At 58.9% G+C, this 458,929-nt stretch carries 401 protein-coding genes, 10 tRNA genes, 3 rRNA genes, 3 pseudogenes and 1 riboswitch (2 of these 418 running past the window's edge); of the genes and pseudogenes, 270 read left to right on the forward strand and 147 right to left on the reverse strand.

Annotated features, from left to right (window positions below):
* The 5 genes from ACEN9A_RS06075 to ACEN9A_RS06095 all read right to left on the reverse strand — a co-directional run.
* Positions 1 to 186: the beginning of an HNH endonuclease gene (locus tag ACEN9A_RS06075; RefSeq protein ID WP_258672670.1), read on the reverse strand. The gene continues 528 nt to the left of window position 1, outside the view; 186 of the gene's 714 nt are visible here — the first part of the coding sequence; the start codon lies at positions 184 to 186; its stop codon lies beyond the left edge, outside the window.
* A 116-nt stretch (positions 187 to 302) separates the two neighbouring features.
* The gene (locus tag ACEN9A_RS06080) at positions 303 to 836 is read right to left on the reverse strand and encodes a BRO-N domain-containing protein (protein ID WP_258672673.1); all 534 of its coding nucleotides are present in this window, start codon (positions 834 to 836) and stop codon (positions 303 to 305) included.
* Positions 837 to 1,226: 390 nt separating this feature from the next.
* Positions 1,227 to 2,477 carry a ribonucleotide-diphosphate reductase subunit beta gene (locus tag ACEN9A_RS06085; RefSeq protein ID WP_007934889.1) on the reverse strand — a complete coding sequence of 417 codons (1,251 nt, stop codon included), beginning with the start codon at positions 2,475 to 2,477 and terminating at the stop codon, positions 1,227 to 1,229.
* Between the two features lie 655 nt (positions 2,478 to 3,132).
* Positions 3,133 to 3,405 carry a hypothetical protein gene (locus ACEN9A_RS06090; RefSeq protein ID WP_028939372.1) on the reverse strand — a complete coding sequence of 91 codons (273 nt, stop codon included), beginning with the start codon at positions 3,403 to 3,405 and terminating at the stop codon, positions 3,133 to 3,135.
* A gap of 185 nt (positions 3,406 to 3,590) precedes the next feature.
* The gene (locus ACEN9A_RS06095; protein WP_258672676.1) at positions 3,591 to 3,854 is read right to left on the reverse strand and encodes a DUF2790 domain-containing protein; all 264 of its coding nucleotides are present in this window, start codon (positions 3,852 to 3,854) and stop codon (positions 3,591 to 3,593) included.
* A 367-nt stretch (positions 3,855 to 4,221) separates the two neighbouring features.
* Here ACEN9A_RS06095 and acs point away from each other — a divergent pair, with 367 nt between their 5' ends.
* The 7 genes from acs to ACEN9A_RS06130 all read left to right on the forward strand — a co-directional run bounded on the left by acs (position 4,222) and on the right by ACEN9A_RS06130 (position 12,234).
* The gene (gene acs, locus ACEN9A_RS06100; protein ID WP_019582878.1) at positions 4,222 to 6,177 is read left to right on the forward strand and encodes an acetate--CoA ligase; all 1,956 of its coding nucleotides are present in this window, start codon (positions 4,222 to 4,224) and stop codon (positions 6,175 to 6,177) included.
* Between the two features lie 642 nt (positions 6,178 to 6,819).
* Positions 6,820 to 7,593: an ABC transporter substrate-binding protein gene (locus tag ACEN9A_RS06105; protein ID WP_019651761.1), complete on the forward strand. Its 774-nt coding sequence runs from the start codon at positions 6,820 to 6,822 to the stop codon at positions 7,591 to 7,593.
* Positions 7,594 to 7,683: 90 nt separating this feature from the next.
* Entirely contained in the window at positions 7,684 to 8,373 is a 690-nt protein-coding gene (locus ACEN9A_RS06110; protein WP_007934894.1) for an ABC transporter permease, read from the forward strand.
* Complete coding sequence (locus ACEN9A_RS06115) at positions 8,370 to 9,068, forward strand: ABC transporter permease (RefSeq protein ID WP_018926395.1); 699 nt, start codon at positions 8,370 to 8,372, stop codon at positions 9,066 to 9,068. The genes ACEN9A_RS06110 and ACEN9A_RS06115 overlap by 4 nt, the downstream gene beginning before the upstream one ends.
* Position 9,069: 1 nt before the next feature.
* Entirely contained in the window at positions 9,070 to 10,182 is a 1,113-nt protein-coding gene (locus ACEN9A_RS06120; RefSeq protein ID WP_258672677.1) for a succinylglutamate desuccinylase/aspartoacylase family protein, read from the forward strand.
* Positions 10,183 to 10,209: 27 nt separating this feature from the next.
* On the forward strand, positions 10,210 to 10,974 hold the full coding sequence (locus ACEN9A_RS06125; protein ID WP_007971015.1) for an ABC transporter ATP-binding protein: 765 nt from the start codon (positions 10,210 to 10,212) through the stop codon (positions 10,972 to 10,974).
* Positions 10,975 to 11,253: 279 nt separating this feature from the next.
* On the forward strand, positions 11,254 to 12,234 hold the full coding sequence (locus ACEN9A_RS06130; protein WP_007934898.1) for a GlxA family transcriptional regulator: 981 nt from the start codon (positions 11,254 to 11,256) through the stop codon (positions 12,232 to 12,234).
* 33 nt (positions 12,235 to 12,267) lie between these two features.
* On the opposite strand, the gene ACEN9A_RS06135 is transcribed toward ACEN9A_RS06130, so the two are convergent.
* Positions 12,268 to 17,133, reverse strand: coding sequence for a dermonecrotic toxin domain-containing protein (locus ACEN9A_RS06135; protein WP_258672679.1), 4,866 nt, complete (start codon positions 17,131 to 17,133; stop codon positions 12,268 to 12,270).
* Between the two features lie 286 nt (positions 17,134 to 17,419).
* On the opposite strand from ACEN9A_RS06135, the gene ACEN9A_RS06140 reads away from it, so the two are divergent.
* The 7 genes from ACEN9A_RS06140 (at position 17,420) to astE (ending at position 25,100) form a co-directional block, all read left to right on the forward strand.
* Entirely contained in the window at positions 17,420 to 18,640 is a 1,221-nt protein-coding gene (locus tag ACEN9A_RS06140) for an aspartate aminotransferase family protein (protein WP_019651764.1), read from the forward strand.
* A 132-nt stretch (positions 18,641 to 18,772) separates the two neighbouring features.
* Positions 18,773 to 19,792 carry an arginine/ornithine succinyltransferase subunit alpha gene (gene aruF / locus ACEN9A_RS06145; protein WP_007934901.1) on the forward strand — a complete coding sequence of 340 codons (1,020 nt, stop codon included), beginning with the start codon at positions 18,773 to 18,775 and terminating at the stop codon, positions 19,790 to 19,792.
* Positions 19,793 to 19,871: 79 nt separating this feature from the next.
* The gene (astA, locus tag ACEN9A_RS06150; protein ID WP_019651765.1) at positions 19,872 to 20,897 is read left to right on the forward strand and encodes an arginine N-succinyltransferase; all 1,026 of its coding nucleotides are present in this window, start codon (positions 19,872 to 19,874) and stop codon (positions 20,895 to 20,897) included.
* Positions 20,894 to 22,363, forward strand: a complete 1,470-nt coding sequence (gene astD / locus ACEN9A_RS06155) for a succinylglutamate-semialdehyde dehydrogenase (protein WP_258674147.1) — start codon at positions 20,894 to 20,896, stop codon at positions 22,361 to 22,363. Before astA ends, astD begins: the two co-directional genes overlap by 4 nt.
* 51 nt (positions 22,364 to 22,414) lie before the next feature.
* Complete coding sequence (gene astB, locus ACEN9A_RS06160) at positions 22,415 to 23,761, forward strand: N-succinylarginine dihydrolase (protein ID WP_064616458.1); 1,347 nt, start codon at positions 22,415 to 22,417, stop codon at positions 23,759 to 23,761.
* A gap of 25 nt (positions 23,762 to 23,786) precedes the next feature.
* Positions 23,787 to 24,077: a hypothetical protein gene (locus tag ACEN9A_RS06165; protein WP_018926388.1), complete on the forward strand. Its 291-nt coding sequence runs from the start codon at positions 23,787 to 23,789 to the stop codon at positions 24,075 to 24,077.
* A 12-nt stretch (positions 24,078 to 24,089) separates the two neighbouring features.
* Positions 24,090 to 25,100: a succinylglutamate desuccinylase gene (gene astE, locus ACEN9A_RS06170; RefSeq protein WP_019651769.1), complete on the forward strand. Its 1,011-nt coding sequence runs from the start codon at positions 24,090 to 24,092 to the stop codon at positions 25,098 to 25,100.
* A gap of 177 nt (positions 25,101 to 25,277) precedes the next feature.
* Here astE and ACEN9A_RS06175 read toward each other — a convergent pair whose 3' ends face one another.
* The gene (locus ACEN9A_RS06175; protein ID WP_413388474.1) at positions 25,278 to 25,787 is read right to left on the reverse strand and encodes a 6,7-dimethyl-8-ribityllumazine synthase; all 510 of its coding nucleotides are present in this window, start codon (positions 25,785 to 25,787) and stop codon (positions 25,278 to 25,280) included.
* 100 nt (positions 25,788 to 25,887) lie between these two features.
* Positions 25,888 to 26,058, reverse strand: a riboswitch (FMN riboswitch).
* A gap of 199 nt (positions 26,059 to 26,257) precedes the next feature.
* On the opposite strand from ACEN9A_RS06175, the gene ltaE reads away from it, so the two are divergent.
* The 7 genes from ltaE (at position 26,258) to ACEN9A_RS06210 (ending at position 32,224) form a co-directional block, all read left to right on the forward strand.
* The gene (gene ltaE / locus ACEN9A_RS06180; RefSeq protein WP_258672684.1) at positions 26,258 to 27,262 is read left to right on the forward strand and encodes a low-specificity L-threonine aldolase; all 1,005 of its coding nucleotides are present in this window, start codon (positions 26,258 to 26,260) and stop codon (positions 27,260 to 27,262) included.
* A gap of 146 nt (positions 27,263 to 27,408) precedes the next feature.
* Positions 27,409 to 30,030, forward strand: a complete 2,622-nt coding sequence (alaS, locus tag ACEN9A_RS06185; RefSeq protein ID WP_019582890.1) for an alanine--tRNA ligase — start codon at positions 27,409 to 27,411, stop codon at positions 30,028 to 30,030.
* Positions 30,031 to 30,120: 90 nt separating this feature from the next.
* The gene (locus ACEN9A_RS06190; RefSeq protein ID WP_007934911.1) at positions 30,121 to 31,362 is read left to right on the forward strand and encodes an aspartate kinase; all 1,242 of its coding nucleotides are present in this window, start codon (positions 30,121 to 30,123) and stop codon (positions 31,360 to 31,362) included.
* A gap of 188 nt (positions 31,363 to 31,550) precedes the next feature.
* A complete protein-coding gene (gene csrA, locus ACEN9A_RS06195) occupies positions 31,551 to 31,739 on the forward strand; it encodes a carbon storage regulator CsrA (RefSeq protein ID WP_002554426.1) in 189 nt (62 codons plus the stop codon).
* Positions 31,740 to 31,801: 62 nt separating this feature from the next.
* A tRNA-Ser gene (locus ACEN9A_RS06200) sits at positions 31,802 to 31,892 on the forward strand.
* Between the two features lie 107 nt (positions 31,893 to 31,999).
* A tRNA-Arg gene (locus ACEN9A_RS06205) sits at positions 32,000 to 32,076 on the forward strand.
* Between the two features lie 71 nt (positions 32,077 to 32,147).
* A tRNA-Arg gene (locus ACEN9A_RS06210) sits at positions 32,148 to 32,224 on the forward strand.
* Positions 32,225 to 32,243: 19 nt separating this feature from the next.
* Here ACEN9A_RS06210 and ACEN9A_RS06215 read toward each other — a convergent pair.
* Positions 32,244 to 32,762 (reverse strand): cell envelope protein SmpA, encoded by a 519-nt coding sequence (locus ACEN9A_RS06215; protein ID WP_258672686.1) that lies wholly within the window; start codon positions 32,760 to 32,762, stop codon positions 32,244 to 32,246.
* A gap of 321 nt (positions 32,763 to 33,083) precedes the next feature.
* Between ACEN9A_RS06215 and mgtE the strand changes: the two genes are divergently transcribed.
* Positions 33,084 to 34,526: a magnesium transporter gene (mgtE, locus tag ACEN9A_RS06220; protein ID WP_018926381.1), complete on the forward strand. Its 1,443-nt coding sequence runs from the start codon at positions 33,084 to 33,086 to the stop codon at positions 34,524 to 34,526.
* Between the two features lie 104 nt (positions 34,527 to 34,630).
* On the opposite strand, the gene ACEN9A_RS06225 is transcribed toward mgtE, so the two are convergent.
* Complete coding sequence (locus tag ACEN9A_RS06225) at positions 34,631 to 34,957, reverse strand: Arc family DNA-binding protein (protein ID WP_003178899.1); 327 nt, start codon at positions 34,955 to 34,957, stop codon at positions 34,631 to 34,633.
* A gap of 385 nt (positions 34,958 to 35,342) precedes the next feature.
* Between ACEN9A_RS06225 and phnN the strand changes: the two genes are divergently transcribed.
* Positions 35,343 to 35,915, forward strand: a complete 573-nt coding sequence (phnN, locus tag ACEN9A_RS06230; protein WP_258672688.1) for a phosphonate metabolism protein/1,5-bisphosphokinase (PRPP-forming) PhnN — start codon at positions 35,343 to 35,345, stop codon at positions 35,913 to 35,915.
* Here the strand turns inward: phnN and ACEN9A_RS06235 are convergent.
* Positions 35,890 to 36,069: a PA3371 family protein gene (locus ACEN9A_RS06235; RefSeq protein ID WP_018926378.1), complete on the reverse strand. Its 180-nt coding sequence runs from the start codon at positions 36,067 to 36,069 to the stop codon at positions 35,890 to 35,892. The two genes, phnN and ACEN9A_RS06235, sit on opposite strands and share 26 nt — an antisense overlap.
* A 22-nt stretch (positions 36,070 to 36,091) precedes the next feature.
* A complete protein-coding gene (locus ACEN9A_RS06240; protein ID WP_007934920.1) occupies positions 36,092 to 36,325 on the reverse strand; it encodes a hypothetical protein in 234 nt (77 codons plus the stop codon).
* A gap of 291 nt (positions 36,326 to 36,616) precedes the next feature.
* Here ACEN9A_RS06240 and ACEN9A_RS06245 point away from each other — a divergent pair.
* Positions 36,617 to 36,693 (forward strand) — tRNA-Arg (locus ACEN9A_RS06245).
* A 205-nt stretch (positions 36,694 to 36,898) separates the two neighbouring features.
* On the opposite strand, the gene ACEN9A_RS06250 is transcribed toward ACEN9A_RS06245, so the two are convergent.
* Both ACEN9A_RS06250 and ACEN9A_RS06255 read right to left on the reverse strand, forming a co-directional pair.
* Positions 36,899 to 37,822 carry a hypothetical protein gene (locus ACEN9A_RS06250; RefSeq protein ID WP_258672715.1) on the reverse strand — a complete coding sequence of 308 codons (924 nt, stop codon included), beginning with the start codon at positions 37,820 to 37,822 and terminating at the stop codon, positions 36,899 to 36,901.
* Positions 37,823 to 37,958: 136 nt separating this feature from the next.
* Positions 37,959 to 51,410: a beta strand repeat-containing protein gene (locus ACEN9A_RS06255; RefSeq protein WP_258672717.1), complete on the reverse strand. Its 13,452-nt coding sequence runs from the start codon at positions 51,408 to 51,410 to the stop codon at positions 37,959 to 37,961.
* Positions 51,411 to 52,149: 739 nt separating this feature from the next.
* On the opposite strand from ACEN9A_RS06255, the gene ACEN9A_RS06260 reads away from it, so the two are divergent.
* Positions 52,150 to 52,689, forward strand: a complete 540-nt coding sequence (locus ACEN9A_RS06260; RefSeq protein ID WP_258672718.1) for a hypothetical protein — start codon at positions 52,150 to 52,152, stop codon at positions 52,687 to 52,689.
* 1 nt (position 52,690) lies between these two features.
* Here the strand turns inward: ACEN9A_RS06260 and ACEN9A_RS06265 are convergent, their stop codons facing one another.
* Positions 52,691 to 56,839 carry a CheR family methyltransferase gene (locus ACEN9A_RS06265; RefSeq protein WP_258672719.1) on the reverse strand — a complete coding sequence of 1,383 codons (4,149 nt, stop codon included), beginning with the start codon at positions 56,837 to 56,839 and terminating at the stop codon, positions 52,691 to 52,693.
* A gap of 368 nt (positions 56,840 to 57,207) precedes the next feature.
* On the opposite strand from ACEN9A_RS06265, the gene ACEN9A_RS06270 reads away from it, so the two are divergent.
* From ACEN9A_RS06270 to ACEN9A_RS06285, 4 genes are all read left to right on the forward strand, one after another.
* The gene (locus ACEN9A_RS06270) at positions 57,208 to 58,812 is read left to right on the forward strand and encodes a tetratricopeptide repeat-containing response regulator (RefSeq protein ID WP_138866960.1); all 1,605 of its coding nucleotides are present in this window, start codon (positions 57,208 to 57,210) and stop codon (positions 58,810 to 58,812) included.
* Complete coding sequence (locus ACEN9A_RS06275) at positions 58,809 to 59,501, forward strand: sensor histidine kinase (RefSeq protein ID WP_019650360.1); 693 nt, start codon at positions 58,809 to 58,811, stop codon at positions 59,499 to 59,501. The genes ACEN9A_RS06270 and ACEN9A_RS06275 overlap by 4 nt, the downstream gene beginning before the upstream one ends.
* A 320-nt stretch (positions 59,502 to 59,821) precedes the next feature.
* Entirely contained in the window at positions 59,822 to 61,063 is a 1,242-nt protein-coding gene (locus ACEN9A_RS06280; protein WP_258674148.1) for a glutamine synthetase family protein, read from the forward strand.
* Between the two features lie 70 nt (positions 61,064 to 61,133).
* Entirely contained in the window at positions 61,134 to 62,516 is a 1,383-nt protein-coding gene (locus ACEN9A_RS06285) for an MFS transporter (protein WP_258672720.1), read from the forward strand.
* Positions 62,517 to 62,579: 63 nt separating this feature from the next.
* On the opposite strand, the gene ACEN9A_RS06290 is transcribed toward ACEN9A_RS06285, so the two are convergent.
* The 4 genes from ACEN9A_RS06290 to flgA all read right to left on the reverse strand — a co-directional run bounded on the left by ACEN9A_RS06290 (position 62,580) and on the right by flgA (position 65,186).
* Positions 62,580 to 63,326, reverse strand: coding sequence for a flagellar brake protein (locus ACEN9A_RS06290; RefSeq protein ID WP_258672721.1), 747 nt, complete (start codon positions 63,324 to 63,326; stop codon positions 62,580 to 62,582).
* A gap of 88 nt (positions 63,327 to 63,414) precedes the next feature.
* Positions 63,415 to 63,882, reverse strand: a complete 468-nt coding sequence (locus ACEN9A_RS06295; protein WP_018926324.1) for a flagella synthesis protein FlgN — start codon at positions 63,880 to 63,882, stop codon at positions 63,415 to 63,417.
* Positions 63,883 to 63,930: 48 nt separating this feature from the next.
* Positions 63,931 to 64,257: a flagellar biosynthesis anti-sigma factor FlgM gene (gene flgM, locus ACEN9A_RS06300; protein ID WP_007937499.1), complete on the reverse strand. Its 327-nt coding sequence runs from the start codon at positions 64,255 to 64,257 to the stop codon at positions 63,931 to 63,933.
* A gap of 167 nt (positions 64,258 to 64,424) precedes the next feature.
* A complete protein-coding gene (gene flgA / locus ACEN9A_RS06305) occupies positions 64,425 to 65,186 on the reverse strand; it encodes a flagellar basal body P-ring formation chaperone FlgA (protein ID WP_019582904.1) in 762 nt (253 codons plus the stop codon).
* Between the two features lie 81 nt (positions 65,187 to 65,267).
* Between flgA and ACEN9A_RS06310 the strand changes: the two genes are divergently transcribed.
* The 6 genes from ACEN9A_RS06310 to flgE all read left to right on the forward strand — a co-directional run bounded on the left by ACEN9A_RS06310 (position 65,268) and on the right by flgE (position 70,361).
* The gene (locus ACEN9A_RS06310) at positions 65,268 to 66,200 is read left to right on the forward strand and encodes a chemotaxis protein CheV (protein ID WP_019650363.1); all 933 of its coding nucleotides are present in this window, start codon (positions 65,268 to 65,270) and stop codon (positions 66,198 to 66,200) included.
* A 46-nt stretch (positions 66,201 to 66,246) separates the two neighbouring features.
* Positions 66,247 to 67,074: a protein-glutamate O-methyltransferase CheR gene (gene cheR / locus ACEN9A_RS06315; protein ID WP_019582906.1), complete on the forward strand. Its 828-nt coding sequence runs from the start codon at positions 66,247 to 66,249 to the stop codon at positions 67,072 to 67,074.
* A gap of 348 nt (positions 67,075 to 67,422) precedes the next feature.
* On the forward strand, positions 67,423 to 67,830 hold the full coding sequence (flgB, locus tag ACEN9A_RS06320; RefSeq protein WP_007937506.1) for a flagellar basal body rod protein FlgB: 408 nt from the start codon (positions 67,423 to 67,425) through the stop codon (positions 67,828 to 67,830).
* A 3-nt stretch (positions 67,831 to 67,833) separates the two neighbouring features.
* Positions 67,834 to 68,277 (forward strand): flagellar basal body rod protein FlgC, encoded by a 444-nt coding sequence (gene flgC / locus ACEN9A_RS06325; protein WP_007937507.1) that lies wholly within the window; start codon positions 67,834 to 67,836, stop codon positions 68,275 to 68,277.
* Positions 68,278 to 68,293: 16 nt separating this feature from the next.
* Entirely contained in the window at positions 68,294 to 69,016 is a 723-nt protein-coding gene (flgD, locus tag ACEN9A_RS06330) for a flagellar hook assembly protein FlgD (protein ID WP_019650364.1), read from the forward strand.
* A gap of 31 nt (positions 69,017 to 69,047) precedes the next feature.
* Positions 69,048 to 70,361: a flagellar hook protein FlgE gene (gene flgE, locus ACEN9A_RS06335; RefSeq protein WP_258672723.1), complete on the forward strand. Its 1,314-nt coding sequence runs from the start codon at positions 69,048 to 69,050 to the stop codon at positions 70,359 to 70,361.
* 251 nt (positions 70,362 to 70,612) lie between these two features.
* Here the strand turns inward: flgE and ACEN9A_RS06340 are convergent, their stop codons facing one another.
* Complete coding sequence (locus ACEN9A_RS06340) at positions 70,613 to 73,507, reverse strand: ribonucleoside-diphosphate reductase subunit alpha (protein ID WP_028938897.1); 2,895 nt, start codon at positions 73,505 to 73,507, stop codon at positions 70,613 to 70,615.
* 738 nt (positions 73,508 to 74,245) lie between these two features.
* On the opposite strand from ACEN9A_RS06340, the gene ACEN9A_RS06345 reads away from it, so the two are divergent.
* Both ACEN9A_RS06345 and ACEN9A_RS06350 read left to right on the forward strand, forming a co-directional pair.
* The gene (locus ACEN9A_RS06345) at positions 74,246 to 74,959 is read left to right on the forward strand and encodes a response regulator (RefSeq protein ID WP_019650367.1); all 714 of its coding nucleotides are present in this window, start codon (positions 74,246 to 74,248) and stop codon (positions 74,957 to 74,959) included.
* The gene (locus tag ACEN9A_RS06350) at positions 74,956 to 76,566 is read left to right on the forward strand and encodes an ATP-binding protein (protein ID WP_258672725.1); all 1,611 of its coding nucleotides are present in this window, start codon (positions 74,956 to 74,958) and stop codon (positions 76,564 to 76,566) included. Before ACEN9A_RS06345 ends, ACEN9A_RS06350 begins: the two co-directional genes overlap by 4 nt.
* Before the next feature lie 24 nt (positions 76,567 to 76,590).
* Here ACEN9A_RS06350 and ACEN9A_RS06355 read toward each other — a convergent pair whose 3' ends face one another.
* Both ACEN9A_RS06355 and ACEN9A_RS06360 read right to left on the reverse strand, forming a co-directional pair.
* Positions 76,591 to 77,316, reverse strand: a complete 726-nt coding sequence (locus ACEN9A_RS06355) for a 4'-phosphopantetheinyl transferase family protein (protein ID WP_258672726.1) — start codon at positions 77,314 to 77,316, stop codon at positions 76,591 to 76,593.
* A 205-nt stretch (positions 77,317 to 77,521) separates the two neighbouring features.
* Positions 77,522 to 78,313 carry a dienelactone hydrolase family protein gene (locus tag ACEN9A_RS06360; RefSeq protein ID WP_258672727.1) on the reverse strand — a complete coding sequence of 264 codons (792 nt, stop codon included), beginning with the start codon at positions 78,311 to 78,313 and terminating at the stop codon, positions 77,522 to 77,524.
* A gap of 147 nt (positions 78,314 to 78,460) precedes the next feature.
* Here ACEN9A_RS06360 and ACEN9A_RS06365 point away from each other — a divergent pair, with 147 nt between their 5' ends.
* From ACEN9A_RS06365 to ACEN9A_RS06380, 4 genes are all read left to right on the forward strand, one after another.
* Positions 78,461 to 79,063 carry a hypothetical protein gene (locus tag ACEN9A_RS06365; protein ID WP_064616496.1) on the forward strand — a complete coding sequence of 201 codons (603 nt, stop codon included), beginning with the start codon at positions 78,461 to 78,463 and terminating at the stop codon, positions 79,061 to 79,063.
* A gap of 92 nt (positions 79,064 to 79,155) precedes the next feature.
* Positions 79,156 to 79,833 carry a response regulator gene (locus tag ACEN9A_RS06370; protein ID WP_007937523.1) on the forward strand — a complete coding sequence of 226 codons (678 nt, stop codon included), beginning with the start codon at positions 79,156 to 79,158 and terminating at the stop codon, positions 79,831 to 79,833.
* Complete coding sequence (locus ACEN9A_RS06375) at positions 79,830 to 81,176, forward strand: ATP-binding protein (RefSeq protein ID WP_258672728.1); 1,347 nt, start codon at positions 79,830 to 79,832, stop codon at positions 81,174 to 81,176. The genes ACEN9A_RS06370 and ACEN9A_RS06375 overlap by 4 nt, the downstream gene beginning before the upstream one ends.
* 443 nt (positions 81,177 to 81,619) lie before the next feature.
* Positions 81,620 to 81,979: a DUF6124 family protein gene (locus ACEN9A_RS06380; RefSeq protein WP_019581235.1), complete on the forward strand. Its 360-nt coding sequence runs from the start codon at positions 81,620 to 81,622 to the stop codon at positions 81,977 to 81,979.
* Between the two features lie 123 nt (positions 81,980 to 82,102).
* Here the strand turns inward: ACEN9A_RS06380 and ACEN9A_RS06385 are convergent, their stop codons facing one another.
* Positions 82,103 to 83,101, reverse strand: a complete 999-nt coding sequence (locus tag ACEN9A_RS06385; protein ID WP_258672729.1) for an AraC family transcriptional regulator — start codon at positions 83,099 to 83,101, stop codon at positions 82,103 to 82,105.
* A 338-nt stretch (positions 83,102 to 83,439) separates the two neighbouring features.
* Here ACEN9A_RS06385 and ACEN9A_RS06390 point away from each other — a divergent pair, with 338 nt between their 5' ends.
* Together ACEN9A_RS06390 and ACEN9A_RS06395 are read left to right on the forward strand one after the other, a co-directional pair.
* Positions 83,440 to 84,774: a dicarboxylate/amino acid:cation symporter gene (locus ACEN9A_RS06390; RefSeq protein ID WP_019650372.1), complete on the forward strand. Its 1,335-nt coding sequence runs from the start codon at positions 83,440 to 83,442 to the stop codon at positions 84,772 to 84,774.
* 143 nt (positions 84,775 to 84,917) lie between these two features.
* Positions 84,918 to 86,099, forward strand: coding sequence for a CaiB/BaiF CoA transferase family protein (locus ACEN9A_RS06395; RefSeq protein ID WP_258672730.1), 1,182 nt, complete (start codon positions 84,918 to 84,920; stop codon positions 86,097 to 86,099).
* 24 nt (positions 86,100 to 86,123) lie between these two features.
* On the opposite strand, the gene ACEN9A_RS06400 is transcribed toward ACEN9A_RS06395, so the two are convergent.
* A complete protein-coding gene (locus ACEN9A_RS06400) occupies positions 86,124 to 86,618 on the reverse strand; it encodes a SprT family zinc-dependent metalloprotease (RefSeq protein ID WP_258672732.1) in 495 nt (164 codons plus the stop codon).
* A 142-nt stretch (positions 86,619 to 86,760) separates the two neighbouring features.
* Positions 86,761 to 87,363: a Yip1 family protein gene (locus ACEN9A_RS06405; protein ID WP_019581231.1), complete on the reverse strand. Its 603-nt coding sequence runs from the start codon at positions 87,361 to 87,363 to the stop codon at positions 86,761 to 86,763.
* A gap of 431 nt (positions 87,364 to 87,794) precedes the next feature.
* Here ACEN9A_RS06405 and ttcA point away from each other — a divergent pair, with 431 nt between their 5' ends.
* Both ttcA and ACEN9A_RS06415 read left to right on the forward strand, forming a co-directional pair.
* Positions 87,795 to 88,619 carry a tRNA 2-thiocytidine(32) synthetase TtcA gene (gene ttcA / locus ACEN9A_RS06410; protein WP_007937538.1) on the forward strand — a complete coding sequence of 275 codons (825 nt, stop codon included), beginning with the start codon at positions 87,795 to 87,797 and terminating at the stop codon, positions 88,617 to 88,619.
* A gap of 170 nt (positions 88,620 to 88,789) precedes the next feature.
* Positions 88,790 to 89,464 carry a DNA-3-methyladenine glycosylase I gene (locus ACEN9A_RS06415; RefSeq protein WP_258672735.1) on the forward strand — a complete coding sequence of 225 codons (675 nt, stop codon included), beginning with the start codon at positions 88,790 to 88,792 and terminating at the stop codon, positions 89,462 to 89,464.
* 44 nt (positions 89,465 to 89,508) lie between these two features.
* On the opposite strand, the gene ACEN9A_RS06420 is transcribed toward ACEN9A_RS06415, so the two are convergent.
* Genes ACEN9A_RS06420 through arsC form a run of 3 tightly spaced genes read right to left on the reverse strand, consistent with a single transcriptional unit; the run spans position 89,509 to position 90,882 of the window.
* Entirely contained in the window at positions 89,509 to 89,934 is a 426-nt protein-coding gene (locus ACEN9A_RS06420; RefSeq protein WP_019650376.1) for a DUF2069 domain-containing protein, read from the reverse strand.
* The gene (gene wrbA / locus ACEN9A_RS06425) at positions 89,927 to 90,532 is read right to left on the reverse strand and encodes an NAD(P)H:quinone oxidoreductase (RefSeq protein WP_018926302.1); all 606 of its coding nucleotides are present in this window, start codon (positions 90,530 to 90,532) and stop codon (positions 89,927 to 89,929) included. Before wrbA ends, ACEN9A_RS06420 begins: the two co-directional genes overlap by 8 nt.
* Entirely contained in the window at positions 90,529 to 90,882 is a 354-nt protein-coding gene (arsC, locus tag ACEN9A_RS06430; protein ID WP_018926301.1) for an arsenate reductase (glutaredoxin), read from the reverse strand. Before arsC ends, wrbA begins: the two co-directional genes overlap by 4 nt.
* A 114-nt stretch (positions 90,883 to 90,996) precedes the next feature.
* Between arsC and ACEN9A_RS06435 the strand changes: the two genes are divergently transcribed.
* Complete coding sequence (locus tag ACEN9A_RS06435; RefSeq protein ID WP_018926300.1) at positions 90,997 to 91,464, forward strand: TlpA family protein disulfide reductase; 468 nt, start codon at positions 90,997 to 90,999, stop codon at positions 91,462 to 91,464.
* Positions 91,465 to 91,666: 202 nt separating this feature from the next.
* On the opposite strand, the gene ACEN9A_RS06440 is transcribed toward ACEN9A_RS06435, so the two are convergent.
* Both ACEN9A_RS06440 and ACEN9A_RS06445 read right to left on the reverse strand, forming a co-directional pair.
* Positions 91,667 to 92,071 (reverse strand): META domain-containing protein, encoded by a 405-nt coding sequence (locus ACEN9A_RS06440; protein WP_007937547.1) that lies wholly within the window; start codon positions 92,069 to 92,071, stop codon positions 91,667 to 91,669.
* Entirely contained in the window at positions 92,071 to 92,505 is a 435-nt protein-coding gene (locus ACEN9A_RS06445) for a hypothetical protein (protein WP_018926299.1), read from the reverse strand. The genes ACEN9A_RS06440 and ACEN9A_RS06445 overlap by 1 nt, the downstream gene beginning before the upstream one ends.
* A 134-nt stretch (positions 92,506 to 92,639) precedes the next feature.
* Here ACEN9A_RS06445 and ACEN9A_RS06450 point away from each other — a divergent pair, with 134 nt between their 5' ends.
* Complete coding sequence (locus tag ACEN9A_RS06450) at positions 92,640 to 93,035, forward strand: hypothetical protein (protein WP_258672736.1); 396 nt, start codon at positions 92,640 to 92,642, stop codon at positions 93,033 to 93,035.
* A 5-nt stretch (positions 93,036 to 93,040) separates the two neighbouring features.
* Here the strand turns inward: ACEN9A_RS06450 and ACEN9A_RS06455 are convergent, their stop codons facing one another.
* A complete protein-coding gene (locus ACEN9A_RS06455) occupies positions 93,041 to 94,030 on the reverse strand; it encodes a 2-hydroxyacid dehydrogenase (protein ID WP_258672738.1) in 990 nt (329 codons plus the stop codon).
* Between the two features lie 206 nt (positions 94,031 to 94,236).
* Positions 94,237 to 96,987 (reverse strand): response regulator, encoded by a 2,751-nt coding sequence (locus tag ACEN9A_RS06460; protein WP_258672739.1) that lies wholly within the window; start codon positions 96,985 to 96,987, stop codon positions 94,237 to 94,239.
* Positions 96,988 to 97,202: 215 nt separating this feature from the next.
* Between ACEN9A_RS06460 and ACEN9A_RS06465 the strand changes: the two genes are divergently transcribed.
* From ACEN9A_RS06465 to ACEN9A_RS06500, 8 genes and pseudogenes are all read left to right on the forward strand, one after another.
* Positions 97,203 to 97,925, forward strand: a complete 723-nt coding sequence (locus ACEN9A_RS06465) for a response regulator transcription factor (RefSeq protein ID WP_258672740.1) — start codon at positions 97,203 to 97,205, stop codon at positions 97,923 to 97,925.
* 13 nt (positions 97,926 to 97,938) lie between these two features.
* Positions 97,939 to 98,649: pseudogene (locus ACEN9A_RS06470) on the forward strand (sensor histidine kinase); the annotation flags it as partial.
* A 2-nt stretch (positions 98,650 to 98,651) separates the two neighbouring features.
* Positions 98,652 to 98,786: pseudogene (locus ACEN9A_RS06475) on the forward strand (DUF1016 N-terminal domain-containing protein); the annotation flags it as partial.
* 133 nt (positions 98,787 to 98,919) lie between these two features.
* A complete protein-coding gene (gene cysM, locus ACEN9A_RS06480; protein WP_018926292.1) occupies positions 98,920 to 99,822 on the forward strand; it encodes a cysteine synthase CysM in 903 nt (300 codons plus the stop codon).
* Complete coding sequence (rlmD, locus tag ACEN9A_RS06485) at positions 99,822 to 101,174, forward strand: 23S rRNA (uracil(1939)-C(5))-methyltransferase RlmD (protein WP_258672741.1); 1,353 nt, start codon at positions 99,822 to 99,824, stop codon at positions 101,172 to 101,174. The genes cysM and rlmD overlap by 1 nt, the downstream gene beginning before the upstream one ends.
* A 121-nt stretch (positions 101,175 to 101,295) precedes the next feature.
* The gene (gene relA, locus ACEN9A_RS06490; protein WP_019650383.1) at positions 101,296 to 103,539 is read left to right on the forward strand and encodes a GTP diphosphokinase; all 2,244 of its coding nucleotides are present in this window, start codon (positions 101,296 to 101,298) and stop codon (positions 103,537 to 103,539) included.
* Positions 103,540 to 103,580: 41 nt separating this feature from the next.
* On the forward strand, positions 103,581 to 104,414 hold the full coding sequence (gene mazG, locus ACEN9A_RS06495; RefSeq protein WP_019650384.1) for a nucleoside triphosphate pyrophosphohydrolase: 834 nt from the start codon (positions 103,581 to 103,583) through the stop codon (positions 104,412 to 104,414).
* A gap of 25 nt (positions 104,415 to 104,439) precedes the next feature.
* A complete protein-coding gene (locus ACEN9A_RS06500) occupies positions 104,440 to 104,982 on the forward strand; it encodes a DUF2058 domain-containing protein (protein WP_018926288.1) in 543 nt (180 codons plus the stop codon).
* A gap of 66 nt (positions 104,983 to 105,048) precedes the next feature.
* Here the strand turns inward: ACEN9A_RS06500 and ACEN9A_RS06505 are convergent, their stop codons facing one another.
* The 6 genes from ACEN9A_RS06505 to ACEN9A_RS06530 all read right to left on the reverse strand — a co-directional run bounded on the left by ACEN9A_RS06505 (position 105,049) and on the right by ACEN9A_RS06530 (position 112,458).
* Entirely contained in the window at positions 105,049 to 105,237 is a 189-nt protein-coding gene (locus ACEN9A_RS06505) for a hypothetical protein (protein ID WP_018926287.1), read from the reverse strand.
* 278 nt (positions 105,238 to 105,515) lie between these two features.
* Positions 105,516 to 106,736: a beta-ketoacyl-ACP synthase I gene (gene fabB, locus ACEN9A_RS06510; protein WP_019650386.1), complete on the reverse strand. Its 1,221-nt coding sequence runs from the start codon at positions 106,734 to 106,736 to the stop codon at positions 105,516 to 105,518.
* Between the two features lie 11 nt (positions 106,737 to 106,747).
* Positions 106,748 to 107,263, reverse strand: a complete 516-nt coding sequence (gene fabA, locus ACEN9A_RS06515) for a 3-hydroxyacyl-[acyl-carrier-protein] dehydratase FabA (protein ID WP_258672743.1) — start codon at positions 107,261 to 107,263, stop codon at positions 106,748 to 106,750.
* Positions 107,264 to 107,508: 245 nt separating this feature from the next.
* On the reverse strand, positions 107,509 to 109,410 hold the full coding sequence (locus ACEN9A_RS06520; protein ID WP_258672745.1) for an ATP-binding protein: 1,902 nt from the start codon (positions 109,408 to 109,410) through the stop codon (positions 107,509 to 107,511).
* Positions 109,407 to 110,339, reverse strand: coding sequence for an ABC transporter substrate-binding protein (locus tag ACEN9A_RS06525; RefSeq protein ID WP_258672746.1), 933 nt, complete (start codon positions 110,337 to 110,339; stop codon positions 109,407 to 109,409). The genes ACEN9A_RS06520 and ACEN9A_RS06525 overlap by 4 nt, the downstream gene beginning before the upstream one ends.
* Position 110,340: 1 nt before the next feature.
* On the reverse strand, positions 110,341 to 112,458 hold the full coding sequence (locus ACEN9A_RS06530; RefSeq protein ID WP_258672748.1) for a TonB-dependent receptor plug domain-containing protein: 2,118 nt from the start codon (positions 112,456 to 112,458) through the stop codon (positions 110,341 to 110,343).
* Between the two features lie 196 nt (positions 112,459 to 112,654).
* On the opposite strand from ACEN9A_RS06530, the gene ACEN9A_RS06535 reads away from it, so the two are divergent.
* From ACEN9A_RS06535 to ACEN9A_RS06580, 10 genes are all read left to right on the forward strand, one after another.
* Positions 112,655 to 113,677 carry an NAD(P)H-dependent glycerol-3-phosphate dehydrogenase gene (locus ACEN9A_RS06535; protein WP_007937592.1) on the forward strand — a complete coding sequence of 341 codons (1,023 nt, stop codon included), beginning with the start codon at positions 112,655 to 112,657 and terminating at the stop codon, positions 113,675 to 113,677.
* Between the two features lie 35 nt (positions 113,678 to 113,712).
* Complete coding sequence (locus tag ACEN9A_RS06540; RefSeq protein ID WP_007937595.1) at positions 113,713 to 114,060, forward strand: DUF4389 domain-containing protein; 348 nt, start codon at positions 113,713 to 113,715, stop codon at positions 114,058 to 114,060.
* A complete protein-coding gene (gene sixA / locus ACEN9A_RS06545; RefSeq protein WP_258672750.1) occupies positions 114,057 to 114,509 on the forward strand; it encodes a phosphohistidine phosphatase SixA in 453 nt (150 codons plus the stop codon). Before ACEN9A_RS06540 ends, sixA begins: the two co-directional genes overlap by 4 nt.
* A 207-nt stretch (positions 114,510 to 114,716) precedes the next feature.
* Positions 114,717 to 116,384, forward strand: coding sequence for an AMP-binding protein (locus ACEN9A_RS06550; protein ID WP_258672752.1), 1,668 nt, complete (start codon positions 114,717 to 114,719; stop codon positions 116,382 to 116,384).
* A gap of 32 nt (positions 116,385 to 116,416) precedes the next feature.
* Positions 116,417 to 116,860, forward strand: a complete 444-nt coding sequence (locus ACEN9A_RS06555; RefSeq protein ID WP_258672754.1) for a hotdog fold thioesterase — start codon at positions 116,417 to 116,419, stop codon at positions 116,858 to 116,860.
* Between the two features lie 279 nt (positions 116,861 to 117,139).
* Positions 117,140 to 117,946: an alpha/beta fold hydrolase gene (locus tag ACEN9A_RS06560; protein WP_258672757.1), complete on the forward strand. Its 807-nt coding sequence runs from the start codon at positions 117,140 to 117,142 to the stop codon at positions 117,944 to 117,946.
* Positions 117,943 to 118,797 carry an alpha/beta hydrolase gene (locus ACEN9A_RS06565; RefSeq protein WP_230174672.1) on the forward strand — a complete coding sequence of 285 codons (855 nt, stop codon included), beginning with the start codon at positions 117,943 to 117,945 and terminating at the stop codon, positions 118,795 to 118,797. The genes ACEN9A_RS06560 and ACEN9A_RS06565 overlap by 4 nt, the downstream gene beginning before the upstream one ends.
* Positions 118,798 to 118,847: 50 nt before the next feature.
* Positions 118,848 to 119,507, forward strand: a complete 660-nt coding sequence (locus tag ACEN9A_RS06570; RefSeq protein WP_258672759.1) for a glutathione S-transferase family protein — start codon at positions 118,848 to 118,850, stop codon at positions 119,505 to 119,507.
* Positions 119,508 to 119,515: 8 nt separating this feature from the next.
* The gene (locus ACEN9A_RS06575) at positions 119,516 to 120,322 is read left to right on the forward strand and encodes a DUF4892 domain-containing protein (RefSeq protein WP_258672760.1); all 807 of its coding nucleotides are present in this window, start codon (positions 119,516 to 119,518) and stop codon (positions 120,320 to 120,322) included.
* Positions 120,323 to 120,391: 69 nt separating this feature from the next.
* Positions 120,392 to 121,447 (forward strand): AI-2E family transporter, encoded by a 1,056-nt coding sequence (locus tag ACEN9A_RS06580; protein ID WP_018926272.1) that lies wholly within the window; start codon positions 120,392 to 120,394, stop codon positions 121,445 to 121,447.
* Between the two features lie 38 nt (positions 121,448 to 121,485).
* Here the strand turns inward: ACEN9A_RS06580 and xopAW are convergent, their stop codons facing one another.
* The 3 genes from xopAW to ACEN9A_RS06595 all read right to left on the reverse strand — a co-directional run bounded on the left by xopAW (position 121,486) and on the right by ACEN9A_RS06595 (position 124,290).
* Positions 121,486 to 122,337: an EF-hand domain-containing protein gene (gene xopAW, locus ACEN9A_RS06585; RefSeq protein WP_258672761.1), complete on the reverse strand. Its 852-nt coding sequence runs from the start codon at positions 122,335 to 122,337 to the stop codon at positions 121,486 to 121,488.
* Between the two features lie 142 nt (positions 122,338 to 122,479).
* Positions 122,480 to 123,532, reverse strand: a complete 1,053-nt coding sequence (locus ACEN9A_RS06590) for a sensor histidine kinase (protein WP_258672763.1) — start codon at positions 123,530 to 123,532, stop codon at positions 122,480 to 122,482.
* Positions 123,532 to 124,290: a response regulator gene (locus ACEN9A_RS06595; RefSeq protein WP_019581208.1), complete on the reverse strand. Its 759-nt coding sequence runs from the start codon at positions 124,288 to 124,290 to the stop codon at positions 123,532 to 123,534. The genes ACEN9A_RS06590 and ACEN9A_RS06595 overlap by 1 nt, the downstream gene beginning before the upstream one ends.
* 292 nt (positions 124,291 to 124,582) lie before the next feature.
* Here ACEN9A_RS06595 and pyrF point away from each other — a divergent pair, with 292 nt between their 5' ends.
* Positions 124,583 to 125,281, forward strand: coding sequence for an orotidine-5'-phosphate decarboxylase (gene pyrF / locus ACEN9A_RS06600; RefSeq protein ID WP_007938741.1), 699 nt, complete (start codon positions 124,583 to 124,585; stop codon positions 125,279 to 125,281).
* 69 nt (positions 125,282 to 125,350) lie between these two features.
* On the opposite strand, the gene ACEN9A_RS06605 is transcribed toward pyrF, so the two are convergent.
* Entirely contained in the window at positions 125,351 to 126,355 is a 1,005-nt protein-coding gene (locus ACEN9A_RS06605) for an NADP-dependent oxidoreductase (protein WP_258672764.1), read from the reverse strand.
* Positions 126,356 to 126,590: 235 nt separating this feature from the next.
* Between ACEN9A_RS06605 and ACEN9A_RS06610 the strand changes: the two genes are divergently transcribed.
* The 4 genes and pseudogenes from ACEN9A_RS06610 (at position 126,591) to ACEN9A_RS06625 (ending at position 131,156) form a co-directional block, all read left to right on the forward strand.
* Positions 126,591 to 127,352, forward strand: a complete 762-nt coding sequence (locus tag ACEN9A_RS06610) for an SDR family oxidoreductase (protein ID WP_258672766.1) — start codon at positions 126,591 to 126,593, stop codon at positions 127,350 to 127,352.
* Between the two features lie 342 nt (positions 127,353 to 127,694).
* Positions 127,695 to 129,083, forward strand: a complete 1,389-nt coding sequence (locus ACEN9A_RS06615) for an aminotransferase-like domain-containing protein (RefSeq protein ID WP_258672767.1) — start codon at positions 127,695 to 127,697, stop codon at positions 129,081 to 129,083.
* A 147-nt stretch (positions 129,084 to 129,230) separates the two neighbouring features.
* A pseudogene (locus ACEN9A_RS06620) lies at positions 129,231 to 130,295 on the forward strand (HAMP domain-containing protein); the annotation flags it as partial.
* Positions 130,293 to 131,156 carry a methyl-accepting chemotaxis protein gene (locus tag ACEN9A_RS06625; RefSeq protein WP_408981117.1) on the forward strand — a complete coding sequence of 288 codons (864 nt, stop codon included), beginning with the start codon at positions 130,293 to 130,295 and terminating at the stop codon, positions 131,154 to 131,156. The pseudogene ACEN9A_RS06620 and the gene ACEN9A_RS06625, both read left to right, overlap by 3 nt.
* 110 nt (positions 131,157 to 131,266) lie before the next feature.
* Here the strand turns inward: ACEN9A_RS06625 and ACEN9A_RS06630 are convergent, their stop codons facing one another.
* Positions 131,267 to 132,025, reverse strand: coding sequence for a hypothetical protein (locus ACEN9A_RS06630; protein ID WP_258672770.1), 759 nt, complete (start codon positions 132,023 to 132,025; stop codon positions 131,267 to 131,269).
* A 394-nt stretch (positions 132,026 to 132,419) separates the two neighbouring features.
* Between ACEN9A_RS06630 and ACEN9A_RS06635 the strand changes: the two genes are divergently transcribed.
* From ACEN9A_RS06635 to ACEN9A_RS06650, 4 genes are all read left to right on the forward strand, one after another.
* A tRNA-Glu gene (locus tag ACEN9A_RS06635) sits at positions 132,420 to 132,495 on the forward strand.
* 2 nt (positions 132,496 to 132,497) lie between these two features.
* A tRNA-Gly gene (locus ACEN9A_RS06640) sits at positions 132,498 to 132,573 on the forward strand.
* Positions 132,574 to 132,677: 104 nt separating this feature from the next.
* Positions 132,678 to 132,753 (forward strand) — tRNA-Glu (locus ACEN9A_RS06645).
* A gap of 3 nt (positions 132,754 to 132,756) precedes the next feature.
* A tRNA-Gly gene (locus ACEN9A_RS06650) sits at positions 132,757 to 132,832 on the forward strand.
* A 59-nt stretch (positions 132,833 to 132,891) separates the two neighbouring features.
* Here ACEN9A_RS06650 and ACEN9A_RS06655 read toward each other — a convergent pair.
* Positions 132,892 to 133,755 (reverse strand): helix-turn-helix transcriptional regulator, encoded by an 864-nt coding sequence (locus tag ACEN9A_RS06655; RefSeq protein ID WP_258672772.1) that lies wholly within the window; start codon positions 133,753 to 133,755, stop codon positions 132,892 to 132,894.
* Between the two features lie 412 nt (positions 133,756 to 134,167).
* Between ACEN9A_RS06655 and ACEN9A_RS06660 the strand changes: the two genes are divergently transcribed.
* The 12 genes from ACEN9A_RS06660 (at position 134,168) to ACEN9A_RS06715 (ending at position 144,459) form a co-directional block, all read left to right on the forward strand.
* Positions 134,168 to 134,362: a Flp family type IVb pilin gene (locus ACEN9A_RS06660; RefSeq protein ID WP_018926261.1), complete on the forward strand. Its 195-nt coding sequence runs from the start codon at positions 134,168 to 134,170 to the stop codon at positions 134,360 to 134,362.
* 155 nt (positions 134,363 to 134,517) lie between these two features.
* A complete protein-coding gene (locus ACEN9A_RS06665; protein ID WP_018926260.1) occupies positions 134,518 to 134,712 on the forward strand; it encodes a Flp family type IVb pilin in 195 nt (64 codons plus the stop codon).
* 27 nt (positions 134,713 to 134,739) lie between these two features.
* Entirely contained in the window at positions 134,740 to 135,270 is a 531-nt protein-coding gene (locus ACEN9A_RS06670) for an A24 family peptidase (protein WP_018926259.1), read from the forward strand.
* Between the two features lie 2 nt (positions 135,271 to 135,272).
* A complete protein-coding gene (locus ACEN9A_RS06675) occupies positions 135,273 to 136,598 on the forward strand; it encodes a DUF8689 domain-containing protein (RefSeq protein ID WP_018926258.1) in 1,326 nt (441 codons plus the stop codon).
* A 15-nt stretch (positions 136,599 to 136,613) separates the two neighbouring features.
* The gene (gene cpaB / locus ACEN9A_RS06680; RefSeq protein ID WP_018926257.1) at positions 136,614 to 137,420 is read left to right on the forward strand and encodes a Flp pilus assembly protein CpaB; all 807 of its coding nucleotides are present in this window, start codon (positions 136,614 to 136,616) and stop codon (positions 137,418 to 137,420) included.
* Between the two features lie 75 nt (positions 137,421 to 137,495).
* On the forward strand, positions 137,496 to 138,839 hold the full coding sequence (locus ACEN9A_RS06685) for a TadE/TadG family type IV pilus assembly protein (protein ID WP_258672773.1): 1,344 nt from the start codon (positions 137,496 to 137,498) through the stop codon (positions 138,837 to 138,839).
* Positions 138,840 to 138,847: 8 nt separating this feature from the next.
* The gene (locus ACEN9A_RS06690) at positions 138,848 to 139,327 is read left to right on the forward strand and encodes a TadE/TadG family type IV pilus assembly protein (protein ID WP_258672774.1); all 480 of its coding nucleotides are present in this window, start codon (positions 138,848 to 138,850) and stop codon (positions 139,325 to 139,327) included.
* Positions 139,327 to 139,821, forward strand: coding sequence for a TadE family protein (locus ACEN9A_RS06695; RefSeq protein WP_111455152.1), 495 nt, complete (start codon positions 139,327 to 139,329; stop codon positions 139,819 to 139,821). Before ACEN9A_RS06690 ends, ACEN9A_RS06695 begins: the two co-directional genes overlap by 1 nt.
* Entirely contained in the window at positions 139,815 to 141,035 is a 1,221-nt protein-coding gene (locus ACEN9A_RS06700; protein ID WP_258672775.1) for an AAA family ATPase, read from the forward strand. The genes ACEN9A_RS06695 and ACEN9A_RS06700 overlap by 7 nt, the downstream gene beginning before the upstream one ends.
* Before the next feature lie 3 nt (positions 141,036 to 141,038).
* On the forward strand, positions 141,039 to 142,478 hold the full coding sequence (locus ACEN9A_RS06705; RefSeq protein ID WP_258672776.1) for a TadA family conjugal transfer-associated ATPase: 1,440 nt from the start codon (positions 141,039 to 141,041) through the stop codon (positions 142,476 to 142,478).
* Positions 142,475 to 143,461, forward strand: coding sequence for a type II secretion system F family protein (locus ACEN9A_RS06710; protein ID WP_258672777.1), 987 nt, complete (start codon positions 142,475 to 142,477; stop codon positions 143,459 to 143,461). Before ACEN9A_RS06705 ends, ACEN9A_RS06710 begins: the two co-directional genes overlap by 4 nt.
* Before the next feature lie 29 nt (positions 143,462 to 143,490).
* A complete protein-coding gene (locus ACEN9A_RS06715) occupies positions 143,491 to 144,459 on the forward strand; it encodes a type II secretion system F family protein (protein WP_258672778.1) in 969 nt (322 codons plus the stop codon).
* A 539-nt stretch (positions 144,460 to 144,998) separates the two neighbouring features.
* On the opposite strand, the gene ACEN9A_RS06720 is transcribed toward ACEN9A_RS06715, so the two are convergent.
* The 6 genes from ACEN9A_RS06720 to ACEN9A_RS06745 all read right to left on the reverse strand — a co-directional run bounded on the left by ACEN9A_RS06720 (position 144,999) and on the right by ACEN9A_RS06745 (position 150,056).
* Entirely contained in the window at positions 144,999 to 145,271 is a 273-nt protein-coding gene (locus ACEN9A_RS06720; RefSeq protein WP_258672779.1) for a DUF3613 domain-containing protein, read from the reverse strand.
* An 18-nt stretch (positions 145,272 to 145,289) separates the two neighbouring features.
* The gene (locus ACEN9A_RS06725; RefSeq protein ID WP_258672780.1) at positions 145,290 to 146,003 is read right to left on the reverse strand and encodes a tetratricopeptide repeat protein; all 714 of its coding nucleotides are present in this window, start codon (positions 146,001 to 146,003) and stop codon (positions 145,290 to 145,292) included.
* A 122-nt stretch (positions 146,004 to 146,125) separates the two neighbouring features.
* A complete protein-coding gene (locus tag ACEN9A_RS06730; RefSeq protein WP_258672782.1) occupies positions 146,126 to 147,355 on the reverse strand; it encodes a type II and III secretion system protein family protein in 1,230 nt (409 codons plus the stop codon).
* 571 nt (positions 147,356 to 147,926) lie between these two features.
* A complete protein-coding gene (locus ACEN9A_RS06735; protein WP_192350879.1) occupies positions 147,927 to 148,565 on the reverse strand; it encodes a LysE family translocator in 639 nt (212 codons plus the stop codon).
* A gap of 1 nt (position 148,566) precedes the next feature.
* On the reverse strand, positions 148,567 to 149,337 hold the full coding sequence (locus ACEN9A_RS06740) for a 2OG-Fe(II) oxygenase (RefSeq protein WP_192379515.1): 771 nt from the start codon (positions 149,335 to 149,337) through the stop codon (positions 148,567 to 148,569).
* Positions 149,338 to 149,429: 92 nt separating this feature from the next.
* Positions 149,430 to 150,056, reverse strand: coding sequence for an alanyl-tRNA editing protein (locus ACEN9A_RS06745; protein ID WP_018926244.1), 627 nt, complete (start codon positions 150,054 to 150,056; stop codon positions 149,430 to 149,432).
* Between the two features lie 90 nt (positions 150,057 to 150,146).
* On the opposite strand from ACEN9A_RS06745, the gene ACEN9A_RS06750 reads away from it, so the two are divergent.
* Complete coding sequence (locus ACEN9A_RS06750) at positions 150,147 to 151,145, forward strand: LysR family transcriptional regulator (protein ID WP_258672784.1); 999 nt, start codon at positions 150,147 to 150,149, stop codon at positions 151,143 to 151,145.
* 69 nt (positions 151,146 to 151,214) lie between these two features.
* On the opposite strand, the gene ACEN9A_RS06755 is transcribed toward ACEN9A_RS06750, so the two are convergent.
* Both ACEN9A_RS06755 and ACEN9A_RS06760 read right to left on the reverse strand, forming a co-directional pair.
* Positions 151,215 to 151,622 carry a PA2817 family protein gene (locus tag ACEN9A_RS06755; protein WP_007938686.1) on the reverse strand — a complete coding sequence of 136 codons (408 nt, stop codon included), beginning with the start codon at positions 151,620 to 151,622 and terminating at the stop codon, positions 151,215 to 151,217.
* A 108-nt stretch (positions 151,623 to 151,730) separates the two neighbouring features.
* Positions 151,731 to 154,187 (reverse strand): acyl-CoA dehydrogenase, encoded by a 2,457-nt coding sequence (locus tag ACEN9A_RS06760; RefSeq protein WP_258672788.1) that lies wholly within the window; start codon positions 154,185 to 154,187, stop codon positions 151,731 to 151,733.
* Positions 154,188 to 154,424: 237 nt separating this feature from the next.
* Between ACEN9A_RS06760 and ACEN9A_RS06765 the strand changes: the two genes are divergently transcribed.
* From ACEN9A_RS06765 to ACEN9A_RS06780, 4 genes are all read left to right on the forward strand, one after another.
* Positions 154,425 to 155,084, forward strand: coding sequence for a transglutaminase-like domain-containing protein (locus ACEN9A_RS06765; RefSeq protein WP_258672790.1), 660 nt, complete (start codon positions 154,425 to 154,427; stop codon positions 155,082 to 155,084).
* Positions 155,085 to 155,128: 44 nt separating this feature from the next.
* Complete coding sequence (locus ACEN9A_RS06770) at positions 155,129 to 155,752, forward strand: glutathione S-transferase family protein (protein WP_258672792.1); 624 nt, start codon at positions 155,129 to 155,131, stop codon at positions 155,750 to 155,752.
* Between the two features lie 133 nt (positions 155,753 to 155,885).
* Positions 155,886 to 156,818 carry an ABC transporter ATP-binding protein gene (locus tag ACEN9A_RS06775; protein WP_019650417.1) on the forward strand — a complete coding sequence of 311 codons (933 nt, stop codon included), beginning with the start codon at positions 155,886 to 155,888 and terminating at the stop codon, positions 156,816 to 156,818.
* Positions 156,815 to 157,594: an ABC transporter permease gene (locus tag ACEN9A_RS06780; protein WP_018926238.1), complete on the forward strand. Its 780-nt coding sequence runs from the start codon at positions 156,815 to 156,817 to the stop codon at positions 157,592 to 157,594. Before ACEN9A_RS06775 ends, ACEN9A_RS06780 begins: the two co-directional genes overlap by 4 nt.
* Positions 157,595 to 158,344: 750 nt before the next feature.
* Here ACEN9A_RS06780 and ACEN9A_RS06785 read toward each other — a convergent pair.
* The gene (locus tag ACEN9A_RS06785; RefSeq protein WP_205889459.1) at positions 158,345 to 158,866 is read right to left on the reverse strand and encodes a DUF2062 domain-containing protein; all 522 of its coding nucleotides are present in this window, start codon (positions 158,864 to 158,866) and stop codon (positions 158,345 to 158,347) included.
* A gap of 136 nt (positions 158,867 to 159,002) precedes the next feature.
* Between ACEN9A_RS06785 and ACEN9A_RS06790 the strand changes: the two genes are divergently transcribed.
* The 12 genes from ACEN9A_RS06790 to ACEN9A_RS06845 all read left to right on the forward strand — a co-directional run bounded on the left by ACEN9A_RS06790 (position 159,003) and on the right by ACEN9A_RS06845 (position 170,471).
* Entirely contained in the window at positions 159,003 to 161,237 is a 2,235-nt protein-coding gene (locus ACEN9A_RS06790; protein WP_258672793.1) for a DNA internalization-related competence protein ComEC/Rec2, read from the forward strand.
* Between the two features lie 97 nt (positions 161,238 to 161,334).
* Positions 161,335 to 161,970 (forward strand): MotA/TolQ/ExbB proton channel family protein, encoded by a 636-nt coding sequence (locus tag ACEN9A_RS06795; protein ID WP_007941964.1) that lies wholly within the window; start codon positions 161,335 to 161,337, stop codon positions 161,968 to 161,970.
* Positions 161,967 to 162,395, forward strand: a complete 429-nt coding sequence (locus tag ACEN9A_RS06800; protein WP_018926235.1) for an ExbD/TolR family protein — start codon at positions 161,967 to 161,969, stop codon at positions 162,393 to 162,395. The genes ACEN9A_RS06795 and ACEN9A_RS06800 overlap by 4 nt, the downstream gene beginning before the upstream one ends.
* Positions 162,395 to 163,405 (forward strand): tetraacyldisaccharide 4'-kinase, encoded by a 1,011-nt coding sequence (gene lpxK, locus ACEN9A_RS06805; protein WP_019650420.1) that lies wholly within the window; start codon positions 162,395 to 162,397, stop codon positions 163,403 to 163,405. Before ACEN9A_RS06800 ends, lpxK begins: the two co-directional genes overlap by 1 nt.
* A gap of 25 nt (positions 163,406 to 163,430) precedes the next feature.
* Positions 163,431 to 163,616 (forward strand): Trm112 family protein, encoded by a 186-nt coding sequence (locus ACEN9A_RS06810; protein WP_003179363.1) that lies wholly within the window; start codon positions 163,431 to 163,433, stop codon positions 163,614 to 163,616.
* Complete coding sequence (gene kdsB / locus ACEN9A_RS06815; RefSeq protein WP_018926233.1) at positions 163,613 to 164,377, forward strand: 3-deoxy-manno-octulosonate cytidylyltransferase; 765 nt, start codon at positions 163,613 to 163,615, stop codon at positions 164,375 to 164,377. The genes ACEN9A_RS06810 and kdsB overlap by 4 nt, the downstream gene beginning before the upstream one ends.
* On the forward strand, positions 164,377 to 164,841 hold the full coding sequence (locus tag ACEN9A_RS06820; RefSeq protein WP_019650421.1) for a low molecular weight protein-tyrosine-phosphatase: 465 nt from the start codon (positions 164,377 to 164,379) through the stop codon (positions 164,839 to 164,841). The genes kdsB and ACEN9A_RS06820 overlap by 1 nt, the downstream gene beginning before the upstream one ends.
* Positions 164,838 to 165,857 (forward strand): UDP-N-acetylmuramate dehydrogenase, encoded by a 1,020-nt coding sequence (murB, locus tag ACEN9A_RS06825; RefSeq protein WP_258672796.1) that lies wholly within the window; start codon positions 164,838 to 164,840, stop codon positions 165,855 to 165,857. The genes ACEN9A_RS06820 and murB overlap by 4 nt, the downstream gene beginning before the upstream one ends.
* 243 nt (positions 165,858 to 166,100) lie before the next feature.
* The gene (locus ACEN9A_RS06830; protein ID WP_019650423.1) at positions 166,101 to 166,571 is read left to right on the forward strand and encodes a (2Fe-2S)-binding protein; all 471 of its coding nucleotides are present in this window, start codon (positions 166,101 to 166,103) and stop codon (positions 166,569 to 166,571) included.
* On the forward strand, positions 166,568 to 168,898 hold the full coding sequence (locus tag ACEN9A_RS06835; RefSeq protein WP_258672797.1) for a xanthine dehydrogenase family protein molybdopterin-binding subunit: 2,331 nt from the start codon (positions 166,568 to 166,570) through the stop codon (positions 168,896 to 168,898). Before ACEN9A_RS06830 ends, ACEN9A_RS06835 begins: the two co-directional genes overlap by 4 nt.
* Positions 168,898 to 169,881, forward strand: coding sequence for an XdhC family protein (locus ACEN9A_RS06840; protein WP_258672799.1), 984 nt, complete (start codon positions 168,898 to 168,900; stop codon positions 169,879 to 169,881). The genes ACEN9A_RS06835 and ACEN9A_RS06840 overlap by 1 nt, the downstream gene beginning before the upstream one ends.
* The gene (locus tag ACEN9A_RS06845) at positions 169,878 to 170,471 is read left to right on the forward strand and encodes a nucleotidyltransferase family protein (RefSeq protein ID WP_258672800.1); all 594 of its coding nucleotides are present in this window, start codon (positions 169,878 to 169,880) and stop codon (positions 170,469 to 170,471) included. The genes ACEN9A_RS06840 and ACEN9A_RS06845 overlap by 4 nt, the downstream gene beginning before the upstream one ends.
* 152 nt (positions 170,472 to 170,623) lie before the next feature.
* Here ACEN9A_RS06845 and rne read toward each other — a convergent pair whose 3' ends face one another.
* Positions 170,624 to 173,809, reverse strand: a complete 3,186-nt coding sequence (gene rne, locus ACEN9A_RS06850) for a ribonuclease E (RefSeq protein ID WP_026345953.1) — start codon at positions 173,807 to 173,809, stop codon at positions 170,624 to 170,626.
* Between the two features lie 700 nt (positions 173,810 to 174,509).
* Here rne and rluC point away from each other — a divergent pair.
* Genes rluC through sppA form a run of 3 tightly spaced genes read left to right on the forward strand, consistent with a single transcriptional unit; the run spans position 174,510 to position 177,132 of the window.
* A complete protein-coding gene (rluC, locus tag ACEN9A_RS06855) occupies positions 174,510 to 175,469 on the forward strand; it encodes a 23S rRNA pseudouridine(955/2504/2580) synthase RluC (protein WP_007941997.1) in 960 nt (319 codons plus the stop codon).
* The gene (locus tag ACEN9A_RS06860) at positions 175,456 to 176,118 is read left to right on the forward strand and encodes an HAD-IA family hydrolase (protein WP_019650429.1); all 663 of its coding nucleotides are present in this window, start codon (positions 175,456 to 175,458) and stop codon (positions 176,116 to 176,118) included. Before rluC ends, ACEN9A_RS06860 begins: the two co-directional genes overlap by 14 nt.
* A 24-nt stretch (positions 176,119 to 176,142) precedes the next feature.
* Entirely contained in the window at positions 176,143 to 177,132 is a 990-nt protein-coding gene (gene sppA / locus ACEN9A_RS06865) for a signal peptide peptidase SppA (RefSeq protein ID WP_258672802.1), read from the forward strand.
* Between the two features lie 160 nt (positions 177,133 to 177,292).
* On the opposite strand, the gene ACEN9A_RS06870 is transcribed toward sppA, so the two are convergent.
* Positions 177,293 to 177,871 (reverse strand): Maf family protein, encoded by a 579-nt coding sequence (locus tag ACEN9A_RS06870; RefSeq protein WP_019650431.1) that lies wholly within the window; start codon positions 177,869 to 177,871, stop codon positions 177,293 to 177,295.
* A 105-nt stretch (positions 177,872 to 177,976) separates the two neighbouring features.
* Here ACEN9A_RS06870 and ACEN9A_RS06875 point away from each other — a divergent pair, with 105 nt between their 5' ends.
* The 17 genes from ACEN9A_RS06875 (at position 177,977) to ACEN9A_RS06955 (ending at position 191,884) form a co-directional block, all read left to right on the forward strand.
* Complete coding sequence (locus ACEN9A_RS06875; RefSeq protein WP_007942001.1) at positions 177,977 to 178,504, forward strand: YceD family protein; 528 nt, start codon at positions 177,977 to 177,979, stop codon at positions 178,502 to 178,504.
* Between the two features lie 13 nt (positions 178,505 to 178,517).
* Positions 178,518 to 178,700 (forward strand): 50S ribosomal protein L32, encoded by a 183-nt coding sequence (rpmF, locus tag ACEN9A_RS06880; RefSeq protein WP_003179396.1) that lies wholly within the window; start codon positions 178,518 to 178,520, stop codon positions 178,698 to 178,700.
* Between the two features lie 3 nt (positions 178,701 to 178,703).
* Positions 178,704 to 179,714: a phosphate acyltransferase PlsX gene (gene plsX / locus ACEN9A_RS06885; protein WP_081625794.1), complete on the forward strand. Its 1,011-nt coding sequence runs from the start codon at positions 178,704 to 178,706 to the stop codon at positions 179,712 to 179,714.
* A gap of 125 nt (positions 179,715 to 179,839) precedes the next feature.
* The gene (fabD, locus tag ACEN9A_RS06890; RefSeq protein WP_258672804.1) at positions 179,840 to 180,778 is read left to right on the forward strand and encodes an ACP S-malonyltransferase; all 939 of its coding nucleotides are present in this window, start codon (positions 179,840 to 179,842) and stop codon (positions 180,776 to 180,778) included.
* Between the two features lie 16 nt (positions 180,779 to 180,794).
* Positions 180,795 to 181,538, forward strand: a complete 744-nt coding sequence (fabG, locus tag ACEN9A_RS06895) for a 3-oxoacyl-ACP reductase FabG (RefSeq protein ID WP_007942004.1) — start codon at positions 180,795 to 180,797, stop codon at positions 181,536 to 181,538.
* Between the two features lie 192 nt (positions 181,539 to 181,730).
* A complete protein-coding gene (gene acpP / locus ACEN9A_RS06900) occupies positions 181,731 to 181,967 on the forward strand; it encodes an acyl carrier protein (RefSeq protein ID WP_003175607.1) in 237 nt (78 codons plus the stop codon).
* Positions 181,968 to 182,076: 109 nt separating this feature from the next.
* The gene (gene fabF / locus ACEN9A_RS06905) at positions 182,077 to 183,321 is read left to right on the forward strand and encodes a beta-ketoacyl-ACP synthase II (protein WP_007942005.1); all 1,245 of its coding nucleotides are present in this window, start codon (positions 182,077 to 182,079) and stop codon (positions 183,319 to 183,321) included.
* Positions 183,321 to 184,136, forward strand: coding sequence for an aminodeoxychorismate lyase (gene pabC, locus ACEN9A_RS06910; RefSeq protein ID WP_258672807.1), 816 nt, complete (start codon positions 183,321 to 183,323; stop codon positions 184,134 to 184,136). The genes fabF (ACEN9A_RS06905) and pabC overlap by 1 nt, the downstream gene beginning before the upstream one ends.
* 3 nt (positions 184,137 to 184,139) lie before the next feature.
* Positions 184,140 to 185,327: an endolytic transglycosylase MltG gene (mltG, locus tag ACEN9A_RS06915; RefSeq protein ID WP_258672809.1), complete on the forward strand. Its 1,188-nt coding sequence runs from the start codon at positions 184,140 to 184,142 to the stop codon at positions 185,325 to 185,327.
* Positions 185,328 to 185,347: 20 nt separating this feature from the next.
* Entirely contained in the window at positions 185,348 to 185,980 is a 633-nt protein-coding gene (tmk, locus tag ACEN9A_RS06920) for a dTMP kinase (RefSeq protein ID WP_007942008.1), read from the forward strand.
* A complete protein-coding gene (locus ACEN9A_RS06925) occupies positions 185,973 to 186,959 on the forward strand; it encodes a DNA polymerase III subunit delta' (protein ID WP_258672812.1) in 987 nt (328 codons plus the stop codon). Before tmk ends, ACEN9A_RS06925 begins: the two co-directional genes overlap by 8 nt.
* A gap of 196 nt (positions 186,960 to 187,155) precedes the next feature.
* Entirely contained in the window at positions 187,156 to 187,512 is a 357-nt protein-coding gene (locus ACEN9A_RS06930; protein WP_019650437.1) for a PilZ domain-containing protein, read from the forward strand.
* A 14-nt stretch (positions 187,513 to 187,526) separates the two neighbouring features.
* Entirely contained in the window at positions 187,527 to 188,318 is a 792-nt protein-coding gene (locus ACEN9A_RS06935) for a TatD family hydrolase (protein WP_258672818.1), read from the forward strand.
* 383 nt (positions 188,319 to 188,701) lie between these two features.
* Positions 188,702 to 189,340, forward strand: coding sequence for a TetR/AcrR family transcriptional regulator (locus tag ACEN9A_RS06940; RefSeq protein ID WP_186611511.1), 639 nt, complete (start codon positions 188,702 to 188,704; stop codon positions 189,338 to 189,340).
* A gap of 146 nt (positions 189,341 to 189,486) precedes the next feature.
* Complete coding sequence (locus ACEN9A_RS06945) at positions 189,487 to 190,455, forward strand: GTP 3',8-cyclase MoaA (protein WP_018926212.1); 969 nt, start codon at positions 189,487 to 189,489, stop codon at positions 190,453 to 190,455.
* Between the two features lie 246 nt (positions 190,456 to 190,701).
* A complete protein-coding gene (locus tag ACEN9A_RS06950; RefSeq protein WP_019650440.1) occupies positions 190,702 to 191,307 on the forward strand; it encodes a DUF4823 domain-containing protein in 606 nt (201 codons plus the stop codon).
* A gap of 16 nt (positions 191,308 to 191,323) precedes the next feature.
* Positions 191,324 to 191,884 carry a DUF1285 domain-containing protein gene (locus ACEN9A_RS06955; protein ID WP_258672820.1) on the forward strand — a complete coding sequence of 187 codons (561 nt, stop codon included), beginning with the start codon at positions 191,324 to 191,326 and terminating at the stop codon, positions 191,882 to 191,884.
* Positions 191,885 to 191,943: 59 nt separating this feature from the next.
* Here the strand turns inward: ACEN9A_RS06955 and ACEN9A_RS06960 are convergent, their stop codons facing one another.
* Positions 191,944 to 192,816, reverse strand: coding sequence for an esterase/lipase family protein (locus ACEN9A_RS06960; protein WP_258672821.1), 873 nt, complete (start codon positions 192,814 to 192,816; stop codon positions 191,944 to 191,946).
* Positions 192,817 to 193,047: 231 nt separating this feature from the next.
* Here ACEN9A_RS06960 and ACEN9A_RS06965 point away from each other — a divergent pair, with 231 nt between their 5' ends.
* From ACEN9A_RS06965 to ACEN9A_RS07010, 10 genes are all read left to right on the forward strand, one after another.
* On the forward strand, positions 193,048 to 193,764 hold the full coding sequence (locus tag ACEN9A_RS06965; RefSeq protein ID WP_018926208.1) for a FadR/GntR family transcriptional regulator: 717 nt from the start codon (positions 193,048 to 193,050) through the stop codon (positions 193,762 to 193,764).
* A gap of 42 nt (positions 193,765 to 193,806) precedes the next feature.
* Entirely contained in the window at positions 193,807 to 194,682 is an 876-nt protein-coding gene (locus ACEN9A_RS06970) for an SMP-30/gluconolactonase/LRE family protein (protein ID WP_258672822.1), read from the forward strand.
* Positions 194,683 to 194,955: 273 nt separating this feature from the next.
* Positions 194,956 to 195,774: an SDR family oxidoreductase gene (locus ACEN9A_RS06975; RefSeq protein ID WP_019650445.1), complete on the forward strand. Its 819-nt coding sequence runs from the start codon at positions 194,956 to 194,958 to the stop codon at positions 195,772 to 195,774.
* A gap of 130 nt (positions 195,775 to 195,904) precedes the next feature.
* Complete coding sequence (locus ACEN9A_RS06980) at positions 195,905 to 196,909, forward strand: substrate-binding domain-containing protein (RefSeq protein WP_018926205.1); 1,005 nt, start codon at positions 195,905 to 195,907, stop codon at positions 196,907 to 196,909.
* 65 nt (positions 196,910 to 196,974) lie between these two features.
* Positions 196,975 to 198,519, forward strand: coding sequence for an L-arabinose ABC transporter ATP-binding protein AraG (gene araG / locus ACEN9A_RS06985; protein ID WP_258672823.1), 1,545 nt, complete (start codon positions 196,975 to 196,977; stop codon positions 198,517 to 198,519).
* Positions 198,520 to 198,528: 9 nt separating this feature from the next.
* Entirely contained in the window at positions 198,529 to 199,497 is a 969-nt protein-coding gene (gene araH, locus ACEN9A_RS06990) for an L-arabinose ABC transporter permease AraH (protein ID WP_018926203.1), read from the forward strand.
* 192 nt (positions 199,498 to 199,689) lie between these two features.
* A complete protein-coding gene (locus ACEN9A_RS06995; RefSeq protein WP_026345957.1) occupies positions 199,690 to 200,403 on the forward strand; it encodes a GntR family transcriptional regulator in 714 nt (237 codons plus the stop codon).
* Positions 200,400 to 201,392, forward strand: coding sequence for an ADP-ribosylglycohydrolase family protein (locus tag ACEN9A_RS07000; RefSeq protein ID WP_258672824.1), 993 nt, complete (start codon positions 200,400 to 200,402; stop codon positions 201,390 to 201,392). Before ACEN9A_RS06995 ends, ACEN9A_RS07000 begins: the two co-directional genes overlap by 4 nt.
* A gap of 156 nt (positions 201,393 to 201,548) precedes the next feature.
* Positions 201,549 to 203,015 (forward strand): purine-cytosine permease family protein, encoded by a 1,467-nt coding sequence (locus ACEN9A_RS07005; RefSeq protein WP_258672825.1) that lies wholly within the window; start codon positions 201,549 to 201,551, stop codon positions 203,013 to 203,015.
* Entirely contained in the window at positions 203,008 to 203,937 is a 930-nt protein-coding gene (locus tag ACEN9A_RS07010) for a PfkB family carbohydrate kinase (RefSeq protein WP_258672826.1), read from the forward strand. Before ACEN9A_RS07005 ends, ACEN9A_RS07010 begins: the two co-directional genes overlap by 8 nt.
* Before the next feature lie 42 nt (positions 203,938 to 203,979).
* Here the strand turns inward: ACEN9A_RS07010 and ACEN9A_RS07015 are convergent, their stop codons facing one another.
* The 3 genes from ACEN9A_RS07015 to ACEN9A_RS07025 all read right to left on the reverse strand — a co-directional run bounded on the left by ACEN9A_RS07015 (position 203,980) and on the right by ACEN9A_RS07025 (position 205,449).
* A complete protein-coding gene (locus ACEN9A_RS07015; RefSeq protein ID WP_018926198.1) occupies positions 203,980 to 204,360 on the reverse strand; it encodes a Rho termination factor N-terminal domain-containing protein in 381 nt (126 codons plus the stop codon).
* Positions 204,361 to 204,413: 53 nt separating this feature from the next.
* A complete protein-coding gene (locus ACEN9A_RS07020) occupies positions 204,414 to 204,668 on the reverse strand; it encodes a hypothetical protein (protein WP_018926197.1) in 255 nt (84 codons plus the stop codon).
* Positions 204,669 to 204,795: 127 nt separating this feature from the next.
* The gene (locus ACEN9A_RS07025; RefSeq protein WP_258672827.1) at positions 204,796 to 205,449 is read right to left on the reverse strand and encodes an HD domain-containing protein; all 654 of its coding nucleotides are present in this window, start codon (positions 205,447 to 205,449) and stop codon (positions 204,796 to 204,798) included.
* 356 nt (positions 205,450 to 205,805) lie between these two features.
* Here ACEN9A_RS07025 and ACEN9A_RS07030 point away from each other — a divergent pair, with 356 nt between their 5' ends.
* The 10 genes from ACEN9A_RS07030 to ACEN9A_RS07075 all read left to right on the forward strand — a co-directional run bounded on the left by ACEN9A_RS07030 (position 205,806) and on the right by ACEN9A_RS07075 (position 214,278).
* Positions 205,806 to 206,288: a GNAT family N-acetyltransferase gene (locus ACEN9A_RS07030; protein ID WP_019650456.1), complete on the forward strand. Its 483-nt coding sequence runs from the start codon at positions 205,806 to 205,808 to the stop codon at positions 206,286 to 206,288.
* 155 nt (positions 206,289 to 206,443) lie between these two features.
* Positions 206,444 to 207,106, forward strand: coding sequence for a hypothetical protein (locus ACEN9A_RS07035; protein ID WP_258672828.1), 663 nt, complete (start codon positions 206,444 to 206,446; stop codon positions 207,104 to 207,106).
* On the forward strand, positions 207,103 to 207,597 hold the full coding sequence (locus tag ACEN9A_RS07040; protein WP_064616611.1) for a PAAR domain-containing protein: 495 nt from the start codon (positions 207,103 to 207,105) through the stop codon (positions 207,595 to 207,597). Before ACEN9A_RS07035 ends, ACEN9A_RS07040 begins: the two co-directional genes overlap by 4 nt.
* 6 nt (positions 207,598 to 207,603) lie before the next feature.
* Positions 207,604 to 208,341, forward strand: a complete 738-nt coding sequence (locus ACEN9A_RS07045; RefSeq protein ID WP_258672829.1) for an alpha/beta hydrolase family protein — start codon at positions 207,604 to 207,606, stop codon at positions 208,339 to 208,341.
* Positions 208,342 to 208,343: 2 nt separating this feature from the next.
* A complete protein-coding gene (locus ACEN9A_RS07050) occupies positions 208,344 to 208,841 on the forward strand; it encodes a hypothetical protein (RefSeq protein ID WP_258672830.1) in 498 nt (165 codons plus the stop codon).
* A 350-nt stretch (positions 208,842 to 209,191) separates the two neighbouring features.
* A complete protein-coding gene (locus tag ACEN9A_RS07055; RefSeq protein ID WP_258672831.1) occupies positions 209,192 to 210,184 on the forward strand; it encodes a 2-dehydro-3-deoxygalactonokinase in 993 nt (330 codons plus the stop codon).
* A 19-nt stretch (positions 210,185 to 210,203) separates the two neighbouring features.
* On the forward strand, positions 210,204 to 210,824 hold the full coding sequence (locus tag ACEN9A_RS07060; RefSeq protein ID WP_018926189.1) for a 2-dehydro-3-deoxy-6-phosphogalactonate aldolase: 621 nt from the start codon (positions 210,204 to 210,206) through the stop codon (positions 210,822 to 210,824).
* Positions 210,825 to 210,871: 47 nt separating this feature from the next.
* Complete coding sequence (dgoD, locus tag ACEN9A_RS07065) at positions 210,872 to 212,020, forward strand: galactonate dehydratase (RefSeq protein ID WP_018926188.1); 1,149 nt, start codon at positions 210,872 to 210,874, stop codon at positions 212,018 to 212,020.
* Positions 212,021 to 212,103: 83 nt separating this feature from the next.
* Positions 212,104 to 213,414, forward strand: a complete 1,311-nt coding sequence (locus ACEN9A_RS07070; protein WP_258672832.1) for an MFS transporter — start codon at positions 212,104 to 212,106, stop codon at positions 213,412 to 213,414.
* A gap of 60 nt (positions 213,415 to 213,474) precedes the next feature.
* Complete coding sequence (locus ACEN9A_RS07075) at positions 213,475 to 214,278, forward strand: IclR family transcriptional regulator (RefSeq protein ID WP_018926186.1); 804 nt, start codon at positions 213,475 to 213,477, stop codon at positions 214,276 to 214,278.
* Here the strand turns inward: ACEN9A_RS07075 and ACEN9A_RS07080 are convergent.
* Positions 214,275 to 215,327 carry an NAD(P)-dependent alcohol dehydrogenase gene (locus tag ACEN9A_RS07080; protein ID WP_258672833.1) on the reverse strand — a complete coding sequence of 351 codons (1,053 nt, stop codon included), beginning with the start codon at positions 215,325 to 215,327 and terminating at the stop codon, positions 214,275 to 214,277. The genes ACEN9A_RS07075 and ACEN9A_RS07080 overlap by 4 nt on opposite strands.
* A 191-nt stretch (positions 215,328 to 215,518) precedes the next feature.
* On the opposite strand from ACEN9A_RS07080, the gene ACEN9A_RS07085 reads away from it, so the two are divergent.
* Positions 215,519 to 216,409 carry an AraC family transcriptional regulator gene (locus tag ACEN9A_RS07085; protein ID WP_258672834.1) on the forward strand — a complete coding sequence of 297 codons (891 nt, stop codon included), beginning with the start codon at positions 215,519 to 215,521 and terminating at the stop codon, positions 216,407 to 216,409.
* An 83-nt stretch (positions 216,410 to 216,492) separates the two neighbouring features.
* On the opposite strand, the gene ACEN9A_RS07090 is transcribed toward ACEN9A_RS07085, so the two are convergent.
* Entirely contained in the window at positions 216,493 to 218,157 is a 1,665-nt protein-coding gene (locus ACEN9A_RS07090) for an electron transfer flavoprotein-ubiquinone oxidoreductase (protein WP_258672835.1), read from the reverse strand.
* A 546-nt stretch (positions 218,158 to 218,703) separates the two neighbouring features.
* On the opposite strand from ACEN9A_RS07090, the gene ACEN9A_RS07095 reads away from it, so the two are divergent.
* The 10 genes from ACEN9A_RS07095 to ACEN9A_RS07140 all read left to right on the forward strand — a co-directional run bounded on the left by ACEN9A_RS07095 (position 218,704) and on the right by ACEN9A_RS07140 (position 228,293).
* Positions 218,704 to 219,453 (forward strand): electron transfer flavoprotein subunit beta/FixA family protein, encoded by a 750-nt coding sequence (locus tag ACEN9A_RS07095; RefSeq protein WP_007903904.1) that lies wholly within the window; start codon positions 218,704 to 218,706, stop codon positions 219,451 to 219,453.
* Between the two features lie 2 nt (positions 219,454 to 219,455).
* On the forward strand, positions 219,456 to 220,385 hold the full coding sequence (locus ACEN9A_RS07100; RefSeq protein WP_019650467.1) for an electron transfer flavoprotein subunit alpha/FixB family protein: 930 nt from the start codon (positions 219,456 to 219,458) through the stop codon (positions 220,383 to 220,385).
* A gap of 93 nt (positions 220,386 to 220,478) precedes the next feature.
* Positions 220,479 to 221,306, forward strand: coding sequence for a substrate-binding periplasmic protein (locus ACEN9A_RS07105; protein ID WP_258672836.1), 828 nt, complete (start codon positions 220,479 to 220,481; stop codon positions 221,304 to 221,306).
* Positions 221,307 to 221,315: 9 nt separating this feature from the next.
* Positions 221,316 to 221,672: a DUF4398 domain-containing protein gene (locus ACEN9A_RS07110; RefSeq protein ID WP_018929885.1), complete on the forward strand. Its 357-nt coding sequence runs from the start codon at positions 221,316 to 221,318 to the stop codon at positions 221,670 to 221,672.
* The gene (locus ACEN9A_RS07115) at positions 221,669 to 222,481 is read left to right on the forward strand and encodes an OmpA family protein (RefSeq protein ID WP_258672837.1); all 813 of its coding nucleotides are present in this window, start codon (positions 221,669 to 221,671) and stop codon (positions 222,479 to 222,481) included. Before ACEN9A_RS07110 ends, ACEN9A_RS07115 begins: the two co-directional genes overlap by 4 nt.
* Positions 222,482 to 222,779: 298 nt before the next feature.
* Positions 222,780 to 224,219 (forward strand): aminotransferase-like domain-containing protein, encoded by a 1,440-nt coding sequence (locus tag ACEN9A_RS07120; protein ID WP_258672838.1) that lies wholly within the window; start codon positions 222,780 to 222,782, stop codon positions 224,217 to 224,219.
* An 87-nt stretch (positions 224,220 to 224,306) separates the two neighbouring features.
* Entirely contained in the window at positions 224,307 to 224,774 is a 468-nt protein-coding gene (locus tag ACEN9A_RS07125; protein ID WP_026345960.1) for a hypothetical protein, read from the forward strand.
* A gap of 167 nt (positions 224,775 to 224,941) precedes the next feature.
* Positions 224,942 to 225,196 carry a YkgJ family cysteine cluster protein gene (locus ACEN9A_RS07130; protein ID WP_007942053.1) on the forward strand — a complete coding sequence of 85 codons (255 nt, stop codon included), beginning with the start codon at positions 224,942 to 224,944 and terminating at the stop codon, positions 225,194 to 225,196.
* Between the two features lie 41 nt (positions 225,197 to 225,237).
* On the forward strand, positions 225,238 to 225,840 hold the full coding sequence (locus ACEN9A_RS07135; protein ID WP_019582606.1) for an START domain-containing protein: 603 nt from the start codon (positions 225,238 to 225,240) through the stop codon (positions 225,838 to 225,840).
* Between the two features lie 359 nt (positions 225,841 to 226,199).
* Complete coding sequence (locus tag ACEN9A_RS07140; protein WP_019650472.1) at positions 226,200 to 228,293, forward strand: LTA synthase family protein; 2,094 nt, start codon at positions 226,200 to 226,202, stop codon at positions 228,291 to 228,293.
* A 60-nt stretch (positions 228,294 to 228,353) separates the two neighbouring features.
* Here the strand turns inward: ACEN9A_RS07140 and ACEN9A_RS07145 are convergent, their stop codons facing one another.
* Positions 228,354 to 228,512: a DUF3309 family protein gene (locus tag ACEN9A_RS07145; protein WP_177324963.1), complete on the reverse strand. Its 159-nt coding sequence runs from the start codon at positions 228,510 to 228,512 to the stop codon at positions 228,354 to 228,356.
* A 288-nt stretch (positions 228,513 to 228,800) separates the two neighbouring features.
* Here ACEN9A_RS07145 and ACEN9A_RS07150 point away from each other — a divergent pair, with 288 nt between their 5' ends.
* The 3 genes from ACEN9A_RS07150 (at position 228,801) to csrA (ACEN9A_RS07160) (ending at position 230,352) form a co-directional block, all read left to right on the forward strand.
* Positions 228,801 to 229,616: an SDR family oxidoreductase gene (locus ACEN9A_RS07150; protein ID WP_018929879.1), complete on the forward strand. Its 816-nt coding sequence runs from the start codon at positions 228,801 to 228,803 to the stop codon at positions 229,614 to 229,616.
* 64 nt (positions 229,617 to 229,680) lie between these two features.
* Positions 229,681 to 230,013, forward strand: a complete 333-nt coding sequence (locus ACEN9A_RS07155; RefSeq protein ID WP_258672839.1) for a YnfA family protein — start codon at positions 229,681 to 229,683, stop codon at positions 230,011 to 230,013.
* Positions 230,014 to 230,166: 153 nt separating this feature from the next.
* Positions 230,167 to 230,352, forward strand: coding sequence for a carbon storage regulator CsrA (csrA, locus tag ACEN9A_RS07160; protein WP_019650474.1), 186 nt, complete (start codon positions 230,167 to 230,169; stop codon positions 230,350 to 230,352).
* A gap of 1 nt (position 230,353) precedes the next feature.
* Here the strand turns inward: csrA (ACEN9A_RS07160) and ACEN9A_RS07165 are convergent, their stop codons facing one another.
* The 5 genes from ACEN9A_RS07165 to mnmC form a co-directional block, all read right to left on the reverse strand.
* Positions 230,354 to 230,581: a YheU family protein gene (locus tag ACEN9A_RS07165; RefSeq protein ID WP_003199186.1), complete on the reverse strand. Its 228-nt coding sequence runs from the start codon at positions 230,579 to 230,581 to the stop codon at positions 230,354 to 230,356.
* A gap of 65 nt (positions 230,582 to 230,646) precedes the next feature.
* Positions 230,647 to 231,837, reverse strand: coding sequence for an osmoprotectant NAGGN system M42 family peptidase (locus ACEN9A_RS07170; RefSeq protein WP_258672840.1), 1,191 nt, complete (start codon positions 231,835 to 231,837; stop codon positions 230,647 to 230,649).
* Between the two features lie 37 nt (positions 231,838 to 231,874).
* A complete protein-coding gene (gene ngg, locus ACEN9A_RS07175) occupies positions 231,875 to 233,623 on the reverse strand; it encodes an N-acetylglutaminylglutamine synthetase (protein WP_258672841.1) in 1,749 nt (582 codons plus the stop codon).
* A gap of 3 nt (positions 233,624 to 233,626) precedes the next feature.
* Entirely contained in the window at positions 233,627 to 235,399 is a 1,773-nt protein-coding gene (locus ACEN9A_RS07180) for an N-acetylglutaminylglutamine amidotransferase (RefSeq protein ID WP_258672842.1), read from the reverse strand.
* A 123-nt stretch (positions 235,400 to 235,522) separates the two neighbouring features.
* On the reverse strand, positions 235,523 to 237,505 hold the full coding sequence (gene mnmC, locus ACEN9A_RS07185) for a bifunctional tRNA (5-methylaminomethyl-2-thiouridine)(34)-methyltransferase MnmC2/FAD-dependent 5-carboxymethylaminomethyl-2-thiouridine(34) oxidoreductase MnmC1 (RefSeq protein WP_258672843.1): 1,983 nt from the start codon (positions 237,503 to 237,505) through the stop codon (positions 235,523 to 235,525).
* Between the two features lie 207 nt (positions 237,506 to 237,712).
* Here mnmC and pap point away from each other — a divergent pair, with 207 nt between their 5' ends.
* The gene (pap, locus tag ACEN9A_RS07190; protein WP_258672844.1) at positions 237,713 to 239,236 is read left to right on the forward strand and encodes a polyphosphate:AMP phosphotransferase; all 1,524 of its coding nucleotides are present in this window, start codon (positions 237,713 to 237,715) and stop codon (positions 239,234 to 239,236) included.
* 105 nt (positions 239,237 to 239,341) lie between these two features.
* Positions 239,342 to 240,526 (forward strand): thiolase family protein, encoded by a 1,185-nt coding sequence (locus ACEN9A_RS07195; protein ID WP_258672845.1) that lies wholly within the window; start codon positions 239,342 to 239,344, stop codon positions 240,524 to 240,526.
* An 87-nt stretch (positions 240,527 to 240,613) separates the two neighbouring features.
* Here the strand turns inward: ACEN9A_RS07195 and ACEN9A_RS07200 are convergent, their stop codons facing one another.
* Entirely contained in the window at positions 240,614 to 240,817 is a 204-nt protein-coding gene (locus ACEN9A_RS07200; RefSeq protein ID WP_258672846.1) for a DUF6316 family protein, read from the reverse strand.
* A 201-nt stretch (positions 240,818 to 241,018) separates the two neighbouring features.
* Between ACEN9A_RS07200 and ACEN9A_RS07205 the strand changes: the two genes are divergently transcribed.
* Complete coding sequence (locus ACEN9A_RS07205; RefSeq protein WP_258672847.1) at positions 241,019 to 241,978, forward strand: DMT family transporter; 960 nt, start codon at positions 241,019 to 241,021, stop codon at positions 241,976 to 241,978.
* A 131-nt stretch (positions 241,979 to 242,109) separates the two neighbouring features.
* On the opposite strand, the gene ACEN9A_RS07210 is transcribed toward ACEN9A_RS07205, so the two are convergent.
* Complete coding sequence (locus ACEN9A_RS07210; protein ID WP_019650482.1) at positions 242,110 to 243,504, reverse strand: class II fumarate hydratase; 1,395 nt, start codon at positions 243,502 to 243,504, stop codon at positions 242,110 to 242,112.
* Between the two features lie 192 nt (positions 243,505 to 243,696).
* Between ACEN9A_RS07210 and ACEN9A_RS07215 the strand changes: the two genes are divergently transcribed.
* The 5 genes from ACEN9A_RS07215 to ACEN9A_RS07235 all read left to right on the forward strand — a co-directional run bounded on the left by ACEN9A_RS07215 (position 243,697) and on the right by ACEN9A_RS07235 (position 248,203).
* A complete protein-coding gene (locus ACEN9A_RS07215; protein WP_019650483.1) occupies positions 243,697 to 244,227 on the forward strand; it encodes a DUF2059 domain-containing protein in 531 nt (176 codons plus the stop codon).
* Positions 244,228 to 244,239: 12 nt separating this feature from the next.
* Positions 244,240 to 244,536 carry a BolA family protein gene (locus tag ACEN9A_RS07220; protein ID WP_258672848.1) on the forward strand — a complete coding sequence of 99 codons (297 nt, stop codon included), beginning with the start codon at positions 244,240 to 244,242 and terminating at the stop codon, positions 244,534 to 244,536.
* A gap of 276 nt (positions 244,537 to 244,812) precedes the next feature.
* On the forward strand, positions 244,813 to 245,754 hold the full coding sequence (gene trhO / locus ACEN9A_RS07225) for an oxygen-dependent tRNA uridine(34) hydroxylase TrhO (RefSeq protein ID WP_018929865.1): 942 nt from the start codon (positions 244,813 to 244,815) through the stop codon (positions 245,752 to 245,754).
* 36 nt (positions 245,755 to 245,790) lie between these two features.
* On the forward strand, positions 245,791 to 246,393 hold the full coding sequence (locus ACEN9A_RS07230) for a DsbA family protein (RefSeq protein WP_258674149.1): 603 nt from the start codon (positions 245,791 to 245,793) through the stop codon (positions 246,391 to 246,393).
* Positions 246,386 to 248,203 (forward strand): ABC transporter ATP-binding protein, encoded by a 1,818-nt coding sequence (locus ACEN9A_RS07235; RefSeq protein WP_258672849.1) that lies wholly within the window; start codon positions 246,386 to 246,388, stop codon positions 248,201 to 248,203. The genes ACEN9A_RS07230 and ACEN9A_RS07235 overlap by 8 nt, the downstream gene beginning before the upstream one ends.
* A gap of 1 nt (position 248,204) precedes the next feature.
* Here ACEN9A_RS07235 and ACEN9A_RS07240 read toward each other — a convergent pair whose 3' ends face one another.
* Positions 248,205 to 252,452: a hypothetical protein gene (locus ACEN9A_RS07240; protein WP_495688581.1), complete on the reverse strand. Its 4,248-nt coding sequence runs from the start codon at positions 252,450 to 252,452 to the stop codon at positions 248,205 to 248,207.
* Between the two features lie 218 nt (positions 252,453 to 252,670).
* Between ACEN9A_RS07240 and ACEN9A_RS07245 the strand changes: the two genes are divergently transcribed.
* Both ACEN9A_RS07245 and ACEN9A_RS07250 read left to right on the forward strand, forming a co-directional pair.
* A complete protein-coding gene (locus ACEN9A_RS07245) occupies positions 252,671 to 255,130 on the forward strand; it encodes an EAL domain-containing protein (RefSeq protein ID WP_258672851.1) in 2,460 nt (819 codons plus the stop codon).
* 77 nt (positions 255,131 to 255,207) lie between these two features.
* Positions 255,208 to 255,969, forward strand: a complete 762-nt coding sequence (locus tag ACEN9A_RS07250) for an iron-containing redox enzyme family protein (protein ID WP_218584820.1) — start codon at positions 255,208 to 255,210, stop codon at positions 255,967 to 255,969.
* Between the two features lie 90 nt (positions 255,970 to 256,059).
* Here the strand turns inward: ACEN9A_RS07250 and ACEN9A_RS07255 are convergent, their stop codons facing one another.
* The 5 genes from ACEN9A_RS07255 to ACEN9A_RS07275 all read right to left on the reverse strand — a co-directional run bounded on the left by ACEN9A_RS07255 (position 256,060) and on the right by ACEN9A_RS07275 (position 261,076).
* Entirely contained in the window at positions 256,060 to 256,986 is a 927-nt protein-coding gene (locus tag ACEN9A_RS07255) for a GGDEF domain-containing protein (protein WP_019650489.1), read from the reverse strand.
* Between the two features lie 375 nt (positions 256,987 to 257,361).
* Positions 257,362 to 258,102: a YciK family oxidoreductase gene (locus tag ACEN9A_RS07260; protein WP_007939907.1), complete on the reverse strand. Its 741-nt coding sequence runs from the start codon at positions 258,100 to 258,102 to the stop codon at positions 257,362 to 257,364.
* A gap of 207 nt (positions 258,103 to 258,309) precedes the next feature.
* Positions 258,310 to 258,981, reverse strand: a complete 672-nt coding sequence (gene mupP, locus ACEN9A_RS07265) for an N-acetylmuramic acid 6-phosphate phosphatase MupP (RefSeq protein ID WP_258672852.1) — start codon at positions 258,979 to 258,981, stop codon at positions 258,310 to 258,312.
* A 4-nt stretch (positions 258,982 to 258,985) separates the two neighbouring features.
* Positions 258,986 to 259,684, reverse strand: a complete 699-nt coding sequence (ubiG, locus tag ACEN9A_RS07270; RefSeq protein WP_019650491.1) for a bifunctional 2-polyprenyl-6-hydroxyphenol methylase/3-demethylubiquinol 3-O-methyltransferase UbiG — start codon at positions 259,682 to 259,684, stop codon at positions 258,986 to 258,988.
* A 57-nt stretch (positions 259,685 to 259,741) separates the two neighbouring features.
* Entirely contained in the window at positions 259,742 to 261,076 is a 1,335-nt protein-coding gene (locus tag ACEN9A_RS07275) for a TRZ/ATZ family hydrolase (protein WP_258672853.1), read from the reverse strand.
* A gap of 108 nt (positions 261,077 to 261,184) precedes the next feature.
* On the opposite strand from ACEN9A_RS07275, the gene mtnA reads away from it, so the two are divergent.
* From mtnA to ACEN9A_RS07400, 25 genes are all read left to right on the forward strand, one after another.
* Positions 261,185 to 262,261: an S-methyl-5-thioribose-1-phosphate isomerase gene (mtnA, locus tag ACEN9A_RS07280; RefSeq protein ID WP_258672854.1), complete on the forward strand. Its 1,077-nt coding sequence runs from the start codon at positions 261,185 to 261,187 to the stop codon at positions 262,259 to 262,261.
* Positions 262,262 to 262,597: 336 nt separating this feature from the next.
* A complete protein-coding gene (gene gyrA, locus ACEN9A_RS07285) occupies positions 262,598 to 265,267 on the forward strand; it encodes a DNA gyrase subunit A (protein ID WP_258672855.1) in 2,670 nt (889 codons plus the stop codon).
* 219 nt (positions 265,268 to 265,486) lie between these two features.
* On the forward strand, positions 265,487 to 266,572 hold the full coding sequence (gene serC, locus ACEN9A_RS07290) for a 3-phosphoserine/phosphohydroxythreonine transaminase (protein ID WP_019650495.1): 1,086 nt from the start codon (positions 265,487 to 265,489) through the stop codon (positions 266,570 to 266,572).
* Complete coding sequence (gene pheA, locus ACEN9A_RS07295; RefSeq protein WP_007939916.1) at positions 266,572 to 267,666, forward strand: prephenate dehydratase; 1,095 nt, start codon at positions 266,572 to 266,574, stop codon at positions 267,664 to 267,666. Before serC ends, pheA begins: the two co-directional genes overlap by 1 nt.
* 12 nt (positions 267,667 to 267,678) lie before the next feature.
* Positions 267,679 to 268,791: a histidinol-phosphate transaminase gene (hisC, locus tag ACEN9A_RS07300; protein WP_230174513.1), complete on the forward strand. Its 1,113-nt coding sequence runs from the start codon at positions 267,679 to 267,681 to the stop codon at positions 268,789 to 268,791.
* A gap of 28 nt (positions 268,792 to 268,819) precedes the next feature.
* Positions 268,820 to 271,027 carry a bifunctional prephenate dehydrogenase/3-phosphoshikimate 1-carboxyvinyltransferase gene (locus ACEN9A_RS07305; protein WP_258674150.1) on the forward strand — a complete coding sequence of 736 codons (2,208 nt, stop codon included), beginning with the start codon at positions 268,820 to 268,822 and terminating at the stop codon, positions 271,025 to 271,027.
* The gene (gene cmk / locus ACEN9A_RS07310) at positions 271,024 to 271,713 is read left to right on the forward strand and encodes a (d)CMP kinase (RefSeq protein ID WP_258672856.1); all 690 of its coding nucleotides are present in this window, start codon (positions 271,024 to 271,026) and stop codon (positions 271,711 to 271,713) included. The genes ACEN9A_RS07305 and cmk overlap by 4 nt, the downstream gene beginning before the upstream one ends.
* Positions 271,714 to 271,832: 119 nt before the next feature.
* Entirely contained in the window at positions 271,833 to 273,524 is a 1,692-nt protein-coding gene (gene rpsA, locus ACEN9A_RS07315; protein WP_018929851.1) for a 30S ribosomal protein S1, read from the forward strand.
* A gap of 217 nt (positions 273,525 to 273,741) precedes the next feature.
* Positions 273,742 to 274,020 (forward strand): hypothetical protein, encoded by a 279-nt coding sequence (locus ACEN9A_RS07320; protein WP_019650498.1) that lies wholly within the window; start codon positions 273,742 to 273,744, stop codon positions 274,018 to 274,020.
* 150 nt (positions 274,021 to 274,170) lie between these two features.
* On the forward strand, positions 274,171 to 274,467 hold the full coding sequence (gene ihfB, locus ACEN9A_RS07325) for an integration host factor subunit beta (RefSeq protein ID WP_003369729.1): 297 nt from the start codon (positions 274,171 to 274,173) through the stop codon (positions 274,465 to 274,467).
* A 27-nt stretch (positions 274,468 to 274,494) separates the two neighbouring features.
* Positions 274,495 to 274,734: a LapA family protein gene (locus ACEN9A_RS07330; protein WP_019650499.1), complete on the forward strand. Its 240-nt coding sequence runs from the start codon at positions 274,495 to 274,497 to the stop codon at positions 274,732 to 274,734.
* A gap of 228 nt (positions 274,735 to 274,962) precedes the next feature.
* A complete protein-coding gene (gene rfbB / locus ACEN9A_RS07335) occupies positions 274,963 to 276,039 on the forward strand; it encodes a dTDP-glucose 4,6-dehydratase (RefSeq protein WP_019650500.1) in 1,077 nt (358 codons plus the stop codon).
* Entirely contained in the window at positions 276,036 to 276,929 is an 894-nt protein-coding gene (gene rfbD, locus ACEN9A_RS07340) for a dTDP-4-dehydrorhamnose reductase (protein ID WP_018929847.1), read from the forward strand. Before rfbB ends, rfbD begins: the two co-directional genes overlap by 4 nt.
* A complete protein-coding gene (gene rfbA, locus ACEN9A_RS07345; RefSeq protein WP_019650502.1) occupies positions 276,926 to 277,834 on the forward strand; it encodes a glucose-1-phosphate thymidylyltransferase RfbA in 909 nt (302 codons plus the stop codon). Before rfbD ends, rfbA begins: the two co-directional genes overlap by 4 nt.
* Before the next feature lie 423 nt (positions 277,835 to 278,257).
* A complete protein-coding gene (locus ACEN9A_RS07350; RefSeq protein ID WP_026345962.1) occupies positions 278,258 to 279,700 on the forward strand; it encodes a mannose-1-phosphate guanylyltransferase/mannose-6-phosphate isomerase in 1,443 nt (480 codons plus the stop codon).
* Positions 279,701 to 279,848: 148 nt separating this feature from the next.
* Positions 279,849 to 281,222 carry a phosphohexomutase domain-containing protein gene (locus ACEN9A_RS07355; RefSeq protein WP_258672857.1) on the forward strand — a complete coding sequence of 458 codons (1,374 nt, stop codon included), beginning with the start codon at positions 279,849 to 279,851 and terminating at the stop codon, positions 281,220 to 281,222.
* A gap of 101 nt (positions 281,223 to 281,323) precedes the next feature.
* Positions 281,324 to 282,418: a GDP-mannose 4,6-dehydratase gene (gene gmd, locus ACEN9A_RS07360; protein WP_018929843.1), complete on the forward strand. Its 1,095-nt coding sequence runs from the start codon at positions 281,324 to 281,326 to the stop codon at positions 282,416 to 282,418.
* 10 nt (positions 282,419 to 282,428) lie between these two features.
* The gene (locus tag ACEN9A_RS07365; RefSeq protein ID WP_019650505.1) at positions 282,429 to 283,514 is read left to right on the forward strand and encodes a DegT/DnrJ/EryC1/StrS family aminotransferase; all 1,086 of its coding nucleotides are present in this window, start codon (positions 282,429 to 282,431) and stop codon (positions 283,512 to 283,514) included.
* A gap of 101 nt (positions 283,515 to 283,615) precedes the next feature.
* Positions 283,616 to 284,398: an ABC transporter permease gene (locus tag ACEN9A_RS07370; RefSeq protein ID WP_026286697.1), complete on the forward strand. Its 783-nt coding sequence runs from the start codon at positions 283,616 to 283,618 to the stop codon at positions 284,396 to 284,398.
* 2 nt (positions 284,399 to 284,400) lie between these two features.
* Positions 284,401 to 285,165 (forward strand): ABC transporter ATP-binding protein, encoded by a 765-nt coding sequence (locus ACEN9A_RS07375; protein WP_495688582.1) that lies wholly within the window; start codon positions 284,401 to 284,403, stop codon positions 285,163 to 285,165.
* On the forward strand, positions 285,155 to 287,440 hold the full coding sequence (locus ACEN9A_RS07380; protein ID WP_019650506.1) for a glycosyltransferase: 2,286 nt from the start codon (positions 285,155 to 285,157) through the stop codon (positions 287,438 to 287,440). Before ACEN9A_RS07375 ends, ACEN9A_RS07380 begins: the two co-directional genes overlap by 11 nt.
* A complete protein-coding gene (locus ACEN9A_RS07385; RefSeq protein WP_258672858.1) occupies positions 287,431 to 289,080 on the forward strand; it encodes a glycosyltransferase in 1,650 nt (549 codons plus the stop codon). Before ACEN9A_RS07380 ends, ACEN9A_RS07385 begins: the two co-directional genes overlap by 10 nt.
* On the forward strand, positions 289,080 to 289,709 hold the full coding sequence (locus ACEN9A_RS07390; RefSeq protein ID WP_018929837.1) for an acetyltransferase: 630 nt from the start codon (positions 289,080 to 289,082) through the stop codon (positions 289,707 to 289,709). Before ACEN9A_RS07385 ends, ACEN9A_RS07390 begins: the two co-directional genes overlap by 1 nt.
* 38 nt (positions 289,710 to 289,747) lie before the next feature.
* The gene (locus tag ACEN9A_RS07395) at positions 289,748 to 290,815 is read left to right on the forward strand and encodes a glycosyltransferase family 4 protein (RefSeq protein ID WP_050563968.1); all 1,068 of its coding nucleotides are present in this window, start codon (positions 289,748 to 289,750) and stop codon (positions 290,813 to 290,815) included.
* A gap of 99 nt (positions 290,816 to 290,914) precedes the next feature.
* Positions 290,915 to 292,267, forward strand: a complete 1,353-nt coding sequence (locus ACEN9A_RS07400) for a hypothetical protein (RefSeq protein ID WP_258672859.1) — start codon at positions 290,915 to 290,917, stop codon at positions 292,265 to 292,267.
* Between the two features lie 123 nt (positions 292,268 to 292,390).
* On the opposite strand, the gene ACEN9A_RS07405 is transcribed toward ACEN9A_RS07400, so the two are convergent.
* Positions 292,391 to 294,400 (reverse strand): acyltransferase family protein, encoded by a 2,010-nt coding sequence (locus ACEN9A_RS07405; protein ID WP_258672860.1) that lies wholly within the window; start codon positions 294,398 to 294,400, stop codon positions 292,391 to 292,393.
* A 320-nt stretch (positions 294,401 to 294,720) separates the two neighbouring features.
* Between ACEN9A_RS07405 and ACEN9A_RS07410 the strand changes: the two genes are divergently transcribed.
* Together ACEN9A_RS07410 and ACEN9A_RS07415 are read left to right on the forward strand one after the other, a co-directional pair.
* The gene (locus tag ACEN9A_RS07410; RefSeq protein ID WP_258672861.1) at positions 294,721 to 295,830 is read left to right on the forward strand and encodes an acyltransferase family protein; all 1,110 of its coding nucleotides are present in this window, start codon (positions 294,721 to 294,723) and stop codon (positions 295,828 to 295,830) included.
* Between the two features lie 191 nt (positions 295,831 to 296,021).
* The gene (locus ACEN9A_RS07415) at positions 296,022 to 297,143 is read left to right on the forward strand and encodes an acyltransferase family protein (protein WP_258672863.1); all 1,122 of its coding nucleotides are present in this window, start codon (positions 296,022 to 296,024) and stop codon (positions 297,141 to 297,143) included.
* Between the two features lie 402 nt (positions 297,144 to 297,545).
* On the opposite strand, the gene ACEN9A_RS07420 is transcribed toward ACEN9A_RS07415, so the two are convergent.
* Genes ACEN9A_RS07420 through ACEN9A_RS07440 form a run of 5 tightly spaced genes read right to left on the reverse strand, consistent with a single transcriptional unit; the run spans position 297,546 to position 303,144 of the window.
* Positions 297,546 to 299,738 carry a glucosyltransferase domain-containing protein gene (locus tag ACEN9A_RS07420; RefSeq protein ID WP_258672864.1) on the reverse strand — a complete coding sequence of 731 codons (2,193 nt, stop codon included), beginning with the start codon at positions 299,736 to 299,738 and terminating at the stop codon, positions 297,546 to 297,548.
* Between the two features lie 5 nt (positions 299,739 to 299,743).
* On the reverse strand, positions 299,744 to 300,157 hold the full coding sequence (locus ACEN9A_RS07425; RefSeq protein WP_258672865.1) for a GtrA family protein: 414 nt from the start codon (positions 300,155 to 300,157) through the stop codon (positions 299,744 to 299,746).
* Entirely contained in the window at positions 300,157 to 301,110 is a 954-nt protein-coding gene (locus tag ACEN9A_RS07430) for a WxcM-like domain-containing protein (RefSeq protein ID WP_309475232.1), read from the reverse strand. Before ACEN9A_RS07430 ends, ACEN9A_RS07425 begins: the two co-directional genes overlap by 1 nt.
* Positions 301,103 to 302,050, reverse strand: coding sequence for a glycosyltransferase family 2 protein (locus ACEN9A_RS07435; protein ID WP_018929828.1), 948 nt, complete (start codon positions 302,048 to 302,050; stop codon positions 301,103 to 301,105). Before ACEN9A_RS07435 ends, ACEN9A_RS07430 begins: the two co-directional genes overlap by 8 nt.
* Entirely contained in the window at positions 302,047 to 303,144 is a 1,098-nt protein-coding gene (locus tag ACEN9A_RS07440; RefSeq protein ID WP_258672866.1) for a DegT/DnrJ/EryC1/StrS family aminotransferase, read from the reverse strand. Before ACEN9A_RS07440 ends, ACEN9A_RS07435 begins: the two co-directional genes overlap by 4 nt.
* A 279-nt stretch (positions 303,145 to 303,423) precedes the next feature.
* Here ACEN9A_RS07440 and ACEN9A_RS07445 point away from each other — a divergent pair, with 279 nt between their 5' ends.
* The 8 genes from ACEN9A_RS07445 (at position 303,424) to ACEN9A_RS07480 (ending at position 311,909) form a co-directional block, all read left to right on the forward strand.
* Entirely contained in the window at positions 303,424 to 304,437 is a 1,014-nt protein-coding gene (locus ACEN9A_RS07445; protein WP_258672867.1) for a UDP-glucose 4-epimerase family protein, read from the forward strand.
* A complete protein-coding gene (locus ACEN9A_RS07450; protein ID WP_019650521.1) occupies positions 304,434 to 305,456 on the forward strand; it encodes an MraY family glycosyltransferase in 1,023 nt (340 codons plus the stop codon). The genes ACEN9A_RS07445 and ACEN9A_RS07450 overlap by 4 nt, the downstream gene beginning before the upstream one ends.
* A 115-nt stretch (positions 305,457 to 305,571) precedes the next feature.
* Positions 305,572 to 307,566, forward strand: coding sequence for a polysaccharide biosynthesis protein (locus ACEN9A_RS07455; protein ID WP_033047119.1), 1,995 nt, complete (start codon positions 305,572 to 305,574; stop codon positions 307,564 to 307,566).
* A gap of 113 nt (positions 307,567 to 307,679) precedes the next feature.
* Positions 307,680 to 308,015: a ComEA family DNA-binding protein gene (locus ACEN9A_RS07460; RefSeq protein WP_019650523.1), complete on the forward strand. Its 336-nt coding sequence runs from the start codon at positions 307,680 to 307,682 to the stop codon at positions 308,013 to 308,015.
* A 193-nt stretch (positions 308,016 to 308,208) separates the two neighbouring features.
* Positions 308,209 to 309,003 carry an SDR family NAD(P)-dependent oxidoreductase gene (locus ACEN9A_RS07465; RefSeq protein ID WP_258672868.1) on the forward strand — a complete coding sequence of 265 codons (795 nt, stop codon included), beginning with the start codon at positions 308,209 to 308,211 and terminating at the stop codon, positions 309,001 to 309,003.
* A 31-nt stretch (positions 309,004 to 309,034) separates the two neighbouring features.
* Entirely contained in the window at positions 309,035 to 310,309 is a 1,275-nt protein-coding gene (gene fabF / locus ACEN9A_RS07470; RefSeq protein ID WP_258672869.1) for a beta-ketoacyl-ACP synthase II, read from the forward strand.
* 78 nt (positions 310,310 to 310,387) lie between these two features.
* Positions 310,388 to 311,041: a GntR family transcriptional regulator gene (locus ACEN9A_RS07475; protein WP_258672870.1), complete on the forward strand. Its 654-nt coding sequence runs from the start codon at positions 310,388 to 310,390 to the stop codon at positions 311,039 to 311,041.
* 16 nt (positions 311,042 to 311,057) lie between these two features.
* Entirely contained in the window at positions 311,058 to 311,909 is an 852-nt protein-coding gene (locus ACEN9A_RS07480) for an urea carboxylase-associated family protein (protein WP_258672871.1), read from the forward strand.
* A gap of 99 nt (positions 311,910 to 312,008) precedes the next feature.
* Here ACEN9A_RS07480 and ACEN9A_RS07485 read toward each other — a convergent pair whose 3' ends face one another.
* Together ACEN9A_RS07485 and eat are read right to left on the reverse strand one after the other, a co-directional pair.
* Positions 312,009 to 312,176: a DUF2897 family protein gene (locus ACEN9A_RS07485; RefSeq protein ID WP_008006000.1), complete on the reverse strand. Its 168-nt coding sequence runs from the start codon at positions 312,174 to 312,176 to the stop codon at positions 312,009 to 312,011.
* A gap of 128 nt (positions 312,177 to 312,304) precedes the next feature.
* Positions 312,305 to 313,669 (reverse strand): ethanolamine permease, encoded by a 1,365-nt coding sequence (gene eat / locus ACEN9A_RS07490; protein ID WP_258672872.1) that lies wholly within the window; start codon positions 313,667 to 313,669, stop codon positions 312,305 to 312,307.
* Positions 313,670 to 313,985: 316 nt separating this feature from the next.
* Between eat and kdpF the strand changes: the two genes are divergently transcribed.
* From kdpF to ACEN9A_RS07520, 6 genes are all read left to right on the forward strand, one after another.
* On the forward strand, positions 313,986 to 314,075 hold the full coding sequence (gene kdpF, locus ACEN9A_RS07495; RefSeq protein ID WP_007899818.1) for a K(+)-transporting ATPase subunit F: 90 nt from the start codon (positions 313,986 to 313,988) through the stop codon (positions 314,073 to 314,075).
* 8 nt (positions 314,076 to 314,083) lie between these two features.
* Complete coding sequence (gene kdpA / locus ACEN9A_RS07500) at positions 314,084 to 315,778, forward strand: potassium-transporting ATPase subunit KdpA (protein WP_258672873.1); 1,695 nt, start codon at positions 314,084 to 314,086, stop codon at positions 315,776 to 315,778.
* A gap of 10 nt (positions 315,779 to 315,788) precedes the next feature.
* A complete protein-coding gene (gene kdpB / locus ACEN9A_RS07505) occupies positions 315,789 to 317,846 on the forward strand; it encodes a potassium-transporting ATPase subunit KdpB (RefSeq protein ID WP_258672874.1) in 2,058 nt (685 codons plus the stop codon).
* 257 nt (positions 317,847 to 318,103) lie between these two features.
* Positions 318,104 to 318,649, forward strand: coding sequence for a potassium-transporting ATPase subunit KdpC (kdpC, locus tag ACEN9A_RS07510; RefSeq protein WP_258672875.1), 546 nt, complete (start codon positions 318,104 to 318,106; stop codon positions 318,647 to 318,649).
* Between the two features lie 129 nt (positions 318,650 to 318,778).
* A complete protein-coding gene (locus ACEN9A_RS07515) occupies positions 318,779 to 321,430 on the forward strand; it encodes a DUF4118 domain-containing protein (protein WP_258672876.1) in 2,652 nt (883 codons plus the stop codon).
* Between the two features lie 48 nt (positions 321,431 to 321,478).
* Complete coding sequence (locus tag ACEN9A_RS07520; RefSeq protein ID WP_019650532.1) at positions 321,479 to 322,174, forward strand: response regulator; 696 nt, start codon at positions 321,479 to 321,481, stop codon at positions 322,172 to 322,174.
* Positions 322,175 to 322,319: 145 nt separating this feature from the next.
* Here ACEN9A_RS07520 and ACEN9A_RS07525 read toward each other — a convergent pair whose 3' ends face one another.
* Positions 322,320 to 323,369 (reverse strand): patatin-like phospholipase family protein, encoded by a 1,050-nt coding sequence (locus ACEN9A_RS07525; RefSeq protein WP_019650533.1) that lies wholly within the window; start codon positions 323,367 to 323,369, stop codon positions 322,320 to 322,322.
* Between the two features lie 219 nt (positions 323,370 to 323,588).
* On the opposite strand from ACEN9A_RS07525, the gene ACEN9A_RS07530 reads away from it, so the two are divergent.
* The 3 genes from ACEN9A_RS07530 (at position 323,589) to ACEN9A_RS07540 (ending at position 325,700) form a co-directional block, all read left to right on the forward strand.
* Positions 323,589 to 323,867, forward strand: coding sequence for a hypothetical protein (locus ACEN9A_RS07530; protein WP_018929811.1), 279 nt, complete (start codon positions 323,589 to 323,591; stop codon positions 323,865 to 323,867).
* A 46-nt stretch (positions 323,868 to 323,913) separates the two neighbouring features.
* On the forward strand, positions 323,914 to 324,681 hold the full coding sequence (locus tag ACEN9A_RS07535; protein ID WP_064616708.1) for a CHAD domain-containing protein: 768 nt from the start codon (positions 323,914 to 323,916) through the stop codon (positions 324,679 to 324,681).
* Between the two features lie 221 nt (positions 324,682 to 324,902).
* Positions 324,903 to 325,700: an acyl-CoA thioesterase gene (locus ACEN9A_RS07540; protein WP_258672877.1), complete on the forward strand. Its 798-nt coding sequence runs from the start codon at positions 324,903 to 324,905 to the stop codon at positions 325,698 to 325,700.
* Here ACEN9A_RS07540 and ACEN9A_RS07545 read toward each other — a convergent pair whose 3' ends face one another.
* The 3 genes from ACEN9A_RS07545 to ACEN9A_RS07555 all read right to left on the reverse strand — a co-directional run bounded on the left by ACEN9A_RS07545 (position 325,701) and on the right by ACEN9A_RS07555 (position 328,677).
* Positions 325,701 to 326,069 carry an Mpo1-like protein gene (locus ACEN9A_RS07545; RefSeq protein WP_019582554.1) on the reverse strand — a complete coding sequence of 123 codons (369 nt, stop codon included), beginning with the start codon at positions 326,067 to 326,069 and terminating at the stop codon, positions 325,701 to 325,703. It lies immediately after the preceding gene.
* A 132-nt stretch (positions 326,070 to 326,201) separates the two neighbouring features.
* Entirely contained in the window at positions 326,202 to 327,683 is a 1,482-nt protein-coding gene (locus tag ACEN9A_RS07550; protein WP_019650535.1) for a methyl-accepting chemotaxis protein, read from the reverse strand.
* Between the two features lie 187 nt (positions 327,684 to 327,870).
* Positions 327,871 to 328,677 (reverse strand): TatD family hydrolase, encoded by an 807-nt coding sequence (locus ACEN9A_RS07555; RefSeq protein ID WP_258672879.1) that lies wholly within the window; start codon positions 328,675 to 328,677, stop codon positions 327,871 to 327,873.
* 237 nt (positions 328,678 to 328,914) lie between these two features.
* Here ACEN9A_RS07555 and ACEN9A_RS07560 point away from each other — a divergent pair, with 237 nt between their 5' ends.
* The 6 genes from ACEN9A_RS07560 to greB all read left to right on the forward strand — a co-directional run bounded on the left by ACEN9A_RS07560 (position 328,915) and on the right by greB (position 333,756).
* Positions 328,915 to 330,336 carry an MltF family protein gene (locus ACEN9A_RS07560; RefSeq protein ID WP_258672880.1) on the forward strand — a complete coding sequence of 474 codons (1,422 nt, stop codon included), beginning with the start codon at positions 328,915 to 328,917 and terminating at the stop codon, positions 330,334 to 330,336.
* 103 nt (positions 330,337 to 330,439) lie between these two features.
* Positions 330,440 to 330,874, forward strand: coding sequence for a DoxX family protein (locus tag ACEN9A_RS07565; protein WP_018929804.1), 435 nt, complete (start codon positions 330,440 to 330,442; stop codon positions 330,872 to 330,874).
* 261 nt (positions 330,875 to 331,135) lie between these two features.
* Positions 331,136 to 331,444 (forward strand): hypothetical protein, encoded by a 309-nt coding sequence (locus ACEN9A_RS07570; RefSeq protein ID WP_007939981.1) that lies wholly within the window; start codon positions 331,136 to 331,138, stop codon positions 331,442 to 331,444.
* Between the two features lie 242 nt (positions 331,445 to 331,686).
* Positions 331,687 to 331,983: a helix-turn-helix domain-containing protein gene (locus ACEN9A_RS07575; protein WP_019650537.1), complete on the forward strand. Its 297-nt coding sequence runs from the start codon at positions 331,687 to 331,689 to the stop codon at positions 331,981 to 331,983.
* Positions 331,980 to 333,269 (forward strand): type II toxin-antitoxin system HipA family toxin, encoded by a 1,290-nt coding sequence (locus ACEN9A_RS07580; protein ID WP_258672881.1) that lies wholly within the window; start codon positions 331,980 to 331,982, stop codon positions 333,267 to 333,269. The genes ACEN9A_RS07575 and ACEN9A_RS07580 overlap by 4 nt, the downstream gene beginning before the upstream one ends.
* Before the next feature lie 13 nt (positions 333,270 to 333,282).
* A complete protein-coding gene (gene greB, locus ACEN9A_RS07585) occupies positions 333,283 to 333,756 on the forward strand; it encodes a transcription elongation factor GreB (RefSeq protein WP_258672882.1) in 474 nt (157 codons plus the stop codon).
* A gap of 99 nt (positions 333,757 to 333,855) precedes the next feature.
* On the opposite strand, the gene ACEN9A_RS07590 is transcribed toward greB, so the two are convergent.
* Positions 333,856 to 336,360, reverse strand: coding sequence for an ABC transporter permease (locus tag ACEN9A_RS07590; RefSeq protein WP_258672883.1), 2,505 nt, complete (start codon positions 336,358 to 336,360; stop codon positions 333,856 to 333,858).
* On the reverse strand, positions 336,360 to 337,043 hold the full coding sequence (locus tag ACEN9A_RS07595; RefSeq protein WP_007939984.1) for an ABC transporter ATP-binding protein: 684 nt from the start codon (positions 337,041 to 337,043) through the stop codon (positions 336,360 to 336,362). Before ACEN9A_RS07595 ends, ACEN9A_RS07590 begins: the two co-directional genes overlap by 1 nt.
* 10 nt (positions 337,044 to 337,053) lie before the next feature.
* Here ACEN9A_RS07595 and ACEN9A_RS07600 point away from each other — a divergent pair, with 10 nt between their 5' ends.
* From ACEN9A_RS07600 to ACEN9A_RS07610, 3 genes are all read left to right on the forward strand, one after another.
* Positions 337,054 to 337,659, forward strand: a complete 606-nt coding sequence (locus ACEN9A_RS07600) for an arylesterase (protein ID WP_258672884.1) — start codon at positions 337,054 to 337,056, stop codon at positions 337,657 to 337,659.
* Between the two features lie 56 nt (positions 337,660 to 337,715).
* Positions 337,716 to 338,009: a hypothetical protein gene (locus ACEN9A_RS07605; protein WP_007899882.1), complete on the forward strand. Its 294-nt coding sequence runs from the start codon at positions 337,716 to 337,718 to the stop codon at positions 338,007 to 338,009.
* Positions 338,010 to 338,154: 145 nt separating this feature from the next.
* Positions 338,155 to 339,126, forward strand: a complete 972-nt coding sequence (locus tag ACEN9A_RS07610; RefSeq protein ID WP_019650542.1) for a L,D-transpeptidase family protein — start codon at positions 338,155 to 338,157, stop codon at positions 339,124 to 339,126.
* 123 nt (positions 339,127 to 339,249) lie between these two features.
* Here the strand turns inward: ACEN9A_RS07610 and oprI are convergent, their stop codons facing one another.
* Positions 339,250 to 339,501 (reverse strand): outer membrane lipoprotei OprI, encoded by a 252-nt coding sequence (gene oprI / locus ACEN9A_RS07615; protein WP_003172710.1) that lies wholly within the window; start codon positions 339,499 to 339,501, stop codon positions 339,250 to 339,252.
* Positions 339,502 to 340,130: 629 nt separating this feature from the next.
* On the opposite strand from oprI, the gene ACEN9A_RS07620 reads away from it, so the two are divergent.
* Positions 340,131 to 340,412 (forward strand): GNAT family N-acetyltransferase, encoded by a 282-nt coding sequence (locus tag ACEN9A_RS07620; RefSeq protein WP_007939987.1) that lies wholly within the window; start codon positions 340,131 to 340,133, stop codon positions 340,410 to 340,412.
* A 65-nt stretch (positions 340,413 to 340,477) separates the two neighbouring features.
* Here the strand turns inward: ACEN9A_RS07620 and ACEN9A_RS07625 are convergent, their stop codons facing one another.
* Both ACEN9A_RS07625 and ACEN9A_RS07630 read right to left on the reverse strand, forming a co-directional pair.
* On the reverse strand, positions 340,478 to 341,554 hold the full coding sequence (locus tag ACEN9A_RS07625) for a 3-deoxy-7-phosphoheptulonate synthase (protein ID WP_018929799.1): 1,077 nt from the start codon (positions 341,552 to 341,554) through the stop codon (positions 340,478 to 340,480).
* 189 nt (positions 341,555 to 341,743) lie between these two features.
* Entirely contained in the window at positions 341,744 to 342,187 is a 444-nt protein-coding gene (locus ACEN9A_RS07630; protein ID WP_081628265.1) for a PilZ domain-containing protein, read from the reverse strand.
* Here ACEN9A_RS07630 and ACEN9A_RS07635 point away from each other — a divergent pair.
* The 5 genes from ACEN9A_RS07635 to cysB all read left to right on the forward strand — a co-directional run bounded on the left by ACEN9A_RS07635 (position 342,186) and on the right by cysB (position 346,142).
* Entirely contained in the window at positions 342,186 to 342,572 is a 387-nt protein-coding gene (locus ACEN9A_RS07635; protein ID WP_258672885.1) for a thioredoxin family protein, read from the forward strand. The two genes, ACEN9A_RS07630 and ACEN9A_RS07635, sit on opposite strands and share 2 nt — an antisense overlap.
* Complete coding sequence (locus ACEN9A_RS07640) at positions 342,569 to 343,525, forward strand: putative 2-dehydropantoate 2-reductase (RefSeq protein WP_258672886.1); 957 nt, start codon at positions 342,569 to 342,571, stop codon at positions 343,523 to 343,525. The genes ACEN9A_RS07635 and ACEN9A_RS07640 overlap by 4 nt, the downstream gene beginning before the upstream one ends.
* A 23-nt stretch (positions 343,526 to 343,548) precedes the next feature.
* On the forward strand, positions 343,549 to 344,454 hold the full coding sequence (locus ACEN9A_RS07645; RefSeq protein ID WP_018929795.1) for a 5'-nucleotidase: 906 nt from the start codon (positions 343,549 to 343,551) through the stop codon (positions 344,452 to 344,454).
* Positions 344,455 to 344,550: 96 nt separating this feature from the next.
* A complete protein-coding gene (locus ACEN9A_RS07650; protein WP_007939995.1) occupies positions 344,551 to 345,054 on the forward strand; it encodes a universal stress protein in 504 nt (167 codons plus the stop codon).
* A 113-nt stretch (positions 345,055 to 345,167) separates the two neighbouring features.
* Positions 345,168 to 346,142, forward strand: coding sequence for an HTH-type transcriptional regulator CysB (gene cysB / locus ACEN9A_RS07655; protein ID WP_007899921.1), 975 nt, complete (start codon positions 345,168 to 345,170; stop codon positions 346,140 to 346,142).
* A 13-nt stretch (positions 346,143 to 346,155) separates the two neighbouring features.
* Here cysB and ACEN9A_RS07660 read toward each other — a convergent pair whose 3' ends face one another.
* Together ACEN9A_RS07660 and ACEN9A_RS07665 are read right to left on the reverse strand one after the other, a co-directional pair.
* Positions 346,156 to 346,638, reverse strand: coding sequence for a GreA/GreB family elongation factor (locus tag ACEN9A_RS07660; protein ID WP_033064117.1), 483 nt, complete (start codon positions 346,636 to 346,638; stop codon positions 346,156 to 346,158).
* A gap of 14 nt (positions 346,639 to 346,652) precedes the next feature.
* The gene (locus ACEN9A_RS07665) at positions 346,653 to 347,051 is read right to left on the reverse strand and encodes a hypothetical protein (protein ID WP_007939998.1); all 399 of its coding nucleotides are present in this window, start codon (positions 347,049 to 347,051) and stop codon (positions 346,653 to 346,655) included.
* A 124-nt stretch (positions 347,052 to 347,175) separates the two neighbouring features.
* On the opposite strand from ACEN9A_RS07665, the gene earP reads away from it, so the two are divergent.
* Both earP and ACEN9A_RS07675 read left to right on the forward strand, forming a co-directional pair.
* The gene (gene earP / locus ACEN9A_RS07670) at positions 347,176 to 348,318 is read left to right on the forward strand and encodes an elongation factor P maturation arginine rhamnosyltransferase EarP (RefSeq protein ID WP_111455031.1); all 1,143 of its coding nucleotides are present in this window, start codon (positions 347,176 to 347,178) and stop codon (positions 348,316 to 348,318) included.
* Between the two features lie 48 nt (positions 348,319 to 348,366).
* On the forward strand, positions 348,367 to 348,936 hold the full coding sequence (locus ACEN9A_RS07675; RefSeq protein WP_007940000.1) for an elongation factor P: 570 nt from the start codon (positions 348,367 to 348,369) through the stop codon (positions 348,934 to 348,936).
* 171 nt (positions 348,937 to 349,107) lie between these two features.
* Here ACEN9A_RS07675 and ACEN9A_RS07680 read toward each other — a convergent pair whose 3' ends face one another.
* From ACEN9A_RS07680 to ACEN9A_RS07690, 3 genes are all read right to left on the reverse strand, one after another.
* On the reverse strand, positions 349,108 to 349,527 hold the full coding sequence (locus tag ACEN9A_RS07680; RefSeq protein ID WP_018930027.1) for an organic hydroperoxide resistance protein: 420 nt from the start codon (positions 349,525 to 349,527) through the stop codon (positions 349,108 to 349,110).
* Between the two features lie 265 nt (positions 349,528 to 349,792).
* Positions 349,793 to 350,254, reverse strand: a complete 462-nt coding sequence (locus ACEN9A_RS07685; RefSeq protein WP_026286713.1) for a MarR family winged helix-turn-helix transcriptional regulator — start codon at positions 350,252 to 350,254, stop codon at positions 349,793 to 349,795.
* A 69-nt stretch (positions 350,255 to 350,323) separates the two neighbouring features.
* Complete coding sequence (locus tag ACEN9A_RS07690; RefSeq protein WP_258672887.1) at positions 350,324 to 351,280, reverse strand: LysR family transcriptional regulator; 957 nt, start codon at positions 351,278 to 351,280, stop codon at positions 350,324 to 350,326.
* Between the two features lie 125 nt (positions 351,281 to 351,405).
* Here ACEN9A_RS07690 and ACEN9A_RS07695 point away from each other — a divergent pair, with 125 nt between their 5' ends.
* Positions 351,406 to 352,140, forward strand: coding sequence for a sulfite exporter TauE/SafE family protein (locus ACEN9A_RS07695; RefSeq protein WP_258674152.1), 735 nt, complete (start codon positions 351,406 to 351,408; stop codon positions 352,138 to 352,140).
* Here ACEN9A_RS07695 and ACEN9A_RS07700 read toward each other — a convergent pair.
* Positions 352,130 to 352,984, reverse strand: a complete 855-nt coding sequence (locus ACEN9A_RS07700) for a LysR family transcriptional regulator (RefSeq protein WP_019650550.1) — start codon at positions 352,982 to 352,984, stop codon at positions 352,130 to 352,132. The genes ACEN9A_RS07695 and ACEN9A_RS07700 overlap by 11 nt on opposite strands.
* Positions 352,985 to 353,080: 96 nt before the next feature.
* On the opposite strand from ACEN9A_RS07700, the gene ACEN9A_RS07705 reads away from it, so the two are divergent.
* Together ACEN9A_RS07705 and ACEN9A_RS07710 are read left to right on the forward strand one after the other, a co-directional pair.
* On the forward strand, positions 353,081 to 353,296 hold the full coding sequence (locus ACEN9A_RS07705) for a DUF1127 domain-containing protein (RefSeq protein WP_018930023.1): 216 nt from the start codon (positions 353,081 to 353,083) through the stop codon (positions 353,294 to 353,296).
* Between the two features lie 64 nt (positions 353,297 to 353,360).
* Positions 353,361 to 354,590 carry a winged helix-turn-helix domain-containing protein gene (locus ACEN9A_RS07710; protein ID WP_258672888.1) on the forward strand — a complete coding sequence of 410 codons (1,230 nt, stop codon included), beginning with the start codon at positions 353,361 to 353,363 and terminating at the stop codon, positions 354,588 to 354,590.
* A gap of 105 nt (positions 354,591 to 354,695) precedes the next feature.
* On the opposite strand, the gene ACEN9A_RS07715 is transcribed toward ACEN9A_RS07710, so the two are convergent.
* The gene (locus ACEN9A_RS07715) at positions 354,696 to 356,042 is read right to left on the reverse strand and encodes a class II 3-deoxy-7-phosphoheptulonate synthase (RefSeq protein WP_258672889.1); all 1,347 of its coding nucleotides are present in this window, start codon (positions 356,040 to 356,042) and stop codon (positions 354,696 to 354,698) included.
* A gap of 148 nt (positions 356,043 to 356,190) precedes the next feature.
* On the opposite strand from ACEN9A_RS07715, the gene ACEN9A_RS07720 reads away from it, so the two are divergent.
* The gene (locus tag ACEN9A_RS07720) at positions 356,191 to 356,946 is read left to right on the forward strand and encodes a spermidine synthase (RefSeq protein WP_007940010.1); all 756 of its coding nucleotides are present in this window, start codon (positions 356,191 to 356,193) and stop codon (positions 356,944 to 356,946) included.
* A 58-nt stretch (positions 356,947 to 357,004) separates the two neighbouring features.
* Here the strand turns inward: ACEN9A_RS07720 and ACEN9A_RS07725 are convergent, their stop codons facing one another.
* Complete coding sequence (locus ACEN9A_RS07725; protein WP_258672890.1) at positions 357,005 to 357,796, reverse strand: crotonase/enoyl-CoA hydratase family protein; 792 nt, start codon at positions 357,794 to 357,796, stop codon at positions 357,005 to 357,007.
* Between the two features lie 421 nt (positions 357,797 to 358,217).
* Between ACEN9A_RS07725 and ACEN9A_RS07730 the strand changes: the two genes are divergently transcribed.
* A complete protein-coding gene (locus ACEN9A_RS07730) occupies positions 358,218 to 359,891 on the forward strand; it encodes a DEAD/DEAH box helicase (RefSeq protein ID WP_007940012.1) in 1,674 nt (557 codons plus the stop codon).
* Positions 359,892 to 360,074: 183 nt separating this feature from the next.
* Here the strand turns inward: ACEN9A_RS07730 and ACEN9A_RS07735 are convergent, their stop codons facing one another.
* The gene (locus ACEN9A_RS07735; protein ID WP_258672891.1) at positions 360,075 to 360,842 is read right to left on the reverse strand and encodes a DODA-type extradiol aromatic ring-opening family dioxygenase; all 768 of its coding nucleotides are present in this window, start codon (positions 360,840 to 360,842) and stop codon (positions 360,075 to 360,077) included.
* 103 nt (positions 360,843 to 360,945) lie between these two features.
* Between ACEN9A_RS07735 and ACEN9A_RS07740 the strand changes: the two genes are divergently transcribed.
* A complete protein-coding gene (locus ACEN9A_RS07740) occupies positions 360,946 to 361,602 on the forward strand; it encodes a thiopurine S-methyltransferase (RefSeq protein ID WP_258672892.1) in 657 nt (218 codons plus the stop codon).
* Positions 361,603 to 361,732: 130 nt separating this feature from the next.
* On the opposite strand, the gene htpX is transcribed toward ACEN9A_RS07740, so the two are convergent.
* Complete coding sequence (gene htpX, locus ACEN9A_RS07745; RefSeq protein ID WP_008075669.1) at positions 361,733 to 362,620, reverse strand: protease HtpX; 888 nt, start codon at positions 362,618 to 362,620, stop codon at positions 361,733 to 361,735.
* 317 nt (positions 362,621 to 362,937) lie between these two features.
* Positions 362,938 to 364,149 (reverse strand): pyridoxal phosphate-dependent aminotransferase, encoded by a 1,212-nt coding sequence (locus tag ACEN9A_RS07750; protein ID WP_008009397.1) that lies wholly within the window; start codon positions 364,147 to 364,149, stop codon positions 362,938 to 362,940.
* Positions 364,150 to 364,375: 226 nt separating this feature from the next.
* Between ACEN9A_RS07750 and msrB the strand changes: the two genes are divergently transcribed.
* The 3 genes from msrB to ACEN9A_RS07765 all read left to right on the forward strand — a co-directional run bounded on the left by msrB (position 364,376) and on the right by ACEN9A_RS07765 (position 365,925).
* Positions 364,376 to 364,771 (forward strand): peptide-methionine (R)-S-oxide reductase MsrB, encoded by a 396-nt coding sequence (msrB, locus tag ACEN9A_RS07755; protein ID WP_007940018.1) that lies wholly within the window; start codon positions 364,376 to 364,378, stop codon positions 364,769 to 364,771.
* Positions 364,772 to 364,981: 210 nt separating this feature from the next.
* A complete protein-coding gene (locus tag ACEN9A_RS07760; RefSeq protein WP_258672893.1) occupies positions 364,982 to 365,467 on the forward strand; it encodes a glutathione peroxidase in 486 nt (161 codons plus the stop codon).
* A complete protein-coding gene (locus ACEN9A_RS07765) occupies positions 365,464 to 365,925 on the forward strand; it encodes a MarR family winged helix-turn-helix transcriptional regulator (protein ID WP_258672894.1) in 462 nt (153 codons plus the stop codon). The genes ACEN9A_RS07760 and ACEN9A_RS07765 overlap by 4 nt, the downstream gene beginning before the upstream one ends.
* Here ACEN9A_RS07765 and ACEN9A_RS07770 read toward each other — a convergent pair.
* On the reverse strand, positions 365,909 to 368,230 hold the full coding sequence (locus tag ACEN9A_RS07770) for a hybrid sensor histidine kinase/response regulator (RefSeq protein WP_258672895.1): 2,322 nt from the start codon (positions 368,228 to 368,230) through the stop codon (positions 365,909 to 365,911). The two genes, ACEN9A_RS07765 and ACEN9A_RS07770, sit on opposite strands and share 17 nt — an antisense overlap.
* A gap of 166 nt (positions 368,231 to 368,396) precedes the next feature.
* On the opposite strand from ACEN9A_RS07770, the gene ACEN9A_RS07775 reads away from it, so the two are divergent.
* Both ACEN9A_RS07775 and ACEN9A_RS07780 read left to right on the forward strand, forming a co-directional pair.
* On the forward strand, positions 368,397 to 369,287 hold the full coding sequence (locus tag ACEN9A_RS07775; RefSeq protein WP_019650558.1) for an ATP-binding protein: 891 nt from the start codon (positions 368,397 to 368,399) through the stop codon (positions 369,285 to 369,287).
* Entirely contained in the window at positions 369,284 to 369,766 is a 483-nt protein-coding gene (locus ACEN9A_RS07780) for a GAF domain-containing protein (protein WP_258672896.1), read from the forward strand. Before ACEN9A_RS07775 ends, ACEN9A_RS07780 begins: the two co-directional genes overlap by 4 nt.
* Here ACEN9A_RS07780 and ACEN9A_RS07785 read toward each other — a convergent pair whose 3' ends face one another.
* The 9 genes from ACEN9A_RS07785 to ACEN9A_RS07825 all read right to left on the reverse strand — a co-directional run bounded on the left by ACEN9A_RS07785 (position 369,767) and on the right by ACEN9A_RS07825 (position 381,201).
* The gene (locus ACEN9A_RS07785) at positions 369,767 to 372,712 is read right to left on the reverse strand and encodes an HD domain-containing phosphohydrolase (RefSeq protein WP_258672897.1); all 2,946 of its coding nucleotides are present in this window, start codon (positions 372,710 to 372,712) and stop codon (positions 369,767 to 369,769) included.
* Positions 372,713 to 372,744: 32 nt separating this feature from the next.
* Positions 372,745 to 376,005, reverse strand: coding sequence for a transporter substrate-binding domain-containing protein (locus tag ACEN9A_RS07790; protein ID WP_258672898.1), 3,261 nt, complete (start codon positions 376,003 to 376,005; stop codon positions 372,745 to 372,747).
* An 8-nt stretch (positions 376,006 to 376,013) separates the two neighbouring features.
* Entirely contained in the window at positions 376,014 to 376,640 is a 627-nt protein-coding gene (locus ACEN9A_RS07795) for a response regulator transcription factor (protein WP_007940027.1), read from the reverse strand.
* 254 nt (positions 376,641 to 376,894) lie between these two features.
* Positions 376,895 to 377,299, reverse strand: coding sequence for a response regulator (locus ACEN9A_RS07800; protein ID WP_019650562.1), 405 nt, complete (start codon positions 377,297 to 377,299; stop codon positions 376,895 to 376,897).
* A 171-nt stretch (positions 377,300 to 377,470) separates the two neighbouring features.
* Positions 377,471 to 378,802 (reverse strand): deoxyguanosinetriphosphate triphosphohydrolase, encoded by a 1,332-nt coding sequence (locus tag ACEN9A_RS07805; RefSeq protein WP_019650563.1) that lies wholly within the window; start codon positions 378,800 to 378,802, stop codon positions 377,471 to 377,473.
* Between the two features lie 67 nt (positions 378,803 to 378,869).
* A complete protein-coding gene (locus ACEN9A_RS07810) occupies positions 378,870 to 380,033 on the reverse strand; it encodes an EAL domain-containing protein (RefSeq protein ID WP_258672899.1) in 1,164 nt (387 codons plus the stop codon).
* Between the two features lie 124 nt (positions 380,034 to 380,157).
* Entirely contained in the window at positions 380,158 to 380,499 is a 342-nt protein-coding gene (locus tag ACEN9A_RS07815) for a hypothetical protein (protein ID WP_258672900.1), read from the reverse strand.
* Positions 380,496 to 380,885 carry a phage holin family protein gene (locus ACEN9A_RS07820; protein WP_258672901.1) on the reverse strand — a complete coding sequence of 130 codons (390 nt, stop codon included), beginning with the start codon at positions 380,883 to 380,885 and terminating at the stop codon, positions 380,496 to 380,498. Before ACEN9A_RS07820 ends, ACEN9A_RS07815 begins: the two co-directional genes overlap by 4 nt.
* A 1-nt stretch (position 380,886) precedes the next feature.
* Entirely contained in the window at positions 380,887 to 381,201 is a 315-nt protein-coding gene (locus ACEN9A_RS07825) for an ElaB/YgaM/YqjD family protein (protein WP_258672902.1), read from the reverse strand.
* Positions 381,202 to 381,507: 306 nt separating this feature from the next.
* On the opposite strand from ACEN9A_RS07825, the gene ACEN9A_RS07830 reads away from it, so the two are divergent.
* Entirely contained in the window at positions 381,508 to 382,716 is a 1,209-nt protein-coding gene (locus ACEN9A_RS07830; RefSeq protein ID WP_230139274.1) for an ammonium transporter, read from the forward strand.
* Position 382,717: 1 nt separating this feature from the next.
* Here ACEN9A_RS07830 and ACEN9A_RS07835 read toward each other — a convergent pair whose 3' ends face one another.
* Positions 382,718 to 384,430, reverse strand: coding sequence for a cation:proton antiporter (locus tag ACEN9A_RS07835; RefSeq protein ID WP_258672903.1), 1,713 nt, complete (start codon positions 384,428 to 384,430; stop codon positions 382,718 to 382,720).
* A 198-nt stretch (positions 384,431 to 384,628) separates the two neighbouring features.
* Between ACEN9A_RS07835 and ACEN9A_RS07840 the strand changes: the two genes are divergently transcribed.
* The 3 genes from ACEN9A_RS07840 (at position 384,629) to ACEN9A_RS07850 (ending at position 386,316) form a co-directional block, all read left to right on the forward strand.
* Positions 384,629 to 384,871 carry a glutaredoxin family protein gene (locus tag ACEN9A_RS07840; RefSeq protein ID WP_019582515.1) on the forward strand — a complete coding sequence of 81 codons (243 nt, stop codon included), beginning with the start codon at positions 384,629 to 384,631 and terminating at the stop codon, positions 384,869 to 384,871.
* A 161-nt stretch (positions 384,872 to 385,032) separates the two neighbouring features.
* Complete coding sequence (locus tag ACEN9A_RS07845) at positions 385,033 to 385,353, forward strand: hypothetical protein (RefSeq protein ID WP_007895054.1); 321 nt, start codon at positions 385,033 to 385,035, stop codon at positions 385,351 to 385,353.
* 72 nt (positions 385,354 to 385,425) lie between these two features.
* Complete coding sequence (locus tag ACEN9A_RS07850) at positions 385,426 to 386,316, forward strand: pseudouridine synthase (protein WP_258672904.1); 891 nt, start codon at positions 385,426 to 385,428, stop codon at positions 386,314 to 386,316.
* Between the two features lie 84 nt (positions 386,317 to 386,400).
* On the opposite strand, the gene ACEN9A_RS07855 is transcribed toward ACEN9A_RS07850, so the two are convergent.
* Both ACEN9A_RS07855 and mobA read right to left on the reverse strand, forming a co-directional pair.
* Positions 386,401 to 386,622, reverse strand: a complete 222-nt coding sequence (locus ACEN9A_RS07855; RefSeq protein ID WP_007940041.1) for a YgdI/YgdR family lipoprotein — start codon at positions 386,620 to 386,622, stop codon at positions 386,401 to 386,403.
* A 76-nt stretch (positions 386,623 to 386,698) separates the two neighbouring features.
* Complete coding sequence (gene mobA / locus ACEN9A_RS07860; RefSeq protein ID WP_258672905.1) at positions 386,699 to 387,301, reverse strand: molybdenum cofactor guanylyltransferase MobA; 603 nt, start codon at positions 387,299 to 387,301, stop codon at positions 386,699 to 386,701.
* An 81-nt stretch (positions 387,302 to 387,382) separates the two neighbouring features.
* On the opposite strand from mobA, the gene moaB reads away from it, so the two are divergent.
* Positions 387,383 to 387,922, forward strand: a complete 540-nt coding sequence (moaB, locus tag ACEN9A_RS07865) for a molybdenum cofactor biosynthesis protein B (RefSeq protein WP_007940044.1) — start codon at positions 387,383 to 387,385, stop codon at positions 387,920 to 387,922.
* Complete coding sequence (locus ACEN9A_RS07870; protein ID WP_028939025.1) at positions 387,906 to 389,132, forward strand: molybdopterin molybdotransferase MoeA; 1,227 nt, start codon at positions 387,906 to 387,908, stop codon at positions 389,130 to 389,132. The genes moaB and ACEN9A_RS07870 overlap by 17 nt, the downstream gene beginning before the upstream one ends.
* 66 nt (positions 389,133 to 389,198) lie before the next feature.
* Here ACEN9A_RS07870 and ACEN9A_RS07875 read toward each other — a convergent pair whose 3' ends face one another.
* A complete protein-coding gene (locus tag ACEN9A_RS07875; protein ID WP_019650572.1) occupies positions 389,199 to 389,507 on the reverse strand; it encodes a hypothetical protein in 309 nt (102 codons plus the stop codon).
* 324 nt (positions 389,508 to 389,831) lie between these two features.
* On the opposite strand from ACEN9A_RS07875, the gene yegS reads away from it, so the two are divergent.
* Entirely contained in the window at positions 389,832 to 390,749 is a 918-nt protein-coding gene (gene yegS / locus ACEN9A_RS07880) for a lipid kinase YegS (protein WP_258672906.1), read from the forward strand.
* Here the strand turns inward: yegS and ACEN9A_RS07885 are convergent.
* The 3 genes from ACEN9A_RS07885 to ACEN9A_RS07895 form a co-directional block, all read right to left on the reverse strand.
* On the reverse strand, positions 390,733 to 391,392 hold the full coding sequence (locus ACEN9A_RS07885) for a response regulator (RefSeq protein ID WP_019582509.1): 660 nt from the start codon (positions 391,390 to 391,392) through the stop codon (positions 390,733 to 390,735). The genes yegS and ACEN9A_RS07885 overlap by 17 nt on opposite strands.
* On the reverse strand, positions 391,389 to 392,282 hold the full coding sequence (locus ACEN9A_RS07890) for a sensor histidine kinase (RefSeq protein WP_258674153.1): 894 nt from the start codon (positions 392,280 to 392,282) through the stop codon (positions 391,389 to 391,391). Before ACEN9A_RS07890 ends, ACEN9A_RS07885 begins: the two co-directional genes overlap by 4 nt.
* A 492-nt stretch (positions 392,283 to 392,774) precedes the next feature.
* The gene (locus ACEN9A_RS07895; RefSeq protein ID WP_019582507.1) at positions 392,775 to 393,245 is read right to left on the reverse strand and encodes a hypothetical protein; all 471 of its coding nucleotides are present in this window, start codon (positions 393,243 to 393,245) and stop codon (positions 392,775 to 392,777) included.
* Positions 393,246 to 393,707: 462 nt separating this feature from the next.
* On the opposite strand from ACEN9A_RS07895, the gene ACEN9A_RS07900 reads away from it, so the two are divergent.
* Together ACEN9A_RS07900 and ACEN9A_RS07905 are read left to right on the forward strand one after the other, a co-directional pair.
* A complete protein-coding gene (locus tag ACEN9A_RS07900; RefSeq protein ID WP_018929995.1) occupies positions 393,708 to 394,643 on the forward strand; it encodes a chemotaxis protein CheV in 936 nt (311 codons plus the stop codon).
* Positions 394,644 to 394,783: 140 nt separating this feature from the next.
* Positions 394,784 to 395,587: an MOSC domain-containing protein gene (locus ACEN9A_RS07905; protein WP_019650576.1), complete on the forward strand. Its 804-nt coding sequence runs from the start codon at positions 394,784 to 394,786 to the stop codon at positions 395,585 to 395,587.
* 69 nt (positions 395,588 to 395,656) lie between these two features.
* On the opposite strand, the gene ppnP is transcribed toward ACEN9A_RS07905, so the two are convergent.
* The 8 genes from ppnP to ACEN9A_RS07945 form a co-directional block, all read right to left on the reverse strand.
* Positions 395,657 to 395,941, reverse strand: coding sequence for a pyrimidine/purine nucleoside phosphorylase (gene ppnP / locus ACEN9A_RS07910; protein ID WP_018929993.1), 285 nt, complete (start codon positions 395,939 to 395,941; stop codon positions 395,657 to 395,659).
* A gap of 74 nt (positions 395,942 to 396,015) precedes the next feature.
* On the reverse strand, positions 396,016 to 396,564 hold the full coding sequence (locus ACEN9A_RS07915) for a 3'-5' exonuclease (protein WP_086944671.1): 549 nt from the start codon (positions 396,562 to 396,564) through the stop codon (positions 396,016 to 396,018).
* Between the two features lie 71 nt (positions 396,565 to 396,635).
* Positions 396,636 to 398,597: an acetyl-CoA carboxylase biotin carboxylase subunit gene (locus tag ACEN9A_RS07920; protein WP_258672907.1), complete on the reverse strand. Its 1,962-nt coding sequence runs from the start codon at positions 398,595 to 398,597 to the stop codon at positions 396,636 to 396,638.
* Positions 398,598 to 398,661: 64 nt separating this feature from the next.
* Complete coding sequence (locus ACEN9A_RS07925) at positions 398,662 to 399,459, reverse strand: enoyl-CoA hydratase/isomerase family protein (RefSeq protein ID WP_258672908.1); 798 nt, start codon at positions 399,457 to 399,459, stop codon at positions 398,662 to 398,664.
* Positions 399,456 to 400,613 carry a citronellyl-CoA dehydrogenase gene (gene atuD, locus ACEN9A_RS07930; protein WP_258672909.1) on the reverse strand — a complete coding sequence of 386 codons (1,158 nt, stop codon included), beginning with the start codon at positions 400,611 to 400,613 and terminating at the stop codon, positions 399,456 to 399,458. The genes ACEN9A_RS07925 and atuD overlap by 4 nt, the downstream gene beginning before the upstream one ends.
* 23 nt (positions 400,614 to 400,636) lie before the next feature.
* Positions 400,637 to 402,253, reverse strand: a complete 1,617-nt coding sequence (gene atuC, locus ACEN9A_RS07935; RefSeq protein ID WP_258672910.1) for a geranyl-CoA carboxylase subunit beta — start codon at positions 402,251 to 402,253, stop codon at positions 400,637 to 400,639.
* 2 nt (positions 402,254 to 402,255) lie between these two features.
* Complete coding sequence (locus ACEN9A_RS07940) at positions 402,256 to 403,155, reverse strand: SDR family oxidoreductase (RefSeq protein WP_138867052.1); 900 nt, start codon at positions 403,153 to 403,155, stop codon at positions 402,256 to 402,258.
* A 12-nt stretch (positions 403,156 to 403,167) separates the two neighbouring features.
* Complete coding sequence (locus ACEN9A_RS07945; protein WP_258672911.1) at positions 403,168 to 404,958, reverse strand: acyclic terpene utilization AtuA family protein; 1,791 nt, start codon at positions 404,956 to 404,958, stop codon at positions 403,168 to 403,170.
* A 190-nt stretch (positions 404,959 to 405,148) separates the two neighbouring features.
* Between ACEN9A_RS07945 and ACEN9A_RS07950 the strand changes: the two genes are divergently transcribed.
* From ACEN9A_RS07950 to ACEN9A_RS07965, 4 genes are all read left to right on the forward strand, one after another.
* On the forward strand, positions 405,149 to 405,772 hold the full coding sequence (locus ACEN9A_RS07950; protein ID WP_138867054.1) for a TetR/AcrR family transcriptional regulator: 624 nt from the start codon (positions 405,149 to 405,151) through the stop codon (positions 405,770 to 405,772).
* Positions 405,773 to 405,866: 94 nt separating this feature from the next.
* Positions 405,867 to 406,661, forward strand: coding sequence for a substrate-binding periplasmic protein (locus ACEN9A_RS07955; protein ID WP_258672912.1), 795 nt, complete (start codon positions 405,867 to 405,869; stop codon positions 406,659 to 406,661).
* A gap of 173 nt (positions 406,662 to 406,834) precedes the next feature.
* Positions 406,835 to 407,674 carry a sugar-binding protein gene (locus ACEN9A_RS07960; protein ID WP_258672914.1) on the forward strand — a complete coding sequence of 280 codons (840 nt, stop codon included), beginning with the start codon at positions 406,835 to 406,837 and terminating at the stop codon, positions 407,672 to 407,674.
* A gap of 149 nt (positions 407,675 to 407,823) precedes the next feature.
* The gene (locus ACEN9A_RS07965) at positions 407,824 to 408,837 is read left to right on the forward strand and encodes a GNAT family N-acetyltransferase (protein ID WP_258672915.1); all 1,014 of its coding nucleotides are present in this window, start codon (positions 407,824 to 407,826) and stop codon (positions 408,835 to 408,837) included.
* Between the two features lie 122 nt (positions 408,838 to 408,959).
* Here ACEN9A_RS07965 and ACEN9A_RS07970 read toward each other — a convergent pair whose 3' ends face one another.
* On the reverse strand, positions 408,960 to 409,508 hold the full coding sequence (locus ACEN9A_RS07970) for an RNA polymerase factor sigma-70 (RefSeq protein ID WP_258672916.1): 549 nt from the start codon (positions 409,506 to 409,508) through the stop codon (positions 408,960 to 408,962).
* Positions 409,509 to 409,890: 382 nt separating this feature from the next.
* Here ACEN9A_RS07970 and ACEN9A_RS07975 point away from each other — a divergent pair, with 382 nt between their 5' ends.
* On the forward strand, positions 409,891 to 422,874 hold the full coding sequence (locus ACEN9A_RS07975) for a non-ribosomal peptide synthetase (RefSeq protein ID WP_258672917.1): 12,984 nt from the start codon (positions 409,891 to 409,893) through the stop codon (positions 422,872 to 422,874).
* 200 nt (positions 422,875 to 423,074) lie between these two features.
* Complete coding sequence (locus ACEN9A_RS07980; protein WP_258672919.1) at positions 423,075 to 423,899, forward strand: alpha/beta fold hydrolase; 825 nt, start codon at positions 423,075 to 423,077, stop codon at positions 423,897 to 423,899.
* A 76-nt stretch (positions 423,900 to 423,975) separates the two neighbouring features.
* Here the strand turns inward: ACEN9A_RS07980 and dsbG are convergent, their stop codons facing one another.
* The 4 genes from dsbG to ACEN9A_RS08000 all read right to left on the reverse strand — a co-directional run bounded on the left by dsbG (position 423,976) and on the right by ACEN9A_RS08000 (position 428,212).
* The gene (gene dsbG / locus ACEN9A_RS07985) at positions 423,976 to 424,743 is read right to left on the reverse strand and encodes a thiol:disulfide interchange protein DsbG (RefSeq protein WP_018929978.1); all 768 of its coding nucleotides are present in this window, start codon (positions 424,741 to 424,743) and stop codon (positions 423,976 to 423,978) included.
* Positions 424,719 to 425,585, reverse strand: coding sequence for a TlpA disulfide reductase family protein (locus ACEN9A_RS07990; protein WP_019650588.1), 867 nt, complete (start codon positions 425,583 to 425,585; stop codon positions 424,719 to 424,721). The genes dsbG and ACEN9A_RS07990 overlap by 25 nt, the downstream gene beginning before the upstream one ends.
* On the reverse strand, positions 425,585 to 427,318 hold the full coding sequence (gene dsbD / locus ACEN9A_RS07995; protein ID WP_258672920.1) for a protein-disulfide reductase DsbD: 1,734 nt from the start codon (positions 427,316 to 427,318) through the stop codon (positions 425,585 to 425,587). The genes ACEN9A_RS07990 and dsbD overlap by 1 nt, the downstream gene beginning before the upstream one ends.
* Before the next feature lie 117 nt (positions 427,319 to 427,435).
* Complete coding sequence (locus ACEN9A_RS08000; protein WP_019650590.1) at positions 427,436 to 428,212, reverse strand: hypothetical protein; 777 nt, start codon at positions 428,210 to 428,212, stop codon at positions 427,436 to 427,438.
* A 325-nt stretch (positions 428,213 to 428,537) separates the two neighbouring features.
* On the opposite strand from ACEN9A_RS08000, the gene ACEN9A_RS08005 reads away from it, so the two are divergent.
* The 5 genes from ACEN9A_RS08005 (at position 428,538) to ACEN9A_RS08025 (ending at position 433,010) form a co-directional block, all read left to right on the forward strand.
* On the forward strand, positions 428,538 to 429,218 hold the full coding sequence (locus ACEN9A_RS08005; protein WP_018929974.1) for a response regulator: 681 nt from the start codon (positions 428,538 to 428,540) through the stop codon (positions 429,216 to 429,218).
* Positions 429,215 to 430,540, forward strand: a complete 1,326-nt coding sequence (locus tag ACEN9A_RS08010) for an ATP-binding protein (protein WP_026345973.1) — start codon at positions 429,215 to 429,217, stop codon at positions 430,538 to 430,540. The genes ACEN9A_RS08005 and ACEN9A_RS08010 overlap by 4 nt, the downstream gene beginning before the upstream one ends.
* A 128-nt stretch (positions 430,541 to 430,668) precedes the next feature.
* Entirely contained in the window at positions 430,669 to 431,154 is a 486-nt protein-coding gene (locus tag ACEN9A_RS08015; RefSeq protein WP_019582487.1) for a GNAT family N-acetyltransferase, read from the forward strand.
* A gap of 134 nt (positions 431,155 to 431,288) precedes the next feature.
* Positions 431,289 to 432,701, forward strand: a complete 1,413-nt coding sequence (locus ACEN9A_RS08020) for an aspartate aminotransferase family protein (protein ID WP_258672921.1) — start codon at positions 431,289 to 431,291, stop codon at positions 432,699 to 432,701.
* Between the two features lie 81 nt (positions 432,702 to 432,782).
* Positions 432,783 to 433,010 (forward strand): MbtH family protein, encoded by a 228-nt coding sequence (locus tag ACEN9A_RS08025; protein WP_007934245.1) that lies wholly within the window; start codon positions 432,783 to 432,785, stop codon positions 433,008 to 433,010.
* A gap of 163 nt (positions 433,011 to 433,173) precedes the next feature.
* Here the strand turns inward: ACEN9A_RS08025 and ACEN9A_RS08030 are convergent, their stop codons facing one another.
* The 9 genes from ACEN9A_RS08030 to ACEN9A_RS08070 all read right to left on the reverse strand — a co-directional run bounded on the left by ACEN9A_RS08030 (position 433,174) and on the right by ACEN9A_RS08070 (position 440,054).
* Positions 433,174 to 434,097, reverse strand: a complete 924-nt coding sequence (locus ACEN9A_RS08030) for a metal ABC transporter substrate-binding protein (RefSeq protein WP_258672922.1) — start codon at positions 434,095 to 434,097, stop codon at positions 433,174 to 433,176.
* Positions 434,098 to 434,997, reverse strand: coding sequence for a metal ABC transporter permease (locus tag ACEN9A_RS08035; RefSeq protein WP_007906536.1), 900 nt, complete (start codon positions 434,995 to 434,997; stop codon positions 434,098 to 434,100).
* Positions 434,997 to 435,740, reverse strand: coding sequence for a metal ABC transporter ATP-binding protein (locus ACEN9A_RS08040; RefSeq protein ID WP_258672923.1), 744 nt, complete (start codon positions 435,738 to 435,740; stop codon positions 434,997 to 434,999). The genes ACEN9A_RS08035 and ACEN9A_RS08040 overlap by 1 nt, the downstream gene beginning before the upstream one ends.
* A complete protein-coding gene (locus ACEN9A_RS08045; protein WP_019582483.1) occupies positions 435,737 to 436,663 on the reverse strand; it encodes a metal ABC transporter substrate-binding protein in 927 nt (308 codons plus the stop codon). The genes ACEN9A_RS08040 and ACEN9A_RS08045 overlap by 4 nt, the downstream gene beginning before the upstream one ends.
* A 34-nt stretch (positions 436,664 to 436,697) precedes the next feature.
* Positions 436,698 to 437,270, reverse strand: coding sequence for a DUF6162 family protein (locus ACEN9A_RS08050; protein WP_258672924.1), 573 nt, complete (start codon positions 437,268 to 437,270; stop codon positions 436,698 to 436,700).
* 2 nt (positions 437,271 to 437,272) lie between these two features.
* Positions 437,273 to 437,593: a hypothetical protein gene (locus tag ACEN9A_RS08055; protein ID WP_258672925.1), complete on the reverse strand. Its 321-nt coding sequence runs from the start codon at positions 437,591 to 437,593 to the stop codon at positions 437,273 to 437,275.
* The gene (locus ACEN9A_RS08060) at positions 437,590 to 438,132 is read right to left on the reverse strand and encodes a PA2404 family protein (protein WP_258672926.1); all 543 of its coding nucleotides are present in this window, start codon (positions 438,130 to 438,132) and stop codon (positions 437,590 to 437,592) included. The genes ACEN9A_RS08055 and ACEN9A_RS08060 overlap by 4 nt, the downstream gene beginning before the upstream one ends.
* A complete protein-coding gene (locus ACEN9A_RS08065; RefSeq protein WP_258672927.1) occupies positions 438,129 to 439,334 on the reverse strand; it encodes a PepSY-associated TM helix domain-containing protein in 1,206 nt (401 codons plus the stop codon). Before ACEN9A_RS08065 ends, ACEN9A_RS08060 begins: the two co-directional genes overlap by 4 nt.
* A 261-nt stretch (positions 439,335 to 439,595) precedes the next feature.
* The gene (locus tag ACEN9A_RS08070; protein ID WP_019582478.1) at positions 439,596 to 440,054 is read right to left on the reverse strand and encodes a VOC family protein; all 459 of its coding nucleotides are present in this window, start codon (positions 440,052 to 440,054) and stop codon (positions 439,596 to 439,598) included.
* A 311-nt stretch (positions 440,055 to 440,365) separates the two neighbouring features.
* Here ACEN9A_RS08070 and ACEN9A_RS08075 point away from each other — a divergent pair, with 311 nt between their 5' ends.
* The 4 genes from ACEN9A_RS08075 (at position 440,366) to ACEN9A_RS08090 (ending at position 444,585) form a co-directional block, all read left to right on the forward strand.
* Positions 440,366 to 440,635 carry a hypothetical protein gene (locus ACEN9A_RS08075; RefSeq protein WP_028939039.1) on the forward strand — a complete coding sequence of 90 codons (270 nt, stop codon included), beginning with the start codon at positions 440,366 to 440,368 and terminating at the stop codon, positions 440,633 to 440,635.
* A gap of 101 nt (positions 440,636 to 440,736) precedes the next feature.
* Positions 440,737 to 441,348 (forward strand): LysE family translocator, encoded by a 612-nt coding sequence (locus ACEN9A_RS08080; protein WP_019650600.1) that lies wholly within the window; start codon positions 440,737 to 440,739, stop codon positions 441,346 to 441,348.
* 205 nt (positions 441,349 to 441,553) lie between these two features.
* Complete coding sequence (locus tag ACEN9A_RS08085) at positions 441,554 to 442,720, forward strand: cysteine desulfurase family protein (protein WP_258672928.1); 1,167 nt, start codon at positions 441,554 to 441,556, stop codon at positions 442,718 to 442,720.
* A gap of 56 nt (positions 442,721 to 442,776) precedes the next feature.
* Positions 442,777 to 444,585: an aminopeptidase P family protein gene (locus ACEN9A_RS08090; RefSeq protein WP_192379613.1), complete on the forward strand. Its 1,809-nt coding sequence runs from the start codon at positions 442,777 to 442,779 to the stop codon at positions 444,583 to 444,585.
* 46 nt (positions 444,586 to 444,631) lie between these two features.
* On the opposite strand, the gene ACEN9A_RS08095 is transcribed toward ACEN9A_RS08090, so the two are convergent.
* The 4 genes from ACEN9A_RS08095 to rhtA form a co-directional block, all read right to left on the reverse strand.
* A complete protein-coding gene (locus ACEN9A_RS08095) occupies positions 444,632 to 445,228 on the reverse strand; it encodes a 2-hydroxychromene-2-carboxylate isomerase (RefSeq protein WP_258672929.1) in 597 nt (198 codons plus the stop codon).
* Positions 445,229 to 445,264: 36 nt separating this feature from the next.
* The gene (locus tag ACEN9A_RS08100) at positions 445,265 to 446,005 is read right to left on the reverse strand and encodes an SDR family oxidoreductase (protein ID WP_019582472.1); all 741 of its coding nucleotides are present in this window, start codon (positions 446,003 to 446,005) and stop codon (positions 445,265 to 445,267) included.
* 99 nt (positions 446,006 to 446,104) lie between these two features.
* Entirely contained in the window at positions 446,105 to 446,386 is a 282-nt protein-coding gene (locus tag ACEN9A_RS08105) for a hypothetical protein (RefSeq protein WP_018929955.1), read from the reverse strand.
* A gap of 170 nt (positions 446,387 to 446,556) precedes the next feature.
* Positions 446,557 to 447,444, reverse strand: coding sequence for a threonine/homoserine exporter RhtA (gene rhtA / locus ACEN9A_RS08110; protein ID WP_019650605.1), 888 nt, complete (start codon positions 447,442 to 447,444; stop codon positions 446,557 to 446,559).
* A gap of 670 nt (positions 447,445 to 448,114) precedes the next feature.
* Between rhtA and ACEN9A_RS08115 the strand changes: the two genes are divergently transcribed.
* The 6 genes from ACEN9A_RS08115 (at position 448,115) to mrdA (ending at position 455,540) form a co-directional block, all read left to right on the forward strand.
* Positions 448,115 to 449,653, forward strand: a 16S ribosomal RNA gene (locus ACEN9A_RS08115).
* 163 nt (positions 449,654 to 449,816) lie between these two features.
* A tRNA-Ile gene (locus ACEN9A_RS08120) sits at positions 449,817 to 449,893 on the forward strand.
* Positions 449,894 to 449,922: 29 nt separating this feature from the next.
* Positions 449,923 to 449,998, forward strand: a tRNA-Ala gene (locus tag ACEN9A_RS08125).
* Between the two features lie 246 nt (positions 449,999 to 450,244).
* Positions 450,245 to 453,136 (forward strand): 23S ribosomal RNA (locus tag ACEN9A_RS08130).
* A 154-nt stretch (positions 453,137 to 453,290) separates the two neighbouring features.
* Positions 453,291 to 453,406: ribosomal RNA gene (rrf, locus tag ACEN9A_RS08135) — 5S ribosomal RNA — on the forward strand.
* The 16S, 23S and 5S rRNA genes sit together here with 2 tRNA genes alongside, the layout of an rRNA operon.
* Positions 453,407 to 453,647: 241 nt before the next feature.
* On the forward strand, positions 453,648 to 455,540 hold the full coding sequence (gene mrdA, locus ACEN9A_RS08140) for a penicillin-binding protein 2 (RefSeq protein ID WP_258672930.1): 1,893 nt from the start codon (positions 453,648 to 453,650) through the stop codon (positions 455,538 to 455,540).
* 11 nt (positions 455,541 to 455,551) lie between these two features.
* Here the strand turns inward: mrdA and ACEN9A_RS08145 are convergent, their stop codons facing one another.
* The gene (locus ACEN9A_RS08145; RefSeq protein WP_258672931.1) at positions 455,552 to 456,511 is read right to left on the reverse strand and encodes a LysR family transcriptional regulator; all 960 of its coding nucleotides are present in this window, start codon (positions 456,509 to 456,511) and stop codon (positions 455,552 to 455,554) included.
* Between the two features lie 121 nt (positions 456,512 to 456,632).
* Between ACEN9A_RS08145 and ACEN9A_RS08150 the strand changes: the two genes are divergently transcribed.
* Positions 456,633 to 457,388 (forward strand): class II aldolase/adducin family protein, encoded by a 756-nt coding sequence (locus ACEN9A_RS08150; RefSeq protein ID WP_019649616.1) that lies wholly within the window; start codon positions 456,633 to 456,635, stop codon positions 457,386 to 457,388.
* 214 nt (positions 457,389 to 457,602) lie between these two features.
* On the opposite strand, the gene ACEN9A_RS08155 is transcribed toward ACEN9A_RS08150, so the two are convergent.
* Positions 457,603 to 458,929, reverse strand: partial view of a DEAD/DEAH box helicase gene (locus ACEN9A_RS08155; protein ID WP_258672932.1) — the end only. Its footprint extends 1,364 nt past the window's final position; the window shows 1,327 of its 2,691 coding nt (coding positions 1,365-2,691); the start codon falls outside the window, past its right edge — the gene reads right to left on this strand; it ends in the stop codon at positions 457,603 to 457,605.

A 458,929-nucleotide genomic window follows, 5' to 3' on the forward strand; every position in this document is an offset into this window, starting at 1 on the left:
TTGCATCCGAAACTCAACCGAACCTTTGGTGCGGCCCGCTAAGGCACCCTCGCGCAGCACGCGATTCTCATGAGCCTTATTGACCTTCTGACCGCTTTGCTCGCGTGACAACATGCTGAGATAGGCATCGACCGCAGCCTGAATCTCCGCGTCACTCCAATCGCTGTTGCTCTTTCCAGTATCCATACAATCGCCGAGGGTTGAAAACCCTCGGACGATACTGAGTGGCCATCACGGCTGTCTACGAAAATTCCTACAAAAAATAGCGATGGATCTCGCAAGAGATCCTACAAACACGTCTTCTAACCCATCGAATGCTTCGACGACTGAAATACCTGCGTAACCTTCCGCCACCAAGGCCTAACCACCGTCACGCGCCGCTGCGATTGATCGCTCAACAGGTACGGCATGTCCCGAAGCCGAATCCAACTATCATCCTGCCAATGAAGCAAACTCAACGACATCTCCGGCCAATCCAAGACACTCAACATCGGACGATCCGAATTTTCCGAGGGTTTTGCATCGCGCAAGGCCGGCACCACCTGATGGGTCAACCACTCACGCAGTAACCGATTCCCTGGAACGTAGTGATAAACCAACAGCGCATATACACCTGACTCGCTGAGTATCAGCTGTTTTTCTGGTTGCCGGAAATACTCAATCCACAAAATGCGACGCTGATCCTTATCCAGCTTGCTGACCATACGATCACTCAGATGGACGCCCATTAGGCGACCGATATCGCGGGCGCAGAACCATGGTTGATTTTCAAGAAGAAGGGCATGGAGGTGAAGGTTGTGGCGGGTGAAGATCGTCGGGCTAAAGGGATCACGCATGACCGATCGGTGTGGAGCTTCTGCAGGCATATCCATTACCTCTACGTATGAGTGGAAGAGGGCCGGAACCCGACGTAGAGGATCTAAGAAATCCCAACAGGCTGTTTCTCCCACTCACAGGATTACGCGTATATCGCTGATATCAGCGCGCGTACTGAGGAAAGGAAGTTAGCTTCTACGTTGGGCGTTTCTTAGGCACCTGCTATAGAGCTTAGAGATGCTCTGAAACGACATCAATGCGGACGGTGCTGGAATTGTTGTAGGAGTTTTAGTAGCGAAGGTCGAAATTAGTGAGAATTTTCTTACCCAATAAAAAGGCCCCGATCAGATCGGGGCCTCTTGCAATTCGATTTTTCGATTTACATCGTTAAATCACGGCTAGCTGAGGAATCAATCCCAGCTAAGTGCACCGCCGGTTTGATACTCAATAACCCGAGTCTCAAAGAAATTCTTCTCTTTCTTCAAGTCCATGATCTCGCTCATCCAAGGGAACGGGTTAGTCGTCCCTGGATACTCTTCCTTCAAACCAATCTGGCTCAAACGACGGTTAGCGATGAACTTCAGGTAGTCCTCCATCATCGCCGCGTTCATGCCCAGTACGCCGCGAGGCATGGTGTCACGTGCGTATTCGATCTCCAGCTGAGTACCTTGCAGAATCATCTGCGAAGCTTCTTCCTTCATCTCGGCATCCCACAGGTGCGGGTTTTCGATTTTGATCTGGTTGATCACGTCGATGCCGAAGTTCAGGTGCATGGATTCGTCGCGCAGGATGTACTGGAACTGCTCGGCGACGCCGGTCATTTTGTTGCGGCGGCCCATGGAGAGGATTTGGGTGAAGCCGCAGTAGAAGAAGATGCCTTCCAGAACGCAGTAGTAGGCGATCAGGTTGCGCAGCAGCTCTTTGTCGGTTTCGACGGTGCCGGTTTCGAACTTCGGATCGGAGATCGAACGGGTGTATTTCAGGCCCCAGGTGGCTTTTTTCGCGACCGATGGGATCTCGTGGTACATGTTGAAGATCTCGCCTTCATCCATGGCCAACGATTCGATGCAGTACTGGTAGGCGTGGGTGTGGATCGCCTCTTCGAAGGCCTGGCGCAGGATGTACTGGCGGCATTCCGGGTTGGTGATCAGGCGGTACACGGCCAGGACCAGGTTGTTGGCAACCAGGGAGTCGGCGGTGGAGAAGAAGCCGAGGTTGCGCATCACGATGCGGCGCTCGTCGTCGGTCAGGCCTTCCGGGTTTTTCCAGAGGGCGATGTCGGCGGTCATGTTGACTTCTTGCGGCATCCAGTGGTTTGCGCAGCCGTCCAGGTACTTCTGCCATGCCCAGTCGTATTTGAATGGCACGAGCTGGTTGAGGTCGGCGCGGCAGTTGATCATGCGCTTTTCATCGACAGCTACACGGGCAGAGGCGCCTTCCAGTTCGGCGAGGCCTTCGGCGACGTCGAGGGAATCCAGGGCAGCCTTGGCGCGGGCGATGGCGGCGGAGTCCGTCGCGGTCACGGCGCGGGCCTCTTGAGCGGCGGCACCACCGGCGCTGTCGAGGCGGTCCATGTTGGCTTCAGAAGCGTGGCCGGCATTGGCGCCTTTTACAGCGACTTCGCCGTCATCTTCTTTGTCGAATTCGTCCCAGCTCAGCATGACGTGTCGTCTCCTGCGTGAGGGCCAGTTGCCCGTGTGAAAACTGATAGGTTGGTTTTTCACACGGCCGGTTCTGGCCGCGTTGGATCTAAAGGAAATCGTTTGTTGCAGCAGTACAACGCAGGCAATAAACAGAATTTTGTACGGGTGTTCCGAAGCCGCTGATGGGCGCAGAGAATGTGAACCGCTCTGCGTGGGCTTCAGACTGGCTTTTCACCCCTGTAAGGGAATATTGCAGGCCCGTTTAAGTCCGCATTATAAGGAAATTTTCGGCCCCGTGGTGCGGCGAAATGGCACCTGGAGGGCTCGGCGAGGGGCGTTTTCAGGTTGGAGCGAGGGTTTACAGGGCTTTGGCGGAGGAAGTTTTTTTTTCGCCTGTTTCGGCTGGTTTTTGACGGTGAGGCCGGGGTGTTCGCACCGTTACGGGCAGCTGTTATGGCGCAAGCCAGATGGGGCGGGGCTTGCAGAGCAATAGACGGGGTTTTGTGGACGAGATTGTGTGCAATTCCGAGCTACAAAGGGTCTTGAAAAGCGTTGTTCAAAAAACAACCAAAAACCCCTGTTTTTCACTACATGTTGTGGTTTTGGTCGATTTTCAACCACTCCAGACACAACTAAGCCCGACCGAAGTCGGGCTGTGATGTCGCGCCGGGTTTCAGCTGAAACGAGCGGCACCCACGCGGTCAGAGCCATCAGCAGCAACTTTGGCTGCACCGATGTGATCGGCGCCATCGGCAGCGACTTTGGCAGCGCCCGTACGATCAAAACCGTCAGCCGCGAAAGAGGCAGAACCGGTGTGGTCGTATCCGTCAGAAGCGACAGCCGCGTCGTTGAAAGCAGCCGAGCCAGTGCGGTCGTAGCCATCGGCGGCGAAGGTGTTGGCGGCCAGGACGGAAAGGGTCAGGGCGAGGATCAGTTTGGTTTTCATGGTAGTGGCTCCAGGTTCATTGGCGTTGTGTGCCTTGGTGTGGAATTCATACTACGCCAGATAATTAGATTAAAAAGTGCAAATATATGCTTAAAGCAATCGTATTTATCGATACAAGGCTCGGCGCTTCATCTGGTCTCTAAAAAAAGGATGGGTCGAGCCTCAGGAGATGAAAGTGGGGCGGATCAGCCGTTGGAGCAGCCGTTACCCATGACGCTGTAGCGCAGAATGTGTCGCTGGCCTTTGGAGTCGTCGTAGACCATTTTGGCCGGGACTACTTCGCAGACGTTCGGGATTTCGCTCATCGAGATAACTTTGGCGATGTCCAGATGGGTGGAGTAGGTGTACTCCTCGACGACGGGTTGTTGCTGTGCGACATCAGTCGGGGCCTCGTCTGCCATGGCGGTTGCGCACAGACTGCTGAGGGCCAGAACCAATAAAGCTTTCATTTCAAAGTTACCTTTCTGAGGTCGAATGGGGTCACGCAATCTTTTTGGGATTGCGTGTGGAGCTTTGATAAAGAGTCTTGGATTAACTGCCTTCGTGGGGGCTGCAACTGGGTTAATCACATTGCCGTGTTGGCGAGACCGATTTTAGGCCTGGGCATGACGGGCATATAGCTGTGCTTTTGATAAACACCTTTGGCAGATTTGGTAATAATCGTCGAGCCCCCTAAAACAGTGGGTTTGGGCGCTTCGTTGCGGTATAGCCACATTTTGTAGGGGCTTGTTACTACCATCGTCGAATGGTTCTATAGGCCCGCCCCGGCTACAACTGGGGCCATACAAAAACAACTATTCCACCGAGGTAAGAAAGATGAGTGCGGCTTCTTTGTATCCCGTTCGTCCCGAGGTAGCAGCCAATACGCTGACTGACGAGGCCACTTACAAGGCCATGTACCAGCAGTCGGTCGTCAACCCGGACGGCTTCTGGCGCGAACAAGCCAAGCGCCTCGACTGGATCAAGCCTTTCACCACGGTGAAGCAGACGTCCTTCGACGATCACCATGTCGACATCAAATGGTTCGCTGACGGCACGCTGAACGTTTCCTACAACTGCCTCGACCGTCATCTGGCCGAGCGTGGCGATCAAGTCGCGATTATTTGGGAAGGGGATGACCCTGCCGAAAGCCGCAACATCACCTACCGCGAGCTGCACGAACAAGTCTGCAAGTTCGCCAACGCCTTGCGCGGCCAGGATGTGCACCGCGGCGACGTGGTGACAATCTATATGCCGATGATCCCCGAAGCCGTGGTCGCCATGCTGGCCTGCGCCCGGATCGGTGCGATTCACTCGGTGGTGTTCGGTGGTTTCTCGCCGGAAGCCCTGGCCGGTCGCATCATCGACTGCAAATCCAAAGTGGTGATCACCGCCGACGAAGGCATTCGTGCCGGCAAGAAGATCTCGCTCAAGGCCAACGTCGACGACGCGCTGACCAACCCGGAAACCAGCAGCATTCAGAAAGTCATCGTGTGCAAGCGCACCGGCGGCGACATCAAGTGGAACCAGCATCGCGACATCTGGTACGAAGACCTGATGAAAGTGGCGGGCACCGTCTGCGCGCCAAAAGAAATGGGCGCCGAAGAAGCGCTGTTCATCCTTTATACCTCCGGTTCCACCGGCAAGCCGAAGGGCGTTCAGCACACCACTGGCGGTTATTTGCTGTACGCGGCAATGACCCATGAGCGCGTGTTCGACTACCGCCCGGGCGAAATCTACTGGTGCACCGCCGACGTCGGCTGGGTCACCGGCCATTCTTATATCGTCTACGGCCCGCTGGCCAACGGTGCTACCACGCTGCTGTTCGAAGGCGTGCCGAACTATCCGGACATCACCCGGGTGGCGAAGGTTGTCGACAAGCACAAGGTCAACATCCTCTACACCGCGCCGACCGCGATCCGCGCGATGATGGCGTCGGGCACCGCCGCTGTTGAAGGCGCCGATGGCAGCAGCCTGCGTCTGTTGGGGTCGGTCGGTGAGCCGATTAACCCGGAAGCGTGGGATTGGTACTACAAGAATGTCGGCCAGTCCCGTTGCCCGATCGTGGATACCTGGTGGCAGACCGAAACAGGCGGCAACATGATGAGCCCATTGCCGGGTGCTCACGCGCTGAAACCTGGCTCTGCAGCACGGCCGTTCTTCGGCGTGGTGCCGGCGCTGGTGGACAACCTGGGCAACATCATCGAAGGCGTTGCCGAGGGCAACCTGGTGATTCTCGACTCGTGGCCAGGCCAGGCGCGCACGCTGTATGGCGACCATGACCGCTTCGTCGACACCTACTTCAAGACTTTCCGTGGCATGTACTTCACCGGTGACGGTGCGCGTCGTGATGCGGACGGTTACTACTGGATCACCGGTCGCGTGGATGACGTGCTCAACGTTTCCGGCCACCGCATGGGCACCGCCGAGATCGAAAGCGCGATGGTCGCTCACCCGAAAGTCGCCGAAGCGGCGGTGGTCGGTGTGCCGCACGACATCAAGGGGCAGGGCATCTATGTCTACGTCACGTTGAATGCTGGCGAAGAGACGAGCGAGCAACTGCGCCTGGAGCTGAAGAACTGGGTGCGTAAAGAGATCGGCCCGATTGCCTCGCCGGATGTCATTCAATGGGCGCCGGGCCTGCCGAAAACCCGCTCGGGCAAGATCATGCGCCGGATTCTGCGCAAGATCGCCACGGCGGAATACGACGGGTTGGGGGATATCTCCACCCTGGCCGATCCGGGAGTGGTGCAGCATTTGATTGATACGCACAAGACCATGAATGTTGCGTAAGTAGCATTCGGAGTCATCGAAGCCCTGCCAGGTGTTGAGTCTGGTGGGGCTTTTTGTTGTTGAAGATCAAAAGATCGCAGCCTTCGGCAGCTCCTACAGAGATCGCATTCCAGCTGTAGGTGCTGCCGAAGGCTGCGATCCTTTGCTGTTGATCTTCAACCAATAATTATCGGCTTCCACCGTGGGCCATTTCCTACTGTTACCCATCACCCTTCAAGTAACTGAATGTGTAACCGCTCGCCCGATAACGAGGCATAGGGAAACGCAAAGCCCCGTTTCAGGGCCTCTGAACCTTGCATAAAAAATTAGACACCACGCTGTGCTTGCCGGATTAGAAGGGTTTGCCAATAATAGGCCCGCAATTTGCAACATAGATCGGTTCACTGTCTTTTGCTCTTGCATGAAATTGCAGAGCTGTCAACGTGCCCAAACGGCATTCTCGGTGCTTCTGTAATTTGTTGTCGCATTGAAGAAATATCGGCTTCGGGCCTGTCGTTAGAATGCCAATCACTCGCTCGTCGTTGCCTGCGTTGAAATCAGCGCACGGTTCCTAGGACGCAGCACCGCTTTTTGGTTTAACCATTCGCATATTGGGCTGTCGCTCACTCTGCCGTTTTTGCCCTTTACCGATGGAGTCCCAAGATGAAGAAACTCGTGCTGCTTGGCGCCCTGGCACTGTCCGTGCTGTCCCTGCCGACATTCGCCGATGAAAAACCTCTGAAAATCGGTATCGAAGCGGCTTACCCTCCGTTCGCCTCCAAAGCACCGGACGGCAGCATCGTGGGTTTCGACTACGACATCGGTAACGCCCTGTGCGAAGAGATGAAGGTCAAGTGCCAGTGGGTCGAGCAAGAGTTCGACGGCCTGATCCCGGCACTCAAAGTGCGCAAGATCGACGCGATCCTGTCGTCCATGTCGATCACTGAAGACCGCAAGAAGTCCGTGGACTTCACCAACAAGTACTACAACACCCCGGCCCGCCTGGTCATGAAAGCCGGCACTCAGGTCAGCGAAAACCTGACTGAGCTGAAGGGCAAGAACATCGGCGTGCAACGTGGTTCGATCCACGAGCGTTTCGCCCGCGAAGTCCTGGCCCCGCTGGGTGCCGAGATCAAGCCTTACGGTTCGCAGAACGAAATCTACCTTGACGTGGCCGCCGGTCGCCTCGACGGCACCGTGGCAGACGCTACCCTGCTGGATGACGGCTTCCTGAAAACCGACGCCGGCAAGGGCTTCGCCTTCGTTGGCCCTGCCTTCACCGACGTCAAATACTTCGGCGACGGCGTAGGGATCGCGGTTCGCAAGGGCGACGCGCTGAAAGACAAGATCAACACCGCGATCGCGGCCATTCGCGAGAACGGCAAGTACAAGCAAATCCAGGACAAGTACTTCGCCTTCGATATCTACGGCAAGTAATCGTCCCCGCAACAAGTCCGAAATGGCGCAAGCAACAGGATCTCTGAGGTTTGCGCCATTTTTTCATCCCAACTTTCGAGGACCTGAATCATGTTGAAAGGCTACGGGGCTGTCATCCTCGATGGCGCATGGCTGACGCTTCAGCTCGCCTTGTCGTCCATGGCCCTGGCCATCGTCCTGGGGCTGATCGGCGTTGCGCTGCGTCTGTCGCCGGTGCGCTGGCTGGCCTGGCTGGGCGATCTGTATTCCACGGTGATCCGCGGTATTCCCGATCTGGTGCTGATCCTGCTGATTTTCTACGGCGGCCAGGACCTGCTCAACCGCGTTGCGCCGATGCTCGGCTATGACGACTACATCGACCTGAACCCGTTGGCCGCCGGTATCGGCACCCTGGGCTTCATCTTCGGTGCGTACCTGTCGGAAACCTTCCGTGGCGCGTTCATGGCGATCCCCAAGGGTCAGGCAGAAGCCGGCATGGCGTACGGCATGAGCAGTTTTCAGGTGTTCTTCCGGGTGTTGGTGCCGCAGATGATTCGCCTGGCGATTCCGGGTTTCACCAACAACTGGCTGGTACTGACCAAGGCTACCGCGCTGATTTCGGTGGTGGGTCTGCAAGACATGATGTTCAAGGCCAAGCAGGCGGCAGACGCTACCCGCGAGCCTTTCACCTTCTTCCTCGCGGTGGCGGCGATGTACCTGGTGATCACCAGCGTCTCGTTGCTGGCATTGCGTCATCTTGAGAAGCGCTACTCGGTAGGCGTAAGGGCGGCTGAGCTATGATCTTCGACTACAACGTCATTTGGGATGCCTTGCCGCTGTACTTCGGCGGGCTGGTGACCACCCTCAAACTGCTCGCGCTGTCGCTGTTCTTCGGTTTGCTGGCGGCATTGCCGCTGGGGCTGATGCGCGTCTCCAAGCAGCCGCTGGTTAACATGAGTGCCTGGCTGTTCACCTACGTGATCCGCGGCACGCCGATGCTGGTGCAGCTGTTCTTGATCTACTACGGTCTGGCGCAATTCGAAACAGTACGTGAAAGCTTCCTCTGGCCATGGCTGTCCAGTGCCTCGTTCTGTGCGTGCCTGGCCTTCGCGATCAACACCAGCGCCTACACCGCCGAAATCATCGCCGGCAGCCTGCGCGCCACGCCGAACGGCGAGATTGAAGCGGCCAAGGCCATGGGCATGTCGCGAATCAAGATGTACAAGCGGATCCTGCTGCCATCGGCCCTGCGCCGGGCGCTGCCGCAGTACAGCAACGAAGTGATCATGATGCTGCAGACCACCAGTCTGGCGTCGATCGTGACCCTGATCGACATCACCGGTGCCGCGCGCACGGTCAACGCTCAGTTCTACTTGCCGTTCGAAGCCTACATCACTGCCGGCGCGTTCTACCTGTGCCTGACGTTCATTCTGGTGCGCCTGTTCAAAATGGCCGAACACCGCTGGCTGGGCTATCTGGCCCCGCGGAAGCATTGATATGGAACGTATCGATCATGCTTTGCCGTGGAGCCACCTGGGCAGCGAACGCCGGATTTCGGTGTTCCGCTTCGGTACTGGCGAGCGCAAGGCCTACATCCAGGCCAGCCTGCACGCCGATGAATTGCCGGGGATGCGCACGGCCTGGGAGCTGAAAAAGCGCCTGACCGAACTCGAAGCCCAAGGCTTGCTCAACGGTGTGATCGAACTGGTGCCGGTGGCCAATCCATTGGGCCTGGGTCAACTGCTGCAGGGTAACCATCAGGGGCGTTTCGAAGCGGGCAGCGGTAAGAACTTCAACCGGGATTTCGTCGAACTCAGCGCGCCGGTGGCCGCCGAACTCGATGGGCATCTGGGTGATGATCCTCACGCCAATATCCGTGTGATCCGCCAAGCCATGAGCGATCACCTGGCGGCTTTGCCAGAGGCGAGCAGCCAGTTGCAAGGCATGCAGCGCATCTTGCTCAGCCATGCCTGCACCGCCGATGTGGTGCTGGATCTGCATTGCGATTGCGAAGCGGCGCTGCACATGTACGCCTTGCCGCAACACTGGTCGCACTGGCGTTCACTGGCTGCGCACTTGAACGTCAAGGTCGGCCTGCTGGCGGAAGATTCCGGCGGCAGTTCCTTTGACGAAGCATGCTCGCTGCCATGGCTGCGTTTGTCGCGTCTGTTCCCGGATGCGCAGATTCCACTGGCCTGCCTGGCGACGACCATTGAACTGGGTGGTCAGGCCGATACCGGTCGCGCTGAAGCGCAGGCTCACGCCGAAGGCATTCTGGCGTTCCTCGCCGAGCAAGGCTTGATCGGCGGTGAATGGCCGAAGCCTGCGCAAGACGCGTGCGAAGGCATGCCGTTCGAAGGCACCGAATTGCTGTTCGCGCCGCATCCTGGCGTGCTGAGTTTTCTGCGTAAACCCGGTGAATGGGTTGAAGCAGGCGACGAGATTTTTGAAGTGATCGATCCGCTGGCGGATCGGGTCAGCACGGTGTGTGCTGGTACGTCCGGGGTGCTGTTTGCCATTGAACGGCTGCGTTACGCCCAACCCGGTTTCTGGCTGGCCAAGGTGGCGGGGCGCGAAGCGCTGCGTCACGGGCGCTTGCTCAACGACTGACTGACTGTTTTTGTGAGAACCGACCGCATGTACAAACTTGAAGTCCAAGACCTGCATAAACGCTATGGCAGTCACGAAGTGCTCAAGGGCGTGTCCCTGAAAGCGGCGGCTGGCGATGTGATCAGCATCATCGGCTCCAGTGGCTCCGGCAAAAGTACTTTCCTGCGTTGCATCAACCTGCTCGAGCAGCCGCACGCGGGCAAGATTCTGCTCAACAACGAAGAGCTGAAGCTGGTCGCCAACAAGGACGGCGCGCTGAAAGCCGCCGACCCGAAACAGCTGCAACGCATGCGTTCGCGCCTGTCGATGGTGTTCCAGCATTTCAACCTGTGGTCGCACATGACCGCGCTGGAAAACATCATGGAAGCGCCGGTGCATGTGCTCGGTGTGTCCAAGGCCGAAGCCCGCGAGAAAGCCGAGCACTACCTGAACAAGGTCGGCGTGGCTCATCGCAAGGACGCCTACCCGGGCCACATGTCCGGTGGCGAGCAGCAACGTGTGGCGATTGCCCGTGCGCTGGCGATGGAACCCGAAGTGATGCTGTTTGACGAACCGACCTCGGCCCTCGACCCCGAATTGGTCGGTGACGTGCTGAAAGTCATGCAGGCCCTGGCGCAGGAAGGCCGGACCATGGTGGTGGTGACGCACGAAATGGGCTTTGCCCGTGAAGTGTCGAACCAGCTGGTGTTCCTGCACAAAGGCGTCGTCGAAGAAAGCGGCAACCCGCGCGAAGTGCTGGTCAATCCGCAGTCGGAACGCTTGCAACAATTCCTCTCGGGCAGCTTGAAATAATCAGAACTGCCGTTGCGCACCGGGATAGTGCATGCTTCGCAGCCTGAAGGCTGGCCCCGATCCCCTGTAGGAGCTGTCGAGTGAAACGAGGCTGCGATCTTTTGACTTTTGATTTTCAAGATCAACAGATCGCAGCCTCGTTTCACTCGACAGCTCCTACAGGGGGGCGGCAAGCCAGCTCCTACATTTGATCTTTGCTGGTTTTGCGATTTGTGTTCATTTACGGGCTAGCATTGGCCCATGCCTTCATCATTGTTCTTCGTTTCGGATCGCCTGCCCATGACTGCCCATCGAATTGGTTTCCTGATTTGGCCCAGCACTAAAGCTCTGACGCTTGCGCTGGCTGAGGAGGCCTTGCGTGTTGCCCAGCGTGTGCACCCGGACGTTGTTTACGAATTGTCGTTTTTGCAGGCCGAACCGCCGACCGACGGCGCCTGGCAACTGCCCGGTGAGCCATGGGCCGGCAAGCTCGAAAACTTTCAGAAACTGTTCCTGCTCGCCGATGAGCCGCCGACTTCTCTCGCGCCGCCGCTCAGCAGTGCGTTGAAACAACTGGTGCGCGCCGGTTGTGTGATCGGCGGATTGTCCGCCGGTGTTTACCCATTGGCGCAACTGGGTTTGCTCGATGGTTATCGCGCTGCCGTGCATTGGCGCTGGCAGGACGATTTCGCCGAGCGTTTCCCGAAGGTGATTGCCACCAGTCACCTGTTCGACTGGGATCGTGACCGCTTGACCGCGTGCGGCGGCATGTCGGTGCTCGACCTGTTGCTGGCGGTGCTGGCCCGCGATCACGGCGCCGAACTGGCCGGTGCGGTGTCGGAAGAATTGGTGGTCGAACGCATTCGCGAGGGCGGCGAGCGCCAGCGTATTCCTTTGCAGAACCGCTTGGGTTCCAGCCATCCGAAGCTCACTCAGGCGGTGTTGCTGATGGAAGCCAACATCGAAGAGCCGCTGACCACCGACGAAATCGCTCAGCATGTGTGCGTATCGCGTCGGCAGCTGGAGCGGATCTTCAAGCAATACCTCAACCGCGTGCCGAGCCAGTATTACCTGGAACTGCGCCTGAACAAGGCCCGGCAGATGTTGATGCAAACCAGCAAGTCGATCATCCAGATCGGCCTGTCGTGTGGCTTCTCTTCAGGGCCGCATTTCTCCAGTGCCTACCGCAACTTCTTCGGCGCTACGCCGAGGGAAGATCGCAACCAGCGGCGCAGCAGCAGCCCGTTCGAGTTGTCGTCGGTGCCGTCCGAGCGCGGGTGAACAAGTGCTCCACGCTCGGAGCTAAAGGCTGTGTTACTCGTCCATCGCGGAGCTGTCGGAGGATGAAATCTCCATTTCGCCTCGATTGATGACTGCTTCCACGCCGAAATCCGCAGCCGTGCCTTCAAAGTAGTCGATCAGCCGTAACAGGCTCTCCTCGGAAAGCGGATTGCCTCTCAGGCTAATGTTCTCCGCGATGTCCAATGGCATTTCCAGAATGTCACTGGGGACTTCGGTGATTGCGTTTTCGCTCAGGTCTGCCCAATCCAGTTCAGTCAGTTGTAACAGGCCATGTGGTATTTCGGTGAGACCGGTGTCATTTAGCAGGACGGTCGCCAGACTCGGCATCTGGCTCACATCCAGTGTTTGCCCCAGAGGGTTGTGGCCCAGATCGAGATACTCAAGTTGTTCCATTCCCGCTAATGCGTTTGTCGACTCCGGTGACAAACTGATGTAGCAGTCGGGCAATGACAACGATCTCAGTTGGCTCATCTTGAATACCGCATCAGGAATGTTGCCCAGGTTGCACTCGCGCAGCCTGAGGCTTTTGAGGTTGGGGAAGGAATCCAGAAAGCGCCCGATACGGGGCGCACCGTTGGCACCCCGAAGTTCCAGCGCCGACACATGGTTGAAGTCGGCTCTCAGGCTCGGCAGGTCTCCGTTGATGATGGATTGGAACGTGAGCTCGAACGTGGGCTCAAGGGCGTCGTTGAAATCATCCAGTTCGGATTCATGCTGCCAGCACCTCTCAAGAAGCTGTTTGAATTGGTCACGGTTGGCTTGTTCGACAGCCAGTTGGTTGGCATCGAAGAGGGCGCCCGTAACTGGGTGTAGGTCCGGAACGTCGGTGGCCCAGACAGACAAGTCATTTCTCAATTGAGCAAGTTCTTCTTCAAGGCGTGTCAGATAGGTGCGGCCTTCCTCCAGCGTGCCCGGCAATTCGTAGACAAACTGACTCGCTTGCTCGACGTCCATGCCGGGGTATAGCGCAGTGACGCGATCAATGTCCGCCTCGGGGGCATAGACGGACATGTCGTAAGCGGTATCGAAGTGGTGTCGCTTGATCAGTTCTCGGGCTCTGTTGGAAACCGGATTGTGCGTGAGGTGTATGCCACGCTTGTTGTACAACGAGCTCTCGAACAACCCGGCAGGCAACTCGCTGATACGGTTGTTCGTCAGCAGAAGGGTGTCGAGCCTTGGGTGTTGCAGGGCGCCGGCCGGAATTTCGGACAGGTCGGTAGCGCTCAGATCCAGGTGAGTCAGTTCGCTCATTGTGTCGATGTGGGGTGCGGTTTCAAACGGATTCTTGTACAGATCCAGCGAGGCCAGCTTCTTCAATGAAGTCAGTTTCGACCATGTGGCCGCGTCAATCCTGATGCCGCAATCGCTTAGAACCAGGGCGTGAAGGTCTGTCATTCGAGGGATAGCGTCGGGGAGGGTGGTCAGGGAAAAACGGCGTAACTCCAGGCGGCGCAATCCACTGAATCGCTGTAGAAACGCTGGAATACCCTGCACGGTATGGTTGCCCTCCAGGGATAGCAGCGACACATGAGCAAAATCTGCATTTATTGACGGCAAGTCACCGATTATCGGCTCTGCAAACTTGAGCGTATACCGGCTAGTGCCATCCGGTGTGTCGAAGTCCCGTTCGGTCTGTCGTCGCCAACTGCGCTGGATTTCCTGAGCCAGCAACTTGCGATTGTTTCTCTCGGCTTGTTGATCCAGCTCACTGAGAGGGCGTCCGGTTTCAGGATGAACAGTGGGCGCCTCATTGATCCAGGTGCCCAGGTCCTGATGCAGTCGGACCAGCTCTCTATTCAGGCGTGAGAGTTCAACGCGAGCGCCATCGGGGTGACTCTGCAATGCCTGGACTATGGACTGCAATTGCTCTTGAGACAGGTTGGGGTAAACATCTCGAACCCGGTCATTAAGCGTAGGTGTCTCGCGGCTGGCTCGACTATAGCCCTGCGTGCCACCGGGCAAGCGCATGGTGGTGGGGTCATAGTAGGGTTTGCGATGGGGATTTTTTGCGAACAATGCGCGTAATGCCGGTTGCTCCAGAGCGTGCTCGGCGATGCGTTGTTTGAATGTCCGGGCGTCTCCAGGTGAAGGGCTCAGTGCATTGCGTTGTGCATCCGGCAGCGCCTGAAAGAGGGCCTGATAGAAATCACCGGGTACTGATTCACTGTCCTGGTGAGCCTGGTAGGTCCCGTCTTCGGCACGCACCAGCGTTTGAAGTGTCGGCGCATCGGGCTGACCAATGCTGTCGCGCACGGTCCCTTCATGGGAATAATCCCGCACCTCGATACGCAGCTCGGCAGGCCAGTTGGGCAATGAGTTCAGGCTATGTAAGGCCAGCCGATGGGTATCGGTGGTTTCCAGAGCTTCGGAATAAAGGCCTTCACAGGCTCGGGTTGCGCGTACGGCTTCCATGGCTTTTTGTGCCGCGTCCTTGAGGCGTTGGGGCATGCGATTGTTGTGGAGCTGCCGTAATTCGGTGCCGGTGGCATTGCTCACCAGCTCTTGTGCAATATCGGTCGGTAGTCCCTGCACCTCGTCGAGCAGTTGCTGAACTTGCGGGTTATCCGTTTTTTCCTCTGCGCGGTAGCGCATTTCGAACAGCGATTTGCGGTACCTCAGGGCGAGATCCGCAGTCTGCTGTCGGAGTGTTTGCGTTTGGGTTTCCAGTGCCGGCACAGGAGTATCGACAGGCCATGAGTCGTATCGGCTCAGCAGTTGATATTGCATGGCCGGATCGGCCTTTCGATAGTCCTCGGGTTGGTCGCTGCCGATCTGTTCGATAAAGGTTTCAATGTCCCGATTGATCCTGAAGCGCTTGATCGTGTCTGTCAGCAGCGAAGGCGGGCGATACCGCTCGACATGCGTTTCACGCACTACGTTGTCGTGGTAACCGCTGATCCGCAGGATTTGCTCGCGCTCGGCGCTGCTGAACGATTCAACACTATGGCCGAGGCGACGCATGACCTTTTCCCGGTCCCAGTTCAACGGTTGTTCCAGCTCTGTGTGCCAGGCGCCGTGGTTGTTATGCAGTAGAGTCGGTTGATAAGCATCGGCCCGGTTCGGATGCTCAATTTGAAATGCACCCGACGTGTGATCAGGTTTCACGGCATACAGTTTTTCTTCCAGTGGCAGCAGTGTCTTGCCCCCGTGACGATAGAGGCCAAGCTGATCGGGTTTTGATCCTTCGGGCAAACTGAGTGTTTGTTCGTAAGGTGTGAGATTCGGCTGCCAGTAACGGGTTTTTCCCTCAGGTGTCGTGATGGGTTTGAATGGGGCGATAAGCCCGATAGCTTCGCGCGAAAGCAGGCGACTGAAGGCGCCGGCAGCGATGGCGCCGCCCACTGCGAAGGTGCCTATCTGGACCACTGTTTCGGCGAACGTCATCAAGTGCCCCAGCGCTTCTGTTTTCAGCCCTATGGCCAGGTCCACGATGCCTTCGAAGGTCTCGTCGAGTAACTGGTAGGCCATATAGGCCAGCATCAATTCGCCAAGAAACGGAACAAAAGGCAACGCAACAAATGTCGCGATTTCAAGGAGTGTCGAGGCCACTTTGCTGAAGGCATCCCACAATGCCCACCGTGCGTTTCGGTCGGCGGAGGCGGTGGAGACGGCGAGCGTGCTGGCGTCGTTGAGGATCTTGTTCAGTTGCCGCTGATGGAGATGGTTCCACAGGTCCGCTCTGAACGGGGTCATCGAAAACCGGAGGTTGGGCCTGTCGATGGGTGTTTCGCGCCAACTCGGCATTGGGTCGCCATGCTGGTGTGGGTGCCAGGTTACGCTCTGGAGGCGACGATTGAGATCAGCAAAAAAATGTCCCCTTTCTTTGTGGTCGACGAAGCGACTGAAGAACGTTTGGTAAGCGGGAGCGCGCAGCTTGCGGGTTAGCTCGTTCAGGAACGCCAGTGTGTCTGGGTATTGCTTGAGAGGATGCTCCGGATCGTCCGGGATGTAGGCGATGACCCGCGTTGCCTTGCGTGCCCGGTCAAGCTTCGGCGTGAACATGACGATGCCGGTCAGTGAGGAGGACATTATTGTCAGGTCGTGACAATAAAGCGGCTGACCATCCAGTCGCGCGCCCGGACGTCCTTCCACAATGCGCAGGATCGAGAGACGGGCGTCCTCTGGAATGTCGCGACGGATGTGCGCCATTTGCAGTGCGGACTTGAGTGCGGTTTTGTGCGAACCGATCACCTTCGATTTCAACACCGCTGCGGCCACCGGATTGGTCAGCCCCAGATTGTCTTCAAGGTAAGTGGTGTACTGGGCGCCGATATCCAGTTCCCGGCACAACAGGGCAAAGGCTGCGACGGTGATTTTCTGCTTGACCATCGGCAGTGTCTCGAACTGCCCTGTGGGCGACGGTTCGGTGATGAACGTCGAGGCGGACTCATAAGCATCCGCTGCGGTTTCCGATTCCTGAAAATTATGAAGGCAGGCATCGAGCAGCGAGACGGTCCAGGTACGCGCAGCGCCCGTCTTGATCCCGAATAAGGGCACTGTTTGAGGCATGTAGAGGCGCAGGAAAGTGGTTTTGACATCCAGTTCCAGGTCAAACCGGGTTTTCAGGGCTGCGCTCAAAAGGGGGGCGGCAAAGTCTCGTGCGTTTTGCAGCTTCGACAGCATCGAATCCAGGCGATTTCGATGGGTCCAGTGTTCCTGGCTGAGTTTTTTCAGCGATTCATATTGCGACGGCGTCGCGGTGCCATGCCAGTCCGGCACCGCAAGCGAGGCTTGTTTGAGGGCGCTACGTGTACCAGGCGAGGCTTCTAATACCCAGCTCGGCAGATTATTGAACAGGTGATGGTAGTGATCGTCCGGTTGTGTGGTGGATTCACTGACGGCGACAGTGGAAGGGCGATCATTTTCGTATCGGCTCATGCGCTATTCCCTTAGCGTTTTGATTGGCCGCCAGCAAAACAGATCATGATGTGTCTGGTGCGGTACATAATTACCGCACTGTCCGACAACCCTGCCTATAACCTGTGTCGACAGTTTAAACTGCGCCTTTGCGACGGTATTTGTCGCATTGCCGTAAACCCGGGCAAAACCGGTGTTTGCGCTATAAGAAGTTGTCGCTTGGCGGCAAGGCCGGGCTGAAAACTGTCCTTACAATCCCCTCATCGCTCGCCAGTTTCAGGCGAGTGTTCCTCATCAGGAGACTCCGATGTCCGTTGAGCACGCTGCGGTAGAACGCGCCGATTTTGACCAGGTAATGGTTCCCAACTATGCGCCTGCCGCTTTCATTCCTGTGCGTGGCGCCGGTTCCCGTGTTTGGGACCAGTCTGGCCGCGAGCTGATCGACTTCGCCGGCGGGATTGCCGTTAACGTATTGGGCCATGCGCACCCGGCGCTGGTCGCTGCATTGACCGAACAGGCGAACAAGCTGTGGCACGTGTCCAACGTGTTCACCAATGAGCCGGCCTTGCGCCTGGCCCATAAGCTGGTCGACGCCACGTTTGCCGATCGTGTGTTCTTCTGCAACTCCGGCGCCGAAGCCAACGAGGCCGCTTTCAAGCTGGCCCGTCGCGTGGCCCATGACCGTTTCGGTACCGAGAAGTACGAAATCGTTGCCGCGCTCAACAGCTTCCACGGCCGTACCCTGTTCACCGTGAACGTTGGTGGCCAGTCGAAGTATTCCGACGGTTTCGGTCCGAAGATCACCGGCATCACCCACGTGCCTTACAACGATCTGGCCGCGCTGAAAGCCGCTGTTTCCGACAAGACCTGCGCGGTGGTGCTGGAGCCGATCCAGGGCGAAGGCGGCGTACTGCCGGCCGAGCTGTCTTACCTGCAAGGCGCCCGTGAACTGTGCGATGCGCACAACGCGCTGCTGGTCTTCGACGAAGTCCAGACCGGCATGGGCCGCAGCGGTGAGCTGTTCGCCTACATGCATTACGGCGTGACCCCGGACATCCTGACCAGTGCCAAGAGCCTGGGCGGCGGTTTCCCGATCGCAGCGATGCTGACCACTGAAGACCTGGCTAAACATCTGGTTGTCGGCACCCATGGCACCACTTACGGCGGTAACCCGCTGGCGTGTGCTGTCGCTGAAGCAGTGATCGATGTGATCAACACGCCCGAAGTGCTGAACGGTGTCAAAACCAAGCACGACAAGTTCAAGTCCCGTCTTGAGCAGATCGGCGAGAAATACGGCCTTTTCACTCAGGTCCGTGGCCTGGGCCTGCTGCTTGGTTGCGTGCTGAGCGACGCCTGGAAAGGCAAGGCCAAGGACATCTTCAACGCCGCCGAGCGTGAAGGCCTGATGATTCTGCAAGCCGGCCCGGATGTGATTCGTTTCGCGCCAAGCCTGGTGGTTGAAGACGCCGATATCGATGCCGGTCTGGACCGCTTCGAACGCGCCGTGGCCAAGCTGACGCAAGCCTGATTCATACAGTGCTCCTCAGCGCCTATCGTAATAGATAGGCGTTGAGATTATTTCCTGTGCCGGGCCTGCCCGGCATTTTTTTCCCCGAGTTGGCGCAATTCGCCAACCTGATGTTAAGAAAGGAGTGACACCATGCTGGTGATGCGCCCCGCGCAAATGGCTGATCTGGGCGAGGTACAGCGTCTGGCTGCGGACAGCCCGATTGGTGTCACTTCCTTGCCGGATGACGTTGAACGCCTGAGCGACAAGATCGCCGCAAGCGAAGCCTCGTTCGCCGCCGAAGTGAGCTTCAACGGTGAAGAGAGCTATTTCTTTGTCCTCGAAGACACCGCCACCGGCAAGTTGGTCGGTTGTTCGGCCATCGTTGCCTCGGCCGGTTATTCCGAGCCGTTCTACAGCTTTCGAAACGAAACGTTCGTGCACGCCTCCCGCGAGCTGAAGATTCACAACAAGATCCACGTGCTCTCCCAGTGCCACGACCTGACCGGCAACAGCTTGCTGACCAGTTTCTATGTGCAGAGGGAGTTGGTGGGCACGCCTTGGGCGGAGCTCAACTCCCGTGGCCGTCTGTTGTTCGTGGCCAGCCATCCGGAGCGCTTTGCCGATTCCGTGGTGACCGAAATCGTCGGTTACAGCGACGAAAATGGCGATTCGCCGTTCTGGGATGCCATCGGTCGCAACTTCTTCGACCTCAACTACGCCGAAGCCGAGCGTCTGTGCGGTTTGAAGAGCCGCACGTTCCTCGCCGAGCTGATGCCGCATTACCCGATCTACGTGCCGTTGCTGCCGGACTCCGCTCAAGAGGCGATGGGCCAGGTGCACCCGCGGGCGCAAATCACCTTCGACATCCTGATGCGCGAAGGCTTCGAGACCGATCACTACATCGATATTTTCGATGGTGGCCCGACTCTGCATGCCCGCGTCTCGGGGATCCGTTCGATCGCCCAGAGCCGTGTAGTCCCGGTGAAAATCGGTGAGCCGGTCAAAGGTGCCGGTCGTCAGTATCTGGTGGCCAATGCCCAGTTGCAGGATTACCGCGCTGTGTTGCTCGAGCTCGATTACGCGCCGGGCAAACCGGTGACCCTGGATCTTGAAGCGGCCGAAGCCTTGGGCGTCGGTGAAGGTGCCAGCGTGCGCCTGGTGGCGGTTTGACGCCTGCTTCCTGGAGAGAAATGTCTGGAAAGCAGCGAAATTTCGCGGGTGGCGCAAGCGGCCCGTTTGAGGAGATAGCATGATCGTTCGTCCCGTACGCAGCAGCGATTTACCCGCTCTGATCGACCTGGCCCGCAGCACCGGCACCGGCCTGACCACTTTGCCGGCCAACGAAGAGCGGCTGGCCCATCGGGTTGGCTGGGCCGAAAAAACCTTCCGCGGCGACGCCGGGCGGGGCGATGCGGACTACCTGTTCGTACTCGAAGACGACAATGGCCGCGTGGTGGGTATTTCCGCGATTGCCGGCGCCGTCGGCCTGCGTGAGCCCTGGTACAACTTCCGGGTGGGCCTGACGGTCAGCGCCTCGCAAGAGCTGAACATCTACCGCGAAATTCCGACGCTGTTCCTGGCCAACGACCTGACCGGCAACTCTGAACTGTGCTCGCTGTTCCTGCACGCCGATTACCGCAGTGGCCTCAACGGTCGCATGCTGGCCAAGGCGCGGCTGCTGTTCATCGCCGAGTTCCCGCAACTGTTCGGCAACAAGATCATCGCTGAAATGCGCGGCATGTCCGACGAAGCCGGGCGTTCGCCGTTCTGGGAAAGCCTGGGCCGGCATTTCTTCAAGATGGAATTCAGCCAGGCCGATTACCTCACTGGCGTGGGCAACAAGGCGTTCATCGCCGAACTGATGCCGAAATTCCCGCTGTACACCTGCTTCCTGTCGCCAGACGCGCGCAACGTGATTGGCCAGGTTCATCCGGACACCGAGCCGGCCCTGGCGATGCTCAAGAGTGAAGGTTTCAGTTACCAAGGCTACGTCGACATCTTCGACGCAGGCCCTGCGGTGGAGTGCGAAACCGCCAAGATCCGCGCGGTGCGCGACAGCCAGGCGCTGGTGCTGGCCATCGGCACCCCGGGTGATGACGCCACGCCGTTCCTGATCCATAACCGCAAGCGCGAAGACTGCCGGATCACTGCCGCGCCAGCACGCTTCGCCGCTGGCACGCTGGTGGTTGATCCGCTGACCGCCAAACGTCTTCAACTCAACGCTGGCGATCAAGTACGCGCCGTTCCGTTGTCTGCAGCTCGGGAGTCGAAATAATGAATTCGCTATACATCGCCGGTGAATGGCTGGCTGGCCAGGGTGAAAGCTTTCAATCGGTGAACCCGGTGACCCAGCAAGTGCTGTGGGCCGGCGAAGGCGCCACTGCCGCTCAGGTCGAGTCGGCCGTGCAAACCGCGCGTCAGGCGTTCCCGGGCTGGGCCCGCCGAACCCTGGAAGAGCGCATCAGCGTGCTGGAAGCCTTTGCCGCCGCGCTGAAGAATCACGCCGACGAACTGGCTCGCACCATCGGTGAAGAAACCGGCAAACCCCTGTGGGAAGCGGCGACTGAAGTCACCAGCATGGTCAACAAGATTGCCATCTCGGTACAGAGCTACCGTGAACGGACCGGCGAGAAGAGCGGCCCGTTGGGCGACGCCACCGCCGTATTGCGTCACAAGCCGCACGGCGTGGTGGCGGTGTTCGGTCCTTACAACTTCCCCGGTCACTTGCCGAACGGTCACATCGTGCCGGCGCTGCTGGCCGGTAACAGTGTGCTGTTCAAGCCCAGCGAACTGACACCGAAAGTCGCCGAACTGACGGTCAAGTGCTGGATCGAAGCCGGTCTGCCGGCGGGCGTGCTGAACCTGCTGCAAGGTGCTCGCGAAACCGGTATCGCCCTGGCGGCGAACCCGGGCATCGACGGTCTGTTCTTCACCGGTTCCAGCCGTACCGGCAATCATCTGCACAAGCAGTTTTCCGGTCGTCCAGACAAAATCCTCGCGCTGGAAATGGGCGGTAACAACCCGTTGGTGGTGGATCAGGTCGCTGATCTCGATGCGGCCGTTTACACCATCATTCAGTCTGCGTTCATTTCTGCCGGCCAGCGTTGCACCTGCGCCCGTCGCTTGCTGGTGCCGCAAGGCGCCTGGGGCGATACGCTGCTGGCGCGTCTGGTGGCGGTCAGCTCGACCATTGACGTCGGTGCGTTCGATCAGCAACCAGCACCGTTCATGGGCTCGGTGATTTCCCTCGGTGCTGCGAAAGCCCTGATGGAAGCGCAAGAGCATTTGCTGGCCAACGGCGCCGTGGCGCTGCTGGAAATGACTCAGCCCCAGGCTCAGGCTGCGTTGCTGACCCCGGGCATTCTGGACGTGACAGCGGTTGCCGATCGCCCAGACGAAGAGCTGTTCGGCCCGCTGCTGCAAGTGATCCGCTACGCTGATTTTGAAGCGGCGATCGCTGAAGCCAACGACACCGCTTATGGCCTGGCGGCTGGCCTGCTGTCGGATTCCGAAGCGCGTTATCAGCAGTTCTGGCTGGAAAGCCGCGCCGGTATCGTCAACTGGAACAAGCAGCTGACCGGTGCGGCGAGCAGCGCGCCATTCGGCGGCGTCGGCGCCTCGGGCAACCACCGCGCCAGCGCCTACTACGCGGCGGATTACTGCGCGTACCCGGTGGCCTCGCTGGAAACCCCGAGCCTGACCTTGCCAGCGGCCCTTACGCCCGGCGTGCGCATGTCGTAAGACAGACCCTAGTAGCAGCCTATAACAACAGATTCTTGTGGAGCCTCGCTGATGAAATCCTTTGAAGTCAATTTTGACGGTCTAGTGGGGCCGACCCATAACTACGGTGGCCTGTCCTACGGCAACGTCGCCTCCCAGAGCAACAGCCAGCAATCCTCGAACCCGAAGGAAGCGGCGCTGCAAGGTCTGGCGAAAATGAAAGCGCTGATGGATATGGGCTTTCAGCAAGGCGTGCTCGCACCACAGGAACGCCCTGACGTGGCCGCCCTGCGTCGCTTGGGTTTCAGTGGCACCGACGCGCAAGTGATCGAGCAAGCCGCCAAAGACGCGATGCCGCTGCTGGTTGCCAGTTGCTCGGCGTCGAGCATGTGGGTGGCCAACGCCGCCACGGTCAGCCCGAGTGCCGACACCGCCGACGGTCGTGTGCATTTCACCGCCGCTAACCTGAACTGCAAATACCACCGCAGCATCGAGCACCCGACCACCAGTCGCGTGCTGGGCGCGATGTTCGCTGACCAGAAACACTTTGCTCATCACGCCGCGTTGCCGGCCGTGGCGCAGTTTGGTGACGAAGGCGCGGCCAACCACACCCGTTTCTGCCGTGACTACGGTGAAGCCGGCGTCGAGTTTTTCGTGTTCGGTCGTAGCGCGTTCGACACCCGTTATCCGTCCCCGCAGAAGTACCCGGCGCGCCAGACCCTCGAAGCCTCCCAGGCCGTCGCTCGCCTGCACGGCTTGAGCGATGACGGCGTGGTCTACGCCCAGCAGAACCCTTCGGTGATCGATCAGGGCGTGTTCCATAACGACGTGATCGCCGTGGGCAACGGCGAGGTGCTGTTCTATCACGAGGACGCCTTCCTCGACACCGACCAGATGCTCGCTGAGCTGCAAGGCAAACTGGCAAAAGTCGGTGGGAAATTTCAGTCGATCTGCGTACCGCGCTCCGCGGTCACCGTGGAAGACGCCGTTCGTTCCTACCTGTTCAATAGCCAACTGCTGTCGCGTCCTGACGGCTCCATGTTGTTGATCGTGCCGGAAGAATGCCATGGCAACGAACGTGTCTGGCAGTACCTGCAAGGCCTGACCAGCTCTGGCGGCCTGATCCGCGAAGTGAAAGTCTTCGATCTCAAGCAGAGCATGCAGAACGGCGGTGGCCCGGCTTGCCTGCGGTTGCGCGTCGCCCTCAACGAAACCGAACTGGCGGCCGTCAACCAAGGGGTTATCATGACGGCTCCGTTGTACGGCACATTGACCGAGTGGGTCGAAAAGCACTACCGCGACCGCATGACCGAAAACGATCTGGCGGACCCGCAATTGTTGCTTGAGTGCCGGACGGCACTGGATGAACTGACGCAAATCCTTAAACTGGGCGCGGTTTATCCATTCCAGATCAATTGACATCTCCAGACGAGAGCGTAAATACATGAGCGATACCCTGCAGCTGATCCTTGAAGACACCGACGGCACGCAACTGGAAACTTCCTGCACCCGCGTCGCGGTCATGTGGCAAGGCAAAGAGCTGTGGATCCAGCAGGACGGCCGTGGCCAGCTGCTGATCGGCGTGGACGTCGAAGAGGGTGACGCTGAATACGCCAACCTGCTGCTGCGCCCATTGGCGACTAATCTGGTAAGTCTGCAACTGGAGATGGAACCGGCCGACCTCGGCGATGATGAGGACCACGTGCACGGCCCGGATTGCAATCACGACCACTAAGGAAACCGCTCTATGCTCGCCCTCGGCAAACTGCTTGAACTGACCCTCGCCGGCCGCGAACCGGCGGAGAAGACTCAACTGACTGTCGAAGGCGTACGGATGCGCTGGTTGAGCGAAGGTGCGCTGGAAGTCCGGCCACCTGAAGCTCGCGACAATGGCCTGGATCTGCTGCTTTCGGCCGGTATCCATGGCAATGAAACAGCGCCGATCGAGTTGCTCGATCGCCTGTTGCACGACATTGCCCGCGGTGACTTGAAACCGCGTGCCCGTATTCTGTTTCTGTTCGGCAATCCCGAGGCCATCCGCCGCGGTGAGCGTTTCATCGAGCAGGACGTCAATCGGCTGTTCAACGGCCGTCACGAACAAAGCAGCGGTTCCGAGGCCTTGCGCGCCTGTGAGCTGGAGCGGCTGGCGGCGACGTTCTTCAGCCTGCCGGACCGTAACCGTCTGCACTACGACCTGCACACGGCGATCCGTGGCTCGAAAATCGAGCAGTTCGCTTTGTATCCCTGGAAAGAAGGTCGTCAGCATTCACGCCTGGAACTGGCTCGCCTGCGCGCCGCCGGCATGGAGGCGGTGCTGTTGCAGAACAAACCGTCCATCGTCTTCAGTTCCTACACCTACGACAAGCTCGATGCCGAGTCCTTCACCCTGGAGCTGGGCAAGGCCCGGCCGTTCGGGCAGAACGAAGGGGTCAACGTCAGCCTGCTGGAAACCCGCCTGAAGCAGATTATCGAAGGCACCGAGCCGCCAATGACCGACGACGGGCTGGATGGTTTGCAGTTGTTCAGCGTGTCGCGGGAAGTCATCAAGCACAGCGATAACTTCCGCCTGAACCTGCCGGCGGACATCGAAAACTTTTCGGAATTGAAAGTGGGTTATGTGCTGGCCGAGGATATTGCCAATACCCGCTGGATCGTCGAAGAGCAGGGCGCCCGGATCATCTTCCCGAACCCCAGGGTCAAGAACGGCCTGCGCGCCGGCATCCTGATCGTACCGACCACCGACGAAAACCTGGTCTAGGCACAACACCCGTCAAATGTGGGAGCGGGCCTCTGTGGCGAGGGGGCTTGCCCCCGTTCGGCTGCGAAGCAGTCGTAAATCCAGATAGGTCTGAACCCAAGCCGGGGGCCGCTTCGCGACCCAACGGGGGCAAGCCCCCTCGCCACACAAGCTCGCCCCCACAGGTTTTATCGGTGTTTAGACAGCTACCGCGCGAGGCTCGCTGCGGCGCAATGCGCGAGTCTTGTGCAGCGTATCTGCACACGTCTTCGCCGCTTCCTGACCTTTATGCACGAAATGCTCGAAGAAGAACTTCTGATGTTCTTCGCCGGCATGGAAGTAGTGCGGGGTCAAAACCACCGAGAACACTGGCACTTCGGTTTCCAGCTGAACCTGCATCAGGCCGCTGATCACCGACTGGGCGACGAATTCGTGGCGATAGATACCGCCATCGACCACCAGGCCCGCGGCGACGATGCCGGCATAACGACCGGACTTGGCCAGCAACTTGGCGTGCAGCGGAATCTCAAAGGCGCCGCCGACTTCGAAGAAATCGATGTCCGACTCCTGATAACCCTGGGCAATCATTTCAGCGACGAAGCCTTTATGGCTTTGATCGACGATTTCCTTGTGCCAGCAGGCCTGGATGAACGCGACGCGCTCGCCCTGATGGTTTTTGCTTTTGCTATCGATTGCGGTGGGTTGCATGTTCTGACTCCTGTTTGTGTGAAAAACAGGGCGTTATGAATCGAATGGGATTTAAGGGTACGCACGCTCGCACGAGCTGCGGACGGCCCTCTGATGTCAATCCCGTTCTCTCTTCATCCGGACTATGACCGTCGGCCCCGGGATCACACCGGGTCTGCTGACCTTGTCGCCATCACAGCTATTGCCGTGCCTGTCGCCAAGCGCTCGCGGGCTATGCGCATTGCGCGCAATTACCGCCGGTGGGGAGTTACACCCCGCCCTGAGAACGTTTTTGCCGCCAGATTGTTTGGCGGCGAAGCGTTTTTAACACATATTTACGGGGCGTGCATGGCTGCTTTCTGATGATTGCTATCGGGTTTTCCGAAGGCATAAAGCGCCTTTTCCTCGTCCAAGGCTTGATTAAATGTCGGCATGACCGCAGTAATTCCTTTCCGAAACGGATTTTTCCCCTGTTAACCGAGGCCAGATTCATGAGCGTTATCGATCTTCGCAGCGACACCGTCACTCAACCGACCGCAGGGATGCTCGACGCGATGGCCAATGCGGCCACCGGTGACGACGTTTATGGCGAAGATCCGACGGTCAATCGTCTGGAGGCCGAGCTGGCAACACGACTGGGTTTTGCCGCGGCGCTGTTTGTTCCGACGGGCACCATGAGCAACCTGCTGGGCTTGATGGCCCACTGCGAGCGCGGTGACGAGTACATTGTCGGTCAGCAGGCCCACACCTATAAGTACGAAGGGGGTGGCGCGGCGGTGCTCGGTTCAATCCAGCCGCAGCCGCTGGAAGTGCAAGCCGATGGTTCGCTGGACCTGGCGCAAGTCGCCGCCGCGATCAAACCAGACGACTTCCACTTCGCCCGCACCCGTTTGCTGGCACTGGAAAACACCATGCAGGGCAAGGTGCTGCCGCTGGAATATCTGGCCCAGGCTCGCCGCTTCACTCGTGAGCATGGCCTGGCGCTGCATCTGGATGGCGCGCGGCTCTACAACGCGGCGGTCAAGCTGGGTGTCGATGCCCGGGAGATCACTCAGCATTTCGATTCTGTTTCGGTTTGTCTGTCCAAAGGCCTGGGCGCGCCGATTGGTTCGGTGTTGTGCGGCTCGGTCGAGTTGATCGCCAAGGCTCGGCGTTTGCGCAAGATGGTCGGCGGCGGCATGCGCCAGGCCGGGATTCTCGCGGCGGCGGGGCTGTATGCGCTGGATAATAATGTTCAGCGCCTGGCTGACGACCATGCCAATGCACAGTTGCTGGCCGAAGGCCTGCGCGCGGCGGGTTATGAGGTCGAGCCGGTGCAGACCAATATGGTTTACGTAAAAATGGGCGACAAGGCCGAAGCGATCAAGGCCTTCGCCGCGACACGCGGGGTCAAGCTCAGCGCTGCCGCTCGTCTGCGAATGGTCACGCACATGGACGTCAGCCGTGCGCAAATCGAGCAGGTCGTCGCTACATTCGTCGAGTTTTCCCGCATCTGATCGCGTTAGCGGTCCAATTGACCGTTTCTATCGTATAAACACGCTGTACCCCGCGCGCAGGGCCGATATAATGCGGCCCTTTGCCGTCGCTTCGTCTGTTGACGTTTCGCACAGGCCTTTGGCCGCAGCCTCCGTGGAAGAACCTAATGAAAAGCGCAGAAATCCGTGAAGCCTTCCTTCGCTTCTTCGAAGAGCAAGGCCACACCCGTGTAGCCTCCAGCTCTTTGATTCCGGGCAACGACCCAACCCTGCTGTTCACTAACGCGGGGATGAACCAGTTCAAGGACTGCTTCCTGGGCCAGGAAAAGCGCGCGTACACCCGCGCCGTCAGCAGCCAGAAATGCGTGCGTGCCGGCGGCAAGCACAACGACCTGGAAAACGTCGGTTATACCGCCCGTCACCACACCTTCTTCGAAATGCTGGGTAACTTCAGCTTCGGTGATTATTTCAAGCGTGACGCCATTACCTTTGCCTGGACGTTCCTGACCTCCGACAAATGGCTGAACCTGCCGAAAGAAAAGCTCTGGGTGACCGTCTACGCCAGCGATGACGAGGCCTACGACATCTGGACCAAAGAAGTCGGTGTACCGGCCGAGCGCATGGTTCGCATCGGCGACAACAAGGGCGCGCCGTACGCTTCCGACAACTTCTGGACCATGGGCGATACCGGCCCGTGCGGTCCTTGCACCGAGATTTTCTACGATCACGGCGCCGACATCTGGGGTGGCCCACCGGGCTCGCCGGAAGAAGACGGCGACCGTTACATCGAAATCTGGAACAACGTGTTCATGCAGTTCAACCGCACCGCCGATGGCGTGTTGCACCCGTTGCCAGCCCCGTCGGTGGATACCGGCATGGGTCTTGAGCGGATCAGTGCCGTGCTGCAGCACGTTCACTCGAACTATGAAATCGACCTGTTCCAGAGCCTGCTGAGCGCATCGGCCAAGGCCATCGGTTGCACCAACGACAATCAGGCTTCCCTGAAAGTCGTGGCTGACCACATCCGTTCCTGCGGCTTCCTGATTGCCGATGGCGTGCTGCCGTCCAACGAAGGCCGCGGTTATGTGTTGCGCCGGATCATTCGTCGCGCTTGCCGTCACGGCAACAAACTGGGCGCCAAGGGCAGCTTCTTCTACCAGATCGTTGCGGCCCTGGTCGCCGAGATGGGCGAAGCGTTCCCAGAACTGAAATCCCAGCAGGCGCACATCGAGCGCGTGCTGAAGGCCGAAGAAGAGCAATTCGCCAAGACCCTGGAGCAGGGCCTGAAAATCCTCGAGCAGGATCTGGCTGAACTCAAAGGCGATGTGGTGCCGGGCGACGTGGTGTTCAAGCTTTACGACACCTACGGTTTCCCGATGGACCTGACCGGCGACATCGCCCGTGAGCGCAGCCTGACCATCGACGAAGCAGGCTTCGAGCGCGAAATGGAAGCCCAGCGCGTGCGTGCCCGCTCCGCCAGCTCCTTCGGCATGGACTACAACAGCCTGGTCAAGGTTGATGTGGCCACCGAGTTCACCGGTTACACCGCTCACAGCGGTTCCGCCAAAATCGTTGCTCTCTATAAAGAAGGGCAATCGGTTGACGTACTGAGCGAAGGCGAAGAGGGCGTGGTCGTTCTCGATCAAACGCCGTTCTATGCCGAATCCGGTGGTCAGATTGGTGATTGCGGCTTCCTCCAGGCTGGCGCTGCGCGTTTCGACGTGCGCGACACCACCAAGACCGGCGGTGCGTTCCTGCACCACGGTGTGCTGGATTCGGGCAGCCTGATCGTAGGTGCTCCGGTGGAGACTCATGTCGATGCCGAAGTGCGCCATGCGACGTCGCTGAACCACTCGGCGACTCACCTGCTGCACGCCGCATTGCGCCAGGTACTGGGCGAGCACGTTCAGCAGAAAGGTTCGTTGGTCGACAGTCAGCGCCTACGCTTTGACTTCAGCCACTTCGAAGCAATCAAGCCTGAGCAGTTGAAGGCGCTGGAAGACATCGTCAACGCCGAGATTCGCAAGAACTCCGAGGTTGAAACCGAAGAAACCGACATCGAAACCGCCAAGCAGAAAGGCGCCATGGCGCTGTTCGGCGAGAAGTACGGCGACAGCGTACGCGTGCTGAGCATGGGCGATTTCTCCGTCGAGCTGTGCGGCGGTATTCACGCCACCCGTACCGGCGACATCGGTTTGCTGAAAATCATCAGCGAAGGCGGTGTTGCCTCTGGTGTGCGTCGTATTGAGGCAGTGACCGGCGCAGCAGCGCTGGCTTACTTGAACGCAGCTGAAGAACAACTCAAGGAAGCGGCCAACCTGGTCAAGGGCAGCCGCGATAACCTGATCGACAAGCTGTCGGCTGTGCTGGAGCGCAACCGTCTGCTGGAGAAGCAACTCGAGCAGTTGCAGGCCAAGGCGGCCAGCGCGGCGGGCGACGATCTGTCGGCCTCTGCCCTGGACGTCAAAGGCGTGAAAGTGCTGGCCGTGCGTCTGGACGGTCAGGACGGCAAGGCGCTGCTGGCGCTGGTCGATCAACTGAAAAACAAACTCGGCCGCGCAGTGATCCTGCTCGGCAGTGTCCATGAGGAAAAGGTCGTTCTGGTTGCAGGCGTGACCAAAGACCTGACTGGCCAACTCAAAGCCGGTGATTTGATGAAGCAGGCTGCTGCGGCAGTGGGCGGGAAGGGCGGCGGTCGTCCAGACATGGCGCAGGGCGGTGGTACTGACGCTGGCGCACTGGATACTGCATTGGCCCTGACTGTTCCATTTGTAGAGCAGGGTTTATAAGGCAGTGTGCCTGGCCCGCGGTCTAGTGGCGGGCCAGAACGCTGTTTGAGTGATTATTGGGCGCCCTTCATGGGCAGAGGCGGCTTTGAAATGGCTTTGATCGTACAGAAATTTGGAGGCACCTCAGTCGGCACTGTCGAGAGAATCGAGCAGGTCGCCGACAAGGTTAAGAAATTCCGCGATGCGGGCGATGACCTGGTGGTTGTGCTGTCTGCAATGAGCGGCGAAACCAACCGTCTGATCGATCTGGCCAAGCAAATCAGTGGCGACGGCCAACCGGTTCCGCGCGAACTGGATGTGATCGTTTCCACCGGTGAGCAGGTGACGATTGCACTGTTGGCCATGGCGCTGATCAAGCGCGGCGTGCCAGCGGTGTCGTACACCGGCAACCAGGTACGGATTCTGACGGATAGCGCGCACAATAAAGCGCGTATTTTGCAGATTGATGACCAGAAGATTCGCGGTGACCTGAAGGCCGGTCGTGTGGTGGTTGTCGCCGGTTTCCAGGGCGTCGACGAGCACGGCAATATCACCACGCTCGGTCGTGGCGGTTCCGACACCACTGGCGTGGCACTGGCGGCAGCCCTGAAGGCTGACGAATGCCAGATCTACACCGACGTCGACGGCGTCTACACCACCGACCCGCGTGTGGTGTCCGTGGCTCAGCGTCTGGACAAGATCACCTTCGAAGAGATGCTGGAAATGGCCAGCCTCGGTTCCAAGGTGTTGCAGATCCGTGCGGTCGAGTTCGCCGGCAAGTACAACGTTCCGCTGCGCGTACTGCACAGCTTCAAGGAGGGTCCGGGCACCCTCATTACTATTGATGAAGAGGAAACCATGGAACAGCCGATCATTTCCGGCATCGCTTTCAACCGCGATGAAGCCAAGCTGACCATCCGTGGCGTGCCAGACACCCCGGGCGTGGCGTTCAAGATTCTCGGCCCGATCAGTGCCGCGAACATCGAAGTCGACATGATCGTGCAGAACGTTGCGCACGATAACACCACCGACTTCACCTTCACCGTGCACCGCAACGACTACCAGGCGGCGCAATCGGTGCTGGAAAACACCGCTCGCGAGATCGGTGCCCGTGAAGTCGTTGGCGACACCAAGATTGCCAAGGTATCGATCGTTGGCGTCGGCATGCGCTCCCACGCAGGCGTGGCCAGCCGCATGTTCGAATCGCTGGCGAAAGAAAGCATCAACATCCAGATGATCTCGACTTCGGAAATCAAGGTGTCCGTGGTGATCGAAGAGAAGTACCTGGAACTGGCTGTGCGCGCCCTGCACACAGCTTTCGAACTGGACGCGCCGGCCCGACAGGGCGAGTAATGCGTTCCCCCCGAAGGGCGCGGTCTGACCGCGCCCTTCGTTTTTTTGAATGGTGCGTACCAAAACTGTTCTTTTGCTCGCGCTAGTCAATACTCAGGCATGTAGGGCTGCGACCTTTTCGGTTGTAGGTCGAATGCCTTTTTTTTGCAGACTGTTGTCCCTGAAATGAAATGCGTGAGGAGAAAGGTATGCTGATTCTGACTCGTCGGTGCGCAGAAAGCCTGATTATTGGTGATGGCGAAATCACCGTGACCGTGCTCGGCGTTAAAGGAAATCAAGTGCGTATTGGTGTCAACGCCCCGAAAGAGGTGGCTGTGCACCGTGAGGAAATTTACCTGCGTATCAAGAAAGAGAAGGACGAAGAACCAAGCCATTAATTTTTATCGTTTTTTATGTTTGCAAACGGGGATAAAGCTGGTTAATATACGCCCCGTGTTGCGGAGAGCTGGCCGAGTGGCCGAAGGCGCTCCCCTGCTAAGGGAGTACACCTCAAAAGGGTGTCGGGGGTTCGAATCCCCCGTTCTCCGCCATTATTTGTTTAGTACGTTGTAATCTGGCTTCTTCGGTAAGTTGTTGAAATTACTAGAAAAAGTGCTTTACAAAAAGATTTAACGGCCTATAATGCGCGGCAACAAATGCACTCGTAGCTCAGCTGGATAGAGTACTCGGCTACGAACCGAGCGGTCACAGGTTCGAATCCTGTCGAGTGCACCATTTAAGAGTTGTTTGCAGCAATGTGAGTAACTTGGCTTCAACCAGTTGTGATCTGGTATAAAAACACAAATGCACTCGTAGCTCAGCTGGATAGAGTACTCGGCTACGAACCGAGCGGTCACAGGTTCGAATCCTGTCGAGTGCACCAAACACCAAAAAGCCCGCGTTTAACGCGGGCTTTTTGCCGTCTGCGATTTGGCTTTTCCTTTGGTACATCCTTTCTCATCGAACTCGATGTGAGCACTGCGCCCTCGCTTGTTGTCGTAGCGGTAGCTCGTGGCTGAATTGCGAGTGCTGATTTTGTCTGGCTTGCCGAGAGCGCTTTCGACGTCCTGCTGACTCATGCCGGCAACCACTCTCTGATTGATGATCGCGATGCGGCGTTCCTTCGCGCTGAGCTGATTTCCACATTTGTCCTCGGACTGACCAACGACCGTCGGCTCTCTCCTTGGGTTTTTCATACTTGATGTTTCGCGAGCCTTGGCTTCTGGCATCAGGGCTGTGGTGCTGCCGGGCAAAAACGTGCGCACTTCCTGAAGTGAAAGGCTTTCTCCGGTCGTACAGCTCAAGGTCGTGAAGGTGATGCGTCCGTCAGGGGCTTCACACCGGTGGATGGTCGTAGCAAACGCCCAGGGCGGCAGGCAGAGCAGGGCGGCAAGCAAAAAATAATCAGCATTCCATGGCATTCGACGTCCTCCTTGACGGTCCTTATCAAGGGTAGCCGTTACATTTTTCGACGGCGGTGTGTTTTCTTTTCAGGATGAGTCGTCGCAGTTCCATGGATCAGGACAGTGCTCAGGTTTGTCTCGCAAGCGCTTGTTTCAGCCGCGATTTTTTCACGTTTAAAACCGTCAGGCGGTGTTATCATTGCGCCTGTCAGCCCCGCCGGGGCTTGTGGAATACCTCCATGGACTTACCCAGTAGTTACTCAGTACCCCGTTTTTACAATCATGAATTGACTGATTGATCCTTCCGGCGTGCCCCGCTGCTGGGAGTGGAGTTCGCCTATGTCTGAAGTTGAAGTAAAGAAAACGCAGGAAAGCTTGCAGGACCGCCTTGCTCAAGTCGTTGAGCTGCTGCAGCGCCAGCGGGTGGTCGAAGACCTGACTCATCGCCAGGAAGGTCCGCATCACGATCGGGTCGAGAACCTGGTTCACCGGCAAAACCTCGTCGAGTTGCAACGCAAACTCGATGATCTGCACTCCGCCGACGTTGCCTACATCCTTGAAGCCTTGCCACTGGACGATCGTCTGACCGTCTGGCAATTGGTCAAGGCCGACCGCGACGGCGACATTCTTCTCGAAGTATCCGATTCGGTTCGTGAAACCCTGATCGCCGACATGGACGATCACGAGCTCCTGGCGGCGGCCAAGGACATGGATGCCGACGAACTTGCTGACCTGGCCTCCGAGCTGCCGCGAGACGTCGTCCACGAGCTGATGGAAACCCTCGATGCTCAACAGCGTGAGCGCGTCCGCTCCGCGTTGTCCTATGACGAGGAGCAGGTCGGTGCGCTGATGGACTTCGAGATGGTGACCATCCGTGAGGATGTCAGTCTTGAAGTGGTGTTGCGTTACCTGCGTCGTCTCAAAGAGTTGCCAAGCCATACCGACAAACTGTTCGTGGTTGATTACGACGGCGTGCTCAAGGGCGTGTTGCCGATCAAGCGCCTTTTGGTCAACGACCCGGATAAACAGGTCTCGGAAGTGATGGCCAGCGATCCGGTGAGTTTTCATCCGGACGAAGACGCCTACGAGGCCGCTCAGGCGTTCGAGCGTTACGACTTGATCTCGGCCCCGGTGGTCGACAAGAACGGCAAGCTGATCGGTCGTCTGACCATCGATGAAATGGTCGACCTGATTCGTGAAGAGAGCGAAAACGAAGTTCTCAACATGGCGGGTCTGCGCGAAGAAGAAGATATTTTTGCGTCAGTCTGGAAGTCCCTGCGCAACCGTTGGGCCTGGCTGGCGATAAACCTGATCACCGCGTTCGTTGCATCACGGGTGATCGGCCTGTTCGAGGGCTCTATCGAGAAGCTGGTAGCGCTCGCGGCATTGATGCCGATCGTGGCGGGTATCGGCGGCAACTCGGGTAATCAGACGATCACCATGATCGTTCGGGCAATGGCGCTGGACCAGGTCAGTACCGGCAATACGTCGAGGTTGATGCGCAAGGAGTTGGCGGTCGCCTTGATCAATGGCGTGGTCTGGGGTGGGGTGATTGGTGTGGTGTCCTACCTGCTTTATGGCAGTTGGTCCCTGGGCGTGGTGATGACCGCCGCCATGACGCTTAACCTGTTGCTTGCGGCATTGATGGGTGTGTTGATTCCGATGACCCTGGCGCGGCTTGGGCGCGACCCGGCAATGGGCGCGAGTGTGATGATCACTGCCATGACCGACAGTGGTGGCTTTTTCATCTTCCTTGGGCTGGCGACGATTTTCCTGCTCTGACGTTCTGCCTCAAAAGAACCCGCCCAATCGGCGGGTTTTTTTGGGGCCGAATTTCAGGCAAAAAAAAAGCCAGCAATTACGCTGGCTTGAGCTTTCGGGATGAATCAGGAAGCGTCTGCAGCCATTTCGGCGTCATGGGCGATCAGCGAAACCAGAGCGTTTTGCTGGCGGTGGGAGAGTTGGCGGAAGCGTTGCAGCAGTTCGCGTTCGTGCAATGACAGCTCGGGGCTGTCCAGGCGCATGCTCAATTCTTCGCCCAACGCGCCTTCCTGAATAAGACTCTGCTCAAGGCGCGCGATGATTTCAGAATTCATGCTGCGATGATGATTGCGAGCCACCTCGGCAATGCGTTCACGCATTCCGTCTGGCAGACGTACGACGAACTTGTCAGCCGTACGGCTGGAATAAATTGCCTGTTTCAATGGGCGCATATATTTAACCGGTTAGTTCAGGGGAGCGGTTCTCGGGATAGGCCGCAGGATGTCAGATAGGACAAGCACTCCGACCAAATGTTCAACCTGAATTGATAGAGGCGCGCATCATGCCTCAAATTAGCCAGATCATTGGCGTCAATTCTGTGACAAATATTGATCCGGGTAAAGGCTTAATGCCAGCACCTATTATCAGAAATGCGGACTGGTTTGAAAACATTCCATGAGTCCGTATCGCTGACCGCGTCCTCTTGCCCGACAGGTGATGCCCGAAGACGCCTGAAGGTGCATGCTATGCGGATTCGATCCTTGTTCCTTACCTTAACAGGATAGTGGCAAATGGCCGATTTACTAGGGCAGACGGACGGTATGGGGTGATTTCAGGATGGATGGCAGGCTGATTTATTTAATGGGGCCTTCGGGATCCGGCAAGGACAGCCTCATTGAAGCCGCTCGCGGGCCGTTGCGGGTACGCAATTGTGAAGTCGTGCGGCGGGTTATTACGCGCTCGGCTGAGTCCGTCGGCGAAGACGCCATTGAGGTGTCCCGCGAAGAGTTCGAGCGACGCAGAAACAATGGGGATTTCGCGCTTTCGTGGCAGGCCAATGGGCTCGATTACGGTATTCCTGTGCGGATAGACCAGTGGCTCAAGGAAGGACGCGATGTGCTGATCAATGCTTCGCGCGGCCACCTGACAGAAGCGCAACAGCGCTATCCCACGCTGTTACCGGTGCTGTTGACGGTCAAGGATGAAGTTCTGCGAGAGCGCCTGCTACGGCGGGGGCGTGAAAGCCCGGCAGAAATTGAAGCGAGACTGCGCCGCAATGCGCTGTTCACGGCTGACGATACAATCGGTGATACGCAGATCCGTCGACTCGATAACTCCGGCGACCTTACGGTCACCGTTGCCAGTCTTCTGGAGTTGCTGAGCGTCAACGCAGAACCGGATCGAACTTGATCTTGCGCCCGGCGATCAGCGCCAGCACGAACAGCGCACTGAACACGCCGCAGGCAATCAGGGGCAGGGTGACGATCGTGTCCTGGACTAATGACAGATGAAGGATGCCACTCAGTAGAGCGAGGATGAGAAACCCTGCGGCTGATTTGGACATGCTGTGCTCCTGATGAGGTGGTTCAAAATACCAAGCGTTCAAAAGACTGCGTGCGCGGTTGAAGACTCTCCTGGCTCACCTCTTGGCTGACAAAACTGCGTTGATCGCTCGTGACTGCCCATTGAGGCGCTTTTTGCAGCTGCAGGTAATGGGGCGTGCGTTGGGCAACCATCGCAGCGTCGTTTTCGGGGAAGAACTGAAAACCCAACAGAACCGCCAGGGCGACTGCATTCGCGACTAAAAGAGCGCTGTTCATGGGGCTGATCTCCTTTGTTCTTTGAGAACAGTCGAAGCAGCCCGCATGCCAAAAGTTTAACGGCTATTAAATTCTTTAAAAACAACGATTTAAGATATTTTCACCAAAGGCCGGCATTGCATTTTGCAATGATGGCATTTTGCGGTGATGCAATTTGCACGGTAAACAAAGCCACGCTACCGCGGGGCGTCTGCCTACACTTAAAAAGCCCTACGGACGACATGACAAAAGCGGGCCTGCCCGTTAACATGCACGCCGTCCATCGCCGCGCATTTCTTGCACGCGACTTGTGTCTCAGTAGCTCAATTGGATAGAGCATCCCCCTCCTAAGGGGAAGGTTGGCAGTTCGAACCTGCCCTGGGACACCATATAATTCAAGGCCTACAGCGTTTCTTCGTTTCTCTGCTTAACCCTCATGGGTGCTAGGTGGGTGCAACAGGTATGCTTTAAGCAAAGAAAAGCCCTGCTCAGATTGTTATCTGGCGGGGCTTTTTCATAACTGTCGTGTCATATCAAGCTTAGCTGCCAGTCCTCCACAGGAGGGCGTGAGAGGCGGTCTATCGACTCTCCCGATCAATCGTGAAAATGGACGCGCTGCGCGTACCACCAACACCCCCAGACGATGGTGATCACCAGGGAGGCGACGCAGAAGATTATGGTTTGACGCGCATTGCCAAGATCCTCTCGGGCAAGCAAGCCAAGCGCCTGGAGGGCTGCCCCTCCAAAAAGCGCCAGGAACCCCATTCGCCACGCAAACATGCGCTGTCGGTAAACGTCGAAAGCCAGCGGGAGCATAACGGCGCCATAGATTACGGAAAGATAGCGAAGTCTGACGTCTGCATAGTGTGTAAAGACCGAACCACTTGGATCGCCAAGGGAAGGCTGGATATCCGTTATGGCAGAAACGCAGAACATGAGCCCTTGGAAGGCGAGCACCGCTGTGACAATCACGATGACAGTGGGTGGCCGCTTTGGGGAGCTCCGAAGCTCATCGGGCGGCAAACCTTTTGATGCAATCGCGACCTGATTACTCAGCGCCGTGCGAATGACGTCAGACAGCCATGCCTGATCGTTGCGGGAAAACCACATACAGATCCGCACCACGCCAATCCCACAGGCAATCATTGCAAGCCCCCCCAGCGGCAAGAGTGTGGTGTGGGGCGCAGGCACGGCGGCAAATAATGCCAATGCTGTATGGAACGCACAAAACCCGAACCAGAAGCCCATGAAGAGCTTAACGGACCAGTGCAGCGCAAAACGCCCGGTTAGCACGACCTGGTTTTGGCGCACCTGGAATCGGCCGACGAAAAGTGGCTTGAATGAGTTGCGTACCATCGGGATGACACGTTGAAGCGAAACGCGAGACTCCGTCACCGTTCCCACGGCCGCTTCTCGCGAAAAGGCAAACATAGACCAGCGCCGTGTCGCTGCTTTCAGGCGCTCAACAGATTCCGCCAGTCCGAACGAGCTCTCAAACTCGACCAGATCCGATCCCACCCAAAGTTCCCTCATCCATCGGAACATACACCCCCCTCTGGGCGCGTCATGCTTGGATTTCACGTTGGTATCGTGCAATTCATATTCGACCTTCCCTGGTCTCCATTCTCATCAACTGCTCAACCCCAGCCCACGATCAAGCCGTCAGCGTATGCTCGGAATCCCCGAACCAGGTGCGCACCAGATCGGGTCCAGGCGTACCAGTGTGGTCAAGCACCGCCACATCGACGAAATTCTTGCCATTGCTTGCGCCATCAGGGTCCACCTTCACGGTGATGTCGTTGCCGGTCTGCACCACTTGGACAAAGTCCGACACCTGGCTGGTGCCGGCGACAAAGTTCGCCTTGAGCAGTGCGGAGAGGTCGATTTTGTCCCCTTCGGCGTAGTTGTAGTCGAGGATATGGTCGCCGCCTTCATTCACGTTGAAGTAGGCAAACACGTCGGCTCCCGCGCCACCGCTGAGCGTGTCTGCACCGCCACGGCCCACGATGATGTCGTTGCCGTCGCCGCCACTGATCGTGTCTGCGAGCATGGTGCCCACCAGCGTGCCGCTGGATTCTCCGTGGTAACTGACTTGAGTGCCGGCCGCGCCGCCGTCGGTGACCTGGAAGTCTTCCGCCGAGTAATGCCCCAGCAGGTTCACCTCGGCCCGATGCACGCCGTCGTCCACTGTCAGCAGGCCGCCGGCGCCAGAGGCGTTGGTGTTGTAGCTGAGTTGGGTGTTGGCGCCGAAAGTGAGATTGCCGAACGTCAGCATGTCATTGCTCTCAAGGCCGAGGATGCCGGCCAGCGAGCCCGCTGTTTCGGCCTGTGCGATCACCAGCGTACCCGCGCCTTCGCCGTGGAAGGCGACGGACCCGTGTGCAGCACCGGAGAAGGTCAGGGTCGCGTTACCGTCGATGGTCGCGCTGCCATCGCCGGTCACGTCGGCCAGCAGGCGCAGGTCACCACCATTGGCCCACAGGTGGCCGGTGTTTTCGACCGTGCTGGCCACCGTCATGCCGCCTGGGCCCGTGGACTCCAGCACCCCGCTGTTGGTGATGGTGTGGGTGCCGGTGTCGAGCACCAGGCTGTTCAGCCCGCTGGCCATGATCAGCCCCGAATTGATCAGCACCATCTGCCCGGCACCCAACTGGCCGGCGCCGGAAATGCGGTTGTCGACGTTGTTCAGTACGGTGTCGGCGCTGCCGCCGAAAATCACGTTTTGCGCGTTGTCGGATAGCAGCACCTGGCCGCCACCGGTCAAGGTCGCGCCACGGAACAGAACCTCAAGGCTGGTTGCGCTGCCGGCGGAGCCGAGCTCGATGGTGCCGCTGTTATGGATACTGCCACCGAACGGCATGATCGCGCCGTCGGCAATGGTGAGGGTACCGGCGTTGTTGGTAAGCGGGTCGACATCGAACTGGAAGTTCGCTTCGCTCAAGTCCGCTGCATCGACACCTTTGAGAGTGACCGTTTGGCCGGAGCTTATGCTGACCAGTGCATTGCCGTTGGCGTCGTTAGTGATACTCAAGTCTGCAAAGCCGTTGATGCCCGTGAAGCCGACCAAGTCGATCTTGTCCGCCGCGGCATCGAAATTGAAGATCTGGTTGTTGCCGATCGGTTGGGCGAAGACGAAGGTGTCGGCACCGGACGAGCCGGTCAGGTTGTCGTTAGCGGACAAGGCGAAGATCGGCGCACCCGGGGCGTAGACTTCGACGTTGTTGAACACGTAGGCACTTGCGGTGCTGCCGTCGCTGTTGCTCCAGCTCATGTTGACATCAAGCACCAACGCTCCCACGAAGTCGCTTGGGGGTGTCACGGTTAATGCGCCGGGATCGCTGGTCTGTACGGTCCAGGTGCCGTCGCCATTGTCGGTTCCTGCATTGAACACCCATCCCGAAGGAACACCGCTGATGGCCACCGTCACCGGGCCGCTAATATCTGCCAATGGAGCGTAGAGGGCTAGGTTGATGGGTTCGCCGGCAACGCCTGCCGGAAGGTTTGCACTGCTCCCGGCAGCACCAGGATTACCCGCCAGGTCGGTGTAGCTGTTCGCGGCAACGTCGACTTTTATGCTACCGCCCTGCGTTCTGGTCAGCGTCGCTGTGAAGGTATCGCCGTCAACCTGGGTAAAGTTACTGAAGGTTCCGCGGGGCGTTCCACTCGTGGTCGTCACCGAGACGTCAGCAAGGCTGAAACCGCTCACCGTCTCACTGAACTGGAATGTGACCGTCGACGTTGAACCGACCGAACTCCCTAAGGCCGTCCCCGTCACTGCCACCGTCGGCGGCACGGTATCAACTGGCGTCTCAACGACGTTCTGCACGTTTACCGTAATGGTCTGCGTGTCGACTCCGCCATTGCCGTCGGCCACCTGAACGTCCACAACATAGGCATTGTCGCCGGCGGTCCCACCGACATCCTGGGGATTCTCGTAGTCGGGCGCCGAATTGAACGTCAGCACCCCGCTCGAACTGATCGAGAATTTGCTGAAGTCTGTCCCGGCCGTATTCAGGATCGAGTAGCTCAGCGTCTGCGCTGGTAGATCGGCATCGGTCGCCACCACTGTCGTGACCGCCGTGGTGTTCTCCGCCACGCTGACCGAAGCGGTCGCACCACCACCGTTGGAGGTGATAATCGGGCTATTGTCGTTGACGCCCGTCACGGTTACCGCGATCGCCTGGTCGTCGAACAGCGTGCCGTCCGATGCCCGCACAATCACGTCATAGACGTTGTTCGTTCCCGAGTCAGTCGGTGCTTCAAAGTTGGGTGCAGAGATGAAGCTCAGCGCGCCTGTGCCTGAAGCGATCGAGAACTTCGCGGCATCCGCTCCGCCGACGATGCTGTAGGTCAGCGTTTGTGCCGGCAGGTCTGCATCGGTCGCTGCCACTGTCGTGACCGCCGTGGTGTTCTCCGCCACGCTGACCGAAGCCGTCGCACCACCGCCGTTGGAGGTGATCACCGGGGAGTTGTCGTTGACGCCTGTCACGGTTACCGCGATCGCCTGGTCGTCGAACAGCGTGCCGTCCGATGCCCGCACAATCACGTCATAGACGTTGTTCGTTCCCGAATCAGTCGGTGCTTCAAAGTTGGGTGCAGAGATAAAGCTCAGCGCGCCTGTGCCTGAAGCGATCGAGAACTTCGCGGCATCCACTCCGCCGACGATGCTGTAGGTCAGCGTTTGTGCCGGCAGGTCTGCATCGGTCGCTGCCACTGTCGTGACCGCCGTGGTGTTCTCCGCCACGTTGACCGAAGCGGTCGCACCACCGCCGTTGGAGGTGATCACCGGGGAGTTGTCGTTGACGCCTGTCACGGTTACCGCGATCGCCTGGTCGTCGAACAGCGTGCCGTCCGATGCCCGCACAATCACGTCATAGACGTTGTTCGTTCCCGAATCAGTCGGTGCTTCAAAGTTGGGTGCAGAGATAAAGCTCAGCGCGCCTGTGCCTGAAGCGATCGAGAACTTCGCGGCATCCGCTCCGCCGACGATGCTGTAGGTCAGCGTTTGTGCCGGCAGGTCTGCATCGGTCGCTGCCACTGTCGTGACCGCCGTGGTGTTCTCCGCCACGTTGACCGAAGCGGTCGCACCACCGCCGTTGGAGGTGATCACCGGGGAGTTGTCGTTGACGCCTGTCACGGTTACCGCGATCGCCTGGTCGTCGAACAGCGTGCCGTCCGATGCCCGCACAATCACGTCATAGACGTTGTTCGTTCCCGAATCAGTCGGTGCTTCAAAGTTGGGTGCAGAGATAAAGCTCAGCGCGCCTGTGCCTGAAGCGATCGAGAACTTCGCGGCATCCGCTCCGCCGACGATGCTGTAGGTCAGCGTTTGTGCCGGCAGATCAACATCAGTCGCCGTTACCGTTGTGACCGCCGTGGTGTTCTCTACCACATTGATCGAAGCCGTCGCACCACCACCGTTTGAGGTGATTGTCGGTGAGTCGTTGCTGCCGGCGATATGAACGGTGACTGAGGTGAGGGTGCCATCGGCACTGCTCACCGCGAAGGTGTCGGTGTAGGTGGTGCCGGCAGCGAACTCGTTGTGCGCGGAATTGGCGACGTAGGTCCAGGCACCGCCGGTGCCGATGGAGAACTGGCCGTAGCTGCCGGCGGTGTTGGTTTGTGCGACGAAGGTTGCGGCACTGTCGACGTCGCTGATGGTCAGGGTGCCGGTGGTGGAGATGTCGACGGCGGCATTGGTCTCGGTGAGGTTGGCGGTGCCAGCGGACAGCACGGCCGCATCGTTGGTACCGAGGATGTGCACGGTGACCGAAGTGAGGGTGCCGTCGGCACTGCTCACCGCGAAGGTGTCGGTGTAGGTGGTGCCGGCGGCGAACTCGTTGTGCGCGGAATTGGCGACGTAGGTCCAGGCACCGCCGGTGCCGATGGAGAACTGGCCGTAGCTGCCGGCGGTGTTGGTTTGCGCGACGAAGGTTGCGGCACTGTCGACGTCGCTGATGGTCAGGGTGCCGGCGGTGGAGATGTCGACGGCGGCATTGGTCTCGGTGAGGTTGGCGGTGCCAGCGGACAGCACGGCCGCATCGTTGGTACCGAGGATGTGCACGGTGACCGAAGTGAGGGTGCCGTCGGCACTGCTCACCGCGAAGGTGTCGGTGTAGGTGGTGCCGGCAGCGAACTCGTTGTGCGCGGAATTGGCGACGTAGGTCCAGGCTCCGTCGGTGGCGATGGAGAACTGGCCGTAGCTGCCAGCGGTGTTGGTTTGCGTGTGGAAGCTTTCCGGGCTGTCGATATCACTGACGGTCAGGCTACCACCCGTAGTTAGCGGAGCATTGGTTTCGGTCAGTGTGACATTGGCCGAGGACAGCACGGCGGCGTCGTTGCTGCCGGTGACGGTGACAGTCACCTGCTGGGTGTCGACACCGCCGAGGCCATCGCTGACCTGGACGCTGAACACTTCGTTATGAGTCTCGCCGGCCTGCAACGATTGCACGGCACTGGCGACGCCATTGGTGCCGTTGGCCAGGGTGTAAGTCCATTGGCCCGTGCTGTCCACGGCGATTGAGCCGTAGGTTCCGGTGGCCGAGCCATTGATCGACCAAGTGGCGGTGGCATCGTGGTCGATGTCGCTTGAGCTGAATTGGCCACTGACGCTGAGGCTGGTGTCTTCCTGCACCGCGCCAAGCTCGTTGCCGCTGGCGAAACTGAGTACGGGTGCATCATTGCTGCCGGTGACAGTGACGGTCACCTGCTGGGTGGCGACGCCGCCGAGGCCATCGCTGACCTGCACGCTGAACACTTCGTTATGGCTCTCGCCGGCCTGCAACGATTGCACGGCACTGGCGACGCCATCGGTGCCGTTGGCCAGGGTGTAAGTCCATTGGCCGCTGCCGTCGACGGCGATCGAGCCATAAGTGCCGGTATTGGACCCGGCAATGCTCCAGGTGGCGGTGGCCGCATGATCGATGTCGGCCGAGCTGAACTGGCCACTGACGCTGAGGGTGCTGTCTTCCTGCACCGCACCGGCATCGTTGCCCGACGCGAAGCTGAGCACGGGGGCGTCGTTGCTGCCGGTGACGGTGACAGTCACCTGCTGGGTGTCGACGCCGCCCAGGCCATCGCTGACCTGGATGGTGAATACTTCGTTATGAGTCTCGCCGGCCTTCAGTGACTGCACCGCACTGGCAACGCCATCGGTGCCGTTGGCCAGGGTGTAAGTCCACTGACCGCTGCCGTCGACGGCGATCGAGCCATAAGTGCCGGTATTGGACCCGGCAATGCTCCAGGTGGCGGTGGCCGCATGATCGATGTCGGCCGAGCTGAACTGGCCACTGACGCTGAGGGTGGTGTCTTCCTTCACGGCGCCGGCATCGTTGCCGCTCGCGAAGCTGAGTACGGGTGCGTCGTTGCTGCCGGTGACGGTGACGGTCACCTGCTGGGTGTCGACGCCACCGAGGCCATCGCTGACCTGCACGCTGAACACTTCGTTGTGACTCTCGCCGGCCTGCAACGATTGCACGGCACTGGCGACGCCATTGGTGCCGTTGGCCAAGGTGTAAGTCCACTGACCGCTGCCGTCCACGGCGATCGAGCCATAAGTGCCGGTATTGGACCCGGCAATGCTCCAGGTGGCGGTGGCCGCATGATCGATGTCGGCCGAGCTGAACTGGCCACTGACGCTGAGGGTGGTGTCTTCCTTCACGGCGCCGGCATCGTTGCCGCTCGCGAAGCTGAGTACGGGTGCGTCGTTGCTGCCGGTGACGGTGACGGTCACCTGCTGGGTGTCGACGCCGCCGAGGCCATCGCTGACCTGGATGGTGAACACTTCGTTATGAGTCTCGCCGGCCTTCAGTGACTGCACGGCACTGGCGACGCCATCGGTGCCGTTGGCCAGGGTGTAGGTCCACTGACCGCTGCTGTCGACGGCGATCGAGCCATAAGTGCCGGTATTGGACCCGGCGATGCTCCAGGTGGCGGTGGCATTGTGATCAATGTCGCTTGAGCTGAACTGGCCGCTGACGCTGAGCGTGCTGTCTTCCTGCACGGTGCCGACATCGTTGCCGCTGGCGAAACTGAGTACGGGCGCGTCATTGCTGCCGGTGACGGTGACGGTCACCTGCTGGGTGTCGACGCCGCCGAGGCCATCGCTGACCTGGATGGTGAACACTTCGTTGTGACTCTCGCCGGCCTGCAGCGATTGCACGGCACTGGCAACGCCATCGGTGCCGTTGGCCAGGGTGTACGTCCATTGGCCGCTGCTGTCGACGGCGATCGAGCCATAAGTGCCGGTATTGGACCCGGCAATGCTCCAGGTGGCGGTGGCATTGTGATCGATGTCGGTCGAGCTGAATTGGCCACTGACGCTGAGGGTGGTGTCCTCCTGCACGTTGCCGGCATCGTTGCCCGACGCGAAGCTGAGCACTGGCGCGTCATTGCTGCCGGTGACGGTGACGGTCACTTGCTGGGTGTCGACGCCGCCGAGGCCATCGCTGACCTGGATGGTGAACACTTCGTTATGGCTCTCGCCGGCCTGCAACGATTGCACGGCACTGGCGACGCCATTGGTGCCGTTGGCCAGGGTGTAGGTCCATTGGCCCGTGATGTCGACGGCGATCGAGCCGTAAGTGCCGGTATTGGACCCGGCAATGCTCCAGGTGGCGGTGGCATTGTGATCGATGTCGCTTGAGCTGAACTGGCCGCTGACGCCGAGGGTGGTGTCCTCCTGCACGTTGCCGGCATCGTTGCCCGACGCGAAGCTGAGCACCGGGGCGTCGTTGCTGCCGGTGACAGTGACGGTCACTTGCTGGGTGTCGACGCCACCCAGGCCATCACTGACCTGGATGGTGAACACTTCATCGTGACTCTCGCCGGCCTGCAGCGATTGCACGGCACTGGCAACGCCATCGCTGCCGTTGGCCAGGGTGTACGTCCATTGGCCGCTGCTGTCGACGGCGATCGAGCCATAGGTTCCAGTTGCCGAGCCATTGATCGACCAGGTGGCGGTGGCCGCGTGGTCGATGTCGCTCGAGCTGAACTGGCCGCTGACGCTGAGGGTGGTGTCTTCCTGCACCGCGCCGACATCGTTGCCGCTGGCGAAGCTGAGTACCGGCGCGTCATTGCTGCCGGTGACGGTGATGGTCACCAGTTGGGTGTCGACGCCGCCGAGGCCATCGCTGACCTGCACACTGAACACTTCGTTGTGACTCTCGCCAACCTTCAGTGATTGCACCGCACTGGCGACGCCATCGGTGCCGTTGGCCAGGGTGTAAGTCCATTGGCCCGTGCTGTCGACGGCGATCGAGCCGTAGGTTCCAGTGGCCGAGCCATTGATCGACCAAGTGGCGGTGGCCGCGTGGTCGATGTCGTTCGAGCTGAACTGGCCACTGACGCTGAGGGTGGTGTCCTCCTGCACGTTGCCGGCATCGTTGCCGCTGGCGAAACTGAGCACGGGGGCGTCGTTGCTGCCGCTGACGGTGACGGTCACCTGCTGGGTGTCGACGCCGCCGAGGCCATCGCTGACCTGCACACTGAACACTTCGTTATGGCTCTCGCCGGCCTGCAACGATTGCACGGCACTGGCAACGCCATCGGTGCCGTTGGCCAGGGTGTAGGTCCACTTACCGCTGCCGTCCACGGCGATCGAACCATAGGTGCCGGTATTTGACCCGGCAATGCTCCAGGTGGCGGTGGCCGCGTGGTCGATGTCGGTCGAGCTGAACTGGCCACTGACGCTGAGGGTGGTGTCTTCCTGCACGGTGCCGGCATCGTTGCCGCTGGCGAAACTGAGTACGGGTGCGTCATTGCTGCCGGTGACAGTGACGGTCACCTGCTGGATGTCGACGCCGCCCAGGCCATCACTGACCTGCACGCTGAACACTTCGTTATGGCTCTCGCCGGCCTGCAACGATTGCACCGCGCTGGCGACGCCATTGGTGCCGTTGGTCAGGGTGTAGGTCCATTGACCGCTGCTGTCGACGGCGATCGAGCCGTAGGTTCCAGTTGCCGAGCCATTGATGGACCAGGTGGCGGTGGCTGCATGATCGATGTCGGTCGAGCTGAATTGGCCACTGACGCTGAGGGTGCTGTCCTCCTGCACCGCACCGGCATCGTTGCCCGACGCGAAGCTGAGTACCGGCGCGTCGTTGCTGCCGGTGACGGTGACGGTCACCTGCTGGGTGTCGACGCCACCGAGGCCATCGCTGACCTGGATGGTGAATACTTCGTTATGAGTCTCGCCGGCCTGCAACGATTGCACCGCACTGGCAACGCCATTGGTGCCGTTGGCCAAGGTGTAAGTCCACTGACCGCTGCTGTCGACGGCGATCGAGCCGTAGGTTCCAGTTGCCGAGCCATTGATGGACCAGGTGGCGGTGGCATTGTGATCGATGTCGCTCGAGCTGAATTGGCCACTGACGCTGAGGGTGGTGTCCTCCTGCACGTTGCCGGCATCGTTGCCCGACGCGAAGCTGAGCACCGGGGCGTCGTTGCTGCCGGTGACAGTGACGGTCACTTGCTGGGTGTCGACGCCACCCAGGCCATCACTGACCTGGATGGTGAACACTTCATCGTGACTCTCGCCGGCCTGCAGCGATTGCACCGCACTGGCAACGCCATTGGTGCCGTTGGCCAAGGTGTAAGTCCACTGACCGGTGCTGTCGACGGCGATCGAGCCGTAGGTTCCAGTTGCCGAGCCATTGATGGACCAGGTGGCGGTGGCTGCATGATCGATGTCGCTCGAGCTGAACTGGCCACTGACGCTGAGCGTGGTGTCCTCCTGCACGGTGCCGACATCGTTGCCGCTGGCGAAGCTGAGCACCGGCGCGTCGTTGCTGCCGGTGACGGTGACGGTCACCAGATGGGTGGCGACGCCGCCGAGGCCATCGCTGACCTGCACGCTGAACACTTCATTGTGACTCTCGCCGGCCTGCAACGATTGCACGGCACTGGCGACGCCATCGGTGCCGTTGGCCAGGGTGTAGGTCCATTGACCGCTGCTGTCGACGGCGATCGAGCCGTAGGTTCCAGTTGCCGAGCCATTGATCGACCAGGTGGCGGTGGCATTGTGATCGATGTCGCTCGAGTTGAACTGGCCGCTGACGCTGAGGGTGGTGTCTTCCTGCACCGCGCCAAGCTCGTTGCCGCTGGCGAAACTGAGTACTGGCGCATCGTTGCTGCCGGTGACGGTGACAGTCACCTGCTGGGTGTCGACACCGCCGAGGCCATCGCTGACCTGGATGGTGAACACTTCGTTGTGAGTCTCGCCGGCCTGCAGCGACTGCACGGCACTGGCGACGCCATCGGTGCCGTTGGCCAGGGTGTAAGTCCATTGACCGCTGCTGTCGACGGCGATTGAGCCGTAGGTTCCAGTGGCCGAGCCATTGATCGACCAAGTGGCGGTGGCATTGTGATCGATGTCGCTCGAGTTGAACTGGCCGCTGACGCTGAGGGTGGTGTCTTCCTGCACCGCGCCAAGCTCGTTGCCGCTGGCGAAACTGAGTACTGGCGCATCGTTGCTGCCGGTGACGGTGACAGTCACCTGCTGGGTGTCGACACCGCCGAGGCCATCGCTGACCTGGATGGTGAACACTTCGTTGTGAGTCTCGCCGGCCTGCAGCGACTGCACGGCACTGGCAACGCCATCGGTGCCGTTGGCCAGGGTGTACGTCCATTGGCCGCTGCTGTCGACGGCGATCGAGCCATAAGTGCCGGTATTGGACCCGGCAATGCTCCAAGTGGCGGTGGCATTGTGATCGATGTCGGTCGAGCTGAATTGGCCACTGACGCTGAGGGTGGTGTCCTCCTGCACGTTGCCGGCATCGTTGCCCGACGCGAAGCTGAGCACTGGCGCGTCATTGCTGCCGGTGACGGTGACGGTCACTTGCTGGGTGTCGACGCCGCCGAGGCCATCGCTGACCTGGATGGTGAACACTTCGTTATGGCTCTCGCCGGCCTGCAACGATTGCACGGCACTGGCGACGCCATTGGTGCCGTTGGCCAGGGTGTAGGTCCATTGGCCCGTGATGTCGACGGCGATCGAGCCGTAAGTGCCGGTATTGGACCCGGCAATGCTCCAGGTGGCGGTGGCATTGTGATCGATGTCGCTTGAGCTGAACTGGCCGCTGACGCCGAGGGTGGTGTCCTCCTGCACGTTGCCGGCATCGTTGCCCGACGCGAAGCTGAGCACCGGGGCGTCGTTGCTGCCGGTGACAGTGACGGTCACTTGCTGGGTGTCGACGCCACCCAGGCCATCACTGACCTGGATGGTGAACACTTCATCGTGACTCTCGCCGGCCTGCAGCGATTGCACGGCACTGGCAACGCCATCGCTGCCGTTGGCCAGGGTGTACGTCCATTGGCCGCTGCTGTCGACGGCGATCGAGCCGTAGGTTCCAGTTGCCGAGCCATTGATCGACCAGGTGGCGGTGGCTGCATGATCGATGTCGCTCGAGCTGAACTGGCCACTGACGCTGAGCGTGGTGTCCTCCTGCACGGTGCCGACATCGTTGCCGCTGGCGAAGCTGAGCACCGGCGCGTCATTGCTGCCGGTGACGGTGACGGTCACCAGATGGGTGGCGACGCCACCGAGGCCATCGCTGACCTGCACGCTGAACACTTCATTGTGACTCTCGCCGGCCTTCAGCGATTGCACCGCACTGGCGACGCCATCGGTGCCGTTGGCCAGGGTGTAAGTCCATTGGCCGGTGCTGTCGACGGCGATCGAGCCGTAAGTGCCGGTATTGGACCCGGCAATGCTCCAGGTGGCGGTGGCATTGTGATCGATGTCGGTCGAGCTGAATTGGCCACTGACGCTGAGCGTGCTGTCCTCCTGCACCGCACCGGCATCGTTGCCCGACGCGAAATTGAGCACCGGTGCGTCGTTGCTGCCGGTGACGGTGACGGTCACCAGATGGGTGGCGACGCCGCCGAGGCCATCGCTGACCTGCACGCTGAACACTTCGTTGTGACTCTCACCAACCTTCAGTGATTGCACCGCACTGGCAACGCCATCGGTGCCGTTGGCCAGGGTGTACGTCCACTTACCGGTGCCGTCCACGGCGATCGAACCATAGGTGCCGGTATTTGACCCGGCAATGCTCCAGGTGGCGGTGGCCGCGTGATCGATGTCGGTCGAGTTGAACTGGCCACTGACACTGAGGGTGCTGTCCTCCTGCACCGCACCGGCATCGTTGCCCGACGCGAAATTGAGCACCGGTGCGTCGTTGCTGCCGGTGACGGTGACGGTCACCAGATGGGTGGCGACGCCGCCGAGGCCATCGCTGACCTGCACACTGAACACTTCGTTGTGACTCTCGCCAACCTTCAGTGATTGCACCGCACTGGCAACGCCATCGGTGCCGTTGGCCAGGGTGTAGGTCCACTTACCGCTGCCGTCCACGGCGATCGAACCATAGGTGCCGGTATTTGACCCGGCAATGCTCCAGGTGGCGGTGGCCGCGTGATCGATGTCGGTCGAGCTGAACTGGCCACTGACACTGAGGGTGGTGTCTTCCTTCACGGCGCCGGCATCGTTGCCGCTCGCGAAGCTGAGCACCGGTGCGTCATTGCTGCCAGTAATGGTGATGGTCACAGTCTGCGTCGCCGAAGCAGCGTTAGCCGCGCCGCTGTTGTCGGTGGCGACCACGGTGTACGAGAAGGTGATGGTTTCACCTGCGCCAAGGAAGTCGAGGTTCTGGCTGGTGCTGTAGTCCCAGCTGTTGTGATCGACCGAGAACCCGGCAACCAACGCCGAAGCCACGCCCGCATTGAGCGTGCCGCCGCTCCAGGCGATGTTGCCGTTGGAGGTGTGCGACACAGTCACCACGTCGATGTTGTCCACATCGGCAAAGCTCAGTGCGCCGCTGTCGCTCAGTGTGGCCGCACCGTTGCCTTCGCTCATGGCGCCGGTGGTGTCGGCAATCGTCAGCGTCGGCCGGTCGTTGGTGCCGGTGATGGTAATGGTCACGGTCTGTACCGTGCCGTCGCCGATCGCCACGTTATAGGTCTGGGTGAGGGTCTGGCCTTCGCCCAGGAACTGCACGGCGGCGTTGTCTACCGCGAAGTGCCAGCCCAGTGAGCCGCTACCGGTGCCGGTGCTGTCGTGCAGTGGATCTGTGGTGAAGCTGCCCAGGTAGCCGGAAGCGCCCGGTGTGACGGTGACGCTGTGGGTGTCGATCAGGTCGGCGTCGGTGAAGGTGATGTTGCCGTTGGCGGCGTAGTCGCCACTGTCTTCCTTGGCATCGCCGGTCTGCACGCCGCTGGTGATGTGCACCTGGTCGTTGGTGCCGGTGATGGTGATGATCACATTTTGCGTTGTCGACGAACCATGCCCATCACTGACGGTGACCACATAGGTTTCGGTAGCTGTCTGACCCTGGGCCAGGTACTGGGCTGCCGCATTGTTCACGGTGTAAGTCCAGTTGACGGTGCCGTTGGCCGCATTGGCCGCTTCCATTACAGAGGCAAGGGCGAAGTTGCCCAGCGCTGTGGTATTGCCTCCCGCCGCCACGAATGAAGCGGTATGCGTGTCGCTCAGATCGACATCGCTAAATGCAATCGTGCCCGTCGTACTCAGCGAATCGGTAGTGCTCGGCGTTGTGGGCGCATCTTCGGTCACCGTGCCAGCCTGCACGCCGATGTTCATCGTCACACTGTCATTCATACCGGCAAATTGCACTTGCGCAGTGGCCCAACTGAGGGTGCCATTGCCGAGACGAATCGCATACGTAAAGCTGTCTGCCAGGGACGCTCCGGCAGCAAGTTCCTGAAGTTGCGCCTTGAAAGCAGTCGATAAAGTAGCGGCGTCGTAGCCGACTTTGCCATCCGATGTAATCCAGATTTTTGCCCCGTTGAGGCTGGTGTCGGTGCTCGTCGCTTCAATTCTGCTCGTGTCCTGGACCAGCAGATCGGCCGGGGCATAAACCTTGGTGGCAGTAGAAAGGCTGGTCGCGTTATCAACTGACCAGAGCGTCTTTGCGTTACCGCCCAGGTCATTGGACATGACATCCAGGTACACGACACCCTGCAGGTCTTCAGTGATGGTCACGCTGCTCGTGCCAATGACACCTGTAGTGAAAATGTCGTCCTGCGCCTGCGGCGTGTTGGAAAACGAAGTAACGGTGCCGCCGCTGGTCGTGGTGGTGGTAGCCATGTCTTTCTCCCGAGAATGCTTTTTTTATTGGAATCGCCAGGGACTGCTAACAGGACGAAGTCCCGTGCTTGCGCCGCTCAGAGTGTTCAGGAGCGGGACGGGGCGGCCGCCGGACATCGTCGGCATTCCAGGCCCGACGGAATAGGCGCTGCGGGCAGAGGGACGCGGGTGTCGCGGAGGTGAAAAAGTTCGCCGCACTTGAGGAGCGAATCGCAGGAGCGGTCGGGCGAATGTGGGCCCAAGCCTGGGGCTGCGCTGCGCTTGGCGCGCAGTAATCTGAGAGCACCCATATGAAAGGGACTCCTGAAGTAATGGCTAGGTGAGGCCGTGTTTTGGTACAGCACTGACTCAGGGAGACGGCCTTTCCTGATATCAGTTTGATAGGTGTTTAGTTGTGGGGTCAGGCTTTGTAAAGGTGTTAAGCGCAGGTAACAGTACGATGTGCCAATATTCCGACAAGTGGATGTTTTGGTGTCAATATTATGTCGATTTGTTTTTGGCGAAGTGCCCGCAGGCACTCAATAGTGGTGCGCCTAAAATGAGCTGAAACCCTTATGCGGCAAGGGCTGGCTGCGTAATTCCAGTGCAAGGACACTCTAAAATTGCAGCGTCAGCGGTTAGAAAAGCCCGTCAGAGCATTCCTCTGGCGGTTTTTTTCTTGCTCGAACCACCTGACGACTTACGTGGAAAGTCAGTCATTGCTGTGTATTACTTCTGACTCCACTCAAGGAGCCAAGCAATGCGACACAGAGGTGCACAGTTCTGGTTATGGACCGACCCCCGATTACCTCACCACATCCATGAAGAAGTGCTCGGTGACGGGACGCAAGTGGAAGTGCGGGCACGACTGAGTCGTGAGGGGATCACCCAGGTGTTCATCGGTGTTTACGATAACCATGGGATCATGCTGTGTGAGGAGTTTCACGACAGGGGTAGTGATGAGACTTACTGCGCGGCGTTGAAGTGGGGCGCGCTGCGAGCGGGGGAGATTGTAGCGGGCACGCAGGCGTTCGTTGCACCTCATCGGGTGCAACTGACGCTCGGTACGGTCATCACCGATGAGTCGGTACTGGCGCTGCGACGGATGGAAATGAACGAACGTGAGCGTTTCAAGCTCAGCTGTGAAGACGCGTGGTCGGAATACCTGGCCGCCAAAGCGGCCATGCTTGACCTCATGCGCGCGCCCAAAGTCGATCCCAGGGTCTGGGCGGACCACAAGGAGCGACTGAAGCAGGCGATTGACCGGCGCATCTGTGTACAACGCGCCTATTTACGCTGAGCTATTCAGAACCTGATGCCCGGTGCTGTCGCAGGGTCTCGATGGTCGCGATCAGGTCATCGTAGGACACCGGTTTTCCAATGTACTGGTCAAAGCCCGATTGACGAGCCTTTTTAATATCGCTGATAGCGCCGTAACCAGTCAGGGCAATGGCCGGCACATCCTTGACGTGGGGCAACTGACGTAATGCTTGCATCAGTTCGTGGCCGTTCATGACCGGCATGCCCAAATCCGAAATGATCAGGTCGAAGTGGCTGTTGGTTGCCGCATCCAGAGCATCCCATGGACGATCGAAGGCAACGACTTCGGCGTCCTCCATTTCCAGCAGCATTTTCAGGGTTTCCAGTACCTCGGCGGAGTCGTCGACCAGCAGAATCGTCAGGCCGCTCAGTTTTCCTGATACCTCGTCGGTTGGCGTTGTGGTTTGGGTTTTGCCTTCACTACTGGCCAGCGGCAAATAGACAGTGAAGGTACAGCCTTCCCCAACGCCCGGCGAATTCACTTCAACCGTGCCATGTTGGGCCTCGGTCAATTGGCGCACCAGTGACAAACCGATGCCCAGCCCTTCGCGCTGGTGGTTGGCGTGCTGTGTTTCAGCCTGGCCAAACAGGTCGAATACGTGTTCGAGGTTCTCGGTCGCGATGCCGGTGCCATTGTCCTTGACGTCTAGCCGCGCCATGTTTCCGGCCAGGCTGGCGATCAATTGCACGCGGCCGTCGGGCGGGGTGAATTTCAGTGCGTTATTCACCAGGTTCCAGATGATCTGCTCCAGGCGCGTCGGATCGGCGCGCACCATCAACGGCTCCGAAGGCACATACAGCTCGACGGTGGTGCTGTGTTGATCGTTGAGGACGACGGTGTAAATGTCGCGCAGCACACTGGCCAGATCCACGGCGATCGGTTTGAGCTTGAGCTTGCCGGTGCGCACGCGGGCGACATCCAGCAGGTCGTCGATGATCCGCGCCTGGCTGCTGACAGCATCGCAGATGGTGTTGACGGCTTTGGCGGCCGGCGCCACCGACTTGGTCACCGGTAAGCGCCGCAACAGTTCGGCGTTGAGCTGGATCAGGTTCAGAGGATGCTTGAGTTCGTGGGACATGACCGCGAAGAACTCATCCTTGAGGTAATTGGTGTTCAGCGTCTCGGCCAGTTGTTGGCTTTGTTCCTCATGCTGGCGTTTGTGACCGGTAAGGTCCCGGGCGATTTTCACGTAGCCGCGAAGGCTGTCACCGCTGAGCAAGGTCACTTCGCCGCTGCAATAGAAGCGGCTGCCGTCCTTGCGCAGGTGCCAGCGTTCATCTTCGGAACGGCCATGGGTGCGAGCCCCCAGCAGTTCGGTTTCAGGCACGCCGGTGGCGCGGTCTTCGGCGGAAAAAATGAAGTCGTAGTAAGCGCCTTCGGCCTCGGCCTTGCTGTAGCCGAAGATCAGTTCGGCGCCTTTGTTCCAGGTGGTGATCACGCCTTGTTCATCAAGGGTGATGATCGCGTAGTCGCGGGTGCTTTCGGCCACCAGACGCATGCGTTCTTCGCCCAGGCGCAGTTCTTCTTCGGCCTCGCGGCGTTTGGTGATGTCGATGAACGTCAGCACGGTGCCGTCGATATGGTCTTCACTGGAGCGGTAGGGCAGCAGACGGGCGATATACCAGTGCTTGTCGGTACTGCTGACTTCGCGTTCGATCATGTTCAGTGATTCGAATACCAGTGCGGCGTCACTCGCCAGGTCGTCGTAGTGCAGGCGATGCGTGATGTCGAGCAGGGAGCGGCCGGTATCCACCGGCAACATGCTGAAAATGTCGGTGGCGCGCGGGGTGAACCACTTGATTCGCATGCTGCGGTCGACAAACACCGTGGCAATGTCGGTGGAGGCGATCAGGTTGGTCAGGTAGTCGTTGATCTTGTCGGTTTCTTCGACTTTGGTTTTCAGCTCGTAGTTGACCGTCAGCAGCTCTTCGTTGATCGATTGCAGCTCTTCCTTGCTGGTTTCCAGCTCTTCGGTGGCCGAGCGCAGTTCTTCGTTGATCGCCTGCATTTCTTCGTTGGAAGCTTTCAGTTCTTCGCTGGAGATTTCCGATTGTTCAATGGTGTCCTGCAAGTGCAGCTTGGTGCGCTGCAGTTCACGTTCCAGGTTGGACAGCACCTGGCTTTCGGTTTGCAGCAGGGTCGTGGCCGTCGCTTGTGAAGGATCGACTTCGACTTCCTCGAAAATCACCAGGACGAACTCGCCATCCGACTCGTCATCCTTGTAAGGCTGCGCCTCCAGACTGACCTTGTAACGCCGCTCTTCGCGCTTGATCGGCACCTCGCGTGATTTCACGGCCAGGCCGCTCTGCTGGACCTGGAACAGCGTGGTGCGGATTTCCAGGCGCAGTTCCGGAAGGATCAGCGTCAGCAGGTTGCGTGACAGCTCTCCGCCCACATGTCGCAGGAAACGCCCGGCACCTTCGCTCATGTGCAGGATGTCGGCGTTGGTATCGACGATCATGCTCGGCGGAGCGTAGCGTTCGAGGGCGCGCTGGTGGATGTCGGCGAACGACAGCTTGCGCTGCACGACGTTTTGCGGCGCCTGCCGGGAAATATTGGAGCGCACATAACCACCGCGCGGCACGGTCGGCGTACGTCGGCTACTCGCGGTGCCGGTTTTTGCACGGAAGATCCGGTTGCGTTTGTCCACCGGCGTGAACAGCTCATGGCAAGCGTCTGCGCTTTCGGAAGAGCCCAGGAACAGAAAGCCACCGGGCCGTAATGCAAAGTGGAACATCTGCAGGATTTCGCGTTGAACTTCGCGATCCAGATAGATCAACAGGTTCCGGCACACGATCAGGTCGATTTGCGAGAAGGGTGGGTCGGACAGCAGGCTGTGCTTGGCGAACAGCACCTTCTCGCGGATTTCCTTGCGAATCCGATAGTGCTCATCTTCCTTGATGAAGTAATGCCGCAGCCGCGTTGGCGGTACATCCGTCACGATGGCTTGCGGGTAGAGACCGGCCCGACCGAAGCTGATGGCGCGCTCGTCGATGTCGGTGGCGAAAATTTGCAGCGAGGCGTTGCTGGCCTCCAGTTGCAGCTGATCGTTGACCAGCATCGCCAGGCTGTAGGCTTCTTCGCCGGTGGAGCAGCCAGCCGACCAGATCCGGATTTCTTCTTTCTCAGGCTGGGCCGACACCGCGGCGCCGACCAGTTGCGGCACGATATCGCGCTCCAGCGCTTCGAAGGCTTCGCGATCACGGAAGAAGTTGGTCACGCCGATCAGCATGTCTGCCAGCAACGCCTTGGTTTCTTCGGGATTGTCTTGCAGGTAGCGGTAATAAGCCCCCAGCTCTGGCTGGGCGGTGACTTGCATCCGGCGCTCGATTCGGCGCAATACCGTCGCGCGTTTATAGTGCTTGAAGTCATGGCCGGTGCCGGTGCGCAACAGAATCAGGATGTCGTGCAGCATTTGCTCGGCGAGTGCTGCTTCGCGCTCGGATATCGAGGCAATGGTTTGCAGTTGCGGATCGTTGGCGGCGGGCAAGCTGATTTCCCGGGAGTTGTGCCACAGGTCCAGCAGCTTTTGCGGCATTTCCACCACAGGCAACACCAGATCGACCATGCCGGTCTCGATGGCCGCCCGAGGCATGCCGTCGAACTCGGCGTCTTCCGGCATCTGGGCCATGGTGATACCGCCCTGTTCCTTGATGCGTGACAAACCGACCGCGCCATCGGAGCCGCTGCCGGAAAGCACCAGGCAAAAGGCGCGCTCCTGATGGACATCAGCCAAGTCACGAAAGAACAGATCGATCGAGGCGTGGCGCCCCAGGTGTGGATCGTTGTCACTGACCTCCAGGTTGCCGTCATTCATCGTCAGCCGCTGCGCCGGTGAGATGACGTACACCCGGTTTTTCTCGATCGGCACGGTTTCGGTGACCTGCAGGACCTGCATCCGGGTCGATTCCTGGATGATCTGGTCTGCGATGCTTTGGTGGTCGGGCGACAGGTGAAGAATGATCACAAATGCCATGCCGTTGTCGTGAGGCATGTTCTCGAAGAACAATTTAATGGCTTGCAGCCCGCCCGCCGAAGCGCCAATGCCCACCACGGGAAAGTCCAGGGTGCTGGGACTCAATACCTTTCGCTCGGGCGCCGTGGCCGAGTGCTTGGGGGCTGTGGTCATTTCCTTCTGCCTTTGCTGGCGATGTAAAACGTATTGAGGGCGAGCGGGTATAAAACGCGGGTTTCTTAAAACAGGATAATCCCGTTTTTCAATAACACCTTCAATTATTTAGCGCGCATTTGTGCGGCTATATAAGTTTTTGACAAGCCAATGCGCGATTGCACTCCCGCCGCTTCAAGGGAACGCGACTACTGGCCGATAACCTCGATGGTCGTCGCTTTTGGCGGCTGGCAATCACGGCTTGTGCGAAATGACTTGATAGCCTATGGCCTCTCGCTATCATCTGCGCGCCAAAAAGGGCGCGAAGCTGAGTTTGCCCGTGTGGTTGCCTTTGGGTTGTTCTTCCTTAAATTGCCTGGAAATCTTCGATGCTGTCGTATCACCAAAAAAGCTTTTTGATCGTCGATGATTTCTCGGATTTCCGCAGTTCCGTCAGGTCCATGCTGCGGGAGTTGGGCGTCAAGGACGTCGACACCGCCGATACCGGTGAGCAGGCGCTGCGCATGTGCTCGCAGAAGTCCTATGACTTCATCCTGCAGGATTTCCACCTGGGCGATGGCAAGAAGAACGGTCAGCAGGTGCTCGAAGACCTGATGATCGAGAAGCTGATCAGCCATGAAAGTGTGTTTGTCATGGTCACCGCCGAAACCAGCCAGGCCATGGTGCTCAGCGCGCTGGAGCATGAGCCCGACGCTTACCTGACCAAACCGTTCAACCGCTCCGGTCTGGCCCAGCGCCTGGAGCGACTGGAACAGCGCAAGACCTTGCTCAAGCCGATCCTGCAAGCGCTTGACCGGGGCAAACCGGTTGAAGTGCTCAATGCCTGCATCGCCCTGTGCAAACAGGACATTCGTTATTCGCCGCTGTGCCTGCGTTACCGCGCCGATGCGTTGCGCGACTTGAATCAGAACGAAGCGCTGGAGCGTCTTTACGACAGCATCATTGCCGATCGGCCTTTGCCTTGGGCATTTGCCGGATTGGGCCAATTGCTGTTCAAGCGCGGGCAGGTCAGCCAGGCCAAGGGCATTTACGAAAAAGCCTTGAAAGTCTTCCCGATGATGCCGGCCCTCTACGATGGCATGGCCGATGTGCTGGTCGCCGAAGGCGACACCAAAGCGGCGCAGAAAGTATTGGAAGAGGCTATTCGCCTGTCGCCGCTGGCGGTGCGTCGGCAAGCGTTGCTAGGCAAGTTGGCAATGGCCAACGAAGACTTTGACACTGCCTCCAAAGCCTATCGCCAGGCCGTTAACCAAGGGGCGCAGTCACGTTTCAAGGATGCGGAAAGCAACCTCGGCCTGGCCCATGCCTTGATCAGCAAAGGCTCGGAAAAGGGCCTGGACACTCGAACCCGACTGGAAATCAACACGACGCTGAGTGCGGTGGCGAAGGAGAACCCGTCAGACCCGGGCCTGCAGATTCGCGCGCGTTTGATGAAGGCCACCAGCCTGTTGCTCAACGATGCCGAGACCGCCGAGAAGCTCACCGAGCAAGCGATGATGCGCCTCGATGGCATGGAACAGTTCATGAGCGCCGAAGCGGCGCTGCTGGTGGCCAAGCAGCTGCAAATGCTCGGGCAGGCGAGTGCTGGTGCTTCGATGTTGAAAAACTGTGCGGAAATCTACGGCGACGATCCGACCGTGATGAAGGGCATCGCCAAGCTGACCGACGACCCGACCATCCTCAACTCGGGCAACGCCGCCGCCGACCTCAACCGTCAGGGCGTGCGGGTGTACAAGACCGGCAATCTGGTGGAAGCCCGGGATGTGTTCCGCAAAGCCCTGGCGCTGCAACCGAAGAACATCAGTATTGCCCTGAACATGGCGCAGTCGCTGCTGCATGGCACCGACACCAGCGTGCCGTCGGCCGAGCTGGAAGAGTGCCGGGCCTGCCTGAAAACGGTCGGCCTGATGCCCGATACCGATGCGCGTTATCCGCGCTACCAGAAACTGAAAATCAAGGCGTTCGGCGAATGATCGACAGCGAACCGTCACTCGACTTCTCCACGGTGATTGCCTCCACCGTGCACGACATGAAGAACTCTCTGGCCATGCTGATGCAGGCGCACAGCCAATGGCTGGCACGCTTACCCGACCCTGAGCGGCACACCCCGGAGCAGGGCGTGATCGACTTCGAGTTCGCCCACCTCAATGGCATGCTGGTGCAGTTGCTGGGGCTGTACAAGCTGGGCGTCAACCAGATGCCGTTGCAGCCGGCCTACCATGAACTGGATGACTTCATCGAGGCGCAACTGGCGGCTCACCAGGAAGTGTTCGCCAGCCGCGGCATTATCGCGACCTATGAAGTGGACCCGTTAAGCCCGCTGGGTTTCTTCGATCGGGAGCTGATTGCCTCGGTGCTCGCCAACAGCATCAACAACGCCATCCGTTACGCCCGGCATGCCTTGTTGATCAGCGTCAGCGATGAGGCCGGGCAATTGGTGCTGACCATCAACGACGATGGCGAGGGTTATCCACCCGAGATGATCGAGCGTCAGGCCGACTATGTGCAGGGCATCAACCACAGCAGTGGCAGCACCGGCCTTGGTTTGTACTTCGCCGGGCGGATTGCCGCCTTGCATCAGCGTGATGGTGTGGGCGGACGCACCGAAATCAGTAATGGCGGCCCGTTGGGCGGTGGTGTGTTCAGTCTCTACCTCCCATAGAGCGCCGTTTCTGACCTGGAATACTCCCCGTAGGAGCTGGCGAAGCCTGCGATCTTTTGACTTTGTTTTTTAAAGGCAAGATCAAAAGATCGCAGCCTGCGGCAGCTCCTACGGTGCGATTGCGCCTTTTTGTTTGACGCTGCTTGATATTCCGAACAGCCGGAGCCTATTTTGTACGGGTCGCCGTTCGCGGCTCGTACAACAACAAGGATTGCGTCATGACAACCGATGGCCATCGCTCACTCGCGCAGCGATTGACGGGCATTGATGAGATTGAATGTGTCACGCCGGACCTGAACGGCGTACCACGCGGCAAGGTAATGACCGCTGAAGGATTTCTTGAGGGGCGGCGTTTGCAGATGGCGCGGGGAGTGCTGCTGCAATGCATCATGGGCGGCTATCCGCCCGCGCACTTTTATGGCAGCGATGATGGCGATCTGGCGCTGGTGCCTGATCCGGGGCAGATCCATCGCTTGCCCTGGAGTTCGCCCCCTCGGGCACTGGCCATATGCGATGCGCAGGAACTGACTGGCGAGAGCTCGCACCTGTCGACTCGCGGCCAACTCAAGGCAGTGATCGCTCGCTACGCCGCCCTCGGTCTGGCGCCGGTCGTGGCGACCGAGCTGGAATTCTTTGTGTTCGCGCCCAACCCTGACCCGACGCAACCCTTCCAGCCGCCAGTGGGCCTGGACGGTCGTCGCGAGGACGGTCATTCGGCATTCAGCATCAGCTCCAATAACGGCTTGCGGCCGTTCTTCACTGAAGTCTACGCAGGCATGGCGGCGCTGGGCTTGCCGCGCGATACCTTCATGCACGAGATGGGCGTCAGTCAGTTCGAGATCAACCTGCTGCACGGCGATCCGCTGCTGCTGGCCGACCAGACCTTGCTGTTCAAGCATCTGCTCAAGGAAGTGGCGCTCAAGCATGGCCTGACCGTGGTCTGCATGGCCAAGCCGTTGGCTCACACGCCGGGCAGTTCGATGCATATTCACCAGAGCGTCGTCGAGATCGACAGCGGGCGTAACGTGTTCAGCGACAAGGCCGGCGAGCCGACCGCGACCTTCCGTCATTTCATCGGTGGCCAACAGGCTGGCCTGGCGGATTTCACCGCGCTGTTTGCGCCGAACGTGAACTCTTATCAGCGCCTGTGCCATCCTTTTGCATCGCCCAATAATGCTTGCTGGTCCCATGACAACCGCGCGGCCGGCCTGCGCATTCCGGCCAGTTCTCCGGTCGCTCGTCGGGTCGAAAACCGCCTGCCAGGGGCTGACGCCAACCCGTATCTGGCGATCGCCGCGAGCCTGGCGTCGGGGCTGTATGGCATCGAAAACAAACTGGAGCCGAGCGAAGCGGTCCGGGGCGAATTCGTGGTGCCGGATAATCTTGCGTTGCCGTGTACCTTGCATGCCGCTCTTGAACGTCTGAAACGTAGCCAATTGGCGAAGGAACTGTTCGGCAAGGAGTTCATCGAAGGCTACATCGCTTCGAAGACCCTGGAGTTGACCAGCTTCCTCGATGAAATTACTCCCTGGGAACGGCGTGTTCTAGCAGCCCAGGCCTGACGACCCGTCGCCATCGGGCTATCGTTGTCGATAGCCCGATACTCACTGCAAGGAGCCGCTCGGAACGCCGATGCGCCAAATCCTGAAATCCTTTCGAGGACTTTATTTCGCCTCGCTGATGATGTTGATCGGCTCGGGCCTGTTGAGTACTTACCTTGCCCTGCGCCTGGCGGCCGATAAGGTCGACAGCCTGTGGGTCGGCGCGTTGATGGCGGCCAACTATTTCGGCCTGGTGCTGGGCGGCAAGATCGGCCATCGACTGATTGCCCGGGTCGGGCATATTCGAGCTTATTCAGCCTGCGCCGGGATCGTCGGTGCGGCGGTGCTGGGCCACGGCCTGGTGGACTGGCTGCCCGCGTGGCTGTTCCTGCGGGTGATTGTTGGCCTGGGCATGATGTGCCAGTACATGGTGATCGAAAGCTGGCTCAATGAGCAGGCAGAAGCCAAGCAGCGTGGCGTGGTGTTCAGCGGCTACATGATCGCTTCGTACCTGGGGCTGGTGTTGGGTCAGCTGATTCTGGTCATGCACCCGGGCCTGGGCCTGGAACTGCTGATGCTGGTCGCACTGTGTTTCGCCCTGTGTCTGGTGCCAGTGGCCCTGACCCGGCGGATTCACCCGGCACCTTTGCACCCGGCGCCGATGGAGCCGCGCTTCTTCATCAAACGCGTGCCGCAGTCACTGAGCACGGTGTTGGGGGCGGGATTGATCGTCGGTTCGTTCTACGGCCTGGCGCCTCTGTATGCCTCCCAGCAAGGATTGTCCACCGAGCAGGTCGGTCTGTTCATGGGCAGCTGCATTTTTGCAGGCCTGGTGGTGCAGTGGCCGTTGGGATGGCTATCGGATCGTTATGACCGGGCGGTATTGATCCGCAGTTTTGCGTTTAGCCTGGCGCTGGCCGCGCTGCCGCTGGCGATCATGCAGCAGGTACCGCTGGAGGTGCTGTTCATCGCCGGGTTCCTCTGTTCGTTGGTGCAGTTCTGCCTGTACCCGCTGGCGGTGGCGTTCTCCAACGACCACGTCGAGGGTGATCGCCGGGTGTCGCTGACGGCCATGTTGCTGGTGACCTACGGTGTCGGCGCGAGTGTCGGACCGTTGGTGGCCGGGGTGCTGATGAAGTTGTTCGGCAGTCACATGCTCTATGCCTTTTTCAGCTTCTTCGCGCTGGTGCTGGTGTGGCGAATCCGCCCGAAAGCGGTGACCAATCTGCATCAGGTGGACGATGCTCCGCTGCATCATGTGGCCATGCCCGACAGCATGTCGAGTTCGCCACTGGTGGCGTGCCTTGACCCGCGTGTCGATGAGCAGGTGGTGCAGGATCAGATGCAGAACCCGGTCAACCCGGAGGCTGATGTCAATCCGGATGCCGAGTCCGAACCAGAACCTGAACCAGTTTCGGATTCAGAAGACCCGGACGCAGGTCGCGAGCAAAGTTTTACCGAAGCGCGGCCTTGATCAAGGCATAAAAAAACGGGCAGTCCCCGCAAGGGACTGCCCGTTTTTTATTGGCGGGGCGTATCAGAAATCGTCTTTATCGAAGCGCCGCGCTTCACGCTGAAGCTGATAGACGAACCGCTCGACCTGCCGTTGCACCAGGCCGCTCATGTTGTGAAAACGCACGCCGGCGAAGGTGGTGTTGATCTTTTCTTCAAAGTGCAGGTAACGCAGCTCCACCGGTGCCGTCATGTTGCCGAAGGGCAGGGCGGCGATGAAGCGGTCGTAGACCTGGCCCAATTGCAGCTTGGCGGTGATGTCGCCTTCGAAGCGCAACTTGCAGCCGGTGGCGGAGATGTCCAACAGTTTGCCGCCGAGGGGCGACTTGAGTTTCTCACCGCCCAGCTCGACATTGACCAGTTGTGCCAGCTTCAACGCAGCGCGGAAAGCATTGCGGCGCTGGTGGTAAACCACCTCATCGGGCAGCGCGCCACGGTAGCAGCGGCCATCACCGGACTCGTCGATGGTCAGCGGGCCATTGCTTTCCCAGGCGATGCGCACGCCGTCGTGGAAGCCTTCGACCTTGAACGGTTCGCCGGCCAGCAGAAAGCGTTCGCCGTCGCGCGGGATCATTTCGTCCAGGGCGATCATCTTGCTGTCACGGTCGACGTCCACCAGATAACTCTGGAAGCGCTGGCTGCGCTCATGGAACGTGATGATCAGCGGGTCATGGCTGTCTTGCAGCTGACGCAGGTTGCCGGAGATTTCCAGGGGCGTGGTGAGCACCTTGGGTGGCTGCGGAGCATCTTCCGCGCTTAAGGCATTGGACACGAGGTATCAATCTCCAGACAAATATGACTACTGGCCGGCATTCTGCCAGCATGTTTCGCGTCTTGATAGGGCGTGCTCATTGAAAGGCTCAAGCCTGACTGAGCGGGCGTGGCTTGGCGAGCTTGGAGGTTGATCCGCGGGCATCGTAGAGCGCTGGCGGCTCGCCGCCGGTGAGGATTTTCAGCTGGTTGGCCGTGGCGGCCTGCTGCACCAGAATCGACTGGCCATTGTTGGCATTGGCGGCCTGGCACTGGGCCAGGAGGTCGGTCAGCACGTCGCTCTGTCCCAGCAACCGTTCGCCAATGCTCGACTGGCTGGCGAGTTGCTCCAGGCCCTGGCGGTTGGTTGGCAGGTTGAGGCTGGCGAGGATTTCACTGCGCTTGCGGCCATGCTGTTCGAGCAGAATGATCAATGCCTGTTTATGCGCCAGGATTTCTTCGAGCAGTGGCATGTCGCGACCGTGCAAGGCGAGGGACTCGGTTTGCAGCAGCTCCAGCAGTTGTTGCGCCGGGGCAAAGTCGTCGATGATCAGTTGCAGTAAATGAGTGTCGTGCATGGCTGGCCTTGGGTTTTAAGCGTCCAAAAGCCTGGCGCGGGCCGTGGCCTAGCGCTGGGCTTCGAAGTTGAGCAGTTTGCTGGCTACACGGTTGCTGTCGACTTTATAGCTGCCATCGGCAATCGCTGCTTTCAACTCGGCCACGCGGGCGTTGTCGACGGCAGGCTGATCGCGCAGCTTGTCAGTGACCTTCTGCAACTGTTGAGCCTCATTGCTGAGGTGTACCGATTCCCCGCTTTTGGTGGTACTGGCCTGTTCGGCCGGGGTATTCAGCGGCGCGGATTGGCCGGCTTCGGCGGTTTCCTTGGCGGTGCTGGTACGCGTACTGCCCGTAAGTGACGAGGAGCTGTTTAAACGACTGAAATCGATGACCATGACAATAAACCTCTGGATATTTGGACGCTTGCCATGTTTTCGGCGATTCCCCGAAAAACTTTAGGCCCATTTATCAATGAGCTTGCATGCGCCAGCGCATGCCCTGCATGCGGCACAGTTTAGGCAACCGCCAGGCGGTGCGCCATCACTTCACACACCCAGAGCCCTTACATGGCCACTTCCACCTGGCCGGGCGCTGTGACTTGCGCCTTGATGACCCGCTGGGAGTTAAGGTTCTTCACGCGAATCTGCTCGCTCAGGCCGCCGTTGGACAGCGCTTCACCCGGCATGCGCACACTGAGCGTACCGCTGCGGGCGGTAATCACCACCTGGTCGCCCTTGCGAACCACTTCCGCCTGTTCGAGATGCACCAGCGTAATGATCTGATCGGCGACCATTGGTCGGGTAAGTTTTTGCCCGATCGCCTGATCGACGGAAGTCAGAAACCCCTGATTTATCAGGCTGATATCACGCTCGCGCAGGGTTACGTCCTGAGGTTCGATAATCCCTGTGCGCTTGAGCGGACGAGTGGTCGTCACAATGTCGCGAAACAGCTTCACTTGAGCGGGCACGAAGACCGTCCAGGGCGAGGCGCCATCGCAGCGAACCTTGACCGTGACCCGTCCCAGAGGCCTTGCCGGGCTCTCGAGGGTGGCTGTCAATTCCTTGTCGCACATAGGCATGCGCAGGCGCGGATCGAGCTGGTTGACCTGGATTTCGTAGCGACCTTGCGTTTGACTGGTGGCCAGATAGTCCTCTACGGTGAATTCAAGAAAGCCTTGGGTGACGCCGATAAGCATGTCAGGCAAGGTAACCGTATCAGCAAGGGCAGGGCTGCCAGCGTTGAACAGGCAAGCGGCCGACATCGCGCAGAGCAATCTGCGGCAGGTTGATGTCAGGTGTCGGAAAAATGTCGGTTCTGTGTTCATAAGAGTTAAAAAGCAAGCGCCGTGCCGTTTCGTGATGAATGTGCGTCGCAACACACTTAGCGTTGGTGTAGGAGTCTGGGCATGGCTGGTGTAATGGATTCGGTGAACCAGCGCACGCAACTGGTAGGGCAGAATCGCCTTGAGCTGTTGTTGTTCCGTCTCGACGGCCAGCAGCTGTATGGGATCAACGTGTTCAAGGTTCGCGAGGTGCTGCAATGCCCCAAGCTGACCCTGATGCCCAAGTCCAGTCCTGTCGTGTGCGGTGTGGCGAATATTCGGGGGGCAACCATTCCGATCCTGGATCTGGCGATGGCGACCGGTGCCGGTCGGTTGCTGGACCAGAGCAATCCCTTTGTGATCATCACGGAGTACAACACCAAGACCCAGGGTTTCCTGGTTCGGTCGGTGGAGCGCATCGTCAACATGAACTGGGAGGAGATTCATCCGCCACCCAAGGGCACGGGGCGCGATCACTACCTGACGGCTGTGACTCGGGTCGACAACCAGTTAGTCGAAATCATCGACGTCGAAAAGGTGCTGGCGGAAGTGGCGCCGACGCCGGAAGCGATTTCGGTGGGCGTGGTCGATGTTGAAACCCAGCACAAGGCGCTCTCCTTGCGCGTATTGACGGTCGACGACTCGTCGGTGGCGCGCAAGCAGGTGACCCGTTGCCTGCAAACGATCGGTGTCGAAGTGGTGGCGTTGAACGATGGTCGGCAAGCGCTGGATTACCTGCGCAAGCTGGTCGACGAGGGCAAGAAGCCGGAAGAAGAGTTCCTGATGATGATCTCCGACATCGAGATGCCGGAGATGGACGGGTACACCCTGACGGCCGAGATCCGCAACGACCCGCGCATGCAAAAGCTCCATATCATCCTGCATACTTCGTTGTCGGGTGTGTTCAATCAGGCGATGGTCAAGAAGGTCGGTGCCGATGACTTCCTGGCCAAGTTCCGTCCTGATGACCTGGCATCCCGGGTAGTCGACCGGATCAAAGCAGCAGATAACAGCTAGAGGCCTTCTGCCCCTGGCGGTCAACACGATTTAAGAGGCGGTATCTTTGTCTACGGGTAATTTGGATTTCGAACAGTTCCGGGTATTCCTGGAAAAAGCCTGTGGCATTTTGCTCGGTGAAAACAAGCAATATCTGGTCTCGAGCCGTCTCAACAAACTGATGGAACAGCAGGGCATCAAATCGTTGGGTGAGCTGGTTCAGCGCATCCAGACCCAGCCGCGTAGCGGTTTGCGCGAGATGGTGGTGGATGCCATGACCACCAACGAAACCCTGTGGTTTCGTGACACCTATCCGTTTGAAGTCTTGAAGAACAAGGTATTGCCTGAAGCGATCAAGGCCAGCCCCGGTCAGCGCCTGCGGATCTGGTCGGCGGCGTGTTCGTCGGGTCAGGAACCGTATTCGCTGTCGATGTCCATCGATGAGTTCGAACGGGTCAACATGGGCCAGTTGAAGATGGGCGTGCAGATCGTTGCCACCGACCTGTCCGGCAGCATGCTGACCAACTGCAAGACCGGCGAATACGACAGCCTGGCCATCGGTCGCGGTCTGTCGCCCGAGCGCCTTCAGCGTTACTTCGACCCCAAGGGGCCGGGGCGCTGGGCCATCAAGGCACCAATCAAGAGTCGGGTGGAGTTTCGCTCGTTCAACTTGCTGGACAGCTACGCAAGCCTGGGCAAGTTTGACATCGTGTTCTGCCGCAACGTGCTGATCTACTTCTCCGCCGAGGTGAAGAAAGACATCCTGTTGCGCATTCACAGCACGCTCAAGCCGGGCGGTTATCTGTTCCTTGGCGCGTCCGAAGCGCTGAACGGTTTGCCGGACCATTACCAGATGGTCCAGTGCAGCCCGGGGATCATTTACAAGGCGAAGTGATTCGTTGACGGCATAAAAAACGGGAGTCCATTGGGACTCCCGTTTTTTTATGCCTGGCGCTTTTGCATCACGTAGGAGCTGCCGAAGGCTCGGGCCGCGTTCGGACGATCTTTTGATTTTGCTTTTCAAGATCAAAAGATCGCAGCCTTCGGCAGCTCCTACGAGGGGGCGTGTCGCAATGTAGGAAAGCGGCAGAAAAGCGGCAGGCGGCGGAAATCGGTTGCCGCTTTTCTGGCATTGCCGCCTCGTCACTGCTCGCAAAGCCCCGGTTTACGGGCTTTTTTGAATTGGCACGCCGCTTGCTATGTTCACGTTACGAAAAATCAGGTCACCCGAAGGTTTCCCGACATGAGCATCAGCTTCGATAAAGCGCTCGGTATCCACGAACAAGCCCTGGGCTTCCGCGCTCAGCGTGCCGAAGTCCTGGCCAACAACATCGCCAACGCCGACACCCCGAACTACAAGGCTCGGGATCTGGACTTCTCGAAAGTGCTCGCCGAGCAAAACGAGAAAACCAAAAACGGCAAGTTCGCCTTGAGCATGACCAACAGCCGTCACATCGAAGCTGAAGGCCTGGGCAATGGCGACGAGTCGCTGATGTATCGCACGCCGATGCAACCGTCGATCGACCAGAACACCGTGGACGCCCAACTGGAACAGTCGAACTACGCGGAAAACGCGGTCAACTTCCAGGCCAGCTTCACCCTGCTCAACAGTAAATTCAAAGGGCTGGTGTCAGCCCTGCGCGGAGAGTAATTCATGTCCCTGTCCAGTGTTTTCAACATTGCCGGTAGCGGCATGAGTGCCCAGACCACTCGCTTGAACACCGTCGCCAGTAACATCGCCAACGCCGAGACTGTTTCGTCGAGCATCGACCAGACCTACCGCGCCCGTCACCCGGTGTTCGCCACCATGTTCCAGGGTGGCCAGAGCGGCGGCAGCGATTCGCTGTTCCAGAACCAGGACGCGGCCGGTCAAGGCGTGCAAGTGCTGGGTGTGGTCGAAGACCAGAGCAACCTTGAAGCGCGCTACGAGCCGAATCATCCGGCCGCCGATGCCAAGGGCTACGTCTACTACCCGAACGTCAACGTCGTCGAAGAGATGGCCGACATGATTTCCGCGAGCCGTTCGTTCCAGACCAACGCCGAAATGATGAACACCGCCAAAACCATGATGCAGAAGGTCCTGACCCTCGGTCAGTGATAAGGGGCGACTTTCGATGAGTGTTACCGATACCACCAGCGGCGTAAGTCTCAAGGATGTCCTGGCCAACTCTTCGGTCAAGACCACGACCACCAGTGATGGTCTTTCCGCGGCAACCAGCAGTGCCACTGGCAGCAAGGCATTAGGCAAGGATGCGTTCCTGCAACTGCTGGTCACCCAGCTGAAAAACCAGAACCCGCTCGATCCTCAGGACAACAGCGCGTTCGTAGCCCAGTTGGCGCAGTTCAGTAGCCTGGAAGGCATCACCACGCTGAACCAGACCGTCAGCGGCATTGCCGGCAACTACAACTCGTCGCAAGCCTTGCAGGCTTCTTCGCTGGTGGGCCGTTCGGTCATCGCGCAGACCGACAAGGCCGTGGTCGACACCTCCAAGAGCCTCAACGGTACCGTCGTGGTGCCGACATCGGTTTCCGCAGCCACCGTCAAGATCACCAACTCGGCAGGCACGGTCATCCGCACCCTCGACCTGGGTAGTCAAAACGCCGGTAATGCCAGCTTCATTTGGGACGGCAAGGACAGTTCGGGCGCGGTGGCACCGGCGGGTACTTACACCTTCGGCGCAACCAGCACCATCGACGGCAAGAACACCTCACTGATTACTTACCTGCCGGCAACGGTCAACAGCGTGACCATCAGCCAGACCGGCGGTGAGTTGATGCTGAACCTGGCAGGCCTGGGCAGCGTTGCCCTGTCCAAAGTGCAAACCATTGGTCTATAGAGCCGACTAACACGGCACAAAGGAGTGGAATATGTCTTTCAATATCGGCCTTAGCGGTCTCTATGCGGCCAACAAACAACTGGACGTGACCGGCAACAACATCGCCAACGTTGCGACCACCGGTTTCAAATCGTCCCGTGCAGAGTTCGAAGACGTGTACTCGGCCACTCGCCTGGGTACCGGCAGCAAGACCATCGGTAACGGCGTGCGCCTGGCCAACGTTTCCCAGCAGTTCAGCCAGGGTGATGTGAACAACACCGGCAACGTGCTGGACATGGGTATCCAGGGCAACGGCTTCTTCATCCTCAGCGACAACGGTTCCCTGAGCTACACCCGTGCCGGTGCGTTCAAGACCGACGCTCAAAACTATGTGGTCGATAACAACGGCAACCGCTTGCAGGGTTATGGCGTCGACTCCAATGGCAAGATCATCAACGGTGTGTTGACTGACTTGAAGATCGATACCTCGAGCCTGAAGCCGAATCCGACTACCAAGGTTGATCAGACGATGAACCTGAACTCGGCGGAAACCACGCCGACCGTGGCCCCGTTCAGCCCGACCGATACCAACAGCTATAACAAGACCATCTCCACCAAGGTCTACGACAGCCAGGGTAACGAGCACACCATGGACCAGTACTACGTGAAAACGGGTACCAACGCGTGGCGTGTCTATACCTACATGGACGGTCGCTCCCCGGCCAACCCTGCAACCACGCCTCCAGTGGCGATCACTGCTGACATCACTTTCAACTCCGACGGCAGCATCAACACGCTGACAGCCGGCGCTGGCTGGACCCAAACCGGCAACACGCTGACCATGACTGGTTGGGTGCCAGGAGCTGTGATCAATGCCGCTGCCATTCCGCCGACCTGGGGCCCGAACGGTTCCGTCGCGGCCACTGGCGGTATCGCGTTCAACATGGCGCTGACCACCTCTTACAACTCGCCAACCGCCCGTACCGCCCAATACCAGGACGGCTACGCCACCGGCCAGATCTCCAGCCTGACCATCGACGCCAGCGGCGTCATGACCGCCAACTTCAGCAACCAGCAAACCAAGGCCATCGGCCAGGTGGCTGTGGCGAGCTTCGCCAACGAGCAAGGCTTGCAGCCAATTGGCGGTACGCGCTGGAAAGAAACCTTCGCTTCCGGCGTGGCCGGTGTCGATGCGCCGAAAACCGGTACCCTGGGTTCGGTCGTGTCCAACTCGCTGGAAGAGTCCAACGTCAACCTGACCAACGAGCTGGTTGATTTGATCAAGGCGCAGAGCAACTACCAGGCGAACGCCAAGACCATCTCCACCCAGAGCACCATCATGCAGACCATCATTCAGATGACCTGATGCTGTATAGCGCTGCATAAAGAACCCCTCTCACGAGGGGTTTTTTTTGTCTTGCAGAATCAAGATCAAGAGATCGCAGCCTCGTTTCACTCGACAGCTCCTACAAGGGGCGCGGGATTTCCTGTAGGAGCTGTCGAGTGAAACGAGGCTGCGATCTTCTGACCTTAAAAGCAGGCAAAAGAAAACCCCCGACCAGCCAGAGGCTCATCGGGGGTTTCAGGTAAGCGCCCTGGAGCGCCTACCGGCTCAGCTTATTGGCAAGCTTCGCAATCCGGCTCGTCGATGGCACAAGCCTTCGGCACTGGAGCTGGACCGGCTGGGGCTGCCAGGACCGAGTCGTCACCGTGGTTGCCGCCGCTGGAAACAGCGTTCAGCTTACCGGTGTTGATGGTCGACTTCTCGGTGCTGGTCGCGGCCAGGGCACGGAGGTAGTAAGTGGTTTTCAGACCACGGTACCAGGCCATGCGGTAGGTCACGTCCAGTTTCTTGCCCGAAGCGCCGGCGATGTACAGGTTCAGCGACTGAGCCTGGTCGATCCACTTCTGACGACGGCTGGCCGCGTCGACGATCCACTTGGTGTCCACTTCGAAGGCCGTCGCGTAGAGCTCTTTGAGTTCTTGCGGGATGCGCTCGATCTGCTGCACCGAACCGTCGTAGTACTTCAGGTCGTTGATCATGACCGAGTCCCACAGACCGCGAGCCTTCAGGTCGCGAACCAGGTACGGGTTGATCACGGTGAATTCGCCCGACAGGTTCGATTTCACATAGAGGTTCTGGTAGGTCGGTTCGATCGACTGCGACACGCCAGTGATGTTGGCGATGGTTGCGGTCGGTGCGATGGCCATGATGTTGGAGTTACGAATGCCTTTCTGTACACGGGCGCGAACCGGTGCCCAGTCCAGGGTTTCGTTCAGGTCAACGTCGATGTACTTCTGGCCACGCTGCTCGATCAGGATCTGTTGCGAATCCAGCGGCAGGATGCCTTTGGACCACAGCGAACCCTGGAACGTCTCGTAGGCGCCACGCTCGTCAGCCAGGTCGCAGGACGCCTGGATCGCGTAGTAGCTGACCGCTTCCATCGACTTGTCGGCGAACTCGACGGCAGCGTCGGAACCGTAAGGGATGTGCTGCAGGTACAGAGCGTCCTGGAAGCCCATGATGCCCAGACCGACCGGACGGTGCTTGAAGTTGGAGTTCTTCGCTTGCGGCACCGAGTAGTAGTTGATGTCGATCACGTTATCGAGCATGCGCACGGCGGTGTTCACGGTGCGTTGCAGCTTGGCGGTGTCCAGCTTGCCGTCGACGATGTGGTTCGGCAGGTTGATCGAGCCCAGGTTGCAAACAGCGATCTCGTCCTTGTTGGTGTTCAAGGTGATCTCGGTGCACAGGTTCGAGCTGTGAACCACGCCCACGTGCTGCTGCGGGCTGCGCAGGTTGCACGGGTCTTTGAAGGTCAGCCATGGGTGGCCGGTTTCAAACAGCATGGACAGCATTTTGCGCCACAGGTCTTTGGCCTGGATGGTCTTGAACAGCTTGACCTTGCCCGGGTACTCGGTCAGGGCTTCGTAGTACTCGTAGCGCTCTTCGAAGGCCTTGCCGGTCAGGTCGTGCAGGTCCGGTACTTCGGACGGCGAGAACAGGGTCCACTTGCCGTCATCGAAGACACGCTTCATGAACAGGTCAGGGATCCAGTTGGCGGTGTTCATGTCGTGGGTACGACGACGGTCATCACCGGTGTTCTTGCGCAGTTCGATGAACTCTTCGATGTCCATGTGCCAGGTTTCCAGGTAGGCACAGACAGCGCCTTTGCGCTTGCCACCCTGGTTAACGGCGACGGCGGTGTCGTTCACCACTTTCAGGAACGGCACGACGCCCTGGGATTTGCCGTTGGTGCCCTTGATGTACGAACCCAGCGCCCGAACCGGAGTCCAGTCGTTGCCCAGGCCGCCTGCGAATTTCGACAACATTGCGTTGTCGTGGATCGCGTGGTAGATGCCCGACAGGTCATCCGGCACGGTGGTCAGGTAGCAGCTCGACAGCTGTGGACGCAGGGTGCCGGCGTTGAACAGGGTCGGGGTCGAGGACATGTAGTCGAAGGACGACAACAGGTTGTAGAACTCGATCGCACGGTCTTCTTTCTGCTTCTCTTCGATCGCCAGGCCCATGGCCACGCGCATGAAGAAAATCTGTGGCAGTTCGAAGCGGATACCGTCCTTGTGGATGAAGTAACGGTCGTACAGGGTTTGCAGGCCCAGGTACGTGAACTGCTGATCGCGCTCGTGGTTGATCGCCTTGCCGAGTTTTTCCAGGTCGAAGGACGCCAGAACCGGGTTCAGCAATTCGAATTCGATACCTTTGGCGATGTATGCAGGCAGTGCCTTGGCATACAGGTCGACCATTTCGTGGTGGGTCGCGCTGTCGGCGACACCGAGGAAGCCCAGGCCTTCGGCACGCAGGGTGTCCATCAGCAGGCGGGCGGTCACGAACGAGTAGTTCGGCTCACGCTCGACCAGCGTACGGGCGGTCATCACCAGGGCGGTGTTGACGTCGGTCAGGGCCACGCCGTCGTACAGGTTTTTCAGGGTTTCGCGCTGGATCAGCTCGCCGTCGACTTCTTCCAGGCCTTCGCACGCTTCGGTAACGATGGTGTTCAGACGACCCATGTCCAGCGGTGCGAGGCTGCCATCGGCGCGGGTGATGCGGATCGATGGGTGAGCGTTGACGGCTTCTTCGGCAGGGGAGTGCGCTGCGCGCTCTTTGGCGCGGGAGTCACGGTAGATCACATAGTCGCGGGCGACTTTCTGCTCGCCGGCACGCATCAGGGCCAGTTCGACCTGGTCCTGGATTTCTTCGATGTGGATGGTGCCGCCCGAAGGCATGCGACGCTTGAAAGTCGCGGTGACTTGTTCGGTCAGGCGGGCAACGGTGTCGTGGATTCGCGACGAAGCGGCAGCGGTGCCGCCCTCAACTGCGAGAAACGCTTTGGTGATGGCGACGGTGATCTTGTCATCGGTGTAAGGGACGACAGTGCCGTTACGCTTGATCACGCGCAGTTGGCCAGGCGCGGTGGCGGACAGATCCGAATTCGAATCGGTGGCCTGCGGCAAGGTGCCCTGCGGGTTCTCGCGAGTTGTGTCGGTTTGCATGGGGGGGTATCTCCACATTCTCTATGTTTGTTTGGGCACCATCACGGTGCCCACCGTTCTGTCCTGAAGCACTACAACCGGCGAGGGCCGGGCATACCAACTTCGGGACAGATCAGGAAGGGGGCTATTGGGCGCCGCTTCCATGCCGAAGTCTTTGGTGTCACGCCTTGGGCCTGAAACCGAATTCCGTTTTGAGTGGCAGTAAATGACTGCAACACCCGTACCGTTATCGCCGTTTCGGGCTTAAAAACAGTAGCCATCCGCACACGCGGTTTGGTCTTTCGAAAATACGTTTGGTTCAACCGGAAAGAGGCAATAAAAGCGCTTGAAATCGGTGTCCGGTTTGTGTTTGGTTTTTGGCGTAAAACCCTACATGTAGGGTTTTTTTTGCGCCGAGGTACAAGATAATGCGTTTTGGAGGGTGTTGCAACGTACTACCTGTGGATAAACCTGTGCGTAAATTGTGTGTGAAAGAGGGAACAGGCGTGTAGGCCGCGACCTAGCTGGAGCCGATCATTTTTCACTGATTTTCAGCGACAGAAAACAGTCATCCGGATTTTTAAGGGCGCGAACCCTATCACAAAAAACCGTCGTGTCCGAACGCATTTACCGGCTTGTGTTCCAGACGTGCGGCGTTTATACAATCGGCCCATGCAGATGCATTCTTATCCTCCCCAATCATTACAAAAAGACGGGTGGATCCTTCCTTATTGATGGTGTTGGCAAGCAGAGGTCATCGTGGAGCAAGAAGCCTGGCAGGTATTGATTGTCGAGGATGACCAGCGTCTGGCCGAACTGACCCGCGATTACCTGGAAGCCAATGGCCTGCGAGTATCGATCGAGGGTAATGGCGCCCTGGCCGCAGCACGCATCATCAAGGAGAAACCGGACCTGGTGATTCTCGACCTGATGCTCCCCGGCGAAGATGGCTTGAGCATTTGCCGCAAGATTCGCGACCGCTATGACGGGCCGATCCTGATGCTCACCGCGCGCACCGATGACACCGATCAGATTCTTGGCCTGGACCTGGGCGCCGACGACTACGTCTGCAAACCGGTGCGTCCACGTTTATTGCTCGCGCGTATTCAAGCCCTGCTGCGCCGCAGCGAAGCCCCGGAGGTGGCCCCGGAAAAACTCCGGCGCCTGCAGTTCGGCCCGTTGGTGGTGGACAATGCATTGCGCGAAGCCTGGCTGCATGACAAAGGCATCGAATTGACCAGCGCCGAGTTCGATTTGCTCTGGCTGCTGGTGGCCAATGCCGGGCGTATTCTGTCCCGCGAAGAAATATTCACCGCGCTGCGCGGTATCGGTTATGACGGCCAGGACCGCTCCATCGACGTGCGCATCTCGCGCATCCGCCCCAAGATCGGCGATGACCCGGAGCATCCGCGGCTGATCAAGACGGTCCGCAGCAAAGGCTATTTGTTCGTGCCGGAAGCCTGCACCCTGTGAACTCGATCTTCCTGCGTATTTATGGCGGCATGTGCGCGGCGCTGATTCTGGTGGCCGTGCTCGGTGTGCTGGCCTTGCACCTGCTTAATCAGGTACGCAGCGAGCAGTACCGCGAGCGCCTGGCTCACGGCACATTCTCGCTGATGGCCGATAACCTGCAGCCGATGAACGAAACCGAGCGCCACCGGGCCTTGCTGTTGTGGGAGCGCTTGCTCGGGATTCCGCTGGCGCTGAAGACGTTCCCCCAGACCGACCTCGACCTGACGCAGCGTACCCGCGTGCTGCACGGCCAGGCATTGGTGGAGCAGACCGGGCCGCACGCGGCGAAGGTTTATCGCCTGGTCAGCGACAAGGAACAACTGGTGCTCACCGGTGAAGTCCAGCAGATCAGCGAGCAACTGGCGCGGGCGACTATTTACCTGCTGGCCGATGAACTGGTGCGCTACCCGGTGGCCGAGCAGCCCAAGCGTCTGGAGCAGTTAAAGGAAGATAAGGGTTTCGGCTTCGATCTGCGGCTGGTGACGGTTGATGAGGCCGACATGGACGAAGACCAGAGCCGCCGCGTGTCTGAAGGCGACACAGTGATGGCGTTGGGCAAGGGCGGCGATTCGATCCGGGTGTTTGCCGGCATGGTCGGTACGCCGTGGGTGCTGGAAATTGGCCCGTTGTATCAGATGAATCCTTACCCGCCCGAGTGGCTGGTGCTGATCGCGGCCCTTGGCCTGAGCCTGATTGGTTTGATTGTCTATCTGTTGGTGCGGCAACTGGAGCGCCGTTTGCGCGGTCTCGAAGCCGCCGCTACACGCATTGCCAAGGGCAGCCTGGAAACCCGCGTACCGGCACGCGGCGCGGACTCGGTAGGGCGCCTGGCCTCGGCGTTCAACGGCATGGCTGAGCACTTGCAGCAATTGTTGGCGATTCAGCGAGAACTGGTGCGTGCCGTGTCCCATGAATTGCGCACACCGGTGGCGCGCCTGCGTTTTGGCCTGGAGATGATTGGCTCGGCCACCACGCCTGAGGCGCTGGAGAAATACCGCGAAGGGATGGACCACGACATCGAAGACCTCGACCGACTGGTCGACGAGATGCTCACCTATGCGCGGCTGGAGCAGGGCTCGCCGGCGCTGAATTTCCAGCGGATCGATCTGGATGCGTTGGTCAATCAGGTGATCGAGGAACTGGCGCCGTTGCGCGCCGAGGTCACGGTGCAACGCGGTTTGTGCCTGTCGGCCGCCGATTGCGACGGCGCCTGGGTTGAGGCCGAGCCGCGTTACCTGCACCGGGCGTTGCAGAACCTGGTGAGCAACGCCATGCGCCATGCCCATTCACGGGTGACCGTCAGCTATCAGGTGGGGCAGCAGCGCTGTCGGGTGGATGTCGAGGATGACGGGCCGGGTGTGCCGGAAACCGCGTGGGAGAAAATCTTCACCCCGTTCCTGCGCCTCGACGACAGCCGCACCCGCGCCTCGGGTGGGCATGGGCTGGGGTTGTCGATTGTGCGGCGGATCATCCATTGGCACGACGGGCGAGCGCTGATCAGCAAGAGCAAAAGCCTGGGCGGGGCGTGTTTCAGTTTGAGCTGGCCGAGGAATCAGGAACGGCGTTGAGGTTGGGTACGTGACCGGGGGGCTTCAGGCCTTGATACTGACCAGGCTCAACAACTGCCCATCCATCACCGCAAACTGCGCATCCAGCTCAGTGCCGCTATGCCATTCACTGGACAGGTCGGTCAGCAACCGCAACCGCACTTCACCGCCCTCGCTCCACTCCAGCACTTCGGCGTGTTCGAAATAGAAGCGCTTTTGGACGATCGGGTAGAGCGCCTTGAACAGGCTTTCCTTCACCGAAAACGTCAGCGTCACCACCATCGCCAACTGATCGCGAGCCCCGGCGGCCATGCGCTGCAACTCAGGCCCGGTGAGAATTTCCCCGGACAGGCGTTCGGCCCGTTCTGCGTCGAGCAGGTTTTCCAGGTCCATCCCCAAACCGCGCCAATGGGCCTTGTTCGCGACAATCGCCGCGGCCCGGCCGGTGCTGTGGGTGATCGAACCGCTGATATGCGCGGGCCACACCGGTGCGCGGTCTTCGCCAATGGCTGGAATGAAGCTCAGCCCTTCCAGCTGTTGCAACGCGGCCCGAGCGCAAATCCGCCCGGCAAGAAACTCGGCCTGACGCTTGGCCACCGAACGCTGGATGCTCGCGGGCGGCTCGATGGCGCTGCGCTGGAAATCATCGCTGGCCAATTGCTTGGTATCGAAGTGAGTGCCCAGCAGGACCGTATCGGGCAGCACAAACGGCAGCGGCCAATGGGCGTCGAGCGGGGTGCAGCAGGCGGGTAGGGCGGGGACGGGATTCATGACGGGCATTTTGCCGGGTTGCCTTGAGGCTGGGTAGTGGCTGAGGGCTTTTGTGGCGAGGGAGCTTGCTCCCGCTGGGTAGCGAAGCGGCCCCAAAACCTGCAACCGCATTTCGTCAGGTACAACGCGTTTGCCGCCTTTACGACTGCTTCGCAGCCGAGCGGGAGCAAGCTCCCTCGCCACAGGGAGCAATGCTGTCGGTGTGTCAGCCAAAGATCTTCTTGAAAAACGCTTGCATATCCGCCCACGATTTCTCATCGGCGGCCTTGTTGTAACCAATGTCCGGCCCGCCATGATCGCCGTGGCTCAGACGATCCGCATCAGGGTTGCTGAAGCCATGCTTGGCGCCTTCGAGGCTGACAAATTTATAGTCGGCACCGGCCTTGTCCATTTCGGCTTTGAACGCCGTCACGTTTTCCGCCGTGACCATGCTGTCCAGCGCGCCATGCTCCACCAGGATTTTCGCTTTCACACTGCCAGGCGCCGCCGGCGTATTGGTCGCCAGTGCACCGTGAAAACTCACCACGCCCGCCAGCGGCAAGCCCTGACGTGCGGCATTCAGCACCACTGCGCCGCCGAAGCAATAGCCGATGGCCGCCAGTTTGGCCGGATCGGTCTGTGGCTGTTTCTTCAGCAAATCGAGCCCGGCCTGAAATCGCGCGCTGGCTGCTGCACTGTCCTTCGACGCTGCTTGCATGAACGCCATGGCGTCCTTGGGGTGTTCGGTATTCTTGCCGTCGCCGTACATATCGATCGCCAGCGCGCTGTAGCCCAGACCGGCCAGATCGCGGGCGCGCCGCTTGGCGTAGTCGTTGAGGCCCCACCATTCATGTACCACCACCACACCCGGACGCGGACCTTTAATGGCGTCGTCGTAGGCGTAATAGCCAATCAGCTTGGTGCCATCGGCACTCTGATAGGGAATTTCCTGGGTCTTGATGGCGGCCTGGCTGACCCCGCTCATGGCCAGTAATACAAGGGCGAGCAACACACGCATGGCTGAATCTCCTTATAAACAAACGTCAAGACAGCGTAGTCGATTTGATTCAGCCCAGGTTCAGAGTGCGTTCAGGGGCTGTACAGGGTGAGGTCAGTAACCTTGCCCCGTACCCAAAAAGCACATAGCGCATGAGGAAATTCCCCAATGACTACATTGAAAAAACTGCTGCTGGCTTTCACCGTGATGGGCGCCAGTGTTGCCGCCCACGCCGACACCACCAATTTTGCCGGCCTGACCTTTGGCCAGACCAGCGACAAGGTTAAAAAATCCAGTGCCCTGAACGACAACCTCAACCATCCGAACGCCGACGGTGTGATCGGCAAGGACAACACCTGGGGTTTGCGTGTGGGCCAGCAAGACAGCCAGGGCCGCTACTACGCCACTTATGACAACGTGTCGGGCTCGCATAATGGCATTAAACTGCGTCAGGAAAACCTGCTGGGCAGCTACGATCTGTTTTACCCAGTGGGTGGCAGCACCAAACTGTTCGGCGGTGCCACGGCCGGTTTGACCAAAATGACCCAGGAATCGCCAGGCTTCAGCCGCGACAGCGACATCGGTTACGCCATTGGCGGCCAGCTAGGCGTGTTGCAGCAAGTTACGCAAAACACCTCGGTCGAGCTGGGTTACCGTTACCTGCGTAGCAACGCCAGCACCGAGATGAGCGAGCGCGGCGGTAGCAAACAGGGTTCGCTGGACTTGACCAGCAGCGCCCAGACGTACCTGTCCGCCAACTACGCTTTCTAAACAGCGTTTGGTTGCCAGTCAGTTAAGCCTCGCAACCTGTGGGAGCGGGCTTGACTGACCTTTGGAGATGTTGATTTGCCCCGGAGAGCCTTATGAAATTGCTGGTTGTCGAAGATGAAGCGCTGTTGCGTCATCACCTGCAGACCCGTTTGACGGACAGCGGCCACGTGGTCGAGGCCGTGGCCAACGCCATCGATGCGTTGCATCAGGCCGAGCAGTTCAACCATGACCTGGCGGTGATCGACCTCGGTCTGCCGGGCATGGGCGGGCTCGACCTGATTCGTCACCTGCGCTCCCAGGGCAAGACGTTTCCGATCCTGATCCTCACCGCGCGCGGCAACTGGCAAGACAAGGTCGAAGGCCTCGCCGCCGGTGCCGACGACTACGTGGTCAAGCCGTTCCAGTTCGAAGAGCTGGACGCCCGGCTCAATGCCTTGCTGCGCCGCTCCAGCGGGTTCACCCAGTCGACCATCGTCGCCGGTCCCTTGCTGCTGGACCTCAATCGTAAACAGGCGTCCCTCGATGACCAGCCGCTGGCGCTGACCGCCTACGAATACCGGATCCTCGAATACCTGATGCGGCATCACCAGCAAGTGGTGGCCAAGGACCGCTTGATGGAGCAGCTCTACCCGGATGACGACGAGCGCGATCCGAATGTTATCGAAGTGCTGGTCGGCCGCTTGCGCCGCAAACTCGAAGGCCCGGCCGGGTTCAAGCCGATCGATACCGTGCGCGGCCTCGGCTACCTGTTCAATGAGCGCTGCACTTGATTCGTTCCCTTCGTGTCCGCTTGATGCTCGCCGCCACCACCCTGGCGGTGTTGTTCATGCTGGCGTTACTGCCGGCGATGCAGGGCGCGTTCAGCCTGGCGTTACAGGACTCCATCGAGCAGCGCCTGGCGTCGGACGTCACCACGCTGATCTCCGCCGCCCGGGTGGATAACAACCGCTTGCAGATGCCGGCGCAGTTGCCCGATGAGCGTTTCAACCTCACCGACAGCCGTTTGCTCGGCTACATCTATGACCGCGAAGGTCACCTGGTCTGGCGCTCGAAGGCCACCCAGGAAGAGAACATCAACTACAAGCCGCGTTACGACGGGCGCGGTAACGAGTTCGCGAGGATTCGCGAGGCCAATGGTGAAGAGTTTTTCGTCTATGACGTCGAGGTCAAGCTGCTCGGCGGCAAAAGCGCGGCGTTCAGCATCGTCGCGCTGCAACCGGTGCGCGAATACGAAGTCACCCTCGAAGGCCTGCGGGAAAACCTCTACCTGGGCTTCGGTGCCGCGTTGCTGGTGCTGCTCGTCTTGCTCTGGGTCGGCCTGACCTGGGGCTTGCAGGCGTTGAGCCGGCTGAGCCAGGAGCTGGACCAGATCGAAAGCGGCACCCGCGAAAGCCTCAGCGAACAGCACCCGCGCGAACTCCTGCGCCTGACCGGCTCGCTCAACCGTTTGCTGTACAGCGAGCGTGAACAGCGCAGCCGTTATCGCGACTCCCTCGACGACCTGGCCCACAGCCTGAAAACCCCGCTGGCGGTGTTGCAAGGGGTCAGCGAAGACATGGCCCAAAAACCGCAAGAGCGCGATCAGGCCTGGGTGCTGCAAACCCAGATCGAACGCATGAGCCAGCAAATCAGCTATCAACTGCAACGGGCCAGCCTGCGCAAAAGTGGTCTGGTGCGCCATCAGGTACGCTTGCGCCCGGTGCTGCAAAGCCTCTGCGACACTCTGGACAAGGTCTACCGCGACAAACGCGTGCGGGTCGCCTTCGATCTGCCGGATCAGTGCTACGTGCCGATCGAGCAGGGCGCCTTGCTGGAAATGATGGGCAACCTGCTGGAAAACGCCTATCGCCTGTGTTTGAGCGAAGTGCGCATCAGCGTGCGCGAAACCCTCAGTGGCATTGAACTTTGCATTGAAGACGATGGCCCCGGTGTACCTCCGGACCAACGCGCGCGAATTCTCGAACGCGGCGAGCGCCTGGACCGCCAGCATCCGGGGCAGGGAATTGGCCTGGCGGTGGTCAAGGACATCATCGAAAGCTACAGCGCCAAGCTGACGCTGGGGGATTCGCCGATGGGCGGCGCGGCGTTCCGGATTCATTTTCCGGTGGTTTGATGTAGGGGCTTGGCCGAAAAGATCGCAGCCTCGTTGCACTCGACAGCTCCTACAGGGATTTGCGTCCACCTGTAGAAGCTGTCGAGTGCAACGAGGCTGCGATCTTTTGATCTTAAACGGCGATGTTTAAACGACACTTCCAGAAACTCACCCAACCTACACATCCTTGCGCCGCTGCCTACGACTACGCCAGAATCCGCCGGCTAGTGCGCCTGGGGCGTGGGCTATATCGTTTCCCTGTCGTTGACGAATCAGCGATCGGGTCTCGCAGCCCGTGTATCTCTAGACGCACAACATCCTCCGTTCACATTATGGCGGCTGTACGTGGGAGACCTTCGGGTCTGCCGGTTCTAGAGTCCCGGTCTGCGACCCGCGTATAGCTGCCACCTTCTTTCGTCTCGCAGCGAACAGTGGCGGCTCCATGACTCTAGGAGGCTTTATCCATGTTCAAACCAACACCTAATCCACCAGCACCCGACGACGTCTCCCCGTACGAATCCCTCGATTCAAAAAAACTCCACGAAGCCGCCGACCGCGCCCTCGATCATTACCTCAAACCGCCCACTCCCAAAGACACCAAGCGCAAACCCAGCACCATTTACCATGTGGGTGCGAAGGTCGATAACGAAACCCTGCTGGTCAACGCCTGCGAATCCCTGGCATCGGCGAGCGTGATGCTCAGTGAGTTCGCCGGGTTGATGGACATGCCACATCGCAACATGATGTTGGGGATTCAATCGGTGGTCATGCTCGGTGAGCTGGCCGTTAACCGAGTGCTGGATAACCTCGATCCGCAGGGCTAGGCAGCAAAAGCAAAATCAAAAGATCGCAGCCTTCGGCAGCTCCTACAGGGGATTGTGTTCGACCGCGATGTGGCGGCGAACACCGAATCCGTAGGAGCTGCCGCAGGCTGCGATCTTTTGATCTTAAAGCTCCTGAGCCCGATAGGCCCCCGGCGTCAACCCCGTCCACTTCTTGAACGCCCGGTGAAACGCCGAAGGTTCGGAAAACCCCAACTGCTCGGCAATCTGCTGCAACGACAGGTCCGCCCGCCCCAGGTGATAAATCGCGATGTCCCGCCGTAGCTGATCTTTCAACTCCTGAAAACTCGTGCCTTCCTCACGCAAATGCCGGCGCAAGGTTTGCGGGCTGATGTGCAGGTGCGCCGCCACCGCTTCCAGGTCCGGCCAGCGTGCGCTGTCGCGGCTGAGCAAGCGCCGCAACTGGCTGCTCAGGCTGTCGCCTTCGTCGGGGCGTGACAGCAGGTCGGCGGGGGAGCGTTCGAGAAAGTGCTTGAGGGTTCGTTCGTCCTGCAACAGCGGCATGTTCAGGTAGCGGCCGTGGAACAGCAGGCTACTCTGAGTAGTATCGAACGTTAGCGGGCAGGAAAACAGCAAGTCGTATTCGGCCCCGTGCTCGGGCCTCGGGTAGCTGAATGTGGCGTGCTCCAGACGAATGCGCTGGCCGATCAGCCAGCTGCCGAACCGATGCCAGATCACCAGCAGGCTTTCGCTGAGGAAGTGGTCCGGGTCCCACAGCGGCGAATCGTCGAGGCTCAGGCGAATCATCTCGCCTTCGCGGCTCAGGGTCAGACGCGGCGCTCCGGGAAACAGGCTGTAAAACAACAGGCCGCGATTGAGTGCTTTTTCCAGCGTGCGGCAGTGGATCACCGCGTGGCACATCATCGCGAAGCTGCCGGGTTTGCTCGGGGCCTGCCCGAAGCCCAGGTATTCGTCGTCCAGGGCCAGCCACAATCCCTGGATCAACCGGGTGAACTGTTCAGGCGCGATTCGGGCGCGCGGTTCTTCAAGCAACTCGGGGCTGATCCCCAGTTGCTGCAGCAGGCTCGAATAGTCGTAGCCACGTCGGCGCGCGCCGCCGAGGGCGGCACGGGCGAAATGGCTGGCGATGGTGCGTTCACGCATGGGGGCAGGTCCGTCCACTGAGCAATGGATGGTAGCGGTGCCCATCGACGATGAACAAGGCGGATATCCGCCAAATTGCAGGACGAGGTCAGGCGGGTTGGCGGATATCCGCCACATGGTTGTAACCGGTTGGTGACCAAAAGAAACCTGTAACCCTTGATGTCAAAAGGCTCGCAGGCTTTTTGGCGAATGTGGCACGCACCTTGCGATACAACGAGCAGATGCCTGCCGTTGCGCAGCTCGACAAAACAAATCCCTCCAGTGCAGGAGGGTTCGCAATTGAAGTGTCTTGGGCAACAGATGGATGTTGTCACCGGGCACTCTTGAGGAACTTTGCAATGACGACTCGTCAGCCACTGTACAAATCCCTGTATTTCCAGGTGATCGTTGCCATCGCCATCGGCATCCTGCTCGGTCACTTCTACCCGCAGACCGGTGTAGCCCTCAAGCCGTTGGGTGACGGGTTCATCAAACTGATCAAAATGATCATCGCTCCCATCATTTTCTGCACCGTCGTCAGCGGTATCGCGGGCATGCAGAACATGAAGTCGGTCGGCAAGACCGGCGGTTACGCGCTGCTGTATTTCGAAATCGTTTCGACCATCGCCCTGCTGGTCGGTCTGGTAGTGGTCAACATCGTGCAGCCGGGTAACGGTATGCACATCGATGTCACCACGTTGGATGCCTCCAAAATCGCAACCTACGTGGCTGCGGGTGCGGATCAAAGCGTCGTTGGCTTCTTGCTGAACGTGATCCCGACCACCATCTTCGGTGCGTTCGCCACGGGCGATATCCTGCAAGTGCTGATGTTCTCGGTGATCTTCGGTTTCGCCCTGCATCGCCTGGGTGCCTACGGCAAGCCGATCCTGGACTTCATCGATCGCTTCGCCCACGTGATGTTCAACATCATCAACATGATCATGAAGCTCGCGCCGCTCGGTGCCTTCGGTGCCATGGCGTTCACCATCGGTGCTTATGGTGTTGGCTCGCTGGTGCAGCTGGGTCAACTGATGGCCTGCTTCTACATCACCTGCCTGCTGTTCATTCTGGTCGTGCTGGGCGGTATTGCTCGCGCTCACGGCTTCAGCGTGCTGAAAGTGATTCGTTACATCCGTGAAGAGCTGCTGATCGTGCTGGGTACTTCCTCTTCGGAGTCGGTGCTGCCACGTATGCTGATCAAAATGGAGCGTCTGGGCGCGCAGAAATCCGTAGTAGGTCTGGTGATCCCGACCGGTTACTCGTTCAACCTCGACGGTACTGCGATCTACCTGACCATGGCGGCAGTGTTCATTGCTCAGGCCACCGACACCCACATGGACATCACTCATCAGATCACTCTGCTGGTGGTGTTGCTGCTGTCCTCCAAAGGCGCTGCTGGCGTGACCGGTAGTGGCTTCATCGTACTGGCTGCTACCTTGTCCGCTGTTGGCCACCTGCCGGTTGCCGGCCTGGCGCTGATCCTCGGTATCGACCGTTTCATGTCCGAAGCCCGTGCGCTGACCAACCTGATCGGTAACGCGGTTGCCACCCTTGTTGTGGCCAAGTGGGTCAAGGAACTGGACACCGACGTGCTGCAATCCGAGCTGGCCTCGGGCGGTCGCGGCATTGCCGACGAGCCTAAAGACGATGTTTTGGGCCACGTCGAAGGTGCAACCCCGACGAACGCCAAGTAAGCCCTGTAGTAATGAAAAACCCGCTTCGGCGGGTTTTTTCATGCCTGCGATTTGAGCGCAACGGTCAGCGTCACTGGCACATAAGGTGATTGCTGCAATGTCCCGGGCTGCCTAGGCTTGGGGGATTGCACTGGAGAACGCTCATGCTCGGTCCACTGGCATCACTCAAGGTTCTGGATTTCTCGACATTGTTGCCGGGGCCGTTTGCCTCGTTGCTGCTGGCGGACATGGGCGCCGAGGTGCTGCGCATCGAATCGCCGACCCGCATGGATTTGCTGCGGGTGCTGCCGCCCCATGATCAAGGCGTGTCGGCCAGCCACGCGTATCTCAATCGCAACAAGCGCAGCCTGGCGCTGGACCTCAAGCAGCCCGAGGCGCTGGAGGTGATCAAGCAATTGCTTGCGGACTACGACATTGTGCTGGAGCAGTTCCGCCCTGGCGTGATGGAACGGCTGGGCCTGGGGTATGAAGCCTTGAAGGCGATCAATCCACGGTTGATTTATGTGTCGATCACCGGCTACGGCCAGACCGGCCCTTACAAGGACCGCGCCGGCCACGACATCAACTACCTGGCGCTGGCGGGCCTTTCGAGCTACACCGGTCGCGCCGACAGCGGCCCGTTGCCGTTGGGCATGCAGGTGGCAGATGTCGCGGGCGGTTCGTTGCATGGGGTGATCGGGCTGCTGGCAGCGGTGATCGCGCGGCAGCAGACCGGGCAGGGACAGCATCTGGATGTGAGCATGACTGACTGCGCCTTCAGCCTGAACGCCATGGCCGGTGCCGGCTACCTGGCCTGCGGCGTTGAGCCGGGCAGGGAAGACCAGATGCTCAACGGCGGCAGCTTCTACGATTACTACCGGTCGCGCGATGGCCGCTGGTTGTCGGTGGGCAGTCTGGAACCGGGGTTCATGCAGCAACTGTGCACGACGTTGGGCCGTCCGGAACTGGCGGCCGAGGGACTGTCGTCCGACCCCGCTCGGCAACGGGCGCTAAAGGACGCGCTGAACATTGAATTCGAAAAACACGACTTTGCCTGGTTGTGTGAGCTGTTTGCCGGGGCCGATGCGTGTGTCGAGCCAGTGTTGAGTCTGGGCGAAGCGGTCGGGCACCCGCAGTTGCAGGCGCGGGAACTGGTGACTGAGGTGCCGCGGGGCGATGGCTCGACCCAGGCGCAGATGGCCTGCCCGTTGAAGTTTTCAGCAGGGTTGCCTGAGCCGCGGCACATTGGCGCCCGGCGGGGGCAGCATACGGATCAGGTGTTGGGGGAGTTGGGGTTTAGTGTTGAGCGGATTGAAGCGCTGCGGCGGGCCAAGGTAGTTATCTAGCGTCTGTCCCGGCCGAAATTCAACTTATTCGACTCGCATCTCCCCACTGAACACCAACGTACTGCGACAGCGCCGGCACAAATACCGCCGCCCCTGGCGTACCAGGCTATGGCGCTGGGCCGAAAACGGGAAATCGCTGTCGGCGCACGGGCATTTGTAGATGTAGCGGGTCACGCTGCGGCGTTTGACGTCATAGGTGTGGCAGCGGTTGGGCGGCAGTTCGTAGACGCCGCGCATGATCAGTTGCCATTCTTCGCCATGGGGCTGGATGCGGTCGCCGAACAGTTGATGGGCGATCAGGTGCGCGACTTCATGCGCCACGGTCTGCTTGAGGAAGTCTTCGGTGTTTTCCCGGTACAGCTGCGGGTTGAAGCGCAGCAGGTTCTCGTGCAAATGCGCGACACCGGCTTTTTGCCCGCGCAGCTTGAGGCTCACCACGGGGCGTTTGAAAGGTCGTTTGAAAAAGGATTCGGCTAGCAGGAAACAGTCTTCGACGCGGGTATTGAGTTGCTCGGGCATGCTTGATGGGTCTCCAAGGATGTCGAGTATGCCGCAACCCCGAGGGCTTGCGAATCGCTCAGGTGCCGAATGGTCGTTGCTCGCATTAGAAGGCCGCCTTGCGGCGGCCTGTAGTGGCGGAACGTGTTTTTATGTGGGGTTGTCAGTTGGTATAGACGGGGCCCACGCCCAGGCCCCAGACAATCACGGTAAACGCCATGATGGCCACCAGCACCACCAGTCCTACGGCGAGCACCGAGCTCGAGAACAGGAAACCCTCGTCCGATGGAATGTTCATGAACGTTGGTAGCCCCACATACAGCAGGTACACCGTGTAACAGACAGCCGCGGTGCCGACGATCATCCCCAGCCACAAGTGCGGGTACAGCGCCGCCAGGCCGCCGATGAACAATGGGGTCGCGGTGTACGTGGCGAACGCGATACAGCGAGCCAGGCTCGGGTTGGCGTCATAGGTGCGGGCCATCCAGTGAATGAAGGCGCCCATCACTGCGACACCGCCAAGCATCGCCAGGTACGACATGATGGTCATCCATAGCGCGCTTTCCATAGTCAGCATGACTGGCGCTCGATTACCGATGACCCAGCCGACTTGTGTGGTGCCGATAAACGCCGATATGGCAGGGATCGCCGCCAGAATCAGGGTGTGCGTCAGGTACATGTGGCTGATGCTTTCTTCCTCGTCGCCACGGATTTCTTTCCATTCCTGGTCAGGGTGGGTAAAGAGTCCCACTACGTGATGGATCATGCCAGTCACTCCTCTTGTTGTTGCCATCGCCCCCCAGCGGAGCGCTTACGGGCCAAAGTGGCCAGGTAAGAACAGGTCTGAATACGTGTGCGACCTTATGTCGCAGTATAGAAAGGAGTTACTTGCAATAGTGCGAGGGCTTTAGAGCAAATCGCGCTGTAAACAATCTTGTTAATCGCCGCAAGGTCTGTGCCGAATGGAACCTGTGGCGAGGGAGCTTGCTCCCGCTGGGGCGCGAAGCGGCCCCAAAACAGTCCACCCTGTTGTGTCAGGCAAACCGCGGCGGCAGGTTTTGCGACTGCTGCGCAGCCGAGCGGGAGCAAGCTCCCTCGCCACAGGGGTATGCTCAAGTCATATAAGTGCAGGCTTCGCCCCGTCAGGGTTTTTGCGTAAAATGCCGGCCTTTCGTCACACCTCACGGATTTCGCGTCATGGGCACTCTTACGGTCAACCAGAACAAACTGCAAAAGCGCCTGCGCCGCCAGGCCGGTGAGGCTGTTGCCGATTTCAACATGATTGAAGACGGCGACAAGGTCATGGTCTGCCTGTCCGGTGGCAAGGACAGCTACACCATGCTCGATGTGCTGATGCATTTGCAGAAAGTCGCCCCGATCAAGTTTGAGATCGTCGCCGTGAACATGGACCAGAAGCAACCAGGCTTCCCCGAGCACGTGCTGCCGGCTTACCTCAAAGAACTGGGCATCGAGTACCACATCGTCGAGAAAGACACCTACTCGGTGGTCAAGGAGCTGATCCCGGAAGGCAAGACCACTTGCTCGCTGTGCTCGCGCCTGCGTCGCGGCACGCTCTACACCTTTGCCGATGAAATCGGCGCGACCAAAATGGCCCTCGGTCACCACCGCGACGACATCGTCGAGACGTTCTTCCTGAACATGTTCTTCAACGGCTCGCTCAAGGCCATGCCGCCAAAGCTGCGCGCCGACGACGGGCGCAACGTGGTGATTCGCCCGCTGGCCTACTGCAACGAAAAAGACATTCAGGCCTACTCGGACCTCAAGCAATTCCCGATCATCCCGTGCAACCTCTGCGGCTCCCAGGAAAACCTGCAACGCCAGGTGGTTAAAGAGATGCTGCAGGAGTGGGAACGCAAGACCCCGGGCCGCACCGAGAGCATTTTCCGCAGCCTGCAGAACGTGATCCCGTCGCAACTGGCGGACCGCAACCTGTTCGACTTCACCAACCTGCGTATCGACGAAAGCGCGGCATCGCGGTTCGTCAACGTAGTGAACCTCTGAACAAAATTGTGGGAGCGAGCCTGTGGTGAGGGGGCTTGCCCCCCGTTAGGCTGCGAAGCGGCCCAAATTGCGGATGCACCAAAGATTTTGTGAGTGCTACGCACTCAAACGGGGGCAAGCCCCCTCACCACGGGGCTCCCATAGATCCGTTTCATCCCATAGGAGAGGGCATGCGCGATTACAAGTGGCTGCACGAATACTGTCTGAACCGCTTCGGTTCGGCGGCTGAACTGGAAGCCCATCTGCCGGTTCCCAAGACCCCGGCGCAATTGCGCAAGATCAGCGACGACCGCTACCTCTCGACCATGGCGTTGCGGGTATTCCGTGCCGGGCTCAAGCACAGCCTGGTGGATGCCAAGTGGCCGGCGTTCGAAGAAGTGTTCTTCAAGTTCGACCCGGAAAAAGTCGTGCTGATGAGCGCTGAACATCTGGAGCGCTTGATGCAGGACGCGCGAATTATCCGCCACCTGGGCAAGCTCAAGAGTGTGCCGCGCAATGCGCAGTTCATTCTGGACGTGGCCCATGAGAAGGGTAGTTTCGGTGCGTTGATCGCCGACTGGCCGGTAACCGATATCGTCGGCTTGTGGACCTACCTGAAAAAACACGGCCATCAGTTGGGCGGGTTATCCGCACCGCGATTCTTGCGGATGGTCGGCAAGGACACCTTCGTGCCGAGCTACGACGTGGTGGCAGCGCTGAATGCACAGCAGATCATCGACAAGGTGCCGAGCAGTTTCCGCGACCTGGCCACGGTGCAGAATGCGTTCAACCAATGGCACGAAGAGAGTGGTGGACGGCCGATGAGCCAGATTTCGATGATGCTGGCGTATACCGTCAATCATTGAGACCGGGTTGCGGCCTTCGCGGGCTTGCCCGCGAAGGCGTCAGATCAGGCGACGGAAATCTCGCCTTCCCCCGCCAACTTGCGGTTCAACTGATACCGCCACCGCACATACAGCATCGCCGAGCAGAACACCGCCAGGCTCGCGCCCATCTCCAGCAAACCGAACAGCTGCCGGTTCGGGTCATAGGCGGCCAATGCGCCTTTGATGAAATACAGGTTCACCACAAAACACATCCACGAATGCCCACGGGCACTGCCGACGATCATCCCCGGCGCCAGCAACAGCAGCGGCACCAGTTCGATCAGCAGAATCACCCACGGCCGCGCGCCATGCAGGTCGGCGAACACCAGGTAGTAGGCGCAAAGCAGTCCCGCCAGGCCGAAAAAGCACAGCAGGCTGATGACGCGCATCGTTCGTACACGCGGTTCGAGCCATTCGATGGCAGGCAAGACCTTAGGCTTCTTAGCCACGATGGCTCTCCAGTTTCTGCGCAGTCTTCGCCAGGCGAAGGCCCAAGGCACGGCACAGAGCGACTTCATGTTCGTTCAAACCGCTTTTGCCATCGGCCCCGGCGTGATGACTGGCGCCGTAAGGCGTGCCGCCGCCACGGGTTTCCAGCAGCGCCGATTCACTGTAAGGCAGGCCGGTGATCAACATGCCGTGGTGCAGCAACGGCAGCATCATCGACAGCAGAGTGGTTTCCTGGCCGCCGTGCAGGCTGGCGGTCGAGGTGAAGACCCCGGCCGGTTTTCCCACCAGGGCGCCGGTCAGCCACAGGTTGCTGGTGCCGTCGAGGAAGTACTTGAGCGGCGCCGCCATGTTGCCGAAGCGGGTCGGGCTGCCCAGGGCCAGGCCGGCGCAGTTCTTCAAATCGTCGAGGCTGGCGTACAGCGCGCCTTCATCGGGAATATCCGGCGCCACGGCTTCGCACTCAGTGGAGATCGCCGGCACCGTGCGCAACCTGGCTTCAAGGCCGGCCTGCTCGACGCCACGGGCAATCTGCCGGGCCATTTCATTGGTCGAGCCGCTGCGGCTGTAATACAGCACCAGAATGTACGGCGCGCTCACGGCAGCAACTCCAGTACATTCTCCGGCGGACGGCCGATGATGGCTTTGTCACCGACTTCGAGAATCGGCCGCTCCATGAGTTTCGGGTGTGCGGCGATGGCGGCGATCAATTGCGCCTCGCTCAAACTGCTATCGGCCAGGTTGAGGGTTTTGTACTCGTCCTCGCCGGTGCGCAGCAATTGCCGGGCGCTGATGCCGAGTTTGCTCAGCAGGCTCTGGATTTGCGCGGCGTCCAGCGGTGTTTCCAGGTAGCGGACGACCGTTGGCGTCAGGCCACGGGCTTCGATGAGTTCGAGCGCACCGCGGGATTTCGAGCAGCGCGGGTTGTGATAAAGCGTCAGATCGGTCATGTGCGGGTCGCTTCTTGCGTAAAGTGGCGGCTATTCTAACTGTGCGGCGCGTAATCCAGAACCTTGGGAGGCGATGGGTCGCAGGTGCATTCTATTTTTGACAAGGATTGAGACATGACAAGGCGACTGGCAGCAGCATTGGCGATCATGGGGGCGTTATTGCTGGGGGGCTGTGGCAACGACTATGGCATCGACCAGAATGGTCACAAGGTCGCCGCCGAGCGTCTGGACAAACAATGGCTGGTGCTCAATTACTGGGCCGAGTGGTGCAGCCCGTGCCGGACCGAAATCCCACAGCTGAATGTGTTGGCCGAGCAGCTCCAGGGCAAGAAGATCGGCGTGTTCGGGGTCAACTTCGACAATGTGCAGGGCGAAGAGCTCAAAGGCGCCAGTGAGAAACTGGGGATCAAGTTCACCGTGCTGGCCCAGGATCCGGCCGACCTTTTCGAATTGCCGCGCAGTGAAGCGCTGCCAGTGACTTACATCATTGATAACAAGGGCAAGGTGCGGGAACAGTTGATGGGCGAGCAGACGGCGGCGGGGGTGATGGCGAAGCTTGAGGCGTTGCAGGCGACCAACTGACCGAGCACCGACCTGTGGCGAGGGAGCTTTGTGGCGAGGGGGCTTTGTGGCGAGGGGGCTTGCCCCCGTTGGGCTGCGAAGCAGCCCTAAACCCTGAAACCTCGTTTCATCAGACATTGCGCGTGTACGTTTTGCGACTGCTGCGCAGCCGAACGGGGGCAAGCCCCCTCGCCACAAGTCACTTGGCTACAACCGAGGGGCATCAACCCTCTTCAAGCCACCAACGCAATGGCTTGCCTTCGGCCGGCCAGAAGCGCATCTGATCAATCGGTGAGACGTCCCAGCGCTGAACGTTTTCCAGCGCCTGCAGGAAGCGTTTTTCCTGCTCCATCAATGCCGGCGCGCAGAGTTTGCGGGTGCTGCCGATCTTGCCGAAGCTGAGCTTTTCACCTTCCAGGGAATATGGCGCGAACCAGTGGTTGCAGCCGCCGTTACCGTAGGCCCGGCCGTCGTCACCGAGCGTGATGGTCAGGTGGCTATAGTCCATCAGCGGACGTTCGCCGATCCACTCCAGAATGTAACTGCGGTTCTGTTGCAACTTTACCGGCTCGGCGGCGCAGCCCAGCAGGCTGGCACCGACCATCGTGGTCAGAGCAAGGCGTTTCATCACGCAGGCTCCTGGCACTTCGGGCACAGGTGTTTTTCGCCGGCTGCGGTCCAGCCCAGTTCGGCAATCCGTGCGGTGGCGGCCGGTTTTTCAGCCTTGTTGCCCAGCTTGGCGTCGACCGCGAACTCGAAGCTCAGCTCTTTGGCGCAGCTGTCGCAGTTGACTTTCCAGGTGTGGATCGCCAGTTCGCCGAACACCGGACCACTGGCCACCGCGACCCATTGGCCGGGCGGATTGATCAGGTGGCGAACCGTTTCGACAGTCAGGCGCATGGACAAGTCCTTGCTGCCTTTGAGGGTCACTACCAGCACGTCGTTATTGCGAATCGAACCGCCGTTGCCGGTGACTTGATAACGCCCCGGCACCAGGGCGCGGCATTCAGTGAGGGTGTGTTGTGGGTTCATCAGGCTGTAGCGGAAATCGTGTTCGACCATGGGTCCTCCAAATATGCGCGATATGCTAGCACGGGCATCAGCGCAGCATGGCGTGGGCATGTGACCTTCGATCAGGTTCAAATTGCTTGCTAATCCATGGCAAACTGCCACTTTTGCATCTCTAAGGAACAGAAATGGCGTTGATCGAATGTTACGAGTGCAAGCAAAGCATCAGCTCCACGGCGCCTGCTTGCATTCATTGCGGTGCGCCTGCGGCAACGGTGCAAGCGGCCACTTCGACGGCAGCGCCTGTGGAAGCACCGCTTTCTTTCGGGCGTTTGCCGAGCAACGAGAGTGTGCCTCGGGTGACCCCGGCCGCCTTCGGGCGTAAACGAAAAACCGAAATCCAGGCTGAGGTCCCGGTACCGGTGCTCAATGGACCGCGTCCGGTGGAACTCTGGCTGAAACTGATGATTTTCTTTCTGCCGCCGTTTTTTGTCTGGTTCCTGCTGCGTCGCGGGCATTCACTGGGGCAGCGCTTGATCGGTTTCGGCTGGCTGGCGCTGATGATCCTTTTGTCCAAGGCCTGAGCCGTTCAGCCCTCGACCCGATTCTGTGGCGAACCGGCCGCCCAGGCCGCGATGTTCTGCAACGTGGTCGCGGCAATCGCGCCCAGGGCTTCGCGAGTGAGAAAGGCCTGGTGTGCGGTGATGATCACGTTCGGAAAGGTCAGCAGGCGCGCCAGCACATCGTCTTGCAGTGGCAGGTCGGAGCGGTCCTCGAAGAACAACTGCGCCTCCTCTTCATAGACATCCAGCCCCAGATACCCCAATTGACCGTCTTTCAACGCATCAATCAGCGCCGGCGTGTCCACCAGACCGCCGCGCCCGGTGTTGATCAACATCGCGCCGGGCCGCATGTGCGCCAATGACTCGCGGTTGATCAAATGTTTGCTCTGCTCGTTGAGCGGGCAATGCAGGCTGATGATCTGCGACTCGGCCAGCAGTTGCGGCAAGCTCAGGTAGCGCGCACCGAGGGCTTCGACCTGTGGGTTCGGATAGGGGTCATAGGCCAGCAATTGGCAGCCGAAGCCGTGCATGATTTTCGCGAAGGTCGCGCCGATCTGCCCGGTGCCGACCACGCCGACGGTCTTGTTCACCAGGTCGAAACCGGTCAACCCGTGCAGACTGAAATCGCCCTCGCGGGTACGGTTGTAGGCGCGGTGCAGACGGCGGTTGAGCGCCAGGATCAACGCCACCGCATGTTCGGCCACGGCGTGGGGCGAGTAGGCTGGGACTCGCACAACCGTCAGCCCCAGGCGCTTCGCCGCCGCGAGGTCGACATGGTTGTAACCGGCCGAGCGCAGGGCGATCAGGCGTGTGCCGCCTGCTGACAGGCGTTCAAGCACCGGCGCGCTGAGGTCATCGTTGATGAAGGCGCAGACCACCTCGTGATGCTCGGCCAGCGCCGCCGTGTCGAGGCTCAGTCGCGCCGGCTGGAAATGCAGTTCGATGCCGACGGGCAGGTCGGCGGCGAGAAAACTGTCGCGGTCGTAGGTCTGGCTGCTGAAAAGAATCGTGCGCATGCTGTCCTTCTGGAAGTCTCAAACCCCGTAGCAGCTGGCGAAGCCTGCGTTCGGCGGCGCAGCCGTCGTGAAATCAGGCACCGCGGTATTTCAGGTAAACCGCGGATGCAGGTTTTACGACGGCTGCGCCGCCGGACGCAGCCTTCGGCAGCTGCTACAGAGGCGCTGAGTTTAGCGTTCAGGCCCGCCGACGTTATTGCGCTGCATCAGGCATTGATGCGCGCATGGGCCGCGAGGCGATTGATGGCGCGTTCGAGTTCTTCCAGCGCGACGGGGGCTTTCGGGTCCTGTTGCTTGAGCAGGGTTTCGCTGCGCTGGCAGGCGGCGCGCAGTTGCGGGACGCCGCAATAACGGGTTGCCCCGTGCAGGCGATGGACCCGCTCGATCAGGGCGTTCTGGTCGTTGGCTTCACGGGCCACGCGGATGGCCTCGCGGTCGGCTTCCAGGGAGGCCAGCAGCATGGCCAGCATGTCCGCCGCCAGATCGGCCTTGCCGGCCGCCAGGCGCAGGCCTTCTTCGTGGTCGAGCACCTGCAATTCATGACCGCTGTTGTTATCGCTATTACGCTCCGGACCCTGATTGCGCAGCGCCAGGCCCGTCCATTTCAACACCACTTGCGCCAGTTGCCGTTCGCTGATGGGTTTGGTCAGGTAGTCGTCCATGCCGCTTTGCAGCAATGCGCGTTTTTCATTGGCCATCGCATGGGCGGTGAGGGCCACGACCGGCAGTGGCGTGCAATGCCGCTCGCTTTCCCATTGGCGAATGGCTTCGGTGCTTTGGCGCCCATCCATGCCGGGCATTTGCACGTCCATCAACACCAGATCGAAAGTCTCGTTCTGCACGGCCTTGACCGCGGCGTAACCGCTTTCTACCGCGAGCACCTTGGCGCCCATGTCTTCGAGCAGGGTTTGCACCAGCAGCAGGTTGGCCGGGTTGTCGTCCACGCAAAGGACCTTCGGCGCGCGGCTGGAAACCGGCTCGGCGGGGTCGCTGCGCTGCTGGCGCGGGTTGACCAGATCAGACAGGGCCCGACGCAGCTTGCGGGTGCAGGCGGGTTTGGACTGGAGCTGGCTGTGGGGGTTGGGCACCGAGAGATGGAACAGCGTCAGTTCGGTGGTCGGGCACAGCACCAGCACTCTGCAGCCCAGGTGTTCAAGATCCCAGATGTGCTGGTTGAGGCGCTCCGGCGGCATGTCGTTGCTGGTGATGCCGAGCACCGCCAGGCCGATTGCCTGATCGGTCTGGTGGGCGCCGGTCACGCCATTGGCCAGGCTTTCCAGGGTATTGAACGGCGTGACGCTCAGGCCGCAGTCTTCCAGTTGATGCTGCAATGCCTGACGGGCCAGTTCATGGTTTTCCAGGACAGCCACCCGCTGCCCGAGCAATGGTGGGCCGGGCAGGTCTTCGGCGTCGTCGCGGGTTTTGGGCAGGCTCAGGCTGATCCAGAACTCCGAGCCTTCGCCCGGCGTGCTGTCGACGCCGATCTCACCGCCCATTTGTTCGATCAGCCGTTTGGAAATCACCAATCCGAGGCCGGTGCCGCCGGGTTGTCGGGACAACGAGTTATCGGCCTGGCTGAAGGCCTGGAACAGGGCGCGCACGTCCTGGTTCGACAGACCGATGCCGGTGTCCTGAATGCTGATGCGCAGCTGCACGCTGTCTTCATGCTCTTCTTCGAGCATCGCCCGGGCGACGATGGTGCCTTCGCGGGTGAACTTGATCGCATTGCTCACAAGGTTGGTGAGGATCTGCTTGAGTCGCAGCGGATCGCCCACCAGCGACAGTGGCGTATCGCGATAAACCAGGCTCACCAGTTCAAGCTCTTTGGCGTGGGCGGCCGGGGCGAGGATGTTCAGGGTGTCTTGCAGCAGGTCGCGCAGGTTGAACGGAATATGGTCTAGCACCAGTTTGCCGGCCTCGATTTTCGAGAAATCGAGAATCTCGTTGATGATCCCCAACAGGCTGTCGGCAGACTTTTCGATGGTGCCCAGGTAATCGAGCTGGCGCGGCGTCAGTTCGCTTTTTTGCAGCAGGTGCGTGAAGCCGAGAATGCCGTTGAGCGGCGTGCGGATTTCATGGCTCATGTTGGCCAGGAACTCGGACTTGATCCGGCTCGCCTCCAGGGCTTCCTTGCGCGCCAGGTCCAGCTCGATGTTCTGGATTTCGATGGTTTCCAGGTTCTGACGCACGTCTTCGGTGGCCTGGTCGACGCTGTTTTGCAATTCTTCCTGAGCGTTCTGCAGCGTCCCGGCCATGCGGTTGATGCCGGACGCCAGTTCATCCAGTTCCTGGCTGCCGAGGGGCGGCAGGCGGGTTTCCAGATGACCGTCCTTGAGTTGCGCCACGGCTTGTTTGATCTGGCTCAATGGCCGGTTGATGGTTCGGCCCATGCGTAATGCCAGCAGCGCCGCACCGGCCAGGCCTCCGCCGATCAGCAGCAGGCTGGCGAACAGGCTGCGGTAACCGCGCAGCAGCATGCCGTTGTGGGACAGTTCGAGTTCGACCCAGCCCAGCAGGCGGTCGGCTTCATCGGGGATCAGGTCGCCGGCCAGGTTGCGGTGTTTACCGAACACCGGCAGCAGGTAACGCGTGGCGTCATTGCCACTGCGGCGCAGCAACTGTGAACCGTAGCCCAGGGGCGCCTGATTGAGCATGGTCGGGCCGGCATGGGCCAGCGGCGTGCGGTCGGGGGCGAGGAAGGTCACCGCGCGCACGTCGGTCTGTTCCAGGGACTGGGTGGCGATGCGCTCCAGCAGCTCGTTGTCTTTGCGACCCATGGCCGGGGCCACCAACGGTGCCAGCTGTTCGGCGATCATTTCGCCGCGTTGCATGAGCTGGGCTTGCAGGTCCGATTGCTGCATCCAGGTGAAATAGCCGCCCAGAACCAACGCCATCAGGGTGGTCGGCAACAGGGTCAGTAACAGCACGCGGCCTTTAATTCCCAGTTTCTTGAGCACGCATCTCTCCTGCATCCAGCTGTTTATTGACCTGCACATGCGTCCGGCACGCGCCACCTGCGCAGTGTAGCGATTTGCATGCGGGCAATCTTCGTAAAATTGATGTCGTCATTCGTCGGTCAGTTCAATGCTTTGGTCCAGGGAGACAAACCTTGGGTTGCCCCTGGAGAGGCAATCTTGAATAATCAGCAATTGAGAATTATTTGCAGATACTCATGACTCCCATCGCGATTGGCCATCCTCGCATCCTATCTATCGAAGACGATCCAGTGCTCGGTGCCTATGTTCATGAGCATCTGGGGCGCTGCGGTTTTCAGGTGACCTGGTGCCAGAACGGGCAGGAAGGCCTGGCGATTGCGCGCCAGCAGGCCTTCGATGTGGTGTTGATGGATATTCTGTTGCCGGGGCTCGATGGCCTGGCGGTGCTGACTCAATTGCGCCAGAGCCATTCCACGCCAGTGGTGCTGATGTCGGCGCTGGGTGCCGAGGCGGATCGCATCAGTGGTTTTCGCCTCGGGGCCGACGATTACCTGCCCAAGCCTTTCAGCATGGCCGAGTTGCGGGTGCGCATCGAAGCGATCCTGCGGCGGGTGGCGCTCGACCGTCGACCGGTGCCGGCACCGATTGCTCCGGCGATGGACTGCCTGCGTTTTGATGATGAACTGGGCGAGGTCTTTTGGGGCGAGTACGCGGCCGGCCTGACCCGCAGCGAATACCGCTTGCTGGACACGCTGAACCGCAACGGCGATGAAGTGTTGAGCAAGCCATTCCTTTATCAGCAGGTATTGCAGCGCGGTTATGCGCCCCATGACCGCAGCCTCGACATGCACATCAGCCAGATTCGCCGCAAGCTCAAGGCCATCGGTTACACCGAGCGCGAAGTGCGCACGGTTTGGGGCAAGGGGTACGTATTGAGTGCAGCCGATGACGTGGTCTGACGTACCGGGCCGCACGGTGGCCCTGCAACAGCAACTGCTGTGCGATCTGTCCCACGAATTGCGCACGCCACTCAGCCGATTGCGGGTGGCCTGCGAAAGTGAGCAGGACCTGGAGCAGTTGCGCGAACGCATTGGCCGGGAAGTCGACGGCATGCAGCGCCTGGTCGAGGATGCGCTGCAACTGGCCTGGCTCGACACCGAGCGCACGCCGTTGCCCGATGAAGCGATCCAGGTCCAGGCCTTGTGGGAAATGCTCACGGAAAACGCCTGTTATGAAAGTGGCTGGCCGGCGAGTCAATTGAACTGTGCGGTGGATGCCTCCTGCTGGGTGCGCGGCCATCTCAATACCCTGGCCCTGGCGCTGGAAAATATTCTGCGCAATGCCATTCGTCATTCACCGAAGGGAGCTGTCGTGACGCTCGATGGCAGGCGCGATGGCGACTTCTGGCATCTGTGGCTGGAGGACGAGGGCGGTGGGGTGGCTGACGAGGATCTTGAGCGGATCTTCTCGCCGTTCATCCGGCTCGACGGTTCACGGCCGGGGGAGGGTGGGTTCGGGTTGGGGTTGAGCATTGCGAGGAATGCGGTGCAGCGGCAGGGCGGGAGTTTGTGGGCTGAGAACACTGATACTGGGTTGCGGTTGAATATGCGGTTGTTAGCACATGACGTTTTAACCGTGTCCTCGCCATCGCGGGCAAGCCTTGCTCCTTGTATGTTGCCTTGAGGCTGCGCGGGTTTACCCCGTCGAATTTGTTTCGCATGTGCCAGTTCTATGAGAGTTATCGCGCTGAAGAGAAAGTCGCACCACTGGTGCGACAATTGTCCTGGTCGCACAACCTGATCATCTTCAGCCAGAGTAAATGTCACGCAAGGTGAAGAGTACTGATTCAGCTGCTTATTCCCATAAGCCATAAGCCCCTTACTTTGCGTGATATGGCCTGCGCACGTTTGCCGGTATGATAGGCGCCCCCGCAGTCCGGATTGCGAATACGCCATGACCTTGCAGTACCCAACCATCGCCGATTGCGTCGGCAACACTCCGCTGGTCCGTTTGCAGCGCCTGCCTGGCGTCACCAGCAACACGCTTTTGCTCAAGCTCGAAGGGAACAACCCGGCGGGTTCGGTCAAGGATCGTCCGGCGCTGTCGATGATCACCCGCGCCGAATTGCGCGGGCAGATCCACGTCGGCGATACGCTGATCGAAGCGACCTCGGGCAACACCGGGATCGCCCTGGCCATGGCCGCCGCGATCAAGGGTTACAAGATGATCCTGATCATGCCGGACAACTCCAGCGCCGAGCGTAAAGCCGCGATGACGGCCTATGGTGCCGAGCTGATTCTGGTCAGCCAGGAAGAAGGCATGGAAGGCGCGCGCGACCTCGCCCAGCGAATGGAAGCCGAAGGCCGTGGCAAGGTGCTCGATCAGTTCGCCAACGGTGACAACCCCGAGGCGCACTACACCACCACCGGTCCGGAAATCTGGCGTCAGACCCAGGGCACCATCACGCATTTCGTCAGCTCGATGGGCACCACCGGCACCATCATGGGTGTCTCGCGCTACCTGAAAGAACAGAACGAGAACGTGCAGATCATCGGTCTGCAACCCATGGAAGGCTCGGCAATTCCGGGCATCCGCCGCTGGCCGCAGGAATACCTGCCAAAGATTTATCAGGCCGATCGCGTGGACCGGATCGTCGACATGGCGCAAAGCGAGGCCGAGGACGTGACCCGTCGTCTGGCGCGCGAAGAAGGCATTTTCTGCGGCGTGTCTTCGGGCGGTGCCGTGGCGGCGATGCTGCGCCTGTCCAAAGAAGTTGAAAACGCGGTGATTGTCGCGATCATCTGTGACCGTGGCGACCGTTACTTGTCGACCGGCATTTTCGACGCACCCAACTGATGGCCAAGCAAGAGAGAGGCCTGCGCTTCCAGCCCACGGGCGGTAGCAAGGCCCCGCAAGTCCCGACCGGCAAAAAGCAGCGCTTGACCATCGAGCGCCTGGCTAATGACGGTCGCGGTATCGCGTTTTTTGAAGGTCGCACCTGGTTCGTCATCGGCGCCTTGGCCGGTGAAGAAGTCGAGGCGCGGGTCTTGGGTGCCCACGGTAAAGTGGTCGAGGCGCGTACCGAGCGGGTGTTCCAGGCCAGCCAATTGCGCCGCCCGGCACCGTGCGCCCATGCCGGTCGCTGCGGTGGTTGCAGCGTGCAGCATCTGCCCCACAACGAACAGCTCGCCCTGAAACAGCGCATGCTCGCCGAGCAGTTGTCGCGGGTCGCCGGTGTCGAACCCGAAGAGTGGGCTGCGCCATTGAGCGGTCCGGAATTCGGCTATCGGCGTCGTGCCCGGGTGGCGGTGCGTTGGGACATGAAGGCGAAAAAACTCGAAGTCGGTTTCCGCGCCGCCGGCAGCCAGGACATCGTCGCCATCAACGAGTGCCCGGTGCTGGTACAGCCCTTGCAACCGATCATGACCCGCTTGCCGGACATGCTGCGGCGCTTGAGCAAACCTCAGGCACTGGGGCATGTGGAATTGTTCAGCGGTTCGTCATTGGCGGTATTGCTGCGGCACATGGCGCCGTTGTCCGAAGCCGACATGACGATCCTCAAGGAATTCTGCGCGCTCCATGAGGCCCAGTTGTGGCTGCATGGCGACGGCGAGCCGCAACCGGTCGAGGCCGATCAGTCCCTGGGCTATCGCCTTGAACAGTGGGACTTGAACCTGGCGTATCGGCCTGGAGATTTCATCCAGGTCAATGCCGGGGTCAACGAAGCGATGATCGCTCAGGCGCTGGAATGGTTGGCGCCGAAAGCCGATGAGCGGGTTCTGGACCTGTTCTGCGGGTTGGGCAACTTTGCCTTGCCGCTGGCCAGGACCGTTCGTGAAGTGGTGGCGGTGGAAGGTGTGCAGGCCATGGTCGAGCGGGCCGCCGCGAACGCCGCTAGTAATAATTTGCATAACGCGAAATTTTTTCAGGCCGATTTATCCCAGCCTTTGGCTGATGCCGAATGGGCCAGCGAAGGCTTTTGTGCGGTACTCTTGGACCCACCTCGCGACGGTGCTTTCGAGGTGGTGCGCAAGCTTGCATCCCTGGGTGCCGAACGATTGGTTTATGTGTCGTGCAACCCTGCAACTCTGGCGCGCGACACGGTCGAATTGATCAAGCAGGGCTACCGGTTAAAACGTGCCGGGATTCTCGATATGTTTCCTCAAACGGCGCATGTCGAGGCCATGGCGTTATTTGAAGCGAGCTAGGATGGCTCGTCTGGTCCGACTGACCGTCCGTGCCGCCACGCATCAGCCCGGCGGGGCGCCCGGACAATGAAGGTCAGCGATTTGACGCATTGAATCTGCGTCGTAGGGAAGGTAAAGCAAGATGGTACAGGTGAGAGCACACCAGCCGATCAACACTGACGGCAGTATCAATCTCGAGGCTTGGCTCGATCACGCGGTCAGTATCGATACAGCACTGGATCGCGAAGCCTTGAAAGAAGCCTGCGAGTTCGCTCGCGAGGCCGAACAACAAGCCAATGCGGCGAAAAACCTGTGGTCCGAAGGGACCTCGAGTTTCCGCACCGGCCTTGAGATCGCCGAGATTCTCGCCGACCTCAAACTCGATCAGGATTCGTTGGTCGCGGCAGTCTTGTACCGCGGCGTGCGCGAAGGCCAGATCCAGTTGCCGGCGGTCAGCCAGCGCTTCGGCCCGGTGGTCGCCAAACTGATTGACGGCGTGCAACGCATGGCGGCGATCAGTGACAGTCTGAGTCCGCGTAAATCCATGGTGATGGGCACCCAAGGCCAGGTGGAAAACCTGCGCAAGATGCTCGTGGCCATGGTCGACGACGTGCGCGTCGCGCTGATCAAACTGGCCGAACGCACCTGCGCGATCCGCGCGGTGAAAACCGCCGACGACGAGAAGCGTAACCGCGTCGCCCGTGAAGTCTTCGACATCTATGCGCCGCTGGCTCACCGCCTCGGTATCGGTCATATCAAGTGGGAACTGGAGGACTTGTCCTTCCGTTACCTGGAGCCCGACCAGTACAAGCAGATCGCCAAGTTGCTCCACGAGCGACGGCTGGATCGCGAGCGCTTCATCAGCGATGTGATGACCCAGCTCAAGAACGAGTTGCAGGCCACCGGCGTCGATGCCGACATCAGCGGCCGGGCCAAACACATCTATTCGATCTGGCGCAAAATGCAGCGCAAGGGTCTGGAGTTCAGCCAGATCTACGACGTGCGCGCCGTTCGCGTGCTGGTGCCGGAAATGCGCGACTGCTACACCGCGCTTGGCATCGTCCACACCCTGTGGCGGCACATCCCGAAAGAATTCGACGACTACATCGCCAACCCGAAAGAGAATGGCTACCGCTCGCTGCACACCGCGGTAATCGGCCCTGAAGGCAAGGTGCTGGAAGTGCAGATCCGCACCCACGCCATGCACGAAGAAGCCGAGCTGGGGGTTTGCGCGCACTGGCGATACAAGGGCACCGACGTCAAGTCCGGCTCGAACCACTACGAAGAGAAAATCTCCTGGCTGCGTCAGGTTCTCGAGTGGCACGAAGAGCTGGGCGATATCGGCGGCCTTGCCGAACAGCTGCGGGTCGATATCGAGCCGGACCGGGTTTATATCTTCACTCCCGACGGTCATGCCATCGACTTGCCGAAGGGCGCGACACCGCTGGACTTCGCTTACCGCGTGCACACCGAAATCGGTCACAACTGCCGCGGCGCCAAGATCAACGGGCGCATCGTGCCGCTCAACTACAGCCTGCAAACCGGTGAACAGGTTGAGATCATCACCAGCAAGCACGGCACTCCGAGCCGCGACTGGCTGAACCCGAACCTGGGTTACATCACCACGTCGCGGGCGCGGGCGAAGATTGTTCACTGGTTCAAGCTGCAAGCCCGCGATCAGAACGTTGCGGCCGGTAAAACCTTGCTCGAGCGCGAACTCAATCGCCTCGGCCTGCCGCAGGTGGATTTCGACAAGCTGGCTGAAAAGGCCAACATGAAAACCGCCGAGGACATGTTCGCTGCCTTGGGCGCAGGCGATTTGCGCCTGGCGCAACTGGTGAACCTGGCGCAGCAACTGGTCGAGCCGGAACGCGGCAACGAACAGTTGGAGCTGATCCCGCGCAAAGCCACCGGCTATAAACCGGGCAAGCGCGGCGATATCCAGATCCAGGGTGTCGGCAACCTGATGACCCAGATGGCCGGCTGCTGCCAGCCGTTACCGGGGGACGCCATCGTTGGTTACATCACCCAGGGCCGTGGCGTGAGCATCCACCGTCAGGACTGCGCCTCGGTGCTGCAACTGGCCGGGCGCGAGCCGGAGCGGATCATCCAGGTCAGCTGGGGCCCGGTGCCGGTGCTCACCTATCCGGTGGACATCATCATTCGCGCTTACGACCGTTCCGGTCTGCTGCGTGACGTGTCGCAGGTGCTGCTCAACGAGCGGATCAACGTGCTGGCGGTCAACACCCGCTCGAACAAAGAGGACAACACTGCGTTGATGTCCCTGACCATCGAGATTCCGGGGCTGGATGCGCTGGGGCGGTTGCTGGGGCGGATCTCCCAGTTGCCGAACATCATCGAGACCCGCCGTAACCGCACACCGTGAGAAACCTTCACGGAAATTGATGGTGTAGAGATTGATAAAAGATGTATTCACTTGAAGACCTGCTGCACCTGATGAACCGTCTGCGCGACCCGCAGTACGGCTGTCCGTGGGACATCAAGCAAACCTACGCCACCATCGTCCCGCACACCCTGGAGGAAGCCTACGAAGTTGCCGATGCTATTGAGCGCGGCGATTTCGATCACTTGCAGGGTGAGTTGGGCGACTTGTTGTTCCAGGTGGTTTATTACAGCCAACTGGCTCGGGAAGAAGGGCGCTTCGAATTCGCTGGCGTGGTCGACAGCATCACGCGCAAGTTGATCCGCCGTCATCCTCACGTATTTCCCACCGGTGATCTGTACGCGCCGCTGGACGTCCCGCGTCTGAATGAAGAGCAGGTCAAGCAACGCTGGGAAGAGATCAAGGGCGAAGAACGCGCCGAGAAGTCTTCGGCGCCGGAGCAGTTGTCCTTGCTCGATGACGTACCCGCGGCACTGCCGGCGTTGTCCCGTTCGGCAAAACTGCAGAAGCGCGCAGGGCAGGTCGGTTTCGATTGGCCGGACGCCTTGCCGGTGCTCGACAAGGTTCGCGAAGAGCTCGATGAAGTGCTCGAAGCCATGGCGGACAATGACTCGGCGGCGATTGCCGATGAAGTCGGCGACTTGCTGTTTTCCGTGGTCAATCTGGCGCGTCACCTCAAGGTCGATCCGGAAACTGCACTGCGTGGCGCGAACACAAAATTTGAAAGACGCTTCCGATTTATCGAACAGGCATTGCGCGACACCCACCGTCCCATAGAAGATTGCACCCTCGAAGAGTTGGACGCCTTGTGGGGCGAAGCCAAACGTCAGGAAAAGAATTTGCCCAGCTGCGGCTGAGCTGTTGCCTAAGTGAGTAAGCACCATGAGCCTTTCCCTTCGCGACCAGTTGCTCAAAGCAGGGCTGGTCAACCAAAAGCAGGCCAAACAGGTCGGCAAAGAAAAACAGAAACAACAGCGTCTGGCCCACAAAGGCCAGATCGAACTCGATGACTCCCAGCAGCGTGCGGCTCAGGAAGCCATGGCCGAGAAGGTCAAGCGCGACCAGGAGCTCAACCGTCAGCAGCAGGAGAAGGCCGAGCAGAAGGCCCGAGCCGCCCAGGTCAAGCAATTGATCGAAGTCTCGCGCCTGCCCAAGCTGAACACCGAGGACTACTACAACTTCGTCGACGACAAGAAGGTCAAGCGTATCTCCGTCAACACCCTGATGCGCAACAAGCTCAGCAGCGGTTCCCTGGCGATCGTGCATCACGCCGGCGGTTACGAAGTGATCCCTCGTGAAGCGGCCCTGAAGATCCAGGAGCGCGATCCACAGCGCATCGTGCAGCTGAATGTGAAGACAGAAGAAGTCAGCACCGAAGACGATCCGTACGCGGCCTATCAGATTCCTGACGATCTGATGTGGTAAGCCGTTAGCAGCTGCAACAACGACAAACCCCGCTCATGGCGGGGTTTGTCATTTTCAATGCGGTGGTTATGCAGAACGCGCTTCGCGTTGCTGCTCCAGTGATTCCAGTTCGGCCTTGTACTGGTGGGCTTCGGTCTCGGAGTGGAACATCCCGACCAGCAGGTCTTGTTGATGTACATCCCAGATGCGGATACCGGCGGCGATGCCTTCATGGGACATATGTGAATCGTCGCGTTCAGTTACTTTTACAGTCATCTGCTAGCTCCAATCTCTGTTATCTGCAGCAAGGCGTGTGCAGGCCTTTGTTATAAGTTTTGTTAGCTGGCTAAGTAAACGACTGAAATCGGTAACGGACTTTTGCAAAATCGAAGAAAGTGCTGCAGCCCGCGATATACGCGACATTCAGTCGCAGGCTGTTGAGTTTCATGACAAATGTTTCATGCTTTCAGGGCCGTTCGGCCGTACATAAAACCTGGCCAAAAAAAACGCCCCGAACCAGTCGGGGCGTTTTTATGTGTGGCGTAGGCGGGGTATTACTTACCCTGCCAGCGCTTCAGTACCAGCGTGGCGTTGGTGCCACCGAAGCCGAAGCTGTTGCTCATCACGGTGTTGATGGTGGCGTCTTCGCGAGTCTTGGTCAGGATTGGCATGTCTGCCACTTCCGGGTCCAGTTCGTCGATGTTGGCGGAACCCGCCATGAAGTTGCCTTCCATCATCAGCATGCAGTAGATCGCTTCGTGAACGCCGGCGGCGCCCAGGGAGTGACCCGACAGGCTCTTGGTGGAGCTGATGGCCGGAGCCTTGTCGCCGAACACTTCACGCACACCTTTCATTTCCATCACGTCGCCGACCGGAGTCGAGGTGCCGTGGGTGTTCAGGTAGTCGATCGGTGCGTCAACGGTGGACATGGCCATCTGCATGCAGCGGATGGCGCCTTCGCCGCTTGGGGCGACCATGTCGTAGCCGTCGGAGGTCGCGCCGTAGCCAACGATTTCCGCGTAGATCTTCGCGCCGCGGGCCAGAGCGTGTTCCAGCTCTTCGACCACGACCATGCCGCCACCGCCGGCGATGACGAAACCGTCACGCTTGGCGTCGTAGGCACGGGAAGCTTTATCCGGGGTTTCGTTGTACTGGCTGGACAGGGCGCCCATGGCGTCGAACAGGAACGACTGGCTCCAGTGCTCTTCTTCACCGCCGCCGGCGAATACGATGTCCTGCTTGCCCATCTGGATCTGTTCCATGGCGGTACCGATGCAGTGAGCACTGGTGGCGCAGGCAGAAGCGATGGAGTAGTTCAGGCCCTTGATCTTGAACGGGGTGGCCAGGCAAGCGGAAACTGTGCTGCTCATGGTCCGCGTTACGCGGTATGGGCCGACGCGCTTGACGCCTTTCTCGCGCAGGATGTCCAGCGCTTCCATCTGGTTCAGCGTGGAGGCGCCACCGGAACCGGCGATCAGGCCGGTACGCGGGTTGGAAACTTGCTCTTCGGTCAGACCGGAGTCTGCGATGGCATCTTTCATGGCCAGGTAGGCGTAAGCCGCCGCGTGGCCGACGAAGCGATAGATCTTGCGATCGATCAGCTCTTCGAGGGGAAGGTCAATGGAGCCGGAAACCTGGCTACGCAGACCCATTTCGGCATATTCCGGGTTGAACCGGATGCCAGGGCGGCTTGCACGCAGGTTAGCGGAGACGGTCTCTTTGTCATTGCCCAGGCACGAAACGATGCCCAGACCAGTGATAACGACGCGGCGCATGCGGATAACCCTTAGAAGTTGTCAGTGGAGGTGAAAACGCCGACCCGAAGGCCTTCGGCGGTATAGATTTCGCGGCCGTCGACAGTCACGGAACCGTCGGCGATGGCCATGTTCAGTTTGCCTTTGAGGACGCGTTTGATATGGATGTTATAGGTGACTTTCTTGGCGGTCGGCAGTACCTGACCGAAGAATTTCACTTCGCCCGAACCCAGGGCGCGACCGCGGCCCGGCAGGCCTTGCCAGCCGAGGAAGAAACCGACCAGTTGCCACATGGCATCGAGGCCCAGGCAGCCCGGCATCACCGGATCACCTTCGAAATGGCAGCCGAAGAACCACAGGTCAGGAGTGATATCCAGCTCGGCGACCAATTCACCTTTGCCGTACTTGCCACCCTCTTCGGAGATCAGGGTGATGCGATCGACCATCAGCATGTTCGGGGCGGGCAGTTGCGCGTTACCCGGGCCGAACAGCTCACCACGACTGCAGCGCAGCAGGTCTTCCCGAGTAAAGGCGTTTTGTTTGGTCATGCGAGCTCCTCAATAGTCCATGCGGCAGGGGGGCGAATCTTCCCGGCCGATCGAAGCGTTCATGCCTCGAGTCAGCAGCCTACTCATAGACTATTGCGTTGTAGTGAAAGTCACAGCACCAAGGACATGAATGTACACTTGTGCACTGAAATTATTATTCAAGCCCCTTTTAGGGCCTGTTCGGGTGCCTAAGACTGCCGCACTTTCGTCTTTCACGCCAGTCGCAGATCGTCGAAAGGCCTGCACTACTGCACCCAACGCTGCAGAATTTGCTGCAGATCAGTGCGTTTAAAGGGCTTGGCCAGGTAATCGTTCATTCCCGCGGACAAACAGGCTTCACGATCGCCCTGCAAGGCGTTGGCCGTCAGGGCAATGATCGGCACGTCAGCGCAGCCGGGCAGTTGGCGAATCTGTCGGGTGGCCTCGTAGCCGTCAATGACCGGCAGTCGGCAATCCATCAGAATCGCTTCGAAAATCAGGCTCTCGGCGCTGCGCACCGCTTGTGCACCATCGGTGACGACGCTGACAGTAAAGCCCAGGCTGCGCAACATTGCTTCGACGACGGTGCGGTTGACCGGGTTGTCTTCCACCAGCAACACATTGCGACCTTCGCCGTGGCCATTGCCGGTATGTACTCGCGGCGTCAGCACCGGCAACGACTGCTTATACAGCGCCAAAGGAATTTCCAGGGTGAACACCGAGCCGACGCCTTCTTCGCTCTGAGCACGCAAGGTGCCGCCCATTCGTTCTGCCAGGGTGCGGGCAATCGGCAACCCCAGCCCGGTGCCACCGTAACGTCTTGAAATAGTACTGTCGGCCTGCTGGAACGCGTTGAACATCAATTCCAGGCTTTCGGCCGGGATGCCGATCCCGCTGTCGCGCACGGTGCAGGTGAACCACAGCAATTCGTGATCCAGCGACTGCCACTGCGGTTCGATCGTGACGCGGCCCCGTTCGGTAAATTTCAGCGCATTGCCCACCAGGTTGACCAGGATCTGCCGGATCCGCGTCGGGTCGCCCTGAACCTGCAGGGCGCGCATGTCCTCGGGGATCTGCAGTTGCAGGTCAAGCCCGCGTTGCACTGCGCTGTGCTGGAACGACTGGGCGCAACTGGTGATCAGGTCCGCGAGGTTGAATGCAATGTGCTCCAGCTCCAGTTCCGAGCGTTCGATGCGCGAGAAGTCGAGAATGTCGTTGATCACTTTGAGCAGGTGTTCAGTCGATTCAGAAGCCAGCGCGGCGTACTCGATCTGTTCCTCGGTCATCGCGGTGGTTTCCAGCAGTTGCAGCATGCCCAGCACGCCATTCATCGGCGTGCGCAGCTCATGGCTCATCATCGCCAGGAAATCGGATTTGGCGTTGTTGGCCTTTTCCGCTTCCTCTCGGGTCTGGATCAATTGCGCCATGGCCTGATGCTGTTCGCGGCTGGCTTGTTCAAGGCCCTGGGCAAGGTTGTTGATGTGTTGCGACAGGGCGCCCAGTTCGGCGTCATCGACAATCGGCAGGGGCGTTTTGTAGTCGCCTTTCTGGATCGCCTTGACCGCATTGCCGATGTCGTGGATCGGTTGCGACAGGCTGCTGGCCAGACGCCGAGCCAGCAGAAAGGTAAACAGCAGGGCGAACAGGGCCAGGATCCCGGCCTTGAACAGGATTTCCTGCTGGCGCTGGTTGAAGGCGTCATTGGACAGACCGACGATCACCCGGCCCAGGTAATCCTCTCCCGGCTTCGTGGGGGCGGTGCGGCTGTTCTGGAAGAAGTCGTTGTTGAGCGCGATGCGTTGCAGCCGCACCGGTGCCTGGAACACTTCGACCTGGTGCGAACGATTGTGGGTTTCCGACGGTTGTTCGACGTACACCAGAACCCGGTTGGTGCTGTCCTGAACCTCCAGAAAACGCACATTGGGCGTGGCCAGGGTGGCTTTGAGCAAACTCTCGAGCACGTCGTTATTACCCGAGATCACCCCGTATTCGGTGGCCGGCGCCAGTTGGTTGGCGATCAGTTGACCAGTGTGGTTGAGTTCCTGGCGCAGGTCCTGGATTCGCACGAAGGTGAAGAAACTGATCAACAGCAACGTCAGCAGCAGCGCCGGGCCGAGGCTGATGATCTGGGTACGGGTATTGATGTCCCAACCGCTATGGAAGGTCATGGGCGATGTTCTCCTTCGGCCAGCTGTGTTGCGACAGAGGCTTCATTCATCGGTTCAATGCTTAATGAACGAGCCACTTGCGGGTTGCTCAAGACCTTGAAGTGCTGCGGATAAAGGGTGCGCGGCCAGGTGCTGGAGGGGCGGTCGAGCAGTTCGTCGAGAATCTTCAGCCAATCGCTCTGGTCGCTGTAGGTGCTGGCGAGGCTGCCCGCCCTGACGAAGGCGGCATTGGGGCCGATCAGCGGCAGCTGCCGTGCATAGCTGCTGAGCAGCAGGTTTTTCACGGTTTTGGGGTTGTACAGATCAGGATCATCCAGGCCCAGCAGCACATCGCTGTTTTTCAGCAGGGCCTGCAACGGGCGACTGTCATTGGTGTTGTCCCAGCGCTCGGTGACCACCTCAAGGCCCAGGGGCAGGGCAGCCTGATGCAGTTCCTTCAGCAGGAATTCGCTGTGGCTGTCGAAAAGCACGCCGACCCGTCGAGCCTCGGGCAGGACGAGTCGGGTCAGGCGCAATTGTCGATCCAGCGGCGGATCGCTCCAGAGCAGGCTCAGGTGCGGTGGCGAAACATCGCCAAAGCGTTGGTGGGCTTGCAGACGGCTGATGCGCAGCACCAGCGTTGCCGGGCCTTGGGCGTCTTGCAGGCGCCAGTCGAGGCTTTGCAAGTCGAGCAGAATCAGGCGGGTGCCGGTGGGCAGTTGATTTGGCGCCGGCAGGCTGGCGACCGGTTGGAAACGCACGCTGTCTGTGGGGCGCAACTCGCTCAGGGCCTGGACGAAAGACTGCACGCCTGGGCTGTCTTCGGCGCCGGTCAGCAGAATGTCGGCGGCCCGGGCCGGCAGAGTGCACAGCAGCCCGGCAAACACCAGGCACAATCCGGCCAGCAGGCGGCCAAGAGTTGGCGTCTTCCGTGACGGGCAATACGGCATCTTAAAACTCCAGCTCCGCGCTGAAGTAGAGCACTCGGCGTTCGTCGTAGTTGTTGTCGACGAAAGTGGTGGGCTGATTGTCGAGGCGTTGCTGGAGGATCCCGGCCAGCTCCAGATTGGCCTTGCCCAGGCCGATGCGTTTGGCGATGCGGGTGTCGACCCGTTCGAAGCGGTAACCGTTGAGGGCGTCGGCGCCATAGTAGAAGAGCGCACTGTTCCAGCCCTGGCCCCAGTTGCGCAGCCAACCGGCGGAACCGCTGTTGCGCGCCGTTTGTTGTGCATCCAGCGGGTTGCTCGCCTCGGCATAGACATAGGCGTACGTCAGGCGCAGACGATCGGTGCTGCTGACGCGCCAGTCCAGTTGGGTTTCCGTCCCCGAGAATCGTGAGCTGTTCGAGTTGCTGGCAATGTACTGATTGTTGCGCAGCGGTTCGCTGATCATGCCGTTGATTTCGTCGTAGAACAGCTTCACATCGACCGTCAGTCCCCAGTCTGTGAAGTAGCCGTTGTAGCCCAATTCCCGGGAGCGCATGCGTTCCTGTTCGAGGTCACCCGGGCCACGGGTCCTGACGAAATAGCGGGCGCTGGTCTGGCCATAGGCACTAGGTTGCAAGTTGGTCACCTGGTAACTCCAGTTGACGCTGTTCTCGAACATGTCCGGCGAGCGGACGGCTTCTGAATACACCGCGCGCAAACCGTGGCGCGGGTTGATCAGATAGTTGACCGCCACCCGCGGGGTCAGCGAGCTGCCAGTCAATTGCGTGTCTTCGAACATCGCCCCGCCCTGCAGCAACCAGTGCTCGGTGGCGCGCCACTCGAGTTGGCCGAACGCCCGCCAGGTGGTGTCGTCGAGCGTGCCATTGAAGTAGGTCTCGGAATCGGCCCGGTCGTAACGATAGTTCATGCCGCTGACCAGCCGCAGCGTGTCGGACAGGCTGAGGGTGTCTTGCAGTTCGAGGTCGTAGCGCGACTCTCGGGCACTCTGGTCGATGTCGCCGCACAGCGTTTTGTTCGCGCCGTTTCGCCATTGCGCCAGAACCTGATTGGCCAGGTCTTGTTCTGCCGCTGTACCGGGGGGCGCGCCGGTGAATCGAGCGATGTTGCGCGCCAGGCGTTCGGTGTAATTGGGATTGAGCTGCCAAAGTTGGGTCAGCTCCGGGCTGAACGAGATTTCGGCATCGCAGGCACGCCAAGTCTGCTGACGATCCCAGTGTTGCGCCGAGCCTTGAATATAAAGGCTGTGATCAGGATTGATGTCCAGGTTCCAGCGCAGCGAGCCGGCGTAGTCCTTGGCGATGACGTCGGAATTGTTCCCAGCGGCGGTAATCCCTGAGAACACTGGGCGGTAGGTATAGGGCCGCTGGTTGGTCCCGTCCTTGGCGTTCAGTTGCCAATCGATGCTCTGATTCTCATTGAGCGTCTGGCTGACGGCGAGGCTGAAGCGATTCAAGCGACGGTTGTCGCGATAATCGGCGCCGGTGCGGTCCGAGTCGAACCCATCGTCTTGTTGGCCGGATAGTGACAGGCGCAAGTCGCCGCTGTCCCAGCCCATACCCTGGCTGGCGTAGAAATCGTTGATGCCGCGTTGGCCTCGGGTGATTTTCAGCCGCGTGCCGTGGCTGTCGGCCGGTTTGCGGGTGATGATATTGACCACCGCCATCAGCGCGTTGGCGCCGTAGCTGACGGTGTTCGGGCCACGGAAAACCTCGATGCGCTCGATGTCTTCCATGGCCACCGGAATATCACTCCAGTCCACCGTGGCCAGGCCCGCGCGGTACACCGAGCGGCCGTCGATCAGCACTTGCATGCGCCGCGCTTCGCTGGCGTTGGTGCCGTGGTAGTTCACCGCTGCCTGGTTGCCGCTGATATTGCCGACCATCATCCCCGGCACCAGCCGCAGCAACTCGCTGATGTCCCGCGCGCCGCTGGCGTTGATCAGTTCGCTGTCGATCACCGTCATGCTGCCCGGCACGGCCGCCGGCGACTGCTTCAGGCGCGTCGCGGTGAGCACTTGCGGCAACGGATCGTTGTCCAGGAACAGGTCGTCGGCCAGCAAAGGCGAGCTGAAAAACAGCGCCAGCACCAGTGGCGAGCGAGGAGAGGGAGAGCCAAAAGACACGGCACGGCCTTGATAGCGATTAATTGGCGCGCATGTTAACCGAGCGCAATGACTTTTCCAGTCACGTTGTGGGCATTTTCCTCGGTTTTCTTGGTCTTCTTCCTACAAGTGCCGGTAATTGATGTCGGGGCTGGCCGCCACTGGGCCGCTCCGTATAATGCGGGCATCGCCACTGGTATGGATTAACGGATTGCATATGACTGAACAGCGCCCAATTGCGGTCCTGGGAGGCGGAAGTTTTGGTACCGCCGTGGCTAATCTGCTGGCCGAGAACGGGCATCAGGTCCGTCTGTGGATGCGTGACCCCGAGCAGGCGGAGGCCATTCGGGTCGATCGCGAGAACCCGCGTTACCTCAAAGGCATCAAGATTCTTGCTGCGGTGGAGGCGGTCACAGACCTGCAAGCCACGCTGGAGGCCTGCGACCTGTGCTTCGTCGCGCTGCCCTCCAGCGCACTGCGCTCGGTGCTGGCGCCTTACGCTCAGCTTTTGAGCGGCAAAATGCTGGTGAGCCTGACCAAAGGCATCGAAGCCCATACGTTCAAGCTGATGAGCCAGATTCTTGAAGACATCGCCCCGCAAGCGCGCATCGGCGTGCTGTCGGGGCCGAACCTGGCCCGTGAAATCGCCGAACACGCGCTGACCGCCACGGTGGTCGCCAGCGAAGACGAAGACCTTTGCCAGCAGGTCCAGGCCGCGCTGCATGGCCGGACCTTTCGCGTGTACGCCAGCGCCGACCGCTTTGGCGTGGAGCTGGGCGGGGCGCTGAAAAACGTCTACGCCATCATCGCCGGCATGGCGGTGGCGTTGGGCATGGGCGAGAACACCAAGAGCATGCTGATCACCCGGGCGCTGGCGGAAATGACCCGCTTCGCGGTGAACCAGGGCGCGAACCCGATGACGTTCCTGGGGTTGGCGGGCGTCGGCGACTTGATCGTCACCTGTTCGTCGCCGAAAAGCCGCAACTATCAGGTCGGATTTGCCCTCGGCCAGGGCTTGAGCCTGGAGGATGCGGTGACGCGTCTGGGCGAAGTGGCCGAAGGCGTGAACACCCTCAAGGTGCTCAAGGCCAAGGCTCAGGAGGTCGGCGTGTATATGCCGCTGGTCGCCGGATTGCACGCGATCCTGTTCGAAGGGCGCACGCTGGATCAGGTGATTGGGTTGTTGATGCGTGGCGAACCGAAAACCGACGTGGACTTTATTTCCCCCAGTGGTTTCTAAGCACTTAACCGATACGAGCAGGGAGCGAGACAGACATGAACGATCCGAAAGTAGAAGGCAAATACGAATCCATCCTGCTTCGAGTGCTGTGGATGATTGTCTATGTGCTGGTCTGGCAAGTGGCGCAATTGATCCTCGGCGCGGTGGTGCTGGTGCAGCTGATCTATCGTTTGATATATGGCGCACCGAGCGCCAGCCTGATGAATTTCGGCGACAGCCTGAGCCAGTTTCTGGCGCAGATCGGTCGTTTCGGCAGCTTTCACAGCGACCAGAAGCCCTGGCCGTTCGCCGACTGGCCAGCGCCGCGTACACCGGAAGGTGAAGCCCCGCACGTTGTGGCGCCGGCGCCGCATCCGGCCCGAGATGAGGAACCGAAACTATGAAACTCTGGGTATTGCGTCATGGTGAAGCCGAACCTCACGGTACCCGCCCGGACTCCGAGCGGGCCCTGACCGATAAGGGGCGCAAAGAGGTGAAGCGCATCGCGGCCAAATTGAAGGGCAAACACCTGACTGCCATTTATGCCAGCCCTTACCTGCGAGCACAGGAGACCGCAATGCTGGTGCGTAAGGAACTGGGTTTTGCACCGGAGATTCGCACCGTCGAATGGCTGACGCCCGACAATAATCCGCAAGCGGTGGCGGAGCAGTTGGTTTCCGTGGATCACGCGCTACTGGTCAGCCACAACCCGCTGGTCGGTAACCTGCTGGGCTATTTGCAGCATGGTCACGTGCAAGACCCGGAGCGAGTCGGCACCGCCGGGCTGGCGGAGCTTGAGGGCGAAGAACTGCTGGTCGGGGCGATGAAGCTCAACGGCATCAAAACCCCATAAAAGCAACAGATCGCAGCCTGCGGCAACTCCTACAGGGGAATCACGTACACCCGTGAAACATCGGACGGACACATATTCCGTAGGAGCTGCCGAAGGTTCGGGCCGCGTTCGGACGATCTGTTGATCTTCGCTCCACCCGCAAATAGTCAACCAAGCACTTGCTTGGTTGACTACGCTTGCTCCAGACCAAAAAAGGGAGCAAGTCGCATGTCTGCTGCTTTTCGTTTGCCACTGGACGTCTTCTACGAGCGCGAAGCCCGTCATCCGCGCCAGCGCTTTCTGGTTCAGCCGACAGGGGGCGGCCAGGTCGAGACGCTGACCTGGGCCGACGTCGGTCACCAGGCGCGCTGTGCCGCCCACTGGCTGCGGGCTCGCGAATTGCCGCAAGGCAGCCACATCGCATTGATCTCGAAAAACTGTGCCCACTGGATCATCGCCGACCTGGCGATCTGGATGGCCGGGCATGTCTCGGTGCCGCTGTACCCCAATCTGACCGCCGAATCCGTGGCTCAGGTACTTGATCATTCTGAAGCTGCACTGGCGTTCATCGGCAAGCTGGATGACTGGCCGGGCATGTCCGTCGGGATTAGGCCTGACCTGCCGACCATCAGCCTGCCGCTGTGCCCGGCCGGCACCTTCGATTTCAGCTGGGCCGACCTGCAACGCAGCTCACCGATTCAGGACGACCCCAAACCCGCCGCCGATCAACTGGCGACCATCATTTACACCTCCGGCACCACGGGCCAGCCCAAAGGCGTGATGCACAGTTTCGGCACGCTGGGATTTGCCACCACCCATGGCACCCGGTTGTTCGGCTTGAATGAGTCGGATCGCCTGCTGTCCTACCTGCCGCTGTGCCATGTCGCCGAACGGATGTTCGTCGAGTTGGCAGCGATCTACACCGGGCAAACGGTGTTTTTCGCCGAGAGCCTCGACACCTTCCTCACCGATTTGCAGCGTGCCCGACCGACCGCGCTGTTCGGCGTGCCACGCATCTGGACCAAATTCCAGATGGGCGTGTACAGCAAGATCCCGGCAAAACGCCTCGACTTCCTGCTCGGCCTGCCTTTCATCGGTAAACGGGTAGGGCACAGAGTCCTCGCCGGGCTGGGGCTGGACGCTTTGCGCATCGCCTTGTCCGGCGCGGCGCCAGTGCCGCAGACCTTGTTGAGCTGGTATCGAAAACTGGGGCTGGACGTGCTGGAGGTGTACGGCATGACCGAAAGTTGCGGTTACTCTCACATCGGTCTGCCCGGTCAAAACAACCCCGGCTGGATCGGCAAGCCATGCCCGGAGGTCGAAGTACGGGTTGAGCCATCAGGTGAAGTGCTGGTGCGCAGCGGCGCGACCATGCTCGGCTATTTCAAGGAACCGGGGAAAACCGCCGAAACCCTCACCGAGGACGGTTTCCTGCGCACCGGTGACAAGGGTGAGGAAGACGCCGAAGGCAACCTGCGCCTGACCGGGCGCCTGAAGGAAATTTTCAAGACCAGCAAAGGCAAATACGTGGCCCCGGCGCCAATCGAGAATCGTCTGGCGGTGCATTCGCGGATCGAACAAGTGTGCGTGGTCGGCGATGGCTTGAGCGCGCCACTGGGGTTGTGCGTGTTGTCGGCGGTCGGTCAGCAGGACGCCAGCGGGACGGCGAGGGCGGGTTTGCATTCAAGCCTGGAACAACTGCTGGAGGAGGTCAACGGCGTCCTCGACAGGCATGAACGCTTGCGTCGGCTGGTGGTGGTCAAGGACAGTTGGGCGGTGGAAAACGGCTTCCTGACACCGACCCTGAAGATCAAGCGCAACATGATTGAAGCAGCTTACGGTGCGCGCTTCGAAGAATGGAGCGCGCGCAGCGAGGCGGTGCTGTGGCAGGATTGAGTCACGAACAACTCCAACAAAGGAACGCAACGATGAGTCTGTGGCGCACCACTCCCAACGTCGAGCAGTTGAACGCTATCCAGAAAAACACCATCGGCGAAGTGCTGGATATTCGCTTCGAAGCTTTCGATGACGAGTCCCTGACCGCGAGCATGGTCATCGACCACCGTACGCACCAGCCTTATGGCTTGCTGCACGGCGGCGCTTCGGTGGTGCTGGCCGAAACCGTTGGCTCGATGGCCAGTTTCCTGTGCATAGACGCCAGCAAGTTTTATTGCGTGGGCCTGGAAATCAATGCCAACCATTTGCGCGGTCTGCGCAGCGGGCGGGTGACGGCGGTGGCCAAGGCGATTCACATCGGGCGCACCACCCATGTCTGGGATATTCGCTTGACCAGTGATGAGGGCAAGGCCAGTTGTGTGTCGCGCCTGACCATGGCGGTGGTGCCGTTGGGGGAGAAACCGCCGGCGCGATGAGTTTCGGCATGCTCTGTGTAGCAGCTGGCGAAGCCTGCGTTCGGCTGCGCAGCAGTCGTAAATCCTGCCATCTCAATCTTCCTGAAACACCGCGGTGAATGGTCTAACGACTGCTGCGCAGCCGAACGCAGCCTTCGGCAGCTGCTACAAGGCGGTCTATTCTTCTGCATCCCTATAGCTTTGACCCGACTGTCATCATTCCTGTCAGTTACGGTCATTGCTGTAGGACACGGTCTTACGGACAATCAACCTCTGTTTTTTGCACATGGATCTGCCGGTATGTCGCAACAGATATTTTTCGCCCACGCCAATGGCTTTCCTTCGGGGACCTACAGCAAGTTGTTCGCGGCGCTGGCGCCGGAGTACCGGGTGGCGCATCTGGAGCAGCACGCCCATGACCCGCGTTTCCCGGCGGACGATAACTGGAACAATCTGGTGGATGAGCTGATTCATCACCTCAAGCAACAGCCGGAACCGGTCTGGGGCGTCGGCCACTCTTTCGGCGGCGTGCTGCACCTGCACGCCGCGTTGCGTTGCCCTGAGTTGTACCGCGGCGTGGTCATGCTCGATTCACCAGTGCTGACCCGCACCGATCAATGGGTAATCCGTGCCGCCAAACGCTTCGGTTTTATCGATCGCCTGACCCCGGCCGGTCGCACGTTGGGGCGACGGGAAGAGTTCGCCGATCTGGAGGCGGCCCGTCTGTATTTCGCCGGTAAAACCCTGTTTCGTGGCTTCGACCCGGAATGCTTCGAAGCCTATCTTCAACATGGTTTGCAAAAGGTCGGCGACAAGCTGCGTCTGCGTTTCGACCCGGCTACGGAAATCAGCATCTACCGCGGCGTACCGCACACCAGCCCTGGCCGCGCGCGGCAGTTGAAAGTGCCGCTGGCAGTGGTTCGCGGACACAAGAGCCGCGTGGTGATGCGTCATCACGCCCGATCCGTCGGGCGCATGCCGCTGGGCGAGTCCTTGACCCTGCCCGGTGGCCACATGTTTCCCCTCGAACGTCCACAAGACACGGCCACGCTGCTGAAGAACCTGTTCAGTCGTTGGGACAGTCGCCGCCAACAGGATTGCGCATGAACAGTGTCGTCGAAGAAGTTCGCCTGAGCCTGCCGCACATCGAGTTGGCGGCACACCTGTTCGGTCCCGAGGACGGCTTGCCGGTGATTGCCTTGCACGGCTGGCTGGACAATGCCAACAGCTTTGCCCGGCTGGCGCCGAAGCTCAACGGCTTGCGCATCATCGCGCTGGACATGGCCGGGCACGGTCACTCGGGGCATCGGCCGAACGGCGCCGGTTACGCGCTGTGGGACTATGCCCACGACGTGCTGCAAGTGGCCGAGCAGTTGGGATGGAAGCGGTTTGCGCTGCTGGGGCATTCCCTGGGGGCGATCGTCTCGCTCGTGCTGGCCGGGTCGTTGCCGGAGCGGGTGACTCACCTGGCGTTGATCGACGGCATCATTCCTCCTACAGACAAAGGCGAAAACGCTGCCGAACGCATGGGCATGGCCCTGCAAGCTCAGCTGGATCTGCGGGAAAAACGCAAACCGGTCTACAACACCCTCGACCGGGCCATCGAAGCGCGCATGAAAGGCTTGGTGGCGGTCAGTCGCGAAGCCGCCGAACTGCTGGCCCAGCGCGGCTTGATGCCGGTGCCGGGCGGTTATACCTGGCGCACCGACAACCGCCTGACGCTACCGTCGCCGCTGCGTCTGACCACTGAGCAGGCGATGGCTTTCGTCCAGCGCGTCAGTTGTCCTGCACACCTGGTGGTCGCGGCTGACGGCATGCTCGCCAAACATCCCGAGTTGCTGGAACGTCTACCCTTTAGCCATGAACAGTTGCCTGGCGGCCATCACTTGCACCTCAATGACGAACCCGGTGCCGGTCTTGTCGCAGACTGTTTCAATCGGTTCTTCGCCGTTCCTTGACTTGCGTCGGGCAACTGTCGAGGCTGGGCGGGTTGAAATGGGAGACAACCATGATAGATCTGTACACCGCTGCGACCCCGAATGGCCACAAGGTCTCTATCGTGCTCGAGGAACTCGGCCTGCCCTACACGGTGCATGCCTTGAGTTTCGACAAAAAGGAACAGAAGTCCGAGGAGTTCCTCAAGATCAATCCCAATGGCCGGATTCCGGCGATTGTCGACCGCGCCAATGGCGATTTCGCCGTGTTCGAGTCCGGCGCGATCCTGATTTACCTCGCCGAGATGACCGGCAAACTGCTGCCCCAGGATCCGAAAGGACGCTCGCTGGTGTTGCAGTGGTTGATGTTCCAGATGGGCGGCATCGGCCCGATGCAGGGCCAGGCCAACGTGTTTTTTCGCTATTTTCCGGAAAAACTCCAGGGCGCCATCGACCGCTATCAACATGAAACCCGACGCTTGTATGAAGTGCTCGACACACGTCTGCAAGCCGTGGAGTTTCTGGCGGGCGAGTACAGCATTGCCGACATCGCGACCTTTCCGTGGGTCCGCGGCCACGACTGGTCCGGTGTCTCGGTGGACGGCTTGCCGGCCTTGCAGCGCTGGATAGCCGCCCTCGAGGCGCGCCCTGCGGTGCAGCGCGGTTTGCGGGTGCCGGAGCGCATCGATGATGCCAGCGTCATCAAGGGTGCCCAGGCCATGTTGATCCGATGAGCCTGTCCATGCGTTCACTCACTCTGCTGGCGCTGTGCAGTTTCAGTCCCTGGTTATTGGCCGCTGACATTCCTGGCAGTCAGGACCTGCCTATCGTGCCGCGCATGACCGATGCGCAGATCGTCGACTATCGCCCGACGGTGGAACTCGAGCGGATTTACCCGCTGGGTTCGATCCGCAAGATCAGCGGCCAATTGCGTTTCGACGGCCAGGTCACCGCTCGCGGTCAAACCACCTCGGTCACCTACGAATTGCCACCGGAGCATTCCTCCACCGATGCCTTCACCGCCGCCCGCGAAGCCTTGCAGAAGCAGGGCGCCGAGCTGTTGTTCTGGTGTCAGGCCCGGGATTGTGGGGAAAGCAGCCTGTGGGCCAATGAAGTCTTCGGCAACGCCAAGCTCTATGGCGCCGATAATCAGCAGGCTTATTTGCTGCTGCGTCTGGCGGCCCCTCAAGACAACACGCTGGTGGCGCTTTACAGCATCACTCGCGGTAATCGCAGGGCTTATCTGCACGTCGAACAGTTCAATGCCTCGGCGCCACTGGGTGATTTGCTGCCGACGTCCGCGACGTTGCTGCGCCAGCTCAAAAGCACCGGGAAACTCGATTTCCCCAAACTCGACGGCGTCCCTGACGACACCTGGTTGCGTTTGATTTCTCGCGGCCTGAACCTGGACACCACGCTGCGGGTCAGCATTTCCGGAACCAGTGCCGAAGCCTGGCGCCAGGCGCTGATCGGCCAGGGCGTGCGCACGGCGCGGATGGAAACCGGCAGCGTCGAAGGCTCTGGCCTGCACTTCGAACTGTTGCGATAAGCTTCATTTGGCGAATGCGTTCTGCGCATTTGCCTACTCTTTGCGGACTGACTTTTTTCGGGATCTTACATGGTCAATAACGATCGGCTGTTGGTGCAGATCCTGCTGCTGGTGCTGTTTGGCGCGAGTTTATGGGTAATGGCGCCGTTCTGGTCGGCGCTGTTCTGGGGGGCGGTGCTGGCGTTTGCCAGTTGGCCGTTGATGCGTCTGTTGACCCGTTGGCTCAATGGTCGTGAATCCCTGGCGGCGTTGTTGCTGACGCTCGGCTGGATGCTGCTGGTGGCGGTGCCGCTGGTGTGGCTGGGATTCAACCTGGCGGATCACGTGCGCGATGCCACGGCGTTCATCAAGGATGTGCAGGTCGATGGTCTGCCTGAAGCGCCGGCCTGGGTTGGCGGTATTCCCTTGGTCGGCGAGCGGTTGGTAGGGATCTGGAACAGCATCGATCAGCAAGGTGCGGCGATGATGCTGGCGATCAAGCCCTATCTGGGTCAGGTCGGTAACTGGTTGCTGGCACGCAGTGCGCAGATTGGCGGCGGGATTCTCGAGTTGACGCTGAGTATCGTGTTTGTGTTCTTTTTCTACCGGGACGGGCCGCGTTTGGCGGTGTTTGTCCATGGGTTGCTGGAGCGGCTGATTGGCGATCGCGCCGGGTATTACATCGAACTGGTGGCGGGCACCGTGCAACGGGTGGTCAACGGGGTGATCGGCACAGCGGCGGCGCAGGCGGTGCTGGCGTTGATCGGCTTCCTGATTGCCGGTGTGCCTGGGGCGCTGGTGCTGGGGATCGTGACGTTCTTGCTGAGCCTGATTCCGATGGGGCCGCCATTGGTGTGGATTCCGGCCACGGCGTGGCTGGCCTGGAAGGGTGAGTACGGAATGGCGGTGTTCCTCGGGATCTGGGGCACGTTCATTATCAGCGGGGTCGACAACGTGCTTAAGCCGTACCTGATCAGCCGGGGCGGGAATTTACCGTTGGTGATTGTGCTGCTTGGGGTGTTTGGCGGGTTGATTGCGTTCGGGTTTATCGGCCTGTTCATCGGCCCGACGTTGTTGGCCGTGGCTTACAGCCTGTTGACCGATTGGAGCAAGAGCCAGGCTCGGGTTGAAGATCGCCGGCCCTAAGTTTTTTGTTGGGTCTTAGGGCCGCGAAGTTTTTTGACTCAGGTGGCCACGTTCAGGTGTTTGCCCACGGTCGCCACGTTGTCGAGCGAATACTGCTTGCTCAGGTTGGCGATCATTTTGTTCAGGGCTTCGGTCACGTTGAACTGATGGGTGGAGCTGTCGGAGTTCTGCTCGCGGCCGGCTTGCAGGACGGCTTTCAGTTCATCGCTGCTGACGCCACCGCTGCTGTCGCTATCGAGTACTTTGAGCAACGCGGCGCTGGTGTCGGTGGAGGTCGACGAAGTGCTGTCGCTTGCCTGCAACGCGCTGCTCAGTTCCGTGGCCGTGACACTGCCATCGCTGTCGGTATCGAGTTGGCTGAACAGCTCTTCGCTGGACATCTGCTGAGGTGGAGGTGGCGGCGGGGTCAGGCTGGCGGCGAGTTCGTCCTGGCTGACGGTGCCGTCTTCATTCTTGTCCAGGGCCGAGAAGATTTTCGAGCTGTCGGCCGTGCTGCCGGCACTGGTCAGGCCATTGCTCAGCTCATCGCTGTTGATGGCGCCGTCGCCGTCTTTGTCCAAAGCGCTGATCAGCGCATCGGCCAGCTCGGTGTTCGGTGCCTGATCGTGCGGCGGTGGCGTCGGAGGGGCCATCGCGGCCATCTCTTCGCTGCTCAGGCTGCCGCTTTTGTCGCTGTCCAGGTCGCTGAAGTTCTTGCTCAGGCTGACCAGCAGACCATCGTCGTTTTTCTGCGACAGGGCGCTCTTGAGCTCATCCTGATCCACCGCACCGTCGCTGTTGTTGTCGAGTTTGGCGAGCAGTTCTTTCTGGAATTGCTGGCTACGGGCGCTGTTGGTGGCGGTACTGCTGGTGCTGGTATAGCTCGTGTAGCTGCTGACACTACCGATCATTGTGCTCACTCCTTGGAATGGGAAACCGGTGGGTGCACCGGCTTATGCAGCCTCAAGGGGCAAGTTGTCGTGGGTATGTGGGATTTGTACCGATGGGTACACACAACTTATCCAGTCAGACCCGGATCCTGTGGGTGCGGGCTTAGACGCGGGGCAGGCGGATGACGGCTGTCAGACCGCCGCCGGGCGTTTCTTCCAGGCTCAACTGCCCGCCCAAACGCTCCGCGGCTTCCCGGGCGATGGTCATGCCCAGGCCGACGCCGCCGGAGTTGCGATTACGCGAACCTTCCAGGCGAAAGAACGGTTCAAACACCGCTTCACGTTTATCCGCCGCGATACCCGGACCATGGTCGATGACCCGGATCACCAGTTGTTCGCGACTGTCCTCAAGCGTGATCAGCGCGTCCCCGGCATAACGCAAGGCATTGTCCAGCAGGTTGTTGATGCACGAGCGCAAAGCCATCGGTTGAACCTGCAGCGGGGCGCAATGGCCGCGGGCCTGGACGTCGGCGCCCTGGTCCTGGGCGTTTTCGCTCAGGGACTCCACCAGCGCCTGCACGTCCATCCATTGTGGCGCCTCGCTGGTGCGCTGTTCGTGCAGGTAGGTGAGGGTGGAATCGAGCATGCCGATCATGTCGTCCAGGTCTTGACGCATCTGACCTTGCAGCTTCTCGTTGTCGATCTGTTCCAGCCTCAGCTTGAGCCGCGACAGCGGTGTGCGCAGGTCATGGGACACCGCACCGAGCATGCGCGAGCGTTGCTGTATTTGTTCAAGAATGCGTTTCTGCATCAGGTTGAAAGTGTGCGCCGCTTGCCGTGCTTCCCGTGGGCCGGACTCATCCAGCGGCGGACTGTCGAGATTTTCACTCAGGCGCTCGGCGGCGTCGCTCAGGCGCTGAATCGGGCGGGTCAATAGCTTGGCGCCGTACCAGGCGGCGATGATCAGCGAGACAAACTGAAAGGTCAGCGGCACCAGCGGCCCGCCGAACCACGGCCGCGGTGGTCGATTGCCGAAACGCGGGTCCATCGGTGGGGGAGGCCCATCGAAGCGCTCGGAAAACCCCGGCGGCGGAGGGGGAGGAGGGGGCGGCCCGTAATGTTTGAACCATAAAAAAGCCAGCAAATGCGCCAGTACGATCGCCACCAACAGCACGCCGAACAGGCGGCCGAACAGCGTATCGAAGCGCGCACGCATCAGCTGATGTCTCGTGCGTCGAACAGATAACCCTCACCGCGAACGGTCTTGATCAACTGCGGGGCTTTCGGGTCGTCGCCCAGTTTCTGGCGCAGGCGCGATACCAACAGATCGATGCTGCGATCAAACGCTTCGATCGAGCGACCGCGAGCGGCGTCCAGCAGTTGTTCGCGGCTGAGTACCCGGCGCGGACGTTCGATGAACACCCAGAGTAAACGGAACTCGGCGTTGGACAGCGGCACCACCAGGCCATCAGCGGCGATCAACTGGCGCAGCACGCTGTTCAGGCGCCAGTTGTCGAAACGGATGTTCGCCCGTTGTTCGGTGCGGTCATCACGTACCCGACGCAGAATGGTCTGAATCCGCGCGACCAGTTCCCGCGGCTCGAACGGCTTGGCCATGTAGTCGTCGGCGCCCAGTTCCAGGCCGATGATCCGGTCGGTGGGTTCGCAGCGGGCAGTGAGCATCAGGATCGGGATGTCCGATTCGGCGCGCAACCAGCGGCACAGTGACAAACCATCTTCGCCCGGCAGCATCAGATCGAGCACCACGACATCGAAATGCTCGGCTTGCAGCGCCTGACGCATGGCGGCGCCATCGGAGACGCCGCTGGCGTGGATATTGAAACGGGCCAGGTAGTCGATCATCAATTCGCGGATCGGGACGTCATCGTCGACGATCAGGGCGCGAATGCTCCAGCGTTTGTCATCGGCCGGCGCTTTTTGATCGTCGTTCAGAGGTGCTGGGGAGTTGTGCATGCGTGCGTTCATCTGCCAGGTAGGCTGCCAACCACAAAGATAGGCTGCGAGGTTGTGGCTTCAGCATAGGCGTCCGGCCGTGAGGCGGGAAGTGCTGTAGGGCTTGTTGCGGCTGACGAGGGTAGCGTTGAAGGGTGTTGTGGGCGTGTCGTGTGTGTATCGGGCTCGACACAATCGCCGCGGCAGCTAGGCTTGCCTGAGCCGCGACGACGAATTACCGATCATCGGGTCCCGCAGCGGCGCTGGTTCCGCTACAATGCGCGCCGATTTCGACTTGCCTGAGAGCCCACTCATGTCCGCCTGCCAGACGCCTATCATCGTCGCCCTGGATTTCCCCACCCGTGACGCCGCACTGAAGCTGGCCGATCAACTGGACCCGAAACTGTGCCGGGTCAAAGTCGGTAAAGAACTGTTTACCAGTTGCGCTTCGGAAATCGTCGGCACCTTGCGCGACAAGGGCTTTGAAGTGTTCCTGGACCTCAAGTTCCACGACATTCCGAACACCACCGCCATGGCCGTCAAGGCGGCTGCAGAAATGGGCGTGTGGATGGTAAACGTGCACTGCTCCGGCGGCCTGCGCATGATGGCCGCCTGCCGCGAAGTGCTCGATCAGCGCAGCGGCCCGAAACCGCTGTTGATCGGCGTGACCGTGCTGACCAGCATGGAGCGTGAGGATCTGGCGGGTATTGGCCTGGACATCGAGCCGCAGGAGCAGGTGCTGCGCCTGGCTGCGCTGGCGGAAAAAGCCGGGATGGATGGTCTGGTCTGCTCGGCCCAGGAAGCCCAGGCTCTGAAAGCCGCTCACCCGTCGTTGCAACTGGTGACCCCGGGGATTCGTCCGGCGGGCAGCGCCCAGGACGATCAGCGCCGCATTCTGACTCCGCGTCAGGCGCTGGATGCCGGTTCCGACTACCTGGTGATCGGCCGTCCGATCAGCCAGGCGGCGGATCCGGCCAAGGCGTTGGCGGCGGTCGTCGCAGAAATCGCTTAAGCGCCACGGACCCTGTGGGAGCGTGCTTGCCCGCTCCCACAGGGTTTTGTGCTCTTTTCAGATATTGAGTTAAACCTTCAACACCAACTTCCCGAAATTCTCGCCGCTGAACAACTTCATCAGTGTCTCCGGGAAGGTCTCCAGTCCCTCGACGATGTCTTCCTTGCTCTTGAGCTGCCCCTTGGCCATCCAGCCGGCCATTTCCTGCCCGGCTGCGGCGAACTGTGCGGCGTAATCCATCACCACGAAGCCTTCCATCCGCGCGCGGTTGACCAGCAAGGCCAGGTAGTTGGCCGGGCCTTTGACCGCTTCCTTGTTGTTGTACTGGCTGATGGCACCGCAAATCACCACCCGTGCCTTCATGTTCAGGCGGCTCAGCACGGCGTCGAGAATATCGCCGCCGACGTTATCGAAATACACGTCGACGCCTTTCGGGCATTCACGCTTGAGGCCGGCGGTTACGTCTTCGTTTTTGTAGTCGATGGCACCGTCAAAACCCAGCTCATCGATCAGGAACTTGCACTTGTCCGCGCCGCCAGCGATGCCGACCACCCGGCAACCTTTGATCTTGGCGATTTGCCCGGCGATGCTGCCCACCGCACCGGCCGCGCCCGACAACACCACGGTGTCGCCGGCTTTCGGCGCGCCGACATCAAGCAGGGCGAAGTAGGCGGTCATTCCGGTCATGCCCAGCGCGGATAAATAACGCGGCAGCGGCGCCAGTTTCGGATCGACCTTGTAGAAACCTCGCGGCTCGCCAAGGAAGTAATCCTGCACACCCAAGGCGCCGTTGACGTAGTCCCCGACAGCAAAGCCCGGATTGTTCGAGGCGATGACTTTGCCTACGCCCAGTGCGCGCATGACTTCGCCAATGCCGACCGGAGGGATGTAGGACTTGCCCTCGTTCATCCAGCCGCGCATGGCCGGGTCCAGGGACAGGTATTCGTTTTTGACCAGGATCTGACCTGCCGCAGGCTCACCGACTGGTACTTCTTGATAGGTGAACGTCTCGCGGGTAGCTGGCCCCACGGGACGTTTGGCGAGCAGGAACTGGCGATTGGTCTGGGTAGTCATGACAGGCACTCAAGGTGAATGAAGTCTTGTTGATAGACCTTCATTGACGATGCTGCAAGGTTGGCTGACACGGCGAATGCACATCGATCCAGTGCAGTGATAGTCAGGGCGGCGGTTCCATCACTGCCACTCATGGGCGCCCAACCGGCCTTCTGATAGTGCTGCCGTGGCATCGGCCCCTGTGGCTAGACTGGGAACTCGCGATCCCCACATTCTTGCCTTCGAGGACATAACAATGAGCATGACGTTTTCCGGCCAGGTCGCCGTTGTGACGGGCGCGGCCAATGGGATTGGCCGCGCAACCGCTTTGGCGTTTGCCGCCGAGGGTTTGAAAGTGGTGGTGGCCGATCTGGACGCGGCCGGTGGTGAAGGCACAGTGGCGCTGATTCGCGCCGCCGGTGGTGAAGCGACCTTCGTGCGCTGCAATGTCACTGTGGAAAGCGATGTAAAAAATCTGATGGACGAGGTCGTGAATGCCTACGGCCGTCTCGACTATGCCTTCAACAATGCCGGCATCGAAATCGAGAAAGGCAAACTGGCCGAGGGCACGGTCGATGAGTTTGACGCGATCATGGGCGTCAACGTCAAAGGCGTCTGGCTGTGCATGAAGTACCAGTTGCCGTTGCTGCTGGCCCAGGGCGGCGGCGCGATCGTCAATACCGCTTCGGTCGCCGGCCTGGGGGCTGCGCCGAAGATGAGCATCTACGCCGCCTCGAAACATGCGGTGATCGGCCTGACCAAGTCAGCGGCCATCGAATACGCCAAGAAAAAGATTCGCGTGAATGCGGTGTGCCCGGCGGTGATCGACACCGACATGTTCCGTCGTGCCTATGAAGCGGACCCGAAGAAGGGCGAGTTCGCCAATGCCATGCACCCGGTCGGACGTATCGGCAAGGTCGAGGAGATTGCCAGCGCGGTGCTGTACCTGTGCAGCGACGGCGCGGCGTTCACCACCGGTCATTCGCTGGCGGTGGATGGTGGGGTTACGGCGTTTTAACTCTTTCCAGGCCGCGATGGTTTGGAATCTGTGGATGTTGTGGGAGCGGGCTTGTGTGGTGAGGGGGCTTGCCCCCGTTGGGGCGCGAAGCGGCCCCCGACGCCCGTCCAGACAGACCGAGTTGTCTGAATTTACGACTGCTTCGCAGCCGAACGGGGGCAAGCCCCCTCGCCACAGAAGCCCGCTCCCATAGTTTTTTCGTTCGGCTCCGGTTCCGTGAAAGCATCGGGCATTGTGTTTCAAATGGTTAGAACCGACGGTTTTGGCGGTTTTGTCGCACATCTTGTCGAGCGCTCCTGTGATTAACTGTTTTGCGCAAAACAGACAGGAGTTTGCTTGCTCATGGAGTTGAGAATCGATCGACAGGCATTGGTGCCGGTCGTGCAGCAAATCGTCGACGCGATGGCCGACTGGCTCCATCGTGGCGAGGTGTCGCCGGGGACGCGTTTGCCTTCCGTGCGGCAAATCGCGCGGATCAATCTGCTCAGCCAATCCAGTGTTGTCGAGGCCTGTGAACGGTTAGTGGCTCAAGGTGTGCTGGCGACGCGTAGCGGGGCGGGTTTCTTTGTCGCGGCAACGAAGCTTGCCGCTCACGGGCAACGGGATTTTTCCTGGTTCGAGGGGGTTGAGCAGCAGAGTGGCGTCGCGGGCGATCTGAAGCTGGGGTGCGGCGGATTACCCGAAAGCTGGCGCGAGACTGACGACCTGAGCTATGCCATACGCCAGGTCAGCCGCACCGATATGGCCGGTTTGTTCAGCTACAGCACACCGCTGGGGCTGCTTGCCCTGCGCCAACAGATCCTCAAGCGGCTGAAACAGCTGGATATCGCGGTGGATGAAAGTCGAATCCTCACCACGGCAGGTGCCAGTCATGGGCTCGACCTGATCGTGCGCACGTTGTTCAAACCGGGCGATTGCGTGGTGGTGGAGAATCCCGGTTATTCGATGCTGTTCGATTTGCTCAGGCTGCACGGGGTCAGCATGATCGAAGTCCCACGAACGCCTCACGGGCCCGACACCGAAGCACTTCAGGCACTGTTGCTGACGTACAAACCCCGTGGCTTGTTCATCAACAGCTTTTATCACAACCCCACCGGCAGCAGTTTGACCTTGGGCGTGGCTCGGCAGGTTCTGCAACTGGCCAAAAACCATGGCGTACTGGTGATCGAAGACGATGTCTATGCGGATTTGCACAGCGGTCCCGGTACGCGTCTTGCGGCACTGGGTATCGATGACAATGTGATCTACGTCGGCAGCTACTCCAAAACCCTCAGCAGTTCGTTGCGGGTCGGCTTTGTCGTGGCGGGTGCCGACGTCATTTCGCGACTGGCCGAGGTCAAGATGATCAGCAGCATGGGCGCTTCACGGTTTTGCGAATCGGTGCTGGCTTCTTTGTTGGCCAGTGGTGCCTATCGCAAATTGGTGCAGCGTCAGCGCCAACGTTTAAGCACCGACAGAGACGCGGCCTTGCAGGTGCTTGAAGACGCGGAATGGGAGGTTTTCGGCAAACCCGCAGGTGGCCTGTTCATCTGGGCGCGATCGCGTAAGTCCGACGCCGTTCAGGTGCAGGTTCAGGCGCGACGCTTCGGCATCCTGCTGTCTTGCGCAACAGCATTCAGCCCCTCCGGCCAGGCCCATGACTGGCAGCGCATCAACGTTGCCTATGCCTGTGATCCCCGCGCGCGGGCATTTTTTCAGGCTACCGCTCGGGATCGACCTCAAACGTTCTGAAAACGACGCTGGCGTAGCTTTTGGCCATTATTCCGACGCCAGAGACTTGTGTTGGCACAAGCCCGTTGCGAATCTGCATCAACAGACAATGGCAGGGGACTAAGCGCAATGATTTCGGCCGTGCAAGGACGTTTTGCCAACCTCGGTATGGCGAAAAAACTGGGTGTCGGGTTTGTACTGGTGCTGCTGTTGACAGCCCTGGTGGCGGCCATTGGCGTATGGTCCCTGCAAACCATCAGTCATCGCTTCGATGGGCTCAAGCAGATGTCGTCGCTCAACAGCGGTTTGCTCAAGGTGCGTCTGCTTGAGCAGGAGTACGCCTTGCGCGGCGACCCGAAAACCGTGGACGCCTTGCACACGGGGGTGGACGCTTTGATCGCGCTGGCGACCGAGCTCAAGGCTCAGTCCGCAGCCAACGTGCCGGTCATGAATGACGTCGAACAGTCTCTGGGGGCTTATCGCAAGGCCTTTGACGAGTTCGTTTCATTGAGTCAGGCCAAGGACCTGGCGCTGGAAATGGCCAGTTGGTCGGTGTCCAGTGTGGCCAATAACCTGGATGTGCTGCAGTCCGGGCTTAGCGATGATGGTGCCTATGCCTTGAAGGAGTCCGAGGGCAAGGACGGTGCGCAATTCATCGAGCAGGCGAATCAGGTCAGCCAGGTCTCGCGACTGATGTTGCAGGCCATGAACGAAGCGCACGTACGCCTGGATCAGAGCCGCAAGGGCGACGACAGTGCCGGGCAGGGCAAGATCGAGCAAGCCGACCAGGCGCTGGCCCAGGCCGAACAGTTGAAAGCTACCGTAAAGGATGAGGGTTACCAGACGGTCCTCAATGAAGTGTCCGGTCATATCGGCAGTTTCACTGAAAAACTCGCCGAGTACACCGGCCTGTTGGCGCAGGAAAAGACCGTCTCCGAGCAACTCCACCAGCGCGCCGCGCAAGTGGTGGAGCGGGTGGATCAGGCCTACGTTGCCGAAGACCGGTCGATGCAGGCAGAGCTGAAAAAGAACTCGCTGTTGATCATCGGTTCCTCGGCGCTGGCCTTGCTGGTCGGGCTGATTGCCGCGTGGGTGATTACCCGATTGATCGTCGCACCGTTGCGCAGTGTGATCCGTGTCGCCCAGCAGATCGCCGCGGGCGATTTGAGCACTACGATTGACGTGACCCGCGGTGACGAGATCGGCCAGTTGATGCAAGCCATGCAGCAAATGGGCGCGGGGCTCAGCAACATCGTCAGTGGTTTGCAGGCCGGTATCGAACAGCTGGCAAGCTCTGCGCAATCGCTGTCGGCGGTGACCGAGCAGACCAACCTTGAAGTCAGCAGCCAGAAAGAAGAAACCGAGCAGGTCGCCACAGCGATGAACCAGATGACCGCCACGGTGCACGACGTCGCACGTAACGCGGAGGAGGCCGCCCAGGCGGCGCAGACGGCCGACGGCAAGGTCGAAAGCGGTCAGCAGGTGGTGCGTCAGAGCATGGCGCGAATTGAGCAACTGGCGGACTCGGCCACCTCGGCCAGCTCCAGCATCGAAAGCCTCAGTGCAGAAATCCAGAACATCGGCACGGTGCTCAGCGTGATCAAAAGCGTTGCCGAGCAGACCAACCTGTTGGCGCTCAATGCGGCCATCGAGGCGGCGCGTGCCGGCGAGCAGGGGAGGGGCTTTGCGGTGGTGGCCGATGAGGTTCGGGCACTGGCCAGGCGAACCCAGCAATCGACCGAGGAAATCGAACGCCTGGTCAGTGCCTTGCGCTCGGCGGCGCAATCGTCGGTGCAGCAGATTCAGAGCAGTGGCGAGTTGGTGAAGCTGGCGGTGAGCGATGCGTTGCAGACCGAAAGTGCATTGGGGAGTATTGCGGCGGCGGTGTCGCTGATTCAGCAGATGAACCAGCAGATAGCAGCGGCTGCGGAGGAGCAGAGCTCGGTGGCCGAGGAGATCAATCGCAGTGTCACGAGCATTCGCGCCAGTGCGGATCAGTCTTCATTGGCGATGCAGGGCAATGCGGCGTCGAGTATTGAACTGGCGCAGTTGGGGAGTGAGTTGAGGGGGATGGTGGGGCATTTCAAGCTGTAGCAGCTGCCGAAGGCTCGGGCTGTGTCCGGATGATCTATTGACTCTGGCGGGCATCAATCCCAACGCAAAAAAAAGCCACCTGACCCGGTGGCTTTTCAGCATTTGCATGATCAGTCGTAGATCACTTTCTTCTTCCAGTCGGCATCAGCCTCGACGTCTTTGAGCCCTTCAGTCAGTTGGTTCACTTCGCCTTCAACCGGGGCGATCTTGTCCATGACCTGGTCGTTGGCGCGGGCCAGGAGTTTTTCCAGGTACTCGAGTTGTTCGCTGTAGACCTGGGGCTCCGGCTGTTTGCGCAGGTATTGCACGCCGCGTTCGAAGGCCAGTCGGGCCTGGCCTGGCTGGTTTTGTTGCAGGGCATGCTGGCCGAGGTTGTTGAAGAACTCGATGTGCAGCAGGACCAGGATGTGGCGCACTTCACGGATCCAGCGCTTGGCTTCGTTGGCTGGCAGGTAACCGTCCTGTGCGGCGCGGGTGATCTGGCCATGAATGGCTTCCAGCAGGAAGCGCACGTCTTTGGCCTTGGCTTCGGTCTGGATCGGTGCCGGCGGGTTGTTGACCGGGATCGATTCACCTTGGGCAACCAAGGCACTCAGCTCGGTAATCCGCGGCTTTAGTGTGGCGCTGGTTTTTTCCAGGTTGAGCAGTCGCTGGCAGACGTTCAGTTCCAGGCGGGTCAACAGCAGCTTGAGCGCGGGTGTCATGAACTGACCGGGAAAGGTCTCGGTGATTTCGCCGCAGCGACGCAGGCGGTCGTTGAGTTCAACCTTGGTGCGGGCTTTTTCCAGCTTATTGTTTTCCACCACATGGTTCATGTAGCCAATGGCGATCAATAGTGCGATCCCGGCTACGACTAGCAGGGTGATCATGAGTGGTGTCACCGGTAAGACCTCTTTATGGGGTTCGCGTTCGAGTCGAGTGTAGTTGGCTTGGCATATGGGCGCATAGGGCTGCTCGACGAGTGAATCGGCTATAGCTCTTCTTATATCGGCCGCAATGCCGCTTCTATAAGTAAATAGCGTGCGAGGTGCACATTGCCATCATCTCGGCATGGACTATAGCGTCTTGGTGGATGCCAGAATATAGGCGCCAAAGGTCAGGCGACACAAAAGCCTGAATCGCTGCCAAAAGCAGGGCGAAGTCATTGATTTAAATAAATTTATATCTGGGGGTTGACGACCCCTCAATCCATCCATAGAATGCGCGCCACTTACAGCGTAAAGCACACAGCGAAACGCGGTAGGGAGTGAATGTTGTACGTGTGTCCCCTTCGTCTAGTGGCCTAGGACACCGCCCTTTCACGGCGGTAACAGGGGTTCGAGTCCCCTAGGGGACGCCAATGCGGGAATAGCTCAGTTGGTAGAGCACGACCTTGCCAAGGTCGGGGTCGCGAGTTCGAGTCTCGTTTCCCGCTCCAATTTTAAACAGCGTTGCTTTCGGGCAAGGCTGAGTGAAACCAGAACCAAATCTTCGGATGCGGGTCTGGGCACCGAAACACACACCATGTGTTCCGGGCAGCGTGTCCCCTTCGTCTAGTGGCCTAGGACACCGCCCTTTCACGGCGGTAACAGGGGTTCGAGTCCCCTAGGGGACGCCATTTGCGGGAATAGCTCAGTTGGTAGAGCACGACCTTGCCAAGGTCGGGGTCGCGAGTTCGAGTCTCGTTTCCCGCTCCAAATTCAAAAAAACGCCGCTCATTTGAGCGGCGTTTTTTTATGCGCGTAAAAAACCTGCTTCAATTTCCAAGGCTCTGCACCAGGCTTTCAAGTGCTTCAATGGTTGTATCTTCCAGTGGCGGTTGCGCTGCTACCGCTCTAAGTTGGCTGGCCAAACGGTATTCGCTGGGCGTGCAGTTGACGAACTGCTTGAAGGCGCGGGCGAAGTAGGAAGGATCCTTGAAGCCGGCCTCGTAACCGATGCTGGTAATCGGCATCTGGCTGTTGTCGAGCAGCTGTTTGGCAAAACTCATGCGCTTGTCCAGGATGTAATCGGTGAAACCGACGCCATTGGCTTCCTTGAACAGGCGACTGAAGCGAAAAGTCGTCATGCCGCAGCGCTTGGCCAAATCCCTCTGATCGATGCTGTCCCGAAAGTGCTGGTCGATGTACAGCATGATATGGCTCAGCGCCTGGTGTTTTTGGTGCCCGGAGGTCAGGCGGATGCTATCTGGCAGAGTGGGCGAGTGGTCGATCAGCAATGTCTTGTCCTGACCGGCATTGCGGCGCAATTCGCAAAGCTGCAGCAGAGCCGTCAGGTAGCGCTTCCTCTCGGCGTTGGTGAGCGGGAGCACCATGTATTCCCAGACACTGGAGCGCATGGCCCAGACGGCCAATTCTTCTGAGTGCTGCACGGTGAACATGGTAATCGGGATGGTAGGGGTGGTGCGTTTGATCTCCAGCAACAACCTCAAGCCGGGGGTGTCGGGGCGATCGAAATGGATGCAGATCATGTCTGCCTGTTCCCCGCTGGGCAGCACGGAATTTTTCGCCAGTTTGCAGTCGCAAGTCTCCTCGAACTGCGCGATGAGTTCCTTCGTGGAACGATCGTGAGTCAGATCGAACCAAAGCAGCGATGGCCTTCTGGTCATGTTGGACGTCATGTCTCTACTCTGCGGTTCTACGGGCCCCTCTTCGCTGAGTAGTATTGCTAACGTGCCATCACTTTGCAGATTAAATACTGATAAGAAAGACGAATTTTAGTTCTATCCGCTCTATGCGTTGCCTGGAAATCAGTCCCAGGCAACAGTCTGTTGGTGTGTCGTCTATGAACCAGGTATCAGCCGCTCGTCGCTTGTAAATCGAAGTCAGTGGTATTCGCGAGCCATCCCTTGTTTTACCCCTCCTGCTACTTCTGCAAAGGCCAATAACCGTATTTGGCCGCACCCGCAAAAAAGTCCTAGTGATGTGCAAAATCTTCCTAACGCCCATGCCTTGCCCCTGACTAGGGTTGCATCAGGCAGTGCAGAACGTACTGCCTTCCGGAAAAAACAACATTCGAGTGAGGTGGGCAAAATGAATCTGCAGACAATCAAGGCTTCGGTAGTGAAGTTCGCCAAAGACGAAGACGGCCTGACCATCGTGGAATACGCCGTGGCCGGTGGGCTGATTACGGTAGCTGTTGCCGCTGCGTTCGTGCTTTTGGGCGGTGCCGTGAATACCAAAATCAGGGCGCTGTGCCAGGCCGTCAACGGCAACGTTGCGTGCTGATAACGAAATTTACGGTGGCGGGACGCGGCGAAGTCCATGAATGACCGGTTGTTGCTGTTTTGCTGATAGAGCGACCGGATAACTCAATGGACTTCGCGGCTGTCCCCGCCAATGTACTTTCCGAGCCGTATGACCGCTGAAGTGAGGTACACAAAATGACTCTGCAAACAATCAGAACTTCGATAAGCAAGTTCGCCAAAGATGAAGATGGCCTGACCATTGTGGAATACGCGGTGGCAGGTGGGTTGATTACGGTAGCTGTGGCTGCAGCCTTCGTTCTTTTGGGCGGCGCTGTAGATACCAAGATCAGAGCGCTGTGCCAGGCGGTCAACGGCAACGTTGCCTGCTAACGATAATCCCGGTAGGGGAGACGCGCCATGTCCATGGAATTGCTGGTGTCGACTGTTTTACTGCTAGGACTGCTGGGCGTCGCGGTGGTGAGCGATCTGCTTCGCCACCGTATCCCCAACACGCTGGTCCTGTTGGGCATTGCCCTGGGATTGGCCGGTCAGACTTATTCAGGTGGTATCAGCGGATTGGGTGACAGCCTGTTGGGTATCCTGATCTGTTTTGCGTTCTTTCTGCCGATGTACGCCCTGGGAGGCATGGCTGCTGGCGACGTCAAGTTGATGGCCATGGTCGGCAGCTTTCTTCCGTTCCATTTCGCCTTGTGGGCAGCCATGTTCAGCCTGATAGCTGGTGGGGTGTGCGGTTTCCTGATCGTGCTGGTTCGCGGGCAATTGTTGCAGACCCTGGGGCGTTATTGGCTGATTCTCAGGGCGCAGGCCTATCTGGCGCCGACTTCGGATGAAGTCGCCGGCAAACCTTTTCCTTATTCGATCGCAATCTTGATCGGCACTTTAAACAGCGTCTACTGGCAACTGGTTGCCGGTGGATTGGGAGGTTAGTCATGCACGTCATTGTCGATAGTGATGCCTACTCCAGCGATCGGGAAGCGGTGCAACGGCTGGCTCCTCAGCCTTGCACAATCCGCGAGACGGGTCTGACCGACAGTTTTCTCGGTGAGTTGGTATGCAAGCATTTGTACGACGCCGGCGTGCTGGACATGCCGCGACTGGTGGAGCGCCTGGCGCTGACTGGCGCCGTACTTGAAGAAGTCCTGGCGTTTCTGCGCAAGGACGGTCGTGTCGAAGTCCTGGGTCAGGTGGGGCAATCGGGTGGGCAGCTGCGTTATAGCCTGACCGAACGCGGTCGCAGTGCTGCCCGCGATGCGCTGTCACGCAGCGGCTATATCGGCGCGGCCCCCTTCCCGGTGAGTACCTACCGTTCCCTGATCAAAATCCAGACCATTCACCATGGTCGCATCAGCTCAAGCGATATGCACAAGGCCCTCACCGGTGTAGTGCTCACGGAGGGGATGCTCGATCAACTGGGTGTGGCCCTGAACTCCGGGCGCGCAATCATGATTTATGGCCCCGCGGGTACCGGCAAGACCTACGTCAGCAGTCGGTTGATTCGTCTGTTCGCCGAGGCCATCTGGGTACCTCATGCCATCGTGATCAACGAGTCGGTGATCGAGATCTATGACCCGCAGGTGCATCAGCGGCTGGATGACAACGGTCAACAGAACAATCTGATGCTCAACGAAGGGATCGATCGTCGACTGCTGTGCTGCAAACGCCCGGTCGTCATTACGGGCGGTGAGTTGAGCATGGAACAGCTGGATGTTCGCTATGACCCCTTCACCCGCCAGTACCAGGCCGCCTTGCAGCTCAAGGCCAGCAATGGCCTGTTCATCATCGATGACATGGGGCGTCAGCGCATGGCACCCGCTGAGCTGTTCAATCGCTGGATCGTCCCGATGGAGGAGAAGCGCGACTTCCTCAATTTGGGCGGTGGTCGGCATTGCGAGCTGCCATTCGATCTGGTTCTGGTGTTCTCCACCAACCTCAATCCCCTGGAACTGGCTGATGAGGCCTTCCTGCGGCGGATTGGCTACAAGTTGCAGTTCGGTTACCTGAAGCCCGAGGAGTACGAAAAGATCTGGCGTCAGGAATGTGAGCGTATGGGTATTCCTTTTGACCCCCTGCTGCTGCGTTATGTACTGCAAAGGCTTTATGCAAGTGAAGGCATGCCCCTGGTGCCTTGCCATCCCCGAGATCTCCTGAACATGGCCCTCGATCGTCAGCGTTATATGGGCGGTTCCGGAGCCTTGTCGCCACAAGAGTTGGAATGGGCCTGGCACAACTACTTCGTCCAGCTCGACTTTCTTTGATACGGAGATACTGACATGAGCTCTCGTACTGTTTCCCTGATAGGCGTTTCCCTGGTCATGGGCCTTGGGGCTGCATGGATGGCCGACTCCTGGCTGAGCGCGCGGCTCAATGCCACTCCGGATGACCATCTTCGAAGCGTGGTGGTTGCCACGGTAGAGATTCCATTCGGGCAGATGGTCGAGGCCCAACAGGTCACGACCGTACGCATGCCGATGGACACGATCCCGGACGATGCTCTCGACTCCAGCGACAAGGCCGTGGGTAAGATCGCAACGTTCGACATCTTGCGTGGCGACGTCATGCGCAGCGCACGCCTGAGCGAACACCTGGGCGGCAGTACCCTGGCCTCTCTGATTGCCACAGACAAACGTGCCATTTCGGTACGCGTGGACGACGTGGTGGGTGTGGGCGGATTCCTCCTGCCAGGTAACCGGGTCGATGTACTGGCGACCAAAACCACCAGTGCCGGCAGCAACAGCGCCGTGTCCAGGACCATCCTCGAGAACTTGCGGGTGTTGGCGGTGGACCAGACGGCGGGTACCGACAAGACCCAACCGGTGGTGGTGCGCGCAGTGACGCTGGAGATGACGGCCGCCGAGGCTGAAACCCTGGTCACGGCGCAAACGGAAGGCAAGCTGCAACTGGCGCTGCGCAATCCGCTGAACTCCGAGAAAAAAATCGTGACCGCCGCGCCTGCTGCACAGGCCCCCATGGTTGTGGCCGCTGCCCCAGTGCAAAAACGCGTGGTGCACCGTGCCGAGGGTGGCGGGGCTGTCACCATCATTCGCGGGATCCAGACCAGTTTAGTGAAAGTTCGTTGACAGAGCGGTAGGGGTGCCTGTGCACCAAGGTATTGGCGGAGCCGATCCGGATCAGTATCGGCAAACGAGGGCTTGATGATGAATCTTCGTATCCAGCGGCCGTTCACTGCGACGCCAAGGCGCCAGGGAGGAGCGGTGAGCGTACTGATGGTGATCGCCTTGGCGGCGATTTCCATGATAGCGGCGTTGGCTCTGGACGGCGGGCACATGATGTTGAACAAGACGCGCCTGCAAAACGCTGTGGATGCCGCCGCCCTGAGTGGCGCCAAAACACTGCTTGAGGTGGCAGGTGCTGCCAACATGGCCAGCGCGACACGCACTGCCGCGCTCAATACGCTGACGCAAAATGCCAATGCCACGGGCAACACCGAATTGGCAACGGCGGTCGCCGGCAACCCAGGCGCATTTGCGACGGTGGAACTCTCCAGCAGCGTCTATGGCCCGTTCTCCTATCCCGGGCCGGCAAATGCCAAGTACGTTCGGGTATCGGTACCGAGCTATCAACTGACAGGTTTTTTCTGGAGCTTCGTTCAGACGTTAGGCACTGCGGGCCTTGGGAACAAGGCCGTGGCGGCGATCGCCACCGCCGGCCCCAGCCCTACCAGCCCCTGTGATCTTGCACCATTGATGGTCTGTGGTGACCCGACTAAATACAACCCGGCCGCGGGCGTGTTCTGGGGGTTCCAGTTTGGTGATTTACAGGTGTTGAAGACGGCTGCCGGCAATTCATCTCCCATTGGCCCAGGCAACTTTCAGTTGCTCGACTTTGGCTCGGGCGGCAGTACAGTCAGGGATGACCTGGCCGGAGGTGGTACGGTTTGCCGAAACGTCGGGCAAAACGTCCAGACCGCCCCTGGCAACAAGGTCGGTCCTACCTCTCAGGGGTTGAATACGCGCTTCGGCATCTACAACGGCCCGGTCAGTGCCTCGGACTACCCGCCAGACCTGGTAACCACGTCCAGCACCCCCGCGATCACATACGACGATGCAACGGGACAAAAGATGTACAAGGGGCAAACCGTCACATCGAGCGGCGGCAATCTCACGGCGGGCGCCAACGCGATACTGGACTACAACGACTGGCGTGCGAGCACTGCCGCGTGTGTGGCCGGGACCGGCAGCGGCTGTCAGAGCGGTGGGGTGTTCGAGCGTCGGATGCTGAAAATCGTGGTGGGCGACTGCACCGGTAAACAGGGGGGTACAACCTCGGTGCCGGTCCTGGGTTTTGGTTGCTATTTCGTGGTGCAGCCCATGAGCAACGGCGGCACGGAATCGCAGATCTTCGGCCAGTTTGTGAAGGAGTGTACAGGCGACAACGTAGCCGGCCCCTCGCCGTCCACCGATGTCGGCCCGCAGATCATTCAACTCTACAAAACCTATATTGGCAGCGGCACTGGCACTCCGAGCACAGACTCGTAGGAGGCGTCATGGGACTTCACTCATTCAAGCGACCACAGGCTCAGCAAGGCGTGGCATTGGTGGAATTCACCCTCGTCCTGCCGTTGTTGCTCCTGTTGTTACTGAGCCTCGGCGAATTCGGCCGCATGCTCTATCAGTACAACGTCCTGCTGCAGGCCAGCCGTGATGCTGACCGTTTTGTCGCCAGCCAGGCCTGGGACTCGACGCTCGGTGCTATCGCTCTGAGCAATACGCTGCTGACCCAGACGAAAAACGTCGCGGTCTATGGCGTGCCCAGCGCTGCCGGCAGCGCTGTGGTGTCAGGGTTGACGACCGCGAACGTCGCGGTCGCCGCGGTGGGCACCGACCATGTGCGAGTCACCATCACCTACAGCTTCTGCCCGGTGATCGGCAGTGGCAATTGTGTCGGCACGTTCCCTGGTCTTATCGGTGGGCAGTTTGCGCTGGCCATTCCGTTGGTTGCCACCACTGTCATGAGGGTGCTGTGATGAATAAAAAACGCATGCACGGCACCTATGTCGTGGAGTTCGCCTTCATCGGCATGCTGGTGTTCATCCTGTTGTTCGGCGTGGTGGAAATGGGCCGCCTGTACTTCACGGTCAGTGCGCTGGATGAAGCCGCGCGGCGTGGTGCGCGTCTGGCGGCGGTGTGCAACATCAGCGATCCGGTGGTGTTGCGGCGGGCGATCTTCAACGCCTCGACCGACGCCGGCACGAGCCAGCTGATCACGAGCCTGGCCACCACCAACCTGACGCTGACCTATCTGGACGTCAACGGTGCTGTGGTGGCCAATCCCGGCGACCTGGTCAGCGCCACTGGTTTTCGTGCCATCCGCTATGTCCAGTTGAGTCTGCAAGGCTTCGTTTTCAATCTGTTTATTCCCGGGTTAGGCGTGCCCATTACCTTGCCTGCATTCAAGGCAACCTTGCCACGCGAAAGCCTCGGGCGTCATTCCGATTCCGGGGAGATCACACCATGCTGAATACAAAGGACACCCCGCTCTCCAGCTCGACCGGCAAGACCGGGCTGCGGTTGCTGATCAGCAGTCGTGATGCCACCTCGTTGCGCGATCTGCAGAGCGTCTGCCAGCGCATGCCCTGCCTGGAGGTGAGCACTCGCCTGGTGAGCAATGGGCATGTTGACCCACTCTACGGTCTGGACCGCATGCCCGATCTGTTGCTGCTACGCGTCAGCCATCTGTGGCGCGAAGAATTGGCGGCGCTGTTGCAGCGTCCGGCCCATGAGCGTCCACCGATGTTGGTGTGCGGCCTGCTGAGCGAGCAGGAAGGCATGCGTCTGGCGATGCAGGCCGGCGCCCGTGACGTGCTGCCGGAGCCTATCGCCGAGACAGAACTGGTTGCAGCCTTGAATCGCCTGGTCATGGAGGTTCGAACCGGCAGCGGGGTTGAAGGCAAATTGATCGCCGTGATGAGCGCCAAGGGTGGCTCCGGCGGAACCTTGCTGGCCTGCAATCTGGCTCAACAGCTCAGCGTCAAGGGCGGCAGTACCCTGCTGCTGGATATGGACCTGCAATTCGGCAGCGTGACGCATTACCTGGATGTGGCGCAGACGCACAGCCATCTCGAGGTGTTGCATCAGATCGATGGCATGGACAGTGTCGCGCTACGCGGTTTTTGCAGCCACTTCAGTCCCACCTTGCATGTGCTGGGTGGTCGGGCCGGTGAGCTGTGCCTGCCGCAGGATGCCCAACCCGAGCAACTTGACACCCTGTTGCAACTGGCCCGCGCCAGCTACGACTGGGTGGTGATCGACCTGCCGCGGCAAATCGACCACCTCACCGGCTCCGTGCTGGAACAGGTGGATCGGGTGTACGTGGTGGTGCAGCAGAGCGTCAGTCATCTGCGCGATGCCAGCTCCCTGGTGCGGATCCTTCGCGACGACCTGGGCGTGCGCGGCGATCAGTTGCAGATCGTGGTCAACCGCTATGACAAGGCCGCAGCGATCAGCCTCAAGGATATCGGCGAGGCACTGCGCTGCACCAATCTGTCGAAATTACCCAACGACTTCAACCTGGTCAGCCAGAGTCAGAACACTGGCGTGCCGTTGGGGCTGCATGCGCCGAGGGCCGCGATTACTACCGCCCTGCGCGACATGACCGAGGACCTGGTCGGTCAACAGGTGGCCGGGAACAAAGGCTTACTCAAACGCGCCTTCAACCGTTTTTTCGGGGGATGACCCATGATCAGCGACTTTCGTAACCGCTTGCGCAAACAGTCCGGTAAAAACGCTGCATCGTCAGCTGCTCAGGGCGACGACCTGCTGGATCCGGCAGAGGAAATAATGGCGTGGGAGCGTGCAACACCGGACGTTCTTTACGAAACCAGAAGCCAGGTCACTCCGGTGGAAGCCGAATGGCGGGAAAAAATCTACCAGCAATTGCTCAAGGTCATGGACCTGTCGTTGCTGGACTCCCTTGAACAGGCCGAGGCCTCACGGCAGATCCGTGATATTTGCCAGCGCCTGCTCGACGAGCATTCGGCACCGGTGAGTACCACGAGCCGCCAGTTGATCATCAAGCAGATCACCGACGAAGTGCTCGGCCTGGGGCCCCTGGAACCGTTGCTGGCCGATCACAGCGTGTCCGACATTCTGGTCAACGGTTTCGCCTCGGTCTATGTCGAGCGCTTCGGCAAACTGCAAAGGACCGATGTGCGCTTTCGCGATGATCAGCATTTGCTGAACATCATCGATCGCATCGTGTCCAGCCTGGGTCGGCGTATCGACGAGTCCTCGCCATTGGTGGACGCCCGGCTCAAGGACGGTTCGCGGGTCAACGCGATTATCCCGCCGCTGGCCATCGACGGCCCGAGCATGTCGATTCGCCGTTTTGCGGTGGACTTGCTCAACACCGACAGCCTGATTCAGGTGGGCACGTTGACCCCGGCCATTGCGCTGCTGCTCAAGGCGATTGTCCGCGGGCGCCTGAACGTGCTGATTTCCGGCGGTACCGGTAGCGGCAAGACCACCATGCTCAACGTGCTGTCCAGTTTCATCCCGCACAACGAGCGGATCGTCACCATCGAAGACTCGGCCGAACTGCAATTGCAGCAGCCCCACGTGGTGCGTCTGGAAACCAGGCCTTCGAACATCGAGGGGCGTGGCGAGGTGAGTCAACGGGAGTTGGTGCGCAACAGTTTGCGGATGCGCCCGGACCGCATTGTGATCGGCGAAGTGCGCGGCGCCGAGGCGCTGGACATGCTGACGGCCATGAACACCGGCCATGACGGTTCGTTGACCACGATCCACGCCAACACCGCGCGCGATGCGTTGGGGCGAGTCGAGAACATGGTGTCGATGAGCGGGGCGACCTTCCCGATCAAGGCCATGCGTCAGCAGATCGCGTCGGCCATCGATGTGGTGATCCAGCTGGAACGTCAGGAGGACGGCAAGCGCCGGCTGGTCAGCGTGCAAGAGATCAACGGCATGGAAGGCGAGATCATCACCATGACCGAAATTTTCTCCTTTGCGCGCCAGGGCATGGGTGAAAACGGTGAAGTGCTTGGCGATTATCGCCCCAGCGGCATGATCCCGGCCTTCCGCGATGTGCTGGCCAAACGCGGCATCGAGTTGCCGCTGACGATGTTCAGGCCTGAATGGATGGAGGCACGGCAGCCATGAGCCATATTCCTGCTGAATTCATTGTGATGTTCCTGGGCATGGTGTTTATCGCCGTGTTCCTCTTGTCCCAGGGCGTGGTGGTGCCGGTGTTCGGCGAAGCGGGCAAGATGCGCAAGCGCATCCGCGGCCGTTTGCATGTACTGGAAAAAGCCAACAATTTGCCCAACATGCAGACGGTGTTGCGGCAGAAATACCTGACGCGTTTGTCGCCACTGGAGGCCATGCTCGAGCAGTTGCCGTTCATGGCGAGCCTGACACAGATGATCGAGCAGGCCGGCCATGAATATCGTGCTTACCGGGTGATCTTGCTTGGGCTGTTCCTGGGCGTGTGTGCGGGCATCTCGATCTGGATGGTCTCGACAGTCTGGTGGATGGCGCTGTTGGCGGGTTTCGGGGTGTTCTGGTTACCGCTGTTGAAAGTTTCTCGTGACCGGAGCAAACGTTTCAACGCGTTTGAGGAAGGCCTGCCGGATGCGCTGGATGCCATGTGCCGGGCCTTGCGCGCCGGGCACCCGTTCAACGAAACCCTGCGTCTGGTCGCCGAGGAGCACAAGGGGCCGGTCGCTCATGAGTTCGGCCTGACCTTTGCCGACATCAACTATGGCAACGATGTTCGCCGGGCCATGCTCGGCCTGCTGGAGCGCATGCCCAGCATGACGGTGATGATGCTGGTGACTTCGATCCTCATCCACCGCGAGACCGGCGGTAATCTGACCGAAGTGCTGGAGCGTCTGAGTCGGTTGATCCGTGGGCGTTTCCGCTTTCAGCGCAAGATCAAAACCCTGTCGGCGGAAGGGCGCATGTCGGCCTGGGTGCTGGTGGCGATTCCCTTTGTGCTGGCGATTGCGATCGTGCTCACAAGCCCCAGCTACATGCCTGTGCTGCTCAATGATCCCATAGGCCACAAGCTGATCATCGGGGCTTTCTGCGCCATGTTGATCGGGATTTTCTGGATACGAAAAATCATCCGGATTCAGGTTTAAGCGATATTCGCTACCGGGAGGTACAGGTCATGGACTTTTTACTCGGGTTGTTCAGTCGGTTCACGGGGAACGAGGAAGTAGCGCGCCTGTTGTTCCTTGGCGCGATCGGTTTGAGTACGGTGCTTGCGGTCGTCGCCTTGATGTTGCTGATGCTGGGTCTCCAGGACCCGGTACAGCGTCGTCTGGCGCTGATCAAGCGTGGTCATTTGGGCAATGCGGCTGGTCAGGAGGCGCCGAGTAATCTGCAGCTGTTGCTGGAGCGGGTCGGCCAGCGCTTTGCCTCGGCTGAGTCGGCCCAGGCGTCAGTTACCCAGACTTTGTTGACTCATGCGGGGTACCGCTCCTCTTCGGCGGTACAGATGTATTGGGCGGTGCGCTTGATGTTACCGCTGTTGATGGTTGGCCTTGCGTTGTTGCTGTTGCCGCTGATTCCCAAGGTTTCCCTGGCTGTGGGGCTGTTGTTGGTGGTCATGGTGGCCGGTATCGGATGGTTGCTGCCAGCGCTGTATGTCGCCAAGCGTAAGCAGGCGCGTCAAAACCGGCTGCGTATCGCGTTTCCAGATGCGCTGGATCTGATGGTGGTCTGCGTGGAGTCAGGCCTGTCACTGCCCACGACCATTGAACGGGTGGCTGAAGAGATGTCGGTCAGTCATGTTGAACTGGCTGAAGAGCTGGCCCTGGTCAATGCGCAGATCCGCGCGGGCATCACCAGTACCGAGGCGCTCAAACAACTGGCCATACGCACCGGTCTGGAGGATGTGCAAGGGTTGGTCAGCCTGTTGGCGCAGAGTATTCGCTTTGGTACCAGCGTGGCCGACACCCTGCGCATCTATGCCGATGAATTCCGTGATCGGCGTACGCAGGCTGCCGAAGAGGCGGGGGCGAAAATCGGCACCAAGCTGATATTCCCACTGATTTTCTGCCTGTGGCCAAGCTTCTTTCTGGTCGCCATCGGCCCGGCCATGATTGGCGTAATGAAAGCATTCGGAAATATGTAAGAGAATCGGGTGGGGGGCTGTCGAATCAGATGGCCTTGCCACCCGAACCTGATCTGTACTTCCCCTCCCAAGATCTGCACATCCCCCGTAGGAGTAAGCGGTGCGGCGATCCGACTTGCCCGCGAAAGCAATCTGTCTGCCAGCATAGAAGGCGGATATGACAGCCTCTTCGCGGGCAAGCTTCGCTCCGGGCAATGTTGTTCACTTAAGCCGTAATGCGATCTGTAGCAGCTGCCGAGCTCGCGAGGCTGCGTTCGGCTGCGAAGCAGTCGTAAACCCTGAATGCACGGTGTGCCTGACGGACCGCAGTGCCTGACTTTACGACTGCTGCGCAGCCGAACGCAGCCTTCGGCAGCTGCTACAAGGAATGCGTCGCGGCTGAAATTGCTTAAGTGAACAGCATTACGCTCCTGCGGGGAAACTCTGCCAGCATTGGAAAATGTGTAGATGCCAATACTTTCCTGCAGGCGTGATTAAGCCTGGCGTTTTAGCCAGGCTACTCTGGACGATGCCAGAGGTTGATCATCCATTGACGTCCCTCAGTTGCTGCTGGAGGTCATTTTCCCCCCAGCCTTTTGCTCAAAGAACATCGGGATCGGGTAGGTGAAGCTGTTCAGCCAGCGCTGGAAGGACAGGTCACGCTCAGTGACCGATGCAGTTTGTCGAAAAGGGGAGGCAACCACACCACGAATCTGTAGCTGCATCCACTGTTCGGTGCCTTTTTGCGGTACCGAGGAGGGACCTGGCTCAATAGCCCAGGCACTGGTGGACAGGCAAGCCATGCACACAATCAACAGCCTTTTGGTATTCATCTCGACTCCTCGTACGTTCTACTTGATCGCAGCGCCGGCTGAGGCATCGGCTACCTCAGCCTTGCGATTCCCCTCCGAAGCCACCGCTTTTTTGGCAGAGGCCTTGAGTTTTTCCGCTCGTGTTTGAGCCTCTGCAACTTGCTGGGGACTCAAGCTGGCGCGGTTCGCGAGTTCGGCAGCCGCCTTCCAGTTATCCTGATAGATCAACAGCGTCACCATGTTGAGTGCCGCCAGTGAATCCGCCTGCTTGAGTTCCATGGCCGTCATGAACTCGAAGCGTGCTTCAGGGATCCGTCGCTGATTGAGGTAGACGACCCCCAGGTCATTGCGCATCTTGTCGTCGGTGGGGGCCATCTTCACCGCACGCTCAAGGTGAGTGGTGGCGCTGGCGTTATCATTTTTGGCCGCGGCCAACTGGCCCAGGCCATGTTCCCCTTCAGCGGCCAGACAGGTGCCGAGCAGGCTTTGATACAACGGCTCCGCATCTTTACGCCCCATCAAGCGCAGCACCCGCGCCTTGCGCAGGCGAACCTGGACCAGGTCATCGGGCAAACCTTCCAGGTTCGCCAGGCTGGCGTACAAACGGCCTTCGTTGGCCATGTTGTCGGCAAGGTTCAGGGCCAACTCTTGCTCCGAAGCGGGTTTGGCACAACTGCCCGGTCGCGAAACAATACCGTTGGTGGCACAACCTGCGAGCATCAATGTCGCCGTTATTGCAATGACTGCTTTCATCGAGTGTCCTCTGGCTACAACACGTTGAACGCCTGGCCAATGGCAATACAGCTGGCCCGCCAAGCGCTCAAGGTCACCGTTAAGAGTGAGGGCGAAAGCCCGGTTCAGCGTCTGGCTCCGGTTCATTGCGAGAGCCCGGTCTTGCTGTCGAAATCACCATTTTCGAGGAAGAACATGCGGTAGAAGTTCGGGTCGTAATTGCGCAGCTGCTCGCCAGGCAACGACGGCAGTTGTGCATTGGCAGCCAGGGGCTGGACCAGATGCGGGGTGACGATCATCAGCAGTTCGCGTTCTTCACGGTTGATAGAGTTATCGCGGAAGAACGCGCCCAGAATCGGGATATCGCCCAGCCCCGGGAATTTGTTCACCTGGGAATTGTTGCGAGTGCTGATCAGGCCGCTGATGACGAAGCTTTCGCCGTCGGCCAGGGAGATGCTGGTGTCGGTACGGCGTATGGTCAGCGCCGGAACTATGGTGCCGGCGATGCTGACGGCGTTGGTGAAGTCCAGTTCACTGACTTCCGGCGCCACCTTCAGGGCGATACGGTTTTTCTCGATGATGGTTGGCGTCAGGGTCAGGCGGATACCGAACTCCTTGTACTCGATGGAGATGTTATCGCTGCCCGAACTGGGCACCGGAATCGGTACTTCACCGCCGGCCAGGAAGCTCGCACTCTGCCCGCTGAGCGCCACCAGGCTTGGCCGCGCCAGGGTGTAGGCGAAACCGCTGCCTTCCAGCGCGTTGATCGCCACCAGGGTATTGCCGGTAGCAAAGTTGAGGTTGAACATGCCGTTGTCCACAGGCACTGATGGCGTGACGACGCCGCCAATGGTGGGCAAGGTTCTCGGCGAGCCGAACAGGAAGTTGCCGCGGGTGCCGAAAATAGACGCTGAGGCTTCCTTGAGTTTGGTCCGGCTGACTTCAACGAAGCGAATATCGGTTTGCACCTGGCTTGGCAGCAGCGGGTCTTCGGTAGGTCCGGTCGACACGCTGGTCAGCGCCGAGGTGGCCCGGCCCTTGACGAACACCATGCTTTGGCGTGGTGTTTTCGAACAGGAAGTCCAGACCATCAGGCTGGTGGCCCCCGGTGTCAGACCGGTGAGTATGAAGGCGCTGGGGTTGTTGCCGCTGGGTTGCACATCGGCAATTTTCGGGTCACCCACGGCCAGTTGCGTCACCGGAACCGGAGTGCGCAGTTCACTCTGAAGCCCCTGACCGACCTCGAACGTTGTCGGCATACTGTCCATCTGCGAACAATTGGCCGCCGCGGCCTGAGCCGCGTCCACGCTGAGGCCCATCCAGAACAGGCCATGGATAATTCGCTTGAAAGCGGGCACGGTACGATAGCTCATTAAGTGCATCCTCGCTGAATAGGCCATCTACAAGGCAAACGGGTTGCCTCGGATCACTACAAGGGGCCTGAGTCGACCCTCAACCTCGCCAGAGCACTCACCACTAACGATTAATGCCCCCGGCAATATTCCTTGGTGCTACACGCAAGCAGGTGCAATACGCTGATCCGAATGAACAGCGAGCGACCTTCTAAAACGGCTTTTAGTGATCCAGATACCTGGGCTGCCGACCCGAGCAACAGGCTCAGGCTCGACAACCATCGCGGTTATAGGCGGCACTTCCCGCCAACCTGACTCCCCTAAAAAGCAACCGGCAACCACAGCTCTGCGCCGGAAAACGCCTGTCAGGATCATAGTGAGGTAACTCCTTTTGCCAATTCGCTATCTGATCTCTGAACCTAAACGTCAAAATTCAAACCGTTATGACTTCTTCTTGTTTGAAGGTAGTTCAAACAAAGCAAAGCGCCATGATTTAAAACAAAACTTTAAGGGCAGAGTGTGGAGATAGCCGTGTTGCTGGCGTTGGAGCCGCAAAAAATGCTGTTCTACGAGGCGACCAAGGCGGCAGGACTTACATGGACAAAATCAGGCGTCCTGCGAACAGAATGAGGATCACCCCCATGGTTCTTTCGAACCAGTGGCCCATGCGCATGAACAGCAGTCGCACCCGGGCGCTGGAAAAGAACAGGGCCACGATCACGAACCACAAGGCGTTCACGAAACACATCCACAACCCGTATAGCGCTTGAATCTGCAGCGGTGTCGTAGCGCTGATGATGGTGGTGAAAATCGCCAGGAAGAACAGCGTTGCCTTGGGGTTGGTGGCGTTGGTCAGAAACCCGGTGCTGAAAGCCTTGAACAACGTCTGTTGCTCAGTTGACGCTGCCGCGCCGTTGTCGCCTTCAATCGCCACTTTGGGTTTGCTGCGCAACAGGCTCACACCGAGGTACAAAATGTAGGCCCCCCCGATCACCTTGGCCACCGTCAATAGCCAAGGCGTGGTGTGCATCAATGCGCCGACGCCGAGCAAGGTGTACAGCACATGCACGGAAATGCCCGCGCCGATGCCCAGCGCCGTGCAGATGCCCACTAAGCGCCCGAAACGCACGCTTTGGCGGATGGTCACGGCGAAGTCCGGCCCGGGAGCTACCACGGCCAGAAAATGGATGGTAGCCAGCGCCAGAAACTCGCCCAGGTAATTCGAAAACATCTCAACTCCAGAAAGTCAGGGGGGAAGCATTGCCGCGATAGCCGACAAAGAAAGAAAGGCTCAATCGCGGATCGTCCACACCCGGCGTCACCGAGTGCATGCGGCGTGAATTGAACATGATGAAATCACCCGGCTCAGGGCGAATCTCCAGGGTCGGAGGGCCGAGCAAGGCCGGATCGATGCCGTAACTGTCGCCACGCATCTCGTCGAACTGGTCAGGGGAAATGTCGTGGTCCCACATCTGCAACGCGCCGCCCTCGGTCGGCATGTTCAGGTAAACATTGCAGGCGAACTGCGCTTCCAGGCTTCTGGCCTGGAAGCTGTCCGGGGCGTCCTTGGCGAAAATGTCGTGATGGGCAAGGAAGCACACGCCGGGTTTGACCACGCGCGATAGCCCCACATACATCTTGCGGCCATAGAGATTTTCCAGATGCGCCCCCGCCGGCCAGGACTCATCGAGCATGCAGCGCAGGGTGTCGACAGGTGAGGAGTAGGGCGCGCAACGGCTGCGCAATTCGGCGATGTTGCTGGTGGCGCGCTCGAAATAGTCTTCGATCAGCAGTGGCTGGTTTTCCGCTTCATAAAACGCCATGCCGATGCGACCGATGCTCGGTGCGTTGATGTAGCCTTCGAAGCCGGGGGCGAGGATCTTGTCGCCGATCTGGATCGCCAGTGGTCGAGGCAACAAGCCTCTGACGCGGATGGCGAGGACTTCTTCGTTGGCCAGTTTTTTTATGCACGTCTCATCGAGACGCTCGACGTCAAGCATCATGTCTTAGGTCCATCTATCAGATAGTCAACAGAGCCCGCGAACGCAGGCTCCTCCGGCGTCAGGCGATGACGGGGTCGACATCGCCCAAAAGCTCAATCCACGTGGTAGTGGACTGACAGCGTTCCCTTTTTCTGCGAAAGGGAAGCGATCGTGACCTTGCCCAAATCCTTCAGGCTACGTACATGGGTGCCGCCGCAGCCGTAGGCGGGCAGCTCACCGAAACCGATTTCACGGGCGCCTTCGCGCAACGACGTCAAGCGTGGCAGATCATGGGCGATCCATTGCTTGATGCCGTGCTGAATCGTCTGGGCATCAACCTCCTGTGCGCCATCGCCCGGTTTGAATTGCACACGTCCTTCATCCGGCCAGTGATGAGCCTTGATCGGCATCCAGCCCATGGCCTGAACAAAGTGACCGATCAGGTGCCCCGCCGAATGCATGCGCGTATTGAACTGGCGGCGTTGCTCGTCGACCCGAATCTGGATCATGCCGAGTTTTACCGGGTGGTCGACGAAATGGATGATCCGCTCCGTTTCCTGCACCACGCGCAGCACCTGGCTTTCGCCGATCCAGCCGGTATCACAGGGTTGTCCGCCGCCCTGGGGATGAAACAGAGTGGCGCGCAGCACCACGGCGAACTCGTTCTCATAGGGCGTGCAATCCAGGACTTCCACGTTGGCCCTGAGGTCATCACTATGGAAAAAGAGGCGAAGCGTCATATTCCATGCCCTTATTAAAGTTTCTATTTTTATTATATGAACCGTGGAATTGCGTGATAATCCGTTCAACCATCAAAGGACTGTTGCGCTGTGAGCATAAATCTTCCCCTGCCGCTGCTCGGTGAAATGGCGATTTTCGTCAAGGTTGTCGAAACCGGCAGTTTCTCCGAAGCGGCGCGTCAGTTGGGGTCTTCCCCCTCGGCGGTGAGTCGCAGCATTTCGCGGCTGGAGAAGGCGCTTGCCACGCGTTTGTTGCAACGAACCACGCGCAAGCTGCGCCTGAGCGACGGAGGCGAAGAGGTGTTCAAGCGCTGCCAGGAGATGGTCAGCGCGGCGAAGTCGGTGATGGAAATCAGCGGTCAGTTCACCCAGGAAGCGGAAGGGCTGGTGCGCGTCAGCGTGCCCAAGGCTGTCGGGCGATTTGTGATTCATCCGCATATGCCGGAGTTTCTGCGGCGTTATCCCAAAGTGGATGTGGAGTTGTTGCTCGAGGACCGCCAGGTGGATTTGATCGATGACAACGTCGACCTGGCCATCCGTATTACCGATCGGCCCCCTGCGGGGCTGGTGGGGCGCCAATTGCTGACCATCGACCATTTGCTCTGCGCCACGCCGCAGTACCTGGCCGAGCACGGCACACCGACTCATCCCCACGACTTGCTCAATCACAGCTGCATCTATCTGGGCGAAACCCCGAGCGATGCGCGCTGGAAGTTCAAGAAAGGCAGCAAAGCGGTGACCGTCGGCGTGCGCGGACGTTACGCCGCCAATCACACGGGCGTGCGATTGGGCGCGGTATTGCAACACATCGGGATCGGTAGCCTGCCGTACTTCACCGCCCGTTATGCGCTGGAACAGGGGCTGATTGTGCAGGTGTTGCCGGACTGGACCTTTCTGGCGTCCTACCACGGAGGCGCCTGGCTGCTGCATTCGCCCACCCGCTATCTGCCGCCCAAGTTACGGGTATTCATCGACTATCTGGTGGAATGCCTGGAAAAAGAGCCGACCTTGAGCAAGCCGGGCAAGCCAAGCGCGATGGGCAAGGGCGCAGCAGCGTATGAGTTGCCGGAGAGTGATGGGTTGTTTTGATCTTTACCCGGCCAACAAAAAAGGCCCGCATGATTAACCATGCGGGCCTTTTGCGTTACTGATTGGAGATCAGTGCTTGCTGTCCTGGTTCGACATCGCCAGCAGCTGTTTTTCCTGATTCCAGTCGAACGGTTCATCGTTCTGTTCGGCTTCGAAGCGACGTTCTTCCAGCGCCTGGTACAGGTCGATTTCATCATCGGGCATGTAGTGCAGGCAGTCACCGGCGAAGTACCACAGCAGATCGCGCGGCACCAGGTGGGCGATTTGTGGGTAGCGGGTGATGATCTGGCACAGGATGTCCTGGCCCAGGTATTGGCTTTCGATCGGGTCGACCGGCAGCAACGCACGCAGTTCGTCGAAGCGCTCCAGGAACAAGGCATGGCTTTCTTCGGGAACCTGTTCGGCCTCACCTACGGCGACCAGGATACTGCGCAGGTGGTCGAGCAAGACGAGATGATCGGCAACGACATTGGACACGAGATAAGTCCTCAAGAGCAAAACGGGCGCAGGAGTATAAAGCTCCCGCGCCCCTTTTTCACAGGGTAAAGCGCCCCATGATGGTAAGGCGACACACGGTCCTCTGGATTAGCGGACCTTGCCCTTGCCCAGCACCAGCACCTCTTTATCGAAATCATCGACGTCGATCACCTTGCGCCGCGCCACCTCCACCTCACGCAAGGTCTCGGCTTCAACCGGTTGCAAGACGCCAGCCTCCAGTGCGGCATCGATGACCGACTCCCCGACAGTGGGTTTGACCTGGCGACTTCTCAGCGCCGTGTTGAGTTTTTTCTGTAGCGGTTTGGCGGCGTTCAGCAAGTCGCAGGCGTGCTGCAGGGCGCCGACCGGATCCTCTGTCGATTGCGGGCGATAGCAGCCCGCCAATAACTCCTCAAGGGTCGGGTCGCCCTTGGCGCGGCCGAGCACTGCTGCGACTTTGGCCGCCAGTCTGTCCGACGGGCCTCTGTGCCGGCGACCGAACGGGAACACCAGTACCCGCAGCAAGCAGCCGAGTACCTTGTTCGGAAAGTTGGTCAGCAGTTCGTCCAGCGCACGCTCGGACTGGCCGAGGCTCTCTTCCATCGCCCAGGCGAACAACGGACGCATATGCTCCGGCGAATCGAGATCGTGATATCGCTTGAGCGCGGCGGAGGCCAGATACAGGTAGCTGAGCACATCGCCCAGACGTGCGGACAAGCGTTCGCGGCGTTTCAGTTCGCCGCCCAGCAGCATCATGCATTGGTCTGCAAGCATGGCAAAAGCCGCGGCCTGACGGTTGAGGGCGCGCACGTAGCGTTGGCTGAGCTTGTCTCCGGGCATGTGTTCGAAATGCCCGAAGCCAAGGTTCAGCACCAGGGTGCTGGCGGCGTTGCTCACGGCAAAACCAATGTGTTTGAGCAGCAGGGCGTCGAATTCGATCAACGCCTGTTGTTTGTCTTCGCGGTGGACAAGGGCCATTTCCTTGAGCACGAACGGATGGCAGCGAATAGCGCCCTGGCCGAAGATCATCAGGTTGCGTGTCAGGATGTTCGCACCTTCGACCGTGACGGAAATGGGCGCACCTTGCCAGCTACGCGCGAGATAGTTGTTCGGTCCCATGATGATGGCCTTGCCGCCGTGAACATCCATGGCGTGACTGATGCACTCGCGACCGCGTTCGGAGAGGTGGTATTTGATGATGGCGGAGGGCACCGACGGCTTTTCGCCGAGGTCGACGGCGTTGGCGGTGAGCATCCGCGCGCTGTCCATCAGCCAGGTACTGCCGCCGATCCGCGCCAGTGCTTCCTGAATCCCTTCGAAGGCTGACAGCGGTGCGTTGAATTGCTCGCGAACCTGCGCATATTGGCCCGTCACCAGGCTGCTGAACTTGCCCGCGGCGGTACCGATGGCAGGCAGCGAAATGGAACGCCCGACCGACAAGCAGTTCATCAGCATCATCCAGCCTTCGCCGAGCATCTCCTGACCGCCGATGATGAATTCCAGCGGTATGAACACATCCTTGCCAGCGTTCGGGCCGTTCATGAAGGCGGCGCCCAGCGGCAAGTGACGGCGGCCGATTTCTACACCGGGGGTCTGGGTTGGAATCAATGCGAGACTGATCCCCAGGTCGACTTTGTCACCCAATAGATGATCCGGGTCATAGGCCTTGAAGGCCAGGCCGATCAAGGTCGCCACCGGACCGAGGGTGATGTAGCGTTTTTCCCAGTTCAGGCGCAGGCCGAGGGTTTCCTGGCCTTCCCATTCACCTTTGCAAATCACCCCGGTGTCGGTCATCCCCCCGACGTTGGAGCCCGCCATCGGGCCTGTCAGGGCAAAGCAGGGGATATCGTCGCCGCGGGCCAGGCGTGGCAGGTAATGATTGCGTTGTTCGTCGGTGCCGTAATGCAGCAGCAGTTCCGCCGGGCCAAGGGAGTTGGGCACCATGACGGTGGAGGCCAGGTCACCGCTGCGGGTCGCCAGTTTCATCGCGATCTGGGAGTGCGCATAAGCCGAGAAGCCTTTACCGCCGTATTCCTTGGGGATGATCAGGGCAAAAAAGCCATGCTGCTTGATGTGGTCCCAGGCCTTTGGCGGCAGGTCCATCAACTGGCTGATCTGCCAATCGGTGACCATCGCGCAGAGCTCTTCGGTCGGGCCATCGATAAACGCCTGTTCCTCTTCGCTCAGCTGCGCTTTTGGATAGGCCAGCAGCTTGTTCCAGTCCGGACGACCGCTGAACAGCTCGCCATCCCACCAGACCGTGCCGGCTTCAATGGCTTCACGCTCGGTTTGCGACATGGGGGGCAGGTTTTTTTGAAACCAGTTGAAAATGGGCGCCGTGAACAGTTTTCGTCGCAGGTCCGGCAGTAACAGGAAGGCCGCTACAGCCGCAAGCATCGCCCAGAAAATCAGCAGCAGCCAGACGGGGGCATGGCTCGCATGTCTGAAGATGCCCATCGCCAGCAGATAGACAGCGATGATGCCCAAAGCGGGCAGAGGCGCGGTGCGACGATGTGCCAGCCAGGCAATCCCGACCACCAGAACCAGTATCCACAACAGCAGCATAATTAATTCTCCTGAAGCCAGGGGCAAAACCACTCTCAGAGCTTAGACGGCATCCATAAAAGTGGGTGGTCGGAGCGATCGGGTTGAGCTTGTAGGACGAAACGGCCGGACTTCGTCAGTTATTTCGATGGAGGACTCGTCAACAGGGCGGGCAAGCGCTGATATTTGGCCGAAACGTCGTTATCTCTGTGCTGAAGGTGTCGCTAGACTCGTGGCTTCCCCCAGGAGATTGCTCCCATGCATGCGTATCTGAGTCCCGGCCGCTTCATCGACAGTGACCATCCCTCGGTGGTGGAGTTCGCCGAAAAATACCGTGGCGCCGGGCGCGATCCGCTGGAGCAAGCGATCAATCTCTATTACGCAGTGCGCGAGGCCGTGCGCTACAACCCCTACACCTTCAGCCGTGATCCGCAGACCTTGCGCGGCAGCTATGCGCTGTCGGCCGGGGAGAGTTATTGCGTGCCCAAAGCCACGCTGTTGGCAGGTTGCGCTCGGCATTGCGGGATCCCGGCGCGTATCGGTCTGGCGGATGTGCGCAATCACCTGTCGACGCCGCGCCTGCTCGAACTGCTCAAGAGCGATGTGTTCGCCATGCACGGCTACACCGAGCTTTATTTGAACGAGCATTGGGTTAAAGCCACGCCGGCTTTCAATCAACAACTCTGCGAACTGTTCAATGTCGCGCCGCTGGAATTCGACGGGATCAATGACAGCGTGTTCCATCCCTTCAATCGCGACGGCGAGCAGCTGATGGAGTACCTGGTCGATCACGGCCAGTTCACCGATGTGCCTGAAGCGTTCTTTTTCGAGCACCTGGAAAAGTGCTATCCGCATTTGTTCGGCGAGCGGCTGCCGCTGCAACTGGGTGACATGCATAGCGATTTGAGTCGTGCCTGATCCGGCGTATGCTGCCTGCGCATTTATCCAACAAGGAGGCGGTCATGCTGAAGATCTGGGGTCGGAAAAATTCGTCGAATGTCAGAAAACCGTTGTGGGCCGCCGAAGAGCTGGGCCTGGCCTATGAAGCCATCGATGCCGGCGGTGCCTTTGGCGTGGTCGACACGCCTGAGTACCGGGCGATGAATCCCAACGGTCGCGTGCCGGTGATCGAAGACGACGGCTTCGTGCTGTGGGAATCCAACGCCATCGTGCGTTACCTGATGGCTCGCCATGCCAGCGGCACTGCCTGGTATCCGACGGACCTGCAAGCCCGTGCCTCGGCGGAAAAGTGGATGGACTGGACCACCTCAAGTTTTGCCGCGCCGTTTCGCACGGTGTTCTGGGGCGTGTTGCGCACCCCGCCAGAGCAGCAGGACTGGCCGGCCATCAAGGCTGCGATCAAGGAGTGCGACGAGCTGCTGTCGATGGCCGATCAAGCGCTGGCGGTTAAACCATACCTGTCGGGCGAAGAGATCGGCATGGGCGACATTCCCTTGGGCAGCTTCATTTATGCCTGGTTCGAGATGCCGATCGAGCGCGCGCCGCTGCCACATCTAGAAGCCTGGTACGCACGGTTGAAACAGCGTCCGGCCTATCGCAAAGCCGTCATGACCGCGTTGACTTAATACTCACTATCAACACGCGTGACTGTACTTGTGTGGCGGCGACAAGCACCATTGCGCTCATGCGCCGCGGTTGCATTGCTCGCCGCCCGCCCTTATTTATTCCTTTCTTCCCTTCCTGGTGCGTAAATCCGATATGAGTTCCGCTCTGTCCATCCGGCAGCTAACCAAAACCTACGGCAACGGTTTCCAGGCCTTGAGTGGTATCGATCTGGACGTCGCCGAAGGTGACTTTTTCGCCTTGCTCGGCCCGAACGGCGCCGGCAAATCCACGACCATCGGCATTCTCTCGACCCTGGTGAACAAGACCAGCGGCACGGTGAATATCTTCGGTCACGACCTGGACAAGAATCCTGCGCAGCTCAAGCGCTCCATCGGCGTGGTGCCCCAGGAATTCAACTTCAACCAGTTCGAAAAGACCTTCGACATCGTCGTGACCCAGGCCGGTTACTACGGCATCCCGGCGAAAATCGCCAAGGAACGCGCCGAGCAGTACCTGACTCAACTGGGTTTGTGGGACAAGCGCGATGTGCCGTCACGCTCCCTGTCCGGCGGCATGAAGCGCCGACTGATGATCGCCCGGGCGCTGGTTCACGAGCCACGCCTGCTGATCCTCGACGAACCGACGGCAGGGGTGGACATCGAATTGCGTCGCTCGATGTGGACCTTCCTCACCGAACTGAACAAGAAAGGCATCACCATCATCCTCACCACCCACTACCTGGAAGAGGCTGAACAGTTGTGCCGCAACATCGGCATCATCGACCATGGCACCATTGTCGAGAACACCAGCATGAAGCAGTTGCTCAGCCAACTGCATGTCGAGACGTTCCTGCTGGACCTGAAGAACACCTTGCAAGTGGCACCGCAGTTGCTTGGTTACCCGTCCAAACTGATCGACAGTCATACCCTGGAAGTCCAGGTCGACAAGGCCATGGGCATTACCGCGCTGTTCACCCAGTTGGCGCAGCAGAACATCGAAGTGTTGAGCCTGCGTAACAAAACCAATCGCCTCGAGGAGTTGTTCGTGTCCCTGGTGGAGAAAAATCTGTCGAAGGTGGCGGTATGAGTTCCGAGCTGCAACCCAACCTCGTCGCCCTCAATACCATCGTTTATCGTGAGGTCAAGCGCTTCACCCGGATCTGGCCGCAGACCTTGCTGCCGCCAGCCATCACCATGGTTCTGTACTTTGTGATCTTCGGCAATCTGATCGGTCGGCAGATCGGCGGCATGGGTGGCTTCACGTACATGGAGTACATCGTGCCGGGGCTGATCATGATGTCGGTGATCACCAACTCCTACGGCAACGTGGTATCGAGTTTCTTTGGCAGCAAGTTCCAGCGCTCCATCGAAGAACTGATGGTGTCGCCGGTGTCACCGCATACCATTCTGATTGGCTATACCCTGGGCGGCGTGCTGCGCGGGTTGATGGTCGGGCTCATCGTGACGCTGCTGTCGCTGTTCTTCACCACGCTACAGGTGCATCACCTGGGCGTGACCGTCCTGGTGGTGCTGCTGACGGCGACGATCTTCTCGTTGCTGGGTTTCATCAACGCGGTATTTGCGCGCAACTTCGATGACATCTCGATCATCCCGACCTTCGTGCTGACACCGCTGACGTACCTGGGCGGGGTGTTCTACTCGATCAGCCTGCTGCCGCCGTTCTGGCAGACCGTGTCGCTGGCCAACCCGGTGCTGCACATGGTCAACGCCTTCCGTTACGGCATCCTCGGTGTGTCGGACATCAAGATCAGCGTGGCGATCGCCTTCATGCTGGTAGCGACTGTTGTGCTGTACATCGGTTGTGCGCGGCTGCTGGTGAGTGGGCGTGGGATGCGTACCTGACGCCTCCACTGCGGGTCAGGTTACGTGTTGTTGGTGTACATATCCGTTGCTGCGGTAATGGCTACTTAGGGTTCCGCCCTTACGGCGGGTCACTTTGGAAAAGCCCCAAAGTAACCAAAGGGCTCTTGCCCCTTTCGTTCGGCCCTTCGCCTAGGCTCAGGGTGACCTCGCTCCGGTCCTGCTCCGTGGGCCCGCCGCCATCGGCCATCCATGGCCGGGGGCGGCTAACCCGGCATCCATGCCGGGTTGCCCACTGCGCAGAACCTCCACTCAGCCTCTCGAGGGGGCGGTGAGTCAAAATCAAAAGCGAGGCGGCCTACCGGCCGGCCTGATCTCATGTGCACGCACTTCCCTGTAGGAGCTGTCGAGCGAAGCGAGGCTGCGATCTTTTGATCTTGCTGTGGCTTCTGCTTCTGCTTTGGCTTTGGCTTTGGCTTTGGATCTGCCGCCCCTTTCCCAGAGGCCGAACGCAGGTATTGCGTAGGGGGCACCGCGGCAGGGATGCCGCGGTAGCCGCCCCCGGCCATGGATGGCCGATGGCGGCGGGCCCCCGGAGCAATGCCGGAGTGAGGGTATGCCGAGCCTAGGCGAGGCACCGAATGGCGGGGCAAAAGCGCTTTGGTTACTTTCGCGCTTTTCGAAAGTGACTCGCTGTAAGAGCGAAACCATAAGTCGCCGTTACCGCAGCAATGGATATGTCCCCAATCAAACTATCGATATAAAAAAGGCCTCCCACGCGGAGGCCGTTTTTCATTCTTGCATCCGGCTGCGCTTACGCCGTGCCCACTGCCGACTCACCCACCAGCGCCAATACATCATCACCAGACAATAAGCCAACGCTCCAAGCACCAGCCCCGTTACCACCGAGCCCAGTAAAAACGGTTGCCACAAAGTCGAGAGCTCGCCGCTGATCCATTCCCAGGTCAACTCGTCCGGCAAGCTCCTGGCGGGGACGTCCATCAGCCAGGCGCCGGTCTGGTAAGTGCAGAAGAACACCGCCGGCATGGTGATCGGGTTGGTCAGCCAGACCAGGCTGACCGCTATCGGCATGTTGCCGCGCACCACGATGGCGAGGATGGCCGCCAACAGCATTTGCAACGGGATGGGCAGGAATGCCGCGAACAGGCCAACGGCCATGGCCCGAGCAACGGAATGACGATTGAGGTGCCAGAGGTTCGGGTCATGCAGCAGGGTGCCAAGAAAGCGTAAGGATTTGTGTTCCCTGATGCTGGTCGGGTCTGGCATGTAACGTTTGAATAAGCGCCGGGGCATAAGGCTTCTCGGTCGGTTAAGGCGGCAAGTATGTCTGGATTCTACGAACCGCCCATTCAGACTTTGTGACAATTGTTAACGACGCCTGTGCGGCGCGACGGCTAAGCCTAGGGAGGGGACTCTCAAGGAAGGGCTTATGCGCACAGGGATGATGGCGCTGGCGTTGGGTCTGCTGGCCCTGCGTTTTTTACCGGCATTGCCGCCGGCGGGGTTGTGGCTGTTGTTGCCGGTAGTGGGTTTGATGTTGCTGCCGTTTCGAACCTTTCCACTGGCATTTTGGTTGTTCGGTTTCAGTTGGGCGTGTGCGAATGCGCAGTGGGCGCTGGATGATCGCCTGGTGCTGAAGCTCGATGGCGAGACTCGCTGGGTCGAAGGTCGTGTCACCGGTTTGCCGCAGCAGGCCGAGGGTGTAGTGCGTTTCGAACTGACAGACAGTCAGTCGCGTCGCACCCAACTGCCCCGGCACCTGCGTCTGGCTTGGTATGGTGGGCCGCCCGTCAACAGTGGCGAGCGGTGGCGGCTGGCAGTCAAATTGAAGCGTCCTGCCGGGCTGCTCAACCCCCATGGTTTTGATTACGACGCCTGGTTGCTGGCCCAACGTATTGGCGCCACCGGGACCGTCAAGGACGGTCAGCGACTGGGGCAAGCGCAGTGGGCCTGGCGCGACGGCATTCGTCAGCGTTTGCAGGCCGTGGATGCGCAGGGGCGAACGGGGGCGCTGACGGCGTTGGTGCTGGGGGACGGCGCCGGGCTCAGCCGTGAGGACTGGCAGGTGCTGCAAGACACCGGCACCGTGCATTTGTTGGTGATTTCCGGGCAGCACATTGGTTTGCTGGCGGGGCTGGTGTATCTGCTGATCGCCGGGCTGGCGCGCTATGGCTTATGGCCCAGGCGCTTGCCGTGGCTGCCATGGGCGTGTGGGCTGGCGTTCGCGGCAGCGCTCGGTTATGGGTTGCTGGCCGGTTTCGAGGTGCCGGTGCGTCGGGCCTGCCTGATGATCGGTCTGCTGTTGTTGTGGCGGCTACGGTTTCGTCACCTCGGCGCCTGGTGGCCGCTGTTGCTGGCGCTTGACGGTGTTTTGCTGCTGGACCCGCTGGCAAGTCTGCAACCGGGTTTCTGGTTGTCTTTTGCGGCGGTAGCGGTGCTGATTTTCACCTTTGGCGGGCGATTGGGCCCGTGGCGTTGGTGGCAAACCTGGACCCGTGCCCAATGGCTGATCGCAATCGGTCTGTGCCCACTGCTGTTGGTGCTGGGGTTGCCGATCAGTCTCAGCGGGCCGCTGGCCAATCTGCTGGCGGTGCCCTGGATCAGCCTGCTGGTCTTGCCGCCGGCCTTGCTCGGAACGCTGCTGTTGCCCGTTCCTTATGTGGGCGAGGGGTTGCTGTGGTTGGCTGGCGGTCTGATCGACCTTTTGTTCAAGGGGCTGGCGTTGGTGGCCGGGCAATTGCCCGCGTGGGTGCCGGTGGCGGTTCCGCTGTGGGTTTGGGCGTTCGGCGCGCTGGGCGCATTTCTGCTGTTACTGCCACCGGGCGTGCCGTTGCGCCCGCTGGGCTGGCCGATGTTGCTGTTGCTGGTTTTTGCGCCCCGGCACACGCTGCCTGAAGGCGTCGCCGAGGTCTGGCAACTGGATGTCGGCCAAGGGTTGGCCATCCTGGTGCGCACCCGCCATCACACTCTGTTGTATGACGCCGGGCCGCGTTTCGGCGATATCGACCTTGGGGCGCGGGTGGTGTTGCCATCGTTGCGCAAACTGGGGGTGAACGGACTCGATCTGATGCTGATCAGCCACGCCGACGCCGATCACGCCGGCGGTGCGCGAGCGATTGCCAGCGGTGTGCCGGTGACGCGGGTACTGAGTGGCGATCCACTGGCCCTGCCGGACGAGTTACATGCCGAGGGCTGTGAGAGCGGTCAACAGTGGACCTGGGACGACGTGCGGTTCCAGCTCTGGCAGTGGCCGTCGGCCAGTGACAGCAATCAGAAATCCTGCGTGCTGCAGGTCGAAGCCAACGGTGAGCGGTTGCTGCTGACTGGCGATATCGATACGGCGGCCGAGCGGGCGCTGCTCGACAGTCCATTGGCGGTGTCGACGGACTGGTTGCAGGCCCCGCACCACGGCAGTCGCAGTTCATCTTCGATGGCGTTGCTCAGCGCTCTGCAGCCTAAAGCGGTACTGATTTCCCGTGGCAACGGTAATTCTTTCGGTCATCCCCATCCCACAGTCGTGGCGCGTTATCAAAAGCGTGGCATGGCGATCTACGACAGTGCCGAGCAGGGTGCCATTCGTCTACAACTGGGGCGCTTCAAACCACCTTGGACGATGCTTCAGGAACGGCGTTTCTGGCGCGATCCGCCAGTATTGCGCCAGTAGCCCGCGTCATTAAAGCCCGACCGGATGCGACATCGCGGTCTTCGGTGCGCCCACCCCCTATGTTAGAGTGGCGCACTTTTTCGAGGGGACTGTCACTGTGTGGGAATTGGTCAAATCCGGCGGCTGGATGATGCTGCCGATCATTCTGAGTTCCATCGCGGCCATGGCGATCGTCGCCGAGCGTCTCTGGACCCTGCGCGCCAGCCGCGTGACCCCGGAGCACTTGCTCGGGCAGGTCTGGGTCTGGATCAAGGACAAGCAACTCAATAAAGAAAAACTCAAGGAACTGCGCGCCAACTCTCCGCTGGGCGAGATCCTCGCCGCCGGTCTGGCGAACTCCAAGCATGGTCGCGAGATCATGAAAGAGTGCATCGAAGAGGCCGCCGCGCGGGTGATTCATGAGCTCGAACGTTACATCAACGCCCTGGGCACCATCGCCGCCATGGCTCCGTTGCTGGGGCTGCTGGGTACGGTGCTGGGCATGATCGATATTTTCAGTGCGTTCATGGGCACGGGCATGGGCACCAACGCCGCGGTGCTGGCCGGGGGTATTTCCAAGGCACTGATCACCACCGCCGCCGGCCTGATGGTCGGTATCCCGGCCGTGTTCTTCCACCGCTTCCTGCAACGCCGGATCGATGAGCTGGTGGTGGGCATGGAGCAAGAGGCGATCAAACTGGTCGAGGTTATTCAGGGCGATCGCGACGTGGACCTGGCCGAGGGTAAAGCGTGAAATTCCGTCGTAAACCACGGGAAACGGTAGACATCAACCTCGCGTCGCTGATCGACGTGGTGTTTATCCTGTTGCTGTTTTTCGTCGTGACTACCACCTTCACCCGTGAAACCCAGTTGCGCGTCGACCTGCCGGAAGCGGTCAGCGGCTCCCCGGCCGAAGACCAGCAGCTCAAGCAACTGGACATCGCCATCAGCGCCGACGGGGCGTATTCGGTCAACAACCAGCTGTTGCCGAAGAACGACCTCACCAGCCTGATGGAAGCGCTGCAGAAAGAATCCAATGGCGACACCAATCTGCCGCTGTCCATCAGCGCCGATGGCAAAACCCCCCATCAGTCCGTCATCACCGCGATGGACGCTGCCGGCAAGCTCGGTTTCAGCCACTTGCGCATGACCACTGTCGAGGCGGCGCCGGCGTCCTGATGGCCATGTCCGATCGATTGCTCGCCGCGTGGTACGAAGGTCATCCGGCGTTGAAGCTGTTGCAGCCGCTTGAGTGGCTGTATCGACGCGTGGTCACCGGCAAGCGCGAGCGCTTTTTGGCGGGCGAGGGCGAGATCTACCAATCGCCGGTGCCGCTGATCGTGGTCGGCAACATCACGGTGGGCGGCACGGGCAAGACGCCGCTGATTCTGTGGATGATCCAGCACTGCCAGCGCAGCGGTTTGCGGGTCGGCGTGGTCAGCCGTGGTTACGGCGCCAAACCGCCGCAATTGCCGTGGCGGGTCGCGGCGGATCAAGGCGCGGACGTGGCGGGCGATGAACCGCTGTTGATCGTCCAGCGCACCGGCGTGCCGCTGATGATCGACCCGGACCGCAGTCGTGCGGTCAAAGCCTTGCTGGCGAGTGAGCCGCTGGACCTGATCCTTTCCGACGATGGCATGCAGCATTACCGGCTGGCTCGTGACCTGGAACTGGTGCTGATCGACGCCGCCCGGGGGCTGGGCAACAAGCGTTGCCTGCCCGCCGGGCCGTTGCGCGAACCGGTCGAGCGCCTGCAAAGCGTCGATGCGGTGCTGTACAACGGCGCTGCCAATGATCGCGAAGACGGTTTTGCCTTCCAGTTGCAACCCACCGAACTGGTCAACCTGCGCAGCGGTGAACGGCGTCCTCTGGACCACTTTCCCGCGGGTCAGGCCCTGCACGCCGTGGCCGGGATCGGCAATCCCCGGCGTTTCTTCACAACCCTCGAAACGCTACACTGGCGGCCAGTGCCCCATGCATTTGCCGACCACGCCGAGTACAGCGTGCAGGCCTTGAATTTCACACCGTCATTGCCAGTGGTGATGACAGAAAAGGACGCGGTGAAGTGCCGTGCCTTCGCCGCCACCGATTGGTGGTACCTGGCGGTCGATGCTGCGCCATCGCCGGCCTTCGTGGCCTGGTTCGATACGCAGCTGATGCGCCTGTTGCCGGCTCGTCTTTTGCCTTAACTCCGTTTCTATCCAGGGAATGTACATGGACACCAAATTGCTCGATATCCTCGCTTGCCCGGTCTGCAAAGGCCCGCTCAAGCTCAGCGCCGACAAAACCGAGCTGATCAGCAAGGGCGCCGGCCTCGCGTACCCGATTCGCGACGGAATCCCGGTGATGCTCGAAAGCGAAGCGCGCACCCTGACCACCGATGAGCGTCTGGATAAATGACCACAGCCTTTACCGTTGTCATTCCATCGCGTTACGCCTCCACCCGCTTGCCGGGCAAGCCGCTGCTGCTGATCGCCGGCAAGCCGATGATCCAGCACGTCTGGGAACAGGCGAGCAAAAGCAGCGCCCAGCGCGTGGTGGTTGCCACTGACGATGCGCGCATCGTCGAGGCCTGCAAGGGCTTTGGCGCCGAAGTGGTGCTGACCCGCGAAGACCACAATTCCGGCACTGACCGTCTGGCCGAAGTGGCAGCGAAACTGGGCCTGGCCCCGGACGCGATCGTGGTCAATGTTCAGGGCGACGAGCCGCTGATTCCGCCAAGCGTGATCGATCAGGTCGCCGCCAACCTGGCCGCTCACACCGAAGCACGCATGGCCACCCTGGCCGAGCCGATCGAAGACGTCGAAACCCTGTTCAACCCCAATGTGGTCAAAGTGGTCAGCGACCTCAATGGCCTGGCGCTGACCTTCAGTCGTGCCACCTTGCCGTGGGCTCGGGACGCGTTTGCCAAGAGCCGCGAGCAATTGCCGGAAGGTGTGCCATATCGCCGTCACATCGGCATTTATGCTTACCGTGCCGGTTTCCTTCAGGACTTCGTCACCTGGGGCCCGTGCTGGCTGGAAAACACCGAGTCTCTGGAACAGCTGCGTGCCCTGTGGCACGGCGTGCGGATTCATGTCGCCGACGCGCTGATCGCACCGCCCACTGGCGTCGACACCGTTGAAGATCTCGAGCGCGTTCGTCGCCTGCTGGAGGCCTGATGCGGGTCCTGTTCGTCTGCCTGGGCAACATCTGCCGTTCCCCCACGGCTGAGGGCGTATTGCGGCACAAGTTGCGTGAGGCGGGGCTGGCCGATCAAGTCGAAGTGGCTTCCGCCGGCACCGGCGACTGGCACGTCGGCAAGGCCCCGGACAAGCGCAGCCAGGCCGCGGCGAAACTGCGCGGCTACGACCTGTCCGCCCAGCGCGCCCAGCAAGTGACCCGCGCCGATTTCGCCACTTACGACCTGATTCTGGCGATGGACAACAGCAACCTGCGCCACCTCAAGGCCATGCAACCGGCCAAGGGCAAGGCCGAGCTGGATCTGTTCCTGCGTCGCTACCAGTCGGAAATCGATGAAGTGCCGGATCCTTATTACGACGGCGACCAAGGCTTCGAACAGGTTCTGGACCTGATCGAGCGCGCCAGCGATCTGCTGGTGATCGAATTGAAGGGACGGTTATGAGTTTGCAGGTTCAACCCCGGGTTTCGCTCAAACCGTTCAACAGCTTTGGCGTGGACGTTCAGGCGCGGCTGTTTGCCGAAGCCCATAGCGATGCCGACGTGCGAGAAGCCCTGGCCTATGCGGCGGCACACGAAGTGCCGGTGCTGGTGATTGGTGGCGGCAGCAATTTGCTGCTGACCGCCGATGTGCCGGCACTGGTGCTGCGCATGGCCACACGAGGGATTCGCCTGCTGAGCGATGACGGCAACCAGGTGGTGATCGAAGCCGAGGCCGGCGAGCCGTGGCATCCATTTGTGCAACACACCCTGGCGCAAGGATGGTCGGGGCTGGAAAACCTCAGCCTGATCCCCGGCACTGTCGGCGCGGCACCCATGCAGAACATCGGCGCTTACGGCGTCGAGATAAAAGACGTATTCGCCGGCCTGACGGCCCTCGATCGCCAGACCGGCGAGCTGCGGGACTTCACACTGGCCGAGTGCAACTTCGCTTACCGCGACAGCCTGTTCAAACAGGAACCGGGGCGATGGTTGATCCTGCGGGTGCGTTTCACCCTCACGCGCACCGCGCACCTGCACCTGGAATACGGCCCGGTGCGTCAGCGCCTGACCGAGCAGGGTATTGATCACCCGACGCCGACCGATGTCAGCCAGGCCATTTGCAGCATCCGCAGCGAAAAACTCCCGGACCCGGCGGTGCTCGGCAATGCCGGCAGCTTCTTCAAGAATCCGTTGGTGCCAGCCGCACTCGTGGCACAACTCAAGGGTGAATACCCGGATCTGGTGGCGTATGCGCAGCCCGACGGGCAAATGAAGCTGGCGGCGGGCTGGCTGATCGAGCGCGCCGGCTGGAAAGGCTTTCGCGACGGCGATGCCGGTGTGCATAAATTACAGGCGCTGGTGCTGGTCAACTACGGCAGCGCAACGGGCCTGCAATTGCTGAATCTGGCGCAGCGCATTCAGAAAGACATTGCAGAGCGTTTCAAGGTCGACCTGGAAATGGAACCCAACCAGTATTGAGGCTACGCTTTCAGGCTGATTAAAAAGCCCTGCACATTTTCAAATGTGCAGGGCTTTTTTGTTAATGCTCAGTTAACTTAGCCAGCTAACGATGCAAGCATTTGCTCCATCAAAGGCCCGGTGCAGACGTCGCGTCTACATATGAGAGCCAATTAGCCTGAGTCGATCTGCGTGTAGTGAACCGCGAACCCCAAGCGGCAGATTGCTCGACCCCATAACCTCTATAACTATGCGGGCGTGCCCATGATTACCCTGAAACTCAATGGTCAAGATCATCAACTCGATGTCACCGAGGATATGCCGCTGCTCTGGGCGATCCGTGACGTGGCTGGCTACAACGGCACCAAATTCGGCTGCGGCATGGGCCTGTGTGGCGCCTGCACCATTCATATCGACGGCGCGCCAGCGCGCAGTTGCATCACGCCGATCGGCTCGGTTATCGGCCAGAACGTCAGCACCATCGACAACCTGCACGCCGACCCGGTGGGCAAAGTCGTCCAGCAAGCCTGGCTCGACAGCGCCGTGGCTCAGTGCGGTTACTGTCAGGGCGGGCAGATCATGTCGGCCACCGCGCTGCTGAAAACCAACCCGAATCCCAGTGACGAGCAGATTGAGGAGGCGATGGTCGGCAACATTTGCCGGTGCGGCACCTACAACCGGATCAAGACCGCCATCCGCCAGGCATCCACTCATCTGAAGGAGGCCAAGGCATGAGCCAGCTACCGAATGATTTTGCGCTGAGCAATCTGAGCAACCTCAGTCGCCGCGGTTTCCTCAAGGGCGTGGGCGCCACCAGTGCGTTGGTGCTGGCCGCCAGTTGGGGCTGGCAAGACGCATTGGCGGCGGAAAAAGAAAAACAATTCGGCGCCGATGGCATGCCCAACGGCTGGATCGATGACCCGAAGGTTTACATCAGCATTGCCGCCGATGGCAGCGTGACCGTGATCTGCAACCGCTCGGAAATGGGCCAGGGCGTGCGCACCAGTCTGTCCATGGTGGTGGCCGATGAACTGGACGCCGACTGGGCACAGGTCAAAGTGCAACAGGCGCCGGGCGACGAAGTACGTTTCGGCAATCAGGACACCGACGGTTCGCGCAGCATGCGTCACTGGTACGAACCGATGCGCCGTTGCGGTGCTGCCGCGCGGACCATGCTTGAGCAAGCTGCTGCCGAACAGTGGAAAGTGCCGGTCGGCGAGTGCCATGCGCAACTGCACAAAGTCATCCATAAGCCGAGCGGTCGTGAACTGGGCTACGGCGCGTTGGCCGCGGCTGCCAGTGCGCTGGCGGTGCCGGCACGAGACAGCCTGCGGCTCAAACAGCCGTCGGAGTTTCGCTACATTGGCAAGGAGGGCACCAAGGCCATCGACGGTGCGGACATCGTCAACGGTCGTGCGGTCTATGGCGCCGATGTGCATTTCGACGGCATGCTTTTCGCCACCATCGCCCGTCCGGCGGTCTACGGCGGCAAGGTCAAATCCTTCGATGCCAGCGCCGCGATGAAAGTCCCGGGGGTGATCAAGGTTTTGCAAATCGAAAACCGTCCATTGCCCTCCGAGTTCCAGCCGCTTGGCGGTGTGGCCGTGGTGGCCAGCAACACCTGGGCGGCGATCAAGGGGCGCGAAGCGCTGAAGATCGAGTGGGATGACGGCCCCAACGCCAGTTACGACTCGATCGCCTACCGCAAGGAACTCGAAGCCGCGTCGCTCAAACCCGGCAAAGTGGTGCGCAATACCGGCAACATCGACCAGGCCATGAGCGCTGCCGACAGCACCCTCGAAGCGTCCTACTATCTGCCGCACCTGGCGCAATCGCCGATGGAGCCAATGGTCGCCATCGCCCGTTTCAAGGACGGTGTGTGTGAAGCCTGGGCGCCAAGCCAGGCGCCGCAAGTCACCCGCGAACGGATCGGCGAGCGCCTGGGCATTCCATTCGATAACGTCACGTTCAACGTCACCTTGCTCGGCGGCGGTTTCGGCCGCAAGTCCAAGCCGGACTTCGTCGTTGAAGCGGCGCTGCTGGCCAAGGAGTTCCCGGGCAAGGCCGTGCGGGTGCAATGGACCCGTGAAGACGACATCCACAACTCATATTTCCACACCGTGTCCGCCGAGTACCTGAAGGCCAGTCTGAACAAAGACGGCCTGCCGTCGGGCTGGTTGCACCGTACGGTGGCGCCGAGCATCACCGCGCTGTTCGCGCCGGGCATGAACCATGAAGCGGCTTTCGAGCTGGGCATGGGCTTTACCAACATGGCTTACGCGATCCCCAACGTGCGCCTGGAAAACCCTGAAGCGGCGGTCCACACGCGGGTCGGCTGGTATCGCTCTGTATCGAACATTCCCCACGGCTTTGCGATTCAGAGCTTTGTCGATGAACTGGCGCATAAGGCCGGCCAGGACCCGCTCAAATACCAGATCAAGCTGCTTGGCCCGGACCGTCAGATCGATCCGCGTACCTTGAGTGAAGAGTGGAACTACGGCGAATCCCCTGAGCGTTATCCGATCGATACTGCGCGGATGCGCACCGTGCTGGAAACCGCCGCCAAAGCCGCCGGATGGGGGCGTAAGCTACCCAAGGGGCGTGGCTTGGGCCTGGCGGTGCATTACAGCTTTGTCACTTATGTGGCAGCCGTGATCGAAGTCGAAGTCAAAGACGATGGCACGCTGATCGTGCACAAAGCCGACATCGCCGTGGATTGCGGCCCACAGATCAACCCCGAGCGAATTCGCTCGCAGTTCGAAGGCGCCTGCGTCATGGGCTTGGGCAACGCGGTGCTGGGGGAAATCAGCTTCAAGGACGGCAAGGTCCAGCAGGATAACTTCCACATGTACGAGGTGGCGCGCATGTCCCTGGCACCGAAGGAAGTCGCCGTGCACCTGGTCACGCCACCGGGCAATGTGCCGTTGGGCGGAGTCGGTGAGCCGGGCGTGCCGCCGATTGCGCCAGCGCTGTGCAACGCGATCTTCGCGGCCACCGGCAAGCGCATCCGCAGCTTGCCGGTTCGCTATCAGCTGCAAGGCTGGCAGAAGGCTGACGCCTGATGGACAGCGTCGATCTGAACGTCCTGCGCAGCGTGCTGGAATGGCGCCGCGCCGGTCAGCGGGTGATGTTGTACAGCGTGGTCCAGACCTGGGGCACCGCGCCCCGGGCACCTGGCGCCATGCTCGCCTTGCGTGGCGATGGCGTAGTGATTGGCTCGGTGTCCGGTGGCTGTGTCGAGGATGACCTGATTGCCCGGCTGCACGATGGCCGTATCCCGGCCGATGGGCCTCCGGTGCAGTTGATTACTTATGGCGTCACTCGTGAGGAGGCCGCGCGGTTTGGTTTGCCCTGCGGCGGCACGTTGCGCCTGACCGAGGAGCGCGTCGGCGATCCGGCGTGGGTCGCCCAGTTGCTGGCGCGCTGCGAGGCACATGAAATCGTGGCGCGCTCGTTGGATATAGCGACCGGTGAAGTGGTTCTGCAGCCGGCGAACAAGCACGATGTGCTGAGTTTTGATGGCAACACACTGCGCGCCATTTATGGCCCGCGTTGGCGATTGTTGTTGATCGGCGCGGGGCAGCTATCGCGGTATGTCGCCGAGATGGCGCGGCTGCTGGATTTCGAAGTGCTGATTTGCGATCCGCGCACCGAGTTCGTCTACGGCTGGGAAGAACAACACGGTCGCTTCGTTTCGGGCATGCCCGACGAAGCAGTGCTGACCATCCAGACCGACGAACGCACTGCCATCGTCGCGCTCACCCACGATCCGCGCCTGGATGACATGGCGCTGCTCACGGCCCTGGACTCCAGGGCATTTTATGTCGGTGCGCTGGGTTCGCGAGTCAACAGCCAGAAGCGCCGGGACAACCTGGCTCAGCTAGGCTTGTCCCAACAGGCCATCGAGCGCTTGCACGGCCCGATCGGCTTGCACATCGGCAGCCATACTCCGGCGGAAATCGCCTTGTCGCTGCTGGCCGAGATTGTGGCGATCAAGAACGGCATCGAGCTCAAGCAGAAGAGGCCGTTGCAGGAGGGCGTATGAGTGACTCCATTGGCGTTATCGTTCTAGCCGCCGGGCAGGGCAGTCGGTTTCGACAGGTAGCGGGTGACGATAAGGACAAGTTGCTGGTGGACTGCACCGCCCGTGATGGCATCACCGTGCACTCAGTGATCGAGCAGGTGCTGGTGAATCTGCCAGCCACACTCGAGAAGCGTGTGCTGGTCACCACCGCGGACCGCCCGCAAGTGATTCGCATGGCGCAGGCCTATGGTTGCGAGATTGTGCGAATCGAGACGACCGGCCTGGGCGACAGCATTGCGGCGGGTGTGGCGTCATGTTCGCAACTCGATGGCTGGCTGATCATGCTGGGGGATATGCCGTTTATCCTGCCGTCGAGCATTGAACAGGTCGTCGCGGCCATTGCGGATGACGCTATCAGCGTGCCGGTGCATGAAGGGCAATATGGGCATCCGGTGGGGTTCGGGCGAAGCTTCGGTCCGGGATTGATGGCGCTGACCGGCGATCACGGCGCCAAGTCACTGTTTGCGCAGGCGAGGGTGGTCGAGGTGGCGGTGGAGGATCGCGGAGTGTTGTGGGATGTGGATGTTCCAGAGAAATTGGTGTTTGTGTAATCCCAAAAGATCGCAGCCTTCGGCAGCGCCCACAGGCGCGTAGGAGCTGCCGAAGGCTGCGATCTTTTGATCTTTCTCGCCACACAAAACACACGCACATAAAAAAGCCCCGCCTGGGATCACCAGGCGGGGCTTTTTAGTGGCCGATGGAATCAGGCGAGGGGTTTAGGCTCGTGCTCTTTTTCCAGGGCTTGCTCGTGTTGCTCTACCGCTTCTTGAACGGAGCGCGGTGCTTCGTCGATCACGGATTCAACCGGCTCGGCAGGCACTTCAGCGGCCGGGGCAGGGGCAGCCTCGACGACTTCAGCAACAACCGGTGCTGGCTCGGCAGCGGCCGGGGCAGCAGCGGCAGCCAGTTCGGCTTCCTTCTGCAGACGCTCGGCTTCACGCTTGCGACGACGCACTTCACGCGGGTCGTTCGGTGCACGGCCACTTGGGGTCAGAGCGCTGACAGGAGCGGCTTCGACCACGGGTGCAGCTTCGGCAACCACCGGTGCTTCAAGCAGCGGAGCAGGCTCGGCAGCCGCAACCACTGGCTCGGAGGCCATGGTTTCAGCCGCTGGGGCTTCAGCAACTGGAGCCTCGGCGACTGGCGCTGGAGCTTCGACTGCAACCGGCGGCTCGGCAACCCAGTTGAACGTGGTTTGTTCTTCACGAACTTCGCGAACTTCACGTGCCGGTTCAGCCACTGGCGCTTCAACTACAGGTTCTGCAGCAACCACTGGTTCAGCGGCAGCTTCGACTTCCGGCTGTGCTTCACGCACCGGTGCCACTTCGATTTCCGGAGCGGCGATGACTTCTACCGGCGTGGTCGCTTCAACCACTGGCGCTTCAACCGGAGCGGTTTCCAGAACGGCAGCAGTGGCGCGTTCGGCTTGCTCGTTGGCTTGTGCTTCAGCAGGTGCGCTGATCACGGTGCTGGCAACGGCTGCGGTAACAGCCAGGCCGGCGGCCAGATCGGCAGCGCTTGGCGCTTCGGCGTTTTCAGCGGATTCGGATTCTTCCGAACCTTCGATCACGTTGCCGTTGGCATCGCGCTGACGCTCACGACGGTTGCTGCGACGACGCTGGCCGCGGGAGCGGCGGCGTGGACGATCGCCTTCGGCGACTTCCTGACCGTCTTCCTGCAGTTGCTCTTCGTTGGTTGGCAGCTCTTCTTCGGCTACGGCGGCAGCAGCTTGCTCGGTGCGTGGCTGGCGTTCTTCACGCGGTGGGCGTGGAGCGCGTTCTTCGCGTGGCTGACGGACCGGACGCTCTTCAGCGGTGGCAGCGGCGGCCGGAGCGGCATCCAGAGGCTCGCGCAGTTCACGAACCGGACGTTCTTCACGCTCGCCACGTGGCTTGCGATCTTCACGCGGTGCGCGCGGTGCACGTTCTTCACGAGGGGCACGTGGAGCGCGTTCTTCGCGGGCGACTGCTGGCGTTTCTTCGCGGGCTTCACGTGGCTCACGTGGTGCGCGCTCTTCGCGCGGTGCACGTTCCTCACGAGGCTTGCGCTCTTCATCGCGGCGACCGTTACGGTTGCGGCTCTGCTGACGACCGTTGCGACGCTCTTCGTTGCGGGCAGGGCGCTCGGTGGTCGCTGGTTTTTCAACCACAACCGGAGCAACAGGCTCTTCCTTGGTCGCGAACAGGCTGATCAGCGACTTCACCAGGCCCTTGAACAGGCTTGGCTCTGGCGCGGCGACCGGTGCAGCTACTGGAGCGGCGACGACTTCGGTCGGAACCGGAGCGTTGGCGCGGGCCGGTGCAGTCTTGACCGCGGCTTCCTGGCGAACCAGGGTGCGGGTCGCGGCGGCTGGCTGGACTTCTTCGACTTCGGCAGCGGCAGCAGCGATTTCATAGCTGGACTGATTGATGCTGGCTTCCGGGCTGTCATCGCGCAGACGCTGAACTTCGAAGTGCGGCGTTTCGAGGTGATCGTTCGGCAGAATGACAATGCGGGCACGGGTGCGCAGTTCGATCTTGGTGATCGAGTTGCGTTTTTCGTTGAGCAGGAACGCCGCCACCGGGATCGGCACTTGGGCGCGAACTTCGGCGGTACGGTCTTTCAGGGCTTCTTCTTCGATCAGGCGCAGGATCGCCAGCGACAGCGATTCAACGTCACGGATGATGCCGGTGCCGTTGCAACGCGGGCAAACGATGCCGCTGCTTTCGCCCAGTGATGGACGCAGGCGCTGACGGGACATTTCCAGCAGGCCGAAGCGCGAGATGCGACCGACTTGCACGCGGGCGCGGTCGGCTTCCAGGCATTCGCGGACTTTCTCTTCCACGGCGCGCTGGTTCTTGGCAGGGGTCATGTCGATGAAGTCGATGACGATCAGGCCGCCGATGTCGCGCAAGCGCAACTGACGGGCGATTTCTTCGGCGGCTTCAAGGTTGGTCTGCAGAGCGGTTTCTTCGATGTCGCTGCCTTTGGTGGCGCGCGCCGAGTTGATGTCGATGGACACCAGGGCTTCGGTCGGATCGATGACGATGGAGCCGCCGGAAGGCAGTTCGACGACGCGCTGGAAGGCGGTTTCGATCTGGCTTTCGATCTGGAAGCGGTTGAACAGCGGAACGCTGTCTTCGTACAGCTTGATCTTGCTGGCGTACTGCGGCATCACCTGGCGAATGAAGGTCAGGGCTTCGTCCTGGGCTTCAACGCTGTCGATCAGCACTTCGCCGATGTCCTGGCGCAGGTAATCGCGGATGGCGCGGATGATCACGTTGCTTTCCTGGTAGATCAGGAACGGCGCGGCGCGGTCCAGCGAGGCTTCTTTGATGGCGGTCCAGAGTTGCAGCAGGTAGTCGAGGTCCCACTGCATTTCTTCGCTGCTGCGGCCAAGGCCTGCAGTGCGAACGATCAGACCCATGTCGGCCGGTGCAACCAGGCCGTTGAGGGCTTCACGCAGTTCGTTGCGCTCTTCACCTTCGATGCGACGGGAGATACCGCCGGCACGCGGGTTGTTCGGCATCAGAACCAGGTAACGACCGGCCAGGCTGATGAAGGTGGTCAGGGCGGCGCCCTTGTTGCCACGTTCTTCTTTTTCGACTTGAACGATGACTTCCTGGCCTTCGCTCAGGACGTCCTTGATGTTGACGCGGCCTTCAGGGGTTTTCTTGAAGTATTCGCGGGAGATTTCTTTGAGGGGCAGGAAGCCGTGGCGCTCAGAGCCGAAATCGACAAAGGCAGCCTCAAGGCTTGGTTCGATGCGAGTAATCCGGCCTTTATAGATGTTGGCCTTCTTCTGCTCGCGTGCACCGGATTCGATGTCCAGGTCGTAGAGGCGTTGGCCATCTACCAGTGCAACACGCAACTCTTCAGGTTGAGTCGCGTTAATCAGCATTCTTTTCATGTAGTACCGTCGGTTTCCGGGCTGCCGGAAACGGCGTTCGGCACACACGACTTCTCACGGTCGGTGTCAGGTGCGTCGGGAGTGGTTGGCCATTCCCGTGTCCAGCGATGTCCGACCAATTGGGCCGGTATCGCGACGTACGCGTCCTGCTTGCTGTGGCTACTTAAGCACTCAGTCAGGAGGAGGAATCAACCGGCGGCTGTGGACGAGATGAAGCGTCTTGATAAAGCCTATTGCTACACAGTCCAGCGGTTGTGCATCTCCACCCTACACGTATCCCTGATAATTCGGGTGCTGCCGCGCGCAGAATCCGCAGCGGGTTGGCATTTACCGTGAGCTCCGAAAGGGGAGGTCACGCATCATGGCTAATTTAGGCGTTGTTTCCGAAGCGTTCGCTCGGGGTCGTTTGCAGCTGACTGCACTTTGTGAACTGGCCGTGAATATTTGCTCGGAAGGCGAGTGAAAACTCTGCTTTGCGGCATGATTCAGGCCTTATGTCACCTGCGCTTGTTACAACTGCAAACTCTGCCGTTACGTAGCGAAAGCCCCGTAGGACGGCCTCTCGTCCTCGTGAATTGCGTTGGTCAGGGCCGGTTTTTGACCGTTAGTCCGCTGTCCAGGCCACTTTTGGCGGCGTTCGCGACTATAGCAGCAATGATTAAGTGCTTCAATTCCATAAAAAATTGTTATCATCCGCACCATGACGACTACTGCCCCTTCGACCCCAGGCGTACAACTGCTTGAGGTCTCGCCGGAATATGCCGGCCAACGTATTGATAACTTCCTTCTCGCTCGGCTCAAAGGCGTGCCCAAGACCTTGATTTACCGCATTTTGCGTAAAGGCGAAGTGCGGGTGAACAAAGGTCGGATCAAGCCCGAATACAAGCTGCAGGCGGGCGATATCGTGCGCGTGCCGCCGGTGCGAGTGCCCGAACGCGACGAGCCCGTGCCGCTGGCTCAGGGGCTGCTCCAGCGCCTCGAGGCCTCGATTGTCTACGAAGACAAGGCGCTGATCGTGATCAACAAGCCCGCTGGCATCGCGGTTCACGGCGGCAGCGGCTTGAATTACGGCGTCATCGAAGCCTTTCGTCAGTTACGTCCTGATGCAAAAGAGCTCGAGTTGGTTCACCGCCTCGACCGGGACACGTCCGGCCTGCTGATGATCGCCAAAAAGCGCAGCATGTTGCGTCACTTGCATGCCGCATTGCGCGGTGATGGCGTCGACAAACGCTATATGGCGCTGGTGCGCGGCAACTGGGCGACCTCGATCAAGCAAGTCCGTGCGCCGCTGCAAAAGAGCAATCTGCGCTCCGGCGAACGCATGGTCGAAGTCGACGAAGAGGGCAAGGAGGCGCTGACCGTGTTCAAGGTGCTGCGCCGCTTCGGTGACTTTGCCACCATGGTCGAAGCCAAGCCGATCACCGGTCGCACTCACCAGATTCGCGTCCATACTTTGCATGCCGGGCATTGCATCGCCGGCGACACCAAGTACGGCGATGAAGATTTCAGCAAGGAAATTCGTGACCTGGGCGGCAAGCGTCTATTCCTGCATGCCTACATGCTGACCGTGCCGCTGCCTGATGGCGGCGAGCTGAAGTTGCAGGCGCCGGTCGACGAAATGTGGGCCAAAACCGTGGAGCGATTGAGTGCGCCCATCTGATTACAAGCTGCTGATTTTCGATTGGGACGGTACGCTCGCAGACTCCATTGGTCGGATTGTCGAGGCGATGCACGTGGCGTCCAGGCGCTCCGGCTTTCCGTTGCGCGATGATTTTGCGGTCAAAGGCATTATCGGTCTCGGGTTGCCGGAAGCGATTCGCACCTTGTATCCCGAGATTGGCGACGGCGAAATGATGGCTTTCCGTGACTATTATGCGGAGCACTACATCGCAGCGGAGGCTGTTCCTTCGCCGTTGTTCGAGGGTGTGCTTGAGTCGATGGAAGCGTTTCGTGCCGACGGCTATCACCTGGCGGTTGCCACCGGCAAGGCTCGGCGCGGGCTGGACCGGGTGCTCAAAGCTCACGGCTGGGAAGATTATTTTGATGTCACTCGCGCAGCCGATGAAACGGCCAGCAAGCCGCATCCGTTGATGCTTGAGCAGATTCTCGCCCATTGCGAGGTTCGCCCGGAGCAGGCGCTGATGGTCGGGGATTCGTCCTTCGATCTGCAGATGGCACGCAACGCTGGCATGGATTCGGTGGCGGTCAGCTATGGCGCTCAATCGATTGAGGCGTTGCAGCAGTTCGAGCCGCGACTGTCCATTGATCGTTTTTCAGAATTGCGCGCCTGGCTGAGTCAGCGGGCATAACGGTTTTTTGCAGGGGTAAATGTCATGACCGACGAATGGAAAGCACCCGCCAAGGCGAGCGCAGAGAGCGGTGACGAGAAAAGCTGGAAGCTGCTGGAAAAGACCTTGCTGGCCAACGTGCAGGAGCATCGCCGGTCCCGCCGCTGGGGGATTTTCTTCAAGCTGCTGACCTTTGCATATCTGTTGCTTGCGTTGTTCTTGTTCTCGCCGCTGATGGATGTAGAAAAAAGCGCCACTCGCGGTTCCGGTTACACGGCGCTGATCGACATAACCGGCATGATTGCCGAGAAAGAGCCGGCGAGTGCAGATAATATCGTCGGCAGCCTGCGTAAAGCCTTCGAGGACAACAAGGTCAAGGGTGTGATCCTGCGGATCAACAGTCCGGGCGGCAGTCCGGTGCAGTCGGGTTATGTCTATGACGAGATCCGTCGTTTGCGCGGCCTGCATCCGGATACCAAGGTTTACGCGGTGATCTCGGATCTGGGGGCTTCCGGTGCCTATTACATTGCCAGTGCGGCAGATCAGATCTATGCCGACAAGGCGAGCCTGGTGGGTTCCATTGGTGTGACCGCGGCCGGTTACGGTTTTGTCGGCACCATGGAAAAGTTGGGTGTCGAGCGTCGTACCTACACCTCTGGCGAGCACAAATCATTCCTTGATCCGTTCCAGCCGCAGAAGCCTGAAGAAACTCAGTTCTGGCAGGGTGTGCTCGACACCACTCATCAGCAGTTCATCAGTAGCGTCAAGAAGGGGCGTGGTGATCGTCTCAAGGACAAAGATCATCCGGAGCTGTTCTCCGGGCTGGTCTGGTCAGGTGAGCAGGCGCTGCCGCTGGGCTTGATTGATGGTCTGGGTAGTGCTAGTTCGGTGGCGCGTGACGTGATTGGCGAGAAAGAGATGGTGGACTTCACTATCGAGGAGTCGCCGTTTGATCGCTTCTCGAAAAAGCTCGGTGCCAGCGTGGCTGAGCATTTGGCGATGTGGATGGGCTTCCAGGGGCCGGCATTGCGTTGATTCTCTTGTAATGCAAAAAAACCGGCTTCTGCCGGTTTTTTTAAGATCAAAAGATCGCAGGCTTCGCCAGCTCCGGAGGTTGCGTGCGCCCGTTGAATGGCGGGTGCACATGGTCAATGTAGGAGCTGCCGAAGGCTGCGATCTTTTGATCTTTTGATTTTTAGGGAATCTGCACACCTTCAGCCAGCAACATGTCGACCAGGCGAATCAGTGGCAGGCCGATCAGGCTGGTGGCGTCAGCGCCTTCGGTGCTTTGAAACAGGCTCACCCCCAACCCTTCAGCCTTGAAGCTGCCAGCGCAGTCGTAGGGCTGTTCGGCGTGCAGGTAGCGTTCGATGCGTGTTGCGTCGAGTTCGCGCATGTGCACGGTAAACGGCACGCAGTCGACCTGGCAGTGGCCGGTCTGGCTGTTGAGCAATGCCAGGCCGGTGAGGAATGTCACGCTGGCACCGCTCGATGCGAGCAGTTGTTCGCGGGCCTTTTCGAAGCTGTGTGGCTTGCCGATAATCCGCTGGCCCAGTACCGCGACCTGGTCCGAGCCGATGATCAGGTGGGCGGGGTGACTGGCGGCAAGTGCGCGGGCTTTTTCTTCGGCGAGGCGCTTTACCAGTTCGATGGCTGACTCGTTCGGGCGATGGCTTTCGTCAATATCCGGCGAGCTGCAAGTAAACGGCAACTGCAGGCGGGCCAGCAATTCCCGGCGATAAACCGAGCTTGAAGCGAGTAATAAAGGCAGCATGCGCATCTCCAAAGGGCAAGGGGCGGATTCTAACGCAGGCTCAAGTGGCGGACAGGGCTGAATTTCCTTTGACATGGCTGGGGGCATCCCTATAATGCTGCGCCTATGTTGAATGACCCGATTCCACCTCACGTTGACCCGCGCAAATTGGCTGACCGTGGCACCACCCTTCAAGGTGAAATGCTGCTGGCCGATTTGGAGAGACTCTGCGACCCGCTTTCCGACAATGTCGGTACGGTGCAGGCTAAATTCGTTTTTGAACGAGATGAACGTAAGTCTGTGGTAATCCACAGCTTTATCGACACCGAAGTCAAAATGGTTTGCCAGCGTTGTCTTGAGCTGGTCACCCTGCCGATCCATAGCGAATGCAGTTATGCTGTGGTGAAGGAGGGTGCGAATACCCAGTCGTTGCCGAAAGGTTATGACGTGCTGGAACTGGGCGAAGATCCATTGGATCTGCAGTCACTGATCGAGGAGGAGCTTCTGCTCGCCTTGCCCATTGTGCCTGCTCATCATCCGGAAGAATGCCAGCAGCCGGCGGGAGCAGATGAGCCCGAACCGAGCGAGGACGAGGTAACGCGGTCCAACCCGTTCAGTGTATTGGCGCAGTTAAAGCGTGACCCAAACGTTTAGGAGTTAATCAATTATGGCTGTTCAGCAGAACAAAAAATCCCGCTCTGCCCGTGACATGCGTCGTTCGCACGATGCTCTCGAGGCTAGCACCCTGTCTGTAGAAAAAACCACCGGTGAAGTTCACCTGCGTCACCACGTATCGCCAGAAGGCGTATACCGTGGCCGTAAAGTGATCGACAAGGGCGCTGACGAGTAATCCTTGTCCGCTCAAGTCATCGCGATTGACGCAATGGGCGGGGACTTCGGTCCCCGCAGCATTGTTCAGGCCAGCCTTGCTTGTCTGTCAGCTACGCCCTCGCTGCACCTGACCCTTGTCGGTCAACCCTCCCTACTTGAAGAATTGATCGCTGGCCAATCGGCTGTGGATCGCTCGCGTCTGTCGATTGTGCCGGCGTCCGAAGTCATCACCATGGACGAAAAGCCTGCCCAGGCCCTGCGTGGCAAGCCTGATTCGTCGATGCGCGTGGCGCTGGAGTTGTTGCGTGATGGCAAGGTCCAGGCGTGTGTCAGTGCCGGCAATACCGGTGCGCTGATGGCGTTGTCGCGGTTTGTGCTCAAAACCTTGCCGGGGATCGATCGGCCGGCCATGGTTGCCGCCATTCCGACAGAGAAAGGTTTCTGCCAGTTGCTCGATCTGGGCGCCAATGTCGATTGCAGTGCCGAGCATCTGTTGCAGTTTGCGGTGATGGGGTCTGTGGCGGCGCAAGCCTTGGGTGTCGTTCGTCCACGGGTCGCGTTGCTGAATATCGGCACCGAAGACATCAAGGGCAATCAGCAGGTCAAGCTGGCGGCGACCCTGCTGCAAAATGCGCGTGGCCTGAACTATATCGGGTTTGTCGAGGGCGACGGTTTGTACCGTGGCGAGGCGGATGTGGTGGTGTGTGACGGCTTTGTCGGTAACATCCTGCTCAAGTCCAGCGAAGGCCTGGCGACCATGATTGCCGGGCGCATCGAAGCCCAGTTCAAGAAAAATTTCGCGTCGAAACTGGTAGGCGCACTGGCGCTGCCGCTGATGAAGCGCTTGCAGGCCGAGTTGGCGCCGGCACGCCATAACGGCGCAAGTTTCCTCGGTTTGCAGGGAATTGTCGTGAAAAGTCACGGTTCGGCGGGGGTTCAGGGCTTCCAGAGTGCGATTCAGCGAGCCTTGATCGAGATCCAGGAAAACTTGCCGGAACGCCTTCACGGGCGCCTGGAAGATTTGTTGCCTTAGGCGTTTTCGTCAGACAATGCTTAAATGTGACCGCTCAGTTCAATGAGCCATCCAACTGTCAGTTTCTTGCGTTCCCCTGGCGGGACGTCAATTCTCCGACGACAAGATCATTAGGGGCTTGTTACATGTCTGCTTCCCTCGCATTCGTCTTTCCAGGACAGGGTTCGCAGTCCCTCGGCATGCTGGCCGAGTTGGGCGCGCAACACCCGGTGGTCCTTGAAACATTCAAAGAAGCTTCCGATGCTCTGGGTTACGACCTGTGGGCGCTGACCCAGCAAGGGCCGGAAGAGCAACTCAATCAAACCGATAAAACCCAGCCGGCCATTCTGACCGCCTCGATCGCCTTGTGGCGTCTGTGGCTGGCTGAAGGCGGCGCGCGTCCGGCTTACGTTGCCGGCCACAGCCTGGGTGAATACAGCGCTCTGGTGGCTGCGGGCAGCCTGAGCCTGGGCGCCGCGGTGAAGCTGGTAGAGCGTCGCGGTCAATTGATGCAGGAAGCCGTTCCGGCCGGGCAGGGCGGCATGGCCGCTATCCTCGGTCTGGACGATGCTGACGTGCTGGCAGCCTGCGCCGAAGCGGCGCAAGGTGAAGTGGTCAGCGCAGTCAACTTCAACTCGCCGGGCCAGGTAGTGATTGCCGGCGCCAAGGCTGCGGTCGAACGCGCCATCGAAGGCTGCAAGGCGCGTGGTGCCAAGCGCGCCATGCCGTTGCCGGTCAGCGTGCCGTCCCACTGCGAGTTGATGCGTCCGGCCGCCGAGCGATTCGCCGAGTCGATCGCCGCAATCGACTGGCAGGCGCCGCAGATTCCGGTAGTGCAGAACGTCAGTGCCGACGTGCCGGCCGATCTGGAAACCCTCAAGCGCGATCTGCTTGAACAGCTTTACAAGCCTGTGCGCTGGGTCGAATCGGTCCAGGCGCTGGCTGCCAAGGGCGCGACCCAACTGGTCGAGTGCGGCCCGGGCAAGGTCCTGGCCGGTCTGAACAAGCGTTGCGCCGAAGGCGTGTCGACCTCTAACCTCAATACCCCAGATGCTTTCGCTGCCGCCCGTGCAGCGCTGGTCTGATCAAGGAGAAGCTTGCATGAGTCTGCAAGGTAAAGTTGCACTGGTCACCGGTGCCAGCCGTGGTATCGGCCAGGCTATCGCTCTGGAGCTGGGTCGTCAGGGTGCCATCGTTGTCGGCACTGCGACCTCCGCATCGGGTGCCGAGCGTATTGCCGCCACTCTGAAAGAAAACGGTATTCAGGGCACCGGCCTGGAACTCAATGTCACCAGCGACGAGTCCGTAGCGGCCGTGCTGGCGAGCATTCAGGAGCAGTTCGGTGCGCCGGCGATCCTGGTCAATAATGCCGGTATCACCCGCGATAACCTGATGATGCGCATGAAAGATGACGAATGGCATGACGTTGTCGATACCAACTTGAACAGTCTGTTCCGCCTGTCCAAGGGCGTTTTGCGCGGTATGACCAAAGCCCGTTGGGGGCGAATTATCAGTATTGGCTCGGTTGTGGGTGCCATGGGCAATGCAGGCCAAGTAAACTACGCAGCCGCCAAGGCCGGTCTGGAAGGTTTCAGCCGTGCGCTGGCGCGTGAAGTCGGTTCGCGTTCGATTACGGTAAACTCGGTGGCCCCAGGGTTCATCGACACCGATATGACCCGCGAACTGCCCGAGGCGCAGCGTGAAGCCTTGCAGACGCAAATTCCGCTGGGTCGTCTGGGGCAAGCTCAAGAGATCGCGTCTGTGGTCGCTTTTCTTGCGTCCGACGGTGCGGCTTACGTTACTGGGGCTACAATCCCGGTGAACGGCGGGATGTACATGAGTTAAATGTGACGGATTGCTTCAAAAAAATGTCATACGAGCTGTCTAAAATCCGTTATAAAGCTGCAATCTATTTTATCGGCAGAGGGCCGCAGGGTTTGAGGAGTGAAGCTTTCAGTTGAAAAACTGAAAAGTCTTTCTATACACTTACCCACTGGCCAGCTGCCTGAATTTGTCCATTAGGAGTGAAAACAAGGTATGAGCACCATCGAAGAGCGCGTCAAGAAAATCGTTGCTGAGCAACTGGGCGTTAAAGAAGAAGAAGTGGTCAACACCGCTTCCTTCGTTGAAGACCTGGGTGCCGACTCCCTTGACACCGTTGAGCTGGTGATGGCTCTGGAAGAGGAATTCGAGACCGAAATCCCTGACGAAGAAGCTGAAAAGATCACTACTGTACAAGCAGCAATCGACTACGTTACCAGCCATCAGGCGTAATAGTTTTTAGTCGTCGCTCGCTGTCATGGAAAAACCGCACTGCCATCATGGCGTGCGGTTTTTTCTTTAGGCCTTGTGCGAAGTCGTCATTTGAAAAAAGGAGAGTGCTGTGTCGCGTAGACGCGTCGTAGTCACCGGTATGGGTATGTTGTCGCCACTGGGCACGGATGTGCCGAGCAGCTGGCAGGGCATTCTGGCTGGCCGCAGTGGCATTGGTCTGATCGAACACACCGACCTTTCTGCCTATTCCACCCGTTTTGGCGGCTCGGTAAAGGGCTTCAATGTCGAGGAATACTTGTCGGTCAAGGAAGCCCGCAAACTCGACCTGTTCATTCAATACGGTCTGGCTGCAGGTTTTCAAGCCGTGCGTAACGCAGGTCTTGAGGTTACCGACGCCAATCGCGAGCGTATCGGCGTGGCCATGGGTTCGGGTATTGGCGGTCTGACCAATATCGAAGACACCAGCCGCACACTGCATGATTCCGGCCCACGGCGGATTTCTCCGTTTTTCGTGCCTGGCTCGATCATCAATATGATTTCCGGTTTCCTGTCCATTCACTTGGGTGCACAGGGACCTAACTACGCCATCGCCACGGCGTGTACCACCGGTACGCACTGCATCGGCATGGCGGCACGTAACATCATGTACGACGAAGCCGACGTAATGATCGCCGGTGGCGCCGAGATGGCCGCGTGTGGTCTGGGCATGGGCGGCTTTGGTGCCTCCCGCGCGCTGTCGACCCGCAACGACGAGCCGACCCGTGCCAGCCGTCCATGGGACAAGGGTCGTGATGGCTTCGTGCTGTCCGACGGTGCCGGCGCATTGGTTCTCGAAGAGCTGGAGCACGCCAAGGCCCGTGGCGCGACCATTTACGCCGAGCTGATCGGTTTCGGCACCAGTGGCGATGCCTACCACATGACCTCGCCACCGGCCGATGGCGCGGGTGCTGCGCGTTGCATCACCAATGCCTTGCGCGATGCGAAGATCAATGGCGATCAGGTGCAGTACATCAATGCCCATGGCACTTCGACCTCGGCTGGCGACCTCGCCGAAGCCTGTGCGATCAAATCGGTGTTCGGCGATCACGCCTACAAACTGGCCGTCAGTTCGACCAAGTCCATGACCGGTCACCTGCTGGGTGCGGCAGGCGCGGTCGAGGCGATCTTCAGCGTGCTGGCCATCAACAGTCAAGTAGCCCCGCCGACCATCAACCTCGATGAGCCGGACGAAGGCTGCGACCTCGACTTCGTACCCCACACCGCGCGCGGCATGGATATCGACGTGGTGCTGTCCAACTCCTTCGGATTTGGCGGTACCAATGGCTCGCTGGTGTTCCGCCGGTTCGCTGACTGATGGACAGCTGGGTCGACGGTCAACCGGCTGACGCTTTGTCGCTGAAAGATCGCGGCCTGGCTTACGGCGATGGTCTGTTCGAGACCATCGCCGTCAAGGGCGGGCAGCCGTTGTTGCTGGATCGACATTTGTCGCGTCTGGCCGAAGGCTGTTCGCGCCTGGCGATTACCACCGATCATGAGCTGATCCGCGCGGAGCTGCTGGCCTATGCCGCCGCACTGGGCGAGGGCGTGCTCAAGCTCATCCTCACCCGCGGCGACAGCCTGCGCGGTTACGCCCCCGATCCCTCGGCCCAGGCCCGGCGCATTCTGCAAGGCAATCCTCCCGCTGCCTATCCGGCCGTGCATGCGAAGCAGGGCATTCGTCTGTTCCCTTGTACGACACGGCTTTCCAAACAGCCCTTGCTCGCCGGTCTCAAGCACCTGAATCGTCTGGAGCAGGTTATCGCCCGTTCCGAATGGCAGGACACCGAGCATGCCGAAGGCTTGATGCTGGATCAGGTCGGGCGGGTGATCGAAGGTGTGTTCAGTAATCTGTTCCTGGTGCGCGATGGCGTGCTGGTGACCGCCGATCTCAAGCGTTGTGGCGTGGCAGGCGTGATGCGTGCCGAATTATTGTTTCAAGCCGAGACACTGGGGATCCCCACACAAATCACCGACATTACCCTCGAACAGCTGCAATGGGCTGATGAGGTCTTTGTCTGCAACAGCGTTTATGGGGTTTGGCCGGTGCGCGCCTATGCCGCACTGAGCTGGCCGGTTGGGCCGCTCACCCGTAAACTCCAAACCATTGCCCGTGCGCTACTGGATGCTTGATTCGTGAGACGTAAATTATTGCTGCTGCTGGAAACCGGACTGGTTCTGGCGGGGCTGTTGGCGGGCGCTTGCGCCTGGAAAATCCATTCGGCGCTGGAACAGCCGCTGAACATCGCCCAGGAACAGCTGTTGGAAGTGCCCAAAGGCACTACGCCGAACCGCACTTTCATTCGACTTGAAGCCGATGGCGTCATCAAGGACGCTTTCTGGCTGCGTGTGTACTGGCGCTTCAACCTGGCGGGTCAACCGCTGCACAGCGGCGAATACCGCATGGTTCCCGGCATGACAGTCGAAGGGCTGATCGACCTGTGGAAGCGCGGGGAAATGGTTCAGTACAGCCTGACACTGGTCGAAGGCTGGAATTTCCATCAGGTCCGCGCAGCCCTGGCCAAGGATGAAAAGCTTGAACAAACCCTCAACGGTTTGAGCGACAGCCAGGTGATGGACAAGCTCGGGCACGGCGGGATTTTCCCGGAAGGGCGCTTCTTCCCCGACACGTACCGTTTCGTGCGTGGCATGACCGACGTCGATCTGCTCAAGAAGGCTTACGACCGCCTCGACGAAGTCCTCGCCAAGGAGTGGAGCCAGCGTGCTGCCGACGTGCCCTACACCGAACCCTATCAGGCGCTGATCATGGCCTCGCTGGTGGAAAAGGAAACCGGTGTGCCGCAGGAGCGCGGGCAAATCGCCGGCGTGTTCGTGCGGCGCATGGAGATGGGCATGTTGCTGCAGACCGATCCGACGGTGATCTACGGTTTGGGCGATCGCTATAACGGCAAGTTGACCCGCGCCCACCTCAAGGAGCCGACGCCGTATAACACTTACCTGATCGCTGGCCTGCCGCCGACACCGATTGCGATGGTCGGCCGCGAGGCGATCCATGCGGCGTTGAATCCGGCGGACGGCAACAGCCTGTATTTTGTTGCGCGCGGTGATGGCAGCCACGTGTTCTCCGATGATCTGGACGCCCATAACAATGCAGTGCGGGAGTTCCAGCTCAATCGCCGTGCCGATTACCGTTCCAGCCCGGCACCGACTACCGCGCCGCAGACAGAAGATGCCCAGGCGCCAATCCCGGCGGCTTCACCCGATACGGCGGCCGAAGACGTGCCACAAGTTGCGCCGAAAGACTCTGCACAAGAGTCTGCGCCAGCGCCAGCGCCAGCGCCCGCGTCGCAAAGCCCGCAATGACTCTGATTAAAGGACTGCCTGTGACTGGCTTGTTTATTACCCTGGAAGGCCCGGAAGGTGCCGGCAAGAGCACCAATCGCGAATACCTGGCCGAGCGTCTGCGCGCCGCCGGGATCGAGGTGGTGTTGACCCGGGAGCCGGGCGGCACGCCCCTGGCCGAGCGAATCCGCGACGTGCTGTTGGCGCCGGTCGATGAGGTCATGAACCCCGACACCGAGCTGCTGTTGGTGTTCGCTGCGAGAGCCCAGCACCTGGCCGAGGTGATCCGCCCGGCGCTGGCCCGTGGCGCGGTGGTTTTGTGTGATCGTTTTACCGATTCGACCTATGCCTATCAGGGCGGTGGTCGCGGTTTGTCGCTGGAGCGCATCGCGACCCTCGAAACGTTTGTCCAGGGCGATCTGCGCCCGGACTTGACGCTGATCTTCGATCTGCCGGTGGAAGTGGGCCTGGCCCGCGCCAGCGCCCGCGGTCGCCTGGACCGTTTCGAGCTTGAAGGCCGCACGTTCTTCGATGCCGTGCGCAGTGCCTTCCTTGAGCGTGCCAAAGCGGATCCTGCGCGTTATGTCCTGGTGGATGCCGCTCAACCGCTGGCGCAGGTTCAGCAGTCTCTGGATGCCTTGCTGCCACGTCTGCTGGAGTTGACCCGTGGCTGAAGCCTATCCGTGGCAGGACAGTCTCTGGCAGCAATTGGCCGGTCGTGCCCAGCACGCCCACGCCTATCTGCTGCATGGCCCGGCCGGGATCGGCAAGCGGGCGCTGGCCGAGCGGTTGATGGCCAGTTTGTTGTGCCAGCGTCCGACCGCCCAGGGCGCCTGCGGTGAGTGCAAATCCTGTTTGCTGCTGAAGGCCGGTAGTCATCCCGACAACTACATTCTGGAGCCGGAAGAAGCGGACAAGGCGATCAAGGTCGATCAGGTGCGTGACCTGGTCAGCTTCGTGGTTCAGACCTCGCAGATGGGCGGTCGCAAAGTGGTGCTGATCGAGCCGGTCGAGTCGATGAACATCAACGCCGCCAACGCCCTGCTCAAAAGCCTTGAAGAGCCGTCCGGCGACACCGTGCTGCTGCTGGTCAGCCACCAGACCAGTCGTCTGCTGCCGACTATCAAGAGCCGTTGCGTACAGCAGGCTTGTCCGTTACCGAGCGAAGCCATGAGCCTGGCGTGGCTGGCCAAGACGTTGCCGGACTGCTCGGAAGACGAGCGCATTGAACTGCTGACCCTTGCTGCCGGTTCGCCATTGGCCGCGGTCAAATTGCAGGCCCAGGGCGTGCGCGAGCAGCGGGCGCTGGTGGTCGAGGGCGTGAAGAAGTTGCTCAAGCAGCAGCAATCACCGACGCAACTGGCCGAGGAATGGAAAACCATTCCCATGTTGCTGCTGTTCGACTGGTTCTGCGACTGGTCGAGCCTGATCTTGCGGTATCAGTTGACTCAGGATGAAGCAGGGCTAGGGCTGGCGGATATGCGCAAGGTGATTCAATACCTGGCGCAAAAAGCCGCTCAGGATAAAGTCCTGAATATCCAGGACTGGATTCTCGCCCAGCGCCAGAAAGTGATGAGCAAGGCCAACCTCAATCCGGCGCTGTTGCTGGAGGCGCTGTTGGTGCAATGGGTATCCTTGCCTACCCAGAAGTGACTTTGAGTATCCTGTCTCGCAAATACTGTTCCTTTTTGACGGCGTCTGTTGCCGTCATGCTGCGTTGCCGCTCCTCGCCATAGCGGGCTATGACTCGTCGCGGCGCCTTGCTTGACGACAACAGACACTCGTCAAAAAAGGAACGTATTTGTGAGACAGGACACTAGACTCTGATCATCAGACAGTGGAGGTCAGCATGAACGAACCCATCAGTCCGGGGCCGCGCAATGGCATTTTGTCCTTGACCATCAAGGACAGGTCCGTGCTCTACGCGGCCTACATGCCATTCATCAAGAACGGTGGCCTGTTTATCCCGACCAACAAGAGCTACAAGTTGGGTGATGAGGTTTTCATGCTGCTGCACCTGATGGACGAACCGGAAAAGATCCCGGTCGCCGGCAAGGTCACCTGGATTACCCCTAAAGGTGCCCAAGGCAACCGCGCCGCTGGAGTCGGCGTGCAATTCAACGAAGGCGATGACACCGCGCGCAGTCGAATCGAAACCCATCTGGCCGGAGCCCTGAAGTCCGACCGTCCCACTCATACGATGTAAGTTGCAGCCCTTTTATGCTTGTAGATTCCCATTGTCACCTTGATCGCCTCGACCTCACCGCCCACGACGGCTCCCTGGATGCCGCGCTCGACGCGGCCCGTCAGAGGGGAGTAGGGCACTTTCTGTGCATTGGCGTCAGCGTCGACAACGCCGCCGACGTCAAAGCCCTGGCCGAGCGCTACGACGATGTCGATTGTTCGGTTGGCGTGCATCCTCTGGACGTACAGCCGGGTGCCGCTCCGGCGCTGGATTGGCTGTTGCGCGAACTCAATCATCCGCGGGTGGTGGCGATCGGGGAAACCGGCCTGGATTACCACTACGAACCGGAAGCGGCAGAGTTGCAGCAGGAGTCGTTCCGTCTGCACCTGCAAGCGGCGCAACAGACCGGCAAACCGGTCATCATCCACACCCGTGGCGCCCGGGCCGACACCCTCGAACTGCTGCGTGAGGCGGCGCTGCCCCAAGCAGGCGTGCTGCATTGCTTCACCGAAGACTGGGACATGGCCAAGGCTGCGCTGGATATGGGTTATTACATTTCCCTGTCCGGTATTGTCACTTTTCGCAATGCCGATGCCTTGCGCGATGTGGCCAGCAAAGTGCCGGCCGACCGCTTGCTGGTGGAAACCGACTCGCCGTACCTGGCGCCGATCCCGTATCGCGGCAAACCGAACCTGCCGCAGTACGTGCGTGAGGTAGCGGAATTTCTGGCAATGTTGCGAGGCGAGCGCTACGAGCGATTTGCCGAGCAGACTACCGAGAATTTCAAGCGGTTATTTCCGTTGGCGCACGTCAGGGCATCGGCGTAACGTTGGAAAAAGTCGCAACCTGTGGCGGGCTTTGCTCTCAAATCGCAGGCAAAAAAAACCCGGGTTCTGGGGGGTGAATCCGGGTTAAGACCATTAGGAGTAAAACAAAGGCACGCAATCCTTTGGTACCTTCATCGGCGCGACACTTGGGGGAGATGCCTCGCCGACAGTTGAAGTATTGATCAGTATCGCGCCGAGTCCAGTTTGGTTGGTCGGGTTTTTAAACAAATTTGGAATACGTGCGCTTCGGTTGAGTTCTCATCAACCGGCGAGGTCGCGTGAATTCATCAAGAAACACATATATGGTCGGATGATCCGTGCATTTTGGCGCAAGTTAGGCATAATACGCGGCTTCGAATTTTGACCCCTACAGACCTTTTCTTATGCATAAAGAACCTCGTAAGGTCCGTGAGTTTCGTCGCCGCGAGCAAGAAATTCTCGATACCGCGCTCAAGCTGTTCCTCGATCAAGGTGAAGACAGTGTCACCGTCGAGATGATTGCTGATGCCGTAGGTATCGGCAAAGGCACGATCTACAAGCACTTCAAATCCAAGGCGGAGATCTACCTGCGTCTGATGCTCGATTACGAGCGCGATTTGAACGAGCTGTTGCATTCCGCCGATGTCGATAAGGACAAGGAAGCCCTGTCCCGGGCCTACTTCGAATTCCGCATGCGCGATCCGCAACGCTATCGGTTGTTCGATCGCCTGGAAGAAAAGGTGGTCAAGGGCAACCAGGTGCCGGAGATGGTCGAGGAACTGCATAAGATCCGCGCCTCGAACTTCGAACGCCTGACCCTGCTGATCAAGGGCCGGATCAGCGAAGGCAAGCTCGAAGACGTGCCGCCTTACTTCCATTACTGCGCAGCCTGGGCGCTGGTGCATGGCGCCGTGGCGCTGTATCACTCGCCGTTCTGGAGCAATGTGCTGGAAGATCAGGAAGGTTTCTTCCAGTTCCTGATGGACATCGGCGTGCGCATGGGCAACAAACGCAAGCGCGATACCGACACTCCGAGCAGCTGAGCCATCCAGTTGTCTAATTGCGCCATGAGCCATGATTTAGCTACGTGGCGCAGTACCGCAGGAATATACTCAGGCATAGGGCTTGCTAAAACTTGATTTGTGAGTCAAGTTTTGCGCGTTCGAATCTTCTTTCGCCGGAGTGATCCATGATCGTTGACCGTCAAGGCAGGCGTTTTCGCAATTTGCGGATCAGTCTGACCTCCGCCTGCAACTACGCCTGTACCTACTGCGTGCCCAACGGCAAGCGACTGGTGGCTGCGCAGGATGAGTTGTCGGCCGAGGCGATGGCACGCGGCGTGGCCTATCTGATCGAAGCAGCCGGCATCGAGCGCCTGCGCATTACCGGTGGCGAGCCACTGGTCAGCCCCAAACTCGAAGCCTTCATGACCGCCGTCGGGCAGATGGGCCTGGCGGACATCAGCCTGACCACCAATGGCCAGTTGTTGGCGAAGAAGCTGCCGCTGCTGGTGGATGCCGGCATTCGGCGCATCAACGTTTCCCTCGATACCCTGGACGCCGGGGCTTTCCGCAGCATTGCCCGCGGCGGCGATCTGGCGACCGTGCTCGACGGCATGGCCCAGGCCGCGGCAGCCGGCATGAAGATCAAGGTCAATATGGTGCCGCTGCGTGGGCAAAACCTCGATCAGGTGATGCCACTGCTCGATTACTGCCTGGAACGCGGCTACGAGCTGCGCTTCATCGAGTTGATGCGCATGGGCCACCTGGCCAGCGACTCCAACGCCTTCCTGCAACAGTTCGTCAGCCTTCAGCAATTGCTGAGCCTGATCGGCGAACACTACGAATACCTGCAGGCCGACGCGCCGGTCGATGCCACGGCGGTGCGCTACGAGATCCCGGGGCAGGGCCACTTCGGTGTGATCGCCAACGAAAGCGTCCCGTTCTGCCGTACCTGCTCGCGTCTGCGCTTGTCGTCCACTGGCTGGCTGCATGGCTGCCTGTCGTCGAGCAATCGCCACTATGTCGGCGATCTGCTGGACAAACCTCGTCACCAGGCATTGCCGGCGTTGCAGCGACTGCTGGTGAAGGCTCTGGGGGACAAGCAGGAAGTGGCGTTCTCCGGTGGCGCGACCATCATGAAAATCATCGGCGGCTGAACGGGCCTTGCGGTGAAGGGCGCTGCTGTGGCGAGGGAGCTTGCTCCCGCTGGGGCGCGAAGCGGCCCTAAAATTATCAAACACTCCGCATTCCCTGGAACTTACGACTGCTGCGCAGCCGAACGGGAGCAAGCTCCCTCGCCACAGGTCTGTTCAGACTGAAAATGCACATGACCTGAGCTGGCGCGGAAGCTGCATCCCATGGCCATTCGCCGGTTTTCCGTCACCGGCTTCTGGAGGGATAGGATGCGTAGCCTGGTTTTGCTGCTGGCCGTTTTGGCGCTTGGTGGCTGCATGAATGTCAGCGATATGGCCGAAGGAACTCGCTACCACATGAGCGACGCGGGGCTGCTGGACCACAGCGACAGCCGTCGCGTGAATAACATCCGCATTCAGCCAGATTCGTTCATCTACATCGCCCAGGGCGCCTTCGCGCCGCCGGGTACTGCTTATCCGCGACCTAACGTGGTGGCCGAAGAAGCCTTCAACGGCTTTATCGAATATTTCCCGATGGTCCGCCGTGCCCGCGCGCCGGAAGGCCTCGACGCCGCCATGGGCGAAGCCCGTGCCGCCGGTGCTCACTACCTGCTCTATACACGTTTTGCCAAGGCCGACGACCGCATCGGCAACACGGACGAATTGATCGATCAGGAACGCTCGGATCGCCTCGGGATCGACAGTGGCGTCATTCAGATCATGTTGATCGAGACCAGCACCCAGTATTTGATCGATACTGCACGTATCAAGAGTCGTGGCGGTTTACTGACGTTCCACGATAACAAGCCAGAAGATCTGCTGGGCCCGCCGCTTGAGCAATACGCTCGTAGCCTGCTGGGGATCAGCGACCAGTAATTCAAAGGAGAACGCCATGAGTGGCCCGCAAAAAGCCAATGACCTATTGGGACAAATCCCCAAAACCAAAGGCTTGCCACCGGTCCACTTGTGGAACCCCGACTTCTGTGGCGACATCGACATGCGCATCGCCCGCGACGGCACCTGGTATTACCTGGGCACGCCGATCGGGCGCAAGCCGATGGTCAAGCTGTTCTCCACCATCATTCGCCGCGACGGCGATGATTACTTTCTGATTACTCCAGTCGAAAAGGTCGGCATCAAGGTCGACGACGCACCGTTCGTGGCGATAGCCGTGGAAGTCGAAGGCGAGGGTGAGGCTCAGGTCTTGCGCTTTACCACCAACGTCGATGAAACCACCGATGCCGGTGTCGAGCACCCCATGCGTGTGGTGATCGACCCGGTGACTCAGGAGCCCGCGCCGTACGTGCATGTGCGCAGCAACCTTGAAGCGCTGATTCACCGCAATGTGTTCTACCAATTGGTAGAGTTGGCGGTGAGCCGTGAGCTTGACGGGCAGAGCTGGCTCGGCGTCTGGAGCGGTGGCGAGTTTTTCCCGATCGGACTTGAGCCGTAACGGGCTGAGCGCTGGAAACCAAACGGCCCGTTATTGCAACGGGCCGTTTTTTTATGGGCTTACAAACCCTTGCTCTTGAGCCGGGCGGCATGTTCAAGGTAGAGCATCACCGGGCTCACGTTCCAGCTGTTGATGCCGGCCATCTGATTGACTGCGTCGAAATGGTCCATGGGGTAATCCGAGCGGATCACTTTGCCCAAATGAGAGCTGTAGCGGCCGACCAGCCCATCATTGGCGTGCTTCTCTTTATAAAATAACTGCGACAGCACTTTACAGTTCAAATGGGTCGGGTCGAGGAGTTGCAGGCTTTGAAAGTTCTGCACGATCCCGCTCCAGGAGTAGTAATGCACGCCGTTTTCAATTTCTTTGCCTTCACCACCCCAAACCTTTGGCAGCCCTTGCGGATATTTGCGGTTGAAGGCGGCCAGGCCTGCGCTGGTCAGCGATTCGAACGCCGCTTGAGGGTCGACAGGATTTTCCGGGTGGCCGCTGATCAACGATATGAAGGTGCCGACTGCGCCCAGCAGAGCCAGTACCAACGCTTCGGGCAACTCTCCGGGTGTCAGTGCCTTGTGCAGTTGGTCGGCAATCTCGGAGCCGTGGTTAGGGCAACTGACCGAGGTGACCGACGCAACCTTTTCCGGGTACAGGGCCGCGACGTAGCGTGCGGCCAGCGGGCCTTGGCTATGACCGATCAGATTGACCTTGGCGGCTCCCGTTTCCCGCAAAATACGGTTGACGTGTTCGAGCAGTTTTTCGCCGCGTTCTTCATTGCCGTTAACGGTTGGAATATTCACGGCAAACACCTGGGCACCTGCGCGCTCCAGGGCTTCCTCGATTTCGAAGAAATACGGATAACCGGCGATTCTGTCGAAGCCGAAAAGACCGTGAACCAACACAATGGGGTATTTCGTAGACGCATCCATGTCCATGTTCATACCTGTCGATAGTGGATTTTGGTGAAGCTGCCTGATCTGTTGCGGGCTAACCGTAGTTTACAAAGCGGGAGGGTTCAAATCCCTTCGATCAAGGCAGGCAAGTCGTTATTTTCAAGGACACCTGAAAAATCCAATTGACACCCAATCATATGATGATTAGCGTGTGCATCCATCACGAACGGCTTTCGTATCGTTTCGCTTTTTTCACCGGGCGGTGAGGTACCCATGTCCAGCAGTTTTCACGCGTCGACAGTTGATTGGCTAGGGTGCTGGATTGCCGCCGGCCAGGTGAAACCCGGTCAAACCATCAAGGTTGAAGCCGACCTGGGCGAGCAGCTTGGGGTCAGCCGTACGGTCATCCGCGAAGCGATCAAAACCCTGGTGGCCAAAGGCATGCTCGAAGTCGGGCCGAAGGTCGGCACGCGGGTGTTGCCGGTACGGCGCTGGAACCTCTTCGATCCACAAGTCGTCGGCTGGCTGTCGCGCAGCGGTTTGCCGGAAAACTTCGTCGACGACTTGCTTGACCTGCGCCGCACCATCGAACCGATGGCGGTGCGTTGGGCTTGCGAGCGCGCGACGGTGGAACAAGTGCAAGCCGTGCTTCAGGCCTACAACGCGCTGGAACGAGCCGTAGACAGCGGCATCGATTACAACCGCGCCGACCAGTTCTTCCACGAGTGCATCCTCGCCGCCAGCCACAATCAATTCATCGAACAAATGGTCCCGGCCCTAGGCGCGCTGCTGGCGGTGTCTTTCGAAGTGTCTGCCGCCGACCCGGATGAACTGCGCCGTACCTTGCCGATTCACAAAGACATGGCCGACGCCATCGCCGCCCGGGATGCCGCGCGGGGTGTGTGGGCCTGCATGACCCTGATCGATAACGCCGACCTGGCGATCAAACGGTTTTACCCCCAAGTCATGGCCGACAAGAAGGCAAGCTGACCAGGCTCGCTCCCAGATAAAAGCAATAAAAAAGGAGGTTTCATGACGTGGACTGCGGTTACGGAGCACCGGGCGCGACTCGGTGAAGGTCCGTTCTGGGACGCACCGACCCAGGCGCTGTACTGGGTCGATATCGCCGGCCAGCAGGCGCTGCGATTGATCGGCGCCAATGTGGAAATCTGGCAGATGCCGGAACACGTGTCTGCGTTCATCCCCTGCGAAAGCGGCGATGCCCTGGTGACATTGAGCAGTGGGGTTTATCGGCTGGACTTGAACTCTCCCGGCCTGGAACCTCGGCTGACCTTGCTCTGTGTGGCCGATCCGCAACCCGGTAATCGCGCCAACGAAGCCCGCTGCGATGCCTTGGGCCGGCTCTGGCTGGGCACCATGCAGAACAACATTGGCGAGCAGGGCGAAGACTTGCCCATCGTGCGCCGCTCCGGTGGCCTGTTTCGCATCGACCGCGATGCTCGGGTCACGCCGCTGCTTCGAGGGCTCGGCATCCCCAACACATTGCTATGGAGCGACGACGGCACGACCCTGTATTTCGCCGACAGCCTCGACGGCACGTTGTACCAACATTTCATCCATACCGACGGCAACCTCGACACCGCCTGCGTCTGGTTTGGCCCCCACGAACGGGGTGGCCCCGACGGCTCGGCGATGGATGCCGAGGGCTATATCTGGAACGCCCGCTGGGACGGCAGTTGCCTGCTCAGGCTGACCCCGGACGGTCATGTCGATCGGGTGATCGAACTGCCTGTCAGTCGCCCCACCAGTTGCGTGTTTGGTGGCGAAGACTTCAAAACCCTGTACATCACCAGTGCGGCGAGTCCGCTCAACCACCCGTTGGACGGCGCGTTGCTATCGGTTCGAGTTGATGTGCCCGGAAAGTCTTGTCAGAGGTTTGCGGGCTAAATCCCAAAATATGGGATGTAAAATTATATATTGAGATTTGTTGGTGGCCAGGTTTATAGTCGGCCCCATCAGTTACACGCACTCACACTTAAAAAAACAAAACAGGTGAAGTGATGCAGCGATATTCCACCGTCCTCCCTTGGGGCGACAGTGCTTCAGGCCGCCCCGGCGCCCGGGCGTTGTCGCGCCTGCCTGCCTATTCCCAAAAGCCTTTTGACCGGACATCGACAGATGTCTGGTTTTCGTCGTGTTTTAAAACAGGAGTGTTGATCCATGGCTGAGCCCCTTTCCTTGCCACCGGTGCCCGAACCGCCCAAGGGTGAGCGCCTGAAAAACAAGGTCGTGCTGTTGACCGGCGCCGCTCAGGGGATCGGCGAAGCGATTGTCGCGACCTTTGCGTCCCAGCAAGCCAAGCTGGTCATCAGCGATATCCAGGCCGAGAAAGTCGAAAAGGTCGCGGCGCACTGGCGTGAACAAGGCGCGGATGTCGTGGCGATCAAGGCCGACGTATCGCGCCAGCAAGACCTGCACGCCATGGCCAAGTTGGCCATTGAGCTTCACGGCCGCATCGACGTGCTGGTCAACTGCGCCGGGGTCAACGTGTTCCGCGATCCGCTGCAAATGACCGAGGACGACTGGCATCGTTGCTTTGCCATCGACCTGGACGGCGCCTGGTATGGCTGCAAAGCCGTATTGCCGCAGATGATCGAGCAGGGCATCGGCAGCATCATCAACATCGCCTCGACCCATTCCTCTCACATCATTCCCGGCTGCTTCCCGTACCCGGTGGCCAAGCATGGCTTGCTCGGGCTGACCCGCGCCTTGGGCATCGAATACGCCCCCAAGGGCATTCGGGTCAACGCTATCGCGCCGGGCTACATCGAAACCCAACTGAACGTCGATTACTGGAACGGTTTTGCCGACCCCCAGGCCGAACGTCAGCGCGCCTTCGATCTGCATCCACCGCGACGCATCGGTCAGCCGATTGAAGTGGCGATGACCGCCGTGTTCCTGGCCAGTGATGAGGCGCCATTCATCAACGCTTCGTGCATCACTATCGATGGTGGTCGTTCGGTCATGTACCACGACTGAGTAATGCGGATTTCAGACGCGAAACTACGTCTGAAATCCAATCATCATACGATATGACTATTTGCTGCGTGCTTCGACTGCTGTATTGGCTTTCAACTAACACTCAAAAAAAATAACAAGGAGTCAGCTTATGAAACGTCGTCGTGGGATCCGTTCCCTGTGCTGTGCCGCTTTGGCGGTCACCGCGGTCAGCCTGAGCAGTACATTGCTGGCGGCTGAGGAAGTGAAGATCGGTTTTCTGGTCAAGCAGGCCGAAGAGCCCTGGTTCCAGACCGAGTGGGCCTTCGCTGAAAAGGCCGCCAAGGACAAGGGCTTCACCGTCATCAAGATCGCTGTGCCTGATGGCGAGAAAACCCTTTCGGCCATCGACAGCCTGGCGGCGAACGGCGCCAAGGGCTTCGTGATCTGCCCGCCGGACGTCTCCCTCGGCCCTGCGATCATGGCCAAGGCCAAGCTCAACGGTTTGAAAGTGATCGCTGTCGATGACCGTTTCGTCGATGCCGGTGGCAAGTTCATGGAAGACGTGCCGTACCTCGGCATGGCGGCCTTCGAAGTCGGCCAGAAGCAAGGCGCCGCGATGGCTGCCGAAGCGAAGAAGCGCGGCTGGGACTGGAAACAGACCTATGCGGTGATCAACACCTTCAACGAACTCGACACCGGCAAGAAACGCACCGACGGTTCGGTTAAAGCCCTGGAAGACGCCGGGATGCCGAAAGACCACATTCTGTTCTCGGCCCTGAAAACCCTCGACGTACCTGGCAGCATGGACGCCACCAACTCGGCGTTGGTGAAGCTCCCGAGCGGGGCGAAAAACCTGATCATCGGCGGGATGAACGACAACACCGTGCTGGGCGGCGTGCGCGCCACCGAAAGCGCCGGTTTTGCCGCCGCCAACGTAATCGGTATCGGCATCAACGGCACCGATGCCATCGGCGAATTGAAGAAAGCCAACAGCGGCTTCTTCGGCTCGATGCTGCCGAGCCCGCACATCGAGGGCTACAACACCGCCAGCATGATGCACGAGTGGGTCACCACCGGCAAAGAACCGCCGAAATACACCGCCATGGACGACGTGACGCTGATCACGCGCGACAACTTCAAGCAGGAACTGGAAAAGATCGGCCTGTGGAATTGAGGGTCGGTTGATTTCATTGGCGGCCCCGGCGACGGGGCCGCCTGATCGGTGTGATGAGGTGGGTTATGCACGCACACGTACAAACAGATGAACAGCGCATTGGCGGCAGCCTGCGCTTCAACGGGATCGGCAAAACCTTTCCCGGGGTGAAGGCGCTGGACGGCATCAGCTTCGTCGCGCATCCGGGGCAGGTTCACGCCTTGATGGGCGAGAACGGCGCCGGTAAATCCACGCTGCTGAAGATCCTCGGCGGTGCTTACACGCCGAGCAGCGGCGACCTGCGGATCGGCGAACAGACGAGGGTCTTCAAGTCCACTGCCGACAGCATTGGCAGCGGGGTTGCGGTGATCCATCAGGAGCTGCACCTGGTGCCGGAAATGACCGTGGCCGAGAACCTGTTTCTCGGGCATCTGCCGGCAAGTTTCGGCCTGATCAATCGCGGCGTTTTGCGGCAACGGGCACTGGCCTGCCTCAAAGGCCTGGCCGATGAAATCGATCCGCAAGAGAAAGTCGGGCGCTTGTCCCTCGGCCAGCGGCAATTGGTGGAAATCGCCAAGGCGTTGTCCCGTGGCGCGCATGTGATTGCGTTCGACGAACCCACCAGCAGCCTGTCGGCGCGGGAGATCGATCGCTTGATGGCGATCATCGGTCGTCTGCGCGACGAAGGCAAAGTGGTGCTCTACGTCTCCCATCGAATGGAAGAGGTCTTCCGCATCTGCAACGCGGTAACGGTGTTCAAGGACGGTCGCTTCGTGCGCACCTTCGAGGACATGAGCGCGCTGACCCATGACCAGTTGGTGACGTGCATGGTCGGTCGCGACATTCAGGATATCTACGATTACCGCAGCCGCCCGCGTGGTGCGGTGGCGCTCAAGGTTGACGGTTTACTGGGGCCGGGTTTGCGTGAACCGGTGAGTTTCGAGGTGCACAAGGGCGAGATTCTGGGTCTGTTCGGCTTGGTTGGCGCGGGCCGCACCGAGCTGTTTCGCATGCTCAGCGGACTTACCCGCAACACGGCCGGACGCCTGGAGTTGCGTGGACATGAACTGAAACTGCGTTCACCGCGCGATGCCATTGCGGCGGGGATTCTGCTGTGCCCCGAGGACCGCAAGAAGGAGGGCATCCTGCCGCTCGCAAGCGTCGCCGAGAACATCAACATCAGCGCCCGCGGCGCTCATTCCACCTTCGGTTGCCTGTTGCGCGGGCTGTGGGAAAAGGGCAACGCCGACAAGCAGATCAAGGCGCTGAAGGTGAAGACGCCCAACGCGGCGCAGAAAATCATGTACCTGTCCGGCGGCAATCAGCAGAAGGCGATTCTCGGTCGCTGGCTGTCGATGCCGATGAAAATCCTGCTGCTCGATGAGCCTACACGCGGCATCGACATCGGCGCCAAAGCCGAGATTTACCAGATCATTCATAACCTGGCCGCCAGCGGCATCGCGGTGATAGTGGTGTCCAGCGACCTGATGGAAGTCATGGGCATTTCCGACCGCATCCTGGTGCTCTGCGAAGGCACGATGCGCGGCGAACTGGCCCGCGAACAAGCCAATGAATCCAACCTGCTGCAACTGGCTTTGCCACGCCAACGCGCTGCCGACGTGGCGAACTGAGAGGTGACTATGACCATCCAAAACAATGCTCTGCCAACCCCGCGTAAACCGCTGGACCTGCGACGCTTTCTCGATGACTGGGTAATGCTGCTGGCGGCCGTCGGGATCTTCGTGCTCTGCACCTTGCTGATCGACAACTTCCTGTCGCCGCTGAACATGCGCGGTCTGGGCCTGGCGATTTCCACCACCGGAATTGCCGCCTGCACCATGTTGTATTGCCTGGCGTCGGGGCACTTCGACTTGTCGGTGGGCTCGGTGATTGCCTGCGCCGGCGTGGTCGCGGCGGTGGTGATGCGCGACACCAACAGCGTGTTCCTCGGCGTCAGTGCGGCGCTGGTGATGGGGCTGATTGTCGGGCTGATCAACGGGATCGTGATCGCCAAGCTGCGGGTCAATGCGTTGATTACCACGCTGGCGACCATGCAGATCGTTCGTGGTCTGGCTTACATTTTTGCCAACGGCAAAGCGGTGGGCGTGTCCCAGGAGTCGTTTTTCGTCTTCGGTAATGGCCAGTTGTTCGGTGTGCCGGTGCCGATTCTGATCACCATCGTTTGCTTCCTGTTTTTCGGCTGGTTGTTGAATTACACCACCTACGGGCGCAACACCATGGCCATCGGCGGCAATCAGGAAGCGGCGTTGCTGGCCGGGGTCAACGTTGACCGGACCAAGATCATTATCTTCGCCGTGCACGGGGTGATTGGTGCATTGGCCGGGGTGATTCTGGCGTCGCGCATGACCTCGGGTCAGCCGATGATTGGCCAGGGTTTCGAGCTGACAGTGATCTCGGCCTGCGTGTTGGGCGGGGTGTCGCTGAGCGGCGGGATCGGGATGATTCGGCATGTGATTGCCGGGGTGCTGATTCTGGCGATCATCGAGAATGCGATGAACCTGAAGAACATCGATACGTTTTACCAGTACGTGATTCGCGGTTCGATCCTGTTGCTGGCGGTTGTGATCGACCGACTGAAACAACGCTGACGCCCTCCCTTCACCGATCGTTCCTACGCTCTGCGTGGGAACGCAGCCCGGGACGCTCAGCGTCCCAGAAGCGGACGCAGAGCGTCCAATGAGGCATTCCCACGCGGAGCATGGGAACGATCTTCGCGCCCCACAAAAAATTCCTTGCTCGTCTTAACCCGTTTCAGCTATGACAGTACACCCGAGGTGTACATGATTAGACCGGTACGATTTGACAAGAAACAACAGATAGTCGATGAGCTTGTCCGGCGCATCGAAAGCGGCCTCATGGAGGACGGCTTGCTATTGCCGGGTGAACATCAGTTGGCTCAAGAATTCAAGGTCAGCCGCGGCACGCTGCGTGAAGCCCTGGCCGAACTGAAACGGCGTCACTACATCGCCACGCAAAGCGGAGTCGGTTCCATCGTTACTTACGACGGCGTAGTGCTCGATCAGAGCAGCGGCTGGGCCCAGGCGCTGGCGGACAGCGGGGCGTTGATCAATACCGAAGTGCTGCGGCTGGAGGCGGTGACTCGGCCTGACCTGCTGTCGCGTTTCGGCACCGATCAATTTGTTACCCTCGACCGCCGCCGGCGCGCCACCGACGGCACGCTGGTGTCTCTGGAACGCGCGTTGATGCCCGCGACCGGAGGCCTGGAAGGCCTGCCGCGAGTGGGGCTGATCGATAACTCCCTGACCATCACGTTGGCTGCCTACGGCTATGTCGGCGAGCACGGCGATCAGTGGATCGGTGCTGAACCCTTGAACGCCGAAGACGCCGAACTGCTCGGGCGCCCGGTCGGCACGGTATTTCTCAAGGCCCTGCGCACCACCTACGACCGTCAGAACCGTTTTATGGAGCAGGTCGAAAGCCTGCTCGATCCGGTGCACTTTCGTCTGCATTTGCAGTTTGGAACTCCAAAATGACCGCGCTCAACCGTGCCCTCGGCGCGTTCTATGGACTGGCCCTGGGCGATGCGCTGGGCATGCCGACCCAATCCCTGAGCCGCGCCGAAATCAAGGCGCGTTTCGTTGAAATCACCGATCTGCAAGACGCCGGCCCCGATCAACCGATTGCCGCGAACTTGCCCAAAGGTTCGATCACCGACGATACCGAGCAGGCGATTCTGGTCGCTCGGTTGTTGATCGAGAGCGAGGGCCGGATCGAACCGGCGGTACTGGCCCAACGATTGATCGAATGGGAAGCCGGGATGCAGGCCAAGGGCTCGCAAGACTTGCTTGGCCCTTCGACCAAACGCGCGATCGAAATGATCCTCGCCGGCCACTCGCTGGAAGAGGCCGGGCGCTACGGCACCACCAATGGCGCGGCGATGCGCATCACCCCGGTGGGGATTGCGGCCGATGTCGCCGATCCCGAGCGTTTCATCCGTGCCGTGGTGCAGGCCTGTCAGGTGACCCACAACACCACGCTGGGGATTGCCAGTGCGGCGGCGGTGGCGGCAGTAGTTTCCGCCGGGATCAACGGCATGGACCTGGGCGAGGCGTTGAACCTTGGCCAGCAGTTCGCGCAGCAGGCAGAAAGTCACGGCCACTGGGTCGCCGGCGGGCGGATTGCCTCGCGCATCAGTTGGGCGCGGAGCATCGACAGCGACAAGGCGTTGCTGGCGGATTTGCTGTACGACGTGATCGGCACTTCGGTGGCCTCACAGGAATCGGTGGTGGTGTCTTTTGCGCTGGCCCAGCAAGTGGCAATCGGCGAGATGACGGCCTTCGAAGCGCTGTGCATGGCCGCGAGCCTGGGCGGTGACACCGACACTATCGCGGCCATGCTCGGCGCGATGCTCGGGGCCTGTCTGGGGCTTGAGAGTTGGCCGGTGGCGATGATCGAGCAGGTTAAAGCGGTTAACTCGTTGGAGTTGGAACCGTTGGTGCAAGGACTCCTCACGCTACGCTGAGGAACGCACAACCCCCGTAGGAGCTGCCGAAGGCTGCGATCTTTTGATCTTGATCTGCGGCGACTTGATGACCGCTGAAGATCAAAAGATCGCAGCCTTCGGCAGCTCCTACAAGGTAGTCGCCCGCAACCAAAATAATTGCAAGGAGCATTTTTCATGAGTTCATCGAGCGCCGGGCAAAGTGCCGGACAACTGGAAACCCGTGGCATCGAACCGGTGCCGGAGGGGGAGTGCAACGGTCATCCGCTGCAACTGTTCTGGGTCTGGTTTGCGGCCAACATTTCCATTCTCGGCTTGCCGTTGGGTGCCACGCTGGTGGCCTTTCGCGGCCTGGCGATCTGGCAAGCGATCATCGTCGCGATCCTTGGTGCCGCCGGCTCTTTCGCGGTGGTCGGGATCATCTCCATTGCCGGTCGTCGTGGTCGCGCACCGAGCCTGACGCTGTCGCGAGCGATCTTCGGCGTACGCGGCAATATCGGCCCGACGCTGGTCTCGCTGATGTCGCGTCTGGGCTGGGAAACCGTCAACACCACCACCGCCGCGTTCGTCTTGCTGTCGCTGTGCTCGATACTGTTCGGCTCGCCGGTGGAAGCCAAAAGCGCGCCGCTGCTGACCCTGGTGTTCATCGCGATTTTCGTGCTGCTGACGTTGTCGGTGTCCGGCCTCGGCCACGCCACATTGCTGGTGATCCAGAAATGGGCAACCTATGTGTTCGGTGCGCTGAACATCCTGGTCGGCGGTTTCCTCTGCGCGACCATCGATTGGAGCGCCGTATTCAATGCCACGCCAGCACCGCTGAGCGCGATGATCATCGGCATCGGCACCATGGCCGCCGGCACCGGGATCGGCTGGGCCAACGCCGGCGCAGACATGTCGCGCTACCAGCACCGCAGCGTCAAAGCGGTGCGCCTGGTGGCGTCGGCGGCGTTCGGTGCGGGGATTCCGCTGGTGCTGCTGATCACCCTTGGCGGTCTGCTGTCGGTGGGTAACAACGATCTGGCCTCGGCCACTGACCCGATTGTCGCGATCCGCGACATGCTGCCGAGCTGGATGGCGGTGCCGTACCTGATCACCGCGTTCGGCGGGCTACTGCTGTCGAACAACCTGTCGGTGTACTCCGCCGGGCTGACCACCTTGACCCTCGGCCTGAAGGTCAAGCGCGTGTACGCGGTGGTGGTCGATATCGTGGCGATCTTCGCCGGCTCGATCTATTTCATGCTGATCGCCGAGAGCTTCTACGGTCCGTTCATTACCTTCATTTCCTTGCTGGCGGTGCCCATCACGGCGTGGGTCGGGATCTTCGTGGTCGACCTGATCCATCGTCATTACTACAGCCCCAAGGACCTGCTGGACGTCAGCCCGAGCAGCGCCTACTGGTATCGCGGCGGCGTCGAGTGGCGTGCATTCGGTGCGTGGGCGGTGGCGATTGTGTTGGGTTTCAGCTTCACCACCATTGGCACCACTGAACAAGATGTCTGGTTCCGGGGCTTCCTGTCCGACTCATGGCTGGGCCACAACGGCTTGGGCTGGATCGTGACGTTCGTGGTGGCTGGCGGGATTTACTGGGTGCTCGGCGGCGCCAAGGACCGTCGTACCGCGTTGCTCGAGCCTGCGCATGTCTAGGCTGCTGCACACCGGCCAGGTCATCATCGACCTGGTCATGGCCGTGGACAAATTGCCTCATTCGGGCGGTGACGCGCTGGCGCAATCCGCCCGTTTCGAGGCTGGCGGCGGTTTCAATGTGATGGCCGCGGCCCGACGGAACGGCTTGTCGGTGGTCTACCTCGGGCGCCATGGCAATGGCCGTTTTGGTGATCTGGCCCGGGAGGCGATGACGGCAGAAGGCATTCGGATCGGCATCGCTCACCGTGCTGAGCGCGACACCGGGTTGTGTGTCGCACTGACTGAAGCCTCGGCCGAACGCACGTTCATTTCCTACATCGGTGCCGAAGGCGAATTGACCGCCGAAGACCTGGCGAGTGTGCCGGCCGAGGCGGGCGACTTTGTCTATGTCAGCGGCTACAGCCTGCTGCATGCCGGCAAGGCTCAGGTGCTGGTGGATTGGGTGCTGGAGTTGCCGGACGGGATCAAAGTGGTATTCGATCCGGGACCGTTGGTGGATTCGCCGGACGCACCGCTGATGAAGGCCTTGCTGCCGCGCATCGATCTGTGGACCAGCAACCGTGTCGAGGCGCTTCGGTTTACCGGGGCGTCGGACACTGCCGAGGCGTTGAATATTTTGGCGGATCAGTTGCCGACGGACGCCCTGATGGTGGTTCGCGATGGGCCGCAGGGTTGCTGGATCAGCCAGCATGGCGACCGTCAGCAGGTGCCGGGATTCAAGGTCTCGGCCGTCGACAGCAACGGTGCGGGGGATGCCCATGCCGGGGTGTTTGTGGCCGGGTTGGCGCAGGGCTTGTCGGCGGCTGAAGCGGCACGGCGGGCGAACGCGGCAGCGGCGTTGGCGGTCACTCGTTGGGGGCCGGCGACTTCGCCGGGGGCGGTGGAGGTGGACGCGTTGATCCGCGAAACTTTCAGCGCCTGATCAGCCGCCATCGGCCCTCAAATTCACCCTTAATCCTGACTTTCAACCCGCCTTGCGCAACGCCTCGATCAACTCTTGCTTGCGCATGCTCGAGCGCCCCGGAATCTTCTTCGCCCGGGCTTCCCTCATCAGGCTGTCCACCGTCTGGGTATCGCGTGACGCCTTGCTGTTGCGCGGTTTGCCCTCACGGGTGGCGACTGCACGGCGGGCTGATTCCTTGCGATCGGCAGACTTGGCAGCGGCCGGTTTCTTGCGTCCCGAGCCGCCGGCGCGCTCACCGCCACCCGACTGCTTGTTTACCGTCGCCCAGGCGCGGGCCTCGGCTTCATCTTTCGACACGCCTTTGCGTTCGTAGCTTTCTTCGATGTGTTCGGCCTTGCGTTTCTGCTCGGCGGTGTATTTGTCTTTGCTTCCACGAGGCATGGGATTTCTCCTGGCGATAGGAGCTGGCGCAGGCTTCGCCAGCTCCTGCTCGGTTAGTTATCCAGTTTGCGCGCCGCCTCAACCCCAGCGGCGCTGAGTTTGATCGGCAGGTTCAGCGAGTGCTCGCCGGCTTCGTTGCAGATCACATGACCGTGCTGGATCAGCCCACGCTCCTGCAGCGTCGCAAGGGTGCTGGCCACGACTTTCTCCCCCCGGTAATTGTCCAGAACCTCCTTGCCCAAGCCACTTGGATGGGCATGCAGCAGGCGGGTCAGGACTTCTTTTTCCAGGTTTTTATCGACGTTCATGGTGACCTCTTGGTTGGGATGGACGAGTGTTGCTCCTCGCTCGCATTGGCGAGCCCTTACTCGATATTGGTCCGTCCCCGACCGGGATTGGTGCCTGATGAACGACGAGCGGTGTGGCTCTGGCTCCTCAGCCGACGCCGATTTCTTCCTTGAACAGCTCCATGAATCCCTTCAAGCGTTGATGGCGAACCTGTGCCAGACGCTGGCCGGTGGTCGTTTGGAAGCCGTCCGCCAGGTGCAGCAATTTGGTCTGGAAATGATCGAGGCAAAAGCGTTTGTCATCGTAGTCCCGCTCGTTTGCCTCCGGGTCCACAGGGTCGTACAGCGCGCTGCCCATGCTCCCGGCAATGTAGAAAGTACGCGCCACGCCGAGCATGCCAAGGGAGTCGAGGCGGTCGGCGTCCTGGATGATTCGGGCTTCGAGGGTCGTGGGTGTGATGTTGGCGCTGAAGCTATGGGCCTCAATGGCATGGACGACCGCGGTGATTTTTGCGTCAGGCCAATCCATGGCTGTCAGCACTGTCGACGCTTTCTGCGCCGCCAGCCGTGACGCCTGGGAACGCAGCGGCGAGTTCTTCTCCACCGCCACGCAATCGTGCAACAGCACGGCGGCCAGCAGCACTTCAAGATCACCGCTTTCTTCAGCATGAAGCGTGCGCACGTTGTGCCATACCCGTTGCAAGTGCGACAAATCGTGGGCGCCATCCTCGCCAGGTTCCAGCGCATGGGGCAGCAGTTCAGAAGCCAGACTCTGCAGAGGTGCGAAAGCAGCGGTGCTCATAAATGTCCTAAGTATGAAAACGCTTTTGTGGCGAGGGAGCTTGCTCCAATGCCAGTAAGTTAAACCGTAAATGCAATCCGTAGCAGCTGCCGAGCCTGCGAGGCTGCGTTCGGCTGCGCAGCAGTCGTGAATCCGGCTGACGCGGTCTGCCTGACGCACCGCAAGTTCTGGTTTGACGACTGCTTTGCAGCCGAACGCAGCCTCGCAGGCTCGGCAGCTGCTACGGAGAGTGTGTTACGGCTGAGATTACTTAGCGAATCGACATTAGCCACAAAGGCCCCCTCCATCATTTCAAATGTGACGAGCGCCGCGCGCGGACTTAGTATGGCGTTTTCAACTTTTGACAAGGCACGTCCATGACGATCGAAATCCGCCCGGCAACCCCCAGCGATGCTCCGCAAATCCTCGCGTTCATCACTGAACTGGCCGACTTCGAACGTGCCCGCCACGAAGTCATCGCCAGCGTCGCCGACATCGAGCGCAGCCTGTTCAGCGAAGGCGCCACCGCCCATGGCCTGATCTGCCTGCGCGATGGCCTGCCGATCGGCTTCGCGGTGTTCTTCTTCAGCTATTCCACCTGGCTGGGCAGTAATTGCCTGTACCTCGAAGACCTCTACATCACCCCTGAACAACGGGGCGGCGGCGCCGGTAAAACCTTGCTGCGCCACCTGGCAAAAATCGCCTGTGCCAACGACTGCGGCCGTTTCGAATGGAGCGTGCTGGACTGGAATAAACCGGCGATTGAATTCTACAAATCCCTCGGCGCACAACCGCAGGAAGAGTGGGTGCGCTACCGGATGGATGGGTCGGTGTTACGCGAGTTTGCCGAGGGCGGCTGATCGATTGATGGCAATCTGACACGGATCGGTTGTCCGCACCGCCCTAGTCCGGCATTCTGTGCGCCTTTTGCGCGCTCACGGACGACACTTGCAATGCCTTTGGCACCCTTTCTCCACGCCCGTGGAGCCTTCGCCGCGTCAATGAGTGACTGGCGATGAGCGGACTTCGGGCGACGATGCGTTTGTATGGCCTGGTGAAAAAACTCGGCTCCACGGACGACCGCCATCGCCAGCCGGTGGACATCCTTTGCACCCTCAATCGCACGGGCGGTAAGGCGATCCGGGCGTTCGTCTCGCGTCTGGATGCCGAGTTGATGGCGCGCAGTCGCGGTCTTGAGGAGTACCGCGTTGTCCCGCTTCGCACATTCGATCCAAATCAGTTGATCCAGGATCATCAGGGCTGGCTGACGCTGCACGTCTGCTGTGGCTTCGTTGTCCTGGCGGATCAATCGTTATTGAACGATGGCACATTGTTGCCCATGGGCTGGTATGTCTATTCCGACGTCGGTCAATGGACCGCAGAGCATTACATCGACTTCGGCCCGCAGATGACCAGCCTGCTGCAAACGTCCTATAACCGGATCGGCTTGCGCGACTACAACGCTTGGCTCAATGACTTCGACAGCGTCTCGGATGCGGATATGGAATGGCAAGTCGCCGAGGCCTGGCAAACCCTTCACAACGTTTCATCTCCCGACAGCCATGACGATTGTCACGCGCTATTCGACCCGGTCGATAACCGCTGGCGCTTCGCCGCGGCCGACATTGATGTCTATCAGCCTCACCCTGAACCTCAGAAGCAAGGAGCTTTGACTTGAGTGGAAAACCCGCTGCGCGCGTCACCGACCCGACCGCGTGCCCGTTGCCGGGCCATGGCACCAACCCGATCGTGTCCGGCTCCCCGGACGTGTTCTTCGACGGCCTCGGCGCTGCCCGAATGACCGATAAATCCGCCTGCGGCAGCCCGATCACCGGCGCGGTCTCCAGCACGGTATTTATCAATGGCCTCAACGCTGCAACGCTCGATAGTACGGGCGGGCATGGCAACGTGGTGGTTGGCGGCTCCGGCACCGTCATTATTGGGCAAAGCGGGGGAGGCGCCACGTTCAGTGGGTTGTTGCCGATGCCGGTGCATTTCACGGACAGGTTGCAAGTGGTCAATGAGGCAACTGGAGAGCCGGTTCCCTATCACCCCTACACCATTCAGCGTGGGGACGGCAGCGAAGAGCATGGCATCACGGATGCGTCCGGGTTTACCCATACTGTCAGTTCGCATTTGGCTGAAACCATTAAATTGTTTGTGGAGTAATTGGGGATGCCAGGTGAAAACGCGGCAGTGAAGGAAGCGTTGCCGAAAAGACAGGTTTGCGATCATCCACTGACAGACCCAAAAGACACTTCGGTGAAGCAGGTTGCCATTACGGTAAAGAAAATATTTATCTTTTTTATCGGTGGGGCTGGGGATCAGGAAAGTTACTACTTGAGTGGTCCTAACTGGAACGTCAGTTATGTTCGTGACGACGTGTTGGCGGATGCTGATGCTCTGAACTATCTCTGTCGGTGCCCTGTACGGGCAATGGCCTACAATAAATTTATAACTGATGAAGATTTGGCAAAAAATGTTCTGAGTGAAATTCCTGACACCTCCACAGCGGTTTATATTGTTGGACACAGTCTGGGTGGCTGGAACGGTGCACACCTCTCCAGTGTGTTGACGGATAAGGGGTACAAAATAAGGATGTTGATTACTCTGGACCCGGTGGGCGAAGGGAAAATTGTCTACGGCATTTCCAATATTTACAGGTTGACTCCTAAACCCAAAGCAGAATTCTGGATCAATGTCCGAGCTGCAAAAGTAAAAGACCGGAACGTGTCTGACTTTGTTGCGGACTTCGGTGAGCAATGGGAGATTACGTCGGGTCCGAATGTAAGTGGCAGGGTGGATGTCAATCATGCAGATGCGAACATTATGTTCGCGAAGCCGTTAGACGGTGGAAAGTCTGCTCGCCAGTTGTTGGCGGAGTCCATACTCAGCTACTTTAAAGAGAAATAACTATGCGCAATTTTGTTTTTTGTCTTTTTATGGCGTTGTGTGCTTCGTGCTCTTCAAATCACGGAAGACCCATCGCGACGCTTCATTACGAGAAGGTGGAAACTTCACCGAGTGGTAATTCCTATCAGATAAGGTTTACCAGTGATACAGAGCTTTTGGGTTTGTTCAAGTCCAAGATCGGTGAGGGATTGGTATGTGCGCTGGAAGATGATCTTGACTTTTCCGTCGGGCATTACATAAAACGCTCTGGAAGAGGGACTGTCGAATTTGTGAAAGACTCTTCAGGTGAGCATTATATTTCAATGATCCTCTTCCGCGAGGCTGAGGAACTGCAAGGGAAAGAGACTATTCTCACCGGTCAAGCACTGCGTGAGATTCTCGATAAGCGTGAGTTCATGTTGTGCACGTTCAGAGTTCATACCACTCGTTACAAAACATACTTCTCAAATGTTATGCGCGTGCCGACAGCAGATCTGTTGAAGGCAGCTGCTAAAGAGTAATAGCGAACGGTTAGGCTTCTTGTCAGAAAGCAAGCAGCCTTATTGCACACTCGCTTCCCAGTTACCGCTCATCAAACCATCAAGTGCCTGCCTCACGGTGATCTTGAAAACCCCGGCCTTTCCCTCATCGAAGGCCGATTTCCAGTACGTATACCCCTGATTGAAATCCGCAATCTCGGCGGTCTCACCCACGCGGTGGGTGAGACTGCGTTGCAGAGCTTTGGCGAAGAAAATCTAGTTATATTTGTAAATCCCATAATATGGGATTGATATTTATATATTGAGATTTTTCTACGTCCAGGTTTATAGTCCAGTTCACTCACTGTCCAAAAAACAAAACAGGTGAAGCGATGCTGGCGCAATTGATCGCGCTCGATTGGGGGACAACCTCATTACGTGCTTACAAACTCGGCTTCGGTGGCCAGGTGCTGGAACAGCGTGCGCTGTCGTCCGGGATCATGCAGCTGCCCAGGACGCCGCGAACCATCGCCGGTCAGGCATGCGCCGACGGCTTTGAACTGGCCTTCGATGAGGCTTGCGGTGACTGGCTCGACGTGCAGCCCGATGTGCCGGTGATTGCCTGTGGCATGGTTGGCAGTGCTCAGGGCTGGTGCGAAGCGGCTTACTGCGACACGCCGGCGAACGTCGCCAATCTCGGAACTTCCCTACAAACCGTTCGCAGTCTTCGCGGTGTCGATGTGCACATCGTGCCGGGTGTGATTCAGCGTTCGCACTTGCCCAACGTCATGCGTGGCGAGGAAACCCAGGTCCTCGGCGTATTGCAGAATCTGCCGGGCGAGGCGGGTAGGGATCTGTTGATCGGCCTGCCGGGCAGTCATTCGAAATGGGTGCAAGTGGCCGACGGCTGCATCGTGCATTTCGATACCTTCATGACCGGCGAAGTCTTCGCCGTGCTCAGCGAACACAGCATTCTGGGGCGCACTCAGCAGCGCGGCGGGTCTTTTGATGGCGAGGCGTTTGACCGTGGCGTGCAAGTGGCGCTGTCGGCGGATGGCGAGATCGGGCCGCTGTCGACATTGTTCAGTGCCCGCAGTCTGGGGCTGACCGGCGAGCTGAGCGCCAGCGCTCAGCCGGACTATCTGTCCGGCCTGCTGATCGGCCATGAACTGTCGGCCCTGGCCAATGTTCAGCGGCGTCGACGCAACAGCGTGCACCTGCCCTCGATCATCCTTATCGGCAACGCCCAACTCTGTGCTCGCTACAGCCGGGCGCTCGACGCCTGCGGTTTTGCCCGGGTGACCCTGGCCGAGCAGGCCACCGAACGCGGCTTGTGGCAGTTGGCGGTCGCCGCCGGACTGGTCACTGCAAACCCATCCCGTTAAACCTGACTGGAGGTCTGACATGCTCAAGCAAGCATTGGCACAAAACGGTCTGATCGCGATCTTGCGTGGCCTGCGTCCGCAAGAGGCGGCAGCGGTCGGCGAAGTCCTGTATTCAGCCGGATTTCGCGTCATCGAAGTGCCGCTTAATTCCCCCGAGCCGTACGAAAGTATCCGCATCCTGCGCAGCACATTACCCGCCGATTGCCTGATCGGCGCGGGCACGGTGCTGACGCCGGAACAGGTCGAGCAAGTGAAAGCGGCGGGCGGGCAGGTGATCGTCATGCCCCACAGCGATGCCAAGGTGTTGCGCGCGGCGAAGGCAGCAGGGCTGTTCCTGTCGCCGGGCGTGGCGACGCCGACCGAAGCCTTTGCAGCCCTGGCCGAAGGGGCGGATGTGCTGAAGATGTTCCCGGCCGAGCAGATGGGCCCAGCCGTAGTGAAAGCCTGGCTGGCGGTGTTGCCGGCGGGGACGGTGCTGGTGCCGGTGGGCGGGATTACGCCAGACAACATGCAGGTGTTTGTCGAGGCCGGCGTCAAAGGTTTCGGTCTCGGCTCCGGGTTGTTCAAACCGGGCATGACGGCTGACGAAGTAGCGGTGCGCGCCAAGGCATATGTCGCTGCATGGAACGCTCTGCGTTAAGACTTTCTGGCGCTGTGAGCGCTGCATCTACAAGAGAGACAATAGAGATGAAAATCACCAAACTCACCACCTTCATCGTTCCGCCGCGCTGGTGCTTCCTCAAGGTCGAGACCGACGAGGGCGTGACCGGTTGGGGCGAGCCCGTGGTCGAAGGCCGCGCGCACACCGTCGCTGCTGCGGTCGAGGAGTTGTCCGACTACCTGATCGGTAAAGATCCACGCAACATCGAAGACATCTGGACCGTGCTCTACCGTGGCGGCTTCTACCGGGGCGGGGCGATCCACATGAGCGCGCTGGCCGGTATCGACCAGGCGTTGTGGGACATCAAGGGCAAGGCACTGGGGGTGTCGGTCAGCGATTTGCTGGGCGGCCAGGTGCGGGACAAGATCCGGGTTTATTCGTGGATCGGTGGTGATCGCCCGGCGGACACTGCTCGCGCCGCGAAAGAAGCGGTCAGCCGTGGTTTCACCGCGGTGAAAATGAACGGCACCGAAGAGCTGCAATTCCTCGATTCCTTCGAGAAAGTCGACCAGGCGCTGGCCAACGTTGCCGCCGTGCGCGATGCGGTCGGCCCGAATGTCGGCATCGGTGTGGACTTCCATGGTCGGGTGCACAAGCCGATGGCCAAGGTGCTGATGAAGGAACTCGACCCGTACAAACTGATGTTCATCGAAGAGCCGGTGCTCAGTGAGAACTACGAAGCGCTGAAAGAACTGGCGCCGCTGACCAGCACGCCGATTGCCCTTGGCGAGCGGTTGTTCTCGCGCTGGGATTTCAAGCGTGTGCTCAGCGAAGGTTACGTCGACATCATCCAGCCCGATGCGTCCCACGCGGGCGGTATCACCGAAACCCGCAAGATCGCCAACATGGCCGAAGCCTACGACGTGGCGCTGGCGCTGCATTGCCCATTGGGGCCGATTGCCCTGGCGGCGTGCCTGCAACTGGACGCGGTTTGCTACAACGCGTTCATTCAGGAACAGAGCCTGGGCATCCATTACAACGAGAGCAATGACCTGCTCGATTACGTGAAAGACCCGCGGGTGTTCGACTACGACAAAGGCTTCGTGAAGATCCCCAATGGGCCGGGCCTGGGCATCGAGATCAACGAGGAATACGTGATCGAACGCGCCGCCGTCGGCCACCGCTGGCGCAATCCGATCTGGCGCCATGCCGATGGCAGTTTTGCCGAGTGGTGATACTCACGCGGTGATCGTTCCCACGCAGGGCGTAGGAGCGATCAAACACCATGACCTCAATAAACATAAGAAGAGGCACCCCCATGCAACCGCAAATCCTCACCGGGCAGGCGTCGTTGGTGACGCCCAGTCGCAAGCGCTTTTTCATCATGGTCCTGTTGTTCATCACGGTGGTGATCAACTACCTGGACCGCAGCAACCTGTCGATTGCCGCCCCGGCGCTGACCAGCGACCTAGGCATCGATCCGATCCACGTCGGGTTGATTTTTTCCGCGTTTGGCTGGACCTACGCCGCCATGCAGATCCCAGGTGGCTGGCTGGTGGACCGGGTGCCGCCGCGCATTCTCTATAGCGTCGCATTACTGCTGTGGTCGCTGGCCACGGTGATGCTCGGCTTCGCCGCCAGTTTCATTGCATTGTTCGTTTTGCGCATGGCGGTCGGTGCCCTGGAAGCGCCGGCGTACCCGATCAACAGCCGCGTGGTGACAACCTGGTTCCCCGAGCGCGAACGCGCCACGGCCATCGGTTTCTACACCTCCGGGCAGTTCGTCGGCCTGGCGTTCCTGACGCCGGTGCTTGCCTGGCTGCAACACCAATATGGCTGGCACATGGTGTTTGTCAGCACCGGTGTGGTGGGCATCCTTTGGGCAGTGATCTGGTACGCGGTGTATCGCGAACCACGGGATTTCAAGGGCGCCAATGACGCGGAAATCGAGCTGATCCGCGAGGGCGGCGGGTTGGTGGATATTCAGGCCGAAGCCGCCAGGGCCAAGGCGAAATTCAGCTGGATCGACCTCGGAGTTGTCCTGAGCAAGCGCAAGTTGTGGGGCATTTACCTCGGCCAGTTCTGCCTCAATTCGACTTTATGGTTCTTCCTGACATGGTTCCCGACTTACCTGGTGAAATATCGCGGCATGGACTTCATCAAGTCTGGCTTGCTGGCGTCACTGCCGTTTCTCGCAGCGTTTGTCGGCGTGCTGTGTTCGGGGTTCTTCTCGGACTTTTTGATCCGTCGCGGCTACACCGTAGGCTTTGCTCGCAAGTTACCGATCATTGGCGGACTGCTGATTTCCACCTCGATCATCGGCGCCAACTTCGTCGAGTCGACGCCGCTGGTGATCGCCTTTCTCGCGCTGGCCTTCTTCGGTAACGGTCTGGCCTCGATCACCTGGTCGCTGGTGTCGACCCTGGCCCCGGCGCGCTTGCTCGGACTGACCGGTGGGGTGTTCAATTTCATCGGCAACCTGGCGGCGATTACCACGCCGATCGTCATCGGTTTCCTTGCCTCCGGTGATTCGTTTGCCCCGGCGATCACCTATATCTCTGTTCTGGCGTTGCTGGGTGCGTTGTCCTACGTGTTGCTGGTGGGCAAGGTCGAGCGTATCAAGTTGTAGTCGCAGCTGTCCGGCGACCATAATGCCGCCCGTTCCCTCGCTCAACGGTAAAGGCTGGATATGCAGGAAGACGCCCCAAAAATCGCCAAGGACGCCGCGCCGACCGGCACCCAGACACTGCTTCGTGGCCTGGGTGTGGTGCAGGCGGTGGCCAGTGGCGCCCGCGATCTCAAGGAAATCGCCCGACTGATCGGCACGACGCGCAGCACCACCCATCGTCTGGCCAGTTGCCTGGTGGACGAGCGTTATCTGCGGGTAGTGCCGCAGGTCGGCTATCTGTTGGGGCCGAAACTGATCGAGCTGGGTTTTCAGGCGCGCGAAGAGCTGCCGCTGGTGACGTTGGCCGGGCCGTATCTGGATGAGTTGTCGGCGTTGACCGGCGACACCATTCACCTGGCGATTCGTGAAGGCGACGAGGTGCTGTACCTGCTCAAGAATCCGGGGCGCAATGGCCCGGAAATGCGTTCGCGGGTCGGCCATCGCATGCCGTTGGCGCGTACCGGGATCGGTAAGGCGCTGATGCTTGATGACTCGCAGGAAGAATGGCAACGGCTGTATGAAATCAGCTTGCCGGTGGGTGGGAAAAATCAGTTCTGGCCGCAGCACCCGGAGCAATCCTGGGAACAGTTTCAGCAGCGCATGATCGAGTACGTGGCCGGCGGCTACGCCTTCGACCTGGAGGACAACGAACCGTCGATTCGCTGCGTGGCGGCGCCGATCCGCGATGCCAGCAAGCGCATTGTCGCCGGCATCAGCATCGCCAGCACCGTGCCGTACATGCCACTGGAAAAAATGGCCGAGCTGATTCCCCTGATCAAAGGGGTCACAGCCCGGCTGTCGGCGGAATTGGGCCTGAAGGTTTAGAGTTTCAGCGTCGCCATGTCGATCACGAAGCGGTATTTCACGTCACCGGCGATCATGCGGGTGTAAGCCTCGTTGATCTGACGGATGTCGAGCATTTCGATGTCGCAGGAGATGCCGTGCTCGGCGCAGAAGTCCAGTACTTCCTGGGTTTCGGCGATGCCGCCGATCAGTGAGCCGGCCAGTATGCGACGACCCAATACCAGTTTGGCAGCATGCACCGGCGGATCGATCGGCTCGATCAAGCCCACCAGAATGTGCACGCCGTCGAAACGCAGGGTATCGAGGTAGGGGTTGAGGTCGTGTTGCACCGGAATGGTGTCCAGCAGGAAGTCGAATTGTCCGGCGGCGGCCTTCATCTGTTCGGCATCGGTGGACACGATCACGTGGTCCGCACCTTGGCGACGACCTTCTTCAGCTTTGCTCGCCGAGCGGGTGAACAAGGTCACCTCAGCGCCCATCGCCTTGGCGAACTTGATCCCCATGTGACCGAGACCGCCCATGCCAAGAATCCCGACCTTGTCACCGGCCTTCACGCCGTAGTGCTTGAGCGGCGAGTAGGTGGTGATGCCGGCACATAGAATCGGCGCGGCGCTGGCCAGGTCGAGCTTCTCGGGGATGCGCACGACAAAGTGCTCGCTGACCACGATGCTGTCGGAGTAACCGCCCATCGTGTTGCTGCCATCGACCCGGTCCGGGGTGGCGTACGTCATGGTCGGGCCTTCGAGGCAGTATTGCTCCAGATCGGCCTGGCAGGCTTCGCAATGGCGGCACGAGTCGACCATGCAACCGACGCCGACCAGATCGCCGACTTTGTGTTTAGTAACGTTCGCGCCGACGGCGGTCACTTTGCCGACGATCTCATGGCCGGGCATCAGCGGGTAAACCGCAATGCCCCACTCGTTGCGCGCCTGGTGGATGTCGGAATGGCAGACGCCGCAGTAGAGAATCTCGATTGCGACGTCGTCGGGCCGTTGACTGCGGCGTTCGAATTTCATCGGGGCGAGGGGAGTGGTGGGCGACTGAGCGGCGTATCCGATGGCGGTGTACATAGTGAACCTCGCAAAAGCAGTGACAGGTGAGGCGAGCCATTCTGGGCACCGCACGGGTGACCGGCCATGGCGATTCCTCCGGGTGTCATGCCTAATCCTCCGGTATGCGCCGTTGATTGGCCGCATTGGCGTTCAGACCTGCGATGATGTTTTCATCCCTTTTTTCGCGACTTTTTTGTGAAGAGCTCTCCATGTTGTTGACCCGTCATCTCGATGCCAATGCCACGCTGGTTTCGCTGATCCAGCCGCTGACCACCCGCGATGGTTTCACGCCTACCGCGTTGCCGGGCGTGCAGATTTTGCGGGCCAGTTGTGATTTGGCCCGTGGCCCGCAAATCTACGAGCCAAGCCTGGTCATCATCGCCCAGGGCAGCAAGTTGGCGTATCTGGGGTCGCGTACTCTGGAGTACGGCGCCGGGCATTATTTGATTCAAGCGCTGCCGGTGCCGTTCGAGTGCGAGACGTTTTCCGCGCCCGATGGCCCGATGCTGGGCATTTCCATCGCCATTGACCGGGTGTTGCTCGGTGAGTTGGTGCTGGCCATGGGGCTGGCGTCGGGGCGCTGTATCGCGGCGCAGACGCCAGAGTCCATGACTTCGGCGGTGCTCGATGATGCGATGCGTGGTTGTGTTGAACGGCTGTTGCGCTGTCTGCACGACCCGCTGGAGAGCCAGGTTATGGGACAGGCGCGATTGCGTGAGTTGTTGTTCGTCGCCTTGCGTGGGCCGCAAGCCGATGTATTGCGGGCGCTGGTGGAGCAACAGGGGCAGTTCGCCCGGATCGCGGCCTCCCTGAGCCATCTGCATGCCCATTACACCGAGCCGCTGAACGTCGACGCCCTGGCCAGTTGCGCGAACATGAGCGCGTCGACGTTTCATGAGCATTTCAAACGCTGCACTTTGTTGTCGCCAGTGCAGTATCTGAAGCGTTTGCGCTTGCTCAAGGCCCAGCGCTTGCTGCAGGGCGAAGGATTGGGCGTGGCCCAGGTGGCGCATCGGGTGGGGTATCAGAGCACGTCGCAGTTCAGCCGTGAGTACAAGCGCTACTTCGAGCGTAATCCGGGGGATGAGCGCGCTGCCTGATCCACAGGTTCTTGTGGTGACGTTTGAATTGCGGGCAACAAAAAGGCCCCCGTTCAGGGAGCCTTGTTGTTCAAGCGATCGACTTACATGTTCGGGTAAGTCGGGCCGCCGGCGCCTTCCGGTGCCACCCAGGTGATGTTCTGTGCAGGGTCCTTGATGTCGCAGGTCTTGCAGTGAACACAGTTCTGGGCGTTGATCTGGAAGCGCTTCTCGCCGTCTTCCTGGGTGACCACTTCGTACACGCCGGCCGGGCAGTAACGTTGGGCAGGTTCATCGTACAGCGGCAGGTTCTTGCTGATCGGGATGCTCGCGTCGGCCAGCTTCAGGTGGCACGGCTGCTCTTCTTCGTGGTTGGTACCGGAGATGAACACCGAGCTGAGCTTGTCGAAGCTGAGCTTGCCGTCCGGTTTCGGGTAGTCGATCTTCTTGCAGTCGGCCGCCAGTTTCAGGCACGCATAATCCGGCTTGGTGTCGTGCAAAGTGAACGGCAGTTTGCCGCCGAAGATGTTCTGGTCGATCCAGTTGAAACCACCGCCGACAATGGCGCCGAACTTGTGGATCGCCGGGCCGAAGTTGCGGCTGGCGAACAGTTCGTCGTAGAGCCAGCTCTTCTTGAAGGCGTCGACGTAAGTAGTCAGCTCTTGCGTGCCGTCCAGATCAGCGAACAGCGCATCGGCCACGGCGTCAGCGGCGAGCATGCCGGACTTCATCGCCGTGTGGCTGCCCTTGATCTTGGCGAAGTTCAGGGTGCCGAGGTCGCAACCGATCAGAGCGCCGCCCTTGAAGACCATTTTCGGCAGCGAGTTCAGGCCGCCTTTGCAGATGGCGCGAGCGCCGTAGCTGACGCGCTTGCCGCCTTCCAGGTATTGCTTGAGCACCGGGTGATGCTTGAGGCGCTGGAACTCGTCGAACGGCGACAGGAAGGTGTTGCTGTAGGAAAGATCGACGATCAGACCGACCACCACCTGGTTGTTTTCCAGGTGATAGAGGAACGAGCCACCGGTGTTCTCGGTGCCCATGATGTCCAGCGGCCAGCCGGCGGTGTGGACCACCAGGCCTGGCTGGTGTTTGGCCGGGTCGATTTCCCAGATTTCTTTCAGGCCGATGCCGTAATGCTGGGCATCGGCTTCGCTGTCGAGGTTGAAACGCTTGATCAGCTGCTTGCCGATGTGGCCGCGGCAACCTTCGGCGAACAGCGTGTACTTGGCGCGCAGTTCCATGCCTGGGGTGTACAGGCCTTCCTTCGGATTGCCTTCGCGGTCAACGCCCAGATCGCCGGTGATGATCCCGCGAACCACGCCGTTCTCGTCGAACAGCGCTTCCTGAGCGGCGAAGCCCGGGTAGATTTCCACGCCCAGGTTCTCGGCCTGCTGGGCCAGCCAGCGGCACAGGTTGCCCAGGGAGATGATGTAGTTACCTTCGTTGTGCATGGTCTTGGGCACAAAGAGGTCTGGAATCTTCTGCGCGCTGTCAGCGTTTTTCAGAACGAAGATGTCATCGCGGGTGACTGGCGTGTTCAGCGGCGCGCCGAGCTCTTTCCAGTCCGGGAACAGTTCATTCAGGGCCCGTGGTTCGAACACGGCACCGGACAGGATATGAGCGCCGACTTCGGAGCCTTTTTCGACCACGCAGACGCTGATTTCCTTACCGGCTTCGGCGGCCTTCTGCTTCAAACGGCAGGCGGCGGACAGGCCAGCGGGGCCGGCACCGACGATGACCACGTCGAATTCCATGTATTCGCGTTCCACAGGCTATCTCCTACTCAAGGCTCAACAGTTTTTTTTCTAATTGGAGGTTGGGTGTCGCATTCATGAATTCCCCATAGTGCGGCACAGAGGACAATCGATGAACCACCTTTCTCTTTGGGTGGCGCATTATATCTACACCACTCTTAGCGTCCAATACAAACGTTTGTTTGAATCGGCTCAAAGCCAGATAAATCAAAGTCACGCGGCTTATGACTGGCCATTTTGCCGTATTGACCGGAATAGGTGTTCCGGTCAAGATACGGGCGGTTTTGCGCTCGCCGTAGGCTGAATACAGGTTTCAAGAGCACCTCTAAAGACAGGGCGATGGCAGTACAAGGTGAAGCGCCGCGCAGGTATCGCGCGCAGTTTACACGCCACGGTAATGAATGACTTGTCGGTCACCACTGACGAACGGTCATCAGCCTCGTGAGCAAGGTTCACCCGATACATCTGCCAGCGTTTTTAGAGGTGCCCTTGCGCCGATGAGCATCAACCGCCAGGTTCGCCTAGGCGACTTTCTTTTCACCGGAGAGTAACGAGGAATCCATGAAGGTTCTTGTAGCTGTCAAACGCGTTGTGGATTACAACGTCAAGGTTCGCGTCAAGGCGGACAATTCCGGCGTCGACCTCGCCAACGTCAAGATGTCGATGAACCCGTTCTGCGAAATCGCAGTGGAAGAAGCCGTACGTCTGAAAGAGAAAGGCGTGGCGACTGAAATCGTCGTCGTCTCCATCGGCCCATCCACCGCTCAAGAGCAACTGCGCACCGCGCTGGCTCTGGGTGCCGACCGCGCCATCCTCGTCGAATCCGCTGAAGATCTGACTTCCCTGGCCGTGGCCAAGCTGCTCAAGGCCGTGGTCGACAAGGAGCAGCCACAGCTGGTGATCCTCGGTAAACAAGCCATCGACAGCGACAACAACCAGACTGGCCAGATGCTCGCGGCATTGAGCGGCTACGGTCAGGGCACGTTCGCGTCGAAAGTCGAAGTGTCCGGCGATACAGTTGCCGTGACCCGCGAAATCGACGGCGGCGCGCAGACGGTTTCCCTGAAACTGCCGGCCATCGTCACCACCGACCTGCGTTTGAACGAGCCGCGCTACGCGTCCCTGCCAAACATCATGAAAGCCAAGAAGAAGCCTCTCGAAGTGCTGACTCCGGACGCTTTGGGCGTTTCCACCGCCTCCACCAACAAGACCCTGAAAGTCGAAGCGCCAGCTGCACGCAGCGCGGGTATCAAGGTCAAGTCGGTGGCTGAACTGGTCGAGAAACTGAAAAACGAAGCGAAGGTAATCTAATCATGACTATCTTGGTAATCGCCGAACACGACAACAAAGTGCTGGCCCCGGCCACGCTGAACACCGTTGCTGCTGCCGCCAAGATCGGTGGCGACATCCACGTTCTGGTTGCAGGCCAGGGCGCTGGCGCCGTGGTTGAAGCCGCTGCGAAAATCGCTGGCGTGAGCAAAGTCCTGAACGCTGACAATGCTGCTTACGCGCATCAGCTGCCGGAAAATGTTGCTCCACTGGTAGCCGAGTTGGGCAAGGGCTACAGCCACATCCTGGCTGCCGCCACTTCCAACGGCAAAAACATCCTGCCGCGCGTCGCCGCCCAGCTGGACGTTGACCAGATCTCCGAGATCATCTCGGTAGAAAGCGCCGATACCTTCAAGCGTCCGATCTACGCCGGTAACGCCATCGCTACTGTGCAATCGAATGCTGCAGTGAAAGTGATCACCGTGCGGGCTACCGGTTTCGACCCGGTGGCTGCCGAAGGTGGTTCGGCCGCTGTTGAAGCTGTTGCCGCTATTCACAACGCCGGCACTTCCAGCTTCGTCAACGAAGAACTGGCCAAGTCCGATCGTCCGGAACTGACCGCTGCCAAGATCGTCGTTTCCGGTGGTCGTGGCATGCAGAACGGTGACAACTTCAAACACCTGTACGCCCTGGCCGACAAGCTGGGCGCCGCCGTTGGTGCTTCGCGCGCTGCGGTTGACGCAGGTTTCGTACCCAACGACATGCAGGTCGGTCAGACCGGCAAGATCGTTGCGCCACAGCTGTACATCGCCGTCGGTATCTCCGGCGCGATCCAGCACCTGGCCGGCATGAAAGACTCCAAGGTGATCGTGGCGATCAACAAGGACGAAGAAGCGCCGATCTTCCAGGTGGCCGATTACGGCCTGGTGGCAGACCTGTTCGAAGCCATCCCTGAGTTCGAGAAGCTGGTCTAATCCGGCGGCTTGACTTATAAAGAGCCCGGCCTTTTGGTCGGGCTTTTTTTGTGCTTTTGTTGGCATATCCGGGATTGAGAGGAGTGTTTGGCCATGGATCTGCGCCTTGTATGGGGCTTGCTGGGATTATCGCTATTGCCAGGGCTGTCGTTTGCCGCGGGCAAGTGCGAGCGCCTGATCGTGACCGGCAGTCCCGACGCGCCGCCGTACCTGTGGCAAGACCCGCAAAACCCTAAGCACCTGATTGGCGCCAGTGCTGATTTATTGCAACAAGTGGCGGGGGAGTTGGGCATCAAGGTCGAGCTGCTCTATGCCGGTAAACGCTCCCAGGCCCTGGATGAAGTGCGTAGCGGGCGCATGGACATGTTGGCCGATGCGCCGTTGATGGTCACAGAGCTGGAAAATCTGGATTACATCCATCCTGCGCTGCTGGAAAACGATTATCTGGTCTGGACTCGCAACGACTCGTTATTGGTTTACAACGAAGCGCAGGACCTCCACGGTCATCCCGGCGCGTTGTCGGAAAAGGCTCGAGTGAGCCCTTCATTCGGCACTTTCGCCGAGCAGCAATTGACCCTCGTGCGCACACCCAATCTGACTCAGGCCTTTCAGAAATTGCTGCTGGGCGAGGTGGAGTTTGTCCTCGCCGGTCGCTACTCGGGCATGGCCATGGTGCAAACGCTGGGGATGGCCAATGACTTGATGGCCCACCCACAACCCATCGACAAACCCGGCCTGTACCTCGCGGTTTCCCATAACTCCGCCTGTAACGATCCTTGGTTGCGCGGACAGCTGGCCAAAAAGATGACAGAATTGCCCGCGTCCGGACTGACGGAAGCTGCGTTGCTGCGCAATATCGAGCGTTGGAAAGCGCAAGGCTCACAACCGCAGCCACAACCTGTCAGTACCCCAAAACAGTAGGGATTTTTAGTGAGTATTCGACCTCTTTTCGCTGCCCTGGCCGTTCTGGCTCTGGCGGGTTGTGCAGCCGATCCGGCGCCGAATGAACAAATACGCCTGACCGAACAGGCCCTCGAACAAGCCAAGGCCGTGGGCGCTACCGCCGAGGAAGTGCCGGAGCTGAAACTGGCCCAGGACAAGTTCAACCGTGCCAAGGGCAACATGGCCGACCAGTCCTTCAAGAATGCGCGCATGCGGGCCGAGCAGGCCGAGCTGGACGCGCGCCTGGCCGAAGCCCGGGTCCTGACCCACAAGAGCGAGGAGCAGTTGAACGTGCTCAATACCCGCATCACCCGCCTGCGCAAGCAACTGGGAGATGCCCAATGAACCTGAAGACCAAAGCACTCGGCGGCTTGATCCTGGCCGGCTGCGCAAGCCTTTATGGCTGCGCCGGTCAACACAGCGAAGCTGCGTTGCAGCAGGCCGGTGCCGACTTCCAGAAGGTCAAGGAAGACTCCAACGTGTTGCGTATCGCGCCCAAGGACGTGATCCGTGCCGGCGAGTCCCTGGCCCGCGCCGATCGACTGTCCAGCTACTGGGGCAGCGGTTCGGACGTGGCGCATTACGCCTACCTGAGCCAGCGCTACAGCGAAATCGCCCGGGAACACACCAATCAAGTGCTCAACGAAGAGCGCGCAGCGAAGCTCGAACTCGAGCGTCAGCGCCTGCAATTGGCGCTGCGTGAGTCCAAGTTGCTCAGCGTGCAGCAACAGGGCAAGTGGCTCGAAGAGCAGATCGTGGCGCTGGCGACCACCCAGACTGACCGTGGTCTGGTGATGACCCTGGGTGATGTGCTGTTCGATACCGGTGAGGCGGAGCTGAAGAGCTCGGCGAACCGCGTGGTGTTGAAGATCGTCCAGTTCCTGCAGCTCAACCCCAGGCGTGTGGTGCGGATCGAGGGCTACACCGACAGCACTGGCGGTAAACAGGAAAACCTCAAGCTGTCCCGCGACCGGGCGCAGTCGGTGGCTGACGTATTGACGGACCTGGGCATCGACGACAAACGCATCCAGGTTGAAGGGTACGGCGATGAGTACCCGGTGGACGCCAACGCTTCCGAGCGCGGTCGTGCACAGAACCGTCGGGTGGAAATTGTGTTCTCCGACGAAAAAGGCCAGCTCGGCGCGGCTCGTTAAGGACTGCCAGAAATCCTGTAGGAGCTGGCGAAGCCTGCGATCTTTTGATCTTTCGCTTGGGACTCAAGTGGGCCTGGAAAGATCGCAGCCTCGTTTCACTCGACAGCTCCTACGACCCGGCCTGCTCAGCAGCGCCGGGTTTTTTTGCGCCCGTCAAATGCGTCGTTAAAACAGTACAGTTTTTGCTGACACCGCACTGTATGGTCGACTATTGTATTAACTGTCCCAGTACACTTCTAAACTGTTCCGGTATTGTTTCACACAAGAATAAAATGCCCGTGAAATCGAGTGCTGCGTCATGACCAATCTCTTGCTCTATCAACGTATTGCTCAGCAACTGGCCGAAGACATCCGCCGCGGCGTCTATCAGCCGGGAGAGCGCGTGCCTTCAGTGCGCAAGATGAGCTCGCAGCTCAACGTCAGCCATGCGACGGTGTTGCAGGCCTACGCCAACCTTGAAGATCAAGGGCTGATCCGTGCCCGGCCGCAATCCGGTTACTACGTGCACCAGACGCCCGCCCTGACGGCACCGACCCCGGACATCGCCCGGGTCGAGCGCCCAGGCCTGGTCACCCGCAGCAGCATCATTCAGCAAGTCCTGGTCGAATCCCGCCGCGAAGGCGTGTTCCCGTTGGGCGCGGCTGTACCGAGTGTCGATTATCTGCCGGTGCGGGCACTGCATCAGCAACTGGCCAAAGTCACCCGTTTCCATAGTCCGCGGGCGTTCAGCTACATGTTCAGCCCTGGTTTCGAGCCGTTGCGTCGGCAAGTGGCGATCCGCATGCGCGATGCCGGCGTGGTGGTTGATCCGTCGGAAGTGGTAATCACCCACGGCTGCGTCGATGCGTTGCAGATGTCTCTGCGTGTATTGACCCGGCCGGGCGATCTGATCGCCGCCGAGTCGCCGACCTATTACGGTTTGCTGCAACTGGCCGACCTGCTGGGGCTGAAAGTCATCGAGATCCCCAGCGATCCGGCCACCGGCATGAGCCTCGAAGCCTTGCAATTGGCGGCCAACCAGTGGTCGATCAAGGCACTGGTGCTGACCACGCGCCTGAGCAATCCCTTGGGCGGCACCATGCCTGAAGAGCGGCAGAAACAACTGCTGCGCCTGGCTTCGGATTTCGATATCCAGATCGTCGAAGACGATATTTACGGCGAGCTGATGTTCGAGCAGGGCCGCACCAAATCGCTCAAGGCCTATGACCGGCTGGATCGGGTGATTTATTGCTCCAGCTTCTCCAAAACCCTGTCGCCCGGCGTGCGCATCGGCTGGATGATTGCCGGCAAGTACCAGTCGGAAATCCAGCGCTTGCAGACCTTCAGCACGCATTCGGCCTGCAGTGTCACGCAAATGGGCATTGCGGCCTATCTGGAGAACGGCGGGTACGACCGGCATTTGCGTTACATCCGTCAGGAGTACCGCAAGAACCTCAGCGCTTTCCAACTGGCAGTGCAGCAATACTTTCCGGAAGGCACACAGATGACCCGGCCTACCGGCGGTTTCATTCTGTGGGTCAGTCTGCCGGGGCGGGTCAATACGCAAGAGTTGCATGTGCGTGCGCTGCAGCAGGGCATCAGCATTGCGCCGGGGCTGATTTTCAGTAACACCGAACAGTTCAATCACTGCATTCGCCTGAACTGTGGCATCCCCTGGAACCGCGAGGCCGAGCGTGCATTGATGACGCTGGGGTTGCTGGCAACGCAACTTTGCCAAGAGACGACGAGCGGTTTTTAACCTGCCGGGCAGTTATGAACTGCCCGCTTGTCTTGTCGCCTCCAACAGGCGAGCATATAACCTTCTGCCGTTCGCGTCGTTGGGTCCATGAAGCCGATTTTTCCTTCTGCCTGGTTATTGATCTGCCTGTTGATGACTTGTCATGCGGAAGGTGTCATGGCGGCTTCCGTCCAGGAAAAACCGACAGCCGCTGCAACCGCGAAAAAACCGGCGACTGTCATAAAAACCACTCCGGCCACAAAGAAGGCTGCACCGGTCAAAAAGCGTTCTCCCATTGCTTCCAAGTCAAAACCAGCCAGTGAAGCGCTGAAGACCAAACTCCCTCCCGCCAATCTCGACTTGAGCTTGCCCAAGGATAAGGTCGATGAATTGAAACCGGTCGGCACGGTACCGTTGCCTCGACACGATGCGGTGTTGCCGCAAATGTTCGGCGGCAAAAGCAGTCCGTTTCAGCTGAACGGTCGCCTGATCAGCAACGAAATGCAGCTGCAACGGCGCAATGAAGAGCGCCGGGACGTTGAAGGCGCGGCGCTGGAATTCGAGTTCAAGCAGTAAATTTCCCCCTGTTCGTGACCCGCGAAACAGACGCTTTGTCGGAGACTGGTCAGTCACGTTCGTTTGAGCGTAAAAACCCGGGCCCGGGTAATTTAAAACAACTGTTTTAGCCGTTACTCTGTGCCACGTCCCTTTAACACATTGCTCGTCGCGAGGAGCTTGTCGTCATGAGATGCCGTGAAGGCTGTGGCGCCTGTTGCATTGCCCCTTCCATCAGTTCGCCGATTCCCGGCATGCCCAATGGCAAAGCCGCCGGAGAACGATGCGTACAACTGTCTGCCGATAACCTGTGCAGCATTTTCGGCAAGCCGGAACGTCCCGCGGTGTGTTCGGCGTTTGAGGCCGATGTCGAGGTTTGCGGAAGCAGCCGCGACGAAGCGATCAAATTGCTGGGCTGGTGGGAGCAAATGACGGCCGCGTGATGTGTTCAACGAACGGAACTTCAACAATAAGGAATAAGACTATGGGTTCGCTGCATCGTATCGCTGTGCTGTGTGGTTTGACGGTTTTGCTGGCCTCCACGGCCCAGGCCGAAGACTGGAAAACCGCCAAGGACGAAGATGGCATCAAGGTGTCCTTGAGTGAGGTGGCCGGTTCCCAATACAAGGCTTACCGTGGTGTAACGATCATGAAGACCACCATGGCCAAACTGCGTGCACTGCAGGAAGATGTTCCGGGAGCCTGCGCCTGGATTCACGAGTGCAAGGTCCAGAAGCTGCTCAAGCATGAAGGCAACCAGAGCTGGACCTACACTCAGTTCAATACACCGTGGCCGGTGACTTCTCGCGATTCGGTATTGCATGTCACCACCGTTGACGGCGCCGATGGCAGCCTGACCCGCGAGCTGGAAGGGCAGCCGAAGTACCTTCCGGAAGAAAAAGGTTTTGTACGGGTTGCCCAGGTCAAGGGTTTCTGGAAGTTCGTGCCCAAAGGCGATCAAGTCGAAGTGACGTATCAGGTCCACACTGATCCAGGTGGCAGCGTGCCGTCGTGGTTGGCCAACAAGTTCGTGGTCGATGCGCCATTCAATACTCTCAAAGCCCTGAAAGAACGCGCCGAGAAGTAACCGCGTATCCAGTTGATACGACCTGTTGAACAACGCCCCGACTTGATCGGGGCGTTTGCGTTTTTTACCAAGGGCTGGCTTTATTTTGTTTCCGGATATGCGTTGAACAAAATTTTCACAAAGTCTCCAAGACAATTCGCTCTCGCCTCAACGAGTCAACCCCGCAACTTTGCGCCACGCCTCTTGTCCCAGAGCGCTACAAGCGACAGTTGGGCTGTCGGGCAGTAATCAATGGCAATGCAGCTGTTGATCGTGCAACATTTGCGCACCGCGCACGCCCCGGGGCCGAGGATGGCCAACAGAGGGCAAGGCGCCACTGTATTTTTGTAACTTCAACTTCCAATGGGTCCTAAAACGACATGGCAAACCCGGACGCCCTGAATCAGCAGCGAGCTACTAGTCGCCTGCTGCAACCGACCGTCAAATCGCATCTGGCCTACACACTGTTGTGCGCCCTGATCATGATGGTCATGTTCAGCCTGCTGCGCGTCGCGCTGCTGGTCTACAACCGCTCGATGATCCTCGACACACCGGCTTCGACCTTCCTGGAAGCGTTCGCCAATGGCCTGCGTTTCGACTTGCGCCTGGTGGTTTACCTCAGCGTTCCGCTGCTGCTGGCCCTGTTCAGCGCCCGGGCCATGGCGGCCCGCGGGTTCTTCCGGCTCTGGTTGACCATTGCCTCGAGTATCGCGTTGTTCCTCGGCCTGATGGAGATGGACTTTTACCGCGAGTTCCACCAGCGCCTAAACGGCCTGGTCTTCCAGTATGTGAAAGAAGACCCGAAAACCGTGATGAGCATGCTCTGGTACGGTTTTCCGGTAGTTCGCTACCTGTTGGCCTGGGGTGTGGGCACGTTGATTCTGACCCTCGCGTTCAAGGGCGCCGACCGCGCCACACGTCCTCGCGGGCCGTTCAGTGGTGGCAGCATCGGCACGCGCCAGGTCGCTCCGTGGTATGTGCGCGGCGTGGTGTTTGTGGTCTGTCTGATGATCTGCGTGGTCGCGGCACGGGGCACTCTGCGTCAAGGCCCGCCGCTGCGTTGGGGTGACGTTTACACCACCGACTCCAATTTCGCCAACCAGTTGGGCCTCAACGGCACGCTGTCGCTGATCGCCGCGGCCAAGAGCCGGATGTCCGAAGAGCGCGACAACATCTGGAAAGCCACACTGGAACAACCTCTGGCCCAGCAGACCGTGCGCGATATGCTGCTGACTCCGAGCGACAAACTGGTGAACCCGGAGAGCGCCGCGGTGCGCCGCAACTACACCCCCGACGCCAACAAGACACTGCCGATCAAGAACGTTGTGGTGATCCTGATGGAAAGCTTCGCCGGTCACTCGGTGGGCGCTCTGGGACGTCCGGGCCAGATCACGCCTTCCTTCGACAAACTGTCGAAAGAAGGTCTGTTGTTCGACCGTTTCTTCTCCAACGGCACCCATACCCACCAGGGTATGTTCGCCACCATGGCCTGCTTCCCGAACCTGCCAGGTTTCGAATACCTGATGCAGACCCCGGAAGGCAGCCACAAACTGTCCGGCCTGCCACAGTTGCTCAGCACTCGTGGCTACGACGATGTGTATGTTTATAACGGCGACTTCGCCTGGGACAACCAGTCGGGCTTCTTCAGCAACCAGGGCATGACCAACTTCATCGGGCGCAATGACTTCGTCAACCCGGTGTTCTCCGACCCGACCTGGGGCGTGTCTGACCAGGACATGTTCAACCGTGGCCTGGAAGAGTTGAAAGCCCGCGACGGCAAGGACAAGAAACCGTTCTATGCCTTGCTGCAAACCCTGTCCAACCACACGCCATACGCCTTGCCGACGCCATTGCCGGTGGAGCGCGTGACCGATCGTGGCAGCCTCAACGAACACTTGACCGCCATGCGCTACTCCGACTGGGCATTGGGTCAGTTCTTTGAAAAGGCTCGCAAAGAGCCGTACTTCAAGGAAACCCTGTTCGTGATCGTCGGTGACCACGGTTTTGGCAATGAACAACAGATCACCGAAATGGACCTGGGCCGCTTCAACGTGCCGATGCTGATGATCGGGCCGGGCATACAGGAAAAATTCGGTCAGGTCGACCACACTGTGGGCACCCAGATCGACATCGTGCCGACCATCATGGGTCGCGTGGGTGGCGACGTGGTTCATCAATGCTGGGGGCGTGACTTGCTGAACCTGCCGGAAGGTGACAAGGGTTTCGGCATGATCAAGCCGTCGGGCAGCGATCAGACGGTCGCCTTGCTCACCGCGGACCGCGTGCTGGTACTGCCTAAAGAGATGCCGCCAAGGTTGTATCAATACGAACTGGGCGCTAACCCGAAAGGTGAAGTGATCCCGGCATCGGCTGATGAAGCGGCGCTCAAGCAGAAGCTCGAGTCGTTCATCCAGACGGCTACCAAGAGCCTGTTGGACAACACCGCCGGTGTGGTTGACGGCAAACCGGACTAAGTTTTCCGGACATGGAAAAGAGGCCCTTCGCAGGGCCTCTTTTTTTTGCCGGTAAAATCTTTATATCTTGCCAAGCAACAGCAGGATCAACAGCACCACCAACACCGTGCCGATAATACCGGACGGGCCGTAACCCCAACTTCTGGAGTGCGGGAAGACCGGCAAACCACCTATCAGCAACAGGATAAGAATAACGATAAGAATTGTGCCCATGTCTATTTCCTTGCTGGAAGCATTGTGGATTTGACTTGGCGTTTCAGCCGTTCAGCTGGACTGTATTAATCCGCACTGCTTACAAAATCCGACTCGCGGCAATGAAAAATAATTCCAAGTTTTTTTAATGTTTTTGGAAGGGGCGCTTATTTCTTTGACGGCGTTTCGAAGTTGAAACAACCGGACCGCGCCGTGGTTCATCGCTGGCCATTCAGCACTCTGATGGAGCGTGGGTCGCGCATTATCCTTCGCTACACTCGGTGCATCTTCCCCGGAACAACAAGGCTGTTTGCTATGCAAAATCGCATGATGATCACTGGCGCGGGCTCAGGCCTGGGTCGCGAAATCGCGCTGCGCTGGGCGCGTGAAGGCTGGCAGCTGGCCTTGTCGGATGTCAGTGAGCCCGGTCTGCAGGAAACCCTCAAGTTGGTGCGCGAAGCCGGCGGTGACGGCTTCATTCAGCGCTGCGATGTGCGTGACTACAGTCAGTTGACCGCCTTCGCCCAGGCCTGCGAAGAGAAGCTCGGCGGCATCGATGTCATCGTCAACAACGCCGGTGTGGCTTCGGGCGGGTTCTTCAGTGAGTTGTCGCTTGAGGACTGGGACTGGCAAATCGCGATCAACCTGATGGGCGTGGTCAAGGGCTGCAAGGCCTTCCTGCCGCTGCTGGAGAAAAGCAAAGGCAAGATCATCAACATCGCCTCGATGGCGGCGCTGATGCAAGGCCCGGCCATGAGCAACTACAACGTGGCCAAGGCGGGTGTGGTGGCGTTGTCCGAAAGTTTGCTGATTGAACTGGCCCACGAGGAAGTCAGCGTGCATGTAGTTTGCCCGTCGTTCTTCCAGACCAATCTACTGGACTCCTTCCGTGGCCCGACCCCGGCCATGAAAGCCCAGGTCGGCAAATTGCTGGAAAGCTCGCCGATCACCGCTGCCGACATTGCCGACTACATCTATCAGCAGGTCGCCGCCGGCGAATTCTTGATCCTGCCCCATGAACAGGGGCGCATGGCCTGGGCAATCAAACAGAAAGACCCGCAACTGCTCTACAACGAAATGACTGTGATGGCCGACAAAATGCGCGCCAAGGCCAAACAAAACGCAGGCTGAACTTGCCCGTGCGCAACACCGTCGTTAGGGTGGCCGCAATCGGTCATCCTCACGAGACGTTTGCATGCTCAATTACCTGTGGTTTTTCCTCGCCGCGCTGTTCGAAATCGCCGGCTGCTTCGCTTTCTGGATGTGGCTGCGCCAGGGTAAAAGCGTGTGGTGGGTCATCCCGGCCTTGCTCAGCCTGACGTTATTCGCGCTACTGCTGACCCGGGTCGAAGCGAACTACGCCGGTCGCGCCTATGCCGCCTACGGTGGCATCTACATCATCGCGTCGGTTGGTTGGCTGGCGGTGGTCGAGCGGATTCGACCATTGGGCTCGGACTGGATCGGCGTGGCGCTGTGTGTACTCGGGGCGAGTGTCATTTTGTTTGGCCCGCGCCTTACCGCTTCCTGACGGATCGGTCCTTCATTCAAGCGGTTTGTCAGACACGTCCGTCAGGGTGATGCAGCCTGCATTGTAGGGCGGGACTGTTTTGCGGTCGTTGCATTGAAGACCCGCTCTGCGCCGGGCATCTTCAGGGGCCGGTAACCCTGAAGGATGAATGCCATGCTTGTACTCAGTCGCGTTGTGGGCGAATTGATATCCATTGGTGACAACATTTCCGTGCGGGTGCTCGCCGTCAACGGAAGCAGTGTGCGCTTCGGTGTTGAAGCGCCACAGCAGGTCAACGTACACCGCGCCGAAGTCTACGAGCGCATCCAGATCAAACAGGCAAAAGCCAAAGGTCGTTGACTCAGTCGAACAGGTGCTTGGGCACGTCGTGCTTGAGCATCAACTGGCATTGCTCGCTTTCCGGATCGAAGACGATCAGCGCCTGGCCCTTGGTCAATGCCTGACGGACACGCAATACACGGGTTTCCAGCGGCGTGTCATCGCCGTTGTCCGTGCCGTCACGGGTCACGAAATCCTCGATCAGGCGGGTCAGGGTGTCGACTTCAAGTTGGTCGTGGGGGATCAGCATAAGGCACCTCGGTTAAACATTGGCGCGATGCTACGGCGGATATGAACACATCACCAGTGTTCGCCTCAGCTTTCTGTGCGCTGTCCCAGCAGGCTATCCACCGATGGCACCCGGGTATCGCTTTCCATCTGCGTCTCGTGCTCGATCTGGTGACTGAACCGCTCCAGCGATCCTGTGGCTGGTTGTGCATCGCTGGCGAATACCGGGGGGCTGAGGATGTAGGCGCCGAGCAAACGGCTGAGGGCGGCGAGGCTGTCGATGTGGGTGCGTTCGTAGCCGTGAGTGGCGTCGCAACCGAAGGCCAGCAGTGCGGTGCGAATGTCATGGCCGGCGGTGACGGCCGAGTGAGCATCGCTGAAGTAATAGCGGAACAGGTCCCGACGTGCCGGCAGTTCGTTGTCAGCGGCCAGGCGTAGCAGATGCCGCGACAGATGATAGTCATACGGCCCGCCGGAATCCTGCATCGCCACGCTCACTGCGTGTTCACTGGAGTGCTGGCCGGGCGCGACCGGCGCGATGTCGATGCCGACGAATTCGCTGACATCCCAGGGCAGGGCAGCCGCCGCACCACTGCCGGTTTCCTCGGTGATGGTGAACAGCGGATGGCAGTCGATCATCAACTCTTCGCCGCTGTCGACAATTGCTTTCAGGGCCGCCAGCAGTGCGGCAACGCCGGCCTTGTCATCGAGGTGACGGGCGCTGATGTGGCCGCTTTCGGTGAATTCCGGCAACGGGTCGAAGGCGACGAAATCGCCGACGCTGATCCCCAGCGAATCGCAATCGGCGCGGGTGGTGCAATAGGCGTCCAGGCGCAATTCGATGTGATCCCAGCTGATCGGCATTTCATCCACGGCGGTGTTGAACGCGTGTCCGGAAGCCATCAGCGGCAACACGCTGCCGCGGATCACGCCGTTGTCGGTGAACAGGCTGACGCGGCTGCCCTCGGCAAAACGGCTGGACCAGCAGCCGACGGGCGCCAGGGTCAGGCGCCCGTTGTCCTTGATCGCGCGAACCGCCGCGCCAATGGTATCCAGGTGAGCGGAGACTGCTCGGTCCGGACTGTTCTTCTTGCCCTTAAGAGTCGCGCGGATGGTGCCTCGACGGGTCATTTCAAAGGGAATGCCCAGCTCTTCGAGGCGCTCGGCGACGTACCGCACGATGGTGTCGGTGAACCCGGTGGGGCTGGGAATGGCGAGCATTTCCAGCAGGACTTTTTGCAGGTAATCGAGATCCGGTTCGGGAATTTTGCTGGTCATGGAAACTCCTGATGGTGTTGGTACAAACAACACATCACTAAGGGACTGCCGGCTGACTATGCGCAAACAACAAATCCACAAACCGCTCGGCCGTCGGCTGCGGTTCATGGTTGGCCAGGCCGGCGCGTTCATTGGCTTCGATAAACACGTACTGCGGCTGGTCGGCGGCAGGCACCATCAGGTCGAGCCCGACCATCGGAATATCCAGCGCTCGCGCCGCGCGCACCGCCGCATCCACCAGGGTTGGATGCAGAATCGCCGTGACGTCTTCAAGGATGCCGCCGGTATGAAGATTCGCCGTGCGCCGTACGAACAAGTGCTCGCCGGCCGGCAGAATGCTGGCGTAGTCATAACCCGCCGCCTGCAAGGTGCGTTGGGTCTCCTGATCCAGCGGGATTTTGCTTTCGCCGCTGGTTGCCGCCTGACGGCGACGACTCTGGGCTTCGATCAGCGCACCGATGGAATGCTGACCATCGCCCACCACTTCCGCCGGCCGGCGAATGGCAGCCGCGACCACCTCGAAGCCGATCACCAGAATCCGCAAATCGAGGCCTTCGTGAAAACTTTCCAGCAGCACTCGACTGTCGAATGCACGGGCGTTTTCGATGGCTTGCTGGACCTCCTCAATGCTGCGCAAATCCACCGCCACCCCTTGACCCTGTTCACCGTCCAGCGGTTTGACCACCACCCGTTCGTGCTCGTCGAGAAACGCCAGATTGTCGTCCGCGCTTCCCGCCAGTTGTTGGGCGGGCAGTTTGAGGCCGGCGTTTTTCAGCACTTTGTGGGTCAGGCTTTTGTCCTGGCACAAGGTCATGCTGATGGCGCTGGTCAGATCGCTCAGGGATTCGCGGCAACGCACCCGGCGACTGCCGTGGATCAAGGTGAACAGACCGGCTTGCGCGTCATCCACCTGCACCTCAATGCCGCGCCGATGAGCCTCTTCGACGATGATCCGCGCATACGGATTGAACTCGGCTTCGGGGCCGGGGCCGAGAAACAACGGCTGGTTGATGCCGTTCTTGCGCTTGATCGCAAACGTCGACAAGTTGCGAAAACCGAGCTTGGCGTAAAGACTCTTCGCCTGACGGTTGTTGTGCAGCACCGACAGGTCCAGGTAACTCAGCCCACGGCTCATGAAGTGTTCGATCAAGTGCCGCACCAGCACTTCACCGACACCTGGGCGGGAACATTGCGGATCCACCGCCAGGCACCACAGGCTGCTGCCGTTTTCCGGATCGTTGAATGCCTTGTGGTGATTGAGGCCCATGACGCTGCCGATGATCGCGCCGCTGTCCTCGTCTTCGGCCAGCCAGTAAACCGGGCCGCCCTGATGATGGGGCGTCAGTAAACCTGCATCGATCGGCAGCATGCCGCGGGCCTGATACAGCTGATTGATCGCCTGCCAGTCCGCCTCGCTTTGCACCCGACGAATGCGAAAACCGCGAAACACCCGGGTGGCCTGACGGTAATCGCTGAACCACAGGCGCAAAGTATCGGACGGGTCGAGAAACAGTTGCGCCGGTTCCAGCCCCAGCACTTGCTGGGGGGCGGCGACGTACAAGGCGATGTCCCGCTCACCGGGCTGCTCATTGAGCAACTCTTGGGCGAGGCTCGCCGCATCGGGAAAGGTGTGGCCGATCAGCAACCGGCCCCAACCGCAATGCACGGCGATGGGTGCGGCACTCAATTCACTGCGGTCTTCGGCCAGGCGCGCCTGCAAGCGTTCGTAGGAGGGTGCCTGACCGCGCAACAAGCGTTGGCTGTAAGCCGTGGCGTGGGGTTTCATCGATCAGATTCCTTGTTCACTGAGCCACAGGTTCAGGGCCGCCAATTGCCACAGCTTGGAGCCGCGCAACGGGGTCAGTTGACCTTGCGGATCGGTCAGCAGGCGGTCGAGCATGGCGGGGTTGAACAGGCCGCGATCCTGACTCGGATCGAGCAGCAGTTCCCGCACCCAGTTCAGCGTGTCGCCCTGCAAATGCTTGAGACCGGGCACCGGGAAGTAACCCTTTTTGCGGTCGATCACTTCGCTTGGAATGACCAGCCGCGCCGCTTCCTTCAGGACTTGCTTGCCGCCATCCGGCAGTTTGAATTTGCCCGGCACCCGCGCCGACAACTCCACCAGGCGATAGTCAAGAAACGGCGTGCGTGCTTCCAGGCCCCAGGCCATGGTCATGTTGTCGACCCGTTTGACCGGGTCGTCCACCAGCATCACCGTGCTGTCCAGGCGCAGGGCTTTGTCCACCGCCGCGTCGGCACCGGGTTGGGCGAAATGTTCCTTCACGAAGTCGCCGGCGGCATCGTTGGCTGTCAGCCATTTCGGCTGCACCGTGGCGGCGTAATCGGCGTAGCTGCGGTCGAAAAACGCATCGCGATACGCCGCATACGGATCGCTCGCGCCGTCCACCTGCGGATACCAGTGATACCCGGCGAACAACTCGTCCGCGCCCTGGCCGCTCTGCACCACTTTGCAATGCTTGGCCACTTCCCGGGACAGCAGGTAGAAGGCAATGCAGTCATGGCTGACCATCGGCTCGCTCATGGCGCGGAACGCTGCCGGCAGTTGCTCGATGATCTCTTGTTCGTCGATACGCAGTTGGTGATGCCGGGTGCCGTAGTGTTTGGCGATCAGGTCCGAATACTGAAATTCATCACCGCGCTCGCCGCCGGCATCCTGGAAACCGATGGAAAAGGTCGACAAGTCTTCGACCCCGACTTCGCGCAACAGCCCCACCAACAGACTCGAATCGACGCCACCTGACAGCAGCACACCGACATCCACCGCCGCCCGTTGACGGATCGCCACCGCTTCACGGGTGCTGTCGAGCACTCGATCGCGCCAGTCTTCGAGGGTCAGATTCAGTTCGTCGGCATGTGGGCCGTAGGGCAGGGTCCACCAGGTTTTCTGCTCGGTGGTGCCATCGGCTTTGATACGCATCCAGCTGGCCGGGGGCAGTTTTTCGATGCCCGCCAGCAAGGTGCGCGGGGCCGGGACCACCGCGTGGAAGTTCAGGTAATGATTGAGCGCCACCGGATCGAGGATCGGGTTGATGTCGCCGCCCTTGAGCAATGCCGGCAATGCCGAGGCAAAGCGCAGGCGCTGGCCGGTGCGCGACAGGTACAGCGGCTTTACACCGAGACGGTCGCGGGCGAGGAACAGACGCTGGGCGTCACGTTCCCAAATGGCGAAGGCGAACATGCCGTTGAGCTTGGGCAACAGCGCTTCACCCCAGGCGTGATAGCCCTTGAGCAGCACTTCGGTGTCGCCACCGGAGTAGAAGGCATAACCGAGGCTTTCCAGCTCGGTGCGTAGTTCCGGGAAGTTGTAGATAGCGCCGTTGAAGGCCAGGGACAGGCCCAGTTGGTTATCGATCATCGGCTGCGCCGAGCCGTCCGACAGGTCCATGATTTTCAGGCGCCGATGGCCCAGGGCAATCGGGCCTTGGCTGTGGAAGCCCCACGCATCAGGGCCGCGAGGGGCCAGGTGATGGGTGATTCGTTCAATGGCTGCGAGGTCCGCAGGTTGATGGTCGAAACGTAATTCTCCAGCTAATCCGCACATAAGTCCTTACCGGTTTTTCCGTTGGGGAGGGTCAATCGATACCCGCCAAAAAACGGCGGGTACCCGGAAACTGACCCGGCTGAATCCCTGGAGTTTTAGACCGATAAGTTATAAGTCTGCGTGTCAGACTTTTCCGCGGATCAACTGGCGCAAGGCAAAACGGTTGGGGTGGCAGGCTTCGGCCACGGTTTTGGGCAAGGGCAAAGGCTCGTTCTCAAGCCATGCCGCCAGCAGCTCGCCGGACAATGGCGCGGTGATCAAACCGCGAGAGCCATGACCGCTGTTGACGTAAAACCCATCAAGCCACGGGCAGGGCACATCGGGCACTTGTCGGGCATCTTTGCTCAGCGCGGCATAGGCATTGGCGAAGCTGGCCTGATCGGCCAGTGGTCCGACGATCGGCAGGTAATCGGGACTGGTGCAGCGGAACGCCGCGCGCCCTTCAAGCTGCTGCGGGTCCAGGTCTTGAACATGCAGGCGGGTGACCAGGTCGGTGGAGATTTCTTCGAGCAACGCCAGGTTGCCGAGGTGCTCGGCGACGGTCGGGGTCAGATCGTCACTCTTGAAGTCGAAGCTGGCGCCAAGCGTGTGTTCGCCCAGACGTGCCGGTGCCACATAGCCTTCGGCGCAGACGACGGTCGCCAGGCTCTGGCTTTCAGGGGTTTGCGCCAGTCGGGTGATCTGGCCGCGAATGCGTTTGAGGGGCAGCTCGGCGCTCTGGGGAAAACGCTTGATCTCGGCGGCGCCGGCCAGAATCACCACAGGCGCGCTGGCCAGCAGTGTCTCGCCGTCCCAGGCCTGCCATTGATCCTCCACCTTGCGCAGTTCCAGCACCTCGCGATGGGGCAGCCACTGGATGTTCGTTGAAGACGCCTGCCACTGGCACAACGCAGGAGGATGAACCCAGCCGCCTTCGGGGAAGAACAGGCCGCCGTGCTCCAGTTCGATGCCGGCCCGGGCCTGTGCTTGCGGTTGATCGAGCAGGTGTACCAAGCCTGGCGAAAAAGCCGCGGCCAATTGCGCCTGACGTTCGGCTTCCTTGGCATTGAAGGCCAGTTGCAAGACCCCGCAATCGTCCCAGTCGACGCCGCGCTGCAACTGTTCCAGCAGGCGCCGGGTGTAACCAAAACCGCTGACGATCAATTGCGACAGCGCGGTGCCGTGGGCCGAAAGCTTGAGGTACAGCACACCCTGAGGGTTGCCCGAGGCTTCCTGCGCCAGTGCTTCGTGGCGCTCCAACAGGCTCACTTGCCAACCCCGCGCGGCGAGACTGGCGGCGCTGGCGCAACCGGCCAGCCCGGCACCGATCACCAGGGCGCGGCGCTCGCCGGTCGGCGGGGTTGGGCGAGCGAACCAGGGTTTAGTCGCGGCAGGTGGTGCGGTCTCTTCAGGCCAGCCAAGAAAGGTGCCCCGCAGGATCTCCCATTTGTGGCCGATGCCTGGCGTGCGTTTCATCTTGAAGCCTGCGGCGTTCAACAGGCGGCGTACCCAGCCGGTGCTGGTAAACGTGCTGATGGTAGAGCCGGGTGCCGCCAGACGCGCCAGTTCAGCAAACAGCTCGGCAGTCCACATGTCGGGGTTTTTCGCCGGGGCAAACCCGTCGAGAAACCAGGCGTCGATCTGCGCGTCCAGTTGCGGCAACTGCTCCAGCACATCGCCGATCAGCAAGGTCAGGGTGACGCGGCCACTGTCCAGCACCAGCCGCTGAAAGCCCTGATGGATCGCCACGTATTGCGCCAGCAATTGATCGGCGAACGGCTTGAGATCCGGCCATAACGCCAGGGCCCGTTGCAGATCGGCGGTGCTCAGCGGGTACTTTTCGACACTGACAAAATGCAGCCGCGCACCGGCCACTGCGTGCTGTTCGAACAACTGCCAGGCACAGAGAAAATTCAGCCCGGTACCGAAACCGGTTTCGCCAATCACCAGTCGACCGCCCGCCGGCAATGCGGCGAAGCGGTCGCGCAATTCGTTTTGCTCCAGAAACACGTAACGGGTTTCTTCAAGGCCCGACTGGTCGGAAAAATACACATCATCGAACACCCGCGAGCGCGGGCGACCTTGGTCGTCCCAGTCGAGCTGGGCGTGGGGCAATACAGGTTTCATGGCAGGCTCGGCAACGGCAAGGTGGCCATTCTAGCCCGGCTGCTCAAAAGGGTGGTCGCTACAAAAGATCGCAGCCTTCGGCAGCTCCTACAAGGGCTCGGCGTACACCTGTAGGAGCTGCCGAAGGCTGCGATCTTTTGGCCATTTTTGCATCACCGCACACCTCAAACTCCGCTAGTCTTGCTCAATCCTGGAAGGAGCGCGCTCATGTTCGAATCCGCCGAAATCGGTCATGCCATTGACAAAGAAACCTATGAAGCCGAAGTGCCGGCCCTGCGTGAAGCCTTGCTCGAAGCGCAGTTCGAACTTCGGCAGCAACACCGTTTTCCAGTGATCATTTTGATCAACGGCATCGAAGGGGCCGGCAAGGGCGAGACGGTCAAATTACTCAACGAGTGGATGGACCCGCGCCTGATCGAGGTCCGCACCTTCGACCAGCAGACCGACGAAGAGCTGGCTCGACCACCCGTCTGGCGCTACTGGCGGATGCTCCCGGCCAAGGGGCGCATGGGGATTTTCTTCGGTAACTGGTACAGCCAGATGCTGCAAGGGCGGGTTCATGGTTTGTTCAAGGATCCGCGACTCGATCAAGCCATCAACGGCGCCGAACGGCTGGAGAAGATGTTGTGCGACGAAGGCGCGCTGATCTTCAAGTTCTGGTTTCACCTCTCCAAGAAGCAAATGAAAGCGCGGCTCAAGGCGCTGGCCGATGACCCGCTGCACAGTTGGCGCATCAGCCCGCTGGACTGGCAACAATCCGCGACCTACGACAAGTTCGTGAAGTACGGCGAACGGGTACTACGCCGCACCAGCCGCGACTACGCGCCGTGGCACGTGATTGCTGGCCTGGATGCTCGTTATCGCAGCCTGGCGGTCGGCAAGATTCTGCTCGAAGGCCTGCAGAGCGCGCTCAAGAGACCCAGGATTCACCCGCACAAAGTCAGTGCCGCGCCCTTGTCTCCCAGCGTCGATCAGGTGAATCTGCTCGACAGCCTGGACCTGACCCTGAACCTGGACAAGGACGATTACGAAGAGCAACTGATTACCGAGCAGGCACGGTTTTCCGGGCTGATGCGCGACAAACGCATGCGTCGTCACGCGCTGATCGCAGTGTTCGAGGGCAACGACGCGGCAGGCAAGGGCGGGGCGATCCGTCGGGTGGCCGCGGCACTCGACCCACGTCAGTACAACATCGTGCCGATCGCCGCGCCTACCGAAGAAGAACGGGCGCAGCCGTATCTCTGGCGGTTCTGGCGGCATATTCCGGCGCGAGGAAAATTCACTGTGTTCGATCGTTCCTGGTATGGCCGGGTGCTGGTGGAGCGCATCGAGGGTTTTTGCAGCGAGGCGGATTGGTTGCGTGCCTACGGCGAGATCAACGACTTCGAAGAGCAGCTCGACGATGCCGGGGTGATCGTGGTCAAGTTCTGGCTGACCATCGACAAACAGACTCAGATGGAGCGCTTCCAGGAGCGCGAAGAGATCCCCTTCAAGCGTTTCAAGATCACTGAAGACGACTGGCGTAACCGCGACAAGTGGGACGATTACCGCGCCGCGGTCGGCGATATGGTCGACCGCACCAGCACCGAGGTATCGCCCTGGACCCTGGTGGAAGCCAACGACAAGCGCTGGGCGCGGGTCAAGGTATTGCGCACCCTCAATGAGGCGCTGGAAACAGCATTCGAAAAGTCCGACAAACGGGAGAAGAAACTGCAAAAGCGCAAGCGCTGAACCGATGGTTACGCATACGCGGGGTGAATGATTGTCGCGGTCAGTCATGAGTGGGACTTATGCTCGGTCCAACTCCCGACTGACAACAACAATGAGGTGTATGCCATGCGTGAAGTGGTGATCGTCGACAGCGTGCGGACCGGCCTGGCCAAATCCTTTCGCGGCAAGTTCAACATGACCCGTCCCGACGACATGGCGGCGCACTGTGTCAACGCGCTGCTCACGCGCAATGACGTTGACCCGGCCAGCGTCGAGGATTGCATCGTTGGCGCCGGTTCCAACGAAGGCGCCCAGGGCTACAACATCGGTCGCAACGTCGCGGTGCTGTCGCACTTGGGCATTGGCACGGGTGGCATGACCCTTAACCGCTTCTGTTCGTCGGGCTTGCAGGCCATCGCGATTGCCGCCAATCAGATCGCTTCCGGTTGCAGCGACATCATCGTCGCCGGTGGTGTCGAGTCGATCAGCCTGACCATGAAAAGCGTCAACACCGACAACCTGATCAACCCGCTGCTGAAAGAGCAGGTGCCAGGTATCTATTTCCCCATGGGCCAGACCGCCGAGATCGTCGCGCGTCGTTACAGCGTCAGCCGCGAGGAGCAGGATCTGTACGCGCTGCAAAGCCAGCAACGTACCGCTCTGGCGCAGGCCGCCGGGTTGTTCAACGATGAAATCGTGCCGATGGCGGTGAAGTATCGCGTTGAAGACAAGGCCACCGGCCAGGTGCAGATCCTCGACGGCATTGTCGATCACGACGACTGCAACCGCCCCGACACCACCCTGCAAAGCCTGGCCGGGTTGAAACCGGTGTTTGCCGAAGACGGCTCGGTGACCGCCGGCAACTCGTCGCAGCTGTCTGACGGTGCTTCGATGACGCTGGTGATGAGCCTGGAAAAAGCCCTGGCGCTGGGGCTCAAGCCCAAAGCCTTCTTTCGCGGTTTCACCGTGGCCGGGTGCCAGCCGGACGAGATGGGCATCGGCCCGGTGTTCTCGGTGCCGAAGTTGCTCAAGGCCAAGGGGTTGCAGATTGCCGACATTGATTTGTGGGAGCTCAACGAAGCGTTCGCCTCGCAATGCCTGTACAGCCGCGACCGGCTGGAGATCGACAACGACAAATACAACGTCAATGGCGGCTCGATTTCCATCGGCCACCCGTTCGGCATGACCGGTTCGCGTCAGGTCGGGCACATCGTGCGCGAGTTGCAGCGGCGTAACCTGCGTTACGGCATCGTCACCATGTGCGTGGGGGGCGGGATGGGGGCTACGGGGTTGTTTGAGGCGGTGCGGTAATTCCGTGAGGTCGCCTTCGCGGGCAAGCCTCGCTCCTTGTATGTTGCGCTTACACCCCCGCGAGAGCAGTTATGCTCGCGGGTGTTGTCACCTCGATGACATGTTCATGCTCAAAACCTGCATCCGCTCGATATAAGCCTGAATCTCCTTCTCGGCCGTCGCCGCATTATCGAACGGCCCCTCCAGGGTCTGTTCCCGGGTGGTGAAATACAACTCCCCATTGACACGACACAACCGGTCACAGCGAAAGTGCGTGGCGGGGGCGGTGTCCTGGGCGCGCATGCCGTACATGGGTGATCTCCTGCAGAGGGCGGTTTCAATGAGCTTATGCATGAACCCTTTGCAACGCCTGGCGAGCTGATCGACGGCATCCCGTCAATGTCATGGTACGACCTGCACAGTTTCATTTGCGGCCCGTGGGCAACTGTCCCTGTGTCGCGCCCCGGTCTGAGCCTAGAATGACCGTTCTCGTCAACGGGCTTCGGGGTCAGCATGCATATTTCATCGGGTCGCTGGGTGTACGGTTTATTCCTGGCCTTGCTGACCGCGTTGTTGTGGGGAATTCTGCCGATCAAACTCAAGCAAGTGCTGCTGGTGATGGACCCAGTGACAGTGACCTGGTTTCGCCTGATGGTGTCTGGCGGGTGCCTGTTCATATATCTGGCGGCGACCAGACGCTTGCCGAGTCGCAAAGTCCTCGGCCCGCGCGGTGGCTGGTTGGTGTTGATGGCGGTACTCGGACTGGTCGGCAACTACGTGCTGTACCTGATGGGCCTGAACCTGCTCAGCGCCGGCACCGCACAACTGGTGGTGCAGATGGGCCCGATCATGTTGCTGATCGCCAGCCTGTTCGTGTTCAAGGAGCGTTTCAGCGTGGGGCAGGGGATTGGCCTGCTGGTGCTGCTGATCGGCTTTGCACTGTTCTTCAATCAGCGCCTGGGCGAGTTGCTCACCTCCCTGACCGATTACACCGCGGGTGTGCTGATGGTGCTGTTGGCGTCGACGGTCTGGACCTTCTATGCCTTGGGCCAGAAGCAGTTGCTCACGGTGTGGAATTCGTTGCAGGTGATGATGGTGATTTACCTGTTCTGCGCGCTGTTGCTGACGCCCTGGGTGCATCCGCAGGAAGCACTGCAACTGAGCCCGCTGCAAGGCTGGCTGCTGCTGGCGTGCTGCTTGAACACCCTGATCGCGTATGGCGCCTTCGCCGAAGCCCTGGCCCATTGGGAAGCTTCGCGAGTCAGCGCGACGCTGGCGATCACGCCGCTGGTGACCTTTGCCGCGGTGGCCGTGGCGGCCTGGTTATGGCCTGATTTTGTGCATGCCGAAACGATCAACGGTCTGGGTTATGGCGGGGCGGTGCTGGTGGTGCTCGGGTCGGCGCTGGTGGCGTTGGGGCCATCGTTGATCGCCGGGCTCAGGGCTCGGCGGGTGCGGATGGCAGCCAGTTAGACCGCGTTATCGCTCATCGCGGGCAAGCCACGCTCCCACAGGTTTTGGGTCGCTCACGGGTGTTGTGATTGACACAAATCCTGTGGGAGCGTGGCTTGCCCGCGATGACTGACTGTCGGGCGCTAGAGAACTCAGCCCTTGGCACCTGCCTCCAGCATATTCTCCGGCCGCACCCACGCATCGAACTCTTCATTGGTCAGATACCCCAACTTCAACGCCGCCTCACGCAGTGTCAGCCCCTCGCTGTAGGCCTTCTTGGCAATCTCGGCTGATTTGTCATAGCCGATGTGCGGGTTCAGCGCCGTCACCAGCATCAAGCCTCGTTCCAGATGCTCGGCCATTTTCTCGGCATCCGGTTCCAGGCCGGCGATGCAATGCTGCTGGAAGTTGCTGCAGCCGTCGCCCAGCAAGCGGATCGATTGCAGCAGGTTGTGGATGATCACCGGTTTGAACACGTTCAATTGCAGGTGCCCCTGACTGGCGGCAAAACCGATGGCGACGTCGTTGCCCAACACCTGACAGGCCAGCATCGACAACGCTTCGCACTGGGTCGGGTTGACCTTGCCGGGCATGATCGAGCTGCCCGGCTCGTTGGCCGGCAGTTTCACCTCGGCAAATCCGGCTCGTGGTCCGGAGCCCAGCACGCGCAGGTCGTTGGCGATTTTCATCAGGGTCACGGCGAGGGTTTTCAGGGCGCCGGACAGCGTGGTCAGTGGCTCATGACCGGCCAGTGCGGCGAATTTGTTCGGCGCGGTGACGAACGGCAGGCCGGAGAGGGCGGCCAGTTCGGCGGCGATCGCTTCGCCAAAACCGTGGGGTGAGTTCAACCCGGTGCCGACCGCGGTGCCGCCCTGGGCCAGTTCACAGACCGCCGGCAACGCGTTGCGGATCGCCCGTTCGGCGTAATCCAGTTGTGCGATGAACGCCGAGAGTTCCTGACCGAAGGTAATCGGCGTGGCGTCCATCATGTGGGTACGACCGGTCTTGACCAGTTTCATGTGCCGCGCGGACAGCTCCGCCAAGCCGCCGGACAACTCAGCGATCGCCGGCAGCAAATGCTGTTGCACCGCCTGAACCGTCGCGATGTGCATGGCCGTGGGGAAGCAGTCGTTGGAGCTCTGGGAGCGATTGACGTGATCGTTGGGGTGCACCGGAGACTTGCCGCCCCGCGGGTTGCCGGCCAGTTCGTTGGCGCGACCGGCGATCACTTCGTTGACGTTCATGTTGCTCTGGGTGCCGCTGCCGGTCTGCCAGACCACCAGCGGGAACTGGTCGTCATGTTGGCCGTCGAGCACTTCGTCGGCCGCTTGTTCGATCAGGCGGGCGATGTCGGCAGGCAGGTCGCCATTACGATCGTTGACGCGTGCCGCGGCTTTCTTGATCAGGGCCAGGGCATGCAACACAGCCAGCGGCATGCGTTCGTTGCCAATGGCGAAATTAATCAGCGAGCGTTGCGTCTGAGCGCCCCAGTAAGCGTCATCCGGGACTTCCACCTGGCCCAGGCTGTCGGTTTCGATACGGCTCATCATGCACACTCCTGTAGGTCTGATAGCGCAGTTTAGGCTGTGATCGCCGGTCGTGGTTCCATCAGTCTGGAATTTGACCGTTCAACCCCTCTAAATCAGTCGCGACAAGGCTTGGGGTTGAGCGACACACTTTTTTAGGCGCAGAATGGTCGCCCTTGGGGTTATACCTCGCCTGCTAGAAAAGGAAACTCGATGACTCGTCTTCGTGCCATCTGTACCGCGGTTGCACTGGTTTGCGCCAGCGGCCAGGTTTTTGCCGATACCGCCAGCCACAACGCCAGTGCCGAAGCTTTCCTGACCCTGGCGCACGCTGACAAACTGGGCACTCCGGTGTACATGCAAGTGCAGCAAATGTTCGCTCAGCGCTTTGAACAGACCAAAGCACCTGAGTCGAAAAAAGCCTTGTTGGAAACTTACCAGGCCAAAGCCAACGCAGCGCTGGACGCAGCCATTGGCTGGAACAAGCTGAAGCCGGACATGGTCAAGCTCTACACCACCAACTTCAGCGAATCCGAGCTCAAGGATCTGGTGGCGTTCTACCAGTCGCCACTGGGCAAGAAAGTCCTGGAAAAAATGCCGCAGCTGACTCAGCAATCGGCCCAGATGACTCAAGCCAAGCTGGAAAGCGCGGTGCCTGTGGTCAACAAACTGCTGGCTGACATGACGGCCGAGCTGACGCCGAAAGATGCGGCCGCTCCAGCTCCAGCCAAGAAAAAGCCTTAAGCGGAGTTCAGGATGACCATGCAACAACGCATCGAATCGACGCTGGGGCTGCTACAGCCCGAGCACCTGCAAGTGCTGGATGAAAGCCACATGCACAGCCGTGGGTTGCAGACCCACTTCAAGGCAGTGGTGGTCAGCCGGCAGTTCGAAGGGCTCAATCGCGTCAAGCGTCACCAGAAGGTGTACGGCACTTTGGGCGAACTGATGGGCGAGTTCCATGCGTTGGCGCTGCATACCTACACGCCGGAGGAATGGGTGCAGATCGACGCGGCTCCGGCCTCGCCGACCTGTGCTGGCGGCAGTCATTGATCTGATGGCCCGGGGCTGTTGTGGCGAGGGAGCTTGCTCCCGCTCGGCTGCGAAGCAGTCGTAATGCCGGCAACTGAGCTCTTTCAAACAGAACACCGTTGCAGGTTTTGGGACCGCTTCGCGGTCCAGCGGGAGCAAGCTCCCTCGCCACAAAGGTATCTCACAGTCCTAAAGCCATACGGTTTTTGCTAGAATCCGCAACGCGCCGCTCACCCGGCGCGTTTTTTTTCGCATCCGGTTCACCCCTTACGAGGGTAGCCACCTGGAGAATTACCCATGACACAACAGATTGTCGTGGCGGCACTGTATAAGTTCGTCACCCTGGAAAATTACGTCGACCTGCGCGAACCACTGCTGCAAGCGATGATCGACAACGGCATCAAAGGCACGCTGCTGATCGCCGAAGAAGGCATCAACGGCACCGTGTCCGGCAGCCGCGAAGGCATTGACGGGCTGATGGCCTGGCTCAAGAACGACCCGCGCATGGACGACATCGACCACAAAGAGTCGTACTGCGACGAACAGCCGTTCTACCGCACCAAAGTCAAACTCAAGAAAGAAATCGTCACCTTGGGCGTTGAGGGCGTGGACCCGAACAAAAAGGTCGGCACCTATGTGGATCCGCAGAACTGGAACGCGCTGATCAGCGATCCGGAAGTGTTGTTGATCGATACCCGCAATGACTACGAAGTCTCGATCGGCACCTTCGAAGGCGCCATCGATCCGAAGACCACCAGTTTTCGCGAATTCCCCGACTACATCAAAGCCAACTTCGACCCGGCCGTGCACAAGAAAGTCGCGATGTTCTGCACCGGCGGCATTCGCTGCGAGAAGGCGTCGAGCTACATGCTCAGCCAGGGTTTCGACGAGGTCTATCACCTCAAGGGCGGCATCCTGAAGTACCTCGAAGAGGTGCCGCAGGAAGAAACCAAATGGCAGGGCGACTGCTTCGTGTTCGATAACCGCGTGACCGTTCGTCACGATCTCAGCGAAGGCGACTACGATCAATGTCATGCCTGTCGGACGCCCGTCAGTGTTGAAGACCGCGCATCCGAGCACTATGTGGCCGGCATCAGTTGCCCGCATTGCTGGGATAAGCTGAGCGAGAAAACCCGTCGCAGTGCCATCGACCGGCAAAAGCAGATCGAACTGGCCAAGGCGCGCAACATGCCGCACCCGATCGGTTACAACTACAAGCAATCCGCTTCCGAGGCTTGAACCATGTCTGCACGCCTGCTCTATGTGATGGATCCGATGTGTTCCTGGTGCTGGGGCTTCGCTCCGGTGGCCAAAGCGCTGGTCGAGCAGGCGCAGGCGGCGGGTGTGGAGTTGCATCTGGTGGTGGGTGGTTTGCGCACCGGCAGTGGCGCGGCGCTGGAGCCGACCACCCGGCGCTACATCCTTGAGCACTGGCAGGCGGTTCACGAGGCCACCGGCCAGCCGTTCAAATTTGAAGGCGCGTTGCCCGACGGGTTTGTCTACGACACCGAGCCTGCCTGTCGGGCGCTGGTGACCGCGCGCAGCCTGGCGCCGGATTGCGCCTGGACACTGCTCGGGCTGATCCAGCATGCGTTCTATGCTGAAGGTCGTGACGTTACCCGTGCCAGCGTGTTGGTGGAGCTGGCGGAGAAGGCCGGTTTGCCGCGCATCGAATTTGCCGCAGCGTTCGACCGTGCCGATCAGCACGCTGCGACCGCCGCCGATTTCACTTGGGTCCAGGACTTGGGCATTGCCGGTTTCCCGACCTTGCTGGCAGAGCGCAATGGTCAATTGGCGCTGCTGACCAATGGCTATCAGCCCCTGAGCGAGTTGTCACCGTTGCTCGGCCGCTGGCTGGAGCGCGCTGCCTGTGCATGATCTGCCCGATGATGCAGCGGCTCCCAAACGTGTCGATCGGCTGAGCTGGGCGGAAATCCGCCGCCTGGCCCTTCACCATAAAAAATCCCTGTGGATCGCCAACGGCGTTGCGGTATTGGCAACGCTGTGCAGTGTGCCGATCCCGTTGCTGTTGCCGTTGCTGGTGGATGAAGTGCTGCTGGGCCACGGTGATGTTGCGCTGAAAATCATGAACCACGTGCTGCCCGACGTCTGGCAGAAAGCCGCGGGTTATATCGGCCTGATGCTGCTGGTGACCCTGGCGCTGCGTTGCGCCGCGTTGTTGTTCAACGTGGTGCAGGCGAAATTGTTTGCGGCGCTGGCCAAGGACATCGTGTATCGGATTCGGGTGCGGTTGATCGACCGGCTCAAGCGCATCTCGCTGGGCGAATACGAAAGCCTGGGCAGCGGCACGGTGACCACGCACCTGGTCACCGACCTGGACACGCTGGACAAATTCGTCGGCGAAACCCTCAGTCGTTTCCTCGTGGCGATGCTGACACTGGTGGGCACCGCATCGATCCTGATGTGGATGCACTGGAAACTCGCGCTGCTGATTCTGCTGTTCAACCCGCTGGTGATCTACGCCACGGTGCAGTTGGGCAAGCGGGTCAAACATCTGAAGAAGCTCGAGAACGACAGCACCTCACGCTTCACCCAAGCCTTGACCGAAACCCTGGACGCCATCCAGGAAGTGCGTGCCGGTAATCGTCAGGGGTTTTTCCTCGGACGGTTGGGGCAGCGAGCGCGGGAAGTGCGCGATTACGCGGTGAGCTCGCAGTGGAAAACCGATGCATCGAACCGGGCCAGCGGTTTGCTGTTCCAGTTCGGCATCGATATTTTCCGCGCCGCGGCCATGCTCACCGTGCTGTTTTCCGACCTGTCCATCGGCCAGATGCTGGCGGTGTTCAGTTACCTGTGGTTCATGATCGGTCCGGTGGAACAGCTGCTCAATTTGCAGTACGCCTTTTACGCCGCCGGCGGTGCGCTGTCGCGGATCAACGAGTTGCTGGCCCGTGCCGACGAGCCGCAATACACCGGCAGTGTTGATCCGTTCCAAGGGCGCGACACGGTGGGCATCGAAGTGCAGGGGCTGAGTTTCGGCTACGGCGACGAGTTGGTGCTGAACCAAATGAACCTGTCGATTGCCCCCGGTGAAAAAGTCGCGATTGTCGGTGCCAGCGGGGGTGGCAAAAGTACCCTGGTGCAGTTGCTGCTGGGTTTGTACACGCCGCTGGCCGGGACCATCCGTTTCGGTGGTTCGACTCAGCAAGAGATCGGCCTGGAAACCGTCCGGGAAAATGTTGCGGTGGTCCTGCAACACCCCGCGCTGTTCAACGACACCGTGCGCGCCAACCTGACCATGGGCCGCGAACGCAGTGACGAGGCCTGCTGGCAGGCACTGGAAATTGCTCAGCTGCAACACACGGTACGTGAACTGCCCAATGGCCTGGACAGTATCGTCGGGCGATCCGGCGTGCGTTTATCCGGCGGGCAGCGTCAACGCCTGGCGATTGCCCGAATGGTGTTGGCCGAGCCCAAAGTGGTGATCCTCGACGAAGCCACGTCCGCACTGGACGCGGCCACTGAGTACAACCTGCACCAGGCACTGGCGCGCTTCTTGAGCCACCGTACCACGTTGATCATTGCGCACCGATTGTCGGCCGTGAAGCAGGCCGATCGGGTGCTGGTGTTTGATGGCGGGCAGGTTGCCGAGGATGGCGACCATCAGCAATTGATTGCCGATGGTGGTTTGTACGCCAAGCTTTATGGGCATTTGCAGCAGCACTAAATTAGTGCCACATAACGTTCAGGGCATTTTCCCCGCCGTCGTAAGCAAATTGCTTCATCACTACCGAGCACGAGTCACAAGGCGGCATGGTGGTGGCAACGTCAACTGATTTGATCGATTGGGGATCGGAGTATTTCTCGCGGATTACACCAATCAGCTTGCTCTCGCTGTCCAGTGAGGTCGGTGCACTGGTCAATGGCGGTGTATAGGTGTCGATGTTTTTTATGGTGTGCGGCACGGCCAGCAGTTTGCCCTCGGGTGTCACGCTCAGAGACATGCCGGGGAGTGGTGGATTGAGATCAATATTGAAGTACGTCGTTTCTCCGACTTTCACATGATCTGCCCCCAGGTTTTGCTTGAACAATGGCAGATGTCCGGTTGTCCCCTGTGCACCTGAAACGCTCACGTAAACCTCTCGCTTTCCCGCCGCGGTGGTGACTTCGGCGTACGCGATGTTTCTCGGGTTGCGAGTGCGCTGGCTTCGAGGGATCAGGTTCTGGAGCTTTTGCATCGCGCTGTCGATCCGCAGGGCGCTGTCGACATTCTTCGGTTTGAAGGTCGGTTCAAGAAATAACGTATTGAAAATTTCCATCGTCCTCTGGCGGAGCACTTCCGGTGCCTCCTTGCTGCGTGACCAGTTTTTCGCACCGTCTGGCAGTCGGGTGACAATCATTCGGGTCGAGTGGTCGAACAGCACCGCTTCTCCCGGACTGGTATCGACCTTGAGCAATTTGAGCGTATCGGGCGGGTTCACGTGGCCGCCAATCGGAATGGCAATTTCCTCCATGGTTTTCAACGCACGCTCCACCGCTTCTGTGCCGTAAATCCTTGCCATGTTGTTGGCATTCAACGATCCGGTGTAGACCTTCAGCAATTCTGTTTTGAGATCTTCCGGCAATGTGGAGGCTTTCTTGAAATTGAGCGTGTCTCTTATGCTTTGGCCTTGTGCCAGTTCGGCGATGTAAAAAGCTCCAGCATCCAGCCGGGTGAACACATAGTGCTTCGAACCGTCCATGGCCGGGATGAGGATGGCACCCGCCTCGAAGGTATCAAATTGATTCTGGGGCCCGTAGGGAATACTCACCTTGATCCTCCCACAAATCCCTTTTTGGAACTCCATCGTAGCCGGGAGCCGGTTTTTACTCTTCAGGGTTTTAAGCAGCATCGCCCTGTTCTCAGTAGCCGGTGTATAGATACTGTCTCCGAACCACGGCGCCCAGCCTTTGTTGTCGTCGAAACTGCCGACGGGCGGCGTCGGTGCCGGATCACGGGTGACGAATGTGGTGGTGCATACATCGGCACCCGGGCTACGTCGTACCCGGCAAGGCAAGGATTTGAACATCGCCTGATCATCAATCAAGTCGGCACGCCGCAGTTGGTTGCCGTCCAGACGATAGGGAACGTCATCAACGAACAGCGTAGTTCGACCATCGACCTCAAGTACTTCACGGACATGGGCGTCTTTCGGGAGTTCTACCAGGACGTGGGATTCGGCAGGAGATAACGTTTTGAAGGTTGACCGGCCCTGTATGAGGTTGTTGCTGTGATTGTGCAGGCGGGGGCCATAGGGCAAGGACGTTACCGGGTCGACGGGGTGGAATCGGGTCAGGTCCGATGGGCTGGTATTGCGCACGAGTACGTCATCGACGCCATTGACCGTAGCCAGTCGATCACTGCTTGCCAGCGGCTTCCAGCGCCCCGGATCGGTTGTCTGGGGCAGGTTGTGCACCAGTCGGTAGCTGTCGGCGCGTCCTGCCAGTTTCCTGAACCCGCTAACACTAACGCGTCCCGCCATGTGCAGTCCTTTCCAGGCACCGCTTCTCATTGACTTGAGCAGTGTCGGGACCCTGTCCAGCGGATTGAGGTTGCTCAGGGAGGCGGTCAGGAGTTTTCGGCTCAACGTTGAAAAGGAAGGCAGACTTGCTTTGACGGTCATTCGCGAGGCAGTTGCCCCGGCCCTGATCAACCGCACTGAACCCGACATGAATTTCCCGACAGGGGTGAGGAATGAAGCCAGGTCCAGCACGAGTCCGGCCACGCCTATGAGTATTTGGCCAACTTTGCCCGACAAAATGTCCTCGATGCTTCCCCAGAAGGGCACGAACCCTTTGGCTACTTCCAGGGTCGTATTGATCCGTTGTTCGCTTCTGGCCCTGAGGGTGTCGAATGCCGTCATGCCGCGGGCCTGGGTACGCAACTGCTGTTCGTCGACGTACAGAAAATTCGTTGCAATGGAGTGGGCCACTGCATTCAAACGGGAGGATGCCGGCGCTGTTACTTTGCTATCGCTATCGCTATCGCTATCGCTATCGCTATCGCTATCGCTATCGCTATCGCTATCGCTATCGCTATCGCTATCGCTATCGTCTGCGATCGGCGATACAGCTGCGGGCACGTCACCTACCACGCCGAGGATCGCTATGCAGTACTCTCTGTCAGCAGGCTGTGTGCCCTTTAAGTGAGCGGCCCAATCGAGAAGCAGCGTAGTGCTGAGTTCAGCGGTATATGTTTGTCCGGGGATCGAGGCGTGCAACGCAAACATGGTGCGAACCCCGTTGATTGTTGAAACTCTCAGATGGGGTCGACAACGAATGACGCCAGCACTCGGGATCAGTTCGTAATAGGTAATTTCATGATTGTGGGTCACCTGTAGAACGAAACCTTTTCTTGGCCGGATGTCTCCCCTTGCCTTGATGTGTTTTTCGTCCAGGTGCAGGCTCAGCAAGCGGACGTCACCCCGTTCAAGGGCCTGGCGGTCGGTCAGTGGCAGTGAGGTCAGCAGACTGGTAATCAGGGTTTGATAGGCCGTCCTGATTTTCGAGAGGTAGTTTGTGAAGTCTGTTTCAAACTGCGTGTTGATATCAGGCAACGTCTTGCCTTCGTATCTATTGAAGTCACGCCTTTCTTTCCCCTCATGATCCTTGCGAAATAATTCCTCATGACGCAGGGTTCGCTTGTCGTCGATCTTGATCCACTGGCTGGTTCGTGTTTTCCCGTCGGGCCGGGTTACAAACCATTTTCTCTTGTCATCGAATTGGCCGTCGGCATAGACATCCAGGAATGCATAGCCTGGCAGTTTCAATGAGGGCGTGTCTCTGGGGCCGCCGCTCGGTGGATCATCGCGCAGCAACTTGCGCCCGTCCGATTCGAACATTGCCTGGCCAAACAGATCATCCTTTACCCGTTTGGCCATCTTCAGTCTTTCAGGGGGCGGCAAATCCAGTGTCATAACGGCGTTGTTCAGGCTCTTGCTGTGGCTTTCCAGAGCCGCCATCGCCCGCTTCATATCGTCCTCGTCGTAATCGGATTTTCTTCGTGATTGAACGATGCCGCAGCAAACCGCCCATTCCAGTGCCGGCCCCATCCTCAGTCGAGTAATCTGCTCAAGTTGCTCGGGTGAGGCGTCGGCGCTCCGGGTCAGGGGCAAGTCGACGAGTTGTTGAAAGGACAGCGGTTGCAATCGATCAAGGCCAAATTCATCTGCCAGCAGCACGCCGTGCATGAAGTTCACCCACACCACCGAACTTTTGTAAGGAAGGTCGGGCGGAGTATCGCGCACAGCGAAGTCCTTTGAGAGGCGGGTCTCGAACACCCGTGCGAGAAAGGCCGCCTCTTTTGCATCAGTCACCCGGTTGGTGCGTAGCAAGTGCAGTTCAAAATCGCTGCGCAGGGCCTGGTAGCTTTTGCCCCAGTGAGCCGTGTCTTGCCAGCGGAATCCGGCGACTTCCTGCGGCTCATCCGCTGACGGGGCTCGCAAGTAAAGGCATATGGCTTTGCATACCAGCTGATGGCGCACGGACGCCGAAGTTTGTTCGCCAGGGCCTGCGCCATACCACCTGAGCATCCTGAGCAGTCTGTCCCCCAGCTCTTTTGCTTCGACTGTGTTCAGTATTCGCTGGAGGAACACAGACGGCGTCGCTCGCAGTTGATCCATGGAGGCGGAAGCCAGTACAGAGGCGCCGAGATGACCGATTAACGAACGCTTGCCGTTCAGGAAAGCTTTCACGATGTCGGTGATTTGAGCATCGTTGCGTTTTGCCTTGTAAGTGTCGATGGTCATGTGTTGCGCGAGGCTGGGGGCCGCGCGTTGAATAGCCTTGAACCCTCGTCGATCCTGGGCGGTGGTGCGAAGGCTGAAGTTTTCGATATCCGGGCCGTCGTCGAGCCCCAGAGCGTGTCTGGCGCGAAATTCTTCGTCTGCCGGTGACAGGGCCGGTTGATCAGGTGAAGGTGAAGACGTCTCTGTCATGTTGCACTCCTTTGAAAGGGATCCCGTAACGGATAGGGGGAGCCCGAAGTGCCCAGTAAACAGATCTCCAGACTGGCCTTGGCGGTATATATCTATATGGGGCGCACGTGTACGGCGTTGAGGTCGATCCTCTGCTTGCCGGTTTCGAGAACGCACCCTAGTCTAGCTGTAGCGATCACGTTGGATGATGATCTGGCAGTGCTAAAACAAGGGACCTCATGAATCAAGCGCGGACTCTCGGAACGCCACGGCTGTTGGGCATCGTCTGGCCATTTATCGCCGTTGTGTTGTTTCAGGCACTGTTGGGCGGCGTCAGTCTTTACGTTCTTTCGGCGGTTCGTGGCTACGTCGGCGGTGAGAGCCTGTGGTCCAAGGGCCAGAAAGACGCCATCTATTACCTTAATCTCTACGCCGACAGTCGCGACGAGACGATTTTTCTCAAATACCAGACCGCGATTGCCGTGCCTCAGGGCGGCCATGAGTTGCGTATGGCGCTGGATCATCAGCCACCGAATATCGAGGCCGCGCGGCTCGCGATCCTCAAGGGCGGCAATCACCCGGACGACGTCCCCAGCCTGATTTGGCTGTACCTCAATTTCCGGCACATCAGTTACCTGGAAAAAGCCATCGAGCTCTGGACGATCGGTGACGCGTACCTGGTGCGGCTCGATGACGTCGCGCAGGAAATGCATCAGGGTATCGTCGATAGCCAGGCCTCCGATGCCGACATCAAGCGCTGGAAGGCGCAGATTTTGGCCATCAACGATGGCGTGACGCCCCCTGCCAAAGCGTTCAGCGATGCCTTGGGCGAGGGCTCGCGCATGATTCTCCGGTTGCTGCTGGCGACGAACCTCGCGACCGCGCTGGGCCTGATCGTGCTGGCCTTGCTGCGTACCCAAAAGCTGCTCGAGCAGCGCCATGCCTTCGCCGATGCCTTGCAGTTGGAGAAAGATCGGGCGCAGATCACCCTGCAATCGATTGGCGACGGGGTGATCACCACCGACGTCGAGGGCGCGATTGCCTACATGAACCCGGCCGCCGAGGCCTTGACTCACTGGAAAGCCGAGCAGGCAACGGGGTTGCCATTGGCGGCGCTGTTCAATCTGCTGGACGAGAACGCCCAGGCCGACGGTTTTACCTTGATCGAGCACATTTTGAGCGGCCAGCTCAGCGGCGGCAGCGAACATTCCAAACTGATCCAGCGACTGGATGGCAGCACGGTTTCGGTGACCCTGGTCGGTGCGCCGATCCGCAACGCGGGCAAGGTCAGTGGCACCGTGCTGGTGCTGCATGACATGACCCAGGAGCGGCAGTACATCGCCAATCTGTCCTGGCAGGCGACCCATGACGCCTTGACCGGGCTGGCCAACCGCCGCGAGTTTGAATATCGCCTGGAACAGGCCCTGCACGGCCTGACGCGACAAGCGGGGCGTCATGCCTTGATGTTCCTCGATCTGGATCAATTCAAACTGGTCAACGACACCTGCGGTCACGCTGCCGGCGATGAGCTGTTGCGGCATATTTGTGCGTTGCTGCAGTCAGGTTTGCGCGAAGGCGACACCTTGGCCCGATTGGGTGGCGACGAGTTCGGCATTCTGTTGGAAAACTGTGCGCCGGAAGCCGCCGAGAAAATCGCCGAAGTCCTGCGCCAGACCGTGCAGAACCTGCACTTTGTCTGGAAAGGCCGGCCGTTCGTGACCACGGTGAGCATTGGCCTGGTGCACGTCACTCAGAGTCCGGCCACCCTCGAGGCCTCGCTGCGAGCCGCTGATATGGCCTGTTACATGGCCAAGGAAAAGGGCCGCAACCGGGTTCAGGTCTATCACGCCGACGATTCGGAGCTGTCCCTGCGCTATGGCGAGATGGCCTGGGTGCAGCGCCTGCACATGGCGTTGGAGGAGGACCGCTTTTGCCTGTACTCCCAGGAAATCGCGCCTCTGGGTCTTGGCGAGCGGGACGGCGGACATATCGAAATCCTGCTACGCCTGCATGACGAAGCCGGGCGCATGATTCTGCCGGACAGTTTCATTCCGGCCGCCGAACGTTATGGTTTGATGACGTCGCTTGACCGCTGGGTGGTGGAGAACGTTTTCAAGGTCATTGCCCAGGCCATCGCCCAAGAGGGCGAAGAGCCGCTGGCCATGTGTGCGATAAATCTGTCAGGTATTACTATCGGAGATGAGGCGTTTCTGGACTTCCTTCGTGAACAGTTTGTTGCATATTCAATTCCGCCTGAAATGATTTGTTTTGAAATTACAGAAACCAGCGCGATTTCCAATTTGCCTAGCGCAATTAGATTTATTAATGAACTCAAAGGCTTAGGTTGCCACTTCTCATTAGATGACTTCTGTGCCGGTATGTCCTCATTCGCTTACCTGAAACATTTACCTGTAGACTTCCTGAAGATCGACGGGAGTTTCGTAAAGGATATGCTGGACGACCCGATTAACCGCGCCATGGTCGAAGTGATCAATCACATCGGGCATGTCATGGGTAAGCGCACGATTGCCGAGTTCGTTGAAACACCTCAGATCGAGCAGGCATTGCTGGAGATCGGGGTGGATTACGCTCAAGGGTATCTGATTGAACGCCCGCATCTGTTTACCTGCGACAGTTTACAAAGTCGTCCTGCCAGACCCCGGCCTTTGTTATTCAAGGCGCCCGGCACATTCCGTTGAAAGCTCCTGTCGATCTTGAAATCACAATCAAAAGGAGCGCGACAGTGATCGACACATTCAACAGAACCGGACCCCTCATGGAAGCTGCAAGTTACCCCGCCTGGGCTCAGCAATTGATTCAGGATTGCAGTGAGAGCAAGCGCCGCGTCGTCGAACATGAACTGTACCAGCGGATGCGCGATAACAAGCTCAGCGCAAAAACCATGCGTCAGTACCTCATTGGTGGCTGGCCGGTGGTCGAACAGTTCGCCTTATACATGGCACAGAACCTGGCCAAGACCCGTTTTGCACGCCACCCTGGCGAAGACATGGCGCGTCGCTGGCTGATGCGCAATATTCGCGTCGAACTGAACCATGCCGATTACTGGGTGCACTGGAGCCGTGCTCACGGTATCAGCCTGGAAGATCTGCAGGCGCAACAGGTTGCGCCTGAGCTTCACGCCTTGAGTCACTGGTGCTGGCACACCAGTTCGTCGGACTCGCTGATCGTGGCTATCGCCGCCACCAACTACGCGATCGAGGGTGCAACCGGAGAGTGGTCGGCGCTGGTTTGTTCCAGTGGCGTCTACGCGGCATCGTTCCCAGAGGAAGATCGCAAGCGGGCCATGAAATGGTTGAAGATGCACGCCCAGTACGACGATGCCCATCCTTGGGAAGCGCTGGAAATCATCTGCACCCTGGCGGGGCTGAACCCGAGCAAATCCCTGCAAATGGAATTGCGTCAGGCGGTCTGCAAAAGTTACGACTACATGTACCTGTTCCTGGAGCGATGCATGCAGTTGGAACTGGCAGCAAAAGCCCCGGTAGTCCGTGAGCGGATGGCGTTGGCCGAGAGCTGATCTGAAGACTACACGAAACAACTGTAGGAGCTAGCCTGTGTGGCGAGGGGACAAGCCCCCTCGCCACACATTTGATTATCGGGAACTGACTCAGCCCGCCATCGCCAACCGGTTACGCCCCTCGCGCTTGGCCACATACAGCGCACTGTCGGCTCGTCGCAACAGGCTCTCGGCAGACTCGCCGGGCAGCAGGGTCGAGCAACCCAGGCTGACCGTCAGTTCGATAGTCTTGCCTTCGGCCACATAGTCCTGAGCTTGCGCAGCAAACCGCAGTCGTTCGCCGACCATGGCCGCGGCTTCCCGGCTGGTGTTGGACAGCAGGATCATGAATTCTTCGCCTCCAAACCGGAACACCATGTCCACGTTACGCAACTGGCTTTTGATCGAAGCTGCGACGGCCTTGAGCACTTCATCGCCGGCGCTGTGCCCGTAGGTGTCGTTGATCTGTTTGAAGTGATCGATGTCCAGCATCAGCAGCGACAGGGGCTGTGAGTGTCGGCGCGACATCTCGATTTCCCGTTGCAGCGTCTGATCCATCGCGATGCGATTGCCCGTGTCGGTCAGCGGGTCGCGCAAGGCGCTTTGGGTGGCGGCACGGTAGAGCAGGGCATTGCGCATCGGATAGAGAAGCGCTGATAACAGCGACTCCAGATGGCCTTGCTCTTCATCGCTGAAACGCTGATTGCGACGGAACACCAGTTCACCCAATTGCTCGCCTTCATGACTGAGGCTGTAGCTGATCGAATGATGACCTCGCTGGCCGAACTGCAGGCGCAAGTCGCTGGGCTGATGCTCATAATTCAAGGCATCCAGCGGCACAAGGCGCTGAATTTCACGGAAGAAAAGTCCGAGAATGCGTTGCGGCTCAAGACTGGTTTGCAGTTGCAGGCCCAGCGCCTGACGCAACTGCGCAAGACTGACGGGCCGCTCCAGGAGGGGAGGCTGCTGACCAAAGCCCAGGCGTTGCAATTTGGCGCTGTCGAAGTCAATTGCGTTGGTCTGGGAAGGTGATTTCATATGGCGTGAGCCCCTAAACAGTAAGACTGTCTTACAGGCTGGGTGAGAGCGGCTTTGGGCTGCGCGTCATACTGGTCCATCAGTCCCGTAGGACATTTGGCACGAGTTTAGTCCGCTTTGCCGAAGATTAGTAACCTCTCGACTCAAGCTCTGCCCCGTCTGCTTTCACACGGCGTTGTCTGAGCAAAATTAGAGCGAAAGTCGTGCCATTCGGTTCAGTCGGCTAAAAAGCGTTCTAAATCAACAAGGTTTGGGAGGTTGCGAAGGATGGTGTCGGGGATGTTGGCATTTATTTGACTTGAAACAGCAGCAGTTATCACCGGCTTTGCGTGCCGCGACGGAAAGTCGTCGCGGCACAAAAGCGACGCACGGGCATTACTGAGCGTCGAACGCCTGACCGTTGATGCCGGTACTGTCCGGCCCCATCAAGTAAAGGTAGACCGGCATGATCTCCTCGGGTGTCGGGTTGTTCAGCGGATTTTCCCCAGGGTAGGCCTGAGCGCGCATGCTGGTACGGGTGGCGCCGGGGTTGATGCTGTTGGAGCGCACGGGGGCGACGGTGTCTACTTCGTCGGCCAGGGTTTGCATCAGGCCTTCGGTCGCGAACTTGGACACGCCGTAAGCGCCCCAATACGCACGACCCTTGCGACCGACGCTGCTGGAGGTGAACACCACCGAGGCGTCCTGCGACAGCTTGAGCAGCGGCAGCAGGGTGCTGGTCAGCATGAACATGGCGTTGACGTTGACCTGCATGACGCGCATGAAGTTCTCGCCGGACAACTGCTCGATCGGTGTGCGTGGACCGATGATCGACGCGTTATGCAGCAAACCGTCGAGGTGGCCGAATTCGGTTTCGATCATGGCCGCCAGTTCATCGTATTGGTGGGGCAGGGCGGTTTCCAGGTTGAACGGGATCACTACCGGTTGTGGATGCCCGGCCGCTTCGATTTCGTCGTAGACCTGAGTCAGGTTGGCTTCGGTCTTGCCCAACAGCAATACGGTGGCGCCATGCGCGGCGTAGGTTTTCGCAGCGGCAGCACCGATGCCTCGGCCAGCGCCGGTGACCAGGATGACCCGGTCCTTGAGCAATTCAGGACGGGCGGAATAATCAAACATAAAAAACCTCACAACAATTCAACGTAGGCATGCATCGCATCTGTGGCAAGAGCGCTTATTGTGGCGAGGGGGCTTGCCCCCGTTGGGTCGCAAAGCGGCCCTCCATTCGCTACCTTCAGCCAGACCGTGTTCTCTGGATTTACGACTGCTTCGCAGCCGAACGGGGGCAAGCCCCCTCGCCACAAATGCTTCCTGTTGTCAGTCAGATCAGCAACTGCACAAAGCGCTATCCAGCACCTGACGCAACTCCAGCGGATGATCGACCACCACATCCGCGCCCCAATGCCGCGGGTTATCGTCCGGGTGAATATAGCCATAGGTCACGGCGGCTGTCTTGGTGCCGGCATCGCGGCCGGACTCGATATCGCGCAGGTCGTCGCCGACGAACAGCACGCTGGCCGGATCGAGGTCGAGCATCTTGCACGCCAGGATCAACGGCTCCGGGTCCGGTTTGCTGTTCTTCACGTGATCCGGGCAGATCAGCAGCGCCGAACGCTCGGCCAGCCCCAATTGCTGCATGATCGGCTCGGCGAAGCGCAGCGGTTTGTTGGTGACCACGCCCCAGATCAGGTTGGCCTTCTCGATGTCGGCCAGCAATTCGCCCATGCCGTCGAAAAGCTTGCTGTGCACCGCGCAACCTTTGACATAGCGCTCCAGAAACTCCAGGCGCAGCGCCTCGAAGCCCGGCGATTCCGGGTCCATCGAGAAAGTCACCGCGACCATCGCCCTGGCGCCGCCGGAGATCTCGTCACGGATGTGCTTGTCGTTCATCGGCGGCAAACCACGGTCAGTACGCATCGCCTGGCAGATGGCGATGAAGTCCGGCGCGGTGTCGAGCAGAGTGCCGTCCATGTCGAAAAGAACTGCTCTGATACGCATCGGCTTACTCCTCGCGCAGGGTCTGGATCATGTAGTTGACGTCGACATCGGCTGCCAGTTTGTAGTGCTTGGTCAGCGGGTTGTAGGTCAGGCCGATGATGTCCTTGACGGTCAGGCCGGCCATGCGGCTCCAGGCGCCGAGCTCGGAAGGGCGGATGAATTTCTTGAAGTCATGAGTGCCACGCGGCAGCAGCTTCATGATGTATTCGGCGCCGACGATGGCGAACAGATAGGCCTTCGGGTTGCGGTTGATGGTGGAGAAGAACACCTGGCCGCCAGGTTTGACCATGCGGAAGCAGGCGCGGATCACCGAGGACGGATCCGGCACGTGTTCGAGCATTTCCAGGCAGGTGACCACGTCGAATTGCTCGGGCATTTCTTCAGCCAGCGCTTCGGCGGTGATTTGCCGGTACTCGACATTCACGCCGGATTCCAGCTGATGCAATTGCGCGACCGCCAGCGGCGCTTCGCCCATGTCGATGCCCATGACGGTGGCGCCGCGTTGAGCCATGGCTTCGCTGAGGATGCCGCCGCCACAACCGACGTCGAGGACTTTCTTGCCGGCCAGATTGACGCGCTCGTCGATCCAGTTGACCCGCAGCGGGTTGATGTCGTGCAGCGGTTTGAACTCGCTTTCGCGGTCCCACCAGCGATGGGCCAGGGCTTCGAACTTGGCGATTTCGGCGTGGTCGACGTTGCTCATGGTGTCAGTCCTCTAAAACTTGAAAAATTCTGTTGCCCCGGTTTTGGTCCAGGGTGCTTATGATTCGGTGTGGCCGCTGATGCGCTGGCCCCAGGCCTTGGCGGTGGCGCACAGTTGCGCTTCATCCAGGCGGGTCAGGCGGCGGTCGTCAAGCAGTTGCTTGCCGGCGACCCAAAGGTGTTTCACGCAGTCGCGGCCAGTGGCATATATAAGTTGCGAAACCGGGTCGTAGACCGGTTGCTGCGCCAGGCCCGACAGGTCGAACGCGACGATGTCCGCCGCCTTGCCGACTTCCAGCGAACCGGTTTGCGCTTCGATCCCCAGCGCACGGGCGCCATTGAGCGTGGCCATGCGCAGGGCGCGATGGGCGTCCAGCGCGGTGGCCGAGCCGGCGACAGCCTTGGCCAGCAAAGCGGCGGTGCGGGTTTCACCGAGCAGGTCCAGGTCATTATTACTGGCCGCGCCATCGGTGCCGACCGCCACATTCACCCCGGCCAGCCACAAGCGCTCGACCGGGCAGAAGCCACTGGCCAGCTTCAGGTTCGACTCGGGGCAATGAATCACATTGGTGTTACTTTCTACCAGCAGCGCCAGGTCTTCATCGCTGATTTGGGTCATGTGAACGGCCTGGAAGCGCGGCCCGAGTAGGCCCAGGCGGCCGAGGCGGGCCAGCGGGCGTTCGCCGCGCTGTTCCACCGACTGCTGCACTTCGAAGGCGGTTTCGTGGACATGCATGTGAATCGAGGCGTCCAGCTCTTCGGCGATCACCCGGATTTTTTCCAGGTTTTCGTCGCCCACGGTGTACGGGGCATGGGGGCCGAAGGTGACTTTGATCCGTTCGTGATGCTTGAGATCGCCGAATAATTCGACGCCCTGACGAATGGCTTCATCCGCGGTGCTGGCGCCTGGAATCGGGAAATCGAGGATCGGAATGGCGATCTGGGCGCGAATGCCGCTGTTATGTACGCGTTCGCTGGCGACCTTCGGGAAGAAATACATGTCAGAGAAGCAGGTGATGCCACCTTTGATCTGCTCGGCGATGGCCAGGTCCGTGCCGTCGCGTACGAAAGCCTCGTCGACCCATTTGGCTTCGGCCGGCCAGATGTGTTTTTCCAGCCAGGTCATCAGCGGCAGATCGTCGGCCAGGCCGCGGAACAGCGTCATTGCCGCGTGCCCGTGGGCATTGATCAGGCCGGGGCTGAGCAGCATGCCCGGCAATTCGCGCACTTCGCTTGCGTTAAGCTTCAAGGCTGCTGCGCGTGGGCCGATAAACACGATACGACCGTCGCGGATACCCAAGGCATGCTCTTTAAGGACCACGCCAGCCGGTTCGACGGGTACCAGCCAGGTCGGCAGCAATAATAGGTCGAGCGCAGCGGTGGGGGTCGGCATCGAGAGTCGGTTCCAGTGCTTTTGTAAAGGATGGCGAAGTATACCCGAGCGTCTTCGCGGGGGGATCGCTATAATCGGCGGCTTTTGTTCATGAGTGCGGGGTGTGGGATGCGCGATCGACTGTTGGCTGCGGAGAAGGTGAAGGCCATCGATTGGCGTGATGGCGCACTGTACCTGCTGGATCAGCGTATTTTGCCGTTCGAGGAAACCTGGATCGCCTACACCAGCGCTGCGGGTGTGGCCGAAGCCATTCGCTCGATGGTGGTGCGCGGTGCGCCGGCTATTGGCATCAGTGCGGCCTATGGCGTGGTGCTGGCGGCCCGTACCCGTTTTGCCGAAGGGGGCGACTGGCAAGCGGCGCTGGAAGAGGATTTTGCGCTGCTGGCTGACTCCCGTCCGACCGCGGTCAATCTGTTCTGGGCCTTGGGTCGCATGCGTGAGCGGCTTGAGCGCCTGAAGGAGCACGCCGATCCGCTGTCGGTGCTGGAAGCCGAAGCCATCGCCATCCACGAAAGTGATCGCGAAGCCAACCTGACCATGGCCCAGTTGGGCGTCGACCTGATCCGCAAACATCAAGGCAACGCCCAGGCGATCCTCACGCATTGCAACACCGGTGCACTGGCCACCGGTGGTTTCGGCACGGCGCTGGGGGTGATTCGCGGGGCGTTCATCGAAGGCATGGTCGAGCGCGTCTACGCCGACGAAACCCGGCCATGGTTGCAAGGTTCGCGATTGACTGCATGGGAATTGGCCAATGAAGGCATTCCCGTGACCCTCAATGTCGACTCCGCTGCCGCGCACATCATGAAAACCAAGGGTGTGACCTGGGTGATCGTCGGCGCCGACCGGATTACCGCCAATGGCGATGTGGCGAACAAGATCGGTACCTACCAGTTAGCGGTCAACGCCATGCACCACGGCGTGCGCTTCATGGTGGTGGCGCCGAGTTCGACCATCGACATGAACCTGGCCAGTGGCGACGAGATTCCTATCGAGGAGCGTGATGGCCGCGAGTTGCTGGAAGTTGGCGGCAAGCGGGTGGGGGCGGATGTGGAAGCGTTCAACCCGGTGTTCGACGTGACCCCGGCCGACCTGATCGATGCGATCGTCACCGAAAAAGGCATCGTCGAGCGCCCGGACACCGCGAAAATGGCCCAGTTGATGTGCCGCAAGCGTCTGCATTAAATCATTCAGGCAGTACGAAATCGGTGTTTACAAGTGAAAAATACGGTTGAATGCCGGTTGATCACGCCTCTAAGCCCCTCTCGTCTCCTTCAAGCCTGTCACCGGTCAACTAACTATGCTCCATGCGCATCTGGGGGATAGGTGCGTGGCGGCTCTTGTGATAACATCCGGCGGTTTCCAGGGTAGCCTGATGTGGCTGCCTTTACTGCGCAGATCCATGGCATAACTCGTTGATTTGTCGTAAGTCGGTGCATGGCACTCAGTCTGCATCGGCGAGCTTCGTTCGTCCCATATGGATGTGACGAAGTTTCACCAGAAAAAGGAATCAGGCTTCTCATGGGCGAACTGGCCAAAGAAATCCTCCCGGTCAATATCGAAGACGAGCTGAAGCAGTCCTACCTCGACTACGCGATGAGCGTAATTGTCGGGCGGGCACTGCCGGATGCGCGCGATGGCTTGAAGCCCGTGCACCGGCGTGTGCTGTTCGCGATGAGCGAGCTGGGCAACGACTTCAACAAGCCGTACAAGAAATCTGCCCGTGTTGTCGGTGACGTGATCGGTAAGTATCACCCGCACGGTGATACCGCGGTGTACGACACCATCGTTCGGATGGCGCAGCCATTCTCGCTGCGTTACCTGCTGGTGGACGGCCAGGGCAACTTCGGTTCGGTGGACGGCGACAACGCCGCGGCCATGCGATACACCGAAGTGCGCATGACCAAACTGGCGCACGAGCTGCTGGCCGACCTGCATAAAGAAACCGTGGACTGGGTGCCGAACTACGACGGCACCGAAATGATCCCCGCGGTCATGCCGACCAAGATCCCCAACCTGCTGGTCAACGGCTCCAGCGGTATCGCCGTGGGCATGGCGACCAACATTCCGCCGCACAACCTCGGTGAAGTCATCGACGGTTGCCTGGCACTCATCGACAATCCGGAGCTGACTGTCGATGAGTTGATGCAATACATCCCCGGTCCGGACTTCCCGACTGCCGCGATCATCAACGGTCGCGCCGGCATCATCGAAGCCTACCGCACCGGTCGCGGGCGCATTTACATGCGTGCCCGCTCGATCATCGAAGACATCGACAAGGTCGGTGGCCGTCAGCAGATCGTCATCACCGAACTCCCTTACCAGCTGAACAAGGCCCGTCTGATCGAGAAGATCGCCGAGCTGGTCAAAGAGAAGAAGCTCGAAGGCATCACCGAGCTGCGCGACGAGTCCGACAAGGACGGTATGCGCGTCGTGATCGAGCTGCGTCGCGGCGAAGTGCCTGAGGTGATCCTCAACAACCTCTACGCCCAGACTCAGCTGCAAAGCGTGTTCGGCATCAACATCGTCGCGCTGATCGACGGTCGTCCGCGGATCCTCAACCTCAAGGATCTGCTGGAAGCCTTCGTTCGTCACCGTCGCGAAGTCGTGACCCGTCGTACCGTGTTCGAGCTGCGTAAAGCGCGCGAACGTGGCCACATCCTGGAAGGTCAGGCGGTTGCCCTGTCGAACATCGACCCGGTCATCGCCCTGATCAAGGCTTCGCCGACCCCGTCGGAAGCCAAGGAAGCGCTGATCAGCACGCCTTGGGAATCCTCCGCCGTGGTCGCGATGGTCGAACGTGCCGGTGCCGATTCGTGCCGTCCGGAAAACCTCGATCCGCAATACGGTCTGCGCGATGGCAAGTACTTCCTGTCACCGGAACAGGCGCAAGCCATTCTGGAACTGCGTCTGCACCGCCTGACCGGTCTGGAACACGAGAAGCTGCTGGCCGAGTATCAAGAGATCCTCAACCAGATCGGCGAGCTGATCCGCATCCTCAACAGCGCCACGCGCCTGATGGAAGTGATCCGCGAAGAGCTGGAAGTGATCCGCGCCGAATACGGCGACGTGCGTCGCACCGAGATTCTCGATGCCCGTCTCGACCTGACCCTGGGTGACATGATCCCGGAAGAAGAGCGCGTCGTGACCATTTCCCACGGTGGCTACGCCAAGACCCAGCCGCTGGCGGCGTACCAGGCTCAGCGTCGTGGTGGTAAAGGTAAATCGGCTACCGGCGTGAAGGATGAGGACTACATCGCTCACCTGCTGGTCGCCAACAGCCACACCACGCTGCTGCTGTTCTCCAGCAAAGGCAAAGTGTACTGGCTGAAAACCTATGAAATTCCGGAAGCGTCCCGCGCTGCCCGTGGTCGTCCGCTGGTCAACCTGCTGCCGCTGGACAGTGATGAATACATCACCACCATGCTGCCGGTCGAGGAATACACCGAAGGTCACTTCATCTTCATGGCCACTGCCAAAGGCACCGTGAAGAAGACCCCGCTGGAGTCCTTCAGTCGTCAACGCAGCGTCGGTCTGATCGCGCTGGAGCTGGATGAAGGCGACGTGCTGATCTCTGCGGCCATTACCGATGGCGATCGCGAAGTCATGCTGTTCTCCGATGGCGGCAAGGTGACTCGCTTCAAGGAAACCGACGTTCGCGCCATGGGCCGTACCGCTCGTGGTGTCCGCGGCATGCGTCTGCCGGAAGGCCAGAAGCTGATTTCCATGCTGATCCCGGAAGAAGGCAGCCAGATCCTTACCGCTTCGGCGCGTGGTTTCGGCAAGCGCACCGCGATCACCGAGTTCCCTGAGTACAAGCGTGGCGGTCAGGGTGTTATCGCGATGGTCAGCAACGAGCGTAACGGCCGTCTGGTCGGCGCGGTCCAGGTGCTTGATGGCGAGGAAATCATGCTGATTTCCGACCAGGGTACATTGGTTCGTACTCGCGTCGACGAAGTGTCCAGCCTGGGTCGTAACACCCAGGGCGTGACCCTGATCAAGCTGGCCAGCGATGAAACGCTGGTGGGCCTGGAGCGGGTTCAGGAACCGTCGGAAGTCGAAGGCGAAGAGCTGGAAGGCGAAGGGCTTGAAGGTGAAGAGGGTGCAGTGTTCGACGGTGAAGTCGTGATCGACGATGTTGCCGACGACCAGCAGCTCGACGCCGCCGCCGACGAAGAGCCGCAGGAGTAAGCGGGCAAGCAGGGGGCGGATGAAGATTCGCCCCCTTGTTGTTTGTCCTCAGGGAACTGTGGAATTGTTTTTAATGTAGGAGCTGTCGAGCGAAGCGAGGCTGCGATCTCTTGATCTGGCTCTTGCTTTCGCTCAGCACTAAAAGATCGCAGCCTCGCTCTGCTCGACAGCTCCTACAGATTTATTGCGTGATACCACCAAATCAGAGCGAGATTGGATGTGAGCAAGAGAGCCTATAACTTCTGTGCCGGTCCTGCGGCGCTTCCCGAAGCTGTCCTGAAGCGCGCCCAGGCTGAACTCCTTGATTGGCACGGCAAGGGCCTGTCGGTCATGGAAATGAGCCATCGCAGCGATGAGTTCGTGTCCATTGCCACCAAGGCCGAGCAGGATCTGCGTGATCTGCTGAATATCCCCTCGAACTATAAAGTGCTGTTTCTGCAAGGTGGCGCGAGCCAGCAATTTGCTCAGATTCCGCTGAACCTGTTGCCGGAAAACGGCACCGCCGACTATATCGACACCGGTATCTGGTCGCAGAAAGCGATCGAAGAAGCCTCGCGCTACGGCCACGTCAACGTTGCCGCGACCGCCAAGCCTTACGACTATTTCGCTGTGCCTGGTCAGAACGAATGGAACCTGTCGAAAGATGCGGCCTACGTTCACTACGCGCCGAACGAAACCATTGGCGGCCTGGAATTCCAGTGGATCCCGGAAACCGGTGATGTGCCGCTGGTCGCCGACATGTCCTCGGACATTCTTTCGCGCCCGGTGGATGTCTCGCGTTTCGGCATGATCTACGCCGGCGCCCAGAAAAACATCGGCCCGAGCGGCATCGTCGTGAACATCGTTCGCGAAGACCTGCTGGGCAACGCCCGTTCCATCTGCCCGACCATGCTCAACTACAAGGTCGCGGCCGACAACGGCTCGATGTACAACACGCCGCCGACCCTGGCCTGGTACTTGTCCGGTCTGGTGTTCGAGTGGCTGAAAGAGCAGGGCGGCGTCGAAGCCATCGGCAAGCTCAATGAAGTGAAGCAGCGCACGCTGTACGACTTCATCGACGCCAGCGGCTTGTACAGCAACCCGATCAACAAGCCTGACCGCTCGTGGATGAACGTGCCGTTCCGTCTGGCCGACGATCGTCTCGACAAGCCGTTCCTGGCCGGTGCCGACGAACGTGGCCTGCTGAACCTCAAGGGTCACCGTTCCGTGGGCGGCATGCGTGCCTCCATCTATAACGCCGTCGATATCGTTGCGGTCAACGCACTGGTTTCGTACATGGCAGAGTTCGAGAAGGAACACGGCTAATGTCTGAGCAAGAACTCAAGGCACTGCGCCTGCGCATTGATGCTCTGGACGAAAAGGTCCTGGAACTGATCAGTGAGCGCGCACGCTGCGCCCAGGAAGTTGCGCGAGTAAAGATGGCCTCGCTGGCCGAAGGCGAAGTGCCGGTGTTCTATCGTCCTGAGCGCGAAGCTCAGGTGCTCAAGCGCGTGATGGAGCGTAACCAGGGGCCGCTGGGTAACGAAGAGATGGCGCGGCTGTTCCGCGAAATCATGTCCTCGTGCCTGGCCCTTGAGCAGCCGCTGAAAGTGGCTTACCTCGGCCCTGAAGGTACCTTTACTCAGGCTGCGGCCATGAAGCACTTCGGTCACGCGGTGATCAGCAAGCCAATGGCGGCGATCGACGAAGTGTTCCGTGAAGTGGCGGCCGGTGCGGTGAACTTTGGCGTGGTCCCGGTGGAAAACTCCACCGAAGGCGCGGTCAACCACACCCTCGACAGCTTCCTCGAACACGACATGGTGATCTGTGGCGAAGTCGAGCTGCGCATTCACCATCACCTGTTGGTTGGCGAAAACACCAAGACCGACAGCATCAGCCGCATCTATTCCCATGCCCAATCCCTGGCCCAGTGCCGCAAGTGGCTGGACGCCCATTACCCGAATGTCGAGCGCGTGGCGGTGTCCAGCAACGCCGAAGCGGCCAAGCGGGTCAAGGGTGAGTGGAACTCGGCGGCGATTGCCGGCGACATGGCTGCCGGCCTCTACGGGTTGACCCGTCTGGCCGAGAAAATCGAGGATCGCCCGGACAACTCCACGCGATTCCTGATGATCGGCAACCAGGAAGTGCCGCCGACCGGCGACGACAAGACCTCGATCATTGTTTCCATGAGCAACAAACCCGGCGCGCTCCACGAATTGCTGGTGCCGTTCCACGACAATGGCATCGATCTGACACGGATCGAGACCCGTCCGTCGCGCAGCGGTAAATGGACCTACGTGTTCTTCATCGACTTCGTCGGCCATCACCGCGACCCGCTGGTCAAAGGTGTGCTGGAAAAGATCAGTCAGGAAGCGGTGGCACTCAAAGTGCTGGGTTCCTACCCGAAAGCAGTTCTCTAAGGGCGGTAGCAAATGAGTGGCAACTTCCTCGCTCTGGCACAGCCGGGCGTGCAACAACTTTCGCCTTACGTTCCGGGCAAGCCTGTGGACGAACTGGCCCGTGAGCTGAACCTCGATCCGGCCAGCATCGTCAAGCTGGCGAGTAACGAAAACCCGCTGGGCGCCAGTCCCAAGGCGCTGGCGGCGATTCGCGAAGCGCTGGCCGAGCTGACCCGCTATCCGGACGGCAATGGTTTTGCGCTCAAAACCCTGTTGGCCGACCAGTGCCGCGTCGAGCTGAACCAAGTGACGCTGGGCAACGGCTCCAACGACATTCTGGAGCTGGTGGCGCGTGCCTATCTGGCACCGGGCCTGAACGCGGTGTTCAGCGAGCATGCGTTTGCGGTCTATCCGATCGTGACCCAGGCCGTTGGCGCCCAGGCAAAAGTGATCCCGGCCAAAGATTGGGGTCATGATCTGCCGGCCATGCTGGCCGCGATCGATGCCGACACCCGCGTGGTGTTCATCGCCAACCCGAACAACCCGACCGGGACCTGGTTCGACGCCGAGGCGCTGGATGAATTCCTGCAGGACGTTCCGGCCCATGTACTGGTGGTGCTGGACGAGGCCTACATCGAGTACGCCGAAGGCAGCGACTTGCCGGATGGCCTGGACTATCTGGCGGCCTATCCGAACCTGCTGGTCTCGCGCACCTTCTCCAAGGCCTATGGCCTGGCGTCGCTGCGGGTCGGCTACGGTTTGTCCTCGGCCATCGTCGCCGATGTGCTCAATCGCGTGCGTCAGCCGTTCAACGTCAACAGCCTCGCACTGGCCGCCGCTTGTGCTGCGCTGCAAGACGTCGAGTACCTGGCTGAAAGCCGTCGCCTCAACCAGTCCGGCATGCAGCAGCTAGAGGCAGGTTTCCGTGAGTTGGGGCTGAGCTGGATTCCATCCAAAGGCAACTTCATCTGTGTCGATCTGGGTCGCGTTGCTGCCCCGGTGTTCCAGGGGTTGCTGCGCGAAGGCGTGATCGTGCGTCCGGTGGCCAACTACGGCATGCCGAATCACCTGCGCATCACCATCGGTTTGCCAGCGGAAAACAGCCGCTTCCTCGAGGCGCTGACCAAGGTTATGGCTCGTGGTTGATGTCACTGCACTGCAATCTGCTGAACCTATGATCGGTCGCCTGGTGGTGGTCGGTCTGGGGTTGATCGGCGGTTCGTTTGCCAAAGGCCTGCGTGAAAGCGGTCTGTGTCGCGAAGTGGTCGGGGTCGATCTCGACCCGCAGTCGCGCAAGCTGGCGGTCGAGTTGGGTGTGGTGGATCGCTGCGAAGAAGACCTGGTGGTGGCTTGCCAGGGCGCGGACGTGATTCAGTTGGCGGTGCCGATCCTGGCCATGGAGAAACTGCTCGCGCTGTTGGCGGGCATGGATCTGGGGCTGGCGATTCTGACTGACGTCGGCAGTGCCAAGGGCAATGTGGTGCGTGCGGCGACCGAGGCGTTTGGCGGCATGCCGGCGCGTTTCGTGCCGGGGCATCCGATTGCCGGTTCCGAGCAGAGCGGGGTGGAGGCCTCCAATGCCGACCTGTTCCGTCGCCATAAAGTGATTCTGACGCCGCTGGATCAGACCGATCCGGCCGCGCTGGCAGTGGTCGATCGGTTGTGGCGCGAATTGGGCGCCGACGTCGAGCACATGCAAGTCGAGCGTCATGACGAAGTGTTGGCGGCAACCAGCCATTTGCCGCACTTGCTGGCGTTCGGTTTGGTCGATTCATTGGCCAAACGCAATGAAAATCTTGAGATCTTCCGTTACGCTGCGGGCGGTTTCCGCGATTTCACAAGAATCGCCGGTAGCGACCCGGTCATGTGGCACGACATCTTCCTCGCCAACCGCGAAGCTGTCCTGCGCACACTCGATACATTTCGCAGCGACCTCGACGCCTTGCGCGACGCGGTCGATGCAGGGGATGGGCACCAATTGTTGGGCGTGTTCACTCGCGCCCGGGTTGCCCGCGAGCATTTCAGTAAAATCCTGGCCCGCCGGGCCTATGTGGACGCTATGAATTCCAACGATCTGATTTTCCTGGCACAACCTGGTGGCCGCCTGACTGGGCGGATTCGTGTACCGGGCGACAAATCGATTTCCCACCGCTCGATCATGCTCGGTTCCCTGGCTGAAGGCGTCACCGAAGTGGAAGGTTTCCTCGAGGGCGAAGACGCCCTGGCGACCCTGCAAGCTTTCCGCGACATGGGTGTCGTCATCGAAGGTCCGCACCATGGTCGTGTGACCATTCACGGCGTCGGCCTGCATGGCCTGAAGCCTGCGCCAGGCCCGATCTATCTGGGTAACTCCGGCACTTCGATGCGTCTGCTGTCTGGCCTGTTGGCTGCGCAGAACTTCGACAGCACCCTGACCGGCGACGCTTCGTTGTCCAAGCGTCCGATGAATCGCGTGGCCAATCCGCTGCGTGAAATGGGCGCCGTGATCGAGACCGCCGCTGACGGTCGTCCACCGATGACCATTCGTGGCGGCAACAAGCTCAAGGGCCTGACTTACACCATGCCGATGGCCAGTGCCCAGGTTAAATCCTGCCTGCTGCTGGCGGGTCTGTATGCCGAAGGCAAGACCACGGTCACCGAGCCGGCACCGACTCGCGACCACACCGAACGCATGCTGCGTGGCTTCGGCTACCCGGTGACCGTTAACGGGGCGACGGCCTCGGTCGAGTCCGGCCACAATCTGACCGCGACCCACATTGAGGTGCCGGGCGATATCTCGTCGTCGGCGTTCTTCCTGGTGGCGGCGTCGATTGCCGAAGGTTCGGAGTTGGTGCTCGAACACGTCGGTATCAATCCGACCCGTACCGGCGTAATCGACATCCTGCGTCTGATGGGTGCTGACATCACTCTGGAAAACCAGCGTGAAGTCGGTGGCGAGCCGGTAGCCGACCTGCGCGTACGGGCAGCTAAACTCAAAGGTATCGAGATTCCCGAAGCGCTGGTTCCACTGGCTATCGACGAGTTTCCGGTGCTGTTCGTGGCGGCTGCATGTGCCGAAGGTCGCACTGTGCTGCGTGGTGCCGAAGAGTTGCGCGTGAAGGAATCGGACCGGATCCAGGTCATGGCGGACGGTCTGCTGGCGCTGGGCGTCAAGTGCGAGCCCACTCCGGACGGCCTCATCATCGACGGCGGCCAGATCGGCGGCGGCGAAGTGCACGGTCACGGCGATCACCGGATTGCCATGGCCTTCAGCGTGGCTTCACTGCGCGCCACTGCGCCGATCCGCATCCATGATTGCGCCAACGTCGCGACCTCGTTCCCGAACTTCCTCGCGCTGTGCGCGCAGGTCGGTATCCGTGTTGCACAAGAGGCTCAGTCGTGATCAGCATTGCACCGGTCATCACTATTGATGGGCCAAGCGGCTCTGGCAAAGGTACTGTCGCCGGGATTCTGGCCAAGCGCCTGGGCTGGAACCTGCTGGATTCCGGTGCACTTTATCGATTGCTGGCTTTCGCCGCGCATAACCATGGCGTCGACCTGACCAATGAGGAATTGCTCAAGAAGCTCGCCGCTCATCTGGATGTGCAGTTCATTGCGGCGACCGACGGTCAGTTGCAGCGCATTATTCTGGAAGGCGATGAAGTCAGCGATGTGATCCGTACCGAGAGTGTCGGCTCGGGTGCCTCGCAGGTCGCCGCCTTGCCTGCGGTTCGCGAGGCGTTGCTGCAGCGTCAGCGGGCTTTTCAGGAGGCGCCGGGTCTGGTGGCCGATGGTCGCGACATGGGTACGGTGGTATTTCCCGGCGCGCCCTTGAAGATTTTCCTCACTGCCAGTGCCGAAGAGCGTGCGCGCCGACGTTACTTGCAGTTGAAGGGCAAAGTCGATGGTGTTAGTCTGTCGAGTCTGCTAGATGAGATACGTGCGCGCGATGAGCGTGACACCCAGCGAGCGGTAGCCCCGCTCAAACCGGCGGCTGACGCCATACAGCTGGATTCCACGGAATTATCCATCGATCAGGTGCTGGAACGCATCATGAGCGAGATCGCCATTCGCGATATCGCCGGGTGACCAAGAGGGCCGCAGGGGACCAGTCATAGTCCTGCGGAGCTTCTTTTAAATGAAACTAACCCACATCGTCTGGGATGTGGAGATGGGCGTATTCTTCGCCCTTATCAACAGGAATTAAAATGAGCGAAAGCTTTGCGGAACTCTTTGAAGAAAGCCTAAAAACCCTGAACCTTCAGGCAGGCTCCATCATCACCGGTGTTATCGTTGATATCGATTACCAAGCTCGCTGGGTAACCGTTCACGCTGGCCTGAAGTCTGAAGCACTCATCCCGCTTGAGCAGTTCTACAACGACGCTGGCGAACTGAACATCAACGTCGGTGACGAAGTTCACGTTGCTCTGGACTCGGTTGAAGACGGCTTTGGTGAAACCAAGCTGTCCCGTGAAAAAGCCAAGCGCGCTGAATGCTGGATTGTTCTGGAAGCAGCCTTCGCAGCCGAAGAAGTGGTCAAGGGCGTTATCAACGGTAAGGTTAAAGGCGGCTTCACTGTCGACGTTAACGGCATCCGTGCGTTCCTGCCAGGTTCTCTGGTTGACGTCCGTCCAGTGCGCGACACCACGCACCTGGAAGGCAAAGAGCTGGAATTCAAGGTCATCAAACTCGACCAGAAACGCAACAACGTTGTCGTTTCCCGTCGCAGCGTCCTCGAAGCCGAGAACTCCGCCGAGCGTGAAGCTCTGCTGGAATCCCTGCAGGAAGGCCAACAAGTCAAAGGTATCGTCAAGAACCTCACCGATTACGGCGCATTCGTCGATCTGGGTGGCGTCGATGGCCTGCTGCACATTACCGACATGGCTTGGAAGCGTATCAAGCATCCTTCCGAAATCGTCAACGTTGGCGACGAGATCGATGTCAAGGTTCTGAAGTACGATCGCGAGCGCAATCGTGTTTCCCTGGGCCTCAAGCAACTGGGCGAAGATCCATGGGTTGCTATCAAAGCCCGTTACCCAGAAAGCACTCGCGTTACCGCTCGTGTAACCAACCTGACCGACTACGGCTGCTTCGCTGAGCTGGAAGAAGGCGTTGAAGGTCTGGTACACGTTTCCGAAATGGACTGGACCAACAAGAACATCCACCCTTCGAAAGTCGTACAAGTCGGCGACGAAGTGGAAGTTATGGTTCTGGACATCGACGAAGAGCGTCGTCGTATCTCCCTCGGCATCAAGCAGTGCAAATCTAACCCATGGGAAGATTTCTCTGGCCAGTTCAACAAGGGCGATAAGATCTCCGGCACCATCAAGTCGATCACCGATTTCGGTATCTTCATTGGTCTGGACGGCGGCATCGACGGTCTGGTTCACCTGTCCGACATCTCCTGGAACGAAGTGGGCGAAGAAGCCGTACGCCGCTTCAAGAAAGGCGACGAGCTGGACACCGTTATCCTGTCGGTTGACCCAGAGCGTGAGCGCATCTCCCTGGGTATCAAGCAACTGGAAAGCGATCCGTTCTCCGAGTACGTTCAAGAGAACGACAAAGGCGCCATCGTTAAAGGCATCGTGAAGGAAGTTGACGCTAAAGGCGCCATCATCACTCTGGCCGACGATATCGAAGCGACTCTGAAAGCCTCCGAAATCAGCCGTGACCGCGTTGAAGACGCGCGCAACGTTCTGAAAGAAGGCCAGGAAGTAGAAGCCAAGATCATCAGCGTTGATCGCAAGAGCCGCGTAATCCAGCTCTCCATCAAGTCGAAAGATGATGCTGAAGAGAAAGAAGCAATCCAGAGCTTGAAAGACAAGCCTGCTGCTGACATCGCTGCTGGTCCTACCACTCTGGGCGACCTGTTGCGTGCACAAATGGAAAAACAGAACTGAGTTCTGTCAGACCATAGAAAAAGGGCGACTTCGGTCGCCCTTTTTTGTGTCTGCGATTTGGTGAATCCCAAGCGTGCTGACGCTGCAATATTTCTTTCGTGAAACCAATGATCTACATAAGTTGTCTGTAACTTCATACAGGTCAATCGTCTATTCAAGGCTAGGCTTAGTCTGAAGTGAACGACCGCCGGGTTGCGCATCCGGCATAAGGAAGTGAATGAACAAGCTCATTGTCGTGATAGCAGTAATGACATTGGCAGGTTGTACCACCAGCGCCAAGACTCATGTGGTGCGCGGCGTCAGTGGTATAGAGGTCGATTGTTCGGGATTGGGCTCAGGATGGGAGAGGTGTCACAAGCGAGCGGCCAAGGAGTGTAAAGGGGCAGGTTATAAAGTCATTGTGAGGTCTGATGACGCCAAGGAGGAAGATATATTCCCTTTCGGTTTCAATCCCGCGGGCTATCTGACACGCACCATGCTGGTTATCTGCAGGTGAGTGTGTGGGTTCAATCAGAGTTCCGGTGCCTTGAAATTGGGCATCTCGCTGCTAGGAACAATATGTCAACACTCGGGCTGTTCAAATTACTCGGGGCATGCTAAAACCTTTGAAGCGCTGATCTAGCTGCTTGAAAAAGAAGGGAAAAATATGACGAAGTCGGAGTTGATCGAACGAATTGTCACCCATCAAGGGCTACTCTCATCCAAAGATGTAGAGCTGGCCATCAAGACCATGCTTGAGCAAATGTCCCAATGTCTGGCCACTGGTGATCGAATCGAGATCCGTGGTTTTGGCAGCTTTTCACTGCACTATCGCGCGCCGCGCGTGGGGCGTAATCCAAAAACAGGTCAGTCCGTCAGCCTCGACGGCAAGTTTGTTCCGCATTTCAAGCCAGGCAAGGAACTGCGCGATCGTGTGAACGAAGATGAGGAGGAAGGGCTTTGACGGCTTCCGCACTTCAAGGAGCCGCTGATGCGTAACCTCAAGCGCGTACTCCTCGCTGTATTTGTCCTGTTGCTCGTTCTGGTGATCCTGGCGTTCGTTCTTGAGAACCAGCAACGCGTGTCCCTGCTGTTCTTCGGTTGGGCGGGCCCACAGTTACCTGTGTCGTTGATCATGGTGATTGCGCTGCTGGTCGGCATGATAATAGGACCGATTCTGGGGTGGTTTCTGGGGCGTGCGTCCAGAGCCTCACGCAAGCGTCTTGTCTGATGTGACAATCCCGTCGTGCGAGTTGGGTTGACGTCACAGCTTGTCCATATCCATTAGTAAAACCTTCATTAAGCTGTAAAATGCTGCGCTTGGCCGATTAGGGGGGATTCCCGCATCGGTTCAGACTGACTCTGTCAGAAGCCATGGCTGACTTGATGGCTTTTGCATTCATGGATTAGACGGTGCGCGGTTGGCGGCCCTGTCAGCAACTCAAGGGTATGGTTTCGCGTGAAAATTCTAGTAACTGGCGGCGCCGGGTTCATCGGTTCAGCAGTCATTCGTCATATCATCTCCAACACTGCCGACTCTGTCGTTAACGTCGATAAACTGACTTATGCCGGTAACCTTGAGTCGCTGGCCGAAGTCAGCCAGAACTCGCGTTACGTGTTCGAGCGCGTCGACATCTGCGACCGTGATCAGGTGGATCGTGTCCTGCGTGAACATCAACCGGATGCCATCATGCATCTGGCCGCAGAATCCCACGTTGATCGCTCGATCTCCGGTCCGTCTGAATTCATCCAGACCAACATCATCGGCACTTACACCTTGCTGGAAGCTGCACGCCACTATTGGGCGGCACTGGACGATGCGCGTAAAGCCAACTTCCGCTTCCACCATATTTCCACCGACGAAGTCTACGGAGACCTTGAAGGTCCGGAAGACCTCTTCACCGAAACCACGCCTTATCAGCCAAGTTCGCCGTACTCGGCCAGCAAGGCCAGTTCCGATCACCTGGTTCGCGCCTGGAGCCGTACCTACGGCCTGCCGACCCTGGTTACCAACTGTTCGAACAACTATGGTCCGTTCCACTTCCCTGAGAAATTGATCCCGCTGATCATTCTCAACGCACTGGAAGGCAAGCCGCTGCCGGTCTACGGCAAAGGCAATCAGGTTCGTGACTGGCTCTACGTCGAAGACCACGCCCGCGCACTGTACAAAGTCGTGACCGAAGGCGTGATCGGCGAGACCTACAACATCGGCGGCCATAACGAGAAGCAAAACATCGAAGTGGTGCATACCCTTTGCGCACTGCTTGATGAACTGCGTCCAGACTCTGCTCATCGTCCACACGCCAGCCTGATCACCTACGTTCAGGATCGCCCGGGCCACGACCAGCGTTACGCGATCGACGCCAGCAAAATCCAGCGCGAGCTGGGTTGGACACCGGAAGAAACCTTTGAAACCGGTATACGCAAGACTGTCGAGTGGTACCTGAACAACACTGAGTGGGTGGCTCACGTGAAGAGCGGCAGCTACCAGCAATGGATCGACCAGAACTACACGGACCGTTCGGACAAAGCATGAAAATTCTCCTGTTGGGAAAAAACGGCCAGGTCGGCTGGGAGCTGCAGCGCTCTCTTGCGCCTCTTGGCGAACTGATCGCCCTGGACCGTCATCCGGTCGATGGTTTGAGCGGCGACCTGTCTGACCTCAATGCACTGCGCGCGACGATCCGTCAGGTTAAACCCGACGTCATCGTCAACGCAGCGGCCTACACTGCGGTCGATAAAGCTGAATCCGAGACTGAGCTGGCCGATCGTGTGAACGGTCAGGCGAGTCAGGTTATGGCTGAAGAAGCCGCATCTCTAGGGGCTTGGCTGATTCACTACTCGACCGACTACGTGTTCAGCGGTGAAGGTCTGACGCCGTGGCAAGAAACCAATGCCGTCGCACCGGTGAATCACTACGGTGCCAGCAAACTGGCCGGCGAGCAGGCGATTATTGCCTCGGGATGCAAGTACCTGATCTTCCGCACCAGTTGGGTCTATGGTGCTCGCGGTAACAACTTCGCCAAGACCATGCTGCGCCTGGCCAAGGATCGCGAAACCCTGAGCGTCATCGCCGACCAGATCGGCGCCCCTACCGGCGCAGACCTGATCGCTGACGTGACGGCGCTGGCTATTCAGCAAGTGTTGCAGCGTCCTGAGCTGGCGGGTCTTTATCACTTGGCGGCCGCCGGCGAAGTGTCCTGGCACGGCTATGCCAGCCATGTGATCGGTTTTGCCAAGGCCAACGGTGAAGAGCTTGCTGTCACAGCGATCAATCCGATCGAAACGACCGCCTACCCGACACCGGCGCGCCGCCCTCTGAATTCCCGATTGAATACTCAGAAGCTGCGCGACAATTTTTCTTTGCACTTGCCGGATTGGCAAAGTGGTGTCACCCGAATGCTTATGGAAGTCCTGAACAAATGACCACGACAAATCGTAAAGGCATCATCCTCGCTGGTGGCTCGGGTACTCGTCTGCACCCGTTGACCCTCGGCGTGTCCAAGCAGATGCTGCCGATCTACGACAAGCCGATGATCTTCTATCCGCTGTCGGTGTTGATGCTCGCCGGTATACGCGAAATCCTGATTATCTCCACCCCTGAAGACCTGCCGTGCTTCCGTAAATTGCTGGGTGACGGCAGTCTGTACGGCATCAAGCTGACTTACGCTGAGCAGCCAAGCCCGGACGGTCTGGCGCAGGCGTTCATCATTGGTGAAGAGTTCATCGGCAAGGATCCTTGCTGTCTGATCCTGGGCGACAACATCTTTTACGGTCAACACTTCTCGGACAATCTGCGTTCGGCCAGCGCTCAAGAGCATGGAGCGACGGTATTCGGCTATCACGTATCGGACCCGGAGCGTTTTGGTGTAGTGGAGTTCGACGCTGCCGGCCACGCTTTGAGTATCGAAGAAAAGCCACTGAAGCCAAAATCGAGCTATGCGGTGACGGGGCTGTACTTCTACGACAACCAGGTTGTCGAGATCGCCAAGAATATCAAGCCATCCGCGCGTGGTGAGTTGGAGATCACTGATGTCAACCGTGCGTACCTCGAGCAGAAGACCCTCAAAGTCGAAATGCTTGGTCGCGGCTTTGCCTGGCTGGATACCGGTACACATGATTCGTTGCTGGAGGCGAGCCACTTCGTGCATACCATTGAGAAGCGGCAGGGTTTGAAAGTTGCCTGTCTGGAGGAGATTGCTTACAGCAGTGGCTGGATTTCCGCCGCTGAGCTGTCGGCTCAGGCAGTGCGTCTCAGTAAGACTGGTTATGGTTCCTATCTGGAAAAGCTTTTGAAGGCGCAGGATTGTCGAGGCTTGAGTGAGAATTGATCGTGGCTGACGATTGATATTATTTTGATGTCGATTTGAAGAAATCGTTTGTTTTCAAATGATTTTCGTATCTGCCCTTCGCATGAGTTATTTATTCCCGGTACTAGCTGTAGAATGGCCGGCAGAACTATCTGACCCCATTCAGTGCTGCATGCCTCAGGCTTATTGGGCCCGCACTCCTGGCTCCGACTTATCGAGATCGCCTCAAAAAATTGAGGCGGGAATACGGATAAGTGGTCGAGCTAGCGAGTGAGGGGGAGGCGTACTCGGTGTAAAATCAACCGGTTTGGATTGATGCTTGGCTGTCACCCTCGGTCGACTCGAGCAAAAAACTTGCATTGCATACGATGCAAGGATGACCAGAAACATAACTGAGCCCACTTTCTGGATGAATCTGCCGGAAGGGGATTAAGGATTTAGAGCATGGAACTGATTCCCGTAATTTTGTCTGGCGGAGTAGGCAGCCGGTTATGGCCTGTTTCCCGGGAGGCCCATCCAAAGCCGTTCATGGATCTGCCAGATGGCCAGAATCTAATCCAGAAAACGTTCCTTCGTGCTTCGCGTCTGGAAGGTGTTGTGGAAGTTCTTACGGTGACCAACCGTGAGCTCCTGTTCAAGACCGAAGACGAGTACGGTGCGGTCAACACGCACAAGCACTCGCAAGGTTTCATCCTTGAGCCTTTCGGGCGTAATACAGCTGCCGCCGTCGCTGCTGCGGCGCTTCAACTGGAAGCTTCGCATGGTCCCGACGCCCAAATGTTGGTGTTGGCGGCAGACCACCTGATCAAAGACGAAAAAGCATTTGCGGCGGCGGTAGCCAGTGCAGTTGCGCTTGCCTCCGAAGGCTGGCTGGTCACCTTTGGTATTCAGCCGACCTATCCTGAAACAGGGTTCGGGTACATTGAAGCTCAAAAAGATGCGCCCCTGAAGGGTGGTCTGAAAGTTGCGCGCTTCGTCGAAAAGCCCAATCTTGAAACGGCTGAAGGCTACGTCAGCGCGGGCAACTACTATTGGAACTCCGGGATGTTCTGCTTCCGGGTTGGCACTGTGTTGGAAGAGCTTCGTCAGCATGCCCCGGACGTGGTGGAAGCTGTCAGTAAAACCATTGAAAGCTCGCGCCTTACCATCTCTGACAAGTATCGTTGCCTGGCACTCGATGCCGATGCATTCGCAGAGGTTCCAGACATCTCCATCGATTACGCATTGATGGAGCGCTCCTCCAAGGTAGCGACCATCCCTTGTGATATTGGTTGGAGTGACATCGGTTCCTGGAACGCGGTCAGTGAACTGACCGAGCCTGATGAAGATGGCAATCGTTTTGAAGGCGAGGTGTTGTCCCACAATTCCCGTAACAATTATGTAAACAGTGAAGATCGACTGACTGCGCTGGTCGGGGTTGAGGACCTGCTGGTCATCGATACCCCGGACGCGGTGATGATCGCCCACAAAGATCACGCCCAAGACGTAAAGCATATTGTCAATCAGCTCAAGGCGGCCAGCCACACGGTGCATTTGCTCCATCGTACCGTTCATCGCCCTTGGGGGACCTACACAACCCTGGAAAACGGCGAGCGCTTCAAGATCAAGCGCATTGTGGTGAAGCCCAAGGCTTCGTTGTCCTTGCAGATGCACCATCACAGAAGCGAACACTGGATCGTTGTCAGCGGGATGGCTAAGGTCATCAACGATCAGCAGGAGCTGATGTTGAACACCAACGAGTCCACGTTTATTCGTGCTGGTCATCAGCACCGTTTGATGAATCCTGGGGTCATAGACCTGGTGATGATTGAAGTACAAAGTGGTGACTATCTCGGCGAGGACGATATTGTTCGTTTTGAAGATAATTACGGCCGCGTCGATAAGTAAGAGTACCGTCGCAGTTACAAGCCGGATCGGTGGATTTCCACCGGTCAGGCTTTTTTGCATCTGGGCTGGTCCTGATGCATTTCCATCCTGACGAGAAAGCAGAGCCGTTAATCGGCTTCGCTTCCACATACCTCAGCAAGAGAGCGGTATGAATACCCCGATCAAAACCCAGTGTTTCAAAGCCTATGACATTCGCGGCCAAGTGCCATCTGATCTCAATGAAGAGGTTGCTTACCGGATTGGCCGGGCCATGGTTGTCGAGCTACAGGGCAAAAACATTGTGCTGGGGCGGGACATGCGGCTCGAAAGCCCGATGCTGGCAGAGGCGATGACACGTGGTTTGCTCGAGGCAGGTGCCAACGTCATCGATATCGGCTTGTGTGGCACCGAAGAAGTCTACTTTGCCACTAGCTCGTTCAAGGCGGATGGTGGAGTGATGATCACCGCAAGTCACAATCCCAAGGGTTACAACGGGATGAAGCTTGTGAAGTCCGAATCTCGGCCTATCAGTGGCGACACCGGGCTAAATGCCATACGCGACCGTGTGGAAAGTGGTGATTTGGGAGCCTTGGCTGCAAGCCCCGGCGAAGTTCGATTCGAACTGGATAAGACGACCTACATTGAGCACCTTCTCAGTTACGTCAACGTTGCGAATCTCAAACCGCTGAAAATACTTGCCGATCCGGGCAATGGCGCTGCCGGGCCAGTGTTGCGGCAGTTGGCCCAAAAGCTACCCTTCGAATGGGTGGTCATCAACGCCGAGCCCGATGGCAACTTTCCCAACGGTGTGCCCAATCCGCTTCTGCCAGAGAACCGCACGCTGACACGGCAATCGTTGCTGGCAAACGGCTGCGACTTGGCAATTGCGTGGGATGGTGACTTTGATCGCTGCTTCTTCTTCGACCAGGATGGCCGCTTCGTCGAGGGCTATTACCTGGTTGGTCTGCTGGCGGAAATGCTGCTCAAGAAGAACCCAGGCTCCAAAATCATCCATGATCCCAGACTGACCTGGAGCACGATCGATCAGGTTCGATTGGCGGGCGGTGTTTCAGTACAATGCAAAACCGGGCATGCCTTTATCAAGGAGCGCATGCGTCTGGAGAATGCGATCTACGGCGGCGAGATGAGTGCTCACCATTATTTCCGGGATTTCGCCTACTGTGACAGCGGCATGATTCCCTGGTTATTGGTGACCGAATTAATGTCTGCGTCGGGAAAAAATCTGGCCCAGCTTGTCGATGAGCGCATTGCCGCCTATCCATGCAGTGGTGAAATCAATTATCGAGTGAACGATGTGTCAGCGGCGCTGGAAGAGGTCCTGGCACATTATTTACCTCACGGGCCTCACCTTGATCAAACCGATGGAGTCAGTCTGGAATTTTCTGACTGGCGATTTAATCTCCGAGGCTCAAATACAGAACCTCTGTTGAGATTGAATGTGGAAAGTAAAGGAGACCCAGCGCTGGTGGCGTTGAAAGTTAAAGAAATTGAGGGACTGCTGAACAGTAGAAATATGGAATGAAAAAACGGTTCTCACTTCCAGAGGGAAGGTGAGGGGCAGCGATAAGTTGGCTCTCCGATAGAGACTTACTGTTCGATTGATTAATTTAAATTGGTGAAAAAATGAGCGACAAGAAAGTAGCGTTGATTACGGGTATTACTGGTCAAGATGGTGCTTACCTTGCTGAGTTCTTGCTCAAGAAAGGTTATTCGGTACACGGTATCAAGCGCCGTGCCTCCTTGTTCAATACTCACCGTATTGACCATCTTTACCACGACCCGCATAAGAAAGGCTATGATCTGAAACTGCACTACGGCGACCTGACCGATTCGAGCAGCTTGATTCGCATCGTGCAGGAAGTACAACCAGATGAAGTTTACAATCTCGGGGCACAAAGCCACGTAGCCGTTTCCTTCGAATCACCAGAATATACAGCTGACACTGATGCCATGGGTACACTGCGCATCCTTGAAGCAATCCGGATCGCCGGTCTTGAGAAGAAAACCAAGTTCTATCAAGCATCCACCTCCGAGCTTTATGGTCTGGTGCAGGAAATTCCTCAGAAAGAAACCACGCCTTTCTATCCCCGCTCCCCATATGCCGTCGCCAAGATGTACGCCTATTGGATCACCGTGAACTACCGTGAGTCTTACGGCATGTATGCCTGCAACGGTATTCTCTTTAATCATGAATCTCCGATCCGCGGCGAAACCTTCGTAACCCGTAAGATCACGCGCGCCTTGGCACGTATCAAGGTCGGTCTGCAAGACTGCCTGTACCTCGGTAACATGGACGCCCTGCGTGACTGGGGTCATGCCCGTGATTACGTGGAAATGCAATGGCTTATGCTGCAACAAGAAACACCAGACGACTTTGTGATCGCTACCGGTGAACAGCATTCCGTTCGGGAGTTTGTTGAAGTTGCAGCGAAAGAAGCAGATATCAAGATTCGTTGGGAAGGCCAGGGTGTAGACGAGAAAGGTTACGACGTCGCAACCAACAAATGCATCGTTGCCGTCGACCCACGTTATTTCCGTCCTGCCGAAGTTGAGACGCTGTTGGGTGACCCAAGCAAAGCCAAAGCCAAACTGGGCTGGGTACCACGTACTACCTTCGCTGAGCTGGTAGAAGAAATGATGCGTGAAGATCTGAGTGAAGCCAAACGCGACAAGCTGGTCGCTGAACACGGCTTTAAATACTTCAAGGGTCAGGAATAAGGGGACTGGGATGATACCGGTATATCAGCCCTTTCTGGGCGGCCGCGAAAAGGAATATGTAAACCAGTGTCTTGATTCGACCTGGATTTCTTCTCGCGGAGAATTCATCTCCCGCTTTGAGAGCGAGTTTGCCCGATACATCGGTGCCGAACATGCGACCACGGTGAGCAATGGCACGGTAGCCCTGCACTTGGCAATGGCCGCTCTGGGGCTTGGGCCTGGCGATGAGGTGATTGTCCCAACGCTCACTTACGTGGCGTCGGTCAACACCATTATGCAAACCGGGGCCAGCGTCGTGTACGCTGAGTCCCTGGCTGATACCTGGAACGTCAGCGTTCCAGACATCCGAAGCCGCATAACGCCGAAAACCAAAGCCGTCATGGTGGTGCACTTGTACGGTCTGGCGTGTGACATGGATGAAGTCGTCGCGCTGTGTAAAGAGCATAATCTGCTGCTGATCGAAGACTGTGCAGAAGCTTTCGGCTCTCTGTACAAAGGTCAGCACGTAGGGACTTTTGGCGATGTCGCCACGTTCAGCTTTTTTGGCAACAAGACCATTACCACCGGTGAGGGTGGAATGGTGGTGTCCAAGAACAAGGACATCCACGAGAGAGCCTGTCATCTTAAAAGCCAGGGTGTGTCCAAGACCCGCGAGTATTGGCACGATGAGTTGGCATTCAACTATCGGATGACCAACATCTGCGCAGCCATTGGCCTTGCCCAGTTGGAGCGTGCAGACGAGATCATCGCTCTTAAGCGTCAGGTTGCAGACTGGTATCGCGAAGCGCTCGAAGGGCTTCCGCTGCAGATGCACGCAGAGCAGCCAGGTACTCGTCACTCCTACTGGATGTGCTCGATACTGTTGGATGATCAGAGTCAGCGTCAGGCATTGCGTGATCATCTGAAGAACAAGGGCATTGAGACACGTCCTCTGTTCGCTCCTGCTCACCATATGCCACATTGCAAGACGGATGAGTCCTTCCCGGTAGCGCAGGACCTCAGCTTGCGAGGGGTGAACCTTCCAAGTTATCCGACGCTGAGCCGTGAACAGGTGCAGCAAGTAGTAGATGAAATTCGGGCTTACTTTGCCAGCTGATGTTGCGTTGGGATTGAGGCTGGTAACAGTCTCAATTCTCATAAAATTCAAAGAGGACGAATAATGTCCAGGCTTTCGAATTTAATTATTCAGGGGAAGTAATGTTTTCGTATTTTTCTCGCGTGTGGGCTGCTCGATACTTTTGGGTGCATCTTGCTCTAGCTGATTTGCGTTCTCGCTGGCGCCGATCTTTTTTTGGCGTAACGTGGTCAATTATCCAGCCATTGGGTATGACGATACTCCTGACGCTGGTGTTCAGCCGGCTGTTCAATACGGACGTATTAACCTACGCACCCTATGTTCTATCAGGAATCGTAGTTTGGGAGTTTATTTCCGCTAATACAATTGGCGGGTCATTGTCTTTCGTTCAGGCGGATGCCTACATTAAACAATGTAATCATCCCTTGGCCATTTATACCTTGCGAACAGTGCTCGGTAGTTCAATTGTGCTCATGCTGGCCAGCGTTTCGCTCTATCTCTGGGTGGCAATCATGATGCCTCAGAATTTCGGATGGAGCTGGTTGGCGACGCTAACGATATTCCCTGTCGTTGCCTTGATAGCGTGGCCTGTATCCACACTTCTATCCTACATCAGCACCCGTTTTCGCGATGTTCCCCATGCGCTTGGGCTTGTGATGCAATCATTATGGTTTGTGTCTCCGGTGTACTTTGAAGCGAAAATGTTTCAAAACGGCGGGCTGCATGCGCTGGTTGATTACAACCCGATTTATCACATTCTACAGTTGTTTAGGGCGCCGCTACTGCAAGGGGAGTGGCCAACACTTGCAAATTATACATTTAGTTTAGGTACTGCTTTGTTCTTTGGGCTAATTGCAATGTATGTTGGTTACAAAGCAGAGCGGAAGGTGATTTTTTACCTATGAGAATGAATAGAATCAATCAGATCAATGTAAAGAACGTCAACCTTCATTACGCGGCCGCGGCTTATAAGGAACGTTCATTAAAGTCCTTGCTGGCCAATATCTTCTCAAAAAAAGATGCCAACAATCACGTCGCTGATATTCATGCGCTCAAGAACATAAATGTTCAAATTGTCAGCGGCGAACGCGTGGGGCTTCTTGGGCATAATGGCGCGGGCAAAAGCACATTCCTCAAGACGGTCGCCGGCTTGTATCCAATCTCCAGCGGTGAACTGGTGGTACAAGGCCAGGTTCGTTCGCTGTTTGATCTGAGCTTGGGCTTTGAACCGGATGCCACGGGGCGTGAGAACATTCTCTACCGTGGTTTACTGCTTGGTTTGTCGCCAAAGTTCATGCGAGAGAAGATCGACGAGATTGTGGCGTTTGCCGATCTGGGCGAGTTTATTGATTACCCGATTAAAACGTACTCTGCCGGGATGCAGGTACGACTGGCTTTTGCTATCTCTACTACGGTTGGTGGCGACATTTTGTTGCTGGATGAGGTGATCGGTGCTGGCGATGCCAACTTTATGGCAAAGGCTAAAGTACGTATTACCAGTTTGATCGAAAAGGCCGAAATACTCGTTCTGGCTTCTCATGACTTTGGTGCCTTGCAATCCATCTGCACCCGGGGTTTGGTGTTCCATCATGGTGAGTTGTTGTTCGATGGTGAGATAACAGACGCTATAGCGGAATACAAAAAGATAAATGGACTTTCTGATGCAAACTAAGCCGTTTCGTGTCATGTGGTTGCTGAATCATGGTGCGGCTCGTCGTTTCGAGTTGCAGATGCTCAAAACCTTGGGAGTCACAGAGTTTTTTCTCCCTAAGTCATTTCCACAGGAAATCGGTTTTCGTTCGGCAAGCATAGACTATTCAGAGGATGCCAATCTGACTATTCCGGCCGAAGATCTGGCGGTGTTGAACGCGCAAAATTGGTTTGTCTCACCTTCGAAAGAGGCGTGGGAAATCGCTAATAAATATTTTGATGTGTGTTTTTTCATCTGTCATTCAAAAGGCTTTATGAATGAGGTTGCTCGATCATTCAGTGGTGCAGCAATCTGGCGTGCTTATGGTTTGGATAAAACATTAAGTTACTCCGAAGTCGTCAAGATCCTGACCTTGGGTACACAGTCAGTAAAGAAACTTGGGCGACGCCTTTGGTTAGGCATCGCCTACGAGCATCTTGCAGATTCTGAGTCCATGTATCTGCAAAAACGAAAGGCATTTTTACCGCTGGGTTTGAGTGATTGCCGGATCAATGATGTTTGGAATGGCAGTCAGAAACACATTTTTTTTGTATGTCCGGATATTGGTTTTAGTAGCTACTATAAAAAAGTATATGAGAAATTTGTCTCAGATATGCAAGGTTTTCCATACAAGATCGGTGGCTCTCAACCGATAGAAGTGGATGATCCGAATGTGTTGGGGTTTGTCACCAACGAAGAGCACGAAAGTAATATGAGAGAGTCGCGAGTGATGTTTTATCATTCAAGCGAGCCTAACCATATTCATTATCATCCTTTCGAAGCTATTCGTGTCGGTATGCCATTGATCTTCATGAGTGGTGGCATCCTCGATCGCATGGGGGGAGCGACCCTTCCTGGCCGATGCGAGTCTGTCAAAGAAGCCAGAGAGAAAATCCGTCGCATCTTGAATGATGACTCAGCGTTCATTGAGCAAGTCCGCAGCAGCCAGGCAGTGTTGCTGGAGCCCATGCGTGCAGAGAACTGCGAAGCTGCTTGGATAAACGGTTTCAGAGAAATCCTGCAAGAGTTGGAAGTCAGCCGTTTAGAACAAAGCCAGCGGCCAATAAAACGTAAGAAAATTGCTGTTGTAGTCCCTGTCGAATATCGAGGGGGGAGCCTTCGTGGAGCCAAGTTATTGGCGGAAGCTTTGCATGAAGGGAGCAGGCAATGGGGAGAAGATGTCGACGTAGTGCTCTTGCATTTGAAGTCTGCTGACGACCAGTCGGAAGATCCTTCAGATAAGAATGAGAGGGTTCAGCAGCGCACATTTAAATGGAAAACCCTCGATGCGCAAACAGCACGTAGGGCTATGCGGTATGCCGGTCACGAAGGCTGGGAACCTGACAGCGTAAAATATATTGTCCCGGATGATGGTATCAAACAGCTTTTGGATTGTGATGCATGGATCGTTGTCTCTGATCGGGTGCAGGCTCCCTTGGTACCTCTGCGACCATGCATATTCATGGTTTATGATTATCTTCAACGATATGAAAAGGTACTTTCCAAAAACGGCGATCAAAACTTTATTAGTGCCGTGCGCAGGGCACAGAAAGTTCTTGTTACGACTGAATTTACAAAGCAGGACGCCATTCAGTATGCCGGTGTGGAAGTAAATCGAATCGCCAAAGTGCCTATGCTTGCTCCCGATTTTTCAAAAGTTGAGCCAGAAATAGTATCGACACCTGATCATCCGTATTTCTTGTGGACAACAAATGCTGGTGCGCATAAAAATCATGAAAATGCATTGAAAGCTCTTAAGTTTTACTATGAAACTCTGGGTGGGCAGTTTTTCTGTCATGTGACGGGTGTGAATACAGAGAATCTGCTAGAGCGTGGTTTGCCGCATCTTAAGTCCCTGTCTACACTCGTTGGTACAAGCGCTGCGTTAAAGGAAAAAGTTAAATGGCTCGGCGAACTCCCGGACTTTGAGTATCGCTGTGCTTTGGCAAATGCTACGTTTTTATGGCATGCAGGTAAAATTGATAACGGCACCTTCAGTGTTGTTGAAGCGGCTAGCTTAGGCGTGCCAGCTTTGAGTAGTAATTATCCAGCTATGCATGAGATGGATGTTCAATTTTCACTGCAGTTGTCGTGGATGAATGCTGCCGATTATAAAGAGATGGCACATAAGCTGAAAGAAATGGAATTGACTTACTTGTCCAAGAAGGCCCTGCTTCCATCGCCTGAGGTATTGGCAGAACAAGGCGTTGAGAAGTTGGCGGCACAATATTGGGGAGTCATACGAGAGTGTCTATAAAAAAATATGGTATCTACCTGGCGTACGCACCAGGTTTAGATCTTCGTCACGAAGGATTGGGTAGATACCTGGCTGCCTTCTTGAAAGGGGCAGGGGACCGAGAAGATATCCGTTTTGTACTTGTATGCCCCAGTTGGTCAAAAGAGGGGCTTGAAGATCTATTTCACAGCGAAGGTGTCTCTAAAGAGCGCTTCGAATTAGTCTCACCCTCGAAAAAGCCGATGGTGTTGCGCGTCTACGAAGCCTACATCGCTAGAAAGAAACGAAAGCGGAAGCCGGGAATACTTAAAAGAATTTCCAATGGTTTTGCCGCGATTAAAAGAGCTGCCATTGACCACGTTGAGCATCAATTGGTGACGACCGATTCTTACTCAGGGCTGATATTGCTGTTGATAGAGGGCGCTTTTCTTGCCAGCCTTCTGCTCCTGTTTAGTCCAATCATTGTGTTGGCGTTAATCGTTCTTTTTTTCATAAAATTCAAGTTTGTTTTTAAACGACTGATGCGACCGTTTCGGCGTTATGTATCACGTGCTCAAGGGGCTGTAGGGGAGCCGAAAGACGACGCTTTCATATTCCGGCTTTATAAGCGAATGGAGCGGATTGAGTCGGAGCGGATGCTTCGCTTGATTGATAACCTGGCTGATGTGAAAGCCTGGTACAGTCCTACTGCATTCTGGCCAGCCTTCAACAAAATAAATCGTCCACGCTTGATGTGTGTGCCGGATGTGGTGCTATCGGACTTCCCTGTCGGGTTCTCAAATGTGGGAGGCGAACGCTTTTTGCAGACCTATGAGGATGTCCGTAGATCGATCCAGACAGGGCAGCATTACGTTACCTATAGCAACGCGATCAAGTGGGAGACATTGGTCGATCAGTATTCGATACGCGCTTCTAATGTAGCGGTGATTCATCATGCGCCGAATATGCTAAACCAGTGGGTGACAACCCGTGGGTTTGCAGATCTGGAAGCCACCTCGCTTCATTACTCTCAAACACTTCTCGCTAGTGCGATGCGAAAATCCTCAAATAAGAATTACACGGTAGGCTTTGCAAATACTTCGTTCAAGTTCATATTTTATGCGAGTCAGTTTAGACCGAACAAAAACCTGTTGATGTTGTTGCGGACGTACGAGTTTCTTTTAAGAAAAAAATATGTCAGCCACAAACTGGTTCTGACCGGTGATCCCGAGCGGTATCCAGCTGTCAAAAAATTTATTGCCGAACACGGTTTGGAGAACGATGTTCTATGCTTGCACGGTTTGACGGTGCAGGAACTTGCGGCTTGTTACAAGTTAGCGGATCTGGCAGTAAACCCTAGCCTTAGCGAAGGTGGGTGCCCGTTCACATTCACCGAGGCGCTGTCGGTAGACACTCCTGTGGTTATGGCTCGAATCGCGGTTACCGAGGAGATACTTGATCAGCCAGAACTGCAAGATACGACATTTTTTGACCCGTTTGATTGGGAAGATATGGCTCATCGTATTGAATGGGCTCTTTCTCATCGAGAAGAGCTTCTTACACTACAGAAAAATATCTATCAGGGCCTGATTCAGCGTACCTGGACAGATGTGGTGAATGAGCATATCACCGTTCTTGAAGCTATTTCTGAAGGCGGCGGTAGCCCTTCGGAGGGCCAATAATGAGTCCAATCACAGGGATGCTGATTCTGGGGTTCGGTGGTCATGCCCGGAGTGTGGCTGACGTCGCGCTTGCATCGGGAATAACACAATTGTGTTTTATCGACGCTAAGGCTAAACAAGGCGAATCGTTTTGTTCGTTTCCAGTGAAAGCGTCAGTGGACTTTGAGCTGCCCGCAGATTGGTCAGTCATGCCGGCGGCAGGCGACAACAGAAAAAGAATAGAGCAGTGTGAATGGGTCATTCAGCAAGGATGGCGGTTAGCGACACTCATCTCCTCCAGGGCCACGATAGGCGTCGGGGCCCAAATCGGTGAAGGTAGTTTTATTGCTCATCACGCACATGTTGGACCGATGGCATCGGTGGGACGCGGCTGTATTATAAACACCGGCGCGATCGTTGAGCATGACTGCACAGTGGGTGACTACAACCACATTTCCGTCGGTGCTGTAGTTGCGGGTCGCAGTCGTGTTGGTGATCGCTGCTTCCTGGGGGCTGGCTCAACGGTGATCGATGGACTGCAGATAACAGACGATGTCATGCTGGGCGCCGGTGCGTGCGCTCATCGTAATCTGGAGCAGGCCGGTACCTATGTTGGAGTTCCCGCGAAGTTTCTGGGGCGCAAACATTGAAAATCCTGCATTTTTTCAAGACTTACTACCCCGATACCATGGGTGGTGTAGAGCAGGTTATCTTTCAGCTCGCTGAAGGGGGGAGACAGCACGGTATCGAGTCTGAAGTCCTTTATCTTAGTCCACGTGGCGCGATGCGCAATGAACGGCTCGGACATCATATGACCCACCGGTCGTATGAGAATTTTCAAGTGGCCTCAACCGGGTTTTCAATCGGGGCGATCAAGGATTTCTTCGAGCTGGCAAAACAGGCAGATATTATCCACTACCACTTTCCGTGGCCATTTATGGATATGGTGCACTTTCTAACCAGAATCAAGAAGCCAACCGTTGTCACTTATCACTCGGATATCGTGAAACAGCAGTCGTTGCTTCGACTCTATAATCCGCTCCTGCACGCGTTTCTTCGAAATGTGGACGTAATCGTTGCTTCGTCACCTAACTATGTTGCAAGCAGCGAAACGCTGGGGAAGTATGTAGATAAGGTTAAGGTCATCCCCATTGGTATAGATCGCAATACATACCCTGAGGTTACTGATGCATCGAAGGCTCATTGGCGTGAGGCGTTGGGTGAGCGCTTCTTCCTTTTCGTAGGCGCGCTTCGTTATTACAAGGGCCTTGATTTTCTTCTGGAGGCGGCACAGCAGACAAAGCTGCCTGTCGTGATCATGGGTAAAGGTCCCATGGAAGCGGCACTGAAACAGAAGGCTAAAGATGCAAAGCTGGAGAATGTCTTTTTTGTCGGTGCCTTACCTGACAGCGATAAGGCTGCATTGATGAGTCTGTGTTTCGCGTTGGTATTTCCCTCTCACCTCAGGTCCGAAGCTTTCGGGATTACCCTTCTCGAAGGAGCGATGTATGGAAAACCACTGATTTCCTGTGAAATCGGAACAGGTACGACGTACATCAATATCGAAGGTCAAACGGGCTGTGTGGCACTCCCGGGAGACAGTGTGTCTCTCGCAAGCGCTATGAAGAAGTTGTGGGATGACCCCTATGGGGCCGCCAAAATGGGAGAGAATGCTCTAAAACGTTATGAAGAGTATTTCAAGGCCGATGATATGGTTAAGTCCTACAGTGAAATATATCACTCGCTTTTGAAGTAATGAATATTGAAAGCCGAGATATAACTTAGAACGTAGCGTCTATGTTGTGCTCGGAAAATGACAAAAATAGCGCGTTAAAAACCAGGCGTAGAGAATATTATGGATTTATTGGGGTTGCTTCAGCGCCGGCAGCGGGTCTTTTCTTGCTTTACCGTGTTCTTGCTGACTTTTTTAGTTCATCGGGTCATGGATATCTCCTTCTATCCTTTTGATTCGAGTTTGTACTGGGGGCTTAGTTCGCCTTCAGTTATAGTCAATTTTCCCGAAGTGGCTCGTGGATATTTTTATCCACTTGTACTGATGCCGGTTCACGCACTTGCTGATATGGTCGGTGATAACGGTAGAGTGGTTTTTCAGTTCGTATCTTCTGCTGTTTATGCTTATTTGCTAACAGGCCCTATTGCTGATTTTTTCTTGAAGACCTTTGGCGGTAAACTGTCCTTCGCGCGACGGACAGCCTTTGCATTGCTCACATTCTTGCTGTTTCCTGGTTTATTCTTGTTTCCATTGTCTGATTTGCCCGCACTACTTATACTCATCATTAGTGTGATACTGGCGAGCCGCGCGAACTCAAAATATTGGTTAGGCTGGTTATTTCTATCCGGAGCCGCTGTCAGCGCAGCCTATAATGTTCGGACAATTTATTTGTTCGCAGCAATGGCGCTTTTTTTCGTTGTTTTATTCGTGTTTATGCGAGGTAAACCTTGGCGTTTGCGCGTCTTTGGAATGCTTGTTTTCTTATTCGGCGCAGTAATCGTTGCTACGCCCCAGATGTTGATTAACAAGCGTATACATGGGACTGCTACACCATTAGTGATTGCCATGGTGAAAGGAAAACCACTGATGGCCCAGCAGCTCTATTGGGGAGTCGTAGTCCAGCGTTATGAGACCTATGCAGGTAAAGACAGTCCAGCGCCGAGTCTTTATTATCGTGATCCTGCAGGTGTCGCCCTTCGGGATCTTGATGCGTCATCGTTCTCTGAGCCTAATATGCGCGGCTATCTTTCCATGGTTCTAAGACATCCGATGCAATTTTTAGGTATTTATGGCCGGCACCTTGTTAATGGTTTGGATGTGCGTGATGGCATTGTTTATGCCGAGAAGTCATCCACAAACAAAAGTGTTGTATCGTTTCTTTGCTTTTGTCTGTTGTTTTTCTGTGTGTTGATTTATTGGTTGCGTAAGGAAAAACGATGGATTGAGGCGGCTTACCTAGCCCCCATTCTTCTGCCGGTGTTGGCTATCTTGCCTGGAGCGGTAGAGACACGATTCTTTATGCCGGTTTACCTGGTGTTGTTTGGCGCGGTTATTACCCGGTTCGAATGGGGAGCATTCAAAGCCACAATCTGCCAGCATTGGCTGATCCTTTCGTTGGTCTTTCTGTTTCTCTCTTCGGTGTCTCTGGGGATCACAAGCGCAGCAATGGCTTGCATTTCATATGAGTTGCCCTGACTGCTGATACCCGGTTTTTGGGAAGTGTGAATGATTTTACTTATGGAGCCGATTAATCTTGTTATGTCGGCTCCAAAAGCATTTTTATTTATCAGCCTGGATTTGGCCGAAGTTACATTTTCTTTATGGATTCATCTTGAGATCTTTAAGAATAACCTCTGTCAGCGCGGTTTTAGCGACGTAGACCGATGCAATTGAGGTCAAGTGTGTTGCATCGAAGGTTACCAATCCGCTCTTGCGATCGTTTCCTAAATAGGTGATGCATCCGTCTTTATTGCAAAATAGATCAGTCATTGAAAAGTATTCAAAGCCACCTTGACCATTTCCGTACTTTGCTTTAAGGGATGCATCCACTTCGAATACGGAGCTGTCCACATCGTCAATGATACGCCTTGGAGTGTACAACCAATACTTCCTTGTAATGATCTGATAGAGGCTCGCCTGATACTTGGGAACCGGACCTGCGATAACAATGTGGGACACGCCATAACTTTTCAGTAGTTTTGTCATCGCGGTATAGTCGTTCACGGTATCATGCCCTGTGATCTGCGCAATAATAACTACTTGGGGCGCTTCTCTCTTTATAACGTCGAGTGCTGTCTGGTTGGATACTCGGCAGTACTCGGCTTCAGTTTGGAACTTGTCCGGAAGATTGGGGAAACATCCTGAACTGGCTACCTGGAGAATCGAAACGCTGTCCGGTAGTGTATGCTGAAGACCATAGTTAAGTTGCTGAACATGTGAGTCGCCCCATAAGAGAATTTTTTTGTTCGCAGTAGGTGTGTAACAACTCGGGGCTATACTACTTGCGGGAATATTGGTGGCTTTTCCTTTAAAAAAACTCTTTGTATCATAAAAGTCGCAGTCCATCCGGAAGCGGGCAGCCGTCTCGTTGTTTGTGAAGTAATTCCAGTCAGGGGCTGTGTTTGCGAATGATTGCGCAAATTCTTCGCGGTCTTTTTGTCGGAATGGAAAGCCACCGTTGACAACGGTTAATGTGGCAATAGAAGCGAAAGCAATTGCGGTAACTATTAGTCCATTAAAAACTACTCTCGGGTTGGATTTTGCTCTGAACGGCTTTTCGACGAATCGATAGGTCGCCCATGCAAGTCCTACGCTTGCCAGAATAACGACTGTTCTTGTTTGTGGACTTGGTACTTCAGATTCGATAATTCTAGCGAAGGTAAGCAGCGGCCAATGCCACAGATATAGCGGGTAACTGATAAGGCCGATCCAAACAGCAATTCGGTTGTTAAAAATATACTTGTTGATCACGGCCTTAGGGCCTGAGGCGATGATTAGCACAGATCCCAACACTGGAGGGATTGCCCAATACCCTGGAAACTGAAGGCCTTTATTAATTAATACAACGGATGCTATCAATAGCCCAAGGCCGGAAATCGAGGTGAAATGAGGAATTATTAAAGATGAAGGGGCGGGCTTTCTTACTACAATGATGTAGGCTAGCACGCTGCCGCATAGCAGTTCCCAGAAACGGTATTGCGGTAAGAAAAACGCGGCAGAGGAATTAGTTGTAACTTCGACGATATTGCAGTACAGAGATGCCAGTAGCATCAGCGCAATAATTATCAGAGCGTTTAGGTTCCAGCGCCATATGAATAGCGAGATAATTGGAAAAGCTAGATAAAACTGTTCCTCTACGCCAAGCGACCACAAGTGCGTGAGCGGTTTTAGCTCAGAGCTGACGTCAAAATAGCCGGACTCTTGAAATAAAATAATGTTCTGGACGAAACCAAGTCCGGCGGCTATATGTTTGTTTAGCTGTTGGAACTCAGTTGCCAGCAGTATTATCCAGCCAAACGCGAATGTCGTAGCTAATACTAGAAGCAACGCAGGAAATATTCGGCGTACTCGACGTCTGTAAAAGTCATAAAAACTGAACGTACCGCTTTCCAGATTCTTGAAAATAATGCTTGAGATAAGATAGCCGGAAATTACAAAAAAAACGTCGACTCCAACAAATCCACCTGTAAGAAGGGTAGGGAAGGCATGGAAAATGACTACGGCGAGGATCGCAAAAGCTCTTAAGCCATCGATATCGGGTCGGTAGACAGGATGATAACTCTGTGGGGGTGATGTACTCACTGAAGAGCTTTTATCGATGCGTAACATTCTGGAAATATAATCCCTTCGGTGTCCATGCTTCATAGTGTTGGTAGAAGACCTGAGCAAGCTCATTTTTCGGGGACTGCGACAAAGTACAGGCGTAACCGATCCCGATCAGGCAGGCATCTTAAGGGGATGATCAGCTATCGACAATTGATTTTTAGGCTGTCGAAATCGTCGCCGATGAACGAGGTGCCATTGCTGGTGGTTTCTTTCAAATCGGTGTGTACGAAACCTGACAGTGACAATCAAGGCTTGTAGAATGCCCGTTGTCGCAATGACTCCCTCGGTCATCGGTCTTCAATTCCTTTATGTGCGGTCAAAAAATGGCTAACAGAATCATCGATAGAATCGTTTTTCTCGATGTAATGCGAATATTTGCATTTATCAGTGTGCTTATTGCTCACAAGATGTATGACTCACTGGCTTTTGCTTCTACTAATGAGGCGTTGCATGTAACTGTCCGGTATTTCGCACAGGCAATCCTTCCGTTGTGCTATGGCGGTGGTGCTGGTGTCGTTGTTTTTTTTCTGACATCTGGATATATCATCACTCACGTGCTGCAATCGGAATCGACGCTTGAGTTCTTGCTAAAAAGATTTTTCAGGATCTATCCGCTTTTTATCGTAGCGGTATTAATGGAGGGTTTATTCGATCACTACCTTAGAGGCGTCGCATTTCCCCCTTTTTCAGTATGGGTGCCACGACTTCTTTTGATCGGCGATTTTTTTGGAACTCCTTTGGCTCTTGGCGGGGTCGAGTGGACTCTCAGGCTAGAGATTGCTTTCTATATAGTTATGGCCATCGTCAAGGCATTAGGCCTGTTCAGACGCCAGAACTATTTACCTATTGTTTTTATTGCTCTTGTTGCTGCGATTGTTTTACTACCGCCTTTTCCTAGTGCCGCAAATCTTCCCTTGGCCTACCAAACGATTTACTCAACGTTTCTGTTTATGGGCGCTTGTGTTTATCTTTGGGAAACCGGAAGCGCCAAAAAAAATCTATGCATCGGTGCGTTTTGTGTTTTGTTTGGCTGTTTCCTCTTTATGGTCGCCAAGTATCAACCTAACTGGAAAGAGTTTAATTATGGGCTCTATGCTGTCATGATTTTTCTATTAGGATGGAGCTTGCGACTGAGAATTGAAGATGGGCCCTTGATACGTATGATTTCCAACATGACATTCGCGGTTTACTTATTTCATAATTGGCTTTGGGGTTATATATCCTCCTTGGTGGATTATTTAGGTCTGGTTTTTATTCCCGCAAAAGCCCAGATTTTGGTTGTATTGTTTTTAGTCTGTTTCGCTATGCATAAAAGTGTGGAGCGGTATGGGCTGCGTGCAGGAAAAATATTCTTGAGTAAGTACCGCGATTCTTCGTTGCGTACAGCCTTTTCAAAAACATCTGAGCCGTTGAACGAAAGCAGATTGAATTAACGCGTGGTCGGGGTTTTCGGAAGACTGATGAGCTATTAACTAAGGTGGTCGCTCAGTGCGCCGGTATACAAAACCGCTCTCCTAGTGAAACTGCGAGGCTACGGTAAGCAAGAGGAAGGAGTAGTGGGCAACTCGATTACATTCTGTTGCCCAGACTTCTGATGAGATTTTTCAAAATTTGGGAGTGCATGATGCCGATTTCATCCGACCGTTCAGGTGCGATACCTGCCCTAACCGGACTTAGGTTTGCTGCAGCCTTAATGGTATTTTTTTCACACTATAATATTCCGGGTCTTAACGGATGGGCTTTACGGGTCCAAGGCTCAGGTTATAGCGGTGTGACGTTTTTCTTTGTACTTTCTGGTTTTATTATTGCTTATAACTATCTTGATAGATTTGAATCGGATCCTATAAAAAATACTTACCAATACATTGTGTCCAGGTTTGCCCGGATTTATCCTCTTTATGCGCTCTGCATAATTTATCCCTGGATGAACTCGGGACTAGAAACGCCTTTGCTCCCATATCTTGTCGGGGTGCAAGCCTGGAGTAGTGATGTTTATTTTTCGTTTGGGATCAACGGGCCGGCATGGAGTGTTAGTGTTGAAGTATTCCTCTATCTAACATTTCCATTGCTTATACCGGTGCTGAGTAAGTTAAATGTTATAAAGTCGCGCAACAGGTTATTGATTTTTGCACTGTTTTCTTTTGCTGCTCAACTTTGTCTTGCAGCCTATTTCTCCATGCCGGGGCGAGCGGAGCTGACGTCAATAAACCCTGACTCCGCGCACAGATGGTTATACCGCATGCCGGCTACCAGGATATTTGACTTCTGTTTAGGTATCGCCGCAGCCATCTATTACAAGCGTCATTTTGTAGCGACCAACAAAGTACAACGGACCTGGAGCAGGGCGGTTGCGGCGTCATTGTTATTGATACTGGTGCTTATGGGATGGAGCAAGAACTTTTTGTCCGCGTTTAGCTGGGATGCAGCTTATGCGGCGCTGTTCACTATCGTGATCCTGGGAGTTGCGATAGATCAAAAATCTAAAGTGTCGGCGGCGTTTTCTGGCAAAAGAATGATACTGTTGGGGGAGTCATCATTTGCGTTCTATCTAATACATGCCATCTTGCGCCCACTATATACTGCGCATCCTTCGGGATCGCTTATTTATCAAGTACTGCATTTGGCAATTTTTCTGCTGATTGTTACATGTATTTCTATTGGGTTGCATTTGTCTATTGAGAGACCGCTTCAGAAGTCGATCAAGCAATTGTTTAGCAAAAAGAAATCGACCGTAGCAGTAGCGTGACTACTGCGGAATAATTTATGGCGATGCACGCGCATTGAAAGGAAGCTGTTCATGTTCACTAATGAGTGAGCAGCTTCTTACCCCGACATTACCAGGTAAGCATCCTCCAGATTGCCGGTGATCTGGTAGGTGAGGGTCGGGGCGTATGGGGCGCTATGCGACGAACCCTTGTGGGGCGGTGTTCATTTAGCACGTAACTAAAAACGCCGGCAACTTGGCCGGCGTGATTGATTATCTGCATCCACTGCTGTGTGAAGACTGGACTCCTGTGAAACTTTTGTCCAAAGTTTTGTGCCTCGCTGATGGCGAGCCAGATACTGCAGGAGAGTCGCGTTAATACAGCGCGATGCTTCCTGCGCATCACTTACGATGGGCAGGAGGCTGAAGTGTATTGGTCTAGTGCTATTTTTTTATCTCAATCCAGTCAAGTCTTCCCGAAAACCCATAGTAATTGTCATCAACGTCACTAATGAAAGTGACTGTATTCATTCCGTCTCGAATTTGGCTCTTGACGAGTTCAGCCTGAAAGCTGTTGTCGTCCTTCCATTCAAAGGGGATGTTGATACCATTCACTTCAATTTTCATGCTCTTTTTTATTGCCGGGTTGACGATTACATCGAACATTCCGCGCAGCTGATAACGGTCTGATGAAGGTGAAAACTTAAAATCGAGGAATGCCTGTTTATTTGTTTTCCATGCTGAGGCGTTATGCTGAAATTTGTTAACACTCCATTCAGCTTCGCGCCAACCAGAGCCCGCTATTGGCAGTTCCATACTCCACCAGTTACCAAATCCCCAAAAGTAATGCTCATCGGATTTCTGGTCGGTGAAACCAATCAGGCGATTATGATAGTCAGGTTTGTCGATAAATCCACGATAGATCGCGCCAGTGCGGCTTTGGTCACTGCGTAACATTTTCGCGCGGTTTGTATTGGCCTCGGAGTTTTCATCTGGATTTACAATGATTGTAACGGCTTGAGATTTGGCTAACTTTTTGTCTTCCAAACTTTTGGTGGGTTCGAAACCTGGACCACTTATAGGTGTTGGGTAATGAAAAGTCCATTCATTAGCGGTTTCTTCACAGGTTCCCTTTCGGCCAACACTGTCGGTATGCTGCCACTCATTGCCATTTTCGCGGCATACCTCCATTGAATTAAATGGATGCCCGTAAATATAATTAAGAGTGGCCTGTAAGTTTTCGTTTATAAACATCCAGGTGTTATTGAGCTGGTTTGTTTTGTCGACGATTACTAGTGTTTTGTTGTTGGTTTCACCGTCAAAATTTTCGACGATATTCTTTAGAATATTGCGCTGTCTATCCGATATTTTTACATAGTGGTGGAATTGATATAGTTGGCTTGAGAGGCCGATAAAAACGAATAGGGCTACGCCAAGTGCTGCCAGATTTTTGCTGGCTTTGCCAATGCCAATAAGTATGGCGAGCGTCACAAACACACCGCCTGGTGTCGCGAACAAGAACGTACGTTGGCTTATCGCTTGATGTGATACCGAGAGTAGAAAAGGGGCATACCCTAGCAGTACCAAAGTGACGCCAGCAATTAACATGCGGATAATGACTGGCGAGTAAATATCGGCTTCTGCGGGCTGGCTTTTTCTGTAATTGGAAAGTAAAAGAAAAGACGCGATAAATAATATAAGCACTATGCTTATGGCATACCAGTAGGAGCTGAACTCCGCGGCAGTTATTCTTGTTGCATCATACCATCCCCCCAGGGTTGTTCTCAGCAAGCCTATCGAGAACAGGTTTGGAAGTGCATGCCTGATCGTGGTAATAATACTGGTGCTGCCAGCGATACCACTCTGATAACTGTTAACGAGTGGTGCCGTATGGATAGCGTAAGCAATGTACGAAAATGCACCCACAAACCAAATCAGATGCTTCCATATGTGTTGGCGTACTTGGAGGATAACTGATTTTAAATCTGATTTTATGAATATTGTTAAAAGTGGTAGTGCAGTCAGTAATAGTGACGCTTCATACATCGCGCAGGAAGCCAGTAATAGTATTGCTGACGCGATACTCAATAAATACGATGTGATTCTCGATGTCGCTTGCAAAGCGGCTATGAATATCGAGGTTCCAAGCAGTACCGAACTAAGCGCCCAGTTTATGTGGAGCGCTCTGAACGATAATTGCATAGTGTCGGCTGGATAAATTATGATCAGCAGGCCTGCAATCACTCCCCATTTTAATGAGCCGGTAATATGGCTTATTATGTAACTCAGGCTTGAGCCTTTTACGCAGAGTGAGAGTGCAAGGAGCACATTCCAATACTTGAAAGAATAGGGGTCTAAATAGTAAGCGATGGCTTGAGGAAGAATCGTTAGTGGGCGTAGCGCATGTGCAGCCAGTGGGCTGGTAGTGTCAGTTACAAAGAACAGTCCATGAGTTGTAAACGACCCTAGCAATCCCCACTCTTCTATCAAGCCGATCAGCGAAAATCCGTACGGTACCCACAACGCCAAGACCAAAATAGCAACTGGTAAGATGTGCGCCATCCAAGACTTTATCCCGATACAAGAGCGCGACGGGGAAAAATTTTGGGATAAGCTTTGCTTTGTCAGGTTTGTCATTTGCTTTACTGATCCATTCCTGCCTTGGGCTGATCTGTAGCTTTAAGTATTGTTTTGCTAAGCAAGTAGGTTACAGGCAGAAGCAGTACAATTATCAAAAGCGGTGCTATTTCTTTGGGTATTCCTAGCCTTTCCACCATAAGGCTAAGCATTAAGGCGGATAACATATACTGGAGCAAATACACAATTGGATAGGCCATCAAGCCTTTCCATGATTTTTTCACATTGAAAACAATGTGTGCGTTAAACAGGTACGAGAATAGGATCCCGGTTATGTAAGCGATGACGTAAGATTTTTGATAGCTTATATGCATGTTCAGTAGTAAATAGATTCCATAGGTCAGGAGGGTGTTCAAACAACCTCCTGCCAGGAACGATACCCATCGACGTATATTTTCTTTAGAGATGGTAATGCTCACTAGTTTTTTGAGCCCGTTATTTTAACAAAATCAGAATAGTCTCGAATGTAGTCGGCCGAATCGTAGTAGTCTGAAGTGAATACCAGCAGTACTGCATCTTCGGAATATTTGTACTGAATGCCCCAGATCAAAGGTGGCAAATAAATCCCTTTGTTCGGTGCGTCGAGCATTACTTCCGCGCGGTTTTGACCATCATCTACCACGACGGCGCAACTCCCTTTCACGCAGATGAGGAACTGATGGCAGTTGTGATGAGCATGCTCACCGCGGGTTTTTTGGTTGGGTACATTGAACACCAGGAAATAGCGCTTCGGAATAAAAGGGATTTCCTTTTCGAATTCGCCTACTGACAAATCGCCCCGCATGTCCGCAACGTATTTGAAGTTGTGTATGGTGACGTCGCCCACACCAACTCTTGTAATTCCTTCTTGCGACTTTGCATTTTCAACGAGTTTCGGTTTTTCGCTGTTGTCGCTTGCCGCTGAATTCTCTACATATCCGGTAATCCGCGCCGGTGACCCTGTCACGATCGCATACGGAGGCACGGATTTGGTGACCACTGCGCCCGCTCCAACCATTGCCCCCATACCGATGGTGACGCCAGGGAGGATGACGGCGCCGCCGCCGATCGAGGCCTTGTCGTGTATCACGGTTGGCAGAAATGCTTCCGGGTAGACCTTGGAGCGTGGAAACTTGTCATTGGTGAAGGTGACGTTTGGGCCAATGAACACATCATTACCAACCCTCAGGCCATCCCAAAGATAAACACCCGACTTGATCGTCGTTCTGTCGCCGATAACAACATCATTTTCAATCAGGCAGTGAGAGCAGATGTTCACATCCGTGCCGATCACCGCTTCAGGAAAAACTACAACATACTGCCAAACACGTGTGTTTTGGCCGATGTTGTTACTTTTGACATCTGCGCTAGGGTGGATCGTCGGGTTAGACATGACGGATTTGCTCTCGGTTGTTCAACTGTATGCTCACGACTGCCAACGGTCGCTGTTTGGTGTTCTCATACGCTCGCCAGGCATAGGTACCTACAAGACCCAGACCCAGAAGATTCAAGGTGCCCAGCAGCAGGACCACGACCATAGTGGCGGCGTAGCCTGGTACTGCGATGGTGCCGTGAATTTTTGCAATGATGACCATCAGGCCTATTGCCGCTGACACTAATGAGCCTATCGCGCCCATTTTGACCAATAAACGAATAGGGTAGTCAGTGAAAGCGAAGACGCTGTCCATCATGTATTCGAGCTTCTTCTTGAACGTCCAGGCTGACTTGCCTTCCTGGCGAACCTGGCGATCGTAGTCGACGAATTTTCTTCTGAAACCGAGCCAGAATATTAATGCGATCAATGACGAGCGAGATTCTTCAAGCTTCAGAAGTTGCTCTTTGAACGCGTTATTGCAGCCAAAGATATCTACGCCGCCCTTGGGCATATCGTGGACGACCAGCTTTCTGTAAAGCCCCCAGAACATTGAAGAGGCCATTCGGCTAAAAAGCGGGTCTTTACGGGCGTTGCGGGTACCGATGGCAACGTCACACTCATTATTTGAAAGTGAGTGAAAGAAGCTGATCAGCAACTCCGGTGGTTCCTGAAGGTCGGCAGCCATGACACCGAAGTATTTTCCGGTTGCTGCCATGAGGCCCGTTCGAATCGCTGGGAATGAACCGAAATTCCTCGAATGGGCCAATAGCTGCGCTGCAAAAGGCAGGTTTGGCAGTTCTTTTTGAATCAACTCAAACGATGCATCCGGGCTGCCATCGACGACAAAAACCGCCTCTACCTCGTTGTTCAGGCTCTCGTTGATTTCACTGAGTGCCTGAATCAAGCGTGGAATGGATTCTGCGTTTTTGTAAACCGGGATGATGATCGAGTAGGTCATGCCGCCCATCCATTGACGGCTGTGATCACGGCACTGACTTCATGCTCTTCCATTTCTGGGTAGCATGGCAGTGTCAGAATCTCTTTTGCCAAACGCTCGGTGTTGGCCAGGTGGCAGTCAGCGTTCACATTCTTGAATACAGGTTGTTTGTAGTCAGGAATCGGGTAGTGAACCTCAGACGCGATTTCCAGGCTACGCAGATGTTGCTGCAGCGCATCACGTTTCTGGCTCTTGATGACATACAGGTGAGCAACCCAGGCATCACTTGTTCCTTGCGGATGAACAATGTCGGGTTGATTGATTTCGTTGCGATAACGTTCGGCAATCTCATGACGTCGCGCATTGCCCTGATCAAGATGGGGCAGAAACTCGGAGAGAATGGCTGCTTGCATTTCGTCCAGGCGACTGTTTCTGGCTCCGCCCAACTCTACGCAATATTTGGAGGACCATCCGTATTGACGCAACTGTGCGACTCGTTGCGCAATCTCAGCCGAGTTGGTGACGACTGCGCCACCGTCGCCCAGGGCTCCGAGGTTTTTTGTCGGGTAGAAACTGAAGCTCGAGGCGTCCCCGAATGTACCTACGCGTTTGCCATGCATGCTGGCACCGTGTGCTTGTGCGCAATCTTCCAGGAGCACAATGCCTTTGTTTGCACAGAAAACTGCAATCTCCTGGATCTCCGGGATGGCCAGGCCATAAAGATGCGTCACGACGACAGCTTTGGCTCCCGATTCCACGGCGCGTTTCACTTCCGCGAGGGTCACGACCTGGGTTTCGAGATCGACGTCCATGAAGGTGGGTACGGCACCGATGGACAGAACAGAAGTGGTTGTATACATGCCGGCATTGGCAACCGTGGCGACAACGTCACCTTTTTCTACACCCAGAGCCTTGAGGGCCAATTCGATTGCATCGGTGCCATTGGCGACGGTTATGCAGTGGTCGGCGCCCAGGTATTGGGCAAAGGACGCTTCAAAGCGTTTGACCTCGGGCCCCAGCACAACCCATCCGCTGGACACCACGCGTTGGATGGATGCATCGATCTGATCTCGGTATTTGGCGATTTTCGCGCTGAGATTATTGATTTGCTGCATCGATGTGCTCCCTTCGAGGCCTAGCCTGTTGAATTTAGTGTTTATTTTGAATCGCTTGCTGACGCCATTCATCTTGGCGAGGCGCCTCGGGCTCTACTCATAGAGCTTTTGGTCAAAATTGGTGGGATTCTATCTCTCTCGGGTGTTTGCTCCAACCTGTGTGATGGAAATTCGCCTTGAATCCGATTGTATTTCCTCATCTACGGACCAGAGGCCAAGCGGTCAGAAGGAGGGCAGGGCTCTAACACGCCAATTCAACGCTCAAAATGAAGCATTTTCGTGGTAGATTATTCCATTGCTATCAATTTTTTGAATCGGTTTGAAATGTCAAAAAAAATACTCGTGACCGGTGCGACAGGGTTTCTGGGAGGCGCGCTGGTGAGGCGTTTCTGCACTTTGCCGGAAACATCGGTTGTGGCTCCGCTCAGAAATTTGAATAGCAAGTTACCTGACGAAGTAGAAAAAATTTATATATCGAATATAGATCGAGCCACCAACTGGGCTCAGTCTCTCTCTGGTGTGGATGTGGTTGTGCATTCGGCGGCCCGGGTGCACGTGATGCATGAGGACCCGGAACAATCACTGGAAAAGTTTCGTGCGATCAATGTAGAAGGGACACTAAATCTGGCGCGCCAGGCCATACAGTCTGGTGTTAAAAGATTTATCTTTATCAGTTCTATCAAGGTTAATGGGGAAAGTACTGCGCCAGGACGTGCGTTCTCGGCAGATGATATTCCATTGCCTTTGGATTCCTATGCGATTTCCAAGTGCGAAGCAGAACAACAACTCATGCAACTGGCCAATGCAGGAGCCATTGAAGTTGTAATTATCCGTCCAGTACTTATTTACGGTGCAGGTGTAGGTGCGAACTTTCAGCAAATGATGCGATGGTTGATCAAAGGCATTCCACTACCATTCGGGGCAGTGAACAATCACCGAAGCCTTGTGTCACTGGAGAATGTCGTTGATCTGATCAATACGTGTGTCGATCATCCCCGCGCAGCGAATCAGGTCTTTCTGGCAAGCGATGATAGTGATGTTTCGACGACCCAGCTGATGCGGCGCCTTGTCACCTGTTTGGGGGCGAGAACCTGGCTTGTCCCCATTCCTTCAGGGGCGTTGGTGTTCCTGGCTGGCTTATTGGGACGGCGCGCGGTGGCTCAACGGCTTTTCGGCTCATTGCAGGTTGATATCCAGAAAAACAAGGAGTTGCTGGGCTGGTGTCCACCAGCAAGTCTGGATGATGGATTGAAATTGACGGCACAGCATTTTCTGGAGTCTCGCCAAAAATGAGTTATGCGTGGTTTATTCCGGTGGCTGTCTGTATTTCCTTTTTGCTGACGGCGGCGTTACGCAAGTACGCGATTTCTCGAAGTTTGATGGATGTTCCGAACGCCCGTAGCTCTCACGTTGTTGCAACACCGCGTGGTGGTGGCGTCGCAATTGTCGTCGCTTTCATTGTGTCGTTGATGTTTCTGTACGCCGCAGGACTGATTACACCATCTGCCTTTGTCGCGAGTGCAGGGGCAGGGCTCTCGGTAGCGTTGATTGGCTTTATGGACGACCACGGACATATCGCCGCACGTTGGCGTTTGTTGGGGCATTTTGCAGCGGCAGTCTGGCTGCTGGGCTGGATGGGGGGGCTACCCCCCGTCGAATTGTTTGGCGCCCATGTCGATATGGGCTGGGCAGGTCATGTGCTGGCCGCTTTTTATCTGGTGTGGTTACTCAATCTCTACAATTTCATGGACGGAATCGATGGCATTGCCAGCGTAGAAGCCATTAGTGCCTGCCTGGGGGCCTGTCTGCTGTATTGGTTGGCAGGTCTGGAAAGTCTGATGTGGGGAACATTGTTTCTCGCCGCTTCTGTGGCAGGTTTCCTTTATTGGAATTTCCCACCCGCGAAGATTTTCATGGGCGATGCCGGCAGTGGATTTCTCGGCATTGTGCTGGGTGGGCTGTCTCTGCAGGCAGCATGGGTGAGTGCGCCGATGCTATGGGCTTGGCTCATTTTGCTAGGGGTGTTCATCGTTGATGCAACATTCACTCTGTTTCGCCGCCTGTTAAGAGGAGACAAAGTCTATGAAGCCCACCGCAGCCACGCCTACCAGTTCGCCTCACGTCGTTTTCGCAAGCATTTACCGGTAACCATCGCTGTTGGCGTGATCAATTTGTTCTGGCTGTTGCCGATAGCCTTGTGCGTGACACGTTTTGGTCTGGATGGCGCTTTGGGAGTCATTTTGGCTTATGTGCCATTGATCGCGCTGGCAATGAAATTTCGCGCCGGAAATCTGGAAGATCCAGCGGTATAGAACTAAGCAGTATCTACTCTGTCATTTGAGTCTAGAGTGATCGCGACGCACCTTTGAGGTTTCACCACGGTGAAGGGGCTGCTGAGAGGAGGAAACTAAGGTGTTTGAAGGGTTGATGGATAAAATCAGAGCGTACCTGGTTGGGCTGCCCCGGCGTCGAAAAAGGTTGATACAGGTCGCTACGGACATCCTGCTGGTCTGGATTGCCTTGTGGTTGGCATTTATCGTGCGTCTGGGCCTTGACGATATGTACAACCCCTTGCGGGTCCACTTTTGGCTTTTTGTCTGCGCGCCCGTCATCGCTATTCCCTTGTTCATACGTTTCGGCATGTACCGTGCCGTCATGCGTTATTTCGGTAATGACGCGCTTATCGCCATTATCAAGGCGGTCAGCCTTTCATCGCTTATTCTCGCTGTCGCTGTGTATTGGTACAGCAATCACGAAACAGTAGTACCGCGCTCAATCGTCTTCAACTACTGGTGGCTCAGCCTCGTGATCATAGGCGGCCTGCGCCTGTGTATGCGCCAATATTTCATGGGCGACTGGTTCGCTGGCGCTCACCATGTGCCGTTTACCAATCGCGATAACGGTCTCACCAAAGTCGCGATCTACGGCGCCGGCGTAGCCGGCAATCAGCTTGTTGCCGCACTTCGCATGGGCCGGGTCATGCGTCCCGTGGCGTTCATCGATGATGACCCAAGTATTGCGGATCGATCGATCGCCGGCCTCCAGGTCTACAAACCCAAACACATTCAACAGATGATCGATGAAACAGGAGCGCAGGAAATTCTCCTGGCCCTACCGTCATCCACCCGCGCACGACGCAGGGAAATTCTCAATCTGCTGGAAGCCTACCCCCTCCATGTGCGAAGCGTCCCGAACTTCACCGATCTGGCCAGCGGTCGGGTCAAGGTTGAAGACATTCAGGAAGTGGATATCGCTGACTTGCTGGGCCGTGATGCCGTGCCAGCCCAGGCCGATTTGCTGGAGCGCTGTATCAAAGGCAAGACCGTGATGGTCACGGGCGCCGGTGGCTCGATCGGATCGGAGCTGTGCCGACAGATTTTCTCGCTCGGCCCGACCACGCTTCTGCTTTTTGAACACAGTGAATTCAATCTTTACAGCATCCTGTCGGAATTGGAGCAGCGCGCCTGCCGTGAGTCGGTCTCGGTCAAATTGCTACCGATCCTTGGTTCCATCCGTCACCCGCACAAACTGCTCGATGTGATGAAGACCTGGGGGGTGGACACCGTCTATCACGCCGCTGCCTACAAGCATGTGCCAATGGTCGAGCACAACATTGCCGAGGGCGTGCTGAATAACGTAATCGGAACCCTGAATACGGCTCAGGCTGCGTTGCAGTCGGGGGTCGCCAACTTCGTGCTGATCTCCACTGACAAGGCCGTACGTCCGACCAACATCATGGGCAGCACCAAGCGTTTGGCTGAGTTGACGCTTCAAGCCCTGAGCCGTGAAATTGCCCCTGTGCTGTTCGGCGATAAAGCCAATGTATCGCGCGTTAACAAGACCCGTTTCACCATGGTGCGCTTCGGTAATGTATTGGGCTCTTCCGGTTCGGTGATCCCGCTGTTCCACAGCCAGATCAAATCCGGCGGCCCGCTGACCGTCACGCACCCGAAAATCACCCGCTACTTCATGACGATCCCCGAAGCCGCGCAATTGGTGATTCAGGCCGGCTCCATGGGGCAGGGCGGCGATGTGTTCGTGCTGGACATGGGCGAACCGGTAAAAATCGTCGAGTTGGCGGAGAAGATGATTCACTTGTCCGGCTTGAGCATCCGTTCCGAGCGAAATCCCCAGGGCGATATCTCGATCGAGTTTACGGGCCTGCGTCCGGGGGAGAAGCTCTACGAAGAGTTGCTGATCGGCGATAACGTTGCCGCGACGCCACATCCGATGATCATGACCGCCAACGAAGACCATTTGCCCTGGGACGTGCTCAAGGGGCGTTTGAGCGAGTTGCTGCTTGCCGTCGAACAGGATGATTACTCCCGCGTCCGTCAACTTCTACGCGAAACGGTCAGCGGCTACACGCCCGACGGCGAGATCGTCGACTGGATTCACCAGCAACGCCGCCTCGAGCCCTGATTGTTTCACATCCTGTAACGGACACACTTTTGACAGCTCCATCACATCGCCTAAGTTTGGGAGGCAGCTTCGGAAAAGCTGCTTCTTCCAATCGATGTCATGGAGCTTCATTTATGCGTACTGGCTATTTCTACTCTCTGGTTTTTGCCCTGCTCACCAGCGCCTCTATTGCGGCCATCGCTGCGCCGATGGCTGCGCCAGAGGCTGCCAAGGCACCGTTGATGCTGGACGCTGCCGCCAAGCCTCAAACCGCTAAGGTCGATCTGAATGGGGCCGATGCGCCAACCCTGCAACGGGAGTTGTCCGGGATCGGTGAGGCGAAGGCCAAGGCGATTGTTGCTTATCGTGAGAGTAATGGGCCATTTTCGTCGGTAGACGAACTGCTGGAAGTGAAGGGTATCGGCAAAGCCATTCTGGACAGGAATCGCGAGAAGCTGGAAGTGAACTAAGCTTGTAAATCCACACCAGGAGGCCGGTCATTGACCGGCCTTTTTTGCTTATTGCTGCAGAGGGCTATCTGGCACCTTTTATCGGGATGCAAAAAATTACGGCTATCATATGGCGATAAAATTATGCCTATAATAAATCCGTCGTTCGCTGAAACGTTCGTCTTCCCTTAAGCATCCACCCAGGAGCACTGTCATGAATTCTGTCCAGACCCAAGGTACGGCCCTTGTCACCGGCGCTTCTTCCGGCATCGGTGCGGTTTACGCGCAACGGCTGGCGGCGCGTGGTTTTGATTTATTGCTGGTCGCCCGTGATCAGGAACGACTCGAGGCTGCCGCGAGCAAATTGCGCGCGGAGCATGGTGTTCAGGTTGAGGTGCTCAAGGCGGATCTGACGCAAAAGGATGATGTTTTGAAGATTGAGCAGCGTCTGCGCAGCGATTCAAGCATCAGCCTATTGTTGAACAACGCCGGTATCGCGGCGGATGGTTTGTTGGCCAACGCCGACATGGATCAGATGGAGCGCTTGATTCAGTTGAACGTCACCACGGTGACGCGGTTGGCTTCGGCGGCGGCAGCCGGTTTTATCAAGGCCGGTCGTGGGACGATTATCAATATTGCGTCGGTGGTGGCGTTGTTTCCTGAGCGGTTCAACGCGACGTACAGCGCGAGCAAGGCTTATGTATTGAGCCTGACTCAGTCGTTGAGTACTGAGCTGCAAGGCACCGGGGTTCAGGTGCAAGCGGTATTGCCGGGAGTGACACGCACCGAGATTTTGGAGCGCTCAGGTATTGATGCGTCCCAGATTCCGGAGGACATGATCATGGACGCGGGAGAGATGGTCGACGCGGCGTTGTCGGGTCTGGATCAGGGTGAGCTCATCACCATTCCTTCCTTGCCGAATCTCTCGGAGTGGGAATCCTTTGTGGCGGCGCGTCATGCGATGGCGCCGAATCTGTCCAGAAGCATTGCCGCCGCGCGTTACAAGTGAGGCGCCATGAATCGACTGAGGTATTTGCGCTATGAGTAATCGTCGGGTGGTAGTCACGGGCATGGGCCTGGTGTCTCCGTTGGGTAGCGGTGTCGAAGCGGTTTGGGCGCGTTTGTTGGCCGGGCGCTCCGGGTTGCGGACGTTGCCGGATGAGGTGGTTGCCGGTCTGTCGACCACGGTCGGTGGCGCGGTGCCGACCTTGGCGGAAGATCCCGAGGCGGGTTTTGACCCGGAGCGGGCGACGCCGCCCAAAGAGCAGAAGAAGATGGACCGCTTCATTGTGTTCGCCATGGAGGCGGCGCGTCAGGCAGTGGAGCAGGCCGGTTGGCAAGCGCTCGACGCCAATGCCCAGGAGCGCACGGCTACTATTATCGGCTCGGGCGTGGGTGGTTTCGGCGCGATTGCCGATGCGGTGCGCACCACCGACAGCCGTGGTCCGCGACGGTTGTCGCCGTTCACCATTCCTTCGTTTCTGGTCAACCTCGCCGCGGGCCATGTGTCGATCCAGCACGGTTTCAAGGGGCCTTTGGGGGCTCCGGTAACAGCGTGCGCGGCCGGGGTTCAGGCGATTGGTGACGCGGCGCGGCTGATTCGCTGCGGTGAGGCGGACATTGCGGTGTGTGGCGGCGCGGAGGCGGCGATCGATCGCGTCAGCCTCGCCGGGTTCGCCGCGGCGCGGGCCTTGTCCAGCGGTTATAACGACACCCCGGAGCGCGCCTCGCGGCCGTTCGACAGTGGTCGCGATGGCTTCGTGATGGGCGAGGGTTCGGGCCTGCTGGTGATCGAATCCCTGGAACATGCCCTGGCACGCGGCGCTCAACCATTGGCCGAGCTGGTTGGTTACGGCACCAGCGCCGATGCCTATCATCTGACTGCGGGGCCGGAGGATGGCAGCGGTGCGCGTCGGGCAATGTCGCTGGCGTTGGCTCAGGCAGGCATTTCGCCGGCACAGGTGCAGCATCTGAACGCGCACGCCACCTCGACACCGGTTGGCGATTTGGGAGAGTTGGCGGCCATCAAGTCGTTGTTCGGCTCGGACAACAAGATCGCGGTGACGTCGACCAAGTCCGCCACCGGGCATCTGCTCGGCGCCGCAGGCGGAGTCGAGGCGATCTTTACCCTGTTGGCACTGCGCGATCAGGTGGTGCCGGCCACGCTCAACTTCGATAACCCGGATCCGGCTACCGAAGGCGTGGACATCGTCCATGGCCAGGCACGGCCATGGACCATCGACTACGCGATGTCCAACGGCTTTGGATTTGGCGGGGTGAACGCCAGCGTGTTGTTCAAATACTGGGAGGATTAGTTCACGACAGGCAGGTGATGGCACGAATAGTGATTACTCATTCGCTGACGATTGTTGAACAATCACGAGGCGTTGAGTATGAGCAGCGGACTGTCCCTGGCCGATCACATCACATTGGAATTGCGCGCTGACATCATCGGCGGTCGTTTGCTGCCCGGCATGGCGCTGGTGGAAAACGATCTGGTGTCGGCTTACAACGCCTCGCGCAACACCATTCGCGAGGCGTTGCACCGTCTGGGGCAAGAAGGGCTGACCCGCTATGTCCGCAACAAGGGCGTGATGGTGCGCAGGCTGGGTGTCGACGATGTGCGCGATCTGTTCAAGGTTCGGCGTACCCTGGAACTGCAAGCCATCAGCGCCAGCCAGCCATTGCGTGAGTATCAATCCGACCGGATGCTCGAAGCCCTGGAGGCCACCGAACTGGCCCGGGAGCGTGAGGACTGGCGCGCCGTCGGCACCCACAGCCTGGCCTTTCATCAACACATCGTCGGATTGCTGCGCAGTCCGTTGTTCGATGAGTTCTTCACCAACGTCGTCGCGCAACTGCGCCTGGTGTTTTGCACCGCCCCCGATGAATCACGTTTTCAGGCGCCCTGGCTGGCGCGTGACCGGCAGATACATGAGTTGCTGGCCGACGGCGACAAACGCGCGGCCGGCGACGCCATGAGCCGTTATCTCGACGATTCCGAACACCTCCTGTTGCAGATGCTTGCCCCTTCTTCCCATCACTGATCGAGGATTTTGTGCCATGTACAAAGACTATCCGGCGGCCTATCAAGTCAGCAAAGGCTCGGCCTTGCAGGTGGACACAGCCTTCTATGAACGGATCCGCGACCAGAAAGAGGGGCGCACGCTGATCGAGCAGTTCGAAGTGCCGATCCGCACCGGTCGCGCCTGGAATGTGCCGGCCGGGCATGTGTTCAGGGTCACGACCCCTGTCGGCCCGCAAGTCGGGGATTTCAACGTCTGGAATGCCCACGATCCACGCGAGCGCTTGTGGGCGGCGCGAACCCGGCAGTTGCAAGGCGCCCATGTCAGCACCCATGACCGGCTCTGGTCGAACCTGCCATTTTTACGGCCGCTGGTGACCATTACCGACGACAGCCTGGCCGGTTATGGCATCGACGAACACGGCGGGCGTCTGCACGATCTGCTGGGAACGCGCTGCGATCCTTATGTGAACAAAATGCTTACCGGCGAAGACTTCCATCATCACTGCCACTCCAACCTGACTCGCGCCGTATTGCCCCATGGCCTGACCGAGTTCGATGTGCATGACGTGTTGAACATTTTCCAGTGCACCGGCCTGAACCACGACGACCTGTATTTCATGAAAGCCTGCCCGGCGCAGAAGGGCGACTATCTGGAGTTCTTTGCCGAGATTGATCTTTTGTGTGCGCTATCGACCTGCCCGGGTGGCGATCTGTCGCTGGCCATGTGGGGGCCGGATGCGCAGGATCCGTTGAGCGTCTGTCGCCCGCTGGGAGTGGAGATTTATCGGTTGGAGGATTCGTTGCTTGAGGGCTGGAGCTCGCCGGAGCGTGCGGCTTACAAAGGGTTGCATGGCTTACACATTGCCAAGGCGGCTTGGGAAAAGTAAGGGCAAAAGCAAAAAGATCGCAGCCTTCGGCAGCTCCTACAGGGGGAACGCATATCCCGCGTAGGAGCTGCCGAAGGCTGCGATCTTTTGATCTTTGATCTAGCGGTCCTGCGCATCCTTGGCATCCGCTTCAGCATTGCGTTCGGCGACGCGCTTACGTTGCTCTTCAGTCAATTCGACCTTGTTGGCGGTGTCGCGCAGCATCATCAAACCGCCAACGATCGAGCCGATGGCAACGATCAGAATCAACCAGGCATACCAGGGCATAGGCGTTCTCCTTAAGGGCAGACCGGTGGACAAGGGTTTCGCCAACCGATCTTGCATACCACTTTTGAGCGATGGAATTTCGCAGTGGTTCCATTCTATGCCTGATCCGACAGCAGCACTGCGGCTGTTTAGAGCCCGGTCAACATCGCATCCGCCGGCGCATCGGCACGCAGTTGCGCGGTCAGCATGAAGTACACGAAACCCACTGCCATGAAGCCGAGGAAGATCAACCCGATCAAGGTGTTGAACCAGGCCATCGCCACCAGGCAAACCACCGCCAACACCAGCGCAATGAATGGCAGCAACGGGTAGCAAGGCGCGCGGAAAGTGCGTTCCAGGTTCGGTTCGGTTTTGCGCAGTTTGAACAGGCTGAGCATGCTCATGATGTACATCACGATCGCGCCGAATACCGCCATGGTGATCATCGCCGCCGTCAGCGTCATGCCGCCGAGGTTGATCAAACCGTCGCTGTAGATCGCCGCGATGCCGATCACGCCACCAGCGATGATTGCCCGGTGCGGGGTCTGGAAGCGCGACAGTTTGGCCAGCGATGCCGGCAAGTAACCGGCTCGGGCGAGGGCGAAGAACTGCCGCGAGTAGCCGAGGATGATCCCGTGGAAACTCGCCACCAGGCCGAACAGGCCAATCCACACCAGCATGTGCAACCAGCCGGAGCTTTCGCCGACCACGGCTTTCATCGCTTGCGGCAGCGGATCGTTGATGTTCGACAGGGTGCGCCAGTCGCCGACACCCCCGGCAAAGAACATCACACCCATCGCCAGCAGCACCAGGGTCAGGATGCCGCTGATGTAGGCCTTGGGAATCGTGCGCTTCGGGTCTTTGGCTTCTTCGGCGGCCATGGCCGCGCCTTCGATGGCCAGGAAGAACCAGATGGCAAACGGGATCGCCGCGAACATCCCGGCAATCGCCGGTGCACCGAACACATCAGAGCCGGCCCAGCCGTTGAGGGCGAAGTTGCTGAAACTGAACGCCGGGGCGACCACGCCCATGAACACCAGCAGTTCGGCGACCGCCAATACGCAGACCACCAGTTCGAAGGTGGCGGCCAGTTTCACGCCGAGAATGTTCAGGCCCATGAACACGATGTACGCCCCGACTGCTGCGTGTTTCGGGTCGAGCGCGGGAAACTGCACGTTCAGATAGGCGCCGATCGCCAGGGCAATCGCCGGTGGCGCGAAGACGAATTCGATCAGGGTTGCCAGTCCGGCAATCAATCCGCCTTTCTCTCCAAAGGCACGGCGGCTGTAGGCAAAGGGACCGCCGGCATGGGGAATCGCGGTGGTCAGCTCGGTGAAACTGAAGATGAAGCAGGTGTACATCGTGGCGACCATGAATGAGGTCACCAGAAAGCCCAGCGTACCGGCCACGCCCCAGCCGTAACTCCAGCCGAAGTACTCACCGGAAATCACCAGCCCGACCGCGATTCCCCACAGGTGCAGCGTGCCCAGCGTGGGTTTGAGTTGTGTGTTCATGTGTTGCCCCCTGAACGGTTTGGAAAGCTCGGGGGAGGGCGTGTGCAGCGGGCGTGCCAGTGTTGTGATGGCAGTCGTAAAGCGCCAAAAGGTGTCGTATCGGGGATGTTCGCCGCTGGATGGGCGCTATTTGTGCGCCAGTTGGGGGCGTTGTCGGCTGTTCCGCCGCCTTCGCGGGCACCACCGTAACAACGCCATAACCCCACTTTTTACGCATTCTTTATGCCCCGCCGCACCCCTCGATCTCGCTCCTTTACAGCCTCCCTGCCGACAATCACTCCACACGCGGCAATACGCCGTAACACGGAGAACTTCCATGAGCGTTCTGGACGGAGTGTCACTGCTATTGGCAGTGGGGCTGTTCATTTATCTGTTGGTTGCGCTGTTGCGCGCGGACCGGAACTAGGAGCGGCTATGCACAGTTATGACTATTGGCTGATCCTCGCCTTCTTCGCCGTGGTGCTGATTCCGGCACCGTTTCTGGGGCGCTTCTACTACAAGGTGATGGAAGGGCAGCGTACCTGGCTTTCGCCGATTCTCGGCCCGGTGGAGCGTGGCTGCTATCGGGTGGCCGGCGTCGATCCGCAGGCCGAACAGAGCTGGCAGAAATACACCCTGGCCTTGCTCGCCTTCAACCTCGCGGGCTTTTTGCTGTTGTTCGCGATCCTGTTGTTCCAGGATCACTTGCCGCTGAACCCGCAAAACCTGCCAGGCCAGGAGTGGACGCAAGCGTTCAATACCGCTGTCAGCTTCATGACCAATACCAACTGGCAGTCCTACAGTGGCGAAGCATCCCTGAGCTACTTGAGCCAGATGGTTGGCCTCACCGTGCAGAACTTCGTCAGCGCCGCCACCGGTCTGGCGGTTCTGGTTGCACTGTGTCGCGGCATTGGTCGCAAGTCGACCAAAACCCTCGGCAACTTCTGGGTCGACATGACCCGCGCCACCCTCTACGGCCTGCTGCCTCTGTGCTTGCTGCTGGCGCTGTACCTGGTGTGGCAGGGCGTGCCGCAAACCTTCGCGCAATATGTGAATGCCGTGACGATGCAGGGCGTCGATCAGGTGATCCCGCTCGGCCCGGCCGCCAGCCAGATTGCGATCAAGCAACTGGGCACTAACGGCGGTGGCTTCTTCGGCGTCAACTCGGCGCATCCGTTCGAGAACCCGACGGCCTGGAGCAACCTGTTCGAAGTCGCCTCGATCATTCTGATCCCGGTAGCGTTGGTGTTCACCTTCGGCCATTACGTGAAAGACCTGCGTCAGAGCCGCGCGATCATCGCCTGCATGCTGGCGCTGTTTTTGATCGGCGGCGCGACGTCGCTGTGGGCTGAATACCAACCCAATCCAACCCTGGCCAACGTCGCCGTCGAACAGACCGCGCCGCTGGAAGGCAAGGAAGCACGCTTCGGCACCACCGCCACCGTGCTGTGGTCGGTGACCACCACCGCAGCGTCGAACGGTTCGGTCAACGGCATGCACGACAGCCTCAACCCGCTGAGCGGCATGGTCGCGATGGTCAACATGATGGTCGGCGAGGTGATCTTCGGCGGTGTCGGTGCCGGGCTCTACGGCATGTTGCTCAACGTGTTGATTGCGGTGTTCCTCGCCGGGCTGATGATCGGCCGCACGCCGGAATACCTCGGCAAGAAACTGCAAGCCCGGGAAGTTCAGCTGTTGGTGGTGACCTTGCTGGTGATGCCGGTGGGCGTGCTGGTGCTCGGCGCGATTGCCGCCAGCCTGCCTGGCCCGGTCGCGGCGGTGAGTAACCCCGGCGCTCACGGCTTCAGCCAGTTGCTCTACGCCTACACCTCGGCCAGTGCCAACAACGGTTCTGCCTTCGGCGGCTTTGGTGCCAACACCGCGTTCCACAACCTGATGCTGGGGCTGGGCATGTTGATCGGGCGCTTCGGTTACATCCTTCCGGTGCTGGCCCTGGCCGGCAGCCTGGCGATGAAGAAAACCGCGCCGATTGGCCAGAACAGCTTCCCCACCCATGGCCCGCTGTTCGTGACCTTGCTGACCGTGACCATTTTGCTGGTGGGTGGTTTGACCTTCCTGCCGACATTGGCGCTGGGTCCTATCGCTGAACACCTGAGCATGGGCTTCTGAGGATCTAATGATGAATATGCCCGTTACCAAAACCGTCGCCGCCAAAGCGCCGGAACAACCGAAAACCGCGATCTCGGCCCTCTGGCGCCCGGCGCTGGTGCAATCGTTCGTCAAGCTCGACCCACGGCAATTGCAGCGTGCGCCGGTGATGCTGGTGGTGGAACTGACCGCCATCCTCACCACCGTGCTGTGCTTCATTCCCGACAGCGCCGTGCCAACCTTCGTTGCCGCGCAAATCGCGTTGTGGCTGTGGTTCACCGTACTGTTCGCCAACTTCGCCGAAGCGTTGGCCGAAGGTCGCGGCAAGGCCCGCGCCGACAGTCTCAAGGCCGGCAGTGTTGGCTTGAGCGCCCGGCGCAAAAGTGCCAATGGCAGCTTTCAGGTAGTGCCCGCCAGTAGCCTGCGCAAGGGCGACGTGGTGCGCGTCGAAGCGGGGGAGATGATTCCCGGCGACGGCGAGGTGATCGAAGGTATCGCGGCGGTCAACGAAGCGGCGATTACCGGTGAATCGGCGCCCGTGATTCGCGAGTCCGGCGGCGACCGTTCGGCCGTCACCGGCAACACTCGACTGGTGTCGGACTGGCTGCTGGTGCGCATCACCGCCAACCCCGGCGAGTCGACTCTGGATCGCATGATTGCGCTGGTCGAAGGCGCCAAACGCCAGAAAACCCCGAACGAAGTGGCGCTGGATATCCTGCTGATCGGCCTGACCCTGATCTTCCTGCTGGTGGTGGTGACCCTGCAACCGTTCGCCCACTTCGCCAACGGTAACCTGCCGCTGGTGTTCCTCGTGGCGCTGTTGGTCACGCTGATTCCGACCACCATTGGTGGCTTGCTGTCGGCCATCGGTATCGCCGGGATGGACCGTCTGGTGCGCCTGAACGTGATCGCCAAATCCGGTCGTGCCGTGGAAGCGGCGGGGGACGTGCACGTCCTGCTGCTGGACAAGACCGGCACCATCACCTTCGGCAACCGTCGCTGCAGCGCGGTTTATGCCGCACCAGGCGTCAGCGCCAAGGAACTGGCCGAAGGCGCGTTGTTCGCCTCTCTGGCCGATGACACCGCTGAAGGCAAATCCATCGTCGAGTACCTGCGCGGTCTTCACTCGCACCCCGAACCGTCCCCCGAAGTACTGACCGCCGTGCCGTTCAGCGCTGAAACCCGCCTGTCCGGTGTCGACTATCAGGGCCGGGTCTATCGCAAGGGCGCGGTGGATTCGCTGCTGAATTTCGTTGGTCTGAAACGCGCTGATCTGGCTCCCGCCCTGTCCCGGGAAATCGACAAGATCGCCCAGAGCGGTGGTACGCCTCTGTTGGTGTGCGCCGACGGCAAATTGCTCGGTGTCATCCACCTCAAGGACGTGGTCAAGCCCGGCATTCGCGAGCGTTTCGCCGAGCTGCGCAAACTGGGGATTCGCACCGTCATGGTCACCGGCGACAACCCGTTGACCGCTGCTGCGATTGCTGCCGAAGCGGGCGTGGATGATGTGTTGGCCGAAGCCACGCCGGAGAAGAAACTGGCGCGCATTCGCCATGAGCAGAACGACGGTCGGCTGGTCGCCATGTGCGGCGACGGCGCCAACGACGCCCCGGCCCTGGCCCAGGCGGACGTGGGCATGGCGATGAACGACGGCACGCAAGCCGCGCGCGAGGCGGCGAACATGGTCGACCTCGACAGCGACCCGACCAAGCTGTTGGACGTGGTGCAGATCGGCAAGGAATTGCTGGTGACCCGTGGTGCACTGACCACCTTTTCCATCGCCAACGACGTGGCCAAGTACTTCGCGATCCTGCCGGCGCTGTTCGCCTCGATCTACCCGCAATTGGGTGTGCTCAACGTCATGCACCTGAGCAGTCCGCAGAGCGCGATTCTCTCGGCGATCGTGTTCAACGCCCTGATCATTGTGGTGCTGATTCCACTGGCGCTGCGCGGTGTGCGGGTGCAGGCGGCGAGTGCGGCGGCGTTGTTGCGACGCAATCTGCTGATCTATGGACTGGGCGGGATTCTGGTGCCGTTCGTGGGCATCAAGGCGATCGACATGCTGTTGACGGCGTTGCATCTGGTTTAGCGGTTGTTGTTTGAGGCAGGGGCTTTTGTGGCGAGGGGGCTTTTGTGGTGAGGGGGCTTTTGTGGTGAGGGGGCTTGCCCCCGTTGGACTGCGTAGCAGTCCTGAAACCAGCCAACTCGTTGGGCCAGACAGCTCGCGGTTGCCGTATTGGGGCTGCTGCGCAACCCAACGGGGGCAAGCCCCCTCACCACAAGAAGCACTATTGCCTGAGCAGTTGCATCCAGACCTGAGTTTTTTATCGAATCGAGGATTTTGAAATGTCCACACTGATACGTCCGGCCCTGAGCCTGCTGGTGCTGATGACCCTGATCACCGGCGTCGCTTATCCCTTGGTGGTGACTGGCGTTGCCCAGGTTGCCTTCCCGGACCAGGCCAATGGCAGCCTGGTGCGCGACGCCGACGGCAAGGTCCGTGGCTCGTCGCTGATTGCCCAGGATTTCGTCGGCGACGCCTGGTTCCACCCACGGCCATCGGCCGGTGCCTTTGCCACTGTGTCGAGCAGCGCCAGCAACCTTTCGCCGAGTAATCCGGCGCTGGCCACTCGGGTGATCGAGGAGGCCAATAAGCTGCAGGTGGCCGGGCAGGGACCGGTGCCGTTGGCCATGCTGACCACCTCCGGCAGCGGCCTCGATCCGCACTTGCCACCAGCGTCGATTGCCTATCAACTGGCGCGTGTCGCGGCAGCGCGCAACCTGCCGGTGTCTACGCTTGAGCAACTGCTGGATGCGCACATCGAACAGCCGCTGGTGGGGCCGCCGGTGGTGAATGTGCTTGAGTTGAACCTGGCACTGCAGAAGCTGTAGATCAAAAGATCGCAGGCTTCGCCAGCTCCTACATTGACCGTGTCGACACCGCGACCTCTGTAGGAGCTGCCGAAGGCTGCGATCTTTTATGGCAACACCCCAATCCCAAGTCGAACAAGGCAATGACAGATGAGTGACTCCGGCCGCGCCGATGCGCTGTTAGCAGACCTGCCCCGCGATGGCCGCGGCCGGCTCAAGGTGTTCCTTGGCGCCGCTCCGGGGGTCGGCAAGACCTACGCCATGCTCCAGGCCGCCCACACTCAACTGCGCCAGGGCGTGAAAGTCCTGGCCGGGGTGGTCGAAACCCACGGCCGCGCCGAAACCGAAGCACTCCTCGCCGGTTTACCGCAGCAGCCATTGGTGCGCTCGGAATACCGTGGCGTAATGCTCGAAGAAATGGACCTCGATGGCTTACTCGCCGCCAAGCCGAAACTGGTGCTGGTCGACGAACTGGCTCACAGCAATGCCCCCGGCAGCCGTCACACTAAACGCTGGCAAGACATCCAGGAATTGCTGGCCGCCGGCATCGACGTGTTCACCACGGTCAACGTCCAACATCTGGAAAGCCTCAACGATCAGGTGCGCGGCATCACCGGCGTACAGGTGCGTGAAACCCTGCCGGACTGGGTGTTGCAAGAAGCCTACGAACTGCTACTGATCGACCTGCCGCCGCGTGAGTTGCTGGAGCGTCTGCGCGACGGCAAAGTCTACGTGCCGGAGCAGGCGCGGGCGGCCATCGATGCGTTCTTCACCCAGACCAACCTCACCGCCCTGCGCGAACTGGCGATGCAAACCGCCGCCGCTCAAGTCGATAACGATCTGGCGCAGGGGTATCGCCAGTTGGGGCAAGCAGCGCCGGCGGTGCGTGGTCGTTTGTTGGTGGGCGTCGATGGCGATGCGCAGGCCGAGCGTCTGGTGCGTCACGCCAGTCGCGTCGCCCAGCGGCGGCATCTGCCGTGGAGCCTGGTACATGTGGACAACGGCCGGGTGCGTGACGAGCAGTCGCGCCTGCGCCTGCAAAGTGCCCAGCAACTGGCCGAACGCCTCGGCGGTGAAGTGGTGTTGCTGCGCGCCGGTGAGGTGGCGAAAACCTTGATTCAGCACGCCGCTGAACGTCGTGCCAGCCTGGTGCTGGTGGGCCAGTCACGCCAGCGTTTGCGTCGACGGTTGTTCGGTGGCGGTCTGGCGTCGCGTTTGCTGCGCGATGCTCGCGGGCTGGAAATCAACGTGCTCGACAGCGATCACGAACAGCATCAGCCACGTCAGCGTTCGGCGCAGTCGCTGGTCTGGTTCGACTACGCCTTGGCGCTGGTGGCGACGGTGCTCGCCAGTGCCCTGGCCTGGGCGGTGTCGAGTGTCTTGCCGCTGCCCAACATTTCGCTGGTGTTCCTTGCGGCGGTGTTGCTGGTGGCGGTGCGCAGCAGTCTTGGCCCGGCGCTGGCTTGTGCGGCGCTGTCGTTTCTTACCTATGACTTTCTGTTCATTCCGCCGAATTTCTCATTTGCCATCCAGCGCGAAGAAGACGTGCTGACCTTGCTGTTCTTCCTGCTGATGGCGGCCCTGACCGGTAACCTTGCAGCGCTGCAGCGACGACAATTGCAAGCCTTGCGCGACACTCAGGAAGAGACCACTGAGTTGCTCGACCTGTCGCGCAAACTCACCGCCGCCACCGACCGTCAGGCCGTGGTCAGCGCTGCCGCCCAGCATCTCAACGGCTGGAACGACCTGAAACTGTGCCTGCTCAATCGCGATGGCCAGAGCGGCTGGAAAGTCGAAACCGGCGGGCCGCTGGAGTTTTCTGAAGCCGAGCGCGCCGCCGCCGATTGGGCCTGGCAACACGATCAACCGGCAGGCGCGGGCACCGGTACCTTGCCGTTCGGGCGCTGGTGGTGGTGGCCGTTGTCGGTGGACGACGGGCCGCTGGCACTGCTCGGCGTGTGTGCCAAAGAAGGCCAGACCCTGAGCGGCCAGCGTCGGCGCTTGCTGACCGCGCTGAGCCAACCGTTGGCCCAGGCGTTGGCCCGGGCGCAACTGGCCGATGATCTTGAGGCCGCGCGCTTGCATGGCGAAACCGAACAGTTGCGCAGCGCGCTGCTGGCGTCGGTGTCCCACGATTTGCGCACGCCGTTGACCTCCATGCGCGGCAGCATCGACAGCCTGTTGGCGCTGGGCGAGGCGATTCCGCTTGCGGACCGTCGCGAACTGCTCGAAGGCACCCGCGATGAAGCCGAACGGCTGGATCGCTACATCCAGAACCTGCTGGACATGACCCGCCTCGGTCACGGCGCCCTGAAGCTGGCGCGGGACTGGGTATCGCCGGCAGACATCGTCGGCAGTGCACTTAATCGTCTGCGCGCGGTGCTGGCGTCGTTGCACGTCGTGACCGAAGTGCCGACCGAACTGCCGCTGCTCTATGTGCATGCCGCGTTGATCGAGCAAGCACTGGTCAATGTGCTGGAAAACGCCGCGCGTTTCTCACCGCCCCACGGACGTCTTGAATTGCGCGCGGGCGCCACTGACATCGAGCTGTTTTTTTCGGTGAGTGATGAGGGACCGGGGATTCCGGAGGAGGATCGGGCGAAAATTTTCGACATGTTCTACACCGCCGCTCGTGGTGATCGCGGTGGGCAGGGTACGGGGTTGGGGCTGGCGATCTGTCAGGGTATGGTCGGTGCCCATGGCGGGCGGATCAGCGTCGCCGACGGCATCGAAGGGCGCGGCACCTGCATCACGCTGCACTTGCCGTTGCAGACTCAGCCGGGATTGGACAGTGAAGCCTGATCTCGCCTGCGCTACTCTCTTGCCACCTCTTTGTGTTGATGTGAATTCATGAGCCAGACCGCGACCATTTTGGTCATTGACGACGAACCGCAGATCCGTAAGTTCCTGCGCATCAGCCTCGCCTCCCAAGGCTACAAAGTGCTGGAGGCCGGCACCGGCACGGAAGGCCTGGCCCAGGCCGCATTGAACAAACCCGACCTGTTGGTGCTCGACCTCGGCCTGCCGGACATGGACGGCCAGCAGGTGCTGCGCGAGTTTCGCGAGTGGTCGACGGTGCCGGTACTGGTGCTCTCGGTGCGCGCCAGCGAAGGGCAGAAAGTCCAGGCGCTGGATGGCGGCGCCAATGACTACGTGACCAAGCCGTTCGGCATCCAGGAGTTTCTCGCCAGGGTGCGCGCCTTGTTGCGTCAGGCGCCAACGGGTGAGGCCCAGGAAGCGGCGCTCAATTTCGGTCCGCTCACTGTCGACCTGGCTTATCGCCGGGTGCTGTTGGACGGCGCCGAAGTGGCGCTGACTCGCAAGGAGTATGCGGTGCTGGCGCAACTGGCGCGGCATCCGGGGCGGGTCATCACCCAGCAGCAATTGCTCAAGGACATCTGGGGCCCGACCCACACCGAGGACAGCCACTATCTGCGGATCGTGGTCGGGCACCTGCGGCAGAAACTGGCGGATGATCCGACTCAGCCGCGGTTCATTGTCACCGAGGCGGGGGTGGGGTATCGGTTGATTGAATCGTTGAGTTAGGTGGTGCCTGCTGAAAAGATCGCAGCCTTCGGCAGCTCCTACATTGGAATCGCATACACCCGTGAAATGTCAGACGGACACAAATTCTGTAGGAGCTGCCGCAGGCTGCGATCTTTTGATCTTTTGATCTTTTGATCGGTACGCTCTACCGCCAATCCTCATTCCGATCGTTCTCATACCGATCCATCGTATCGCGGGCAATCTCGCGCCCCAGTGCGATCAACTCCGGCGCCTTGTAGAACTCGAAAAAACGGCACACCCGCTTGGGTACGTTGATCAGGATATCCGGTGGATACCCGGCAATCTTGTACTGCGCCAATGAGGTCTGCATCACCTCGAAACTCTGGTTGATCAGGTCCAGCAAAGACGCCGGCCCGACGTTGTCGATGATGAACGACCCGGTGGCGGATTTCGGTGCGCCGTCGCTTTCCGGGGCCGCCGCCGGTTGCTGGGCTTCGGGCTGGGCGGATTCGATCCACGGGTTGATTTCGGCCGCCTCTGCCATCAGCGCTTCCTTTTCGAGAAGCAGCAATTGCTCCGCCTGTTTACGGCGGAAAGGCAATTTCGAGCCCAGCGAGCTGATCAGGCTGTCGAAGCGGGTCTTGAATGCCGCCGGGCGCTGGATCACCGGCAGTTGATAGTGACGCTGGTTGGTGGAGTTGAGGTTGACCGCGATGATCAGGTCGCAATGGCTTGACACCACCGGCACGATCGGCAACGGGTTGAGGATGCCGCCGTCCACCAGCATGCGGTTGCCCTGCATTACGGGGGTGAACAGGCTGGGGATCGCCGCCGACGCACGCATGGCCTGGTGCAGACAGCCTTCCTGGAACCAGATTTCCTGCTGGTTTGTGAGGTCCGTGGCCACGGCTGTGTAGGGGATGCGCAGGTCTTCGATATTGATCTCGCCGACGATCTTGCGGATCTGCCCGAAGACCTTCTCCCCACGAATCGCGCCCAGGCGGAAGCTGACATCCACCAGGCGCAACACGTCGAGGTAATCCAGGCTCTCGATCCAGTCGCGATAATCATCGAGTTTGCCGGCGGCATAGATCCCGCCGACCACCGCGCCCATGGAGCAACCGGCGATGCAGGCGATGTCGTAGCCACGCCGTTCGATCTCTTCAATGACGCCGATATGGGCGTAGCCCCGGGCACCGCCCGAGCCCAACACCAGTGCGACACGCTTTTTCATGAATCGACCTCTCTGACAAGGTTCAACAATGCACCTATCGAGGGGCACGCTTCAATCGCTATGGTCGTTCGACGGGAGCGGGCGTCGTTTTTTGACACTCAACGAAGGCGAGTAGGTATCCTCGCGAGCGCTATAGTTTCCACTGCGGGTCCAAGGCACTTTTCGCGCGCCAGAGCGGTCTTACCTGCACGACTGTCTATTATCTTTGAGGTGTGAGTAATGAAAGCCTGGATTTGTGTACCTTTGATTGCGTTGGCGCTTGCCGGTTGTGCCGGTAAAACCGCTTACCGTGACAGCTGCGGTAGCCAGCTCGACGCCGCCTGGCACGAACTGGATCTGGCCAAGGCCGAGGGTTTAGCCGGGACTGTCAGCTACTCCAAGGCGCTGTCGTTGCTGACCGGTGCCAAGACCCAGCAACAATTCGAAGCGTACGAGGGTTGTACCAGAAAGGCCGAGAAGGCACGTTTCTACATTCGTGAGTCCCGCGCCGGCCGTTGAGGCATGATGGAGCGTACTCAGGGTAATTCGATTCAGGGAGTACGCGATGTCTGCCGTGGTTGATCGGTTGGTGGCTCAAGTACTGGGCCTGGAAGTCCGTTTGCTGGCCTGTCAGGCTCGCTTGAGTGCCCGCACCGATCCCGAAGCGCTGCACGATCTGCGCACCACCGTGCGCAGATTGCGCAGCCTGCTTCGTCCCTTGCGCGGTTTGCCCGGGGTCGAACAACTGGAAGCAGCGTCGTCCCGGGTCGGCCAACTGACCACACCGTTGCGTGATCGTGAAGTGCTGGCGGCGTACTTGCTCCAGCACAATCAACCCGAGGCCGCGCACCGGCGCATGGCGCGGATGGCTGAGGCTTATCCAGCCGTGGCGATGAGCCCGGAGCTGACGCAGTTGCTGATGATCCTCGACGCCTTTCCGCGTTTCCTGCGGGCCTCCCAGCGCCAGGGTTTGCTCAAGGGCTTGCGCCAGCGCATCGAAAAACGCCTGGCCAAACAATGGAAGAAACTCGACCAGGCCCTGCACGATCCCGCCCATGACCGCCATCGTCTGCGCCTGCTGATCAAGCGTGCGCGTTATGGTATCGAAGCTTATCCCGAACTGGATCGTTTGCCGGAAGCGGCCATGCCCAGGCTGAAGTCGGCTCAGGCTGCCTTGGGGGATTGGCACGACAGCTGGCAATGGCTGGCCCGCGCCAAGGAAGAGCCCGATTTGCAGCCGTGTGTCGAAGTCTGGAAAACCACCATGGCCCAGGCCGAAGAGCGCGCCGACCGTGTTCTCGACAAACTCAGCAGAGCCTGCTTCAAATCCTGAAACCACCACCGTCCTCGTAGGAGCTGCCGAAGGCTGCGATCTTTTGACTTTCGGCGTAATTGATGACGCTAAAGATCAAAAGATCGCAGCCTTCGGCAGCTCCTACGGGGTGGTGGTGCTATCCGGCTTATCTGTCGGGCTCTTTGGCCGGAATAAGCGCTGTGTCGGCCTTGCGAGCTGGTTAAGATCGCTCCATCCATTTCCCAGTCCCTGAGGTTCCCATGCGCTTTTCCGATCTGCTCGACGCTGTTCGCAGCCAGCCGCAGGAAGTGTCTATTCCACCTGAATGGGGCCAGGGGCGGGCGAGTTTTGGTGGTCTGATCGCTGCCTTGCAATACGAAGCCATGCGCGCAAAAGTCCCGGCGGATCGTCCGGTACGCTCGCTGGCAATCACCTTTGTCGGCCCGGTCGAACCCGATGTACCGGTCAGTTTTGAAGTCGACGTATTGCGCGAAGGCAAAGCCGTCAGCCAGGTGCTGGGCCGGGCGATGCAGAAGGGGCAAGTGGTGACATTGGTCCAGGGCAGCTTCGGCGCTTCGCGAACTTCCGAAGTGGTGGTCGCGGCCAACCCGGCTCCTGAGATGAAGCATTGGGACGACTGTCAGGAACTGCCGTACATCAAAGGCGTGACCCCGGAATTCATGCGTTACCTGGCCATGCGCTGGAGTGTCGGTGGCATGCCGTTCACCGGTAACAAATCGCGGGACATGGGTGGTTGGGTACGCTTGCGCGGGGATGGGGAGGGCGAGTCGATCAGCGAAGCCCATATCCTGGCGCTGGTCGACGCCTGGCCGCCGTCCTTGTTGTCGCATCTGAAGAAACCGGCGGCAGGCAGCACGCTCACCTGGACCATCGAATTCGTCCAGCCGTTGCTGGCGTTGAGTACGCTGGACTGGTGCAAGTACCTGGTGGACATCGAACATGCCGCTGACGGCTATGGGCACGCCGCCGCCAATCTCTGGAGCGAAGACGGTCAGCTGATCGCCATGAGTCGGCAGACCGTCACGATTTTCGCCTGATCAGCGATGGCGACGGTGGCGTTCGCGCCAGGCGCGCCACCAGCCGCCACTGAAGAAAAACCGGGGGAAGGTCAGGAACTGCTCGACCAGCAAGCGTGATACCGCGTCTTTGCGATCACTGAACGGCTCGGAGGCTTGCGCCTCCAGGCTATGACCGTGACGCTGCAGGCCCAGGGCGGCAATCAGGCCGATGACGCCAATTGCGAAGCTCGCCAGATCCAGGCTGAACACCCCCGAGACCATCAGCAAAAACGCCACGATGAACAGCGGCACGGCAATCAGGTGCAACACCAGATTGGTCGGGTGCTGGTGATTGTGCGGGTACAGGCGCCATTGCCAGGCGGGAAGGTTGGGATGACGTTTGCCCATGATGCTTATCCTTGGTTCGTTGAGGCTCATGAACAAAGAATAGGTCGGGCGAAAGACGTCGGCGAATCAAGGCTGGCTATCGGCGCGATAGGGGTCATGGTCGATATTCATGTTGACTGCCTTCGCGGGCCCTTAAAGCTTGAGCTGCCCGATGGCCTTGCTCAATTCCCCGGCCAACATCGCCAATTCATTGCTGGTAATCGCCGAGTTCACGGTCTGCTTCACGGTGTTCTCGGTCACGTCGCGAATGCTCACCACGGCCCGATTCATCTCCTCCGCCACATGACTCTGCTGCTCGGCCGCCACCGCGATCTGCGTATTGCTTTCACGCATTTGCGCCACCGCACCGGTGATTTCAGCCAGGGCCACACTGGCTTCCTGGGCCTGTTGCATGCAGTCGTCCGCCTTGTATGAACTTTCCTGCATGAAATCCACCGCGTCCCGAGTCCCGGCCTGCAGCGCGGAAACCATGGTGGTGATCTCGTCGGTGGACGTCTGGACCCGTTTGGCCAGGTTGCGCACTTCATCGGCGACCACCGCAAACCCGCGTCCCATCTCACCGGCCCGGGCCGCTTCGATGGCCGCGTTCAGGGCCAGCAGGTTGGTTTGTTCAGCGATGCTGTGAATCACGTTGACCACGCCGTTGATCTTCTGGCTGTCCTCGGCCAGGCGCTGAATCATCTCGGCGGTTTGCTGCACGCCAGTGGACAATCCGCCAATCGATTTCTGTACCCGAGTCACCACTTCCTGACCGCTGCCAGCCAGGGTGTCGGCGGTTTGCGAGAGGTCGCGGGTGGCGCCGGCGTGTTGGGCAATGTGATGGACCGTGGCGGTCATTTCGTTGATCGCCGTAGCGGCCTGATCGGTTTCGCTTTGCTGGCCGAGCATGCCGTGACGCACCTCGTTCATGCTCGCGGCCAGTTGCGCGGCACCGACGTCCAGTTGCCGGGCGGTGCTGGCGACAGTGTTGACCACCCGCTGGTAGCCGGCCTGCATGGCATTGAAGGCATTGGCCATCTGCCCGACTTCGTCCTTGCAGGCCAGTGGCACACGGGCCGACAGGTCGCCGCTTTTCTCGACGTGGAGCATCACGTCTTTCAAGGTGTTGAGCTGGCTGAGCAGGAAGCGGATCAACAGTTGCGACGCGCCGAGCATCGCCAGCATCAGGATGAACACCGCTACCGCGTAGTGAGTGAAGCGCTCGCCGAACACCTGGCTCAGGCTCGGGCTGTAGGCAACGACCGCGACCTGTTGACCGTCGGGACGAGCGAACACCTCGGCACCCATCAACGGATTTTCCCCGAACAGCGGCATGGCATTGATCTGGACCCAACCGAGGGTATCGGTCAGTTCCAGCAGCGGTTGCCCGTTCAGTAAAGGCGCCTGCCCACGATTGAAGGTCAGCAGGTTGTCGGCCTTGGGCAGCGGCTGCCCGACAGGCCAGGCATTGAGCAATCGTGCCTGGGCCTGGGCCGATACTTGCGCGGCGTGACTGCGGGCCTGTTGTTCGAGCTGCACGGCGTACAGCACCAGCAACAAGGTGGTGACAAAGGCGACTGCGTTGACCGCCCAGAATTTGTATTTCAGCGAAATATTGCTAAGCCAGGCACCCATGGAGGTCTTCTCTGATAGCGGAAACAGTTTTGGCAAGGTGCCATTATTGTGCCGCTACTCAGGGAGACTGAATTTGATGTGGGTCAACAGATTCTTTGCTGCATGAAAAAGATCGCAGCCTGCGGCAGCTCCTACGCCGATCGCGGTCCTCTGTAGGAGCTGCCGAAGGCTGCGATCTTTTCAGGCTTCACGCGAACTCAGGCAACCCGAAAAACGCGCGGGCGCTGGCGGTGCTGTGGGCGGCGAGGTCTTCCATGCTTTCCCCGCGATGCAACGCCACTTCACGCAACACTTCAGTCAGATACGCCGGCTCGTTGCGACCGTTCTTCGGCTTGGGGCGCAAGCTGCGGGGCAGCAGATACGGCGCGTCGCTCTCCAGCATCAAGCGCCCGCGTTTAATCTCCTTGACCAACGGATGCAGGTGCGTGCCCCGGCGTTCGTCGCAGATCCAGCCAGTGATGCCGATGTGCAAGTCCAGATCGAGATAGCTGAACAGCGCCTTCTTTTCCCCAGTGAAGCAGTGCACCACAGCAGCCGGCAATTGATCGCGGTAATCGTGCAGGATCTCCAGTAATCGTTGGCTGGCGTCACGTTCATGCAGGAACACCGGTAGTTGCAGTTCGACCGCCATTGCCAGATGTTCTTCGAGGACCTTTTCCTGCTGCGGGCGGGGTGAGAAGTCACGATTGAAATCGAGGCCGCATTCACCCACGGCCACTACGTTCGGCTCCTTGAGCAAACTGCGCAGACGCTGGGCGCTGTCGGCGTTCCAGTCGCTGGCTGAATGCGGGTGAATGCCGGCGGTAGCGAACAGTCTTTGAGCGCTTTCGTCCAGTTGCCGGCACAGTTCCAGCGCCTGTTCGCTGCCCTCGACGCTGGTCCCGGTAAGCACCAGTTGGCAGACCCCGGCAGCGTAGGCACGGTCGAGTACAGCCTGGTGTTTGTCGGCAAAACTGGGGTTGGTCAGGTTGACGCCGATATCGATGAGTTGCATGGTGCTACCTCGGACCAAAGGCCGGAAAGCATATCAGAGCTGTAGATTTATAAGAAAAACCAAGAACTACAACGAGTTAAAGCTGTCTGTTGAGGCCGCGAGGCAGGTCGGGGTTGGTAGATTTGCCATCACTGTGCCACTCTCTCGCACTTTATCAGCGCTTCAAGCGCTCTGTTTCTGTTGCCCGATGTCATGAAATCACTCATGAGGTTGGCCAGTATTCTTTCCGGAGAGTGGATGACACGTCCCTCGGTTTTGTTACTGCTGTGTTGTTCGTTGCTGCTGCCGATGCCGGCGGTTGCACGTCTGGCCGGGCCGTTGCAAGCCGTACCGGCAGCCAAGGTCCGCGACCTGACGGAGATTCGCAGCAGCCGTGTGCTGCGGGTGCTGGTCAACCAGAGCCGCAACAGCTCCGGCGAAGTCCAGGGCCAGGCCATTGGCGTCGAATACCACCGCCTGCGGGCTTTCGAGCAATACCTTAATGGCCACGCCCGTGACGGCCAGGAAATCACCCTCAAGATCATTCCCAAAGCAAAGGATCAACTGCTCGGCGCGTTGCAGCGCGGGGAGGGTGATCTGGTCGCGCCGGGGGAATTGCTTGATCCGCAATCGGGGCACGCGGTCAGCACCAGTGAACCGATTGCCAGCAACGTGCCGTTGCTGCTGGTGGGGATCAAAGGCGAACGACGTTACACCCACCTTGAACAACTCTCGGGTAAAACCCTCGCGCTGCCCACCGGCAGTGCTGCCGGGGATGCGGTCAGCCAGATCAATCAGAAGCTCGCGCTGCACAAACTGCCCCCGGTGAAGATCGAGTGGGTCGACCCAAGCCTGGCCGTCGAGGACGTGCTGGAAATGGTCCAGGGCGGGATCTTCCATTTGACCATCGTCGAGCAACCGATCGCCGAGCGTTGGGGCAAGATCCTGCCCAAGTTGCGCTTCGATCGGCAGGTGCTCATCAATGAGCCGGGCGAGGAATACTGGTTCGTGCGTCGCGACGCCTCGATGCTGCGGGCGAGCATCGACCGTTTCCTGACCACCTACAAGCAACCGTCGGACCAGGATGCGGCGTTCCTGCGGATCTACCGGCGCCTGTATCAAGTGCACTATCCCTTGGCCAAAGCCGATCGTCAGCGTCTGGAAAAACTTCGACCGGTGCTGCAAAAACACGCGCAAGCCCAGGACATGGACTGGCTGAACCTGGCAGCGCTGGCGTTCAAGGAATCGGCGCTGCAACCCACTGCCAGAAGTGGAGGCGGCCCCACCGGCCTGATGCAAATAACACCATCGGCCGCCCAACGGGTTGGCGTCAGTGACATTCAGAATCTCGATGCCAATGTGCAGGCCGGCGCCAAGTACCTGGCGATGATCCGCCGCAAATTCTTTGCCAGCCCCAAACTCAACGAGCGCGAGCGCATGGCGTTCGTGCTGGCGGCCTACAACATGGGGCCGGAGCGGGTCCAGGGCATGCGGGCCGAGGCTCGGCGGCGCGGCCTGAATCCTAATCAGTGGTTTTTCCAGGTTGAGCGCATCGCCATGGAGCAGGTGGGAATGGGGGCTGTCAGCTATGTTAATAGCGTGAACAAGTATTACCTGGCGTTCGATCGGGAGCGGGAATCGTTGGAGCCTCAGGGGCAGAAAGTTGCCTTACGTAAATGATCGACTAATCTGATTGTTATGGTGCGTTTTTTGCGCTTTTAACATGAGATAAACCGATTAATATGGCGACCAACCAACACACTCTCACAATGGATGACACAGCATGAGCACACTGATCAACAAGGTACTGTCTACCCGCGCTGGTTACGGCCTGACGATTCTGCGGATTTTCGTCGGCATCATCTTCGCGGCCCACGGCTCACAGAAACTCTTCGGGGCATTCGGCGGCTACGGCATTGCCGGCACCGCGCAGTACATGGAAAGCATTGGATTGGCGCCCGGTCACCTGATGGCGATCCTGGCCGGTGGTACTGAGTTCTTTGGCGGTCTGGCGCTGATCATTGGCCTGCTGGCACGCCCGGCGGCGTTGGGGCTGACCTTCCTCTCGCTGGTTGCGATTTTCTCGGTGCACATCAGCAACGGTCTGTTCATGGCCAACAACGGTTATGAATTCGCCCTGGCCTTGCTCGGTGGCAGCCTCGCAGTGCTGATCGAAGGCGCAGGCAAGCTCTCGGTCGACCGCGCCATCGCCGACTGACCGCTCTGGCTCAACGAAAAGGCCCGCACAGTGTGATGCACTGTGCGGGCCTTTTTTTGTTGCTGGTGATTCTTGACACTGTCCGGTCAGCTTCTCTAGGATGCTGCTCATGCGCCGATTTAAACAGCTACTTGCGGGGCGCCAGGTGACTCATTCAGTTGCCGATAGAAGCTTGAAACAGGCTTCGAAATACCGCTAAAGCGCTGGTTCGGTGTTGCCTCTCACCTGCCATGCAGACTTTTGAGGCAGAGACACGACACAATGAATGCATTGAACCCCGTTGTACGCCCCGCGCCGATCACGGCACATCTCACCCAGCGCAATCCAAAAATCCTGCTTGGCGGTAAACATCAGCCGACGCTGTTGCGTTACCTCGATGGCTGGCCACGTCGCACCGGCGGTCCGGCAGCATTCCTGATCCAGTTTGTCGAAGATGGCGAGTCGCTGGAGCGCTTCGCGACTGACAGTTTCGATCTGGCGGTGATTCAGGCGCCCAGCGCCGAGGACGCGCCTGAAGTGATCAGGCAACTGACCCGCGTTGCGCGCCAAGGGCTGATTGCCCGCTGCTGAGGCTCAGGGCGCTGGCAAGTCCAACTCATCTTTCAAGCCTGTATTAACTGGCCAGTTTTTTATGCTATTGGTCGTACCTGACCTTTTCTTCGTGTTTTATTATATCAATTGGTCAAATGTGACCATTTAATATAATAAATGACATGCACTGTTATTGATACAATTGGTCAGAATAGTCCATTTGTTTGATATTATTGATAACAATGGGTCAGTTATGACCAATAGTGCGCTCGGAGTAAGCTATGTCACTTATGCATTTTTTGTACAGCCCAGCGGAAATCGCACGCGAACTGGGGAAAAATGCCGAATCGTTGCGCTTGTCCAAGAACCTTTCTCGCAAAACCCTGGCTGAGCAATCTGGAGTGTCTGAGTCCTCCATCAAGCGGTTCGAGCGCTCAGGCTCGATCACCCTTGAGTCCATGATTCTCCTGGCCACGGCGCTCGATGAGCTGACGCCGGTGATGAGTCTCTTCAAACCCTCGCATCCAGGCTCAATCGACGAGCTAAAAAATCTTAAGCGTAAACGAGGCACCAAATGAGCTCGCCTATCCCCAGGTTCAAACCCACCGAATCGCTCAGCGTTACCGCCAATGGCGTAATGGTGGGCGAATTGAACCGTGTCGAGGGGAAAGGCATCTACTTTGTGTACGACAAAGAATGGCTGGCCAAGGGGTTCGACCTTTCTCCCTTGACAATGACATTCGATGACAAGCCACAGCTCGCTCGTGACAGTCGTTTGTTCAAAGGCCTGCATGGCCCGTTTGCAGATTCCTTGCCGGACCGTTGGGGGCTTCTGCTGATGGATAGGTTCTTCGACGCGACCTTCGGAGCAGGCACCTCACTGACGCTCAGTCCGCTGGATCGGCTGGCCTATATGGGTGATCGAGCCATGGGAATCTTTGAGTATCATCCCAAAACAGAAAAGGTCGCCGCAGAGTCAGTGAATCTTGCTCACCTATTCGAGGCATCTGTCGAGGTACAACAAGGAGGCACCTCCAAAGTGCTCAAGGGGCTACGCTTGGCGGGTGGCTCCCCCGGTGGTGCCCGCCCCAAAGCAATCGCAGCACTGTCACACGATCTTGAGACTGCGACTTCAGCTTTTGGCCAGCTTCCACCTGGATACGCTCACTGGATTGTGAAGTTCAGGTCTCTGAATGAGCCTTTGGAGACTGGCGGGATCGAGCAAGCGTATGCGGTGATGGCCAGAAAGGCCGGGGTGAATATGGCGCATACGGCACTGCTGGAGGTGCAGATGCGTCAGGGCGGACTTGAGCGATTTTTCGCAGCCCAACGTTTCGACCGTGATGGCGATCGCAGGATTCATATGATTTCCCTCTCAGCGTTGGTCTACGCAGACTTCCGGGCACCGACCATGGATTACAGCCAGATACTCAAGGTGACAAGCGCGCTGACGAAAAGCGCTGCCGAGGTTGAGAAAATGGCAAGACTCATGATCTTCAATGCGGTGTTCCACAACTACGACGATCACACCAAAAACTTTGCGTTCCTGTATCACGAACCTCAGGACAAAAATGGGCAGGGAGTCTGGAGGCTGTCTCCAGCGTACGACCTTACTTTCTCCAATGGGATGGGCGAGCACTCCACTGCATTTTCAGGTCATGGCAAGCCGACACGAAAGGTCATCAGAGATATGTGCAAGGATTACAAATACCTCAAGCCTGATGAATACATCGACCAAACCCTCGCCGCGCTTGATGACTGGGATCGTGTGCTCGGAACACTAAAAATCCCTAAGTCTGCGGGGGCTGCAATTCACCGGGTTCTCAGTGATGCAAGGGTGCGCTTCGAGGAGATAAATCGTTAATGAGAAATCCATCTTGAGTACGAACATCATCACACAGGAAGGTCATGAGGCTCTGAAGCAAGAGCTCGACTACCTTTGGCGGGAGAAGCGCCCTGACACCACGCGCAAGGTCACTTGGGCGGCGTCGCTTGGCGACCGTAGCGAAAACGCGGATTACCAATACAACAAGAAGCTGCTCCGGGAAATCGACCGGCGTGTTCGGTACCTTCGCAAGCGCCTCGAAGATGTCCGGGTGGTTGCGTACTCACCTGAGCAGGAGGGCAGGGTCTTTTTTGGGGCTTGGGTCGAGATCGAAAACGAGGCAGGTGAAATCAAGAAGTTCAGAGTTGTGGGGTATGACGAAATATACGGACGCAACGATTACATCTCCATCGATTCACCGATGGCGCGTGCGCTTTTGAAGAAAGAGGTGGGGGATGAGGTCATTGTGCAGACTCCGAGCGGAGAAATGTTGTGGTGGATAAACGAGATCACATACTCGAAATAGTATGAAAGTAGGGGCATAGGGTGTACTCGGCGCTTTCCGAGCGATCGCCCTGCGGGGGAGGGCGATAACGGCTCGTGGTGACTAATACTTGATGAGCTATCAACCCTCGCGCAAGACTGTCAGCGGGCTGGCGTTCAAGGCGCGGCGCGTGCCGAATACACCGGCACCGCCGATCAGCAGCGCGCCGATCAGCGGCATTACCAGCAGCCATGGATGCGGATGCCAGGGCAGGTCGAAGGCGTAGCGGTAGAGCACCAGGCTCACCAGTTCCGAGCCCAATGCCGCCAACAGCCCGCTGACCGCGCCGAGCAAGCCGAACTCGATCCGCCGCGCCCTGACCAGCAACTGCCGTTCGGCGCCCAGCGCTCGCAGCAACGCGCCTTGGCGAATACGTTCATCGAGGGTTGCCTGCAAGCCGGAGAACAACACCGCCATCCCCGCCGCCAACACGAACAACAGCACGTATTCGACCGCCAGGGTCACTTGCGCGAGGATGCTGCGCAACTGCTCCAGCAGGGCTTCGACTTGCAGAATGGTCACTGCCGGAAAGCTGCGGGACAGGTCGACGATCTGCTGATCGTGACCGGGCGCCAGATAGAAACTGGTCAGGTAGGTCGCCGGTAAGTCCTTCAGGGTGCCGGGCTGGAAGATCATGAAAAAGTTCGGCTGGAAGTTGTCCCAGTTGATCTCCCGCAGGCTGGTGACTTTCGCCTCCCGATTGACCCCCCCAACGCTAAACACCATGTGATCGCCGAGCTTGAGCTTGAGGCTTTCGGCGACTTTACCTTCCACCGAAACACCGGGTACTTCATCCGCCGGTTGCTGATCCCACCAGTTGCCGGCGGTGAGCTTGTTGCCCGTCGGCAGGTCTGCCGCCCAGGTCAGGCTCAGGTCGCGTTGGATGGCTCGGTCACCGGCCGAATCCTTGCTGACGATTTGCTGCACCGGTTCGCCATTAATGCTGATCAGCCGTCCCGGCACCACCGGGTACAGCGGCGCCGATTGCGCCGACAGCTCCATCAGCCGATCGCTAAAGGCCTGTTTGTCCGCCGGCAAAATGTTCAGGGCGAAATAATTCGGGGCGTTTTTTGGCAACTGGTTTTGCCAGGTGTCGAGCAACTCGCCACGCAGCAAAGCGATCAGCGTCATGGACAGCAGAATCAAGCCGAAGGCCAGGGATTGACCCGCTGCCGCCAGTGGATGGCGCAACAGTTGGCCCAACCCCAGGCGCCATGGCAATGAGGCGCGCGCCAGCATCCGGCGCAGGCTCTTGAGCAGCAGCAAGAGCAAACCGCCAAGCACCAGTGCCGCGATCACACCGCCGCCGAGCAGGGCGAAGGTCAGCACCAGGTCGAGGCTCAGGCGCCACATGATCAGGCCGAGGGCGCCCAATGCCGCGCCATAAACCATCCAGGTGCTGGACGGAATCGGCAGCATGTCCCGGCGCAATACCCGCAGCGGTGGGACTCGACCCAGCGCGGCCAATGGCGGCAGGGCGAAACCGGCCAGCGCGACCAGCCCGGTACCGATCCCGGCGATGGCCGGCAACAGGCCTCCCGGTGGAACGTCTGTCGGCAGTAAATCATGCAGCAGCGCGAACAGCCCGAGCTGAGCCAGCCAGCCGAGCAGGGCGCCGCTGATGCTGGCGAGCAGTCCGAGCACCGTCAGTTGCAGACTGAACAGCACCATGGTTTCCCGGCGGGACAGGCCCAGGCAGCGCAGCAAGGCACTGGCATCGAATCGGCGGGTGGCGAAGCGTGTCGCCGACAACGCCACCGCCACGCCGGACAGCAGCACCGCCACCAGGCTGGCCATGTTCAAGTAACGTTCGGCCTTGCCCAAGGCACCGCCGATCTGCCGATTGCCATCGCGGGCATCCTGGATGCGCTGGTTGGCGGCCAGGCCTGGCTTGATCAATTGACGATAGGTTTCCAGCGCCTGGGCGTTGCCGCGCCAGAGTTCGCGGTAACTGACCCGGCTGCCGGGTTGCACCACGCCGGTGGCCTCAAGGTCGCTGAGATTGATCAGCACCCGTGGCGTCAGGCTGTAGAAGTTACCTGCGCGATCCGGTTCGTAGGTCAGCACCCGCGCCAGTTTCAGGTTTTTCATGCCGACATCGATGCTGTCGCCGATCTTCAAGTCCAGTGCAGTCAGCAGTCGCGCTTCAACCCAGGCTTCGCCGGGTTTCGGACCGCCACCGGGTGCTTCTTGCGCGAACGGCGCAGGGGCGCTTTTCAGTTCGCCGCGCAACGGGTAGACGTCATCGGCGGCTTTGATGCTGGACAGCTGAATGCCGTTGTCGGTGGCAATGACACTGGAAAATTCCACCACCTGAGCATGTTCAAGGCCCAGCTCGATGCCACTGTTGATCTGTTCCGGCCGCGCCGGCGAACTGCCTTCCAGCAACAGGTCGGCGCCGAGAAACTCTGTGGCGCGCAGCATCATGGCGCCGTTCAGGCGGGCACCGAAGTAACCGATGGCGGTACTCGCCGCCACGGCCACCAGCAAGGCGAAGAACAACACACGCAACTCACCGGCGCGGGCATCGCGCAGCAGTTGACGGATAGCGAGACTGAACAGGCGCAACAGCGGCAGGCGTGCCATCAAGGCTCCAGAGGGGCGACCAGCAGGCCGGCTTCAAGGCGGATCAGGCGCCGGCAGCGATGTGCCAGGCGTTCGTCATGAGTTACCAGCACCAGGGTGGTGCCGCGTTCCTTGTTGAGTTCGAATAGCAGATCGCTGATGCGCTCGCCGGTGTGGCTGTCGAGGTTGCCGGTGGGTTCATCGGCGAACAGCACGTCGGGCTCGGCGGCGAAGGCGCGGGCAATCGCCACGCGCTGCTGTTCGCCACCGGAAAGCTGGCGCGGCGAGTGGGTCAGGCGTTGGCCCAGGCCGACCCGTTGCAACAGCTCGGTGGCGCGCTCACGGGCGTCTTTGCGGCCATCGAGTTCCAGCGGCAGCATGACGTTTTCCAGGGCGTTGAGGCTGTCGAGCAGTTGAAAGGACTGGAAGACAAACCCCACGTGCTCGGCGCGAATGCGCGCGCGCTGGTCTTCGTCGAGATTGCTCAGGCCTTGGCCAGCGAGAGTGACTTCGCCGCTGCTCGGCAGGTCGAGGCCGGCAAGCAGGCCGAGGAGGGTGGATTTGCCGGAACCGGAGGCGCCGACAATGGCCAGGCTATCGCCCTTGTTCAGTTCCAGGCTGAGTTCGTGCAGGATAGTCAGTTCACCTTCCGCGCTGGGAACCACTTTGCTGAGGTTCTTCGCGGTGAGAATGCTTGCGCCCATGGAGAATCCGATGCGTGTGTGGTTTTTGAGTGCTGGCCTGGCCTTGATGTGCATGGCCCAGAACGCAGCGGCGGGTACAGTCCTGATCGTTGGCGATAGTATCAGCGCCGGTTTCGGCCTGGATACCCGGATGGGGTGGGTGTCGTTGCTCGAGCAACGGCTCAAGCGCGAAGGTTTCGACGATAAGGTGGTCAATGCGTCCATCAGCGGCGACACCAGTGCCGGAGGCCGGGCACGCCTGCCGGCGCTGCTTGCAGAGCATAAGCCTGAGCTCGTCATCCTCGAGTTGGGAGGCAATGACGGCTTGCGCGGAATGCCGCCAACACAATTGCAACAAAATCTTGCGTCAATGATCGACAGCTCCCGCGTCAGTGGCGCCAAGGTGCTGTTGCTGGGTATGCAATTGCCACCCAACTATGGCGTGCGTTACACCCAGGCATTCGCCGAGGTCTTCACCAAGGTGGCCGACGAGAAAAAAATCCCGCTGGTGCCGTTTTTTCTCGACGGCGTGGGCGGTCATCCAGACCTGATGCAATCCGACGGCCTGCACCCGGCGGCGGGGGCTCAGGGCAAGTTGCTGGAAAATGTCTGGCCGACACTGAAACCGCTGCTTTGACGCTTTTCTAGCGGCGGCGTTTCGGCTAAGGTGGCGCCCCCGATTTGGAGGCCCCGATGCCGCGTCCCGCCTGGTCCCTTTTTGCCTATCAACTGATCGAGCCTGACGAACAGCTGGATCTGTTCGCCTGCCAGGAAGTGCGGGTGCATCTGGTGACCCGTCAGCTGGAGCTGGGCGGCTCGGCCGATCGAACCTTGTGCGGCAGCCTGTTGCCGGCGCAACCACGCTGGTCGAGCGTCGATCGCACGGTGTTCCAGGACCAGCGCCTGTGCTCGCTGTGCCGGGCCATTCTGGAATCGCAAAAACGCGGCACCTCGCCGATCTGGCCTGAGTTGCGGTTCGAGCTATAGCCCCGTGGCGAGGGGGCTCGCCACAGGAAAGCTTCCACCACAGGCAATCCCCCCTCGCCACAGGTCTTGCATCTCCCCGAAATAACGGGCGGCGGTGTACAATCGGGTTTTTATACCCTTGTCGATCATGCGAAGGATTTTCCGGATGTTGCCGCGCTTTCCCGCCGTCACCCGCTGCCTGTCTCTTGCTGCGCTCTGCGTGGCGGGTCCCGTTGCAGCATTGGAGTTGCCCCTGCCACCACCCGGTGAAGACATTGTCGGCCAGGTGCAAGTGATCAAGGCCAAATACGAAGACACCTTCGCCGACCTTGGCACCACCTACGACCTGGGCTATCTGGAAATGGTCGCGGCCAACCCTGGCGTCGATCCATGGCTGCCGGGCGCCGGTACCGAAGTCGTCCTGCCGACGCGCTTCATCCTGCCGCCTGGCCCGCGTGAAGGCATCGTCATCAACCTGGCTGAATACCGCCTCTACTACTACCCGAAAGGCCGGAACGTGGTGTACACCTTCCCGCTGGGTATCGGCCGTGAAGGCTGGGGTTCGCCGATTGCCCACACCAGCATCGTCGCCAAGACGCCGAACCCGACCTGGACCCCTCCAGCGTCGATCAAGGCCGAGCACGCCGCCGATGGCGACCCACTGCCGAACGTAGTGCCGGCCGGCCCGGATAACCCGCTGGGGCCTTTCAAATTCACCCTGGGCACTCCGGGGTACCTTATCCACGGTTCGAACAAGAAGTTCGGCATTGGCATGCGCACCAGCCACGGTTGCTTCCGCATGTTCAACAACAACGTGCTGGAAATGGCCGGCATGGTGCCGGTAGGGACGTCGGTACGCATCCTCAACGATCCGTACAAGTTCGGCCTCAGTGGCGGCAAGGTTTATCTGGAAGCGCACACGCCGCTGGATGACAAGGGCAACCCTTCGGTGGTCGACAAGCACACCGCCGTGATCAATGCGATGCTCAAGCGTGAGGACATCACCAACAACTTGCGCATGAACTGGGATGTGGTGCGCGACGTAGTCGCCGCTGAGGATGGCCTGCCGGTGGAAATCGCCGTGCCGAATACGTCGGCACCGATGGTTTCGAGTGCGCCGATCGATCTGCAGCAGTAACGCGTTAAAGCAACCCGCCGATGCAGGCCGCGTCGGCGGGTTTTTTATGGCCTGCAGAAACCTCAGGCAATAAAAAAGCCGACCCAAAAAATGGATCGGCTTGATAACAACCCCGAAGGATTATTACTTGCGGCTAGCTTTTTCCAGCATGCGCAGAGCGCGCTCGTTAGCTTCGTCAGCAGTCTGTTGTGCTTTTTGAGCAGCAGCCAGAGCTTCATCAGCTTTACGGTAAGCTTCGTCTGCACGAGCTTGGGAGCGAGCTGCTGCGTCTTCAGTAGCAGTCAGACGTGCTTCAGTTTCTTTCGATACGCTGCTGCAACCGGTAGCCAGAACTGCGGCCAGAGCCAGAGCAGAGAATTTCAGAACGTTGTTCATCGTGTTCCCCTTCAAGGACTTTCTATTAAGTAGCTGTCTCCTCAGAGTGAGGAAATAGCCGGCGTACATACTACCCATTACTTGTAGTAAGTAAACTGACGTAGCGCAAGAAGCAAAAAAAATTGTAGGCGTTGATTCTTTTTCGAGCAACTTTTAACTGCGTTGTATAAAAAATATCCAGCTACGAGGCCCTAACTGAGCGATCCGTCGGGAAAAAGTTCCCTGGCTCGGCAGCTGTTTTTTGGTCTTGCCCAAAGTCCGTCTAGATGGGTTTGTCTACACTTGTGTTCGAATTTTGCGCAGCCGCTCGCATATCTTTATCCATGTTGAGGTGACTTAAACAAAGGGCGCTCGTCTTAAGTCTCAATATCCGGCAATGTTCAGGCTTTGACCCGTTCGGTCGAGCCGTTCCTGCGTAATCCGCGGCAACACCCGCCACCCGATGCACAATGACGAGCGTCCCTTGAGCATTTTTGCCAATGGTGCCTACTATTTGATACGTGCTCGGTTGCGCGAGATTGGTGCGGCTCTCTCGGTGTCCATTCAGGCACGGGGTGGCGTAGTTGTTCCTTCGCCGGAAAAACATCGGTAAGGTAGGGGTCAGAATTAAAGACCCGCGAGGAGTAGTGATGAGCGAGGCGTTGTCCATCCACCATGACCAGGCTGGTCATCAGTTCGAGACCACTGTGGACGGTTATCGTGCCTACCTGACCTATATGGATCTGGGAAAACAGACCCTGGATATCTATCGCACTTTTGTGCCCAACGCGTTGCGTGGCCGCGGCATCGCGGCGGCTTTGACCGAGCAGGCGCTGCAATATGCTGATGAAATGGGCTACACGGTGATTCCATCGTGCTCCTACGTGGAGCGCTACATGGAGCGTCATCAGCGGCATGCCGCCAAGCTGTGAGCAAAACCAACGCATAAAAAAACGCCAGGTTCAAACCTGGCGTTTTTTTATGCGCGAAACGGCGATCAGCTGCGATTGCGTTTAGGCAGCACGTCCTTGAGCTTGGCATGCATGCTGCGCAAGGTGTTTTCAGTGGCAGTCCAATCGATGCAGGCATCGGTGATCGACACGCCGTATTGCAGGTCGGCGAGGTCTTTCGGGATTGCCTGGCAGCCCCAGTTCAGGTGGCTTTCGACCATCAGGCCGATGATTGACTGGTTGCCTTCGAGGATCTGGTTGGCGACGTTCTCCATCACCAGCGGTTGCAGGGCCGGGTCCTTGTTGGAGTTGGCGTGGCTGCAATCGACCATGATGTTCGGCTTGATGTTGGCCTTTTTCAGCGCTTGCTCGCAGAGCGCGACGCTGACCGAATCGTAGTTCGGCTTGCCGTTGCCACCGCGCAGTACCACGTGACCGTAGGCGTTGCCCTTGGTGGTGACGATCGACACGCCACCTTCCTGGTTGATGCCCAGGAAACGGTGCGGGCTGGAAACCGATTGCAGGGCGTTGATGGCTACCGTCAGGCCGCCATCGGTGCCGTTCTTGAAGCCGACGGCCGAGGACAGGCCGGAAGCCATTTCACGGTGCGTCTGGGATTCGGTGGTGCGTGCGCCGATCGCCGACCAGCTGATCAGGTCCTGCAAGTATTGCGGGGAGATCGGGTCGAGGGCTTCGGTTGCGGTCGGCAGGCCCATCTCGGCCAGGTCCAGCAGCAACTGACGACCGATGTGCAGGCCATCCTGAATCTTGAACGAGTCGTCCAGGTACGGATCGTTGATCAAGCCTTTCCAGCCAACGGTGGTGCGTGGCTTCTCGAAATACACGCGCATGACCAGATACAGGGTATCGGACACTTCGGCCGCGAGCACTTTCAGGCGCTCGGCGTATTCGTGGGCAGCCTTGATGTCATGGATCGAGCACGGCCCGATCACGACGAACAGGCGGTGGTCGGTGCCATCAAGAATGTTGCGAATGACTTCGCGGCCCTTGGTGACGGTGCGCAGGGCAGCGTCGCTCAGAGGGATATCACGCTTGAGCTGATCGGGAGTGATCAGGGTCTCGTTGGAGGCGACGTTTAGGTCGTTGATCGGTAAATCAGCCATCGTTTACTCGTCAGGTCACGGGTGCCGGCCGCCAGCGAACCCGCGCGGCGGAGCACAGCAAATTAAGCGCGTCGGGGAGCAGAACCTTAGCGCGTTACACCGTGGCTCGACAATGGGCAGACACCGGTTTAATGGGCATTCCCCATCAGTTTCCCCCACCGTGGCGGGGAAACTGATGGGGAATGCATCCTAACCGGCCATTGGCTGCGCAAATGCCTTGCTGACTGTATCGTGGGAGAACTCGTCGGCGTGCTGCTGGACCCATTCGAGGGCCAGGGTCTCATTGCTCTGCTGTTGGCTTTGGGGTTCATGCTGACGGCAGTAACGTTCGATCTGGCAGATCTGCTCACCCATCCGCGCGCAAAACAGCGTCTGTTCGTCAACGAAGGCGATCCCCACCAGATAGCCGCGTTTTCGTCGCAGGCACCACGCCACATAACCCAGGAAACGCAAGTCCGGGTTCAGGGTCGGCATGCGTATTTCCAGCGCCGTACCGTGGCGCCACGCGCGGTGGTAATTGCAAGCCATGCCGCCGAGGCTGATAGTGTGCAGCTCTTGCCGCGAAATACACTCATGTTTGAGCAACGTTAATTCGACGGGCACATCGTCAGGATGAGGAAGATAACGTCTCATGAACACGGACTCCCTGTGTCGGCCACTTGACACTGTTTCTCCCAGTATAGTGGTCGAATCGGAACTGACCGATTTCGACGCCGACCAACGGTTGCTGGCGATGAGCGGCATTTCACTGGTGATTTTTACCAGCGTTGGCTGCGCCAGTTGCCGTTTTGCCCGCGAGCAGTTGCCCAGCCTCGAACTGGCGGTCGATCGGCTGTGCTGGATCGATGCCGGGAGCAATGGCGGGGTGGTCGAGCGTTATCGGGTCTTTCATTTGCCGGCACTGTTTGTGGTGCGCGACGGTGAGTATTTCGGGGCGCTACAGTCGCGCCTGACCCGCACAGCGCTCAACGAGGCTGTGGACCAGGCGTTGAGTCGACCAGCAGAGGAGCTGCCATGACAGGCACTGTGGCCAAGCCGACAATCGGCATTATCGGGACCGGCGCGATCGGTGGTTTCTACGGGCTGATGCTGGCGCGTGCCGGCTTCGACGTGCATTTTCTGTTGCGCAGCGAGTTTTCAGCGGTGGCCGAACGCGGCTTGCATCTTGACCATGCGTCGTTGGGCCCGCTGACCCTGAACCCGGTCCAGGCCTATTCGTCGGCTGCCGACATGCCGCCCTGTGACTGGCTGCTGGTGGGCGCCAAGACCACCAGCAACGCGGACCTGGCACCGGCCATTATTCAAGCAGCCGCACCTGATGCCAAAGTGCTGTTGCTGCAAAATGGCCTGGACGTCGAAGACCATCTGCGCGAGTTGCTCCCCGGTTCGCTGCACCTGCTGGGCGGGCTTTGTCTGATCTGCGTCCATCGCGCCAGCCCCGGGGTCATCACCCATCAAGCGCTGGGGGCGGTGAATGTCGGCTACCACAGTGGCCCCGCCGCCGATGCACAGGCACGCATGAACATCGTCGAGGAGGGCGCCGGATTGTTCCGCACGGCCGGTATCGACGCCCAGGCCATGCCGAATCTGCAACAGGCGCGCTGGCAGAAGCTGGTCTGGAATATTCCCTACAACGGCCTGTCGGTGCTGCTTGGGGCCAGCACCACACCGTTGATGGCAGATGCCGACAGCCGCGCGCTGATTCAGGCCTTGATGGCCGAAGTTGTTCAGGGGGCCAAGGCCTGCGGTCATGACATGCCGCCGGGTTACGCCGATTATCTGTTCATGATGACCGAGAAAATGCCCGACTACTGGCCGAGCATGCATCACGATTTTCTGCACAAGCGGCCACTGGAACTGGACGCCATCTACACTCGGCCACTGGCAGCGGCGAAGGCGGCGGGATGTGAGTTGCCGCGAATCGAGGCCTTGTATCGCAGCTTGAGTTTTATCGACCGACGTAACCACTGAGTCGGTCAAGAAGGGGGAAGGGCATGGCAAATGTCATAGACGACAAACTGGTGCTGGCGATTTCTTCGCGAGCGCTGTTCGACTTGAGCGAGAGCCACAAGGTCTATCTGTCGAGCGGCGTCGAGGCTTATCGGCAGTACCAGATCGAACACGAAGACGAAATTCTCGAGCCCGGCGATGCATTCCCGTTGGTGGAAAAACTCCTGAACCTGAATACCCGTCTCGGCCGTGCCCGGGTCGAGGTGATCCTGGTGTCGCGCAACAGCGCCGACACCGGCCTGCGGGTTTTCAACTCGATTCATCACTATGGCCTGTCGATCTCGCGTGCGGCGTTCGTCGGCGGGCGCAGTCCTTATCCGTACCTCAAGGCTTTTGGTTGCGACCTGTTTCTTTCGACCCATGCCGAAGATGTGCGCAATGCGCTGGAGGCCGGATTCGCCGCAGCGACTATTCTATCGGGCGGTGCCAGTCGCGCTGCCAGCGATGAATTGCGCATTGCTTTCGACGGTGACGCGGTGCTGTTTTCCGACGAGTCGGAGCGGGTCTATCAGTCGGGAGGCCTGGCGGCGTTTCAGGCCAGCGAGCGTGAGGCGGCCCGCGAGCCTTTGCGTGGCGGGCCGTTCAAAGGCTTCCTCGCGGCGCTCAATCTGTTGCAGCGTGAGTTCCCCGATGATGCCTGTCCGATCCGCACCGCTCTGGTGACCGCGCGATCGGCACCGGCCCATGAACGGGTGATCCGCACCTTGCGCGAATGGGACATTCGTCTGGATGAATCGCTGTTTCTTGGCGGCCTGACCAAATCGGCTTTTCTCGAAGCCTTTGCCGCCGACGTATTTTTCGACGATCAGGCAGGCCATTGCGAGCTGGCCCGTGAAGTGGTCGCCACCGGGCATGTGCCCCATGGCATCAGTAACGAGCCGTCGGTTTAAAACCCGGCGGTTCAATGCGTTGCGCCGGACGCCGCACTCGCCACGGCACTGCTAAGCTGAATCAATCTCCGCCATGTTGGCATTCGAGGAGGTCATATGATTCGTTCGATGCTGTATGCCACTGACTTGGGTCTGTACGCACCATTGGTGATGCAGCATGCCTTGGAACTGGCTCGAACATTCAATGCCGACTTGTATGTGGTGCACGCGGTAGAGCCCATGGGGCTGTTTGCCGAATCCGTGTTGCAGAGCTATCTCGACGAGAAGGCCTTGAACGAATTTCACAGTCAGGGTCTGAACAATGTGATCGCCAATATTCAGCAACGGGTGCTCGACAACTTTCGCGAAGAGCTGGGGGATGAAGGAGAGCAGGATTTGCAGCGGATTCAGGCTGTGCGGGTGCTGCAGGGCGATCCGTCGCAGGTGATTCTCGACCAGGCGCAGAAACTCTCTGTCGATTTGCTGATCGTAGGGAGTCACAGCCATGGTGCTGGCGCGGAAACGCCGTTGGGTCGAACCGCTGCGCGCGTGTTGCAACTGGCCAGGGTACCGGTCTATTTGGTGCCGCTGGTAGAGCGTCGCCGCAAAGAGGATCGCTAGAACACGAATAATGGCATTTTGACAAAAAAGTTCTAGATTTATTGGTCTAACCATTAATATAGTTATATACCGTCGCTGATGCCCGTGGCGTCTACCTGCTTTGAGGGATTCATATGAAGCTTCAACAACTGCGCTACATCTGGGAAGTGGCGCACCACGACCTCAACGTTTCTGCTACAGCCCAAAGCCTCTACACCTCGCAACCGGGCATCAGCAAACAGATTCGTCTGCTGGAAGACGAATTGGGGGTCGAGGTTTTCGCCCGCAGCGGCAAGCATCTGACCCGCGTTACCCCGGCCGGCGAGCGCATCATCACCACCGCCGGTGAGATCCTGCGCAAAGTTGAAAGCATCAAACAGATCGCCCAGGAATTCTCCAACGAGAAAAAAGGCACCCTGTCGATCGCCACCACCCACACCCAGGCGCGTTATGCATTGCCGCCGGTGATCAGCAATTTCATCAAGCAATACCCGGACGTTGCCCTGCACATGCACCAGGGTTCGCCGATGCAGATCGCCGAGATGGCTGCGGACGGCACCGTCGATTTTGCCATCGCCACCGAAGCCCTGGAGCTGTTCGGTGACCTGGTGATGATGCCGTGCTATCGCTGGAACCGCTGCGTGGTCGTACCTCAAGGCCATCCGTTGACCAAGCTGTCGAAGCTGACCCTCGAAGCCCTGGCCGAATACCCGATCGTGACGTACGTATTCGGTTTCACCGGCCGTTCGAAACTCGACGAAGCCTTCAGCCACCGTGGCCTGACACCGAAAGTGGTGTTCACCGCCGCTGACGCCGACGTGATCAAGACGTACGTTCGCCTGGGGCTGGGCGTGGGTATCGTGGCGAAAATGGCAGTCGATACCAAGCTCGATAGCGACCTGGTGGTGCTCGATGCCAGCGAGTTATTCGAATCCAGCATTACCAAAATCGGTTTCCGTCGCGGCACTTTCCTGCGTGGCTTCATGTGCGACTTTATCGAGAAGTTCGCTCCGCACCTGACCCGCGAAGTGATGGCCAAGGCCATTCAGTGCCACAACAAACAGGAACTGGAAGAGCTGTTCGACGGCGTCGAACTGCCGGTCCATTAAGCGTCAACAGACGCTAGACCACCTCGGTGACAGCAAACTGTTGCCGAGCGCCCGCCACCAGAATCTCCACTTCATCCCCTTCGAACTTGCCCAGCAGGCTTTTGCCCAGCGGCGAGCGAGGGGTGATGACGGTAATCAGTTGCCCCACCAGATCAACCTTCAACCCGGCTGCGTCGGGGGCCAGGAACAGCCATTGTTCGCGACCTTTTTCATCCTCCAGGCCGAGCAGGGCGCCGACTTCGATGCCGCGCCGCTCGTCATAAGGCCGCAGTGTCAGGTTCTGGCAAAGGGTCAATGACAGCCTGATTTCCTCCACCCGCCTGGCCTGTCCGGCCGCCAGATAAGACGCCTCCAGCCCCAGGGTGTCGTACTTGTTTTCGGCTATGTTTTCTTCGTGGGTCGCGGTTTCGTAAGCGGTTTGCGCGGCACGCTCGGCGATGTCGAGATCAATCCGCAGCTTGTCGATAATCAGTTGGTGGACGGTCGGCTTGTGCATAGAGAGCTTCATGATCAATCACAGAATTGCAGGACGTTGGCGCGGCTTTTTTCGCTCGGCGCGGTCTGGTCCTGTTGCAGCCAGAACTGACATTTTGGATTGGCCAGATTGTGTTTGCTGCTTCTGGCCTGTTCCACCATTTGCTGCTGATCGTTCCTGCGCAGGTGTTCCTCGTACTGTTCGAACATCGGGTTTTGCGCAGCGGGTTGTTCAATCACCGGCGGCTTGGCCAGTTGCTCCACCGCCTGGGCCAAGGGTGCCAATTGCTCGTTGAACAACAGGCGCCAGGCGAGCCAGCAAGTCAGTGCGATCGCGATAAATCCCAGCCACAAACCGAGGGCGATGCTGCCGGTCAGTTGCAGCGCATTGAGCTGGATCGGCATGGAGCGGCGCGGGTGGGGACGGTAGGGCATGACTGCCTCCTGGCGGGTGGTCGCGGGCGAGTGGCGATTGTCGCACGAAGATTAATCGTCGTCGGCTCTTCTGCGCGGGGTAATTTATGCGGACAATCGGCGCTTTTGCCAACGGGAACCTGGAATGCCTGAAATGAAAACCCGCTGGGATATTTTTTGCACCGTGGTCGACAATTTCGGCGACATCGGTGTGACCTGGCGTCTGGCCCGCCAACTGGTGGCCGAACATTCAGTGACGGTGCGCTTGTGGGTCGATGACCTGCGGGCCTTCGAGCGGTTGTGTCCGGAAATCGACATCCACGCTACGCAGCAGTGGCAGCAGGGTGTCGAGGTGCGGCAGTGGTCAGCGCACTGGCAACCCACCGAAGCCGCGGATGTCGTTATCGCCGCGTTCGCCTGCCAGTTGCCGAGTGCTTATATGGAGGCGATGGCCGAGCGGGAAAAGCCGCCGCTGTGGATGAACCTCGATTATCTGAGCGCCGAAGACTGGGTCGTCGGTTGTCACGGCTTGCCGTCGGTGAAGTACAAGAACGTGCAGAAGTTCTTTTTCTTCCCGGGTTTTCGCAAGGGTACCGGTGGCTTGCTGCGTGAGAGGGGATTGCTCGAGCGGCGTCGGCAGTTTCAGCAAAGTCCCGAGGCTCAGCGAGAATTCCTGCAAGGCCTGGGGGTTGAACGCGCCCCGAATGCACAGCTGATCTCGCTGTTCGCCTACGAGAACAACGGGTTGGCCAGTTGGCTCGACGCCATGGCTGCCGACTCGACGCCCACTCATCTGTTGGTGCCCGAGGGGCGGATTCTCGGCGACGTCGAACGCTGGCTCGCAGTGGACGGGCTGACGGCCGGCGCGGTGCATGTGCGCGATGCCCTGACCGTGCAAGTGCTGCCGTTCGTCCGGCAGGATCAATATGACCTGTTGCTGTGGAGCTGCGATTTCAACGCCGTGCGCGGCGAAGATTCCTTTGTTCGCGCGCAATGGGCAGGCCGGCCACTGCTCTGGCACATCTATCGGCAGGACGAAGATATCCACCTGGACAAGCTCGACGCCTTCCTGACCCTGTACACCCAAGGCCTGTCCAAACCGGCTGGCGAGGCGATCAGCGGTCTATGGCGGGCATGGAATGCAGGTGAGACAATGGGCGAGTACTGGAAATCAACCCGCAAACATTGGCCGGAACTGGAAAAACATGCCGAGGCGTGGTGTCTGGAACAAGCCTTGCAGGCAGATCTTGCCGCAGCGCTGGTACAGTTTTACCTAAATTGGATATGATACGCGGCCTAGATTTTTGTAAATCCCATCCAAATTCGGATATTCGCAATGAAAACTGGTAAAGAACTGAAACCCGGTATGGTGATCCGTATCGACAACGATCCTTGGCTGGTTCAGAAAGCTGAATTCACCAAGTCGGGTCGTAACAGCGCGATCATGAAGACCAAGCTGAAAAACCTGTTGACCGGTTACAAGACCGAAACCGTTTACAGCGCCGACGACAAACTGGACGACGTGATCCTCGACCGCAAAGAAGCGACCCTGTCCTTCATCAGCGGCGACTCCTACACGTTCATGGACACCACTGACTACACCATGTACGAGCTGAACGCTGAAGACATCGAAGCCGTTCTGCCTTTCGTTGAAGAAGGCATGACCGATGTTTGCGAAGCGATCTTCTTCGAAGAGCGTCTGGTTTCCGTAGAACTGCCGACCACTATCGTGCGTCAGGTTGACTACACCGAAGGCTCCGCTCGCGGTGATACTTCCGGCAAGGTGATGAAGCCTGCCAAACTGAAGAACGGTACCGAGCTGTCGGTTGCTGACTTCATCGAAATCGGCGACATGATCGAGATCGATACCCGCGAAGGCGGTTCCTACAAAGGCCGTGCTAAATAAGCACCGCTTGAGGAATGAAAAAGCCCGACCATTGAGTCGGGCTTTTTTGTGGGCGAATGATCAAGATCAACAGATCGCAGCCTCGTTTCACTCGACAGCTCCTACAAGGGTTTGATTGATTCCCTGTAGGAGCTGTCGAGTGAAACGAGGCTGCGATCTTCTACTCAGTGATTAAACGGCAACGTGCAGGCGTACATCGACGTTGCCACGGGTGGCGTTGGAGTACGGACATACCTGGTGGGCGGCGTCGACCAGGCTTTGTGCATCGGCTTGTTCAAGGCCCGGCAGGCTGATGTGCAGGTCGATGTCCAGACCGAAACCGCCAGGGATCTGGCCGATGCCGACATGGGCGGTGATCGATGCGTCGTCGGGGATTTTGCGTTTGGTCTGGCTGGCGACGAATTTCAGCGCGCCGATGAAGCAGGCGGAATAGCCGGCGGCGAACAGTTGTTCAGGGTTGGTTGCCGCACCGCCGGCGCCACCGAGTTCTTTCGGGGTCGCGAGTTTGACGTCGAGGACGTTGTCGCTGGAGATCGAACGACCGTCACGGCCGCCGGTGGAGGTTGCGATTGCGGTGTAGAGAGTTTGCATGGTGTGAGCCTCGCTTTGGATTGGGTGTTTCGCGCTAAATGTTTGCGCGCTAAGTAAGTGCGAAGTGAATGTAGCTCGCTAATATTTAGCGCGCAATATAAATTTTTGAAAAAAACTGACCCTGCCCATCACCTGGAGATTCGATCAGGCGGGAGATGCTTGAGATAGAGGCTTTCGTGCGGGATTTATGCGAAGTGAATTTTTTGCGACGGGGAGGACGCCTTCGCGGGCGATCCGACTTGCCCGCGAAGAACGATAACGCGGTCTAAAGGCTGTCTTGCAGGTGGCTGCGCAGCTCCTGGAGATCCGCTTGCAGCTTCTTCAACTGCTCCAGCGTCTGCCCGCTGGCGCCGAGGATGCACTGCGGAATATCGCGCGCTTTGTCTCGCAGCGCATGGCCTTGCTCGGTGAGTTCGACAATCACCACCCGTTCGTCTTCGCGGCTGCGGGTGCGGCTCAGCAGGCCTTCGGCTTCCAGGCGTTTGAGCAGCGGGGTGAGGGAGCCGGGATCGGTCAGCAGTCGGCTGCTGATTTCGCCGACCGTCAGCCCGTCCTTTTCCCACAACACCATCATTGCCAGGTACTGCGGATACGTCAGGCCCAGCGCTTGCAACAGCGGCTTGTAAACCTTGGTCATCAGCAATGAAGTGGAATGCAGGGCGAAGCAGACCTGATTATCCAGCAGCAGGTTATCGCAGTTGTCCGGGGTGTCGCGCTCGGTGTTCATTTCAACGCCTTGATCAGTGATCGTCATGAATCTAGCGGGCGAATCTTTAATGCGCCAGATAATTATGGACTAGTGGCGGTCCAGGTTGGTTTGCAGCGCCAGATCCCACGGTGGGATGGGGCTGAAACGGGTCTTCAGGTATTCCAGCAGCAAGCGGCTACGCGAACTGGGCTGCTGCTCCAGGCGTAACGCATAAATTCCGGTGGTTTCCGGTTTTGGCAGACCTTTTTCGCAGAACAGCGGCAGCAGTTCGCCGCGCAATAAATATTCACTGGCCAGCCAGGTCGGCAGATGCGCGACACCCAGCCCGGCCAGTGCGCCGCAGACCAGCGCCTCGGCGTTGTTGGCGCTCATGCGGATTCGCGTAGGCCGGTGCAAGTGCATCTGCCCATCCCGCTCGAAGCGCCAGGCGAACGGCGGAGCCAGGCCGTCCCAATCCAGGCCGTCGTGGTCGACCAATTGCGCCGGCTCGGTCGGCACGCCACGGCGTTGCAGGTAATCGGGGCTGGCGCAGGCGATGCGCACCATGCTCGCCAGCGGCGTGGCCACCAGCCGGGTATCGGCCATTTGCCCGGCACGCAGCACCAGGTCGACCTTGCCCAGGTTCGAACCCTGCATGTCGACAAAGCTGTCGATCAGGTGCAATTGCACGTCGAGGCCGGGGTAAAGGGTCAGGAAGTCGGCAATCACCGGCGCCAGATGGCGTCGTCCGAACGCTGCCGGCGCATCGACCCGAATCAAGCCTTCCGGCGCATTGCTCAGGGACACCGCTTCTGCCCGCGCCAGCCGCAGCTCCGCGACGATCCGCCGCGCGCGCTCGGCAAAGGCCAAACCTGCCGGGGTAGCCCGCACCGCGTGGGTGCTGCGAATGAACAGCTGACTGCCGACGGCGCTTTCCAGGCTGTCGATGCGTCGCGCGACGGCTGATGGTGTCAGGGGATGACGGCGGGATGCAGCGGAAAAACTGCCGGTCTCCAGCACATCCAGAAACAGTCCGAGTTGTTCGGTCAATTGGTTGGGGTTCATGGCTTCGTCAACGCTTGTGCGAATTTGGCATAGCCATTGTGCGTTGCTGTGCGTTTCCCCGCCAGAGCCGACTGCGTAGGATGAACAGCCTGACAAGAGGAATACCGCCTGTGATTGAGTTCGTGATGTACCTGGTTTTTGGCGCTGCCCTGGGCACCCTTGGCGGGCTATTCGGCATTGGTGGCGGGTTGGTGGCGATTCCGCTGCTGGGCGTGTGGTGCGGTCTCGATCAGCAGGTCGCCCAAGGCACGGCGCTGGTGATGGTGGTGCCGAACGTGATGCTGGCGCTATGGCGCTATCACCAACGCAATCGCATCGAATTGCGTCATGCGCTGCCATTGGCTTCGATGGGATTCTGCTTCGCCTGGATCGGTTCGATCTGGGCGGTGGGCATCGATGCGCAAACCATGCGCGTGGGTTTTGTCGCGTTCCTGGTCGCGCTGTCGGCCTACAACCTGATGCGAATGTTCACCGCCACCGCGCCGGCGTCTTCACAGATGCATTATTCATGGCCGTGGCTGGGTGTGCTCGGCGCGGCTTCCGGGACCATGGGCGGGTTGTTTGGCGTGGGTGGGGCGGTGGTGGCCACGCCGGTGTTGACCAGTCTGTTCGGTACTAGCCAGGTGGTTGCCCAGGGCTTGTCGCTGGCGCTGGCATTGCCGAGCACGGGCGTCACGTTGGCGACTTATGCGGTGCACCATCAGGTGCACTGGGCGATCGGTATACCGTTGGCGGTCGGTGGATTGATGAGCATCAGTTGGGGCGTGAGAATCGCCCACGCACTGCCGGAGCGGCTGTTGCGCGGGCTGTTCTGTGGGTTTCTGGTGTGCTGCGCGGTGATGCTCGCCTTTAAAGTTTGAAGCCTTCGATGATGTGTTCGGCCAGGCATTCGGTGATCGGTGAAGGGTTGTTCAGGTTGCGGATCAGCATGATGCTGGCTTCCGGCAGCAGGGGCAGGTCCTGGTCGGCGCCGAGGATGCGCATGTCCGGCGTGATCAGGCTTTCCAGTTGCGCGGTGATCGCTAGCCCTGCGCTGACCACTGCCATCAATGCCGACAGGCTGGAGCTGTTGTAGGCAATGCGGTAATCGCGGCCCATGGCGTCCAGCGCATTGCACGCCCAGACGCGGCAGAAACAATCACTGTTGAACATCGCCAGCGGCAGCGGCGTCTGCTCGTGGGCGTTGAAGCATTGGGCTTCGGCCCAGACAAAACGCTCCTTGCGCAACAACTGGCCGATCTCGTTACCCGGCTCGCGGGTGACGATGGACAGGTCCAGGTCCTGGCGCTGCAACAGTTGCCGGGTCGATTCGCAATGAACCTCGATCTGGATCAGCGGGTAGAACTGCGCGAAGCGCGACAGGATGCCCGGCAGAAAGCGCATCACGTAATCGTCGGGCGTGCCGATGCGCACCGTGCCGACCATGTGCGGCTCGCGCAGGGTATTGAAGACTTCGCTGTGGAGTTTGAGTATGCGCCGCGCATAGCCGAGCAACACCTGGCCTTCTGCGGTCAGCTTGACCTGGCGCCCGTCGCGTTCGAACAGCTGGCGCTGCAACACGTCCTCTTCCAGACGTTTCATCTGCATGCTCACCGCCGACTGGGTGCGGTTGACCATTTCCCCTGCGCGGGTAAAGCCGCCCTGATCGGCGATCGCGACGAAGGTGCGCAGTACATCGGTGTCGATACTGGGGTAGGCGGACATTCATCAATCTCCGAGATGTATGCCATCAGAAACATTCGTTGGATTGATCTTAGCGCTGCAGCGAGACTGGATCCATCCCTAAAGGAGGGCTACACGATGAAAGGTCACAACGAGCATGTAACGGAACAAAAATTCTCAATCCACGCGGTATCCGATCTGCTGCACAAGTTTAGTCGCTGGTACGAACTTCACCGTGAACGTGAATTACTGGCGAGCTTGAGCGACGAAGCACTGAAGGATATCGGCGTGAGCCGCGCAGATGTGGAGCATGAGGCAGTAAGACCGTTCTGGGATGATCCGATGCACAAATGATGATGCCATCGCTACACAAACCACTTTCGGGTGAGGTAGGTTGCGAGCAGACAAGGAGATGCTCATGCCCGCCACACTGTCCTTTTCCCTCAAACAGGCTCGGCGTCTGGCGCTGGCTGCCCAAGGGTTCAACGGGCGCCAGCCGCCGGCGGCGATCAAACCGGTTCAGCTCAACCGGCTGATCGAACGGCTCGGCATTCTGCAGATCGATTCGGTCAATGCATTGGTGCGTTCGCACTACCTTCCCGTGTTTTCCCGACTTGGCAATTATTCAACCGACTTGCTCGATCAGGCTGCCTGGAGTCAGGGCCGCCGGCGCACGTTATTCGAGTATTGGGGCCACGAAGCTTCGTTATTACCGTTGTCGATGTACCCCTTGATGCGCTGGCGCATGCAGCGCGCAGCCCGTGGCGAAGATATCTACCAGCAACTGGCGCGTTTCGGTCGTGAGCAGCAGGACACGATTCGCCGTGTTTTAGCGTCGGTCCAGGAGCTTGGTGCGCTGGGGGCGGGCAGCCTGTCGACCCGTCAGGAACGGGCAGGGCCGTGGTGGGACTGGAGCGCTGAAAAGCATGCGCTGGAATGGTTGTTCGCCGCCGGTGAAGTGACCGTGGCCAGTCGGCGCGGGTTCGAACGGCTATATGATTTGCCGGAGCGGGTGCTTCCTGCGACGGTTCTGCAGCAGCCCTTGCTCAGTGAAGCCGAAGCCCAGCGCGGGTTATTGCTGCATGCGGCCACGGCGTTGGGCGTCGGCACGGAAAAGGACTTGCGGGACTATTTTCGCTTGAACCCGGCAGACAGCCGGCCGCGTCTGGCGGAACTGGTCGAGGGCGGTGATCTGCTGGTCTGTGAGGTTGAAGGCTGGCGGCAACCGGCCTATTGCCTGGCTGAGTCGAAGGTGCCGCGCAAGGTCGAGGCCAGTGCGCTGCTTTCACCATTCGATTCGCTGATCTGGGAACGCAGCCGTACCGAGCGATTGTTCGATTTCCGTTATCGGTTGGAGATTTATACGCCGCAGCACAAACGCGTCTACGGCTATTACGTCTTGCCGTTTTTGCACAATGAGCGGATTGCTGCGCGGGTCGACTTGCGAGCCGAACGAGCGTCGGGCCGGTTGGCGGTGCATGCCGTGCATGAGGAAGAGCCGGGGCTGGATGATGAAGGGATGCTGGCGTTGGCGGTCAATCTGCGGCGGATGGCGGGCTGGTTGGGGCTTGAGCGGCTTCAGCTGAATTGCCCGCGGGCGAGTGCGGCGAGGTTGCGGGGGGCGTTGGCTCAAATGGGTGGTGATTGAGCTGACGCCTTCGTGTAGGAGCTGCCGCAGGCTGCGATCTTTTAGCGGTCTTGAGTCAAAACAAGATCAAGATCAAAAGATCGCAGCCTGCGGCAGCTCCTGCACTCACCGCCGAACCTGTTTCAGGGTCTCGGCAATCAAAAACGCCAGTTCCAGCGACTGATCGGCATTCATCCGCGGGTCGCAATGGGTGTGATAACGATCCGACAACCCATCTTCGGTAATCGGCCGCGCGCCGCCGATGCATTCGGTGACGTTCTGCCCGGTCATTTCGATGTGGATGCCGCCGGCATAACTGCCTTCCGCTTCGTGAACCTGGAAGAACTGCTTCACCTCGCCCAGGATCTGTGCGAAGTCGCGGGTCTTGTAGCCGCTGCTGGCCTTGATGGTGTTGCCGTGCATCGGATCGGAGCTCCAAAGCACTTGCTTGCCTTCGCGCTGCACTGCGCGAATCAGCTGTGGCAGGTGATCGCCGACTTTGTTCGCGCCCATCCGCGCAATCAGGTTCAGGCGACCCGGGTCGTTGTCTGGGTTGAGCACATCGATCAGGCGAATCAGGTCTTCAGGGTTCATGCTCGGGCCGACCTTGACCCCGATCGGGTTATGCACCCCACGCAGGAATTCGACGTGAGCGCCGTCCAGTTGACGGGTACGGTCACCGATCCACAGCATGTGGGCCGAGCAGTCGTAGTAGTCGTTGGTCAGGCTGTCGCGACGCACGAAGGCTTCTTCGTAGTTCAGCAGCAGCGCTTCGTGGGCGGTGAAGAAGCTGGTTTCGCGCAGTTGCGGCGAGCTGTCCATGCCGCAGGCGCGCATGAAGGCCAGGGTTTCATCGATGCGATCGGCCAGGTGGCTGTATTTCTCGGCCAGTGCCGAGTTGGCGATGAAGTCCAGGTTCCATTTGTGCACCTGATGCAGGTCGGCAAAGCCGCCCTGGGCAAAGGCGCGCAGCAGGTTCAGGGTCGCGGTGGACTGGTGGTAGGACTGCAGCAGGCGATCCGGGTCCGGCACGCGGCTTTTTTCGTCGAAACCGATGCCGTTGACGATGTCGCCACGGTAGGCCGGCAGCGTCACGCCATTGATGGTTTCATCGTTGGCCGAACGGGGTTTGGCGAACTGACCGGCCATGCGTCCGACTTTGACTACCGGGCAACCGGCGGCGAAAGTCATGACGATCGCCATTTGCAGCAACACTTTAAAGGTGTCGCGAATTTTCGCGGCGGAGAATTCGGCGAAGCTTTCGGCGCAATCGCCGCCCTGCAACAGAAACGCCCGGCCCTGGGTGACTTCGGCAAACTGACGGCGCAACTCCCGCGCTTCACCGGCAAACACCAGTGGCGGATAGCTCGCCAGGGTTTGCTCGACGTGCAGCAAATGCGTCGCGTCGGGGTATTGAGGTTGTTGCTGGATCGGCAGGGCGCGCCAGCTGTCAGGGCTCCAGGGTTGGCTCATCGCAGTCTCTAGTGTTTTACGCTCGGACGGTTATGTTATCAGCAATTAGTGCGTGACCTGCTCCCGTCGCTTCGCGGACAATCGCGCCTTTGCCGCTTTATGTTGCGGTTTATCGTGTTGCCGGGGCCGGTAACGATCAGGAGACGAAATGACTGAGGAGCGCGTCGAGCATCTGCTCGCCGAGGTGCAGGATGAGTTCGGCGTGATTCGCGTGCTGGAAGTGGCCGATTACCGTTTTCTGGAGTTCGGTGACGCCATCGAACAGAGCTGCGTGTTCACCGCCGACCCTAGCTGGCTCGAGTACGATTACACCCGCGCGATGCTGATTGGCGCGCTGTGCCACGAGCAGCCGGAAAGCGCGCTGTTCCTCGGCCTTGGCGCCGGGACACTGACCCAGGCTTGCTTGAAGTTCCTGCCACTGGAAGATGTCGAAGCCATCGAGCTGCGCCCTGACGTACCGCGCCTGGCTATCGAATACCTGGGCCTGGATGACGATCCGCGGCTGTACATCCGCGTCGGCGATGCGCTGGAGTTGCTCGATACGGCTGAACCGGCCGATCTGATTTTCGTCGACCTGTATACCGATGTCGGGCCGGGTGTCGGGCATCTGGCCTGGAGCTTTCTGGAAAACTGTCAGAAACGCTTGAATCCGGGTGGCTGGCTGGTGATCAACCAGTGGGCCACCGACGACGGCAAGCCGTTGGGCGCAGCGTTGTTGCGCGGTCTCTATCACCGGCATTACTGGGAACTGCCGGTGAAGGAGGGCAACGTGATTCTGATCGTGCCATCGGAGCTGGATCAGGAGCTGGACATGGAAGGGCTGATCGCCCGCGCGGAAGGCTTGGCGCCGCGGTTGGGGTATTCGTTGCAATCGTTGATCAAGGATATTCGGCCAGCGACTTAATGCGATGAGGTCATCTGTGGCAAGGGAGCTTGCTCCCTCGCCACAAAAAGCCGATCTGTCAGCAGCCTTTGAAGACGCCCGGCCGCTTCTCGATCATCGACCGCACACCCTCCTTGGCGTCCTCGCTGTTGAGCAGTTTCTTCACCAGCGCCGGCAATGCCTTGGCCGCAGCAATTTCACCCTCGTAGCGCGCCTGTCGCGCAGACATCAACGTCGCCTGAACCCCCAGCGGTGCCTGCCTCGCAATCCTCTCAGCCAACTCGATCGCCCGTGGCAGCAAGTCCTCGCTGGCCATGACTTCCTGCACCAGGCCCAGATGCAAGGCGTCATGTGCATCGAATTCATCGCCGGTGAGCAGCCAGCGCATGGCGTTGCCCCAACCGGCGACCTGATGCAGGCGCAAGGTGGCGCCGCCGAACGGGAGGAGTCCGCGCTGCACTTCCTTTTGGGCAAAACGGGTATTGCTGGCGCACAGGTTGATGTCGGCGGCCAGCATCAATTCGATGCCCGCGGTCAGGCAGTAGCCTTGCGCCGCGACAATCACCGGTTTGCTGACGCGGGGGCCGCCGAACACGCCCCAGGGATCGCAGCCGCCGGGCGGTGCCTGCCAGCCTTCGGCCAGGGCTGCGCCGGCGCTGACCAGGTCGAGCCCGGCAGTGAAATGCTCGCCATGGCCGAACACCACCGCGACCCGCGCCTCACTGTCGGCTTCGAATTCGCCATAGGCCAGGCTGAGTGCGTTGAGCAGGTCGAGGTCGAAGGCATTGCGCTTGGCCACCCGATCCAGGCCGATCATCAGGACATGACCGTGTCTTTCACGGGTTACACGACTGGGGCTGGGCTGATTCATGGAGCATTTCCTCGGGCGGGAAGGGTGCGTCAGACCAAAGGTCTGCGTCGCAAGGGTGAACCGTTTTAGCGCCATCGTCAGCAGGGCCGGGCCTTTGCAAAATAGACGGTTGTACGATTATCCGCAAAGCCCGTGACACAACGGCGTATGCCGGTTTTTTCCGATAAAAAAAGCTCCCTTTTTTGCCGAATTCCGGTATAGTGCGCGCCGGCCTTTAACCGGGCCGCGTTTAGGTAGCGCAATTCCCCGAAGCCAGCTTCGGCTGCACGTCCGCCCCGCGGACTCTTCCTTGACGATTCTTTTCATTCATTCGTTTTCGCAAATCCCCGCCGACAAAGCTGCCAGGGCGACTCTTGAGTCTCAACACGGCATGCGCAGCTTTGGAGCATGGGTCTTTGCGGATGCACTTAGAGGCAGACCCATGACCCAGGAAATCGGCGGCTTCGCCGCTCTTGAACTTCACCCTAATATTGTCGCTGCAGTAGTCGCTACCGGCTATGAAGAGCCTTCGGCCATTCAGCAGCAGTCGATCCCGATCATTCTCGCCGGTCACGATATGATTGGCCAGGCGCAAACCGGTACCGGTAAAACCGCTGCCTTTGCCCTGCCGATCCTGCACCGCATTGATCCGTCCAAGCGCGAGCCGCAAGCTCTGATCCTGGCCCCAACTCGTGAGTTGGCGCTACAAGTTGCAACCGCTTTCGAAACCTACGCCAAGCAAATGCCGGGCGTAACTGTTGTGGCTGTCTACGGCGGCGCGCCGATGGGCCCACAATTGAAAGCAATCCGTAATGGCGCACAGATTGTTGTCGCCACTCCGGGTCGTCTGTGCGACCACCTGCGTCGCGACGAAAAAGTCCTGACTACCGTGAACCACCTGGTTCTCGACGAAGCGGACGAAATGCTCAAACTGGGCTTCATGGACGACCTGGAAGTTATCTTCAAGGCCATGCCGGAAACCCGTCAGACCGTATTGTTCTCGGCCACCCTGCCGCAATCGATCCGTGCCATCGCCGAACGCCACCTGCGCGATCCGAAGCACGTGAAGATCCAGAGCAAGACTCAGACCGTTACCGCGATCGAACAGGCTCACCTGTTGGTTCACGCTGACCAGAAGACTTCTGCCGTTCTCAGCTTGCTGGAAGTGGAAGATTTCGACGCCCTGATCATGTTCGTGCGCACCAAGCAAGCGACCCTGGACCTGGCCAGTGCCCTGGAAGCCAAAGGCTACAAAGCTGCTGCGCTGAACGGTGACATTGCTCAGAACCAGCGTGAGCGCGTAATCGAATCCCTCAAGGATGGCCGTCTGGACATCGTTGTGGCGACCGACGTTGCCGCTCGTGGCCTGGACGTTCCGCGTATCACTCACGTGTTCAACGTTGATATGCCGTACGACCCGGAATCCTACGTTCACCGTATCGGCCGTACCGGCCGTGCCGGTCGCGAAGGTCGCGCGCTGCTGCTGGTCACTCCTCGTGAGCGCCGCATGCTGCAAGTGATCGAGCGTGTTACCGGTCAGAAAGTTGCCGAAGTTCGCCTGCCGGACGCTCAAGCTGTTCTCGATGCCCGCATCAAGAAACTGACCAACAGCCTGTCGCCGCTGGTAGGTGATGCCGAGTCGACTCACGGTGATCTGCTGGATCGTCTGACTGCCGACATCGGTTGCAGCCCGCGTGCCCTGGCCGCAGCCCTGCTGCGCAAGGCTACCAACGGTCAAGCGCTGACCCTGGCCGCAATCGAGAAAGAGCGTCCACTGGTGCCGAACAATGCACCACGTGGCGATCGTCCAGAGCGTTCCGGTGATCGTCCGGACCGTGGTGACCGCGAGCGTCGTGCTCCGATCCCGCTGGCCGAAGGCCGTGCTCGTTGCCGTACCGCGCTGGGCGCGCGTGACGGTATCGCTGCCAAGAACCTGCTGGGCGCCATCCTCAACGAAGGTGGTCTGGCGCGTGAAGCCATCGGTCGCATTCAGGTGCGTGACAGCTTCAGCCTCGTCGAGCTGCCGGAAGATGGTCTGGAGCGTCTGCTGACCAAGCTGAAGGACACTCGCGTTGCCGGTAAGCAGTTGAAGCTGCGTCGCTACCGCGAAGATTGATCCGCCCCCGGGCTGATTGATCGCACATAAAAAATCCCCGACTGGTTCGGGGATTTTTTTTGCCTGAGAAAAGATCGCAGCCTCGTTTCACTCGACAGCTCCTACAGTAGTCTCGTCGAACGCGGTCGATGTAGGAGCTGCCGAAGGCTCGGGCCGCGTTCGGACGATCTTTTGATCCTGACGTTATCCGAAGCGATAAATATCCATGCCCAGCGCCCCCATGGTGAATCCCTGGTGCACAACGCTGAACTCACCCCCGGCCGAGCGGGCGAAGTACAGCGGTAACAGATGTTCGTCACTCGGATGGTTGCGCACCGCGTTCGGCGCTTGCTGGCGATAGTCGTGCAGCGCGGCTTCATCGTTCGCTTCGAGCTTCTCGATCATCCAGTCGCGGAACGCCTTGGCCCAGGGTTCGACGCTTTCCGGGCCGGCGTGCCAGTCCAGCTCGCGCAGGTTGTGGGTGATGCTGCCAGAGCCGATCAACAGCACGCCGTGTTCACGCAGGCTGGCCAGGGCATGGCCGATGCGGGTTTGCAGCGCCGGGCCGCCACGGGTGGGCAGCGAGACCTGCACCACCGGGATATCGGCCTGCGGGTACATCAACGACAAGGGCACCCAAACGCCGTGGTCGAAGGGGCGCTTGGTGTCGATGCGCGCAGGCAGGCCATCGCCCTTCAGCAGCTCGACAACCTCTGTCGCCAGCTGCGGGCTGCCGGGTGCCGGGTACTGCACCTCGAACAAGGCCCGCGGAAAACCGCCGAAGTCGTGCCAGGTTTCGGGTTGGGGGTTGCCGCTGACCAGCAATTCGCTGCTTTCCCAGTGCGCGGAAACGATCACGATGGCCTTGGGCTTCGGCATTGTCGCGGCCAGATTCGCGAGGGCCGGCCCACTGGCGCCAGGTTCCAGGGCCAGCATGGGGGAGCCATGAGAGATATACAGGCTGGGGAACATAATTGAGCTCCTGGGAGTAAGATGGCAGCATCTTCAGTCAGATCATTGATCTAAATCTAATATAAGTTTTAGAGTCTTTTGATCGAATTTTTCGGGGTTAATTATGCAGCCGGAGTTTTGGCACAAACGGTGGGCGTCGAATCAGATCGGCTTTCATCTGCCGGAAGTAAATCCCTATCTGCAACGGTTCTGGCCGCAACTGGGCCTTGATGAAGGTTCTCGCGTACTGGTGCCGTTGTGTGGCAAGAGCCTGGACCTGTTGTGGCTGGCGCACTGCGGTCATGAGGTGCTGGGTATCGAGCTGTCGGAAAAGGCCATCGAGGACTTTTTCAATGAGCATCAACTGGACCCGGCAATCAGCGAGCAGGGGCCTTTCAACGTCTATCGGGCCGGGTCGATCGAGCTGTGGTGCGGCGATTTCTTCGAGTTGACGGCAGGCGATGTTGCCGATTGCAGCGCGCTTTACGACCGTGCGGCGCTGATCGCGTTGCCGCCAGCGATGCGTGAGCAATACGCGGCTCATCTGATTCGAATTTTGCCGAAGGATTCTTTAGGGCTTCTGATCACGCTGGATTACGACCAGGAACAAATGGCCGGGCCGCCGTTTGCGGTGCTTGATGACGAAGTGCAAAGGTTGCTGGGCGCGTCTTGGGAGCTGAAGATCCTGGAAGACCAGGACGTCCTGGGTGAGAGCTGGAAGTTTCTCGAGGCTGGTGTCACGCGGCTTGAGGAGCGTGTGTATCGGGTTTCAAGCCGATAAAAGCTGCTGATTATGCTGGCCTCATCGCGGGCTTGCCCGCGATGAGGCCCTGAAGAGCACCACACCACTTCGCAGACAAAAAAAGGCCCGCATACACTGCGGGCCTTTTCTTTTAGTGCTGCGGAACCTGTCAGCCCCGGCGACGCAGTGCGTCGATGCGTTCTTCCAGCGGCGGGTGGCTCATGAACATGCGGGCGAACCCTTGTTTGAGACCACCGTTGATGCCGAAGGCATTCAGGGTATCCGGCATGTGCACCGGCAGCCCTTGTTCCGCACGCAGGCGCTGCAGGGCACCGATCATTGCGCTGGTACCGGCCAGGCGTGCGCCGGCGTCGTCGGCGCGGAATTCGCGCTTGCGCGAGAACCACATGACGATGGCGCTGGCCAGGATGCCCAGGACCAGTTCAGCGAAGATGGTCGCCACGTAGTAGGCGATACCCTGGCCTTCTTCGTTCTTGAAGATCACCTTGTCGACAAAGTTGCCGATGATCCGGGCGAAGAACATCACGAAGGTGTTCACCACGCCCTGGATCAGCGCCAGCGTGACCATGTCGCCATTGGCCACGTGACCGATTTCGTGGGCCAGAACGGCTTTCACTTCATCCGGCGAGAAACGCTCGAGCAAGCCCTGGCTGACCGCGACCAGTGCGTCGTTCTTGTTCCAGCCGGTGGCGAAGGCGTTGGCTTCATAGGCCGGGAAAATCCCGACTTCGGGCATCTTGATCCCGGCTTCGCGGGACAGTTGCTCGACGGTTTGCAGCAGCCATTGCTCATGCCGGGTGCGCGGCTGGCTGATGATCTGGGTGCTGGTGCTCATTTTCGCCATCCACTTGGAGATGAACAGCGAGAACAGGGAACCGGCGAAACCAAAGACCGCACAGAAAATCAGCAGCTGATTGAGGTTGAGATCAACCCCGTTGGCCGCCATGAACCCGTTGAAGCCGAAAAGGCTCAGGGTGATGCTGGCAATCAGCACGACCGCCAGGTTAGTGGCCAAAAACAGCAAAATGCGCATCATGGTTGTAGAAATCTCCTCGTGCTAAAGATGTAGCGTACTGCGGGGTATATAAGGTGCTGCACCGGGCTATTCAACCGGGTGACTATTTCAAACTGTGTCCTACGGCAACAGTCTAGCTGCTTGAAGGGCATTTCCGACGTCGACATGGGAAACGGTTGTCAGCCGATTAGCTTCACAGGCCCCCGCCGTTATTGGGCGTGGGCATGAAGCGTGTCGTCAGTCAGCGCTTGAAACAACGAGGCAGGGCAGGGCGCACAGAAGTGTTGCTGAATTAATCACCGTGCGACTTTTATCCGCGTCGCACGGTGACAGGCCATTTACTGGCGATAGGACTTGAGGAAGTTGCCGATCCGGCCAATGGCCTGATCCAGGTCGTCGAGCCGTGGCAGGGTGACCACGCGGAAATGGTCTGGCCATGGCCAGTTGAAGGCCGTGCCTTGTACCACCAGCAGCTTTTCCGAGAGCAGCAGGTCGAGCACGAATTTCTCGTCGTTGTGGATCGGGCAGACTTTCGGATCGATCCGCGGGAACGCATACAGCGCACCCATCGGCTTGACGCAGCTCACGCCCGGAATGTCGTTGAGCAGTTCCCAGGTACGATTACGCTGTTCCAGCAGACGCCCTTGGGGCAATACCAGATCGTTGATGCTCTGATAACCACCGAGTGCGGTCTGGATCGCGTGCTGGCTCGGCACGTTGGCACACAGGCGCATATTAGCCAGCATGTCGATGCCTTCGATGTAGCTCTGGGCGTGGTGTTTCGGGCCGGAAATGGCGATCCAGCCGGAGCGGAAGCCGGCCACGCGATAGGACTTGGACAGGCCGTTGAAGGTCAGGCACAGCAGGTCCGGTGCCAGCGAGGCGGTGCAGATGTGCACGGCGTCGTCGTACAGGATCTTGTCGTAGATCTCGTCGGAGAACACCACCAGATTGTGCTGACGGGCCAGCTCCAACATGCCCAGCAGGACTTCTTTCGAATACACCGCGCCAGTCGGGTTGTTCGGGTTGATGATCACCAGGGCCTTGGTGTTCGGGGTGATCTTGGCCTTGATGTCGGCCAGGTCCGGCCACCAGTTGGCCTGCTCATCGCACAGGTAATGCACCGGGTTGCCGCCCGCCAGGCTCACTGCGGCGGTCCACAGTGGATAGTCGGGGGCCGGCACCAGCACTTCGTCGCCGTTGTTGAGCAGGGCCTGCATCGACATCACGATCAGCTCGGAAACGCCGTTGCCCAGATAGATGTCTTCAATGCCGACGCCTTCCACCTGCTTTTGCTGGTAGTACTGCATCACGGCTTTACGGGCGCTGAACAGGCCTTTGGAGTCGCTGTAGCCTTGGGCGGTCGGCAGGTTGCGGATCACGTCCTGAAGGATTTCGTCCGGCGCTTCGAAACCAAAGGGCGCCGGGTTGCCGATGTTCAGCTTGAGGATGCGATGACCTTCCTCTTCCAGGCGTTTGGCGTGCTTGAGCACTGGGCCGCGAATGTCGTAGCAGACGTTGGCGAGCTTGTTCGATTTGCTGACCTGCATGGCGATGTGTTCCCGAAAATGAACGATCCAGGCGGCGTGTGAACGACCGTGCTGGGAATCCTGCGTATTCACACAGGCCTGACGCCTTGAGTGGCGGCACTCATAAATCCGTTTGAATGCGCGTGGTCTGGCTGCCAGACTGGCGTTTGACGAGGCGCAATCATACGTGCCGCCCGATCCGTGGAAAAGGTACAGATCGGGCTTTTTCAGCTGCTGAGGTGTATCAATGGAAAAGTTGGAAAAAACCCTGGAAGAATGGCGGGCCATGCTTGATCCGGAGCAGTACAACGTTTGCCGCCTCAAGGGCACCGAACGGCCGTTCTCCGGTAAATACAACGGCACCAAAACCGACGGTGTTTACCACTGCATCTGCTGCAACGCACCGCTGTTCGACTCCAAAACCAAGTTCGATTCCGGCTGCGGCTGGCCGAGCTTCTATGCGCCGATCGGCGACAGTGCGATGGTCGAGATCCGTGATATCAGCCACGGCATGATCCGCACCGAAGTGGTCTGCGCCAAATGCGATGCGCACCTTGGGCATGTGTTCCCGGACGGTCCGCCGCCAACCGGTTTGCGTTATTGCATCAACTCGGTGTGCCTGGACCTCGTTCCCCGCGAATAATCTGCTGATGTCGCGCATGTAATTTGCGTGCGTAGGAGCTGCCGAAGGCTGCGATCTTTTGATCTTGTCTTTTAAAAACTAAAGTCAAAAGATCGCAGCCTTCGGCAGCTCCTACAGGGGTGTTCGTGTGGGGGTGGTTATTGATTTATTAAATTGCACACAATTCAATTGCTCGCTATGTTTGATATTCCTTCATTCGGAGTTCGTGCCATGAGCGACAACCTGCTGAGCATCCCTTGCACCACCATCAAGGGGGAGCAAAAGACCCTGGCCGATTTCGCCGGTAAAGCGGTGCTGGTGGTCAACACCGCCAGCAAATGCGGTTTCACCCCGCAGTACAAAGGCCTCGAAGAACTGTGGAAGACCTACAAGGATCAAGGCCTGGTGGTGCTCGGGTTTCCCTGCAATCAGTTCGGCCAACAGGAGCCGGGCAACGAAGGGGCGATTACCGAGTTCTGCGAGTTGAATTACGGGGTGAGTTTCCCGCTGTTCAAGAAGATCGAAGTCAACGGTGCCGGCGCTCATCCGCTGTTCGTTCAGCTGAAAAAACGCGCGCCAGGCGTATTGGGTTCCCAGGGCATCAAATGGAACTTCACCAAGTTCCTGATCGGCAAGGACGGTCAGCTGGTCAAGCGCTTTGCTCCGGCCACCAAGCCGCAAGCGCTGCGCCGCGAGATCGAAGCCCTGCTCAAATGAACACGTTGTCAGTCGATTCGCTGAAGCTTGACAGTCAGCTCTGCTTCAAGCTGTACGCCGCTTCTCGGGCGGTGATCCGTGCCTACAAGCCGATGCTCGATCAACTGGGCCTGACCTACCCGCAATACCTGGCGATGCTGGTGCTGTGGGAATGGCAGGAGGCGGCGCCGGAGCAGCCAACGGTCAAGGCGCTGGGTGAGCGCCTGGCGCTGGATTCCGGGACCCTGACGCCGCTGCTCAAGCGTCTTGAGCAACTGCAACTGGTGCAGCGCCAGCGTTCGGCGCGCGATGAGCGCGAGGTGCACTTGAGCCTATCGCCCACCGGCAAGGCCTTGCGCGATCAGGTCGGGCCACTCAAGGCCCGTCTGTTGTGCGATAGCGGTGTCGATCTGGATCGCCTGAATGAGCTGCGCGATGGTCTCGATCACCTGTTGGGGCACATCAAATTGCTGTCGTAGTGGGTATCCACAAGTCGAGCAGGGCCGCCAGTTCTTCCCGGCGGAAGGGTTTGGCCAGGTAGTCGCTCATGCCCGCCGCACGGCAACGCTCGCGTTCTTCGGACATGGCGTTGGCGGTCAGGGCGACGATGGGCAGTTGTGGCCAGCGCCCGCTACGACGGATCTGCCGGCTGGCTTCATAGCCGTCCATCACCGGCATGTTGCAGTCCATCAGCACCAGATCGAATTCGCTGTGCTCGAGCTGATCCAGGGCTTCGGCGCCATGGGCCGCGACGCTCACTTCGCAGCCGAGTTTGCCGAGCATGCCCTTGGCCACCAACTGATTGACCGGGTTGTCCTCCACCAGCAGGATGCGCCCGCGTCGCTGGGGTGAGAGGACTTCGACCCGGGCACCGTTGATCGTGTTGAGTTCGGGCTGCAGGATCCGTCGCAATGTCTGGTAAAGCGCATTGCGTGCCAACGGTCGCGCCTGTTGCTGCAAAGGTGCCAGGGCGCTGGCTTGCTCGCTGGGCAGGAAACTGCCGTAAGCGGTCACCAACAGAATCGGTGCGGTTAAAGTAGGGCGCAGGCCAAACAGGCATTCGGGGCAGTCGGTGATCAACACATCCGGTTTCAGGCCGATCAATCGGTCATCGATGGAACGCTGTTGATAGCCGAGCCCCCATTCGGGCAACAGATTCTGTAGCAGTTCCGCCAGTCCGCTGCTGGCGGCCGTGATCGCGACGATGTTGCCTTGCAGAGCTGCTGGCGGGATGGCGCGAGTGTGGCAGGGCAGCGGCAGGTCGGCGCAGAACTGACTGCCGAAGCCTGCTTCCGAGCTGATCGTCAGGCGCCCCTGCATGGCTTCGCAGAGGTTATAAGTCAGCGCCAGGCCCAGCCCGGTACCGCCGAATTGCCGGGTAATGCCGGCACCAGCCTGGGTAAACGGCTGGAAGATTTTGACCTGCGCATCCTGGGCGATACCGATGCCAGTGTCACAGACCTCGATTCGCACGCCGTCTTCGAACGTTGAAAGACGCACATCGACCCGCCCGAAGCGGGTGAACTTGAGGGCGTTGGACAACAGGTTGCTGACGATCTGCCGGACCCGGGTCGGATCGCCGAGTACCAGCGCGGGAAATTGCGGGTCGATCAGGCACGTCAGCTCGACGCTCGGCGCGGCGTTCTGGGACAGCAGGTTGGCGGTGTCTTCGATCAGCGAGCCGAGGTCGAATGGAATGTGTTCGAGTTCCAGCTGGCCGGCATCGAATTTCGACAGGTCGAGAATATCGTTGAGCAGTTCCACCAGCACTTTGCCCGAGTCATGGGCGATGGACAGCTGTTGCTGCTGCTCGGCATTGAGCGGGCCGTCCAGCGAGAGCGCGATCATCCCCAGCAGGCCGTTGAGAGGCGTGCGGATTTCATGGCTCATGTTGGCCAGGAACACCGAGCGTGCCTCGGCCATGTCCAGGGCGGTGCGGCGGGCGACTTCCAGTTCCTCGTTGGACAGGCTGAGCCGCGAGTTGATGGCCTTGAGTTCCGCCGTACGGGCCGAGACGATATTTTCCAGTTGCGAGAGGTAGTCGGTCAGGCGGTTTTCGGCATTGCGCCGCTGCTGGATCTCGGTGGCAATGTTATCGAACTGTTGATTGGCGACCTTGACCAGGACGCCGATTTCATCGTTTTCATGCCCCGCCGGATACTCCAGCCAGGTCGGCTCCGCGCTGCGTGGATCCCGACCACTGAGTTCGCGGATGACCCGCACCAGCGGTTTGGTCAGCATCACGTAAAACAGCGCCAACAGAATGCCCGTGAGGATCAGGCTGCGCGCGAAGCCGTTGAGCAGGGTCACTTCGGCCCGGCGCAGGAAACGACTGCCGAAGGTGTAGGTATCGACATCCAGGTGCAAGGTCCCGAGGGACTCGTCCGGCAAGTGGTCGAGGTAAAGACGGTCTTCAAACTGTCGGTTGGCGCCGAACAGGAAGTCGCTGAGCATCCGGTAATTGTTTTCCAGGCCCGGGCGTTTGACGCTGGCCAGCACGGTATTGTTGTTGTCGGTCAATTTCGCGCCGATGATCGCCGGGGAGCGCAGCAGGCCCAGGATCAGTTCCTGGGCGAGTTCGGCGTCGATGTTGTAGGCGATGCGAGACGCGGGGTTATGGCTGATTTCCAGCAACGACAGGATTTCGCGGTTGATGGAGGCGTCTTCGCTGGCATAATCGATGCCTATTTGCACAAGGCTGAGCAGCGTGCCCAGAATGAAACCGACCAGCACCGTAAGCTTGGCTTGCTTGTACGACAGCCGCTGGCTGAACTTGATATCCATGGGATGTTGAACCACTTCCGTTTCCCTTCGCTGCTCAAGCATAGTCGATCATCAATGGATACCGATGTTCTCGCAAAACACCTGTACGGGGTGTTGGCCGGGCATCGGATGCTGTGTTTCGTCGCTGTACCGCCATCATCACTGTGAACGTGCCCGAGGAGAAGACGTGGATTCCCGATTGAATGCTTTTCTTGAACGCGCCGATGCCGTTCTGGCCCGTATCGAACCGCTGCTGCCGGCGCCTCGGCAAACGGTCGACTGGACACATTGCCTGGCCGCACGCTGGCAACGCGAGGGTCGCAACGGTTTTCTGTTGCCGCTGCAAGTCAGCCTCGACATGCGCCTGTCCGACCTGATCGGCGTTGACCGGCAACTTGAGCAATTGGGCCGCAATACTCAACAGTTCCTCGACGGCATGCCTGCCAATCACGCCTTGCTCTGGGGTTCGCGGGGCACCGGTAAATCGTCGCTGGTGCGCGCCTTGCTGGCCGAACACGCCAGGAACGGCCTGCGGCTGATCGAGATCGAGCGCGATCACCTGGCGGACTTGCCGCGAGTGGTCGAGCAGATTGCCAAGCTGCCTCAACGGTTTGTGCTGTTCTGCGATGACCTGTCGTTCGAGTCGGGCGAGGGCGATTATCGCGTGCTCAAGAGCGTACTCGATGGCTCTCTCGAGCAGGCGCCAGACAACGTTCTGCTGTACGCCACCTCCAACCGTCGCCATCTGGTGCCGGAAAAGGAAAGCGATAACGAAAACTGGAAAAGGGTCGATGGCGAGCTCCATCCCAATGAGGCGGTGGAAGACAAGATCGCACTGTCGGACCGTTTTGGCCTGTGGCTGTCGTTCTATCCGTTTACTCAGGAACATTTCCTCAACGTCGTCGAGCACTGGATCGGCCAATTGGCCGACAAGGCCGGTCTCAAGTGGCAGCGTGACGAAGAGTTGGACATCCTCGCGGTGCGCTGGGCCACGGGCCGGGGTAATCGCAACGGACGTTGCGCGTATCAATTTGCCCGCTATTGGGTCGGGCTGAAGCTGTTGGAGCAAAAGGCATGATCGATTTACAAAAGAGCGGCCAGGGCCTTGAAGGCTACGGCATGCTATGGGCACAGCTGGAATCGTTGCTGGCGGACGAGCGTGATTTTATCGCCAACGCCGCGCAATTTTCCGCGTTTCTGTTCAACCAGCTCGATGACCTGAACTGGGCCGGTTTCTACCTTAATCGCAACGAAGAACTGGTGCTTGGCCCGTTTCAGGGGCAGATCGCCTGCGTACGGATTCCATTCGGTCGCGGCGTGTGCGGGGCTGCCGCCGCCACCTTGCAGACCCAGCGGGTCGAAGACGTACACGCATTTCCCGGCCACATCGCTTGCGACAGCGCATCGAACAGTGAACTCGTCGTGCCGTTGGTCAAGGACGGTCGACTGATCGGCGTGCTGGACCTCGACAGTCCGAAACTGGCGCGTTTTACCGTTGACGATCAGGCCGGTATCGAGCAACTGGCGGCGATTTTCCTGCGTCTGACCGACTGCTGATCAGGCTTTCAAGCCGGCCTTGATCAGCAGGCTTGTCGGGTCAACGGCATCGATCTGTTGTGGCTCCAGGAATTGGCTGGCGTACTGCAAGTAGATTTCGTCGTTGATGAACAGCCCGAACAATTCAGCGTCGATGTGGGCGTCACGGCACATGGTGGCCATGATGCCCAGCGCTTCGCTCAAGGACTTGGCTTTCTTGTAGGGGCGATCGGCGGCGGTCAGCGCTTCGAAAATGTCGGCAATCGCCATCATCCGCGCCGGCAGACTCATGTCTTCGCGCTTCAAGCGTTTGGGATAACCGGTGCCGTCCATTTTTTCGTGGTGGCCGCCGGCGATTTCCGCGACGTTATTGAGGTGACCGGGGAAGGGCAGGTGACTGAGCATCAGGATCGTCTGCACCATGTGGTGATTGATGATGTAACGCTCCTCGCGGGTCAGGGTGCCTCGGACGATGCTCAGGTTGTAAAGTTCGCCCCGGTTGTACTTGTATCGCGGCACGTCGAGCTTGAATCCCCAGGGATTGTCGTCCGGGATCAGTTCGCTGTCGGCGCGCTCGAGCAGATGCTCGGGTTTATCCGCCAACAGCGGCTCGCTGACCGGCAGGGTCGGCGCCGGAGTCCGGGCCTGGCGACGGTTCTCTTCCCACGAAGCGCCAAGCCGATCATCCAGGGTTCGGCTCCAGGTACGTTGGGCGATGGTGTTCAGCCGCTGCAGATCGGCCTCGGCCATGGCCTCGCTGCCCAGGTTGCAGCGCGCCACGAACGCGAAATCATCATCCAGCGCCGCCAGGCTCGCATTGCGCAATTGCGCCAGATGCGACTCGTCACCCCCCAGGGCGATGGCCTGCCAATAATTGATCCAGGTATCACGCTTGAGGACTTCGAAACGGGTGCGGATTTCGTGGATGCGGTCGTACAGGGTCTCAAGTTTCGTGGCTTTGTCGACCACGTATTCAGGGGTGGTGACCTTGCCGCAATCATGCAGCCAGGCGGCGATGTGCAACGCCTCCCATTCATCTTCGCTGGGCTGATAGCTACGGAAGGCCGGGGCCTGACTGGCAGCGGCCGCCTGTGCCAGCATCAGCGTCAGTACCGGTACTCGCTGGCAGTGCCCGCCGGTGTAGGGACTCTTGGCATCGATTGCGCCGGCCAGCAGCTGAATGAATGAGTCCAGCAGCTGTTTTTGCCTGGCTTGCAGGCGCTGACTTTCGATACTCACGGCGGCCGCGCCAGACACCGCCTGGAGAAACGCGATGCGATCCGGGCGCAGTTTTTCCAGGTCGTCTTGTGTGCCGCTGTCGGCCAGCAGCAGGACCAGCAGCCCCACGGTTTCGTTATGGCGATTGTGTAGTCGAATACCGACCAGATGAACCCGCGGGCACTCCAGCGCGAGCAAGACTTTCTGCAGATCCCCCGCCTGTTCGAAGCCCAGGGAGGTGACGACATTGTCGGCGGTCGACAGTGTTTGCATCCACTGAGGGCTCTGCGGATCCTGGGGTACGTGTCCTTGAATGTCGAATGACGGCAAGGCCTGTGAACTGCCGTTGATGACCAGCGCATGAGGCTCCACGCGATTTTCATCACCTTCGCGCAGGTAGATCAGACCGGCCTGGGCCTGGCCGATCTGCACGGTTTCAAACAACACCCGTTGCAGCAAGGGGGCGAAACGGGTTTCGGCGCTCAGGCTGTCGGTGATCCGGAAAAAACTCGCCAGGGTGTCTTTCATGCGCGCCATCGAGACGCTCAGTTGGTCGACTTCCAGCACCGGCGAGCGACGGCTGGCCGGAAAATTGAAATCGAAACTACGAATCGCATCGGCTTCCCGCACCAGCGCGCGCAGGGGGGTGACCAGGACCCTCGAGGTCAGCCAACCCATGGGCAGGCACAACAGCAGCGTTGCCAGGGTAATCAGCGCGCCTTGCCAGCGCATGCGGTAGGCATCGACGAGCAATTCGTCCTCTGGCACCAGCAGCGCCAGTTGCAGCCCCTGGGGCCCACCCTCCTGCATGCTGCTGCGCGCCACGATCCATTGACGACCCGCGGCGTTCAGGCGATTGATCTCAGGGGGACTGGTGAGCAGGGCCGCGAGGCTGGGGCTCAGGTCGGCGGCTTTGATCAGCCGGGCTGTCTGGTCGTCGACGATCAGTTTGCTGCTGTCGGGGTAGGCGACGGCATTGCCCTCGGCATCGAGCAGCACAATTTCGGTGCCGGGCGTCACCACATGTTTGGCCAGGGTAGCCGACAGTTCCGCCAGTGTAAGGTCGGCACCCATCACCGCTTGCTCACCACTGCGCCGCGCCAGGGTTGTGCCGACATTGTGGGTGGAGAAAAACAGGTAGGGCTCGGTGGTGATCTGATCACGGTCGCTGCGGGCGCTGGAGAACCAGGCGCGGGTGCGTGGATCGTAGATTTCGTCGGGGTTGTCCAGGCGGCTGACGAGGGCCAGCTTCTGATCGAAAAACAAGGATTGGGAGCGGACCTGACCGCCGCCTGGATGCTCGATGCTCCATACCTGATACGCCGCGGTGTCCGGTGCCTTGAGCTGCGTTTTCAGGGCGACGCTGCGCAGGGGGCGAACCATGAAGAAGTCACCATTGCTGTAGCCCAGGTACAGCGAGGCCAGATCGGGGTTGTCCGTGAGCGATTGACTGAAGGGCTTGAGCAACGCCAGGCGTTGCTCAAGGTCGGGTGCCTGGGTTGCCGGATTGTCCGCCAGCAGGCTCAGCAGATGACGAATCGGCTCATAGGTGCGATGCAGGTCCAGACGGACATCCTGCTCGATGCGGTTGAAGAGCTTTTCACTGCTGGAAAGAATGATCCGGGTGGTTTGCCGATAGTTGAAAATGCCCAGCACCACCCCGGTCAGCAACAGCAGGAACGTGAACATCACGCTGATATGGATGTGCAGGGGAAACCGGCGCTGGTCCGGGCGCAGTGGGCTGGGCATTGCAGCTTTCTCCATGACAATGAACACACTGCTCAGCCTTCCAGCATAGTTAACGCTCCGTCATTCTGCTGTTTGTCGTGTCGTGCGAGCTGTTGTTGCAACGCTTGATCCAGTTCGAGCATGGCGCGCTCCATGGACTTGCTGCAATCAGCCACTTGATCGTGGTGGGGCCTGTTATTGCAGGCCTTTTCGAGCGCCTCGCAACTGTCGATCAGTCGGGAGGCCTGGACGATTCGCGCCGCTCCCTTGATTTTGTGGGCAATGTCGAGGAGTGACTGCCGGTCGTTTGACCGGGACAACGTCAGCAGCGTTTGCCGATCCAGGTGGTTGCTATTCAGCAGCTCGGTCAACAATCGCCGGTTCAGTGCCGGATTGCCACCGGTCAACAGGTGCAGCCCCTCCAGACTGAACGCCGGGTCGCGGACCGTCGGTGCAATGCCTTCGATCCATTGGCTCAAGGCTGTCAGGCTGAGAGGTTTGAACAGGCAATCGTCCATCCCGGCTTGTTTGCAGCGTTGTCTTTCCTCCGGTTGCGCATTAGCGGTGAAACCCAGAACGGTACAGGCAGGGCGCTGCATGCGCTGTTCATGTTGGCGAATGGCACGAGCCATCTCATATCCATTCATGATCGGCATGTTGCAATCGGCAATCACCAGGTCGAATGGCTGATCTTTCCACGTCTGCAATCCCGCCTCGCCATCCGCTGCGACCTTGAACCGATGCCCCAGAAACTCCAGTTGCTGGCACATGAGCAAGCGATTGGCCGGGTGATCGTCGACCACCAGAACGTTCAAGGGGGCTGCGCTCTGGTGAATCGGTGGCTCGGCAATTTCCGGCATCTGTACAGGCGGCAGGGTTGCCAGATTCAGCGAAACCCGAACTTGAGTGCCGACCCCGGGCTGGCTGCTCAATTGCAGGTTGCCGCCCATCATTTCGCACAGATTGCGGCTGATCACCAGGCCCAGCCCCGCACCGCCCCTGGCTAACTGGCTGGAGTTATTGGCCTGGACGAAAGGCTCGAACAGTCGCTGCTGATCCTGCTCGCTGATCCCGGCGCCACTGTCCTCAACCAGCAACTGCAGCTGCACGCGGTCGGGTCCGTCGGTCGGTTGCAACTCGAGGCTGATCCTGACCTGACCCTGTTGCGTAAACTTGATTGCATTGCTGACCAGGTTGGACAGCACCTGTTTGAAACGCATCGGGTCCAACAGGACATCGGTCGCAGGTTTGGCAGGGTTGAATGCCAGGTGCAGTCCGAGATTTTTTTGCCGGGCCAGCCCGTCGAAGATCCGCATCACCGAGGCTACGGTTTCAGCCAGATTGACACGCTCCGGGCTCAGGCTCAGACGTCCGGATTCGATGCGCGCAATGTCGAGAATGTCCCCGATCAGTTCCAACAGGTCTTTTGCCGAGTGATACGCGACGTCGATGGCCGGTCGATCCGGATGGTCAGGATCAATACGTTTGAGTGTCAGCTCCAGCATGCCGATGATCGCGTTCATCGGCGTGCGGATCTCATGGCTCATGGTTGCCAGAAAGGTGCTTTTAGCCCGGTTGGCTTCATCGGCACGTTCTTTCGCCGCCTGCCGCTGTTTTATCTGGCGTCTCATATAGGCATTCCAGGCAACGGATATCAGCAGCAGTACACCCGCGCCGGTAACGATCTGATAGAACACTCGGTGATAGTTGCGCCAGGTACTTTGCGAGGCCGCCGAATAGCCACGCCAGCGGTTGTTGATGATGCCCAGCTCTTCCGGTGTGATGCTCAACAGCGCCTTGTCGAGGATGGCATTCAGTTCTTTGGCGTCGCGCCCGGTCGCCAGGGAAAATGCCGCCTGTTGGGTGCCGATGGTGGTGGTGATCTGAAGTGTCCGCTCGAAGATCCGCGATGAGATGAAGTAGTTGGCGATCACCAATGAGTTCACCGCACCTTCTGCCTTACCCTCGGCGAGCAACTCCACGGCACTGAAGGTGTCTGGAGTTTCAACCAGGTTGATCCGCGGAAACTCTCTGCGCAGGTAATCCACCAGTGGATTGCCCTGGGCAATGGCCAGGCGTTTGTCCTGCAGCTGGTTGAGGTTGGTCGGGCTGTCGGCCGCTTTGCGTGTCAGCAGGACAAAGGAGTTTTCCAGATACGGGCGGCTGAAGTTCAACATCGTTTCACGCTGTGCGCTGGGGAGCAGGGCGGCGATCAGGTCGGCCTGCTGGTTAGCGATCTGCTCGACCATCTCGTCATCGCTTCGGCTGCGCTGGATCTCGAAGCGCAAACCGGTGCGCAATCTGATCAGTTCGAGCAGGTCAGCCGTGACACCCCGAAAGTTGCCGTCGCTGTCAAAAAACGTCAGCGGCGCAAACGCTTCATTAACCACCACCCGCACAACCGGATGTTGCGCCAGCCAGCGTTCTTCGTGGTGGGTGAGTTGCAGTTTTTGATCGGTGAGAAGAATGTCGCTGCCGGCACTCCAGCGTTTGGCGATGTTTTCCCGTTCGCTGGTGGGGATGGCCTTGAGTACCGCGTTGATGATCCCGAGCAGGTCCGGGTTGCCCTTCTGTACGGCAAAGCTGAAACCATGGGCTTCGTGTTTACCGAAGTTGGCCATGCGGATGTTGTTCAGATACCCCTTGTTGATCATGTAATGAGTTGAAATGGTGTCACCGAGAAAAACATCGGCCTGGTCGAAGGCAACCGCGTTGATTGCATTTTGGTAGGACGGGTAGGAGGTGATGATTGCCTTGGGGTACAGCGCCCTGACTTCGTCCAGAGGCAGATAGTGATACACCATGCTAAGCCGCAGGCCGGCAAGACCATCGGTCAGAGACCTGGTTTCTCCTTCCCGTGTCACCAGCACGGGTTGATCCACGGCGTAAGGTGTGGACAGCGCAATGTCGGCATTGTCGGCCTCGAACCCATTGGCGGTGCCGAGTATGTCGACCTGACCCTTTTCCAGCGCCTCGATCGCAGCCCCTCGGGACGCGAAGCGCTGAACCTTGACGGGCAACCCCGTAACCTTGCCGAGGATGCCGGCGTAGTCGGCGGTGAAACCTTCGTAGTCGTGGCCGCTGAGTGTCAGGTCGAAAGGCGGATAATCCGGGCCTGACGTGCCCAGGATCAATTCACGTTTGTCTTTGACCCATTGTCGTTGTGAGGTATCCAGCTGGACTTCCATGTGCCCGGTCGTTGAGCGACTGAGCAGTGTGTAGTTTTCACTGGGCGTCTGCGCCGCGAGCACCGGGGTACTCAGGCATAAAGCCGCGATCATGAGTCTTGGAAAATCCTTCAAACGACTGGGCATCCTGTTCCTCACACTAACGCGTTACGTTTTGCCATATCGATGAGTTCAACCAGAGATTTGGCTTTGAGTTTCTGCATAAGTCGTTTTTTATAGGTGCTGACAGTCTTGTTGCTGAGGAACATGCCCTTGGCAATTTCCTTGTTGGTGCGACCTTGGGCAAAAAGTTGTAATACCATCAACTCTCGATCATTTACGGATTTGAACAAGTCCAGGTCCGCCCACTGTGCGTCGTCACAACGAACCGGGTTCAAGGCCTCGCTGGGGAAGTAGTTGTAACCTGATAATACTGCTTTGATCGCACTCACCAGTTCACTGAGCTCTTCCTGTTTGCATACATACCCTGATGCACCTGACTGCATGCAGCGAATACCAAAAAGTTTCGGGCATTGTGCAGTTAACACCAGTGTTTTTAATGGCGTGCTCATTGCGTTGAAACGGGAGAGCACTTCCAGCCCATCCAGTTTGGGAATGCTGATGTCGAGGATGATCAGATCGGGCATGCATTCGCGCACCATCTGCATGGCATCGACACCATTGTCAGTTTCACCGACGACTTTGTAACCTTCATGTTCCAGCAGCATTCGAACGGCAAGGCGGATGACAGGGTGATCGTCGACAATAAAAACGGAGTTCATAATCAAATCCCATACGTGCACAAATAAAGCGCGCACCTTAGCTCAGTAGTTGAGGGGGCGCATGGACTGACAAGTCGATAGCAGCAATATAGGAAAAGTCCTACAATTGAAAAAGAAACGGACTACGTACCAACTAGGTTTTGAATGAGGAAGGGGTAAAGTTTGGATGATGTAGTCAAGAGGGTGAAAGCGTTGGGTTATAAGTTTTAATCTGTGTTTTGGATGTGGTTTTAGTGTGTGGGGATTGGCCTGTTTTATTGTGAGGCTAAGGTCAACAAGCTTCTAAAGTCTGATTGTTTCAATGGCTTGATCAAGTAACCCAGCAAGGGAAGTCCGTGTTCGTAGGCTACTGTTTTAAGTTTTTCCAGTTCGGCGGATGTCAGGCTGCTCAGCAGTATTGCCTGTCTGATCATTCCCCGGTGACTGGCGAGCTCGATCAAATCAAGACCGGGAAGGTCGGGCAGGCATTGGTCGCACAGAAGAATATCGAACGGTTGCGCAGCCTTGAGCATTTGTTGCAAGGCGCCTTCGGCACTGTCAGTGGTGGTCAGTTGGGTGAAGCCGTAACTCTCGAGCAGGTATTGAGTCGCTCTCAGCTGAAACGGATGATCTTCCACCAGCAATATGTGCCAATCGTGTTTGAACGTAGGAGTTTTCATGCGTCATCTGTCGAGCAGTGGGTGTGCAATTGTTTCGCGAGATGGCCGAACAATCGATCAGTCAGCTCTGCACAAGGTGTAGGGCGATTCTGTCGATGTTGAAATACAGATGAATGTCTAGACACTCGATCAGCCGTTCAGACGTCGCTGACGCGGCTGATCGATGCGCTGTTATCCGTGGCTTGAACGACCGGTCATTTCCAGCGCCATTTCACCGGCATAGCTGTCGGTCATGCCGGCGATGAAATCAATCATGCGCAAGAACGAGGTGTGCAACGGGCCATGGGGATCGGGTGCATTGTTGCCCAACAGGTCGAGTATGCGCCGGTTCTTGAAGGAGGGCGTACGACCGTTGTGCTGCTCCAATGCTGCGCCGCAAAAAGCATTGAGCAGGATTTCCAGGGTGGTGTAGGCGCCGATTTCGTGGAGCGTCTTGCGCTTGTCCTGGAAGATTTTTTTGCGTGCCATGTCCTTGGCATTCAAGACGCAGCGTTTGGCCGGGCCATGCATGTGTTCGACAAGGTCGCCCGGCAGCGTGCCGGCCAGCAGTGCGTCCTGTTGCTCGACAAAGGCTCGGGCTGCTGCGTTGGTCAGGTGTTCGATGGCTTTACCCCGCAGAATCGCCAGTTTGCGCCGCCGCGAATCCTGTGGACCGAGCTGGCGATAGGTTTCCGGGAGATCGTCGCCCACCAGGTCCAGCAGCAGGGACTCGACTTCGGCGTACTCCAGCAGCTCCATCTCCAAGCCATCTTCCAGATCGATCAGCGCGTAGCAGATGTCGTCGGCGGCCTCCATCAGATACACCAGCGGATGGCGCGCCCAGCGCTGTTCTTCCAGTTGGGGCAGGCCGAGTTTATGAGCGATCTGTTCCAGCAGCGGCAGTTCACTCTGGTAGCAGCCGAACTTGTGCTTCTTGTAGCCCAGTGAGTCGGCGTGCCGGGCCGTCCACGGGTATTTCAGGTAGGTGCCCAGGGTGGCATAGGTCAGCCGGGTGCCTCCTTCGAACTGATGGTATTCAAGCTGGGTGAGCACCCGGAAACCTTGGGCATTGCCCTCGAAGTTGAGGAAGTCGTTGCGTTCGGCTTCGCTCATGGCATCCAGCCAGCCACGGCCGGCGGCCTGCTGGAACCAGTGGCGGATCGCGTCTTCGCCGGAGTGGCCGAAGGGCGGATTGCCGATGTCATGGGCCAGGCAAGCCGATTGCACCACCATCCCCAGGTCGCTCGGTTCGCACCAGTCGGGCAGGGCGCTGCGGATGGTTTCACCGACGCGCATGCCCAGCGAACGGCCGACGCAGCTGACTTCCAGCGAGTGGGTCAGGCGCGTGTGAATGTGATCGTTACTGGAGACCGGGTGAACCTGGGTCTTGCGCCCGAGACGGCGAAACGCGCCCGAGAAAATGATCCGGTCGTGGTCTTTATGGAAAGGACTGCGGCCGAGTTCTTCCGGGCTGTGCACAGGTTTTCCGAGGCGTTCGCGGGTAAGCAGGGTGTGCCAATCCAAGGCTGGTTTCTCCGTCAGGTGACTGAACCCCTAGCTTCCCGTTTCGCGCCGGTACCTGCAAGGAGAACTACAACCCCGCGGCGTCGATATCGATGAGCAGTAGCCGTTCGCCGTTATCGAAAAACTGCCCCGCAGTGAGGCAGTACTGATTGCTGGTGGCGTCGCGGTAAGTGTTGGAAAGCGTCAGACGGCGCTCATCCCAACCCTCAGCCAGCAAGTGATAGAAATAGGGGCGCCATGACCAGTTATGGCCCAGGTAGCGGTTATCAGCTTCCCAGCCGTTGTTGCGCCATTCCAGGTTGGGGGTTAGTTGCGTGCCGTGGCGGTCGCACTGATAAAAACGCAGCAGCCAGGGAAACGCCTGGAGTTGCGGCAAGGCGCTTAGGGGCGCGCCGGCTTGAGCCCAGGCTTGCAGGATGGCCATTAGTTCGCTGAGTTGCTGGCGCATGATCATCAGGCGAGCGCGTTCAGTCAGCTTTTGCTGAACGTAACGCTGGCGCAGTTGCGCGAAGCGCTCGACAAAGGCGTCGGTGGCGAAGAAATCCGCTTGCGCTCGGGCGAACAGAAAGCCCTGTACGTAGCGTGAGCCGCACTCCAGGGCAAAATTCAGTTGCGCTTCGGTTTCCACGCCTTCGGCGATGATCCAGCACCCGGTTTTTTCCGCCATTTGCGCCAGTGCCTTGACCACATCGCTGCTGGGACCGCCCAACGCGGCGGCCTGGAACAGCCGCATGTCGAGCTTGAGAATGTCCGGTTGCAGGGCCAGCACGCGATCGAGTTGAGAGTAACCGGCACCGAAATCATCGATGGCGATCCGCGCCCCGGCTTGCCGGTAGCGGGCCACGACTTCAGCCAGACGCTGGCTGTCGCCGCCCAGTTCGGTGATCTCGAAGACGATTCGCTGTGCGTCGACACCATGCCTGCTCAGTTGCTTGAGGCTAGGCAGTGCCTGGTCCCGGCGCAAGCGGCTGATCCAGCGGGGTGAGATGTTCAGGCTGAGAAACCAGTCCGCGGGCGCTTCATGCAGACGGCTCAGGGCGTTGTCGCGAATCTGGCGATCGAGACGTCGCAGGGCGATGGCCGGGGTTCGCGGATCGGCGAACAGCGCACCTACCGAGGTCAGTTGACCATCGGCCTGGCGCAGTCGGCCCAGCGCTTCGACACCCGCGATACGGCCTGTGGCGGTATCGATGAATGGCTGAAAACAGGCGAGCGGTTGCCCGTCGATCACGAGGCCTCCTTAGTAAGGTGTTGTTCTGGATAAAACCTGGTCGCCAGGTAGGCACGCAGGATCAACCTCTCGATAAAGAGGTTAATCCCGGTGGTATTGCAAGAATGCAGCCAGACAAAACTGATTAGTTTTTGCGCGAAGCGCTCTGCATGACCAACTTGATCAGTGGCCCCAATGCAGCGCCCAGGCTAACCAGCTTGGTCAGGCTGCCGATACCTCCGCCCTTGGCACCCTTGCCGGTCAGAAAGCCCAACCCGATCACGGCCGCGATGCCCCAGAGCGGGGCGTGTTTGATGCCGAAACCGTCTTGCAAGTTCTGCGTCATGCCACGCACCCGTTGCAGGGGCTGCAGCAGTTGTTGGGATTCGTGGCGAATTTCCTGGCGATGCATTTCCATGCGCAGGCGGATCAGCGCCTTGCGCATTTCCGTGCGCGAGCTGTTACGGGGAAGTTCAGGCAGGTTCATGGCAACAGGCGCTCCCGATCGTTGGCCAGTTCTTCCAGAGTGCCATGGAAGGGCGAGGACTCATCGAAAATCGCCGCCCTCAAGCGCATTGCGCAGAACAACGCTGCGAGGGTGTAGAACACACAGAGCCCGATGATTGCCGCCAGGCGATAGGTGTCCCAAAACAGGATCAACACCAGCGTCGACAACCCCACCAGCAACAACAAGGCAAAGACCAGCGTCAGGCCGGCAAACAGCAACAGGCTTACGGTGCGTGCTTTTTGCTCCTGTAGCTCGATGCCGAACAGTTCGACATGGCTGTGCAGCAATCCAAGAAATGCGGCACCCAGGCGCCGCGATGAAGAGCGGGTGCCCGTCGCGGACGAGCCGGATTCATCGATCGCCATATCAGCGCCGAGTGGCCAGCAGACCAATCAGGAAACCCACGCCGGCTGCGATCCCGACAGATTGCCATGGGTTGGCCTGGACGTAATCTTCCGTGGCGGCGACAGCCGCTTTGCCGCGCTCGTGCAGGGCGTCTTCGGTCAGCTTCAGGGTTTCCCGGGCACGCAGCAGGCTGTCGCGAATCTGCTCGCGCAGCTCATCGGCCTGATCACCGGCCAGGGAGGCGGTGTGTTCCAGCAACCGCTCGGTGTCGCTGACCAGTGTCTGAAAATCTTCCATCAGAATTTCTTGAGCAGTCTTTGCCTTGGTGCGTGCCATTGGTGATCTCCGTAAGTGGCTTCTGAAGCGTTCGAGTATGAGCCTTGCGCGAAGGTTCAGTACAAATGACTGGTACATCTTTTGCTACGTCGTGGTGCGTCAGCCGGCGCTATTGCGCTGTTGCCGGGCATGATTTCAGGAAACCCCTGACTCAAACAATCAAAACTCGCGCAGAGGCGGCGGTCTTGTGCGCCAAAGCGGTTCATCCGGATCAGCGTTGCGGTCTGGATGAGCTGCAACTTGGTGCGTCGACCATCTGTGCGAACTGCTTTGGTGCTTTTTTTCAGCCTTCAGGTCTGCCAATCCATGGAAAATCTGCAAAGTGCTGTGGACAGTCTGGTCCATAGCTCCAACACGTTGTTCATACTTATCGGTGCGGTCATGGTTCTTGCCATGCACGCCGGTTTCGCCTTTCTTGAGGTCGGTACGGTTCGCCAAAAAAATCAGGTCAACGCCTTGTCGAAGATCCTCAGCGACTTCGCCATTTCGACCCTGGCCTACTTCTTTATAGGCTATTGGATTTCCTATGGGGTCAGTTTCATGCAACCGGCGGCGGTGATCACCGCCGATCATGGCTATGGGCTGGTGAAGTTTTTCTTTCTGCTGACCTTTGCCGCGGCGATACCGGCGATTATTTCCGGAGGCATCGCCGAACGCGCCCGGTTCGTCCCGCAGTTGTGCGCGACGGCGCTGATCGTGGCGTTTATCTACCCCTTCTTCGAGGGCGTGGTCTGGAACGGCAACTTCGGTCTGCAAGCCTGGTTGCTGGCACGTTTTGGCGCCAGTTTCCATGACTTCGCCGGCTCCGTGGTGGTTCACGCCATGGGCGGCTGGCTGGCACTCGCGGCGGTGTTGCTGCTGGGGCCGAGGCAAGGTCGTTATCGCGACGGGCGACTGGTGGCATTCGCGCCGTCGAGCATTCCCTTCCTGGCGTTGGGGTCGTGGATCCTGATCGTCGGCTGGTTCGGTTTCAACGTGATGAGCGCCCAGACCCTGCAAGGAGTCAGCGGGCTGGTGGCGGTGAATTCGTTGATGGCCATGGTCGGCGGCACGGTGGCGGCGTTGATCGTCGGGCGCAATGACCCGGGCTTCCTGCATAACGGCCCGTTGGCCGGATTGGTGGCGATCTGCGCCGGTTCGGATCTGATGCACCCGGTGGGCGCATTGGTGACCGGCGCCATCGCCGGAGCACTGTTTGTCTGGTGCTTTACCGCAGCTCAAGGCAAATGGCGTATCGACGATGTGCTGGGTGTCTGGCCTTTGCATGGGCTGTGTGGTGTCTGGGGCGGGATCGCTTGCGGCATCTTCGGGCAAATCGCTTTGGGTGGTTTGGGGGGCGTGAGCCTGATCAGTCAGTTGATCGGCACTTCTTTGGGGGTAGTCGTGGCGCTGGCCGGTGGTTTTGCCGTGTATGGCGCGATCAAGGCGGTCCATGGCCTGCGCCTGAGCCAGGAAGAAGAGTATTACGGCGCGGACTTGTCGGTGCACAAGATCGGCGCCGTGAGCCAGGATTGAATCAGCGTTCTTCATCGTCGGCGCCGGGGTAAAAGTCGTGCAGCAGGCGATAGCGGTCATGCCGTACCTGGTCGACCCGGTCCTGCACCTGCTGGCCGGGTATGCCTAGCATGATCAGCGCGTGGGAGGCGAGCATCAGGCTGGACTCCAGCAACTCGGGTACGACTTCGCTGGCGCCGGCCGCCTTCAACTCGGCCAACTGACTGTCATCCCGGGTGCGCACCAGGATCGGCACGGTCGGGTTGAACCGCCGTGCTTCCTTGAGAATCAGCAGGGCGATGTCCGTCTTGTCCACGGCAACCACCAACAGTCTTGCGCGCTCCAGCCCTATCGCGATCAGCAGCTCGCCGCGGCGTGAGTCGCCGTAGTGCACACTGCTTTCATTGACCACGGCTTCCTGGACCCGCACCGGATCGGTGTCCAACGCGATGTACGGTTGCTGAACATGACGCAGGAAACGCCCGATGGATTGACCGACGCGGCCGTAGCCACAGATCACCACGTGATTGTGCAGGCCGGCGTTGAGCGCGCTGATTTCTTCGAGTTCGGCTGCTTTGTTGGGTTTGCGGTGCAGACGCATGGCGATGCGGGGAGCGGCGCGCAGGAGTACAGGCGTTACCAGCATCGAGCAGAACGTGGCGGCCAGCAGCAGGCCGCCGAGGTCGGCGGGCATCAATTTGTTCTGTTGCATCTGCGCCATCAGGGCAAAACAGAACTCACCCCCTTGGGCCAATGCCAGGCCGCTGCGCCAGGCGGTTTCGCCATCGCTGCCGCGCCATTTGACCAGCAGTGCGACCAGGGTGCCCTTGATCAGCAGCAACCCCAACGTCAGACCGAGAATCAACAGGCCGTGGCTGGCAAACAGGCGCAAGTCGATCAGCATGCCGATACTGACGAAGAACACTCCGAGCAGGATGTCGCGGAATGGACGGATGTCGGCCTCGATCTGATGTCGGTAGTGGCTTTCGCCCAGCAGCATGCCAGCGAGAAAGGCGCCCAGGGCAGGGGAGAGGCCGAGCAGGTGAGTCAGCCAGGCCGTCAGCAGAACAATCACCAGTGCCAACAGCACGAACAGCTCCGCGGACCGGGCCGCGGCGACTTCATGGAACAGCCGTGGCAGAAACCAGCGACTGACCAGCAGCAAACCGACGAACAGCACCAGGGTCTTGGCCAGCGTCAGCGGCAGTGCCCAATACCAGGCCTGGTCGCTGCTGCCGGCGAACACCGGCACAAGCGTCAGCAGCAACACCGCAATCACGTCCTGGAACAACAGCACGGCGATGGCATTCTGGCCGTGACGGCTGAATATTTCGCCGAGGCTGCTCAATTCCTTGCTGACAATGGCGGTAGACGACAGCGCCAGGCCAGCACCGAGTAAAAGGGCCGGTGTGATCGGCATGCCGAACAGCATCAGCAATGCCCCCAGCAAGATCCCGGACCCCAGCACTTGCAGGCTGCCCAGGCCAAACACCACCTGGCGCAGTGCGAGCATCTTCGACAGGGAAAACTCAAGCCCCAGGGAGAACAGCAGGAACACCACGCCCAATTCAGCCAGATCGGGCAAGTCTTCGTTTTCATTCACCCAGTTGAACGCTGTCGGCCCGATCATCAGCCCTACGCACAAGTAGCCCAACACCGGTGGCAAACGCAGGCGCTGGAACAGTGCAATCACCACCAGGGAGGAGGCGAGGATGATCAACAAGTTGGCAAACACAAAAAACTCCGGTGAGGGTTATGGCTACTCAAGCGTAGAGGCAAAAAAGACGCGAGCATCGCGCAAATGACCGGCGACGCAAATGATTTGCGTCAGAATTTTGCCGAAAACTCTTCAAATCACCGTTGCTCGGACGTCGGCTCGACTGCGTTTGATGGTGGGCCTAGAATGAGCGCTTACTCGTTTGGTCTTGTCGTCATGCCTCCTGAATGTCAGCTGTTCGGCACCGTTGGTTGCCATCTTTGTGAAGTCGCCGAAGCCATGCTGATGGAGTTTGTCGAGCGTGGTCTGTTGGTGGAGCTGGTGGATATCGCTGACGATGAAACCTGGTTCGAAGCCTACAGCCTGCGTATTCCGGTGTTGCGTCGGGTCGATACCGGCGCTGAACTGGGCTGGCCGTTTAGTGCCGAGCAGGTGGTGGCGTTCCTGCGCGAATCCTGACACTGCTGGCGATGCCCCCATCTGTCGCGATCCTCGTTTCATTCGTTGGCGAAAGGTTGGTTATTCGGTTACTGTATGTGCATACAGTTATTCGGATTGCCTGCCATGCTTCTCCCTGTTCGGGTTTGGGCAGATGATCCCGGACGTCAGAGGGATGAAATGTGGTCAATGTCGAACAATTGAAGAACAGCGTGAACCGGATGTCGGCGGACGTGGTGCGCGAGGCGGTTCTCGAATTGCGTCTGGATGGTCTGGTCACGGAAGGAAAAACGCCTTTCAACAAACTGCATTTCAATACCTGTTTCGCCGAAATCGAAGCCTTGTTCCAGCGTGCGGGTTATCACCGGCAGCTCGATGTCGTGGGCTATCAGGGGTTGTTGTATGCGCTTTATGATCCGGGTCGCTGGGAAGCGGTCGATGTGCTGCGCTGGCTCAAGGAGTTCACCGAAGCGGCCGCTCGAACCCAGTCGATACCGGCCTGAGGATTCTCTTCTAGGTTCGTTCCGGCCACTGTTGGATAATGCTGCCCTGCATTGAGGGTTAGAGCTTTTCGTATGTCCACTTCATCTTTTTCTGCTGCGCACAACCAGGCCAGCACGCTCTATCTGCCGCCTGGTCCGTGGCAGACCGTATTCGATTGCCTGTGCGAACACTTCAGCGCCATCGGTCGTGAGCAATGGCTGGACAGAATTGCTCGCGGTCGTGTCCTCGATGGGCAAGGCATGCCGATTGCCCTGGATCTGCCTTACAAGGAAGGTCTGCGGATTCATTATTTTCGTGAAGTACCGGACGAAAAACCGATCCCGGTGGTGGAGTCGATCCTCTATGCCGACGAGCATCTGGTGGTGGCGGACAAACCGCACTTCCTGCCGGTGACGCCGGCTGGGGAGTATGTGGAGCAGACATTGCTGCGACGACTGATCCGGCGACTGGATAACCCGCATCTGGTGCCTTTGCATCGTATTGACCGGCATACGGCAGGGCTGGTGCTGTTCTCAGCCAATCCTCAGAGTCGGTCAGCGTATCAGTCATTGTTTCCTACACGCCAGATCGAAAAACGCTACGAAGCAATCGCCCGGGCATTGCCTGAACTGACCTTTCCGATGGTTCATAAAAGTCGACTCATCGATGGCGAGCCGTTCTTTCGCATGCAGGAAGGTCCGGGCGTCAGCAATACCGAGACGGCTGTCGAGGTCAGGGAAAAAAACGGTGAATTCTGGCGCTATGCGCTTTACCCGGTAACGGGCAAGAAACATCAGTTGCGAGTGCACATGGCGGCCCTGGGGGCTGGCATCTGCAATGACCCGTTCTATCCGCGGGTGCTCAAGGACGTAGAAGACGACTATGCCAACCCCTTGAAGCTGTTGGCCCAGGGATTGCGATTTGTTGATCCGGTTACGGGGCAGGAAAGAGAGTTCGAAAGCACAATCACCCTGGAGTGGTGATTACAGGCAAACCTGCTTTGCTTCAGCCACGAAAAAGCCCGCTTTAAAAGCGGGCTTTTCTGTATCCGATGGTCGCCGCAAAGATTACAACTCTTTAACGGTACGAACCTGATCCTTGTTGATACGGATGTGTTTGCCATCCAGCTGTTCGAACTCGTAAAAGCCCGACTCTTGATCGTACTTAGGCGCGTCGACGGCCTGGATTTCTCGACCGTCATTCAAGGTGATCACTGAAGGCGATGCACAACCGGCGAGGGTCGCAAGGCCCAGTGCGAGCATGAAAGTGGCGAGGGTCCGTTGGGTCATGGGTGTGTCTCCGAATGGAAAATCTTTTGAATACTGAGCTTGAGACGTATGCAGCGCGTGCAAGTTCCTTCGAGCGTCAGTCTGACACAGTGTGATGCGTGCTTAACAGTTCCGGCGTATTGAGGTTGGCCAGGCGAGGGTCGTTGTCGGGGCACTGCAGGGCCATGGCGCCCAATGTGCGCATCAGTCGGCCCGGGCTGCGCTCGCCTTCGTTCCAGGCCGTCTCGAAAGCCCCTGAAAGAACGACGGGAATCATGCATAGCAAAGGTTCCCAGTGTTCTCCATGGCGCAGCATCAACGGTTTGTCCGGATGCTGCGCGGCAGTTTCACGCATGTTCTGGAGCAGCACCGCATCGATGCGTGGCACATCGCAGGGCAATACCAGCAGGTGCGTGTGGCGGGCGGCCTTCAGGCCTGCGCGAATACCCGCCAATGGCCCCGGAAAGTCGCCTTCATCGTCATGGACCAGTTGATCCGCATAAGGCGCATATTTCTCCAGGTTTCTGTTGCAGGAGATGATCAGATCATCGCTCAGCAGACGGGTCTTGCGGTGCAGATGCGCGATCAGGGGCTCGCCGTGCCATTCCAGCAAACCTTTGTCCCGACCGCCCATGCGTTGGCCACGCCCGCCCGCCAGGAGCAAAATGGAGCACGGCGCCAAAGGTGTATCCGAGGTCATTGCACTTCTCCATGGGGGCGGCGAAAAAATGAGGCGCTGTGATATAACACCGGGCTGTTTCTCCTACAACTGGACGAGCCTATGAAAGCCAAGGCTGATGTACCTTTCGCACCGCTCAACATCGCGGTGCTGACTGTCAGCGATACCCGTACCCTGGAAACCGATACCTCAGGCCAGGTCTTCGTTGACCGCTTGAGCGCTGCCGGTCATAACCTGGCGGCCCGTGTATTGCTCAAAGATGATCTCTACAAAATTCGTGCGCAAGTGGCCAACTGGATTGCCGATGAAGTCGTGCAAGTGGTGCTGATCACTGGCGGTACCGGGTTTACCGGTCGTGACAGCACGCCCGAAGCGGTGAGTTGCTTGCTGGATAAGCAGGTCGATGGTTTTGGTGAACTGTTCCGGCAGATATCGGTGGCGGATATCGGTACTTCCACGGTTCAGTCCCGGGCCTTGGCCGGTCTGGCCAATGGCACGCTGGTTTGCTGCTTGCCGGGTTCGACCAATGCTGTGCGCACCGGTTGGGACGGCATTCTCGCCGAACAACTGGATTCCCGGCACCGCCCGTGCAATTTCGTGACCCATCTGAAACAGGCGGCACCCTGTGAATCCCGCGGGTAAGCCAGGCAAGACTGGCAGCCTGATGGCCGTCGAGGTGGCGCTCGCGCGGTTACTGGAAATGGCCGACGCCTCAAGAATTCATGAGCACCAACGCTTGCCGTTGGCGCAGGTTCAGGGGCGTGTACTGGCTGCTGATCTGGTCTCGACACTTGATCTGCCGCCTTGGCCCAACAGTGCCATGGATGGGTATGCCTTGCGCGTCGCCGACTGGACGGGAGAACCGTTGCCGGTCAGCCAGAAGATTTTTGCGGGTCAGGCTCCGGAGCCCTTGAAGCCTGGGACCTGTGCGCGGATCTTCACCGGCGCGCCTGTGCCCGCGGGTGCCGACTGTGTCGAGATGCAGGAGAACGCCGAGGTTCAGGCGGATGAGCGGGTACGTTTCACCGAGACCATGACCCCGGGACAGAACATCCGTCCACAAGGCCAGGAAACCACCGCCGGTGAGTTGATCTTGCCCGCCGGTACACGCCTGGGGCCCATCGAGCAGGGGCTGGCGGCATCGTTGGGATGTGCTGAACTGGATGTGGTTCGCAAGGTTCGTGTTGCGGTTTTGTCTACCGGGGATGAGCTGATTGAGCCGGGCCAGGCCCTTGGACCGGGACAGATCTACAACAGCAATCGAGTGTTGCTTTGCAGCTGGTTGCAGCGCTTGGGCTGTGAGGTGATCGATGCTGGCATTCTTCCCGATGATTTAGCGACCACTCGTGCCCGTCTCGGCGAGTTGAAGGATGTCGACCTGATTCTCTCCACCGGTGGCGTATCGGTGGGAGAAGCCGACTTTCTGGGCATTGCCTTGCGGGAAGAGGGCGAGTTGACCCTGTGGAAGCTTGCCATCAAGCCAGGCAAGCCGCTGACGTTCGGGCATTTTCGCGGTGTGCCTGTCATTGGTTTGCCCGGCAATCCGGCGTCAACGCTGGTGACTTTTGCTCTGTTGGCGAGGCCCTACCTCTTGCGCCGCCAAGGCGTAAAAGAGATCGAACCCCTGAAGTTTCAGGTACCGGCAGGGTTTGTCTGGCCAAAGGCTGGTAACCGACGTGAGTACTTGCGCGGACGTCTGGAAAATGGCCGGGCAATCATCTACAAGAATCAGAGCTCTGGCGTACTGCGCAGTGCCGCCTGGGCGGATGGTCTGGTTGAAGTGCTGGAGGACCGTACGCTGATCGAGGGTGATAGTGTGAGCTTCATCCCGTTGAGTGAAGTCCTGGGCTGATGCAGGTCCTGGTTCTGCCACGCAAGCCCGGTCGAAAGCGTTGGGGCTTGCGTGCATGACCGTTCCTTAATTTGCCAGAAGGGTCACGACCTGGTCGAAGCGACTGTTGGAGATCCAGCTCAAAAGCCCCAGGACCACAGCTGTTCCGCCAGCTGAATAGGCAAGCCTGTGCTTGATGGATTTGACGTCGCCGCGGACTTCATCCAGGTCTCTGCGGATGTACTTGAGATGTGTCTCCAGTTCAGTGACGCGAGGTTCCATATCAACTTCTCCGATGGGCTTTGCGCTGCTTTTGAATTCAGCCTGCTGATTGGCGTGATTGTCTGAGAACGGCGTGACCGGAGTTACCGGTAGTCTGAGGTCATGGCTTTGCACGGAATAATTGGCTCCTTGCGTTAAAACCATTCAGGTGGCCGATACTTTTATTACTTACGATTTTTAAGGACCTTAAAGAGGTTCCATTCATTGTTTGCACGTCCCTGTGTGATTTATTGGTGATGACTGATAACCGCTGACACAACGGTGTACCAATTACCCTGATGGGTCAATTGAGCCGATTCCTCAGGTTTTGTAAGAAAAAATACCGCTCTGTAGGACTCAAGTGTCCTTCCCCTGGAAATAATTGAAATCCTTGCGACTTTTATGAGGGGCTGCGAGGTCAACATCTCCCATACGGATTCGGAAAGGGGGCTGATCAAAATGAGCGAGCGCAAGGCGCTGTTGATTCTGCATGGCAAGCAGGCACTCAATGAGCAGGTCCGTTCAGCTGTCGAAGGCAAGCGCCAACAAGGCTGGGAACTGGCTGTTCGATTGACCTGGGAGGCCGGTGATGCGCAACGGCTGGTGGGGGAAGCATTGGCGGCGGGCTATACGCAGCTGATTGCCGGCGGCGGCGATGGCACCTTGCGTGATATCGCCGAAGCCATGGCGGCGCATTCGACGCAGGCCAGCCTGGTGCTTTTGCCCTTGGGCACCGCCAACGATTTTGCACGCGCCGCGGGTGTGCCCCTGGAGCCCGCTCAAGCGCTGGAGCTTTTGGAGGCCGTCCCGCATGCCATTGATCTGGGGGAGGTCGGCGGGCAGGTTTTTCTGAACATGGCCACGGGCGGTTTTGGCAGTCAGGTCACGGCCAATACTTCCGAGGATCTGAAAAAAATTCTTGGCGGCGCGGCTTATCTCTTCACCGGTTTATCGCGCTTCAGTGAGTTGCATGCCGCCTATGGCGAGTTGCAGGGGCCGGATTTTCACTGGGCCGGTGAGTTGTTGGCATTAGGCATCGGCAATGGCCGACAGGCTGGTGGTGGTCATATGTTGTGCCCGCAGGCGCTGGCTGACGATGGTCTGCTGGATATCAGCATTTTGCCCGCGCCCCAGGAAGTGGTCGGTACCTTGAAAGACCTGCTGACCGATGGTTTCGGAATCGACAGCATGTTTGTGCGAGCCCGCTTGCCGTGGGTCGAGATCAAAGTATCGGAGGGCCTTTATATCAACCTTGATGGTGAGCCTCTGGAGGGCGATAGCCTGCGTTTTTCGGCACGGCCGGCGGCATTGCCGGTGCATTTGCCCGAGGGCTCGCCGCTGCTGAGCGGCTCGAATCCGGCTAATCGTCCAGACTGATGATTTGCTCGCGTACGGCGAACAACACCAGGCCGGCCACATCGTAGATCTGCAAGCGTTTCATGATCTGCGAGCGGTGGGTTTCGACAGTCTTGATGCTCAGGCCCAAGCCGTTGGCAATTTCCCGGGTGGATTTTCCGCGAACAATCAATCGCAGGATTTCCAGCTGGCGTGCCGTCAGGTTGTGCGAGTCCTGGGTTGGCGCCTGATTTTTCTGGGTTCGGGTCAGCGCCTGGTTGATGACGGTGTGGGCAATGGCCGGGCTCAGGTAGCGTTCGTTATTGCGCAAGGCATCCAGGGCATGTTCGAGCTCGGTGGCCGTGGTGTCTTTGAGCAGGTAGCCATGAGCCCCGGATTCGAGTGCTTGCATGATGAGCGCCGGGTCGGTGTGCATCGACAGGATGAGCACTTTGCACTGCGGACGTACTCGTTTGAGTCGCTGCAAGGCTTCAAGGCCACCGGTTTTCCTCATGGAGATATCCAGCAGGATGATGTCCGGGGACAGTTGCTCGACCATCTCGAGTAACTGCGAGCCGTCACTGGCCTCCCCAATGACCGCATAGCCGGGAATATCCAGCACCAGAGCGCGCACGCCAGCCCTGATAAGCGAGTGGTCGTCCACCAGAAGTAAGTTACAAGTCAACGCATAACCTTATTCGTACTGGCCCGTTCCAGCGCACGGGGCGCCCAGGGGAAGAGTGCTTCGATTTGAGTGCCTTTGCCCGGCTCGCTGGTCACGGTCAGCGTACCGCCCAACTGATCGATCCGTTCCGACATTCCAGCCATTCCGCGTTGCCCCTCGCGAGCAGGGTCTGCCACTGGCTCGAACCCCAGGCCGTCGTCACTGATTAACAACGTCAGGCCTTGGGGCAGACGTTGCAGGCGGACCAACAGATTCCTGGCTTCGGCATGGCGCAGCATATTGGTAACCGCTTCTTGAGTGATGCGAAAGGCCGCCACCGCCATTTCTTCCGGTATGCCAGTCAAACGTTGATGGCATTCCAGGCTCCAGTTCACGGACGTATTGGCCAGGGTTCTGAGTAAATGCGCACGCAGACTGGCTTCCAGCCCGAGACTGGTCAACTGTCGTGGGTTCAGGATGGCTGATACATCACGAACTTTGGTCAGGGTTTCGTCCAGCGTATCGCAGAGGACCGAACATTGACCCTGCAGTTCTTCAGGCAATCGACGTTTGAGCCATTCACTCTGAAGTTTTGCGGCGGTCAGCAATTGGCCAATATCATCATGCAGTTCCCGACTGAGCCGGTGACGTTCATTTTCCTGAACTTCCAGCAGACGGTCGGCCAATTCTTGAGGCTGAAACTTTATCGATTTGAGCGAGAGGCGATGCCCCACCCAGACGCAGGTCAGCGCCGCAATATTGAGCACCAGCAGACTCACCGGCAGAGGCATCGACAAGCTGTAGACCAACAGGCTGCCAAGCGCCGAGCAGGTGCACACGAAAAGCGTGAACCGGCGCGCGCTTTTTCGGGAGGGTGGCCACAGGGCGATTGACTTGAGGCTGGCGTACATAGCGGATGGAGCCAATGGATGTTCGCTGCGGGCAGACCGGTCATAAGGGCTGACGGGTCTCTGTTTGAAAATAGGTTGTATGAGTCGCCTTTAATGACGGCAGTGCAATGCTCGAAATAAAGCCTTCAATGTTATGAGCTTGTTCGCGCCAAGGGTCACTCTGTCATTAATTGACGTCAACGAATGGGCGGCATAATACCACTTAAGATACCGTTGGTCGCGTTCGGCATATAGGTAGGCACCTTCAGGAAATAACGTTTTTGGACGATAGTTCCACAATGGAAAAACTTTTTGATTTTTATCTTCGAAAAATATCGAGTGTGCCAGGCGTTTAGTTTTTATTGGCAGGCACTATCTGAAGTCGGGGCCGGGGTATCTATTTGTTTCGAGCTGCCATCGACGGGTATGAAGTATTCAATTGCGGTATGCGCACACTCAAGTAACAGGGCGACATCATTACAATAAAAAATGTGCAACACGGGGTTGATGAATTCAAGCCTGTCGTTCAGAGAACGAAACGAGCCTGAACTGCTTGGAGTGGCTGGGCGGCTGAAACTGACTTTGTCCCACTTGAAATGCAAACGCTTCGATCAGGGACGTCTGTTCACTGTCATCGAGGCCGAGTTGGCCGGTGGTCTGGTCGATGAGTTCGAGTTGCCAGGCCATTAACGTGAAGCAATCCTTGAGCGCATCCAGGGCCTGATCGTGCAGGTCCATGTGATTCTGGGCGTGGCTCAGCAATCCATGAATGTGCAGCGAGAATTCCGAAACCGTTGCCAGTGCCAAGGCATCGGCCTTGCTTGCCAGCTTGAGAAGGGTACTGAGCATGCAATCGATGGCGTCCTTGTCATTGCTGATCAACTGCAAATGACTCAGGCACTCCTCGGACTTGGCCAGGAGTGTTTCAGCCTCGACGAGAAACTCCGGAATTCGCTGGGCCCACTCTTTAGGGTTGTTCGCCATGCTTATCTCCACAACGTCATGTCAGATGAGGGAATGTCGTGTGTGTCGACGAGAACCTTACGTGTCCCGGCGCTGCCATGCCTTGGTGAGATCGCGCTCTGGCAGGCTTGGGCACCGACTGGGGAACTCGAGAGGGTGGATGGCCACTGACCTGCGATCGCACACAAAAGCCTGACTCCGTTCATGCAATGAGAATGGCGTCACATTAATGGCTATTGGATATTGCGAACATCAGGTTGGGCCTGATTGTGCCTAGGGGAATCCCTTACACAGGGGAACCTAACGTGCAAACCGAGGTCGCGCCGCAAGGGATGAAGCAGATGGAATCAAGGGGTCAGTAAAGCATGATGTTAATGTGACATCAATGCTTGGGCATGGCATTTTGTCCGGGGGTCAAGATTCGGCAAAAACTGCCGATAACTCTCTTTAGTGAATTCATCAGAACAAGCCCAGGAGTCATTAATGGCCGGCATTCTCGACACGGTAGACCAACGCACGCAACTGGTGGGTGAGAATCGCCTGGAAATTCTCATGTTCCGGCTGGCCGGACGGCAATTGTTCGCGATCAACGTCTTCAAGGTCCAGGAAGTGCTGCAGCTGCCGAAGCTGACCCTGATGCCGCAGCGCCACCCCTTTGTTTGTGGCGTGGTCAACCTGCGTGGCCAGACGCTGCCGGTGATCGACCTGTCCCAGGCCATCGGCATGCGTCCGCTGGTGCCAAGCCCCACCAGTACGATCATCGTCACTGAGTACAACCGCTCGGTGCAGGCGTTCCTGGTCGGTGGCGTGGACCGCATCGTCAACATGAACTGGGAAGCCATCCTGCCGCCGCCGACCAGCGCCGGTCGCCAGCATTACCTGACCGCCATCAGCAAAGTCGACGATCAACTGGTGGAAATCATCGACGTCGAAAAAGTCCTGGCCGAAATCGTGCCGTACAACGCCAAGGTCTCTCGCGACAAACTCGACGATCCGGTTCTGGAGCGCGCCCGTGGCCGTGAAGTGCTGCTGGTGGATGACTCGAACGTGGCTCTGTCGCAATTGCGCGACACCTTGGGTCAGTTGGGCGTGAAAATGCATATCGCCAGTGATGGCTTGAAGGCGCTGAACATGCTCAAGGCCTGGGCTGATACCGGTGTGAACATGACTGACAAACTGTTGATGATCTTCACCGATGCGGAAATGCCGGAGATGGACGGCTATCGCCTGACCACCGAGATCCGCAACGACCCCCGTTTGCGCGGCCTTTATGTGGTCTTGCACACCTCGCTGTCGGGTAGTTTCAATGACTCGATGGTCAAGAAGGTCGGCTGCGACAACTTCCTCTCCAAATTCCAGCCCGACAAACTCGTCGACGTGGTGCGTCAGCGCCTGATGCTCGACGAAGTGCCGGCCTGATAACGATCTGGAAAAGCGCGGTGGCAGGGTTTGGGGCTACTGCGCAGCCCAACGGGGGCAAGCCCCCTCGCCACAGGGTCTTTGATTCGGCGATCAAGCTCGTATAGGGTGGCGTTTTTGCCCACCAGGGAGCTGTGGCCATGCATCTGAGCGCGCTTTATCGTTTTCCGTTGAAATCCGGCAAGGGCGAGACCTTGAATCAGGTCAGCCTGGACAAACTGGGGCTGGACGGCGATCGACGCTGGATGCTGGTGGACGAGGCCAGCGGGCGTTTTCTGACCCAGCGCGCGGTGGCGAAAATGAGTCAGCTGTCGGCGTTGTGGAACGCAAGCGGTGGCTTGACTCTCAGTGCCCAAGGCTATTCACCGATCGATATCGCCTTGCCCGCCAGCGATGCAGAGTTGCGTGGCGTGACCATCTGGCGCGACACCTTGCGCGTGCCCGATGCCGGCATTGCTGCGGCTGCCTGGGTCAGTGAATTCATCGGCAAGCCGACGCGTCTGGTGCATGTGCCGCTCGATCGTGCGCGGACCACCCAGGCCGGCTACGGCAAGGACGACGATCAGGTGGCTTTTGCCGACGGTTTCCCGTTGTTGCTGATTGGCCAGGCGTCGCTGGAAGACTTGTCGCAACGGGTCGGGCGACCGCTGGAGATGCTGCGCTTTCGGCCCAATCTGGTGATCGAGGGCAGCGAGGCGTTCGCCGAAGATGGCTGGAAGCGCATCCGCATTGGCGATGTCGAGTTCCGCGTGGTCAAGTCCTGCTCACGTTGTATTCTGACCACCATCGACCCGCAGACCGGTGAACGCAGCGACGACCGCGAACCTCTGGCGACCTTGCAGCAATATCGGGCTCAAGAGGACGGCGCGATGTTCGGGCAGAACCTGGTCAATGACGGTAATGGCCGGCTCGAAGTCGGTATGCCAGTGACGATCCTCGAATAGCAGCCCTCAATAAAAAATGCCCGTGTCCTTGGACACGGGCATTTTTTTTCGCTGTGAAACCCTAGGGGGTTAGCCGCGATATTCGCACAGGTAAGCGGTGTCGACGGCCACTTTCAGCTGGAACTTGCTGTTGGCGGGCACGTTGAACTGGCTGCCGGCGGCGAAGGTTTGCCAGTCGCTGCTGTCAGGCAGTTTGACGGTCAGGGCGCCGGACACTACGTGCATGATTTCACGCTGGCTGGTGCCGAATTCGTATTCGCCCGGTGCCATGACGCCGATGGTTGCCGGACCTTCAGCGGTGCCAAAGGCGATCGACTTGACGGTGCCGTCGAAGTACTCGTTGACTTTAAACATGGGCGATTCCTCGAAAAGGGCTAAAAAGGGCCGGCCAGTATGCACAAGGTGTCGATAGGCGTCACCACTTGCACTCAAGGATTAGCCGGGAAAATCAGCGGTAACAGGCGCGCGGTATTGCGCGCATCCTCCAGCGCCCGATGCTGCTGACCGTTGAACTGCAGGCCCGCCAGTTGCAGGGCGCCATTAAGCCCCAGCGGGCGCTCCAGTCGACAGGCCTTGGCGAAACGTTGCTTGAGATTCATGTGCGGCACCCGGTTCAGGGCGCTGTCGAGTTGCAGCCGCTGCCATTCCTGAAGCAGCTGTTTGCGGTCGTAATCACCCCAACTGGCCCAGCCTTCCAGATTCGAGAGATGTTGGTCGAGCCAGTGTTCGAACGAAACCCAGACGTCGCTCAGAGGCTGGGCAGCATCGACATTGGCCTGGGTGATGTGGGTCAGTTCTCGGCAAAACGGGGTCAACAGGGGCCGACGCAACGGGCGCACGAAGCACTGGAAGTGATCCAGTTCCCGGCCTTTACGGTCCACGAGGGTGGCACCGATTTCGATGATTTCCATTTCTGTTACTGGCCAGCCGCCCTCATCGGTGGTGGCTTCCAGATCAATGACCAGCCAGTGAGGCATTGCAGGTTTCCTGGTATCCGCATCCTGATAGGGCTTGAGCGTAGCCAAACCCGGCGGATCCGCCTAGCGGCTTATTCGACCTCCAACAAAATCTGACGATTTTTTACCTGGTCACCGACCCTGACCTGCAAGCGCTTGAGCACGCCGTCGATACCCGATTTGAGCGGATGCTCCATTTTCATCGCTTCAAGCACCACCAGCAGCTGCCCTTTGCTGACCGGGCTGCCCTCACTGACCAATACGTCGACGATCGCCCCGTCCATCGGCGCCTTGAGCGTGCCGGAGCTGACACTGGCCTGGCCGCTGACCAGCGCCCGGGTCCGGTCGGCCAGCAGCAGGCTGCCGGGGCGCGTGAACAACCAGAGTTGCCCGGCTTCGAGGCGGTAGGCATGGCGTTGGCGGATGCCGTCGATTTGCAGGGTGGCCCAGCGTCCGTCGCACTGGATGACCTTCAGTTCGAGGGTTCGGGCGCCGACCTGCACGCGGTAGGTTTCGCCAGGTTCAGCGTGCAGTTCGACCGGCCAGGCCTGATCCTCCAGGCCGATCCGATAGTGCAGAGGCACGCTGGCGTTGTTGCGCCAACCGGCCAGCGGGGCGGGGTGAGCCTGCGCTGATGCTTGATAAAAAAGCACCGCGGCGATGGCCAGCTCGTCGGCGCTCGGCGCATGAGGGTGCAGGCAGGGATGGTCGGCGAAGTTCGTGGGGATGAACCCGGTGCTGAACTCGCCACTGATGAACTGGGGGTGTTCCAGCAGATTGGCGAGCAAGCGCTGATTGCTCTGCACGCCCAGCAGCACACTGTCCTGTACCGCCCGCAGCAACCTGCGCCGGGCTTCTTCACGGGTGGCACCGTGGGCGATGAGCTTGCCCAGCAGCGGGTCATAGAACGGGCTGACAGACTGGCCTTCGATCAGGCCATGGTCGATCCGTACACTGCCCTGGATCGCTGGCTCCCAAGCCACAATTCGCCCGGTTTGCGGCAGAAATCCCTGGGCCGGATCTTCGGCATACAGGCGCACCTCCATGGCATGCCCGTTGAGCTGCACTTGTTCCTGTCGTAGCGGCAGCGGTTGCCCTTCGGCGATGTGTAATTGCCAGGCCACCAGATCGAGGCCGGTGATCAGTTCAGTCACCGGGTGTTCCACTTGCAACCGGGTGTTCATCTCCAGGAAGTAAAACCGGCCGTGAGCATCCAGCAGGAATTCCACGGTGCCAGCCCCCACGTAATTCACCGCGCGACCCGCCTTGAGCGCCGCCTCGCCCATGGCCTGGCGCAACTCGGCGGTCATCACCGGGCAGGGCGCTTCTTCGATGATTTTCTGGTGGCGACGCTGGATCGAACAGTCGCGCTCGCCGAGGTAGATCAGGTTGCCGTGCTGGTCGCCGAACACCTGAACTTCGACATGACGCGGATCGATCAAGGCTTGTTCGAGGATCAATTCGTCACTGCCAAACCCGTGCAGGGCTTCGGAGCGTGCGGTGCGGAGCTGTTCCAGCAATTCGGCGGCGCTGTGCACCAGGCGCATGCCGCGACCGCCACCGCCGGCACTGGCCTTGATCATCAGCGGGTAGCCAATGCGTTCGGCTTCGCGACGCAGGCTGGCGTCGTCCTGTTCGCTGCCCTGATAGCCTTTGATGCAAGGCACGCCGGCGTTGATCATGGCGAGTTTCGACAGCCGTTTACTGCCCATCAGCTCTATGGCTTCGGGGCTGGGACCGATGAAGATGATGCCGGCCTGTTGGCAAGCGAGGGCGAAGCCTGAGTTTTCCGAGAGGAAGCCGTAACCGGGATGGATTGCATCGGCACCGGTGCGCCGGGCGGCATCGATGATGGCCGGGATGTTCAGATAAGACTGCTGCACCGGGGCCGGGCCGATGTTCACGGCTTCGTCGGCCGTCTGCACATGCAGCGCATTGGCGTCGGCGTCGCTGAATACGGTGACGGTGCGGTAGCCCAGGTTTTGCGCGGTGCGTTGGACGCGGCAGGCGATTTCACCGCGGTTGGCGATCAGGATTTTCTTGAGGGCCGGCATGAGGTATTTCCTTGGTTTTTGCGGTGAATGTAAAGGCTCATCGCGCGCTTGCCCGCGAAGCTCTTTAAACGGCCCACCCTGGTTTACGCTTCTGCACAAAAGCCATCGTCCCCTCGACCCCTTCAGCCCCGGTCACTGCTTCGCTGAACCACTCGGCTGCCTGATCCAGCAGATCATCCGAGGGGTGTCCGGCACTCGCCAGCAACAGTTTTTTGGTCGCCGCATTCGCCCCCGGCGCACAACACAACACATGGGCCAGCACCTCATCGAGGCGTTCGGCCAAGGCTTGTGGGTCATGCTCGACAAAATGCACCAGCCCCATGCGCCGCGCCTGGGTGCCATCGAAGCGTGCGGCGGTCAGGGCCAGTCGGCGGGCCTGGGTCAGGCCGATGCGCTGCACCACGTACGGCGCGATCTGCGCCGGCAACAGGCCGAGGCTGGTTTCCGGCAGGCCGAACTGCGCCTGATGATCGGCCATCGCGATGTCACTGACACAAGCCAGGCCGAAGCCGCCGCCAAGCACCGCACCTTGCAGCACCGTAATCACCACTTGCGGCGCGTGTTGCACCTCTTGCAGTAGCGCACCGAACGCACGGTTCAGATCGCGGTAGGCGGGCTGGCCTTGAGCGCGGGCGTTGGCCATGTCCTTGATGTCGGCACCGGCACAAAAATGCCCGCCGGCACCGCCGATCACCAACGCGCGAATCTGCCGGTCATCGCGTACCGCCGCCAGCACCGCACGCAGTTCGGCAACCATCTGCAAGCTCATGGCATTACGGCTTTCGGGACGATTGAGGGTGATGTGCAGCACGCTGTCATGCAGGCCGAGCAGCAGGGTTTGACAGGTGGGGAGGGTGCTCATTTGTTTTTCCCCGGCAGGATGCCCATGAGTTTGCAGATGATCCCCAGCATGATTTCGTCGGCACCGCCGCCGATCGATACCAGCCGCACATCGCGGTAAGCCCGGGCCACCGGGTTGTCCCACATGAAGCCCATGCCGCCCCAATATTGCAGGCAACTGTCGCTGACCTCCCGACCGAGTCGCCCGGCCTTGAGTTTGGCCATGGAGGCCAGACGGGTGACGTCCTGGCCTTTGATGTATTGCTCGGTGGCCTGGTAGACCAGCGCCCGCAGGCATTCGATTTCGGTTTGCAATTCGGCCAGGCGAAAGTGGATGACCTGGTTGTCGATCAGCGCGTTGCCGAAGGTTTTGCGCTCCTTGCAGTACTCGATGGTGCTGTCGACGCAGTACTCCAGGCCTTTGATCATGTTCGCCGCGCCGAACAGCCGTTCTTCCTGGAATTGCAGCATCTGCATCATGAACCCCGCGCCTTCGTGGCCGATGCGGTTGCGTTGCGGCACGCGCACGTTATCGAAAAACACCTGGGCAGTTTCCGAGCTGCGCATGCCGAGCTTGTCCAGGTGCGAGCTGAGGCTGATCCCGGGGCTGTTCATCGGCACCATGATCAGCGACTTGTTGATGTGCGGTTTGTCGTCCGAGGTGTTGGCCAGCAGGCAAATGAAATCGGCGCTCGGCGAGTTGGTGATCCACATCTTGCTGCCGTTGATCACGTAGTCGTCGCCGTCCTTGCGGGCCGTGGTTTTCAGCCCGGCGACGTCTGAGCCCGCGCCGACTTCGGAAACACCGATGCAGCCGACCTGCTCGCCGGTGATCGCCGGCCGCAGGAATTCTTCGCGCAGTTCATCGGAGCCGAAACGCGCCAGGGCCGGGGTGCACATGTCGGTCTGCACGCCGATGGACATCGGAATGCCGCCGCAATGAATGCTGCCGAACTCTTCGGCCGCCACAATCGAGTAACTGTAATCGAGGCCCATGCCGCCGAATTTTTCCGGTTTGGAGATTCCCAACAGACCGAGGTCGCCAGCCTTGCGGAAGATCTCATGGATCGGAAAGCGCCCGGCCTTTTCCCATTCCTCGACGTGGGGATTGATTTCATGATCGACGAATTGGCGGACGGTGCGGCGCAGTGCTTCGTGTTCCTGGGTGAAGATCATTTTTATTGTTCTCCTGATCGCCCTTAGAAGCGGGCTACACCAAAGCTGTTGGGTTGCAGCGCCCGAACCTCGGCCTCATGGCAGATGTCCAGCAAGTATCCAAGCAACGTGCGGGTATCCCGTGGATCGATCAGCCCGTCGTCCCACAGGTTGGCGCTGCCATACAGCGCGGTGGACTGGCTGTCGAGTTTCTGTGCGGTGACCTGTTCCAGCATGTCGAGCATTTTCGGGTCGGGTACCAACCCGTCCTTGAGCTGTTTGGCTTCGGTGACGATCCGCAGCACTTTGCCGGCCTGGGCGCCGCCCATCACCGCGGTGCGGCTGTTGGGCCAGGCGAAGATGAAGCGTGGGTCGAGACCGCGGCCGCACATCGCGTAATTGCCGGCACCGTAGGAACCGCCGACGACGATTGTCAGTTTAGGCACCCGGGCATTGGCCACCGCTTGAATCATTTTCGCGCCGTGCTTGATCACGCCTTGCTGTTCCGATTCGGTGCCGACCATGAAGCCGGTGGTGTTGTGGAAAAACAGCAGCGGCGTCTGGCTCTGGTCGCAGAGTTGAATGAATTGAGCGGCCTTGCTCGCGCCTTTGGGCGTGATCGGGCCGTTGTTGCCGATGAAACCGCAGGCTCGACCCTGGATCTGCAAATGCCCGCACACCGTCTGCTGATCGAACTCGCTTTTGAATTCAAGGAAGTTCGACGCGTCGGCAATCCGCGCGATGATTTCACGCACGTCGTAAGGTTTTTTCGGGTCATCCGGAATCAGCCCCAGCAGTTCGTCGATGGGGTAGAGCGGCTCTTCCCACCGACGTTCCGGTAACCACGGCAACTGATCGTTCCACGGCAACAGACTGACAATCTCGCGCACCTGGCGCACGCCATCGGCATCGTTCTCGGCCAGGTATTCGGCGGTGCCGGCGGTTTGCGCGTGCATCTCGGCGCCGCCCAGTTCTTCGTCGGTGGCGACTTCACCGGTGGCGGCTTTGAGCAACGGCGGCCCGGCGAGAAACAGCTTGGCCTTGCCGCGCACCACCACCACGTAATCCGACAACCCTGGCTGGTAAGCACCGCCCGCCGTGGCCGAGCCGTGGACCACGGTGATCTGCGGCAAGCCCATCGCTGACATCCGCGCCTGATTGGCAAAGCTGCGCGCGCCTTCGACGAAAATCTCCGCCGCATAATTGAGGTTGGCGCCACCGCTCTCGGCGAGGGTGATCACCGGCAGTTTGTTTTCCATGGCGATCTGTTGCAGGCGCAGGGACTTTTTCAGGCCGCTGGGGGAAATGGTGCCGCCCTTGATCGCGCTGTTGTTCGCCACCACCAGCACCCGCACGCCGGATACGTAACCGATCCCGGCGATCAAACCGCCGCCGGCCGCGCTGCCGTCCTTGTCGTCGTGCAGCTTGTAGCCGGCCAGGCTCGCCAGTTCGAGGAACGGCGCGCCGGGATCAAGCAGCAGGTTCAGCCGCTCCCGGGGCAGCAATTGCCCGCGCTTGTCGAACCGCGGTTTGGCTTCAGCGGCTTTACTCAACAGGTTCTGTTCGAGCTGGCGGACCTGCTCAATGCCGGCCAGCATGGCCGCACGGTTGCGGGCGAACGGTTCGCTGAACGGGTCTATCTGGGACTGGATGACCGGCATGGTTATTCCTTGTCCTTCGGTTCGTCTGGTTTGGAGGCGTCCGGCCTGAGTACTTCAGGTAAATAGGCGCGGTGAAAACCGTTGTACGAGTGACTGTTCTGCGCCTTGTGCATTGGCCAGGCTCGCCCGCCGAGGCTGGCGGCACCGTCGATGCGCAACGTGCTGCCGCTGACAAACGCCGCTGCCGGGCTGAGCAGGAACACAATCGCCGCGCTGATTTCCGATTCGGTGCCGATGCGCTTGAGCGGCACGTGTTCGCACAGCGTCGGAATCACCGCGCGGAACGCGCCTTCGTAGGTGTCCATGCCGCTGGACGCGACCCAGCCCGGCGCGACGGCGTTGACCCGCACGCCGGCGTAGCCCCATTCGAACGCGGCGGTCTTGGTAAAGTTGTCCATGCCCGAGCGCGCCGCGCCCGAATGGCCCATGCCGGGCATGCCGCCCCACATGTCGGCGAGCATGTTGACGATGGCGCCGCCGTGCTTGCTCATGGACTGATTGAACACCTCCCGGGCCATCAGAAAACCACCCACCAGGTTGGTGCGCAGGATGGTTTCGAAACCTTTCTGATTGATCGACGCCAGCGGCGACGGGTACTGCCCGCCGGCATTGTTGACCAACCCATGAATCGGCCCGTGTTCGCGGATCAGCTCGCTGACCAGTTGCGTGACGGCGTCTTCGTTGCGGATATCGCAGACCTGCCAACTGGCTTTACCGCCGTCTTCGGTGATTTCGGCGCTGACCTTTTTCAATTTGTCGGCATTGCGCCCCACCAGCAGCACCTGCGCGCCGAGGGCCGCGAGCTCATGGGCGGTGCAACGACCGATGCCGCTGCCGCCACCGGTGACAATGATGGTTTGGCCGGCGAACAGGTCGGGTTTGAAAATCGAGTCGTAAGCCATGGCGACAGTCCTCTAGTTGAACTGATCGGCGATGCGCTGGGGCACCGGAATCTGGATTTCCAACAGTTGTTGGGCGAACGCCTTGCCCTGCGGATCGATCCGCAGGCTGGCCACGCCACCGCCGCCGAGTGCGTTTTCCAGAAGAAAATTAAAGCTCTGAGTGCCGGGTAAATACCAGCGTTCGACGCGTCCGTGGATCGGGTCGAGGACATGGCTCATCCAGTCGACCATCACCTCGGGTGTCAGTGCTTCGGCGATCCACGGCAGGTAGTCGGGGTGGCGGGCCATGACGCCGATGTTGCTGTGGTTACCCTTATCGCCGGAGCGCGCCACGGCGAGTTTGATCAAGGCCACGCTGGCGTCGGCACGCTCTGTGGTTTTGGGTGGGTCGAACGGCAGCGGCAAGTCAGCTGGGTCGAGCGCATCGAGGGCGGGCAGGGCACACGGATGGCGCTCGCCGGCAAGGTCGATCTCCAAGGTGCAGGCGGTTTTGTCGATCAGGAACGAAAACAGCCGGATTAACGGATACACCGTCGGCCGCCCGCCGACGATTCCCGTCAGCCCAGGCGTCATGGCGGTGGCAGCCTGAGCGATTTCCCGGGAGAACAGAATCAAGGCCTGTTTGCCCGGATGGCGCACGGCGAGTTTGATCACCACTTCGCGGCTGTCCTGGCGCTGGCCGTGGGGGCCGTAAGTGGCTTCGCTGCCCAGCAGTTCGATGTTCACTTCGCTGTAGGGCGCCCAGCCGCGCTGGCTAAACATTTCCGAGGTCTTGTTGATGATCGCCTGGCTGACCCGTCGGGCCTTGGCCACGGCATCGATCCCGGCGATCAGGCAACTGGCGGTGCAGCGGAAACCGTCCGGGTACGTTGCGCTGACCTTGTACTGAGCGGTCGGCGGCAAGCCTTTCGCGCCATGCACCTGAACCGCGTTTTTGCCTTGTTGCACGAGTTTGACCTGGCTGAAATCGCACACTACATCGGGCAGCAAATAGGCCTGTGGGTCGCCGATCTCATAGAGCATCTGCTCGCCAACCGTCAGCGGTGTGACCAGGCCGCCGGAGCCGTCGGATTTGCTGACGATGAACTGGCTGTCGGCACCGACTTCGACGATCGGAAAGCCGATGTGTTCGTAATCGGGCACGTCATGCCAATCGGTGAAATTGCCTCCGGTGCACTGGGCGCCGCATTCGATCAGATGCCCGGCCAATGCGGCTTGGGCGAGTTTGTCGTAGTCGTGCCACGACCAGCCGAACTCATGCACCAGCGCGGCGCTGACCACGGCGCTGTCGACCACGCGCCCGGTAATCACAATGTCGGCGCCCAGGCGCAGGGCTTCGACGATACCCGGTGCGCCGAGGTAGGCATTGGTCGACACGCACATCGGCGGCAGGGGCGCGCCACTGAACATCTCATGGATACCCAGGTTGCTCAGGTGTTTGAACTGCGGTTGCAGGTCGTCACCCGACAGCACGGCGATTTTCAGCGCCACCCCGGCCTTGTCGCAGGCGGCTTGCAGGGCAGCGGCGCAGGCCTGTGGATTAACCCCGCCGGCGTTGCTGATCACCCGGATCTGTTGTTTCGCGAGCTGCTCGAGGAGGGGGCTGAGGACTTCGATGAAGTCGCTGGCGTAGCCGGTGGCGGGATCTTTCATCCGCGCCCCGGCCATGATCGACATTGTTATTTCGGCCAGATAATCGAACACCAAATAGTCCAGTCGCCCGCCCTCCACCAGTTGCGCGGCGGCGGTCGAGGTGTCGCCCCAGAATGCACTGGCACAACCGATGCGAATTGTTTTAGGCACAGTCAACTCCATAGCCACCTGCGACAGAAGTGCTTCGAGACTACCAAGCAAGCGCTTGGTTTGTAAACGCCTTGATTATCTTCTTCCCGAGCGCTTGCTTGGTCGCCCCCGCCAGCTTAAATTGCCCGCGCAACCCTGCTGTTTTAACGGGCAGCGGCGCATTTGATTGATCGACTGTAGGAGAGAACGGGTGGACGAGCAAAAAGCCCTGAGGGTGATGCGCGAATTGGTCGACAGCGGCCAATTGACCGATCCCGACAGCGCCCGCGGCAAACTGCTGCAGGTGGCCGCTCACCTGTTTCGCAACAAAGGTTATGAACGCACCACCGTGCGCGATCTGGCCGGTGCGGTGGGCATTCAGTCAGGCAGCATTTTTCATCACTTCAAAAGCAAGGACGAGATCCTGCGAGCAGTGATGGAGGAGACCATTCGCTACAACACCGCGTTGATGCGCGCAGCGCTGGCCGAGGCCGGCAGCGTGCGCGAGCGGGTGCTGGCGCTGATTCGCTGCGAATTGCAGTCGATCATGGGCGGCAGTGGCGAGGCCATGGCGGTGCTGGTGTATGAGTGGCGTTCGCTGTCTGAGGAAGGCCAGGCGCAGGTTCTGGCGCTGCGCGATATTTATGAAGCCATCTGGTTGCAGGTGCTGGGAGAAGCCAAGGACGCCGGTTTTATCCGTGGCGACGTGTTCATCACCCGCCGCTTCCTGACGGGCGCGCTCTCCTGGACCACCACCTGGTTTCGCGCCGATGGCAGTATGAACCTCGATCAATTGGCCGATGAAGCGCTGATTTTGGTGCTTGAAGAACGGTAAGAGCCGTCTATCTCGGCAAGAAACTGGCTAAGTTGACGAAACCGCCTAGTTTGTATGCATTGATGAAAATTTTTTTGGGGAGTGTGCTGTTTTGATGTCTTCGCCAATTCGAATTGCGTCGCGGCTTTTGCTGGCGGCGCTTGTAGTGTGCTGGGTGTTGCCATCTCAGGCCGCGCAACAGGTGCGGGTCGGGGCCGCCCATTTTCCCCCCTATACCGTGCGCCCGGAGTCCGGTGCCGACACCGGTCTGCTGCCGCAACTGGTGGAAGCGTTGAATCAGCTGCAAACCGATTATCAGTTTGTGCTGGTGCCCACCTCGATTCCCCGGCGTTTCAATGACTTCAAGGAAGGCCGGGTCGATATGGCGATTTTCGAGAACCCGGACTGGGGCTGGAAGGACATCCCGCATACCCTCGTTGACATGGACCTGGAAGATGCAGAAATCTTTGTCGCGCAGAAGCAACCCGGTCGCGATGAGAGTTACTTCAAGGACCTGACGGGCAAGCGCCTGGCGCTGTACAGCGGCTATCACTACGAGTTTGCCAATTTCAATGCCGATCCCAAATTTTTGGCCGACACCTACAACGCCACGCTGACCTATTCCCACGACAGCAACCTGCTGATGGTGCTGCGCGGGCGAGCGGACATTGCCCTGGTGACACGCTCCTATCTGAGCGATTACCTGCTGCGCAACGCAAAAGTTGGCGAGCAGTTGCTGGTGTCGCAACGCATCGATCAGGTCTATCACCATTACGCGCTGATTCGTCCAGAGGCGCCGATTACGGGCGAAGCCTTCGGCAAATTGCTGCAAGGCCTGCGAAACAACGGCCAGATGCTGAAGATTTTCGATCCCTACAAAATTGCCCTGGTGCCGGTGGGCAAGCACTGACAGATAGAGTTTCCGGGGGGCAGGGGGGGGCGGACGACCATTCATCCAGTATTTGTGTTCTGCTGTTCGAATGTTCGAATTGACAGTAGACGCTTTGCTTAACGTGGTCTTAGCTCCTTTCCTGTGTCCGACCCCATGGAGGGGTTGGCGCTCATTCAGAAAGGATTTCTGTCATGACAAACCCTTCGTCGGTTTCTCTCTCCTGTGTACCCTCTCCTGTAGTGCCACAAGCCGTCAACCATGTACTCACTCTGAAAAAACCTGATGATTCGGCCGGTGTCACGGTCGAGGTGGCGCGTTGGCCGTTCATGGTGGTCAATCAAAAGACAACGCTGCATGTCTGCGGTCAACAAGCCGACGGCTCGCCAGTGATGCTGCGAGTGGCCGACGCCGAGCCCGTCACGCAACAAGAGTTCCAAGAGGGCTGGCGTCGCAATATTGCCTGGGCGTCTTTGCAAAATCTGAAAGACGGGAGCCATCTCGCGTTTGTTTTTCAGGCGGCACTGGATGGAGGCAGTTGTGCTAGTCCGGTGCTGTTCCCGACATTGTGTCTTGAGGTTCAGGCGCCTTTTGACAATACAACGACCTTCTCGGAAAAAGACGGTACCAATAACTGGAATGGCTGGATGAGGGGGGAGGCTGCGGCTGATCCACGGGATCTCACCATCACGAGAGACGGGAATATCTACGTATTATTCGACAACACCTACACCAACAACTCTGCTGGGATAGTGCTGAAAAAGACCTTTCAGGGGCTGGAAGTGGGTCGATCCTATGAGTTCGGGCTGACCGTGCGCAGGTGGAATGACAAATATTCAGTTCCAGTGCTGTCACTCAACAGCGGAGCGCAAGTCATTGCCCCCGCGACGGAAATTCCATCAATGGCCTGGGTGCCGCTCAAAGGCACGTTTACCGCGAGTGCATCACAGATGGAGTTGCAGATCGTTAACCATGTCGCCACCGGAAACGGCAATGACTATGCCTTCCGCGAAATCTGGGTCAGGTCGATCTAGCACCTGCGTAACGTCAATGGCCTGGAACTGATCCAGGCTGTGCATGCCACCGCGAATGCTGATTAAGGTTCGCGGTGTTTTTCGTTAAATTTCCATGCCCGGCTCACGTCACCTCAGTTAACTGTCGACGATTACCGTGAGCCCGATCCATGTCCAATCTGAATGACCTGACCGCCCTGGCCTTGCCGTCAGGCAACCGTCTTGTAGCCGATGAAACCGCAAGTCGCCTGAGCCTCAGCCTGGAAGGGCAGCCGCTGATCGAACTGCGGCTGACCCGCGAGCCCGAGCTGAATCTGCGGTTGGAGGAGCGTTTCGGCCGTCCTGACGGTCAAGCATTTTGGGCGGCCTGTTATTGGCTGTTTGCCCGTGATGCAGAGTGTCAGCGTCTGACCTGGCACCTCGATGAAGCGCCTACCGAAGCCTTGCTCAGTGGGTTGCTGACCGCCACCGACGTCAACGGTCAGTATCGCTGTGAACGCACGCTGTTCTGGCAATTGCCTCAGCCTTGGCTGGGCGAGTCGTTGACCGGCAGTTATCCACAGCAGATGGTCGTCAGTGGCGGCAAGCGCCATCCCCTGCGAGCGGTGAAACCCCGTGGTGAGGTCTATCGGCGCTTCGATGCGCGGCTCGGTGCGTGGGTCTCACTGCGTACGGTAGAAATCGAGCATGACCTAGCGCGTTTCAACCGCTGGCAGAACAGTCCACGGGTCGCGAGTTTCTGGCAGGAGGAGGGTAGCCTCGAGCAGCATCGGGAATACCTGAGCAAGCTTGAAGCCGACCCGCACACCTTGACGCTGATCGGTTGCTTCGATGATCAGCCGTTTGCCTACTTTGAAGCCTACTGGGCCAAGGAAGATCGCATTGCGCCGTTCTATGACGCCGCCGATTACGACCGTGGCATTCACATGCTGGTGGGTGAGGAAGATCACCGTGGCCCGCACAAGGTGGCGAGCTGGTTATCGGCGCTGGTGCATTACCTGTTCCTCGATGATCCGCGCACTCAACGGGTGGTCGCCGAACCTCGCGCCGACAATGCGAAGATGATCGGGCATCTGCACAATCAGTGTTTTCACTGCGAAAAAGAGTTCGACTTCCCGCATAAGCGCGCGGCGTTGATGATGCTGGGGCGTGAGCGTTTTTTTGATCGGTGTTCGTTGGCCTGAAAAAAAGATCGCAGCCTTCGGCAGCTCCTACGGGTGCGTGTTCATCCGCAAATATCGCGGCAAACACGGTCAATGTAGGAGCTGCCGAAGGCTGCGATCTTTTTTATCGACAAGACGCCGTCTTAACGACGAGCGAAGCTATCCGCACGATTGCCCGACACTTTGCGGCAATGCACCAGCGCATCACGAATCATGAAGTTCACCAAGGTGGGCGAGACGCCAAGTTCCTTGGCGATGTCTTTTTGCGGCACGCCGTGCAGGCGGTACATCTCGAAGGCGTAACGGGTGCGGCTGGGCAGCTCTGTCAGTGCATCGGCAATGTTTTCCAGGGTCGAGAAATTCATATGCGAGGTTTCCGGCGAAGCGCCCTGGATCACCACGTTCAGGCCTTCTTCTTCCGGGCCCGAATACTTCTGCTCCAGCGCCTGCTTGCGGTAGTGATCGATCGCCAGGTTGCGCACGATCTGGAACAGGTAACTGAGCTGCGCCTTGATGGACGAGGTGATCTGCGGCGCTGATTGCAACCGGAAGAACGCATCCTGCACCACGTCTTCGGCGCGGGATCGGCAGCCGGTAATACGGGCGGCAATCTTGACCAGAATCAGTCGGTTGTCGACGAAGGCCTGAAGTAGCGGTGAATCGCACCTGCTTGTGGATACTTGTTCCGTCATTGGAAATCACCTTGCTGCAAATAGGGTTGTGGGACGACAAGGGGGTCGGAGCCGTCCTACATATCGAGCGACAAATTATGTTGAATGATAATGATTGTCAATTGAGAAAGAGAATTAATGCTCCGTGAGGGTGCGCAGTGAGAACGGCGACACGCTGACTCACCCACTGGCTGCAAGCCTGCCGGCGCTCAAGCCCGGCGACTAATTATTTCAAGACCTCATCCGTTCTCATTGGTGACTGGTTACGGGCGCAAGCCCCCGGCCAGAACAGCATTCCCAATGCCTTGCGCGGTCGGCGAAGACCGCGTCCTGCATGCCCGTGAACGGGCGTGACGTACGAAAACCGATTCCACTTGCAAGCCGAATTCAGGCAGGAAACCTCATGACCGACGCGTTCGAACTCCCCAGCACACTGGTCCAAGCCCTCCAGCGCCGCGCGGCCCTGACGCCGGACCGGGTGGCCTTGCGTTTTCTTGCCGAAACCCAGGATCAGGCTGTGGTGCTCAGTTATCGTGAGCTGGACCAACGGGCGCGAACCATTGCCGGCGCGTTGCAGGCCCAGGCGTCGTTCGGCGATCGCGCGGTGCTGCTGTTTCCCAGCGGCCCGGATTACGTTGCGGCGTTCTTTGGCTGCCTGTACGCCGGGGTGATTGCGGTGCCGGCCTATCCGCCGGAGTCGACCCGTCGTCATCATCAGGAACGCCTGCTGTCGATCATTAGCGATGCCGAGCCGCGCCTGCTATTGACCAGCGCCGACCAGCGTGACGCCTTGCTGCAAATCAACGGGGCGCCGCCGCTGCTGTGTGTCGACACCCTCGACAACGCCCTGGCCGAACGCTGGGTTGCGCCGGACCTGCAAGGCGCGCACATCGCTTTCCTGCAATACACCTCCGGCTCCACCGCGTTGCCTAAAGGTGTGCAAGTCAGCCACGGCAACCTGGTGGCCAACGAACTATTGATTCGTCACGGCTTTGGCATCGATCTCAATCCTGACGACGTGATCGTCAGCTGGCTGCCGCTGTATCACGACATGGGCCTGATCGGCGGCCTGCTGCAACCGATTTTCAGTGGCGTGCCGTGCGTGTTGATGTCGCCGGCGTACTTCCTCGGCCGCCCGTTGCGCTGGCTGGAAGCGATCAGCGAATACGGCGGCACCATCAGCGGCGGGCCGGACTTCGCCTATCGACTGTGCAGCGAGCGCGTCAGCGAATCGGCTCTGGAACGTCTTGATTTGAGCGGCTGGCGCGTGGCGTATTCCGGTTCTGAACCGATTCGCCTCGACACCCTGGAACGCTTCGCCGAGAAGTTCTCGGCCTGTGGTTTTACGTCGGACAGTTTCATGGCTTCTTACGGCCTCGCGGAGGCGACACTGTTCGTTGCCGGCACTCCGCGCGGTCAGGGTATTCCGGCGTTGCGCGTGGACGATCAGGCCTTGGCGCAAAACCGCGCCGAACCGGGCGATGGTAGTCCGATCATGAGTTGCGGTATTAGCCAGCCGGATCATGCGGTGCTGATTGTCGATTCGGTATCGCTTGAAGAACTCGCCGACAACGCAGTCGGTGAAGTCTGGGCCGCCGGGCCGAGCATCGCCCATGGCTACTGGCGCAACCCCGAGGCCACGGCCAAGACCTTCGTCCAGCATGCGGGCCGCACTTGGCTGCGCACCGGCGACCTGGGCTTTTTGCGTGACGGTGAACTGTTCATCACCGGGCGCCTGAAAGACATGCTGATCGTTCGTGGTCACAACCTCTATCCGCAGGACATCGAGCAGACCATCGAGCGCGAAGTGGAGGTGGTGCGCAAAGGTCGCGTGGCCGCGTTCGCGGTCAACCTCGAGGGGCAGGAAGGCATCGGCATTGCCGCGGAAATCAGCCGCAGCGTGCAGAAAATCCTGCCACCCGAGGCGTTGATCAAAGCGATCCGCCAGGCAGTGGCCGAGGCGTATCAGGAAACGCCGAGCGTGGTGCTGTTACTCAATCCGGGGGCGCTGCCCAAGACCTCCAGTGGCAAGTTGCAACGCTCGGCCTGCCGCAATCGCCTGGCCGATGGCAGCCTCGACAGCTATGCGGTTTTCCCGTCGGCAGCGAACGAAAGTGAAGGCAGCACCGAGTCGGGTTCCGAACTGCAAACCCTGATCGGCCAGATCTGGTGCGAGCAGTTGCAGGTCAAGCAAGTCAACGCCGATGACCATTTCTTCCTGCTCGGCGGCAACTCCATCGCCGCCACTCAAGTGGTTGCACGCCTGCGTGAAACGTTGGGTCTGGAGCTGAATCTGCGTCTGTTGTTCGAAGCGCCAACCCTCGGCGCATTCGCCGCCGCAGTCGCCCGGCAACAACAGGATGGCGGCCTCGCCCAAGGCGCAATCACTCAGCTGTCGCGCAGTGAAGCCATGCCGCAATCCCTGGCGCAAAACCGTTTGTGGATCACCTGGCAGCTCGACCCGCAGAGCAGCGCCTACAACATTCCCGGCGCCCTGCGCCTGCGCGGCGAACTGGACGAAGACGCCTTGCGCGCCAGTTTCCAGCAACTGATCGAACGTCACGAATCCCTGCGCACACGGTTTTTCGAGCGCGACGGTGTGGCCCTGCAACGGGTCGATGCTGCCGCTGAATTCAATCTTCAAGTGATCGACATTAGCGACGTGCCAGCCGCTGAGCGAGAAGCCCGCGCGCAACAAATCCGCGAGGACGAAGCCCGCACCCGGTTCGACCTGGAGAACGGTCCGCTGCTGTGGGTGACCCTGGTGCGCCTCGATGATGAGGATCATCAACTGCTGGTGACGATGCACCACATCATCGCCGACGGCTGGTCGCTGAACGTGGTGATCGACGAATTCTCGCGCCTGTATGCGGCAGCCTCTCAAGGCCAGACCGTCAGCCTTCCAGCCTTGGTGACGCAATATGCCGACTACGGCAGTTGGCAGCGCCAGTGGCTGGCGCAAGGGGAGGGCGAACGGCAACTCGCTTACTGGAAAGAGCAGTTGGGTGATGAACATCCGACCCTGAGTCTGGCCACCGACCACCCACGTTCGGCGCAACACACGCACTGCGCCGAACGTCACACGCTGTGTTTGGATGCGAGCCTGAGCAACGCCATTCGCCAGACCGCCCAGGCCCATGAGTCGACACCGTTCATGCTGTTGCTCGCTGCCTTCCAGAGCCTGTTGCATCGCTACAGCGGCCAGCGCGACATCCGCATCGGCGTGCCGAATGCCAACCGTCCACGCCTGGAAACCCAAGGGCTGATCGGCTTCTTCATCAACACCCAGGTGCTGCGTGCCGAAGTGGATTCGCGACAGCCATTCGTGGAGTTGCTGGCGCAAACCCGTCAAGCCGCTTTGGGTGCGCAAGCGCATCAGGACCTGCCGTTCGAACAACTGCTCGAAGCTTTCCCGCAGGCCCGCGAACAAGGTCTGTTCCAGGTCATGTTCAACCATCAGCAACGGGATCTCAGCGCTCTGCGTCGTCTGCCGGGGCTGCTCGCCGAAGAGCTGCCGTGGCACAGCCGCGAAGCCAAGTTCGACTTGCAACTGCACAGTGAGGAAGACCGCAACGGACGTTTGAGCCTGTCGTTCGACTACGCCAGCGAACTGTTTGACGCGCCGACCATCGAGCGTCTGGCCGAGCATTTCAGCAATTTGCTGCGAGCCATCTGCGAACGTCCGCAACAAGCGATCGGTGACCTGCAACTACTGACTACCGCCGAACACACTCAGCAAAATGACTGGAGCGTTGCCCCCTGCAACCCGGCACAGCAGTGGTTGCCGGAACTGCTCAACGAACAAGTGCGCCAGACCCCGGAGCGCACCGCGTTGCTGTGGGACGGCGGCAGCCTGGACTTCGCCGAACTGCACACCCAGGCCAACCGCCTGGCGCATTACCTGCGCGACAAAGGCGTCGGCCCGGACGTGTGCGTGGCGATCGCCGCCGAACGTTCGCCGCAGTTGCTGATCGGTTTGCTGGCGATCATCAAGGCCGGCGGCGCTTATGTGCCGCTGGACCCGGATTACCCGGCCGAGCGCCTGGCCTACATGCTCCGCGACAGTGGCGTCGAGTTGTTGCTGACCCAAACCGAATTGCTCGACCGCTTGCCGGCCACTGATGGCGTCTGCGTGATCGCCATGGACGCCCTGCACCTGGAGAACTGGCCAAGCCATGCGCCGGGTCTGCACCTGCACGGCGACAACCTGGCCTACGTGATTTATACCTCCGGTTCCACCGGCCAGCCCAAGGGCGTTGGCAACACTCACGCGGCGCTCGCTGAACGGCTGCAATGGATGCAGAACACCTATCGCCTGAATGAAACCGACGTGCTGATGCAAAAAGCGCCGATCAGCTTCGACGTGTCGGTGTGGGAGTGTTTCTGGCCGTTGATCACCGGGTGCCGCTTGCTGATCGCCGGCCCCGGTGAACATCGTGATCCGCACCGCATCGCACAACTGGTTCAGCAGTATGGCGTGACCACGCTGCACTTTGTGCCGCCGCTGCTTTCGCTGTTCATAGATGAACCGCTGACCGCCAAATGCACCAGCCTGCGCCGAGTATTCTCCGGCGGCGAAACCTTGCCCGCCGAACTGCGCAATCGCGTGCTGGCGCAATTGCCGGCGGTGCAACTGCACAACCGTTATGGCCCGACCGAAACCGCGATCAACGTCACCCACTGGCATTGCACAACGGCTGATGGCGAGCGCTCGCCGATTGGCCGGCCATTGGGCAACGTGCTGTGCCGGGTGTTCGACAGTGACCTCAACCCGGTTCCGGCCGGCGTGCCGGGTGAACTGTGCATCAGCGGTATCGGTTTGGCCCGAGGTTATCTGGGCCGTCCGGGGCTGACCGCCGAACGTTTCGTGGTCGATCCACTGGGCGAGCAGGGCGCGCGTCTGTACCGCACCGGCGACCGTGCGCGCTGGACCACCGACGGCGTGATCGAATACCTCGGTCGCCTCGATCAACAGGTCAAACTGCGTGGTTTTCGTGTCGAGCCGCAAGAGATCGAAGCGCGGCTGTTGGCACAATCCGGCGTCGCCCAAGCGGTGGTGCTGGTGCGTGAAACATCGGCCGGCGGGCAGTTGATCGGTTACTACACCGCCACTGATTCCACTGAAGATGTCGACGCTCAAAGCCTACGCCTGAAAGCCGCGCTGGCCGCCGAGTTGCCGGAATACATGGTCCCGGCGCAACTGATGCGTCTGGACCAAATGCCCCTGAGCCCGAGCGGCAAACTCGATCGCCGCGCCTTGCCGGAACCGCAGTGGCAAGTCCGCGAACACGTTGAACCGGTCACGGCGCTTGAGCAACAAATCGCCGGCATCTGGCGCGAAGTGCTGGGCCAAGCGCAGATCGGTCTGCGCGACGACTTCTTCGCCCTTGGCGGTCATTCCTTGCTGGCCACGCAAATCATCTCCCGTACCCGTCAGGCCTGCGACGTCGAGTTGCCGCTGCGGGCGCTGTTCGAGGCCAGTGAACTGGGCGCGTTTGCCGAACAGGTTCGCTTGATCCAGGTCAGCGGCAGAACCAACCAGCAGCCACCGATCGAGAAGGTCGACCGCCGCCAACCGGTGCCGTTGTCCTATTCCCAGCAACGCATGTGGTTCCTCTGGCAGATGGAACCGGACAGCCCAGCCTACAACGTCGGCGGCATGGCGCGGTTGCGCGGCGTGCTGGATGTCGGGCGTTTCGAGGCGGCGTTGCAAGCGCTGATCATGCGTCACGAAACCCTGCGCACGACGTTCCCGAGCATCGACGGCGTGGCCCGGCAGCAGGTGCATCCGGACACCGGTCTGCGCATGGACTGGAAGGATTTCTCCGCGCTGGCGGTCGATACCCGTGAGCAGCGTGTCCAGCAACTGGCCGACAGCGAGGCGCATAAACCTTTTGATCTGGAAACCGGACCGTTGCTGCGCGCCTGCCTGGTCAAGACCGCCGAGCAGGAACATTACCTGGTGCTGACCCTGCACCACATCGTCACCGAAGGCTGGGCGATGGACATCTTCGCCCGGGAACTCAGCGCGCTCTATGAAGCATTCGTCGATGACCGCGAATCACCGCTGCAACCCTTGCCGGTGCAGTACCTGGATTACAGCGTGTGGCAGCGTCAGTGGCTGGAATCCGGCGAACGTCAGCGCCAGCTCGATTACTGGACCGCGCAACTGGGCCGCGAACATCCGCTGCTGGAATTGCCGGCCGATCGTCCGCGTCCGCCGGTGCAAAGTCATCAGGGCGAACTGTTCCGCTTCGACCTCAGCGATGACCTCGCCGCACGGGTTCGTGCCTTCAACGCAGACAACGGTCTGACCCTGTTCATGACCATGACCGCCGCCCTGGCCGTGCTGCTTTACCGCTACAGCGGCCAGACCGACCTGCGCATCGGTGCGCCGGTGGCCAACCGCATCCGCCCGGAAAGCGAAGGGCTGATCGGCGCGTTCCTCAACACCCAAGTGCTGCGTTGCCAGCTCGACGGGCAGATGTCCGTCGGCGAGTTGTTCGAGCAGGTTCGCCACACGGTGATCGAAGGCCAGTCCCATCAGGACCTACCGTTCGATCACTTGGTCGAAGCCTTGCAGCCACCGCGCAGCGCCGCGTACAACCCGCTGTTCCAGGTGATGTGCAACGTGCAGCGCTGGGAATTCCAGCAGAGCCGCACCCTGTCTGGTATGACCGTCGAGTACCTGGCCAACGATGCGCGAGCGACCAAGTTCGACCTCAACCTGGAAGTCACCGACCTCGACCATCGCCTCGGTTGCTGCCTGACTTACAGCACCGATCTGTTCGATGAGCCGCGCATTGCGCGCATGGCCGGGCACTGGCGCAATCTGCTGGAAGCGTTGCTGGCCGACCCGCAACAACGCTTGAGTGAGCTACCGTTGCTCGACGCCACTGAACAGCAAAACCTGCTCGACAGCCTCGGCATCGAGCCGGGTGAACATCGCCTCGATCAATGCATTCATCAGCTGTTCGCCGAACAGGCATTGGTGCGCAAGGATGCGCCGGCCCTGACGTTCGCCGGGCAAACCCTGAGCTACGCCGAGCTCGACAGCCGCGCCAATCGTCTAGCCTGGATGCTCCGTGAGCGCGGTGTTGGGCCGCAGGTGCGGGTCGGCTTGGCGTTGGAACGTTCGCTGGAGATGGTCGTCGGCTTGCTGGCGATCCTCAAGGCGGGCGGCGCCTATGTGCCGCTGGACCCGGAATACCCGCTGGATCGCCTGCACTACATGATCGAAGACAGCGGCATCGGTCTGCTGCTCAGCGATGCGGCGATGTTCACGGCGCTCGGTGAATTGCCGGCCAGCGTCGGTCGCTGGTGCCTGGAAGACGATGCCGCGGACCTGGCCAATTACCCGGCCAGCGAGCTGCCGTTCATCAGCTTGCCGCAACATCAGGCCTATCTGATTTACACATCGGGCTCCACCGGCAAACCGAAAGGCGTGGTGGTGTCCCACGGTGAAATCGCCATGCATTGCCGCGCGGTGATCGAGCGTTTCGGCATGCGCCCCGATGATTGCGAGTTGCACTTCTATTCGATCAACTTCGATGCCGCGACCGAGCGTCTGCTGGTGCCGCTGTTGAGCGGTGCGCAGGTGGTCCTTCGCGCCCAAGGCCAGTGGGATGCGCAGGAAATCTGCGGGCTGATTCGTCGCCACAACATCAACATCCTCGGCTTCACCCCAAGCTACGGCAGCCAGTTGGCGCAATGGCTGGCGACCCAGGGCGAAACCCTGCCGGTGCGCATGTGCATCACCGGTGGCGAAGCCCTGACTGGCGAACACTTGCAGCGGATTCGCGCGGCGTTCAAGCCGAGCCTGTTTTTCAACGCGTACGGCCCGACCGAAACCGTGGTCATGCCGCTCGCCAGCCTGGCGCCCGAGCAATTGGAAGAAGGGCTGGGCAGCGTGCCGATCGGCAGCGTAATTGGCGCGCGTGTGGCGTACATTCTCGACGCCGATCTGGCGTTGGTGCCGCAAGGTGCGACGGGGGAGTTGTATGTTGGCGGTGCCGGTCTGGCGCAGGGTTATCACCAACGTCCGGGCATGACCGCCGAACGGTTTGTCGCTGATCCTTTTGCCGCGAACGGCGGACGCTTGTACCGCACCGGCGACCTTGTCCGTCAGCGCGCCGATGGTCTGGTGGAGTATCTCGGCCGGATCGACCATCAAGTGAAGATCCGTGGTTTCCGCATCGAACTGGGCGAGATCGAAACCCGTCTGCTGGAACATGAATCGATCCGTGAGGCGGTCGTGCTGGCGCTCGATGCACCGAGCGGCAAACAACTGGTGGGTTATCTGGTCACTGACGTGGCCGAGCAGGACGAAGCGCAACAAACCGAATTGCGCGACGCCCTCAAGGCTTACTTGAAGGCTCAGCTGCCGGACTACATGGTGCCCACGCACCTGATCCTGCTGGCGAGCATGCCATTGACCGCCAACGGCAAACTCGACCGTCGCGCACTGCCGGCACCGGACCCGGAGTTGAATCGTCAGCAATATGTGGCGCCGAGCAACGAACTTGAGCTGGCCCTGGCCGGCATCTGGTGCGAAGTGCTCAACGTGCAGCAGGTTGGCCTCAACGACAACTTCTTCGAACTGGGCGGCGATTCAATTCTGTCGATCCAGGTGGTCAGCCGTGCGCGGCAGCAGGGCATTCACTTCAGCCCGCGCGACCTGTTCCAGCACCAGACCGTGCAGACGCTGGCTGCGGTGGCGACCCGCACCGAGCAGGTCACCGCCGAGCAAGGTTTGCTCACGGGGGAATCGCGTTTGACGCCGATTCAGCACTGGTTCTTCGACACTGAAATCCCGCAGCGTCAACACTGGAACCAGGCGTTGCTGCTGGAGCCGACCGTGGCGCTGGAGCCGCATCGCCTGGAGCAAGCGCTGCTGGCGGTGATCGAACAGCACGACGCCTTGCGTTTGCGTTTCACCAAGGTCGCTGGCCGTTGGCAGGCCGAGCATCAGGCGGTTTGCGACGCCGCCGTACTGTGGCAGGTGCAAGTGCCGAGCCTGGACACATGTGCGGCGCTGTTCGCCGAGGCCCAGCGCAGCCTCGACCTTGAGCAAGGGCCGCTGCTGCGGGCGCTGCTGGTCGATGATCCCGAGGGACAACAACGGCTGTTCATTGCCATTCACCACTTGGTGGTGGATGGGGTGTCGTGGCGGGTGCTGCTGGACGATCTGCAAACGGTTTATCGTCAACTGGACGCAGAGCAGTCAGTAAAACTGCCGGCGAAAACCAGTGCCTTCAGGGACTGGGCCGCACGATTGCAGGCTTACGCCGGCAGCGAATCCTTGCGGGAAGAATTGCTCTGGTGGCAGTCGCAACTGGCCGGCCCAAGCGCTGAGTTGCCGTGTGATCGGCCTCAGGGCGGGCAGCAGAATCGTCACGCGCAAACCGTCAGCGTGCGCCTCGACAGCGAGCGGACCCGTCAACTGTTGCAACAGGCACCGACGGCCTATCGCACCCAGGTCAACGACTTGCTGCTGACTGCGTTGGCCCGTGTGTTGTGCCGCTGGAGCGGTCATGAGTCAGCGTTGGTTCAACTCGAAGGTCACGGCCGCGAAACCCTGTTCGACGAGATCGACCTGACCCGCACCGTCGGCTGGTTCACCAGCGCGTATCCGCTGCGCCTCACACCGGCGGATGAGCCGGGGGCGTCGATCAAGGCAATCAAGGAGCAACTGCGCGCGGTGCCGCATAAAGGTCTGGGGTATGGCGTGCTGCGTTACCTGGCCGATGGCCTGTGCCGGCAGACCATGGCCGCGCTGCCGGTGGCGCCGATCACCTTCAACTACCTTGGCCAGTTCGACCAGAGCTTCGGCAGCGATGCACTGTTCCGTCCGCTCGATGAGCCGGTCGGCGCTGCCCATGATCCGTATGCGCCGCTGCCCAACGAACTGAGCGTCGACAGTCAGGTGTACGGCGGTGAACTGGTGCTGCGCTGGACTTTCAGCGCCGAACGCCACGACCGGCAAACCATTACCGACCTGGCGCAGGCGTATCTGGGCGAATTGCACAGCCTGATCCAGCACTGCCTGAGCGACAACGCGGGCGGCCTGACACCGTCGGACTTCCCGTTGGCCGGACTGACTCAGCCGCAACTCGACGCACTGCCAGTCCCGGCGGCGATGATCGAAGACGTCTACCCGCTGACCCCGATGCAGGAAGGCATGCTGCTGCACACCTTGCTCGAACCGGGCACCGGCCTCTATTACATGCAGGACCGCTACCGCATCAACAGCGAGCTCGACCCCGAGCGCTTCGCCCACGCCTGGCAAGCGGTGATCGCCCGTCACGAAGCCCTGCGCGCGTCGTTCTGCTGGAACGTCGGCGAAGACATGCTGCAAGTGATCCATAAACCGGGCAGCACGCCGATCGAGTATCTGGACTGGAGCGCGGTGGCCGAAGCCGAGCAAGAGCCGAAGCTGCAGGCGCTGCTGAAAAGCGAGCGCGAGGCCGGGTTCGATCTGCTCAATCAGGCGCCGTTCCACCTGCGCTTGATCCGCGTGGGCGCGGCTCGCTACTGGTTCATGATGAGCAACCACCACATCCTCATCGATGCCTGGTGCCGTTCGCTGCTGATGAACGACTTCTTTGAAATCTACACCGCCCTCGGCGAAGGCCGCGAAGCGCAACTGGCCATGCCGCCGCGTTATCGCGATTACATCGGCTGGCTGCAACGCCAGAGCCTGGCTGAAGCGCGGCAGTGGTGGCGGCGGAACCTGCAAGGTTTCGAGCGCACCACGCCGATTCCGAGCGACCGGCCGTTCCTGCGTGAACATGCCGGCGACAGCGGCGGCATGATCGTCGGCGACCGCTACACAAGGCTCGATGCCCGGGATGGCGCGCAACTGCGCGAACTGGCCCAGGCCCATCAGCTGACTATCAACACCTTTGCCCAAGCGGCGTGGGCGTTGGTATTGCGCCGCCTGAGTGGCGATCGCGATGTGCTGTTCGGTGTCACGGTGGCCGGGCGTCCGGTGGAGATGCCAGAGATGCAACGCACGGTCGGCCTGTTCATCAACAGCATCGCCCTGCGGGTGAAAATGCCCGAGGACGATCAGCGTTGCAGCGTTCGTCAGTGGCTCAGCGGTCTGCTCGACAGCAATATGCAACTGCGTGAGTACGAATACCTGCCGCTGGTGAGCATCCAGGAAAACAGCGAACTGCCGAAGGGCCAGCCGCTGTTCGACAGCCTGTTCGTGTTCGAAAACGCCCCGGTGGAAGTCTCGGTGCTGGACCGTGCGCAGAGCCTCAACGCCACTTCGGATTCGGGCCGCACCCACACCAACTTTCCGTTGACGGCGGTCTGCTATCCGGGGGATGACCTGGGTTTGCACCTCTCCTACGACCAGCGTTATTTCGACGAATCCACGGTCGAGCGCATGCTCGGTGAGTTCAAGCGCCTGTTGCTGGCGCTGGTCGAAGGATTCCATGGTGACATGGCTGATCTGCCGCTGTTGGGCGCAGAGGAACAGGACTTCCTGATCCACGGCTGCAATCAGAGCGAACACGACTATCCGCTGGAGCAGAGCTATGTCTCATTGTTCGAAGCGCAGGTTGCCCGGCATCCGCAGCGGATCGCCGCCAGTTGCCTCGATCAGCAACACAGCTATGTTGAGCTGAACCAGCGCAGCAACCGTCTCGGCCATGCCTTGATCGCTGCAGGCGTCGGCCTCGATCAACCGGTGGCGCTGCTCGCCGAGCGTAATCTCGATCTGCTGGGCATGATCGTCGGCAGCTTCAAGGCCGGTGCCGGTTACCTGCCGCTGGACCCTGGTCTGCCAAGTCAGCGTCTGAGCCGGATCATCGACCTGAGCCGCACGCCGTTGCTGGTCTGCACTCAGGCGTGCCGTGACCAAGCCGTTGTGTTGCTGGAGGAATTCGGATGTGCCAACCGGCCTCGATTGCTGGTCTGGGAAGACGTGCAGGCGAGTGATGTTTCGGTGGCCAATCCGGGTATTTACAGCGGTCCGGACAACCTCGCCTACGTGATTTACACCTCAGGCTCCACCGGCCTGCCGAAGGGCGTGATGGTCGAGCAGCGCGGCATGCTCAATAACCAGTTGAGCAAGGTGCCGTACCTGAAACTGAGTGACGCCGATGTGATCGCCCAGACTGCCTCGCAAAGCTTCGACATTTCGGTCTGGCAGTTCCTCGCGGCGCCGTTGTTCGGCGCTCGGGTGGACATCGTGCCGAACAGCATCGCCCATGATCCGCAAGGCTTGCTGGCTCACGTCCAGAGCCAGGGCATTAGCGTGCTGGAAAGCGTGCCGTCGCTGATTCAAGGCATGCTCGCCCAGGACTGCATGAGCCTCGATGGCCTGCGCTGGATGTTGCCGACCGGTGAAGCGATGCCGCCGGAACTGGCGCATCAATGGTTGCTGCGTTACCCGCAGATGGGGCTGGTGAACGCTTATGGCCCGGCGGAATGCTCGGACGATGTGGCGTTCTTCCGGGTCGACATGGCCTCGACGCGTGGCAGTTATCTGCCGATTGGTACGCCGACCGACAACAACCGTTTGTACCTGCTCGATGGCGCGCTGGAGCTGGTGCCGTTGGGGGCGGTGGGTGAGTTGTGCGTGGCCGGCACCGGGGTGGGGCGCGGTTATGTGAGCGATCCGTTGCGCACCGCGCAGGTGTTTGTGCCGAACCCGTTCGGCGCACCGGGCGATCGTTTGTATCGCACGGGTGACCTGGCCCGACGTCGCAGTGACGGTGTGCTGGAATACGTCGGACGTATCGACCATCAGGTGAAGATTCGCGGTTACCGCATAGAACTGGGTGAAATCGAAGCGCGTCTGCATGAACAGCCGGAAGTCCGCGATGCGGCGGTCGGGGTGCAGGAGGGCGTCAACGGCAAGCATCTGGTCGGCTATTTGGTGGCAGCGGATTCGGCGCTCAATCCGAACGAACGACTGGAGCGGATCAAGCAGCGCCTGCGTGCCGAGTTGCCGGAATACATGGTGCCGCTGCACTGGTTGTGGCTCGACAAGCTGCCGCTCAACGCCAACGGCAAACTCGATCGCAAGGCCTTGCCGGCACTGGAGATCGGCCAGTTGCAGAGCCAGGACTATCAGGCGCCGGGAAATGAGCTGGAGCAGACCCTGGCGGATATCTGGGCCGAGGTGTTGAAGGTCGAGAAGGTCGGTGTGCGTGACAATTTCTTCGAACTGGGCGGGCATTCGCTGTTGGCCACGCAGATCGCCTCGCGGGTACAAAAAGCCCTGCAACGCAACGTGCCGCTAAGGGCGATGTTCGAGTGCAGCACGGTGGCGGAGTTGGCCGAGTACATCGACGGGTTGGCGGTGAGCGACATCACCGAGGAGAAGGTGGATCGGTTGAATGACCTGATGGCGGAGCTGGAGGGCCTTTAAAGTCAAAAGATCGCAGCCTGCGGCAGCTCCTACAGGTGTACGCCGGGCCTATTTGGTTCGTGTGGGTATACGCCGAGCCCTGTAGGAGCTGGCGAAGCCTGCGATCTTTTGATCTTCAACCCGGGTTGACTGTCGATCCCATGCGGCTCAGTCTTCCCGTGCTCTTTTAAATGGATCCTATGTCACCAGGGAGACAGTCGATGCCCTTCGTAACGGTTGATGGACAAGCGCTTCACTACATAGATCAAGGCACGGGCCCGGCGGTATTGCTGGCCGGGAGCTACCTGTGGGACCAGGCCATGTGGGCACCGCAGATTGCGGCGCTGTCGCAGTACTATCGGGTCATTGCCCTGGACCTCTGGGGCCATGGCGAGTCCGGGCGGATGCCCGAGGGCATGACGTCGCTGGATGACGTGGCGCGTCAGGCACTGGCATTGCTCGATCATCTGGACATCGATCGCGTCACGCTGGTCGGTCTTTCGGTCGGTGGCATGTGGGGCGTTCGCCTGGCACTGTCGGCGCCGCAGCGGCTCAACGGGCTGGTGCTGATGGATACTTACGTTGGTGTCGAACCGGAGCCGACTCGTCAGTATTACTTCTCGCTGTTCAAACAGATCGAAGACAGCGGTGAGATCGCGCCGCAACTGCTCGACATTATTGTGCCGATCTTCTTCCGCCCGGGCATCGATCCGCAGTCGGCGCTGTATCAGGATTTCCGCGCCAGGCTGGCTGCGTTGCCAGTCAACCGGCTGCGTGAAAGCGTCGTGCCGATGGGGCGAATTACGTTTAGTCGTGATGATTTGTTGCCGCGCCTGGCTCAGCTGAACCCTGAAACCACGCTGTTGATGTGCGGCGACCAGGACAAACCTCGGCCGCCATCGGAAACCCAAGAGATGGCCGAGTTGATCGGTTGCCCGTATGTGCTGGTGCCGGAGGCGGGGCATATTTCCAGTCTGGAGAACCCCGAGTTCGTCACTGAGGCCCTGCTGAAGTTTCTGGCTGGCAGAAATCCGTGTAGCGCTTGATAAAAAAGATCGCAGCCTTCGGCAGCTCCTACACCGGTCTCATGTAGGAACTGCCGAAGGCTGCGATCTTTTGATCTTATTTAGGCCCGAGAATCTTCAGCAACTTGTCCGGCGACGGCGCGCCTTGCTGTTGTTGCAACTGGCCCTTTTCATCCATGTAGAAAATCGCCGGGGTGGCGGCCAACTCCAGGTCTTCCATCAACTTCATGTTCGCTGCCAGTTTCGCCTGAACCGCCGGTGGTACGTCCTTCAAGGCCTTGAGCGAGCTGCCCTTGCCGGATTTCTCGTGTTCTTCCAGGGCTTTCTGCGGGTCCTTGGCGGCCAGCAGTGCGGCGGATTTGCCGGGGCTGTCTTCGCGAATGATGCCGACCATGATGTGCCGCAGCTGCACCTTGCCGGCCTGGACCCACGGCCGTGCCTGTTCCCAGAACATGTTGCAGTACGGGCAGTTCGGGTCGCTGAACAGGTAGACGACCCGTGGTGCGTCCTTATTGCCGTCACCGATCCAGCTGCTTGCTTCCATCTTGCCCCAGACTTCCTTGGCCATCGGCGCGTAGACCAGTTTCTGCAACGGTGCGCTGCTGAGGTCATTGCCGTCGGCGTCGTACAGATTGCCGAGCAGCACATGTTTGCCGTCCGGGGTCAGGTATAGCGTCATGCCGCGGTTCTGGTACTGCGCCGCATAACCGCGCAGGCCGTCGGGCGCGTCGAAGGTGCCGACGATTTTGGCGCCCTTGGCTTCGATCTTCTTGATCGCTTCAGGCAGTTCTTCGGCCTGTACCGACGGCAGGTGCAGCAGGGCGGCACCCAGGGTCAGTGTCAGCAGGTGGCGGAGGCGGAGCATGGCAATTTCCTTGAAGGCGTGGCCGGGGTGGCCGGGTTCGGGGTGTCAAAGTGTTCCAGGGCGCGGGCCAGGCTGGCTTCCGACATCTCACCCAGGTGACTGCCCAACAGATACCCGTCGGGGCTATAGAACAGCGTAGTCGGCAATGCCATGGAACCCACGGCCTGGCTCAATCGACCGCTGCCATCGAACAGCACGTTGGTCAGGCTCAGGCCCTGGGTTTCGAGGAAGGTGGCGACGCTCTGCATGCTTTCGCTCTGGTTGACGAACAGGAAGGTCAGGTCCGGGCGCTGTTGCTGGGCGTTTTCCAGCACCGGCATTTCCCGACGGCAGGGCGGGCACCAGGTGGCCCAGAGGTTGATGACCAACGGGCCGCCCTGGTAGTCGCTGAGTTGTAGGGTCTGGCCAGCGGCATTGCGCAGGGTGATCTGCGGCAGGCGCGTGCCTTGTTCGTAAATACTCAGGGAGAAACTCGCCAGCAGCCAGAACACCAGGCCGCTGGCCACGCCAAAGCCCAACGGCCGACGCAGGCCCGGTTGACGCCAGCCGCGGTACAACGCCGCCAGCAAGAGCACGACCACCCCTGGCCAGGCGAGAAAACCACCATCGCGCAGGTCGATGATCTGCCACGGGTCGTTGCGATAATGTGCCCAGTAGGCAATCACGAAGCCGACCCGGGCCGCCAGCATGCCCAGCAGGAACAGGCTGAACAGCACCGATTCCGGGTTCTCGCCGCCACGCTTGGCCACCCGCCAGCCGACAAAGGTCGCCAGCGCCAGGGCACTGATCAGCAGCAGGTGATTAAGCGCGATGGCAAAGGTGCCGAGGGTAAAGGTCAGCATTAACGAGCGTCTCGGGTGGTGGTCCAGCGTTGCAGGAAAGTGCCGGCATCGACCTCGCCGGTGATGCGCTGGCTGCGACGCTCTTCGCCGTCGGTGCCGATCCACAACAGGCTCGGCGGCCCCGGCACTTTATAACGGCCGAGCAGTTCGCGGCTGGCGGCATTGTCGGCGGTGACGTCCAGCCGTAGCAAGCGCACATCGCTCAGCGCATCCAGTACCTGGGGTTTGCCGAAGACCTGTTTTTCCATGACTTTGCACGACACACACCAGTCGGCGTAGTAGTCCAGCAGCACCCATTGGCCCTGGGCCTTGGCGGCGTCGAGTTCGCGTTGCAGGGCGGCGGGCTCCTTGATCGTAGTGAATGCATCATGAGCGCTCGGCGCGACAACGCCGGTACGGCCGGCGCTGTACACCTGCAACGGCTGATACGGATCGTCGCTGCCGCCCGCCGCACCGACCACCAGCAGGCTGCCCCATAAACCCAACAGCAGCGAACTGGCGCCGAACAGGTGGGCAACGCGGCCAAACCCCTGGGACTGCTTCCAGGCGCTGTAGGCGGCGATCAGCAGCAAACCACCGCACAAACCGAGCCACAGCGATTCATCCAGCACCGGACGCAGCATCAGCAAAGCCGTGGCGAGAAACAGGAAACCGAACACACCCTTGAGCAGGTTCATCCAGGCGCCAGGTTTAGGCAGGAAGCGATTGCCGACGGTCACCAGCAGCAACAGCGGCACACCGATGCCGATGCCCAGGGCGAACAGAATCAACCCGCCGTGCAGCGCATTGCCGCTCTGGGCGATATAGAGCAGGGCGCCGGCCAATGGGGCAGTCATGCACGGTCCCACCAACAGACCGGACAAGGCCCCCAGCACACCGGCGCCCATCAGGTTGCCACCGCGCTGGCTGCGTGAAACATGTTCCAGCCGATCCCGTATGGCCACCGGCAATTGCAGTTCAAAAAAACCGAACATCGGCAAGGCCAGCAGCACGAACACCGCCGCAAAGCTGCCCAACAGCCATGGATTCTGCAGCAGCGCTTGAAGGTTCGCCCCGAGCGATGCAGCCAGAACGCCCATCGCCGCATACACCAGTGCCATGCTGATCACATAACTGCCGGCCAGGGCAAAACCGCGTTTGGGCGTGGCGCCACTGCCAACGATTAACCCTGCCAGAATCGGCAGCATCGGCAACGAGCAAGGGGTGAAGGCCAGCAACAGGCCCAGGCCAAAGAACACCAGCAAGCTCCAGCCCAGCGCCCGTTGTTGCAGGTCACTGGCCAGGGCTTGATCCGGTGCTTCGTTGACCACAGCAGTGGCAACGTTGCCGCCCAGGTCCACGACCTGAGTCTGTGGTGGATAACACAAGCCGGCATCGGCACAACCCTGGAAACCTACCTTGATCTGACCGGTGGCACCGGCCGGAATCTTCAGCTCCAGACCTTGACGATAAACCGGTTGTTCTCCGAAGAACTCGTCACTGTGTACTTCGCCTTCGGGTAATACAGGATGCTGCTCCCCAGGCAAGCCATCGAATTTCAGACGCTTCTGATAGAGGTAATAACCGTCGGTAATCTGCCAATAGAGCTGTGTTTCACCTGAATCAAGACGTTCGGAGGTGAAGACGAATGCCTTTTCCACCGGCAGAAAATCAGGTTTGGTTTCGAACGGATTAGTCCCTGCCTGGGCTACACCCGAGATCAAGAGAACGAAAAATAGAAACAGTCGACGCATGGGTAAGCCTTATCCCTGTGCAAGTGAGGTGCACAATGGGTGGCGGCGATTAACCGATGATTAACCGCCGCCGGGCTGTCTACGAAGTCGCTCATGGACAGTCATCAGCTTCAATCCTCAGTTGCGCAACAGCCCTGGCCAGGACTCGTTGTTCACCGAGTGCGGACCAGACTCCAGACGGTTTTTCGGGATGTTGTATGTCAGGTATTGATTGTCAGTCAGAAAAATATAGTAATAGTTGTCGGCAAACGTGCGATCTTTCTGCACCCCGGTGATAATTCTGTCTTTGTAGGCGGTCAGGCCTGGCCAAGTGGTCTCTGTGATGGCTTCGAGTCTAATCGTTTGGATGGGCGCCACCACCGTGTTAAAGAGGTTGTCGTCATATTTGTCGTCGGCATAATCGATTTGCGGATTTTGGGGGACCTCATCCCAGTCCAGATAAAGAGAGTTTCCGTCGTTCAAGATAAATCGAAATAATGAACTGCGATTTACCTGCCACCATGTGCCGGTAATGATTCGGTCGAAATAAGGCAACAGCAGCTTCCATTTAGTGTCTTCAACCTTGCGGGTCTGCATCACCGCATCGGTATCCTGATTGTAGGCGCAGACCATCGGCGTAGTGCGCTCGTAATAGAAAAGCCAAAGGATATCGAGGTCAGAAAAGTCCATGGGACGATCAAGCGTTATGCCCGTGGTCGTAAATCCAAACCGCAGGTTTTGCATGTGGTTTTCCAGCGTCCCCCAGTTTCCTTTAATCGGCCAGGGGTATCCATCAGAGACCTTGTTATCGGGAATATCAAAGCGGGAATAAGTATCGGTGTCTTTGAAGATGAAGTAGATCTTGTCTTTTCCTGAACGCCAATCGACGGTCACGATATTTTTAAGTGTCGGCATGATCTGATTCCTTTCAGATAATTAATTATGGTTCGGGTCTTAAATGACTTTCTTCCAGGTAATTATTGGCCTGGAGTGGAGCCGTGCTAGGGTAGCGTGATGTTTTACGCTGTTGTCATGTTTTCAGGATGGAATGTGTTTCGGTTTGAAACGACATGCTCGCAGGCGTCCGCCATGCATTAACAGCGAACTTCACTTTCAACTTCGTCGATTAGCGGTCGCGACGCCTGTGTGGGAAGCGCTGCTTCTCGTCAGCGGCGAGCCTTGCCATAATTGCGGCTTAATCCTCAGCTGCTTCACTCGCTTTTTTGTCCTGGGGGCTCCCATGCATGTACTGGTTTGCGAAGACGATGAGCTGATCGCCAGCGGTATTGTTGCCGGCCTGACCGCGCAAGGCCTGACCGTCGAGCACGTCGCCACCGCGTCGGCTGCCCGGGCGATGCTCAAGGTGGCTGAGTTCGATGTCATGGTGCTCGACCTTGGCCTTCCCGATGAGGATGGCCTGAAGTTGTTACAGCAGTTGCGTCACAGTGGCCTGGAGATTCCGGTGTTGATTCTCACGGCGCGGGATTCGGTCACCGATCGCGTCGACGGTTTGCAGGCCGGGGCCGACGATTACTTGCTCAAGCCTTTTGACCTGCGCGAACTGGCAGCGCGCCTGCACACCTTGCTGCGACGAGTGGCGGGGCGCAGCGTCAACCTGATCGAGCACGGTCGTTTGACCTACGATCCGAGCAGCCGCGAAACCATGCTGGGCGGCCAGCCCGTGGATCTTTCCCGTCGCGAGCAATCGCTGTTGCAAGCCTTGCTGCACAACCGTGGTCGCGTACTCTCAACCGAGCAACTGAAAGACAGCGTCTACGGTTTCAACGATGAGCTGGAAAGCAACGCCCTTAACGTCCATATCCATCACCTGCGGCGTAAACTCGGCAATGGCATTGTCGAGACAGTGCGTGGCCTGGGCTATCGCCTGGGGCCGGCCGATGGCGGAGAAGAATCGAAGTGATGAGCCTGCGTTTGCGTCTGAGCCTGACCCTCGGCGCCGCATTTGCGCTGATCTGGGCCCTGGCCGCCGCCTGGATGCTCAGCGATCTGCGCAACCAGATGATGTTTTCCCTCGACCAGCGGCTGGTTGCCTCGGCGCGGATGGTCGCCGGGTTACTGGAGCAACTGCCGGCATTGCCGAGCAAGGGCGAGGGTACCCATTTCAGCGCTGAACAACTGAATATCCCCGGCGGCATGGCCTGTCAGGTCAGCTCGTTGCGCGGCGAGATTCTGGCCCGCAGCCACAGCAACCCCGAGCAAGCGCTGGAAGCCGAGAAAATGGGTTTCCACGATCAGATTATCGACGGCGCGCCATGGCGCAGTTTCACCCTGGCGCGGGGCGATGTGCGCATCACCACCGCCGACCGGCAGATCGAGCGTGAAGCGCTGAACATGTCCATTCTGCTGGCGGCCTCGGTGCCGGTCGGCGTGGCGCTGCTTGGCTGCCTGTGCCTGTTGTGGCTCGGCATCGGTCAGGGGCTGGCACCGCTCAATCGTATGCGCGATGCGTTGATGCGGCGTAGCGCCGATTCTCTGGAGCCATTGCAGATCCAGCCGTTGCCCAGCGAATTGCAACCGCTGCTGGAAACCCAGAATCAGTTGTTCCAGCGCATCGGCAAGACCATCGAGCGCGAGCGGCGCCTGACCGGTGATGCTGCGCACGAATTGCGTAGCCCGCTGACTGCGATCAAAACCCACTTGCAAGTGGCGCGCATGACCGACGGTGCCGCGCGGGATCAGTCCCTGGCCCGGGCTGAAGAGGGCGCCGACCGCCTGCACCGTACCCTTGAACAATTGCTGCTGCTGGCGCGTGTCGAGGGCAGCTTGTCGTTCGATGATGGCGTGCAGTGCAGCGCTGAGCAGGTGGCGAAACTGGCGATTCAGGATGCCGCCAGCGGCGATCGTCAGCGGATCAAGTTTCAGGTGCCGGCCAGATTCTCCGATGCGCCGCTGCAAATGCCCGCAGTGCTGTCGATTGCTGCATTGCGCAACTTGCTCGACAACGCCCTGCGCCATACGCCGGGCGATAGGGCGGTGGAGCTGAGCCTGGAAACCAATGGCAATCGTGTGCACTTTTTGGTTCGCGACCACGGCCCGGGAATTGCCGAAGACGACTTGCAATACCTGACCCAACGCTTCTGGCGTAACGGCCAGAGCACCGGTTGCGGCCTCGGCCTGGCGATTGTCCAGGCCATCGTCCAGCGCTGCGGTTGCACCCTGCATTTCGACAGCCGGGCGGATGGGTTGCGGGTTGAATTGACGATGCCGTTGCAACCTGTCTAACAGACACCGCTCCCACAGGGTGTCTATGTCGTCGCACACCAAATGTAACGTCTCTCCGTTGGCCTCCCGGTCCTCACGGCGTTATCGTCCTCGGCAGCTTTGACTCAATGGATTGAGGTAACAGCGCCATGACTGCATCGATACACATCTGCAAGGCAACGTCTGCCGACGCCGGCATCATCAGCCGGATCGTCGAGCGCTCCATTCGCGTCGGCTGCGCGCTCGACCACCGCAATGATCCACGAACGGTCGCCACCTGGACCCACAACAAAACCATCGAACACGTGCAGCCCTGGCTGAACGACCCGCGGTTGTACCTGAACATCGCTCTGTTGCAAGACAAACCGGTCGGCGTCGCCATGGCGGCGATCAGCGGCAAGGTTGCGTTTTGTTACGTGCAGCCGGAATGGTTTCGACGCGGCGCCGGACAAGCGCTGGTGCATGATCTGGAGACGTGGTTGATCACTCAGGGTTTGCCCCAGGCACGTCTCAACAGCACGCGCACCGGCGAAGCGTTTTATCTCCACTTGGGTTACCGGGTTTGCGCCGAAGCTTTCACGGTGGCGGGGCTCCACGCCATTCCCATGCACAAGGCGCTGCCGCCACCGTCATAGAAAGCTGATCGAGGGTCTAAATCCTCGAGCCCTTGGTGCGTTTCCAGAACAGGAAAACCTGCAAGTGCGCCCGGTGAACGGAATGCGCACCTGCCCGGTGTGCAGTTTTGGTCACTATCAACAGGGGTCGAGAGATGTCAGTCGCTACCAGCCTTATCGAAGATCAGCCGGCCAGGATTGTCCCGACGCCTGCCGAGACGCTTTATCAGTTCAACGAATCGCCGCTGTTGGCCCGTCAGAGCCAACAGGAATCGAACGCCCGCAGCTACCCGCGACGCATACCCCTGGCACTCAAGCGTGCCAAGGGCATTTATGTCGAAGACGTCGAAGGCCGCTGTTTCATCGATTGCCTGGCCGGTGCCGGAACCCTGGCCCTGGGGCACAACCATCCGGTGGTGATCGAAGCGATCCAGCAAGTGCTGAGCGATGAACTGCCGCTGCACACCCTCGACCTGACCACGCCGGTCAAGGACCGGTTTGTCCAGGACCTGTTCGGCCTGCTGCCGCCGGCATTGGCCGCTGAAGCGAAGATTCAGTTCTGTGGCCCCACCGGCACCGATGCCGTGGAAGCCGCGCTGAAGCTGGTGCGCACCGCCACCGGGCGCAGCACCGTCTTGTCGTTCCAGGGCGGTTACCACGGCATGAGTCAGGGCGCATTGAGCCTGATGGGCAGTCTGGGACCGAAAAAGCCGTTGGGTGCCTTGCTCGGCAATGGCGTGCAGTTCATGCCGTATCCCTACGATTACCGTTGCCCGTTCGGGCTCGGTGGCGTGCAGGGAGTGCAGGTCAACCTGAATTACCTGGAGAACCTGCTGAACGATCCAGAGGCTGGCGTGCAATTGCCGGCTGCGGTGATCGTCGAAGTGGTGCAGGGCGAGGGCGGGGTGATTCCGGCCGATCTCGACTGGCTGCGCGGTTTGCGGCGCATCACCGAGCAGGCCGGCGTGGCGCTGATCGTCGATGAGATTCAGAGCGGCTTTGCCCGCACCGGCAAGATGTTCGCCTTCGAGCACGCCGGAATCATTCCGGACGTGGTGGTGATGTCCAAGGCCATCGGCGGCAGCCTGCCGCTGGCGGTGGTGGTCTATCGCGACTGGCTCGACACCTGGCTGCCGGGCGCCCATGCCGGAACCTTCCGCGGCAATCAGATGGCCATGGCCGCAGGCTCTGCGGTGATGCGCTACCTGACCGAACACAAGGTTTGCGAGCACGCCGCCACCATGGGCGAGCGCTTGAGCGAACACCTGCACATCCTGCAGCGGGACTTCCCGCAGCTGGGCGACATTCGCGGACGTGGCTTGATGCTGGGCGTCGAACTGGTCGACCCGACTGGCGCACTGGACGCTCAAGGCCATCCACCGATCTTCGGTCGTCTGGCGCCGCTGGTGCAGCGTGAATGCCTCAAGCGCGGATTGATCCTCGAACTGGGCGGGCGTCACGGCGGTGTCGTGCGTTTCCTGCCGCCACTGGTGATCACCGCCGCGGAAATCGATCGGGTGGCTGAGATTTTCGGCCGGGCCATGGCCGCAGCCATCGCCAGCCTCTAAATTTTTCAGCGCCTTTAACGTTCTTTCTACATAACGGCTGCGCACGTCGCGCAGCTCACCCTATAGCGATGGAGAGACAGCATGACGTCAGTATTCGACCGCGAGGACATCCTCTTTCAGGTCGTGGTCAACCACGAAGAGCAATACTCGATCTGGCCCGACTACAAAGCCGTGCCACAAGGCTGGCGCACCGTGGGCAAGAGCGGCCTGAAAAAGGAATGCCTGGCCTACATCGAAGAGGTCTGGACCGACATGCGTCCATTGAGCCTGCGTCAGAAAATGGAAGAGCAGGCGGCCGTGGCTCACTGAGTCACGCAAAAAGAAACCCGCTGAACTGGTGACAGTCAGCGGGTTTTTTAACATCAAAAGATCGCAGCCTTCGGCAGCTCCTACATGGGAATCGCGTACAACCGTGAAACATCGGCTGGACACAAATTCTGTAGGAGCTGCCGAAGGCTGCGATCTTTTGATCTTAGGTGGCAGGTTTACCGCTCAACTCGGTGATCACCAAATCCACATTCTCCTCCAACTCGGCCACTGGATCCGCCGCATCGACACTCAACACCACCAACCGACTGCCTGCCTGCGAGATCGCCGCTTTCACCGCCTCCGAAGGCTGCCGATGATGCAACACCACCGCCACGTCATGGTCCTTGAGCGTCACACTCAACTGCTTCAACGCTTCAGGTGTCCACTCGGCATCCGGCCGTGCATCGAGGCCGATCAGCTCCAGGTTGAGGCCGCCGATCAGGTAGCCGAAATGATCGCTCAGGCTCATCACGCTCAGGTTATCGGCACTGGCCAGCCGCGCTTCGCTGTCGGCACTGAGCTTGAGCAGGCGCTGCTTGAGCGCTGCCAGATTGGCCTCGATGGTCGGTTTGGCCGCCGGCGCCAGGCGCACCAGGTCCGCCGCCATCACGTCTGCCATGCGCCCCATGTTGTTGCTGGAAAGCCACGGCTGGCTGTTCAAACCGTCGACCTTGCTGCCGGGCTGCACGGCGATGCCGGGAAGGGCGCCGTCCACCGGGCGGGCGGCGTCGACTTCGACGATACGAATATTGCTGCGCCGGGATATCGGGTACAGCGGATCATCCGCCCACAGGGAACGCAGACCAATCACGGCATCGGCGTCGGTCGCCAGCTTGGCCAGCGCCGGAGCGCCACGACCGGTGAAATAGGCGGTCTGTCGGCTGCCGGGCAGATTGTCTGGAGCGGCCCGTTCCAGTTTGATTTCGGTGCCTTTGAGCAACACTTCGCCCAGACCATAGGTGATCGGCAAGGACGCCAGCACGTGCAGCGGTTTGGCGCTGTCCGCCGCAGCGCAAGTATTGGCCAGACCGCACAGGGGCAATGTGAAGGTCAATGCCAGGGTCAGTTGACGCAGAGAAAAACACATTTATCCGAGGTTCCCTTTCAGACTTGGGACGATGCCGCGAGCGATCGCGGCCAGAGCGAAGGCGATACCGGCCACCAGAATGATCGCGGCACCGGACGGGATGGGCAGGTCAAAGACAATCGGCGCGAGAATTCCGCACAAGGTGCTCACCGTGGCAATCAGCACCGAACACCAGAAAAAACCCTTCAACGACTGGCTGAGCAACCGCGCGGCCGCCGCTGGAATCACCAGCAGGGCGCCGACCAGAATCGCGCCGATGACTTTCACCGCTGCCACCGTGATCAGCGTCACCAGGATCACGAACAGGTAGTCCAGGGTTTTCACCGCCACACCGCGTACCGCCGCCAGTTGCGGGTTGAAACTGGCGAGCATGATGCGGTTGTACAGCGGCAGGGCCAGTGCCATGACCAGTGAACCGACGATGGCCAATACCAGCAGGTCGTTGCCGTTGACCGTCAGTACCGAGCCGAACAGCACGTTTTCCAGAATGTGTACGTTGATCTTGCCCGCCAGAATCAACAGCAGGCTCGCGCCCAGCGCCAACGATACCGACAGAAACACGCCGATCAACGTATCCGGTGCCAGACCCGTGCGGTTGCGCAGGTAGTTCAGCAAGATCCCGAACAGCAGGCAGTAACCGAACAGGCTGCCATAAGGCCCGGTGTAAGGTTCGCCGAGCAGAATGCCGATGGCCACGCCAGTCAACGCCGCGTGACCCACCGCTTCGGAAAAAAACGCGAAACGCTTGACCACCACCAGCGTGCCCAAGCCGCCCAGCACCGGGCCGATCAGCAATCCGGCGAGCAGGGCGTTGACCACAAATCCATAGGCCAGCGCTTCCGGCAGGTAACCCGACGAGGCCCAACCCTGGACCATCAAACGAAAGGCTTCGTAACTCATCAGGCAGCGCTCCGGGGATGGGTCGAGAACAGGGTCAGCAGTCGCTCCGGGGTCAGCGCCTGTTTCGGCGTGGCATCGAACAACACCCGGCGATTGAGTCCGGTGACTCGGTCTGCCAGACGTGCGACGGCTTCAAGATCATGCTCGACCCACAGCACGGTGATGCCGCTCTGGCGCCAATCGCCCAGCAGCCGTTCGAATACTTGGATACCGGCCTCATCAAGCGCCGACATCGGTTCATCGAGCACCAGCAACTGTGGCGCCGGAATCAGCCCTTGCGCCAACAAAACCCGCTGGCGCTCGCCACCGGACAGCGCGCCCATGCGCCGATTACGTTTGTCCTGCATGCCGACCCGTTCCAGCGCTTCGCCAATCGCTGCGGCGTAATGCTTGCTCAAGCCGAGAAATGCCGGGCGCCGCTGACACATGGCCGCCATGAAGTCGTCGACGGTCATTGGCAAACCGCGATCAAACTCCAGCGCTTGCGGCACGTAGCCGATCGTCCCTGGTTCGCCGGGCCATTGCAGGCTCAAACGGCCCTGATGCGGCATCTGCCCGAGCAGGGTCTTGATCAGCGAACTCTTGCCGCCACCGTTGGGGCCGACCAGGGCATGCACGCTGCCGGGCCGGACCTGAAAGGTCACGTTGTCGAGGATTGTCGTGCGCCCCAGTGTCAGGCTGACTTCGGCGAAATCCAGCGTCGGGCCGGCGCTTTGTACGGTCAGGGTTTCTTGAGCGGTCATGCGCCTGACTCCTGAATCGCCCGAACCACGGTGTTGAGGTTGCCGGTCATTTCCTTTTCGTACTTGTCGGCGGTGTATTCGCCATAGGAAATGTGCGACAGCGGATACAGCTTCACCCCGGACTCACGCTGGATGGTCTCGACGTAGGTGGAGGGGAAATCCATCTCCGAGAAGATCACTTTCACGTCCAGCTCCCGCAGTTGATCGATGGTCTTTTTCAGTTGGCTGGGGCTGGGTTCGATGCCGTGGGCCGGCTCGACCACGGCGGTGACTTCCAGGCCGAACTCGCGCAGCAGATAGTCGTAGGCGGCATGGACCGTGGCCACGCGCAGCTCGGCGTTCGGCGCCTGGGTCAGTTTGGCCAGGGCATCGGCGCGCATCTGCCGCAGGCGCTTACCGTAGGCGCGGGCATTCTGGGTGTAGGTCTTGGCGTTGGCCGGGTCGAGCTTGCCCAACTCACGGGCGATGTTGTTGACCTGGGCAATCGAGGCGCTGATCGAAAGGAATGTGTGCGGGTTCACCACTTTGCCGGCACCGCGAGCGGCGACGCCGGTGGCGGCCAGCAGGGGCACGTTTTCGTTGGCTTCGATTACTTTGATATTCGGGGTTTCGCTGGCGGCGATCATGCGGTCGGCGAAGTCGTCATGGCCCACGCCGTTGAGCACGATCACGTCGAGCCCGCTGATGCGCTTGATGTCTTCGGCGCGAGGCTCGTAGGCGTGCGGGTTGAAACCGGCCGGGATCAGCGGCACCACTTCGGCCTTGTCGCCGACAATATTGGCCACGTAGCTGTAATAAGGGTGCAGGGTGATGCCGATGCGCAGGCGCTTGGCTTCGTCGGCACTGGCCAGCGGCGTCAACAAACAGGCAAGCAGGCCGACCAACAGCAGGCGCAAAAAACGACGTTGAGATGAACTAGGCATGGAAAGCGGTCTTCTCTCGGGTGAGGGCGAGGGTTCAGTGCCGATGCTGGCGGGTGACCCCGGCATCGAATTGCGCGACGATCTGCTGCCAGCCGGCGCTTTCGAGTGCGGCGTCAGTCAGATCAGCTGGGGGCGCGAGGGCTTTGGAGCGGTTGAGCCAGACGTCTGGCGCATCGTCGTCAGCAGTCAAACGCATCAGGAACGAGCCGGCCACGGTGGGTGTCTGGCTCTGGCCGAAGTACGCCTTGGCGTCCAGCAACTGCCAGGCATGACCGCCGCGGCTGACGGAGCTGGCGTCCTGGGCAAACGGCGCGAAACCTTCATCGGCGAGGGTAGTGGGGGTGGGCAGTGCTTGTTGTTCCTCGCGCAACAGATGGATTTCATCCAGCGTGACCCGTAGGTCTGCGTAAATACCTTGCTCGGATGCGCTCAGGTCGCGGCGGGCATCCAGTTGATGGCTGCCGACGCTGCTCACTTCCCGGGACTCGCCGCGCCAGGCGACTACCGAGCCGGCCACCGCCAGGATCATCAGGCACAACAGCAACACATAGAGGGTTTCATGGCCGGCTCCGGCCGGGCGCACCACTTGGGTGGTTGGCGTGGTCATGCTCAGGGCGCCTCGATGTCGGCTTGGTCGATCTCGACCACGTGGCCGGGACCGGCGTCGAACAGCACGTAGAATTCGGCGCCGGGCTTCTTGAACGTCAGGGTCGAATCGGCGCCGAGCTTGCCTGGCACCAGAATGGTTTCGTCGTAGCCGATCACATCCAGGGTCACGCCCGGTGCGCCGCTGCCGTCGGAAAAACCGCCAGTGCAACGGATCTGTTCGGCGTCGATGGCCTTGCATTCGCACATCGGGTTGTGGGCCAGGGCGCTGGCGCTGAAGGCGGCGCAGAGCACCAGTAAAACGGGGCGAAAAGCGCTGATCATGGTTTGCCTCCTTGTCTGTTCAGCCATGCGACGGTGGCCGGGGATGCCTGGCTCAGGGGAATGGAGGCTTGATGCATGGCACCGTCCCAGCCTTCCATGGTGATCCACAGCTCGGCGTCGTTTTTGGTCTTTTCAGGTACCGGCAGCGCGGTGCCCATGTGGTAGGGCGTGCCGAAGAAAATCACCCCGGCCGCGCGCAGGCTGCGTGGTTTGCCAATGCGCAGGTAAGTCGCCTTGACCTGATCGCGACAGCTGTCGCAGAGCGCAGCATTGAAGAGCTTCAAGTAGCCGGCCGGCCCATCGGATACCGGGGCTGCGTCGCGCAATTCGGCCAGGCGCAGGCTCCAGGGGCCGACCTGAACTTCACCGACCTCACGCTCACCCAGGCCGGTGTCACCGCGAAACAGCGCGGCGTCGGCGAAGTATTTGGGCATGAACCCCAGCGGCACCAGCAACAGCAGCACATTGATGTGGAAACGCCATGTGTGCCAGAAGCGGCTTAGCGGCGAGCGCGGTTTTTCTGCTGCGACCTGGCTCATCGGCTGCCCTCCGTGGCTTCGCGGCTCATGGCCGGCTGACCGGTCAGCGCAGCCCGTGGACGCTTGTTGCTGCGCTTGAGCGCATTGGCCGTGGCCAGGGCGGTGCGTTTGGTCCAGATCAACAGGCCGCTGAGGACCATCATGCTCAGGATCAGGCCGAAGAAGAACCAGATCAGCTTGATCCAGATACCGCCGAAATCGCCGGTGTGCAGCGGACGCATGGATTCGGTCACCAGCTCCAGACCCGAACGATCCGACAGCAGGCGCGTGGTGGAAATGTCACCGGTGTAAGGGTTGACCTCGGCGCTCTGGTAGATCAACGGGTACCAGCTGCGTCCGCTCACCGAAAGGTGGCTATAGGCATTGGCGGGCAGGCTGACTGAGCTGTCTTCCAGGCCGGGAATGCGCTCCTTGGCCTCGTGGATCGCGCTTTCCAGGCTGATCATCGGCGCTGGTGCGCCATCGGCGGTGAGCGGCACGCTCTCACGCGGGACGACGGGGGCGACCGGCGCGGTGGAAATCGAAATATGGTTATCGGACAGGATCGCTTCAATCATGAACCAGGTACTGGTGACGGAAATCACCGCAATGAACCAGATCGACCAGATGCCGCTGAGCCGGTGAAAGTCGCCCCAGAAAATCCGCGCGCCATGACGAATGCGCAGGGTCGGTCGCAAGAAGCCTTTCCAGAACCGTTTGTAGACCACAAGCCCCGTCACCAACGACGCCAGCATCGGCAAGCCGAGGAACGACACCAGATACCAGCCCCAGCTGTAGCCGTTGGTGAATGGCACCAGCCACCAGCCATGCAGCGCGCGAGTGAAGGCCTGGAAGTTGAAGGGTGGAGCGGTGCCCTGAATCGCCCCGCTGTAGGGGTTCACATAGACCGTCACCGAGCGTCCATCCGGGTAGCTGACCTTCACGTCCAGGGCGAAATGCGACTCGTCGGGACGGTTGATACTTTCGACCAGCGTTTGCGGCTCGGCCTTTTTGATGGCGGCGATGATCTGGTCATAGCTGAGCAGCGGCGCGTCGTCCGAAGGCGGGCTGGCGCGCATTTGCGGGTTGGCCAGCCAGACGATTTCCTGACTGACCACCGCCAATGTGCCGGTCACACAGACGATCAATACAAAGAACCAGATGGGCAGGGCCAGCCAGCTATGGACCAGAAACCAGAGTTTTGAGCGGGATTTCTTCGACATGATTAAAGGTCTTGTTTCGATGAGAGGACCTCTGCTGCGGGCTTCCCAGCGTTGAGGTCCATGAAAGGCCCGGTCGTGGCTTTTGCCTACGCGACCGGCTGCATCTAAATAAGACGTATGAGCATCGGAAATCCCGAAAGAGGATATGAAAGTAAATGTTTCGTGTTTCTGCGCTGTGTGGGAACGGCCAATATTGATGTTGAATGTGATGCCCCCATCGCGAGCCTGCTCGCGATGGGGGCTGATCACATACCGAAGCTATCAACCCTGCTTGAACATCTCCTTCGCCCGCTGTTCGATCTGTTCCTGCGTCAGATCCTCCTTGCGCGTGGCCAGAAACCACACATGCCCATAGGGATCCTTCAAGGTCCCCGTGCGGTCGCCATAAAACTGATCCTTGACCTCGGACACCACCGTGGCACCGGCATCGATGGCCTGTTTATAGGACTTGTCCACATCGTTCACATACAAATGCAGGCCCACGGACGGCGATTTGTCCGGGTTGCTCAAGGGCCCCTGGTCACAGGGTGTGCCCAGCATGATCGGGCTATCGCCGATACGCAGTTCGGCGTGCCCGATGCCGCCGTCGGGCATGGCCAGGCGCATGACTTCGGTGGCGCCAAAGGCTTTCTTGTAGAAGTCGATGGCTTCGGCAGCTTTCTGAATGCCCAGATAAGGGGTGATGCTGTGATAACCCTCTGGAATAGGTTTGACGCTCATGACGGTTCTCCCTTTATTGTTGTGGAGTTAAGGTGTTCCTTCGCCGTTTTCCGGTCGGATAACTATAGGTCAGCCCCTTCGCTACAACCGAGTGCCCGACGAGTAGCCGCAGTCACGACAACACGCTGCACTGTAATTTTGGTGCATCAGCGGTAAGAACCTGGATCGACAGGTTCTCTGTGGCGCGACGCTTGTTCACTGCCAGTTCACCAATTCCCGATACCCACTATCGAGAGCATTGATTTCTGCCCGTTGGGGCGCGTCGGTAGCCTGTGTTCATTGCCCCGAACCCAGCTATCCGGACGCTCGAAATGAAAACTCTACTCGCCACTTTCCTGTTGCTCGCCGTTTCCGTCCTCGCCGGATGCGCCAGTCATGTTTCACCGGAACTACGCCCCTACACCGCTGAAGAAACCCGGGAACTGGCGCTGGAAGCCTTGAATCGTCGGGGCTTGTCCTTCGAGGAGTACCACGCGAAGAAAGCCGAATTGCTCGGCCAGCCGACCAAATCGATCAGTTTTGACAAGCAGGGCGAGATGAACGCCGAGCGCACAGTACAGCTGCACGGTCGCCAAAGTTGAGCGACAACTGTACTGCTCGAACTTTCACGCAACTGTCCATGGGTTTCCCTCAAGGCGTGCGATAGGGTCAACACCTGACTGACTCTGATGGACTGCCCCCCATGCTCTCGCTCGACCTGCTGCTGGGCTTTGCCCTGTTCGCCCTTGTCACCTCGATCACCCCCGGCCCGAACAACACCATGTTGCTGGCCTCGGGCGTGAATTTCGGCTTTAGCCGCACCATCCCTCACATGCTGGGCATTACCTGCGGCTTCTTCGTGTTGGTGGTGGCCGTCGGTTTCGGCCTGGGCACTGTGTTTCAAACCTATCCATTGCTTTACACCGTGTTGCGTTATCTCGGCGCGGCGTATTTGCTGTACCTGGCCTGGAAGATTGCGCATTCCGGGCCGGTCGTCGAGGGTGAGCAGGGCGAGGGCAAGCCGATCAGCTATTTGGGCGCGGCGGCGTTTCAATGGGTCAACCCCAAGGCCTGGATCATGGCCATCGGTGCCATCAGCACCTACACGCCAATGCAGGGCTATTTCACCAATGTGATTGTGATTGCCGCGGTCTTCGCTCTGATCAACCTGCCGAGCGTCGGTGTGTGGGCTGGTTGTGGCACGCTGTTGCGCAATGTGCTGCGCGATCGCCGCTGGCTACGCCTGTTCAACTGGGGCATGGCCTTGTTGCTGGTGGCTTCCATGTATCCGTTGTTGCTTGAAAGTTTTAGCTGACGCATTGCTTCAACCGGTTACCCGATGCCTGTTAAGCTCGACTTCAGGAGCGTTCCTACGCACTTTTAAATGAAGTTGTTCTTCTTTAACGGCCTCCGATCAGGTATTGCTATCGTTCTGCAAATTCGGCACCGCTCATAAGGCGGCGCTTTGATATTTCCAGTGACGAGCTTCCTGATCCCGGAACACGCTCTGCGAGTCTTCTATGAATAAACGTCCGTTGTATTTCGACTACGCCGCCACCACGCCGGTGGATGAGCGGGTCATCAAGGTGATGGTTGAGTGTCTGGGCTTCACGGGTAACTTCGGCAATCCAGCGTCCAGCTCCCATGCCTTCGGTCAACAGGCCCGGCAATCGGTCGAGCACGCACGGCGCCAGGTCGCCGAACTGGTGGGCGCCCAGGCCGAGCAGATCGTCTGGACCTCCGGCGCCACCGAATCCAACAACCTGGCACTCAAGGGCGTTACCCAGGCCCGCGGTGTGTCCGGCGGCCATATAATCACCAGCCAGATTGAACACAAGGCAATTCTCGACACCGCCAAACAATTGCAGGATGCCGGCATTGCCGTGACGTATCTGGTGCCCGATGCCGAAGGCCTGATTACCCCGCAAGCAGTCAGCGAGGCGATGCGCGAAGACACCTTTCTGGTGTCGCTGATGCTGGTCAACAACGAACTGGGCACCGTCAACGATATCCCTGCCATCGGCCAGGTGGTGCGTGATCGCGATGCGTTGTTTCACGTCGATGCGGCTCAGGGCGTGGGCAAAGTGGCGATCGACCTGGCCCAATGGCCGGTGGATTTGATGTCATTCTCGGCGCACAAGGTCTATGGCCCCAAAGGCATCGGCGCGCTGTACGTCGGGCCTCGTGCGCAACAGCGCCTGCAGGCGCAGATCCACGGTGGCGGCCATGAGGGCGGGTTGCGTTCCGGTACTCTGGCGACGCACCAGATCGCAGCCATGGGCGCCGCTTTCGCCTTGGCGGCCGCTTTGTTCGATGAAGAAAAAGCCACCATCGTGCGCCTGCGTGAACGCTTGCTCGATCAGCTGCTGAGCATTTCCGGTATTCGCGTCAATGGCAGTCCGACCCAACGCATTCCCCATACCCTGAGCCTGACCTTCAACGAAGGCGAGTTCAATTCCGCGGCGTTGAGCACCTCGATCGCGTTTTCCGCGACGTCGGCCTGCAACTCCGCCAGTAATGCGCCATCTCATGTGCTGCTGGCGCTGGGGCATGACGCGCGCTCGGCCAGTCGCACCATTCGCCTGAGCCTGGGGCGTTTCACCACCGAGCAAGATATCGACCAGGCTGCGCACCTGATCAAAACGGCCACCGCCAGTGCTCCGGCATTCTGGGCGACAGGTCCTTAAGCGCCGACTCTGATCGGCACCCAACAATAATGATGAAGTGGTTAGCAGGAGACACGATGAGTACGCAGCCTTCGATCAATGGATTGGTACCCCGGCGCCTGGCGCAAACCCGCGAGCTGATGAGCCGGGAGGGCATTCATGCTCTGCTGGTGCCGTCGGCCGACCCGCACCTGTCGGAATACCTGCCGGGCTATTGGCAGGGGCGGCAGTGGCTGTCGGGTTTCCATGGCTCGGTCGGCACGCTGATCGTCACGCCGGATTTCGCCGGCGTCTGGGCCGACAGCCGCTATTGGGAACAAGCGAGCAAGGAACTCAAGGGCAGCGGTATCGAGCTGGTCAAGCTGCAACCGGGTCAACCCGGCCCCCTTGATTGGCTGGCCGAGCAAACGCCTGAAGGCGGTGTCGTTGCAGTCGATGGCGCGGTGATGGCCGTGGCGTCGGCGCGTACCCTGAGCAGCAAACTCCAAGAACGCGGCGCACGTCTGCGCACGGACATCGATTTGCTGAGCGAAGTCTGGAGTGATCGCCCAAGCTTGCCGAACGAGCCGATTTATCAACACTTACCGCCTCAGGCGACCGTCAGCCGTGGCGAAAAACTCGCCCAGCTGCGTGACGTGTTGAAAGAGCGCGGTGCCGACTGGCATTTCATTGCCACCCTCGATGACATCGCCTGGCTGTTCAACTTGCGCGGCGGCGATGTTTCGTTCAACCCGGTGTTTGTGTCCTTTGCGCTCATTAGCCAGCAACAGGCCACCTTGTTCGTCGCCCTGAGTAAAGTCAGCGCCGAGCTGCGTGCCATCCTTGAACAGGACGGCGTGACCCTGCGCGATTACAGCGAAGTGGCCGCCGCCTTGCGCGCCATACCAAGCGGCGCGAGCCTGCAAGTCGATCCGGCGCGGGTCACGGCGGGTCTGCTGGATAACTTGAACAGTGATGTGAAACTGGTCGAAGGCCTGAACCCGACCACTCTGGCCAAGTCACAAAAAAGCCTGGCCGATGCCGAGCACATCCGTCGGGCCATGGAGCAGGATGGCGCGGCGCTGTGCGAATTCTTCGCCTGGCTGGAGGCAGCATGGGGGCGTGAGCGCATCACCGAACTGACCATCGACGAACACCTGACCGCGGCCCGCACCCGGCGCCCGGATTATGTGTCGCTGAGCTTCAACACCATTGCTGCGTTTAACGCCAACGGTGCGATGCCGCATTACCACGCCACCGAAGAAGAGCATGCGGTCATCGAGGGTGACGGCCTGTTGCTGATCGACTCCGGCGGCCAATACCTGGGCGGCACTACCGACATTACGCGGATGGTGCCGGTGGGGACGCCGACTGACGAGCAGAAGCGCGATTGCACTCGCGTACTCAAAGGCGTGATTGCGCTCTCCCGCGCGCAGTTCCCGCGGGGAATTCTGTCGCCGTTGCTGGACGCCATTGCCCGCGCACCGATCTGGGCCGAAAGTGTCGACTACGGTCATGGCACCGGTCACGGCGTCGGCTACTTCCTCAACGTTCACGAAGGCCCGCAAGTGATCGCCTATCAGGCGGCAGCCGCGCCGCAAACTGCAATGCAGCCAGGGATGATCACTTCCATAGAACCGGGCACCTACCGTCCGGGCCGCTGGGGCGTGCGGATCGAGAACCTGGTGTTGAACCGCGAGGCGGGCAAGAGCGAGTTCGGTGAATTCCTGAAGTTCGAAACCCTGACCCTGTGCCCGATCGACACCCGCTGCCTGGAACCGTCGTTGCTGACCGAAGACGAAAAGCAGTGGTTCAACGGCTACCATGCCGAAGTGCGCGAGCGCCTGAGCCCGTTGCTCGATGGCGCGGCCCTTGAGTGGTTGAACACCCGGACCGCGGCTATTTGATCGGCTTGAATTCAGGCGCTGTTTCCAGCGCCTGAGTTATGTCCGGCTATTGCGCACGCAGGGCTTCAAGGACGAAGTCCAGCCGATCCTGGCCAAAGAACAGCTGATCCCCGACAAACATGCTCGGTGCGCCGAATACACCGCGTTGTACCGCTTCCTCGGTGTTTTTCTTGAGGGCGGCTTTGACGTTCTCATCTGCTGCTAGCGACAGCACCTCGTTCGGGTCGAAACCGTTTTGCGTCAGCACGGCGGCAACGGTCGCGGGATCATCGAGGCTGCACCCTTCCACCCACAGGGCGTGAAACAGGCAATCGATAAACGCCTGAAAGCGTTCGGGATGACGTAATTGCATACCCGTGACCGCGCGCATCAACATCAGGGTATTGATGGGGAAGTGCGGGTTGAACTTCAGCGGCACACCGTAACGCTTGGCATAGCGGTCCAGATCCTGAAACATGTAGCGACCCTTGGCCGGAATGGTCACCGGGGAGGCGTTGCCGGTGGCTTTGAAGACGCCGCCCAGTAGCATCGGTTTGTAGATCAGCTGACTATCGGTCTGCGCGCAGATTTTCGGCAGTTGGGTGTAGGCCAGGTAGGTGGCGGGGCTGCCGAGGTCGAAAAAGAACTCCACGGTTTTGCTCATGGTCGATGTGCTCTTCTTTTTGTCGTAGGGGAAGGCTTACCAGCGTTCGTTCCAGGGGCGCAGATCCAGCTCGAACGTCCAGGCGTCCCGTGGCTGGCTGTGTAAGTACCAATAGTTTTCGGCGATGTGCTCGGGATTGAGGATGCCGTCCTGATCCTTGGTCGCGTATTTTTCCGGAAATCTGTCGCGGATAAAGTCGGTGTCGATGGCACCATCGACCACCACATGGGCGACGTGGATGTTCATCGGCCCCAGTTCGCGGGCCATGCTTTGGGCCAGGGCGCGAATCCCGTGCTTGGCGCCAGCGAAGGCTGCAAACCCTGCGGCACCGCGCAAGCCGGCGGTGGCCCCGGTGAACAGGATCGTGCCCCGTTGGCGGGTGACCATGCGCTTGGCCACTTCGCGAGCATTGAGAAACCCTGAGAAACAGGCCATTTCCCAGATCTTGAAATACTTGCGAGCGGTTTCTTCGAGAATACTGCACGGCACATTGGCGCCGATATTGAAGACGAACGCTTCGATGGGGCCGATCTCGGTTTCGATCTGCTCGATGAGCGCAATCACGTCCTCTTCTTTGCGCGCATCGCAGGCAAAGCCATGAGCCTCGCCGCCGCTGATCGTGATGGCATCTACCAGTGGCTGAAGTTTGTCTGCGCTGCGACGTGTGACGCAGGCGACGTAGCCTTCCCGGGCAAAACGCTTGGCGATGGCGCCGCCGGTGGCATCGCCTGCGCCGACGACCAATACGATTTTCTTGTTATTGATAGCGGTGGTCATGGATGTCGCCCTTTGCTGAACGGTCAGTGACTGACGAACGTTAGCAGCATCCCGGGCGAGGCGCCTATCGGGCTATGCAAGCCCAACAGGGTTGGAGGATTACTTGCAGATGACGATCATACTGCGGCTGGTATAGCCGGCCGGGTTAAGGCCAAACGGATAATCCCCGGGTTCTTCGACCGCATCCCCTGACTTGGCAATCACCTTGTAACCCTTGGGTGCGCACGAGTTGGCAGCGCTGGTGTAGCACTGGTCCCAGGAGGACGACAGCCCGGAACAGTTGATATGCAGCCCTTTCTTGCCGTGTTTGATCTGGGTTTTCGAGGTCGCCGCGCAGCCCGCAACTGCAAGCACGGCGATCAGTATCAAAATTCGTTTCATTGCTGTCCTTATTGAGGCTCCGAATCTTTGTGCCCGGGTCTGCCTGCATTCGCTTTTGCTTGAAGCGTTCTGATATCCCTATCTGAAAAAGTCCATGTCTGACACTGAGTTACGTGACCTAAACATGGCCTAATTGAGCGGTAAATACCAGACCTTCGTCAAATCTCGTATCAATCCGCCGCAACTGCGGGCTTGGCGGTGCTCCCCATGGTCATGGTTGCGCCGATGGACGCCAGAATGATGCACAGGATTGCCATCCACTGTGACAGGGAAAGGTATTCATGGAGGAACAACAGGCCGGACAGCGCACCGAACGCGGGTTCGATGCTCATCAATGTGCCGAAGGTCCGGGCCGGCATCCGTGTGAGGGCGACCATCTCCAGGGTGTAGGGCAGGGCAGTGGACAGAATCGCGACCCCGATGGCCACGGGAATCAGCGAGGGGGTCAGCAGTGCAGCACCAGCATGGACGATACCGATGGGGGCTACGAACAGTGCAGCAATCATCACGCCCAATGCGGCGGTCTGCACGCCATTGTCGGCACCGGCCTTCTGGCCGAACAGAATGTACAACGCCCAGCAGACACCGGCGCCAAGGGCATAACCTGCGCCAACCAGATCAATACCTGCACTCGTGGCGCCAGTCGGAATCAACAGCAGTAAACCCACGGCTGCCAGAGCGATCCAGAGAAAGTCGATCGCCCGACGTGAGGCATAAATAGCGACCGCTAATGGGCCAGTGAACTCCAGGGCTACCGCGATACCCAGAGGGACAGTGTTCAAGGACATATAGAAGAGGAAGTTCATGCCGCCCAGCGCCATCCCATAGACAATTACCGTGCGCAGGGACTTTGCGGTGAGCTTCGCGCGCCATGGGCGTAATAGCAGCAGCATGATCACGCTGGCGAAGATCAGCCGCAGGGTGGTGGTCCCTTGAGCGCCGATGACCGGGAACATGCTTTTGGCCAGGGAGGCTCCGGACTGGATCGATGCCATGGCTATCAAGAGCAGGCCTACCGAGAACAGGGTCGAGGCAAGGCTGCGGGGGTGGTCATTCATTGCGTGGCATCGTCCGAGGTGAGAAACGAGAGTAGTGTGTTATGTGTTGGGCAATATACTGCGCATTCGTTACGGTTGCGTCTATATATAAGCAGGGATTTTGAACATCCTGATAGAAAAGCGTAATCAGGGGTTGACGGCAGATTCTGGACGTCTATAATTCGCCCCACTTCCGGCGCAGTCGAAACGGAAAACTCCTTGGTAAACAACGAGTTATGCAGTTTTCGACAGCGGTTACGCTTCAGTTCATCGAAGCCAGAAGGAGTTGATAAGGCAGGGTGTTGTCGCCTTATTAGCGATTCGATCTTCTCGGTCGAAAGCGGAGAAAAAGAGGTGTTGACAGCAGCGACTAACGCTGTAGAATTCGCCTCCCGCTAACGAGAGATCGGAAGCGCAAGTGGTTGAAGTTGCAAAGGAAACTTTGAAAACTTCTGAAAATAACCGCTTGACAGCAACAGAGGCTGCTGTAGAATGCGCGCCTCGGTTGAGACGAAAGATCTTAACCAACCGCTCTTTAACAACTGAATCAAGCAATTCGTGTGGGTGCTTGTGGAGTCAGACTGATAGTCAACAAGATTATCAGCATCACAAGTTACTCCGCGAGAAATCAAAGATGTAACCAACGATTGCTGAGCCAAGTTTAGGGTTTCTTAAAAACCCAAAGATGTTTGAACTGAAGAGTTTGATCATGGCTCAGATTGAACGCTGGCGGCAGGCCTAACACATGCAAGTCGAGCGGCAGCACGGGTACTTGTACCTGGTGGCGAGCGGCGGACGGGTGAGTAATGCCTAGGAATCTGCCTGGTAGTGGGGGATAACGTTCGGAAACGAACGCTAATACCGCATACGTCCTACGGGAGAAAGCAGGGGACCTTCGGGCCTTGCGCTATCAGATGAGCCTAGGTCGGATTAGCTAGTTGGTGAGGTAATGGCTCACCAAGGCGACGATCCGTAACTGGTCTGAGAGGATGATCAGTCACACTGGAACTGAGACACGGTCCAGACTCCTACGGGAGGCAGCAGTGGGGAATATTGGACAATGGGCGAAAGCCTGATCCAGCCATGCCGCGTGTGTGAAGAAGGTCTTCGGATTGTAAAGCACTTTAAGTTGGGAGGAAGGGCAGTTACCTAATACGTAATTGTTTTGACGTTACCGACAGAATAAGCACCGGCTAACTCTGTGCCAGCAGCCGCGGTAATACAGAGGGTGCAAGCGTTAATCGGAATTACTGGGCGTAAAGCGCGCGTAGGTGGTTCGTTAAGTTGGATGTGAAATCCCCGGGCTCAACCTGGGAACTGCATTCAAAACTGTCGAGCTAGAGTATGGTAGAGGGTGGTGGAATTTCCTGTGTAGCGGTGAAATGCGTAGATATAGGAAGGAACACCAGTGGCGAAGGCGACCACCTGGACTGATACTGACACTGAGGTGCGAAAGCGTGGGGAGCAAACAGGATTAGATACCCTGGTAGTCCACGCCGTAAACGATGTCAACTAGCCGTTGGGAGCCTTGAGCTCTTAGTGGCGCAGCTAACGCATTAAGTTGACCGCCTGGGGAGTACGGCCGCAAGGTTAAAACTCAAATGAATTGACGGGGGCCCGCACAAGCGGTGGAGCATGTGGTTTAATTCGAAGCAACGCGAAGAACCTTACCAGGCCTTGACATCCAATGAACTTTCCAGAGATGGATTGGTGCCTTCGGGAACATTGAGACAGGTGCTGCATGGCTGTCGTCAGCTCGTGTCGTGAGATGTTGGGTTAAGTCCCGTAACGAGCGCAACCCTTGTCCTTAGTTACCAGCACGTAATGGTGGGCACTCTAAGGAGACTGCCGGTGACAAACCGGAGGAAGGTGGGGATGACGTCAAGTCATCATGGCCCTTACGGCCTGGGCTACACACGTGCTACAATGGTCGGTACAGAGGGTTGCCAAGCCGCGAGGTGGAGCTAATCCCACAAAACCGATCGTAGTCCGGATCGCAGTCTGCAACTCGACTGCGTGAAGTCGGAATCGCTAGTAATCGCGAATCAGAATGTCGCGGTGAATACGTTCCCGGGCCTTGTACACACCGCCCGTCACACCATGGGAGTGGGTTGCACCAGAAGTAGCTAGTCTAACCTTCGGGGGGACGGTTACCACGGTGTGATTCATGACTGGGGTGAAGTCGTAACAAGGTAGCCGTAGGGGAACCTGCGGCTGGATCACCTCCTTAATCGACGACATCAGCTGCTCCATAAGTTCCCACACGAATTGCTTGATTCATTGAAGAAGACGATATGAAGCAGCCTGTATCAGGTTGTAGCTGTGTTGGTTAGAGCGCACCCCATGCTGTGTGGTAAAGAGCAGGGTGAGGTCGGCCTTAGTAGCTCGAAATTGGGTCTGTAGCTCAGTTGGTTAGAGCGCACCCCTGATAAGGGTGAGGTCGGCAGTTCGAATCTGCCCAGACCCACCAATTTTGTGTGGGAATACCTGTAGAAATACGGGGCCATAGCTCAGCTGGGAGAGCGCCTGCCTTGCACGCAGGAGGTCAACGGTTCGATCCCGTTTGGCTCCACCACTACTGCTTCTGTTGTTGAAAGCTTAGAAATGAGCATTCCATCGTGATGATGGTGAATGTTGATTTCTAGTCTTTGGCTAGATCGTTCTTTAAAAATTTGGGTATGTGATAGAAAGATAGACTGAACGTTACTTTCACTGGTAACGGATCAGGCTAAGGTAAAATTTGTGAGTTGCTCTTAATTGAGCATGCGAATTTTCGGCGAATGTCGTCTTCACAGTATAACCAGATTGCTTGGGGTTATATGGTCAAGTGAAGAAGCGCATACGGTGGATGCCTTGGCAGTCAGAGGCGATGAAAGACGTGGTAGCCTGCGAAAAGCTTCGGGGAGTCGGCAAACAGACTTTGATCCGGAGATGTCTGAATGGGGGAACCCAGCCATCATAAGATGGTTATCTTGTACTGAATACATAGGTGCAAGAGGCGAACCAGGGGAACTGAAACATCTAAGTACCCTGAGGAAAAGAAATCAACCGAGATTCCCTTAGTAGTGGCGAGCGAACGGGGACTAGCCCTTAAGTGGCTTTGAGATTAGCGGAACGCTCTGGAAAGTGCGGCCATAGTGGGTGATAGCCCTGTACGCGAAAATCTCTTAGTCATGAAATCGAGTAGGACGGAGCACGAGAAACTTTGTCTGAATATGGGGGGACCATCCTCCAAGGCTAAATACTACTGACTGACCGATAGTGAACTAGTACCGTGAGGGAAAGGCGAAAAGAACCCCGGAGAGGGGAGTGAAATAGATCCTGAAACCGTATGCGTACAAGCAGTGGGAGCCCACTTTGTTGGGTGACTGCGTACCTTTTGTATAATGGGTCAGCGACTTATTTTCAGTGGCGAGCTTAACCGAATAGGGGAGGCGTAGCGAAAGCGAGTCTTAATAGGGCGTCTAGTCGCTGGGAATAGACCCGAAACCGGGCGATCTATCCATGGGCAGGTTGAAGGTTAGGTAACACTGACTGGAGGACCGAACCGACTACCGTTGAAAAGTTAGCGGATGACCTGTGGATCGGAGTGAAAGGCTAATCAAGCTCGGAGATAGCTGGTTCTCCTCGAAAGCTATTTAGGTAGCGCCTCATGTATCACTGTAGGGGGTAGAGCACTGTTTCGGCTAGGGGGTCATCCCGACTTACCAAACCGATGCAAACTCCGAATACCTACAAGTGCCGAGCATGGGAGACACACGGCGGGTGCTAACGTCCGTCGTGAAAAGGGAAACAACCCAGACCGTCAGCTAAGGTCCCAAAGTTATGGTTAAGTGGGAAACGATGTGGGAAGGCTTAGACAGCTAGGAGGTTGGCTTAGAAGCAGCCACCCTTTAAAGAAAGCGTAATAGCTCACTAGTCGAGTCGGCCTGCGCGGAAGATGTAACGGGGCTCAAACCATACACCGAAGCTACGGGTATCACTTAGGTGATGCGGTAGAGGAGCGTTCTGTAAGCCTGTGAAGGTGAGTTGAGAAGCTTGCTGGAGGTATCAGAAGTGCGAATGCTGACATGAGTAACGACAATGGGTGTGAAAAACACCCACGCCGAAAGACCAAGGTTTCCTGCGCAACGTTAATCGACGCAGGGTTAGTCGGTCCCTAAGGCGAGGCTGAAAAGCGTAGTCGATGGAAAACAGGTTAATATTCCTGTACTTCTGGTTATTGCGATGGAGGGACGGAGAAGGCTAGGCCAGCTTGGCGTTGGTTGTCCAAGTTTAAGGTGGTAGGCTGAGATCTTAGGTAAATCCGGGATCTTAAGGCCGAGAGCTGATGACGAGTGTTCTTTTAGAACACGAAGTGGTTGATGCCATGCTTCCAAGAAAAGCTTCTAAGCTTCAGGTAACCAGGAACCGTACCCCAAACCGACACAGGTGGTTGGGTAGAGAATACCAAGGCGCTTGAGAGAACTCGGGTGAAGGAACTAGGCAAAATGGCACCGTAACTTCGGGAGAAGGTGCGCCGGTGAGGGTGAAGCACTTGCTGCGTAAGCCCACGCCGGTCGAAGATACCAGGCCGCTGCGACTGTTTATTAAAAACACAGCACTCTGCAAACACGAAAGTGGACGTATAGGGTGTGACGCCTGCCCGGTGCCGGAAGGTTAATTGATGGGGTTAGCTAACGCGAAGCTCTTGATCGAAGCCCCGGTAAACGGCGGCCGTAACTATAACGGTCCTAAGGTAGCGAAATTCCTTGTCGGGTAAGTTCCGACCTGCACGAATGGCGTAACGATGGCGGCGCTGTCTCCACCCGAGACTCAGTGAAATTGAAATCGCTGTGAAGATGCAGTGTATCCGCGGCTAGACGGAAAGACCCCGTGAACCTTTACTATAGCTTTGCACTGGACTTTGAATTTGCTTGTGTAGGATAGGTGGGAGGCTTTGAAGCGTGGACGCCAGTTCGCGTGGAGCCATCCTTGAAATACCACCCTGGCAACTTTGAGGTTCTAACTCAGGTCCGTTATCCGGATCGAGGACAGTGTATGGTGGGTAGTTTGACTGGGGCGGTCTCCTCCTAAAGAGTAACGGAGGAGTACGAAGGTGCGCTCAGACCGGTCGGAAATCGGTCGTAGAGTATAAAGGCAAAAGCGCGCTTGACTGCGAGACAGACACGTCGAGCAGGTACGAAAGTAGGTCTTAGTGATCCGGTGGTTCTGTATGGAAGGGCCATCGCTCAACGGATAAAAGGTACTCCGGGGATAACAGGCTGATACCGCCCAAGAGTTCATATCGACGGCGGTGTTTGGCACCTCGATGTCGGCTCATCACATCCTGGGGCTGAAGCCGGTCCCAAGGGTATGGCTGTTCGCCATTTAAAGTGGTACGCGAGCTGGGTTTAGAACGTCGTGAGACAGTTCGGTCCCTATCTGCCGTGGACGTTTGAGATTTGAGAGGGGCTGCTCCTAGTACGAGAGGACCGGAGTGGACGAACCTCTGGTGTTCCGGTTGTCACGCCAGTGGCATTGCCGGGTAGCTATGTTCGGAATAGATAACCGCTGAAAGCATCTAAGCGGGAAACTAGCCTCAAGATGAGATCTCACTGGGACCTTGAGTCCCCTGAAGGGCCGTCGAAGACTACGACGTTGATAGGTTGGGTGTGTAAGCGCTGTGAGGCGTTGAGCTAACCAATACTAATTGCCCGTGAGGCTTGACCATATAACACCCAAGCAATTTGTGAACTCGAAAGAGGCCAGATTGCGGTGTGTGAAGACGCAATGAACCGAAAGTTCGCAACCATTCACAAAAGCCGCACAAACTATCGCATACCCAATTTGCTGAAGCGTCGAAAGACGGTTCGGTACCCGAATTTCTTGACGACCATAGAGCATTGGAACCACCTGATCCCATCCCGAACTCAGCAGTGAAACGATGCATCGCCGATGGTAGTGTGGGGTTTCCCCATGTGAGAGTAGGTCATCGTCAAGATTAAATTCCGAAACCCCTATCTGCGTATGCAGGTAGGGGTTTTGTTTTGTCCGCAGGAAAGTGCTTTGGCAGTAGAGGGCTAGCGGATGGCCATCCCTGGTAACGGTCGCATCGTTCGTGAAACTTCGGCAGAGCGCGCTAAAAACCACGCCGTTTTTGGTATGGTGCAGCTCGTTTCAACGGACTGACTGCAAGCCTACGGATCGGTACTCCCGTTTATAGTCAAAGAGTTGCTGCAGAAATGCCCGAACCGATACCAATCAAGGACCACGAGAAAGAGACGCTCCTGGTCAACAAAAGACTGATGGCCTGCGCCTTGTTCGTCGCCGCCATTACTTGCGCGCTGGTGGTGCGCATGTACGTCCTGCAGGTTGTCGAGTTCGACTATCACTCGACAATCTCCGAAAACAACCGCGTCCATGTCCTGCCGATCACTCCAACTCGTGGGCTGATCTACGACCGCAATGGTGTGGTCCTGGCAGACAACCGGCCCAGCTTCAACCTGACCATCACCCGCGAACGCGCTTCCGATGTCAAACGCGAGCTGGATGAAGTGGTCAACCTCCTGCACCTGCCGGCCGAGGACCGTACGCTGTTCGACAAGGCGATGAAGCAGGCCAGGCACCCCTTCGTCCCGGTCACGCTGTTCTATGAGCTCAGCGAAGAACAGATAGCCGTACTCGCGGTCAACGAGTTCCGTCTGCCCGGAATCGATGTAGAGCCGCAGTTCGTTCGCCACTACCCCATGGGCGCGCACTTTGCGCATTCGATCGGCTACGTCGGTCGCATTAACGAAAAAGAATCCAAAGCCCTGGACACGGTGGAATACCGTGGCACCCAATCCATTGGCAAAACCGGTATCGAGAAATTCTACGAATCAGAATTGCACGGCCATGTGGGTTACGAAGAAGTCGAAACCAATGCCCAGGGCCGCGTGCTGCGAGTGCTCAAGCACACCGACCCGATCCCCGGCAAAAACATCGTCCTGAGCCTCGACGTCAAACTTCAGGAAGCCGCCGAGGAGGCATTGGGCGATCGGCGTGGCTCGGTGGTCGCTCTCGATCCGTCGACCGGCGAAGTATTGGCCATGGTCAGCAAGCCAAGCTTCGACCCGAACTTGTTTGTGACGGGCATCAGCTACAAGGAATACGCGGCACTGCACGACTCCATCGACCGGCCGCTGTTCAACCGCGTGCTGCGCGGGCTCTACGCACCTGGCTCGACCATCAAGCCGGAAGTGGCGATCGCCGGCCTTGACGCCGGAGTCGTAACCCCGCAGACCCGCGTCTTCGATCCGGGCTATTACCAGTTACCGGATTTTGATCATAAATACCGTAACTGGAATCACAGTGGTGATGGCTGGGTGAACATGGACACGGCGATCATGCGCTCCAACGACACCTACTTCTACGATCTGGCCCACAAGCTGGGAATCGATCGTCTGCACGACTACATGGCGATGTTCGGCCTTGGCGAGAAGGTCTCGCTGGACATGTTCGAAGAGTCTCCCGGTCTGATGCCGTCTCAGGCCTGGAAGCGCGCCACGCGTCGGCAGGCATGGTTCCCCGGCGAGACAGTGATTCTCGGCATTGGCCAGGGCTACATGCAGGTCACTCCTCTGCAGCTGGCACAGGCCACCGCGCTGATCGCCAACAAAGGTGTATGGAACCGGCCGCACCTGGCCAAGACCGTGGACGGTGTCGCGCCGGTGGACGAACATCCGATGCCAAACATCCTGCTCAAGGATCCGCGTGACTGGGAGCAGGTCAACCACGGCATGCAGATGGTGATGCACGACGCCCGCGGGATTGCCCGGGCGGCGGCGGAGGGCGCGCAGTACCGCATCGCCGGCAAAAGTGGCACCGCGCAAGTGGTGGCGATCAAGCAGGGTGAGCGCTACAACCGGGCGAAAACCCTTGAGCGCAACCGCGACAACGCCTTGTTCGTCGGTTTCGCCCCGGCTGAACATCCGCAGATTGTCATCTCGGTGATGATCGAAAACGGCGAGGCCGGTGGTCGCGTCGCCGGCCCTGTGGTGCGGCAGATCATGGATGCCTGGCTACTCGATCAGGGCGGCCACCTGAAGCCGCAATACGCCGCGCCGAGCAAAGCCCCGGGCGACCCTCACGTTTAAGGATCAAGGCTTCACAGCACAGGCTCACGAATGCTGAGCATGTGCTGGAAGCTTTCCAGGAACACGGTTTCGGCCTGACTCATCTTCTGCTCGCGATTCCACAACAGCTGGATATCGAAATCCACCACGCCATCTTCCGGCGGCAAACGCCACAGCAAACCTTGCTCGACATCCCTGCGCACCAGATGAGTCGGCAAACACCCGATACCAAACCCTGCGCAGATCAAGCGGTAAATCTCTTCGAAACTGGTGGATGAAGCAACGATCTTGCCGGTAAAACCTTGCTGGTCGCGAAACAGGGTCAGGGGTGAAAGGTTGCCGCCGAGCTGATCGCTGGTGAAGCTGACGAAATTCTCTGCAGCGAGCTGTTCCAGGGTCAGATTCTCTTGTCCAAAAAGTCGATGACGTTGCCCGCAAAAGTACGCATAGCGCTCGCGAAACAATACCCGCTGTTCCAGTCTCGGTTGCGGTAAACGGCACAATCCGACGCCAATGGTCGCGGTCTTTTGCAGCAACGAACTGATGATGTTCGAACTGCCCATCACCTCGACTTCCAGCTCGACTTTCGGGTGGGTTTCATGGAAATCGGCGAGGAACTCATCGTAGTGTCGTGCTTGCACGCCGCTGACGGTGAGGATGCGAATCTTGCCGACCACGTCGTCGTGCCGACTCTCCAGCACAGTTCCCAGGCGCGAAATATCGCCGTAAATGTCCGTCGCGATGCGCAGGACTTCTTCCCCGGTTTCCGTCAGATCGAACCGTCGCCCACTGCGGGCGATCAACACACATTCCAGTTGCTCTTCCAGGCGCTTCAAAGCCTGGCTGACCGCCGACTGAGTGATGTGCAGTCGCGCGGCAGCCCGACTCATGCTGCCTTCCTGACCGATCACCAGATAAGTGCGCAGCAGGTTCCAGTCGAGACGGTCATTCAGAAAGCGGCGACCAACCCACGGGTTCGAAGTGGAGGGCATAAGGATTCCATGTAGTAGCAGTACTAATAGTAAATATAAGATTATGAAAATTGACTAATCCTGTCATGGCAGCGATAAAGCCCACAAGCGCCACAGAGTGCGCTGCTAAAGAGGTGTATTCGTGAGTAAACCTGAACACATCGGCACGGTTGAATGGCAAGCCCGTTGCGAACTGGCCGCGCTGTATCGCCTGGTCGCGCACTTTCGCATGACCGACCTGATCGACACCCACATTACCCTGCGGATTCCAGGGCCTGAGCATCACTTTCTGATCAACCGCTACGGGGTTATTTTCGACCGCATGCGCGCCTCGGATCTGGTGCGCATCGATCAGGAAGGGCGAGTGGTCGATCCGGCCTATGAAGGTCATCGAGTCAATGCAGCAGGCTTTGTGATCCACTCGGCAATCCACATGGCTCGCCCTGACCTGAATTGTGTGATCCATACCCACACCGCCGCCGGCATGGCCGTCGCCGCGCAGAAGCACGGCTTGTTGCCGATCAGTCAGCATGCGTTGAAGTTTTACGGCAAGTTGGCGTATCACACCTATGAAGGCATTGCCCTTTCGCTGGATGAGCGCGAGCGTCTGATTGCCGATCTGGGGCCGCATCGGGCGATGATCCTACGTAATCACGGACTGCTGGTCGGTGGCTCCGGCGTGGCCCAGGCATTTCAGGAAATTCACTTCCTGGAGCGTGCCTGTCAGGCACAGGTTCAAGCGCTGGCCGGTGGTTCGGCGCTGCATTACCCGTCTCCGGAAGTCTGTGCGCACACCGCCGAACAGTTTGACCGCGATGAACAGGACAACATCATCGACCTGGCCTGGGAGGCTGCTCTGACCCTGATCGAATCCCAGCGCGAGTCCTACTTATCGTAAACTCTGTCATCAACAGCATTGTTTTGCTGTCCCGCGAAGGCGTCAGCACATTCAATATCGACGTTGACTGACACACAGCCTTCGCGGGCAAGCCTCGCTCCTGCAGGAGGACATGTCCGATTTCAGAAGGCCGCTTTCGCGAGCAAGTTCCCGCAGGATGGATGTTCACCCTGTGGGGGCAAGCTTGCTCGCAATGGCGATCTGACTGTCCCTGCTACTTATCAATTTTTTCCGGCAACGGCGCAAACAACGCCTCGATATCATCGCTCTGCAACTTCCAGTCCCCGGTCTTGCGTCCATCCAGCACGCCTGCGGCCAGATCGGATTTTTCCTTCTGCAGATGCTGAATCTTCTCTTCCACCGTGCCCCTGGCAATCATCTTGTAGACGAACACCGGCTTCTCCTGACCAATGCGATACGCACGATCCGTCGCCTGATTTTCCGTCGCAGGGTTCCACCAAGGGTCGTAGTGAATCACCGTATCGGCTTCGGTCAGGTTCAGGCCCACACCGCCAGCCTTCAAACTGATCAGAAAGATCTGGCGCTTGCCGCTCTGGAACTCCTTCACCGGCGTGCGTCGGTCACGGGTCTGGCCGGTCAGGATCGCATACGCCACGCCGCGTTTGTTCAGTTCGTCCTCGATCAGCGACAGCATTGAAGTGAACTGCGAGAACAGCAAAATCCGCCGCCCTTCCTCGAACAGCTCTTCAAGCATTTCCATCAGGCTATCGAGTTTGCCGGAGGTGCTGCCGCGAGCGGGCAGGGCGGCATCGTTGACCAGGCGCAAATCACAGCACACCTGACGCAGCTTCAACAGCGCCTCAAGAATGATGATCTGGCTGCGCGCCACGCCTTTGCGGGTGATCTCGTCGCGGACTTTTTTGTCCATCGCCAGGCGCATGGTTTCGTACACGTCGCGCTGGGCTTCGTTGAGTTCGACCCAATGGACGATCTCGGTTTTCGGCGGCAGTTCGGTGGCTACTTGTTCCTTGGTCCGGCGCAGCAGGAACGGTTTGATCCGACCGTTCAGGTGTTGAAGTCGTACTTCACTGGCACGCTTTTCTATCGGCACGCGGTAATCGCGGTTGAAGCTTTTCACGTCACCGAGCCAGCCCGGCAGCAGGAAGTGGAACAGCGACCACAGCTCGCCCAAGTGATTTTCCAGCGGCGTGCCACTCAGGCACAAACGCTGGCGAGCATTCAGCTCACGGGCCGCATGGGCGGCCTTGCTGTTGGGGTTCTTGATGTACTGCGCTTCATCCAGCACCAGTACGTGCAACGGCTGCGCGGCCAGGCGTTCGACGTCTTTGGGCAGCAGTGCATAAGTGGTCAGGATCAGGTCGTAATCAGCCAGATTGTCGAAATGCTTTTTGCGGCTGATGCCGTACAACGCCAGCACTTTAAGCTGTGGCGTGAAGTGCGCTGCTTCATCGAGCCAGTTCGGAATCAGGCTGGTGGGCATGACCACCATGCACGGCCGATCGAGGCGCCCGGCATTCTTCTCGCTGAGAATGTGCGCCAGGGTTTGTAGGGTTTTGCCC

The organism is Pseudomonas sp. Pseusp18, assembly GCF_059506005.1.

Bases quoted from the DNA above. Each gene is read 5' to 3' on its own strand.
- ACEN9A_RS07750 (WP_008009397.1), bottom strand. From the start codon at position 364,149: ATGCAGGTCAGCAAATCGAACAAGCTCGCCAACGTCTGCTACGACATT.
- ACEN9A_RS07705 (WP_018930023.1), top strand. From the start codon at position 353,081: ATGAAAGGTCACAACGAGCATGTAACGGAACAAAAATTCTCAATCCAC.
- cpaB (WP_018926257.1), top strand. From the start codon at position 136,614: ATGAGCTCTCGTACTGTTTCCCTGATAGGCGTTTCCCTGGTCATGGGC.
- pabC (WP_258672807.1), top strand. From the start codon at position 183,321: ATGGACAGCTGGGTCGACGGTCAACCGGCTGACGCTTTGTCGCTGAAA.
- ACEN9A_RS07830 (WP_230139274.1), top strand. From the start codon at position 381,508: ATGGAAAATCTGCAAAGTGCTGTGGACAGTCTGGTCCATAGCTCCAAC.
- ACEN9A_RS06605 (WP_258672764.1), bottom strand. From the start codon at position 126,355: ATGACTACCCAGACCAATCGCCAGTTCCTGCTCGCCAAACGTCCCGTG.
- ACEN9A_RS06775 (WP_019650417.1), top strand. From the start codon at position 155,886: ATGAGTTCCGCTCTGTCCATCCGGCAGCTAACCAAAACCTACGGCAAC.
- ACEN9A_RS06955 (WP_258672820.1), top strand. From the start codon at position 191,324: ATGAGTGGCCCGCAAAAAGCCAATGACCTATTGGGACAAATCCCCAAA.
- ACEN9A_RS06935 (WP_258672818.1), top strand. From the start codon at position 187,527: ATGCTTGTAGATTCCCATTGTCACCTTGATCGCCTCGACCTCACCGCC.
- ACEN9A_RS08040 (WP_258672923.1), bottom strand. From the start codon at position 435,740: ATGACCGCTCAAGAAACCCTGACCGTACAAAGCGCCGGCCCGACGCTG.
- ACEN9A_RS06125 (WP_007971015.1), top strand. From the start codon at position 10,210: ATGTACAAACTTGAAGTCCAAGACCTGCATAAACGCTATGGCAGTCAC.
- ACEN9A_RS06725 (WP_258672780.1), bottom strand. From the start codon at position 146,003: ATGAAAGCAGTCATTGCAATAACGGCGACATTGATGCTCGCAGGTTGT.
- ACEN9A_RS06940 (WP_186611511.1), top strand. From the start codon at position 188,702: ATGCATAAAGAACCTCGTAAGGTCCGTGAGTTTCGTCGCCGCGAGCAA.
- hisC (WP_230174513.1), top strand. From the start codon at position 267,679: ATGAGTGGCAACTTCCTCGCTCTGGCACAGCCGGGCGTGCAACAACTT.
- ACEN9A_RS07200 (WP_258672846.1), bottom strand. From the start codon at position 240,817: ATGTACGGCATGCGCGCCCAGGACACCGCCCCCGCCACGCACTTTCGC.
- ACEN9A_RS08025 (WP_007934245.1), top strand. From the start codon at position 432,783: ATGACGTCAGTATTCGACCGCGAGGACATCCTCTTTCAGGTCGTGGTC.
- ACEN9A_RS06085 (WP_007934889.1), bottom strand. From the start codon at position 2,477: ATGCTGAGCTGGGACGAATTCGACAAAGAAGATGACGGCGAAGTCGCT.
- ACEN9A_RS07545 (WP_019582554.1), bottom strand. From the start codon at position 326,069: ATGGGCAAACGTCATCCCAACCTTCCCGCCTGGCAATGGCGCCTGTAC.
- mtnA (WP_258672854.1), top strand. From the start codon at position 261,185: ATGCGCGATCGACTGTTGGCTGCGGAGAAGGTGAAGGCCATCGATTGG.
- ACEN9A_RS08055 (WP_258672925.1), bottom strand. From the start codon at position 437,593: ATGATCAGCGCTTTTCGCCCCGTTTTACTGGTGCTCTGCGCCGCCTTC.
- ACEN9A_RS07245 (WP_258672851.1), top strand. From the start codon at position 252,671: ATGAATCAAGCGCGGACTCTCGGAACGCCACGGCTGTTGGGCATCGTC.
- ACEN9A_RS06760 (WP_258672788.1), bottom strand. From the start codon at position 154,187: ATGCTGCTGTTGTGGATACTGGTTCTGGTGGTCGGGATTGCCTGGCTG.
- ACEN9A_RS07740 (WP_258672892.1), top strand. From the start codon at position 360,946: ATGCAGCCGGAGTTTTGGCACAAACGGTGGGCGTCGAATCAGATCGGC.
- ACEN9A_RS08095 (WP_258672929.1), bottom strand. From the start codon at position 445,228: ATGAGCAAAACCGTGGAGTTCTTTTTCGACCTCGGCAGCCCCGCCACC.
- ACEN9A_RS07850 (WP_258672904.1), top strand. From the start codon at position 385,426: ATGTCCACTTCATCTTTTTCTGCTGCGCACAACCAGGCCAGCACGCTC.
- ACEN9A_RS06575 (WP_258672760.1), top strand. From the start codon at position 119,516: ATGCGTTCACTCACTCTGCTGGCGCTGTGCAGTTTCAGTCCCTGGTTA.
- ACEN9A_RS06655 (WP_258672772.1), bottom strand. From the start codon at position 133,755: ATGACGTCCAACATGACCAGAAGGCCATCGCTGCTTTGGTTCGATCTG.
- ACEN9A_RS06105 (WP_019651761.1), top strand. From the start codon at position 6,820: ATGAAGAAACTCGTGCTGCTTGGCGCCCTGGCACTGTCCGTGCTGTCC.
- ACEN9A_RS08085 (WP_258672928.1), top strand. From the start codon at position 441,554: ATGAATAAACGTCCGTTGTATTTCGACTACGCCGCCACCACGCCGGTG.
- ACEN9A_RS06970 (WP_258672822.1), top strand. From the start codon at position 193,807: ATGACGTGGACTGCGGTTACGGAGCACCGGGCGCGACTCGGTGAAGGT.
- ACEN9A_RS07650 (WP_007939995.1), top strand. From the start codon at position 344,551: ATGATTCGTTCGATGCTGTATGCCACTGACTTGGGTCTGTACGCACCA.
- ACEN9A_RS07350 (WP_026345962.1), top strand. From the start codon at position 278,258: ATGGAACTGATTCCCGTAATTTTGTCTGGCGGAGTAGGCAGCCGGTTA.
- ACEN9A_RS06560 (WP_258672757.1), top strand. From the start codon at position 117,140: ATGTCGCAACAGATATTTTTCGCCCACGCCAATGGCTTTCCTTCGGGG.
- ACEN9A_RS06370 (WP_007937523.1), top strand. From the start codon at position 79,156: ATGAAATTGCTGGTTGTCGAAGATGAAGCGCTGTTGCGTCATCACCTG.
- eat (WP_258672872.1), bottom strand. From the start codon at position 313,669: ATGAACACACAACTCAAACCCACGCTGGGCACGCTGCACCTGTGGGGA.
- ACEN9A_RS07665 (WP_007939998.1), bottom strand. From the start codon at position 347,051: ATGCCCTACCGTCCCCACCCGCGCCGCTCCATGCCGATCCAGCTCAAT.
- fabB (WP_019650386.1), bottom strand. From the start codon at position 106,736: ATGCGCCGCGTCGTTATCACTGGTCTGGGCATCGTTTCGTGCCTGGGC.
- ACEN9A_RS07515 (WP_258672876.1), top strand. From the start codon at position 318,779: ATGAGTGACTCCGGCCGCGCCGATGCGCTGTTAGCAGACCTGCCCCGC.
- ACEN9A_RS06450 (WP_258672736.1), top strand. From the start codon at position 92,640: ATGGCGTTGATCGAATGTTACGAGTGCAAGCAAAGCATCAGCTCCACG.
- ACEN9A_RS08070 (WP_019582478.1), bottom strand. From the start codon at position 440,054: ATGAGCGTCAAACCTATTCCAGAGGGTTATCACAGCATCACCCCTTAT.
- ACEN9A_RS07035 (WP_258672828.1), top strand. From the start codon at position 206,444: ATGAGCGGACTTCGGGCGACGATGCGTTTGTATGGCCTGGTGAAAAAA.
- ACEN9A_RS06745 (WP_018926244.1), bottom strand. From the start codon at position 150,056: ATGACGCTTCGCCTCTTTTTCCATAGTGATGACCTCAGGGCCAACGTG.
- ACEN9A_RS07355 (WP_258672857.1), top strand. From the start codon at position 279,849: ATGAATACCCCGATCAAAACCCAGTGTTTCAAAGCCTATGACATTCGC.
- ACEN9A_RS07155 (WP_258672839.1), top strand. From the start codon at position 229,681: ATGCTCAATTACCTGTGGTTTTTCCTCGCCGCGCTGTTCGAAATCGCC.
- ACEN9A_RS06535 (WP_007937592.1), top strand. From the start codon at position 112,655: ATGACTGAACAGCGCCCAATTGCGGTCCTGGGAGGCGGAAGTTTTGGT.
- csrA (WP_002554426.1), top strand. From the start codon at position 31,551: ATGCTGATTCTGACTCGTCGGTGCGCAGAAAGCCTGATTATTGGTGAT.
- ACEN9A_RS07925 (WP_258672908.1), bottom strand. From the start codon at position 399,459: ATGAGCACCCTCCCCACCTGTCAAACCCTGCTGCTCGGCCTGCATGAC.
- flgD (WP_019650364.1), top strand. From the start codon at position 68,294: ATGAGTGTTACCGATACCACCAGCGGCGTAAGTCTCAAGGATGTCCTG.
- ACEN9A_RS07205 (WP_258672847.1), top strand. From the start codon at position 241,019: ATGCATATTTCATCGGGTCGCTGGGTGTACGGTTTATTCCTGGCCTTG.
- ACEN9A_RS07895 (WP_019582507.1), bottom strand. From the start codon at position 393,245: ATGGCGAACAACCCTAAAGAGTGGGCCCAGCGAATTCCGGAGTTTCTC.
- kdpA (WP_258672873.1), top strand. From the start codon at position 314,084: ATGCACAGTTATGACTATTGGCTGATCCTCGCCTTCTTCGCCGTGGTG.
- ACEN9A_RS08100 (WP_019582472.1), bottom strand. From the start codon at position 446,005: ATGACCACCGCTATCAATAACAAGAAAATCGTATTGGTCGTCGGCGCA.
- ACEN9A_RS06765 (WP_258672790.1), top strand. From the start codon at position 154,425: ATGCATGCGTATCTGAGTCCCGGCCGCTTCATCGACAGTGACCATCCC.
- ACEN9A_RS06975 (WP_019650445.1), top strand. From the start codon at position 194,956: ATGGCTGAGCCCCTTTCCTTGCCACCGGTGCCCGAACCGCCCAAGGGT.
- ACEN9A_RS06395 (WP_258672730.1), top strand. From the start codon at position 84,918: ATGCTCGGTCCACTGGCATCACTCAAGGTTCTGGATTTCTCGACATTG.
- ACEN9A_RS06930 (WP_019650437.1), top strand. From the start codon at position 187,156: ATGAACGAACCCATCAGTCCGGGGCCGCGCAATGGCATTTTGTCCTTG.
- ACEN9A_RS07410 (WP_258672861.1), top strand. From the start codon at position 294,721: ATGGCTAACAGAATCATCGATAGAATCGTTTTTCTCGATGTAATGCGA.
- ltaE (WP_258672684.1), top strand. From the start codon at position 26,258: ATGAGCGTTATCGATCTTCGCAGCGACACCGTCACTCAACCGACCGCA.
- flgM (WP_007937499.1), bottom strand. From the start codon at position 64,257: ATGGTCATCGATTTCAGTCGTTTAAACAGCTCCTCGTCACTTACGGGC.
- flgE (WP_258672723.1), top strand. From the start codon at position 69,048: ATGTCTTTCAATATCGGCCTTAGCGGTCTCTATGCGGCCAACAAACAA.
- atuC (WP_258672910.1), bottom strand. From the start codon at position 402,253: ATGCCGGTCATCCAGTCCCAGATAGACCCGTTCAGCGAACCGTTCGCC.
- ACEN9A_RS06790 (WP_258672793.1), top strand. From the start codon at position 159,003: ATGCGCACAGGGATGATGGCGCTGGCGTTGGGTCTGCTGGCCCTGCGT.
- rfbD (WP_018929847.1), top strand. From the start codon at position 276,036: ATGAAAATTCTCCTGTTGGGAAAAAACGGCCAGGTCGGCTGGGAGCTG.
- ACEN9A_RS07710 (WP_258672888.1), top strand. From the start codon at position 353,361: ATGCCCGCCACACTGTCCTTTTCCCTCAAACAGGCTCGGCGTCTGGCG.
- ACEN9A_RS07465 (WP_258672868.1), top strand. From the start codon at position 308,209: ATGAATTCTGTCCAGACCCAAGGTACGGCCCTTGTCACCGGCGCTTCT.
- sppA (WP_258672802.1), top strand. From the start codon at position 176,143: ATGACCGACGAATGGAAAGCACCCGCCAAGGCGAGCGCAGAGAGCGGT.
- ACEN9A_RS07990 (WP_019650588.1), bottom strand. From the start codon at position 425,585: ATGCTGACCTTTACCCTCGGCACCTTTGCCATCGCGCTTAATCACCTG.
- ACEN9A_RS06835 (WP_258672797.1), top strand. From the start codon at position 166,568: ATGAGCCAGCTACCGAATGATTTTGCGCTGAGCAATCTGAGCAACCTC.
- ACEN9A_RS07525 (WP_019650533.1), bottom strand. From the start codon at position 323,369: ATGAAAAAGCGTGTCGCACTGGTGTTGGGCTCGGGCGGTGCCCGGGGC.
- ACEN9A_RS07890 (WP_258674153.1), bottom strand. From the start codon at position 392,282: ATGTACGCCAGCCTCAAGTCAATCGCCCTGTGGCCACCCTCCCGAAAA.
- ACEN9A_RS06730 (WP_258672782.1), bottom strand. From the start codon at position 147,355: ATGAGCTATCGTACCGTGCCCGCTTTCAAGCGAATTATCCATGGCCTG.
- flgB (WP_007937506.1), top strand. From the start codon at position 67,423: ATGAGCATCAGCTTCGATAAAGCGCTCGGTATCCACGAACAAGCCCTG.
- cysB (WP_007899921.1), top strand. From the start codon at position 345,168: ATGAAGCTTCAACAACTGCGCTACATCTGGGAAGTGGCGCACCACGAC.
- ACEN9A_RS06405 (WP_019581231.1), bottom strand. From the start codon at position 87,363: ATGATCCATCACGTAGTGGGACTCTTTACCCACCCTGACCAGGAATGG.
- ACEN9A_RS08030 (WP_258672922.1), bottom strand. From the start codon at position 434,097: ATGTGTTTTTCTCTGCGTCAACTGACCCTGGCATTGACCTTCACATTG.
- ACEN9A_RS07130 (WP_007942053.1), top strand. From the start codon at position 224,942: ATGAGATGCCGTGAAGGCTGTGGCGCCTGTTGCATTGCCCCTTCCATC.
- ACEN9A_RS07735 (WP_258672891.1), bottom strand. From the start codon at position 360,842: ATGTTCCCCAGCCTGTATATCTCTCATGGCTCCCCCATGCTGGCCCTG.
- ACEN9A_RS07115 (WP_258672837.1), top strand. From the start codon at position 221,669: ATGAACCTGAAGACCAAAGCACTCGGCGGCTTGATCCTGGCCGGCTGC.
- dgoD (WP_018926188.1), top strand. From the start codon at position 210,872: ATGAAAATCACCAAACTCACCACCTTCATCGTTCCGCCGCGCTGGTGC.
- ACEN9A_RS07375 (WP_495688582.1), top strand. From the start codon at position 284,401: ATGAATAGAATCAATCAGATCAATGTAAAGAACGTCAACCTTCATTAC.
- ACEN9A_RS07760 (WP_258672893.1), top strand. From the start codon at position 364,982: ATGAGCGACAACCTGCTGAGCATCCCTTGCACCACCATCAAGGGGGAG.
- ACEN9A_RS07140 (WP_019650472.1), top strand. From the start codon at position 226,200: ATGGCAAACCCGGACGCCCTGAATCAGCAGCGAGCTACTAGTCGCCTG.
- ACEN9A_RS06690 (WP_258672774.1), top strand. From the start codon at position 138,848: ATGGGACTTCACTCATTCAAGCGACCACAGGCTCAGCAAGGCGTGGCA.
- ACEN9A_RS07780 (WP_258672896.1), top strand. From the start codon at position 369,284: ATGATCGATTTACAAAAGAGCGGCCAGGGCCTTGAAGGCTACGGCATG.
- ACEN9A_RS06215 (WP_258672686.1), bottom strand. From the start codon at position 32,762: ATGCCATGGAATGCTGATTATTTTTTGCTTGCCGCCCTGCTCTGCCTG.
- fabF (WP_258672869.1), top strand. From the start codon at position 309,035: ATGAGTAATCGTCGGGTGGTAGTCACGGGCATGGGCCTGGTGTCTCCG.
- fabD (WP_258672804.1), top strand. From the start codon at position 179,840: ATGTCTGCTTCCCTCGCATTCGTCTTTCCAGGACAGGGTTCGCAGTCC.
- ACEN9A_RS07540 (WP_258672877.1), top strand. From the start codon at position 324,903: ATGCGCTTTTCCGATCTGCTCGACGCTGTTCGCAGCCAGCCGCAGGAA.
- ACEN9A_RS06700 (WP_258672775.1), top strand. From the start codon at position 139,815: ATGCTGAATACAAAGGACACCCCGCTCTCCAGCTCGACCGGCAAGACC.
- ACEN9A_RS07610 (WP_019650542.1), top strand. From the start codon at position 338,155: ATGTTGCCGCGCTTTCCCGCCGTCACCCGCTGCCTGTCTCTTGCTGCG.
- ACEN9A_RS07630 (WP_081628265.1), bottom strand. From the start codon at position 342,187: ATGAGACGTTATCTTCCTCATCCTGACGATGTGCCCGTCGAATTAACG.
- ACEN9A_RS07590 (WP_258672883.1), bottom strand. From the start codon at position 336,360: ATGGCACGCCTGCCGCTGTTGCGCCTGTTCAGTCTCGCTATCCGTCAA.
- ACEN9A_RS07095 (WP_007903904.1), top strand. From the start codon at position 218,704: ATGAAGGTTCTTGTAGCTGTCAAACGCGTTGTGGATTACAACGTCAAG.
- lpxK (WP_019650420.1), top strand. From the start codon at position 162,395: ATGGCCATGTCCGATCGATTGCTCGCCGCGTGGTACGAAGGTCATCCG.
- ACEN9A_RS07905 (WP_019650576.1), top strand. From the start codon at position 394,784: ATGCATCTGAGCGCGCTTTATCGTTTTCCGTTGAAATCCGGCAAGGGC.
- rlmD (WP_258672741.1), top strand. From the start codon at position 99,822: ATGGCCAAGCAAGAGAGAGGCCTGCGCTTCCAGCCCACGGGCGGTAGC.
- ACEN9A_RS06660 (WP_018926261.1), top strand. From the start codon at position 134,168: ATGAATCTGCAGACAATCAAGGCTTCGGTAGTGAAGTTCGCCAAAGAC.
- ACEN9A_RS07010 (WP_258672826.1), top strand. From the start codon at position 203,008: ATGTCTAGGCTGCTGCACACCGGCCAGGTCATCATCGACCTGGTCATG.
- pyrF (WP_007938741.1), top strand. From the start codon at position 124,583: ATGTCCGCCTGCCAGACGCCTATCATCGTCGCCCTGGATTTCCCCACC.
- ACEN9A_RS07640 (WP_258672886.1), top strand. From the start codon at position 342,569: ATGACAGGCACTGTGGCCAAGCCGACAATCGGCATTATCGGGACCGGC.
- arsC (WP_018926301.1), bottom strand. From the start codon at position 90,882: ATGACCGATCTGACGCTTTATCACAACCCGCGCTGCTCGAAATCCCGC.
- ACEN9A_RS06190 (WP_007934911.1), top strand. From the start codon at position 30,121: ATGGCTTTGATCGTACAGAAATTTGGAGGCACCTCAGTCGGCACTGTC.
- kdpF (WP_007899818.1), top strand. From the start codon at position 313,986: ATGAGCGTTCTGGACGGAGTGTCACTGCTATTGGCAGTGGGGCTGTTC.
- ACEN9A_RS07255 (WP_019650489.1), bottom strand. From the start codon at position 256,986: ATGAAATCACCTTCCCAGACCAACGCAATTGACTTCGACAGCGCCAAA.
- ACEN9A_RS07970 (WP_258672916.1), bottom strand. From the start codon at position 409,508: ATGACGGAACAAGTATCCACAAGCAGGTGCGATTCACCGCTACTTCAG.
- ACEN9A_RS06365 (WP_064616496.1), top strand. From the start codon at position 78,461: ATGACTACATTGAAAAAACTGCTGCTGGCTTTCACCGTGATGGGCGCC.
- mazG (WP_019650384.1), top strand. From the start codon at position 103,581: ATGTATTCACTTGAAGACCTGCTGCACCTGATGAACCGTCTGCGCGAC.
- ACEN9A_RS06685 (WP_258672773.1), top strand. From the start codon at position 137,496: ATGATGAATCTTCGTATCCAGCGGCCGTTCACTGCGACGCCAAGGCGC.
- ACEN9A_RS06445 (WP_018926299.1), bottom strand. From the start codon at position 92,505: ATGGTCGAACACGATTTCCGCTACAGCCTGATGAACCCACAACACACC.
- mrdA (WP_258672930.1), top strand. From the start codon at position 453,648: ATGCCCGAACCGATACCAATCAAGGACCACGAGAAAGAGACGCTCCTG.
- ACEN9A_RS06540 (WP_007937595.1), top strand. From the start codon at position 113,713: ATGAACGATCCGAAAGTAGAAGGCAAATACGAATCCATCCTGCTTCGA.
- ACEN9A_RS07980 (WP_258672919.1), top strand. From the start codon at position 423,075: ATGCCCTTCGTAACGGTTGATGGACAAGCGCTTCACTACATAGATCAA.
- kdpB (WP_258672874.1), top strand. From the start codon at position 315,789: ATGAATATGCCCGTTACCAAAACCGTCGCCGCCAAAGCGCCGGAACAA.
- ACEN9A_RS07025 (WP_258672827.1), bottom strand. From the start codon at position 205,449: ATGAGCACCGCTGCTTTCGCACCTCTGCAGAGTCTGGCTTCTGAACTG.
- ACEN9A_RS06945 (WP_018926212.1), top strand. From the start codon at position 189,487: ATGATCGTTGACCGTCAAGGCAGGCGTTTTCGCAATTTGCGGATCAGT.
- ACEN9A_RS07485 (WP_008006000.1), bottom strand. From the start codon at position 312,176: ATGCCCTGGTATGCCTGGTTGATTCTGATCGTTGCCATCGGCTCGATC.
- ACEN9A_RS07230 (WP_258674149.1), top strand. From the start codon at position 245,791: ATGTGTTCCTGGTGCTGGGGCTTCGCTCCGGTGGCCAAAGCGCTGGTC.
- ACEN9A_RS07570 (WP_007939981.1), top strand. From the start codon at position 331,136: ATGAATGCATTGAACCCCGTTGTACGCCCCGCGCCGATCACGGCACAT.
- ACEN9A_RS07520 (WP_019650532.1), top strand. From the start codon at position 321,479: ATGAGCCAGACCGCGACCATTTTGGTCATTGACGACGAACCGCAGATC.
- ACEN9A_RS06140 (WP_019651764.1), top strand. From the start codon at position 17,420: ATGTCCGTTGAGCACGCTGCGGTAGAACGCGCCGATTTTGACCAGGTA.
- ACEN9A_RS06355 (WP_258672726.1), bottom strand. From the start codon at position 77,316: ATGAATCCCGTCCCCGCCCTACCCGCCTGCTGCACCCCGCTCGACGCC.
- ACEN9A_RS07015 (WP_018926198.1), bottom strand. From the start codon at position 204,360: ATGCCTCGTGGAAGCAAAGACAAATACACCGCCGAGCAGAAACGCAAG.
- rpmF (WP_003179396.1), top strand. From the start codon at position 178,518: ATGGCTGTTCAGCAGAACAAAAAATCCCGCTCTGCCCGTGACATGCGT.
- ACEN9A_RS06465 (WP_258672740.1), top strand. From the start codon at position 97,203: ATGACTCCCATCGCGATTGGCCATCCTCGCATCCTATCTATCGAAGAC.
- ACEN9A_RS06520 (WP_258672745.1), bottom strand. From the start codon at position 109,410: ATGACCTTCCATAGCGGTTGGGACATCAATACCCGTACCCAGATCATC.
- ACEN9A_RS06555 (WP_258672754.1), top strand. From the start codon at position 116,417: ATGAGTCTGTGGCGCACCACTCCCAACGTCGAGCAGTTGAACGCTATC.
- ACEN9A_RS06870 (WP_019650431.1), bottom strand. From the start codon at position 177,871: ATGCTGCCTTTATTACTCGCTTCAAGCTCGGTTTATCGCCGGGAATTG.
- ACEN9A_RS07210 (WP_019650482.1), bottom strand. From the start codon at position 243,504: ATGAGCCGTATCGAAACCGACAGCCTGGGCCAGGTGGAAGTCCCGGAT.
- ACEN9A_RS06095 (WP_258672676.1), bottom strand. From the start codon at position 3,854: ATGAAAGCTTTATTGGTTCTGGCCCTCAGCAGTCTGTGCGCAACCGCC.
- rluC (WP_007941997.1), top strand. From the start codon at position 174,510: ATGACGACTACTGCCCCTTCGACCCCAGGCGTACAACTGCTTGAGGTC.
- ACEN9A_RS07765 (WP_258672894.1), top strand. From the start codon at position 365,464: ATGAACACGTTGTCAGTCGATTCGCTGAAGCTTGACAGTCAGCTCTGC.
- alaS (WP_019582890.1), top strand. From the start codon at position 27,409: ATGAAAAGCGCAGAAATCCGTGAAGCCTTCCTTCGCTTCTTCGAAGAG.
- ACEN9A_RS07580 (WP_258672881.1), top strand. From the start codon at position 331,980: ATGAGCTCGCCTATCCCCAGGTTCAAACCCACCGAATCGCTCAGCGTT.
- ACEN9A_RS08060 (WP_258672926.1), bottom strand. From the start codon at position 438,132: ATGAGCCAGGTCGCAGCAGAAAAACCGCGCTCGCCGCTAAGCCGCTTC.
- ACEN9A_RS07120 (WP_258672838.1), top strand. From the start codon at position 222,780: ATGACCAATCTCTTGCTCTATCAACGTATTGCTCAGCAACTGGCCGAA.
- ACEN9A_RS07855 (WP_007940041.1), bottom strand. From the start codon at position 386,622: ATGACCCAACGGACCCTCGCCACTTTCATGCTCGCACTGGGCCTTGCG.
- ACEN9A_RS06780 (WP_018926238.1), top strand. From the start codon at position 156,815: ATGAGTTCCGAGCTGCAACCCAACCTCGTCGCCCTCAATACCATCGTT.
- gmd (WP_018929843.1), top strand. From the start codon at position 281,324: ATGAGCGACAAGAAAGTAGCGTTGATTACGGGTATTACTGGTCAAGAT.
- ACEN9A_RS08050 (WP_258672924.1), bottom strand. From the start codon at position 437,270: ATGACCACGCCAACCACCCAAGTGGTGCGCCCGGCCGGAGCCGGCCAT.
- ACEN9A_RS06810 (WP_003179363.1), top strand. From the start codon at position 163,431: ATGGACACCAAATTGCTCGATATCCTCGCTTGCCCGGTCTGCAAAGGC.
- ACEN9A_RS07215 (WP_019650483.1), top strand. From the start codon at position 243,697: ATGACTCGTCTTCGTGCCATCTGTACCGCGGTTGCACTGGTTTGCGCC.
- relA (WP_019650383.1), top strand. From the start codon at position 101,296: ATGGTACAGGTGAGAGCACACCAGCCGATCAACACTGACGGCAGTATC.
- ACEN9A_RS06720 (WP_258672779.1), bottom strand. From the start codon at position 145,271: ATGAATACCAAAAGGCTGTTGATTGTGTGCATGGCTTGCCTGTCCACC.
- pap (WP_258672844.1), top strand. From the start codon at position 237,713: ATGTTCGAATCCGCCGAAATCGGTCATGCCATTGACAAAGAAACCTAT.
- ACEN9A_RS07455 (WP_033047119.1), top strand. From the start codon at position 305,572: ATGGATAAAATCAGAGCGTACCTGGTTGGGCTGCCCCGGCGTCGAAAA.
- ACEN9A_RS07250 (WP_218584820.1), top strand. From the start codon at position 255,208: ATGGAAGCTGCAAGTTACCCCGCCTGGGCTCAGCAATTGATTCAGGAT.
- ACEN9A_RS07395 (WP_050563968.1), top strand. From the start codon at position 289,748: ATGGGTGGTGTAGAGCAGGTTATCTTTCAGCTCGCTGAAGGGGGGAGA.
- ACEN9A_RS06830 (WP_019650423.1), top strand. From the start codon at position 166,101: ATGATTACCCTGAAACTCAATGGTCAAGATCATCAACTCGATGTCACC.
- ACEN9A_RS07330 (WP_019650499.1), top strand. From the start codon at position 274,495: ATGCGTAACCTCAAGCGCGTACTCCTCGCTGTATTTGTCCTGTTGCTC.
- ACEN9A_RS07820 (WP_258672901.1), bottom strand. From the start codon at position 380,885: ATGGCGATCGATGAATCCGGCTCGTCCGCGACGGGCACCCGCTCTTCA.
- ACEN9A_RS07435 (WP_018929828.1), bottom strand. From the start codon at position 302,050: ATGACCTACTCGATCATCATCCCGGTTTACAAAAACGCAGAATCCATT.
- ngg (WP_258672841.1), bottom strand. From the start codon at position 233,623: ATGAAACCCCACGCCACGGCTTACAGCCAACGCTTGTTGCGCGGTCAG.
- ACEN9A_RS07825 (WP_258672902.1), bottom strand. From the start codon at position 381,201: ATGGCACGCACCAAGGCAAAGACTGCTCAAGAAATTCTGATGGAAGAT.
- ACEN9A_RS06455 (WP_258672738.1), bottom strand. From the start codon at position 94,030: ATGCGCACGATTCTTTTCAGCAGCCAGACCTACGACCGCGACAGTTTT.
- ACEN9A_RS07020 (WP_018926197.1), bottom strand. From the start codon at position 204,668: ATGAACGTCGATAAAAACCTGGAAAAAGAAGTCCTGACCCGCCTGCTG.
- ACEN9A_RS06265 (WP_258672719.1), bottom strand. From the start codon at position 56,839: ATGACCACAGCCCCCAAGCACTCGGCCACGGCGCCCGAGCGAAAGGTA.
- ACEN9A_RS07550 (WP_019650535.1), bottom strand. From the start codon at position 327,683: ATGGGTGCCTGGCTTAGCAATATTTCGCTGAAATACAAATTCTGGGCG.
- ACEN9A_RS06295 (WP_018926324.1), bottom strand. From the start codon at position 63,882: ATGCACGACACTCATTTACTGCAACTGATCATCGACGACTTTGCCCCG.
- kdpC (WP_258672875.1), top strand. From the start codon at position 318,104: ATGTCCACACTGATACGTCCGGCCCTGAGCCTGCTGGTGCTGATGACC.
- mnmC (WP_258672843.1), bottom strand. From the start codon at position 237,505: ATGAAACCTGTATTGCCCCACGCCCAGCTCGACTGGGACGACCAAGGT.
- ACEN9A_RS07050 (WP_258672830.1), top strand. From the start codon at position 208,344: ATGCGCAATTTTGTTTTTTGTCTTTTTATGGCGTTGTGTGCTTCGTGC.
- ACEN9A_RS08000 (WP_019650590.1), bottom strand. From the start codon at position 428,212: ATGCCGACACTTAAAAATATCGTGACCGTCGATTGGCGTTCAGGAAAA.
- ACEN9A_RS07620 (WP_007939987.1), top strand. From the start codon at position 340,131: ATGAGCGAGGCGTTGTCCATCCACCATGACCAGGCTGGTCATCAGTTC.
- ACEN9A_RS07725 (WP_258672890.1), bottom strand. From the start codon at position 357,796: ATGAATCAGCCCAGCCCCAGTCGTGTAACCCGTGAAAGACACGGTCAT.
- ACEN9A_RS08035 (WP_007906536.1), bottom strand. From the start codon at position 434,997: ATGAGTTACGAAGCCTTTCGTTTGATGGTCCAGGGTTGGGCCTCGTCG.
- ACEN9A_RS06740 (WP_192379515.1), bottom strand. From the start codon at position 149,337: ATGATGCTTGACGTCGAGCGTCTCGATGAGACGTGCATAAAAAAACTG.
- ACEN9A_RS07055 (WP_258672831.1), top strand. From the start codon at position 209,192: ATGCTGGCGCAATTGATCGCGCTCGATTGGGGGACAACCTCATTACGT.
- ACEN9A_RS06385 (WP_258672729.1), bottom strand. From the start codon at position 83,101: ATGCGTGAACGCACCATCGCCAGCCATTTCGCCCGTGCCGCCCTCGGC.
- ACEN9A_RS07800 (WP_019650562.1), bottom strand. From the start codon at position 377,299: ATGAAAACTCCTACGTTCAAACACGATTGGCACATATTGCTGGTGGAA.
- ACEN9A_RS06110 (WP_007934894.1), top strand. From the start codon at position 7,684: ATGTTGAAAGGCTACGGGGCTGTCATCCTCGATGGCGCATGGCTGACG.
- ACEN9A_RS07390 (WP_018929837.1), top strand. From the start codon at position 289,080: ATGAGTCCAATCACAGGGATGCTGATTCTGGGGTTCGGTGGTCATGCC.
- ACEN9A_RS06995 (WP_026345957.1), top strand. From the start codon at position 199,690: ATGATTAGACCGGTACGATTTGACAAGAAACAACAGATAGTCGATGAG.
- ACEN9A_RS07370 (WP_026286697.1), top strand. From the start codon at position 283,616: ATGTTTTCGTATTTTTCTCGCGTGTGGGCTGCTCGATACTTTTGGGTG.
- astB (WP_064616458.1), top strand. From the start codon at position 22,415: ATGAAATCCTTTGAAGTCAATTTTGACGGTCTAGTGGGGCCGACCCAT.
- ACEN9A_RS07165 (WP_003199186.1), bottom strand. From the start codon at position 230,581: ATGCTGATCCCCCACGACCAACTTGAAGTCGACACCCTGACCCGCCTG.
- ACEN9A_RS07070 (WP_258672832.1), top strand. From the start codon at position 212,104: ATGCAACCGCAAATCCTCACCGGGCAGGCGTCGTTGGTGACGCCCAGT.
- ppnP (WP_018929993.1), bottom strand. From the start codon at position 395,941: ATGTTTAAAGTCAACGAGTACTTCGACGGCACCGTCAAGTCGATCGCC.
- ACEN9A_RS07180 (WP_258672842.1), bottom strand. From the start codon at position 235,399: ATGTGCGGATTAGCTGGAGAATTACGTTTCGACCATCAACCTGCGGAC.
- ACEN9A_RS07605 (WP_007899882.1), top strand. From the start codon at position 337,716: ATGCCGCGTCCCGCCTGGTCCCTTTTTGCCTATCAACTGATCGAGCCT.
- ACEN9A_RS07005 (WP_258672825.1), top strand. From the start codon at position 201,549: ATGAGTTCATCGAGCGCCGGGCAAAGTGCCGGACAACTGGAAACCCGT.
- ACEN9A_RS07275 (WP_258672853.1), bottom strand. From the start codon at position 261,076: ATGCCGACCCCCACCGCTGCGCTCGACCTATTATTGCTGCCGACCTGG.
- ACEN9A_RS06705 (WP_258672776.1), top strand. From the start codon at position 141,039: ATGATCAGCGACTTTCGTAACCGCTTGCGCAAACAGTCCGGTAAAAAC.
- ACEN9A_RS07440 (WP_258672866.1), bottom strand. From the start codon at position 303,144: ATGCAGCAAATCAATAATCTCAGCGCGAAAATCGCCAAATACCGAGAT.
- ACEN9A_RS07450 (WP_019650521.1), top strand. From the start codon at position 304,434: ATGAGTTATGCGTGGTTTATTCCGGTGGCTGTCTGTATTTCCTTTTTG.
- ACEN9A_RS07660 (WP_033064117.1), bottom strand. From the start codon at position 346,638: ATGCACAAGCCGACCGTCCACCAACTGATTATCGACAAGCTGCGGATT.
- ACEN9A_RS07635 (WP_258672885.1), top strand. From the start codon at position 342,186: ATGAACACGGACTCCCTGTGTCGGCCACTTGACACTGTTTCTCCCAGT.
- ACEN9A_RS06670 (WP_018926259.1), top strand. From the start codon at position 134,740: ATGTCCATGGAATTGCTGGTGTCGACTGTTTTACTGCTAGGACTGCTG.
- ACEN9A_RS07150 (WP_018929879.1), top strand. From the start codon at position 228,801: ATGCAAAATCGCATGATGATCACTGGCGCGGGCTCAGGCCTGGGTCGC.
- ACEN9A_RS08105 (WP_018929955.1), bottom strand. From the start codon at position 446,386: ATGAAACGAATTTTGATACTGATCGCCGTGCTTGCAGTTGCGGGCTGC.
- ACEN9A_RS07695 (WP_258674152.1), top strand. From the start codon at position 351,406: ATGTACCTGGTTTTTGGCGCTGCCCTGGGCACCCTTGGCGGGCTATTC.
- ACEN9A_RS07920 (WP_258672907.1), bottom strand. From the start codon at position 398,597: ATGCCGGCCCTCAAGAAAATCCTGATCGCCAACCGCGGTGAAATCGCC.
- ACEN9A_RS07365 (WP_019650505.1), top strand. From the start codon at position 282,429: ATGATACCGGTATATCAGCCCTTTCTGGGCGGCCGCGAAAAGGAATAT.
- ACEN9A_RS06130 (WP_007934898.1), top strand. From the start codon at position 11,254: ATGACTGCCCATCGAATTGGTTTCCTGATTTGGCCCAGCACTAAAGCT.
- acs (WP_019582878.1), top strand. From the start codon at position 4,222: ATGAGTGCGGCTTCTTTGTATCCCGTTCGTCCCGAGGTAGCAGCCAAT.
- flgA (WP_019582904.1), bottom strand. From the start codon at position 65,186: ATGAACACAGAACCGACATTTTTCCGACACCTGACATCAACCTGCCGC.
- ACEN9A_RS06710 (WP_258672777.1), top strand. From the start codon at position 142,475: ATGAGCCATATTCCTGCTGAATTCATTGTGATGTTCCTGGGCATGGTG.
- ACEN9A_RS07045 (WP_258672829.1), top strand. From the start codon at position 207,604: ATGCCAGGTGAAAACGCGGCAGTGAAGGAAGCGTTGCCGAAAAGACAG.
- ACEN9A_RS07790 (WP_258672898.1), bottom strand. From the start codon at position 376,005: ATGCCCAGTCGTTTGAAGGATTTTCCAAGACTCATGATCGCGGCTTTA.
- ACEN9A_RS07690 (WP_258672887.1), bottom strand. From the start codon at position 351,280: ATGAACCCCAACCAATTGACCGAACAACTCGGACTGTTTCTGGATGTG.
- ACEN9A_RS07075 (WP_018926186.1), top strand. From the start codon at position 213,475: ATGCAGGAAGACGCCCCAAAAATCGCCAAGGACGCCGCGCCGACCGGC.
- ACEN9A_RS06400 (WP_258672732.1), bottom strand. From the start codon at position 86,618: ATGCCCGAGCAACTCAATACCCGCGTCGAAGACTGTTTCCTGCTAGCC.
- ACEN9A_RS07595 (WP_007939984.1), bottom strand. From the start codon at position 337,043: ATGGGCGCAAGCATTCTCACCGCGAAGAACCTCAGCAAAGTGGTTCCC.
- kdsB (WP_018926233.1), top strand. From the start codon at position 163,613: ATGACCACAGCCTTTACCGTTGTCATTCCATCGCGTTACGCCTCCACC.
- ACEN9A_RS06310 (WP_019650363.1), top strand. From the start codon at position 65,268: ATGGCTGGTGTAATGGATTCGGTGAACCAGCGCACGCAACTGGTAGGG.
- ACEN9A_RS07170 (WP_258672840.1), bottom strand. From the start codon at position 231,837: ATGACCAGCAAAATTCCCGAACCGGATCTCGATTACCTGCAAAAAGTC.
- ACEN9A_RS07915 (WP_086944671.1), bottom strand. From the start codon at position 396,564: ATGCCTCACTGGCTGGTCATTGATCTGGAAGCCACCACCGATGAGGGC.
- ACEN9A_RS06080 (WP_258672673.1), bottom strand. From the start codon at position 836: ATGCGTGATCCCTTTAGCCCGACGATCTTCACCCGCCACAACCTTCAC.
- ACEN9A_RS07645 (WP_018929795.1), top strand. From the start codon at position 343,549: ATGGCAAATGTCATAGACGACAAACTGGTGCTGGCGATTTCTTCGCGA.
- ACEN9A_RS06275 (WP_019650360.1), top strand. From the start codon at position 58,809: ATGATCGACAGCGAACCGTCACTCGACTTCTCCACGGTGATTGCCTCC.
- ACEN9A_RS07535 (WP_064616708.1), top strand. From the start codon at position 323,914: ATGTCTGCCGTGGTTGATCGGTTGGTGGCTCAAGTACTGGGCCTGGAA.
- aruF (WP_007934901.1), top strand. From the start codon at position 18,773: ATGCTGGTGATGCGCCCCGCGCAAATGGCTGATCTGGGCGAGGTACAG.
- ACEN9A_RS06280 (WP_258674148.1), top strand. From the start codon at position 59,822: ATGACCGCTGAAGGATTTCTTGAGGGGCGGCGTTTGCAGATGGCGCGG.
- ACEN9A_RS06580 (WP_018926272.1), top strand. From the start codon at position 120,392: ATGGTCAATAACGATCGGCTGTTGGTGCAGATCCTGCTGCTGGTGCTG.
- ACEN9A_RS08075 (WP_028939039.1), top strand. From the start codon at position 440,366: ATGAAAACTCTACTCGCCACTTTCCTGTTGCTCGCCGTTTCCGTCCTC.
- ACEN9A_RS07530 (WP_018929811.1), top strand. From the start codon at position 323,589: ATGAAAGCCTGGATTTGTGTACCTTTGATTGCGTTGGCGCTTGCCGGT.
- phnN (WP_258672688.1), top strand. From the start codon at position 35,343: ATGGATGGCAGGCTGATTTATTTAATGGGGCCTTCGGGATCCGGCAAG.
- ACEN9A_RS06960 (WP_258672821.1), bottom strand. From the start codon at position 192,816: ATGGACATGGATGCGTCTACGAAATACCCCATTGTGTTGGTTCACGGT.
- ACEN9A_RS06980 (WP_018926205.1), top strand. From the start codon at position 195,905: ATGAAACGTCGTCGTGGGATCCGTTCCCTGTGCTGTGCCGCTTTGGCG.
- ACEN9A_RS06630 (WP_258672770.1), bottom strand. From the start codon at position 132,025: ATGATCACCCTGCTAGTCGTAGCCGGGATCGCACTATTGATCGCCATT.
- dsbD (WP_258672920.1), bottom strand. From the start codon at position 427,318: ATGCGTCGACTGTTTCTATTTTTCGTTCTCTTGATCTCGGGTGTAGCC.
- araG (WP_258672823.1), top strand. From the start codon at position 196,975: ATGCACGCACACGTACAAACAGATGAACAGCGCATTGGCGGCAGCCTG.
- ACEN9A_RS06440 (WP_007937547.1), bottom strand. From the start codon at position 92,071: ATGAAACGCCTTGCTCTGACCACGATGGTCGGTGCCAGCCTGCTGGGC.
- ACEN9A_RS06090 (WP_028939372.1), bottom strand. From the start codon at position 3,405: ATGAAAACCAAACTGATCCTCGCCCTGACCCTTTCCGTCCTGGCCGCC.
- ACEN9A_RS08005 (WP_018929974.1), top strand. From the start codon at position 428,538: ATGCATGTACTGGTTTGCGAAGACGATGAGCTGATCGCCAGCGGTATT.
- sixA (WP_258672750.1), top strand. From the start codon at position 114,057: ATGAAACTCTGGGTATTGCGTCATGGTGAAGCCGAACCTCACGGTACC.
- ACEN9A_RS07420 (WP_258672864.1), bottom strand. From the start codon at position 299,738: ATGACAAACCTGACAAAGCAAAGCTTATCCCAAAATTTTTCCCCGTCG.
- fabG (WP_007942004.1), top strand. From the start codon at position 180,795: ATGAGTCTGCAAGGTAAAGTTGCACTGGTCACCGGTGCCAGCCGTGGT.
- cysM (WP_018926292.1), top strand. From the start codon at position 98,920: ATGACCTTGCAGTACCCAACCATCGCCGATTGCGTCGGCAACACTCCG.
- atuD (WP_258672909.1), bottom strand. From the start codon at position 400,613: ATGATCTTCACCCAGGAACACGAAGCACTGCGCCGCACCGTCCGCCAA.
- ACEN9A_RS07135 (WP_019582606.1), top strand. From the start codon at position 225,238: ATGGGTTCGCTGCATCGTATCGCTGTGCTGTGTGGTTTGACGGTTTTG.
- ACEN9A_RS07965 (WP_258672915.1), top strand. From the start codon at position 407,824: ATGTCCAATCTGAATGACCTGACCGCCCTGGCCTTGCCGTCAGGCAAC.
- ACEN9A_RS06965 (WP_018926208.1), top strand. From the start codon at position 193,048: ATGTCCAGCAGTTTTCACGCGTCGACAGTTGATTGGCTAGGGTGCTGG.
- ACEN9A_RS06625 (WP_408981117.1), top strand. From the start codon at position 130,293: ATGGGCGCGGGGCTCAGCAACATCGTCAGTGGTTTGCAGGCCGGTATC.
- ACEN9A_RS06390 (WP_019650372.1), top strand. From the start codon at position 83,440: ATGACGACTCGTCAGCCACTGTACAAATCCCTGTATTTCCAGGTGATC.
- ACEN9A_RS06595 (WP_019581208.1), bottom strand. From the start codon at position 124,290: ATGCACAACTCCCCAGCACCTCTGAACGACGATCAAAAAGCGCCGGCC.
- msrB (WP_007940018.1), top strand. From the start codon at position 364,376: ATGGAAAAGTTGGAAAAAACCCTGGAAGAATGGCGGGCCATGCTTGAT.
- ACEN9A_RS07555 (WP_258672879.1), bottom strand. From the start codon at position 328,677: ATGCAACTCATCGATATCGGCGTCAACCTGACCAACCCCAGTTTTGCC.
- ACEN9A_RS07195 (WP_258672845.1), top strand. From the start codon at position 239,342: ATGCGTGAAGTGGTGATCGTCGACAGCGTGCGGACCGGCCTGGCCAAA.
- ACEN9A_RS06695 (WP_111455152.1), top strand. From the start codon at position 139,327: ATGAATAAAAAACGCATGCACGGCACCTATGTCGTGGAGTTCGCCTTC.
- ACEN9A_RS07940 (WP_138867052.1), bottom strand. From the start codon at position 403,155: ATGGCTTACGACTCGATTTTCAAACCCGACCTGTTCGCCGGCCAAACC.
- ACEN9A_RS07675 (WP_007940000.1), top strand. From the start codon at position 348,367: ATGAAAACTGGTAAAGAACTGAAACCCGGTATGGTGATCCGTATCGAC.
- ACEN9A_RS07685 (WP_026286713.1), bottom strand. From the start codon at position 350,254: ATGAACACCGAGCGCGACACCCCGGACAACTGCGATAACCTGCTGCTG.
- mgtE (WP_018926381.1), top strand. From the start codon at position 33,084: ATGTCTGAAGTTGAAGTAAAGAAAACGCAGGAAAGCTTGCAGGACCGC.
- ACEN9A_RS06165 (WP_018926388.1), top strand. From the start codon at position 23,787: ATGAGCGATACCCTGCAGCTGATCCTTGAAGACACCGACGGCACGCAA.
- rfbA (WP_019650502.1), top strand. From the start codon at position 276,926: ATGACCACGACAAATCGTAAAGGCATCATCCTCGCTGGTGGCTCGGGT.
- ACEN9A_RS08145 (WP_258672931.1), bottom strand. From the start codon at position 456,511: ATGCCCTCCACTTCGAACCCGTGGGTTGGTCGCCGCTTTCTGAATGAC.
- ACEN9A_RS06240 (WP_007934920.1), bottom strand. From the start codon at position 36,325: ATGAACAGCGCTCTTTTAGTCGCGAATGCAGTCGCCCTGGCGGTTCTG.
- ACEN9A_RS06840 (WP_258672799.1), top strand. From the start codon at position 168,898: ATGGACAGCGTCGATCTGAACGTCCTGCGCAGCGTGCTGGAATGGCGC.
- ACEN9A_RS06380 (WP_019581235.1), top strand. From the start codon at position 81,620: ATGTTCAAACCAACACCTAATCCACCAGCACCCGACGACGTCTCCCCG.
- ACEN9A_RS06415 (WP_258672735.1), top strand. From the start codon at position 88,790: ATGCGCGATTACAAGTGGCTGCACGAATACTGTCTGAACCGCTTCGGT.
- ACEN9A_RS06950 (WP_019650440.1), top strand. From the start codon at position 190,702: ATGCGTAGCCTGGTTTTGCTGCTGGCCGTTTTGGCGCTTGGTGGCTGC.
- ACEN9A_RS07575 (WP_019650537.1), top strand. From the start codon at position 331,687: ATGTCACTTATGCATTTTTTGTACAGCCCAGCGGAAATCGCACGCGAA.
- ACEN9A_RS07475 (WP_258672870.1), top strand. From the start codon at position 310,388: ATGAGCAGCGGACTGTCCCTGGCCGATCACATCACATTGGAATTGCGC.
- ACEN9A_RS06225 (WP_003178899.1), bottom strand. From the start codon at position 34,957: ATGCGCCCATTGAAACAGGCAATTTATTCCAGCCGTACGGCTGACAAG.
- ihfB (WP_003369729.1), top strand. From the start codon at position 274,171: ATGACGAAGTCGGAGTTGATCGAACGAATTGTCACCCATCAAGGGCTA.
- ACEN9A_RS08080 (WP_019650600.1), top strand. From the start codon at position 440,737: ATGCTCTCGCTCGACCTGCTGCTGGGCTTTGCCCTGTTCGCCCTTGTC.
- ACEN9A_RS06525 (WP_258672746.1), bottom strand. From the start codon at position 110,339: ATGCCGTATTGCCCGTCACGGAAGACGCCAACTCTTGGCCGCCTGCTG.
- ACEN9A_RS07560 (WP_258672880.1), top strand. From the start codon at position 328,915: ATGACACGTCCCTCGGTTTTGTTACTGCTGTGTTGTTCGTTGCTGCTG.
- csrA (WP_019650474.1), top strand. From the start codon at position 230,167: ATGCTTGTACTCAGTCGCGTTGTGGGCGAATTGATATCCATTGGTGAC.
- yegS (WP_258672906.1), top strand. From the start codon at position 389,832: ATGAGCGAGCGCAAGGCGCTGTTGATTCTGCATGGCAAGCAGGCACTC.
- ACEN9A_RS07770 (WP_258672895.1), bottom strand. From the start codon at position 368,230: ATGGATATCAAGTTCAGCCAGCGGCTGTCGTACAAGCAAGCCAAGCTT.
- oprI (WP_003172710.1), bottom strand. From the start codon at position 339,501: ATGAACAACGTTCTGAAATTCTCTGCTCTGGCTCTGGCCGCAGTTCTG.
- ubiG (WP_019650491.1), bottom strand. From the start codon at position 259,684: ATGAGCAACGTCGACCACGCCGAAATCGCCAAGTTCGAAGCCCTGGCC.
- ACEN9A_RS07720 (WP_007940010.1), top strand. From the start codon at position 356,191: ATGACTGAGGAGCGCGTCGAGCATCTGCTCGCCGAGGTGCAGGATGAG.
- rhtA (WP_019650605.1), bottom strand. From the start codon at position 447,444: ATGAATGACCACCCCCGCAGCCTTGCCTCGACCCTGTTCTCGGTAGGC.
- ACEN9A_RS06610 (WP_258672766.1), top strand. From the start codon at position 126,591: ATGAGCATGACGTTTTCCGGCCAGGTCGCCGTTGTGACGGGCGCGGCC.
- ACEN9A_RS07565 (WP_018929804.1), top strand. From the start codon at position 330,440: ATGAGCACACTGATCAACAAGGTACTGTCTACCCGCGCTGGTTACGGC.
- astE (WP_019651769.1), top strand. From the start codon at position 24,090: ATGCTCGCCCTCGGCAAACTGCTTGAACTGACCCTCGCCGGCCGCGAA.
- ACEN9A_RS06135 (WP_258672679.1), bottom strand. From the start codon at position 17,133: ATGAGCCGATACGAAAATGATCGCCCTTCCACTGTCGCCGTCAGTGAA.
- ACEN9A_RS06235 (WP_018926378.1), bottom strand. From the start codon at position 36,069: ATGTCCAAATCAGCCGCAGGGTTTCTCATCCTCGCTCTACTGAGTGGC.
- araH (WP_018926203.1), top strand. From the start codon at position 198,529: ATGACCATCCAAAACAATGCTCTGCCAACCCCGCGTAAACCGCTGGAC.
- ACEN9A_RS06120 (WP_258672677.1), top strand. From the start codon at position 9,070: ATGGAACGTATCGATCATGCTTTGCCGTGGAGCCACCTGGGCAGCGAA.
- ACEN9A_RS07105 (WP_258672836.1), top strand. From the start codon at position 220,479: ATGGATCTGCGCCTTGTATGGGGCTTGCTGGGATTATCGCTATTGCCA.
- ACEN9A_RS06845 (WP_258672800.1), top strand. From the start codon at position 169,878: ATGAGTGACTCCATTGGCGTTATCGTTCTAGCCGCCGGGCAGGGCAGT.
- ACEN9A_RS08020 (WP_258672921.1), top strand. From the start codon at position 431,289: ATGTCAGTCGCTACCAGCCTTATCGAAGATCAGCCGGCCAGGATTGTC.
- xopAW (WP_258672761.1), bottom strand. From the start codon at position 122,337: ATGATCGGTAGTGTCAGCAGCTACACGAGCTATACCAGCACCAGCAGT.
- ACEN9A_RS07815 (WP_258672900.1), bottom strand. From the start codon at position 380,499: ATGAACCTGCCTGAACTTCCCCGTAACAGCTCGCGCACGGAAATGCGC.
- ACEN9A_RS07955 (WP_258672912.1), top strand. From the start codon at position 405,867: ATGTCTTCGCCAATTCGAATTGCGTCGCGGCTTTTGCTGGCGGCGCTT.
- earP (WP_111455031.1), top strand. From the start codon at position 347,176: ATGCCTGAAATGAAAACCCGCTGGGATATTTTTTGCACCGTGGTCGAC.
- flgC (WP_007937507.1), top strand. From the start codon at position 67,834: ATGTCCCTGTCCAGTGTTTTCAACATTGCCGGTAGCGGCATGAGTGCC.
- astA (WP_019651765.1), top strand. From the start codon at position 19,872: ATGATCGTTCGTCCCGTACGCAGCAGCGATTTACCCGCTCTGATCGAC.
- mobA (WP_258672905.1), bottom strand. From the start codon at position 387,301: ATGACCTCGGATACACCTTTGGCGCCGTGCTCCATTTTGCTCCTGGCG.
- ACEN9A_RS06175 (WP_413388474.1), bottom strand. From the start codon at position 25,787: ATGCAACCCACCGCAATCGATAGCAAAAGCAAAAACCATCAGGGCGAG.
- ACEN9A_RS06715 (WP_258672778.1), top strand. From the start codon at position 143,491: ATGGACTTTTTACTCGGGTTGTTCAGTCGGTTCACGGGGAACGAGGAA.
- ACEN9A_RS06570 (WP_258672759.1), top strand. From the start codon at position 118,848: ATGATAGATCTGTACACCGCTGCGACCCCGAATGGCCACAAGGTCTCT.
- ACEN9A_RS06565 (WP_230174672.1), top strand. From the start codon at position 117,943: ATGAACAGTGTCGTCGAAGAAGTTCGCCTGAGCCTGCCGCACATCGAG.
- rne (WP_026345953.1), bottom strand. From the start codon at position 173,809: ATGAAAAGAATGCTGATTAACGCGACTCAACCTGAAGAGTTGCGTGTT.
- ACEN9A_RS06260 (WP_258672718.1), top strand. From the start codon at position 52,150: ATGCGACACAGAGGTGCACAGTTCTGGTTATGGACCGACCCCCGATTA.
- ACEN9A_RS07960 (WP_258672914.1), top strand. From the start codon at position 406,835: ATGACAAACCCTTCGTCGGTTTCTCTCTCCTGTGTACCCTCTCCTGTA.
- ACEN9A_RS06500 (WP_018926288.1), top strand. From the start codon at position 104,440: ATGAGCCTTTCCCTTCGCGACCAGTTGCTCAAAGCAGGGCTGGTCAAC.
- ttcA (WP_007937538.1), top strand. From the start codon at position 87,795: ATGGGCACTCTTACGGTCAACCAGAACAAACTGCAAAAGCGCCTGCGC.
- ACEN9A_RS07460 (WP_019650523.1), top strand. From the start codon at position 307,680: ATGCGTACTGGCTATTTCTACTCTCTGGTTTTTGCCCTGCTCACCAGC.
- ACEN9A_RS06735 (WP_192350879.1), bottom strand. From the start codon at position 148,565: ATGTTTTCGAATTACCTGGGCGAGTTTCTGGCGCTGGCTACCATCCAT.
- ACEN9A_RS06675 (WP_018926258.1), top strand. From the start codon at position 135,273: ATGCACGTCATTGTCGATAGTGATGCCTACTCCAGCGATCGGGAAGCG.
- ACEN9A_RS07260 (WP_007939907.1), bottom strand. From the start codon at position 258,102: ATGTTTGATTATTCCGCCCGTCCTGAATTGCTCAAGGACCGGGTCATC.
- ACEN9A_RS07125 (WP_026345960.1), top strand. From the start codon at position 224,307: ATGAAGCCGATTTTTCCTTCTGCCTGGTTATTGATCTGCCTGTTGATG.
- ACEN9A_RS06340 (WP_028938897.1), bottom strand. From the start codon at position 73,507: ATGCAAACCGACACAACTCGCGAGAACCCGCAGGGCACCTTGCCGCAG.
- ACEN9A_RS07700 (WP_019650550.1), bottom strand. From the start codon at position 352,984: ATGTCCGCCTACCCCAGTATCGACACCGATGTACTGCGCACCTTCGTC.
- ACEN9A_RS07600 (WP_258672884.1), top strand. From the start codon at position 337,054: ATGCGTGTGTGGTTTTTGAGTGCTGGCCTGGCCTTGATGTGCATGGCC.
- ACEN9A_RS08045 (WP_019582483.1), bottom strand. From the start codon at position 436,663: ATGCCTAGTTCATCTCAACGTCGTTTTTTGCGCCTGCTGTTGGTCGGC.
- ACEN9A_RS06505 (WP_018926287.1), bottom strand. From the start codon at position 105,237: ATGACTGTAAAAGTAACTGAACGCGACGATTCACATATGTCCCATGAA.
- ACEN9A_RS07380 (WP_019650506.1), top strand. From the start codon at position 285,155: ATGCAAACTAAGCCGTTTCGTGTCATGTGGTTGCTGAATCATGGTGCG.
- acpP (WP_003175607.1), top strand. From the start codon at position 181,731: ATGAGCACCATCGAAGAGCGCGTCAAGAAAATCGTTGCTGAGCAACTG.
- ACEN9A_RS07795 (WP_007940027.1), bottom strand. From the start codon at position 376,640: ATGAACTCCGTTTTTATTGTCGACGATCACCCTGTCATCCGCCTTGCC.
- ACEN9A_RS06665 (WP_018926260.1), top strand. From the start codon at position 134,518: ATGACTCTGCAAACAATCAGAACTTCGATAAGCAAGTTCGCCAAAGAT.
- ACEN9A_RS07000 (WP_258672824.1), top strand. From the start codon at position 200,400: ATGACCGCGCTCAACCGTGCCCTCGGCGCGTTCTATGGACTGGCCCTG.
- ACEN9A_RS06770 (WP_258672792.1), top strand. From the start codon at position 155,129: ATGCTGAAGATCTGGGGTCGGAAAAATTCGTCGAATGTCAGAAAACCG.
- ACEN9A_RS07730 (WP_007940012.1), top strand. From the start codon at position 358,218: ATGACCCAGGAAATCGGCGGCTTCGCCGCTCTTGAACTTCACCCTAAT.
- gyrA (WP_258672855.1), top strand. From the start codon at position 262,598: ATGGGCGAACTGGCCAAAGAAATCCTCCCGGTCAATATCGAAGACGAG.
- murB (WP_258672796.1), top strand. From the start codon at position 164,838: ATGAGTTTGCAGGTTCAACCCCGGGTTTCGCTCAAACCGTTCAACAGC.
- ACEN9A_RS07840 (WP_019582515.1), top strand. From the start codon at position 384,629: ATGCCTCCTGAATGTCAGCTGTTCGGCACCGTTGGTTGCCATCTTTGT.
- ACEN9A_RS07680 (WP_018930027.1), bottom strand. From the start codon at position 349,527: ATGCAAACTCTCTACACCGCAATCGCAACCTCCACCGGCGGCCGTGAC.
- ACEN9A_RS08065 (WP_258672927.1), bottom strand. From the start codon at position 439,334: ATGTCGAAGAAATCCCGCTCAAAACTCTGGTTTCTGGTCCATAGCTGG.
- ACEN9A_RS08015 (WP_019582487.1), top strand. From the start codon at position 430,669: ATGACTGCATCGATACACATCTGCAAGGCAACGTCTGCCGACGCCGGC.
- ACEN9A_RS07900 (WP_018929995.1), top strand. From the start codon at position 393,708: ATGGCCGGCATTCTCGACACGGTAGACCAACGCACGCAACTGGTGGGT.
- fabA (WP_258672743.1), bottom strand. From the start codon at position 107,263: ATGACCAAACAAAACGCCTTTACTCGGGAAGACCTGCTGCGCTGCAGT.
- ACEN9A_RS06360 (WP_258672727.1), bottom strand. From the start codon at position 78,313: ATGCGTGTGTTGCTCGCCCTTGTATTACTGGCCATGAGCGGGGTCAGC.
- ACEN9A_RS07320 (WP_019650498.1), top strand. From the start codon at position 273,742: ATGAACAAGCTCATTGTCGTGATAGCAGTAATGACATTGGCAGGTTGT.
- mupP (WP_258672852.1), bottom strand. From the start codon at position 258,981: ATGCGTATCAGAGCAGTTCTTTTCGACATGGACGGCACTCTGCTCGAC.
- ACEN9A_RS06255 (WP_258672717.1), bottom strand. From the start codon at position 51,410: ATGGCTACCACCACCACGACCAGCGGCGGCACCGTTACTTCGTTTTCC.
- pheA (WP_007939916.1), top strand. From the start codon at position 266,572: ATGTCTGAGCAAGAACTCAAGGCACTGCGCCTGCGCATTGATGCTCTG.
- ACEN9A_RS06285 (WP_258672720.1), top strand. From the start codon at position 61,134: ATGCGCCAAATCCTGAAATCCTTTCGAGGACTTTATTTCGCCTCGCTG.
- ACEN9A_RS08090 (WP_192379613.1), top strand. From the start codon at position 442,777: ATGAGTACGCAGCCTTCGATCAATGGATTGGTACCCCGGCGCCTGGCG.
- ACEN9A_RS06435 (WP_018926300.1), top strand. From the start codon at position 90,997: ATGACAAGGCGACTGGCAGCAGCATTGGCGATCATGGGGGCGTTATTG.
- ACEN9A_RS06590 (WP_258672763.1), bottom strand. From the start codon at position 123,532: ATGCGTGCGCGCTTCGATACGCTGTTCGGCCGCCTGTTCGGCGTGCTG.
- ACEN9A_RS07305 (WP_258674150.1), top strand. From the start codon at position 268,820: ATGATCGGTCGCCTGGTGGTGGTCGGTCTGGGGTTGATCGGCGGTTCG.
- htpX (WP_008075669.1), bottom strand. From the start codon at position 362,620: ATGATGCGCATTTTGCTGTTTTTGGCCACTAACCTGGCGGTCGTGCTG.
- ACEN9A_RS07100 (WP_019650467.1), top strand. From the start codon at position 219,456: ATGACTATCTTGGTAATCGCCGAACACGACAACAAAGTGCTGGCCCCG.
- dsbG (WP_018929978.1), bottom strand. From the start codon at position 424,743: ATGCTCCGCCTCCGCCACCTGCTGACACTGACCCTGGGTGCCGCCCTG.
- ACEN9A_RS07975 (WP_258672917.1), top strand. From the start codon at position 409,891: ATGACCGACGCGTTCGAACTCCCCAGCACACTGGTCCAAGCCCTCCAG.
- ACEN9A_RS07480 (WP_258672871.1), top strand. From the start codon at position 311,058: ATGTACAAAGACTATCCGGCGGCCTATCAAGTCAGCAAAGGCTCGGCC.
- ACEN9A_RS07030 (WP_019650456.1), top strand. From the start codon at position 205,806: ATGACGATCGAAATCCGCCCGGCAACCCCCAGCGATGCTCCGCAAATC.
- ACEN9A_RS07625 (WP_018929799.1), bottom strand. From the start codon at position 341,554: ATGGCTGATTTACCGATCAACGACCTAAACGTCGCCTCCAACGAGACC.
- ACEN9A_RS06875 (WP_007942001.1), top strand. From the start codon at position 177,977: ATGTTGAATGACCCGATTCCACCTCACGTTGACCCGCGCAAATTGGCT.
- ACEN9A_RS06820 (WP_019650421.1), top strand. From the start codon at position 164,377: ATGCGGGTCCTGTTCGTCTGCCTGGGCAACATCTGCCGTTCCCCCACG.
- trhO (WP_018929865.1), top strand. From the start codon at position 244,813: ATGACACAACAGATTGTCGTGGCGGCACTGTATAAGTTCGTCACCCTG.
- ACEN9A_RS07405 (WP_258672860.1), bottom strand. From the start codon at position 294,400: ATGTTACGCATCGATAAAAGCTCTTCAGTGAGTACATCACCCCCACAG.
- ACEN9A_RS07085 (WP_258672834.1), top strand. From the start codon at position 215,519: ATGTTGTTGACCCGTCATCTCGATGCCAATGCCACGCTGGTTTCGCTG.
- ACEN9A_RS07060 (WP_018926189.1), top strand. From the start codon at position 210,204: ATGCTCAAGCAAGCATTGGCACAAAACGGTCTGATCGCGATCTTGCGT.
- ACEN9A_RS07240 (WP_495688581.1), bottom strand. From the start codon at position 252,452: ATGACAGAGACGTCTTCACCTTCACCTGATCAACCGGCCCTGTCACCG.
- ACEN9A_RS07430 (WP_309475232.1), bottom strand. From the start codon at position 301,110: ATGTCTAACCCGACGATCCACCCTAGCGCAGATGTCAAAAGTAACAAC.
- ACEN9A_RS06550 (WP_258672752.1), top strand. From the start codon at position 114,717: ATGTCTGCTGCTTTTCGTTTGCCACTGGACGTCTTCTACGAGCGCGAA.
- ACEN9A_RS07785 (WP_258672897.1), bottom strand. From the start codon at position 372,712: ATGCCCAGCCCACTGCGCCCGGACCAGCGCCGGTTTCCCCTGCACATC.
- ACEN9A_RS06270 (WP_138866960.1), top strand. From the start codon at position 57,208: ATGCTGTCGTATCACCAAAAAAGCTTTTTGATCGTCGATGATTTCTCG.
- ACEN9A_RS07080 (WP_258672833.1), bottom strand. From the start codon at position 215,327: ATGTACACCGCCATCGGATACGCCGCTCAGTCGCCCACCACTCCCCTC.
- moaB (WP_007940044.1), top strand. From the start codon at position 387,383: ATGAAAGCCAAGGCTGATGTACCTTTCGCACCGCTCAACATCGCGGTG.
- ACEN9A_RS07715 (WP_258672889.1), bottom strand. From the start codon at position 356,042: ATGAGCCAACCCTGGAGCCCTGACAGCTGGCGCGCCCTGCCGATCCAG.
- ACEN9A_RS07415 (WP_258672863.1), top strand. From the start codon at position 296,022: ATGCCGATTTCATCCGACCGTTCAGGTGCGATACCTGCCCTAACCGGA.
- ACEN9A_RS07400 (WP_258672859.1), top strand. From the start codon at position 290,915: ATGGATTTATTGGGGTTGCTTCAGCGCCGGCAGCGGGTCTTTTCTTGC.
- ACEN9A_RS07220 (WP_258672848.1), top strand. From the start codon at position 244,240: ATGACCATGCAACAACGCATCGAATCGACGCTGGGGCTGCTACAGCCC.
- ACEN9A_RS06615 (WP_258672767.1), top strand. From the start codon at position 127,695: ATGGAGTTGAGAATCGATCGACAGGCATTGGTGCCGGTCGTGCAGCAA.
- ACEN9A_RS06785 (WP_205889459.1), bottom strand. From the start codon at position 158,866: ATGCCCCGGCGCTTATTCAAACGTTACATGCCAGACCCGACCAGCATC.
- rpsA (WP_018929851.1), top strand. From the start codon at position 271,833: ATGAGCGAAAGCTTTGCGGAACTCTTTGAAGAAAGCCTAAAAACCCTG.
- ACEN9A_RS06115 (WP_018926395.1), top strand. From the start codon at position 8,370: ATGATCTTCGACTACAACGTCATTTGGGATGCCTTGCCGCTGTACTTC.